Genomic DNA, 448,189 nt, shown 5'->3' with positions numbered 1-448,189 from the left:
TTGCCGCCAGGCGGCGTGCGAGCGACTTCACTGCTGGCTTACCAGCCGCTTGGGAACCGACAGCGTCAGTGCAGCACCCAGCACCAGGCACGCCGCCAGCAGGTACATGCCGGAATCGGTGCTGTGCGTGAGGTCCTTGAGCCAGCCCACTGCATACGGGCTGAGGAAGCCGGCGAGGTTGCCCAGCGAGTTGATCAGCGCGATGCCGGCAGCCGCGCCGGTGCCGGCCAGGAATGCGGTGGGCAGGCTCCAGAACAGCGGCAGCGTGGTCAGGATGCCGATGGTGGCCAGCGTCAGCGCCACCATTGCCAGCGTGGTGTCGTTGTGCCATTGCACCGACAGCAGCAGGCCGAGCGAGCCGGCCAGCGCCGGAATCGCGATATGCCAGCGGCGCTCGCCGGAGCGGTCGGCGCTGTAGGCCACCAGCACCATGCCGATCACCGCGCAGCCATAGGGGATGGCGGTCAGCAGGCCGATATCGAGCGCGCCCTTGACGCCGGTCTGCTTGATGATGGTCGGCAGCCAGAAGCTGACGCCGTACAGGCCCATGACAAAGCAAAAGTAGATCGCGCTCATCAGCCACACGCGCGGGCTGGACATCACGGTGCGGATCGGCGGGTCTTCCTTGTGCGCATCCTCGCTGGCGATATTGCGCTCGAGCAGCGCCTTCTCTTCCGCCGACAGCCATTTGGCGTGGGCAATGCGGTCATCCAGGTAGGCCAGCACCCACAGTCCCACCAGGATCGACGGAATGCCCTCCAGCAGGAACATCCACTGCCAGCCGGACCAGCCGTTGTGGCCGTCGAAGCCCTGCATCACCCAGCCGGACAGCGGCCCGCCGATCACGCCCGACAGCGCGATCGCGGTCATGAAGAAGGTGGTCGTGCGTCCGCGCCGGTTGGCCGGATACCAGTAGGTCAGGTACAGGATGATGCCGGGGAAGAAGCCCGCCTCGGCGATGCCCAGCAGGAAGCGCAGCACATAGAACATGGTCGGCGTGGTGACGAACATCATCGCCGCCGAGATCAGGCCCCAGGTGATCATGATGCGCGCGATCCAGATGCGCGCGCCGACCTTGTGCAGGATCACGTTGCTGGGCACTTCAAACAGGAAGTAGCCGATGAAGAAGATGCCCGCGCCCAGGCCGTAGATGGTTTCGCTGAACTTCAGGTCGTTGAGCATCTGCAGCTTGGCAAAGCCCACGTTGACGCGGTCCAGGTAGGCCACCACGTAGCACAGCAAGAGGAAGGGCACCAGGCGCCAGCTGACCTTGCGGTAGGTGGCGTCTTCAAAGGCGGCGCCGCTGACGCCGGGGTTCACTGCGGTCGTTGTCATGCTGTCTCCTGAGGAAATGGCGTTTCTGTGTGACGCGTTTTTACAGCTACCGTACGACTAGGAAGGAAAGCAGGCGGGCGGCGCAGGCTCAGACGCAGCGGCCGCCGTCCACTTCAATACACGTGCCGGTGATAAAGGCCGCTTCGTCCGAGGCCAGGTACAGGCAGGCGTTGGCCACGTCCTTCGGGGTCGACATGCGGCCCATCGGGATGGTGGCGAGGAACCTGGCGCGGTTCTCGGGCGTGTCGGGCATGCCCATGAACTCTTCCAGCAGGGCGGTCGCGCCGATCACCGGGTTGACGCAGTTGACGCGGATATTGTCCTTGCCAAGCTCCGCGGCCATGGCCTTGCTGGCGGTGATCACCGCGCCCTTGCTGCCGTTGTACCAGACCAGGCCCGGGCGCGGCCGGATGCCGGCGGTGGAGGCGATATTGACGAACACGCCGCCGCCGCGCTGGCGGAAGTGCGGGATAAAGGCGCGTGCCGACCAGTAGATGCTCTTGACGTTGACGGCGAAGACGCGGTCGAACTCTTCCTCGGTGACGTCGAGGATGGGCTTGTTGCGATGGGTGGTGCCGGCGTTGTTGACGACGATATGCACGTCGCCGAAGGTGGCCAGCGCGGCTTCGCGCATGGCCTCGGTGTCGGCTTCGCGCGAGACGTCGGCGCGCACCGCGCGCGCGCGGCCGCCGGCGTCGCGGATCGCGGCCGCGACGCGTTCGGCGGCCTCCTCGCGCAGGTCGGCCACCACCACGTTGGCGCCTTCGCGCGCAAAGGTGTGGGCAATGCCTTCCCCGAATCCGGAACCGCCGCCGGTGACGATCGCTACCTTGTCGGCCAGTCTCATCGCTTGTCTCCTGGTGTCGTGATTATGTTCTGTTGATCAGTGCTGCACGGGGGGCCTAATGCGAGAACGGCCCCCGTCCGCGCAGCGCGTTGGCGACCATCATCAGCGCCAGCAGGAAGGGCAGCGCCACATACAGGCACCAGTGCACGCGGTCGCCCACGACGTCGCCCCACTTGCGCTTGAAGACCTGCAGCCGCGGCATGCCGGACGGGTTGGTGGCGCGCTTGTTGCGGACATGCCAGGCCATCCAGAAAAAGAAGATGGCAAAGGCGACGGACAGAAAATTGATGTTACCCATGTCGAATGGCGATAGTTTTCAGTGTGGTGAATCCGTACAGGGCTTCGAAGCCCTTCTCGCGGCCATAGCCGGACTGGCCGGTGCCGCCGAATGGCAGCTCGACGCCGCCGCCGGCACCGTAGTTGTTGATAAAGACCTGGCCCGCGCGCAGCTTGTGCGCCAGGCGCAGCTGGCGCCCGCCGTCGCGGGTCCAGACCCCGGCGACCAGCCCGTAGGGCGTGCCGTTGGCCAGCGCGATGGCCTCGGCCTCGGTGTCGAAGGGCATGGCCGCCAGCAGCGGGCCGAACACTTCTTCCTGCGCCAGCCGGTGTGCCGGCGGTACGTCGCGGAACAGCATCGGCACCTGATAGTAGCCGGCCTCCGGCGCCTCGGCCACGATCTGGCCCTGCGCCATCACGGCCACGCCGGCATGCTGCGCGTCCGATACGAAGTCCCACACGCGCTGCTGCTGCTTGCGGCTGATCAGCGGGCCGCACTCCAGGTCCAGCTCGGACGGGCCCACGCGCAGCGACTCGAACACCGATGCCAGCCGGTCCAGCAGCATGTTGTAAACCGGGCGCTCCACCAGCAGGCGGCTGCCGGCCGAGCAGGTCTGGCCGGCATTCTGCACGATGCCGTTGACCACCACCGGCACCAGCGCATCCAGGTCGGCATCGGCAAAGACGACCTGCGGCGACTTGCCGCCCAGTTCCAGCGTGACCGGGACGTGGTTCTCGGCTGCCAGCTGGGCCACCAGCTTGCCGGTCTGGGGCGAGCCGGTGAACGAGATATGGTTGATGCCCGGGTGGCGCGCCAGCGCGGCGCCGGCTTCATGGCCGTAGCCGGTGATGATGTTGAGCGCACCTTCGGGCAGGCCGGCCTCGGCGGCGATCTCGGCCACGCGCAGCAGCGACAGGCAGGCGTCCTCGGCCGGCTTGACCACGCAGGCGTTGCCGGCGGCCAGCGCCGCGCCCACGCTGCGCCCGAAGATCTGCAGCGGGTAGTTCCACGGGATGATGTGGCCGGTCACCCCGTGCGGCTCGCGCACCGTCAGCACGGTGTAGGCGGGGTTGTAGGGAATGGTCTGGCCGTGCAGCTTGTCGACCGCGCCGGCGTAGAACTCGAAGTAGCGCGCCACCGCGCAGGCATCGGCGCGCGCCTGGCGCAGCGGCTTGCCGGTGTCGCGGGCCTCGAGCGCGGCCAGTTCGTCCTCGTGGCCGATCAGCGCCACGGCGACGCGGTTGAGCAGGCGCACCCGCTCGGCCGGGGCCATCTGGCCCCAGGCGCCTTCGGCGGCCTGGCGCGCCGCATGGACGGCGACATTGATATCGGTGGCGTTGCCGCGCGCGATCTCGGCGAACGGCTCGCCGTTGGAAGGATCGAACACCTTGATGCGCAGGCCGTTGTCGGGCGCGATCAGGCGGTTGGCGACGAAATGCTGGGCGTGCATGGGTGACTCCGGGGCAGCAGGGTGCATCAGCAGGGCAGCACGGCGGCTGCGCTATTCAGTGACGGCTGAAGAATGCGCCATTATCGCCGACGCCGGCCAGCGTGCAATGCGCCGTGCCTGGCCCGCCTGTCAGCGTGCGGTCAGGCATGAGCCGCTATAATGCCCGCCATCCAACAACACACCGCAGGCATCTGGAGAACCGCATGAGCTTCAATCTCGTGTCCCCGGGCAAGGACATCCCCAACGATTTCAACGTCATCATCGAGATCTCGGCCCAGAGCGATCCGGTGAAGTACGAGGCAGACAAGGAAACCGGCCTGCTGTTCGTCGACCGCTTTATCGGCACCGGCATGCGTTATCCGGCCAACTACGGCTATATCCCGCAGACGCTGTCGGGCGACGGCGACCCGGTGGACGTGCTGGTGCTGTCGCCGTTCCCGATCCTGGCCGGCGCCGTGGTGCGCTGCCGTGCACTCGGCATGCTGAAAATGACCGACGAGTCGGGCGTGGACGCCAAGCTGGTCGCCGTGCCGCTGGACAAGCTGTCGCCGGCCACCGCCTACATGAAGGGCCTGTCGGATGTGCCGCAGAACATGCTGGACCAGATCAAGCACTTCTTTGAGCACTACAAGGCACTGGAAGCCGGCAAGTGGGTCAAGGTCGAAGGCTGGGCCGGCATCGAGGAAGCCCACAAGGAAATCACCGACGGCGTGGCCAACTACAAGAAGTAAGCTGAACCGCCGCTGAAGAAGCCCCGCTCCGGCGGGGTTTTTTATTGGTGCGCGCTTGATATACGCCAGCACCCGGGCAGGTACCTTGCGTTACGCTATGCGGGTGCCGACAAGAGGAGTCCCCATGAACCCCATCACCGAGATCCGGGCCTTGCCGCAGGTCCTGTCGCCGTCGCGCCGCTATGACCGGCTGGCGGTGTGCCTGCACTGGACGGTGTTCCTGCTGGTGGCGCTGGCCTATGCCGCCATCGAACTGAAGGGCAGCTTCGCCAGGGGCACGCCGCCGCGCGCGCTGGCCATGACCGTGCATGAATGGGCGGGCGCGCTGGTGCTGGTGCTGGCGGTACCGCGCCTGCTGTGGCGCCTGGTGCGCGGGGCACCCGCGCCGGAGCCGGGTCCCCGCTGGATGCAGCGGGCCGGCGAGGCCATGCACTGGGTGCTGTACCTGTTCATCCTGGCCCAGCCGCTGCTGGGGCTGCTGGCGCTGAATGCCGACGGCCACCTGCTGGCGCTGCCGTCGCTGGGGATAGAAGTGCCCGCGCTGGTCGCGGCCGACCCGGCGCTGAAGGACACCGTCAAGGACATCCACGAGACCCTGGGCACCGCCTTCTACCTGGTGATCGGGCTGCACGCGATGGCGTCGCTGTTCCACCATTACATGCTGGGCGACAACACGCTGCGGCGGATGTGGCGCTGAGCGCCGCGCCGCGTCCTCAGGCGCGGGCGAACGGGTTGCGTTCGCCCAGTTCATCCAGGTAGGCGTCGATGCCCTCGCGCTCGCGCTCGAGGAAGCGCTCCACCGCATCGGCAAAGGCGGGATGCGCCAGCCAGTGGGCCGAGCGCGTGGCCACCGGCAGGAAGCCGCGCGCCATCTTGTGCTCGCCCTGGGCGCCGCCTTCGAAGGTGCGGATGCCTTGCTCGATGCAGAATTCCAGCGGCTGGTAGTACGCGGTCTCGAAGTGCAGGCAGGCGTGGTACTCCAGCGCGCCCCAGTAGCGTCCGTAGAGCGTGCTGACTTCGGGCGCGTCGTCATAGACCAGCAGTGAGCTGGCGATGGGCTGGCCGGCGCGCTCGGCGATCACCAGCAGCAGGTGCTGCGGCATCGCGGCGCCGATGCGCCGGAAGAAATCCAGGTTCAGGTAGGGCGTGGAATGGTGCTCGCGGTAGGTCTGGCGATAGCACCGGTTGAAGAACTTCCACGCGTCGTCGTCGATCTGCGTGCCGCGCAGCCGGCGGAAGGTAATGCCGGCCTGCGCGACCTGGCGGCGCTCGGCGCGGATGTTCTTGCGCTTTTTCTGCGACAGCGTGGCGAGGAAGTCGTCAAAGCTGCCGTAGCCGTCGTTGGTCCAGTGGAACTGCACGCCGTGCCGCATCAGCATGCCGGCCTGCTGCATCAGGGCCGCTTCCGCCTCATCGGGGAACAGGATGTGCAGCGACGACATCTGGCTTTCGGCGACCAGCGCCAGCGCCATCCGCAGCAGCAGGCGCCGCGCATCGGCGTCTTCGGCCAGCAGCCGCGCGCCGCGCACCGGCGTGAACGGAATCGCCGCCAGCCATTTGGGGTAGTACTCGAGCCCGTTGCGGGCATAGGCATCGGCCCAGGCCCAGTCGAACACGTACTCGCCATAGGAATGCGCCTTGGCGTAGAGCGGCATGGCCGCGGCCAGCCGCTCCGGGTGGCCGTCCGTGGCCGGCGCCCATAAGGTCAGGTAGCGCGGATTCCACCCGGTCTCGGCGCAGGCGCTGCCGCTGGCGTGCAGGGCGTGCAGGAAGGCATGCTTGAGGAAGGGCGTGGCGTCGGCGTGGCGCGCCACCAGCGCGTCCCAGGCGGCGGCATCGATCTCGCCCAGGTCGGAGACGATCCCGGTACGGTATTCCTGCGCAGGATTGCCCGCCGCCTTGCGCTTGTGCGGTGCCGGCCGGCGCGGGCCCTTGCCCTCGCCGGGTACGCATGATTCAGACTGCATTGCCCCAGTTCCGTCTAGTTCGCGTCGGTGGATCGAGCGAGTCTACCGGAAACGATGCGCCGTTGCTGCGCTGCGCGGCAGGGGCGGGGCGAGCGTCGTAAAATGGAGCATCCTCGTCAATAGTGCTGTTCCGGGCATCCACGGATGCCGGGGCGACCAGCTGGCTGCGGCATATCCGCATGGTCAGCGCATGGTCCCAACACCAAGGCCCGACATGAAGAACCTGTTTTTCAACCTGTATTCCCACGGCTTTGCGCGTGTCGCGGTGGGCGTGCCAGTCTGCCGGGTGGCGGACCCGGCCTTCAACGCCAGCCAGACCATTGACCTGGCGGCGCAGGCGGCCCAGAAGGGCGCCGTGCTGGTGGCGTTCCCGGAACTGGGGATCTCGGCCTATACCTGTGACGACCTGTTCCACCAGCGCGCGCTGCTGGACGCCTGCGAGGCGGCGCTGGCCACCATCGTCGAGGCCTCGCGCAAGCTGCCGGCGGCGCTGATCGTCGGCATGCCGCTGCGGGTCGGGCACCAGTTGTTCAACTGCGCCGTGGTGATGGCGCGCGGGCGCATCCAGGGCGTGGTGCCCAAGACCTACCTGCCGAACTACTCGGAGTTCTATGAGGCGCGCCAGTTCAGTGCCGCCGACAATGCCGCGGTCGACGCCATCGAGTTGCTGGGCCAGGACGTGCCGTTCGGCGCCGGGCTGCTGTTCGATATCGAAGACATCCCCGACTTCCGCTTCCACGCGGAAATCTGCGAAGACGTGTGGGTCCCGATCCCGCCGTCGTCGTTCGCGGCGCTGGCCGGGGCCACGGTGCTGGTCAACCTGTCGGCCTCGAATATCGTGGTCGGCAAGGCGGGCTACCGGCACCAGCTGGTTTCGCAGCAGTCGGCGCGATGCCTGGCGGCCTATCTGTACACCTCGGCCGGCAAGGGCGAGTCCTCCACCGACCTGGCCTGGGACGGCCAGGCGCTGATCTGCGAGAACGGCGAGCTGCTGGCGGAATCCGAGCGCTTTGCCGACACCTCGCACCTGCTCTGCGCCGATATCGACCTCGAGCGGCTGTCGCGCGAACGCATGCACCAGGTGACCTTCGGCCACTCCGTGCGGCGGCACAAGGAAGAAGTGGACAAGTTCCGCGTGGTGCGCTTCCCGCTCGACCTGACGCTGGAAAAGTCGCTGCCGCTGGCGCGCAAGGTGGCGCGCTTCCCGTACGTGCCGGCCGATCCGCGCCAGCGCGACGAACGCTGCATGGAGGTCTACAACATCCAGGTGCAGGCACTGGTGCAGCGCCTGTCGGCCAGCAAGATCAGCAAGGTGGTGATCGGCGTGTCGGGCGGGCTGGATTCGACCCATGCGCTGCTGGTCTGCGCCAAGGCGATGGACCGCCTGGGGCTGCCGCGCGCCAATATCCTCGCCTACACCATGCCGGGCTTTGCCACCAGCGACCGCACCCTGCTGCAGGCGCGCCAGCTGATGCAGGTGGTGGGCTGCACCGCGACCGAGATCGATATCCGCCCGTCGTGCCTGGCCATGCTCAAGGACCTGGGGCACCCGTACGCCGCGGGCGAGAAGGTCTATGACGTGACCTTCGAGAACGTGCAGGCGGGCGAGCGCACCAACCACCTGTTCCGGCTGGCCAACTTTCACCACGCCATCGTGATCGGCACCGGCGACCTGAGCGAACTGGCGCTGGGCTGGTGCACCTACGGCGTGGGCGACCACATGTCGCATTACAACGTCAACGCCAGCGTGCCCAAGACGCTGATCTCGCACCTGGTGCGCTGGGTCGCCGAGACCGGGCAGGTAGGCGCGGGCGGCTCGGACGTGCTGCTGGCCGTGCTCGATACCGACATCAGCCCCGAACTGGTCCCGGGCGACAGCAACCACGGCCCGGAGCAGAAGACCGAGAGCACCATCGGCCCGTACGAACTGCAGGACTTCAACCTTTACTACACGCTGCGCTTCGGCTTTGCGCCGTCCAAGATCGCCTTCCTGGCGCTGCATGCCTGGGGCGACCGCGAGCACGGCGCCTGGCCCAACGGCCCGCACGTGGCGCGCAACCAGTACGGCTTGCCGGAGATCAAGCGCAACCTGGCGATCTTCCTGGACCGCTTCTTCCGCACCAGCCAGTTCAAGCGCTCATGCATTCCCAACGCGCCCAAGGTGGGCTCGGGCGGGTCGCTGTCGCCGCGCGGCGACTGGCGGGCACCGAGCGATTCGGAGTCGGTGGTGTGGCTGGCGGACCTGGAAAAAGTGCCGGACTGAACCCAGGGCCGGCACCGCCCCGGCGCCTGGGGTGGCGGTTTGTGCACAGCTTTTCCATGGGCTGTCCACAGGTTTATCCACAGGGCCGGAGCCTCCCCGCATGCGCGCTATCCAGCGCAGCGGGCGCGCCGGCGGCGGGGCTCGGGGAAATGCAAGCGGCCAAGGGCTGTTAAAATGCCAGCCGGAGAGCGCCGCGTCCGCGGCGATGCGCCGCCAGGCGCGTGAACAAACGATAAACAGGGGCCAGTCATGAAGCAGATTACCGCCATCATCAAACCGTTCAAGCTCGACGAGGTGCGTGAAGCCCTGGCCGACGTCGGCGTGACCGGGCTGACGGTGACCGAGGTGAAGGGATTTGGCCGCCAGAAAGGGCATACCGAGCTCTACCGTGGCGCCGAGTACGTGGTCGACTTCCTGCCCAAGATCAAGATCGAAGTGGTGGTGGCCGAGAACCAGCTGGACACCGTGCTGGACGCCATCGTCAAGGCCGCCCACACCGGCAAGATCGGCGACGGCAAGATCTTCGTCACCGAAATCGAACGCGTGATCCGTATCCGCACCGGCGAGCAGGACGAAGCCGCGGTCTGAGCCACCGGCCAGGACAGAAAATCGCCGCCTTGCAGGGCGGCGTTTTCATTGGTGGGCGCGACTCAGCTGGGCAGCTTCCACTCGTAGCGCACCGACACCAGCCGCATGGCGATGATCGCCAGCGCCCCGGTCAGCAGCGCTGCTTCCTGCTGCACCGCCAGCCAGGTCATGCCGACATAGATCCAGCAGCCGATGAAGGAGCAGGTGGCGTAGGGCGAGCGGTCGCGCAGGATCATCGGCACCTCATTGCACAGCACGTCGCGCACCACGCCGCCGAACACCGCCGAGATAATGCCCATCATCACCGCCACGGTGGGCGTCATCTGCGCCACCAGCGCCAGCGAGGCGCCGGTCACCGAGAACAGCCCCAGCCCGATGGCATCGGCCACGATCATGGCCCGGTCCGAGGCCACGCGGCTGACCACCCGCAGCACGAACGACGCGCCGAACGACATCGCGAAGATCAGCAGCACATAGCCTTCGTGGTCGACCCAGTAGAACGGGCGCCGGTCCAGCAGCACGTCGCGCACGGTGCCGCCGCCAAAGGCGGTGGCAAAGGCCACCACGAAGGTGCCGACCACGTCCAGGCGCTGCTTGCGCGCGTCGACCACGCCCGAGACCGCGAAGGCGAGCACGCCGATCACCTCCATGATGTGGAGGATCAGGGGCAGCCGCCCCATCAGCAATTCAAGCGGGAGATGCATCCGGGCGCGTGCGTCAGGTGCGCGGCTGGCGCAGCAGCACCATCAGCGCGCCGGCGCCGCCTTCGGCCTCGCGCGCCTGCACGAAGGCAAGCACTTCTTCCTTCTGCACCAGCCAGCTGCGCACCTTGCCCTTGAGCACCGGCAGCTTGTCGGGCGAGCCCAGGCCCTTGCCGTGGATCACGCGCACGCAGCGCACGCCGTTGCGCACCGAGCGGCGCAGGAACTCGGCCAGCGCCTCGCGCGCCTCGTCGCTGCGCAGGCCGTGCAGGTCGACTTTGTCCTGCGGCACCCATTCGCCGCGGCGCAGCTTGCGGACCACGTCCATGCCGATGCCAGGCCGGCGGAACGACAGCGTCTCGTCGGTTTCCAGCAGGCTTTCCACGTCGAAATCATCGGACAGCGAAGCCGCCAGCACCGCTTCGTCGTTGCGGCGCGACTGCACCGGCACGGGGGCCGGCTTGCTGGCGGGCAGCGGGGCGCGGTTGCGGTCGCGCAGCTGGCTGACCTGGCCCACGCTGGCGCGGAACACGTCGGCTTCCTCGCGGGCGCGCTGGGCTGCCTGCTCGGCGGCCAGGCGCTCGGCCTCGCGGCGCTCGGTGTCGGCCTTGAGGTTGTCGCGCAGCCTGGCAAGGTCGTTCAGGCCGAAGCGTTGGGGCGGTCGGTCGGGTTTGCGGGCGCCGTGCGTCATTGAAAATCTCCGGGGGCTCGGCGCAGATTATATCGACTGGCGGGGCGGCAGGAGGGCGGCAGGTGGTGCCGCGGGAGGCGCGCCGGCGGGCCGTGGCGGCCCGGCCGGCGGAGGGAGCTTTGCTTACTTCAGGGCTTCGACAAAGCGCTGGGCGTCCAGCGCGGCCATGCAGCCGGTGCCGGCGCTGGTGATGGCCTGGCGGTAGACATGGTCCTGCACGTCGCCGGCGGCGAACACGCCCGGCACGCTGGTGGCGGTGGCATCGCCCTGCAGGCCGGACTTGGTCACCAGGTAGCCGTTCTCCATGGCCAGCTGGCCGGTGAACAGGTCGGTATTGGGCTTGTGGCCGATGGCGATGAACACGCCCGCCAGCTTCAGGTCTTCGGCCTGGCCGCTCTTGGCGCCGCGCACGCGGATGCCGGTCACGCCGGATTCATCGCCCAGCACTTCGTCCAGCACGCTGTCGTAGCGGATCACGACGCGGCCTTCCTTTTCGCGCTGCAGCAGGCGGTCGACCAGGATCGGCTCGGCGCGGAAGCTGTCGCGGCGGTGGATCACGGTGACCTTGCTGGCGATATGCGACAGGTACAGCGCCTCTTCCACGGCGGTGTTGCCGCCGCCGACCACGGCCACTTCCTGGTTCTTGTAGAAGAAGCCGTCGCAGGTGGCGCAGGCCGACACGCCGCGGCCCATGAAGGACTCCTCCGACGGCAGGCCCAGGTACTGCGCCGAGGCGCCGGTGGCGATGATCAGCGCATCGCAGGTGTATTCACCGGCGTCGCCGATCAGGCGGAAGGGGCGCGCTGGCTGACCATTTTCATCGACCAGTTTGGCGGTGTGGATGTGATCGAAGATGATTTCGGTCTTGAATTCCTCGGCGTGCTCCAGCAGGCGCTGCATCAGCTCGGGACCCTGGACGCCCTTGGCATCGCCCGGCCAGTTCTCGACGTCCGTGGTGGTCATCAGCTGGCCGCCCTGTGCCAGGCCGGTGATCAGCACCGGTTCCAGGTTGGCGCGGGCCGCGTAGACCGCGGCGGTATAGCCGGCGGGACCAGAACCGAGAATCAGCACTTTTGCGTGTTTTGCCATGATGCGTTCCTGTGGCCGGTGCGGCATGCTGCCCACCGGCATTGCTCGAAAGCGACATTATAAGAGGAGCTGCATTTGCTCACTGTTGCAAATTCCAATGGGTGCGATAGTCTCGGGCCACGTTAAAATGGCCGCCACGATGACCCTCAGTCACCCGGTGAGTGGCCAGTGACTGGGCGCGGCATCGGCCCGAAACGCATCCGGAATCACCCTAAACGCGAGTCTTAACCAGGCATGGCCCGAGCTACCACGACCACCCGCACCGACCCCTCAGCCTTGCCATCCCGCATCGGCAAACTGCTGGGCGAGGTCCGCTGGTTCCTGCTGCTGGCCGTCACGCTGGGCTTCCTGTGCGTGCTGGCCAGCTACAGCAAGGCCGATCCCGGCTGGTCGCATGCCAACCAGGTGGCCGACATCCACAACCTGGGCGGCCGCGTCGGCGCCTGGGTGGCCGATGTGCTGTTCTTTATCTTCGGCTTCTCCGCCTATTGGCTGGCGGTGCTGCTGGTGCGCCGCTGCTGGCGCGGCTGGCGCGCGCTGACCGCCGAGCTGCCCGAGCGCGCGGACCACAGCCTGCACCGGCAGGGCGTCACCGTCAGCTGGATCGGCTTCGGGCTGACCCTGTTCTCCAGCATGGGCCTGGAGGCGATCCGCATGTACCCGCTGCGCGCCGCGCTGCCGCGCGCGCCGGGCGGGGTACTGGGCGACCTGCTCGGCGGCTGGCTGCAGGTGGCGCTGGGCTTCACCGGCGCGACCCTGCTGCTGTTGCTGCTGCTGGCCATCGGCTTGTCGCTGTTCTTCCATTTCTCGTGGCTGACCGTGGCCGAGCAGATCGGCGGCTTTGTCGAGACCCTGTTCCTGGGCTTCAAGGCTCGCCGCGAAAGCAAGCAGGACCGCATCATCGGCGAGGCCGCCAAGGTCGAGCGCAAGGAAACCGTCGAGGTCCAGCGCGTGCGCATCGAAGAGGCGACGCCGGTGCAGATCGTGCGTCCGCAGGCGGTGCCCAAGCATGAGCGCGTCGAGCGCGAGAAGCAGCAGCCGCTGTTTGCCGACATCCAGGACTCGGACCTGCCGCCGCTGTCGCTGCTGGACCCGATCCCGGCGCACCAGGAAACCGTCAGCGCCGAGACCCTGGAGTTCACCTCGCGCCTGATCGAGAAGAAGCTCAAGGACTTCGGCGTCGAGGTCAAGGTGGTGGCGGCCTACCCGGGCCCGGTCATCACCCGGTATGAGATCGAGCCGGCCACGGGCGTCAAGGGCAGCCAGGTGGTGAACCTGGCGCGCGACCTGGCGCGTTCGCTGTCGCTGGTGTCGATCCGCGTGGTCGAGACCATCCCGGGCAAGAACTACATGGGGCTGGAGCTGCCCAACCCGAAGCGCCAGACCGTGCGCCTGTCTGAAATCCTCGGTTCGCAGGTCTACAACGAGAGCGCGTCCAGCCTGACCATGGCGCTGGGCAAGGACATCGCCGGCAAGCCAATGGTGGCCGACCTGGCCCGCATGCCGCACTGCATGGTGGCCGGCACCACCGGCTCGGGCAAGTCGGTGGGCATCAACGCGATGATCCTGTCGCTGCTGTACAAGGCCAAGGCCGAGAGCGTGCGCCTGATCCTGATCGACCCGAAGATGCTCGAAATGAGCGTGTATGAGGGCATCCCGCACCTGCTGTGCCCGGTGGTGACCGACATGCGCCAGGCCGGCAATGCGCTGAACTGGGCGGTCGGCGAGATGGAGCGCCGCTACAAGCTGATGAGCAAGCTGGGCGTGCGCAACCTGGCCGGCTACAACAAGAAGATCGACGAGGCCGCGGCCCGCGAAGAGAAGATTCCCAACCCGTTCAGCCTGACCCCGGACGCACCGGAGCCGCTGGACCGGCTGCCCACCATCGTCATCGTCATCGACGAACTGGCCGACCTGATGATGGTGGTCGGCAAGAAGGTGGAAGAACTGATCGCCCGCATCGCGCAGAAGGCGCGCGCGGCCGGCCTGCACCTGGTGCTGGCTACGCAGCGTCCGTCGGTGGACGTGATCACCGGCCTGATCAAGGCCAACGTGCCGACCCGGATCGCATTCCAGGTCAGCAGCAAGATCGACTCGCGCACCATCCTCGACCAGCAAGGCGCCGAAACGCTGCTGGGCATGGGCGACATGCTCTACCTGGCGCCGGGCACCGGCCTGCCGGTGCGCGTGCACGGCGCCTTTGTCTCGGACGAGGAAGTCCACCGCGTGGTGCAAAAACTCAAGGAGTCGGGCGAGGCCAACTACATCGAGGGCATCCTGGAAGGCGGCCTGACCGATGACGCTGGCGGCGACGGGTTTGGCGGCGGCGCGGGCATCGGCGGCGGTGGCGGCGAGGCCGATCCGCTGTACGACCAGGCGGTCGAGGTGGTGCTGAAGAACCGGCGCGCGTCGATCTCGCTGGTGCAGCGCCACCTGCGCATCGGCTACAACCGCGCCGCGCGGCTGCTCGAAGACATGGAGAAGGCCGGAATGGTCTCGGCCATGTCGGGCAACGGCAACCGCGACATCCTGGTGCAGGGTGGCGGTGCCGCGCGGGAAGATGACTGAGCGCCGCGCGCGGAAATCACCGTAATATCTGGTTACCCGACATCGCGCGGCAAACGGAATCCCCGGGCGGCCGCCGGCTCTAAAAGGACAGGTCGCCCGTATCGGCGCCGGCAAACTGCCTGGCGCGATACGGCGGCAGCACCTTACAACAACCAGGACCCGAACCATGCGAAACCGCATCCTTGTGTCGGCTTGCGCCGCGCTGGCGATGTTTGCCCTCCAGGCGCCGGCCCATGCCGCCGCCACCGACCAGTTGCAGAGCTTCGTCTCCGGCGTGAAGAGCGCACGTGGCGAATTCACGCAGCGCCAGGTCAAGGGCCAGGGCGCCGACCTCAAGGTGACCGGCACGTCCAGCGGCACCTTCGTGTTCTCGCGCCCGGGCAAGTTCACCTGGCGCTATACCAAGCCCTACGACCAGCTGCTGCAGGCCGACGGCCAGACCCTGTACATCTACGACAAGGACCTGAACCAGGTCACCGAGCGCAAGCTCGATGGCGCGCTCGGTTCCAGCCCGGCGGCGATCCTGTTCGGCAGCAATGACCTGGAAAAGAACTTCGTCGTGAAGAACGGGCCGACGCGCGACGGCGTGGAGTGGCTGGAGCTGACGCCCAAGGCCAAGGACACGCAGTTCGAACGCATCGGCATCGGCTTCAAGGCCGGCAACCTGGAAGCGATGGAGTTGCGCGACGCGTTTGGCAACACAACGCTGCTGACCTTCACGGGCATGCAGAAGAACCCGCCGCTGGCGGCCGATGCATTCCGGTTCACGGTGCCCAAGGGCGCCGATGTGATGAAGCAATGAGGCCCGCCATGAACGATCCGCACGCAGGTCCTGCAGTCATCCTCCGTTCGCGCCGCCGTCCGGGCGCGGTGCTGCTGGCCGGTGCCGGCGCGTTGCTGGTGGCGGCATGCGCCAGCGTTGGCGGCGGTGCCAGCAAGTTCGATGTTGATTCTTTCCTGCGCGCGTCGGACTCGGCGTTGCCCGAAGTCCTTGGCAACGTGGCCTTCCTCAAGGCCACGCGCCTGCCAGCCAACGATTGCGCGGTGATGCTGCAATCGGCCAGCACCGGCGTGCTGGAAGACCTGCCGCCGAGCAGCAGCGCGCGCGGCCCGGCCTGGCTGCTGCATCCGAAGGACCAGCCTGGCCAGGTGTGGCTGGTGGTCAGCGAGGCGGGCGGCGAACGCACCTGCCACGGGCCGTTGCCGGCCGATGCGATGAAGACACTGACCGACCGGGCCAAGAGCTGAGTAGAACCACATGACAACCCGCAGCGCCGCACGCTGGGCGTCAAGGGTGGCAAGGTGGTCTGGGTGCGCCGCGGCTGAGGTCTGCCACACGCGTAGCGGCCGTTCCGTCCTGGTGGGGACCGCAACGGCGATGCCTCCATCTCCCCTGCATTGATCTGTCAACGGCTGTCAATATGACGGAAATGTAATTTGACCGCCGGAACAAGAATCAATATTGTTTGCCGCTGACCGGAATCCAATCACCGGGCGGCTTCGGAGTCCCCGGTGGCTGCCCAAACCATGCTGGGGAGCCATCCGCGTGAAGACCACTATCCGAACCCTGCTGCCGCGCGCCGCGGCGCTGGCCTTGCTGACCTTGCCGCTGGCCGCCGCTGCGCAGGAGAAGGTGCTCAACCTCTACACCGCGCGGCATTACCAGACCGACAAGGCGCTGTACGCCAACTTCACCAAAGCCACCGGTATCAGGATCAACCGCATCGAAGGCCAGGAAGACCCGCTGCTGGAGCGCATCCGCAACGAAGGCGCCAACAGCCCGGCGGACGTGTTCATCACGGTGGATATCGGCCGCCTGTGGCGCGCCCAGCAGGCCGGCGTGTTCGCGCCGGTAAAGTCGAAGGTGCTGGAGTCGCGCATCCCGGCCAACTACCGCGATCCCGGTGGCGAATGGTTCGGCTTCTCGGCGCGCGGCCGCGTGATTGTCTACAACAAGACCGCGGTCAAGGCCGGCGATATCGCCAGCTATGAAGACCTGGCCGATCCCAAATGGAAGGGCAAGGTCTGCACGCGTTCCAGTGGCCACGTCTACAACCTGTCGCTGGTCTCCAGCCTGATCGCCCACGACGGCGAGGCGCGTGCCGAGCAATGGGCGCGCGGTGTGGCCGCCAACCTGGCGCGCGTGCCCAAGGGCGGCGACACCGACCAGCTCAAGGCGGTTGCCGCCGGCGAGTGCGACGTGGCCATCGCCAACACCTACTACATCGCGCGCGTGCTGAAGTCGACCAAGCCGGAAGACAAGGCCGTGGCCGACAAGCTGGGCGTGCTGTGGCCCAACCAGTCGAGCCAGGGCGTGCATATGAACGTCTCGGGCGGCGGCATGCTCAGGCACGCGCCCAACAAGGAAGCGGCGGTCAGGTTCCTGGAGTACCTGGCCAGCGACGAGGCGCAGCGTTACTTTGCCGACGGCAACAACGAGTGGCCGGTGGTGCAGGGCGTGAAGGTCAGCAACCCCGCGCTGGAAGCGCTGGGCACGTTCAAGTCCGACAGCATCAACGTTGCCGAACTGGGCAAGTACCAGCCGCAGGCACAGAAGCTGGTGGACCGCGCCGGCTTCAAGTAAGCCCCCGACTTTGCCGTAACGCGGTTCCTGCTACAGCAGGAACCGCTTGTTCCCCGTCACCTGGATCGGCTCGACCTTGCGGAACGTCAGCTTCACGCTGCTGTTGAGCCGACGCCCGGCCTGGCGCCGCACCAGCGCCCGGTGCAGCATGCCCTTGTGGCCGACCGTGCCTTCGGCATAGGGCTGGTCCGCGGTCCCGCCCAGCGCCATCGCGGCCAGCGCCTGGTTGCGCTGCGCCGCACTCTTTTCCAGCAGCTTGTCCAATGCCATGCGCGCGCGCACCTGCGCGGCGAGTGCGGTATCGCCGGGGTTGGCGCGGGCGCGCTCGGCGTCCCACGGCAGCCGCGCCTTGCCGGCCAGGCGGCGCAGCGCGGCGCGCAGTTCGGCGCCATCCATGCCGGTTTCCTGCACGATCCAGACCGCATCATGGCGTACCACCGCTTCGGCATCGGCCATGCGGCGCACCAGCGCCGGCTGCAGTTCGGGCGACGAGAACTGGCGCGCGCGGCGGATGGCATTGAGCGCGATGCGGCGTACCTGGGAATTGGCGTGATCGATCAGGTCGGCGATGACGCGTGCGGCGGTGTCGGCCGAATCGATCATCTCGGCGAACTGCCCGGCCAGCGAGACTTCTTCCACGCCGCTCAGCCTGTTGCGGCTCAGCCGGTTCAACTTGAACAGCAGGATGTGATATCGCAGCATAGGTTCTTGCGCGGCAGGCACGCCGCGGGTCGCTCCCGGGCGAACGCCGGGCCATGAGAGGCTATCGGCGCGGGGCGGCGCGACTTTAGAGCGAGAAGGCGGGCGGCTCAGCGCCGCGCTTCGCGCCGGATCGTGCGCGAGAGCACGATCACCGGCAGCAGGCCCACGGCCACGATCACCAGCGAGGCGGTGGCGGCCTCAGTCAGGCGCTCGTCGGCGGCGAGGTTGTAGGCCTGCACGGCGAGCGTGTCGAAGTTGAACGGGCGCATTACGAAGGTGGCCGGCAGTTCCTTCATCACGTCGACAAAGACGATCAGCGCCGCGGTCAGCAGGCTGCCGCGCAGCATCGGCAAATGCACGCGCCGCAGCGTGGCGCCGGGGCCGTGGCCCAGGCTGCGCGCGGCGGCGTCCATGCTGGGCGTGATCTTGCCCAGCCCGGCATTGACGGTCTGCAGCGCCACGCCCAGGAAGCGCACCAGCAGCGCATAGACCAGCGCGGCAATGCCGCCGGTCAGCAGCAGCCCCACCGGCAGCCCGAACTGCTGCAGCCAGGTCGACAGCGCGTTGTCCAGCCGTGCCACCGGCACCAGCACGCCCACGGCGATGACCGAGCCCGGCAGCGCATAGCCCATGCCGCACAGCCGCGTCAGGCCGCGCATCAGCCAGCTGCGCTTGCCGTTGACGGCGCGCGCGGCGTAGCCCACCACCAGCGCGACCGCCACCGCGGCCAGCGCAGTGGCGCTGGCCAGCAGGAAGCTGTTGCGCACCAGCCCGACAAAGCGCGGGCCGAACTGCGCGTCGCCATCGGTGAAGGCCATGCGGCACAGCATCAGCGCGGGAACCAGGAAGCCCAGCAGCACCGGTACCAGGCACACCGCCAGTGCCAGCCAGCCGCGCGCGCCGTCGAGCGCCCAGGCCACGGCGCGGCGCTGGTTGCCGTAGACCTGCGCGCGGCCGCGGCTGGCGCGCTCCATCAGCAGGATGGCGGCGACAAACAGCAGCATGCACGCAGACAGCTGTGCCGCGGCGTTCTTGTCGCCCAGCGAAAACCACGCGCGGTAGATGCCGGTGGAGAAGGTCGGGATGGCAAAGTAGGCCACGGTGCCGAAGTCGGCCAGCGTTTCCATCATCGCCAGCGCGGTGCCGGCGACGATGCCGGGGCGCGCCAGCGGCAGCACCACGCGCCGGAGCCGGCTCCAGGTGCCATGGCCGAGCAGGCGCGCGGCCTCCAGCGTGTTCTGGGTCTGCTGCAGGAAGGCGGCGCGCGCGGTCAGGTACACGTACGGGTACAGCACCAGCGAGAACAGCGCGATCGCGCCGCCGAGCGAGCGGATCTCGGGGAACCAGTATTCCCGCGCCTTCCAGCCGGTCAGCGCGCGCAGCCAGCCCTGCACCGGCCCGGCGAACTGCAGCGCGTCGGTGTAGGCGTAGGCAATCACGTAGGCGGGCATCGCCATCGGCAGCACCAGCGCCCATTCCATCACGGTATGGCCCGGGAAGCGGCAGGTCGATACCAGCCAGGCGGTGCTCACGCCCAGCAGCAGCACGCCCGCGGCAACACCGCACAGCAGCCAGACGGTATTGAGCACGTACTCCGCCAGCACCGTGTCGATCAGGTGGCGCCAGGTCTCGCCGGCCGGCAGCAGCACCGCCGAGGCGATCACCAGCACCGGCACGGCGATCAGCAGCGCCATCGCCAGGGTGGCCAGGGTCAGGGGATGGAAGCGGCGGCTGGACAGGAGCATGCGTCGGAGGGGGAAGTGCGGCGTGGGCGGAAATGCCGCGCGCAGCGTGCGGGCTGCCGCATTCTAGCAATGGCGGGCATGCGCGCAGCCTGAAAGGCAATCCTGCAGTGCGGTCGCGTCCTTATAATGCGCAAATGCGAACCGATTCCTATTCACGCTTGCCCGGGGCCCAGGCCCGCAGTCGGCCTGCGTCCCGCGCAGGCGCCGTCGACAGCCCTGGCGCCGCCGCCGTCATCGAGGTGGACCATATCCGCCACGCTTTCGGCCGCCATGCGGTGGTCAAGGGGCTGTCGTTCTCGGTGGCGCGCGGCAATATCGCCTGCCTGCTCGGCCCCAGCGGCTGCGGCAAGACCACGGTGCTGCGGGCCATTGCCGGCTTCGAGCCGCTGCAGGACGGCCGCATCGTGCTGGACGGGCAGACCGTGTCGTCGTCGGGCGCGCTGCTGGCGCCGGAGCGGCGCCGCATCGGCATGGTGTTCCAGGACTACGCGCTGTTCCCGCACCTCGATGTGGCGGCCAACGTGGGCTTTGGCCTGACGCGCGTCAGCCGGGCCGAGCGCGCGGCGCGCGTGGACGAGGTGCTGCAACTGGTGGGCCTGGACGGCGCGGGCGGCAAGTATCCGCATGAGCTGTCCGGCGGCCAGCAGCAGCGCGTGGCGCTGGCGCGTGCACTGGCACCGCGCCCGGAGCTGCTGCTGCTGGACGAGCCCTTCTCCAACCTCGACGTCGACCTGCGCGAACGCCTGAGCCTGGAGGTGCGCGCGATCCTGAAGGCGCAGGGCACCACCGCCATCCTGGTTACGCACGACCAGCACGAGGCCTTTGCCATGGCCGACGAGATCGGCGTGATGCACGACGGCGTGATCGAGCAGTGGGGCAGTGCGCACGACCTTTACCACCGGCCGGCATCGCGCTTTGTCGCGGGCTTTATCGGGCAGGGCGTGCTGATGGCGGGGCGGCTGCGCGGATCGGCGGAGATCGAGCTGGAACTGGGCCTGCTGCGCCCGGCAGTGCCGCTGGCTCTGCCGGCAGGGGCGGCCGTGGACGTGCTGGTGCGCCCCGACGACATCATCCACGACGATGCCAGCCCGATGCGCGCCGAGGTAGTCCACAAGGCCTTTCGCGGCGCCGAGATCCTGTACACGCTGCGCCTGGCCAGCGGCGGCCGCGTGCTGGCGCTGGTGCCGTCCCACCACAACCATGCCGTGGGCGAGCACATCGGCATCCGCGTCGGGATCGAGGACGTGGTGGCGTTTGCCGCCTAGCCGCCCGCAAGGGCAGGGCGCCGATGGTCTACACTGTGACGTTCTGCATTTTGCGCATTGACAGGGTTTGACTACCGTGGCGGACACGCTGTTTTCCGATACTCCAGACCGTTCCCGGCAACCGCTCGCCGAGCGCCTGCGCCCGCGCACCATCGACCAAGTGATCGGGCAGCAGCACCTGCTGGGCGCCGGCAAGCCGCTACGCGTGGCGTTCGAATCCGGCGAGCCGCATTCGATGATCCTGTGGGGGCCGCCGGGCGTAGGCAAGACGACGCTGGCGCGGCTGATGGCCAATGCCTTCGACGCTGAGTTCATCGCGCTGTCGGCGGTGCTGTCGGGCGTCAAGGACATTCGCGAGGCGGTCGAGCGCGCCGAGCAGTTCCGCGCCCATGGCCGGCGCACGCTGGTGTTCGTCGACGAGGTGCATCGCTTCAACAAGAGCCAGCAGGATGCCTTCCTGCCGCACGTGGAAAGCGGGCTCTTCACCTTTATCGGCGCCACCACCGAGAACCCGTCGTTCGAAGTCAACGGCGCCTTGCTGTCGCGCGCGGCGGTCTACGTGCTCAAGAGCCTGGACGATGCGGAGCTGACCCGGCTGGCGCTGCGCGCCAGCGAAGAACTGGGCGGGGTGACATGGCAGGACGAGGCACTGCAGCTGATCGTCGCCTCGGCCGATGGCGACGGGCGCAAGCTGCTGAACAATATCGAGATCGTGGCGCGCGCCGCGCGCACCGCCGGCGCCGCGCAGATCGATACCGCGCTGCTGGGCAGTGCGCTGTCGGAGAACCTGCGCCGCTTCGACAAGGGCGGCGACGCCTTCTACGACCAGATCAGCGCGCTGCACAAGTCCGTGCGCGGTTCGGACCCGGACGCGGCGCTGTACTGGTTCTGCCGCATGATCGACGGCGGCGCCGATCCGCGCTACCTGGCGCGGCGCATCGTGCGCATGGCGTGGGAGGATATCGGCCTGGCCGATCCGCGTGCCGCCCGCATCACGCTGGACGCGGCCGAGACTTATGAGCGCCTTGGCTCGCCCGAGGGCGAACTGGCGCTGGGCCAGGCGCTGGTCTACCTGGCCGTGGCGCCGAAGTCCAATGCCGGCTACAACGCCTACAACGCGGCGCGCGCCTTCGTCGCCAAGGACAAGTCGCGCGCGGTGCCGGTGCACCTGCGCAATGCGCCGACAAAGCTGATGAAGGAGCTTGGCTACGGCCACGCCTACCGCTACGCGCACGACGAACCGGAGGCTTATGCCGCCGGCGAGCACTACTTCCCGGACGACCTGAAGGCCCAAGGCTGGTACCAGCCGGTGCCGCGCGGGCTGGAGGGCAAGATTGCCGAAAAGCTGCGCCACCTGCGCGAGCTGGACGCCGCCTGGCACCGCGAGCAGCGCGTGCCCAGGGGCAAGGACGGCGGCAAGGGCGGGGAGTGACCCCGGGGGCGAGCCGGCATCGCCCTGTTCGCGCCGGACGGGGCCGGTGCAGTAAAATGGCGGGTCCGCCGGCATGTCGCTGGCCCTGCACTTCACCTTAGCAACATGCTCGACATCCAGCTGTTCCGCAAAGACATCGACGCCGTGGCGCAACGCCTTGCCACGCGCGGCTACCAACTTGACGTGGCGGCGTTCCAGGCACTTGAGGCCGAACGCAAGCAACTGCAGACCCAGACCGAGGAACTGCAGGCCCGCCGCAACAGCCTGTCCAAGCAGATCGGCATGCTCAAGGGCAAGGGCGAGGACGCCTCGGCCGTGATGGCCGAAGTGGGCGGCATCGGCGACACGCTCAAGGCCTCGGCCGCGCGCTTGGACGAGATCCAGGCGCACCTGTCGGAACTGATGCTGTCGATTCCCAACCTGCCGCATGAAAGCGTGCCGGTGGGCAACGACGAAACCCAGAACGTCGAGGTGCGCCGCGTGGGCACGCCGCGCCAGTTCGATTTCGCAGTGCGCGACCACGTCGACGTGGGCGAGAAGCTGGGCCTGGACTTCGACACCGCGGTCAAGGTGACCGGTTCGCGCTTCTCGATGCTGCGCGGCGGCATGGCGCGCATGAACCGCGCGCTGGTGCAGCTGATGCTCGACACCCATACGCAGGAACACGGCTACACCGAGATGTACGTGCCGTACATGGTCAACGCCGCCTCGATGCGCGGCACCGGCCAGCTGCCCAAGTTCGAGGAAGACCTGTTCAAGATCCCGCGCAAGGTGGGCAGCGAAGACGGCGAGCGCATCGAGAACTTCTACCTGATCCCCACCGCCGAGGTGCCGCTGACCAATATCGTGCGCGACGCCATCGTCGCGGGCGAGAAGCTGCCGCTGCGCTTTGTCGCGCATACGCCGTGCTTCCGCTCGGAAGCCGGCTCGTACGGCAAGGACACGCGCGGCATGATTCGCCAGCACCAGTTCGACAAGGTCGAGCTGGTGCACGTGGTGCCGGCCGGGCAATCGTTTGACGCGCTCGAGGAACTGACCGGCCATGCCGAGACGATCCTGAAGAAGCTGGAGCTGCCGTTCCGCACCATCGTGCTGTGCACCGGCGACATGGGCTTCGGCAGCACCAAGACTTACGACCTGGAAGTGTGGATCCCCGCGCAGAACACCTACCGCGAAATCAGCTCGTGCTCGAACATGGGCGACTTCCAGGCGCGCCGCATGCAGGCGCGCATGCGCACGGGGCAGGGCAAGCCGGAGCTGGTGCACACCCTCAACGGCTCCGGCCTGGCCGTGGGCCGCACGCTGGTGGCAATCCTTGAGAACTACCAGAACGCCGACGGCTCGGTCACGGTGCCGGCCGCGCTGCAGCCGTACATGGGCGGCATCACCCGCCTCGAGCCGGAGCTGTAAAAATCCGCTGCCAGCCTCTTGCATCGGCTGGCCGGGTATGGCTATAATCTTGGTTTCGCCACACGGCAACAAGTTACCGGAGAGGTGGCAGAGTGGTCGAATGTACCTGACTCGAAATCAGGCGTACCGGCGACGGTACCGTGGGTTCGAATCCCACCCTCTCCGCCATAACAAAAAGCTGTCGGAATCGACCACCGGCAGGCAACAACAGCGTAGTAAAACTCAGGCCGACGCCCACGAAAGTGCGCGTCGGTTTTGTTTTTCTAGAGTGCCCTCCCTCAGAGGGGTGGCCCAAGCTCTGGCCGACGCACGCGATAGACTCTTGCATACAACTACAAGAAATGCATTGGTCACATGTTAGTCGGATACGCAAGAGTAAGTACGCAAGAGCAAGAGTTCCACGCACAGACCGACGCATTGCGAACAGCAGGCGTCGGTTTTATTTTTGCCGAGAAGAAATCCGGCGCGACCACATCAAAGCGGCCAGAGCTTGAGAAGATGCTGTCACGCATTCGCCCAGGCGATACCGTCGTCGTGTACAAGCTAGACCGGATCGCACGATCCCTGAAAGACCTGCTCATCATCATTGAGCGAATAGAAGGCGCGGGGGCAGAATTCCGCAGCCTGACGGAACACCTAGATACCCGATCCCCGGCAGGGAAGATGATCTTCCAGATCATTGGAGCATTCGCAGAGTTTGAGCGAGAGCTGATCCGCGAACGAACACGGGCAGGCATGAAGGCAGCTGTAAGCCGTGGCGTCAAACTTGGCAGGCACCGTGCCATGACGCCGAAGCAAGAGCGAGAATGTATCGATTTCTGGCTAACTGGCAGCTACACCAAAACCGCGCTGGCGTACAGATACGGAACGCACATCAGCAGCATCAAGCGTGCCATCAAGCGCTACAACGAATCGATACAACCCGAGTTGCTAGCCGCAGCCTAGGTAAAATGCCGGAAAACAACAAAGGAGCACCGCATGAGACTACTTCTCGCGGTTATAGCGCTCGCCTGTTTCACCGGCAATACTTCAGCCCAACACAAGTGCACAACGGGAAAGAAAGTCCTATACACGGACACGCCTTGCCCAATTGGCTCACAGACCAGCAGCACAGCCGGCAACGTATCGACCATCGACACGAATACAAGGACCGAGGCGATCAATCGGGAATTTTTGCGACAACGCGCGGAAGAAGACCGGCAGTTCAAAGCCCAAATCTTCCAAGAACAAGCACAGCAGATAGCTCTCGACCGCTCACAGTGCAACGCGCTCACAGCACAAGCCAGGAGCATAGAAGCCGCGATGCGCCAGCCACTCGACTACAGCATGCAAGAACGATACCGCAAGGACCACAAAAGCATCAGAGACCAGCAGTACCGCCTCAAATGCTGAACAAGGAGCCGCCTAAGCCGTTGGAGAAGCCCCGACGAAGAAGTACCGCCCACCGTCCGAGACATACGCCTGTATGTCGTGTGCCGGGCATACTTCCATCGCCGCTTTCATCGCATCCACGATGACCGCATGCATGTCCTTCGTGTCATCAACGAAGTACGTTTCCGGCTCCGGGACCACGATCCCCTTAGAAGTCCAATAACGCTTTTTGTTGAGATCGTGGTTATCCACGTCTTTCGAAATGTACTTGGCAATGTAGGCCGCCAGTGCATGACGCTTCCACTTGCCACCGGTCTTCGGGTTGCGCACATCGACATTGCCATTCGGACGCCCAGCCTCATCACGACCGACAATGCGACGCCAGATGCCGCGCACGAGGTTGTAGACAAGACGGCCATGCACCGCCACGTGGATATGCCAAGCGCCCCGCGTTTGCGTCTCAGGCACCGCCACGTAGTGCCACTGCCCCGCCCCCTTCATCGCACGCCGGAAAGCGTCAAAATCGCGTTTAAGGCGTTCCACGTCTTGCATGTTCTCCCGATAAGTGAGGGTCAGCAGACGATCAGCTTGAATGGATTGGCAGCGTAGCCGCACGTTCTTGCGAGCCCGCTTCGATGAAGCATGCATGGACTGTTCCGAGTTCGTGGACTCGCCACGCTTTGCACGCGGCAACGCCCGAATCTCATCCATGCGCACACGAACAGCCAGGGGATAGCCGTAGAAGTTCACTGAGCCGTCACCCTCGAAATAGCGCATGCGCCCGACGATAGTGTCTTTCCATGGACCATCAACGAAGCCCCGGTCAATATCCGCCTGACGAGAGCGTTCCTGATACTCAAGTGCCCGAGCATCGGCCTCAGAGTAATGGCCTTTTACTTCGTGATAGTGCGGCTCTATAATGTTTTCACGCATGGCGAGTGTCCTTCAACGTGTCGCTATGTAGGCCCGGGGGTGTTGGTAGCACCTGCCGGGCTTTTTCTTTGCCTACCGGCTTGGAAGCCGCGCCAGTAGTACGTTTCCGTTAAGTGTTATTACTTCAAGTCTAGGGCTCGCTTCGCTCGCCCCGTCCGTCCTCGCTACGCTGCGGGCGAGGCGGGGCAAGCTCGCGACCGCCCGACACACCCATCATCACACTGAGCCGGGAACGCATCAGAACCGCTCAGGATCGATTTTCCGGCTGCGCCGATACCCAACCCCACGAAAAGGCAAAAAGATTGATCAGAGCGCTTCGCGCTAGGGGCGCTCGCCGCGCGGCGTCTCCGGTCGCCCTCCCGAGCGTCTCCAATCCGCTGAGCCCGTCGTCCCTTTCCCGACCATAGGTCACTCGCTTCGAACTTTCGCGGCATAAACGGGTGACCTCCCAATTGCGAAAAGGCCGCAATTGGGCCCCTCCCATTTATTCCACGTTTCGAAGCGAGCGCCCTCGCATGGTCGCGGGACGACGAACTCAGCGGACTGGAGCCGAAGCAGCTTCGGCAAGCCTCCCGGAGACCAAGACGCCGGGACTCAGAATCTAGCGGCCCGGTGCCTTTAAAGGAGAACACCATGAACCAACTGAACCTCTCGCTCATCGGTGGCATGTGCAACGCCCCGCTATGGTTCGCTCTCCCGCGCAAGCGCCGCACCGTCAAAGCCCGCTTCCCCTTCAACCCCTGGAAGCAACTCGCGCTCAAACTCCCGATCCGCAAACTCATTCGTAACGCCTCCCACTTCGTCTGGACCCGCCCCGATGGCAAGCAGTTTGTTTGCCGCACCATCCGCTCTCTTGTCGCCCGCGTCATGGACTATGACGGCGCGATGCTCCGATGCCTACTGCCTATCGCGGAGCGCCTCAAACACGCGAAACGCTAACTATCCGACCGCGAACGCTCGACGCCACCCGCCGCGGCAACACCCTTGTTTGTTTCTTCGCTGATCTTCCCGAACGGCTCGATAGGCCATTGCGTGACCGCGATATGCACGCCGGACTTGTGCAGCATCACATGCTCGCCGTAAGCCGAGCGCTGGACACCCCACCCCATTTCCTCAAGCTGCGCCGCCGACAAACGCTCCTTTAGCCGGAACGAATCGTCATACCACTCGACATACAGGCGCGAGCGCCTCACGTCGTACATCAACCCGGACAAACGCGGCCGCCACTTGTTCGAGATCGACGCCACATAGTCAGCAGCCATCGCATCTTGCGTTTGCGCCTGGCTAACCGGAGGACCAGACGGGGCAGACGGCTGGACCGCCGACACACCCGACGCAGGCGTCACAACCGTCGTCGTCATCACATGCGGCGCATCCTTCTTTTGCTCCTTAACCAAGCCCTTTTCGAAGCCCCCGCCCTTGAACATATGAAAGAGGTAGTAGCCCGACGCCACCACCGCCACGAACATCAAAGGCAACCACTTGCGGAACACCGGGTTATGCCAAATGTTCGTGCGATTGTCCTTGTACGTCTCCGCGTTCTCGGACCCCTCAACACGCGTGGCATACGTGCCGAAATACTTCGGATCGTATTTCTTGATCCCGGTATTCACCTTTTCGAACTGCACGCGGCCATTGATGATCCGACCCTTGTATGCAGTCCACCGATACTTGTCATCAGCACCGCGAGCGTTCTGTTTCTCGAAAACAATCTTCTGGTCGCAACGATTCACCCACACCGCGTGACAGCCACCCTTGCCCTTGAGCAACTGCCCCATGCCGACGATATCCCAGCCCTTATGACCATGCTCCGCGATTTGCTTAATGTCCTCACGCGAAACCGTGCGCACTTCATCCGGCCAGAAGTTCTGCAGCTCATCAATGATGATAAGCGCGTCCTTCTCCACGTACTTCCAGAACTCTTGCACCTGCTCCTCAGTCAGGTGATGCAACAACTCCCGAACGCGTTCCAGAGGCACACCAGAAGCCTCCGAAATCTTTTCATAGTTCATGCCATTGAGACGCGCCCACACCTTACGCCCCTTCAACAGCGCGGCAATGATCCGCTCGACCATTGCTTCATACGACTTGCCGGAACGGGGGAGACCTTCGTGAAAGATGAACATGGCGTCACCACTGGAAGAGAGTCACGACCTTGCGCAGCATGCGAAAGCCGAAGGCCGAGCCAAGCAGCGCAATGCCCGGACCGATGTTGAACACACCGAGGAAGAACAGCACGTCAGCACCAATCGATGCAAACGACGACTGCAGATTGACCGACTGCAGGAAGGAGGGCGCAGGAATCGCCGCAATCAACGCAGCGAACCCGGTCAGGAACAAATCCGCAAGGTTGATAAAGATGTCCGTCACCAAGTCCCACACGGCAGCGAACGCCTTGACGACGAGGGACAGCACCCACGCCGCGAAATCCGAGATGACTGAGCCGATCATAGGAATGCAATCCGAAACGCGGCCCACGCCGCCACGATCAACACAATGACGCCACCGGCACGGTAGAGATTCAACATCGTGTCACTGCACACGAACTGACCAGCATCCAGCGCAGGCATCCACTTGTTCGCCGCCATCGACCAGTGCGGACAAGAACCTCCAGAGATATTCACGCTGAAGAAGCCCGCAGACGCGGCATACCAAGGCGCAGCCCGCACCGAGTTCTCAAACTTGGTCAACACGTCAGAAGCGGTCTTAGTCTTAGCCGTGTACAGCGTGCCCGTAGCAGGCCCACTGAACGGCGTATTGGTGTCCTGAGTCGGCGCATTGTTCGGATTGGTAACGCCCGCACTCTGCCCGCTAGTCTTAGTCGTTGTCTGAGTCGTAGACGAACCATCCGGCTTAGTCACCTTATCTGACTGCGTGGTCGTCTGAGTGAGCTTCAACGGCTCCGCTTCCTTAGTCGTAGCATCAGGATTCGGATCGACATGGATAGCGTCAACGACATTCGTGTCGTAGCGATACCCCGTGACCGGATCAATGCTCGAACTCGTCTTAGGCGGCAGCGGGAAATCAAACGGCCCCGCAATGACATCACCGTTGTAGTCCGTGAAGGTGCCAAGGTCGATACCCTGGCTCCGCGCGTAGTCAGCAAGATTGTGCGCAACCGTCGCATTCATCCCAGACGGAGGCGAAATCTTGCTTTGCAGCGCCGCCAACGCATCCGCATCAGTCGGGCCAGTCACGGGCACAGGCGCAGGAGGCACAACCGGAAACGCACCAGCGACCTTCTGAACACCCACGTTCGCATATGGCGCCTGCGTCAAACTCGGATTCGCCTTGGCCGACAACGTCATCGTGCAACGATAAGACGCATCCACAGTAGCCGAGTATTGCCAATCCGCGTGATACGAAGGCGACCCCGCCCACCACTCAGCCGCTAACTCCTGACAAGCCGCCAAAGGAGTAGAACGCAACGTCGAAGAACCCCCGTTGTACTGGTAACCAGTACCAGCTGGATCCCCGGGAATCGCCCCAGTCGGAGGCACACCCGGCTTGTACAACTTGCCGTCGATATAGGTCAAACCAGCATCGATTAACACGCTAGCAACCACACCAACCACCGGCGAAGCGATAGCAGAAGTCAGAATGCCCCCCGCCAGCTTTGCCGCATTGATCGCACGCGTACGCCGATAGGCCGACTTCCCAACGTACACGCCATCAACGTTAATGGTGGCCTCAAAATCATTCGCATAGCCACCCGGATTGCCCCCGGCGGGATCAACCCAAGCCCAATTCGAACCCGCCTTCCCGCCATACCTAGCAGACGGAGCAGCATGAGCCAGCCCGAACATCACCAGCAGCATCAGCCCGAGAAACCAGCCGCGACCGCATACGCACAGAGACCGCCCAAGCCAGCGAAGAACAGTAGCCATAGCATCACCCCACCCCCGAAATGAAAAAGGCCCGCAGAGGGTATCTACGGGCCTGTACAGCATGACCGACGAATCAGCCGAAGAACGTGGCGGTCTTCTTGATCGCCCACTTCGCGAAACCCGGCAGAGCCATGATGGCGCCAGCGGCAACGATGGCCGTCACCACGGTGGACGAGTCCACACCGGAGAGGACGCCGGAGGCATCCAGACCGGTAGCCTGAGCAGCACCACCAGCAACCATGGCCGACAGAGCAGCCAGACGAACGAGCAGGTTCTTACGCATTTCACTTCTCCCAAACGAACACGGAGCGGACCATTCTTGCGACAACGAAGCACAAGACCGGAAGAGAGAACCCCAGCAGGTAGGCCGCCCCGATATCGGTCCCTGATGGGGGTTGTAAAGCTTGAGCGAGCGTGAGGGTAGAGGTGTACTCAGCGGCGGTCTGCAGGATGAAGCCCTGACACTGTTCCGGCGCATCAGCCGTAGCGATGAGACCGTTCGCACCCCACGTCACGCACTGAGCCATTGCAGTTACCTACCGTACCCACCGTCACCAAAAAAGGACGTCTCGCACGCCTTGCGGTACTCGCGAAAACGACGACCCACCGGCGCCGCGAACAGCCAGGACACCACCCGCACCAGCAGCGAATACACAAAGGCGCCAAACATGCCGGAGAAAAACGCCACGACCGCCAGCGACTCGACCAGCCCCTGAAGTGCGCGAACCTCATCCGGAGTCACGACGCCACCCCCAACTCCGACACAAGGGCATCGATGCAGACGTGCACCGCCTCGTCATCGACACTGATCCCGCTATCAGCCTTGATGACGGAAATCAGATGCTGAGAAGCCAGACACAGAGCCTCGCGGTAATCGCGAGTCAACTCGACGCAACGCAGGATCGAAAGCAGCGCGGCAATCTGAAGAGGCGACAGCGAAACCAACTGTTTGCGCTCTTGCTGATGCAAAAACTCGTTCGACACTTCCATCACCATTCCCCCATCAATCCGCCAAGATGAAACAGCGCAACCCTCGCATTCCAGGCGATCGATTGAGCCGCCCAATCACGCCCTTCAACCGCAGCGACGTCACGCGCCTTGAAGATCAGCACCAGCGACTTGCGCCAGCGCCGGACCCCTTGACGCTCAGCACTAAGCCGAGCCATCACCATTCCCCCATCAGCCCGCCAAGATGCACCAACGCGAACAACGCAAGATGCCCAACGTCATACACGTCAACACCACCGCTACGCGCCGCACGCTCCCGTGTATCCAAATTCGTGCTGAGCAGTCGCCGATACCACGCCGCGTCGTAAGACATGACTTACCCCAAGGCAGCTTCAAGTTCTTCAATCTCGGATTCGATGCACGCAACCCGATCCTCCCAGTCTTCGAGACCCATCGACACCACATCGTCGATGTCCATGCCTTCGAGTTCTTCCAACTCGCCGCGCAGGTCATCCAACTTCGACTCGATCTCAGCGCGCATCGCCTCCTCCCTTTGCCGCTCACGCAGCCTTCTGAACAGGTTGAGCGGCGGGACGACCGCTCAGCGGCTTGAGCCCCACCACTTCGAATTCAATCCGACCATCGCGAACACGCGGGCCGAACTCAGGCAGGTAGTCACCTTGCGGAGTGTCCTTCAACGCGTCCGCAACCATGACCGTGCCGACACTGATTTGCGGGTCTTGCCCCTCGCGCTGGGCAGTAATGACGCACTGCGCTTCGTGCATCGTGTAGTCACGACCGGTCTTGATCGAACGGCCCGAGCGGGTATTGATGGCGAGGACGGTGAGCTTGAAGTTCATGGCTTTGTAACCTTTGGTAAGAGGGTCGCCCGTGGCGCCCGAGGATCGGTTTACGCGGTGTTGTTAACCGCCTACACTTCGGACTGTCAGCACGATTGAACTAAGACCGAACGTGCTAACAGGGTGCATGTTAGTTCATTCGGTCTTAAATTTAGAAATAGGAGTTTCTGATGAGCTACCAAGAACTGATAGCCAAAGCCCTCAAGGGACGGAGCGTGAACCGGGCGGCGAAGGACTGGGGCATGCCGCAGAAGACCCTCGACCGCTATACCAAAGACCGCCTACCGGACTACCACACCGCTTGGGTCATTGCGCAAGAAGCGGGGGTAGAGCCAGCCGAAGTCTTTGAAACGCTGGTACAAGAAGAAGCGCGCCGGAAGGGGATCGAAATGGACCCTCTCCGCCATAACAAGAAGCTGCCCGGCTCGACCACCGGACAGGCAACAACAGTGTAGTAAAACTCAGGCCGACGCCCACGAAAGTGCGCGTCGGTTTTGTTTTTCTGGCGCGCCCTCCCTCCGAGTGGGCGCTGATGACGGGCCCCCCTCCTCCTGAAGCCTGCCAGCCTTCCTACTTCTGGCTGATGCCTCCCGCGGCAGAAGTGTCGCAAGATTTAGTGAAGCCTTACCCGGGGGGGAATCATGAGGCCTTCAAAAGTGGCGGTTCCAGCCACCACCTTGTTGCCGGGCGCGTGCGCCACGACGTTCTGTCAACGCAACGACTACGCCTCCGGGACGGCCATTCGGGCGCAAGCCTCCTACCAAAGTCAAAGTGTGAAAACTGACCTCGCACAGTCCAGGACCGTGCCGGTCCGGAATTTCACCCAGGACATCCTCGCCGCGGACACAAGCAGGGCAAGGACAAGGCCCTGCGCGAGCGCCATGGGGCAGGTGTGGGGTCACAACGACCGGATTGGAGCGGAGAAAGGGCAGGCAGGCGGGCTCGCCGAAGGTTGGCGAGCGGATGTGCCACGCCTCCCCAAGCATGGCTAGGTTTGCCGTCGTACGGTTCCGGGGGGAGCTGCAAAATGACAATCGATACTCGGGTGTTCACCCGCGGCGACGCTATCCGGTGGGCGATGGTGCTCGTGATCCTGGTGCCGGATTTCGTCTGGCTGATGGCCAGCGGGCGTGCGGTGACGCATGGCAGTCTGGTCTCGCATTGCCTGGCGGTGGCCACCCTGGCGGTCATCTCCCTGGTGCTGAGTTTGATTGCGGGCCTGCCACGGATCACGACGACATCGCGCGGATTGCACTACCGACGCCTGGCGTTGGTCGCGCAGTGTGGCGCGTTGTTGGTCGCCTTCACCAGTGTCACATGCGTCTTGTCCTACTTGTTCGTCACGCTGGCTCCGCCGTTGGTGGACGCCAGGCTGGCGGCATTGGATGCGATGCTGGGCTTTGATTGGCCGCGGGCCTATGTCTGGGTACGGGCGCACTCGACACTGCACCTGGTTTTGCTGCTGGCCTACTCCAGCGGTCTGCTGCAACTGGTGCTGCTGCCAATGCTGATCGGTTTGCTTGGGCGAGCTGCCTACTTGCGGGAGTTCCTTTCCAATCTGATGCTCTCATCCGTGCTGCTGCTGCTGATTGCGGCACCGTGGCCGGCCGCGGGGGCCTTCGTTTTCTTCGGCGTGGCGAGTCCGGCAGACATTGCCACCGTTTCACACTTCAGTGCGCTGCGTGAGGGATCGATGCGGGTGTTCGACCTCGCGCAAATGCAGGGCCTGGTATCGCTTCCCTCCTATCACACGGCCATGGCGCTGTTCTTTGTGCAGGCGATGCGCTGGACGCGGCCGGGTGTGGTGATCATCGGCCTGCTTAACCTGTTGATGATCGTGTCAACACCCACCGAGGGTGGCCACTATCTTGTCGATGTTGTGGCTGGCGTGGGATTGTGGGTGCTGACAGCAGGCGCGCTGCGCCTGCTTGCGGGCAGGGAGGCGCCGGCAAGGGCGGAACCAGCCGCGGCGCCTCAGCCGGTCTGAGCCGGCGCGCGCCGCATGCCATCTTGTGTTGGATGGCTTTGCGGCGGAGGAGGTGTGTCTCGGATGTGTTCGAACCACCAACGCATGACCGACAAGAATAATCGTCGGCTGGAGGGGGAAATCCATGAAATCGAGAAACTTGATTGCAACCGCATTGCCGGCGGCAACACGGGTTCAAGACGGCGTCAAAGCTCCGGCGGATGCCACTACGCTACGTTGGAAGCACACCCTGTGCATCTTGTTTTTCTTTTCCGGATTTCCGGCGCTTATTTACCAGCTGATATGGCAACGCGCTCTGTTCCGGATTCTTGGTGTCAATATCGAGTCGGTGACTATTGTCGTCACCGCCTTTATGCTGGGGCTTGGGCTCGGCAGTCTAGCCGGCGGGTTGCTGTCGAAACGACGCGGCCTTGCCCTGCTTCCGCTGCTGGCAGCCATCGAGCTTCTCACCGGAGCCTTCGGCCTCGTGTCGCTTGATGTTTTCGACCGGGTTGGCACCCTTGCGCTGGGCCTGCCGTTAAGCGCGACCGCGGCAGTGGCGTTGGCGCTGGTGCTGGCGCCGACGCTGCTCATGGGCGCCACGCTGCCGGTCCTGGTCGGTCATCTGGCGCGACGCTCTGGTAACGTGGGCAGCTCCGTTGGCTTGCTCTACTACGTCAATACCTTGGGGGCTGGCGTTGCTTGCCTGGTCTGTACGGTATTGCTGTTCCCGTTTCTCGGCATGCAGGCGGCAGTGTACGTGGCGGTTGCCATCAATGCAGCGGTGGCGGTCGGGGCGTTGGTCGCGCACTGGCGCGACAGTGGCGGGGGCGATACGGGCACGGCACAATCGCCGGTGTTACCGGCCGCTACGCCGGCCCTGCGCTTTGGCGCGGTGCTGGCCCTGGCTTGTGCTGGCGGGGCGATCTCGCTCTCATACGAGATCTTCTTCTTCCGCACGGTGTCTTATGCCTCCGGTAGCGGCGCCTCGGCTTTCGCCGCTACCCTGGGAGCATTCCTGATCGGCATCGCCTCGGGATCGCGGCAGGCGGGGGAGTGGTGCGGCGGGGCGCTCGAAGACGGCATGCGGCGGCTGGCGGGCTCGCTGTTCAAGGCCAATTTGGTGGGCTTGCTGTTTCTGCCGCTGCTGGCGCATTTCCCGGTACCCGGTGGCGCGCAGCTTGGCCTCTCGCTGCTGGTGGTGTTCGTGGTGGCCCGCAACTGGGGGGCGCTGCTACCTTGCCTGGCCCATTGGGGCGTGTCCCCCGACGGCCATGCCGGCATGCGCATTGCGCTGCTCTATCTCGCCAACATAGTCGGCTCTGTCACGGGCAGCATCCTTACAGGCTTTGTCCTGATGGAGCATCTCGGACTGGTCAGCATTTCCATGGTGCTGGTGGCGGCCGGTGTCGCATGCTCCTTGTTGCTGCACGCATGGCTGCCTCTGCCACCGGTGGTGAAGCGCTGGCACGTCGGCGCCGCCGCTATGGGCATGTTGACGGTAGCGGCACTGCCTGCGCTGAGTCACGGCGTACTGGAAACGCTGTTATGGAAAGGCTCACCCGACGCCAAGGGGCCCTTCGCCCACGTGATCGAAAACCGCAGCGGCATCATCACAGTTGACCGGGAGGGTGCTGTGTACGGCGGCGGTATGTATGACGGCCGTTTCAATATCGATCTGCGCCACGACACAAATGGCATCCTTCGTCCCTATGTGCTGAACCTGTTCCACCGTCACCCGCGCGATGTGCTGATGATCGGCCTTTCATCCGGTTCGTGGGCGCAGGTGATTGCCAACAATCCGGAAGTGCGATCGCTCACGATCGTGGAGATCAATCCCGGCTACGTTCAGTTGGTGGCGGGCTCGGCGAAAGTTGCGTCTGTACTGGGCAACCCCAAGGTGACTCTCGTGACTGACGACGGACGCCGCTGGTTGCGCATGAACCGCGAACGGCGCTTTGACGCGATCGTCTCTAATACGACCTGGCATTTCAGGGCCAATGCCACCAATCTGCTGTCCACCGAATTCCTTCAACTGGCCGATGCCCACCTGAAGCCAGGGGGAGTCCTTTACTACAACACCACCGATTCGGAGCGGGTTCAGCGCACCGCTTGCCTGGCATTCCCCTACGGGGCGCGTTTCAGCAATCATATGGTTGTGTCGCGTGCACCGCTGGCCTGGGACTTCGAACACCTCCGCCGCACTCTGGAAGCCTATCGCATCGATGGCCGGCCGGTCCTCGACGTGGGTCTCGGCCAAGACCGCAACGTCGCAAATGCCTTGATGACCGAGTGGGAATCCTCGCTGCACGGTGGCAGCTCTTATCGCGAGGATCTCATGGAAGCCTGTCCGCGCATCCTGGCCCGCACCGTTGGGCTGAGGCAGGTCACCGACGACAATATGGGTACCGAATGGCGTCACTTGATGCATCTCGAGTGACCGCTGATTTATCGGTTACGGTACGATCGGGCGATCCGAGGACGGCTGCGCCTGGCCGGCCCCGTCCTCCACGGGCGTGAGGCCATCCGCGAATCGACAGTGAGGGCATGCGCCGCAACGCCCACGCCGTTGCCGGCCGCACGGGCGGGTGCACTATCATGGCGATCCGCAACGCAGGATGCCGCACCATGACACAGCCACCCGCCAGCCAACCCGCCGAACCGGTCTTCCACGGCGATCCGGCCGAACTGCCGGCCGACCCCAACCTGATCGCCGGCATGCCGTACCGGCACTACAAGGGCGGCGCCTACACGGCAGTCGGAGTCGGTCGCTTCGAGGCCGATCTCTCGCCGGTGGTGGTCTATCGCGCGATGCGCAATCCCGCATTGCTGTGGGTGCGCCGCGCCGATGTGTTCAGCGAACCGGTGGCCACGCCGCAGGGCGAGGTGCCGCGCTTCGCGCCCGACTGGCCCGCCGCGCTGGCGTGCCTGGACTTCCTGCCGCGCCAGGCGGTGCTGGCGGTGCTGGCGCTGCACGACACGCCTTACCGGCACTACCATGACCGCCGCCATATCCTGGAGATGTTCGATGCCGCCCATGCGCGCGGCATTGCGCTGGACCGCGCGCAGGCGCTGGCGGTGCTGTGCCACGACGCGGTCTATGTGGCGGGATCCGAGCACAATGAAGCGGCATCGGCGGCACTGATCGAAACGGTGGCGCCCGCCGAGGAGCGCGCGGTGCTGGACCGTGCCGCGCGGATCGTGCTCGATACGCAAGGTCATAGACCCAGCATTGCCGGCGCGGAGACTGTGCTCGATCTCGACCTGCTGCGGCTGGCCGCGCCGCCGGACGTGTTCGATGCGCACAGCCTGGACGTGTTCGCCGAGAACCGCGCCGTGCTGGCCGCGCGCACGGGCTTGCAGGGGGAAGCGCTGCAAGCCGAATTCATGCGCCGCCGCGCGGCCTTCCTGCACAAGCTGGCGCAGCGCCCGCAACTTTTCCTGACCGGCGCCTTCGCCGACTGCGAGGCATCGGCCCGCGCCAATATCGCCCGCATCGCTGGCGCGGCGGGGATGGCCGGCGACTAACGTGCCGGCGCCGAAGGACTCGGTGGCGTCGCGCCTTCCGGTGCCTGCGGCAGGCGCGACACCAGCAGCTGGTCGATCTTGTGATGGTCGATGTCCAGCACTTCGAAGCGATAGCCCGCCACGGTGATCGACTCCGATTTCTTCGGGATGCGCTTGAGCGCGTAGATCACCAGCCCGGCGGCAGTGTCGACATAGTCCTCGCCTGGCAGGGTGTCGAGTTCCAGCGCCTTCTTCAGGTCCACCAGCGGCGTGAGGCCGTCGACCAGCCAGGAGCTGTCGTCACGCCGCACGATCTGCTCGTCCTCGCTGGAATACAGGATGTCGCCCATCAGCGCGCCGACGATATCGTCCAGCGTGACGATGCCCACCACCAGCCCGTACTCGTTCATTACCACGGCAAAGTTCTGGTGCATCTCGCGGAAGCGCGTGAGCGCCTCGGACAGGGTCAGCGTGTCCGGGATCACCAGCACGTTCTTGTCATGGTGGCGGCCGATATTGCCGATCGCGGCGGCACTTTCGTCGGCCAGCAGCAGTTGCAGGATGTCCTTGGAATCGATATAGCCCTGCACATCATCCAGGTCGTGACCGCACACCGGGTATTGCGCGTGCGGCTGGTTGACCAGCTTGCGGCGCACGCTGTCGGCGGGTTCGTCGAGACTCAGGTAGACCACGTCGTCGCGCGGCGTCATGATCGCGGTAATGCCTTTGAACTCGAGTTCGAACACATTTTCGATCAGGTGGATTTCGTGCTTGTGCAGCACGCCGGCCTCGGCGCCGGCATCGACCATCGCGGCGATGTCCTCGGTGGTGATCTGGTCGACCGGCTTGGTCGGCAGCCGCAGCAGCCGCAGCATGGCATCGGCGGCGGCGTTGAAGATCCACACCAGCGGCTTGAGCACGCGCAGCAGCGTCAGCATCGGGTCGATCACGGCCAGCGCGCATGGCTCAGGGAAGGTCATGGCGATGCGCTTGGGAATCAGGTCGGCAAACTGGATGAACAGCAGCGTCACGATCAGGAACGAGCCGATATTGGCGGCGCGCTGCGCATGGACCACCTGCATATAGGGCGACAGCGTCTCCAGCAGCAGGTCCGACACATGCTTCTCGCCCAGGATACCGGCCAGAATGGCCACGCTGTTGACCCCGATCTGCACGATGGTGAAGAAATTCCCGGGCTCTTCCTTGAGCCTGAGCACGCGCGTGGCGCGGCCGTCGCCGCGCTCAGACAGGACTTGCAGCTTGGTGCGGCGGGCAGCCGTCAGCGCGATCTCGGAGATCGAGAAAAAGGCACTGACGAGGACGAGGAGGAGCAGGGTCAGGACGAACATGGGCGGTTTTGCGCTGACGGGTTGTGCCCGCAGGCGGTCTGATGATGGTGCACGGCACTCGCGGCTGTCAATCTGTCACTCGCGGCTCCTGGCTGGCGCCGCGTCAAAGCTGATCGTCGGTGCTTCCAGCCGCTGCGGCAGCGTTGCCGCCAGCGCTTCGGCGGCCAGTGCAAACTGCGTGCGCAGGTCGTCGGCCAGGCTGGAGCCGGCACGGTGGCTGGCGCGCAGCATCTGGATCTCGAACGGCAGCGCCGGCGCCACGTCGTGCAGCGCGACGCGCTCGGCGCTGGCGCTGAGCGCGGTGTACTGGTCCAGCAGCGTCATGCCCAGCCCCGCGTCGACCAGCGCCAGCGCCAGCGAGTAGGTCTGCACCTCCAGCGTCGAGCGCGGCTCCAGCGCGTGCCGGGCCAGGGTCTGGCGCACCAGCAGGCCGAGCGAGCTGTTGTCGTCATAGCCGATGAACGGGCGCTCCATCAGCTTCTGCATCGGCACCGCGCGGCGCCGCGCCCCGGCAGGCAGCGGCTGGCCGCGCGGCACCGCCAGCAGCATGCGGCCGCTGGCCACCGGCTCGCTGGAGATGGCTTCGTGGCCGGGCGGCGCGAAGGCGAAGCCCAGGTCGATCTGGTTGGCCAGCAGCGCACCGACGATCTCGTCGGTATGGTGGGTCAGCACCTGCACCTGCGTGTCCGGGTGGCGCGCGCAGAAGCGCCGCACTGCCGGCACCAGCAGCGGATTGGCCAGGCTCGGGGTGGCGGCCACGCGCAGGCGGCCGGCGCCCTTGTGGCGCAGGCTTTCCGAGACCCGGCGCACGCGTTCGATCTCGCCATATAGCCTTTCGACATCGCCATACAGCGCATTGGCCTCGGGCGTGGCCTGCAGCCGGCCGCGCACCCGTTCGAACAGGCGGAAGCCGAGCGAGGCCTCGGCATGCTGCAGCACGCGCGTGACCACCGGCTGCGACACATGCAGCAGGCGCGCGGCCTCGCTGACGGTGCCGGTCAGCATCACGGCGCGGAAGACTTCGATCTGGCGCAAACGCATGGAATCTCGGGCAAGCGGGGAGGGCGGGGCAGGCATCCATAGCCTGATGACATATTCTGGCACGTATTCGCATTGGGCAAGCCGCCGCCGCTGCACTACTCTCTGCCAGGTCGATGGCAGCAGAGGAATGGCAATGCGGGTGGTAATCGTGGGCGCGGGCGTGGTGGGCATGGCGACGGCGTGGCGCCTGGCCGGGGACGGCCACCAGGTGACGGTGCTGGAGCGCCACCACGGCCCTGGCGAGGAGACCAGCTTCGCCAACGGTGGGCAGCTCAGCTACAGCTATGTGGCGCCGCTGGCGGGCCCGGGGGTGATGTCGAAGGTGCCAGGCTGGCTGCTGCGGCACGATTCGCCGATGCGCTTCCGCCCCGCGGCCGACCCGGCGCAGTGGCGCTGGCTGGCGGCCTTCGTGCGCGCCTGCAATGCCGCCACCAGCGAAGCCACCACGCGCAAGCTGCTGCGCCTGGGGTTCTACTCGCGCGACCTGATGCAGGGTTTTGTTGCGCAGCACCAGCATGACGACGGCGGCGCCGGTTTCAGTTTTGCGCGGCGCGGCAAGCTGGTGGTGCACCGCGATGCGGCGGCGTTCGACTCGGCTTGCCGGCTGCTGGACTACCAGGCCAGCCTGGGCTGCGAGCAGCAGGCGCTGGACCGCGACGCTTGCGTGGCACTGGAACCCGCGCTGGCCGGCATTCGCGACGAAGTTGCCGGCGCCATCCATACCCCTAGCGAGGAGGTGGGCGACTGCCACCGCTTCTGCGTATCGCTGGCACGGTTGCTGCAAGACGGGGCGCACGGCGGCGTGTCAATGCGCTTTGGCACTGTCGTGCAAGAACTGGTGCAGCAGGGCGGGCGCGTGACCGGCGTGCGCACGCCGGCTGAGGTCATCCCCGCCGACGTCGTGATCGTTGCCGGCGGCATCGGCAGCGTGCCGCTGCTGCGCCCGCTGGGCGTGCGGCCGATGCTGTGGCCGCTCAAGGGTTACAGCATCACGGTGCCGCTGGCCAGCGGCGCGCGTGCGCCGCATATCAGCGTGACCGATTTTGCCAACAAGATCGTCTATGCGCGCATCGGCAATACACTGCGGGTGGCGGGCATGGCCGACCTGGTGCGCGGCGGCACCCGCATCGATCCGGAGCGGGTCGGCACGCTGCTGGCGCAGACGCGCGCGCTGTTCGAGGGCATCGTGCCGGACCTGCCGCCGGCGCAGCTTCAGCCGTGGGCCGGCTTGCGCCCGGCCACGCCGGACGGCCTGCCGCTGGTAGGGCCGTCGCGGGTGTCGGGGCTATGGCTGAACCTGGGCCACGGCGCACTAGGCTTTACGCTGGCGATGGGCAGCGCTGGCCTGCTGGCCGACCGGCTGGCGGGGCGCCGTCCGGCCATCGACGCCGGGGATTTTGATGCCGCGCGCGCATAGCGCCGCAGGCAGGCATTGGTTCATGCAGTACCCGTGAGTCCGCAGTACATCAAGCCACAACGAAACATGCCTCAATGACCAAGCCCCACTACCAGGAGCGCCACTTGAAAACACTGCAACCCCACCGATCCGCCACCCGCCGCGCGCTTGCGGCTGCCACGCTGCTGCTGGCCGCAGGCGCCGCCCATGCCGCCGATGGCGACACGCTGAAGAAGATCAAGGACAGCGGCGTGATCTCGCTTGGCTATCGCGAATCGTCGATCCCGTTCTCGTACACCGACGGCAAGGAGGTCATGGGCTATTCGCATGAGATCCTGCTGCAGATCGTCGACAAGGTGAAGAGCGAGCTGAAGCTGCCCAACCTGCAGGTGCGCCTGACGCCGATCACCTCGCAGAACCGCATCCCGCTGGTGCAGAACGGCACCATCGACATCGAATGCGGCAGCACCACCAACAACCTGGAGCGCCAGAAGCAGGTGGCGTTTTCCAACAGCCTGTTTGTCTACGGCATCAAGATGCTGACCAAGAAGGATTCGGGCGTGAAGGAGTTCACCGACCTGAAGGACCGCAACGTGGTCACCACCGCCGGCACCACCGGCGAGCGCCTGCTGGTCAAGATGAACGGCGAGAAGGCCATGAACATGAACCTGATCAGCACCAAGGACCACGGCCAGTCCTTCCTGATCCTGGAAACCGGCCGCGCCGCGGCCTTCGTCATGGATGAGCCCCTGCTGTACGGCGAGCGCACCAAGGCCAAGAGCGCGGGTGACTGGGTGGTGGTCGGCGCGCCGCTGCAGACCGAGAACTACGCCTGCATGTTCCGCAAGGACGATCCCTCGTTCAAGAAGCTGGCCGACGGCGTGATTGCCGACCTGCAGACCAGCGGACGTGCCGAGAAGCTCTACAACAAATGGTTCATGTCGCCGATCCCGCCGCGCGGCATCAACATGAACTACCCGCTGTCGGCCGACATGAAGGCGCTGTTCGCGGCGCCCAACGACAAGGCCTACCAGTAAGCGGCGGCGCGATGCCGCCGGGCCTGGCACCAGTCCCGGCGGTTATTTAGCCATAATGAATCGATATTTAGCGTTCGATAGTGTTTGCGGTAGTGTGGAGCCCGATATAGGCTCATAGCAGCACAACGGCGCGGCGGCCCTTCACAAGAGGCCGCCCGGCGCAGTCTGCCCCGACACTGCCTATCCGCATCCACTGGAGAACATATGCGATCGATTCGTACTGGCTGGCTCAAATCCCTGCTGGCCGCTTCCCTGATGGCAGGCGCCGGCCTGGCGGCCAGCGCGGCCCACGCCGCCGACCTGCTCGACACCGTCAAGCAGGCCGGCGTGCTGAAGATCGGCCTGGAGGGGACGTATCCCCCGTTCGGCTTCCGCGGCGCGAAGAACGAGCTGGAAGGGTTTGACGTGGACGTGGCGCGCGCGGTGGCGGGCAAGCTGGGCGTCAAGCCGGAGTTCGTCACCACGGAATGGAGCGGCATCATCGCCGGCCTGCAGGCGGGCAAGTTCGACGTGATCGTCAACCAGGTCAACGTCACGCCTCAGCGCCAGCAAGTGCTGGACTTCTCCACGCCCTACGTCTACTCGGATGCGCAGCTGATCCAGCGCAAGGACGACAACCGCCAGTTCAAGTCGCTGGACGACCTGAAGGGCCACAAGCTCGGCGTCAGCCTGGGCAGCAATTTCAACGACCTGGCCAAGTCGGTGCCGGGCATCGACGTCAAGACCTATCCCGGCGCGCCCGAGTACCTGCGCGACCTGGCGGCGCAGCGCGTCGACGCCGCGCTGAACGACCGGCTGATGGTCGCCTACCTGGTCAAGACCGCCAACCTGCCGCTGCGGCAGGGCGCAATCGTGGCGGGTGCCACCACGCAGGTGGCCATCCCATTCCGCAAGGACAACCCCAAGTTCGCGCAGGCCATCAACCACGCGCTGGATGACCTGGGCAAGGACGGCACGCTTGGCAAGCTCTCGGTGAAGTGGTTCGGGGCCGACGTGACCAGGCCCGCCGGCAAGCCAATCAAGTAAGCCAATCAAGCAAGCCGGCCAGCAAGCCGGGCGGTATCATGTCGCGGCGCGGCGGCCTGCATGGCTGCCGCGCCGCTTCTTTATCCTTCTTCTGCCGCCGCCACGCCCATGTCCGCTCTCCAGCTTGTCACCGATTCCCTGCCAGTGCTGCTGCAGGGCACGCTGCTGACCATCAAGTTCGCGCTGTGGTCGATGTTGTTCGGTTTGATGCTGGGGACGGTGGTGGCGCTGATGGGCATCAGCCACAGCCGGCCGCTCAAGGCGGTGGCGCGCGCCTATGTCAGCATCATGCGCGGCACGCCGCTGCTGGTGCAGATCTTCGTGGTCTACTACGGGCTGCCGGGCGCCGGCATCGCGCTGGAACCCACGCCCGCCGGCGTGCTGACGCTGAGCCTGAACGTCGGCGCTTACCTGTCAGAGAGCATGCGCGGGGCGATTCAGGGCGTGTCGCGCGGGCAGTGGCTGGCGGCCTACAGCCTGGGCCTGACGCCGTTGCAGGCGCTGCGCTACGTGGTCGGCCCGCAGGCGCTGCGGCTGGCGGTGCCGAGCCTGTCCAACAGCCTGATCAGCCTGATCAAGGACACCTCGCTGGTGTCGGTCATCACCGTGACCGAGTTGCTGCGCACGGCGCAGGAGGTGATCGCGGCCACCTACCAGCCCTTGCCGCTATACCTGGCGGTGGCGGCGATCTACTGGGTGCTGAGCACGGGCTTGTCGGGTCTGCAGCATGTGCTGGAGCGCCGCTTGTCGCTGCCCGGGAGGCATTGAGCGCCGCGCCAGAGAAAAAGGCCAACTCCAGGGAGTTGGCCTTTTTTCATCGCCGGGCCGTTCAGCCCTGCGCGATGCGCCCGGCGATATGCCCCAGGGCCTCTTCCACCTGGTCCACCAGGATCAGGCACAGGTCACCCGGCTGCAGGTGCGACAGCGCGGTATCGATGGCGACGAACTCGCCACGGATCTCCTCGACCTGGTGCGCGCGTTGCGCGCCCTGCAGGCCTTCGCGCAGCAGCGCCAGCACCTCGCCGTCGGCGCGGCCACGCTGGCACTGGTCCTGGTACAGCACGACTTCATCGAACACGCCGCCCAGGATCTGGGTCTGGCGCCGGATGTCGTCGTCGCGGCGGTCGCCCGCGCCGCTGATCACCACCACGCGCCGCCTGGCCGGGATGGTTTCGACAGCGTTGCACAGCGCCAGGATCGCATCCGGGTTGTGGCCGTAGTCGGCGATCAGCGTGGCGCCGCGGTAGTCGAACACGTTGAAGCGTCCGGGCGCGGTCTGCGCGTCGTTGACGAAGGTGGCCAGGCCGCGGCGGATGGTCGGCCAGTCGATGCCCAGCGCCCACGCGGCGGCGATCGACGACATCGCGTTTTCCACCTGGAAGCCGATGGTGCCGTTGCGCGTCAGCGGGATCTCGGCCAGTGCGATGCGCACTTCGCGGATTTCGGTATCGCCTTCGGATACGACGATGTCGGCGCCGTCGACGAACACCACGCGCTTGCCCTGCGCGCGATGCGTGGCCATGGCCGGCTGGTTGGGGTCGTGCGCGAAGAAGGTGACGCTGCCGGGGCAGGCGTCGGCCATGCGCACCACCATCGGGTCGGCGGCATTGAGCACGGCCATGCCGTGCGGCGCGACGTTCTGCACGATCACGCTCTTGAGCACTGCCAGGTCTTCCACCGAGTTGATGAAGGACAGGCCCAGGTGGTCGCCTTCGCCCACGTTGGTCACCACCGCCACGTCGCAGCGGTCGAAGGCCAGGCCTTCGCGCAGCAGGCCGCCGCGCGCGGTTTCAAACACGGCGGCGTCCACGTCCGGGTGCAGCAGCACGTTGCGCGCGCTGCGCGGGCCGCTGCAGTCGCCGGTGTCGATGCGCTCGCCCTGGATATACACGCCGTCGGTGCCGGTCATGCCCATGCGCAGGCCACTGGTGGCCATGATGTGGGTGATCAGCCGGACCGTGGTGGTCTTGCCGTTGGTGCCGGACACGGCCACCAACGGGATGCGGCCATCGTCGCCATCGGAGAACATGGTCGAGACAATGGCCTCGCCGACCGCGCGGCCCTTGCCGTAGGACGGCTGCAGGTGCATGCGCAGGCCCGGCGCGGCGTTGACTTCGACGATGCCGCCGGCCTGTTCCTCGAACGGCTTGAGCATGGTCTCGCACACGGCGTCGACGCCGGCGATGTCCAGGCCCACCATCTGCGCTGCCGCCACCGCGCGCGCGGCGATGTCGGGATGGACGTCGTCGGTCACGTCGGTGGCGCTGCCGCCGGTCGACAGGTTGGCGTTGTTGCGCAACACCACGCGCGTGCCCTTGGCCGGCACGGAATCGGCGGTCAGGTGCTGCTTGGCCAGCGTGGCCAGCGCGATATCGTCAAAACGGATCTTGGTCAGCGAGGTCGCATGGCCTTCGCCGCGGCGCGGGTCGCGGTTCACTTCCTCGACCAGCTGGCGCACGGTATGCACGCCGTCGCCAATGACCTGCGGCGGATCGCGGCGCGCGGCTGCGACCAGCTGCTTGCCCACCACCAGCAGGCGGAAGTCATGGCCCGGGATATAGCGCTCGACGATCACGTCCGAGCTGATGTCCGACGCGACCTCATAGGCCGTCATGACTTCCTCGCGGGTGCGGATGCGCACCGCCACGCCCTTGCCCTGGTTGCCGTCGCGCGGCTTGACCACCACCGGCGCGTCGATTTCCTGCGCGGCGGCCCAGGCCTCTTCGGCGCTGCGCACCGAGCGGCCCAGTGGCACCGGCACGCCGGCGGCGTGCAGCAGGGTCTTGGTCAGGTCCTTGTCCTGCGCGATCGATTCGGCCACGGCGCTGGTGCGGTCGGTCTCGGCGGCCTGGATGCGGCGCTGCTTGCTGCCCCAGCCGAACTGCACCATCGAGCCCTGCGTCAGGCGCCGGTAGGGGATGCCGCGCGCCACGGCGGCGTAGACGATGGAGCCGGTGCTCGGCCCCAGGCGCACGTCCTCGTCCAGCTCGCGCAGGCGGTGCAGCGCGTCGGCGAGGTCGAACGCGGTGTCGTGGCGGGCGGCGCTGCACAGGGCCTCGGCCAGCTCGAACGCTAGCCGGCCGACTTCTTCCTCGCTGTATTGCACGATCACCTGGTAGGTGCCGGGCTCGACCGTCTGTGCGGTGCGGCTGAAGGTCACCGGGCAGCCGGCGGCGGCCTGCAGGCGCAGCGCCGTCACTTCCAGCACGTGAGCCAGCGACAGCTCGCCCGACTCCTCGTCCGGGCGCAGCGGCCCGATCTCGGGGAAGCGGGCGCGCAGGCGGTCTTCAAAGCCGGGCAGCGCCGACAGCATGTTGGTGGTGTCCTGGCAGGCCACGATCGCCTCGATGGCGGTGTGGCGGCACCACAGGTTCGGGCCCCGCAGGGCCCGGATACGGGAGACTTCCATAGAACGGTTTCCGTGTCTTCTATGCGCGGTTGAGCTTGGGGCCGCGTCAGGCGCGGCGCGCAGGCTGGCCCATCCAGTGGTGCACCAGGTCGACGGTGGCGCCGGTGGCGGCCTCGTCGCACTGCAGTACCAGCAGGTCGCCCGGCACCAGCTGGCTCAGGGCGGTTTCAATGGCGCTGGCACGCGTGCCTTCGTCGATGATCTTGGTCACGCGCCGGCCTTCGTACAGGCCCTGCTTGAGCAGCGCGCGCACCTCGGCATCGGGCAGGGCGCGCCTGACACTGCGGTCTTCGCACAGGAAAACGCGGTCGAAATGCTGGCCCAGCACCTTGCCCTGGCGCACCAGGTCTTCGTCGCGGCGCTGTACGCCGGCGCCGTAGACCACCATGCGGCGCTCGGACGGGAAGCGCTCCAGCGCGGCAGCCAGCGCTTCCAGCGCGGGGGCGTTGTGGGCGTCGTCGATCACCACGGTGGCGCCGTTGCGCTCGAACAGCGTGAAGCGGCCGGGCACATCGACCTGGCCGACATCGAAGGTCACCACGCCGGCGCGGATCAGGTCGTTGGAAATGCCCAGCGCCCAGCCCGCGGCCACGGCCGCCAGCACGTTCTCGACCTGGAACGCGACACGGCCGGCATAGGTCAGCGGCACCGCGGCCACGTCGACCAGTGCGGTCTCGCTGTTGGCGGTGGCCAGCACGATCTTGCCTTCGCGCACATACACCGCGCGCTTGCCGGCGGCGCGGTGCGACACGATCGCGGGCAGGTCCGGCGTCAGGCCGAAGAAGATCACGTCGCCGTCGCACAGCCCGGCCATCTCCACCAGGCGTTCGTCGCGCGCGTTGAGCACGGCCGCGCCGTTCTCAAGCACCACGTCGACCTGCGTGCGCAGCACGTTGTACATGCGGTCCTCATCCTCGACGTAGTAGTCGCCGAGGTGGTCGGGCTGGTCGAAATTGGTGACCACGCCGACCTGGCAGCGGTCATAGACCAGGCCTTCGGAGAGGATGCTGCCGCTGTCGTTTTCGAACACGGCGGCCTCGACCGCGCGGTTCATCAGGATGCGGTGGCCCGCTTCCCAGTTGGCGCGGTCGCCGCTTTCCACCTGGCGGCGGTCCAGGAACAGCCCGTCGCTGCAGGCCAGGCCGGTATGCTTGCCCGACAGCTGCAGCAGGCGCGCCACCAGGCGCGCCACCACGGTCTTGCCGTTGGTGCCGGTCACGCCCACCACCGGGATGCGGCCCTGGTCGTCCTCGGATTCGGGGAACAGGTGGTTGACGATGGCGCGGCCCACCGGGCGCGGCGTGCCCTCGGCCGGCTTGAGATGCATCAGCAGGCCGGGACCGGCATTGACTTCGACGATGGCGCCGCGCTGCTCGGCGAGCGGGCGCGAGATGTCTTCGGCGACCAGGTCCACGCCGGCGATATCCAGCCCGACCACGCGCGCGGCCAGCGCCGCATGCGCGGCGACGCTCGGGTGCACGCGGTCGGTGACGTCGAAGGCGACGTTGCCGTTGCGCTGGATCAGCACGGTGCGGCCTTCCGGCGGGACCGAGCTGCCGTCCATGCCCTGGCGCTTCAGTTCCAGCCGCGCGGCCGAATCCAGGCGCACGCAGTTCAGCGGGTGGTCCTCGGTGCTGCCGCGGCGCGGATCGGAATTGATCTGCAGCTCGATCAGCGCGTCGATGGTGGACTTGCCGTCGCCGACCACGCTGGCGGTCTCGCCCATGGCAGCGGCCACCAGGCGGCCGCCCACCACCAGCAGGCGGTGTTCGTTGCCGGGGATGAAGCGCTCGACGATGACGCCGTTGCCTTCATCGATGGCCACGCCGTAGGCGGTCTCGACTTCCTCGCGGGTCATCAGGTTGGTGAACACGCCGCGGCCATGGTTGCCGTCGTAGGGCTTGACCACCACCGGCACGCCGATGTCCTCGGCGGCGTCCCAGGCGTCCTCGGGCGACTCGACCATGCGGCCTTCCGGCACCGGCACGCCGCAGGACTCCAGCAGGCTCTTGGTCAGGTCCTTGTCGCGCGAGATGCTTTCGCCAATGGCGCTGGTACGGTCGGTCTCGGCAGTCCAGATGCGGCGCTGGCGCGCGCCGTAGCCCAGTTGCACCAGGTTGCCGTCCGACAGGCGGATGGCGGGGATGTTGCGGTCGTCCGCGGCATCGACGATGCAGGCGGTGCTGGGGCCCAGGCAATGCTCGTCGACCAGGCTGCGCAGGTGGTCCACGGTGGCGGGGACGTCGTAGGGACGGTCCTCGATCGCGGCCATGACCAGGTCGCGGGCGGCGAACAGGGCGGCGCGGGTGACTTGCTCGTGCCAGGCGCGCACGATCACCTTGTAGACGCCGCGCACCGGGGTCTCGCGCGCCTTGCCGAAGCCGCCGGGCATGCCGGCCAGGTTCTGCAGCTCAAGCGTCACGTGTTCCAGGATATGGCCCGGCCAGGTGCCTTCCTTCAGGCGCTGCAGGAAGCCGCCGCGCTCGCCGATGCTGCAGCGATGCTCGATCAGCGACGGCAGCCAGGCCGACAGGCGCTCGTAAAACCCCGGAATCGTGTTGGAGGGAAAGTCCTCCAGTTCCCCGATATCAACCCATGCCTCCAGGACGGGCCGATATGTCCACATATTCGGGCCGCGCAGCGACATGACATCGAAAATCTCAATGTCCTTCTTTTTCATTGATTTAGCTTGAGGCAGTGGGCGGAACCGCCCGAGAAATAGAAGCCTAACCTTTCAGTAACGTTACAGCACAGAGCGGGTTGACTTTCTTGGTGTAAAAGTGGTTGTGCAGTGCATCAGGAGTACCCGCGCGTTCGTCGTTATGTATACTGCGGGCGAATTCGCGGGCCGCCAGCGCGTGCCCGGCCTAAATTGTTTCAAGTTATGTCCGTACCCCCTGGACGCACGCCGCGCCATCCATGACCCAGTCCTCCCTGCCTGTCCCTACCGCCCCTGCTGCCGACGAACCCTGGCGGGCTGAATCCGGATCGTGGCTCCGACCCGGCGAGACCGTCCTGGCCGGACTGGCCCTGGACCTCGACGCGAAGCTGCATTTTACCCAAGGGTGGCTGGTTGTGACGGGCCAGCGCATCGTTGCCCGGGCTCCCGGTGAAAAAAGTGTGCGGGAATGGAACATCGGGGCCACGCTGCGCCTGTCGCATACCGACCACGCGGGGGTGGGCACGCTCGAACTGAGCGGTCCCGCGGGCCGGCTGGCCAGCTGGAGATACACGCTTGGTTACAATCCGGCCGCCTTGCGGCTGGCTGACCAGTTCGAAGCGCAGCGAGACGCGGCCGTTTCCCGCCCGACTGGCGAGGCCGGCGAGATCCTGTGCCCCACCTGCAAGGCGCCGCTGCCGCCGGACGAAGAGCAGTGCCCCCAATGCAGCCGCGAGCTGGAAACCCCGCCGTCGACCTGGGCGCTGCTGCGCCTGTGGCGCTTTGCCCGCCCATACCAGTGGCAGCTGCTGGCGGGCTTCGTGCTGACGCTGCTGTCGACCGCCGCCACGCTGGTGCCGCCGTACCTGACCATGCCGCTGATGGACAAGGTGCTGATCCCGTTCCAGAACGGCGTGCCGATCGACTACGGGCTGGTGCGCCAGTACCTGGCGGGATTGCTGGGCGCGGCACTGGTGGCGTGGTCCCTGGGGTGGGCGCGCACCTATCTGCTGGCACGGGTATCGGAGCGCATCGGCGCCGATTTGCGCATAACCACCTACGAACACCTGCTAAAGCTGTCGCTCGAGTATTTTGGTGGCAAGCGCACCGGCGACCTGATGGCGCGCATCGGCTCGGAAAGCGACCGCATCTGCGTCTTCCTGTCGCTGCACCTGCTGGACTTTGCCACCGACGTGCTGATGATCGTCATGACGGCGGTGATCCTGGTTTCGATCAACCCGTGGCTGGCGCTGGTGACGCTGGTGCCGCTGCCGTTCATCGCCTGGATGATCCACCTGGTGCGCGACCGGCTGCGCCACGGCTTCGAGAAGATCGACCGGATCTGGTCCGAGATCACCAACGTGCTGGCCGACACCATCCCCGGCGTCCGCGTGGTCAAGGCCTTTGCCCAGGAAAAGCGCGAAGTGTCGCGCTTCCGCGAGGCCAACAAGCACAACCTGGCGATCAACGACCGCGTCAACGCGGTGTGGTCGCTGTTCACGCCGACCGTGACGCTGCTGACCGAGATCGGCCTGCTGATCGTCTGGGTGTTCGGCATCTGGCAGGTCTCGCAGAGCGCCATCACGGTAGGTGTGCTGGTGGCGTTCCTGACCTATATCAGCCGTTTCTATACCCGGCTGGATTCGATGAGCCGGATTGTTTCGGTGACGCAGAAGGCCGCGGCCGGCGCCAAGCGCATCTTCGACATCCTCGACCATGTGTCGAGCGTGCCGGAGCCGGTGCGCCCGGCAAGGCTGGACAAGGTCGAGGGTGCCATCGACATGAGCGACCTCGGCTTCCGCTACGGCAACCGCGCGGTGATTCGCGGCCTGAACCTGTCGATCGAGCCGGGCGAGATGATCGGCCTGGTCGGGCACAGCGGCTCGGGCAAGAGCACGCTGGTCAACCTGATCTGCCGCTTCTACGATGTTTCCGAGGGCGCGATCCGCGTCGACGGCGTCGATATCCGCTCGCTGCCGGTGTCCGAGTACCGCCGCCATATCGGCCTGGTGCTGCAGGAGCCGTTCCTGTTCTTCGGCACAATCGCCGACAACATCGCCTACGGCAAGCCCGACGCCACGCGCGAAGAGATCATCGCCGCCGCGCGCGCCGCGCATGCGCACGAGTTCATCCTGCGGCTGCCGCACGGCTACGACTCGCTGGTCGGTGAGCGCGGCCAGGCGCTGTCGGGCGGCGAGCGCCAGCGCATCTCGATTGCGCGCGCGCTGCTGATCAACCCCCGCATCCTGATCATGGACGAGGCCACGTCGTCGGTCGATACGACCACCGAGAAGGAAATCCAGAAGGCGCTCGACAACCTGGTGCAGGGCCGCACCACCATTGCCATCGCGCACCGCCTGTCGACGCTGCGCAAGGCCGACCGGCTGGTGGTGATGGACCGCGGCCAGATCGTCGAAGTCGGCAGCCACGACGAACTGCTGCTGCGCGAAGGCGCGTACTACAAGCTGTACCAGGCGCAGGCGCGCAACGTCGATACCGAGGACGGCGACGACCAGGACGAAGCCATCGAAGCGCCGGAGGCCGCCAATGCCTAATGACCTTTCCGCCGCGACGCCGACACCCATGTTCACACTTGACCGCAACCCTTTCGGCCGCCTGGTCCTGATCGCCGAGGACGGCACCGTCCACGAAGGCGTGGTGCCGGTGCGTGCATTCCCGATCTCCGCGCCGCAGGGCGGCATCGGCCTGATGAGCACCGACGGGCATGAAGTGGTGTGGATTCCGCGGCTGGAGGATGTGCCGCCGGCCGAACGCAGCATGATCGAAGAAGAACTCGCCTCGCGCGAGTTCATGCCGGAGATCCAGCGTATCGTCAGCGTGTCGACGTATGCCACGCCCAGCGTGTGGACGGTGCAGACCGATCGTGGCCAGACCGAACTGGTGCTGCGCGGCGAAGAGGCGATCCGGCGCCTGGCCGGCAGCACGCTGCTGGTGTCGGACACGCACGGCATCCATTACCTGATCCGCGACCTGATGGCGCTGGACAAGCACAGCCGCAAGATCCTCGACCGCTTCCTCTGAGGCGTTGCTGGCGACGCTGAACCCGGGCCGGCGCACGGCCCGCGTTTTCTAGTGCAGCATTTCGGACGAGTCGTCCTCGTCGTCCCAGTCGTCATGCATGACCGGCACGTCAGGTGCCATGTCGAACACCATCGAGTGGTAGCGCACGCTGAACCACTCGCGGAACATCGGCAGCGACAGTTCCGCGGGCCAAGCCGAGTCGTCGAACCATTCCCCCAGCATGAATTCGAAGAATTCCTGCCAGCGCTTCTCGACCCAGCGCACGGCGTTGTCGTGCGTATCGGCCAGCTCTTCAGGCAGGAGGAACACGCTCTGGTCCTCGCGCACCTGCTCTAGCGTGAGTCCGGCCACCGGTTGGGGGTCGACTGCCTGGATCCAGTCCAGGAACGGCTGTTCCGGGACCAGGGCGACCATGGAACGGTTGATGGTGAAGCGGGGATGGTCAGACATGGCGAAAGCCTTCAAGGACTGCAGCCGGGTATTGTAGTCCTTCGCCGCGGCGCATCGCCGCTTTGTGCGCGCAAGGCCATGCCGATGCCCGAAAGATCACGCCGGCTTGCGCGTATTCAGGAAAACGACAAGCGCATTGTCGGCGGCCGATGGCTATAGTCTGCGACGGGAAGCACGCAACGTATGCCATCTGATGAAAAATCGGTATGAATCGATACCTGCGTGTCATGAATCGAGGTGGCCTGACCTGACCTGGCAGGGCAGGCGCCTTGCGAGGAGACGTCATGGATACGTATGTCGACCTGCAGCGGGCCATACTCAACAACATACCGGACCAGGCCTGGCTGAAGGACGCAAGCTCGCGCTACATCCTGGTCAACGATGCCTTCATGGCGGCATGCGGGCGCAGCGAGGCCGAGATCCTTGGCAGCACACCAGACAAGGTCTGGTCGGCGGAATGGGGGAAGGTCTACCTGGGCACCGACAGGGCCGTGGTGACCAGCGGCATCCGGCGCCGCTACGAAGAGTGCCGCCCCGGCAGGGATGGCAGCCTGCGCTGGTTCGATACCATCAAGATGCCGATTCGCGGGCAGGGCGGCGCGGTCGTCGGCACGGTCGGGATCTCGCGCGATATCACCGACCGCAAGCGCTCCGAGCAGGAGTTGCTGGAATCGCGCGCGCAGCTGCGCGAGCTGTCCGCCTACCTGCAGTCCGTGCGCGAGGCCGAGCGCACCCGGATCTCGCGCGAGCTGCACGATGAGCTGGGACAGTCCCTGACGGCATTGCGCCTCGGTCTCAATGTCATTGAAGCGCAGCAGGGCCCCGATGCCGGCGACGCCTGCCGCAAGCATCTGCAGAGGCTCAAGCAGATCGCGGATTCGACCGTGGACGCGGTGCAGCGCATCGCGGCGGACCTGCGCCCGCCGCTGCTGGACGAGCTGGGGCTGACCGCCGCGATCGAGTGGCTGGCCGAGTCCTTTTCGGAGCGCGGCGGCATCAATTGCGAGCTGGCGCTGCAGCCCGTCGGCGATATCGGCGCGGAGGTCAGCACCGCGGTCTTTCGCATCGCGCAGGAAGCGCTGACCAATGCCTGCCGCCATGGCCGCGCCGATCGCGTGCGGGTCGAGCTGAACGAGGCCGGCGGGACCTTGCGGCTGGTGGTGGCCGACAACGGCCGCGGCATCGATGCGTCCCGGACCGGGCATCGCCGCAGCCTGGGTTTGCTGGGCATGCGCGAGCGCGCGCTGATGCTGGGCGGCAAGCTGGCGGTAACCAGCGAGGCGGGCGGCGGTACGCGGGTCGAGGCGCAGATCCCCAATGCAGGTGCGGCCGGCGCTGCCGGCAAGGGAGGGGCAAGATGATCCGCCTGATGCTTGCCGACGACCACACCATCATCCGCGACGGTCTCAAGACGATCTTCTCCACCGTACCCGACATGCAGGTGGTGGCCGAAGCCGCCGATGGCTGCGAAGTGCTGGCGCTGCTGCGCACGCAGAGGCCGGACGTGCTGTTGCTGGATATGTCGATGCCGGGGCGCAGCGGCATCCTGCTGATCCAGCAGATCCGCGCCAGCCATCCGGCGCTGCCGATCCTGGTGCTGAGCATGTACCGCGAGTCGCAGTATGCGATGCAGGCCATCCGCGCGGGCGCGGCAGGCTACCTGACCAAGAATGTCGAGTCCGACCAGCTGCTCGGCGCCATCCGCAAGGTGGCGCGCGGCGGTACCGCGGTCTCGCCGGCAATTGCCGACAAGCTGGTCAGCCAGGCGCGGCAGCCGGATGCGATGTTGCCGCATGCCCGGCTGACCGCGCGCGAGCTGCAGGTGTTCCAGATGCTGGCCGAGGGGCTGGGCATCAACGAGATCGCCGCGGCGCTGTCGCTCAGCGCCAAGACGGTGAGCACCCACAAGGCCAATATCCTCGGCAAGATGGATATCGCCTCCACCGCCGGGCTGGTGCACTACGCCATCCGCCACGGGCTGCTCGCCGAAGCCGGGGACGCCGCCTAGTCTGCTGCGGTGCGTCTAGGAAAATCCTTAGGTCGAATTCAGCCGATCCTGATGCAGTGATGCCGCCCCGGCATCTACGCTTCAGACAGCGAAGCCCTGACTTCGCCTGATAACAAGACCTAGGAGACAAGCCATGCAGCTGGATCTGCTGGTCCGGGACGCCTGCGTTCGCGATGACGCGCCCCTGACCGACATCGCCATCCGCGACGGCCGCATCGTCGCGATGGAACCCGGCATCGACGTGCCGGCACATGAAGTGATCGAGGCCCGCGGCCGCGCGGTCATCCCGGGGCTGGTCGAAGCCCACCTGCACCTGGACAAGGCCCTGCTGCACCGCCGCCTGCCGGCGCGCTTCGGCACGCTGGACGAAGCCATCCGCGTCACCGGCATCCTGAAAAGCAAGCAGCAGCGCCAGGATGTGCTGGAGCGCTCGCGCCAGGTGCTGGACATGGCGGTCAGGAACGGCACCGTGGCGATCCGCGCGCATCCCGATGTCGACCTGATCCAGGGGCTGATCGGGGTGGAGACGCTGCTGGAGCTGAAGGCGGAGTACCAGGACCTGCTCGACCTTCAGATCGTGGCTTTTCCGCAAGAGGGCATCCTGAAGTCGCAGGGCACGCGCGAGCTGATGACAGCGGCCATGGACATGGGCGCCGACGTGGTCGGCGGCTGCCCGTACAACGAGCTGACCTGGGCCGACACCATGCGCCATATCGACATGGTGTTCGAGCTGGCGCAACGCTACGACGCACCGGTCGACATGCACGCCGACTTTGCCGACGATACCGGCGACCAGCGCTTTGCCGCGGTGTCGTACATCGCGCAGAAGACCATCGAGGCCGGCTACCAGGGGCGCGTGTCGCTGGGCCATGTCACCAGCCTGGGCGCGCTCGACGCGGCGCAGCTGCAGCCGCTGATCGAGCAGATCCGCGAGGCCGGCATCAGCATCGTCACGCTGCCCGCCACCGATCTCTACCTGGGCGGACGCAAGGACACCCAGAACCAGCGCCGCGGGCTGACACCGGTGAAGGCGCTGCACAGTGGCGGCGTCAACGTGGCGTACTCCTCCAACAACGTCCGCAACGCGTTCACGCCGTTCGGCAAGGCCGACATGCTGCAGATCGGCAACATGCTGGCGCACGTGGCCCAGTTCGGCGTGCCCGAGCACCAGCTTGCGGTGCTCGACATGGGCACGCACAACGCCGCGCGCGCGATCGGGCTGCACGACAGCTACGGCCTGAAAGTAGGGCGCCAGGCCGACCTGGTTGTCCTCGATACCTTCCAGGTGGCCGATGCGCTGATCGATATCCCGGCCCGGCTGTGGGTGGTCAAGCGCGGCAGGATCACCGTCGTCACGCAGCATCGCTGCGACATCCACCGCCACCAATGCTGCCCGCACTGAAGCAACCCCTGTCCCCGTCCATCAAGGAGTCGATCATGAGAAAGCTACCCGCCGAAGTCGTGGCCTCGCTGCTTGCCATTACCACCGTTCCCATCGCCGCGCATGCCTCGCACTTGCCGCCCTGGGCCATCTTCATCAGCTGGGCCGCAACCTTTGCCATGGGCGGACCCACGCCGGAGAACCTGAAAAAGATCTGGCCGACGCTGCCGGTGGGCTCGCTCTTCGCCTTTGTGATCGTGCTTTGCTTCCGGCAGGCGGCCGTGCAGTTCTCAGGACCTGCGCTGATCGCAGCGGAGATGGTGATCCTGTTCACGCTTAATGCCTCGATGATGTATCTCGCGCGCGTGTTCGTCACGCTGCGCTTCATCCCCGGCATGTTCTTCGGCTTTGCCTCGTACTTTGCCACGTTGTTCGGTGGCTTCGGCCCGGTGCCGGGCGATCCGGTTGCAGCCCTCGGCGCGGTAATCGCCATGAATGCGCTCGGACCGGCTTATGCCTGGATCAAGCATCACTACGCCGCGCCGGAATCCATTGCGGAGCGTCCGTGGCAGGGCTGGAAGAGCGAGGCCTGAGCCGGCGTGCCGCGCCGGGGTTGCGCGCAAAGCGCGGCATGCCCCGGCGCCATCATCGAATCGACACAGCGGTTGCCGGCGCGCAGTGCATCCCGGCGTCGGCAGCCAAGCATGCGGGAGAAGTGGGTATGGAATATCTGGGCGAGGCGGATCCTTGCGGTACCGGCACTGGCGTTGGTACGACACGTCGTGCCTTCCTGGCTGGCTCGGCCGCACTGGCGGGCAGCACGGTCTTGCCTGCCGTCGGGCAGGAACTGGCGCAGGAGCCGGCGCAATCCGGGCGCGCCGGGCTGGCGCATTCGTCCGCGGGCATGGTCACCAGCCCGCATGGGCTGGCCAGCCAGGCGGGGCTGGAGGTTCTGAAGGCCGGGGGCAACGCCATCGAAGCCGCGATTGCCATCGGCGCGGTGCTGAGCGTGACGTATCCCCACTTTACCGGGCTGGGGGGCGATGCCTTCCTGGTGGTCAGCGACCGCGACGGCAATGTGCGCACCTTCTCCGGCATCGGCCAGGCCGCGGCCGAGACCTCGGGCTACGCGGGCACCATTCCGCTGCGGGGGCCGGCAGCGGCGCTCACCGCGGCGGCCACGGTTGCGATCTGGGACCGCGCCTTTGCCTTCAGCCGCGACCAGTGGGGCGGCACGCAATCGTGGTCCGCGTTGCTGGCGCGGGCCACCGAGTATGCCGCCAACGGCTTCCCCGTCACGCCGTCGCAGTGCTTCTGGCAGGAGTTCCGCTCGGCGGACCTGCCAGGCTGGGATGGCTTCGGCCGGGTCTTCATGCCTGATGGCCGCATGCCCAGGCCCGGCGAAATGTTCCGGCAGCCCGAACTGGCCCGCACGCTGGACCGGGTGGCGACACAGGGCGGGCGCGAATTCTATGAGGGCGACCTGGCAGGGCGCCTCGCCGCGGGGCTGGCCAAGGCCGGCTCGCCATTACGCGGACGGGACCTGGCGCGTTGCCAGGCGCGCGAGGAAGTGCCGCTGCGCGTCGCTTACCGCGACGGCGAACTGCTCGGCCTGCGACCGCCGACACAGGGCGTGACCACGCTGGAAATCATGGGCATCCTCAATCGCTTCGACCTGTCGGGCATCCCCGAGGGCAGCGCGGACTACTACCACCTGCTGGTCGAGGCGGTGAAGCTGGCATTCCTGGACCGCAACCGCTACGTCGCCGACCCCGACTTTGTCGACGTGCCGGTGGACCGGCTGTTGTCGCAGTCCAATCTCGATGCCCACGCGCGCCGTATCCGCATGGACCGTGCCATGGCGTGGCCGCATGTGTTCAAGCCCGGCGACACGGTCTACATTGGCGCCGCCGACCGCGAGGGCCGCTGCGTGAGCATGCTGCAGACGGTCTATTTCGACTGGGGCAGCGGCCTGGTCGTTGGCGACACCGGCGTGCTCTGGCACAACCGCGGCGCATCGTTCAGCCTGGATCCCGAGAGCCCCAACGTGCTGCAGGGCGGCAAGCGGCCATTCCATACGCTCAACCCCGGCATCTACCTGAAGCAGGGCAGGCCGCACCTGCTATACGGCACGCAGGGCGCCGACGGCCAGCCGCAGACGCTGGCCGCGGTGCTGACGCGGATGATCGACTACGGCATGGATCCGCTGACGGCGCTGCGCCGGCCGCGCTTCCTGCTGGGCAAGACCTTCTCGGACAGCCGCGACAGCCTCAAGCTGGAGCAGGATGCCGGCCTGCCGGTGTTCAGCGAGCTTGCGGCGCGCGGCCATCAGTTAAGCCCGATCCCTGCGCAAAGCCAGTTGGCCGGCCATCCGGGTGCGATCCGGATCGATGCCGGCGGGCAGCTCACCGGTGCGCACGATCCGCGCAGCGATGGCAGGGCGCTGGGAGTCTAGGGTCCGTTCACAATTGTGAACAGGCCCTAGGTAGCGCGGCGGCGCACGGCGCGCGGCTTGCTTACCGGCGCCGTCAGCGCCGCGGTGCAGTAGTCGACCAGGTCGGCAACGGGTGGCTTGCCGCCCTGGTGCTGCGCTTGCTGGCACCACTGCGCGAGCGAATAGACCACGCTCTGGTGGAACCACAGCATGCGCTGGCCCAGGATCTTGCGTGGCAGTTCAGGCAGGGCTGCCGCAATCAGCCGCCTGACGCGCAGCACGCCGGTCTTGGCCTCGGGATCGATCAGCTCGGCATTGAGCAAACGCGGGCTGAAGGTGGCCTGGGCCAGCACCTGCACATAGCGCGCGCCCCACGGGGTGCTGGTGATGGTGTCGGCCAGCGCGCTCACCGATGCCTCAACCACGGCGCGCACGTCGGTGTCCTCACCGGCGGCCTGCAGTTCGTCCAGGTAGCGGTTGCGCAGCGTGTTGACGTAGGCCAGCCGGAAATTGAGCAGCTGGCTGACCAGGGCCTCGCGCGAGCCGAAATGGTAGTGCAGCGCCGAACGGTTGCGCTGACCCGATTCCACCACGATCTGGCGCAGTGGCACCAGCTCGACGCCGTTCTCCGCGAACAGGCGCTCGGCGATCTCCAGCAGGCGGCGCGCGGTCTCGTTTTCCAGCGGGCTCGGCGGTGCGTCTGCGTCGGCGGGCGGGGTTTCGTGGGAACGGTTGCGTACCCGGCTCATAGGCTGGCGCTCAAAGGGTTCAGGGGCGGCCATGGCGGCTGACAGTGCCGGCGATTATCCGCGCAAGGCCGGGCGGCGATCAAGCCGCTGCATCGGTGCCGCGCAGGCGCCGCAGCGAGCGCGCCGGATGCTGGCCCAGCAGCCCGACGACCGCGCCCACCAGCATCACGGCGCCACACACCGAGAAGCCCAGTTCAAAGCCATGCGCGCTGCCATGCGCCTGCACCTGTACCAGGCGTCCCATCACCACCGGGGCGATCGCGCCGGCGCTGGTCGCCACCGCCGTGCTCAATGCAATGACGGCGCTGCGCTGGCCGTCGGGAACAATCTCGGCAAGGATCGCCGGTCCCAGCGCAAACGCCACCGGCGGCAGCGTCGCCGCCAGCGCCAGCATCAGGACCTTGCCGCCCGGGGGCAGTTGCAGTAGCGGCAGGCACAGGAACAGCAGGCCGCCAAGCCCGATGCAGATGCAGCCGAACACCACGCGCGCCAGGCGCGAGGTGGCGCCCCGGCGCAGCATGCGCTGCGAGCACCAGCTGAGCCCCAGGCTGACCGGCACGCCGAACGCGACGACAAAGGCAAACATCCGCCCGGCCGACACGGGGTCATAGCCCAGCCCCTGTTCCAGGTAGGAGGGCAGCCAGGTCAACACCAGCGCCAGGCCCCAGTAGGCCGAAAAGCCGGCCAGGAACCCCGCCAGCACGGTGGCGTCGGTGAGCAGCCTGCGGTAGGGGATGTGCACCGGCGCCGCGTCGGCGGGCGCGACGTGGGTGCGCAGGTTGCCTTCGCGGCCAAAGCGCAGCCAGGCCAGCGCCCACAGCGCGGAGATTGCCGACAGCACGATGAAGTTCATGCGCCAGCCCCAGTGCTGCGTGATGAACGGCACGCCCAGCCCGGCCAGCAGCAAGCCGATCACCGCGCCCTGGTTGATCAGCGTCACCGGCAGGTTGCGCTTCTCGTGCGGGAACCACTTGTAGAGCGCGTGTACCGATACAGGGAAGGCCGGCCCCTCGCCCGCGCCCAGGATCACGCGCGACACCAGCAGCGCCGCCGCGGTGCCGGCCAGCGCGACCGGAAACTGCACCAGCGACCACAGCACCGCCATGGCAAGCAGCAGCCAGCGCGCCGGTACGCGATTGCCGGCGAAGCCGACCACGGCCGCCGACAGCGAAAACAGCCAGAAGAAGCTGCCGGCGATGAGTCCAAACTGCGTGGGGCTGAGCTGGAGCTCATGCATCAGTGGCACGGCGACCATGCCCAGCACCACCTTGTCGAGAAAGTTGATTGCCGAGAGCACGGTGAGCCAGCCCGCGATGCCCCAGGCCTGGCGGGGGCGGTACGCATGGGCATCGGCGTGGCTGCCATCGGCCTGCAGAGGCGAAGAGGTTGTCAGCATGCTTTCCATGTTCCGGTACCCGCACTCCAGCGGAGTTGACCTTTTTGCATCGGTTAATCACAAAGATTAATTCCGGCGAGGCATGAGCGCACACTAGGGTTTTCCCCGGCACTGGCCGCGAGGCCAGTGCAGTCGCCGGATTGCGCCCGATGCGCTGCCGCGAGACAAGATCCCGCCCTTGACATGACGCCATCACGGCGTAAATTGATCTTCCAGATTAATCCATCGTATTAAAAACAGGAGGGGCGCCATCATGACAGAAGACCTGATATCGAACTCGCAACTGGGCGCGCGCATCCGCGAGGCACTGGTCTACACCTTCCCCGTGCATGATGTCGCGCAGGCGCGCTGGCAGTTCACGCAGATGCGGACCGACAAGCATGGGGCGCCGCCCAATGCGCTGTTCCACTACCGCAAGCTGCTTGACCATCGCGCACGCGCGGTCACCACGCCCAACAACGACACGCTGTACAGCATCGCCTGGCTCGACCTGTCAGGCGGCCCGCTGCTGCTGTCGCTGCCCGATATGCGGGATCGCTACTACAGCTTTGCATTCCTCGATATCTTCACCAACAACGTGGCCTGCATCGGCCGGCGTACCACCGGCACCGCGGCGGCGAGCTTCCTGCTGGCCGGCCCGGGCTGGCAGGGCGAAGCGCCCGCCGGCGCGCACGTGCTGCGCCTGCCCTGCAACGACATCTGGGCACTGGGCCGCGTGCTGGTCGATGGCGAAGCCGACCTCGCCGCCGTCCACGCGTTGCAGGATGCGATGCGGCTGGAGCCGCTCGCTGGCGGCCAGGTGCAGCAGGCGCGCCTGCTGCACGCAGCGCCCGACGAGCGCGACCCCGAACGCTATCTCGACCTGGTGAATGAGGTACTGGGCCGCAACCCGATCCCCGCCAGCGAGCAGGCGCTGGTGCAAGGCATGGCCGACCTCGGCGTGCGTCCCGGCGCCGTTGGCGCCTGGCGCGAGCTGGACGACACCGTGCGCGCGGCTTGGGCCGGGGACCATGCCGCCAACCTGGCCGCGCTGGCCAGGACGCCCCCCGGCACGACGCTGCGCAACCGCGAGGGGGGGAGCTGGACTTCGGGCGCGGACCATCTTGGGAACTTCGGTGACGACTATGCCTATCGCGCCTTTGTGTCGCTGGTGGGCCTGGGCGCGCTGGAGCGCGAGGAGGCCATCTACGCCACCGCGATGATCGATGCCGACGGCGAGATGCTGGACGGACGCCACGGCTACCGCCTGCATATCCCGGCGGACCTGCCCATCGATGCGTTCTGGTCGCTCAGCATGTACGAGCTGGAGCCCGATGGCCGCCGCTTCTTCGTTGACAATCCGCTGCACCGCTACACCCTGGGCGACCGCACGCCCGGCATCGTGCGCGCGGCCGACGGCAGCATGGATATCTGGATCCGGCATGCGGCGCCGGCGCCGGCGTCGGACCGGCAAGCCAACTGGCTGCCGGCGCCCGCGGGCCGTTTCTCGCTGACGCTGCGCTTCTACCAGCCGCGGCGCGCGCTGCTGGAGCGCAGCTTCGTGATGCCGGACGTGGAGCGGCTGGACCCGCCCGCGTAAGGGGGGGCAGTCCAAGAAAAAGCCCTCGGCCAGGGCGGACGAGGGCCTGAAGTGGCAGCGGGCTGTCGCGGATAGCCCGCCCCCATGATGGTGCCGCCACGCGCCCCGGGCATCCCCAGTTCTGGGGATGTTGCTTGCCACGGAGCGCTGATAACGCCAGCCGTCAATGCAGCAAAGGGGTATGCACTTCCCTGAAATCGAACGCGTCCGCCTTGTCGTTGATGCCGTGGATCGTCAGCACGGCATCGTGCGTCATGGCCATCTGCAGGCCCGCTGCGATCGCCGCATCGCGCGAAGGGTAGACCGGCCCCGGGTTGTCCGGATCGAACGCCAGCGCCCACTGCGCGTCTCGCGTGAGGATGATCTCGATGGATTTGATTGGCATCGCCTGCCTCGACTTGTGAACGATGTGCGCACCGGCCGGAGAAAACGCCTGGCACCGAGGCGTCGATGCCAGGCCAGTCCCGTCCGCCACTGGAGCGCTGTGCCGCGGCTGCGGTGCGTCGCCGCAGCCTGCAGCGATTTCAGCGTAGGCGAGGCCAGCGGACATGACTGCAAACAACTGCAAACGCCGGGGCGCGCCGCGCAAAGAAAAAACCCGCGAAGCGTTTAGCTTTCGCGGGTTTCTTGCCCTGCTGGTACTGCATCGGACTGAATACTGGTGGAGCCGGCGGGAATCGAACCCGCGTCCGCAAGCCCTCCACAGAGAGTTCTACATACTTAGTTCTGTCATTTGATTTAACCGGCGCATCGCGGACGAACACGCTCTACGACGGCGAGTCACTAGGTTTTCGTCCCCGGCTTCGTGACCCTTCCGGAGCTTATCTGACGTAAATGACCTCGCTGGTTCTTGCGAACCCTAGCCCGTCAGCGAGCCAGTGCGAGGACGGCCGCAATTAAGCGGCCAGTGCGTAACGTTCGTCGTTAGCAGTTATTGCATTCCCATTGATTAACGAGGTGACGGGTCCTCGGTATGCCCTCCACTGCTTTGTAACCCACGTCGAAACCAGGTCGGCCCCAGTGAGGAAGCTGGATTGTACCCGGTTGGACGCACGCTGTCTCGGGGAGTTCCAGGCGGGGGGCGGGGTGCCGCCGGGCGGGACCTTCAGGCGACCGCGGCGGGTACCAGCAGCGGGATCAGCTCGGCCGGGTGGCGGATCAGGTGGTCGGCGCCCCAGGTCTCGGGCGGCTCGCCGTCGCCGCAATAGCCATAGGCGGCGGTGACGGTGATCATCCCGGCGGCCTTGCCGGCCTGGATGTCGCGCAGGTCGTCGCCGACGTAGACGCAGTGGCGCGGGTCGACACCGGCGCTGGCCGCCGCATGCAGCAGCGGGGCCGGGTGCGGCTTGGCGTGGGGCGTGGTGTCGCCGCTGACCACGGCGCTGGCGCGTGGTGCGAGGCCGATGGCGGCGACCAGCGGCACCGTGAAGCGGGCGATCTTGTTGGTGACGATGCCCCACGGGATGCCCGCCGCCTCGAGCGCGGCCAGCACCTGGGGCATGCCGTCGAACAGGCGCGTGTGGACCGCGATGTCGGCCTCGTAGTAGTCGAGGAAGACGTCGCGCAGGGCAGGGAATTCCGCATCGTCCGGGCGCAGGCCGAAGGCTGCACCCAGCAGTCCGCGTGCGCCGTGCGAGGCGACGGGCCGCAGCTTTTCATAGGCCACAGGCGGCTGGCCACGCTCGATGACCAGCCGGTTGGCGGCGGCGGCCAGGTCCGGGGCGGTGTCGGCGAGGGTGCCGTCCAGGTCGAAGAAGACGCCTGCGATACCCGCGCTCATGCTGCCACCCGGCGGAACGCCATCATGTAGTTCACGTCGGTGTCGCGGCCCAGCGCATACACCTGCGACAGCGGGTTGTAGGTCATGCCGCGTATTTCCACCAGGTCCAGGCCGGCCTGGCGGGCAAAGCGCGCCAGTTCGGACGGGGTGATGAACTTGTCGTAGTCGTGGGTGCCGCGCGGCAGCATGTTGAGCACGTACTCCGCCCCGACGATGGCCAGCAGGTAGGCCTTCAGGTTGCGGTTGATGGTCGAGAAGAACACATGGCCGCCCGGCTTGACCAGGGTGGCGCAGGCCCGCACGATCGAGGCCGGATCGGGCACGTGTTCAAGCATCTCCATGCAAGTCACGACATCCACGCTGGCCGGTTCGCGCGCGGCCAGGGCTTCTGCGGCGATCTCCTCGTAGGTCACGGCAACGCCGGACTCCAGGCTGTGCAGGTCCGCCACCTTGAGCGCCTTGGTCGAGAGATCGATACCGCGCACGGTGGCGCCCAGGCGCGCCATGCTTTCGGACAGGATGCCGCCGCCGCAACCCACGTCGACCACGCGCTTGCCGGCCAGGCCGGCAATGCCGTCGATCCAGCCCAGGCGTAGCGGATTCAGCTCATGCAGGGGCTTGAATTCGCTTTCGGGGTCCCACCAGCGGTGGGCCAGTTCGCTGAACTTGTCGATTTCCTTGGGGTCGGCGTTCCGGCGCGGCAGGTCCTGATTGGCGGCGTCGGCTGCGGAAAGGGTTTGCGATTGCAACGTCATCGTATGCGGAGCCGGCGGCGCATGCCGCGGCGGGGTGATGGGAAGGGGGGGCAGTCCGGGCAACTGTACCAAAAAAAAAGCCCAGCTTGCGCTGGGCTTTCTTCATCGGAAGGGATCCGATTAACGTGCGCTGCGGGTGCCGACCACTTCGACTTCCACGCGGCGGTTCGGCTGCTGGCAGGAGATCTGGGCCTTGCGGTTGCCCTTGCACGACTTCGGATCGACCTTCAGCTGGCGCTTGCCCTTGCCTTCGGTGTAGACACGGTTGGCTTCAACGCCCTTGCTCACCAGGTAAGCCTTGACCGATTCAGCACGACGGATCGACAGGCGATCGTTGTACTTGTCCGAACCGAACGAGTCGGTGTGGCCAACGGCGATGATGACTTCCAGGGTGATGCCTTGCAGCTTCGAGACCAGGTCGTCCAGCTTGGACTTGCCTTCCGGCTTCAGGACGGCCTTGTCGAAATCGAACAGGGTGTCAGCAGCGAAAGTGACCTTCTCGCTGGACACAACCGGCGGAGCCACCGGAGCCGGTGCCGGTGCTGCAGCGGCCGGGGCCAGGGCGCCGTCGCACAGCGCGTTCGCCGTGGCCGGGGTCCAGGAGCTGTCGCGCCAGCAGAGCTCGTTCGTGCCATTCTTCCACACGTACTCGCTCGTACCGTTGCCCCAGTTCTCGTTCACTGCCTTCTTTTCATAGGGGACGGACTGAGCTTGAGCGGATGCAGCCATTACTGCGGTAGCTGCAACGAGCGCGAGCTTGGCAAATTTTTTCATATTTCTCCTCTCAGGATGAGATCACCGCAGGGTTACTGCGAGCAAATGGACGAAAACAAGTCATACATTCTTCGGAGTATAACATTCTCGATGTGGTGGATGCTCCACTTCGAACAATGTCTGGCTCTTCGCTGGGGAATTGTGCCACAAGGGTCGTTTCCTAAGAAGTAAATATATTCGATTCGCCGCATGGGTTTTGGGCCTGTGGTGTTTGTGCAACATGGGTCTTGTGTCGCCCGCAAAGCCTTGTGGCATCAGGGATTCCGGGTTTCGCGAAGGGCCTCGCGAGGTGTCCGGGAGGGCCGTCCGGAGAGCGGAAGGCGGGGGGTGGCGGCATGTTAGAATGGCACGTTGCCCAGCCGTCAGGCGCCCACTGTGCCGCGCGCTAAAGGGCCTGTCATTCGCTTAAACCTGCCGCATAAACCACGCCGCAATGGATCCATTCGCAAAAGAAACCCTTCCGGTCTCCCTCGAAGAGGAAATGCGCCGCTCCTATCTCGATTACGCCATGAGCGTGATCGTGGGCCGGGCGCTTCCTGACGTCCGGGACGGCCTGAAACCGGTGCACCGGCGCGTGCTGTTTGCGATGCACGAGCTCAACAACGACTGGAACCGGGCCTATAAGAAGTCGGCCCGTATCGTCGGTGATGTGATCGGTAAGTATCACCCGCACGGCGATACCGCAGTCTACGACACCATCGTCCGCATGGCGCAGGATTTCTCGCTGCGCTACATGCTGGTCGACGGCCAGGGCAATTTCGGTTCGGTCGACGGCGATAACGCCGCGGCCATGCGTTATACCGAAATCCGCCTGGCGAAAATCGCCCATGAGATGCTGCACGACATCGACAAGGAAACCGTCGATTTCGACAGCAACTACGACGGCTCTGAAAAAGAGCCCTCGATTCTGCCGGCGCGTATTCCCAATCTGCTAATCAATGGTTCGTCGGGTATTGCGGTGGGTATGGCCACCAATATTCCCCCGCATAACCTGAATGAAATCGTCGATGGCTGCCTGCACCTGCTGCGCAATCCGCAGGCGACGGTGGATGAACTGATTGAATTGATTCCGGCCCCGGATTTTCCGACCGCCGGGATTATCTATGGCATCCAGGGCGTGCGCGAAGGCTATCGCACCGGCCGCGGCCGCGTGGTGATGCGCGCCAAGACGCACTTCGAGGACATCGACCGCGGCCAGCGCCAGGCGATCATCGTCGACGAGCTGCCCTACCAGGTCAACAAGCGCACCCTGCTCGAGCGCATCGCCGAGCTGGTCACCGAGAAGAAGATCGAGGGCATTTCGGACATCCGCGACGAGTCGGACAAGTCCGGCATGCGCGTGGTGATCGAGCTCAAGCGCAACGAGGTGCCGGAGGTCGTTCTCAACAACCTCTATAAGAACACCCAGCTGCAGGACACCTTCGGCATGAACATGGTGGCGCTGGTCGACCGCCAGCCGCGCCTGCTGAACCTGCGCCAGATGCTGGAGTACTTCCTGGCGCACCGCCGCGAAGTCGTCACACGCCGCACGGTGTTCGAACTGCGCAAGGCGCGCGAACGCGGCCATGTGCTGGAAGGCCTGGCCGTGGCGCTGGCCAATATTGACGAATTCATCGCCATCATCAAGGCTGCGCCGACCCCGCCGATCGCCAAGCAGGAACTGATGACCAAGGCGTGGGATTCCGCGCTGGTCCGTGACATGCTCGCACGCGCCGAAGGCGAAACGCCGGGCGGACGTGCCTCCTATCGTCCGGACGGCCTGCCGGCGGTGTTCGGGATGCAGGCAGACGGCCTGTACCGTCTGTCCGACGGCCAGGCGCAGGAAATCCTGCAAATGCGCCTGCAACGCCTCACTGGCCTCGAACAGGACAAGATCGTCCAGGAATATCGCGACATCATGGCGGAAATCGCCGACCTGCTGGATATCCTGGCACGGCCGGAGCGCATTACTACCATCATCGTCGACGAACTTACCGCGATCCGCGCTGAATTTGGCGACGAGCGCCGCTCGCAGATCGAACTGAACGCGACCGAGCTGGATACCGAAGACCTGATCACCCCGCAGGACATGGTGGTGACGCTGTCGCACAGCGGCTATATGAAGAGCCAGCCGATTTCCGAGTACCGCGCACAGAAGCGTGGCGGACGCGGCAAGCAGGCGGCGGCGACCAAGGAAGACGACTGGATCGACACCCTGTTCGTGGCCAATACCCACGACTACATCCTGTGCTTCTCCAACCGCGGCCGGCTGTACTGGCTGAAGGTGTACGAGGTGCCGCAGGGCTCGCGCAACTCGCGCGGGCGGCCGATCGTCAACATGTTCCCGCTGTCCGAAGGCGAGAAGATCAATGTGATCCTGCCGGTCAGGCAGTTTGACGCCGAGCACTTCATCTTCATGGCTACCGCCCGCGGCACGGTCAAGAAGACGGCGCTGACCGAGTTCTCCAACCCGCGCAAGGCCGGCATCATCGCGGTCGATCTCGATGAGGGCGACTACCTGATCGGCGCGGCGGTGACCGACGGCCAGCATGATGTGATGCTGTTCTCGGATGCCGGCAAGGCGGTGCGCTTCGATGAGAACGACGTGCGCCCGATGGGTCGCCAGGCGCGCGGGGTGCGCGGCATGAACCTCGAAGACGGCCAGGCCGTGATCGCCATGCTGGTGGCGCCCGCGGAGACCGCCGAAGAGGCTGCGGAAGCCGCCGTGCGCGGCAGCGTGCTGACCGCGACCGAGAATGGCTACGGCAAGCGTACCCCCATCGCCGAGTACACTCGACACGGCCGGGGCACCAAGGGCATGATTGCGATCCAGACGAGCGAGCGCAACGGCCGTGTGGTGGCTGCGGCACTGGTTTCGCCCGAGGACGAAATCATGCTGATCACCACCGGTGGCGTGCTGATCCGTACCCGCGTGGCCGAAATCCGCGAAATGGGCCGCGCCACGCAGGGTGTCACGCTGATCAATGTGGATGAAGGCACCAAGCTGTCCGGCCTGCAGCGCATCGTGGAAAGCGATGCCGACAACGGCGCCGGTGGCGAAGACGCCGAGGAAGGCGACGGCGCGGAAGGTGCCGAGGGTGCTGCCGGGGCTGACGCAGACGCCAATCCGCAAGACAAAACGTAAGTTGTTGCAACATTAGGACGCTAGCCGGAACTCGCCTCGCGGCTGTCCGGACTAAAACGGACGTATTTACCAGGGAGTCACAATGCTCAAAACCTATCGACGTATCGCTGTTCTGGCCGCTTTTGTTCCGACCTTCATGATGGCGCAGCATGCGCACGCGCAGGATGCGGACAAGACGGCTGCTATCAAGGAACTGCTTTCCGTCATGCAGGCAGACCAGGCCGTCAAGGGCCAGGCAGACAACTGGCAGCAGGGCGCCAAGCAGGAAGCGCCGCTGGTGCTGGAGCAGGTGCTGGTCGAAAACAAGACCCTGAACGACAAGCAGAAGCAGGCCACCGTCGAAAAGCTGAAGAAGAACGGCGCGGTGCAGCGCATGGTTGATGGCGCCGGCTCGGCGTTCAACACCGATGGCTTCCGCAAGGACGCGATCCAGGCGCACTACGATGCCTTCGGCAAGTACTACACGACGCAGGAACTGAAGGACCTGACCACCTTCCTGAAGTCGCCGACCGGCCAGAAGTTCATGGCCAACCAGGGCAAGGCGACCCAGGAGATCTGGGGTTCGATGATGCAGAAGTACGGTCCGCAGGTCGGCAAGTCGATGCGCGACGCCGCCGAGAAGGAAATCACCGCCGCTTCGAAGTGATGCTGGCGTGATCCGCGACTGAATCAGACCGCCGCCCGGGTGCAAGCCTGCAGGCCGGCGCGGCACCGGGGCCAGCCCCGGGTGCCCAACGGGGCGCGGGTTTGAGGGATAATGGCTGCTTGGGTAACTCCGGCAGCCATTTTTCCATTCCCCGTCTCATGAACGATCCCCAGAATCCCGCTCTTGCCGGCATGATGCAGCGTGCATTGGCCGAACGCGTCTACAACTTCTCGCCCGGCCCGGCAGCGCTGCCTGCCGAAGTGCTGCAACAGGCTGCCGAGGAGATGCTGTCCTGGCGCGGGACCGGGGTCTCGGTGATGGAAATGAGCCACCGCAGCCGCGAATTCGAAGGCATCCAGGCCGAAGCGATCGCGGACCTGCGCGAACTGCTGCATATCCCTTCCAATTTCCACGTGCTGTTCCTGCAGGGCGGCGCCATCGGCGAAAACGGCATCGTGCCGCTGAACCTGATGCGCCTGCGCAGCGCCGACGCGCCCAAGGCGGACTTCGTCGTCACGGGCACCTGGTCGGTCAAGACCGAGCAGGAAGCGCGCCGCTATGGCGCGGTCAATATCGCGGCAACCAGCGCGGCGCAAAAATTCCACCGTATCCCCGACGTTGCGGACTGGAAGCTGTCGGACGATGCCGGCTATGTGCACCTGTGCACCAACGAGACCATCGTCGGCGTCGAGTTCCAGGACATTCCCGATATCGGCCAGGTCAAGGGCGACCGCATCGTGGTGGCCGATGCTTCGAGCCATATCCTGTCGCGCCCGATCGACTGGTCGCGCGTGCAGGTGGTCTACGGCGGCGCGCAGAAGAATATCGGTCCAGCCGGCGTCACCATCGTGATCGTGCGCGACGACCTGATCGGCCACGCCCATCCGCTGTGCCCGTCGGCCTTCAACTGGCGCCTGGTGGCCGAGCACAACTCGATGTACAACACGCCGCCGACCTATGCGATCTATATCGCCGGCCTCGTCTTCAAATGGCTCAAGCGCCAGGGCGGCGTGCCCGCGATCGAGCAGCGCAATATCGCCAAGGCGTCGGCGCTGTACAACTACCTGGACCAGAGCGATTTCTATCGCAACGAGATCCATCCGAGCTGCCGCTCGCGCATGAATGTCCCGTTCTTCCTGGGCGACGAATCGCGCAATGAGGCGTTCCTGCAGCAGGCGCGGGCCAACGGCCTGGTGCAGCTCAAGGGCCACAAGACCGTGGGCGGCATGCGTGCCAGCATCTACAACGCCATGCCGCTCGAAGGCGTGGCGGCGCTGATCGATTTCATGCGCGAGTTCGAGCGTACCTCCGCCTGACGCGCATTCCCGCCGCCGGCCCGCGCCAGCCACGCACGGCGCGCCGGCCGGCGGCAGGCAGTTTTTCCCGGCCGCCGCGCCCGGCGGCCCACCGGATTCATACAAGATGACAAGCCAAGACCGCACCCCCGCGCGCGAGGAGACGCCGCCCAACGACAATCACCTGAGCGAAGCCGAGCGCAAGCTGTCGGTCGAGCTGGGCCCGCTGCGCGAGCAGATCGACACCGTCGACCGCGAGCTGCTGGCGATGCTGAACCACCGCGCGAAACTGGCGCTCGAGGTCGGTGAAGTCAAGAAGAAGTACGGCGCGCCGGTGTTCCGGCCGGAGCGCGAGCTGCAGGTCATTCGCAAGGTGCAGGGCGCCAACCCGGGCCCGCTGCTGGGCGAAAGCGTGGCGGCAATCTGGCGTGAGGTGATGTCGGCCTGCCGCGGTCTGGAGAAGCCGCTGGAAGTGGCCTTCCTGGGCCCGGCCGGCACGTTCTCCGAGCAGGCCTTGTACGCGCATTTCGGCCATGAGGTGTCGGGCGTGCCTTGCCCGAGCATCGACGAAGTGTTCCGCGCCGTCGAGGCGGGCACGGTCGAATACGGTGTGGTGCCGGTCGAGAATTCCACCGAGGGCGCGGTGTCGCGCACGCTCGACCTGTTCCTGCAGACCTCGCTGAAGATCAGCGGCGAGATCGCGCTGAAGGTCCATCACAACCTGATGGCCTCCACGCCCGACATGCAGGGCGTCACTGTGGTGCGCGCGCATGCGCAGGCGCTGGCACAGTGCCAGCACTGGCTGACCGCCAACTATCCGCACCTGGAGCGGCAGGCCGTGTCGAGCAATGCAGAAGCCGCGCGCATGGCCAGCGAAGACCCGACCGTGGCCGCGATTGCCGCCGAGTCCGCCGCCAACCGCTATCACCTGCATCTGGTGCGCACGCATATCCAGGACGATCCGCACAACCGCACGCGCTTTGCCGTGATCGGCCGCTATGAGACCGAGCCGTCGGGCAGCGACCAGACCTCGCTGATCCTGTCCGTCCCCAACAAGGCCGGCGCGGTGTACCAGCTGCTCGCGCCGCTGGCCGAGAACGGCGTGTCGATGTGCCGCTTCGAGTCGCGCCCGGCGCGCAGCGGCGCGTGGGAGTATTACTTCTACGTCGACGTCGAAGGGCACCAGCATGAGCCGGCGGTGGCGCGCGCGATTGAAGAACTGCGCCGCAATGCGGCCTACCTGAAGGTGCTGGGCTCGTATCCGTCGAGCAAGTAAGACCTTAGAGAAAGAACCAGGAGACGAGATGGCAGAGCAGGGTAAGCAAGGCGGCACGGTGTTCGGGCCCGACTATGTGCGGGCGATTTCACCGTACATCGCCGGCAAGCCGATTTCGGAAGTCGCGCGCGAGTTCGGCCTGGAAGAGGCCGCCATCGTCAAGCTCGCCTCCAACGAGAATCCGCTCGGCATGCCCGAGTCCGCCCGCCGTGCGGTCGCCGAAGCCGTGGCCGAGCTGGGCCGCTACCCGGATTCGAACGGCTTTGTGCTGAAGGGCGCGCTGTCGGCGCGCTTTGGCGTGCCCGCCGACTGGCTGACGCTGGGCAACGGCAGCAACGACATCCTGGAGCTGGCCGCGCATGCGCTGGTCGAGCCGGGCCAGTCGATCGTCTATGCCGAGTACGCGTTCGCGGTGTACGCGCTGGCCACGCAGGAGATCGGCGCGCGCGCCATCGAAGTGCCCGCGCGCGACTACGGCCATGACCTGGAGGCGATGGCCGCGGCGATCGCGCCGGATACGCGCCTGGTCTTTATCGCCAACCCGAACAACCCGACCGGGACCTTCCTGCCGGCCGCGCGGATCGAAGCATTCCTGCAGCGGGTGCCGGCCCATGTGGTGGTGGTGCTGGACGAGGCGTACAACGAATACCTCGATGACGACCAGCAATATGATTCGTTGGCCTGGGTGCGCCGCTACCCGAACCTGATGGTGTCGCGCACGTTCTCCAAGGCTTATGGCCTGGCGGGTTTGCGCATCGGCTACGCGGTGGCCCAACCGGAACTGACCGACCTGCTGAACCGTATCCGCCAGCCGTTCAACGTCAACAGCGTGGCGCAGGCTGCGGCCATCGCCGCGCTGGGCGATGCAGAGTTTCTGCGCCGCAGCGCGGAACTGAACCGCGACGGCAAGGCGCAACTGACCGGGGCCTTCGACCGACTCGGGCTTGAGTACGTGCCGACGTCGGGCAACTTCGTGCTGGTGCGCGTGGGAGATGACGACGGCGCCGGTGGCCGCGTGAACCTGGCGCTGCTGAAGCAGGGCGTGATCGTGCGGCCGGTGGGCAACTACAACCTGCCGCGCTGGCTGCGCGTGACCATCGGCCTGCCGGAAGAGAACGCGGCGTTCATCGCGGCGCTGGAGCGGGCGCTGGCGTAAGCGCAGCCGCAGCAACCGGTGTCCCCCGGGCGGGCGCTTTGCCCGCTGGAATGCCAGTCATTGAATTACCTCGGTCTGATCCGAGCCACTGCCGCTAGCGGCCTGAGATTGTGAGTGCATTGCATTTTTCCCGTGTTGTCATTGTCGGCGTCGGCCTGATCGGCGGCTCGCTCGCGCTGGCGCTCAAGCGCGCCGGCGTGGTGGGCACGGTGGTCGGGGTGGGGCGCTCGCCGGCGTCGCTGCAGAAGGCGCTGGACCTTGGCGTGATCGACGAGGCCGCGTCGCTGGCCGATGCCGCGCGCGGCGCCAGCGTGATCGTGCTGTGCGCGCCGGTGGCGCAGAACTTTGCGCTGCTGCATGCGCTGGAGCCGCACCTGGAGCCGGGCACCATCGTCACCGATGCCGGCAGCACCAAGTCCGACGTGATCATGGCGGCCAAGACGGCGCTGGGCGACAAGGTCGCGCAGTTCGTGCCGGCACACCCGATCGCGGGGCGCGAGCTTAACGGCGTCGAGGCGGCGCTGCCGGACCTGTACGTCGGCAAGAAGACCGTGCTGTGTCCGCTGCAGGAAAATTCGCGCGCGGATGTGGCCGCGGTGCGCGCCATGTGGGAAAGCGCCGGCGCACAATGCCACGTGATGTCGGCGGTGCAGCACGACGCGGTGTTCGCCGCGGTCAGCCACCTGCCGCATGTGCTGTCGTACGCGCTGGTGGCGCAGGTCGCCAATGCGGAAGACGCGGCGCTGAAGCTGGATTTCGCTGGTGGCGGCTTCCGTGATTTCACGCGCATCGCGGCGTCGTCGCCGGAGATGTGGCGCGACATCTGCGTGGCCAACCGCGACGCGCTGCTGCGCGAGCTGAATACCTATCAGTCGGTGCTGGCGCATCTGAAGACGCTGATCGAAAAGAGCGACGGCGACGCGCTCGAACGCATCTTCACGCGCGCCAGCAAGACCCGGCTGGCCTGGGGCACCGAGCGTGCCGCGGGCAACAATATCGAACCCTGATCCAATCGCCTGACCGCGGCGCCTCGCGCCCACGAGAAACCATGGAACACCTGACGCTAGGCCCACTGACCCGCGCCAACGGCACCGTCCGGCTGCCGGGCTCGAAGAGCATCTCCAACCGCGTGCTGCTGCTGGCCGCGCTGGCCAACGGCGAAACCCGCGTGCGCGACCTGCTCGATTCCGACGACACCCGCGTGATGCTGCAGGCGCTGCGCACGCTGGGCGTGGCCTGGCGCCAGGAAGGCGCCGACTACATTGTCACCGGCGCCGGCGGCAACTTCCCGAACAAGGCGGCGGAGCTCTTCATGGGCAACGCGGGCACCGCGATCCGCCCGCTCACCGCCGCGCTGGCGCTGCAGGGCGGCAGCTACAAGCTGTCGGGCGTGCCGCGCATGCATGAACGGCCGATCGGCGACCTGGTCGACGGCCTGCGCCAGGTCGGCGCGGTGATCGACTACCTCGGCAATGAGGGCTTCCCGCCGCTGCATATCCAGCCCGCCAGCATCCGCATCGATGCGCCGATCCGCGTGCGCGGCGACGTCTCCAGCCAGTTCCTGACGGCGCTGCTGATGAGCCTGCCGATGGCGCAGTCCGCCAGCGGCCGCATCGAGATCGAGGTGGTCGGCGAGCTGATCTCCAAGCCGTATATCGAGATCACGCTGAACCTGCTGGCACGCTTCGGCATCCAGGTGGAACGCCAGGGCTGGGAGCGCTTTGTGCTGCCGGCCGGCGCGGCCTACCGCTCGCCCGGCGAGATCTTTGTCGAGGGCGATGCGTCGTCCGCTTCGTACTTCCTGGCGGCCGGCGCGATCGGCGGCGGCCCGGTGCGGGTGGAAGGCGTGGGCATGGCCAGCATCCAGGGCGACGTGCGCTTTGCCGAGGCGCTCAACCGCATGGGCGCCAATGTGATGGCCGGCGACAACTGGATCGAAGTGCGCGGCACGGAACGCGACGACGGGCGCCTGCACGGCATCGAACTGGACTGCAACCATATTCCCGACGCGGCCATGACGCTGGCAGTGGCGGCGCTGTTTGCCGAGGGCACGACCACGCTGACCAATATCGCCAGCTGGCGCGTCAAGGAAACGGACCGCATCGCGGCCATGGCGACGGAACTGCGCAAGCTGGGCGCAGTCGTGGAAGAAGGGGCGGACTACCTGCGTGTGACGCCGCCGCAACCATGGCAGACCCCGGCCGATGGCATTGGCACCTATGATGACCATCGCATGGCGATGTGTTTTTCGCTGGCGGCGTTCGGGCCCTTGCCGGTACGGATCAATGATCCGGGCTGCGTGGCGAAGACGTTCCCGGATTACTTCAGCGTGTTTGCAGGCGTGACGAGTTAAGCGCTGGCCAGGTCGGGGTCGGGCGCCGCCGGAGCGTTGCCGCGGGCAGCGTCAGCCTGGCGGCGCTCGCGCTTTTCCCAGAAGCGGTCGAAGAAGTAGTGGGCCACGGTGTTTACGGCCGGTTCGATGAAGGTGATGGCGCCGCTGATGGCAAGGCTGCCGGTCAGCGCATACGTCACGCTGAACGCGATGCCAAGGTGCATGATGCCGAACGTCAGGGTTTTGGCCATGGTAGATTGCCTCGCGACTGAATGAGGGGCGCCGCGCCACAGTGGCGACGTGCCATGGATCAAATGATAATAATTCTCACTTGATTTAACAATCAATCGTTTCTCTTGGTTTTATAAAAAATGACTATCGTCAACGTCATCGCCATTGACGGGCCGACCGCTTCGGGCAAGGGCACTGTCGCGCACAAGGTCGCGGATGCCGTGGGCTTTCACCTGCTCGACAGTGGCGCCCTGTACCGGCTGGTGGCGCTGGCCAGCGACCGCGTCGCGGTCGACCTGGGCGATGTGGACGCCCTTGCAAGAATCGCTTCGCGCCTCGATGTGAAGTTCGGCCCGGACCGGGTCTGGCTGCAGGGCGAGGAGGTGAGCCTGGCGATCCGCGCCGAGGCGGTCGGCAACCGGGCCTCGGCCATTGCCGTGCACCAGCCGGTTCGCGACGCGCTGACCCAGCTGCAGCGCAGCTTCCGCAAGCTGCCGGGGCTGGTGGCCGACGGCCGCGACATGGGCACCGTGATCTTCCCGGATGCCCAGCTCAAGGTATTCCTGACCGCAAGTGTCGAAGCGCGTGCACGCAGGCGCTATAAACAATTGATTGATAAGGGAATTTCTGCTAATATTGAAGACCTTTTGCGTGACCTCGAGGCGCGCGACGCGCGGGATCGTACCCGTGCCGCCGCGCCGCTGCGTCCCGCCGAGGATGCAAAGCTGCTCGATACCTCCGACATGACGGTGGATCAGGCAGTGGCGCAGGTGCTGGAGTGGTTTGCCGCTGTGCGGCCCGGTGCATGAGATGCATGCGGGCGCATCCGTAGAAGTGGCGCACCCTGACGGCACCAGATGGCGTCAGCCCCGGGCAAGCCTGTGGCTGGCTTTTGTCAAACCTGACCCCGCTGCACTGGCAGACTGAGCGCGATAGTCGCGCCGGCCAGCGTACTGCGGATTTCACCTTACGTTTATGTCCGACCTGCAAACTAACGAATCCTTTGCCGCACTGTTCGAGGAATCGATCGCCCGCTCCAATATGAAGGCTGGCGAAGTGATCTCCGCTGAAGTCGTGCGCATCGACCACAACTTCGTGGTCGTCAATGCCGGCCTCAAGTCCGAGGCATTCGTGCCGGTGGAGGAGTTCCTGAACGACCAGGGCGAACTCGAAGTGCAGGCCGGCGACTACGTCTCCGTGGCCATCGATGCACTCGAGAACGGCTATGGCGACACTATCCTCTCGCGCGACAAGGCCAAGCGCCTGGCATCGTGGCTGAACCTCGAGAAGGCGCTGGAAGACGGAGAAATCATCTCGGGTACCGTGACCGGCAAGGTCAAGGGCGGCCTGACGGTGATGGTCAACGGCATCCGCGCGTTCCTGCCGGGCTCGCTGGTTGACGTGCGCCCGATCAAGGACACCACCCCGTACGAAGGCAAGACCCTGGAATTCAAGGTCATCAAGCTGGACCGCAAGCGCAACAACGTGGTGCTGTCGCGCCGCGCCGTGGTCGAAGCGACCCTGGGCGAAGAGCGCCAGAAGCTGATGGAAACCCTGAAGGAAGGCGCCATCGTCAACGGTATCGTCAAGAACATCACCGACTACGGTGCGTTCGTTGACCTGGGCGGTATCGACGGCCTGCTGCACATCACCGACCTGGCCTGGCGCCGTGTCCGCCACCCGAGCGAAGTGCTGTCGGTTGGCCAGGAAATCACTGCCAAGATCCTCAAGTTCGACCAGGAAAAGAACCGCGTCTCGCTGGGCGTGAAGCAGCTGGGCGAAGATCCGTGGGTCGGCATCTCGCGCCGCTACCCGCAAGGCACCCGCCTGTTCGGCAAGGTGACCAACCTGACCGACTACGGCGCGTTCGTCGAGATCGAAGCCGGCATCGAAGGCCTGGTGCACGTGTCGGAAATGGACTGGACCAACAAGAACGTTGCCCCGTCCAAGGTTGTCCAGCTGGGCGACGAAGTCGAAGTCATGGTGCTGGATATCGACGAAGACAAGCGTCGTATCAGCCTGGGCATGAAGCAGTGCAAGGCCAACCCGTGGGACGATTTCTCGCGTAACCACAAGAAGGGCGACAAGCTGGCCGGCCAGATCAAGTCGATCACCGACTTCGGCGTGTTCATCGGCCTGCCTGGCGGCATCGACGGCCTGGTGCACCTGTCCGACCTGTCGTGGCAGGAAACCGGCGAAGAAGCGGTGCGCAAGTACAAGAAGGGCGACGAAGTCGAAGCCGTGGTCCTGGGCATCGACGTCGACAAGGAACGCATCTCGCTGGGTATCAAGCAGCTGTCGGGCGATCCGTTCAACAACTTCATCTCGGCCAACGACAAGGGCTCGCTGGTGAACGGCACGATCAAGGCCGTTGACGCCAAGGGTGCCGTGGTCCAGCTGGCTGACGACGTGGAAGGCTACCTGCGCGCTTCGGAAATCTCCGCTGACCGCGTGGAAGACGCCCGCAACGTGCTGAAGGAAGGCGAGCAGATCACCGCCCTGGTGGTGAACGTCGACCGCAAGTCGCGCAATATCAACCTGTCGATCAAGGCCAAGGACAGCGCAGAGCAGCAAGAAGCGATGCAGAAGTTCCAGGCTGACACCGGCACGGCTGGCACGACCAACCTCGGCGCCCTGCTGAAGGCCAAGCTCGGCCAGGACAACCAGTAATCGCAGGCCCCCGCGCTTGCGCGTATGCCCATGACCAAGTCGGAGCTCGTCGAAAAACTGGCTGCCCGCTTCCCCCAGCTGCTGCTGCGGGATGCGGACATCTCGGTCAAAACGATACTCGACGCGATGTCCGAGGCGCTGGCCGATGGCCACCGCATCGAGATCCGCGGATTCGGCAGTTTTGGTCTGAACAAGCGTCCGCCTCGCGTGGGGCGCAATCCCAAGTCCGGCGAACGAGTGCTGGTACCCGAGAAGCGGGTGCCGCACTTCAAGGCGGGCAAGGAATTGCGCGAACGGGTTGACCGCAGCCAGCCGATGCCCTCGGGCATCAATGGCAACGGCCATTCCGGCGGCACGGCCCAGGCCGTGCCGGGCAAGCCAGGCCAGGGCGCGGCACCCGCCGCGCCGGCGGGTTTGCATGAGAGCGGACTGAACTTCGTCCGCTCCTGAGCGCCCGGGCTTTGCCTGCCGCTGTGTTGTTTGTAAGAAAGCGCCCCCCAAGGGGCGCTTTTTTTGTCTGGTGCCTGACGGCGTGACCCGTCTCAGGTGCCGCATCGTGCGCAGGAACGGGTCATCGCGATCCGTGCCGGAAGCGCGTCAGCACCCCGTTACCGCCACGTTACCGAATACGGGAAGTGATTCCGTTACAATGCCGGGGTCTTTGCCGGGCCTTGCACAGGGCGCGTTGTTTGTCGCTGCCGTCTGCCGCTGCCTTTGCGTTTGCCCCGTCCCAACGTCACGCTGCCTACCCGCATGAAACTGTTTGCCTGGATCGTCCGTATCGTCGTATTCGTGCTGCTGTTCGTGCTGGCGCTGCGCAATACCGCCGAAGTCTCGCTGCAGCTGTTCTTCGACGCCGTCTGGCATGCGCCGCTGATCCTGATCCTGTTTGCCGCCTTTGCGCTGGGCGCGGTGGCGGCGCTGGCATCGGTGGCCCCCGGGCTGATGCGCCAGCGCATGGAGCTGGCGAAGCTGCGCCGCGCGGTCGCGGACACACGGCCGGCGACGTCGGCGGCGGCGCCCGCGTCGGCCGCTGCCCCGGTGCAGCGCGACGGCAAGTCTCCCTATAACGTAGTCGGCCCGAAAGTCTGATCCATGATGTTTGAAACCTGGTGGCTGCTGGCGCTGCCACTTGTCTTTGGCCTTGGCTGGATGGCGGCGCGCTTCGACGTGCGCCAGCTGATCAGCGAGCAGGGCGCCTTGCCGCGCTCCTACTTCAAGGGCCTGAATTTCCTGCTCAACGAGCAGCCCGACCAGGCCATCGATGCCTTTGTCGAAGTGGCCCGGCTGGACCCGGAAACCACCGAGCTGCACTTTGCGCTGGGCGCGCTGTTCCGCCGCCGCGGCGAGACCGAGCGCGCCATCCGCGTGCACCAGAACCTGGCCACGCGTCCTGACCTGCCGGAGCCTGAGCGCGAGCACGCGCTGTTCGAGCTGGGCCAGGACTTCCTGCGCGCGGGCCTGCTGGACCGCGCCGAGGAATCGCTGCGCCGGCTGATGTCGGGCCCTTATGCGGCCTCGGCCAAGCGCGTGCTGCTCGAGCTCTATGAGGTGGAGAAGGAGTGGCAGAAGGCGATCGAAGCCGCGCGTGAGCTGCAGACGCTGGAGCAGAAGAACTACAGCCTGCAGATCGCCCAGTTCTGCTGCGAACTGGCGCAGGATGCGCTGCAGCGCAAACGCCCGGAAGATGCGGTGAAATGGCTGAACCAGGCCGTCGCCGAGAATCCCGCCAACGTGCGTGCCCCGATCCTGCTGGGCGACGTGGCCGCGGCGGCAGGCGACGCGCGCGCGGCGCTTGGCCATTGGCTGGGCATCGAGCGGCAGGACGCGTCCTTCCTGCCGCTGGTGGCCGACCGCGTGGTCAAGGCCTATGCCAGCCTGGACGAGCAAGGCGCGGCGCTGGAATGGCTGCGCGGCCTGCTCAAGGGCAAGCTGGCGCCTGAGGTGCTTGATACCGCCTACAGGGCCGAACTGGAAGTGAACGGCCCTGAAGCCGCGGCGCGCCTGATGCGCGAACAGCTGCGCCGCCAGCCGACGCTGCTGGCCCTGACCAGGTATTTCGAGGCGCAGGCGGCCGTGGCGGCGGCCACGCAGACCATCGGCGAGACCCCGGCGGGCCCGGCCGATGGTGCTGACGACGGCGCGGAGGACGGTGATGCGGCAGGCAAGGAAACCGCCGCCATCCGCGACCTGCTGCAGCTGCGCACCCGCAACCTGGCGCGCTACACCTGCCGCGATTGCGGCTTCCGTGCCCGGCTTTTCTATTGGCAATGCCCGGGCTGCAACCGCTGGGAAACCTATGCCCCGCGGCGTTCCGAGACCCTCGGCTGATCCCGGCGGCCGGTGCAACAGATCTTGAATTGAAGCTATGAAAGTCACCATTATTGGCAGCGGCTATGTCGGTCTCGTTACCGGCGCATGCCTGGCGGAGCAGGGCAACGATGTGTTCTGCCTGGACCTCGACGAACAGAAGATCGCGCTGCTCAACGCGGGCGGCGTGCCGATCTACGAGCCGGGCCTGCAGGAACTGATCCAGCGCAACCGTGCCGCGGGCCGCCTGACCTTTTCCACCGATGTGGCCGCCAGCGTCGAGCACGCCGACGTGCAGTTCATCGCCGTGGGCACGCCGCCGGACGAAGACGGCTCTGCCGACCTCAAGTACGTGCTGGCGGCGGCCCGCAATATCGGCCGCCACATGACCGGGTTCAAGGTGGTGGTCGACAAGTCGACCGTGCCGGTGGGCACCGGCGACCGGGTGACCGCCGTGATCCGCGAGGAACTGGCCGCGCGCGGGCTCGAAGACCTGCAGTTCTCGGTGGTGTCGAACCCCGAGTTCCTGAAGGAGGGCGCCGCGGTCGAGGACTTCATGCGCCCGGACCGCATCGTGCTGGGCTGCAATGCCGATGTTGCGGGCCGACACGCGCAGGCCACCATGCGCCAGCTGTATGCGCCGTTCAACCGCCACCATGAACGCACCTTCTACATGGACGTGCGCTCGGCGGAGTTCACCAAGTACGCGGCCAACTCGATGCTGGCCACGCGTATCTCGTTCATGAACGAGCTGGCCAACCTGGCCGATGAGGTGGGCGCCGATATCGAACTGGTGCGCATGGGCATCGGCTCGGACCCGCGCATCGGCTACAGTTTCCTGTATGCCGGCGCGGGCTATGGCGGCTCGTGCTTTCCCAAGGACGTGCAGGCGCTGATGCGCACCGCCGCCGACCACGGCAAGCCGATGCGCGTGCTGGAAGCGGTGGAGGCCGTCAACGACGCGCAGAAGCGCGTGCTGGGCGACAAGATCGTGCGCCGCTTCGGCGACGACCTGACCGGCCGCACCTTTGCGCTCTGGGGCCTGGCGTTCAAGCCCAATACCGACGATATGCGCGAGGCGCCGTCGCGGGTGCTGGCGCGCGAACTGGTGTCGCGCGGCGCGTCGCTGCGCGTGCACGACCCGGTATCGATGGCCGAGGCCCGGCGCGTGTTCGATGCCGACCTGGCCGACCTGCCTGGCGCCGCCGCGCGGGTAAGCTTCCACGAGCACCAGATGGATGCGCTCGATGGCGCCGACGCCCTGGCGATCGTGACCGAATGGAAGGTGTTCCGCAGCCCCGACTTCGGCCAGATCAAGCAGCGCCTGAAGACGCCGGTGATCTTCGACGGGCGCAATCTGTATGAGCCCGAGGCGATGGTCGAACAGGGCATCGAGTATCAGGCGATCGGCCGGGGCATGCCGGGGCAGTGAACCCGGCTCAATGATTATGCAATGCAACATGCCGGTGGGCATTGACCCGGATGTTGCCAAGGAAACTCCATGAGCAAGAACAGCGTTTCGCAGGAACAGATCAGCCAGTCCAGCATCCTCGTGGTGGGCGACATGATGCTCGACCGCTACTGGTTCGGCGATGTGGACCGGATCTCCCCGGAGGCACCGGTACCCGTGGTCCAGGTAAAGCGCAGCGACGAACGCCTTGGAGGCGCCGCCAACGTGGCCCGCAATGCGGCCGCCCTGGGTGCCCGTGTCGGCATGCTGGGCGTGGTCGGCGAGGACGAGCCGGGCCGCACGCTGGAGGCACTGCTCGCCGAGAGCCGTGTGCAGCCTTACCTGATGCGCGATCCGTCGCTGAGCACCACCATCAAGCTGCGCGTACTGGCGCACCAGCAGCAGCTGCTGCGGGTCGATTTCGAGAAAGCGCCCACGCATGAAGTGCTGTTGTCGGTGCTCGAGGGCTTCAACGAGCTGATCCGGCAATATGAGGTGCTGGTGCTGTCCGACTATGGCAAGGGTGGACTCACCCATGTCGGCCGGATGGTGGAGGCGGGCCGTGCCGCCGGGCGCAAGGTGCTGGTTGACCCCAAGGGGGATGATTATTCCAAGTACCGCGGCGCCACCCTGATCACGCCGAACCGTGCCGAGATGCGGCGTGTGGTCGGTGCCTGGAAGAGCGAGCACGACCTGACCGCGCGGGCGCAGAACCTGCGGCGCGAACTGCAGCTGGAAGCCCTGCTGCTGACGCGCTCGGAGGAAGGCATGACGCTGTACACCGAGGCCGAGGTCCTGCATGTTTCGGCCCAGGCGCGCGAAGTCTATGATGTATCGGGGGCGGGCGATACCGTGATTGCAACGCTGGCCACCATGATGGCGGCGGGTGCGCCGCTCAAGCAGGCAGTCCAGCTCGCCAACCGGGCCGGCGGCATCGTGGTCGGCAAGCTGGGTACCGCAGTGGTTAGCTATCCCGAACTGTTCGGGGCCGCCGGCTGAAGCGCCGCCAACTTACCGACGCGCGTCAGCCGGATCCTCAGCGCAGTGTCGAACTGATCGTTGAATCGAACATGGCCATCATCGTCACAGGGGCTGCCGGATTTGTCGGCAGCAACCTTATCAAGGGACTGAACGCGCATGGCGAGGACAATGTCCTTGCCGTCGACAACCTGGCGCGCTGCGAAAAATTCCGCAACCTGGTGGATTGCGATATCCGGGACTACATCGACAAGGACGATTTCCTGGCCCTCTTCACGCGCGGGGACTTCGGCAAGGTGAAGGCCGTCTTCCACCAGGGCGCGTGCACCGACACCGCGGAACAGGACGGCCGCTATGTGATGGCCAACAACTACCGCTACAGCCAGGCGCTGATGGAAGCGTGCCTGGCGCAGGGCGTGCAGTTCATCTACGCGTCGACCGCTGCCGTGTACGGGGCCGCGCCGGGGTTCCGCGAGGAGCGCGATTGCGAACATCCGCTCGCCATCTACGGCTATTCGAAATTCCTGTTCGACCAGGTGGCCAGGCGTGCCATGGCGGGCGCCTTGTCGCAGGTGGTTGGCCTGCGCTATTTCAGCGTCTATGGCCCCGGCGAAACCCACAAGGGCCGCATGGCATCGATGGTGCTGCAGGGCCTCGAGCAGTTCCGCGCCGAGGGCGCGATCAAGATTTTTGGCGAGTACGGAGGGTACGGCCCCGGCGCCCACAGCCATGATTTTGTGGCCGTGGAAGACGTGGTGAAGGTCAACCTCCACTTCCTGCAGCACCAGGGCAGGTCGGGGATCTTCAATGTCGGCACAGGGCGTGCCGAGACCTTCAACGATATCGCCCGCACCGTGGTCAATACGGTGAGGCTGTCTGAAGGCAAGACTGCCCTGACGCTGGACGAGATCGTGCAGGAAGGCCTCATCGAGTATTCCCGCTTTCCCGAAGCGCTGCGCGGCAGGTACCAGTGCTTTACCCAGTCCGATGTGAGCCGGCTGCGCAGCGCTGGCTATACCGCGCCCTTCGTTCTCGCGCAAGAGGGTGTTGCGCGCTATTGCGAGTGGCTGCTGGCACATGGTGCCTGAGCGCCGCGCCGCGATCCGCTCCGGACACGCTTCTGTGTAACCTTGTGAACGTGTGTTGCCGCGTGCGCCGGCGCATGCGGTGAGCCCTATCCTGTTCCTGCCCTTGCCAATCCCGGCGAGGCGCCCAACCGGAAGGAGCTTCACAAATGCTAAAGACGTGGTTCGGACAAGGCTGCCTGCTTGCGGCAGCCTGGATGTTCCTGGCGGGCGCTGCCTTTGCTGCAGTGGATGTCAACACGGCTGACGAGGCGGCGCTGACCTCGATCAAGGGCATTGGCCCTGCCACCGCCAAGCGTGTTGTCGATGAGCGCAACCAGCATGGCCCCTACAAGGATGCCGGAGACCTTGCCCAGCGGGTCAGCGGCGTGGGCCCGAAATCCGTCGCCCGGCTTCAGGAGGCCGGGCTGACGTTCGGGGCCAAGGCTGCCGCGCCCGCAACCAAGACCGCTGCGGCGCCGGCGGCAGCGGCGGCTCCGGCAGCAGCGCCGGGCAAGAAGCCGGCCGCGCGCTAGCGCCTGGCGGCATCGCGGCGATAGCCTGCCGTGCATGCCGCCATTCTGCCTGCTCACTTCTCCCTGATGTCCTCCGGCCGGCCGCGGCGGCGATGCCACAGCGCAAGGCGCAGGCCTTCGCGTGCTGCCGGGGCCGGAGTATCATGCGGACGCCGCGGCGGCCAAGCCGGCCGCCTGGCCAGACCGCCTGACCAAACCGCGGACCAAACAACAGGGAGAAAACAATGAACAATGGCGATGACGCCGGATTCCTGCCGCGATGGCGTCTCAAGACCGAGGGCGTGATCGGACCTGACGAGCGCTTGCCTGCCGGGCAGACCGTGCTCGCAGGGGTCCAGCATGTGGTGGCAATGTTCGGTTCGACGGCAATCGCGCCTATCCTGATGGGGTTCAACCCCAACATCGCCATCCTTTTCTCGGGCATCGGCACGCTCATCTTCTTTCTTTGCGTACGCGGGCGGGTGCCGAGCTATCTCGGCTCCAGCTTCGCCTTTATCGCCGTCGTCATTGCCGCAACCGGCTATGCCGGCAGCGGGCCCAATCCCAATATTCCCGTTGCGCTCGGCGGCATCATCGCCGCGGGGGTGCTGTACACGGTGATAGGCCTGGTGGTGCAGGCGGTCGGCTATGCGTGGGTCGAGCGGCTCATGCCGCCGGTCGTCACGGGTGCGATCGTGGCTGCCATCGGGCTGAACCTGGCCCCCGTGGCGGTGAAGGCAGTCAGCGGGTCGTCGTTCGATACCTGGGTCGGGCTGCTTGCCGTGCTGGCGGTCGGCCTGGTGGCGGTGCGTGCGCCGGGCATGCTCGGACGGCTGCCGGTGCTGATCGGCGGCCTGGCGGGCTACCTTGTCTACTATGTCGGCGCCAACCTGATGGGCCTGGGCAAGCCGATTGATTTTTCAGGCGTGGCGGCGGCCAGCTGGTTCGGGATGCCTGCCTTCACGGCGCCCGTCTTCAATGTCGGTGCCATGATGCTCGTGGCACCGGTGGCCATCGTGCTGGTGGCGGAGAACCTGGGCCACATCAAGGCAATTGGCGTGATGACCGGCCGCAATCTCGACCCGTATATCGGCCGGGCCTTCATCGGCGACGGTATCGCCACCATCCTCTCCGCCAGCGGCGGCGGCACCGGCGTAACGACTTATGCCGAGAACATGGGCGTGATGGCGGTCACCAAGATCTACTCCACGCTGATCTTTGTCGTGGCCGCGGCGGTTGCCATCCTGCTTGGCTTCTCGCCCAAGTTTGGTGCGCTGATCCTGACCATCCCCGGGCCGGTCATCGGCGGCCTCACGATCGTGGTCTTTGGCCTGATCGCGGCCACCGCCGGGCGCATCTGGGTGCAGAACCACGTGGACTTCTCCAGCTCGCGCAACCTGATCACCGTCGGCGCCACGCTGACCGTGGCGGCAGGCGATCTGACGCTCAAGCTTGGCGGCATGACGCTGGGCGGGATCGGTACCGCGACCTTTGGCTGCATGCTGCTCTATCACCTGCTCGGTGACGGCAACAAGGACGCGTAGCCACGGCCAGGCCATGGTGCGCCGGGGCCGGCGCGCAAAGCCCGGCCGCCGGCACGGGTAAGGGCGGTGGTTTACAATGCGCCAAAATACGACTCTCGCACCATGGCCTACAAGACAATAGAAGACACCATCGGCAACACGCCGCTGGTCCGGTTGCAGCGGATTCCGGGTGCCGCCAATGACGCACGTGGCAATGTGATCCTCGGCAAGCTGGAAGGCAACAATCCGGCAGGATCGGTCAAGGACCGCCCGGCGCTTTCCATGGTCGCCCGCGCAGAGGCCCGCGGCCGCATCAAGCCGGGCGATACCCTGATCGAGGCGACTTCTGGCAATACCGGCATTGCACTGGCCATGGCAGCCGCCATCCGCGGCTACAAGATGGTACTGATCATGCCGGAGGATCTCAGCCTGGAGCGCCGCCAGAGCATGGCCGCCTATGGCGCGGAGATCATCCTCACGCCGGTCAAGGGCGGCATGGAATACGCGCGAGACCTGGCTGATTCCATGGAGCGCGAGGGCAAGGGTGTGATCCTTGACCAGTTCGCCAACCCGGACAACCCGCTGGCCCACTATGAAACCACCGGGCCCGAGATCTGGCAGGAAACCCAGGGGCGTATTACCCACTTCGTGTCGGCAATGGGGACAACGGGCACCATTACCGGGGTGTCGCGCTACCTGAAGGAGCAGAACCCCGAGGTGCAGGTCATTGGCGCGCAGCCTGCGGAAGGTTCGCGTATTCCGGGTATCCGCAAGTGGCCGGAAGCCTATATGCCGAAGATCTACGACCCGAAGCTTATCGACCGCACGGAACCCGTCAGCCAGGCAGATGCCGAGCACATGGCCCGGCGGATGGCCGCCGAAGAGGGCATCTTCTGCGGGGTTTCCGCGGCGGGTGCGCTCTGCGTGGCCCTGCAGGTTGCGGAAACCGTCGAGAACGCCACGATCGTCTTTGTGGTTTGCGACCGGGGCGATCGCTATTTGTCCACGGGCGTCTTCCCGGCCTGAGCGGGCACGCGGCGACAGCTTGCCGCGTTCCTGGCCTTCATCATCAAGACCCGGCCAGGCGGCCCTCAGTTGGCCGCTTGCGCCCTGGTCCCCATCTGCCTCTTTTCCAGGATCCAGTCGTTGACGATGCCGTGCACCGCCTGCGGCGTGAGCTGCCGCATGCAGTCACAGGTATCGGCGACGATCTTCTCGCAGGCCGAGCAGCTCTTCTGCATGGACAGGTTCTGAGCGCGAAGCCCCAGCGCTGCCCAGCGCCCCGGGTGCATGGGGCGGGTCGGCGGAAACAGCCCCAGCGTACGCTGGCCAATGGCCGCGGAAAGGTGCAACGGTCCGGTGCCGCTGGCGATGAGCCCATCTGCCTGCCGGATCAGCTGGGTCAGCTGCCCCAGGGTCTGGGCGCCGCAGACGCTGGTCACGTTGGGTAGCTGCAGCAGCGCCTGCCCGTGCGTCTTCAGCCATTCCCCTTCTTTGGAGCTGCCGGTCAGCCACAGGTGCACATCCGGCTGTGACCGCAGCAATTGCGCGAGCGCGGTGTAATGTTCGATCGGCCACTCGCGGCCGTGTCCGTTCGATTTGGTATGCAATACCAGGTTGAAGCTGTAGGGCTGCAGCTGCCGGGCGATTTCGCTGTTGACCGGGATGTCGAAGTGATACATGCCCGGAATCTCTTCGCGTGTCGGGATCGATCTGGGGCCGAAGGCGCGCAGGAACTCAAAATTGATCTGGGCCTCGTGATCTTCGGAAATCCGCTTGCTGAAGCGCACCCGGCGGTTGCAGTAGAACAGCAGGTACAGCTTTTGCCGCGCATTGCCGATCCGGTGCCTGATGCCGGCGCGAAACGCTGCATATGCCAGGTCGCGGTCCGGTTGCGCCAGCAGCAGGGTGTCGATATCCGAATGCTTCAGGTATTCCGCCGGCGCATCGGCAATATCCTCCAGCTCGATGACCTGGTCGATATCCGTGCAAAAGCGCACCAGCGGCGCGGCATAGGCGCGGCACAGGAAACTGATCCTGGCGCCGGGATTCAGTTGCCGCAGGCGTGCCACCATGGGCAGCGTCAGGACGATGTCGCCGATATTGTCAGTACGGGAGACGAGGATATGCTTGCTTCGTATTGCCATGACTCTTGAAGATGACTCGGTAGTGCTGCGGGGCGCCGGACGAAGCCGTTATTTCAGGACCCGCTTGCGCAGATAGCGCAGATACCACTTCAGGCTTTCCGCGGGCCGCCCCTGGCGGTACATGAAGCGCGAATGCATGCGCATTTCCTTGGTATTGCGCGGCGCCGGATCGAGCGGCAGATCCTGCCACGGCGACAATGCCAGGTATTTGTGGAATAGCTTGCGCGCGTCATGGCCGCTCCAGTCCGCCCATGGTTTGACCGACCCGGCGAAATGGATGAACACGGCCTTGCCGACCGGGCGCATGGCGAACTTGTTCACGTTCAGGTCGTGAATCAGGTCATACAGGTAGTTCCAGCGCGGCGAGACATAGCGGGCGCGGCCGTTGAGCACGATATTCAGTGCGTCCTGGTCGTTGAAGCGCATGTCCGTCTTGCTTTCGAGCAGGGCCTTCATGGTCTGCCCGGTAATGTCCTCTTGCAGCCAGCGTTCGATATTGATGAACAGCACTCCGCCGTTGAAGTACTCGTTGTGCTTCAGGCCCAGGGCGGCCACGCGGCGCTGCAGGGTGACCGGCGCGTCCGGCACGACCACCGCGATGTCCTCGCTGATGTCCATGTCGACCAGTTCGTCCAGCCGGTTGACGCACAGGATGTCGGCGTCCAGGTACAGCACCCGATCCGTCTGGCCTTGCAGCACGCTGGGAATCACCAGCCGCGTGAAGATCGACAGCGAATAGTGCGAGTGGCCCAGGAAATGCGAAAACTGCTTGAACGAACCAAGGTCCAGCACATGCAGGCGCGTGCTGACGCCGGGGTACATCGATTCCAGGCGCGCCAGGCGGCGCTGGTTGTCCGCCGAGGCCGACAGCGTCAGCACGTGGAAGGTAAAGTGCTGACCCGGGTTGTTGTCGATGATCGAGCCTATGGTGCCGCCCATCGCCCGGAAATAGTTATCGTCAACGCAGAATGCGATGTGGAAAGACGGCTTGCCGTTCGGACCCGTCTCCGGGGTCGCGGTGAGCGCAGGGGCGGTCGCTTGGGGGTTCATTGGATGGTTCGGATGACCTGTTCAACGGAGATGGCCTTGACCCAGTCCCGTGCGTTGGGGGCAGTGATCACGGTGCTGTGGTTGCGATCGATGGGGGTCCACTCAGGGTTCTTCTGGCGCATCAGCGCGATCACCGGCACATGGACCGCATTGGCCAGGTGCATCACGGCGGTTTCCACCGAAATGATGAGGTCGCATTGCGCCAGCAGTGCCGGGAGCTGGAAGAAGTTGTCCTCGGCGCTGAACAGCTCGGTGCGCTGCAGGCGGAAACTGCCGATGACCTGGCGGGCATGCGCCAGCTCCTGCGGGACCGCATTGACCACGAAGCTGCTGTCGCGCCACGCGTCGAGCCGCTGCATGGCCTGGATCAGTTCCGCAACGTGCTCCAGCGGCCAGCAACGCTTTTTGGTCTTGGCATAGGGATTGATAAAGACCAGCTTGCCGGGACGTGGCCCAAACCCCCAGTCTGCCAGCTGCTTGTGCGCATGCTGGCGCCAGGCGTCGGGGATCTCCACGAACGGGAAGCGCCCGGCGACATCCACCTCCGGGCCGCCGATCTGCCGGAACCAGTGGGCGTAGACGTCACTGATATGCTGCGGATTGGCGCGGTCGACCCGATATGAGGGAATGGCGGCATCCAGCTTGCGGTAGGCCAGCCGATGGTGAGGCTGGAAAAACTTGACTGGTTTTGCCATGCCGACGATCCAGCCATCGGGACTGATTGCGCGCGCCAGCGTGGCGTACTGGTGTGGCCGCAGCGTGGCCAGCGAGACCACGATGGGGTAATGCTCCTGCCGGGCCTCGCGGATCGACGCCTCATACAGTTCAGGGCTGTAGGTCTGGGTATAGACCTTCTTGAAAAATCCGCACGCACCCACCCAGTCGTAAAGCGAGTACTTCTTCAGGTGCTCCCATTCCGCGGAATTGCTGGTGCGCCGCACTTCATCCACCCAGAGGTGGACGCTGAGGTGCGGGTAGGCCTCGGCGAAGGCCTTGAAGAAATTCTGCAGGTAAGTGAAGTCGCCCAGCGCCAGGTGGGCGATGAACAGGATCTTGTCCGACTTCTGAAGCAGTTCTGCTGGAATCAGGGTCTGGGTTTGGGTCACGGATTACTCATGTGGAAAGTCGCGTGGCAACGACCGGCCATTGTAAACGAACGCAGCCGGCCACCCTGCCTCCATTGAGGAGGACAAGGCACTTTCTCCAGCAGGAATCCGGGCCTTCGCGGCGGGTCTGGACGCCCCGGCGAAGGCGATTGTGCGTCAGCCCATCGCCGCCTTGACCGCCTCGCCCAGCTGGTACACCGCCAGCGCGTAGAAGAAGCTGCGGTTGTAGCGCGTCAGCACGTAGAAGTTGCGCAGGCCGAGCAGGTACTCGGTCGGCTGGTCGGGCGTGGGCAGGTCCACCACCAGCACGCCGGTCTCGCCTTCGCGCGCGAGGTTGATCGGCTCGTCCACGCGCAGGCCGGCACGGGTCAGCTGGTTGAGCGTGCGCGTCGGCCATGGCTCGCCGTCGGCCGCGGCGGCGGCTACCCCCAGGCTGCCGGGATCGCTGGCAATGCGCCACACCACCGGACGGCCCGCCTCCCAGCCGTGCAGCTGCAGGAAGCGCGCGACGCTGCCGATGGCGTCGGTGGGGCTGTTGCGCAGGTCGATGCGGCCATTGTTGTCGTAATCGATGGCGTATTCGCGCAGGCTGGTCGGCATGAACTGCGGGATGCCGATCGCGCCCGCGTAGGAGCCCAGCACCGAGTACACGTCGGTGTGGGTGTCGCGGCACCACAGCAGGTAGTCGGCGAGCTGGGCGCGGAACAGCGCGGTGCGGGCTTCGCGGTTGGGCGTATCCGGGTAGTCGAAAGCGAGCGTGGACAGCGAGTCGAGCACGCGGAAGGTGCCCATGTCGCGGCCGTAGATGGTTTCCACGCCGATGATGCCGACGATGACCGAGGCCGGCACGCCGAACTCGGCTTCGGCGCGGCGCAGCGTGTCGCGGTTGTCCTGCCAGAAGCGCACGCCCGCGTCGATGCGGATCGGCTCGATAAAGCGCGAGCGGTAGGCGCGCCAGCTCTTGCGGCCGGGCGTGGCGGGCGGCATGATCAGCCGCACCACGGTGGCCGAATAAACCGCCTGGCCGAACCATTCCTGCAGCGTGCCACGGTCAAAGCCGTGGCGGGCCACCATCTCGTCGATAAAGGCGCGCGCTTGCGGGTTGTCGCGGTAGCGGCCGGGTTCGATCTCTTCCTCGCGCACGCTGACGCGGCGCTTGCCGGCGGCGAGCAGGCTGGGGGAGAGGCCGCAGAGTCCGAGTGCGGCAGCGGAAAGCGCGGCGCCCAGCAGGGGGCGTCGCAGTGAGCGCTGGGGGTCGGTCATGGTGTCCTTTGCAAGTCGCACCGAGTATAGCGGATGCCACTGCGGCATTTGCAGCGTCGGCGCCCGCGACATGGCGCGCCGGCCCCGCTGGGTGGCATGGCCTTGCGTGTGCTAACGTAGCGATTGGAGACAACATTGCGACGATAAGAGATGCCGACAGGCTATTACACGCACCCCGAGTTCCAGCGGCATGAGATGGGGCATTTCCATCCGGAGTGCCCGGAGCGCCTGCAGGCGATCGAGGATCACCTGATTTCGCATGGCCTGGACGGGCTGCTGGAGCGCCGCGAGGCCGCGCCTGCCACGCGCGAGCAGCTGGAGCGCGTACACCGGCCCGATTACGTCGACTCGCTCGAAAGCGCCAGCCCGGCCAGCGGCTACCACGCGATCGATCCGGACACCTCGATGAATCCCCACACGCTCGCCGCCGCCACGCTGGCAGCGGGCGCGGCGGTGGCGGCCACCGACGCGGTGATCGCCGGCGAGTTCGAGAACGCCTTCTGCTGCGTGCGCCCGCCCGGCCACCACGCCGAGCCCGACCGCGCCATGGGCTTCTGCTTCTTCAACAACGTTGCGATTGCCGCGCGCCACGCGCTGCAGGCGCACGGGCTGGAGCGCGTGGCCATCATCGATTTCGATGTGCACCACGGCAATGGCACCGAAGCGGCCTTCCGCGGCGACGAGCACGTGATGATGTGCAGCTTCTTCCAGCACCCGTTCTATCCCTACAGCGGCACCGAGCATCTCGCGCCCAATATGGTCAATATCCCGCTGCCGGCCTATACCAATGGCATGGCGGTGCGCGAAGTGGTCGAGACCATCTGGCTGCCGCGGCTCAATGAATTCCGCCCGCAGATGCTGTTCATCTCCGCCGGCTTCGACGCCCACCGCGAGGACGACCTCGGCCAGATGGGCCTGGTGGAGTCGGATTACGCCTGGATCACCGGCCAGCTGATCGACGTCGCGCGCGCCCATGCGCAGGGCCGCATCGTCAGCTGCCTGGAAGGGGGCTACAACCTGAGCGCGCTGGGCCGCAGCGTGCTGGCGCACCTGAAGGTGCTGCTGGAGCGATAGGAGACCGTTGCCATGGCCGAGAACGATGCCCGCGTGGACGCACCGCTGCTGACCGAGTCGCGCGACGCCGCGGGCGTGGCGCGCCTGACCATGAACCGGCCGCAGGCGTTCAATGCGCTGTCCGAGGGCCTGCTCGACGCGCTGACCGACGCCCTGGCCCGGCTGGCATCGGACGACACCGTGCGCGTGGTGGTGCTGGCCGGCGCCGGCAAGGCCTTCTGCGCCGGGCACGACCTGCGCGAGATGCGGGCCTCGCCGTCGCATGACTATTACCGGCGCCTGTTCGACCGCTGCACGCGCATGATGATGGCGATCCAGAAGATGCCGCAGCCGGTGATTGCGCGCGTGCAGGGCATTGCCACGGCGGCGGGCTGCCAGCTGGTGGCGATGTGCGACCTGGCGGTGGCCGCCGGCGATGCGCGCTTTGCGGTGTCCGGCGTCAACCTGGGGCTGTTCTGTTCGACGCCCGGGGTGGCGTTGTCGCGCAACCTGCACCGCAAGCAGGCGCTGGAGATGCTGCTGACCGGCGACATGATCGACGCCGCCACCGCGCGCGAGCGCGGCCTGGTCAACCGGGTCGTGCCCGCCGAGCAGCTGGACGACGAGGTGGCGCGCCTGGCCGCCAGCATCTGCGCCAAGCCGGCCGCCGCGGTGGCTGCCGGCAAGGGCCTGTTCTACCGCCAGCTGGAGATGGGCATCGAGGCCGCCTACCAGCTTGCCGGCCAGACCATGGCCTGCAACATGATGGACGAGTCGGCGCTGGAGGGGGTGCAGGCCTTTATCGACAAGCGCGCGCCGGCATGGCGTGGCTCATGATCGACTTTTGCGGTACTTATATTCCGGAAACGCATAAAGACATCGGAAGAAAGTCGTTTAAGGTATGAAGCGAATCGCATAAAATACGCGCTTCAGAAAAATAACGAGCGGCAACAGCGCTGGAGATCCCTCGCCTGTTGCCGTTTTCTTTTGGTCACCTTTACATGATCGAACTGCAAGGACTGTCGCAGCGCTTCCCGGGCGCGTCTGGCGACGTGCATGCATTGCGGGACGTCAGCCTGTCGATCGCGGCGGGCGAAGTCTTCGGCATCATCGGCCGCAGCGGCGCCGGCAAAAGTACGCTGGTACGCGCCATCAACCTGCTGAACCGGCCCTCGAGCGGCCGCGTGGTCGTCGCCGGCCAGGACCTGACGGCGCTGGACAAGGGCGCGCTGCGCCTGGCCCGCCGCGACATCGGCATGATCTTCCAGCACTTCAACCTGCTGTCGTCGCGCACGGTATATGACAACGTGGCGCTGCCGCTGGAACTGGCCGGCAAGCCCCGCGCCGAGATCGCCGCGACGGTGCTGCCGCTGCTGGACCTGGTAGGCCTGTCGGCGCTGAAGGACCGCTATCCGGCGCAGATCAGCGGCGGGCAGAAGCAGCGCGTGGGCATTGCGCGCGCGCTCGCCAGCAAGCCCAAGGTGCTGCTCTCGGACGAGGCCACTTCCGCGCTGGACCCGGAAACCACCCGCTCCATCCTGGAGCTGCTCAAGCAGATCAACCGCGACCTGGGCCTGACCGTCGTGATGATCACGCACCAGATGGAAGTGATCAAGCAGGTCTGCGACCGCGTGGCCGTGCTCGAAGCCGGCCAGGTGGTCGAGACCGGGCGCGTGATCGACGTGTTCCTGCGCCCGCAGCATGAGGTCACCCGCGCCATGATCGGCGACGTCATCTCGCAGGAGCTGCCGGCGAGCGTGCTCAAGCGCGTGGAGAGCCGGCTGGGCAACGGGCGCGACCACGTCTACCGCCTCGCCTTCACCGGCGAGGGCGTCGACCAGCCGGTGCTGGCCCAGGCGATCCGCCGCTACGGGCTGGACTTCAATATCCTGCATGGCCATATCGACGAGATCCAGGGCCAGGCCTTCGGCTCGCTGGCGATCATGGCCACGGGCGAACTGGCCGACGTCAAGGCGGCGATGGAATACCTGCAGGCGCAAGGCGTCGTGGTGGAGGAGTTCGAGCATGTGGTCTGAAATGTCTGACCTGTTCCTGACCTCGTTCAACGAGACCCTGCTGATGGTGGCGATCTCGGGCGTGGTCGGCTCGCTGCTGGGAGTGCCGCTGGGCGTGCTGCTGCACCTGACCAACCGTGGCGGCGTGCTGTCGCATCCGCTGTTCAACCGCACCATCGGCGTGGTGGTCAACGCGGTGCGTTCGGTCCCGTTCATCATCCTGCTGGTGGTGGTGATCCCGTTCACCCGCTTTATCGTCGGCTCGTCGATCGGCACCACGGCGGCGATCGTGCCGCTGACCATCGCGGCGATCCCGTTTATCGCGCGCCTGGTGGAAAGCGCGCTGCGCGAGGTCGACAAGGGCCTGGTCGAGGCGGCCCAGTCGATGGGCGCCACCACCGGCCAGATCGTGTGGAAGGTGCTGCTGCCCGAGGCCATGCCCGGCATCGTCGCCGGCCTGACCATTACCTTCGTCAGCCTGGTCGGCTATTCGGCCATGGCCGGCGCGATCGGCGGCGGCGGCCTGGGCGACCTGGGCATCCGCTACGGCTACCAGCGCTACATCACCGAGGTGATGGTGGCGGTGGTGGTGATCCTGATCGTGTTCGTGCAGGCAGTACAAAGCTTTGGTGACTGGCTCGTCCGCCGCATCAGCCACCGCTAAGCCAATCATTCTCTGAATTAGGAACGCACATCATGCAACGTCGCAACCTGCTGCAATGGATTCTCGGCGCCGCGATCGGCGCAACCCTGGCGACGGGCGCCGCCGCCCAGGAAAAGCCGATCAGGATCGGCGTGACCGGCGGCCCGCACGCCCAGATCATGGAACAGGTGAAGAAGGTCGCGGCCAGGGACGGCCTGAACATCCAGGTGGTCGAGTTCAGCGACTACATCCAGCCCAACGCAGCGCTGGCCGCCGGCGACCTGGATGCCAACAGCTACCAGCACCTGCCGTACCTGGAAGCCCAGATCAAGGACCGCGGCTACAAATTCACCCATGTCGCCTACACGGTCACCTTCCCGATGGGCGTGTATTCGAAGAAGATCAAGTCGCTCGACCAGCTCAAGCCGGGCGCGCGCGTGGGCGTGCCCAACGATCCCACCAACGGCGGCCGCGGGCTGCTCCTGCTGCAGAGCAAGGGCGTGATCAAGCTCAAGCCCGACGCCGGCCTGAAGGCCACGCCGCTGGACATCGTCGAGAACCCGAAGAAGATCCGCATCGTCGAGCTGGACGCCGCGCAGCTGCCGCGCTCGCTGGACGACCTCGACGCCGCCGCCATCAACGGCAACTATGCGGAATCGGCCGGCCTGTCGTCGACCAGGGACGCCATCGCCATCGAAGGCCCGAAGGGCCCGTACGCCAACCTGATCGCGATCCGCGAGGCCGACAAGAACAAGCCGTGGGTGGCCAAGCTGGTGAAGGCCTACCACTCGCCCGAAATCAAGCAATACGTCACATCGACCTTCAAGGACTCGGTCATTACCGCCTGGTAAGCCGACGTCACTTTGAGGTTTTCATCCAATCAGACGATGCCCGCAAGCCCAGGTTTGCGGCACAATCGTCGGACGGCTGGGATCTGCCGGGCTATGCCCGGCATCATTTTGCCGATAAAATAGTACGATCGTTCGAAAAACAGGAGAGCCGCCAACCCGGTGGTTATAATGACGAGCGAACAAAATTTCTGACTATCAGCTATCAGTGGAGTGAGCGCATGAAAGTACTCGTCGCAGTCAAGCGGGTGGTGGATTACAACGTCAAGGTCCGCGTCAAGGCGGACGGCTCGGGCGTCGATCTGGCCAACGTGAAGATGAGCATGAACCCCTTCGACGAAATCGCCGTGGAAGAGGCCGTGCGCCTGAAGGAAGCCGGCGTTGCCACCGAAGTGATCGCCGTCTCGTGCGGTGTCACGCAGTGCCAGGAAACCCTGCGCACCGCGATGGCCATTGGTGCCGACCGCGGCATCCTGGTGGAATCGAACGAAGACCTGCAACCGCTGGCCGTGGCCAAGCTGCTGAAGGCGCTGATCGACAAGGAGCAGCCGCAACTGGTGATCCTGGGCAAGCAGGCCATCGACGACGACTCCAACCAGACCGGCCAGATGGTGGCCGCGCTGGCCGGCCTGCCGCAAGCGACCTTCGCTTCGAAGGTGGTGGTGGCGGATGGCAAGGCTTCGGTGACCCGCGAAGTCGACGGCGGCCTGGAAACGCTGTCGCTCAAGCTGCCGGCCGTGGTCACGACCGACCTGCGCCTGAACGAGCCGCGCTATGTCACGCTGCCGAACATCATGAAGGCCAAGAAGAAGCAGCTCGATATCGTCAAGCCTGAAGACCTCGGCGTTGACGTCAAGCCGCGCCTGTCGACCCTGAAGGTGGTCGAGCCTGCCAAGCGCAGCGCGGGTGTGATGGTGCCGGACGTCGCGACGCTGGTGCAGAAGCTGAAGAACGAAGCCAAAGTCATCTGAGCGCGGGGGAGAAATAACATGACTGCACTCGTCATTGCTGAACACGACAACCAATCCATCAAGGCCGCCACGCTGAACACCGTGACCGCCGCAGCCCAGTGCGGCGGCGACGTGCACGTGCTGGTGGCTGGCTCGAACGCCGCTGCCGCTGCGGCTGCCGCCGCGAAGATCGCCGGCGTGAGCAAGGTCCTGCTGGCCGACGCCGCCTACTTTGGCGACGGCCTGGCCGAGAACGTGGCCGAGCAGGCCCTGGCCATCGCCAACGACTACTCGCACATCCTGGCCCCGGCCACCCCGTACGGCAAGAACATCCTGCCGCGCGTGGCCGCCAAGCTGGACGTGGCCCAGATCTCGGAAATCTCCAAGGTCGACGCCCCGGACACCTTCGAGCGCCCGATCTACGCCGGCAACGCCATCGCCACGGTCAAGTCGGAAGACAAGATCAAGGTCATCACCGTGCGCGGCACGGCGTTTGACGCCGCCGCCGCCGAAGGCGGCTCGGCCGCCGTCGAGACCCTGCCGGCCGTGGCCGACGCAGGCGTGTCGCAGTTCGTTTCGCGCGAAGTGGCCAAGAGCGACCGTCCGGAACTGACCGCCGCCAAGATCATCGTCTCGGGTGGCCGTGGCGTGGGTTCGGGCGAGAACTACACCAAGGTGCTGACGCCGCTGGCCGACAAGCTGAACGCCGCCCTGGGCGCTTCGCGCGCCGCCGTGGACGCGGGCTTCGTGCCGAACGACTACCAGGTCGGCCAGACCGGCAAGATCGTCGCGCCGCAGCTGTACATCGCCGTCGGTATCTCGGGCGCGATCCAGCACCTGGCCGGCATGAAGGACTCCAAGGTGATCGTCGCGATCAACAAGGACGCCGAGGCCCCGATCTTCTCCGTGGCCGACTACGGCCTGGTGGGCGATCTGAACACCGTGGTGCCGGAGCTGGTGGCGGCACTGGGCTGATGCCTCGCCGGCCGCCCGGCGGCCGGCACGCGTAGCCGCAGCGAGCAAGTAACGAGCCGTTCCGGGGGTGACCCGCGAACGGCTTTTTCATACATGTTGGGAGACATCGATGACTTACCGTGCGCCGATCAAGGACATGCTGTTCGTCATGAACGAGCTGGCCGGGCTTGAGGCTGTCAGCAAGCTGCCGGGCTTCGAGGAAGCCACGCCGGAGACGGCCGAGGCCGTGCTGGACGAGGCCGCCAAATTCAACGAGCAGGTGGTGGCGCCGCTGAACCGTGCCGGCGACCTCGACCCGAGCAGCTGGAAGGACGGCGTGGTCACCACCACGGCTGGCTTCAAGGAAGCTTTCCGCCAGTTCGGCGACGGCGGCTGGCAGGGCGTGCTGCACCCGCAGGACTTTGGCGGCCAGGGCCTGCCCAAGCTGATCGCGACCGCCTGCAACGAGATGCTGAACAGCGCGAACCTGTCCTTCGCGCTGTGCCCGCTGCTGACCGACGGTGCCATCGAGGCACTGCTGACGGCCGGCACGGATGAGCAGAAGGCCACCTTCCTGCCCAAACTGATCTCGGGCGAGTGGACCGGCACCATGAACCTGACCGAGCCGCAGGCGGGCTCGGACCTGGCCGCGGTGCGCACCCGCGCCGAGCCGCAGGGCGACGGCACCTACAAGGTGTTCGGCACCAAGATCTTCATCACCTACGGCGAACACGACATGGCGAAGAACATCGTCCATCTCGTGCTGGCCCGCACGCCCAACGCACCCGAGGGCGTCAAGGGCATCTCGCTGTTCATCGTGCCGAAGTTCATGGTCAACGCCGACGGCAGCAACGGTGAGCGCAACGATGTGCACTGCGTGTCGATCGAGCACAAGTTGGGCATCAAGGCGAGCCCGACGGCGGTGCTGCAGTTCGGCGACCATGGCGGCGCCATCGGCACGCTGGTCGGCGAAGAGAACCGCGGCCTCGAGTACATGTTCATCATGATGAACTCGGCGCGTTTCTCCGTTGGCATGCAGGGCATCGCGGTGTCCGAACGCGCCTACCAGCAGGCGGTGGCCTATGCGCGCGAGCGCGTGCAGAGCCGTCCGGTCGATGGCTCGGCGCGCGAGGCCGTGACCATCATCCATCACCCCGACGTCAAGCGCATGCTGATGACGATGCGTGGGCTGACCGAGGGCGCGCGTGCCGTGGCCTACGTGGCCGCGGCCGCCAGCGACGCCGCGCACCAGCACCCGGACGAGGCCGTGCGCAAGCAGAACCAGGCCTTCTATGAGTTCCTGGTGCCGGTGGTGAAGGGCTGGAGCACCGAGCTGTCGATCGATGTCGCCAGCCTGGGCGTGCAGGTGCACGGCGGCATGGGCTTTATCGAGGAAACGGGCGCTGCGCAGCACTACCGCGACGCGCGCATCCTGCCGATCTACGAAGGCACCACCGCGATCCAGGCCAATGACCTGATCGGCCGCAAGACTGTGCGCGACGGCGGCGCCGTGGCACGCGCGATCTGCGCGCAGATCGCCGAGACCGAGGCTGCGCTGGGCAAGCACGGCGGTGCGGCGTTCACCGCGGTGCAGGCGCAGCTGGCCAAGGGCCGCGCCGCGCTGGAGGCCGTGGTGGCGTTCATGGTGGCCAATGCCAAGTCCGATCCGAACGCCGTCTTTGCCGGCAGCGTTCCCTATCTGAAGCTGTGCGGCATCGTGTTCTCGGGCTGGCAGCTGGGCCGGGCGATGCTGGCTGCCGACGCGAAGCGTGCCGAGGATCCCGCCTTCCACGACGCCAAGATCGCAACCGCGCATTTCTTTGCCGAGCATATCCTGTCGCAGGCATCGGGACTGCGCGATGCCGTCGTCAGCGGCGGGGCGCCGGTCAACGCGCTGAGCGCCGAGCAGTTCTGACCGGCACGCGCGGCGCGCGGACGTAGAAAGGGCGACCCCAATGGGGTCGCCCTTTTTGCTGGCGGAGTCTGTGCTGGCGTCAGGCGGCAGCCGGGCGCGGCGCCAGGTGCTGGCGCGCGGGCTTCAGGTAGCGGCCTACCGACAGGTCATCGGCGCGGATCGCGGGCGACTTGCCCGACACCAGGTCCGACAGCAGCTTGCCCGAGCCGCAGGCCATGGTCCAGCCGAGCGTGCCATGGCCGGTGTTCAGCCACAGGCCGCGCATCTGGGTCGGGCCGACGATGGGCGTGCCGTCCGGCGTCATCGGGCGCAGGCCGGTCCAGAAGGTGGCCTGGCTGACGTCGCCGGCGCCCGGGAACAGGTCGGTGACCACGTGTTCGAGCGTGCGGCGCTTGGCCGGATCGAGGCTGCGGTCATAGCCGACGATCTGTGCCATGCCGCCCACGCGGATGCGGTCCTCGAAGCGGGTGATGGCGACCTTGTAGGTCTCGTCCAGCACCGTCGACACCGGGCTGCGCGAGGCATCGGTCATCGGCACCGTGATCGAGAAGCCCTTGAGCGGGTAGACCGGCAGGTTGGACATGCCCGACAGGAAGGGCTTGACCAGCTGCGTCGACCAGCTGCCCAGCGCCACCACCACGAGGTCGGCCATCATCGGCTCACCGTTGACCATGGCGCCGGTGACGGCGTCGCCCTGGGTCACCAGGCTGTCGATCGAGCGGTTATAGAGGAACCTGACCCCCAGCGCTTCGGCCATGCCTGCCAGCTGTCGGGTAAACAGCTGGCAGTCACCGGTTTCATCGTTGGGGAGGCGCAGGCCGCCGGCCAGCTTGTGGCTGACGGCGGCCAGCGCCGGTTCGCTCGCGGCGAGTTCCTCGCGCGAAAGCAACTGGTAGGGCACCCCGGCTTCTTCCAGCACGGCGATGTCCTTGGCCGCGCCCTGCAGTTGCTCGTCGGTGCGGAACACCTGCAGCGTGCCTTGCTGGCGGCCTTCGTAGGCGATGCCGGTTTCCGCGCGCAGCGCGCGGATGCAGTCGCGGCTGTACTCGGCCAGCCGCACCATGCGCTCCTTGTTGACGGCGTAGCGGTCGGCGCTGCAGTTCAACAGCATCTGCCACATCCATTGCAGCTGGAACAGCGTGCCGTCCGGGCGGATGCTCAGCGGCGCGTGTTCCTGGAACATCCACTTGATCGCCTTGAGCGGCACGCCGGGCGCCGCCCACGGCGACGCATAGCCGGGCGAGATCTGGCCCGCGTTGGCAAAGCTGGTGCCGAGCGCGGGGCCGGCTTCACGGTCGACGACGGTCACTTCGTGACCGGCCCTGGCCAGATACCACGCACTGGTGACGCCAATAACGCCACTGCCAAGTACGAGAACGCGCATGATCGGGGGCTCCAACTGCGATGGTAAGTAGATGAAGGATTTGTCTCTATACTATTGAATACAAACCAGTCATAGTTACTGAATTTCTCACGAAAACAGGAAAAACTCATGAGAACGAGCCGCCAGCCCCAGCGTACCCTCGACCGGCTCGACCGCAAGATCCTGACCGCGTTGCAGAGCGACGGCAGGATGTCGATGAAGGACCTGGCCGAGGCGGTCGGGTTGACCATCACGCCCTGCATCGAGCGCGTCAAGCGCCTGGAGCGCGATGGTGTCATCATGGGCTACTACGCCCGGCTCAACCCGGCGCTGCTGGGCAGCGCGCTGCTGGTGTTCGTGGAGATCTCGCTGGGCAACAAGTCGGGCAATATGTTCGAGCAGTTCCGGCGCGAGGTGCTGCGCATCCCGGAAGTGCTGGAATGCCACCTGGTCTCCGGCGATTTCGACTACCTGATCAAGGCGCGCATCCGCGAGATCGGCGAATACCGCCGGCTGCTCGGCGATATCCTGCTGCAGCTGCCCGGCGCGGCGCAGTCGAAGAGCTATGTGGTGATGGAAGAGATCAAGGAGACACTGGCGATTTCCGTCGAGGAAAAGAGCCAGGCAGTGTGACCAAGGCCAGCATGGCGCGCCCCCCGCAGAAGCCCGATCCCGCCAGCAGCCGCTTGACGCGGCGCGATGCCGACCCGGACGCGCAAGCGCCGCAGGCAGGCCTGCGGCCGCCTGTGGCGCGCAAGGGCCGGGGCGCCGTCAGCAATATGCAGGGGCGGTTCGAGCGCGACCAGCGTGAAGTGTTCGACGATGGCTGGGGCGGTGCGCCGGAAGAGGCACCGCGTACCGCGGAGGCCGCACCGTCCGCGGAAGAAGCCCCGCTGCCGCCGCTGCGCACGGAAGTCCATATCGAGCGCGCCCGGTCGGTCCTGACGCGCAATGCGTCGCCGGATATCCCGTTCGATGTCTCGCTCAATCCCTATCGCGGCTGCGAGCACGGCTGCATCTACTGCTTCGCCCGGCCGACGCATGCCTACCTGGACCTGTCGCCGGGGCTGGACTTCGAAACGCAGCTGTATGCCAAGACCAACGCCGCCGAGCGGCTGCGCGAAGCGCTGGCACGGCCGTCGTACCGCTGCGAGACCATTGCGCTGGGCGTCAACACCGACGCCTACCAGCCGATCGAGCGCGAGCAGCGCATCACGCGCGGCCTGCTCGAGGTGCTGAAGGCGTGTGACCATCCGGTTGCGCTGATCACCAAGTCGTCACTGATCGAGCGCGATATCGACCTGCTTGCGCCGATGGCGGCGAAGCGGCTGGCGGTGGCGGCCGTCACCATCACCACGCTGGATGCCGGCATCGCGCGCACGCTGGAGCCGCGCGCGGCCACGCCGTCGCGCCGGCTGCGCACCATCCGCACGCTGACCGACGCGGGCATCCCGGTAGGTGTGAGCATCGCCCCGGTGATCCCGTTCATCACCGAGCCCGACCTGGAGCGTGTGCTGGAGGCGGCGCATGAGGCGGGCGCCGTCTATGCCAACTACATCGTGCTGCGGCTGCCGTGGGAAGTGCGGCCGCTGTTCGAGGAATGGCTGCTGGCGCATTTTCCCGACCGCGCGGAACGGGTCATGAACCGCGTGCGTGAAATGCGCGATGGCAAAGCCTACGATGCCAGCTTTGCCACGCGCATGCGCGGGACGGGTGTGTGGGCGGACTTGCTGCGCCAGCGTTTCTACAAGGCCGCCGAACGGCTCGGCTTCCGCTACAACCGGTTCGATCTGGATACGTCGCGTTTCCGCCCGCCCGCCAGGGGGCCCAGCGGCAAGGACGATTCGCAAGGTTCGCTTTTCTGAGTCTTCCTAGCGGCTTCAGTGGCCTGCTGGTCGCCGATCATGTTGCTGGCAAGTTCCAGCGCAGCCTTCGCGCTTGATGGCGGCAGTCCCGAGGACAGCGCCAGCCGGACGGCGATCGCCGCCAGGCGTCCTTCCTCATAGGTTGGCATGTCGATGCTTGCTCCTTTGCGCCGCCAGGGTATGGCCCCGCCGCGCGTATTGCCGCCGGGATCGGACGGCTCTACCAGTATGGGCGAATTGGCGGAAAGGGGAACTGCCGTTTTTTGGCTGGCTTGACGGTGCGCAAACGCACAGTGAGGTCCAAGTTCCTGGGCGGTCCCGGTAGGCGGGCTGCCGAAGCGCCTGACGAATAACTCCAAGAGGGCGCGTGTCCTCGCCGGCACCGGGTGCCGGCCGGGAAATGCTGCCCGGATCGCCTGCTTCGGCGCCGCGGCTACTGCGACAGCGCGCGCGCTGCCTCGACCTGCGATTCGAAGAAGGTCTGGAAGCTGATGGCCAGCCCGGCCATCAGCAGGCCGGTGCCGATCAGCAGCGACAGGATCACCAGGATCACCACCGGCCAGCCGGAGCGCGTGGGTTTGCCGTGCGGGTTGAAGCGCGCGTCCCATTTGTCGTCCGGGCGCAGTCCATAGACGATGGCCGCCAGGAAGGCGCTGATGACGGACGCGCCGCCGGCGACGGCGAAGGTCCAGTTCAGCGCCGGCGCGCCTGCGCCGGTCGCCATCGACGCCACGCCGATGGCGCCCGCCAGCAGTGCCAGCAGGTGTGTCCAGCCATACGGATCGCGCAGGCCACCGAGGTAGAAGCGGTGCGCGCCCAGGCTGCCGAACAGGAAGGCCAGCGCCACCGTCAGCAGCTTCGATTTGCCGCGGGCGGGCTGCGGGGCAAGCGTGGTGGCGTGACGGGCTGGCGTGGCTGCGGGCATGGTCTGGTATCAGGCAGTTGCGGGCCGGCAGTGCGCCGGCACAGGAGCGGCGGCACAGGGGTACCGACCGGCCCACATTGTACGCCGGCAGTCAGTGCAAGGAATGAATGTGCCTTAGAAGGCGTGCAGGGCGGCGCTAATGCCAGCCAGACAGCAGGCTCTGGACAAATGCCGCCGCTTGCTCGCTGATACGGGTCTCGCCGTAGAGCACCAGGGTCAGGATGCCCATGAACACGATGGACAGCGATAACTGGCCTGCGTGTTCGGCCAGGTCGCTCAGAAGGGGTGACATGACAAGCCTCACAGAATGATTGTTTTTCTGGAGGCTGCGCCCGGGCCGTCTGGATCGGGTCCGGCAGGAGGTGTCGGGCAGAGGCAGGTCAGTTCGATTGCCGTCTGCACTGGACGGCACGCTGTGAGCCCCGGGCAGCGCCAGGCGGCAGCCTGTGCGTGGCACCCGGAAACGGGGCACACACTTGAATAGAGACAGGCAGGGCCGGGGCGGAGTTCCGCAAGCCGGCAAGGCGTGCCCTGGCAAGCGCGCCGCAGGCGGGGGTCAGCTGCCGTCAGCGACCGTTGTCGCGGCCGCGCGCCTGCCAGCCGGGGCCAATCTGGCTAGGGCGGGACTCGTTGCGGGCTTCGTTGGCGTTGTCGCGTTCCTGGCCGCGGCCACGGCCGTCGTCACGGCCCCCGGGCAGCGCGGCGCGGCGGCCGCTGAGGCGGTCGTCGGCACGGGCACGAGCCTCCATGCGGTCGATCTGCGCCTGCACGTGTTCGCGGCTCTCGGCGCGCACGCTGGCCATCTGCCAGCCGTCGCGAGGCTGCATCCGCGCGGGCCGGCCGTCGGTCCGGACTTGTTGCCAGAACGCGACCTGGGCATGGCTGGCGGCGACCGCGCCGACCAGGCCCGAGGCCACCAGGATGCCAGCCACCAGGTCGCGCAGGAGAGAGCGGGTGAACATGCGGGTTCCCAGGGTCCTGTCGCGCTGTGTTGCTGTTGGAAGATGGGTTCATGGTACGCATGGGCTATCAGGGCGCCTATGCCAATCCCGTTACCGGTGTAACGGATTGTTTCGGTTGCACAAAGCCGCGCCAGGCGGGGCTTGCAGCGGGATTCAGGGTTGGTAGCGGATGCGGTAAACCGCCCCGGCCAGGTCGTCACTGACCAGCAGGGAACCGTCCGGCGCAACCTGGACATCGACCGGGCGCCCCCATGCCTTGCCGCCGCGCAGCCAGCCCTGTGCAAAGACCTCCTGGCGCACGGCCTTGCCGGCGTCGTCCAGTGTCACGCGGACCACGCGGTAGCCGGACGGCTCGCTGCGGTCCCAGCTGCCGTGCTCGGCAATGAAGATGTTGTTGCGATAGGCGGCCGGGAATTGCGTGCCGGTGTAAAAGCGCATGCCCAGGGCGGCCACGTGCGCGCCCAGGCCGGCCACCGGCGGCACGAACTCGGAACACGATCGCTTGCTGCCGTATTCGGGATCGGGCACGGTGCCGGCATGGCAATATGGGTAACCGAAATGCTGGCCGGGCGCGGTGACGCGGTTCAGTTCGTCGTCTGGCACGTCGTCGCCCATGCGGTCGCGGCCGTTGTCGGTGAACCACAGCTCGTGGGTGGCGGGGTGCCAGTCGAAGCCGACGGAATTGCGCACGCCGCGCGCCACCACCTGCAGGTCGCTGCCATCGGGTTTCATCTTCATGATGTTGGCGTAGCGGTTCTCGTCGGGCTCACAGATGTTGCACGGCGCGCCGACCGGCACGTAGAGATAGCCGTCGGGGCCGAAGGCGATGAACTTCCAGCCGTGGTGCGCGTCCGTCGGGAAGCGGTCGCTCACCACCGTGGGCGCGCGCGGCTTGTCGAGATTGGCCTCGACGTTGTCGAAACGCACGATCTTCGATACCGAGGACGCGTACAGGCTGCCATCGCGCCACGCCACGCCGACCGGCATGCGCAGCCCCGTGGCGACGGTATGCACGCGCGGCCGGGGGCCCAGCGCATCGCTTACCGCGTAGACCTTGCCTTCGCCGCGCGAACCGACGAAGAGCGTGCCGGACGGCGACATCGCCATGGCCCGCGCGCCGGGCACGTCCGCGGTCAGCACCTCGATGCGGAAACCGGGCGGCAGCCGGACCTGGTCCAGCGGCAGGGCGGCCAGCGCAGGGTGGGCGGCCGCCAGCAGTACCATGCCGAACAGCACCGTACGCCGTACGGTGCCGACCATGAAGTGCAGAGCCGGGCGCATGTCTGGCCTCCTGTCGCGGTTTTTGCCACGATGCCTGCGCCGCCCTCACGCGTCAATCACCTAAGTGTTTGTTTGGCCTCGGGAATTGGGCTATACTCTTGCGTTTCGTGTTCGAACGCCCTCGAACACCCCGTTTTCTGAGGAATCATTCCATGGTCGTTATCCGTCTGGCTCGCGGCGGCAGCAAGAAGCGCCCGTTCTTCAACATCGTCGCCACCGACTCGCGCAATCGTCGCGATGGTCGTTTCATTGAGCGCGTTGGTTTCTACAACCCGCTGGCTACCGAAGGTGAAGAAGGCCTGCGCCTGTCGCAAGACCGCCTGGCCTACTGGCAAGGTGTTGGCGCCCAGCTGTCGCCGACCGTTGCCCGCCTGGTCAAGCAAGGCGCCAAGGCTGCTGCCTGATTGTCGCCCGCAGCGCGCCCTGCCGTAACCGGTGGGGCGCGTTTGTATTGGTACACACGCACACGTGACTGATCGCAAGCAGGGCGCTGTCCGGCCACTGAACCGGCCGCTGGTTCCGCCCCAGGGCGAGCCGCAAAAGGCGCTCAAGCTGCCCGCGGCGCTCCTGTATGCCGATCCCCTGCCGGAAGACCTGGTGGAGGTCGGCTATGTCGGCGCTGCCTACGGCATCCGTGGCTGGATCAAGGTCCAGCCGCATGCCGACGATGCTTCGGCCCTGCTGCATGCCCGCCGCTGGTGGCTGCTGGCGCCGCCGCAGGCGGGGCTGGTGGTGGCCGACGCGTCGCGTGCCCAGCCCGTCTGCGTGAAGATCGCGCAGTCGCGCGAGCACAGCGGCACCGTCGTGGCGCAAGCCTCCGGGGTGGCCGACCGCAATCTTGCGGAAGCGCTCAGGGGCCGTCGCGTGTGGATCCGGCGTGCGGATTTTCCGGCGCCGGAAGCAGATGAGTTCTACTGGGTCGACCTGATCGGCTGCACCGTCAGCAACGAGCAAGGCGAGTTGCTGGGCGAGGTGTCCGGGCTGATCGACAACGGTGCCCACCAGATCCTGCAGGTTGCCTTCGCGCAGCCTGACGGCAAGGCCGGCGAACGGCTGATCCCGTTTGTCGATGCGTTCCTGCGCTCGGTGGATACCGAGGCCAGGCGCATCGTGGTGGACTGGGGGCTCGATTACTGAGCCTGTGCCCGCGCTTCTGCGGGCCTGGTGTGGCATTGGGATGGGAGAGAGCGGATGCAGTTCGATGTGATCACGCTGTTTCCCGAGATGTTTCGCGCGCTGACCGACTGGGGTATTACCAGCCGGGCGGCCAAGCAGCAGCGGTATGCGTTGCGCACCTGGAATCCGCGTGATTTCACGGTCGACAACTACCGCACCATCGATGATCGTCCCTATGGCGGTGGCCCTGGCATGGTGATGCTGGCCAAGCCGCTGGATGACGCGATCGATGCCGCGGCGGCGGCGCAGGCGCAAGCCGGCGTGCCAAAACCGCATGTGGTGCTGATGTCGCCGCAGGGCAAGACGCTGTCGCATGCCAGGGTCATGGAACTGGCCGAACGGCCGGGACTGGTGCTGCTGTGCGGCAGGTACGAGGCCATCGACCAGCGGCTGATCGACCGCCGCGTGGACGAGGAAATCAGCCTCGGCGACTTTGTGCTGTCAGGCGGCGAACTGCCGGCGATGGCGCTGATCGACGCCGTGGTGCGGCACTTGCCCGGCGTGCTGGGTGACGCGCAGTCGGCGGTGCAGGACAGCTTTGTCAACGGCCTGCTGGATTGCCCGCACTACACGCGGCCGGAAGAATATGAAGGCGTGCGGGTCCCCGACATCCTGCTCGGGGGCCATCACGCCGAGATCGAGAAATGGCGGCGCCAGCAGGCGCTGGCCAATACCGCGAGCAAGCGCCCCGACCTGATCGAGGCCGCCCGCGAACAAGGTTTGCTGACCCGTGCCGACGAGAAATTCCTGTCGGAACGGGCGGCGAAGGAAGGGCGGGGGGGAACTCCCGCCAGGTAAAACCCCATCCTCTGCCGGGGCCCAGGCTATGCCTGGGGCATACAACGCCGGCACGATGGTTACGGAGAAAACGATGAACATCATCGAGCAGATCGAGAAAGAAGAGATCGCGCGCCTGACCGCGAACAAGACCATCCCCGCATTCGCGCCTGGCGACACCGTGATCGTCAACGTGAACGTGGTTGAAGGTAACCGCAAGCGCGTGCAGGCCTACGAAGGCGTCGTGATTGCCAAGCGCAACCGCGGCCTGAACTCGTCTTTCATCGTGCGCAAGATTTCGTCGGGTGAAGGCGTGGAGCGTACGTTCCAGCTGTACTCGCCGCTGATCGCCGGCATCGAAGTGAAGCGCCGCGGCGACGTCCGTCGCGCGAAGCTGTACTACCTGCGCCAGCGTTCGGGCAAGTCCGCACGTATTAAGGAAAAGCTGGTGTCGAAGGCTGCTGTCGCCGCCAAGGCTGCACAGTAAGCTGGACATGCCGGCCGGGGCGACCCGGCCAGCGTTTCCTCAGGAAGGGCACCCCAGGGTGCCCTTTTTGCATGGCACGGTGGCAGGGCGGCGGATTTTGCTGCGGCGCCAGAACGCGCACTTCTGTCATACTTGCAACGTTATGCGTCCTGCTTTCGACCCCGAATCCCTTCCTGTCATCGACACCGACCTGCGCAATGGCGCGCTGAGCATGCCGCGCCTGCAGGTCGACTTTATCCGGCACCGCTTCGAGGCGCCGCCAGCCTGGGCGCCTGAGCTGACCGATGAATCGCGCGTCTACGACCGCAGCCGCGGGCTGCGCGATGCTGCCGTGCTGGTGCCGCTGGTGGAGCGGCGCGACGGCCTGACGGTGCTGCTGACGCAGCGCAATGCCAACCTGAGCGCGCATGCCGGGCAGATCAGTTTCCCGGGCGGGCGGCAGGAGTCCTGGGATGCCAACCGCATCGACACGGCGCTGCGCGAGACGGAAGAAGAGGTGGGGCTGGCGCGCGACTATGTCGAAGTGCTGGGGGCGCTGCCGGACTACATCACCGGCACCGGCTTCCATGTGAGCCCGGTGGTGGGGCTGGTGCGCGACGGCTTCACGCTGCGTCCGGATGCCTCGGAAGTTGCCGACGTCTTCGAAGTGCCGCTGGCCTTCCTGATGGACCCGTCCCACCATGAGCGGCGCCTGTTCCGCTGGGTCGACGGCGAACGGGTGTTCTACGCCATGCCGTATCCGCGCGAGAACGGCGGCCAGCGCTTTATCTGGGGCGCCACCGCGGGCATGCTGCGCAATCTCTACCACCTGCTGGCGGCCTGAGCCGCCGCCGTCATTCTCAGGCAGCCGCCTGGTCCTTGCCGCCGATGCAGTGGGGGCAGCTCGTGCCAACCACGTAGTGCGGGCTTTGCTGCTCTTCGGGCGTGACCACGGCGCGGCAGGCAAAGCACTGCCTGGGGCCGGCGGGCTCCAGGTTGGGATTCAGCGCGGTGCGGTAATCGAAGACAAAGCAGTCGCCGCGATAGTGGCTGCCGCCGACCTCTTCGAAATACTTCAGGATGCCGCCCTCGAGCTGGTACACACGCTCGATGCCGACTTCCTGCATATGGATCGCCGCCTTTTCGCAGCGGATCCCGCCGGTGCAGAACGACACCACGGTCTTGCCTGCCAGTTCCGCCTTGTGGGCCGCGACCGCATCGGGAAATTCGCTGAACTTGGCGATGTCGTACTCGACCGCGTCCTCGAACGTGCCGACCGCCACCTCGAAATCATTGCGCGTATCGAGCATCACCACCGGGCGGCCCTCGTCGTCGTGCCCCTGGTCCAGCCAGCGCTTCAGGTCGGCCGGCCGCACTGACGGCGCGCGGCCTTCCTCGGGGCGGATCAGCGGCATCTTCATGGTGATGATTTCCTTCTTGGCACGCACCAGCATGCGCTTGAAGGGCTGGTGCTCCGACAGGCTTTCCTTGGGCGCGATATCGGCAAAGCGCGCATCGGCATGCAGCCACGCCATGAAGCCGTCGATGGCCGCGCGCGGCCCGGCTAGGAACATGTTGATGCCTTCCGGCGCGAGCAGGATCGTGCCCTTCAGGCCGGCCGCTTCGCAGCGCTCGCGCATGGCCGGGCGCAGGGTCTCGATGTCGTCCAGCGAGACGAATTTGTAAGCGGAAATATTGACGATCTGCATGGGAGACTGCGCCTGCGCGGCCGCGTCCGGAAGGGCGCCGACGGCTTGCGATAACTGCCTGATTGGAAAGGCGAAATTATAGCGCGCGCGGACGGCTCCTGCGGCGCATTCCCAAGCACCCCGATCAGCCTTGCGCCGCGGCCTGCACGCAATATCGGGGGCATGCCCGCGGGCTGAGCCGGTACAATGTCGCCCATGTCCGCACCCCGCTTCGTACACCTCCGCCTGCATTCCGAATACTCCATCGTGGACGGCATCGTCCGCCTCGATGATGCCGTCAAGGCTGCCGCCGCCGATGGCATGGGCGCGCTCGCCCTGACGGACCTCGCCAACGCCTTCGGGCTGATCCGTTACTACAAGGAGGCGCGCGGCAAGGGCGTGAAGCCGGTGGTCGGTGCCGACATCTGGCTCACCAACGCCGAGGACCGTGACAAGCCCGCGCGCCTGCTCCTGCTGGTGCAGGACCGCCGCGGCTACCTGAACCTGTGCATGCTGCTGTCGCGCGCGTGGCTGGGCAACCAGCACCGCGGCCGCGCCGAGATCGATCCGGCCTGGTTCCTGGAGCCGGGCGAGGACGACCTGCCGCTGGCGACCGGCCTGATCGCGCTGTCGGGCGCGATGGGCGGCGAGATCGGCATGGCGCTGGCCAACGGCAACGCCGAAGGCGCGCGCCGCGCCGCGCAGCACTGGGCGGCGGTATTCCCGCAGCGCTTCTACATCGAACTGCAGCGCGCCGGCCTCGCCGGCACCGATGCCTACGTGCAGCAGGCCGTGCAGCTGGCGGCGGAACTGCAGCTGCCGGTGGTGGCCACGCACCCGGTGCAGTTCATGACGCCGGACGACTACACCGCGCACGAAGCCCGCGTGTGCATCGCCGAGGGCGAGCTGCTGGCCAATCCGCGCCGCACCCGGCGCTTTACCACCGACCAGTACTTCAAGACCCAGGACGAGATGTGCGCGCTGTTCGCGGACATCCCCTCGGCGCTGGAGAACGCGGTCGAGATCGCGCGCCGCTGCAACCTGACGCTGGAACTGGGCAAGCCGCGCCTGCCGCTGTTCCCGACCCCGGACGGCATGTCGCTGGACGACTACCTCGTCTACATGGCCAAGGACGGCCTGGAAAAGCGCATGGCGGTGCTGTTCCCCGACGAGGCGGTGCGCGAGGCCAAGCGCCCGGAATACTACGCACGGCTGGAGTTCGAGACCGGCACCATCATCAAGATGGGCTTCCCCGGCTACTTCCTGATCGTGGCGGACTTTATCAACTGGGCCAAGAACAACGGCGTGCCGGTGGGCCCGGGCCGGGGTTCGGGCGCCGGTTCGCTGGTGGCCTATGCGCTGGGCATTACCGACCTCGACCCGCTCAAGTATGCGCTGCTGTTCGAGCGTTTCCTGAACCCGGAACGGGTCTCGATGCCCGACTTCGATATCGACTTTTGCCAGCACGGGCGCGATCGCGTGATCACGTACGTGAAGGAGAAGTACGGCAAGGACGCGGTATCGCAGATCGCCACCTTCGGCACCATGGCGGCCAAGGCCGCGGTGCGCGACGTGGGCCGCGTGCTCGACCTGGGCTATGGCTTTGTCGACGGCATCGCCAAGCTGATCCCGTTCAAGCCGGGCAAGCTGGTCACCATCGAAGAGGCCAAGAAGGAAGAGCCGCTGCTGACCGAGCGCGAAAGCAACGAGGAAGAAGTGCGCCAGCTGCTGGAGCTGGCGCAGCGCGTGGAAGGCATGACGCGTAACGTCGGCATGCACGCCGGCGGCGTGCTGATCGCGCCCGGCAGGCTGACCGACTTCTGCCCGCTGTACACGCAGGGCGCGCAGAACGACGGCATGAGCGGCGTGGTCAGCCAGTACGACAAGGACGACGTCGAGGCCGCCGGCCTGGTTAAGTTCGACTTTCTGGGCCTGACCACGCTGACCATCCTGGACTGGGCCGAGCGCTATATCCGGCGCCTGGACCCGAGCAAGGCAGACTGGAACTGCAGCCATATCCCGCTTGACGACGGCCCCGCCTTCGACATCCTGAAGACGGCCAACACGGTCGCCGTGTTCCAGCTGGAAAGCCGCGGCATGCAGGGCATGCTCAAGGACGCCAAGCCTGACCGCTTCGAGGACATCATCGCGCTGGTGGCGCTGTACCGCCCGGGCCCGATGGACCTGATCCCCAGCTTCTGCGCGCGCAAGCACGGCCGCGAGAAGGTCGAGTACCCCGATCCGCGCGTCGAGCCTGTCCTGAAAGAGACCTACGGCATCATGGTCTACCAGGAGCAGGTGATGCAGATGGCGCAGATCATCGGCGGCTACTCGCTTGGCGGCGCCGACCTGCTGCGCCGCGCCATGGGCAAGAAGAAGCCCGAGGAAATGGCGCAGCACCGCGTCATGTTCCGCGAAGGCGCCGACAAGAACGGCCTTTCCGCGCAGCAGGCCGACGACATCTTCGACCTGATGGAGAAGTTCGCGGGCTACGGCTTCAACAAGTCGCACGCGGCCGCCTACGCGCTGCTGGCGTACTACACCGCCTGGCTCAAGGCCCATCACCCGGCCGAATTCATGGCAGCCAACATGTCGCTGGCCATGGACGACACCGACAAGGTCAAGATCCTCTACGAGGACTGCAAGCTCAACAAGATCGCGGTGCTGCCGCCGGATGTGAACGCCAGCGAATACCGCTTTGCGCCGACCGACCCCAAGACCATTCGCTATGGCCTGGGCGGCATCAAGGGCAGCGGCCAGGGCGCCATCGAAGACATCCTGCGCGCACGCGAGGAGCGCCCGTTCACCGACCTGTTCGATTTTTGCGAGCGCGTCGATCGCCGCCAGGTCAACCGCCGCACCATGGAGGCCCTGATCCGCGCCGGCGCCTTCGACAGCCTGAACGACAACCGCGCCCAACTGCTGGCATCGGTGCCGATCGCCATGGAGGCCGCCGAGCAGAAGGCCGAATCCGCCAACCAGGTGTCGCTGTTCGACCTGATGGGCGATGCCGGCGAAGCGCACCGTCCCGAGCTGCTCGACGAGCCGCGCTGGAGCCCCAAGCGCACGCTGCAGGAAGAGAAGCAGGCGCTTGGCTACTACTTCTCCGGCCACCTGTTCGACGCCTACCGCGACGAGGTCCGCCGCTTCAACAAGGGCACGCTGGCCGCGCTGGAAAAGGAAGTACAGGGCAACGGCGGCGGTTTCGGCCGCGACGTGCGCGGCAAGACCATCGCCGGTGTGATCAGCGGCATCCGCACGCAGATGACCCAGCGCGGCAAGATGCTGATCGTGACCCTGGACGACGGCACCGGGCTGGTCGAGATGACCGTGTTCAACGAGCTCTTCGACGCCAACCGGCAAATGTTCCGCGAGGACGAGCTGCTGATTGCCACGGGCAATGCGCGCCACGATACGTTCACGGGCGGGGTCAGGTTCACCGCCGAGTCGGTGATGGACCTGGTGGCCGCCCGGGTCAGGTTTGCCAGCGCGGTGCGGCTGTCGATGAATGGCAATTCGTCGACCGGGATGCTGCGCGAGTTGCTGATGCCGCACCTGGCCCGGGCCAGCGGTGTGCAAGGGCTGCCGGTGCGGATCCGCTACGAGGCCAGGGCGGCCTGCTGCGAGGCCATGCTGGGCCAGGACTGGCAGGTGGTGCCGTCGGACGAAGCGCTGACCGCGCTGCGGCAGGTGCTGTCGCCGGACAGCGTCAGTACGGTCTACGACTGAACCACGCCGGCGGTTGCTCCGGGCGGCGTTCGTGGCAGTCAGGCCCAATCCACTATAATCGCGTGTTCGCGCCAGGACACGCTTTCGAGGCATGGCCCGATATTGTGAACTTCTGGCAATGATGACGGCCGGGATGCTTGCAGGGCGCCCCGGGCACCGGGCCCGGTAACGTCATGCATGCCACCCTCCGGTTCCGGTCCTCGGACCTGTCCTCCAGGTAGCCTGGCAGATGCGGCCAGGCTAGCCCCGGGCCGGGAAGCCGCCCCCAGACATAAGACACTCAGTGACCACATCCAAACCGCCCATTTCGCCGGGTTCCGCCATACCGTCCAGCATGGCCAGCCGGCTCTGGTCTTACCTGCGCCCCGAACTGCGCATCTTCATCGGCGCGATCCTTGCCATGGCGGTCGTGGCGGCCAGCGAGGGGGTGATTCCCAAGGTCGTCAACGACATCCTCGACAAAGGGTTTGGCAGCAACTACGCCGGCACGCTGTGGCATGTTCCCGCCATCCTGACCGGCGTGGCGCTGATCCGTGGCGTGGCGCAGTTCGTTTCCGGGTACTTGCTGAACCTGATGTCGAACCGCGTGCTGCTGAAAATGCGGCTGCAGATGTTCGAGCGCCTGCTGCAGGCGCCGGCATCGTTCTACCACCGCAATACGGCGGCCTCGCTGATCAACGCGGTGATCTTCGAGGTCAACCAGGTGCTGCAGATCCTCACCAGCGTCTTTATCACGCTAGTGCGCGATTCGCTGACGGTGGTCGCGTTGCTGATCTACCTGTTCTATACGAACTGGCGCCTGACCCTGATCGTTGCGGTGATCCTGCCGGTGATCGGCTACCTGATGTCGAAGATCAACCGCCGGCTGCGCAAGCTCAACCGCGAGCACCAGACCTTTACCAACAACGCCGCCTATGTCGTGGAAGAGGCCGTGGGCGGCTACAAGGTGGTCAAGCTGCACGGCGGCGAGACCTATGAGCTGGGCCGCTTCCGCACCATGGCGGAACGGCTGAAGAGCTATTCGATGCGCATGGCGGTCGCCGGCGGGCTGAACCAGCCGGTCACGGCCTTCCTCGCCGCGCTGGCGCTGTCGGTGATCATCACCATCGCGATGGTGCAGGCGCAGGCCAACCAGACCACGGTGGGCGGGTTCACCGGCTTCGTCATGGCGATGCTGCTGCTGATCTCGCCGCTCAAGCACCTGACCGATATCAACCAGCCGCTCACGCGCGGGATCACCGCGGCCGAGATGATCTTCCGGCTGATCGACGAGCCGGTCGAGCCGCAGGGCGGCGGCAAGCCGCTGAGCCGCGCCCGCGGTGAACTGGCCTTCGAGCGTGTCGGCTTCCGCTATGGCGACACACCGCGCGCCGCGCTGGAGGGCATAGACCTGCGCGTCAGCCCGGGCGAGGTGGTAGCGCTGGTCGGCCCCTCGGGTAGCGGCAAGACCACCCTGGTCAACCTGGTGCCGCGCTTTTTCGACCCGACACACGGGCGTATCCTGCTCGACGGCACCTCGCTTGCCGACCTGTCGCTGAAGGACCTGCGCAACCAGATTGCCTTTGTCAGCCAGGATGTGGTGCTGTTCAACGACACCGTGGCGGCCAACGTGGCCTACGGGGCGCATTCCGAGCGTGAGATCGACATGGCCCGCGTCGAGCGTGCGCTGGCGGCGGCCTATCTGACGGAGACGGTGAAGGGCCTGCCCGAGGGCGTCCAGACCAATATCGGCGACAACGGCATGAAGCTGTCCGGCGGCCAGCGCCAGCGGCTGGCGATCGCCCGCGCGCTGTACAAGGACGCGCCGATCCTGATCCTGGACGAGGCGACTTCGGCACTGGACTCGGAATCGGAGCGCCAGGTGCAGGCGGCGCTGGAAGAGCTGATGAAGGGCAGGACCACGCTGGTGATCGCGCACCGTCTGTCGACGATCGAGAACGCCGACCGCATCGCCGTGCTGGATCACGGCCGCCTGGCCGAACTGGGCACGCATGCGGAACTGCTGGCCGCCAACGGCCTTTATGCGGGCCTGCACAGGATCCAGTTCGCCATCCACGAGTAAGACAACGCGGGGCAATGTTGCGGCGATGGGCCAGCGTGATACGCCGGCCCATTTTCGTTCCGGCCGGCGTGAACCGTGCCGCGGCGCATAGGTGGCATCGCACGGCTGGAACAAAAACCGGCCGGCGGCGATCCGGTAAGATCGGAACGGTCGGAACGATAAGAAGACCAGGGCCCGACCCGCAATCCAACCGGAGACCATCATGTCAGACACGGCATTCCCCATCAGCCGCTACCCCATCCCCGCGCTGGCCGACCTCCCCGACGATATCCGCGCGCGTATCCTGGAAGTCCAGGAAAAAGCCGGCTTCGTCCCCAACGTGTTCCTGGCGCTGGCGCACCGTCCCGATGAATTCCGCGCGTTCTTCGCCTATCACGATGCGCTGATGCTCAAGGACGGCGGCCTGACCAAGGGTGAGCGCGAAATGATCGTGGTGGCCACTTCCGGCTTCAACCAGTGCCTGTACTGCGTGGTGGCGCATGGGGCGATCCTGCGCATCTACGAGAAGAAGCCGCTGGTGGCGGACCAGGTCGCGGTGAACTACCTGAAGGCGGATATCCCGCCGCGCCAGCGCGCGATGCTCGACTTTGCGATGAAGGTCTGCAAGGCGTCGCATGAAGTGGGTGACGCCGACTTCGCTGCGCTGCGCGCGCACGGGTTCTCCGAGGAGGATGCCTGGGACATTGCCGCGATCACGGCGTTCTTCGGCCTGTCGAACCGGATGGCCAACACCATCAGCATGCGCCCGAACGACGAGTTCTACCTGATGGGCCGGGTGCCCAAGGCAAAGTAGCGGCAAAGCAGCGGCAAAGCAGCGCTGCAGGGGCTCAGCGCACCTCGGCGCAGGCTCCGCTCTTGGGATCGAACAGCACCGGCCACGCCTGCTCGTAGATGCCCGGCGTGCAGTGCTTCTCGCAGCGGGCATGGGCCAGCGTCACGCGGCGCGGGTCCTGCCACACCAGCAGCTTGCACTGGCTGCCGTCGATGGCCTGCAGTTCGATGTGCGGGGTCTCGCGGACCTGGCGGAACTCGGCCAGGTTGAATTCGCAACTGCCGCGCCGCGATACCCACAGCTTCCATTTCAGCGCGCGCACCTCGTTGGCCCTGACGTCCATCAGCGCGTCTTCGCGAAAGCCGTCTTCCTCGGTGCGCTTGCAGACGCCGGCAAGATTGATGGTCTTGGGCGCGATAGGCGTGGCGCGCTCCTTGGGCGCCTCGGGCGCTTCGCCTTTCGCCTGGGGTGGCGGTCCGGTGCGCCTGGCGATCGGCAATGGCGCGCACGCCACCGACAACAGCAGGGCCAGCAGACAGGCCCCTTGATTCGTGGCGTTCATGCCGGACTCCTCGCTTGCCGACCGGCCGCGCCGCACCTTGCACAGGGCAGGGGCGACAAGCCGGGCGCGGCATCCGGGCGGACGCCGCTGACTACATTGGCTTAGTTATAGCGGATCGCCACTGGAATAGGACTAGGGCCATCCCCGAGTCCATGGGGACGGCATGCAGGCGCCGTCAGGCGCTGACATCGCTCACATCAGGATGATGTCGTATTGCTCCTGGTGGAATGTCGATTCCACCTGCAGCGAAATCGGCTTGCCGATGAAGTCGCCAAGCATCGCCAGATGCTGGCTTTCTTCTTCCAGGAACAGGTCGATCACTTCCTGAGAGGCCAGGATGCGGAACTCGCGCGGATTGAACTGGCGCGATTCGCGCATGATCTCGCGCAGGATGTCGTAGCACACCGTGCGCGGCGTCTTGACCTGGCCCTTGCCCTGGCAGACCGGGCATTGTTCGCACAGCACGTGCGCCAGCGACTCGCGCGTGCGCTTGCGCGTCATCTCGACCAGGCCGAGCTGCGAGAAGCTGTTGACGGTGATGCGGGTGCGGTCGCGCGAGAGCGCGCGCTTCAGTTCGGACAGTACCGCGTCACGGTGCTCGGCGTTTTCCATATCGATGAAATCGATGATGATGATGCCGCCGAGGTTGCGCAGCCGCAGTTGCCGCGCGATGGTGTGCGCCGCCTCCAGGTTGGTCTTGAAGATGGTGTCGTCGAAGTTGCGCGCACCCACGTAGCCGCCGGTGTTGACGTCGATGGTCGTCATCGCCTCGGTCTGGTCGATCATCAGGTAGCCGCCGGACTTCAGGTCCACCCGGCGCGACAGCGCCTTCTCGATCTCGGCGTCGATATTGAACAGGTCGAAGATCGGGCGCTCGCCGGTGTAGTGCGACAGCCGCGGCAGCACCGCCGGGGTGTATTCCTTGGCGAACTCCAGCAGCATCTGGTAGTTCTCGCGCGAATCGATCTGGATTACGCCGGTGGCGTCATTGATGAAGTCGCGCAGCACGCGCTGGGCCAGGTTCAGGTCCTGGTAGAGCAGGTTGGGCGCGGGCAGGGTGGTGGCGTTCTGGCGGATCGTGCCCCAGATCTTGCGCAGGTAGGCAATGTCGTTGCCGAGTTCCTCGTCGGTCGCTTCCTCGGCGATGGTGCGCACGATAAAGCCGCCGCGCTCGTCGGCGGGCACCAGGCCCTGCACGCGGCTGCGCAGCGCCTCGCGGTCCACTTCGCCCTCGATGCGCTGCGAGATGCCGATATGCGGGTCCTGCGGCAGGTACACCAGGGTGCGCCCGGCGATGCTCACCTGCGTGGACAGCCGCGCGCCCTTGGTGCCAATCGGGTCCTTGATCACCTGCACCATCAGCGCCTGGCCTTCGAACAGGGTCTTCTCGATGGCCTGCTGCGGGGTGGAATTGTTGCGGTCGGCGTCGCGCGGATGCCAGATGTCGGCCACGTGCAGGAAGGCGGCGCGCTCCAGGCCGATGTCGATAAAGGCCGATTGCATGCCAGGCAGCACGCGTACCACCTTGCCCAGGTAGATATTGCCGACCAGCCCGCGCGTCAGCGTGCGTTCGACATGCAGTTCCTGGACGGCGGCCTGCTGCACGATGGCGACGCGGGTCTCTTGGGGCGTGATGTTGACGAGGATGTCTTCAGTCATAGCGGGTGAAACGCGTCACCGGTGGCCCGGCTGTATAGGGTGGCCCGGCGCGGGGGCCGGGTCTTGTCTGGGCACGGAAGGCGCGGCTCAGAACTGCAGATGGGCCTGCCGAAGTAACGCCGCCGTCTCAAACAAGGGCAAGCCCATGATACCTGAATAGCTGCCAGCGATCCGTTCCACGAACTCGGCCGCGCGGCCCTGGATGCCGTAGGCGCCGGCCTTGCCAAGCGGCTCGCCGCTGGCGACATAGCGCTCGATCTCGGCGGGCTGCATGGGGCGGAAGGTGACTTCGGAAATCGACAGCGCATGCCGCATGCCTGTGGTCGACACGATGGTCACGGCGGTCAGGACGCGGTGGGTGCTGCCCGAGAGCGCGCCCAGCATGGCCGCGGCATCGGCGCCGTCGGCGGGTTTGCCCAGGATGCGGCCACCGAGGCAGACCGTGGTGTCCGAGGTCAGCACCGGCGCATCGGGCAGCGCGCGGCGTTCGCGGCGGCGCAGCGCGGCTTCGGCCTTCAGTGCGCACACGCGCTGGACGTAGTCGTCGGGGGTTTCGCCGGGCTGGACCGCCTCGAGCGCTTCGGCATCCTCGTCGTCATCGGCCAGCAGCAGTTCGTAGCGCACGCCGAGCTGGGTCAGCAGCTCGCGGCGGCGCGGGCTCTGGGAGGCGAGGTAAAGATAGTCGTGCAGGGTGTCGGGCATCGCGGCGGAGGGGCCTTCCGGCGACAGCCGGGATCAGGCCCGATGATAGGGGTGGTTCTGCGTGACGGACCAGGCGCGGTACAGCTGCTCGGCCAGCAGCACGCGCACCATGCCGTGCGGCAGGGTCAGGCTGGACAGCCGGATCAGCGTGCTGGCGCGGGCTTTCAGGGCCGGTTCGAGCCCGTCGGCGCCGCCGATCAGGAAGGCCACGTCGCCGCCCTCGCGCTGCCAGTCGGTCAGCTGCGCGGCCAGTTGCACGGTGGTGAAGTCGCGGCCGCGCTCATCCAGCGCCACGATGCGGCACTGCTTCGACAGCGAGCCCAGCACCGCCTCGATGCGCGCGGCTTCACGCTGCATCACGGTGGCGGCGTTGTTGCTGGACGAGCGGGTTTCGGGCTTGACCTCGCGCAGTTCGATGCGCAGCTCGGGCGGCATGCGCTTGGCGTACTCGCTGAAGCCGGTTTCGATCCAGCCGGGCATCTTGTGGCCGACGGCCACGATCACCAGTTGCATTTGGGGCTGTCATGCTGCACGGCCGCCCGGGGCGGCCGCGCGCCGGGAATCAGGCCGAGCGCGTGGTGCGCTTGCTCGGCGCCTTCTTGGCTGCGGCGGTCTTGCTCGGCGCCTTCTTGGCCGCGGTCTTGGTTGCAGTCTTGGTCGCGGTCTTGCGCGCGGTGGTGCCGGCGGCGGTCTTGCGCGGCGCGGCGGCGCGGGTGCCGGCGGTCTTGGTGGCTGCCGTCTTGGTCGCGGCCTTGCGGGCCGGCTTGCGGATGGTGGCGATGGCGTCCGCGTCGGTGTCCTCATGGCCCATCGGCGGCGACGGCTCCTTCATGCCTTCGGGCAGGCGGGCCAGTGCGGGGCGCAGGTTGCTGGCGCGGCGCACGGTGCGCACCGGGGCTTCGTCTTCATCATCGTCCATCGGCTCGCTGGCCTTGGCCAGGCCGCGGGTGCCGGTGGCCAGCTTCATGCGCACCGGCTTGTCGCCCCAGATTTCTTCCAGGTTGTAGTACAGGCGCAACTGCGGCTGCAGGATGTGGACCACGGCATCGCCGCAATCGACCAGCACCCATTCGCCGGTTTCCAGGCCCTCGACCGCCACGATATGGCCGCCGGCCTCCTTCACCGTATCCCGCACCGACGCTGCCAGCGCCTTGGTCTGGCGGTTGGATGTCCCGCTGGCGATCACCACCCGGTCGAACAGCTCGGTCAGGTGGCTGGTGTCGTACACCTTGATGTCCTGCGCTTTGACATCCTCGAGGCCGTCGACGATGGCGCGTTGCAGTTTACGAATATCCATGGTGTCTTCTTGTTCAGCTGAGATCGGTTGGGGGTGGGCGCCGGGATGGGTCAGCCCCGGTCATGCCCTGGCCGGGGCGTTGCGGTACAGCCCGTGGCTGGCGATGTAGTGTGCCACGCCGGGCGGCAGTTGGTCATCTGCCGGCTGGCCGGCTGCCAGCCGCTGGCGCAGATGGGTGGAAGACAGGTCGACGGCGAGCGTCTGGTCGATCCACATCCGGCCGGAGGGCGTGCATTGTATCAGGTGCGTGTCGGCCTGGCGCTCGGCCAGTGCTGCCAGCACCGGACCCTCCAGCGTTGCCAGCGCAAAGCGCGGCCGTGTGGCAGTGCACAAGTGCACATGCTCGAACAGTTCCTGCCAGCCGTGCCAGGTGTGCAGGCGCAGCAGCTGGTCGGCCCCCATCAGCCAGCACAGCGAGGCCTCGGGGCCGTATTCGGCGCGCAGCTGGCGCACGGTGTCGATGGTGTAGCTGGGGCCGGCGCGGTCCACTTCCATGCGGCTCACGCGGACCCTGGCGCCGCTGTCGCCGAGCGCCGCGGCGGCCAGTTCGGTCATGGCCAGGCGGTCGAGGGCTGGCGTCACGTCGTCGCCTTTCTGCCACGACTGGCCGGTGGGGATCCACACCAGCTCGTCCAGCGCGAGGTGTTCGATGCATAGCCGCGCCAGCGCCAGGTGGCCGACATGGGGTGGATCAAAAGTGCCGCCGAGGATACCCAGGCGATAGGGGCGAACGGCTTGAGCCTGGGGCGGTTCGCCGCCGTTGGCAGCGGGCTTGCGGTGTTGCGCAGGATTGGCCATAGGTCAGCCGTCAGGCCCAGTCGCGCGCCGGCAGGAAATCGGAGTACAGCGCCGCTTCGGCGCTGCCCGCTTCCGGTTGCCAGTCATAGCGCCAGGTCACCTGCGGCGGCATCGACATCAGGATGGATTCGGCGCGTCCGCCCGACTGCAGGCCGAACAGCGTGCCGCGGTCGAACACGAGGTTGAACTCGACGTAGCGCCCGCGCCGGTAGGCCTGGAAGGCCCGCTCGCGTTCGCCGTAGGGGGTGTCCTTGCGCGCCTGCAGGATCGGCAGGTAGGCCTCCAGGAAGGCGTCGCCGACCGCTTGCATCATGGCAAAGCTGCGCTCGAAGCCCAGCGCCGAGAAATCGTCGAAGAAGATCCCGCCCACGCCGCGCGCTTCGTTGCGGTGGCGCAGGAAGAAATACTCGTCGCACCACTGCTTGAAGCGCGGGTACAGGTCGTCCCCGTAGGGCGCCAGCGCCTGCTTGCAGGTGCGGTGGAAGTGCGTGCAGTCGCCGGTGTCGCCGTAGTAAGGCGTCAGGTCCATGCCGCCGCCGAACCACCAGACCGGTTCCGCCCCCGGCTTGACCGCCAGGAAGCAGCGCACGTTCATGTGGACCGTGGGCACGTAGGGATTGCGCGGGTGGAACACCAGCGACACGCCCGTGGCCTCGAAGCTGCGCCCGGCCAGTTCCGGCCGGTTGGCCGTGGCCGACGGCGGCAGGGTGTCGCCGCTGACGTGCGAGAAGCCCACGCCGGCGCGCTCCATCACCGCGCCGCCTTCCAGGATGCGGGTGCGGCCGCTGCCGCGCAGGCGTTCGGCGGGCGGTTTTTCCCAGGCGTCGGTCAGGAACGGCTGGCCGTCGATGGCACCGATGGCATCGGTGATGCGGTCTTGCAGACCGAGCAGATAGGCACGGACTGCCTGGGAATCGATCATGGTTGGCGGAAAGCGGATGGACCGGGCTGGGGGCGGCCCGGCAACCTTGCCGGCTGCCGGGTGCGTCACAGCGTTGTCACGATTGTACCGGCTGGGGCCGCGGGCGGGTCGCGCAGGTCCAAAGCAGGCCGGCAAGGCGGGTTGGCCATGCCGGTCGGGAGGGGCATTTCCCGGACAGGATCAGCGCTTGATGGCGCGGTAGCCGATGTCGGTCCGGTACTGCATGCCGTCGAAACGGATCTGCTCGACCGCGGCATAGGCGGCGCGCTGCGCGGCCTTGACGGTGTCGGCCAGGCCGACCACGCACAGCACGCGCCCGCCCGAGGTCAGCAGGGTGCCGTCCTTGAGCGTGGTGCCGGCGTGGAAGGTCACGCTGTCGTCGGTCTCCGCCGGGATGCCGGTGATGGCATCGCCTTTGCGCGGGCTGTCGGGGTAGCCGTAGGCGGCCATCACCACGCCCAGCGCGGTGCGGCGGTCCCAGTCCAGCTCGATGCTGTCGAGCTTGCCGTTGACGGCATGCTCCATCACATCGACCAGGTCGGTCTTCAGGCGCGCCAGGATCGGCTGGGTTTCAGGGTCGCCCATGCGGCAGTTGAATTCCAGCGTCTTGGGGTTGCCGTCCTTGTCGATCATCAGGCCGGCATACAGGAAGCCGGTGTACGGGATGCCGTCCTTTTCCATGCCGCGCACGGTCGGCAGGATGATCTCGCGCAGCGCGCGCGCATGCAGCGCGGGCGTGACCACCGGTGCGGGCGAATACGCGCCCATGCCGCCGGTGTTGGGGCCGGCGTCGGCATCCAGCAGGCGCTTGTGGTCCTGGCTGGTGGCCAGCGCCAGCACGTTCTTGCCGTCGACCAGCACGATGAAGCTGGCTTCCTCGCCATCCAGGAACTCTTCGATCACCACGCGCGCGCCGGCGTCGCCCAGCTTGTTGTCGGCCAGCATCATGTCGACCGCCTGGTGCGCTTCTTCCAGCGACATCGCCACCACCACGCCCTTGCCCGCGGCCAGGCCGTCGGCCTTGATCACGATCGGCGCGCCCTGGGCATCGATATAGGCATGGGCCTGGGTGGCGTCGGAGAAGGTCTGGTAGGCGGCGGTCGGGATGCCGTGGCGCTGCATGAACGCCTTGGCGAAGTCCTTGGACGATTCCAGCTGCGCGGCGGCCTGGGTGGGCCCGAAGATGCGCAGGCCCTTGGCGCGGAAGATGTCGACGATGCCGGCGGCCAGCGGGGCCTCGGGGCCGACCACGGTGAAGGCCACGCCCTCGCGCTCGGCAAAGGCGGCGATGACCTCGGGGTCGGTCAGCGGAACATTCTGCAGGCGCTTGTCGAGCGCGGTCCCGCCGTTGCCCGGCGCGACATACACCACCTGCACCTTGGGGGACTGGGCCAATTTCCAGGCCAACGCGTGTTCACGTCCACCCGAGCCGACAACCAATACTTTCATGATCCACTGCCAGAAAAGAAACGCATGCAAAAAGCGGCAGCTTGGATCTGTGGAGCCGGGCTGCCGCCGAGGGGGCTTGTTACTCTGTTTTAGTCTTCGATCACTGCGTTGGTGAAGACTTCCTGCACGTCGTCCAGGTTTTCCAGGGCGTCGAGCAGTTTCTGCATCTTGACCGCGTCGTCGCCGCTGAAGCTGACTTCGTTCTGCGGTTTCATCACCACGTCGGCCACTTCCGCCTTGAAGCCGGCGGCTTCCAGCGCAGCCTTGACCGCCGGGAAATCGTTGGGCGGGCAGGTGACTTCGATCGAGCCGTCGTCGTTGGTGACGACATCGTCGGCGCCGGCTTCCAGCGCGGCTTCCATCAGCTTGTCTTCGGGCGTGCCGGGGGCAAACAGGAACTGGCCGCAGTGGGTGAACATGAACGCCACCGAACCCTCGTTGCCCATGTTGCCGCCGTGCTTGGAGAACGCATGGCGCACTTCGGCCACGGTGCGGGTGCGGTTGTCGGTCAGGCAGTCGACGATGATCGCCGCGCCGGCCAGGCCGTAGCCCTCGTAGCGGATTTCTTCGTAGTTGGCGCCTTCCATGCCGCCCACGCCGCGCTGGATCGCGCGCTGGATGTTGTCCTTGGGCATGTTGGCGTCCATGGCCTTGTCGATCGACAGGCGCAGGCGCGGGTTGGAGTCGACATCACCGCCGCCAAGCTTGGCGGCCACGGTGATTTCCTTGATCAGGCGGGTCCAGATCTTGCCGCGCTTGGCGTCAGCGGCGGCTTTCTTGTGTTTGATATTGGCCCATTTCGAGTGACCGGCCATGATTCTCTCCGAAGCGGAATGCGGTGATCTGCGGTGATGTTGTGCGGGGTCGCCATGCGCGCCGTGGCCGGGGCAGCAAAGCCCTCGGACAGCGCGCGCCAGGTGACGGATATGCCTGGCGGCTGGCTATAATCAGCCCAGGATTTTATCACGCGGGCCTGCCCGCGCCGCCCGGATCCGCCAGATCCCACCAGACGCATACGGAACCCACGAATATCATGGCCGACCCCATCCTCATCGCCAAGAACGCCGAACATGAACTGGTGCTGCTGCCGCAGATGGGCAACCGGCACGGGCTGATCACCGGCGCCACGGGTACCGGCAAGACCGTCACGCTGCAGACGCTGGCGCAGGGTTTCTCGCGCCTGGGGGTCCCGGTCTTCATGGCGGACGTCAAAGGTGACCTCACCGGCATTTCCCAGGCCGGCCAGCCGTCCGACAAGCTCAAGCAGCGCCTGGCCGAACTGAACCTGCCGGAGCCGGCATGGGGCGCGTGCCCGACCACGCTGTGGGACGTTTTCGGCGAAAAGGGCCACCCGGTGCGGGCCACGGTCTCGCACATGGGCCCGCTGCTGCTGTCGCGCATGCTGGAGCTGAACGACACCCAGCAGGGCGTGTTGAACCTGGTGTTCCGCATTGCCGACGCCAACGGCCTCTTGCTGCTCGATGCCAAGGACCTGCGCGCGATGCTGCAATACGTGGGGGACAACGCCGCGCAGTTCACCACCGAATACGGCAATATCTCGGCCGCCTCGATCGGCGCGATCCAGCGCGGGCTGATCGCCCTGGAATCGCAGGGCGCGGACGTGTTCTTCGGCGAGCCGATGCTGAACCTGGAAGACTTCATCCAGACCGAGCAGGGCCAGGGCGTGGTCAATATCCTGGCTGCCGACAAGCTGATGAACGCGCCACGGCTGTACGCCACCTTCCTGCTGTGGATGCTGTCCGAACTGTTCGAGAAGCTGCCCGAGGCCGGCGACCTGGACAAGCCCAAGCTAGTGTTCTTCTTCGACGAGGCCCACCTGCTCTTCAACGATGCGCCCAAGGCGCTGCTCGACAAGATCGAGCAGGTGGTGCGGCTGGTGCGCTCCAAGGGCGTGGGCGTGTACTTCGTCACGCAGAACCCAGTCGATATCCCCGACACCGTGCTGGGCCAGCTGGGCAACCGCGTGCAGCATGCGCTGCGCGCGTTTACCCCGCGCGACCAGAAGGCGGTCAAGGTGGCGGCCACCACCATGCGCGCCAACCCAAAGCTGGACCTGGAAACCGCCATCGGCGAACTGGGCGTGGGCGAGGCGCTGGTGTCGTGCCTCGACGCCAAGGGCACGCCCTGCGTGACCGAGCGCGCCTGGGTGCTGGCACCGGGCAGCCGCATCGGGCCGGCCACGGAAGACGAGCGCAAGCAGCTGATCGCCAACTCGCTGGTGGCGGGCACCTATGAGAAGACCATTGACCGCGAATCCGCCTATGAAAAGCTGCGCGGCAATGCGGCGGCGGGCGGCAATGGCAAGGGCGCTGGCAGCGCGCCGGCGGGGCAGCCCGCGGGTGAGCAGGGCAGCGGCTGGCTGGGAACGGCTGGCGAGATCCTCGGCACGCTGACCAAGGGCACCGGCAAGACCGGCCGCGGCGATTCGATCCTGGAATCGATGGCCAAGTCGGCCGCGCGCACGGTGGGCTCGCAGGTCGGCCGCGAGCTGATTCGCGGGGTGCTGGGGAGCCTGCTGGGCAAGAAGAAGTAAAAGACCCGGATTGACAGAAAGGGCCGCGCGATGCGGCTTTTTTTTTTAGCGGCGCTGCACCGGTTGCTGCGCCTTGGCGGCCGCCGCGTCCTCGCGCATCTTGCGCGCGAACAAGCGCGCGAAGAACCAGCCCATGCCGATGATGAAGACGATCACGCCCAGGCTCATCAGGCCGGTGCTGGTGCTGAACAGAATCTTGATGGCTTCCATGGTTGGCTCCCTGTGAGTTGACGGCATGTGCCGGCGGAGAACCGCCAGCGCCTGCCGTCAGTGTAGGGAGCCACGGCGCGCGGCCTATTGAGGCCGGTCAAGCCCGCGCAAGGCCCGGGACTCAGTTCTTGGTGCCGAACAGCCGGTCACCCGCATCGCCCAGGCCTGGCACGATATAGGCATCGCCGTCCAGGTGGCTGTCCAGCGAGGCGACAAACAGCTTCACGCCCGGATGCGCCTTCTGGAACACTTCCACGCCCTCCGGGGCCGCCACCAGCGCGACGAAGGTGATGGCCTCGTCCTTGACGCCACGGCGCTTGAGCACTTCCACCGCGTGCGCGGCGGAATAGCCCGTGGCCACCATCGGATCGCACAGGATGAAGCTGCGGTCTTCCAGCGCGGGCAGGCGCACCAGGTATTCCACCGGGCGGTGCTGCTCGTCGCGGTACACGCCGATATGGCCGATGCGCGCCGACGGGATCAGCTCGACCAGGCCGTCGCTCATGCCCACGCCCGCGCGCAGCACCGGCACGATGGTCAGCTTCTTGCCGGCGATCACCGGGGCGTCCAGCTCCACCAGCGGCGTTTCGATGCGGCGCGTGGTCAGGGGCAGGTTGCGGGTGATCTCGTAGCCCATCAGCAGCGTGATCTCGCGCAGCAGTTCGCGGAAGGTGCGCGTCGACGTTTCCTTGTCGCGCATGTGCGAAAGCTTGTGCTGGATCAGCGGGTGGTCGAGGATGAACAGGTTGGGAAAGCGCGGATCTTGTTTCATGGCTGGCGGCGAGAGCTCGGCGGGATAGGGACAAGCGGGTGAGGCGGGCGGCGAGGTCGGGTGGACCAGCGCGCCGCGCCGTTGCAGCCGGATTGTAATGGAAGCCGGCCGCCCTGCCTGTGGCCCTGCGAAACCCACCAGGCCAGCGCCATCGGCGGGCCCCCCGACTGCTGGGACCGCCGACGGACTCGATGGTGCTGTGCTCTAGTCCAGCGCGCGGTTCTTCGACTCGATATCCACCATGAAGATGGCGATCGCCGCCACGGCAAGAAATGACGAAAGCAGCGCCAGGGCCAGGGTGAACTGGCTGGCCATGATCGGTGCAATGATGGAAGGCGCGAAGAGGCCACCAAAGCGTGCCATCGCACCGGCAGTGCCCATCCCGCTGGCCCGCAGATCCGTCGGATACACCTCAGGCGTGAAGGCATAGAGAGCGCCCCAGGTACCGAGCAGCGAGAAGCTCATCAGCAGGGTCGAGCCGACCACCAGCGCAGTGGACTGGCCCAGGCTGTAGAGCATGCAGCCTGCCGCGCTAAGCAGCAGGAAGCCGATCAGGGTCGGCTTGCGGCCCCAGCGCTCGACGCCGTGCGCGGCCAGCGCGAACCCGGGCAGCTGGACCAGCGCGAGCAGGATCAGGAAGACCTGGCCACGCATGAAGCCAAAGCCCTGTCCAGCCAGCTTCACCGGCAGATAAACGAAGACGCCGTAGTAGGCGATCGAGATCAATGCCCAGGCGGCCAGCAGGCAGATGGTGCGGCGCCGGCATCCGGCCTCGAACAGCGCAAAGACCGACTTGCGCTCCATCTGCTGCGGCTCCAGGTGGCCAATTTCCACGGCAACGCGATTGGCGGTGGCGACACGCTGAAGCACCGCGCGCGCCTCGGCCGAGCGTCCCGATTTATTCAGGTAGAGCGGAGACTCGGGAACAAAGAACCGGAAGACCACGCCGACCAGGGCGGGGACGCCCGTGACGAGGAAGATCAGCCGCCAGGCACCATCGCCTCGCGACACGGCGATCAGCGCAAGAATGGCGAGCAGGATCGTGCCGACGGCCCAGAACGACTCCAGCAGGACCAGCCAGCGGCCGCGCCGGTCCGACGGCAGGAACTCGGCCATCATGGTGTAGTCGACCGGCAGGGTGCCGCCGACGCCGATGCCGGTCAGGAAGCGCAGCAACAGCAGCCACTGGAAGTCCGGTGCGAAAGCGGAAGCGACACCGCAGATGGCGTCGATGACCACCGCGATCATCAGCACCGGCCGGCGGCCGATCCGGTCTGCAAGCCGGCCGAACACGAACGCGCCGATCAGCATGCCGACAAAGAACATGGTCCCGGTCTGCAAGGCCGCCGGTACGGGAATGCCGAATGTCGCCGCGATCGACGGCGCGGTGAATCCGATCGACAGAACCTGCATCGCGTCAGCGAGCCAGACCAGGCCGAATATGACAAAGAGCCGATACTGGAAGCGGCCGACGCCGGCGGCGCGGATACCTTGCTCGATCGTGATGGTTTGCGACGACGCTGCCCGCGCGCTGGGCTGCGGGGCCGAGCCTAGCGTTGCTTCCGGGATTGTCGATGTTGCCATGGATGAAATTGATGACGACATGTTGTCTACCTGTCTTTATAGGCTGGTTCTTGAACTCGGGCGCACACGTTTATCGAAGCAGGGCCAGACGGTACTGACCGATGCGCGATGCCATCGCACCGCCTTGCAACGAAACGTGGTGACTACTCCAATCTGGCGAGACTAGAACTGACCCGGTAGCACGCTCGCAACACCTGCTTGGTACTGATACGACATAGTCACTCCTGGTTGTCTACCCTTGGTTGGTCCAGGCCCGGTCTCCCGGTCGGCGCTGCGGTGGACTATGCAAGCCCCGGGCCAGCGCTTCCGGTGATGTAAAGGGCCAATCTTCTGGTTTTGTTGTCTCGTCCGCCGTTTGCGGCGCGCCGTCCTTGTGCGGGGAGGCACCGCTGCGTGCCATGCGGCACTCATGTAGTGCGCACTACATGATCGTTCAGCGTAAGCTACATGAAACTGGCGGGCAAGGCCGAATTGCGTTTTCCCTCCTCGGGGTTTTCCCGCGCGTGGCGCGCCTGGCGCCGGCGTGGGGGTGCACGTCTCCCTGCCCGGTGGCGAAGCGCCTTGCCAGGCACGGCTTATGTGCGGTCAGCGTGGATCCGGAGGGCGCGGCGAGCCGGCCCCGCGGGTTTGCGTTAGTTCTGGTGGGCAGGCATCGCGCGCAAGCGTGCGACGGTGGTCTCCAGGTCCTGCCAGGCGGCTTTGTCGGGCGCAAAGCGCGCGCGCAGGTACTGCGCCAGCTGCGCGATCTGCTGGTCGTCGAGCGTGTCGGCATAGGCCGGCATGGCACCCAGTTCACTGTTGGGCGGCGCCGGCATGCCTTGCAGCAGCACCTGGATCACATTGTCCGGCAGCTTGCTGTGCAGGTTCGTATTGAGCGCGAGCGAAGGCTTGACGCCGAACTGGGCGATGCCCTGGTCCGCCTGGTGGCAGACCGCGCAGGCGCTCTGGTACAGGCGTTCGCCGGGGCCGCCCAGCGTGCGCGCGGCCTGCGCGCTGCGTTGCTCGATCTGCGCTGCCTGTGCGGCCAGGACTGTCGGCGCGGGCGGTGGCGTGCCGAACGAGGCCACGTAGTGCGCGATCGCGCGCACGTCGGCTTCAGGCAGTTGCGCCAGCTCTTCGACCACCGGTGCCATCGGCCCTGCCGCGGCGCCATGGTGCGGCGCGTAGCCGCCGCGCAGGTAGGTGAACAGCGCCGCTTCGGTCCAGGGCACCGGCGCATGCGACAGCGCGCTCAGCGCCGGCGCCTCCCAGCCTTCGGCGCTGCCGCCGCTCAGGTACTGGCGGCCGCCTTGCTCGCCACCGAGCGCGTTGCGCGGCGAATGGCAGGCGCTGCAGTGGCCCAGCCCTTCGGCCAGGTAGGCGCCGCGATTCCATTGCGCCGAGCGCGACGGGTCCGGCGTGAAGCGTTCATTGCGATGGAACAGCAGGTTCCAGCCGGCCAGCAGCGGGCGCATGTTGAAGGGGAACGCGAGCTGCGTCCGCGGCGCCTCGGATTTCACCGGCTCCGCCGACATCAGGTAGCCATACAGCGCCTGCATGTCGCCATCGCTGATCTTCGCGAATGCGGTGTACGGGAACGCGGGATACAAGCGCCGCCCGTCGCGGTGGATGCCCTCGCGCATGGCGCGGTCGAACGCGGCGAAGGACCAATTGCCGATGCCGGTCTGCGCATCGGGCGTGATGTTGGTGCTGTAGACCGTGCCGAAGGGCGTCTCCAGCGCCAGGCCGCCGGCGTTCTTCACGCCGCCCGGCGCGGTATGGCATACCGCACAGTCGCCCGCGGCGGCCACCAGCCGGCCGCGTTCGAGCGTGGCGGCGGAATAGAAGCCGGTCTCGGGCGGCGCCACCGGTGCGATCGGTGCGCGCCACGGCAGCAGCGTGGCGCACACGCCTGCCGCGGCAGCAGCGGCAGCGGCGATCCAGCCGCGCTTCTTGCGCTGGTTGCCGGGCTTCGACTCGTCCAGCGCCAGGCGGATGCGATCGGCGCTGAAGGGCGGGGTGCGCAGGCGCACGCCGGTGGCGTCGTAGATGGCATTGGCCACGGCCGCGGCGGCGGGCAGGGTGTCGGTCGGCCCCGCTGCCAGCGTGTCATGGGTGGCCAGCGCGCCGGCCAGGCGGATTTCCGGCAGCACGTTGCCTGGCACGGCTGGCAGCGTCTGGCTGGCAGGTTGTGCCTCGGACGGCCAGGTGTCGAAAATCGACGTGGCCGACGTCAGCTGCAGCGCGGCATCGGCCACGGCCTGCTCCAGCGAGCGCGTGGCTGGCGCGACTTGCGGACGAGGCAGCGATTCGCTGTCATGCCCCACGGTCACGCGTGTGACCGCCAGCTCGCCGGTGGTGCCGTCGACTTCGACCTCGGCCACCCATGCGGACCAGCTCTGGCCCGCGTCGTGGTCGATGGTATGGGCATAGGCAAAGCCCCGGCCGCGCTGCACATTGCCGGCACCTGTGTTGGCGCGCGGCGCAGCCGGCGTCCAGCCCGCGCGCTCGGCCACTTGCCGCACCAGTGCCGTGCCGCGCGCATCGTCGAGATGCGCCAGCCGCAGTGCGACCGGGTCGGTGCCGGAGGCGGCGGCAAGCTCGTCGAGATGGGATTCCCGCGCGAACACCTGTGCCCGGGCGGTCGGCAGCGGCGCGGCATCGAATGCGGCGGCGTTGCCTGCCGCAGCCAGTTCGACATGCGGGATGCGATACGGCGGCATGGCGGCATCGCTTGCGTGGCCGGCATCGATGCCGTCCGCCACCGGCGATGCCGTATGCGTGAGCCACAGCGCCAGCGGCACGGCCGGGGCAGCGGTGCCTGCCAGCGTTGCGGCGTAGGCGTCGATGGCGGCACCGGCCCGCGCGGTGTCGACGCCTACATCGAGCGCGGCATCGGCAAGGCCCACGTCGGCGGCACAGAGCCGGCGCATCACGGGCAGTCCGGTGGCATGGGCCATCAGCGCAGCGTCGGCGGCGGCGTGCGGCGCGAGCAGCGCGGGATCCGCGCTGTCGTCGGGTGCCTGCCAGCCGACCAGCGCCACCTGTTGCGGTGCAATGCCCAGCAGCGCGGCAAGCTCGGCGCGCAGCGCGCCGGGGCGTGTGCTCGGCAGCCACACGGTCAGCCTGCCGTCGCGCCAGTCGGCGACCGCAGTGCAATACACCGCGCTGCGGGTGCCGGCCAGTGGCCACTGGTAGTGCTGCGTCTGACGCGCATCGGCGCTGGCCAGCACGGCATTGGCGTTGCCGCGCCGAGCCAGTGCGCGGCGCGCTACCGGCGCGTCGTCCGCGCGGGGCGGGGCGGACCAGCGTACCTGCAGCACACGGCATGCGCTGGCAGCGTGTGCGGTCGAATCCGCCGCCACGCCGGCAAAGTTGTTGCGGATGACGACCGCGCGCACGCCCGGCAGCGCCAGCGCGGCTTCGCGGTCGGCGCCCAGCAGGCGCGCCGCCAGCGGCTTGCCATCGATCCAGCGCAGGCCGGGCGGTGTCTGCACCTGGGCCACCAGGCAGTCGGCGGCGGGCGGCGGCATGCTGCCCGCGATGGCGCCGGCGGGGACGGTCTGCGGGACGACGCCTTCCTTCACGATGCCGCTCCCTCGGCGGCCTGCCGTTGCAGTACCGCGGCGCGCTGCACCGCGCGCACGATTTCCACGTGGGTGCCACAGCGGCACAGGTTGAAGCGCAGCGCCTCGCGGATCTGGGCCTCGTCGGGATCGGGGTTCTGCGCGAGCAGCGCCTTGGTGGTCATGATCATGCCGTTCAGGCAATAGCCGCATTGCGCGGCCTGCTCGTCGATAAAGGCCTGCTGCACCGGGTCTGGCTGTGCGGCGGTGCCCAGTCCTTCCAGCGTGGTAACGGTGTGCCCCACCACAGCCCTGACCGGCAGCACGCACGCGCGCGCCGCCATGCCGTCCACCAGCACCGTGCAGGCGCCGCATTGCCCCAGGCCGCAGCCGTACTTGGGCCCGTTGCAGCACAGGTCGTTGCGCAGGATGTAGAGCAGCGGCGTGTCAGGGGCCACGCTCAGCGTGTGCTCGGCGCGGTTGACTTGCAGCTTCAGGGGGCGGGGCGTGTTCATCGGGGGCTGGGGGCGGGTTGAACATCACGCATCGCGGCGCCGCGCCCCTTCGGTGAGGGGCTGCGGCGGGCAGGGTCGGTCAGGCGATCAGGCCGCCGCGGACAGCGGCGTGCTCCCGGCCGACACCAGCGGCACGTTGAACACATCGTAGCCGAAACACCAGTCGGGGTTCTCGTTGCTGCGCAGCCAGGTGTTGTTGTGCGAGACCAGCTGGACCTTGCTGGCGCGCTCGTTGCGGTTCGCCTCATACAGCGCGAAGGCCGAGGCGAAGTCCTCCACGCCGGTTTCAGTGAAGCAGCGCGTGAGCATGGCGGCATCCTCGATCGCCATCGCGGCGCCCTGTGCCATATGCGGCTTCATCGGGTGGCAGGCGTCGCCGAGCAGCACCAGGCGGCCCCGGCTCCACAGCGGCAGCGGGTCGCGCTCGAGCAGCGGCCACTTGGTCACTTCGACGGTGCCTTCGATCAGCGACTGCACGCCCTCGTGCCAGCCGTCGAAGGCGGCGCGCATTTCCTCGATGCTGCTCGGCACCCAGCTCTTGCTCATGTCCCAGTCGGGCTCGGGCACGCCGGTGACGTAGTAGATCTCGTCAAGCTTGCTGGTATCGAAGTAGACCATCATGTGGCGGTCGTCGGTCCACCACTTGGTGCAGCGCTCATGCGTGAAGCCCTTGACGCGCGAGATGGGGAATACCGCGCGGTGCGCCACGTAGCCGGTGTACTTGGGCGGCTCGGCGCCCAGCAGGGTCTCGCGGATGCGCGAGTTGACGCCGTCCGCGCCGATCACGATATCGGCCTCGTCGACCGTGCCGTCGGTGAAGCGCAGTTGCACCACGTCGCCCTGGTCGGTGACGCTTTCCAGCTTCTTGTTGAAGAACAGCGTGCCGGGCGCCACGGCGTCGGTCAGCAGCTTGTGGAAGTCGCCGCGATGCACGGTCAGGTAGCTGGCGCCGTAGTGGCGCAGCGCGTAGTCGCCCAGCGGGATCTGCGCGATCACCTCGCCGGTCAGGCCGTCGCGGCTGTACCAGTAGTCGGGGTGGCAGCCCATGTCGTTGAGCGCGTCCTCGATGCCGATGCGCCGCATGATCTTCATCACGTTGGGGCCTACGTGGATACCCGCACCCAGGCGCGAGAACGCCGGTGCCTGCTCATACAGCCTGACTTGGAAGCCGGCACGCTGCAGCAGGGCGGCCGCGGCCGTCCCTCCGAGTCCGGCGCCGACAACTGCGATTCGCGGTTTGCCTTGCACGTTATTTCTCCTGGCAATGACACAAGGTCGATGGGGGCTGGGGCGGCCACTCGGCCGACCGTTGAAAACGAGTGTACACACTCAAAATGTCAAAGTAAAAGAAGAAAATGATGAACCTATGGAAAACCCTAGTGATCACGTGACGACGGTCACACATCGCGCTGTATCGGTGAAAATATGCGCAAAAACAGGGATTGGTTAATTAAGCATGCACTGAACCAGTGAGTCGCGCAGGCCGCAGATTCTGTTTGCCTAGATAAAGTGTGTACACTACAATCAATCGCAGCATGCAGGGCCGCCAGGCCGAGGCAGGCGGGTAGACAGACAAACAGATACGGAGTCGACAGTGCAGAAAGTTTTCCGAATCGGCCAGATCGTGCCGAGCTCCAACACCACCATGGAAACCGAGATCCCGGCGATGCTGGCCGCGCGCCAGCTGGTGCGCCCGGAACGCTTCACCTTCCACTCAAGCCGGATGCGGATGAAGAAGGTGGTCAAGGAAGAGCTGGCGGCCATGGACGCCGAATCCGACCGCTGCGCGGTGGAACTGAGCGACGCCCGCGTCGATGTGCTTGGCTACGCCTGCCTGGTGGCGATCATGGCCATGGGCCACGGCTACCACCGCGTGTCCGAGCAGCGCCTGCAGGCGCACACCGCCGAGAACGGCGGCGACGCGCCGGTGATCACCAGCGCCGGCGCGCTGGTCGATGCGCTCAAGGTGATGGGCGCGAAGCGCATTGCCGTGGTGGCACCCTATATGAAGCCGCTGACCGAACTGGTGGTCGACTACATCCGCAACGAAGGCTACGAGGTGGTCGACTACCGCGCGCTGGAGATCCCCGACAACCTCGAAGTCGGGCGCCATGACCCGGCGCGGCTGCCGGAGATCGTCGCGCAGATGAACACGGCCGACGCCGATGTCATCGTGCTGTCGGCATGCGTGCAGATGCCGTCGCTGCCGGCCGTGGCCAAGGTCGAGGCAATGACCGGCAAGCCCGTCGTCACCGCCGCCGTCGCCACCACCTACGCGCTGCTCAAGCGGCTCGGGCTGGAGCCGGTGGTGCCGGGCGCCGGCGCGCTGCTGTCGGGCGCGTACTGAAGGAGGCGGTCATGGCAGACAGCACCTTCCTCTACGGCGCCAACGTGCACGCCAACGGCATCCGCCAGCACTACCTGCGCTATGGCGGCCAGGGCGGCGCGCGTGCGCAGCGCGATGCCGTCATCATCGTGCCGGGCATCACCAGCCCGGCGGTGACCTGGGGCTTTGTCGGCGAGCAGTTCGGGCGGCAGTTCGATACCTATGTGCTCGACGTGCGCGGCCGCGGCCTGTCGCAGGCCGGCGCGGAGCTGGACTACAGCCTCGATGCGCAGGCTGCCGACGTGGTTGCGTTGGCACAGGCGCTCGGGCTGCAGCGCTACGCCATCGTCGGCCATTCGATGGGCGCGCGCATCGGCATCCGCGCCGCGCGCGGCAATCCGGCAGGCCTGACGCGCCTGGTGCTGGTCGATCCGCCGGTGTCGGGCCCCGGCCGCCGCCCGTATCCGTCGCAGCTGCCGTGGTACATCGATTCGATCCGGCTGGCGCAGCAGGGCATCGACGTGGAAGGCATGCGCCGCTTCTGCCCGACCTGGACCGAGGACCAGCTGCGCCTGCGCGCGCAATGGCTGCATACGTGCGACGAGCGCGCGATCCTGGCCAGCTTCAATGGCTTCCACGAGGACGACATCCACGCCGACCTGCCGCACGTCGCCGTGCCGGCCCTGCTGATGACCGCGGGCCGTGGCGACGTGATCCGGGACCACGACGTGCAGGAGATGCGCAAGCTGCTGCCCGCACTGCTGCCCGCACTGCTGGTTGCGCATGTCGCCAATGCCGGCCACATGATCCCGTGGGACGACGAGGCCGGCTTCTACCGCGCCTTTGGCGACTTCCTCGGTGCGGCGCTGAACTGATAATGGAGCGAACATGCCCGTAAGCGATTACGACCTGACCGCGGCGTGGAAGCAGGTGCTGACGCTGTCGAAGCTGGAGCCGGGACAGACCGTCACCGTGCTGACCGGCGCCGCCACGCATCCGCAGACGCTGCGCACCGCGATGGTGGCGGCGGCATCGATGGGGGCCATCGTCAACCGGCTCGACCTGCCGCCGGTCAATGGCGAGAAAGCGCTGAGCCGTGACGCGCTGGCCTATCTGGGCACCACGCCGCTGACCGGCAACCCGGCCGCCATTGCCGCGCTCAAGGCCAGCGACCTGGTGCTGGACCTGATGACGCTGCTGTTCTCGCCCGAGCAGCACGAGATCCTGGCGCAAGGCACGAAGATCCTGCTGGCGGTGGAGCCGCCCGAAGTGCTGGCGCGGCTGGTGCCGACCGAAGCCGACCGCGCCCGCGTCAAGGCCGCGACCGCGCGGCTGGGCAAGGCGCGCGAGATGCATATCGTGTCCGACGCCGGCATGGACCTGCGCTGCCGCCTGGGCGAGTTCCCCGCGATCAGCGAGTACGGCTTTGTCGACGAGCCCGGCCGCTGGGACCACTGGCCGAGCGGTTTCGTGCTGACCTGGCCGGACGAAGGCGGTACCAACGGCACCATCGTGCTAGATCGGGGCGATATCCTGCTGCCGATGAAGTCCTATATCCAGGCGCCGATCCGCATCACGGTCGAGGCTGGCTACGTGCGCCGCATCGAAGGCGGGCTCGATGCCGAGCTGCTGGCCGACTACATGGCGTCGTTCAACGACCCCGAGGCCTATGCCATGTCGCATATCGGCTGGGGCCTGCAGCCGCGCGCCAGCTGGTCGGCGCTGGCGATGTACGATCGCGAGGCCACCATCGGCATGGACGCGCGCGCCTACGAGGGCAACTTCCTGTGTTCGTTCGGCCCCAACAACGAAGCCGGCGGCAGCCGTACCACCGCCTGCCATATCGATATCCCGGTGCGCCACTGCACCGTCAGCCTGGATGGCGAGCCCGTGGTGGTGCGCGGCAAGGTGATGGACGGCCACCACGCGCCGGCCGCTTCTCTCTACAAGGACGCGCGCCATGGATGACGCCGTGCAGACTTACCAGCGCCAGGGCTTTGGCGCAGCCATGGAACTGCGAGCGCCGTACGGCCTGCTGATCATCGACTTCGTCAACGGCTTTGCCGATCCGGCGGTGTTCGGCGGCGGCAATATCCCCGAGGCGATCCGCACTACGCAGCCGCTGCTGCGCGCCGCGCGCGAGCACGGCTGGCCGGTGGCGCACAGCCGCATCGTGTTCGCCGACGACGACAGCGACCACAACATCTTCACGCTGAAGGTGCCGGGCATGCTCACGCTGAAGGAGGATGGCCACAACAGCCAGATCGTGCCGGAACTGGCGCCCGCACCGGGCGAACTGGTGGTGCGCAAGACGGTGCCGTCGGCGTTCTTCGGTACCTCGCTGGCGGCGTGGCTGACGCAGCGCGGCGTACAGACGCTGCTGGTGGCGGGTTGCGTCACCAGCGGCTGCGTGCGCGCCAGCGTGGTTGACGCGATGTCGCTGGGCTTTCGCCCGCTGGTGGTGTCGGATTGCGTGGGCGACCGTGCGCTGGGCCCGCACGACGCCAACCTGTTCGACATGGCGCAGAAGTACGCGACGGTGCTGACGCGCGACGAGGCGCTGGCGCAGGTTGCCGGCGTGCGCGCCGCGGCCTGAGGCCTGGCGATGCGGCCGGGCCTGGCGTCAGCCTGCCGCAGCGCGCCTGCCGCGTGCCGCCTTGCGCGGCGCGGCCGGCGGCGCCATGTCCGCATCCGGCACCGCGCCGGGCACGGCCACCGCGCGCAGCACCGTCTGCTGCATCACATCGCGCCAGTGCGCCACCGCGGGCGGGCTCATCATGGGTTCGCCCAGGAAGGCGCTGAGCGTATGATGGTTGGAGTTGTAGAAGTAGCCAAGCGAAGCGATCACCATATAGACGTCGCGCGCGCCCGCGTCCGGACGGAACAGCCCGGCGGCCTTGCCGCGCGCGAGGATGCCGTCGAGCACCGACAGCGCGTAGCTGGAGATCTCGCGCAGCCGCTCCGACTTTTTCGCGTGCTTGCCCTGGCTCATGTTCTCGCTGGTCAGGATGGCGACGAACTCCGGATGGTCCAGGTAGTACTGCCAGACGAAGTCGATCAGCTGCGACAGCGCACGCACGGGGTCGGCGGCGTCGAGGTCATGCTCCAGCTTCTGCTCGGCTTCATTGAGCTGCAGGTAGATGGTCTCGAGCACTTCGACAAACAGCTTTTCCTTGCTGCCGAAGTAGTAATAGATCATCCGGTCGTAGGTCTTGGCCAGCGACGAGATGCGCTCGACGCGGCCGCCGTCGTAGCCGCGCTGGGCGAAGACCTTGATGGCAGCCTTCAGGATGCGGTCGCGGCTGTCCTGCGCTTGCCTGGCCCGCGTGCCCGCTGGCGCCCGCTTCGCGGTTGGCTTCAGCGCAGGCTTGGGCACGGTCGTGATCGTCATGGTCGATGGTTGAACTGTTTCACTGTTGGCTTGCAGTATAGCGGCGCCCCGGGCCACAGCCGGTGAAGGAGATGGAAGAACGATGACGGCAACCAACCTGCAACCCGCGGCACAGGCCGACGCCGCCACGCCGCGCACGCTGCGGCTGGCGCTGCTGCAGGCGACCGGCGTGCTGCTGGTGACGCGCGCCCCGCAGGCGGCGGCGCGGCCGGCGCCCGGCCAGCCCGGCGCGGCGTCGGATTACGTGCCGGCGCTGCCGGACATCTTCGTCGCCGTGCGTGACAGCGGCGAGGTGCTGGCCTTCAACGGCCACGTCGACCTGGGCACCGGCATCCGCACGGCGCTGGCGCAGATCGTGGCCGAAGAACTCGATGTGCCGCTCGGGCACGTGCGCATGGTGCTGGGCCATACCGAAGCCACCCCGAACCAGGGCCCCACGATTGCCAGCGCATCGATCCAGATCTCGGCGCTGCCACTGCGCCGCGCCGCGGCCCAGGCGCGTGCGTGGCTGCAGGCGCGTGCCGCGCAGCAGCTGGGCGTCGAGGCCGGCGGGCTAGAGGCAGAGGACGGCGTCTTCCGCGTTCCCGGCACGCAGGCCAGCATCGGCTACGGCGCGCTGGTTGCCGGCGAGCACGTGGAGTTGCCGCTCGCAGACGACATCCCGACCAAGCCGGTCGAGTCCTACCGCATCGTCGGCCGCGCGGCCGGCCGCGTCGATATCCCCGACAAGGCGCGCGGCGCGCTGACCTTTGTCCACGACGTGCGCGTGGCCGGCATGCTGCACGGCCGCGTGGTGCGCCCGCCGTATGCGGGGCGCGACAGCGGCGGCTTTGTCGGCAACAGCCTGCTGGAAGTCGACCGCGACGCCGTGCGGGACGTGCCGGGACTGGTCGATGTGGTGGTGCAGGGCGACTTTGTCGGCGTGGTGGCCGAGCGCGAGGAGTACGCGGTGCTGGCCGCGCGCCGGCTGCGCGTGCGCTGGAAGCCGGTGCCGCCGCTGCCCGCGCTGGACGATCCCGAGCCCGCGCTGCGCGCCAACCCGGCCACGCGGCGCGAGCTGCTGTGCGAAGGCGGGCTGCCGGCAAGCGGCATCGGCACGGCCTTGCAGCGGCGCTACGTGTGGCCATACCAGATGCATGGCTCCATCGGCCCGTCATGCGCCGTGGCCGACTGGCATGACGATGGCCTGACGGTCTGGTCCGGCACGCAGAACCCGCATGTGCTGCGTATCGACCTGGCAAAGCTGTGCGGGCTGGGCGAGGACCGCATCGAGATCGTGCGCATGGAAGCCGCCGGCTGCTACGGGCGCAACTGCGCCGACGATGTGTGCGCCGATGCCGCGCTGTTGTCGCGTGCGGTCGGGCGCCCCGTGCGCGTGCAGCTGTCGCGCGAGCAGGAGCACCTGTGGGAGCCCAAGGGCGCGGCCCAGCTGATGGACGTCAGTGCGACGGTGGGGCCGGACGGCGCGCTGCTTGCCTATGACTTCACCAGCCGCTACCCGTCCAACGATGCGCCCACGCTGGCGCTGGTACTGACCGGTGCCGTGCCCAATGCGCCGCGCACGCTGGAGATGGGCGATCGCACCGCCGTGCCGCCGTATGCCTATGGCGCGCGCCGGATCGGCTGTGACGACACGCCCGCGATCGTGCGCGCTTCATGGCTGCGTGGCGTGTCGGCGCTGCCTAATACGTTTGCGCATGAGTGCGTGATCGACGAACTGGCGGCCGAGGCGGGTGTGGATCCCGTGGATTTCCGGCTGCGGCACTTGCCCGATGAACGGGCCGCGGCGCTGCTGCATGCCGTGGCCGAAGCGGCCGGCTGGCAGCGGGGCGCGGCCGGATCGCGCGGCGCGGCGGATGCCGATGGCCGGCTGCACGGCCGGGGCGTGGCCTACGCCCGCTATATCCACAGCCGTTTCCCGGGATTTGGCGCGGCCTGGGCCGCATGGGTGGTGGATCTGGCGGTAGACGCCGCCACCGGCCGCATCACCATCGAAAAAGTGGTGGTGGGGCAGGATACCGGCATGATGGTCAACCCCGACGGCGTGCGCCACCAGATCCACGGCAACGTGGTGCAGACGCTCAGCCGCGTGCTGAAGGAACAGGTGCGCTTCGATGCCGACGGTGTTGCCAGCCGCGAGTGGGGCAGCTATCCGCTGCTGACCTTCCCGGAAATCCCGCCGATAGACGTGGTGCTGATGCCGCGCCAGTCCGAGCCGCCGCTGGGCGCGGGCGAATCGGCCTCGCTGCCGGGCGCGCCGGCGATCGCCAATGCCTTGTTCGATGCGTTGGGGGTGCGGCTGAGGCGGCCGCCGTTCGTGCCTGAGACAGTGCTGGCGGCGCTGCAGGCTCGCTGAGGCGACCCCCGGCTTAAAGCGGCGCCGGCTCAGGCGCCGCCATTTCCCTCGTCGATCTCGCTCATCTTGCGCAGCAGGTAAGTCACTGCCACGCGCTCGGCCGGGTTCAGGCTGCCAAAGGTCTGCTCCGAGATATCCTTCGCGAACGGCACGGTCTCATCGATCAGTGCCAGCCCGTCGGGCGTGACCGTCACCACCACCTTGCGCCGGTCGTTGGGATCGTGCGACACCGCAATCAGCTTGCGCGACTTCAGGCGATCGATAATGCCCCGCACGGTGGCCTGGTCGATCGCGGTCGCCCGCACCACCTCGTTCATCGAGCACGGCTGGCGGTCCCTGACCGCGCACAGCACCACGAACTGCGCCGCGGTCAGCTGTGAATCCGGGATGGTCTGCTGGAAGATCGCCACATGGCGCTGGTAAGCGCGCCGCAGCAGGTGGCCCACCTGCTCGGTGAAGTCATAGTCGCTGGCGGTCTTGCCGGAAGGCGTGTCGGAGGGCTGGGGCACGAGCCTGGTGCAGTGGGTAAGGTGACGCAGAGTATACCGAGGAAGGTGGCGCGAAGGTGGCCGGAAGGTGCCCCTGGGCCGCCGGAGCGACGCCCGATGCCCTTGCGTCTTTTCGAATACAATCGTCGGGTCGTTTCGCGGGGCCGCCGTGCCGGTCCGCTTTCCCTCGTATTCCCCGTGCCCGCCTCCCAGAAGTCTCTCGCCGTACCTGCCGCGCTGCCGTCGCCGCAGCGCTCTGGGCTTGTCATCGCCGCCGTCGGCGCGGTGCTGTTTTCCGCCAAGGCGATTGTCGCCAAGCTGATGTACCGCTACCACGTCGATGCCGTGATGGTGATCACGCTGCGCATGCTGTTCGCGGTGCCGCTGTTCATGGCGATCGGCTGGTGGCAGTCGCGCCGGCTGGCGCCGCTGTCGTGGGCGGACCGGGGCCGCGTGGTGTTTCTCGGCTTTATCGGCTACTACCTGTCGAGCTTCCTCGATTTCATCGGCCTGCAATACATCACCGCCGGGCTGGAGCGGCTGATCCTGTTCCTGACGCCGTCGTTCGTGCTGCTGACCACGGCGCTGGTGTTCCGCCGGCCGATCGCCAAACGCCAATGGGTGTCGCTGCTGCTGGCCTATGCCGGCATCGTGCTGGTGTTCGCGCACGACCTCGATGTCAGCGGCGGCCAGGTGTGGCTGGGCGGGGCGCTGGTGCTGGCCAGTGCCATGACCTATGGTATCTACCTGATCCTGAGCGGCGAGCTGGTGCGGCGCATCGGCTCGCTGCGGCTGGTGGCGTATGCCATGTGCGTCTCGACCGCCTGCTGCGTGATCCAGTACCTGGCGCTGGGCCGGCCGGTGGCGGAACTGGCGCAGCCCGCGCCGGTGATGTGGCTGTCACTCATCAATGCGGTGTTCTGCACCGTGCTGCCGGTATCGCTGACCATGGTGGCGGTGTCGCGCATCGGCGCGCCGATGGCGTCGCAGGCCGGCATGGTCGGCCCGGTGTCGACGCTGTTGCTGGGCTTCTGGTTGCTGGGCGAGCCCATCAGCGGCGTGCAGCTGGCCGGCAGCGCGCTGGTGATGGGCGGCATGTATTTGCTGTCGGCAAAAAAATAGTGATTCGGGGCCGGCCCGCCAAAGACAACCGGCACGGCCCGCCAAAGACAACAGTCAAAGGAGAAAGACATGGATCTGGGACTGCGCGGCAAGCATGCGCTGGTATGCGGCGCCAGCAAGGGCCTGGGCTTTGCCTGCGCCGATGCGCTGGCGGCCGAGGGTGTTGACGTGGTGATCGTGGCGCGCGGCGCCGAGGCGCTGGAGAAGGCCGCCGCCGGCCTGCGCGCGCGCCATGGCCGCCGCGTGATCGCGGTGGCGACCGACATCACCACGCCGGACGGCCGCAAGGCGGCACTGGACGCGGTGGCCAAGCTGGGCGACCTCGACATCCTGGTGAACAATGCCGGCGGCCCGCCCCCGGGCAACTTCCGCGACTGGGAGCGCAGCGACTGGCTGGCCGCGCTCGACGCCAATATGCTGACCCCGATCGAGCTGATCAAGGCCACCGTCGACGGCATGATCGCACGCAAATGGGGCCGCATCATCAATATCACCAGTGGCGCGGTCAAGGCGCCGATCGACGTGCTGGGCCTGTCCAACGGCGCGCGCTCGGGCCTGACCGGCTTTGTCGCCGGCGTGGCGCGCGAAGTGGCGCAGCATGGCGTGACCATCAACAACCTGCTGCCGGGCCCGTTCAACACCGACCGCCTGCTCAAGACCATGGAAGGCGGCGCCAAGAAGGCCGGCCTGACCGTGGATGAGGTGGCGCAGCGCCGTGCCGCGGCGAACCCGTCGCGCCGCTTCGGCGAGCCGGCCGAGTTCGGTGCCACCTGCGCCTTCCTGTGCAGCCGCCATGCCGGCTACATCACCGGGCAGAATATCCTGCTCGATGGCGGCGCCTACCCGGGCACCTTCTGATCCCGCTGCCTGCTCTTGTTTCCTGACGTTCACCGACCCCGCAACAAGGAACCCCTGATGACTCGCCCCCGCATCGCGCTGATCGCCCATGACCACAAGAAGGACGATATCGTCGCCTTCGCCACGCGCCACCGCGCCTTCCTCTCGCAGTGCGAGCTGCTGGCCACCGGCACCACCGGCGGGCGCCTGATCGACGAGGTCGGGCTGGAGGTGACGCGGATGCTGTCCGGGCCGTGGGGCGGTGACCTGCAGATCGGCGCGCAACTCGCCGTAGGCGAGGTGCGCGCCGTGGTGTTCCTGCGCGACCCGATGACGCCGCAGCCGCACGAACCCGATATCAACGCGCTGGTGCGCGCCTGCGACGTGCACAACGTGCCATGCGCCACCAACGTGGCCTCCGCCGAGCTGATGATCGCCGGGCTGACGCGCGAGGCGGAAGCCGGCAACTGAGTTCCCATCGATGCAGCACCCTAACGAGGAGCGACACAAATGAGCAAAGCCATCCGGATCGAGCAGACTGGCGGTCCTGAAGTCATGCAGTGGGTCGATGTCGAAGTGGGCGATCCCGGCCCCGGCGAAGTGCGCGTGCGCCATGAGGCGGTGGGCCTGAACTACATCGATGTCTATTTCCGCACGGGGCTGTACAAGCAGCCGCTGCCGGGCGGGCTGGGCATGGAAGGCGCGGGCGTGGTCGAGGCGGTGGGCGAGGGCGTGCGCCACGTTGCCGTGGGCGACCGCGTGGCCTACGCCGGCCGCCCCAACGGCGCCTATGCGCAGGTGCGCGTGATGCCGGCCGACATCGTCGTGCGCCTGCCCGACGCGATCCCGTTCGACACCGCCGCGGCGATGATGCTGCAGGGCCTGACCGCGCAATACCTGATTCGCGACAGCTTCAAGGCGCAGCCGGGCGACACGGTGCTGCTGCATGCGGCAGCGGGCGGTGTCGGCCTGATTGCCAGCCAGTGGCTCAAGGCGCTGGGCGTGACCGTGATCGGCACCGTCGGCAGCGACGAGAAGGCCGAGCTGGCGCGCGCCAACGGCTGCGCCCACACCATCGTCTACACCCGTGAGTCGTTTGTGGACCGCGTCAAGGAGATCACCAACGGCAAGGGCGTGCAGGCGGTCTATGACTCGATCGGCAAGGACACATTCGAGGGCTCGCTCGACTGCCTGGCGCCGCGCGGGACCATGGTCAGCTTCGGCAACGCCTCGGGCCCGGTGCCGCCGTTCGATCTGTCGGTGCTGGGCGGCAAGGGTTCGCTGCGGCTGACGCGCCCCACGCTGATGACCTACGTGGTGCATCGCGAACTGCTGGAGCCGATGGTGGCCGACCTGTTCGACGCCGTGGCCACCGGCAAGGTGAAGATCGACATCCGCCAGCGCTACGCGCTGTCGGAGGTGGCGCAGGCGCACCGTGACCTGGAGTCGCGCAAGACCACCGGCTCGACCATCCTGCTGCCGAACTGACGCAGCGCTGCATTGCAAAGCCCCCGGCGCAGCCTGGCTGCCCCGGGGGCTTTGTGCTTTCAAACCGGCGGGATCAGTACGGCCTGGCCGTGGTGGCCGTGGCCCGCGCTTCGGCCTGGCGCAGGATATGCGGCGGCAGGCGCTTGAGGATCAGGTGCACGGCCAGTGGAATCAGGACCACGTCATCCACGAGGCCAAGGCCGGCGATAAAGTCGGGGATCAGGTCGATCGGCGAGATCGCGTAGAGCAACAGCCCGATGGCGGCGGGCTTGAGCCAGGCCGGCGCGTCCGGATGGCGCAGCGCATACCAGAACAGGCGGCCGTCACGGCGAACCAGCGTCAACAGGGCCGAAAATCGCTTCCACATGAGAGGCCTCCTTCACATTGCGGGCGCCGGTCACTGGCGCATGCACAGATAGCTTGGGCCGTTTGAGACGGCTTCAAGTTCCGGATGGGATCGGAGCGGCCGTAGCGGGCCGAGAAGTGGGGGAGTGAACGATACGCCCCCGCAGGCGTGCGGGGGCAAAGCCGCGCGCCAGGGTGGCACGCGGCGCAGCAAGCACCGGCGATCAGCCCGGAATCTTGCCTTCCACGCCTTCGACGTAGAACTTGATGCCGTGCAGGAAGCCATCGTCGGCAACTTGGTCCTTGGCGAGCTGTTCCTTGCCGGTGTTGTCCTTGATCGGACCCTTCCAGATCGGCGCGGTGCCGTCGATCACGCCTTTGCGGCGCTCTTCGACCAGCTTCTTCGCATCCTCAGACACGACGGGGTTGAAGTCCTTCAGGTCGATCATGCCTTCCTTCAGGCCCCACCACGTGGTGTTGTTCTTCCACTGCTTGTTGAGCACGTCTTCGACCACCTTGTTGTAGTAGACGCCCCAAGAGATTTCCGAGGCGGCCAGGTGGGCCTTCTCGCCGAACTTGCTCATGTTGCTGTCCCAGCCGAAGGCGTACACCCCCTTCTCCTGCGCGGTCTGCACCACGGCGGCGGAGTCGGTGTTCTGCATCAGCATGTCCACGCCCTGGCCGATCAGCGTGGTGGCGGCTTCGCGCTCCTTGCCCGGATCGAACCACTTGTTGACCCACACTACCTTGACCGTGGCCTTGGGGTTGACGCTGCGCGCGCCCAGCGTGAACGAGTCGATATTGCGGATCACCTCGGGAATGGGCACCGATGCCACCACGCCCATCTTGCCGGTCTTGCTCATCTTGCCGGCGACCACGCCGGCCAGGTAGGCGCCTTCATAGGTGCGCACGTCGTACTGGGCCAGGTTCTCGGCGGTCTTGAAGCCGGTGGCATGCTCGAACTTCACGTCCGGGAATTCCTTGGCGACCTTGAGCATCGACTCCATGTAGCCGAAGGTGGTGCCGAAGATCAGCTTGTTGCCCTGGCTGGCCAGGTCGCGGAATACACGCTCGGCGTCGGCGGCGGACTCGGGCACGTTCTCGACGAAGGTGGTCTTGACCTTGTCGCCGAACTTCGCTTCCACGGCCTTGCGGCCGGCGTCGTGCGCGTAGGTCCAGCCGGCATCGCCCACCGGCCCGATATAGACGAAGGCGACCTTGAGCGGTTCGGCCTTCTGCTCGGCAGCAGGTGCGGAAGCCGGGGCCGCAGTCTCGGCAGGCTTCTCGGCTTCCTTCTTGCCGCAGCCGGCCAGGGCCAGCAACGCGGTGGCGGCAAGTGCCGCCAGGGTCTTCCTGCGCGTGACGATCATGATTTCTCCTTGTGTGAATTGTTGGTAGCTCAGGGATTTCCGTCAGAAAAGCGATCAGGCATTGCCCGGGCGGAACGGCTTGCCCAGCGATGCCGGCATGTTCAGGCGAATCCAGGCCGGGTTGCGCGAGATCAGCGCCAGCACCACGATGGTGGCCGCGTACGGCAGCATCGACAGGAACTGCGACGGCACCGATACGCCAATGCCCTGCAGGTAGAACTGCAGGATGGTCACGCCGCCGAACAGCCACGCGCCCACCAGCACGCGGCCCGGGCGCCAGGTGGCGAAGGTGGTCAGCGCCAGCGCGATCCAGCCGCGTCCGGCGACCAGGTTCTCGACCCACATCGGCGTGTACACCAGCGACAGGTAGGCGCCGGCCAGCCCGCAGCAGGCGCCGCCGAACAGCAGCGCGGCAAAGCGAATGGTGCGCACCGGGTAGCCCAGCGCGTGCGCCGATTCCGGCGATTCGCCGATCGCGCGCAGTGTCAGCCCCGCGCGCGTGCGGAACAGGAACCACATGATGGCAAGGCACAGCAGCAGGCTGAAATACACCATCCAGTGATGCTGGAAGAAGGCCGGGCCGACGAAGGGCAGGTCGGCCAGGCCGGGCACGGCCTTGGCCTGCGCCGGCATGGCGAAGCCGACAAAGCGCTGGCCCATGAAGGCCGACAGGCCGGTGCCGAAGATCGACAGCGCCAGGCCGGTGGCGACCTGGTTGGTGGCCAGCACCAGCGCCAGCCACGAGAACAGCGTGGCCATCAGCATGCCGGCGAGCGCGCCGGCGGCAAAGCCGAGCAGCGGCGACTGGGTCTGGTAGCCGACCATGAAGCCGGCCACCGCGGCCACCAGCATCATGCCTTCGGCGCCCAGGTTGAGCACGCCCGAGCGTTCGTTGATCAGCAGGCCCAGCGCGGCCAGCAGTAGCGGCGTGCCGGCGTTGATGGCGGTGGCGATGAGTGGAGCGAGTTGTTCCATATTGTTCTGTTGCTCCGCTCAGGCCGTGGTGGCGCGCCAGCGCAGGCGGTTTTCGATCAGCGTGTCGCAGGCCAGCAGGAAGAACAGCAGCATGCCCTGGAACACCCAGCCAATGGCCGACGGCAGGCCCAGGCGCGATTGCGCCATCTCGCCGCCGATATAGAACAGCGACATCATGATGCCGCCGAAGACGGTGCCGAGCGGATGCAGCCGGCCGATAAAGGCGACGATGATGGCGGTGAAGCCATAGCCCGGCGAGATCGACGGCAGCAGCTGGCCGATTGGCCCGGTCACTTCGAACGCGCCGGCCAGGCCCGCGGTGGCGCCCGAGATCAGCAGCGCGCTCCACAGCGCGCTGCGCGCCGAGAAGCCGGCGTAGCGCGCCGCCGCCGGTGCGGTGCCGCCTACCTGCAGCCGATAGCCCGCGAAGCTGCGGAACACGAACACGGTCATCACAGCCACCAGCACCAGCATCACGACAAAGCCGGCATGCAGGCGCGAGCCCGACATCAGGTTGGGCAGCAGGTACTCGGACGAGAACACCTTCGATTGCGGGAAGTTCATGCCGTTGGGATCCTTCAGCGGCCCGTTGACCACCCACAGCAGCAACTGCTGCGCGATATAGGTGAGCATCAGCGAGACCAGGATCTCATTGGCGTTGAACCGGTCCTTGAGCACCGCCGCGAGCGAGGCCCACAGCATGCCGCCGACCATGCCGGCCAGCGAGGCCAGCACCAGCACCACGGTGCCGTTCACGGCCTGGCCCGGCACGTCGAAGTAAAGAACCGTGGCGCCCGCGCAGATGCCGCCGGCAATCAGCTGCCCGTCGGCGCCGATATTCCACACGTTGGCGCGATAGCACACCGACAGGCCGAGCGCGCACAGCACCAGCGGCACGGTCTTGAGCAGGACTTCGCCAATGGCGCGTTTGTCGCGCAGCGGATCGGCCAGGAAGACCTTGAGCGCGGCCACCGGGTCCTTGCCGAGCACCAGGAACAGCAACGCGCCGAACAACAGCGTCAGCGCCAGCGCGATCACCGGCGAGGCATAGGCCATGGCGCGCGAGGGCACGCCGCGCGGCGCCAGGGAGAGGGGGGAGCGGGGCAGCAGGTGTCGCACATCAGCCATGGCTTGCCACCTCCGCGCCGGCATGCGCCTGGGCGGGCCCGCCCTCCCACAGTCCGCTCATCCACATGCCGACCTGCTCGCGCGTGGCGGTTTCGGTCGGCACCGACGGCGACAGCCGGCCCTTGGCGATCACGTGCAGCCGGTCGCAGATCGCGAACAGCTCGTCGAGTTCTTCCGACACCACCAGGATGGCGCAGCCGGTGGCCTTCAGTGCCAGGATCTCGTTGTGGATCTGCGCCGCGGCGCCCACGTCCACGCCCCAGGTCGGTTGCGCCACGATCAGTACCTTCGGGCCGCTTTCGATCTCGCGGCCGACAATGAATTTCTGCAGGTTGCCGCCCGACAGGCTGCGCGCCAGCGCGTCCGGCCCGCTGGCCTTGACGCGGAAGCGGTTGATCACCGCCGTGGCCAGCCCGGTGGCGGCTTTGGGCGAGATCATGCCTTGCCGCACATAGGGCGGCGTCTGGTGCGACAACAGGATATTGGTGGCCAGACTCATGCCCGGCACCGCGCCGCGGCCCAGGCGCTCTTCCGGCACGAAGGCCAGACCCGCGCGGCGGCGCTGGCGCGCATCGAGCCGGCCGACCGCTTTGCCGCCAAGCTGTACGGACATATGGTCCGCGCGCGTGTCCTCGCCCGACAGCGCGGCCAGCAGTTCCTGCTGCCCGTTGCCCGACACGCCGGCGATGCCGACGATCTCGCCAGCGTGGACATCGAGCGCGATCCGGCTCAGCTCGGTGGCGAACGCATGCGCGCGCGGCAGCGACAGGTCCTGCACGCTGAGCCGCACCGGCCCGCGTTCCGCGGCCACACGCGCTTCGCGCGGCGGCTCGCCGCCGATCATCAGGCGCGACAGCGACGCCGCGGTTTCCTGGCGCGGATCGCAGACGCCGGTGACCTTGCCCATGCGCATCACGGTCGCGTGATGGCACAGCGCGCGGATCTCGTCGAGCTTGTGGCTGATGTAGAGGATGCTGGTGCCTTCGGCCGCGAGCTGGCGCAGCGTGACGAAGAGCGTTTCCACCGCTTGCGGCGTCAGCACCGAGGTGGGTTCGTCCAGGATCAGCAGCTGCGGATCGGCCAGCAGCGCGCGCACGATCTCCACGCGCTGGCGCTCGCCGACCGACAGCGTATGCACATGGCGGTTCGGCTCCAGCGGCAGGCCGTAGCGCTCGGCGGTGGCGCGGATGCGCTCGGCCAGCTGCTTCATGTTGCCTTGCTGTCCGGCGGGAAGGCCGAGTGCGATGTTCTCGGTCACGGTCAGCGTGTCGAACAGCGAGAAATGCTGGAACACCATGGCGATGCCCAGGTTGCGGGCATCGTGCGGGCTGTTGATGGTGACTGGCGCCCCGTTGAAGTGCATCTCGCCGGCGTCGGGACGGACCGCGCCAAAGATGATCTTCATCAGGGTGGACTTGCCTGCGCCGTTTTCGCCCAGCACGGCATGGATCTCGCCGGGCGCGACGCTGAGGCTGACGTCGTCATTGGCGACGACGCCCGGGTAGCGCTTGCTGATATGGGCCAGCGCCAGCCTGGGAGGGAGTTGTGATGTCACTGAGGCGGCTCGGGTTGTTGTAGTGGCAGCAACGTGGGATACATCAAAAGCGCGGCAGTGCGTGGCGCAGCATCGCCGCGACGCATTGCAGCATTCATCATGATCTGGTGATGCCCGATATTTGTGGAGAATTATATAAGTGGCAGGGGGCCGGACGGGCCGAATCCGGCGACTTTCCAGTCCCTGCAACGGTTTATGGGAGGTTGCAAGTCGCGTGCCGGCCACAGCACGAAAAAAAGCCGCCGGCTCCTTGCGGAGCCAGCGGCTGGCACTGGAACGGCGGCAGGGGTCAGGCGCCGGTCGCGGCGGCAATGGTGGCGAAGCGCCCGTCGCGGAAATCCGCCAGCGTCTGGTAGATCTGCTCCTGCGTGTTCATCACGAACGGCCCGTACTGCGCGATCGGCTCGTTCAGCGGCTGGCCCGCGATCAGCAGGAAGCGCGCGTCGGCCTCGGCCTTGACGATGACGCCGTCAGACTGGCCGGCGTTGTCCAGCACGCCCATGCGCTGGGCCTCGAGCACGGCGCGGTCGTCGCCGCTGCCGACCGAGACCTCGCCCCGGTACACATAGAGGAACGAGTTGTGCCCGGCCGGCAGCGCCTGCGCAAAGGTCTGGCCGGCCGGCAGGTGCACATCCAGGTAGACCGGCTCGGTCACCGGGCGCGTGATCGCACCGGCCACGCCGTGGGTGGCGCCGGCCAGCACGCGCACCGTGCCGCCATGGTCCAGCGCCACCGTCGGGATCTCTGCGGCAGGCAGATCGCGGTACCACGGCGCGGTCATCTTGTCCGCGGCCGGCAGGTTCAGCCACAGCTGGAAGCCCTCCATGCGACCGTCTTCCTGCTCGGGCATTTCCGAGTGGATCACGCCGGCGCCCGCCACCATCCACTGCGCGCCGCCGTTCTGCAGCAGGCCCTCGTTGCCGGCGCTGTCGCGATGGCGCATGCGCCCGGCCAGCATGTAGGTGATGGTCTCGAAGCCGCGGTGCGGGTGATCGGGGAAGCCGCCGATATAGTCGTCCTTGCTGTCGGTGCCGAAGGCATCGAGCATCAGGAACGGGTCCAGCCGGCGCTGCAGGTTCTGCGTCAGCACGCGGGTCAGCTTGACGCCGGCGCCGTCCGAGGTGGCGATGCCCCGCACAACGCGGTCCACGGTGCGCGACCGTTGCACGGTCTCCGTGGCGGCGGCGGGAACGGTGGCGAGGGTGGTACGGGTGTCCATGTCTTTCTCCTGTGAGGCGGGTCCGGCGCGGCGATGGCCGGGCGGTTCCCGTCGTTTCAGCTACCTCGTCAATTTAGTGGTTTGGCGCGGAAAGAGTAGAGGGTCCCAAGGCAACAGATTGTTCCGCGGGCGTACCAAGTCGCTGGTATGTGATGGTGATTTCGGAACGATCACGGCTGGCTTCGGATGGCGATTCGTGCCCGCCGAACATGCCGCGAGATGTCCCCGAATTCGCCCAGGATCGGCGCCGGAAACGGCGAAGATGACAAGATCGATGAAGATCGCTATAATAACGCTCTCTTTGTCATCCGTTGATGCGAGATGTGGCGTGGGAAAAACCTCGCCAGCCCTTGCCAGTCAACGGCCGATGGACCGGCGGCGCGTCGGAAAATTTCAATACTTGCGCTGCCACTGGCCAACCGATCGCAACGATGCTTGCGCCGCCGGTTGCGCCGCTTCAGGGACTGCCGTTCAACCCGGCTTCCCGTCAATCGGACTCCCCGCCCACGGCGGAGGAATCCACAGACCGTCCGCCGGCAATCGTGCCGGTCATGGCGGCAATGCAATCTGAACCGGGCCTGGTGGCGCCCCATCTCCGCACGCACCAGCCCATATTGTTTTCCATCGTCGAAAAGTGGCGTGTTGCGCGCTTTTCGGATTGGGAAAAGGGGAGACTATGTCAAAGCAACCGGCACGGGCCTGCGCCTGGGCAGGACTGACGCTTGCCGCGCTGGCTGCCCTGGTGGCGTGGATCGGCGTCGATGTGATCCGCCAGTACCAGGAGCGCCTGCTCTACGACGTGGCCGACCACCTGCGCCTGGTGGTGCTGTCGATGGCGCTGGCGCTGGCCACCGGCATTCCCGCCGGCATCGCCCTGAGCCGCCCGTGCATGCGCCGCTGGGCCGACCGGCTGATGCAGGTCTTCAACGTGGGCAATACCGTGCCGTCGCTGGCGGTGCTGGCGCTGGCCCTGGCCGTGCTCGGCATCGGCGAGCGGCCCGCCATTCTGGCGCTGTGGCTGGCCTCGCTGCTGCCGATCGTGCGCAACACCTATGAGGGCCTGCGCAATGTCTCGCCCACGCTGCTGGAAGCGGCGCGCGGCATCGGCATGACGCCGGTGCAGCGCTTGGTGCGCGTGGAACTGCCCAACGCGCTGCCGGTGATGCTGGCCGGCATCCGCATCGCGCTGGTCATCAATGTGGGCACGGTGCCGCTGTCGTTCCTGATCGGCGCCAACAGCCTGGGCGAGCTGATCTTCCCGGGCATCTACCTGAACAACCAGCCGCTGCTGCTGCTGGGCGCTGCCGCGACGGCGCTGCTGGCGCTGGCACTGGACGCGCTCTTTGCCGCGGCCGGCCAGCTGTACCTGCGCCGCCGCGGCCTGGCGCGCTGACCCTGGGGGCCAATATGAAAGACCCAATGCAATTTATCCGCCGCCGTGCCCGGCGCGTCGCCATCGTCGTGGCGGCGGTCACCGCCTTTGCGGCGGGCCTGGCGCTGGCCACTGCGCCTGACGCGCATGCAGAAGACGCGCCGATCCGCGTGGGCGGCAAGAATTTCACCGAGCAGTTGCTGCTGTCGTCGATGACTTCGAAGTACCTGCGCGCCAAGGGCTTCACCACCGAGCTTACCGCCGGCCTGGGCAGCACGCTGATGCGCCAGGCGATGGAGAGCAACCAGCTCGACGTGGTGTGGGACTACACCGGCACCGCGCTGATCGTGTTCAACAAGGTCGAAGAGAAACTCGACGCCAAAGAGAGCTACGAGCGCGTCAGGCGGATGGATGGCGCGCGCGGGCTGGTATGGCTGGACGCCTCGGGCATCAACAACACCTACGCGCTGGCCATGCCCAGGGAGCGCGCGGCGGCCAGTGGCGCGACCACACTGTCGGCCTTTGCCGCGCAGATGCGCCGCGCCGGCCCCGAGGTCGGCCATCCGTTCGCCGTCGACATGGAGTTCGCGGCGCGCCCGGATGGCCTGGAGCCGCTCAAGGCGCTGTACAAGCTGCCGTTCGCGCGCCGCGACGTGATCCAGCTCGACCCGGGCCTGGTCTACACGGCGCTGAAGAACAACCAGGTGGAACTGGGCCTGGTCTATGCGACCGACGGCCGCGTCAAGGGCTTCGACCTGGTGCTGCTGGAAGACGACCTGCACTTCTTCCCGGCGTACAACGCGGTGCCGGTGGTGCGCAAGGCGGTGCTGGACCGGCATCCGCCACTCGCGCCGCTGCTCAACGCGCTCGCGGCCACGCTCGACAACGAGAGCATGACCGAGATGAACTACAAGGTGGACATCGGCCAGCAGCCGGTGGACAAGGTGGCGGAGGATTTCCTGCGCGGCCACGGACTGATCTGAGGAGGGCGGCATGGACCTGTTCGCTTACCTGCAACACAGCTGGCCCACGCTGCTGAAGATGACCGGCGAGCACCTGGCGCTGGTGGGCTCGGCGGTGGGACTGGCGATCCTGATCGGGGTGCCGCTGGGCATCGTGATCACGCGCTTCCGGGCGCTGGCCACGCCGCTGCTGGCGCTGGCGACGATCGTGCTGACGCTGCCGTCGATCGCGCTGTTCGGGCTGATGATCCCGGTCTTCGCGCGCTTCGGCCATGCGCTGGGCTACGTGCCCGCGGTGACGGCGGTGTTCCTGTACTCGCTGCTGCCGATCATGCGCAACACCTACACCGCGCTGGCCAATGTCGACCCCGGCATCCAGGAAGCGGGCCGCGGCATCGGCATGACCACCTGGCAACGCATGCGGCTGGTGGACCTGCCGCTGGCGGTGCCGGTGATCCTCGGCGGGGTGCGTACCGCCGTGGTGATGAATATCGGGGTTGCCACCATTGCCGCCATCATCGGCGCGGGTGGCCTTGGGGTGCTGATCCTGCAGGCGATCAGCCAGAGCAACATGAGCAAGCTGGCCGTGGGCGCGGTCCTGGTCAGCCTGCTTGCCATCGTGGCGGACGCCCTCCTGCAGTGGCTGCAGCGGGCGCTGACGCCGAAAGGAATCCGGCTTTGATCGAACTCGACCAACTCACCAAGTCCTTCCCGCAGAAAGACGGCACGGAAACGCGCGCGGTCGATGCCGTGTCGCTGACGGTGCCGCGCGGCGAGATCTGCGTCTTCCTCGGGCCCTCGGGCTGCGGCAAGACCACCACGCTGAAGATGATCAACCGGCTGATCGAGCCGACCTCGGGCACGGTGCGCATCGAGGGCGAGGACACGCGCGGCCTTGACGGCGTGGCCCTGCGCCGCAAGATCGGCTACGTGATCCAGCAGATCGGCCTGTTCCCCAACATGACCATCGAAGAAAACATCATGGTGGTGCCGCGCCTGCTCGGCTGGGACAAGCAGCAATGTCGCGAGCGCGCGCGCGAACTGATGGCGATGGTGCAGCTAGACCCCAACCGGCTGCTGACGCGCTATCCGCGCGAGCTGTCCGGCGGCCAGCAGCAGCGCATCGGCGTGATCCGCGCGCTGGCGGCCGACGCGCCGCTGCTGCTGATGGACGAACCGTTCGGCGCGGTCGACCCGATCAACCGCGAGAGCATCCAGAACGAATTCCTGCAGATGCAGCGCCAGCTCGGCAAGACCGTGATCATGGTCTCGCACGATATCGACGAGGCCATCAAGCTGGCCGACAAGGTGGCGGTGTTCCGCCGCGGCAAGCTGGTGCAGTTCGACCACCCCGACGCGCTGCTGGCGCATCCCGCCGATGAATTCGTGCAGGCCTTCGTCGGCCACGACAACACGCTCAAGCGCCTGCTGCTGGTGCGCGCCGGCGACGCCGCCACCATGCCGCCGAGCTGCCGCCCCGGCATGCCACTGGCCGAGGCACTGGCGGTGATGGACGATGCCGACGTGCGCCACCTGCCGGTGGTGGACGACGCGCAGGTCGCGCTGGGCTACGTCACGCGCCGTGATGCGCGTTCGGGCCAGGGCCAGTGCAGCGACGTGATGCGCCCGTTCGCCGTCACCGCGGCCTTCGACGAGCACCTGCGCATCGTGCTGTCGCGCATGTACCAGCACAACACCAGCTGGCTGCCGGTGATGGGCGCGGACGGCGCCTACCTGGGCGAAGTGACCCAGGAATCGATCGCGGGGTACCTGAGCTCCGGCCGTTCACGCGGGCAGGCCGGGGTGCCGGCCGCCTCCGCTTCCGCGCCGCTCCAAGCGGCGGCCTGAGCCAGCGGCAGGGCATCGGCTTCCGCGCTATGCTAGGTGCATGCTCCGCTATTGCTGGTCCCCCCTGTGCCTGGTCGTCGAAACCCGCTGGTTCATCCCGCGCGGGTTTGACGGCTTCACGCCCGGCCCGCTGATCCTGCTGCGGCCCGGCGCCAGCGATGCGCTGATCGAGCATGAGAAAGTGCATGTGCGCCAGTTCTGGCGCAGCTGGGGGCTGATGGGCGTGCTCTACCTGGCGAGCCGGCGCTGGCGCCTGCGCTATGAGGTGGAGGCTTACCGCGTGCAGCTGCGGCACAGCCCGCCGGAGGCGGCACATGGCCTGGCGCGCGTGCTGGCGTGTCAGTATCGGCTCAAGATTTCGGAAGCCGAGGCCTACCGTCTGCTGACGCAAGACCTGGACGAACCAGGCAAATGAAAAAGGCCCGCACCAGTCACTGGTGCGGGCCTTTTTCCTTGTCTGGCGGAAGCGGTGAGATTCGAACTCACGGATGGGTCACCCCATCGGCAGTTTTCAAGACTGCTGCCTTAAACCACTCGGCCACGCTTCCTGGAGAATGCGCATTGTAGCGCGGATTATTGCACACGCTCTACGTAGCGAAGCGCGACATTATACAGGGACGCGACCGGGGTTTGCATGACGCCTGCTGCGCGTTGGCCTGTCGGCGTTTATCCGACACAATGGAACCTTGTGCACGGTGGCGGGCTCTTAGGGTTGTGCCGGGGCGCAGCGCAGAATGCGTTGCCTGGTATTCGACAAGCAACAGAGGAGAATTTGATGCAAGAAAATCGCAAACGCTGGCTCGGTGTCGTTGCCGTGGCAACGGCCACGGCCGCTGTCCTGGCGGGTTGTGCGGCACCCGGCGGCTACAACAACGGCTACGGTGGCTACGGTGCCCCGCCGCCCAACGCCGGCTATCAGAATCCGAACGTCTCGCAGGCGCCACAGGGCGCGGTCTACTTTGGCCGCGTGGAATCGATTGAGCCGCTGTCGCAGCAGCAGAGCAGCAACGGGCTGGTGGGTACGCTGATCGGCGGTGCCGCCGGCGGCCTGCTCGGCCATCAGGTCGGTGGCGGCCGCGGCAATACCGTAGCGACCATCGGCGGCGCGGTGTTGGGTGCCGTGGCAGGTAATCAGATCGACAAGCGTGCCACCACGAGTTCGCAGACTACCTACCGCGTCAATGTCCGGCTGGACGACGGGCGCATGGCCACCGTTCAGCAGGCCAACCTCAACGGGCTGCAGGTGGGGGCCCGGGCGCGCGTTGCCAACGATATGGCGGTGCCGTACTGATGTACTGACCGCAGTCACCCGGGACGGCCATGCCAGTGCATGGCCGTTTTATTTTGGGCCGCAGGGCTGGCCATGACGGCCGGCCATCGCATCCTCAGTCCTTCAGGAACATTTCCTGCAGGTCGTTGAGAAAGCGCCGGCCCAGCTCGGTCGGGCGGATGGTAGTCAGGTCCGCTTCCAGCAGCCCCTTTTTTTCCGCCTCGGCCAGCTGCTTGCTGATGGTATGCAGCGGCAGCCCGGTGTAGTCGTGGAAGCTCGATGCCGGTACGCCGTCGGTCAGGCGCAGCGCATTGAGCATGAACTCGAACGGCAGTTCGTCGGCGCCGACATCGCGCGCTTCCTGCACGGCATTGCCGGCCAGTGCCTGCTCCATGTAGGTGGCCGGATGCTTGTGCCGCATCTGGCGCAGGATCCGATGCGGGAACGACAGCTTGCCGTGCGCGCCGGCGCCGATGCCGAGGTAGTCGCCGAAGCGCCAGTAGTTCAGGTTATGGCGCGCCTCGCGATGCGGCCTGGCATAGGCCGAGGTCTCGTAATGCCGGTAGCCCGCCTCGGCGGTGCGCGCTTCGATCCAGTCCTGCATTTCGTACGCGCTGTCGTCGTCCGGCAGCGCCGGCGGGAATTTCGCGAACAGCGTGTTTGGCTCCAGCGTCAGGTGGTACAGCGACAGGTGCGCGGTGCCGTACGACAGCGCGGTTTCCACATCCTGCCGGCATTCGTCCAGCGTCTGGCCGGGCAGGGCGTACATCAGGTCCAGGTTGATGTTGTCGAAGCTGGCCTGGGCGATGTCGATGGCCTTGCGGGCTTCGGCGCCGCCGTGGATGCGCCCCAGCGCCTGCAGGTGGCGGTCGTTGAAGCTCTGGATGCCAATCGACAGCCGGTTGATGCCGCTGGCGCGGTAGCTGGCGAACTTGTCGGCCTCGAAGGTGCCGGGGTTGGCCTCCATCGTGATCTCGGCATCGGCATCCAGCGGCAGCAGCGCGCGGATATCCGACAGCAGCCGGTCCATGCCTGCCGCCGACAGCAGGCTGGGCGTGCCGCCGCCGATAAATACCGTGTGCACGGGCCGGCCCCAAACCAGCGGCAACGACTGCTCCAGGTCCGCGCGCAGCGCGTCCAGGTAGATGTCTTCCGGGATCTCGTGGTTGTCGGCGCCGGGTGCGGCGTGCGAGTTGAAATCGCAATACGGGCACTTGCGCACGCACCACGGGATATGCACGTACAGCGACAGCGGCGGCGAGCCGGGCAGGCTGATCTGCCCGGGCTTGAGCCAGAGCTGCTTGCTGTCCACGGGCACGGACGCGGAAACCGGTACGATCGGGATCATCGGGTGGCGGATTCCGCGGCGTCGGCCTGCAGCCGTGCCACCAGCGCGCGCAGCGCATGGGCGCGGTGGCTGACCGTGTTCTTCTCGTCGGGCGACAGCTCGGCGGCAGTCCTGCCCAGCCGCGGCAGCAGGAAGTGCGGGTCGTAGCCAAAGCCGCCCGCGCCGCGCGGCGCGTCGACGACCTCGCCGTGCCAGAGGCCTTCGGCAATGATCGGGCAGGGGTCCTCGGCATGGCGCACGAACACCAGCACGCAGTAGTAGTGCGCGTGGCGGTTCAGCTTGCCGGCCAGTTGCGAGACCAGGTGCGCATTGTTGGCGGCATCCGACTTGGCCTGGCCCGCCATCTGCGCATAGCGCGCCGAATAGACGCCGGGCGCGCCGCCCAGCGCCTGCACGCAGATGCCGGAGTCGTCCGCCAGCGCGGGCAGCCCGGCCAGCCGGCTGGCCTGGCGGGCCTTGGCCAGCGCATTTTCGACAAAGGTGGCAAAGGGCTCTTCGGCCTCGGGGATGCCCAGTTCGCCCTGGGTCACCACGTCAAAGCCGAGCGGTGACAGCAGTGCGCCGAACTCGCGCAGCTTGCCGGGGTTGTTGGAGGCCAGTACCAGGCGTTGCATCGTGCTTCCCGTTCCTCAGGCCAGGCCGAGCGCTTCGCGCTGGTGCCGCACCAGGCGGGCGATCCCGGCTTCGGCCAGGCGCGTCATGGCGTCCAGGTCGGCGCGGCTGAAGGGGGCGCCTTCGGCGGTGCCCTGGACTTCGACAAAGCCGCCGCTGCCGGTCATGACCACGTTCATGTCGGTGTCGCAGTTGCTGTCCTCGGCGTAGTCCAGGTCCAGCACCGGCACGCCGTCGACCATGCCGACCGAGACCGCGGCAACGTGGTCGCGGATCGGGCTGGCGGCGATCAGGCCGTCGCGCAGCATGGTCGAGACCGCGTCATGGGCGGCGACAAAGGCGCCGGTGATGGCCGCGGTGCGGGTCCCGCCGTCGGCCTGCAGCACGTCGCAGTCCAGGTGGATGGTGTATTCGCCCAGCGCCGCCAGGTCGAACACCGAGCGCATGGCGCGGCCGATCAGGCGCTGGATTTCCTGGGTGCGGCCGGTCTGCTTGCCGCGCGCGGCCTCGCGGTCCGAGCGGGTGTGCGTGGCGCGCGGCAGCATGCCGTATTCGGCCGTGACCCAGCCCTCGCCGCTGCCCTTCTTGTGCGGCGGCACCTTGGCCAGCACGCTGGCGGTGCAGAGCACCTTGGTATCGCCAAAGGCACACAGGACGGAGCCTTCGGCGTGACGGGTGTAGTGGCGGGTAAGGCTGATGGAACGCAGCGCATCGGCTGCGCGGCCGCTGGGTCGCATGGGATGGTTTGTCCGGATTGGGGGGAGACCGCGATTCTACCGCTGCCAGCCCATGCGCGCTGTATTGCCGCCCCGGCGGGTGCCGGGGGCGGCGCATTACCGCATCAGGTTGCTGGTCTTGTCGATGGCGGCGCGGATCTCGGCGATCGAGCGCTCGATCTCCTCTTCGGACAGCAGGTCGTTTTCCGAGCCGGTGCGCTCCAGGATCGAGGTGGTGAAGGCGTTCAGCGGCAGGGTGTCGGTCAGCACCGCATCCTGTCCCGCGGCGTTGTTGTCCAGCTCCCACATCATGGCAATGCCGGTGGTGTTGTCGGCACCTTCGCCGGCGCTCTGCAGCGCCAGGTCGATCAGCGCCGGCACTGCCTGCACCACCGACAGGCGCGACAGCTTGTCGACCAGCACCGGCTCTTCCAGCACGCCCCACAGGCCGTCGGAGCAGAGCAGGACCACGTCGCCCGGCTCCAGCGGCACCGGCCCGCCCAGGTCGATCAGCGGCAGGTTGGGCGAGCCCAGGCAGTTGTAGAGCTTGTTGCGTTCGGGGTGGTTGGCCACGTGCATCGGCAGCACGCGCTCCTGCTGCAGCAGGTTCTCGATTTTGGAGTGGTCGCGCGTGCGCGTCAGCAGCCGACCCTTGCGCAGCAGGTAGTAGCGCGAATCGCCGGCGTGGGCCCAGTAGATCTGGCCGTGCTGCACCAGGCAGCAGACCACCGTGGTGCGCGGTACGTCGGCCATCTGGTTGGCTTCGGCATAGCGGTGGATCTCGCGGTGCGCCAGCATGATGGTGTCCTGCAGGAACTCGGCCGGGTTGCGCACCGTGGGCCGCGCCTGCACCTGGAACTGGCGCGCCAGCGTCTGCAGTGCCTGCTGCGCGGCGACTTCGCCGTGGGCGTGGCCGCCGAGGCCGTCGGCCAGCACCATCAGCAGTGCGTCGCGCGTGAAGCAATAGCCCATGCGGTCCTGGTTGACGCGGCGGCCGCCTTTCCTGCTTTCCTGGTAGACGGAGAATCGCATGTTGGCTTTGGCTTTCAGGTAATTCAGTGGGCTGGCCGCAACAGGGTGGCCAGATTTGTGATTCAGTCGGCGCTTGCGCCGGGGGTGGCATCGTCACGCCGGCGCAGCAGCGTCAGGAAGCGCGATGTTATCGCGGACTTTTCCGCCGGGGCCGGGGCCGGAGCCGGGGCTTGCGTCTGCGGCGCCAGCGCCTGTTCGCCCAGGGCGTTGGTCTGCTCGCGCAGCTCTTTCTGCAGCCGGAAGACGCTTTGCGGCCGTCCGGACGGCGCCAGCCGCAGGCACCATTCAACCAGGTCCACGAGGCCGTTGGTATAGCTGCTGCGCAGCCGCACCACCGCTTCGCCCATGCGGTCGTCTTTTTCGCGCTGGTTGGCCTCCTGCGGCGGCATGCCGGCCATGCAGGCATAGAGCGTCGCGCCCAGGCTGTAGATGTCGGTCCACGGGCCCAGGTCGGAATGCTTGCCGTAGAGCTCGGGCGCGGCAAAGCCGGGTGTGTACATCGGCTGGAAGCGCGCCGCTTCCATGGTCAGGGTCTGCCGCGCAGCGCCGAAATCGAGCAGGATCGGGGACTCGTCCTCGCGCAGGTAGATGTTGCCGGGCTTGATGTCCAGGTGCAGCAGCTTGTGGATATGCACTTCGCGCAGCCCGCTCATCAGGTCGTGGAAGACCTTGCGGATGAAATGCTCGCGCAGCACCTTGGCACGGCCCTGCTGCCGGGCCGCCAGCACGTGCTCCTGCAGCGTCTTGCCCAGCTCGTAGTTCATCACCATGTAGACGGTGGAATTCTCGCGGAAGAAGTTCACCACGCGCACTACGCTGGGATGGGAGATGCGGGCCAGCGAGCGGCCCTCTTCGAAGAAGTATTTCAGGCCCAGCCGGAACGCGGCGGCGTTTTCCTCGGGCACCACGGGGATCAGTTCGCCCGGGTTGCGCCGCGCCAGCGACGACGGCAGGTATTCCTTGATGGCAACCGGCGCGCCGGTTTCGTCGGTGGCCAGGTAGACGAAACTGAACCCCCCGCTGGCCAACTTCTTTACAATACGATAGTTGGACAACAGCGTGCCGACGGGCAGCGGTGCACTCTTCGGTTGTGTCGTGCCCTTTGGCTCTGTCATGGGAATAGGGACCGGATTTGCCTCCGGATTGTCCGGGCTAATCGGTCACTTGTAAAGAACACAAATACGGGCATTGTTGCCCGCCTTTCAACGTTTTGAGGGCGCCCCCGGGATCCCGCTGCGGGGCGCTCGAGGCGGGCGTCCCCCGGGTAGCCAGCGGCCTGCTTCAGGGACCCCGGCGCCATTCACGAGAATATTCAATGATCCACAGCATGACGGGCTATGGCCTGGCGACGCGCCAGGCGCCATTGACCAACGCGCAGGGCGAGCCCAGCGGGCGCACCGCGTCCGTTTCGGTGGAGTTCCGCACTGTCAATTCGCGTTTCCTCGACCTGTTGTTCCGGGCCCCGGAAGAGTGCCGCGCCTTCGAGCCGGCCCTGCGCGAGATGCTGATGGCCGAGCTGTCGCGCGGCAAGCTGGAATGCCGCATCAACCTGCAGCGCACCGACGCCGGCGGCGCCACCCTGGCGCTGAACGACGGCCTGCTGGCCCAGATCCGCGCGCTGGAAACCACCGTTGCCGGCACCTTTCCCAGTGCCGGCACCCTGCGCATGGGCGAGATCCTGCGCTGGCCGGGCGTGCTGGTCGAGCCGGAACTGTCGCAGGAGGCCCTGCGCGAAGCCGTGCTGGGCGCCGCCCGCGAGGCGCTTGACCAGCTGCTGGAAGCGCGCCGCCGCGAAGGCGATGCGCTCAAGGCCACGCTGGTGGAGCGCATCGACGCCATGCTGGCCATCGTCGAGCGCCTGACCCCGACCATTCCGCAGCTGATCGCGCATCACCAGGAAAAGCTGACCGAGCGCCTGCAGGAGGCCTTCAACCTGGCCGCGCCCAGCGGCATGCCGTCGATGAGCCGCGACGAGATCGCCGAGCGCATCCGCCAGGAAGCCACCGTCTACGGCATCCGCATCGACATCGCGGAAGAACTGTCGCGGCTGCAGGCACACCTGAACGAAACGCGCCATATCCTGAAGAAGGGCGGCCAGGTCGGCAAGCGCCTGGACTTCATGATGCAGGAGCTCAACCGCGAGGCCAACACGCTGGGCTCCAAGGCCGCCGCCAAGGAACTGGCCGATGCCTCGATGGAGCTCAAGCTGCTGATCGAGCAGATGCGCGAGCAGGTCCAGAATCTAGAGTAAGACTGTTACAAGAATCATCATGAGCCAAACGTCTCAAGCCGTTCCCCGTACGGCCATCGATACCGTCTATCCCGGCAACCTCTTCATGGTGGTGGCACCATCGGGAGCCGGCAAGTCGACGCTGGTCAACGCGCTGCTGGCGCAGGACCAGGCCATCCGCCTGTCGATCTCGCACACCACGCGCGCGCCGCGTCCGGGCGAGCAGGACGGGCGCGAATACCACTTCGTCACGGTCGATGCATTCCGCGCCGCGCGTGACCGCGGCGACTTCCTGGAATGGGCCGAGGTCCACGGCAACTACTACGCGACCTCGCGCGTGTGGATCGAGCAGCAGATGGCGCAGGGCAACGACGTGCTGCTGGAGATCGACTGGCAGGGCGCGCAGCAGGTGCACCAGCGCTTTTCCAACGCGGTGGAGATCTTCATCCTGCCGCCGTCGCTGACCGCGCTGGAAGAGCGCCTGAAAAAGCGCGGCCAGGACGAGCCCAACGTGATCGTGCGCCGGCTGCTGGCCGCGGGCAGTGAAATGGCCCACGCCTCGGAGTCGGATTACGTCATCATCAACGAGGTCTTCAACGATGCGCTGGAACAGCTGCGCAACGTGATCAGCGCCACGCGGCTGCGGTTTTCCTCGCAGAAGGCGCGGCATACGGAGCTGTTTATCGAGCTGGGCATCCACTGAGCGGATGCCATGCGGATGACAGCCGCGGGGGGCGCCGCCAGCGTTTCCCGCCGCGTGCTGTAAAATAGCAAACCAATGTAAGGTTTTGTCCCAAGGTGGATTTGATATGGCGCGTATTACCGTCGAAGATTGTCTGAAACACATTCCGAATCGTTTCGAGCTCGCGCTGGCGGCCACGTACCGTGCGCGCCAGCTGGTGCAGGGCCACACGCCCAAGGTCGAAGCGAAGGACAAGCCGACCGTGGTGGCACTGCGCGAGATCGCGTCGGGCCAGGTCGGCATCGAGATGCTGAAAAAGGTCCCGACCTGATTGACCAGGCGGCCCATGGCTCATCCTTGCATCGTGCCAGCACATTTCCAGGCTCCCCAGCCGGATCCCACGGGCCGCCGCCATGCCTTCGCCGTATTCGCCCTCCAAGCCTCCCTCCCAGCCGTCGCCGACTGCCGTGGCGCCGGTGCCTGGCGATGCGGCTCCGCCCACGGCGCGTAAGCGCACCATTCCGGGCCAGTCTTCCGTGAACGCGCGCACCGGCGCTCCCAATCTTCCCGATCCGCTCGGCGACGATGTCGTCGGCGAGCGCGCCGTCGCGCCCGCGCTGGCGCCGGGCAAGGCCAGGGGCACGGCCGCGCACGATGAACTGAGTGCGGTGCAGGAAGTGGCGCCGCCGACAGCTGACAGCCTGTTTATCGATGCTGTGCTGGCGCAGTCATACCGGCACTTCTTCGGCCCGACCTCGCAGCCGGCGGTGCCGCCGCGCCAGCAGGTCATCTCCATCACCCGGCTGATGGAGAAACTCGCGTACCTGAAGGCGCCCGACCTGGCGCGCGTGCGCGAGGCCTTCCAGTTCTCGGACGAGGCCCACCTGGGCCAGTACCGCCAGAGCGGCGAGCCCTACATTACCCATCCGGTGGCGGTGGCCGAGCTGTGCGCGGACTGGAAGCTGGATGTGCAGTCCATCATGGCGGCGCTGCTGCATGACGTGATGGAAGACCAGGGCATCACCAAGAGCGAGCTGGCCGAGAAATTCGGCCCCAAGGTCTCCGAACTGGTCGATGGCCTCACCAAGCTGGACAAGCTCGAATTCCAGAGCCGCGAGCAGGCGCAGGCTGAGAGCTTCCGCAAGATGCTGCTGGCGATGGCGCGCGACGTGCGCGTGATCCTGGTGAAGCTGGCCGACCGTACGCACAACATGCGCACGCTCGACTTCGTGCCCCCGGAGAAACGCCGCCGCATCGCACTGGAGACCATGGAGATCTATGCGCCGATCGCGCACCGTCTCGGTCTCAACACGATCTACCGCGAACTGCAGGAGCTGTCCTTCAAGGTCGGCTCGCCGTTCCGTTACGCGACGCTGGAGAAAGCTGTCAAGGCCGCGCGCGGCAACCGCCGCGAGGTGGTCAAGCGCATCCTGGAGGCCGCGCAGACGGCGCTGGCCGACGCCGGCATCGTGGCCGAGCTGTCCGGGCGCGAGAAAACGCTCTACAGCATCTACCGCAAGATGCACGACAAGCAGCTGTCGTTCTCGCAGGTGCTGGACGTGTACGGTTTCCGCGTGGTGGTGGAAACGCAGATGCACTGCTATATGGCGATGGGCGCGCTGCATGGCCTGTACAAGCCCATGCCGGGCAAGTTCAAGGACTACATCGCGATTCCCAAGATCAACGGCTACCAGTCGCTGCATACCACGCTGGTGGGCCCGTTCGGCACGCCGGTGGAGTTCCAGATCCGCACGCGCGGCATGCACCAGATCGCCGAGGCGGGGGTGGCCGCGCACTGGATGTACAAGCACCAGGCCGACCACGCCAACGATATCCAGCAGCAGGCGCACCAGTGGCTGCAGTCGCTGCTCGATATCCAGAGCCAGACCGGCGATTCGCAGGAGTTCCTGGAGCACGTCAAGATCGACCTGTTCCCGGATGCGGTCTACGTGTTCACGCCCAAGGGCCATATCCGCGCGCTGCCGCGCGGCGCCACCGCGCTGGACTTTGCCTACGCCGTACACAGCGACCTGGGCAACCAGTGCGTGGCGGTCAAGATCAACAACGAGCTCCTGCCGCTGCGCACCGAGCTCAAGAGCGGCGATATCGTCGAGGTGGTGACGGCGCCGTACTCCAAGCCCAACCCGGCATGGCTGTCGTTCGTGCGCACCGGCAAGGCGCGCGCGGCGATCCGCCACTACCTGAAGACCACCAAGCTCGACGAGGCCATCCAGCTTGGCGAGCGCCTGCTGGAGCAGTCGGCGCGCCAGCTCGGCATCGAGCTCAAGGCCGTGCCGCAGTCTGTCTGGGACCGCATGATCCAGTGGACCGGCAACAAGCATCGCGAAGACATCTTCGCCGACCTGGCGCTGGGCCGGCGCGTGCCGGCGGTGGTGGCCAAGCGCATGGAGATCCTGCTGCAGGAGCTGTCGGGCGATGTCGACAGCGCGCTGCTGGCGGCGGTGCAGACCTTTGCCGGCGAAGAAGCCCCGGCGGTGCCGATCACCGGCGACGAAGGCATGTCGATGATCTTCTCGGCATGCTGCCGCCCGATCCCGGGCGATTCGATCGTCGGCTACCTGGGCAAGGGCGAAGGGCTGCAGATCCACGTGCAGGACTGCAAGGTGGCCAAGCGCCTGCACAGCAAGGATCCGGAGCACTGGATCGACGTGATGTGGGCCAAGAAGATCACGCGCGCCTTCGATGTGTCGATCAAGGTGATGGTGCGCAACGTCAAGGGCATCGTCGCGCGCGTGGCCGCAGACCTGACCGCGGCCGACGCCAACGTGGCGCACGTGGCCATGGAGCAGCAGGACGCCGGCCACCAGGAAGCGACCTATATGCAGTTCATCATCCAGGTGCAGAACCGCCTGCATCTGGCCAACGTGATGCGCGGGCTGCGCCGCAACCCCGACGTCATCCGCATCTTCCGCGACCGCAACGACACCTAGGAGGCCGTTTCAGGACGGCCCTGGCGTCGTTGTGCGGACTTGCCGTACTACCTGTACTGTCTGCGGCCGCACGCCTGGCCAGGCCCGCCCTAAAACGGCCTCCAGGCTATTAGCGGCCCCCAGGCTATTGTTTTCGGGGTGGGTAGCGGACTTCCAGGATATCGATCTGCTCGACCCCGGCCGGCGTGCGCAGCGCGACGGTATCGCCTTCGCGCGCCTTGATCAGTGCCTTGGCGATCGGCGAGATCCAGCTGACGTGGTTCTGGTCCAGGTCGACCTCATCCATGCCGACGATGGTGATGGTGGTCTCCTCGCCGGACGTGTGGGCGTAGGTGACGGTGGCGCCGAAGAAGATCTGGTCGTTGTCGCCCTGCAGGGACGGGTCGACCACTTCGGCCTTGTCCAGGCGCCGCGTCAGGAAGCGGATGCGGCGGTCGATCTCGCGCAGGCGCTTCTTGCCATAGAGATAGTCACCATTCTCCGAGCGGTCGCCGTTGGACGCCGCCCACGAGACGATCTGCACCACGTCGGGCCGGTCGACATCGATCAGCTGCATCAGCTCAGTGCGCAGGCGCTCGTAGCCTTCAGCGGTGATGTAGTTCTTGGTGCCGGGAGGCAGCGGGGCTGCGCCTTCAGGGAGATCGTCGTCCTCGTCGCCAGAGGGCTCTTTGACAAATGCCTTGTTCATGGTCCGAATCACTTCTTCAGTCTGCCATTATAGGAAAACACCACAGGCAGGCTGCGCCGGCGGACGTCCGCTTCGACCCTTCCCAGAGAAAGATCACAAAAAAGTTGAGAGGGGGCTTCACAAAAACAAAAACTCGGTTATAATCTTTTTCTCGAGTGCGGCTGTAGCTCAGTTGGATAGAGTACTTGGCTACGAACCAAGGGGTCGTGGGTTCGAATCCTGCCAGCCGCGCCACCTATGCAGAAAGAAAAAGGGCTTCCGGAAACGGAAGCCCTTTTTCGTTTCCGTCCACGCTTTACGCTTGCTCTTGCCGGCCGTCGGTCCGCGCGCCGCGGATGCATTCCAGCCTCGCTTTCCTTCCTTGCCCTCCTGTTTCGCTTGCGCCATGCCCGCGATTGCTGCGTCACGGCTTGCGGTCGCGCGTGCGGCCTCCTAGGCTCGATTCAGGCACAACACCAACCCGGGGAGCTGAGCGCATGGAAAACGAATGGCGCGTCGAGGAGTATCGCGGCATGGATGTCTATGTCCTGGTGTCGCCGCAAGGGCAGAGCAGCATCGGCCGTTGGGGCTACGAAGTGCGCGTGTCGCAGGAAGGCGCGGACCCTGCGGACGCAGGCGACACCGAATTGCTCGCCAGCGGCCCCCAGCAGTTTGCCACGCGCCATGCGGCGGAGGTAGCCGCATTCGGTGCCGGCTATGCCTTGGTCGATCGCCTGCTCGGGCCAGTGGAATAGCGCGCTGCGGGCTACTGCGATTGGCGCAACGCTTTATATCATGCCGTGATCTATCGTTACGCCAAGACCGTGCTGGCAGCGTACGAACCTGACGGCAAGCCGAAGCGCAGCGCATGGCAGCGGCGTTCGGAAACGAATAATTTCATGCGCAGGCAAAATAGTGCTTGCCATGAGCCCATGTATCACCCATAATCCGTTTCCTTCAGACGCGGGGTGGAGCAGTTGGCAGCTCGTCGGGCTCATAACCCGAAGGTCGCAGGTTCAAGTCCTGCCCCCGCAACCAACGCCTGACATCTGTCATCCGCGGCATTCGCCGCAGTCCTTCACGGCGTTGTTCTCAAGGCCATCCGGCCTGACTTTCTCTGTGCTCCGATATGAACCGCGACGTGTCAAGGCGTGGTATTGCAGCGCTCGTGCGCCTGGTCGTTACGCCGGCACAAGGTTCGCCGCACGCCTGAATGTATCGCGCACCAAAGGCTGGTCTTCACGCTCGGCAGCTTCGGCACGGTCGCGCAGCCGCGCGGCCAGCACGGTCAGTGTGCCTTGTGCCTGCGGCCCGCCGGCAGCCTGGCACCTGGTCACGGCTTCGCGCATCATCGCATCGAGCTCGCCGCTGACGTCGGCACCATCGAAGGCGCTGACCGAGAGGGCCGAGATGCGTTCCAGGTAGAGATTGACCAGCGCTTCGTCGTGTAGCGGTTCGGACATGTCTTCTCCTTGTCGATGACGGGAATGCTCAAACCATTGTAGTGAAGGCGCCGTCTGCCCGGGATCAAACAGTAATGATTCTTGTTATTGTTTGTGCCGGGATTCCCATACAATGAGCGCCTGCCCGACTTATCCCGATACGGTTGCCATCATGATGCTGCAGATTCCCGACGTACTGTCCAAGGCGCAGGTGGCGCATATCCGGGAAGTCATCGATGCGGCGCCATGGGCCGACGGCAACGAGACCTCGGGCTACCAGTCGGCGCTGGCCAAGCGCAACCTGCAGTTGCCCGAGGGTTCGCCCGCGGCACGCCAGGTAGGCGACCTGATCCAGGACGCGCTTGGCAACCATGCGCTGTTTTTCTCCGCGGCGCTGCCGCTGAAGGTCTATCCGCCGTTGTTCAACCGCTACGAGGGCGGCCATACCTTTGCCAACCATGTCGACAACGCGATCCGCTACCTGCGCGGCAGCAGCTTCCGCCTGCGCAGTGACCTGTCGGCGACGCTGTTCCTGACCGAACCGGAGGAATACGACGGCGGCGAACTGGTGATCGAGGACACCTATGGCCAGCAGCGCGTGAAGCTGCCGGCCGGGCAGATGGTGCTGTACCCGGCCACCAGCATCCACCACGTAACCCCGGTCACGCGCGGCGCGCGGGTGTCATCGTTCTTCTGGATCCAGAGCATGGTGCGCGACGACGGCCAGCGCGCGATGCTGTTCGAGCTGGACGGGCACATCCGCCAGGTGGCGCAGGAACTCGGGCAGGTGCACGAATCGGTGATCGGCCTGACCGGGGTCTATCACAACCTGCTGCGCTGCTGGGCGGACGCCTGAGCGCCAGCGGCGCCCTCGCCGGGGCGCTGCTGGACGTCTTTCAGCATCCGGCGCGGCTATTCGTCGCGCCGTCGCTGCATCTGCAACAGTTCGATGGGAGAGGGCTGGATGCGCCTGCGCGCCGGACGCAGCGCGCGCTTGGGCCACAGCACATAGTTGGTGTGCGGATCCAGCGGCTTGCCGAAATACGAGACCCAGACCTGCACGCCCTGCTCGGTTTCGGCAATGATGGCCGCGACGGCGCGCGCCGCGGCGGAAGGGGACTTGAGCAGTTCCGAGAGGGCTTCGACGCCCTGCACGACATGGTGCTTCACCCCTGCAAACCATGCGTACTGACGCATGGCGGACAACAAACGCTTGGTCATGAACGCGACTCTGGTTGTGTGGAAGTCCGAGTGAGACTTTCGTCCTTCCATTTTGTTCACGGCGAATTGCGATAGCCGGTATGACTGAGGCGCCATGCCGCAGGGCTGTCACCTGCGTGGCCTGCGTCACCTGGCATCGCTCCGGTGCCGGCTGCATCACGCAGGGCGCGGCGGCTCGGGTGCCAGTGCAGAGAGTACCATCGCCAGCCGATCGAGGGCAGGGTCGATATCCAGCAGGTCGATGGCGCCGAAGCCCAGCAGCAGCCCGGCACAGGTGGCGGGCGGCCTGGCATAGCAGGGATCGAGCGTGGCGAGTTCCAGGTCGGCCAGCCGCGCCATCGAGACCAGCGCCTCGGTCGCCACCGGCACGCGCAGCCGCGCCGCCAGGTGGAAGCCCGCGACCGCCGGCAGCGGCTCCAGCCACGGCGACAGGTCGCCCTGCAGCCGCGCCAGCAGCCGGCCACGGCGCTGGGCGTGGCGCGCATGCGAGCGCCGGATATGGCGCAGCAGGTGCCCTTCGGACAGGAAGCGCGCCAGTGCCTGCTGGAGCAGTGTCGGCGTGTGCCAGTCCATCAGGTGCTTGACCTTGCGCGCGGCCGGCATCAGCCAGGGCGGCACCACCACGTAGCCGCCGCGCAGGTTTGCCGCCAGCGTCTTCGAGAACGTGCCGAGGTAGGCCACGCGGCCATGCCGGTCCAGCGTCTGCAGTGCGTCCAGCGCCTGGCCGCCGTAGCGGAATTCACTGTCGTAGTCGTCTTCCAGGATCACCGCATGGCGGCGCGCCGCCCAGTCGAGCAAGGCCTGGCGGCGCGCCAGGCTCATCGGCACGCCCAGTGGCGACTGGTGCGAGGGCGTGACGTAGACCAGCGTGGCCTCGTTGGGCAGGGACGCCACCACCAGTCCTTCGCTGTCGACCGGCACCGGCACCACCCGTGCGCCCAGGCCCAGGAACAACGCGCGCGCCATCGGGTAGCCGGGATCCTCCATCGCCACCACCGCGCCCGGCCCGAGCATCAGCCGCGCCAGCAGGTCGATGCCCTGCTGCGCGCCGCTGGTGACCAGGATGTCGGTCGGCGCGCTCTGCACGCCACGCGTGAAGGCGATATGGCGCGCAATGGCCTGCCGCAGCGCCATCTCGCCGGCCGGATCGGCCGGACCGGGCGGGCGCACGCGCTCGGCGGCCAGCGCGGCGCGCACGCAGCGCGACCAGGCTTCGTGCGGAAAGCGCGTGGTATCGGCCTGGCCCGGCTGGAAGGCATAGCGCGCGCCGCCCGCGGGACCCAGGAACGGCGTGGGCACGGCCATCCAGCGCTGCACCGCGGGCGGCAGCACCGGCGCCGCCGTCGAGCGCAGCACCGGGCGTGCCAGCCCTTCGGCCACATAGGTGCCGTCACCCACGCGTGCGTGCAGCCAGCCTTCGGCCACCAGCCGTTCATAGGCCGTGGTCACGGTCTTGCGCGCCACGCCCAGCTGCGTGCCGAGCAGGCGCGAGGGCGGCATGCGCTCACCGGCTTCCAGGCGGCCGCCCTGGATGGCATCGCGGATCTGGTGGACGATCTGCGCGGTCAGGTCGCTGCCGTGGTCCAGGGAGAGGTGCAGTTCCATGAGGACAGGTCGCTACCGGAAATTGGTCTACCAATTCTGCCGGAAATTGGCGGTGTACGGAGCCAATCCATGCGTCTATCTTTCATCCCGACGGGCGCGACACCAATGCCCGCCAAATCCAACCTGTCAAATCGGAGACCGATCATGGAAGAACGCATGAACTGGCAAGACGTGGCCCCTGATGCCTACAAGGCAATGGTCGGCGTCGAGATCTACCTGGCGCGCTGCTCGCTGGAGACCACGCTGAAGGAACTGGTGAAGATCCGCGCCTCGCAGATCAACAGCTGCGCGTTCTGCCTGGACATGCACCTGACCGATGCGCGCAAGCACGGCGAAAGCGAGCGCCGCCTGAACCTGCTGCCGGCCTGGCGTGAAGTGAGCTGGTTCACCCCGCGCGAGCGCGCCGCGCTGGCCTGGACCGAGGCGCTGACGCTGCTGCCGCAAAGCCAGGCGCCGGATGCGGACTACCAGGCCTTGCGCGAGCAGTTCTCGGAAAAGGAAATGGCCGACCTGACCCTGCTGATCTCGGCCATCAATGCCTGGAACCGCTTCGGCGTCGGCTTCCGCCGCCAGCCGCCGGCGCTCTGAGCGCCTTGCCCTCCCGCCTGCCGCAGCGGCCGGTCGATTGACAAGCCGCTGTGCGCTGCATTAGCTTCTGTTGCAGATAGTTTGCCGGGCCTTGCCAGGAGTCAGCCCCATGACTGAAGACACCCTGCTGCAACTGATGACGGAAGTCGAGAAGGAAGATCCGATCGACTACGCCGACCTGCCCTTCGATGACGCCGCGCTGCGCCGGCTGGCGTGCCGGCTGATCGCCGAGCGTTCCAGCGAGATGGAGGCGTCGGGCTTGCCGGTCGAGGCACTGTTGGCCACGATGTGGGCCTCGACCGCCAAGCTGGTGCTGGAAAACCTGGTGCTCAACGCGCGCCTGCTGACGCTGCAGGGCATGCCCGAAGACGCCCAGGCGCTGATCGACCGCATCGCGCGCCAGTCACGCGGCGACGCCTGAACGCTCCCCGCCCGGCGCCTGCCCCGGCGGCGGGCCATGTGCTGCAGCAGGCTCAAGCTGCGGTGCCACCGCCGTTTCGCTAAAATACTGGTTTTCACCCAGCCGGTCCGCGGCACGACCCGCGGCGGAGGCGGCTGACCAGGAGGATTTCGGTGATCAAGTGGATAATCGTCGCGGGCTACCTCGGTGCCATCCTGTATGTGCACTTCCGCGGCAAGGTGCGCCTGCGCATCTGGCGCCAGCTGCTGGACCATTCGGCCCTGGTGGCGCCGATCAACTGCTTCATGTACGCGTTCTCGGGCGTGCCCCGCACGCCGTATATTCCGGTCAATAACTTCCCTGATCTGGAAAAGCTGCGCGCCGCCTGGCCCGAGATCCGCGACGAAGGCCTGGCGCTGGCCGCGATGCGCAAGATCAAGGCCGCGGACAAGAACGACGACGCCGGCTTCAACTCCTTCTTCAAGTATGGCTGGAAGCGTTTCTACCTGAAGTGGTATGAGGCCCAGCATCCGTCGGCCGAGCAGTTCTGCCCCAAGACCGTGGCGCTGCTGCGCGAGCTGCCCACGGTCAAGGCGGCAATGTTTGCCGAGCTGCCGCCGGGCGGCAAGCTCAATCCGCACCGTGACCCGTTTGCCGGCTCGCTGCGCTATCACCTGGGCCTGGCCACGCCGAACGACGACCGTTGCTTTATCGAAGTGGACGGCGAGCGCCACAGCTGGCGCGACGGCGAGGGCGTGGTCTTCGATGAAACCTACCTGCACTGGGCCGAGAACCGCAGCGACGCCAACCGCCTGATCCTGTTCTGCGATATCGAGCGTCCGATGCGCTACGGCTGGGCGATGAAGTTCAACCACTGGATGGGCCGCAAGGTCATGACCGCGGCCAGCTCGCCCAATGACGAGCATGACCAGACCGGCATGATCAACCGGCTGTTCCGCTTTGTCTGGCTGGGCGGCCAGTACCGCCGCCGTTTCAAGGCCTGGAACCGCCAGCTCTACTACGTCACCAAGTTCGGGCTGATCGTGCTGGGTGTGGGGCTGATCGTTTATCTGTAAAGAGCAAGAGAGCCGGCGCAAGCCGGCTCTTTGCCTTGGGCGCCCGGCTAAGCCCCTGAGCGTCAGTCGCGGCGGCGTTCGTTGCTGAGCGCGGTGTAGTAGTCGCGCTTGGCCTGGTACATGCGGCTATCGGCCAGCTTGACGATGTCGCTGAGCCGGTCGCCTTGCAGGCAGGTGGCGTGGCCGATGGAGAAGCTCAGTCGCGTGCCCGGGTAGAACTGGTTGTTCAGTTCGACCACCTTGCCGATCTGCTCGACCACGGTGGCGGCGCCGCGCTCGTCGCGGCCGGGCAGCAGGACCATGAACTCGTCGCCGCCGGTGCGCGCCACGCAGGCCTGCTCGCCCACGGCCTTCTTCAGGACCTCGCCGGTGCGGCGCAGCAGCCCGTCGCCGTCGGCGTGGCCGAACTGGTCGTTGACCGCCTTGAGGCCGTTCAGGTCCACCGCCACCACGCTGACCGGCCACGGGCCCTTGCGGCCCAGCCGTGCCATCTCGTCTTCATAGTAGGCACGGTTGTAGAGCTTGGTCAGCACGTCGTGCTTGCCGAGGAACTCGACATAGGCCTCGGCCTTCTTGCGCGCGGTGATATCGGTCAGCGACACCAGCACCTGGTCCCAGTCGGCTTCCCGTCCGGGGAACACCGACCACTGCATGAACACGTCCACGGCACGGCCATCGAGCGCGTAGTTGATGACCTCGCGCTGCTGCCACAGCTTTTCATGCCAGAGATCGATCAGCTGCTCGGCAAAGTGGATGCGCATGTCGTCGCGGAACACGTCGCCGAGGCGCGACAGCAGGATCTCCTTGCTGTCCGCGCCGAACATCAGCAGCGTCTGCTGGTTGACGTCGAGCACGCGGATCTCCTGCATGCAGCGCGAGACAAAGTCCGGATGCACGTTGAGGAAGGTGCGGAAGTCGATGATGCCGGCGGCGCGCACTTCATCGAGCAGCATCTTGATCGCGCTGAAGTCCTCGACCCACAGCGACACCGGCGAATGCTCGAACAGTCCCAGCGCATACTGCTCGCTGCGGCGCAACTCTCGCTCGGTGCGCATGCGCGGGGTGATGTCCTTGATCGACAGCAGCACGCGCTCCCAGGTCTGTTCGTGGCCCGGCATTACCGTGGCCTCGAGCTGGATGTCGAGCCGTTCGCCGTCGAGCGTGTAGTTGACGGTCTGGCTGGAGAAGCAATTGCCGCCGTCCCACAGCTGGCCGAGTTCCTCCACATGCTGGTCGAACATGTCGTCGCGGAAGACTGTGTCGAGGTTGTTCACCAGGTCGTCGAGGTCGGCCGCGCGGTACAGCTCGAGCGTGCGCCGGTTGACCGCGATCACGCGGATCAGTGCGGAGCACCGCGCCACCTGCTGCGGGTCGGCGCGCAGATGGGCGCGCAGGTCGGTGACACCATCCTTGCGCAGCTGCGCAAAATGCTCGCGCACGGCGCTGAAGTCTTCCAGCCACAGTGAGACTGGTGCCAGTTGAAACAGGGTCTGATATTCGTCCGGGTTGTTGCCGGCAGGATTGCCGGCACCCTTGCCGACGGACGGCGCCGTGGATGCACTGCTCAAGGCTTTTCTCCTTATTCTTTTTCCCGAGGTGCGCGGCGCCCGTGGTCAGTCTTCGCCCCCGCAGACCAGCCGGCCCGCCCCCTGCGCACCAGCGCACTAGGATAGGCGAGCCGGCGGCAAAAGGGGAGGGGTGTTGCAAACAGGCGCCAGGCCTAGACCGCCAGCCGCTGCACGATGGCGGCCAGCGTGGCCAGCGCCCGCTCGATCTGCGCCGAGCGCGGCGTGCCGCAGTTGATGCGCAGGCAGTGGTCGAAGCGCCCGGCGTTGGAGAACATCACGCCGGGCATCACGCGGATGCCGGCCTGCAGCGCCTGGTCGAACACCGCCTCGGACGAGACCTGCGCTGGCAGCTCCACCCACAGGTGCATGCCGCCGCGCGGCGCGCCCAGCCGCGTGCCGGCGGGAAAGCTGGCGGCGATGGCCTGCGCGAACCATTCGCGCTGCGCGCGCAGCCGGGTGCGCAGCCGGCGCAGGTGGCGGTCATGCGCGCCCGACGCGAGAAAGTCGGCGGCGGCCATCTGCGACAGCATCTCGTTGGGCCGCGACAGGCCGAACTTGAGCATCTCCACCCGCGCCTGCCATTTGCCGGCGGCGATCCAGCCCAGGCGCATGCCGGGCGCCAGCACCTTGTGCAGCGAGGCGCAGTGGATCACGTTGCCGCTGCCGTCCCAGGCCTTGGCCGCGGCCGGCGGCGCATCGCTGTCGGCGGTGGCCGAGAAGCAGTCGTCCTCGATCAGCGCGATGCCGCGCGCCTCGCACCACTGCACCAGCCGCGCCTTGTGCGCATCCGGCATGATGCAGCCGAGCGGGTTCTGCAGGTTGGGCACCACCGCGACCGCGCGGATGTTGTCGTAGTGCTGGGCGGCCAGCTCCAGGGCTTCCAGCGAGATCCCGGTCTGGGGACTGCACGGGATTTCCAGCGCGCGCATGCCCAGGCTTTCCAGGATCTGCAGCAGGCCGTAATAGGTCGGGGATTCCACCGCGATCACGTCGCCGGGGCCGGCCACCGCGCGCAGGGCGAGATTGAGCGCCTCGGTGCAGCCGTGCGTGATGACGATCTCTTCCGGTGCCAGCTGCACGCGGTTGCGCAGCGCCTGCCGCGCGATCGCCGCGCGCAGCGGCTGGTAGCCATCGGGTTCGACCGCCTCGCCGAACAGGTCCGGGTGCCGGCGCAGCGCGCGCGCCGCGGCACTGCGCAGCGCCTCGGTCGGGTAGAGCGACGGCGCGCAATAGGCGCCGCCCAGGTTGGTATGCACTTGTTCATGCTGGCTGCGCGCCAGCAGGCCTGAAATGCGCTGGTGGATGCCGACATACTGGGCCGGGTCGGGCAGCGCGGCGGTGGGCTCCGACAATCCGGCCAGCGGCGCACGCAGCGGCGCGGCAACAAAGTAGCCCGAGCGCGGGCGCGCTTCCAGCAGGCCGTCGCTCTCCAGTTGCCGGCATGCCTGCAGCGCGGTGGACAGGCTCACGCTGTGCAGCGCCATCAGCGCGCGCACCGAGGGCATGCGGTCGCCGGCGGCGAGCGTGCCGGATTCAATGGCGCGGCGGTAGTGGCCGGCAACCTGGCGGTAGAGCGGGGTGGGGTCCATGGCGGCATCGTGGCGGGGTTGGCCGCATCGGTACAGATACAGAGGCGGGGCCCCTGCATCGTAACAGCCGGAAATCCTGGTTGCTGTTCCGGTCCAGGCGGTACGGCGGTGTGCCTGCCGCACGCGGTGGCCGGTCGATAGGCTGGAGTCCTGTGCCTGCTACCGGAGTCCTGTCATGCAAAGAGATCTCAACAACACATCAACCGTGATGCCACTGGCGGCCGGGCAGTGCTTGCGCCTGCGCGTGGCGGCGGGTACCGTGCTGCATGCCGGCGCGGGCGAGCTGGAGGTGGCCGGGCCACCGCAGTGGCTCGCAGACAGGTGCCATGTCCCGCAACGGCGCCTGCGCGCGGGCGACACGTGGATCGTGCCCGCGCGCGGCTGGCTGGCGGTGTCGGCAAGCCGCGCCGGCGCGTTCTCGGTCACGGTCCCGCCGGGCTGGCTGCCCCGGCTGAAAGCCTGGCTGGCGTCGTCATGGCGCCGCACCGGCCCGGCCCGCCAGCCCGTATCCCGCCAGATTCCCGACCCCGCGCCCAAAAGACTATAAAATTGCGCTCCGGCCGGCCTGGCACATTGGTGTGCCCAACCCCCCCGGCCGCAGTTCTCGGGTTCCCCATGCTACGTCTAAGTGAAGTCAAACTCCCGCTCGACCATACCGAAAGCGACCTGGACGCCGCCGTGCGCGCCGGCGCCGCGCAGATCGGCGTCAAGGGAGACGGCCTGATCGGCTATACCGTGTTCCGCCGTGCCCACGATGCGCGCAAGCGCTCGGATATCAAGCTGACCTACATCATCGATATCGAGGTGCAGGACGAGGCCGCGGCCATCCGGCGCATGGCCGGCAAGCCGCACTGGAGCGTGACGCCCGACATGGAATACCACTTCGTCGCGCGCGCGCAGGCCGGTGGCGCGCATCCGCGCCCGGTGGTGATCGGCATGGGCCCGTGCGGCCTGCTGGCCGGGCTGATCCTGGCGCAGTCGGGCTTCCGCCCCATCATCCTGGAGCGCGGCAAGGCAGTGCGCGAGCGCACCAGGGACACCTTCGGCCTGTGGCGCAAGAGCGTGCTCAATCCGGAGTCGAACGTGCAGTTCGGCGAAGGCGGCGCGGGCACGTTCTCGGACGGCAAGCTGTACAGCCAGATCAAGGACCCGAAGCACTATGGCCGCAAGGTGCTCAACGAGTTCGTGCGTGCCGGTGCGCCGGAAGACATCCTGTACAAGGCACGCCCGCATATCGGCACCTTCCGGCTGGTGAGCATGGTCGAGAAGATGCGCGCGGAGATCACCGAGCTGGGCGGCGAGATCCGCTTCGAGACGCGCGTGGACGATATCGACATCGACGGCGGCCAGGTGCGCGGCCTGAAGCTGTCCAACGGCGAATACCTGGAGGCCGACCACGTCATCATGGCAGTGGGCCACAGCGCGCGCGACACCTTCCAGATGCTGCATGACCGCGGCGTGTTCATGGAGGCCAAGCCGTTCTCGCTGGGCTTCCGCATCGAGCATCCGCAGGGGCTGATCAACCGCAGCCGCTTCGGCAAGTTCGCCGGCAACAAGCTGCTGGGCGCGGCCGACTACAAGGTCGTGCATCACTGCAGCAATGGCCGTTCGGTGTACAGCTTCTGCATGTGCCCGGGCGGCACGGTGGTGGCGGCGGCGTCCGAGCCGGGCCGCGTGGTGACCAATGGCATGAGCCAGTACAAGCGCGCCGAGCGCAACGCCAATGCCGGCATCGTGGTCGGCATCACGCCGGAGGACTACCCCGGCGGCCCGCTCGCCGGCATCGAATTCCAGCGCAAGTGGGAAGAGCGCGCGTTCGAGCTGGGCGGCAGCAACTACTGCGCGCCGGGCCAGCTGGTGGGCGACTTCATCGCGGGCCGGCCGTCGACCGCGCTGGGCTCGGTCGAGCCCTCGTACAAGCCGGGCGTGACGCCGACCGACCTGAGCACGTCGCTGCCCGATTACGTGATCGAGGCGATCCGCGAGGGCATTCCCGAGATCGACAGGAAGCTGCCCGGCTTTGCGCTGCATGATGCCGTGCTGACCGGGGTGGAAACGCGCACCTCGTCGCCGCTGCGCATCCGCCGCAACAACGATGACTACCAGAGCATCAATGTGAAGGGCCTGTACCCGGCGGGCGAGGGCGCGGGCTATGCCGGCGGCATCTACTCCGCGGCCATCGACGGCATCGAAGTGGCCGAGGCCGTGGCGCTCAGCATCGTCGGCGGCAAGACGGCTTAAGCCTGCCCGAGGTAAGCCGCGGCCCCCAGCGCCGCGGTGCGCCCGCTGGCAAGGCACGCCGTCAGCAGGTAGCCGCCGGTGGGCGCTTCCCAGTCCAGCATCTCGCCCGCGCAGAACACGCCGGGCAGCGCGCGCAGCATCAACCCTTCATCCATCGCTTCGAAGCACACGCCGCCGGCGCTGCTGATCACTTCGTCGATGGGCCGCGGGCGCAGCAGCCGCAGCGGCAGCGCCTTGATCGATGCGGCCAGCGTGTCGGCATCGTGCATCGCTTCCTTCGACAGGCATTCACGCAGCAGGCCGGCCTTGACGCCGCTGAGGCCGAGCCGGCTTTGCAGATGGCTCGACAGCGAACGCGCACCGCGCGGATGCTTCACCTGCGTGCTGACATGTTCCGCGCTGTGCGCGGGCAGCAGGTCGAGGTGGATGGTGGCGTCCCCATCGGCTTCGATGCGGTCGCGGATCGGCGCGGACAGCGCATAGACCAGGCTGCCTTCGATGCCGGTCGCGCTGATGACGAACTCGCCCTGGCGGTAGTGCGCTTGTCCATCGCGGTCAGCCAGGGCGATGGCCACCGGCTTGACCGGCTCGCCGGCAAAGCGCCCGGCAAACGCTTCGCTCCACGCCACGTCGAAACCGCAGTTGGCGGGCCGCAGTGGCGCAATGTCGACGCCGCGCTCGGCCAGCCGCGGCACCCACGCGCCATCCGATCCCAGCCTAGCCCAACTGGCGCCGCCGAGCGCCAGCACCACGGCACGCGCCTGCACAACGGTTTCGCCTTGCGGCGTGGCAAAGCGCAGCGCGTGCGGCGCGCCTTCGTCCCAGCCCAGCCAGCGGTGGCGCATATGAAACTGCACGCCAGACTCGCGCAGGCGGTGCAGCCAGGCGCGCAGCATCGGCGCGGCCTTCATGTCGGTCGGGAAGACGCGGCCGGAACTGCCGACAAAGGTCTCGATGCCAAGCCCGTGCACCCAGTCGCGCAGGGCCTGCGGGCCGAAGCCCGCCAGCATCGGCGCGATCTGCGCGGTGCGGGCGCCATAGCGGCCCAGGAAGGCCGGCTCCGGCTCCGCATGGGTCAGGTTCATGCCGCCCTTGCCGGCCATTAGGAACTTGCGCCCGACCGACGGCATGGCGTCGTAGACGGCCACGCTGGCACCGTTGGCCGCCAGCACTTCGGCCGCCATCAGCCCGGCCGGGCCGCCGCCGATGACGGCAACGTCGAGGCTGGCTTGGGAAGGGACGGAAGTGGCGGAAGAGGGCATCAGGGGGCTCGGCAGGGGTGGGGGTGTTTCCGCCGCGGATTATAGAGCCTGCACCAGCGCTAGAATGAAGGTTTGCCGCGCATCGCCATCATGTCCTCCCCCACTCACTCCGCAGACACCGTCATCGCCGCCACCCGCCACTGGCTGGAGCGCGCCGTGATCGGGCTCAACCTGTGCCCGTTCGCCAAGAGCGTGTATGTGAAGGAGCAGGTGCGCTACGTGGTCAGCACCGTCACCGAGGCGCCGGACGTGATGGACGAACTGGAGCGCGAACTGCGCCTGCTGGCCGATGCCGACCCCGACCGGATCGACACCACGCTGCTCATCCTGCCGGATGCAGTGGCGGACTTCCTCGACTTCAACGACCTGCTGTATTTTGCCGAGCGCCTGCTCGGCAGCCTCGGGCTGGAAGGCACGCTGCAGATCGCCAGCTTCCATCCGCAGTACCAGTTTGCCGGGACCGAGCCGGACGATATCGAGAACTACACCAACCGCGCGCCGTATCCGATCCTGCACCTGCTGCGCGAGGACTCCATCGCCCGCGCGGCGGCGGCGTTCCCGGATGCGGCCGATATCTATGAGCGCAACCAGGCCACCATGCGCCGCCTGGGCCACGACGGCTGGCAGCGCTGGATGGCGGGCGAGGCCGAGCCCGAAAAAGGCTGATTATGCCGCAGGCACCGGCGCGGTGAAGAAGCGCTCGCGCATTTCTTCCAGCCCCAGCCTTTCCAGCACTTCTTCCAGCCGCTCGGCCGGACGGCGGCGCGGCAGGTCCTTGTACTGCGCGATGATCAGCTCGTTCTTCATCGAGTGTTCCCAGCCCACCAGCTCGGTCACGCTGACCTGGTAGCCGTGCGCCTCCAGTTGCAGGCAGCGCAGCACGTTGGTCACCTGGCTGCCGAACTCGCGCGTATGCAGCGGGTGGCGCCAGATCTCCGTCAGCGGATTGCCCGCCAGCAGCTTGCCCTTGTGCTTGCGCAGCACGCTGGCCACCTCGGCCTGGCAGCACGGCACCAGCACGATATGGCGCGCTTCCTTGGCCAGCGCAAAGCGGATCGCATCGTCGGTCGCGGTATTGCACGCGTGCAGCGCGGTGACGACGTCGACCGTGGGCGGCAACTGCGGCGACGTGATGGAATCCGCCACCGACAGGTTCAGGAACGACATCCCCGGAAAACCCAGCCGCGCGGCCAGCGCCTGCGAGGTCTTCACCAGTTCTTCGCGGGTTTCGATGCCGTAGATGTGCGAGTCGTCCTGCAGCGTCTTGAAGAACAGGTCATACAGGATGAAGCCCAGGTACGACTTGCCGGCGCCGTGGTCCACCAGCGTGACGCGGCCGCGCTCGGCCTTGACCTCCTGCAGCAGCGGTTCGATGAACTGGAACAGGTGATAGACCTGCTTGAGCTTGCGCCGGCTGTCCTGGTTCATCTTGCCGTCGCGCGTCAGGATATGGAGTTCCTTGAGCAGTTCGATGGACTGGCCGGGGCGAATTTCGTGGGTATTTGACATGAGGGGGACTGCACAGGCTGCGGGACGCGGCGCGTCCCGGAATGCCAGTAGTTTACCGAAAAGTCCCGGCCGGTCCCCGAGTGACGCGGGCTTCACCGGCTCGGGGCATGACGCGCCTGGCACTTCAGCGTCGCGGGCTTGCGTGAGATGGCAAGCCGACACCGTATAAATGATAAAAATGATAAAAATGCTGTCGTGCTAACCATGCAGGAATGATTGAGTTTTACCAGGTCCCTGCTGGTCCGCTACAGCAAAAAGGTGGCAAAACGCAGGAACCAATTGCATTTCCCCGTCAGCGGCCAGGTGTTGCCCCTGGGCCAGGGCTGAATTCTGAAATCCGCAATGATCTTGAAACAACATAAGTAACACTATTTGAATATTTGATTCTTAATCCGCAATTTTGGCAGATAGGCGTGGAGGCAACGCGCCGGCTCCGGGCGCGATGACGCCTGCAGCGGTACGCCTGGCGGCGCGGCGCGCCGTCAGGACAGCGCCCCTAGTGTCCTGAATCGCAAGTTCGTTGCATAAGTCTGCCGATAAGCCGCACGATCCGTCGTCGCGAATGCTCGCAAGGCTCCAGCCTTGCAGCGCTTCGATCCTAGGCTCGCGCACCTTCTCGACAGACTGATTTCTGCAACGAACTTCCGACTCAGGACACTAGCGCAAGGAAGCGCATTTCCCGCCGAGCAACGCGAGTACCGGCGAAATACCTTCGGTGGTGGCGGAATAAATCATGAATCTCCCTTGTTGCCGGCTTTTAACCAATCCCGTCCTGACGAGTTGCTTCAAATGAAATGTCACGGAAGAAGGGGGTAAATTGGAGGACGCGGAGATAATACCAGCCGGTATTCCTTCCGGTCCCGAATCGGCGAGCAGCAAAAATATCCTGAGCCGATGTTCCTGCGCTAACGCCCCGAGTATTTCAACTGCGTTCTTTATATCCAGTTCTGCCATTTATTTGCTTCTTTATTTTATGCCACGGGCAGCTGGCAGGGGCGGTATGACTGCCCCGGTCCGCCTTGAAGTCAAGCAGGCAGGCGGCACCTGGCCTGCCGCCCCTGGGCGCGGCTTGTCATCCGTAAATCAACACTCAATAGCATCCCATTGCTGGCAACGGGCCGGTTCCGAGAATAGTTCCGATAACCTCCGCGCATTGTGGATGCTTACTTTTTGTTACATTCGGCGGCATTGGCAGGGTTATTTCAATGCTATTAAAAATGTTGAAATTATTCTTCTTTGGCCTTAAGGAACCTTTTGATAGCATCCACGCCGCTGGTGCCGGATAACCGTTCGCATCAGTGTTTTCTTTGCATATGGCTTCCATATGCGGCGCCTTTCTTATGGCGCAACCGTTTCTGTGCATTCCCATGGAAGGAGTCGTTATGACATTCGCAAGCCTGCGCCGCAAAGCGCGCCAGCAAGGTCAGGGCATGACCGAATACATCATCATCGTGGCACTCATCGCCGTGTCCGCGATCGGCGTCTATGCCATGTTCGGCCAGACCATCCGCAACCAGACCGCCGGCCTCGCCCAGGAAATGGCTGGCAAGAACTCGGCGTCCAAGCAGGCCATCAAGCAAGCCGGCAGCGCCGCGGACGATGCCAGTTCCAAGGCCAACCAGGGCAAGGGGCTGAACAACTACAACGTCGGCAACGACACGGGCAAGAACAACTAAGCGGCACCGCCGCCAGTTGATTGCTGTCTCCAGCACTCGCGATCCCGGAACATGGGCAAAACAGGTCTTGCGCATCGACGCAGCCGCCCCGGCCAGCGCGGTCAGGCACTCGCCTTCGCGCTGGTGTTCCTCGCCATTGGCGGGCTGGCCCTGTATCTCGCCTTCAATGCGAGCCAGCTGACGAGTGCCAAGACCAAGCTGCAGAACACGGCAGACGCCGCTGCTTATAGCGCCGCGGTGCTGCAGGCGCGCGACTACAATTTTGCCGCCTACGCGAACCGCGCGATGGTGGCCAACCAGGTGGCCGTGGCGCAGGCCGTGAGCCTCAAGTCGTGGATCGACGAGCTGAAGGGCACCTACACGGACAACACCTGGATCGACACGCTGGTCAAGATTTTTTCCGACGGGCAGTTGCTGTGGACCACCCCCAAGCAACTGGGTAAGGCCGCGATCACGCCGGTGCGCTCCGCCCTGAACACGCTGCTGCCGCCGCTGGTGGCCGGGCTCGATGACATCATTGCCGCGCTCAGCATGGCGCAGCGCGCCTACCATGCCGGCACCATCGCCGCGGTGCCGCTGGTGACCGACGAAGTCGCCAAGCGCAACCAGCCGGATTCGGCGGTCAGTTCCGGCTACTTCCTTGGCGCGCGCTACGGCGTCCAGCTGGCCCGGTGGACCAGGTTCACGACCGTGACCGATCCGCAGAACCCCACGCAGGGTTCGGCCACCGGCAATGACCGCTTTGCCGACGTCGCCACCGACGGCGCCACGCTCGACGGCTTCCTGAAGGACCGCGGCTCGCCGCGCTCGCCGACGGCGGTCCCGACCGCCTACAAGGGTTGCAAGGGCGCGGTGGTGGCCATCATGGTGACCGTCGTCACGCATGACGGCGGCACGCAATTGCGCCGCGACAAAAAGGGCTGGGAAGCACTCGATGCCTCGCAGGCCAACGGCACGCTTGCCTGTGTCTGGGCCACGCCGGCCGGCCCGGTCGGCTTTGCGATCCCCACCGTGTCCAGTGTCGGCCGCGGCGGCGCGGCCAATGGGCCGGGCGGACGCTATTCCGGCCGCTCCGGCTACGGCGGCTACAGCAACTTCGGCGGTTCGCTGCTGAACCCGCTGACGCTGATCGCAGCGCAGATGCAGTACTCGTCGGGTCCGGGCAAGACCCTGCACAACAAGCCCGCGGGCTTGCAGGAGTACGCCGACCTGAGCAACCAGCCCAAGCCTGGCACCGGTCCGGCGGACGATTTCAACCGCGCGCCCTCGATCACGATCGAAGCGCAGCGCCAGGACACTTCAGTGGTTACCAGCTCGCGCGTGCTGCCGGGCGGCGACCGCCTGACGCTGGACGAGCGCATGGCCGGCGGCGTGATGCGCGCGCTTGCCAGCGGCAGCGCCTACTTTATCCGGCCGACCGACAGCGGGGGCGTGGCGGGCGCCCTGCGCGGCGCGGCGGGGTGGCGGCGCGCCGATGCGCGCGTCGAATACCCGAGCCTCTTCAATCCGTACTGGCAGGCATCGCTGACGCAGACCAGCGATCTCGAACGCGTTGCCGCGATCGCGGCACAGGGCAACTGAGGGAGCGGACATGCGGATGCGCAGGCCAGCCAGGCCGAACCCGGCCGCCGGACAGGCAATGATCGAATTCGTGATTGCCGCGATGACGGTGCTCGGCGTGCTGTTTCTCGGCATGGCGATGCTGGGCAAGTTCAGCGACGTGCGCAACAAGGCGCTGATGGCCTCGCGCTATGCCGGCTGGGAGCGCACGGTCTGGACCGTCGACCCGGGCTGGCGGGCGTCCCACGGCAGTTTTGCCAGCAAGGGCGACGAAGAAATCCGCAGCGAGTTCGTGCAGCGCGTACTGGGGCACGACCAGACCGCGCTGGCGTCGGACGACCGCTCGGCGCGCCGGCTGCCCGCGGGCATGGCACCGATGTGGAAGGACCATGCCGGCGTCGACATGCTGCGCAACTATGCTGACGTGACCCTGGGCAGCGGTGTGGACGAGACGCCGGCCGCGACACTCAAGCCGATCACGGCCGCCATGGGTGCGGCCAACGCGGTGAGCGCGGGCTTTGACCTGGCCACGCGCAACCTCTACCGGGCCGAGGTGGGGTTGTCCGTCGCCGGCGACAACGCGGCCCTGCGCGCGCTGTGGCCGGGCTGGACCGGCTTCGCGATCCAGGACCACACCGTGCTGCTGACCAACGCCTGGACGCCTGAGGGGCGCAACGGCACGCTCGCCGTGGTGAAGGAAGCCGTGCCCACCAGCAAGGGCGGCGTGATCGACACCGCGCTGACGGTCGGGCTGGCCGCCTTCGGGCCCGACATCCTGCAGTTGGACCTGGGCCGCATCCAGCCCGACGTGGTTCCCGCCGACCGCCTTGGGGGCCTTTGAGATGCGAGGCTGCATACGTGACTTCCCGATGCGCTGGCTGGCTGCACTGCTGCCGGCCGTGCTCGCCTGGTCCGCCGCGGCAGCCACCGCGACGGACTGCACCCGGCAGCCGGTTGCGCCTGCCAGGGCGCACGCAGTCGGCACCGACATGGTGGTCAACGGCCTGCCCACGCGGGTGTTGACGATGGAGTTTCCCGGCAGTGCCGAAGCGGTCTCGCAGGCGTGGCGGCAGTACTGGACGCGTGAAGGCGTGCCGGCGCGCGGGCAGCGTGCCGGCGGCCAGTACGTGCTGAGCGCGATCGACGGGCTTTGCCACTACGTGCTGTCGCTGGAGCCCAGGCCGTTGCCCGGCGGGCATGTGGCGGGCATTTTCTCCGTCAGCAAGCTGGCGCCGGTGGCGTCCGGCACCGGATTGGGCGAACTGGGCCTGCCGCCCGGCGCCAGGGTCATGTCGGATGTCCAGAGCACGGACCGCGGCCTGCGCGGGCGCACGCTGGTGGTCCGGCTGCCCGGCGACGCGCAGTCGGCGCGCCAGCGCGCGGCTCACCGGCTGGCGGCACAAGGCTGGGCCTCGGTGGCGCAGATGCCCGCGCCCGTGGCCGATGGTTCCGGCCGCATCGAGGGCCTGACGCTGGCCATGCAGCGGCAACAGGAACGCATGGATGCCACCTTTGTCGACCGCGCCGGACAGACCGACGCGGTGATCACCGTGGCGCGGCCGGAGTAGGGCGATGGCAATCCGCAGAAGACGCCAGCGCGGGCAGGCCGCGTTCGAATACATCGTGATCACGCTGCTGGTCGTTGCCGTGCTGGTCGCCGGCGGCGACAACTCGGTCATCAGCATGCTGGCCGCGGCGTTCAGGTCTTTCTTTCAGGCGTACAGCTTTTCCCTGTCACTTCCCTGACGCACCGCCACCGGGCGGCGTCTGGCCACTGCAAGCACATCATGCTGAAGAAAATCAAGATTCATTCCATCATCGGGAATCCCTGGGTCGTTCTTGTCATCGCCGTGCTGGTCGCCGGCGTGCTGACGCTATGGATCTACCGCTTCCTGAGCGGGCGCGAAGCGGCGCTGAAAGAGCAGCTGGCCGCCCAGCTGAACGAAGGCCGCCGCGTCGCCGTCATGGTGCCGGTGCGCAATGCCGCGCCGGGCACGGTGATCGACGGGAATGGTTTCGCGGCCCGGGAGATTCCGGCTGATCTGGTCTACGAAGACATGATCCTGGCGAGCAGCTTCGACAAGGTGGCGAACCTGCGGCTGGTGCGCCAGGTGCGGCAGGGCCAGCCGGTGCGGCGCGCGGACGTGGAAGCGCTGCAGTCGCGCGATTTCTCCGACCTGCTCAAGCCCGGCAAGCGCGCCTTCACGATTGAGGTCGACATGGTCAACTCGACGGCCAAGATGCTCAAGCCGGGCAACCACGTCGACCTGTTCCTGATCAGCGCCTCCTCGCCCACCGCGGCCGGCACCGACAAGCAGACCGCGCGGCTGCTGATGTCGGACATGCTGGTGCTCGCCACCGGCCAGGACGTGCGCCCGCGCGACTATGGCGAAGCCATGCAGGCCCAGGCCGCTGAAGGCGCGGAGGGCACGGAGACGAACCCGGACTACGACAGCCTCACGCTGATGGTGTCGCCCGAACAGGCGGCGCGGCTGGCGCTGGCGCAGAAGGTCGGCAGCCTGCGCGCCGTGCTGCGCAATGCGGCCGACAAGACCGCGACCCCGCAGATTGCCGTCAGCGAGCACGCGCTCTTTGCCGGTGGCGACGAAGCGGCCATCGAATACATCGTCGGCGGCCGTTCCGCGGGTGCCAACATGATCTCCAAGCTGCCTACCGCGCAGGACATCGGCAACGCCATTTCTTCGGCGCTGGCCAATGGGGGTTCCATGGGCGGTTCCGCGGGCGGCATCGCCCAGGCCCAGCAGGGCGCGGTTGCCAACGCCGCCAACGCCATGGCGGGGCGGCCGGCCTCGCGTTGAGCGCGGCCGCCGCACGACATCAGATTATCCAGAACACCAACTGACGGAACACGCAATGGATGGGTCTTTCGCGCAGCCCGGCGGCAACGCCGGGCGCCTGCAGGCGGTCACGGTACACAGAGCACCGGACGGGAAAACGGGTAAGGGGGCGCGCCACGCGGCGCGCGGGGGAATGACAGCACTGGCGGCAGCCGCGCTGGCCTCGGGGGCCTGGGCCGCCGAGCCCGTGACCACCGCGGCCAGCACAGGCGCGCAGCCGCCGTCGTACGAGTTGCCGGCGCGCTTTGGCGCGATCGAGCTGTTCAAGGGCGAGGTGCGCGCGCTCGAGGTGCCGGGCACCATCAAGCGCGTGGCCATCGGCAACGGCGCGCTGGTCAGCAGCACCGTGGTCGACGGCCGCCTGCTGCTGCTGGCCGAGGAAGTCGGCACCACCAGCCTGATCGTCTGGAACGAACGCGGCGTGGCGCTGCAGGGCAAGCTGCGCGTGGCACCGGCCGATACGGCCGACGTGGCCCAGCGCCTGCGGGCGTCGCTGGGCAGCGTGCGCGGCCTGAAGATCGAAGTGGTGGGCCCCAGCGTGGTGCTGTCGGGTATCGTCGATCCGCAGATGGCGCCGCTGATCAGGACCGCCACCTCGGGCCTGGACAGCGTGGTCAACCTGGTGCGCGCCGATGAAGGCGATGCCCTGAAGAAGACCGTGCACTTCAAGGTGCACATCATGGAGATCACCCGGCGTGGCATGGAGAAGCTGGGTATCGCCTGGCAGCAGAGCTTCAACGGCCCGCAGATCGCGTTCGCGGGCAATCCGGTGCATACCGGGCGCTATCGCACCCTGCCGTCCACCGACGCGGCCACCTTCACCGATACCCCGAGCCAGGTGGCCGGCGCCGCCAGCGGCTTCTATCTGGGCATTGCCACGACCATCTTCTCGCGCATCAACCTGGCCATTTCCGATGGCGATGCCTACGTGCTTGCCGCGCCGGAGCTCAACAGCAAGAGCGGCGGGCTGGCCACCTTCCTGGCCGGCGGCGAAGTGCCGATTCCCAAGGCAGGCGCGTTCGGCACCACCGATGTGGACTACAAGCCGTACGGCATCAAGCTCAACATCCGCCCGGCGGTGAACGTCGACAACGTCATTTCCACCACGCTGGAGACCGAGATCAGCCAGATCGATCCGTCGATATCGTTCGGCGGCTTCCCGGCATTCCTGACGCGCCGCACCACCTCCGAGACCTCGATCCGCGCGGGCGAAACGCTGGCGATCTCGGGGCTGGTCAATGCCGACGCATCCAAGGCGGTCGACAAGGTGCCGCTGCTGGGCAGCATTCCCATCCTCGGGCGATTGTTCCGTTCCGACGAATTCCGCAACAACAAGAGTGATCTGGTGATCTTTGTCACCCCCGTCGTCTATGACCCGGCCAGCCCGGAAAACGCCGCGCTGCTGCAGCGTGGCGCGGATGTCGATGCCAACTACCGCCACCGCTTTGGCGAACCCAGCCCGCTGCCGGCCGCGAACGCCGTGCGCGAGCAGGAAGTGATGGAGCAGAAGCGCCCGCCGATGCCGCCGCCCGCCGTCGACCCGATGAAGGGGGGCTGATCCGGCCATGCTCAATATCCGCCTGCAGCAGCGTAATGGCAGCGCCGAGGTGATCCATGTCAAGGGGCCGGGCTGCACCATCGGCAAGGATCCCGGCTGCGACATCGTGCTCAAGGGCCTGCTGATCGGCAAGGTCCATGCCCGCATCGAAGGGCACAACGGCGGCTGGTATATCGAGGATCAGGGCGGGATCGCTTCGACGCTGATCAACGGCGACCCGATCACGCGCTACGGTCCGCTGGCGGCGGCCGATCAGATCGAGATCGGCGGGTTCGTGCTGTCGGTCGTATCCGAGCCCGGGCGAGCGGGCACGGGCGTGGCGGCGCAGCCCTCGCCGCCGCAGCAGGACCACGCCCAACCACCGCAGGGCGGCGCTCCCGCGCCTTACCGGCCGGCAGCGGCGCCGCTGCCGCCGCCAGCCGAGACGGCGACCGTACCGCCATTGCGGCCGCAAAGCGCGCCGGTGCCGCGCGCAGCCGTGCCCGCTCCCAGGCCGCCAGTGCCAGCGCCAGCGCCGCTACCGGTCCCGGTGGCCGCCAAAGCTGCGCCTGTCCGTGCGGTGCCGGCACCGCCGGCAGACGAGGCACTGCGCGCGCCCATCAACTCGCTGCGCGGCGTGGAACTGCGCAAGCAGGCGCACCAGCGCCTGATCGCGGCGCTCGACCTGCGCCGCGTCAATGTCGCGCGCATGGACGAGGGCGAATTGCGCGAACTGGTGGGCTCGCTGCTGGACGACATCCTGACGGAGAGTGTGTTCCGCAACCAGGAGATCCCGCTGGACGCGCTCAAGCAGAGCGTCTTCGACGAGGTGATCGGGCTGGGCCCGCTGGAAGAGCTGCTCGACGATGACGCGGTCTCGGAAATCATGGTCAACTGCCATGACGAGATCTTCGTCGAGCGCGCCGGCAGGCTGACGCGGTCGCCGGTGATCTTTACCGACGACCGCGCCGTGCTGGGCGCCATCGAGCGCATCGTGGCGCCGCTGGGACGGCGCATCGATGAGAGCTCGCCGATGGTCGATGCGCGCCTGCCGGATGGCTCGCGCGTGAATGCGGTGATCCCGCCGCTCGCCCTCAAGGGGCCGAACATCACCATCCGCAAGTTCTCGCGCAAGAAGCTCAGGGGCGAAGACCTGGTCGGCTTCGGCTCGCTGTCGCCCGAAATGTTGGAGTTCCTGCGCACCGCCGTGGAGCGACGCGCCAATATCGTGATTTCCGGCGGCACGGGCTCGGGCAAGACTACGCTGCTGAACGTGCTGTCGAGCTTTATTCCGGACGATGAACGCATCGTGACGGTCGAGGATGCGGCCGAGCTGCAGCTGTCGCAGCCCAACCTGGTGTCGCTGGAGGCGCGGCCGCCCAATATGGAAGGCAAGGGTGCGGTAACGATCCGCGACCTGGTCAAGAACTGCCTGCGCATGCGTCCGGACCGCATTGTCGTTGGCGAGTGCCGGGGCGGGGAAGCGCTGGACATGCTGCAGGCCATGAACACCGGCCATGACGGCTCGCTGACGACGGCCCACGCCAACTCGCCGCGGGACTGCCTGTCGCGTCTTGAGGTGATGACGCTGATGGCGGGTCTGGACCTGCCGGTGCAGGCCATTCGCGAGCAGGTCTGCTCGGCGGTCGACGTGATCGTGCAGCAGACCCGCTTTTCCTGTGGCTCGCGGCGCGTGACGCATATCACCGAGGTCAGCGGCATGGAAACGGGCGTGGTGCAGTTGCAGGACGTCTTCATGTTCCGCGAGGAGGGCTACGGTGCCGACGGGAAGGTCAAGGGGCGCTATGTCGCCACCTCGTATATCCCGGACTTCTACCAGGACCTGATCCGGCGCGGCATCCAGGTCAATACGGGCATCTTCACCGCCCGCGACGAGTAAGGAGGCCATATGAACCTTGCCCTGGTGCTGTGCGGCGCCTTCCTGATGACCGTACTGATCGCGTGGGCGGTGCTGTCGCAGGGCAAGCGCTGGTTCGTGCGGCACACGCGGACGCTGGCCACCGAGGTCGAAGCCTCGCTGGCCGATCTTTTCATCTTCATCAACATGCGGCAGGTGGCTGGCATCTCGGTGGTGGCGGTATTCGCGCTGCCGCTGCTGACCTACCTGGTATCGCAGAACGTGTTCTTCGCGGTGCTCAGCATTCCGGTGAGCCTGCTGCTGCCGCGCGCGCTGGTGAAGAAGATGCAGCGCAAGCGCCTGATGGCCATCGAAGACCAGATGCCGGATGCGCTGCTGATGATGTCAAGCGCGCTGCGCGCCGGCGCCAGCTTCCCGATGGCGCTGGAAAGCGTGGTGGCCGAGTCGCGCCCGCCGATCTCGCAGGAGTTTGACCTGCTGATGCGCGAAGTCCGGCTTGGCGTGGACCTGATGGACGCGCTGCGCAACATGGAAAAGCGCATCCCGGTGCCGGACTTCCTGATGGTGACCGCGGCCATCACGATCTCGCGCGAAGTCGGCGGCAACCTGGCCGAGACGCTGGAGTCGGTGGCGCGCACGCTGCGCGAGAAGCACCAGATGGAAGGCAAGATCCGCGCCCTGACCGCGCAGGGCAAGATGCAGGGCCTGGTGATGACGGGATTGCCGCTATTCCTGATCGTGGTGCTGAATCACATGGAGCCGGTGGCGATGGCGCCGCTGTTCAATTCGCCGATCGGCTGGGGCACGCTGGCCGTGATCGCGGTGATGGAGCTGCTTGGCTACAAGGCGATCAGCAAGATCACCCATATCGATGTCTGACCGGGGCCGACCATGATGCTCGTTGTTGCCTTCGCCCTCGCCGCCGGCCTGATCGGCGTGCTCGCCGCCACCACCATGGCATTGCGCCGCCTCACCGTGGCCGTGCCCGACGAGGCGCGCGACTACCTCGATCCGCTGCCGCCGTCGCTGCGCGCGGTCTGGCCTGCGGTGCGCTTCTTCGACCACCATTTCATCTGGGTCACGCCGAAGTCGCTGCGCGCCGCGGTGGATGAGCAGCTGCGCCTGACGGGCATGTCGTTCCTGATGACGGCACGGCAGTTCCTGTCACTGTCGATGGTCTCGGCGCTGACGTTCTGCTTGCTGGCGGGCATTGCCATGTTGGGGCTGGGCGCGTTCTCGCCGCTGCTGATGATTGCCGCCGGCGCGCTGGGCTTCTTCTATCCGCGCATCTGGCTGCGCGACGTGCGCAAGCGCAACCTGCTGCAGATCACGCGCCATCTGCCGGTGTTTCTGGATTTCCTGACGCTGAGCGTGGAGGCTGGCCTGAACATCAACGGCGCCTTGCTGCAGGCGGTGGAGAAGGGGCCGGAGGGCCCGTTGCGGCGCGAGTTCGAGCACGTGCTGCGTGACCTGAAGTCCGGCCTGAGCCGCGCCGATGCGCTGCGCCGCATGGATGACCGCCTGCGCGTGAAAGAAGTCACCAATTTCGTTGGCGCCGTGATCCAGGCGGAGCGCATGGGCTCGGGGCTCGCCGCCACGCTGCGATTCCAGTCGGAGCAGCGGCGCACCGAGCGCTTCCAGCGCGCCGAAAAGCAGGCCATGGAAGCGCCGGTCAAGCTGATCTTTCCGCTGGTGGTCTTTATCTTCCCGGTTACCTTCATCGTGCTCGGCTTCCCGATCGTGATGAAGTTCATGCAGGAAGGGCTGCTGTGAGGCAGGCGCGTCTCTACCTGCGGGCCAGCCATGGAACGCTCGACACCGGGGTGCGCGTGTCGGTGGCAGCCACCGCGCGCGAGCGCATGGCAGGGCTGCTCAGCCGCGAATCGATGGCGCCAGACGAGGCCCTGCTGTTGTCCCCTTGTCGCGCGGTACACACCTTTGGCATGCGCATGGCGATCGACGTGGTGTTTCTCGACAAGCGGCAGCGCGTGCTGGCAGTGCACCCGTGCGTGGGGCGCCAGCGCGTGCGCGCCCACTGGCGCGCGCGCCAGACGCTCGAGCTTGGCGCGGGGCGCGCGGCGGCGCTGGGGATTGCGCCGGGCCAGACCCTGGAGATGCGGGAGGCGGGGTGATGACGCACCAGCAAAAGCACCGGGCGCGGCGCGGGGCCCTGGGGCAGTCCGCGGTGGAGTTCCTGATCATCGCGCCGGCGCTGCTGCTGCTGTGCCTGGGCGTGATCCAGTTCGGGCTGCTGTACCAGGCCAAGGCCACGCTCGACCACGCCGCCTTGCAGGCCGCGCGAGAAGGCGCTGTCGACCACGGCCGGCTGGCCAGCATGCGCAAGGGGCTGGCGCTGGGGCTGACGCCACTGTTCGTGCGCTCTGCCGACCGCACCGCGCATGCCATTGGTTATGCCAAGGCGCAGTTCGAAGCCAGCACCCAGGCGAAGATCGACGTGCTGAACCCGACGCCGGCGGCGATGCGGGATTTCGGGCGAACCGACTACTACGCCGGCAAGACCACGCGGGAAATCCCCAATGACAGCCTGATGTACCGCGCCACCGGCGCCGGGCCGTCTTCGGGCGTCAATATCCAGGACGCCAACCTGCTGAAGATCCGGGTGACCTACTGCTACGAAATGTTCGTGCCATTTGCCGACCGCACCATCTACTCGCTGGTCAACGGCATTCGGAACTTCGTTGCGACCGGTTCGTACGGCGGCATGGAGGCCCCGACCACGCCCAATTTTTGTACCGGACGGGCCACGCTGACGTCGGCATGGCGCATCCCGCTCGAATCCGAGGCGATCGTGCGGATGCAATCGCCGTATCGCGGCAACTGATTGACCCTCAGTGGCTGCTTTTTGTAAGTATTTGTGAAAATTTGCCGGGATAAGGCCGAAGACACCGATGCCAGAATCGACAAGCTCGACAAATTTGCCGAAACGGGGTTGTTTGGCGTTACTGTTGTTGTGTAACCTCGGGTTCGTGCCGCAACCGGCGCGGGCGGCGATGGAGGTTTCTCGCGTCGAAGGCGTGCAGATCATTACCACGCGACGTGCGTCGCCAGCCGCAAGCGGCGCCGTGCCGGCGTCCGCGGCGCGGGCCCCGGCGGCTTCCGTGCCGCAGGCAGCGGCGCCATCCGGACGCGGCAACGCGCCCGACCTGGCGCAGGCCGCGGTCGCGGGCGCCACGCAGGCGGCGATTCCGAGCGTGGCGGCCAGCGACGAGCGCGAGCTGGTCAAGCGGGCGCTGGCCGAAGAGCAGCGCGGCATGAATGAGGCGATCGCTGACTATGCGCGCGCCAGCAAGGCCGGCGCCAGCCCGGAAGCGCTGGCGCCGCTGGAACGCGAAGTCCGCGCGCGGCTGCAGAAGATCGACATGCTGATGCGCACCCCGCATTGAGGCGCGCGGCGGACAGGCCGGCATCACAAAAAGAAGAAGGGGAAGTACCTTGAAGGGAATGACGTTTGGACTGACGACCCGCAAGGCCGCTATCGGCCTGGGCGTCGTGGCCCTGCTGGCCATGACGGGCTGCAAGAAGAAGCCCGTGGACAGCGCTGCCGCGCAGGGTGGCGCCCAGTCCGCGGCGCAGTCGGCGCCGGCGCAGCCTGCGGCATCGGCGCAGGACACACCCGCGGAAACCAATGTGGCCGGCCTGTGGGCCGGCGCTTTCGTGGTCAATCGCGACAAGGAAGACCGCTCGTGGTATCCGCTGCTCAATGAGATTCCGGATCATGCCGGCTTTATGCGCAACGGCAGCCGGCAGGAGCTGGTGATTGCGCTGGCGCAGGCCGCTTCCGTCGATGTGCTGCGCTTCCGCGGCCTGTCCGATGCCGGGGCGCGCAGCAATGCGCGCCATGCCCGGGTGGAAGCCTCGGCTGGCGGCACGCAGGGCCCCTGGACCGTGATCTACGATGCCGACCTGCCGGGGCAGGACGGCTACGATACCCGCGTGCCGCTGGCGCAGCCGGTGAAGGCCGGGGCCTTGCGACTGACGCTTACGGGCAACCGCTGGTCGGGTGACCAGGACGAGGGCCAGATCGGCCTGCAGCAGTTCATGGCCTACGGCAAGCCCGAGGCCGGGGCCGGCAAGGCGCGCCAGGTTGGCGGCATCTACCAGTTCCCGGTGGAGTTCGGTTCGTCCGGCTATGTGCTGCTCCACCAGGACGGCGCGGCGGTGGAAGGCTGTTATGTGGAAGGCGACTACAGCAACAAGCAGATGAAGATCGCGCAGGTGCTCGGCACGATATCCGGCGGACTGGAGAACGGCGCCCTGCTGGCCTTCCGGCGCACCACCGAGGGCGCGCAGGAGAAGGGCGCCATGGCATTCAGCCCGGACGGCAGCCATGTCTATGCCGCGCTGGTGAAGGGCGACGCCCGCACCTTCGACAGTGTGCGCGAAGCCGGCGGCTGGCGCCTGGCGGACAAGGCGCCGCCGTGCTTCCCGCAGGCCGAGGCCGCCCCCGATCCCATCGGCCAGGCGCTTGAAGGCGCAGGCCGCGTGCAGCTCTACGGCGTCAACTTCGAAACCGATTCCGACGTGCTGAGCGCGGCGGCCCGGCCGGTGCTGGACCGTGCGGCCAGGGCGGTGCTGGCGCATCCGGACTGGCGCCTGCGCGTGGAGGGGCATACCGACAGCACTGGCGGCGAGGCGCGCAACCAGCCGTTGTCGGATCGCCGTGCCGCCGCCGTCAGGCGCTACCTGGAAGCCGCTGGCGTGCCCGCCTACCGGCTCGATGCCAGGGGTTATGGCGCCACCCATCCGCTGATGCCCAACGACACGCCGTTCGGCCGCGCGCAGAACCGCCGCGTGGAGCTGGCAAAACAGTGATGCCTGGGCTTGCGGCCGCGCCGGCGCGCGGTGTCGTGGCGGCAATGCTGCTGGCGGGCACCGTTCCGGCCGGCGCCGAGATCGTCACGCATGCCGAGCGCGGCAGCGGCGTGATCTTCCTCACGTCACGCAACGCCGGGCCGGCACCACCGGAGCTTGCTGTGGCACCCGCTGCGGCGCAAGCACGGGCGTCGCACGCGTTTATCGGGTTGCCAGGGCAAGCCCTGACGCAGGCCGTCCCCGCCTCCGCCAAATCCCCGCCCTCTGACCTGGTTGCGCTGGCGCATCGCGCGGCGCGCGCCGCGGCAGTGGATCCGCATCTGCTGATGGCCATGGTGGAGGTGGAGTCCGGCTGGAACCCGCAAGCCACCTCCGTCAAGGGCGCCATCGGCCTGACCCAGCTGATGCCGGCCACGGCACGGATGCTGGGCGTGACCGATGCCTATGATCCGGCCCAGAACCTGCAGGCCGGTGCGTCCTACCTGGGCGGCCTGCTGTCGCGCTTCAACGGCGACACGAGCCTGGCCCTGGCCGCCTATAACGCGGGCGAAGGCGCGGTGCTGCGGCACGGTTCGCGCATTCCGCCATTCGCCGAGACCCAGGCCTACGTGCCGCAAGTGCTGGGCCGCTATGCGCGCTTGCGCGGCGGCCTGGGCGACAGCGCCGCGGCGCCCTTGCGCCAGCCGGCGTCACCGGCGCAGCGAAGCGGCCTGGTCATTGTCTCGTTCCGGAATCCCCCCGCCTCAGCGGCGAAGAAAAAGGAGAAGTCATGAAGTTGTACTGGATCCCGCGTGCCTGCCTGCCGGTCATGCTGGCGCTGGCGGTTGCCAGCTGCGGCAAGGAAGAGGCGCGTTCCGCCGGCGCCGGCGATGCCTTGCCGAAAGCCTGCCAGGAAGCCGAGGCCGCGCAGCGCGCCTGCACCGAGAACATGGCGGCCAGGCTCGAGAAGTCGGGGCAGGCCGCGGCCGCCCAGACCCTGCGCGACGGGCTGCCCGGCGAGCTGGCATCCATCCGCACGCGGTGGGCCGGCGTCTCCGACAAGGATGGCCTGGCGCACTCCTGTGCAACGGTGCGCGACAGCTTCCGCGACATGCCGCAGTGCAAGGACTGACCTCGGAACGCCTGCTTGCCGGTGTTTTGTTGAACTGACCAATCGAGAGACGAAAGATGCCGAAGAATTCCGCCCGCGCCACCGCGCGCCAATCCCTGAACCGCCGTGCGGCGCTTGGCGCAAGCATGGCCCTGGCTGCCCTGCTGTTGCCGGCGGCGGCTTCGGCCGGCGTCTGCGATGCGCCATGGATGCATGAGGGCGGCGAGATCCGCATGACCATGCAGGGCGGTGCGCCGGGCTCGGCTACCATGTCCGTGTCGGGCGTGCGCAAGTCGGGCAAGGGCCAGTGCAATGCCAATATCAGCGTCGTGTCGAACGTGGCCGCGGCCGGATCGGCCAACGAGACGCGGCTGGACTACACCATGGCGGTGATCGAAGACCGCCTGACCATCTCGCGCGGCGGCGCGCCGGGCAAGGTCGAGGGCAAGAGCGCCGCCGGCACGGCCTCGGGCATGCTCGACAGCAGCGCGGTCGGCACCCTTGCCTACGGCGGCGTCGTGGAAGCGGAAGGGCAACGGCTGCCGGGCGAGTCGCAGACGGTGCGCATGGACCTGCAGATGACCGCGGCCGGCCAGAGCGCCGGCCAGGCCAAAATCCCGTCCGCCAAGGTCACCATCGGCGGCAAGGTCGTGGGCAAGCGCGCGACCATCCCGACCCGCCTCGGCCAGAAATCCTGCTGGCCGGTCCGCTACGAGCGCAGCACCACCATGGCGCCGGTCACGGTGGCGGGCCACACCGTGTCGGTGCCGCCGGCGACCGCCAGCGTCACGGACTGGTACTGCCCCGACATGGGCCTGGTCATGAAGCAGGAGGTGGTGCAGAACGGCCAGGCCGGCACTATCGAGGTGGTCTCGGTCAAGTAGCCCGGTCATCGGGATCGTCCCCGGGGCTGGTCCGCGAAGGCGACGGCAGCCCCGCCGGCGCGAGGTGCTGTGCGCTAAAGTTCTCAGCACTCCTGCCGTTGGTAATGGATCGATAACAAGCGGAGCGCCGGCACCGGCCGTGCCGCCGCAAGACGATTCAGGGGACGCATGACGCAGGAATCCGGGTTGCGCCTGGAACTGGCCGAGCCAGGCGAGCAGGTGCATGCGCGCTACACGCCGCAGCCAGGCAGGCTGCCGCCGGACCAGGCCAGCCTGCGGCAATACCTGGACCGCCTGGGCTGGACCGGTGCCCGGCTCGATGCGCGTGCCGTGGCGCAGTTCCTGGCGCAATGCCAGCGCGCCGAGCATGAGATCGATGCCACGATCGGCACGCTCATCGACGGCGCCTTCGAACTCGACATTACCGGCGATGGCCTGGCGGTGCGGCTGACGCTGATGCCTGCCGAAGGCGGCCGCCCGGTCTGCGCTGAGGATATCCGCCGCGCCGTGGCGGAGCGCGGCGTGGTGGCACCGGTCCAGGCCCTGGCACTCGATGCCGCGCTGGCGGATGGCAGCTGCGAACTGCGCACGATTGCCGCCGGCGTCGCGCCGCGACAGGGGAAGCCGGCGCGCTTCATCAGCCTGCTGGAGGCACGCAAGCCGGCGCAGGCCGAAGACGAGGCCGGCAAGGTCGACCTGCGCGACCTGGGCAACTTGTTGCTGGTCAGCCCCGGCACGCCGCTGATGCGCCGCGTCCCGGCCGTGCATGGCAATGACGGCGTGGACGTGTTCGGCAAGCCCGTCGCCGCCGACCCGGTCGAAGACCCGCCTTTCGCCGAGGGCCTGACCGGCGCTGCCGCCGATGCCGACGATCCCAACCTGTTGCTCGCGGTGATCGCGGGATCGCCGGTGGCGGGCGTGTACGGCATTTCGGTCAGCCCGGTGGTGCAGGTGGAATCGGTCGACCTGCACTCGGGCAACGTGGCGTTCGACGGCACGCTGCGCGTCTCGGGCGACATCCGCACCGGCATGTCGGTCAACGTCACCGGCGACGTGGTGGTCGAGGGCACCATCGAAGCCGCCAGCGTCGAGGCCGGCGGCGATGTCATCGTCAAGGGCGGCATCATCGGCAAGGCCGAGACCGGCCGCGCCGAAGGCGGCATCAGCCGCGCCAGCGTGCGCTGCAAGGGCGCGGTGAAGGCGCGCTTTATCGAGAATGCGGTGGTCGAAGCCGGCACCGGAGTCAATGTCGAGAGCGGCATCCGGCAGAGCGACGTCGCTGCCGGCGAACACATCGTGGTGGGCGGCAAGGGCGTGCAGGGCAGCATCAGCGGCGGCCGCAGCCGCGCCACGCTGGCCGTGCGTGCCGCGGTGCTGGGCGCCCCCGCGGGTACCGCCACCATCATCCAGGTCGGCCTGAATCCCTACGCCGACGCGCAGCGCGCCGCGCTGGAAGCCGAGCGCCGCCGCATCCTGGAAGAGCAGAACAAGGTCAGGCAGCTGGTGGACTTCTTTGCCAGGCATCCCGAGCGGGCCGTGGGCGACCTGCGCGAAAAGGCGCGCGCGACCCTGTTCAAGCTGTCGCGGGACCTGTTCGAACTGGAGGCGCGTCTGACCGAACTGGGGCAGCAGATGCAGCCGGCCGCCGATGCGGTCATCGACGCCGCGCGCCGCATCCATGGCGGGGTCACGCTGCAGGTGGGCAGCCGCGTGCTCAAAGTGATGGAAGACAAGCCTGGCGGCCTGATCCGGCTGGTCGACGACCGCATTGCCGTTAGCTGAACCGCGCTGGTATCCGCTGCGTTTTGTACTATGCTGCAGCTATGTCCTGGGGTGCCGCAGGATGGGCGAGAGAGCTAGCGTCGGGCAATGAATGCAGAAGCGGATCAGCACTCTGTGGAAGCGTTACACCGAACCGACACACGTGGCACTTGAATCACCGGAAAGGCCAGCCATCGAGGCTGGCCTTTCTGCATTCTGCGCTGGCTGCCGGGCGAACTACACTGTAGGTGCAACCACTACCCAACGGAGGTTGCTATGGCTGCTACCTTGATCACCGCGCTGGTCCTGATCGCCCTGGTCGCGTGCGCCGCATTTGTCATCTGGATGCTGCGTGAGAAAGACCCGACGCTGCTGCAGCAGCAGGAGCAGTCGGTGCGGACCTGGTTTGATCACATGATTCATCGTCACTGACGTCTGGCGACTCACACTCGGACAGCCCGCCACCAAGGCGGGCTTTTTCGTGGCGGCGCCCCAGAGCCGCCTTCAGGCCGCCCACAGGCGCAACTCATGCAGCCCGCTGCGTTCCACGCGCGTGCCAAGTGCGCGTCCCTCGTCTTCGAACATGGCCTGCAGCCATGCCACATCCACTTCGCGCGCATGCGCGAGCCGGAAGTGGCTGCGCCGCAATGGCACCAGCCGCAGGTCGGCGCGGCCACCGGCATCGAAGCTGACGAAGGCCATCAGCGCCAGGTCTGGCCGGTAAGTGTCGTAGCCACCGATACCTTCGTAGTCGTTGATGAAATCGCCGCAGCCGTACAGGATCGGCTTGCCGGCATGCAGCTCGATGCCCAGCGGATGATGCGACGAATGCCCGTGCACGACGTCTACGTCGCCGCCTGCCACCAGCCCGCGGGCAAAGGCGCGTTGCGCCGGGTCGATGCGATAGCCCCAGTTCGGACCCCAGTGGATCGATACCACCACCACGTCGCCGGCACGCCTGAGCTTGCGCGCTTGCGCGGCAATGCGCTCGCGCGCTGCCTCGGACCAGTCGTCCAGCAGGTTCACGCCGGAATGCCCGGCGCTGGCGCGCCAGGCCGCGGGTGTGCCGGCGTTTTCCATGGCGAAGGCCAGCACCAGCACGCGGCCGCCGCCGGGGCGCGGCAGCGTGGCCGCATGCGCCGCGCTGGCCTCGTCGGGGCCGGCACCGGCATGCGCGATATGCGCCCCGTCAAGCGCTGCCAGCGTCTCCGCCAGGCCCGCGCGGCCCCAGTCCAGCACATGGTTGTTGGCCAGCACCGCGCAGCCGATGCCAGCGGCCTGCAGGCAGGCGACATTGCCCGGATGCATGCGATAGTGCACCGCCTTGCCGGGCCAGGCATCGTCGCTGGTGGTGATGGCGGTTTCGAGGTTGACGATGCGCGGCTGCGCGGCGCGGCTTTCCATTTCCGCCAGCGCATCGCCCCAGGGATATGCCGGCGCGGCGGGGCGCGCGATCGGACCGGCCTTGCGCTCGGCCAGGCGCACGTAGTCAAGCGCGGAATGCACATACGATTCATGCAGCAGCGGCTGGCTGGGGTGCGCCAGGATCTGGTCGATGCCGCGTCCGGTCATCACGTCGCCGCACAGGAACAGGGGAGGGTGGCTGGCTGTGTTCATGGCCTGGCCGGACGGCAGAAGCACCGTGCCGGCGGTTCCTCAATGATAGGACGGTCCACCGGCATGATCGCGCCGCGGCACTTGGCGGGGTACCCGCTCGCGTAACGTGGGCGTGGGGCCGAAGCCCCATTTACATTCATCCGGTGCCTGCCTTAAATGATGGAGTCATCGGTCCTCGTGGCCATTTCCCCGTACCCGGACGCCGCGCCCTCCGATGTTTCCAACCAGAATCGGGAGGCGCATCATGGCCCAGCCATCGCAGGAACACATCGAGTCACTCAGGGCGCAACTGCGCGGGCGCCTGCTGCAACCACAGGATAGCGGCTACGACGAGGCCCGCCGCATCTGGAACGCGATGATCGACCGCCGCCCGCCACTGATCGTGCAGGCCGCGGGGACTGCCGACGTGATCGCCGCGGTCAACTTCGCGCGCGACCACGGCGTGCTGCTGTCGATACGCGGTGGCGGCCACAATATCGGCGGGCTGGCGATCTGCGAGGACGGCATGGTGCTCGACCTGTCGCAGATGAAGTCCGTGCGCATCGATCCCCGTGCGCAACGCGGCTATGTGGAGCCGGGCGCGACACTGCGCGATTTCGACCATGAGGCGCAGGCCTTTGGCCTCGCCACGCCGCTGGGCATCAATTCCACCACCGGCGTGGCCGGGCTGACGCTGGGCGGCGGCTTCGGCTGGCTCAGCCGCAAGTTCGGCACCACCGTCGACAACCTGGTGTCGGCGCAGGTCGTGACCGCCGACGGCAAGCTGGTGCGCGCCAGCGCCGACGAAAATGCCGACCTGTTCTGGGCGCTGCGCGGCGGCGGCGGCAACTTCGGCGTGGTGACGATGTTCGAGTTCCGGCTGCACCCGGTCGGCCCCGAGGTCTACGGCGGCCTGATCGTCTATCCGCTGGAACAGGCCGCCGCGGTGTTGCCGGCCTACCGCGAACTGTTCAAGTCGATGCCGGACGAGCTGACCGTCTGGGTCGTGCTGCGCCAGGCGCCGCCGCTGCCGTTCCTGCCGCCCGAGGCGCACGGCAAGCCGATCGCGGCACTGGCGATCTGCTATATCGGCCCTCCGGACAAAGGCCCGCAACTGGTCGAGCCACTGCGCAAGCTGGGCACACCCTATGGCGAGCATGTTGGTCCCATGCCGCTCGCGGCATGGCAGCAGGCCTTCGATCCGTTGCTCACGCCGGGCGCGCGCAACTACTGGAAATCGCACAACTTTGCCGGACTGGACGATGGACTGATCACGATGCTGGTCGAGCAGATCGGCAAGCTGCCCTCGCCGCAATGCGAGATCTTCATCGGCGCCATGGGCGGGCAGACCAACCGTGTCGCGCCTGACGCCACCGCCTACTGCAGCCGCGACGCCAACTTCATCATGAACCTGCACGGACGCTGGGATGCGCCCGCGGACGATGACAAGTGCATCAGCTGGGCGCGTGAAGTCTTCCGCGCGGCGTCGCCATACGCGCTGGGCAGCGTCTATGTGAACTTCCTGACGCAGGAAGAGAGCGACCGCGTCGGCGCGGCCTACGGGCCCAACTACGCCCGGCTGGTCGAGGTGAAGCGGCGCTACGACCCGGGCAACCTGTTCCGCCATAACCACAACATCAATCCCGCGGCGTAACTGGCGCAATCTGCAGGATCAGGCGGGAAGGCGGGGCAGGGCAGGTGGCCTGCCCCCGCTTTCACGCGGCTGCCATACTGGCATGGGAGTATCGCCGCGACCGCGTTGTATCCACAGGGAGAGCAGATCAGATGAGACCGGGCGAGGCGGAACTGGTGCGGCGCATCCACAACGAGGTGGCCGACTACTACGACGAAGAGATCGAACTGGAACTGGACGACCGCGAGACCAGCGAGGCCTTCGGCGACCCGGTACAACTGGACGACCCGGCCGCGCAGGACAGCCGCCGGCACTATTTCCGCGAGCTGTTCCGCCTGCAGGGCGAACTGGTGCGGCTGCAAAGCTGGGTCGCTGCCACCGGGCACAAGATCGTCATCATCTTCGAGGGGCGCGACGCTGCCGGCAAGGGCGGCGTGATCAAGCGCATCACCCAGCGCCTGAACCCGCGCGTGTGCCGCGTGGCGGCGCTGCCCGCGCCCAACGACCGCGAGCGCACCCAGTGGTACTTCCAGCGCTACGTGGCGCAACTGCCCGCCGCCGGCGAGATCGTGCTGTTCGACCGCAGCTGGTACAACCGCGCCGGCGTCGAGCGCGTGATGGGCTTCTGCTCCGACGAGCAGTACGAAGAGTTCTTCCGCTCCGTGCCCGAGTTCGAAAAGATGCTGGTGCGCTCCGGCATCCAGGTCATCAAGTACTGGTTCTCGATCACGCATGACGAGCAGCGCCTGCGTTTTCTCAGCCGCATCCACGATCCGCTCAAGCAGTGGAAGCTCAGCCCGATGGACCTGGAATCGCAGCGCCGCTGGGAGGACTACACCAAGGCCAAGGAAACCATGCTCGAGCGCACCCACATTGCCGAGGCGCCGTGGTGGGTGGTGCAGGCCGACGACAAGAAGCGCGCGCGGCTGAACTGCATCCACCACCTGCTCACCCAGGTGCCCTATGCGGAAGTGGAAGCGCCCACGGTGGTGCTGCCCGGCCGCGAGCGGCATGAGGACTACGTGCGGCAGCCGGTGCCGAAGGAGATGATCGTGCCGGAGGTGTACTGAGAAGCCAGGGCAGCCCTAGGGTATCCACGGGGTGCGCCATCGGCCCCCTGGGGCAGACGGCTACCTATAATGAAAACGGCCACCTGGAAATACAAGAGTGGTCGTTATCGTGGAACTGCTAGTTTTCTGGGCGGCCATGCTTGCCGCCTATCTCCTGATGAAGCGTGCCGGCTGCTTCAGCCAACCGGTGCTTTATCCCGACCTCGACCATCCCTTCCGCTACTGGTGGGCGCAACGGCTGGGGAGCCCGCCGCTACCGCCGAATGCGCCGGATCTCGGGCCACAAAAAGCCCGGAGAGCGTGACGCTGCCCCTGATCATGTGATGCTTTTTCCACGCTTGCCAAGCGTAAGCAAGGCGCGCCCAAGTCCGGAATGGAGTGCAGTCGACGACATATCCGCGTGCCGGACGGCGCAAACAGCCCTGGGGCTGCCCGGCTTGTGGTTACCCTGACCTGGCGGTGACAACCTAAAATACAGACCGGATCGTCATTCTGTCAGGAGGTCAACATGCTCGCAGGAATCATCTTGGCGGCCGCGATTATTGCTCTGTATATTTTCGCCGTCAGGGCAGAGTTTTTTCACAAGTCGCCGCTTTACCCTGAACATGCGCATCCGCTTCACTACTGGTGGGACCGCCTGGCCCACCATAAGAAGTAGGCAGCCAGCCCGCCACCCGGCGGGCTTTTTGTTGCCCTCGCTTCCTGAGCGACGCCATGGCCCGCTCGTTTCCTGAAGGAGGTCTGTATGCCGAAGATCCGCGAATCCTTGATCCATGAACTCCACCCGACCCAGCTCACGGTGGGCATGATCGAGGTGAATGACAAGAGGCAGCATCTGGCCTCGCTGAAGCCCGGGGAGCAACAAGCGTTCATGCAAGCCCATCCCATCCCGGCGGTAGACGGGCCAGGCGGCAAGCTGTACATCACCGATCACCACCATCTGGGGCGGGCCGCACTCGAGGCCGGCGTCAAAACCGGCTATTTCACGGTGGAGTCGGACTTGTCAGCCTGCGGACCTGATGAATTCTGGGAAGAGATGGACAAGAACCTGTGGGTTCATCCCCTGGACGAGAACGGCATGCGGCACTATTACTCGACCATTCCGCATCACCTGGAAAAGCTGGTCGATGATCCCTACCGGTCCCTGGCCGGATATGTGCGCGATGCCGGCGGCTATGAGAAGACCCCTACGGCTTTTGCCGAGTTCGTCTGGGCCGATTTCTTCCGTCGCTCGATTGCTGTCGAGGACTTGAAGGCTGACTTCCACGCGGCGGTGCAGCGCGCCGTGACGCTGGCAAGGGGCAAGCTGGCCGTTGGTCTGCCCGGCTACAAGGCGAAGTAGGCGGCGGCTACGTCAAAGACAAGCGAGGGAGCGGATGTCTGAAGAGTTCGAGGTGCGTGGCGCCCATGATGACGCGCTTGACCATGCTGCCGAGTCCGGGTCCTCCGACCAGCTCGCCGGCAGGATCGCGGTCATGACAGCAATCTTGTCGACTCTTGGCGCGGTGTTCGGGTACGAGGGCGGAGCGACCCAGAATGAGGCGCTGCTATTGAAGAACGAAGCCGCCATCCACAAGACCGAAGCGGCCAATCAATGGGCGTACTACCAGGCGAAGGGGCAGAAGGAAGCGATCGCCGGACTGGCCGCGCAGTTGCCCGGTGTCGATCGCGACCGGGCCATGCAGGAAGCGCGGCGTTATGCAGTGGAAAAGGAGCAGAGCCGCCTGAAGGCGGAGACACAAGAGAAGGCCGCGAAGGAAGCGGATGAAGCCAGCGAGAGGACAGTGCACCGCCATCACCGGTGGGCGCAGGCATTGGTGGCCATGCAGATGGCAATTGCGATGGCGGCCATCACGATTCTCACCCGGCGCAGGTGGGTGCAAATGCTGTCGTATGGCGTCAGCGTGGTGGGTCTGGTGCTTGGCCTGCTTGCCGTGCTTCGTGTATAGCTGCGATGCGCCTTTGCACGGGATCAGCGCACAGGCGGTGCCCATCATCCGAACAGGTACGGCAGGCTAGGTGCCTTCGCAGACGATCGCCGTCAGGAACGGTGCCGCGCGCTCGACGCTGGCCTTGCTGCCGGCGGCCTTGAGCGATTTCTTGACCGAATCCATGCCTGCCACCACCACCACGCCGTAGAGTGGCTTGTCCGCGGGGGAACCGTCACCTGGCTTGAACAGCGGCTCACCGCGCTGGTAGCCGAAGACGGCAAACACATGGTGATTGAACGCGGTCAGGCTGACATCGTGCGCTGGCCAGAAGGCATTGACCGAGTTGGGTTCGACATGCATCGGACTCGCTTCGATCAGGTGTTGCGCGCGCAACATCGAGAAAAACTGGCTGGGGGATTCGCCGCACGAGAGCGCCGCGTCGAGTGGCGCAGCGTGGGTCAGCGCCGGAATTGCCGCCAGCAAGATGGCCAGGACAGAATTTTTCATGGCGGCACTTTACCCGACTTGGCGCGGCGGCGGCGGCCGTGGGTGTCGTCCGCACAAGGTTACAGGCTGACGCGCTGTAACTCCCCTGACCACCAGTGTGGTGGCCCGCGCACAATCTTTTAAAAAAAATGCCAAAGGGTGCTCGATTTTCATTCATCTGAATGATGCCCGGCTGCCTGGGCTTCGGCAGAATCCGCCCGATGCAACGCCACTACAGAACGGGTCCGAAAGGGGGGAAATCATGAAGCTCACACCAATCGCAATCGGCGCTACCGCGCTCGCCTTGTCCGCATGCGGTGGCGGCGGCGATTCCGGTCAGCCGGCCGCGCAGACGCCGCAGGCGCAGACAATCAGCGGCGTGGTCGCCACCGGCGCAGCGTTGTCCGGCGCATCGGTCAACGTCACCTGCGCGTCCGGTTCGGGCGCCGCAACCACGGCCACCGACGGCAGCTATTCGGTGCCGATCAACGGCGCCAGTCTGCCTTGCGTGCTGACTGCCACCAGCAGCGACAGCAAGACGGTGCTGCACTCCATGGTGCCCGGCGCGGGTTCGATGAGCAGCGGCGCCAAGGCCAGCGTTACGCCGCTCACCGAGTTGCTGCTTGCCCAGTTGGCCGGGCAGGATCCGGCGCAGTATGTCGCAGCGTTCGGTCCGACCACGGCCTTGAGCGCCACCGACGTCAGCACCGCGCAATCCGCTCTGATCAAGGTGCTGCAGGGCGCTGGTTTTGATGCTTCGAGCGTTGGCGATTTCATCGGCGGCGCGATCAGCGCCGGCAGCGGCCAGGGCTATGACGGCGTGCTGGACAAGCTGCAAGCGATGCTGACCAGCGCTGGCGCCACCCTCGCCGACCTGAGAACGGCGGTCGCCAGCACTGCCGGCAGTTCCAATGCGTCGGCGGGCTCGGCCCTCGGCACCGTCCTGGCTGCGGCCAATTCGGCTTGTCCGGCGCTCAAGAGCGGCGATCACCGGCTGATCAAATTCTCTGACGGGTCTGCACAAGTGGTGACCGTGGATGCGCTGAAGCTGACGGTCGCCAAGGGTGGCGCGAACTATCAGCTCACCCAGGGCGCGACGAACTGCGATTTCACGCTGAACGATACGGGTTCGACGCGCGTGCTCGTGGCCAAGTCGGGGATGGCGGTGTGGACCAACGGCAGCGGCAGCACCGGCACGCTCTCGATTTCGATGCCCAAGCAGACCATGGACCCGAGCGCCATCAACGGGGGCTACAACTATGTGGCCCTGAGCGGGTCGGCCCAGGGCAGCTACGGCACCCACAACTATTCGAAGGGCGTCACCACGGCGGCCACCAACTGCTCAGTCGGCTCCCCTTGCGCGGTGGATACCAAAACGCCCTATGGGCACCTGGTCGCCACGTCGGACGGCGGCGCCGACTGGGTCGACGATGGCGCCTCGGCTGGCACCGTCGACTTCCATGCCTATGGATTCCAGAACGCGCAAGGGAACACGGTCTGGATCGCCACGATGGTCGGGGGCGTGGGCGTGTTTGCTCCGCAGACGGCGCTGTCCGTACCCGCGGTCGGCACCGCCAGCGCATTCTGGCAAAGCACGGTGACCAGTTCGGGCCTGAGCGTCGTCACGGACGACAGCAATACCATCACGGCCGTGAACGGCACGACTGTCACCCGCACCTTTGCGGATAACCATACAGACCAGGTGAGCTACAACAATCCGTTCAACGGCTTGCGTCACCGCGCCGCCAATGCCTGCGCGACTTCGGCCGGCGCGGCAACCACCTGCCGTGAAGTCTGGCAACTGCCCTTGGGCGGGCTGACGCTGGCATGGTATGGATCCCCGTTTGTCACGCCCAGCACGTATCAGGTGAATTTCTCGGTGGGCAAGCCCAGCGGCAGCTAAGTTTCGGGTCGGTCCCGCGACTAGCCCACCACTGTTTCAGCCCTCGCCAACCCTGGCCGAGGGCTGTTTTTTTGTCAGTCGGCACGCGGCCGCACTAGATGCGCGCGCTACCCATTCACCGTTGAAACACACTTCTTGAGGCGCCGATTTAGGCACTAAGGCCGATGCCGATCCAATGACAAGCGCCCAACATTGAATAAGCGGGGCTGGTGGCCTCGCCTTTACGGGCCCTGGGGACCGCCCCCAGGCCTCAGGGGCCCTTTTTTCCGTCATTAGATGGGCATAGCCCTCGACTACCTTGGTCGAGGGTTTTTCTTTTCTGCGCATGTCACAGATCGAGGGCCTGCCCTGCAACCCCGGGCTTCAATCAGGCATTGCCTGTTCGGCTTTCCCGCTCTTCAAGCTGGATTCCGGAGCACGTCGACAGGGCTGGCTACACGCCGGAGAATGCTTGGGACGAGTTCGCGTGAAAGCGATGGGGGAGGGGCAATGGATCGCGCAGGAGCACTGTGTCGCGCGAGCGAAAACCCCTGCATCATGGCTGCATGGTGGTTACATGACGCCCAGAAACAACAAAGCCCAACCGAGATGGCTGGGCTAAGTGCTTGATTCTATTGGTGCCGAAGAGAGGAATCGAACCCCCGACCTTCTCATTACGAATGAGCTGCTCTACCGACTGAGCTACTTCGGCAACACGTTCCGGTGAACTGGAACAGCCCGCAATAATAGCAGCGTTTTTTTGCCTTGTGAAGCCTCTTAGTGCCGCCCATGCCATCCGGCTGGGCTCCAAAGAAAACGGGGCGCCACCTGGGCGCCCCGTTTCATTGCCGCGTGGCCGGACTCAGGCCTTGCCTTCGGCTTCCAGGTGGTAGCGCGTGACGCGCTCCACTTCGTTCTTCGAGCCCAGGATCACGGAGACGCGCTGGTGCAGCTTTTCGGGCTGCACGTCCATGATGCGCTGGTGGCCGTTGGTGGCGGCGCCGCCGGCCTGTTCGACCAGCATGGCCATCGGGTTGGCTTCGTACATCAGGCGCAGCTTGCCGGGTTTTTCCGGCTCGCGCTTGTCCCACGGGTACATGAAGACGCCGCCGCGGGTCAGGATGCGGTGCACGTCGGCGACCATCGAGGCGACCCAGCGCATATTGAAGTTCTTGCCGCGCGGGCCTTCTTCGCCGGCCAGGCATTCGTCGATGTAGCGGCGCACGGGCGGGGCCCAGTGACGCATGTTCGACATGTTGATGGCAAATTCCTTGGTGTCTTCCGGGATCGTCACGTTGGGCTGGGTCAGCACGAAGCTGCCGGCCTCGCGGTCCAGCGTGAACATTTGCACGCCGTTGCCGACGGTCAGCACCAGGGTGGTCTGCGGGCCGTAGACGGCGTAGCCGGCGGCGACCTGGTGGGTGCCCGGCTGCATGAAGTCGGCCTCGGTCACGGTCTGGCCCGGCTTGGGCATGTGCAGCACCGAGAAGATGGTGCCGATCGAGACGTTGACGTCGATATTGGACGAGCCGTCCAGCGGGTCGAACATCAGCAGGTATTCGCCCTTCGGGTAGCGGTTGGGAATCTCGTAGAACGATTCCATTTCTTCCGACGCCATGGCGGCGAGGTGGCCGCCCCATTCGTTGGCGTCGAGCAGCACTTCATTGGCGATCACGTCCAGCTTCTGCTGGGTTTCGCCCTGCACGTTGCCGGTGCCGGCCGAGCCCAGCACGCCGGCCAGGGCGCCCTTGCTGACGGCGTTGGAAATGGCCTTGCAGGCGCGCGCGACCACTTCGATCAGCAGCCGCAGTTCGGGCTGGATCGTGTTGTGCTTGCGCTGCTCCTCGACCAGGTAGCGGGTGAGGCTGATGCGAGTCATGGTTGGTTCTCCTTGGATGGCCGCAATTCTACATGCCCGGCCACGCGGGGCCGGGCAAAGGGGGCATTGGCGGGCCTCCTTGTGTCATGGGCGCCGCTCAGGCGGCCAGCGCCTTGCCGACGATCTCGCGCACGTCGCGCGACAGCGTGCTGCTGGCGGCCACGCGCTCCAGTTCGGCGCGCATGCGGTCGCGCAGCGCCAGTTCGTATTTCTGCCAGCGGTCCATCACGCGCGCCAGGCGCGCGGCCACCTGCGGGTTGATGGCGTCGAGCGCCAGCACCTGGTCGGCCCAGAAGCGGTAGCCCGAGCCGTCTTCGGCGTGGAACTGCGCCGGGTTGCCGGAGCAGAAGCTGAAGATCAGCGAGCGTGCGCGGTTGGGGTTGCGCAGGTTGAAGGCGGGGTGCTCCATCAGCGCGCGCACGGTGTCGATGGTGCGCTTGCCTGCGTGCGGGCCCACCTCGCCGCGCTGCATGCCCTGCAGCGAGAACCACTTGTCGATCACCAAGGGGTCGTCCTCGAAGCGCGCGTAGAAGTCCGCCAGCGCATGCTCGCGGCCGGGGGCGAAGCTGTTGACCAGCGCCGACAGCGCGGCGAAGCGGTCGGTCATGTTGTCGGCGGCCTGGTACTGCTGATCGGCCAGCGCGTGCATCGCGGCGTCGCCGCTGTCGGCCAGGTAGCCGAGCGCGAGGTTGCGCAGCGCGCGTTTGGCGGCCGAGGTGGCGTCGGGCGAGTACGGGCCCGGCGTGGCGTTGGCCTCGTAGGCGGCGAGCCAGTCGGCCTGCAGCGCGCGGGCCAGGCCTTCGCGCATGAACTGGCGCGCGCGATGGATGGCGGCGGGATCGGCCACGCCCATGCGCTCGGCCAGGTAGGCCTCGGCGGGCAGCACCAGTGCCTGTTCGCGGAAGGCGGGGTTGAGCGTGTCGTCGGTCAGCACCGCGCGCATGGCCTGCGCCAGCGCGGGCTCGAGCCTGAGCTCGCGCCCGGCCTGCACGTCGGCCACCAGTTGCAGCAGCGCGCGCGTGGCCAGGCGCTGGCCGGCTTCCCAGCGGTTGAAGGCGTCGCTGTCGTGCGACAGCTGGAAGGTCAGCTGCGCGTCGGTGTATTCGGCATCGACGATCACCGGCGCGGAGAAGTTGCGCAGCAGCGAGGGCAGCGGCGCACTGGCGCCGCGCGGCAGGTTGATGAAGCGGAAGTGCTGCTCGGCCTGCGTGAAGTCGAGTACGCGCGTAGTCGCGCCGGCCGCGCTTTCGCCTTCCAGCTGCAGCGGCAGGTCCTTGCCGTCCGCGCCAAGCAGGCCCACCGCGAACGGGATATGGAAGGGCTGCTTGTCGGGTGTGCCGGCGCGGGTCTCGATGCCGACCTTGGGGCAGCGCTGCGACAGGGTCAGGGTCAGGCTGCCGTCGTCGCCGTTCCAGTCCGTGCGCGCGGTCACCACCGGCGTGCCGGCCTGGCTGTACCAGAGCCCGAACTGGCTCAGGTCGCGGCCGTTGGCATCGGCCATGGCCGCGCGGAAGTCGTCGCAGGCAACCGCCTGGCCGTCATGGCGCTGGAAGTACAGGTCCATGCCCTTGCGGAAGCCGTCGCGGCCGAGCAGGGTCTGGTACATGCGCACGACCTCGGCGCCTTTCTCGTACACGGTGACCGTGTAGAAGTTGTTGATCTCTTCGTAGCTGTCGGGGCGCACCGGGTGCGCCATCGGGCCGGCGTCCTCGGGGAACTGCACCTGGCGCAGCACGCGCACATCCTCGATGCGCTTGACCGCGCGGCCGGATTCCGAGCCCATCATGTCGGCCGAGAACTCCTGGTCGCGGAACACCGTCAGGCCTTCCTTGAGCGAGAGCTGGAACCAGTCGCGGCAGGTGACGCGGTTGCCGGTCCAGTTGTGGAAGTACTCATGGCCGACCACCGCCTCGATATTGGCGAAGTCGGTGTCGGTGGCGGTCTGCGCATTGGCCAGCACGTACTTCGTATTGAAGATGTTCAGGCCCTTGTTCTCCATCGCGCCCATGTTGAAGTCGCCCACGGCGACGATCATGAAGCGGTCCAGGTCCAGCTCCAGGCCGAAGCGGCGCTCGTCCCAGCGGATCGAATGGATCAGCGAATCCATGGCATGGCGGGTCTTGTCGAGGTCGCGCTGCTCGACCCAGACCTGCAGCAGCTTGTCCTTGCCGGAAGCGGACTGGATCCGTTCCTCGATGCATTCCAGCTTGCCCGCCACCAGCGCGAACAGGTAGGACGGCTTGCGGAACGGGTCTTCCCACACGGCCTCGTGGCGGCCGCCGGGCAGTTCGCGCTGGCTCACCAGGTTGCCGTTGGACAGCAGCACCGGATACGCGGCGCGGTCGGCGCGCAGCGTGACGCGGTAGGTGGCCATCACGTCGGGCCGGTCCAGGAAATAGGTGATGCGGCGGAAGCCCTCGGCCTCGCACTGGGTGAAAAAGTTGCCGTTGGACACGTACAGTCCCGACAGCGTGGTGTTGGCCGCGGGCTGGCACGCGGTGGTGATCTCCAGCGTGCCCTGCGCCGGCAGGCCGGGAATGGTCAGCGTGCCGCCGTCCTGGGTGGCGTTGGCGACCGGTTTGCCGTCCACGCTGACGCCGATCAGTTCGAGTTCTTCGCCGGCCAGCACCAGCGGTGCGTCGGGCGCGCCGGCCTGGCGCGCGAAGCGCAGCGTGCTGGTGACCACGGTGCGCTGGGGATCGAGTTCCAGCACCAGCTCGGCATGGTCGATGGCAAACGGCGGCGGGGTATAGTCCTTGCGATAGACGGTAACGGGCGTGTCGGTGCGCAGCATGGAAGGATCCTGTCTTCGGAAGACCGTTAGGAAAGAGGGGGGCGGCCAGGTGCGTGCAAGCAAAGCATGGCGCCGAAGTCCTCATTGTAGCCAAGGGGTCGAGGCACGGTCTGGCGGGGAGCGCACCAACCCGGCCCGGGGAATTCCGCGCCATCGGCGTGGTCTCAGAGACACGCAGGATTTCAATGGACAGAGGAAAGCGAGGTAGCGCTATGTGGCAGCGCGCAGGCGGTGTCGGTAAGGCAGGGGCGGCAGGCATCAGGCCGGGGCCGCACGGGTGGTGGGGGGCGATGGCGCTGCTGGCGGCGCTGCTGCTGTCAGGATGCGCCAGCACCGTGACGACCGATGTCACGGCGTTCCGCCAGGCGGGCTGGCAGAACGATGCGCCGCGCACGTACAGCTTCGAGCGCAGCGCCGAGCAGGCCGCGCAACTGGACCGGCAGACTTATGAGCAGTGGCTGGCCACGGCGCTGACGGGGCTCGGCTTCGAGCAGGTGCCGGCCAGGCAGGCGCGCTATCGCGTCAGCATGGACTATGACAGCGCGCCAGGCCTCGTGCGCGTGGCCGAGACGGTCTACCCGGACTACGGCCCATGGGGCCCATATTGGGGGCCCGGCTACTACCGCCCGTGGGGGCCCTGGGGTCCGTGGGGCCCGTGGGGGCCGGGCTACTGGCCGCCGCAGACGGTGGTGCGCGACGTGCCGGTGACGTTCTCCAGCCTGCGGGTGTATTTCAAGGATGCGGCCAGCGGCAAGCGGGTCTACCAGGTCACCGCGCAGAACCAGGCCGAGAACGGCAGCCTGCCGGCGGTGATGCCCTACCTGATCCGCAGTGCCTTTACCGACTTTCCGTCCGAGAGCGGCCGTCCGCGCCGGGTGACGCTGGAGGTCGAGAAGAACGCCAGGTAGGGCGGCCTGGCCGGCCCGAGATGGTCCGGCCAGGCAATGCGTGCGGATGCATGCAAAGGCATGCTTCTGCACCGGCATTGCATACGCAATGGTAAAAGCTGTTTAACTTGACCATTCCGTCTAAAAAAGCGGCCTGCAGGGGGCGCCGGTGCTACTTTGCGCGGGCGTGTGGGCTAGAATAACTGCTCGATTTTTCCGGCCTGTCTGCCGGAATCGTCAGTTTCGCTGCCAGATGTTGTCCTTCGCTGCCGGCGCTTGTTGATCAGGCCGAGCCGAACCATGGCGGGAGAGGGGCGCTTCCGGTCCGGGCCATTTTCCGGACGAGCCAATGAGCAGCAAGACCAGCGGTGATGCACCGCAACATGCCCCGAACAGTCCTGAAGCGCAACTGCGCCTCGCTGCGCTGGAATACCACCGCAGCCCGACCAAGGGAAAGATCCAGGTAACCGCGACCAAGGCGCTGTCCAACCAGCGCGACCTGTCGCTGGCCTACTCGCCGGGCGTGGCCTATGCCTGCGAGGAAATCGCCAAGGACCCCTCCACCGCTGCCGAGTACACCTCGCGTGCCAACCTGGTCGCCGTGGTCACCAATGGCACCGCCGTGCTGGGCCTGGGCGATATCGGCCCGCTGGCCGGCAAGCCGGTGATGGAGGGCAAGGGCTGCCTGTTCAAGAAGTTCGCCGGCATCGACGTGTTCGACATCGAACTCGACGCGCGCGACCCGGACAAGATCGTCGAGATCGTTGCCGCGCTGGAGCCTACGCTCGGCGGCGTGAACCTCGAGGACATCAAGGCGCCGGAGTGCTTCTACATCGAGCAGAAGCTGCGCGAGCGCATGAACATCCCCGTCTTCCACGATGACCAGCACGGCACGGCCATCATTTCGGGCGCGGCGCTGCTCAATGGGCTGAAGGTGGTCGGCAAGGATATCGGCAAGGTGAAACTGGCCGTGTCCGGCGCCGGCGCGGCGGCCATTGCCTGCCTGGACACCATGGTCAGCCTCGGCGTGAAGCGCGAGAACATCTCGGTGGTCGATTCCAAGGGCGTGATCTACGTTGGCCGCGACGCCAACATGGAAGCCAACAAGGCGCGTTACGCGCAGGACACCTCGGCGCGCACGCTGGCTGACATCGTCAATGGCGCCGACGTCTTCCTGGGCTGCTCGACCGCCGGCGTGCTGACCGCCGAGATGGTCAAGACCATGGCCGACCAGCCCATCATCCTGGCGCTGGCCAACCCCGAGCCTGAAATCCGCCCGGAAGTGGCCAAGGCCGCCCGCCCGGACTGCATCATCGCCACCGGCCGTTCGGACTATCCGAACCAGGTCAACAACGTGCTGTGCTTCCCGTATATCTTCCGCGGCGCGCTGGATTGCGGCGCGACCAAGATCACGGAAGCGATGAAGCTGGCCTGCGTGAAGGCCATTGCCGACCTGGCGGAAGCCGAGCTGAACGACGCCGTTGCCGCCGCCTACGGTGGCCGCGAGCTGAAGTTCGGCCCGGACTACATCATCCCGACGCCGTTCGACCAGCGCCTGATCGAGAAGATCGCGCCGGCGGTGGCCAAGGCCGCCGAAGAGTCCGGCGTGGCCACGCGCCCGATCCAGGACCTGGAAGCCTACCGCCAGCAACTGACCCAGTACGTCTACCACACCGGCATGATCATGAAGCCGGTGTTCTCGGCCGCCAAGGCCGCGCCCAAACGCGTGGCCTATGCCGAGGGCGAGGAAGAGCGCGTGCTGCGCGCGGTGCAGACCGTGGTCGACGAAGGCCTGGCCCGTCCGATCCTGATCGGCCGTCCGCACGTGATCCAGATGCGCATCGAGAAGGCCGGCCTGCGCCTGAAGCCGGGCGTGGATTTCGAGCTGATCAACCCCGAGGACGATCCGCGCTACCGCGCCTACCACGAGGCCTACCACGCGCTGCGCGGCCGCGACGGCGTGACGCCTGACATGGCCAAGGTGGCGCTGCGTCGCTCGAACACCCTGATCGGCACGATGCTGATGCACATGGGCGATGCCGACGCGCTGCTGTGCGGCACGGTGGGCCGCTTCGAGGCGCACCTGGAACATGTACGCGACGTGATCGGCCTGGCGCCGGGCGCGCATGTGTTTGCCGCAATGAACGCGCTGATGCTGGAAAAGCATACGCTGTTCATCACCGACACCTTCGTCAACGACGACCCGAGCGCGGAACAGCTGGCGGCCATTACCCAACTGGCAGCCGAGGAAATCGCGCGCTTCGGCCTGCACCCGAAGGTGGCGCTGATGTCGCACTCGATGTTCGGTTCCTCCACCCGGCCGTCGGCGCGCAAGATGCGCGAGGCTGCGGGGATCCTGGCCAAGGTGGCACCGCACCTGGAAGTGGAAGGCGAGATGCAGGGCGACGCAGCCCTGGACGAAGACGTGCGCCGCCACTTCCTGCCGTCGACCAAGCTCGCCGGCAGCGCCAACCTGCTGGTGATGCCGACGCTGGACGCCGCCAACATTGCCTTCAACCTGCTCAAGATCACGGGCGGGCAGGGCGTGACGGTGGGCCCGATCCTGCTGGGCGCGGCCAAGCCGGTGCACATCCTGAACCCGCAAGCCACCACGCGACGTATCGTCAACATGACGGCCGTCGCGGTGGCCGAGAGCAACGCGCTGCGTTGATGCTGTGACAGGTGCGCCGTCAGGCGCGCGCCATGTAAAAAGCCGGGTCGATGACCCGGCTTTTTGTTGCTTGCTGCCCCGCCGCATTCGCGCGGCAGGGGCGGCTGGCATGGTGGCTATTGCAGCACGTTGTATTGCTCGCGCATGACCACGATGATCGATTTGGCTGCCGCCAGGTGGTGGCCCAGATTGTCGACAGACTCCTGCGGGAAATCGACCTCGGCGCTCCAGTTGCATCCGGTATGGTCAGGCTGGTGCATTCGCACCGCGTGCAACTCGCATTCGCCGCACTCGGGGTTGTTATCGAGGCACTGGTTCAGGATGGCCATCAGTTCGGACCGGGTCTTCGCATATCGCCGCATGAGTCACCTCGCTCGCTATGGTTTTTCAGGCCTGGAACACCAATCTAGGAAGCGTATTGAGGCCATTCCAATTGAATCCGCCTATGAAGCGTCGATTTTCGATCTGCCCTGCGCCTTGGCAGGGGATGGCGCGGTGCAGCATCGCGGCGGCGGATTCTTGCGGGGAGTGATGCGTAGGCGGCAATGAAAAAGCCCGCCGGGAAGGCGGGCTTCAGGACTGCCGGTGAGGCGCTTACGTCATCAGAACTTGTGACGCACGCCCACGCCGAAGGTATCGCCGTGCTCGCTGCCGGTGATCTTGTCGTAGTAATACGCGGCGTACACGTCGGTGCGCTTGGACAGGTTGTAGTCGTAGGCGACGGCAAACGTGTTGCGCTTGAAGTCAGCGGTCGAGTTCTGGGTCTTGTCGTAGGCGTAGGACGCCAGCACGTTGCCGGCACCGATCGGCACCGAGGCGCCGACCTGGCCATTGGTGTGCTTGATGTCGCCGCTGGCGGCCGTGGTGGCCTTGGTCTTGATGTACTGGCCCTGGGCGAACAGCTTGACCACCTTGAAGTCGTACGTGACGCCGGCCTGGACGGCATCCTGGCGGCTGAAGCCCGCTGCCGACAGGTCGCTGGCCACCACGTCGAAGCGGACCTGCTGGTACGCGACGGTCGCGGCGAGCGGCCCGTTGAAGTACATCAGGTTGCCGCCCCACTTGTTCTGGCCGGCAGCACCTGCCTTCTCGCCCGCGGAATACATCAGGTTCGCGGTGAGGCCGCCGAAGCTCGGCGTGGAGTACAGCACCGAGTTGTTCCAGCCCGAGTCGCCGATGATGCCCGGATCGGTCACGCCATTGCTCTTGGCGCCGAAGTAGGTGTGGAAGATGGTCGGCGAGAATACGTACGAGTCGATCAGCGGGTTGAACAGGATGGTCGAGATGAAGTACGGGGTCGTGTTGCGGCCCAGCTTCAGCGTACCCAGCTTGTCATTCTGCAGGCCGACGTAGGCGTTGCGGCTGAACATCGAGTCGCCGTTGAAGCGGCCCATCGAGCCGCTGTCCGTGCGGAAGAAACCGTTCAGGTCGAAGATGGCCTTGGTGCCGCCGCCCAGGTCTTCGGTGCCCTTGATACCCCAGTAAGACGTCTGCATGCCGCCCGAATTGGCTACCCATGCGCGATCGCCCGAACCCGGGGCCTTGACGCCGCCGACGAACATGTCAGCCTGGCCGTACAGCGTGACGCTGGACTGGGCCATGGCCGCGCCGGAAAAAAGGGTAGCCGCTACTGCCGCCAGCTTCAGGGCCGGCTTGTACTGCTTCTGCATTGTTAGACCTCCGTGGTTTGATCCTGCTTGGAACGTTGTGTACTGGGTCCCTGTCGGGTTCTTTTAATGTCTTGGTGCTTTTGTTCGTGCCGCCTGGCCGGGCTCGGTGTGGTGGTGCATTGGGGTGCCGGCGGCATCGGGTACAGCGTTTTTTGTTATACAGGTGACGCCTTTTTTGCTCAGGCGGATACTAAGTCGTCAAGGCGGAACTGCGCAATGCGATGGATCTGGTTGATGCAAGTTTGCAACTCTTGCTGCGGCGTGTTTTCAAGGCGGCGCGCAAACTCCGCGATGATCCCGTGGCGGTCGTAGCCGCGCACGGCCAGGATGAACGGGAAGCCGAACTTGTGGTTGTAGGCCGCGTTGAGCGATTGCAGTCGGTCGAATTCCTCGGGCGTGCACAGGTTCAGGCCGGCGCCGCTTTGTTCGCGCGTGGACTCGGCGGTCAGCTCGCCGCGCACGGCAGCCTTGCCGGCCAGCTCCGGGTGGGCGCGCACCAGCTTGAGCTGGGCCGCCTCGCCGGCTTCATCGACCGCCTTGCGCAGGGCCAGCGTCAGTGCTGCGGCGTCGGCGAAGGGCCGTTGCGCGGCAGCGGTCTCGGCAAACCACGGCGAGTGTTCGTAGATGCCGCCCAGCACCTGCACGAATTCCGCGACCGGCATGGTGTTGAGTTGGGCGATGGTGTAGGTCTGGCTCATGCTTGTTTCCGGGGAGTGTAGGGGTGGGTTTCGGCCCAGTGGCGGGCGATGTCGACACGGCGGCAGATCCACACCTTGTCATGACCCTGCACATAGTCGAGGAAGCGCTGCAGCGCGCGGAAGCGGCCCGGGCGGCCGAGCAGGCGGCAGTGCATGCCGATCGACAGCATCTTGGGGCTGTCCTGGCCGCTCGGGTCGCCTTCGTCGTACAGCACGTCGAACGCGTCCTTCAGGTACTGGAAGAATTGCTCGCCGGTGTTGAAGCCCTGCGGCGTGGCAAAGCGCATGTCGTTGGAGTCGAGCGTGTACGGCACCACCAGGTGCGGCTTCTTCTCGCCGCCGGTGACTTCGACTTCGGTCCAGAAGGGCAGGTCGTCGCCGTAGTAATCGGAGTCGTACAGGACGCCGCCGTGCTCCACCACCAGGCGGCGCGTGTTAGGGCTGTCGCGGCCGGTGTACCAGCCCAGCGGCAGTTCGCCGGTCAGGTCCTTGATGATCTGCATGCCGATGCGCATGTGCTCGCGCTCGGTGGCTTCGTCGATGTTCTGGTAGTGGATCCAGCGCCAGCCGTGGCAGGCGATTTCGTGGCCCAGCTCGACAAAGGCGCGGGTCAGTTCCGGATGGCGCTGCAGCGCCATCGATACGCCGAAGATGGTCAGCGGCAGGCCGCGCTTCTCGAACTCGCGCAGCAGGCGCCAGACCCCGGCGCGCGAGCCGTATTCGTAGATGCCCTCCATGCTCATGTGGCGGTCGGGGTAGGCCGCGGCGCCGACGATCTCGGAGAGGAACTGCTCGGAGGCGGCGTCGCCGTGCAGCACGCAGTTTTCACCGCCCTCTTCGTAGTTGAGGACGAACTGCAGCGCAACGCGCGCGCCGCCCGGCCAGCGGGCGTGCGGCGGCTGGGCACCGTAACCGACGAGATCGCGTGGATAGTTATCTTTTGTCATGTGTCTTTGCTTGCTTCAGGAAAACTTCCGGCACCGCCGCGCTGCCCGCAAGCGGCGACCGTCACGCAACGAACGTGCCAGTCGCATCGTGGCGATGGTGCCGGATACTTCGATACCGTTGCCTCGCTTACTCGGTGCCGTGCGAGTTGGCGGCGGCGTTGCGCATGGCCTCTTCGCGCGACTGGATGCCGTTGTAGAAGAGGTTCAGCGCCACGGCCACGATCGTGCCCAGCACGATGCCGCTGTGGGTGAACGGCACGGTCCACTTCGGCAGGTACTGGAAGAAGGTCGGCGCCAGCGTCGGGATCATGCCGAAGCCGATCGAGATGGCGACGATGAACAGGTTGTGGCGGTTGCGGTTGAAATCGCACGAACCCAGGATGCGGATGCCGGTGGCCGCGACCATGCCGAACATCACGATGCCGGCGCCGCCCAGCACGAACTGCGGCACCGAGGCCACCACGTGGGCCATCTTGGGGAACAGGCCGAAGGCGATCAGGATGATGCCGCCGGCGGCCGCCACGTAGCGCGAGCGCACGCCGGTCACCGTCACCAGGCCCACGTTCTGCGAGAACGAGGTGTACGGGAAGGTGTTGAAGACACCGCCGATCACCGTGCCCAGGCCGTCGGCGCGCAGGCCGCGGGTCAGGTCCTCGTTGCTCAGCTTCTTGCCGGTGATGTCCGACAGCGCCAGGAACATGCCGGTCGATTCCACCAGCGTGATCAGCATGACGATGCACATCGACAGGATCGCGCTCACTTCGAAGGTCGGGATGCCGAAGTGCAGCGGCGTGATGACGGCGACGAAGCTGGCTTCATTCAGGCCTTCGAACGACACCTTGCCCATGGCCATCGCCACCAGCGTGCCGGCGATGATGCCCAGCAGCACCGCGCAGTTGGCCACCAGGCCGCGGCCGTACTTGGTCAGCACCAGGATGACCAGCAGCGTCAGGCCGGCAATGCCCAGGTTGGTCAGGTCGCCATAGGCGAGGTTGGGCACCTCCTTGACCACGCCATCGATCACGGCGCGGGTGGTGGGCTGACCGCCGGCCGCCCAGTTGATGCCCACGCGCATCAGCGACACGCCGATCAGCGTGATCACCGTGCCGGTCACCACCGGCGGGAACAGTCCCAGCATGCGTCCCATCATCGGCGCAATCAGGATGCCGAAGATCCCCGAGGCGATCACCGCGCCATAGATGCCGAGCAGGCCGACATTGGGATCGGTGCCGATGGCGATCATCGGCGCCACCGAGGCGAAGGTCACGCCCATCATCACCGGCAGGCGGATGCCGAACTTCCAGAAACCAAAGGCCTGGATCAGCGTGGCCAGGCCGGCTGCGAACAGGTCGGCGTTGATCAGGAACGCCAGCTGGTCCTTGGGCAGCTTGAGCGCGCCACCGACGATCAGGGGCACGGCAACCGTGCCGGCGTACATCACCAGAACGTGCTGCAACCCGAGCGCGAGCAGGCGCCCGGAAGGCAAACGCTCGTTGGTGAGGTCCGTGGGGACCGTGGTGCTTGCGGAATTCATTGGTGCGTCTCCTCTCCTTTGGTTTGATGGGAACGCCACTGTCCTGGCCTCGGTCCTGGATCCCGGTGGGGCTCCGGACCGTTATCTGCCTGTCGTCTCAGCACTCTCGTTTCTCTGCCGGGTGCTGTTTGCCGCCAGGTCTGGCCTTGTATGCGGGGCAGGGCGGGAACACCGTGCTAGGTGGAGCGGCCTAGCACGCTGCGAAGATCGAAATTGCCCGGCTCGTCCGGCTGCACGCGGTCGGCGCAGGCGCCAAGGTGGTGCGCCATGCGCGACTGGGCGAGCGCGGCATTGCCCTGTTCAAGTGCGTCGAGGATCTCTTCGTGTTCATCGAACGAGCACGCGTTGTTGCCCGGGGCTTCCACGCTGGCGATCATCAGCGTGGTGCGCGACACCAGCCGGCGCATCATGTTGACCAGCAGCGCGTTGCCCGACAGTTCTGCCAGCGCCGTGTGGAACTCGGCGGACAGGCGGATCCATTTGGGGCGGTCATGCGTCAGGAAGGCCTGGCGCTCGCTGGCCACCATCTGGCGCAGCGGCGCGATCACAGTCTTGACGTCGCGCATGGCGGCGAGCTTTTCCAGCACCGCGCGTTCCATCATCTGGCGCAGTTCGAACATGTCGTGCGCCTCGTCGGTGGACGGGCTGGCGATAAAGGCGCCGCGGTTGGGTTCCAGGTCGACCATGCCGTCGGCCGACAGGTGCGACAGCACCTTGCGCACCGTGTGCCGCGCGGTGGCATAGATCTCGCACAGGGAATGCTCGGTCAGCTTGGTGCGCGGCGGCAGCCGGTGCTCCATGATCGCGTCGTAGATCTCGTGATACATGCGCTCTTCGACCGAGCCCTTGCGTGCGGGCTTGGCGGGCTTGCCCGCCTGGATCTCGGTCAGTTCGGCGTCGGCCTTGGTCTCGGCGTTGGCGGCAATCAGCTTCAGGCTCTTGGACATCGTGGCACCGGCAGTCAGGCGGAGCACCGCAAATCCTGGACATCAGGCAGCGGTGATCCAAAAATTGTTGACAATTATTTGGTTACTGCTTCAATATTGTCAACAAAACCGACTCAGGTTTTCGACAACTCAGGGAAATCCCTGAATTGCCAACCGGGTGGGTGCAGGCGCATTGTCGCCACGCACCAACCCAGCGCCGGGATGCGTTACCAGACGTACCGAGCGGGCACCGTTCCCACAAACGGTGCTAGTGAAGGCAGCGGCGCCCCTCACAACCCAATCGCCTAAGGAAAAACACGATGGGACGCTTGACCACCCACGTACTCGACACCGCTGCCGGTACGCCCGGCCAGGGCATGTCGATTACTCTTCATAAAATTGTCGACAATCGACGCGAAACCCTGAAAACCGTGGTCACCAACCACGATGGCCGCTGCGACCAGCCGCTGCTGGAAGGCGCCGACCTTGCCGCTGGCGTGTATGAGCTGGAATTCGCCGCCGGCGACTACTTCCGTGCGCAAGGCACGAAGCTGCCTGAGCCGGCTTTCCTGGACGTGGTGCCCCTGCGCTTCGGTATTGCCGATGTCAACGCGCACTATCACGTGCCCCTCCTGGTTTCGCCCTGGTCGTACTCGACCTACCGTGGCAGCTGAAGCGGTGGCATAGGGAAACAGGAGACAAGACATGGAAGGCTATATCCTCGACTGGGCCAATATGCTGCTGCGGTGGGTGCACGTCATCACCGCCATCGCATGGATCGGCTCTTCGTTCTATTTCGTGTGGCTGGACAACAGCCTGATGAAGCCCACGGCGCCTGACCTGAAGGAAAAGGGCGTCGACGGCGAACTGTGGGCCGTGCACGGCGGCGGCTTCTACAACCCGCAAAAGTACCTGACCGCACCCAAGGCGCTGCCGGAACACCTGCACTGGTTCTACTGGGAGTCGTATTCCACCTGGATGAGCGGCTTCGCGCTGCTGGTGGTGCTGTACCTGTTCAATGCCAGCACGTTCCTGATCGACAAGAACGTGTTCGACATGTCGCCCGGCGCGGCGGTCGGCTTTGCGGTGTCGTACCTGCTGATCGGCTGGATCGTCTATGACGGCATCTGCCGGCTGTTTGGCAAGAGCGACCGCACCGTCGGCATCCTGGTGGCGCTCTACATTGCTGCTGCGGCATTCGTGGCCTGCCACATCTTCTCGGGCCGTGCGGCGTTCCTGCTGACCGGCGCGATGGTCGCGACGATCATGAGCGCCAACGTGCTGGTGTGGATCATCCCGGGCCAGCGCAAGGTGGTGGCGGCACTGAAGGCCGGCCAGCCGGTGGACCCGATCCACGGCAAGCGCGGCAAGCAACGCAGCGTGCACAACACCTACTTCACGCTGCCGGTGCTGTTCGCGATGCTGTCGAACCACTACAGCATGACCTACAGCTACAAGTACAACTGGGCCGTGCTGATCCTGATCATGCTGGCCGGTGTGCTGATCCGCCAGTTCTTCATCCTGAAGCACAAGGGCAAGATCAACGTCCTGTGGCCTGCCGCCGGCGTTGCCGCGCTGGCCGTGGTGGCCGTGCTGATTGCGCCGCAACCGCGCCCGACCGTGGCCAAGGCCGAAGGCGGTGACGCCGCTGCCGCCGCCACTGCCGTCAGCTTTGCCAAGGTGCAGGAAGTCGTGAACGCCCGCTGCGTGCAATGCCACGCCGAGCAGCCGAAGATGATGCCGACCGCGGCCAAGGGCATCAAGCTCGATACCGCGGAAGACATCAAGGCCCACGCCCAGATGATCTACCAGCAGGCCGTGCAGCAGAAAGCCATGCCGCTGGGCAACGTGACGCAGATCACCGACGACGAACGCGCCCTGCTGGGCCAGTGGTTCGAAGGCGGTGCCAAGACCACCAACTAAGGGTGGCTTGACCTGAACAGCATCAGGGCCGGCGCGTGCCGCCGGCCCGCGAAATCCGAGCATCGGTGATCGACGGTCCGGAGGGTTGTGCAGTTGGCAACCATCAGTACCGGACCGGCGAGGGTTTGAACGGGGCCTTGTGCCCCGTTTTTTTTTGCTTCTTCGCGGCCTGTGCGGCAACTGCCCGCGTTCAGTGCCAGGCGCCCCTTACCCACATCCAGCCGCCGCCGGCGTCATAGCGCCACACCCAGTGACCGGGTACCCAGTAGGCATGCGGGGCAGGTGCCACGGTGATCTGCTCGACGATGACGGCGGGCATGGGCGGCACCGGCTGCTGCAGCCATTTGCCGTGCACCCAGAGCCAGTCATTGCCGGCCCAGCGCCAGTGGCCGGGCACCCAGTTCCAGCCGTAGCCCGGCGCGGCGCCGCGGTCTTCGTGCACCGGCGCCGGCATGGCGCGCACCACCTGGTGCTGCGGCGCGGGTTCGCGCACGACCACGCGTTCCGTCACGCAGCCGGTCAGCGAGCAGGCGGTCACCAGCGCCACCAGCGCGGGCTTCCAGAGTTGCGGCAGGGACCGCTGTATGGGGCGGGTTGTGCTTGGCATTGCAGTTTCTCCTCGTTATGGAATACAGGGCGTCCGTCGATGCGGATGGCTTCCATAACGGGCGAGTGCATGCCTGGCGGGACAGGGTGTTGTAAGGGCGTGTTACACCATCCCGCCGGTCAGCTTTCAGTTGTCTTTCATTTGCCGAAGTTAAGCAGCGCCAGCACGCCAAGCACCAGGAAGATTGCCGCGGCAATCTTGTGCACCAGCCCGATCGGCATCTTGTTGGCAAACTTGTCGCCAAGCAGAACCGCCGGCGCATTGGCAACCATCATGCCGAAGGTGGTGCCGGCCACCACGGCGATCACCGCATCGCTGAAACGCGCAGCCAGCGCCACCGTGGCGATCTGGGTCTTGTCCCCCATCTCGGCAAAGAAGAAGGCGACGATGGTGGTGCCGAGGATGCCGAGCGCGCCCTTGACCGGCTTGGCCTGCTCGTCGTCGTCGAACTTGTCGGGGATCAGCATCCAGCCAGCCATGGCGATAAAGCCCAGGCCCAGGATCCAGCGCAGCAGGCTTTCGCCCAGCACGTGCGTGATCCAGCCGCCGAGCGCGCCGGCAAAGCCGTGGTTGAACAGGGTGGCGATCAGGATGCCGAGGATGATGGGTACGGGCTTGCGGTAGCGCGCGGCCAGCACCAGCGACAGCAATTGCGTCTTGTCGCCCATTTCAGCGAGGGCGACGATACCTGTGGAGACGAGGAAGGCTTCCATGTTTGTCTTGTGGGGTAACCGGGCCGCAATGCATCGCGAGATGCCAATGACGCACACCTTTCCCGGCCCGGCCAGAAAGGTATGGTCATCGGTCTCGCCAGGCTGGACGCTGCCGGGTCCGTATCAGAACGGCCCAGGCGGGTCCGGAGCTGCGCACGCCATAACCGCAAGCGGTCAAGTCTGTTGACGTACGCCCCTGTCCCCCGTTGTCCGCATTGCGCGGCGCGGTGGGAGCAGGGCGGCTACTCCCCAATGGAAGCGGCAATTATAACGGCGGCGGCGGCGGGCGTCCACCCACCGCCGCCGCCGCCGGGCAGGCAGCCCTCAGGCCGGTACCGGCGCGTTGTCGCTGGTCTGGCGGCCGCGGAAATCGGTCCAGCACAGCGCCTTGAAGTCATAGAGCTTGCAGCGGCGCGCGGTGTCGAAGTACCAGCGCCAGGAGAAGCTCTCGATGATGATGCGGCCCGGCAGCGCGTGTTCCAGCAGCGCCTGGGCGCGCTTGAGGCGGTACAGCGGCACGCTCATGTCGACGTGGTGCGCGGTGTGTTCCATGATGTGGTGCAGCGCCGCGCCGATGCCGTGGCGGAAGCGCAGGTGCACGGTGGTCGAGACAAAGGGCTGCGCCTTGGCCCACATCGCCTTGGTGTCATACCAGGCGACGCTGGTGTGGGTGTGGTGCACATACAGCACGAAGCCCACGGTGATATTCCACACCAGGAATGGCAGCACAAAGCCCGTGCCGATCAGCATCCAGACCGACTGCTCCGTGGCCAGCGCCAGGCCCGCCAGCGCGCCGATCCAGGCCAGCCCGAAGGCTGCTACCAGCAGGCAGTCGCCGGTGAAGATCGTGCGGCGCGTGGCCATCTGGCGCTTGCTGGGGAAGAACAGCTTGCACCACCAGATCTCGACCAGGTAGTACAGACCCGGGCCGAAGCCGGTGCGGTAGATGCGCTCCATCACGCGGCGCCAGCGCGGGAGCGCGTTGAATTCTTCCAGCGAGTAGGGCGCCCAGACAAAGTCGAAGCCCTTCAGGTTGGTGTAGCCGTGGTGCACCACGTTGTGGCCGACTTCCCACAGGCTGTACGGCGTCAGCGACGGCAGGAAGGTCAGCCGGCCCAGCCACTTGTTCAGGCCGCGGCGCGGCGTCAGGCTCTGGTGGCAGGCGTCGTGGCCAATGATAAACAGGCGCGCGATGATCAACCCGGTCAGCACGCCCAGTGCCAGCTTGGCGGCCCAGTGCGGCGCCAGCACCACGCCGGCCAGCACGGCGCCGAACACCAGGTAATCGAAAGCGAACAGCATCAGCGCGCGCGGCGTGCTGCGCTGGCCCAGCGGGATCAGCCAGCTGCGGATGATCTTGCGCGATGGCATTGGCGCGTCCGGCGCGATCGGTTCCGGAAGGGGCGCCTCATGCGGGGCCTGGGCGCGCGCCTGCGCGTGCCCGGGGACATGCGTGTGGGCGTGCCCGGGGGCGGGATCAGCGGATTGATAAGCGGTCATGCAGAACCTTCTGATTGCGGTCGATGGGTATCGGTGCGCGGCAAGACAGAATGGCCGCGGCGGAACCGCAAGGTTAGAAGGCTTTGCCGGAGACAGTCTTGACGGTCGTCAAGCCGGAGGGATGGGGGTAGCGGTAAAAGCACGCCCGCCGCGGGGCGGCGGGCGGCTGCAGGCGCGGTGTGACGAATCAGGCGGTCGGCACGTGGGCAGCCTTGCCCATCACATAGACGCTGTCGATCACGCGGTCGTCGCCCAGCATGGCAAAGGCGAACAGTTCTTCTTCCAGCGTTTCCGAGCGGTTGCTGCGGCGGGCGATCAGCGGCGTGGCCTGGGGGTCCAGCACGATGAAGTCGGCCTCGCAGCCAACGCCAAAGCTGCCGATGCGTTCGGTCCAGCCCAGCGCCTCGGCCGCGGCGCGAGTGGCCAGGTAGAACATGCGCAGCGCGGTCAGGTAGTAGCCGCCCATGCGCGCCACCTTGTGCGCGGCGTTCATGGTGCGGAACATCGAGAACGAGGTGCCGCCGCCGACATCGGTGGCCAGCGTCACGTTCAGGCGGTTGGCGTCGGACTGGTGGAAGTCATAGAAGCCGCTGCCCAGGAACAGGTTGGAGGTGGGGCAATGCGCCACCGCCGCGCCGCTGTCGGCCAGGCGCCGGCGGTCGTCCTGGTCCAGGTAGATGGCGTGGCCGTACATCGCGCCCGGGCGCAGCAGGCCGTAGCGGTCGTACACGTCCAGGTAGCTGCGCGTGTCCGGGAACAGCTCGGCCACCCACTTGACCTCGTCGCGGTTCTCGGCCACGTGGGTCTGGATGAAGGCGTCCGGGTAGGCGCGCGCCAGCTCGCCGCAGGCGGCCAGCTGCGCCTCGGTCGAGGTCGGTGCGAAGCGCGGCGTGATCGCGTAGGCCAGGCGCCCCTTGTTATGCCAGCGCGACAGCAGGTCGGCGGAGTCCTGGGCACCGCTCTCGGCCGTATCGCGCAGGAACTCGGGGCAGTTGCGGTCCATCATCACCTTGCCGGTGATCATGCGCAGGTTGCGCGCCTCGCTCTCGGCGAAGAGGGCTTCGGCCGAGGCCTTGTGCACCGTGCTCCAGACCACCGCGCTGGTGGTGCCGTTGCGCAGCAGTTCCTCGGTGAAGAAGCCGGCCACGCCGCGCGCGTAGTCGGGGTCGGCAAAGCGGCGTTCTTCGGGGAAGGTGTAGGTGTCGAGCCAGTGCAGCAGGCCCGGCGACGGCGACGCGATCATGTCGGTCTGCGGGTAGTGCACGTGGGTGTCGATAAAGCCGGGCACGATCAGCTTGCCGCGGTGGTCGACGATTTCGGCGTCGGCCGGGATGCGCGCGGCCAGCTCCGTGTAGTCGCCGGCCGCGGCGATGCGCCCGTTGGTGACGATCAGCACCCCGTCGTCCCAATACTGATACGCGTCCTCATGGAATTGCGGATCGCGCAGGAAATGCAGCACGCGGCCGCGAATGGCACGGGTGAGGGAATCAGTCTTGGGGTTGGTCGTCATGGTTTGTCTCTTGTGGCCGGCCCGCGCGGAACCGAAGGGTTCAGGCAACGGGCCGGGTTATTGGCGTGCGCCGTGCTCAGGCCGCGGGGGCCGTTGCGGGCGGGGACTTGGGCGGGGCCGACCAGAAGTGGTCGACTTCCGCCAGGAATTCGGCCTTCTGCACGGGGGGCAGGAAGGCCGCTTCAAAGCTGTTGCGGGCAAGCTTGCGGGCGTCGGCCGCGTCCAGCGGCAACGCGTCAAAGGTGGCTTCCCAGTTGGCGTTCATATAGCCGCCGAAATAGGCCGGGTCGTCCGAATGCAGCGTGATCATCACGCCGGCATCGAGCATGCGCTTGAGCGGGTGGTCGCGCAGGTCGGGGTAGACCTTGAGCTTGACGTTGGACAGCGGGCACACGGTCAGCGCCACGCGCTCGCGCGCCAGGCGTTCCACCAGTGCCGGATCGTCGATGGCGCGCACGCCGTGGTCGATGCGCTGCGCCTTGAGGATGTCGAGCGCATCGGTGACGTATTGCGCCGGGCCTTCCTCGCCCGCATGCGCCACCAGGTTCAGGCCCAGCTCGCGTGCCTTGGCGAACACGCGCGCGAATTTCTCCGGCGGATTGCCTTGCTCCGACGAATCCAGCCCGACGCCGACAAAGCGGTCGCGGTAGGGCAGCGCCGCTTCCAGCGTGGCGAAGGCGTCTGCCTCCGACAGATGGCGCAGGAAGCACAGGATCAGGCTGCTGGAAAAGTCATATTCGGTGCGCGCCTGGGCCAGGGCGTCGGCGATGCCGTCGATTACAACGCCGATGGGCACGCCACGCGCGGTGTGGGTCTGCGGATCGAAGAAGATCTCGGCGTGGCGGACGTTGTCGGCGACGGCGCGCTTGACGTAGTCCATGGTCATGTCGAAGAAATCTTCCTCGGTCAGCAGCACGCTGGCGCCGGCGTAGTAGATGTCCAGGAACGACTGCAGGTCGGTGAAGGCGTAGGCGGCGCGCAGCGCCTCGACGCTCGGGTAGGGCAGCGCCACCTGGTTGCGCTGCGCCAGCCGGAAGATCAGTTCCGGCTCAAGCGTGCCTTCGATATGCACATGCAGTTCGGCCTTGGGGGTGCGGCGGATCTGTTCCGCGAGCGCGGCATCGATGGTCATGGGGGGCCTCGTTTCTGGGCATTTCTGTGCCTGCCGGCGGGGCCGGCGGCACGGGTTCAGGGATGCACCGCCTCCAGGCGGCCCGCACGCAGCGCGGCAAGGCGCTGTTCGCGGACCTGGAGCAGCTGGGCGACGATGGCTACCGCAATCATAGCCGGAGCCTTGTCGGTGATCCCTGGAACCCCCATGGGGCATGTCATTTCCGCAAACCGGGCCGGGTCGATGCCGTGCTCGGCCATGCGGTGTTCAAAGCGCGCGCGCTTGGTCTTGGAACCGATCAGCCCGAAGTAGGCGAAATCGGTGCGCTTGAGGATTTCCTCGCACAGGGTCTGGTCCAGCGCATGGCTGTGCGTCATGACCAGGAAGTAGCTGCCCGCGGGCGCCTGCGCCACCACGGCCTCGGGCGTGTCGCTGGCCTCGGCCTCGACGTTGTCGGGCAGCCCGCCCGGGAACAGCGTGTCGCGTTCGTCGACCCAGTGCACGCGGCACGGCAGCGTGGCCAGCACCTTGACCAGCGCATGGCCGACATGGCCCGCGCCGAACAGCACCACGTGCATGGTGTCGGGCACCAGCGTATCGGTCCAGCTGCCGTCGGCGCGCAGCGTCACGCCGGGGATGACGGCGTGGCTGTCGCCAAACGTGACCGCACCGCTGGCCGGGACCTGCCGCTGCAGCGAGCAGTGGGCCGCGAACTTCCGTGCCACGGCATCAAGCCACGCCAGGTCGGCCTCGCCCAGTACCTCGAACGCCAGCTGTACCACGCCGCCGCAGCACTGGCCCAGCGCGGGACCCAGCGGGATGCGCTCGATCCGGCGGGTTTCATTGCGCGCCAGCATTTCGCGCGCGATATCCATGCCGCGCCACTCCAGGTGGCCGCCGCCGATGGTGCCGACCAGGTCGTCGGCGCTGACCAGCATGCGGATGCCGGCTTCGCGCGGGGCCGAGCCCTTGACCTCGACAATGGTGACCATCGCCACCGGCACGCCGGCGCGCACCATGCGGGCGGCGTCGGCGAAGCGGAAGGGTTTGAGCGGTGCGTCCTGCATGTCGGGGGCCTTGTCGGTGTTGCCTGGTTACTGCTTGTTGCTGCTTGATGCTGTCCTGCTGCCTGCGCGGCCTCATCGCAAGGGGGGCGCGCACCTGCTTCTTCCTCCGGCCCCATGCCCGTCAACGCGGCCAAGGGGGGAAAGTCCGGGGGCGCCCGCAGGCGCGCGCTTCCTGCGATCGTTCAGCCAGCTCAGGCTGGCTGTGCCACGGCTGCGCGCACGGCGTCGACGGCGTCCAGGATCGCCTCGCTGGTGGCCGGGGCCTTCAGCGGCGGGTTGATGCGGTAGTCGCCGACGGCGGCCACGGCATCGCGGATCGCGAAGAACACCGAGAACGGCAGCAGCAGCGGCGGCTCGCCCACGGCCTTGGAACGGTGGATGCTGTCCTCGACGTTGCGGTTCTGGAACAGGCGCACGTTGAATTCCTCGGGGCAGTCGTTGACCGTCGGGATCTTGTACGTGGACGGGGCGTGCGTCATCAGCTTGCCGTCCTTGTTCCACCACAGTTCCTCGGTGGTGAGCCAGCCCATGCCCTGGATGAAGGCGCCCTCGACCTGGCCGATATCCAGCGCCGGGTTCAGCGAGCGGCCGCAGTCGTGCAGCGCGTCGGCGCGCAGCAGCTTCCATTCGCCGGTGAGCGTGTCGACCAGCACCTCGGAGCACGCGGCACCGTAGGCGAAGTAGTAGAACGGGCGGCCCTGCAGCTTGCTCTGGTCCCAGTACAGCTTGGGCGTGGTGTAGAAGCCGTCGGACCACAGCTGCACGCGCGCCACGTAGGCTTCGCGCGCCAGGTCGCTGAACGACATCCGCAATTCGCCGGCGCTGACCAGGTCATCGTTGAAGCGCACCTCGGACGGCTCCACGCCGCCCTTGCGCGCGGCAAACACGGCCAGGCGCTCGCGGATCTGGCGGGCGGCGTCCTGCGCGGCCTTGCCGTTCAGGTCGGCACCGGTCGACGCGGCGGTGGCCGAGGTATTGGCCACCTTGCTGGTATCGGTCGCGGTCGCGCGCACGCGTTCCATGCGGATGCCCAGCTCGTGCGCCACCACCATCGCCACCTTGGTGTTCAGGCCCTGGCCCATCTCGGTGCCGCCATGGTTCACCAGTACCGAGCCGTCGTTGTAGACGTGCACCAGCGCGCCGGCCTGGTTGAAGTGGGCCACGTTGAACGAGATGCCGAACTTCACCGGGGTGATGGCGATTCCCTTCTTCAGGACCGGGCTGGTGGCGTTGAACGCGCGCGTGGCCTCGCGGCGGGCGCGGTATTCGCTGCTGGCGACCAGTTCGTCGATCAGTTCGTGGATGACGTTGTCTTCCACGGTCTGGCCATAAGGCGTGACGTTGTTCTCGGTCTTGCCGTAGAAGTTGGCGCGGCGCACGTCCAGCGAATCCTTGCCGACCGCGCGGGCGACGTTGTCCAGGATGTACTCGACCGCGAACGCGCCTTGCGGGCCGCCGAAGCCGCGGAAGGCGGTGTTGCTCTGCGTGTTGGTCTTGCCGCAGTAGCCGTCGATCTGCACGTTCGGCAGCCAGTAGGCGTTGTCGAAGTGGCAGATGGCACGGGTCATCACCGGGCCCGACAGGTCGGCCGAGAAGCCGGCGCGCGACACCATCTCGACCTTGACGCCCTCGATGCGGCCTTCGTCGTCATGGCCCACGGTGTAGTCGAACACGAAGTCATGGCGCTTGCCGGTGATCATCATGTCGTCGTCGCGGTCCGGGCGCAGCTTGACCGGGCACATCAGCTTCCAGGCGGCCAGCGCGGCGCAGCAGGCAAACATCGCCGACTGCGATTCCTTGCCGCCGAAGCCGCCGCCCATGCGGCGGCACTCGACCAGCACCTGGTGCGCATGCCAGCCCAGCATATGGCACACCGCGTGCTGCATTTCGGTCGGGTGCTGGGTCGAGCACCACACATGCATGCCGTCGTTCTCGCGCGGGGCGGCGTAAGAGATCTGGCCTTCCAGGTAGAACTGCTCCTGGCCACCCAGGTGGATCCTGCCGCTGTCCTGGTGGCTCGCGCCGGCGATGCGCGCGGCGGGCTCGCCGCGCGTCAGGTGCATGGGCGGGAGCACATAGCTGCCGGCTTCGTGCGCGGCCAGCGGCGACAGCACCGGGGGCAGGTCTTCGTAGTCGATCGCGCCCAGGCGCGCGGCGCGGCGTGCCGCGTCATGCGAGGTCGCCACCACGATAAAGATCGGCTGGCCGATGAACTGGACCACGTCGCGCGCCAGGATCGGGTCGTCGTGGATGATCGGGCCGCATTCGTTGGTGCCGGGGATGTCGTCCACCGTCAGCACGTCGACCACGCCGGGCGCGGCACGCACCTTGTCGAGCGAGATCGACTTGATGCGGGCGTGCGCGCGGGTGCTCATGCCGAGCGCGGCGTGCAGCGTGCCGGCCAGCTCGGGGATGTCATCCGTGTAGGTGGCGGTGCCGGCCACGTGCAGGTGGGCGGATTCGTGCGGACGCGAGACGCCGACCTGGGGAACCTGCTCGGCGGTGGCGTCGAGCAGGAAGGGTTCGGTTTGCTTGTTCATGCCGATGCTTTCCTTTTTCTCTGGCTCAGGCCGTGGCGGTTTCAGTGGCGCCGGCGCCGATGGCGCGGACGTTGACGGCTGCCGCGGGCAGCGCTTCGGCGTTGGTTTCCAGCCAGAAGCGGTACAGCAGGTTGGCGGCGCCGCGGCTGCGGTAGGACGCGGTCGAACGCATGTCGGACAGCGGCGTGTAGTCCTGCGCCAGCGCGGCCATGCCGGCGCGGGCAGTGGCTTCGTTCCACGGCTGGCCGGTCAGGGCGGCTTCGGTGGCGGCGCCGCGCTTGGGCGTGGCGGCCATGCCGCCGAAGGCGATGCGGGCCTGCGTGACGATACCGTCCTGCACGGTGATGCCGAATGCGGCGCACACGGCGGAAATATCCTCGTCAAAACGTTTGGACAGCTTGTAGGTGCGGAAGTGCTGCGGGCCGGCCACCGGCACGCGCAGCGCGGCGACGAATTCGCCCGGCTGCATCGCGGTCTTCTGGTAGGCCAGGTACAGGTCTTCCAGCGGCAGCGTGCGGCGCGTCTCGCCATGCTGCAGCACCACCTCCGTGCCCAGCGCGATCAGGGCCGGCATCGAGTCGCCGATCGGCGAGCCGTTGGCGACATTGCCGCCCAGCGTGCCGGCATTGCGGATCGGCAGCGAGGCAAAGCGCTTCCACAGTTCTTCCAGCTCGGGGTGCGCGGCGTTGAGCGCGGCGTAGGCCTTTTCCAGCGTCACGGCGGCGCCGATCTCGATCATGCCGTCGCGCTGCTCGATCTGGTTCAGGTCTTCCACCTGGCCCACGTAGAGCAGGTTGCCCAGTTCGCGGAATTGCTTGGTCACCCACAGGCCCACGTCGGTGCTGCCGGCCAGGATGCGGATATCGGGCTGCGCCGCCTTGATCGCGCCGAACTCGGCCGCGGTGCGCGGGGCAAAGAACTCCTGGCCCTGGGCGCGGTAGCGGAAGGTCTCGCCGCGCTTGAGGTTGCGCAGGGTGTCGGCGATCTGCTTCGGGTTGAGCCTGTCCGCGGTCGGGGCGGGCAGGGCCATCATGCGCTCGCCGGCGTCGATGATCGGGCGGTAGCCGGTGCAGCGGCACAGGTTGCCGGTCAGCGCGTCGCAGATGGTCTGGCGCGGGGGGGCTTCGCCACCCGGGGTGTGCTGCTGGTACAGCGCCCACAGCGACATCACGAAGCCGGGGGTGCAGAAGCCGCACTGCGAGCCGTGGCATTCGACCAGGGCTTCCTGCACCGGGTGCAGGTTGCCGTCGGCCTGGCGCAGGTCCTCGACCGTGATCAGGGCCTTGCCGTCGAGCGTGGGCAGGAACTGGATGCAGGCGTTGACCGCCTTGAATTCGACATCGCCGCCGTCCTGCAGCTCGCCGATCACGACGGTGCAGGCGCCGCAGTCGCCTTCGGCGCAGCCTTCCTTGGTGCCGGTGCAGCGCGCGTCTTCACGCAGGTACTGCAGCACGGTGCGGGTAATGGGGGCGTCGGATACTTCCTTGACCTGGCCGCGGTGGAAAAAGCGGATGGTTTGCGTCTCCATGGTCTTCTCTCTCTTGGTGATGGCGGAAACATAGCACCCTGGCCTTTCCAGCAATATTCGGCCCAGGTGATATGCCCCATCAGCGGGCGCGACGGTCGGTGCGCCGCCGCACCGGGCGGCGCCCCCCCGGAGGGGGTGATTTGACCGTAAGTGGGGTGCCTGTCATACACTATGCGCCGTTCCTATCCCCCACGCCACCCATCTGGCCCCCGCCGGAGGGCCGCCATCGCCATGCACGGACGCGACCATCTCGATACTTATTTGCTGCGGGTGCTTCACACCCTGCTGACCGAGCAGAGCGTGACCCGCACGGCCGTGCGCCTGGGCCAGTCCCAGCCTGCCATCAGCAATACCCTGAAGCGCCTGCGCGAGATCACCGGCGATGCCATTTTGGTGCGGGGCAAAAACGGCATGGTGCCGACCGAGCGCGGCCGCGAACTGCTGGCGCTGGCCGAGCAGAGCCTGGCCGCGATGGACCGCATCGCGCGCCCGCCGCAGCAGTTCGACCCGGCCACCACCACGCGCACCTTCCACCTGGGCGCGCCCGACTACCTGGACGCCTTCTTCCTGCCCAATATTGTCGAGCGCGTGCGCCGGCTGGCGCCGGGCGCCAAGCTGTTCGTGCATCCGATGACGTCGTCGTCGGACTTCCTGGAGGACCTGGAACAGGGGCAGCTGGATCTCGTGGTCGGCAACTGGCTGTCGCCGCCGGAGCACCTGCATATCTCGCCGCTGTTCGACGACGAGGTGGTGTGCATGCTGGGCGCGCAGCATCCGCTGGCGCGCAAGGGCCTGACGCTCAAGCATTACCTGGAGATGCCGCACCTGGCGCCCGCGCCGTATGCTTCGATGCAGCGCAGCATGATCGACCAGGCGCTCGCCGAGCAGGGTTACAAACGCAATATCCAGGTCACGCTGCCGTACTTCGGCCTGGTGCCGTATGTGCTGATGAAGACGGATATGGTCTTTACCACCGGCCGGCAGTTCGCCGCGCACTATGCGCAGTACCTGCCGATCCGCATGGTGCCGTCGCCGGTGTCCTTCCCGCGCATGCGCTTCTACCAGTTGTGGCACGAGCGCTGCCACGCGGCGCCGGATGTGATGTGGATCCGGCGGATGATTGCCGAAGTGGCGGCGGATCTGCCGCAACTGCCGCGGCTGGAGGCGGAGGCGGGCTGAGCGGGCCGGGGTGGCAGGCGAGGGGGCTTACCTTGCCTTGTAGCTTGGGAAGAACAGCTGCTCGCCTTCCACCTTGTACCCGCCAATCGCGTCCTGCCCTTCCCTGGACGTGATCCAATCCACCAGCTTCATCGCATCCGCATAGTTGGTTCCCGGATGCCTGGCCGGGTTGACCGCGATAATCCCGTAAGGGTTGAACATCTTCGGATCGCCTTCGATAGCAATTGCCAGGCCGGTCTTGGCCCGATAGGCGCCATAGGTGGCCCGGTCCGACAGCGTATAAGCCGGCATCTGCGCCGCCATGGTCAGCACCTCGCCCATGCCCAGGCCCGCGTTGACGTACCAGGGCTGGCCCTTGGGCTCGATGCCGAGCTGTTTCCAGTATTCCTTCTCCATCACGTCGGTGCCGGAGTTGTCGCCGCGCGAGATGAACTTGCTGCCGCTGCCGGCGAGCTTGCGGAACCCGGTCAGCACGTCCTTGCCGCCTTTGACGCCTGCCGGGTCGCTGGCCGGCCCGACCACGATGAAATCGTTGTACATCACGTCGCGCCGGTTCACGCCGTAGCCAGCCGCAACGAACGCGTCTTCCATCTTGCGGGCGTGCACCAGCAGCACGTCGACATCGCCCATTTCGCCCATCTTTATGGCCTTGCCCGAGCCCACGGCGATCACCTTCACGGTGACGCCCGATTTCTGCTCGAAGCGCGGCAGCAGGTACTTCAGCAGGCCGGAGTTCTCGGTGCTGGTGGTGGTGGCCAGCTTCAGTTCCCCGGCATGGGCCGCCGACAGCAGTCCTGCGCAGGCAATCGCAAAGAGATGGCGCACAGGGCGGCGCAGGCGTTGGGCAAGGCGAGGCGGCATGCGGTGGGTTCCTTTGTATTATGTTCCAGCAAACATAATTGCTTTTGCCTTTGGATCTCATGGAGAATGCGGCAAAAGAACATAAGAATGAGGTATTCATTGTGGTGCAGCCAGGACCGACTCGTAAATATGTAGCGGAGAACATATGACCTTCCGCTTTGACCTGTTTCCGGTGATCGCGGCCGACGACAATCCGCGCGCCAACAGCAAGGTGTTCCAGCTGCTCAAGGCCGTGCGCGAGACCGGGTCGCTGCACCGTGCCGCGCGCGAGATCGGGCTGTCGTACCGTCATGCCTGGGGCGTGATGCGGACCTGGGAGGAGATGCTCGGGCGCAGCATGCTGGACATGGAGCGCGGGCGCGGCGCATCGCTGACGCGCTTCGGCGAACGCTTGCTTCGCGCCGAACTGCGCCTGCGCGAATCGGTCGACCCGGTGGTGCAGAAGGCCATGGCGGACTTCATTGCCGAACTGGACGATGCCCAGCAGCCCCAGTCGCAGGTGCACTTCACCGGCAGCCATGACCCCGCGGTGGAGGTGCTGGCCGCCGCGCTGGGCCAGGCCAGGGCCCCGCTGCAGCTCGACACGGTCTTCTGCGGCAGCGTGGAAGGGCTGATCTGCCTGCAGGAGCGGCAGTCGGAGCTGGCCGGGTTCTATGTCTCGCCGGTGCAGACCGCGGGCTCGGTCGCGCACGTGACGCTGCGCAAGTGGCTGCGGCCGGGCTCGGTGCGGCTGCTGCGGCTGGCCTGGCGCGAGCAGGGCCTGATCCTGGCGCCGGAGGCGGCGCGCGAGGTGCATGACCTGCGCAGCCTGGCGCGCACCCAGGCGCGCTTCGTCAACCGGCAGCGCAGTTCGGGCACGCGCATGCTGTTCGACCAGCTGCTGGCCGCGCAGGGCCTGTATCCGGACCAGATCGCCGGCTACGACGAGACCGAGTTCAGCAATGAGAAAGTGGCCGAAGCCGTGCACGGCGGCCGCGCCCAGGCTGGCTTCGGGCTGCGCATGAATGCCGAGGCCCTCGGGCTGACCTTCTTGCCGCTGACGCGCGAGGCCTACTACCTGGCGCTGCGCAAGAACGACCAGACCGCCGGCTGGATGGCCGCGCTGCTGGCCTTGCTGGCGGATCCGGCCTTTGCCCGGCGCATCGAGGCGCTGCCCGGCTACACCATGGCGGAGCCGGCTGGCATCCTGACCCCGCAAGAGGCGTTGCCGTGGTTCGGCCCGGACGGCAAGGAAGAAGGCTGAGGGGCATTCGGGTGGCGTGAAGGCCGCGTGAAGGCGGCGGGCGCCGCGCCGCCCGGTCCGTATTACACTCCCTGCCAGGGCGCGCCATTGTCTGCACTGGCCCGCGCCGCACCCTTGCAAGGAGCGCCATGCTGGAAACCGCCGCGCTGGCCGCGGGCATGTCCTGGGCCAGCGGATTTCGCCTCTACCTTGCCGTGCTGGCCGCCGGCGTGCTGGCGCGCCTGGGCTGGCTGGAGCTGCCGCCCGGGCTGCAGCCGCTGGAATCCTGGTGGGTGATCGGCGTGGCCGCGGCGCTGGCCGTGGCGGAATTCGTTGCCGACAAGGTGCCGGCGTTCGATACCGTCTGGGACGGCATCCATACCTTCATCCGCATCCCCGCCGGCGCGATCCTGGCCGCCGCCGCGTTCGGCCAGCTCGACCCGCAGTGGATGGTCGCGGCCGGGCTGATCGGCGGCACGCTGGCCGGCACCGCGCATGCGGTCAAGGCCGGCACGCGCGCGCTGATCAACGTGTCGCCGGAACCGTTTTCCAACTGGACGGCCTCATTCACTGAAGACCTGACCGCGACCGGCAGCCTGCTGCTGGCGTTTTTCCTGCCGGTGGTGTTCCTGGTGGTGCTGGTGCTCTTCCTGCTGGTGTCGGCGTGGCTGCTGCCGAAATTGTGGCGTGGCGTGCGCCGGCTGCATGCGAGCCTGCGCGGCAGGACACAGCGGCCGGACACACCGCACTAGCGGTGCGCCCTTTCTTCATTGTTCGATTGACCCGAAGCGCACTGGCGCCGGGAACCAAGAACCACCAACCGATGCCCTCCGAGTCCGCCATCGACATCCCGACCACTGCCGCCAATCCTGCAAGCGCGCGCCCTGCGCATGGCGGCAGTTTCTCCGCCTGGCGCCAGGCGCTGCGCATGGCCCGGCGCGACTGGCTCGCGGGCGAGCTCTATCTGCTGCTGTTCGCACTGGTGCTGGCCGTGGCCGCGCTGACCAGCGTGGGCTTCCTGGCCGACCGCATGCGGCTGGGCCTGGAGCGCGACGCGCGCCAGATGATCGGGTCCGACGTGCTGCTGGTGGCCGACCAGCCCTTCGATGCCGCCTTCGCGCAGCGGGCCCGGGCGGCGGGGCTGGCCGTGGCGCAGACCGTCACCTTCCCGAGCATGGCCACCGCCAGCGGCAAGGCGCGGGATGGCGCCGAGGCCCCCAGCCAGCTGGCCGCGCTCAAGGCGGTGACCGGCGGCTATCCGCTGCGCGGCAAGCTCAGGGTGGCCGGCGCGCCGGGCGCGCCCGATGCGCCCGCAGACGGTATTCCCGCGCCGGGCACGGTATGGGTCGACGAGGCGCTGCTGGGCGCGCTGGGCGTTGCCGTGGGCGACACCCTGCGGCTGGGCAGCCGCGGCTTCCGCATCGACCGCATCATCACGCAGGAGCTCGATCGCGGCACCGGCTTCATGAACTTCGCGCCGCGCGTGCTGATGCCGCTGTCGGACCTGGACAGCACCGGGCTGATCGGCTGGGGCAGCCGCGTGACCTACCGGCTGCTGGTGGCCGGCCCCGACGCGGCCGGCGCCGCCTTCCAGAAATGGGCGCAGGACGAGATCGAACGCCGCAAGCTGCGCAATACCCGGATCGAGTCGCTGGAGTCGGGCCAGCCCCAGATGCGCGCCACGCTGGACCGCGCCGAGCGCTTCCTGTCGCTGGTGGCGGTGCTGTCGTCGATGATCGCGGCGGTGGCCATCGCCATGTCGGCGCGCCGCTATATGCAGCGCCACACCGATGCCTGCGCGGTCTACAAGTGCCTGGGCCTGTCGCGCGGGCAGATCCTGCGCGCCTTCGGGCTGGAGTTCCTGCTGGTGGGCGCGGCCGGCGCGCTGGCCGGGGTGCTGCTCGGCTACCTCGCGCACTATGGGCTGCTGCTGTCGCTGGGCGGGCTGCTCAAGGTGTCGTTGCCGCAGCCGTCGCTGCTGCCGGCGCTGGTAGGGGTGCTGGCCGGGCTGGTGCTGCTGGCCGGGTTTGCGCTGCCGCCGCTGCTGGCGCTGACCCGGGTGGCGCCGCTGCGGGTCCTGCGGCGCGATATCGGGCTGCCGCCGGTGTCGGCCTGGGTGGCCTATGCGCTGGGCCTGGGCGCCTTTGTCGCGCTGCTGCTGGTGGCGGCGCGCGACCTGAAGCTCGGGCTGACCACGGCGGGCGGCTTTGTTGCCGCGGGCGTGGTCTTCGCCGTGCTGGCGCTGGGGCTGCTGACGCTGCTGTCGCGCCTGCTGCGGGGGCGCCTGCGCGGGCGCGCGGCGATGGGCTGGCGCTTTGCGCTGGCGGTGCTGGAGCGCCGCCGCGCGGTCACGGTGCTGCAGACCGTGGCGCTGGCGGTGGGGCTGATGGCGCTGCTGCTGCTCGGCATGACCCGCAACGACCTGGTCGATTCCTGGCGCAACGCCACGCCGGCCGATGCGCCCAACCGCTTCATCATCAACATCCAGCCGGACCAGCGCGAGCCGCTGCGCCAGATGCTGGCGGGCGCCGGCATCAAGGACCTGCTCTACCCGATGGTGCGCGGGCGCCTGACCCATATCGGCGCGCGCGCCATCCGCGGCGACAGCTTCGCCGACGGGCGCGCACGCAACCTGGTCGAGCGCGAATTCAACCTGTCCTATACCGATGCGCTGCCCGAGGGCAACCGCGTGATCGCCGGCAACTGGTCGAACGGGACCAACGGTGCCGAGACGGGCGCATCGGTGGAAGAGGGTATCGCCAGGACGCTGGGCATCCGCCTGGGCGACATGCTGCGCTTCGACGTGGCCGGCCAGGCCGTGCAGGCCCGCGTGACCTCGCTGCGCAAGCTCGACTGGGGCTCGATGCGCGTCAATTTCTTCGTGATCCTGCCGCCGCAGGCGATGCAGGGGCTGCCCGAGACCTACATCACGTCGTTCCACCTGCCGCCCGCCAGCGCGGCGCTGGGCAACCGGCTGATCGCGGCCTTCCCCAACATCACCGTGGTCAATACCGACCTGATCCTGCGCCAGATCCAGGACATCCTGGACCAGGTGATCGCGGCGGTGGAGTTCCTCTTTGTGTTCACGCTGGCCGCCGGCGTGACGGTGCTGTACGCCGCGCTGTCGGGCGCGCGCGACGAGCGCATGCGCGACGCCGGCCTGCTCAAGGCGCTGGGCGCCTCGGCCGCCCTGGTGCGCCAGACCCAGTACGCCGAATTCCTGGTGGTGGGCGGCCTGGCCGGGTTCCTGGCCAGCCTCGGCGCGATCGCGGTGGGCTGGGGCCTGTCGCAGTTCGTCTTCGATTTCCCGTACCGCTTCAATGCCTGGATCGTGCCGGTGGGCGTGGTTTCTGGCATGCTGTGCGCTTTTGCCGGCGGCTGGCTGGGCCTGCGCGAAGTGCTGCGCCAGCCGGCGCTGGCGACCTTGCGTGATGCCTGAGGCAGCTTGCTTCAGCAGCGCGGACCGAGTGTGTGATGAGTACTGAATCCAACGACAAGCCCGGCACGGCCGAGGTGACCGCATTTGAACTGGTGGGCGGCGAGGCGCGCGTGCGCGAACTGGTCGACCGCTTCTACGACCTGATGGACCTGGAGACCCAGTTCGCCGGGCTGCGCGCGCTCCATCCGCCTTCGCTCGACGGATCGCGCGACAAGCTGTTCTGGTTCCTGTGCGGCTGGCTGGGCGGCCCCAACCACTTTATCGATCGCTTTGGCCATCCGCGCCTGCGCGCGCGCCATATGCCGTTCGAGATCGGCGTGAGCGAGCGCGACCAGTGGATGCGCTGCATGGCGCTGGCGATGCAGGATGTCGGCCTGTCCGAAGACCTGCAGCTGCGCCTGATGCAGGCCTTCTTCCAGACCGCGGACTGGATGCGCAACGTGGCGCGCTGAGGCGCAGCCGCTCCTTTTTCACACCGAAAGGTTTCCGAGAACATGGCCGACCAACTGCCTGAAGACGCCGTGCGCGTGCTCGATTTCTGGTTCGACCGGCCCGGTTCGGCCGCCTGGAATACCGAGCGCCGGCAATGGTTCACCAAGTCGGATGCCTTTGATGCGCAGGTCCGCGCGAACTTCCTGTCCGACTGGCAGGTCGCCTGCGACGGGGCGCCGGACGACTGGTCGGTCACGCCCGAGGGCGCCTGCGCGCGCGTGGTGCTGCTGGACCAGTTCCCGCGCAACATGTTCCGCAACGATCCGCGCAGCTTTGGCAGCGATGCGCTGGCGCTGGCGCTGGCCAGGCGCATCGTCGCCACCGGCATGGACCGCGCGCTGCCCACGGACTACCACCGCATGTTCTGCCACATGCCTTTCGAGCATTCCGAGGCGCTGGCGGACCAGGACGAGTCAGTGCGCCTGGCGACGCAGCTGCGCGAGGCCAGCGGCGGGGTGGTCGATGTGGTGGACTGGGCCGAGAAGCACCGCGCGATCATCGCGCGCTTTGGCCGCTTTCCGCACCGCAATGCGGTGCTGGGCCGGCAGAGCACGGCCGAGGAACTGGCGTTCCTGCAGCAGCCGGGCTCATCGTTCTAGGCCGGGCCTGCCAGGCCCGGCGAGGGGCGTGCGCTCAGGTCTTGTCGCGCGCTTTCTGCCATTTGTCGACGCGCACGCGCGGCGCGGCGGCCAACTGCGCCAGCAGGCCGGCGGGCGTGTCGGCCACATGCAGCAGGTCGGCATGCACCTGCTTCAGGAAGCCTTCCTGCACGGCATGCGACAGGAACCCCAGCATGCCGTCGTAGAACCCGGAAAGATTCAGCAGGCCCACCGGCTTGTCGTGGTAGCCCAGCTGCAGCCAGGTGAAGGTCTCGAACAGTTCCTCGAAGGTGCCCACGCCGCCGGGCATGGCGATAAAGGCGTCGGCGCGGTCGGCCATCATCTGCTTGCGCTCGTGCATGTTGCGCACCACGTGCAGCTCGGTCAGGCCGCGGTGGCCCACCTCCTTCTGCATCAGCGCTTCCGGAATGATGCCGATGGCGCTGCCGCCATGCTCCAGCACGGCGTCGGCGACGATGCCCATCAGGCCCACCTTGCCGCCGCCGTACACCAGCGCCAGCCCGCTTGCGGCCAGGGTGCGGCCGAGCAGGCGCGCGCCTTCGGCGTATTCGGGACGGTTGCCGGGGCTGGACCCGCAATATACGCAGACGGATTTCACTTCGCTTCCTTTGCCGCGTCGGCGGCCGCCCTGGCTGCGGCGTAGTCGCGCGCCAGCTGGTCGAACGCATCCCGCGCCCGGCCGCGCAGGTAGGGGGCCAGGATCGAGAAGATGTGGTAGCTCGATCCGTGCAGGTAGCCGCGGATCTGCTCGGGGTCGTTGTACTGGCGCGGATGCTGCACGAACTGGAACGACAGCCAGTAGGTGGCGATCACCACCATGTTGGTGCAGATGGCCTCGACCTGCTCGGGCGTGGCTTCCATCTCGCCGTCTTCGATGAACTGGCGGCAGATCTCGTGCGCAAAGCGCTGCTTCTGCTCGACGATGCGCTTGAAGTTGGTCTCCAGCATCCGGTTGCGCGCCAGCAGGTCGTTGATGTCGCGGTACAGGAAGCGGTAGTTCCACAGGAACTCGGACATGTACTGCAGGTAGCCCCAGCTCTCGTCCAGGGTGGCCTTGTGGTCGTCCGGCATCTTCAGGCGGCGCTCCATCTCCTGCTCGAAGCGCACGAAGATCGAGTTGATGATGTCGTCCTTGTTGCGGAAGTGGTAGTAGAGATTGCCGGGGCTGATCTCCATCGCTTCCGCGATCGTGGTGGTGGTGACGTTGGGCTCGCCGACTTCGTTGAACAGGCGCAGCGAGACGTCGAGGATGCGGTCCCTGGTGCGGCGGGGGCCGGTTTGCGGTTTCGGTTCCATGGGCGTCCAGGCGATCGGTGCGGTCAGTGAGTCGGGGGCAGGGTAGCGATTATAAGCAATCGGCCTGCCTTGCCCCATTCTCTGCCGTCCGTGCCGGATCAGCCCGCCAGCGCCCGCACCCAGCGCACCACGTGCGGCCCGGCAATGGCGACCCAGGTGCCGCCGCACAGCACCAGCGCCAGCATCACCGCGGCGCTGCCGAAATCCTTGGCGCGCTTGGACAGGCTGTGCCGCTCCAGCGAGATGCGGTCGATCGCGGCCTCGACGCTGGAGTTGAGCAGCTCAACGATCAGCACCACCAGCAGCGTGCCCAGCAGCAGGATGCGCTCGACCGCGCCCACCGGCAGCAGGAAGGCGCACGGCGTCAGGATCACCACCAGCGTCAGCTCCTGGCGGAAGGCGCTTTCCTCGAGCACCGCATAGCGCAGCCCGGACAGCGAATTGATGGCCGCGTGCCAGGCGCGCGCCAGGCCGCGATTGCCCTTGTGGGGATTCTGCTCGATGGAGTAGTCAGCGTTCTGCATTGCCTGCGGCGGCTTCTGCATTGGCGGGTCGGACGGCAGTTCCGGACGCGGTTTGGACATGGGGTTGCTGGGCGGGTTGGGCCGCTGCGCTGTCACGGCCGGGATTGCCGGCAGGGAACGGCCGCAGATGGGCCAGGAACTGCTCGGACGCGGCGCGCCAGGAGAACCGCTCGGCATGGGCACGGGCCGTGGCGCGGTCGATGCGCAGCGCTTCCAGGCAGGCTTCGCGCAGGTCTTCGTGCATCACGCCGGCGGGGCTGTCGGCCAGCACATCGATCGGGCCGGTGACCGGATAGGCGGCCACGGGCAGCCCGCTGGCCAGCGCCTCCAGCAGCACCAGCCCGAAGGTGTCGGTGCGGCTCGGGAACACGAACACATCAGCCGAAGCATACACCCGGGCCAGCTCGGGCTGGCCCAGCACGCCGAGGTAGTTGGCGCCGGGATAGCGCGCGCGCAGCGCCGGCAGGGCCGGGCCGTCGCCGACCACCCATTTGGAGCCGGGCAGGTCCAGCGCCAGGAAGGCCTCGACATTCTTTTCCACCGCCACGCGGCCGACGTACAGGAAGATCGGGTGGGCGGTGTTGAGCACATTGGGGCGCTGCAGCGTGAACACGTCCAGGTCAACGCCGCGCGTCCACAGCACGGCGTTGGTGATGCCATAGTGCCGCAGGTCGTCGAGCACCACCGGGGTGGGTGCCATCACGGACTGGGCCGGGCCGTGGAACCAGCGCAGGAAGCGGTAGGTCCACGCCAGCGGAATGCCGAAGCGTGCCTGCACGTATTCCGGAAAGCGCGTGTGGTAGGCCGTGGTGAACGGCAGCCGGCGGCGGATCGCATGGCGCCGCGCGGCCAGTCCCAGCGGCCCTTCAGTGGCGATATGCAGGGCATCGGGGGCGAAGGCCTCGATGCGGCGCTGCACGCGCGCCGCCGGGAACAGCGACAGGCGGATCTCGGGGTAGGTCGGGCACGGCACGGTGCGGAATTCCAGCGGCGTGATCATGTCGACCGTGTGGCCCATCGCCTCCAGTTCGCGGCGCGTGGACTTGAGCGTGCGCACCACGCCATTGACCTGCGGTTCCCAGGCATCGGTGACGATCAGGATCTTCATGCAGCCTCCTCGGGCGCGTTGGAAGGGCAGAGCGGATGTGGCAACGGGGGGCGGTCCGGGCTCAGCCAGCCACGGCGGCGCGGCGACGGCGGCGCGTGGCCGGGACCGGCGCGTCCAGCAGCGTGGTCCAGTAGACGATCTTCAGCTCGCCTTCGATGGTCTCGACCAGCGCCGACAGGCTTTCGACCCAGTCGCCGTCGTTGCAGTAGAGCTGGCCGTTGACCTCGCGGATCTCGGCCTTGTGGATATGGCCGCAGACCACGCCATCGCAGCCGCGGCGGCGCGCCTCATCGACCATCGCGCTCTCGAACGCGCCGATGTAGTTGACCGCGTTCTTGACCTGGTGCTTCAGGAACTGCGACAGCGACCAGTACGGGAAGCCCAGGCGCGCGCGCAGCCGGTTGAAGTGGCGGTTCAGCGCGAGGATCACCGTGTACAGCGAATCGCCCAGGTAGGCCAGCCAGCGCGCGTGCTGCACCACCCCGTCGAACAGGTCGCCGTGCACCACCCACAGCCGGCGCCCGGTGGCGGTGGTGTGCACCGCCTCTTCGCGCACGGTGATGTCGCCGAAGGCCATGCCGTCGAACTGGCGCGCGGCCTCGTCGTGGTTGCCGGGCACGTAGATCACTTCGGTGCCCTTGCGCGCCTTGCGCAGCAGCTTCTGCACCACGTCGTTGTGGCTCTGCGGCCAGTACCAGCCGCGGCGCAGCTGCCAGCCGTCGATGATGTCGCCGACCAGGTAGAGCTGCTCGGATTCGTTGTGCTTGAGGAAGTCCAGCAGGTAGTCGGCCTGGCAGCCGGGCGTGCCCAGGTGGATGTCCGACAGCCAGATGGCGCGGTAGCGCTGGATCGGGTGCGGCTCGGGCGGATAGGTCTCCCGCTGTTCGCGCTGGGGGGCCAGCGCGGCGGCATCCAGGGCCGGTGCCATGAAGGCGGTCAGCGGCGCGGCGCTGTCGGGGCCGTTGGCCCAGTTGCTCTCAGGGCTGCGGCGCAGCCATTGCGTCAGTTGCGCGGCTTTCAACAGATACCCGCGGGCAGATCGGATTGCTTGCACCATGGCAGTCCCGGTTGCGGCGATGGCTGCATTCAGCCAGCCCGCGATGACGGTGCCGTGACAGAAACATGACTGACATTTGAATCGTGGCGGCAGTGGAACAGCCAGTGACGGCGCAGGCGTCAGCGGCCGCGCGCGGACAGTTCGGCCAGTGCGTCGAGCACTGCACGCACGGCGGCGGGATGGCGCAGCAGCGACACGTGGCCGATGCCGGACAGCGGGATATGCCCGGCGCCGTCAAGCCAGCCGGTGCCGGGCGGCCCGGCGATCGAATCATGCCAGCTGAAGACCGAGATCATGCGCGCCCGCGAGCGCGGCGTTTCCGCCGCGGCAAGCGCGCGCAGCCAGGGGCTGCCGCAACGCATCTGGCGCGCATTGTGGCCGCCGCCAAAGCGCGCCAGCGCGCTGCCGTGGTGTGGGCTGCCCAGCGTCACCACGCCGGCGCAGGCGTCGTCGTCGCCGGCCAGTTGCAGCGCGGCGCGCGCGGCCAGGCCGCCCATGCTGTGGCAGACCAGCAGCGGTGCGCGCCCGGTCTCGGCGCTGATGCGCCGCATGGCGGCCAGCAGCGCGTGCGCGTAGTCGTCGATATCGCCGAATACTGGTTCGAGGTCGATGCCTTTGCAGCGATAGCCGGCGGCGGCCAGTGCCGGCTGCATGTCGAGCCAGATCGCCCGTCCGCAGGCGTAGCCGTGCACCAACAGCACCGGCGGGGCGTCGCGGCCGGGCCGGGCATCGGCTGTCGGGGCGAAGCGCGCGCGCGCCCGGAACGGTTGCAGCCAGTCGAACATGCGCAGCACCGCCAGGCATTCGGTGGCATAGCAGCGCAGTGCGTCGGGCAGGCGCAGCGGCCGCCGCGTGGCGGCGAGTTCAACAGGGGGTGCGGGCGGGTGATCGCCATGCCCGACCCACAGGCCGCGCCCGCTCAGGGCGAAGGCGAGGGCAATGCCGCCGGCGAAGCTGCCGAGGATCACCGCCACGCCGGTGGCGATTGCGCCGGGCCATGGCCAGCCGGCTGTGTGCGCCAGCCCGGCGGCAATGCCAAGCGCTGCGGCCGCCTGCAAGGCCACCGCAATGCGGCGGATGCCGGCGGCGCCCAGGCTCATGGCTTGGCGCGCAGGTCCGTGAGCCGCGTGCCGGCCAGGCGGTCGTGCAGGAACTGGCGGCGCGGATCCAGCCGCGCCAGCAGGATCCAGATCAGCAGTCCGGCGCACAGCACGCCCACGAATGGTCCCTTGACCAGCCCCAGCAGGTGGCCGACCGCCGCCGACGGCGGCAGCCACAGCCACGCCAGCACGTAGCGCAGCGCCGCTTGCGGCCAGCGCGGCGGCACGCCCGCGGCGTTCTCGACGCGCATGCGCCAGGTCTGCATTGCCAGGGTCTGGCCGTTGCGTTGCCAGAACCAGGTGAAATACAGCCCCATCACCAGGAAGCTCCACAACTGGATCACCAGCGGCCCGTCCAGGCCGAGCTTCTGCAGCAGCGGCCGCGCCAGCAGATAGGCGGCGGTCGATGCGCTCAGCACGCCGAACAGCAGCACGCCTTCATAGAGCATGCAGGCGATGCGGCGGCGCAGGGGCGGGGCGGCGGGCAGGGCGGCTGCGGCGGGCTTGGGATCGAGGGTGGCAGCGGGCATGGAGGGCGAAGAAGGCTGGGCAGGCGCGGGTCAGGCGGGGCCGGCTCTTGCAACGCTGGCCGGCGTGAAACGGCCATTATGCCAAATGGCTTGCGGATTACTGGCGCGTGGTCGCGTCCGAGGCCGCGGGCGTGGCGGCTTCCGTGGTGGGTTCGGCAGCGGTGGTGGCAGGTGCAGCGGGCGCAGGCGTGGCCGGTGCGGCCGCCGGCGCAGGCAACGGCGCCGACGCCGCGGCTGCCGTGGTGGCAGGCTGCGCCCGGGCTTCGCTGGCCGGCTTGCCGGCGCGGGCCGCCGAGGTGCCGGCAGCCTTCGGTTCGCGGCGCAGCTGGCGGCTGGTGTCGCTGGGCAGGCGCTTGCCGCTGGGCAGCGCGCTGACGGCGCCGGGGCGGCGCGGGACGCGGTCGGCGGCGGCGAGCTTCTTCTTCTGCTCTTCAGGCAGCTGCTGGTACTTGTCCCAGGCCTCGGCCTTTTTCTCGGCCGGCAGCGAGCGCGTGATCTGGTAGTTCTCGCGCGCCAGCCGGCGTTGCTGCGGCGTCATCTTGACCCATTCCGCCATCCGCGCCTGCAGCCGGGCCTGCTCGGCCGGGGAGAACTTCGGATAGCGCTCGGCGATGCGCAGCCACTTGTGGCGGTTCAGTTCGGGCAGGTTGTCCCACAGCGGCTGCAACGGTGCCAGGATGCGCTGGTTGACCGGGCTCAGGTCAGCCCAGGCCGGCCGGGCATTGGCAGCCTGCGTGGCAGAGGGGGAGGTGACCGCTGAGGCGCCCTGTGCATGCGCCGCGGGCGGCAGCAGGCCCCAGCAGGCGGCAGCGCCGGCGCCGGCGAGCAGCGCGGCCAGCCGGCGGCGCAGGGCGCCGGGGCGGAACGTTGCGCGCGCCATGCTATTGCCCGCGCTTCAGGAAGACGTGGAAGCCCTCGTCGGCGTAGGCCGTGGGCGGCAGGTCGTCGAGCAGCATGGCGGCGTCGATATCGGCCAGTTCCTCGATGCGTTTCTGTTCCTGCCAGCGATAGATGCCAACCAGGCCGGCGGCCAGCGCCACCAGCGTCCAGACCAGGCCAAGGCGGCGCAGCCAGGCGCCGGCGCGGTACAGCGGCGAGCCGTCGTCGTCAAACAGGGAAACGTGCGCACCCGGCATGGCCAGTTGCGGCACCAGCACGCGCGCTTCGGCCTTCTTGCGGGCGACCGCGATCCGGCGCGCCGCGGCGAGCCGTTCGGAGATGTCGGCCGGCAGGGCCTCGGTGCCGGCATCAAGTGCCGCCCGAACCTCATGGGCAAACCGGCGTTCGCTGATTTCTTTGTCGTTTCTGCTCATAGTCGGACCCCCCGTGCACGCAGTGCCTGCGCAAGGGTGTGCGTGGCACGGGAACAGTGCGTCTTGACGCTGCCTTCGGAACAGCCCATTACCGCGGCAGTTTCGGCAACGTCCATGTCCTCCCAGTAACGCATCAGGAATGCCTGGCGTTGACGCGCCGGCAGACGCTGGATTTCCTGCTCGATGATGTGCATGACCTGGGCGCGCTCGACCTTGTCGGCGCTGCTTTCGGCCGATTCCGATCCCGCCTGTGCCTCAAGCGTCTCCAGCAGGTCGTTGTCGTCGCCGCCGTCGCGGTCGTCGCGCAGGCTGGAAAACAGCGAGACCCAGGTGTTGCGCACCTTCTGGCGGCGGAAATGGTCGTGGATGGTGTTCTGCAGGATGCGCTGGAACAGCGGCGCCAGCTCGGCGGCGCCCTTGTCGCCATATTTTTCGGCCAGCTTGATCATCGCGTCCTGGACAATATCCAGCGCGGCCTCGTCGTCGCGGACCGAGAACACGGCCTGCTTGAAGGCGCGGCGCTCGACGCTGGCAAGAAAATCGGACAGTTCCTGGTCGGTGGCCATTCAGGCGGTTGCGGCTTGTTGCTGCGGGGCAAAATGCCCGGCTTTGGTGAATGTGCTGCGTACGGCCCGTGGCACATCCGGGGTGGTGCGATGCTAGCAAAAAAACACCGCTCTGTACCACCTTGTATGCCGAGAAATACAATGCAGTGCGGAAAATTCATGCCTGTTGTCCGGGAACTCCCCGATGCGCAGGGCATAAAACAACCGTAGACCGCGCTGGTGCATTGCAGTATCATCATCGGTTCACACGACATCAGTGGTTGTCTCATCCGGCCGCTTATGAGGCGGTCTTCCATGCAGACGCGCACCGCTTGAACCCGAGCCACAAGCCCGGCAGAGAGCATCCAAACAATTTTTTGCCGAAAATTGCAAAGGACTGAAATGAACATGCCCAGCGCGGAATTCTCCCACGCAGACAGCAATTCATCTGCCGCACCCGAAATGATCGGGGCGGAAATTCTCGTTCACGCACTTGCCGAAGAAGGCGTCGAGTACGTCTGGGGCTACCCCGGCGGCGCAGTGCTGTATATCTACGACGAGCTCCACAAGCAAACCAAGTTCGAGCACATCCTGGTGCGCCACGAGCAGGCCGCGGTCCATGCCGCAGACGGCTATGCACGGGCAACCGGCAAGGTGGGCGTAGCGCTGGTGACCTCCGGTCCCGGTGTGACCAATGCCGTCACCGGCATTGCCACCGCCTACCTCGACTCGATCCCGATGGTGGTGATCACCGGCAACGTGCCGACCCACGCCATTGGCCAGGACGCCTTCCAGGAGTGCGACACCGTCGGCATCACCCGCCCGATCGTCAAGCACAACTTCCTGGTGAAGGACGTGCGCGACCTTGCCGCGACCATCAAGAAGGCGTTCTTCATTGCCTCGACCGGCCGTCCGGGTCCGGTGGTGGTGGACATCCCCAAGGATGTCTCGCGCAATGCCTGCAAGTACGAGTACCCCAAGTCGATCGACATGCGCTCGTACAACCCGGTGAACAAGGGCCATTCGGGCCAGATCCGCAAGGCCGTGGCGCTGCTGCAGGCCGCCGAGCGTCCGTACATCTACAGCGGTGGCGGCGTGGTGCTGGCCAATGCCAGCGACGAGCTGCGCCAGCTCGCGGCGCTGACCGGCCACCCGGTGACCAACACGCTGATGGGCCTGGGCGCGTTCCCCGGCACCAGCAAGCAGTTCGTCGGCATGCTCGGCATGCACGGCACGTATGAAGCCAATATGGCCATGCAGAACTGCGACGTGCTGATCGCCATCGGTGCCCGCTTTGACGACCGCGTGATCGGCAACCCGTCGCACTTCACCTCGCAGGCGCGCAAGATCATCCATATCGACATCGATCCGTCGTCGATTTCCAAGCGCGTCAAGGTCGACATCCCCATCGTCGGCAACGTCAAGGACGTGCTGCAGGAACTGATCGCGCAGATCAAGGCCAGCGACATCAAGCCCAAGCGCGAGTCGCTCGCCCGTTGGTGGGAGCAGATCGAGCAATGGCGCTCGGTGGACTGCCTGAAGTACGACCGCAGCTCCGAGATCATCAAGCCGCAGTACGTGGTGGAAAAGATCTGGGAACTGACCCACGGCGATGCCTTCATCTGCTCCGATGTCGGCCAGCACCAGATGTGGGCCGCGCAGTTCTACAAGTTCGACGAGCCGCGCCGCTGGATCAACTCCGGCGGCCTGGGCACGATGGGCGTGGGCCTGCCGTACGCCATGGGCATCAAGAAGGCGTTCCCGGAAAAGGAAGTCGTCACCATCACCGGTGAAGGCTCGATCCAGATGTGCATCCAGGAACTGTCGACCTGCCTGCAGTACGACACCCCGGTGAAGATCTGCTCGCTGAACAATGGCTACCTGGGCATGGTGCGCCAGTGGCAGGAGATCGAGTACGACAACCGCTACTCGCACTCCTACATGGACGCGCTGCCCGATTTCGTCAAGCTGGCCGAGGCCTACGGGCACGTCGGCATGCGCGTCGAGAAGACCGCTGACGTCGAGCCGGCGCTGCGCGAGGCGTTCCGCCTGAAGGACCGTACCGTGTTCCTGGACTTCCAGACTGATCCCACCGAAAACGTCTGGCCGATGGTCCAGGCGGGCAAGGGCATTTCCGAAATGCTGCTCGGCGCGGAGGACCTGTAATGCGACACATCATTTCGGTCCTGCTGGAAAACGAACCGGGCGCGCTGTCGCGTGTGGTGGGCCTGTTCTCGGCCCGCGGCTACAACATCGAGACGCTGACCGTGGCACCCACCGAGGATGCCTCGCTGTCGCGCATGACCATCGTCACCTCCGGCTCGGATGACGTGATCGAACAGATCACCAAGCACCTGAACCGCCTGGTGGAAGTGGTCAAGGTGGTCGACCTGACCGAAGGCGCGCACATCGAACGCGAGCTGATGCTCGTCAAGGTGCGCGCGGTGGGCAAGGAGCGCGAGGAAATGAAGCGCACCGCCGACATCTTCCGCGGCCGCATCATCGATGTCACCGAGAAGACCTACACCATCGAGCTGACCGGCAACGGCGTCAAGCTCGATGCGTTCCTGGACGCGATCGACCGCACCGCCATCCTGGAGACCGTCCGTACCGGCGGCTCGGGCATCGGCCGCGGCGAGCGCATCCTGAAGGTCTGACCGGGCCCCGGCTCACCCAAACGGCTTCACGCAGTATCCCCGGGGCGGCGCGATCCGGGCGCACACGATGCGCCCGAGGATGCCGCCCCCCTCATACAAAAGACAGAGATTGAAGGAATCATCATGAAAGTGTTTTACGACAAGGACGCCGACCTCTCCCTGATCAAGGGCAAGAACGTCACCATCATCGGCTATGGCTCGCAGGGCCATGCCCACGCGCTGAACCTGAAGGATTCGGGCGTCAATGTGACGGTCGGCCTGCGCAAGAGTGGCGCGTCGTGGAACAAGGCCGCCAACGCCGGCCTGCAAGTCAAGGAAGTGGCCGAGGCCGTCAAGGGTGCCGACGTGGTCATGATCCTGCTGCCGGACGAGCAGATCGCCGACGTGTACAAGAACGAAGTGCACGACAACATCAAGGAGGGCGCTGCGCTGGCCTTCGCCCACGGCTTCAACGTGCACTACGGTGCCGTGATCCCGCGCGCCGACCTGGACGTGATCATGATCGCGCCCAAGGCCCCGGGCCACACCGTGCGCGCCACGTACACCCAGGGTGGCGGCGTGCCGCACCTGATCGCCGTGCACCAGAACAAGTCCGGCGCCGCCCGTGACATCGCGCTGTCGTACGCCACCGCCAACGGCGGCGGCCGTGCCGGCATCATCGAGACCAACTTCCGCGAAGAAACCGAAACCGACCTGTTCGGCGAGCAGGCCGTGCTGTGCGGCGGTACCGTCGAGCTGATCAAGGCTGGCTTCGAAACCCTGGTGGAAGCTGGCTACGCGCCGGAAATGGCCTACTTCGAGTGCCTGCACGAACTGAAGCTGATCGTCGACCTGATCTACGAAGGCGGCATCGCCAACATGAACTACTCGATCTCCAACAACGCGGAATATGGTGAGTACGTCACCGGCCCGCGCGTGGTGACCGAAGAGACCAAGAAGGCGATGAAGCAGTGCCTGACCGACATCCAGACCGGCGAGTACGCCAAGAGCTTCCTGCTGGAGAACAAGGCCGGCGCCCCGACCCTGATCTCGCGCCGCCGCCTGAACGCAGAGCACCAGATCGAGGTGGTTGGCGAGAAGCTGCGCGCGATGATGCCGTGGATCGCCAAGAACAAGATGGTCGACCAGTCGAAGAACTAAGCTGCATCGCTGTCTGATGGCCCGCGCCGCACGGCGGCGGGCCGAGGCCGTTCAGCGTCCCGTGCCACACCCTTCTATCATCAGGAGGGAGTCGCGGGGCCTGAACGGCTTTTTGTTATGCTTGTCAGACTTTGGGTAAGGCGTGCATTATCCTGCTCCGCGACCATGGAGCGCTGGCGATGGCCGCTGCCGTCGCCATTGCCGCGTTCCGTCCCGCCTTGCCATGGTCTTGTATCCACCGACACCTGTACTGCATGAACTATCCTCATCCGCTGATCGCCCGTGAAGGCTGGCCGTTCCTGGCCGGCGCCTTTGTCATCTCGCTGCTGGTGCATGCCAGCGCGGGCTTCTGGTGGGCGTTGCCGCTGTGGATCATCACGGTATTCGTGCTGCAGTTCTTCCGCGATCCGCCGCGCCCGATCCCGTCGCAGCCCAACGCCGTGCTGGCCCCGGCCGACGGCCGTATCGTCGTGGTCGAAAAGGCGCAGGATCCGTACGCCGGCCGCGAGGCGCTGAAGATCAGCGTCTTCATGAACGTCTTCAACGTGCACTCGAACCGCGTCTCGGTCGACGGCGCGGTCGAGAAGGTCGAATACTTCGCCGGCAAGTTCGTCAACGCCGACCTGGACAAGGCATCGGTCGAGAACGAGCGCAACGCCGTGCTGATCCGGCGCGCCTCCGACGGCCAGCTGGTGACGCTGGTGCAGGTGGCCGGCCTCGTGGCCCGCCGCATCCTGTGCTACACCAAGGTGGGCGACAACCTGTCGCGCGGCCAGCGCTATGGCTTTATCCGCTTCGGCTCGCGCGTGGACGTCTACCTGCCGCTCGATGCGCGCCCGCGCGTGACCATCGGCGAGAAGGTATCGGCCTCGTCGACCATCCTCGCCGAACTCGACGTGAAGTGAGCGGCGGCCTGACCGGAGGACTGTGATGGTTGCCTTCCATCGACGTAACAAGCGCAGCAGCAACGGCAACGTGACCCACCTGCGGCCGTTCCGCCATAACCAGCTGCGCGGCGCCGACGACGACTTCGACGACGATGCCGGCGACGACCACGATGTGGTCTACCAGCGTCCGCGCCGGCGCGGCATCTACCTGCTGCCCAACGCGTTCACCACCGCGGCGCTGTTCGCGGGCTTCTTCGCCATCGTCCAGGCCATGAACATGCGCTTCGACGCCGCGGCCATCGCCATCTTCGCGGCGATGGTGCTGGATGGCATGGACGGGCGCGTGGCGCGCATCACCAATACGCAGAGTGCGTTTGGCGAGCAGTATGACTCGCTGTCGGACATGACCTCGTTCGGGGTTGCGCCGGCGCTGGTGATGTATGAATGGATCCTGCATGACCTGGGCAAGTGGGGCTGGATCGCAGCCTTCGTCTACTGCACCTGCGCGGCGCTGCGCCTGGCGCGCTTCAACGCCAACATCGGCATCGTCGACAAACGCTTCTTCCAGGGGCTGCCCAGCCCCGCGGCCGCCGCGCTGGTGGCTGGCTTTGTCTGGCTGGTGATCGACAACAAGCTGCCGGTCAAGGAGCTGTGGATGCCGTGGGTGGCCTTCGGCATTACGCTGTACGCCGGGCTGTCGATGGTGTCCAACGCGCCGTTCTACAGCGGCAAGGCGCTTGACGTGCGCTACCGCGTGCCGTTCGGCATGATGGTGCTGGTCCTGGTGCTGTTCGTGGTGGTCTCCACCGACCCGCCGGTGGCGCTGTTCGGCCTGTTCGTGGTCTATGCAATCTCGGGCTATGTGCTGTGGGCCTGGCGGTCCATGCACGGCAAGCCGGGCATCGAGAAGAAGCCACGCGAAAACGGCGGCAAGGCCTAAGTGTTGTAAGCAGAAGGGCGCTCAGGCGCCCTTCTTGCTTTGCAGGATTCACAATTGTTTTCATGCCACGGCCATCAGGGCGTGGCACTCTGCAGTGTTTTCCACTCACCGTCAGGAGGATGTCATGGGCATGTTCGACTTCATCAAGGAAGCGGGAGAAAAGCTGTTCGGCACCGGCGAGGCCAAGGCCGCGCAGGAGGCCGCCGCGGCGGATGCGTCGGCGGAGAATGTCGATGCCGCCAATCGCGCCGCGGGCGATGCGATCGAGAGCTACATCAACAAGATGGGGCTGGACGCCACCGGGCTGATGGTGCAGGTCGACGGCTCGCAGGGGCTGGTTACCGTGTTCGGCGTCGCGCCCGACCAGGCCACGCGCGAGAAGATCATCCTGTGCGCCGGCAATGTCGAGGGCGTGGACAAGGTCGAGGACAAGATGTCGGTCAATGTCGAGTCCGAGGAGTCGACGTGGCATACCGTGGTCAAGGGCGACACGCTGTGGGCGATCTCCCAGGCCGCCTATGGCAACGGCGCCGAGTACAACAAGATCTTCGAGGCCAACACGCCGATGCTGAGCAACCCGGACAAGATCTACCCGGGCCAGAAGCTGCGCATTCCGCCCAAGGGCTGATCCGTGCCGCTGGCGCATCCGGGCAAAATGGGCTAAACCCTGTATTGCACGGGCGCGCCAACTCGGATATAGTCGCTGACATGATTTCGCGCCAAGTCCTAATCGCCCGCACCACCCTAGGTGGCCTACTAGGCCATCAGGTCGGGACGCGCGCGCGCTAAGGACGGACTCACTCCCTTAGCGCGAAATCCGCAAGGAATTTTCTAACGCCCCGGCCTGCTTCATGCACGCCGGGGCGTTTTGCATTCCACAGCCGTGGAGCGCGGAACAGGCGGTAAAGCCCCGGACGCAGCATGCCGGGGACAGCACACGATAAGCAATCAGGAGCTCCACAAAATGTCTGACAAACTCATCATTTTCGACACCACCTTGCGTGACGGCGAGCAGTCGCCCGGCGCCTCGATGACCCGCGAGGAAAAGGTCCGCATCGCACGCCAGCTGGAACGCCTGAAGGTCGACGTGATCGAGGCCGGTTTCGCGGCGAGCTCCAACGGCGACTTCGAGGCAATCCGCTCGATCGCGCAGGTGGTCAAGGACTCGACCATCTGCTCGCTGGCCCGTGCCAACGACAAGGACATCGCCCGCGCCGCCGAGGCGCTCAAGCCGGCCAACTCGTTCCGCATCCACACCTTCATTGCCACGTCCGCGCTGCACATGGAGAAGAAGCTGCGCATGACGCCGGACGAGGTGTATAACCAGGCCCGCCTGGCGGTGCGCTTTGCGCGCCAGTTCACCGATGACATCGAGTTCTCGCCGGAAGACGGCAGCCGCTCGGACATGGACTTCCTGTGCCGCGTGCTGGAAGGCGTGATCGCGGAAGGCGCGACCACCATCAACCTGCCGGATACCGTGGGCTATGCCGTGCCCGAGGGCTACGCCGACCTGATCCGTTCGGTGCGCGAGCGCATCCCCAACTCGGACAAGGCGATCTGGTCGGTGCACTGCCATAACGACCTGGGCATGGCCGTGGCGAACTCGCTGGCCGCCGTCAAGATGGCCGGCGCGCGCCAGATCGAATGCACCATCAACGGCCTCGGCGAGCGTGCCGGCAACACCAGCCTGGAAGAAGTGGTGATGGCGGTGAAGACGCGCCGCGACTATTTCGACCTGGACCTCGGCATCGACACCACGCAGATCGTGCCGGCCTCCAAGCTGGTGTCGCAGATCACCGGTTTCGCGGTGCAGCCGAACAAGGCCGTGGTGGGTGCCAATGCCTTCGCGCATGCTTCGGGGATCCACCAGGATGGCGTGCTCAAGGCGCGCGACACCTACGAGATCATGCGCGCGGAAGATGTGGGCTGGACCGCGAACAAGATCGTGCTGGGCAAGCTGTCGGGCCGCAATGCCTTCAAGCAGCGCCTGCAGGAACTGGGCATCGAGCTCGAGAGCGAGACCGAAGTCAACGCCGCCTTCACCCGCTTCAAGGAACTGGCCGACCAGAAGGCCGAGATCTTCGACGAGGATATCGTCGCCATCGTCTCGAACGAGGCCCAGCACGACGCCAACGAGCACTTCCGCTTCATCTCGCTGTCGCAGCGTTCCGAGACCGGTGAGCGCCCGCACGCACGCGTGGTGTTCAGCATGGACGGCCAGGAGGAGAGCGGCGAGGGCGAGGGCAACGGCCCGGTCGACGCCACCCTGCATGCAATCGAGTCGCGCGTGGGCAGCGGCGCCGAGATGGTGCTTTACTCGGTGAACGCCATCACCGGCGGTACCGAGGCCCAGGGCGAAGTGACCGTGCGCCTGTCCAAGGCCGGGCGCATCGTCAACGGCGTGGGCACCGACCCGGATATCGTCGCCGCCTCGGCCAAGGCCTACCTGGCCGCGCTGAACAAGCTGCACGACAAGGCTGTGCAGAAGATCAATCCGCAGATCTGATCAAGGCGTCTGCTTCAGACGGCGGAAGGCCTACCCGGCCTGAGCGTACGGACCAAGCCCGCCATTCCCGACCCGGGGATGGCGGGCTTTTTCATACTCGTGCCCGGCCACGTCCCGCCTGGTCCAGGTATTGACCTGCGCCTTGTAGAGTTCGGGCGTCGACAGCATGTCGCGGCAGGCGGTCGGGTCCTCGCCGCTTGTGCGCTGGGCGCTGCTTTTTGGGGGATATTCCTGCAACATGGCCGTTTCCCCGGGGAACGCCATGTCGCTGGCTGCGCGCCATGGCAATTGCCGCCGGGCTGGGGCTGCCGTACCATCCAGCGCTTTCCGGGAGAGATGAATGAAGGTTGCGGCACGGTGGCGTGGATGGCTGGGCGGATTGTTGCTGGTGGCTGCGGCGGGCGCGTCGGCCCAGGAGCCGATCCGGCTGGGCATGATCGACGGCTTGTCCGGCCCGTTCGCCAACGCCGGCGAGGCGGTGGTGCGCAACCTGCGCCTGGCGATCGACCGCGTCAATGCGCGCGGCGGGGTGAAGACCGCCGAGGGCACGCGGCCGCTGGAGCTGGTCACCTTCGACAGCAAGGGCAATGTCGATGAAAGCCTGATCCAGCTGCGCGCGCTGACCGACAAGCGCATCCCCTTTGTCCTGCAGGGCAACAGTTCGGCCGTGGCCAGCGCGCTGGTGTCGGGCATCAACCGCCACAATGCGCGCCAGCCCGACGCGCGCGTGCTGTTCCTGAACTACTCGGCGGTCGATCCCAGCCTGACCAACGAGAACTGCAGCTTCTGGCACTTCCGTTTCGACGCCAGCGCCGACATGCGCATGCAGGCGCTGACCGAGGTGATCCGCCAGGACCAGGCCGTGCGCCGCGTCTACCTGATCGACCAGGACTACAGCTTCGGCCACCAGGTATCGCGCTCGGCGCGCGAGATGCTGGCGGCACGCCGCCCGGATATCCAGATCGTGGGCGACGAGTTCCACCCGATCGGCAAGATCAAGGACTTCGCGCCCTATATCGCCAAGATCAGGGCGAGCGGGGCGGACGCGGTCATCACCGGCAACTGGGGCAACGACCTGACGCTGATGGTCAAGGCCGCGCGCGAAGGCGGCCTGCAGGCCCGGTTCTATACCTTCTACGGCAACGGCCTGGGCGCGCCCGCGGCGATGGGCGATGCCGGCGTGGGCCGCGTGCTCGCGGTGGCGGAATGGCACCCCAACGTGGGCGGCGCGGCGTCGGACGCCTTCTACCGGCAGTTCCGCGCGCGCTATCCGGACCCGAAGGACGATTACGTGCACCTGCGCATGCAGATGATGGTGGAGATGCTGGCGCGCGCGATCGAGCAGGCCGGCTCCACCGATGCGGTCAAGGTGGCGCGCGCGCTGGAGAACATGCGCTACGTCAATGACTTCCACGAGGCCACCGTGCGCGCCGACGACCACCAGGTGCTGCAGCCGCTGTACGTGTCGGTGATGGAGCGCCAGGGCGGGGCGGTGCGCTTCGACAACGAGGGCTCGGGCTATGGCTTCCGTACCGTGCGCAAGCTCAAGGCCGCGCAGACCACGCTGCCGACCACGTGCCGGATGGAGCGCCCCTGAGCGTTGGGGCATACGGCCAGGCTGCCGGGTACTCCTGCCGCGGCTTTTCGGCTATAATCCGCGGCTGTCGTGATCGGGCCATCGGCCTGATGGCGGCAGTAGCCAGTCAATACATGGCACGACGCATGCGGCGCATCCCGCGCTGTAGCGTTCGCAAGTGAAAGGAAATCATCATGGCAGTCGCCGATATCAACAAGTCCGAAGTCATCAAGCAGTTCGCACGTGGCGCCAACGACACTGGCAGCCCCGAAGTGCAAGTGGCCCTGCTGACCACCCGCATCAACGAACTGACCCCGCACTTCAAGGCCAACATGAAGGATCACCACAGCCGCCGCGGTCTGCTGCGCATGGTGAGCCGCCGTCGCCGCCTGCTGGACTACCTCAAGTCCAACGATGCCGACCGTTACCGCGCCCTGATCGAAAAGCTGGGCCTGCGCAAGTAAGGTTGCGTCGGAGGTTGCGTCAGATGGCAGCGCGATTCCAGGGTTTGCACGGTTTCGCGTGAGGCCTCGATGCCTGCTTCAGCATTGCTGGGGCAGGCATTTTGCATTTCTGGCGGGGTGAATCCGCCTTGCCGAGGGATGCAAGGCAGTTGATGAAGTGATTTTTGCTTCACGCCGCCCGGCGAGCATTCTGATTCCCCGGGCGCCCGTTGCAGCAAGCTGCGCAACGGAGTAAGTTGTTCTTTTTTGTTTTGAATACCCGGATCGGGCAAGGAACCAGGGCTTTGTGTCATTCCAGCGCGGCATCGGCATGCCAGTGCCGCGCTGGAATGGCATAGCACTTCCCTGCGACTGCGACCGGCAACCCGGCAGTTTGCCTGCGGCTGAGAACGCAGGCGTCGCAGGCCGCGCGCGAGTGATTGCGTGATTGCGCGGCATGCACGCAAGTCAAGGAATGCAAATGTCCATGTTCAACAAGGTCGTCAAGGAATTCCAGTGGGGCCAGCACACGGTCCGCATGGAAACCGGCGAAATCGCCCGCCAGGCCGGCGGTGCGGTGCTGGTCGATGTGGAAGACACCGTGGTGCTCGCGACCGTGGTCGCCGCCAAGAGCCCGAAGCCGGGCCAGGACTTCTTCCCGCTGACCGTCGACTACATCGAGAAGACCTACGCAGCCGGCAAGATCCCCGGCGGCTTCTTCAAGCGTGAAGGCCGTCCGTCGGAAAACGAGACGCTGACCTCGCGCCTGATCGACCGTCCGCTGCGTCCGCTGTTCCCGGAAGGCTTCTACAACGACGTCCAGGTGGTGATCCACGTGGTGTCGCTGAACCCGGAAGTGCCCGCCGACATCCCCGCGCTGATTGGCGCGTCGGCCGCGCTGGCCGTGTCGGGCATCCCGTTCAACGGCCCGGTGGGCGCCGCGCGCGTGGGCTACAAGGACGGCCAGTACCTGCTGAACCCGACCCGCTCGCAGATCGCTACCTCGGACCTGGACCTGGTGGTCGCCGGCACCGAGCGCGCCGTGCTGATGGTGGAATCGGAAGCCAACCAGCTGTCCGAGGACGTCATGCTGGGCGCCGTGGTCTATGGCCACGAGCAGATGCAGATCGCGATCAACGCCATCCATGAGCTGGTGCGCGAAGGTGGCAAGCCTGAGTGGGACTGGACCCCGGCCGCCAAGAACGAGCCGCTGATCGCCAAGGTCACCGAAGTGGCACTGCCGCTGCTGCAGGAAGCCTACCAGCTGCGCCAGAAGTCGGCCCGCAGCCAGAAGCTGAAGGAAGTGTCGGCCAACGTGGCCGCCGCGCTGGAAGCCGCCGGCGTGCAAGCCGACAAGGTGGAAGTCGGCAACATCATGTTCGATCTGGAAGCCAAGATCGTCCGCGGCCAGATCCTGGGCGGCGAGCCGCGCATCGACGGCCGCGACACCCGCACCGTGCGCCCGATCGAGATCCGTTCGTCGGTGCTGCCGCGCGCGCACGGCTCGGCGCTGTTCACCCGTGGTGAAACCCAGGCGCTGGTGGTGGCCACGCTGGGCACCAAGAGCGACGAGCAGATCATCGACGCGCTCGCAGGCGAATACCGCGACCGCTTCATGCTCCACTACAACATGCCTCCGTTCGCCACCGGCGAAACCGGTCGCGTGGGCAGCCCGAAGCGCCGCGAAATCGGCCACGGCCGCCTGGCCAAGCGCGCACTGATCCCGGTGCTGCCGAAGGACGATGAATTCGCCTACACCATCCGCCTGGTTTCGGAAATCACCGAGTCCAACGGCTCGTCGTCGATGGCTTCGGTCTGCGGCGGCTGCCTGGCGCTGATGGACGCCGGCGTTCCGGTCAAGGCGCACGTGGCCGGCGTGGCCATGGGCCTGATCCTGGAAGGCAACAAGTTCGCCGTGCTGACCGACATCCTGGGCGACGAAGACCACCTGGGCGACATGGACTTCAAGGTGGCGGGTACCGACAACGGCATCACTGCGCTGCAGATGGACATCAAGGTCCAGGGCATCACCAAGGAGATCATGCAGGTTGCGCTGGCGCAGGCCAGGGAAGGCCGCCTGCACATCCTGCACAAGATGCAGGATGCGATGGGCCACGCCCGCACCGAGCTGTCGGCGCACGCGCCGCGCATGATCACCATGAAGATCCATCCGGACAAGATCCGCGAAGTGATCGGCAAGGGCGGTTCGACCATCCAGGCGCTGACCAAGGAAACCGGCACCACCATCGACATCCAGGAAGACGGCACGATCACGATCGCGTCGACCTCGACCGACGGCATGGCCGAAGCCAAGCGCCGCATCGAGGGCATCACCGCGGAAGCCGAAGTGGGCAAGATCTACGCCGGTACCGTGCTGAAGCTGCTGGACTTCGGCGCCATCGTCAACATCCTGCCGGGCAAGGATGGCCTGCTGCACATCTCGGAAATCGTCAACGAGCGTGTGAAGGACATCAAGGACTGGCTGAAGGAAGGCCAGCATGTCCGCGTCAAGCTGATCCAGGCTGACGAGAAGGGCCGCCTGCGCCTGTCGCTGAAGGCCGCGCTGGCCGAAGAGGGCGGCAGCATCAGCCCGATCAACGCCGGCGAAGCCGCTGCCCCGGCAGCCCCGGCCGAGGGCTCGGAACAGCAGTAAAGTCAGCGGGGCAGGATTGCCCGCGGGCGCCGCCGCAAGGTGGCGCCGCCGGAAAAACGGCTGGACGATGTCCAGCCGTTTTTTTGTTTACACTGCCGGCAACCCTATCGAGCCAAGGCTCACACCGACCCTGGCGCGACCCGTCGTCGAGCCGCGCCAAGACAAGTACAAGGAGCAGAGCAGCATGCAAGCCATCGAGATCCGCGAATACGGTGCCCCCGAAGTCCTCCAGCTGGCCGAGCGTCCCGACCCGGTGCCGGGTGCGGGCGAGGTCCTGATCCGCGTGGCTGCCGCCGGCGTCAACCGTCCCGACGTATTCCAGCGTACCGGCAACTACCCGGTGCCGCCGGGCGCTTCGGACCTGCCCGGCCTGGAAGTGGCGGGCGTGGTGGTGGGCGGCGACCTGTCGCATGCCGACAACCGCTTCGGCCTGAAGGTGGGCGACCGCGTCTGCGCGCTGGTGCAGGGCGGCGGCTACGCGCAGCTGTGCACGGCGCCGCTGGCGCAGGTCCTGCCCGCGCCGCGAGGCCTGAGCGATATCGAGGCCGCGGCGCTGCCGGAGACTTTCTTCACGGTCTGGAGCAATGTATTCGACCGCGGCTACCTGGGCCAGGGCCCGCGCGGCAAGGATGAAACCCTGCTGATCCAGGGCGGCTCCAGCGGCATCGGCACGACCGCGATCCAGATTGCCAAGGCGCTGGGCTACAAGGTCTTTGTCACCGCCGGCACCGATGAGAAGTGCAAGGCCTGCGAAGACCTGGGCGCAGATCGGGCGATCAACTACAAGACCCAGGACTTCGTTGCCGAGGTGGCCGCGCTGACCGGCGGCAAGGGTGTCGACGTGATTCTCGACATGGTTGCCGGCCCGTACCTGGCGCGCGAGCTGAAGTGCATCGCCGACGATGGCCGCATCGTCATCATCGCGCTGCTGGGCGGTGCCAAGGCCGAGATCCCGCTGGGCGATATCCTGCGCCGGCGCATCACCGTGACCGGTTCCACGCTGCGTCCGCGCCCGGCATCGTTCAAGGGCGAGATCGCCGCGGCGCTGCATGAGCAGGTGTGGCCGCTGCTGGCCGCCGGCAAGATCAAGCCGGTGATCCACCAGGTGTTCCCGGCTGCGCAGGCAGCCGACGCGCATCGCCTGATGGAGTCGAGCGAGCATATCGGCAAGATCGTGCTGACCTGGTAAAGCGCAGCGCCCGTTGCATGTGGCCAATGCCGCCGCCCCCCGGCATCGGGCGGCGGTAGCGCCGTGCCCCTGCCACACGCTACAATACCGGGTTTGATTTGGGAGGGGCACTTCGTGAGACAAAAGCTCGTCATCGGCAATTGGAAGATGCATGGCAGCCTGGCTGCGAACGCGGCGCTGCTGGAGGGAATCAAGGCTGGCGTGGCACCGGCGACGCTGGCGGTCTGCGCGCCGTTCCCCTATCTTGCACAATGCCAGGCGTTGCTGGATGGCTCGAAGGTGGCCTGGGGCGCACAGGATGTGTCGGCCGAGGCGCGCGGCGCCTTTACCGGCGAAGTGGCGGCATCGATGCTGGGTGAGTTTGGCTGCACTTATGTGCTGGTCGGTCACTCGGAGCGCCGCACTTACCACGGCGAAACCGACCAGGCCGTCGCGGCCAAGGCGCTGCGCGCGCTGGAATTCGGCATCGTCCCGGTGGTCTGCGTGGGCGAAACGCTGGCCCAGCGCGAGGCGGGCGAGACCGAGGCCGTGGTCGGCAGGCAGCTGCAGGCCGTGCTGGAGGCGCTGAGTGTTGAGCAGCTGAGCCGCGTGGTGCTGGCCTATGAGCCGGTGTGGGCGATCGGCACCGGCAAGACCGCCACCAGCGAGCAGGCGCAGGCGGTGCACGCTTTTCTGCGCGGCCAGGTTGCCGCGCGCGACGCGGGCGTGGCCGGGCGCATGGCCATCCTGTACGGTGGCAGCGTCAAGCCGGACAATGCGGCCGAACTGTTTTCCATGACCGATATCGACGGGGGCCTGATTGGCGGCGCCTCGCTGAAGTCGGAAGATTTTCTCGCGATCGGCAACGCCTGAATGCCGGCCGTTCCGATCGACCGATCAGGCAAGTAACCAGCCAGTAAGGCTTATTTAAATCAAATGGCAATCTTCAAGACATTGTTGGTGGTGCTGCAGGTGTTGTCGGCGCTGGGCGTGATTGGCCTGGTGCTGATCCAGCATGGCAAGGGCGCCGATGTGGGCGCGGCATTCGGTTCGGGCGCCTCGGGCAGCCTGTTCGGTGCCACCGGCTCGGCAAACTTCCTGTCGCGCACCACCGCCGTGCTGGCCACGCTGTTCTTCGTCTGCACGCTGGCGCTGACGCTGCTGGGCAATTACAAGCCCGCTGCGTCGCTGGGCGTGATGGGCGCGGCGCCGGCATCCGTGCCCGCCGTGGCAGGTGCGTCGGCTCCGGCCGCAGCGCCGGCTGCCGCTGCTGCCGCTTCGGCGCCGGCAGCCCCCGCTGTACCGAAATAATCCGATTGCCTTGCGGCGGATTCCTGAGTTTTTTTGCAGTTGTGCGTTGAACAAAGCAAGAAATCTGGGTTAGAATGCAAGGCTTGAAACGATTCCCCAGCGATGGGTTCCGAGCAAAGACGAAAGCCTCTGCAAAGGACCTGAAGGGCCTGAAAACCCGGCGCCAGGCAATATTGTTTCTCCCCCAGCCGACGTGGTGAAATTGGTAGACACGCTATCTTGAGGGGGTAGTGGCGAAAGCTGTGCGAGTTCGAGTCTCGCCGTCGGCACCAAACAACTTGATCGGAGTCCCTGGCCGGGCAATGCACCCGAGCGTGGGACTCCGGCAGTCCGCAAGGCGGCGCGCCATGAGGTCTATGGCTTAGCGCCTGGGGTGGGCAACAGGACGCCGCTTCAGCTGGTGCTGTTGACAACATTCCAGATAAGGCTGGCCGTACCTTGAATCTCGAAGCCTACTTCCCCGTTCTCATCTTCATCATCTTCGGTGTCGTGCTTGGCGTGGCACTGATGTCGATCGGTCGGATCCTCGGTCCGAACAAGCCCGATCCCGCGAAGCTGTCGCCGTACGAGTGCGGCTTCGAAGCGTTCGAGGACGCGCGCATGAAGTTCGATGTGCGCTACTACCTCATCGCCATCCTGTTTATCCTGTTCGATCTCGAAACCGCCTTCCTGTTTCCGTGGGGTGTCGCCCTGCGGGAAATCGGCTGGCCGGGTTTCATCGCCATGGGCGTGTTTCTGCTGGAATTCATCGTGGGCTTCGTCTACATCTGGAAAAAGGGCGCGCTCGATTGGGAGTGATGTGAAATGGCAATCGAAGGCGTTCTCAATGAAGGCTTCGTCACGACTACCGCTGACAAGCTGATCAACTGGACCCGCACCGGGTCGCTGTGGCCGATGACCTTCGGCCTGGCCTGCTGTGCTGTGGAAATGATGCATGCCGGCGCCGCGCGCTATGACCTGGACCGCTTCGGCGTGGTGTTTCGCCCGTCGCCGCGCCAGTCGGACGTGATGATCGTGGCCGGCACGCTGTGCAACAAGATGGCCCCCGCGCTGCGCAAGGTCTACGACCAGATGGCGGAACCGCGCTGGGTGATCTCGATGGGCTCGTGCGCCAACGGCGGCGGCTACTACCACTATTCGTACTCGGTGGTGCGTGGCTGCGACCGTATCGTGCCGGTGGATATCTACGTGCCGGGCTGCCCGCCGACGGCCGAGGCGCTGATCTACGGCGTGATCCAGCTGCAGAACAAGATCAAGCGTACCAACACCATCGCGCGCAAGGGCTGAAATGGCGAAGCTTGACATCCTGAAGGCCGCGCTCGAGAAAGCTCTCGGCAAGCGCGTGCAGAAACTGATCGAGGCGACCGGCGAACTGACGCTGATCGTCAAGGCCGACGACTACCTGGAAGCTGCCCGCACCCTGCGCGACGATCCCTCGCTGCGCTTCGAGCAGCTGATCGACCTGTGCGGCGTGGACTATTCCGAATACGGCGACGGCAGCTGGGACGGCCCGCGCTTCGCCGCGGTCTCGCAGCTGCTGTCGATCACCCACAACTGGCGCCTGCGCGTGCGCGTGTTCGCCCCGGACGATGATTTCCCGGTGCTGCCGTCGGTGATCGACGTGTGGAACGGCGTCAACTGGTTCGAGCGCGAAGCCTTCGATTTCTACGGCATCGTGTTCGACGGCCATCCGGACCTGCGCCGCATCCTGACCGACTACGGTTTCGTCGGCCATCCGTTCCGCAAGGACTTCCCGGTTTCCGGCTTTGTCGAGATGCGCTACGACCCGGAACAGAAGCGGGTCATCTACCAGCCGGTGACGATCGATCCGCGCGAAATCACGCCACGCGTGATCCGCGAGGAAAACTACGGCGGCTTGCAGCACGGATAACGCGCCATGGCAGACATCAAGAATTACACCCTGAACTTCGGCCCGCAGCACCCGGCCGCGCACGGCGTGCTGCGCCTGGTGCTGGAACTGGACGGCGAAGTCATCCAGCGCGCCGACCCGCATATCGGCCTGCTGCACCGTGCCACCGAAAAGCTGGCCGAGCAGAAGACCTGGATCCAGAGCGTGCCGTACATGGACCGCCTCGACTATGTGTCGATGATGGTCAACGAGCACGCCTACGTGATGGCGATCGAGCGCCTGCTGGGCCTCGAGGTGCCGGTGCGCGCGCAGTACATCCGCGTGATGTTCGACGAGATCACCCGCCTGCTGAACCACCTGATGTGGATCGGCGCGCACGCGCTGGACGTGGGCGCCATGGCGGTGTTCCTGTACGCCTTCCGCGAGCGCGAGGACATGTTCGACATGTATGAGGCGGTGTCGGGCGCGCGCATGCACGCGGCCTACTACCGTCCGGGCGGCGTGTATCGCGACCTGCCTGACACGATGCCGCAATATCGTGCGTCCAAGGTACACAACGAGCGCGCCATCAAGGTCATGAACGAGGCGCGTTCGGGCTCGCTGCTGGACTTCATCGAGGACTTCACCAGCCGGTTCCCGAAGTACGTCGACGAGTACGAGACGCTGCTGACCGACAACCGGATCTGGAAGCAGCGCCTGGTGGACATCGGCGTGGTAAGCCCGGAACGCGCGCTGCAGATGGGCTTTACCGGCCCGATGCTGCGCGGCTCGGGCATCGAGTGGGACCTGCGCAAGAAGCAGCCGTACGAGGTGTACGACAAGCTGGACTTCGACGTGCCGGTGGGCGTGGGCGGCGACTGCTACGCGCGTTACCTGGTGCGCGTGGAAGAGATGCGCCAGTCCAACCGCATCATCAGGCAGTGCGTGGAATGGCTGCGCCGCAACCCGGGCCCGGTGATCACCGATAACCACAAGGTGGCGCCGCCCTCGCGCGTGGACATGAAGTCCAACATGGAAGAACTGATCCACCACTTCAAGCTCTTCACCGAAGGCATCCATGTGCCCGAAGGCGAAGCGTACGCAGCGGTGGAACACCCGAAGGGCGAGTTCGGTATCTACGCGATCTCGGACGGCGCGAACAAGCCGTACCGCCTGAAGATCCGTGCGCCTGGCTTCCCGCACCTGGCCGCGCTCGATGAAATGGCCAAGGGACACATGATTGCTGACGCGGTAACGATCATCGGCACGCAAGACATCGTCTTCGGCGAGATCGACCGCTAATCACGGACCGCCGGCCCGGACGACGATCCGGGCGCTTTCCGCGGCGCTCCCCAGGGGGCGGGCGGAAGACCCGCGGCGGACCGGTAGGGCCTCAGGCCTGCCGGCGGAACGGGCAGCGACGGCTGCAAACCTGCGGAAGGGATCGCCCGGTGGCGCTGCCTTTCGCCGTTTTACTGCAATGACCATGCTATCAGCAGAAGCTCTCAAGGAAATCGATCGCGCGATCGCGAAGTATCCGGCCGACCAGAAGCAGTCGGCCGTGATGGCGGCGCTTGCCGTGGCGCAGGGCGAGGTGGGCTGGGTTTCCCCCGAAGTCATGCAGTTCGTCGCCAGCTATCTCGAGATGCCGCCCGTGTGGGTGGAAGAGGTGGCGACCTTCTACAACATGTATGACACCAAGCCGGTGGGCAAGTACAAGCTCACCGTCTGCACCAACCTGCCGTGCGCCCTGTCGGGCGGCGAGCGGGCTGGCGACTACCTGAAGCGCAAGCTCGGGATCGACTACAACGAAACCACCGCGGATGGCTGCTTCACGCTGAAGGAAGGCGAGTGCATGGGCGCTTGCGGCGATGCGCCGGTGATGATCGTCAACAACACCCGCATGTGCAGCTGGATGAGCGACGACAAGCTCGACGCCCTGGTCGACGAGCTCAAGGCCGAGGCTGCCAAGGGGGGCAAGTAACATGACCTGTCTGCACGACCGCCATATCCAGCCGCTGATCCTGGCCGGCCTGGACGGCAAGAACTGGCACCTGGAAGACTACGTCAAGCGTGGCGGCTACCAGCAACTCAAGCGCATCCTGACCGGGAAGATCCCGCCCGAGCAGGTGATCGCCGACGTCAAGGCCTCGGGCCTGCGCGGCCGGGGCGGTGCGGGCTTCCCGACCGGCCTGAAGTGGAGCTTCATGCCGCGTACGTTCCCGGGTCAGAAATACCTGGTCTGCAACACCGATGAAGGCGAGCCTGGCACGTTCAAGGACCGCGACATCATCCGCTACAACCCGCATGCGCTGATCGAGGGCATGGCCATCGGCGCGTACGCGATGGGCATCACCGTGGGCTACAACTATATCCACGGCGAGATCTGGAACGAATACAAGATCTTCGAGGAAGCCCTCGAAGAGGCGCGCGCCGCCGGCTTCCTGGGCGACAACATCCTGGGTTCGGGCTTCAGCTTCCAGCTGCACGCCCACCACGGCTACGGCGCCTACATCTGCGGCGAGGAAACCGCGCTGCTCGAATCGCTGGAAGGCAAGAAGGGCCAGCCGCGCTTCAAGCCGCCGTTCCCGGCCAGCTTCGGCCTGTATGGCAAGCCGACCACCATCAACAACACCGAGACCTTCGCCGCGGTGCCGTTCCTGCTGGCCGTCGGCCCCGAGAACTACCTGAAGATGGGCAAGCCGAACAACGGCGGCACCAAGATCTTCTCGATCTCGGGCGACGTCGAGCGTCCCGGCAACTACGAGATCCCGCTGGGCACGCCGTTCGCCAAGCTGCTGGAGCTCGCCGGCGGCATGCGCGGCGGCAAGCGCATCAAGGCGGTGATCCCGGGCGGCTCGTCCGCGCCGGTGGTGCCGGGCGACCTGATGATGGCGTCCGACATGGACTACGACTCGATCGCCAAGGCCGGCTCGATGCTGGGCTCGGGCGCGGTGATCGTGATGGACGAGACGCGCTGCATGGTCCGCTCGCTGCTGCGCCTGTCGTACTTCTATTTTGAGGAATCGTGCGGCCAGTGCACACCGTGCCGCGAAGGCACCGGCTGGCTCTACCGCATGGTCAATCGCATCGAACACGGAGAGGGGCGCCAGGAAGACCTGGACCTGCTCAACAACGTCGCGGAAAACATCATGGGCCGCACCATCTGCGCGCTCGGCGATGCCGCGGCGATGCCGGTCCGCGGCATGCTCAAGCACTACTGGAAAGAGTTCGAATATCACGTCGAACACAAGCAGTGCATGGTTCCGGCCTACATCTAAGCGTGGCAGAACATGGTTGAACTAGAGATCGACGGCAAGAAGGTTGAGGTTGCTGAAGGCAGCCTGGTGATGGAAGCGGCCCGCAAGCTGGGCACCTACATCCCGCACTTCTGCTACCACCGTAAACTGTCCATTGCGGCCAACTGCCGCATGTGCCTGGTCGAGGTCGAGAAGGCGCCCAAGGCGCTGCCCGCCTGCGCCACGCCGGTGACCCCCGGCATGAAGGTCTTCACCAATTCGGAGAAGGCGGTCAAGGCACAGAAGTCCGTGATGGAATTCCTGCTGATCAACCACCCGCTCGACTGCCCGATCTGCGATCAGGGCGGCGAATGCCAGCTGCAGGACCTGGCCGTGGGCTATGGTGCTTCGGAGTCGCGCTACAAGGAAGAAAAGCGCGTGGTGTTCCACAAGAACGTGGGCCCGCTGATCTCCATGGAGGAGATGACCCGCTGCATCCACTGCACCCGCTGCGTGCGCTTCGGCCAGGAAGTGGCCGGCGTGATGGAGTTGGGCATGCTCAACCGCGGCGAGCACTCCGAGATCACCACCTTCGTCGGCAAGACCGTCGATTCGGAACTGTCGGGCAACATGATCGACCTGTGCCCGGTCGGCGCGCTGACCAGCAAGCCGTTCCGCTACTCGGCCCGCACCTGGGAACTGGCCCGCCGCAAGTCGGTGTCGCCGCATGACGGCCTGGGCGCGAACCTGGTGGTGCAGACCAAGAACCAGCGCGTGATGCGCGTGCTGCCGCTGGAAAACGAAGACATCAACGAGTGCTGGATCTCCGACAAGGACCGCTTCTCGTATGAAGGCCTGAACAGCGCCGACCGCCTGACCCGCCCGCTGCTGAAGCAGGGCGGCGAATGGATGGAAACCGACTGGCAGACCGCGCTGGAATACGTGGCCAACGGCCTCGCCAGCATCAAGCGCGATCACGGCGCCGACCAGATCGCCGCGCTGGCCAGCCCGCACAGCACGCTGGAAGAACTGTTCCTGCTGGGCAAGCTGATGCGCGGCCTGGGCAGCGACAACGTCGACTTCCGCCTGCGCCAGACCGATTTCTCGGCCGCACTGAAGGGCACGCCCTGGCTGGGCATGCCGGTGGCCGACGTGACCACCCTGCAACGCGTGCTGGTGATCGGCTCGTCGCTGCGCAAGGATCATCCGCTGCTGGCCTCGCGCCTGCGCCAGGCAACCAAGAAGGGTGCCCGCGTGGCCGTGCTCGGCGCCGGCGGTGAAGACCTGCTGATGCCGGCGACCCGCATCGACGTGGCACCGTCAGGCTGGACCGCCGCCCTGGCGGGCGTGGCCCGCGCCGTGGCTGCGGCCAAGGGCGTCGCCGCCCCGGCCGGCACCGAAGGTTTCGACGGTGCCGACAGCGCCGCCAAGGTGGCCGAAGCGCTGCTTTCGGGCGAGCGCCGCGCGGTGTTCCTCGGCAACGAGGCCGTGCGCCACCCGCAATTCTCGGCGCTGCACGCGCTGGCACAGTGGATCGCCACGGAAACGGGCGCCACGCTGGGCTTCCTGACCGAAGCCGCCAACACCGTCGGCGGCCATGTCGCCGGCGCGCTGCCCAGGCAGGGCGGCGCCAATGCGCAGGCCATGCTGGACACGCCGCGCAAGGCCTACATCCTGCTGAACACCGAACCCGAGTTCGACGCCGCCGACCCGAGCAAGGCGCTCGCTGCGCTGGCCCAGGCCGGCACGGTGGTGGTGCTGTCGCCGTTCCGTTCGGAAGCGGCCATGCAGTACGCCGACGTGATCCTGCCGGTGACGCCGTTCACGGAAACCGCCGGCACCTTCGTCAACTGCGAAGGCAAGCCGCAGAGCTTCAACGGCGTGGTGCGCGCGCTGGGCGAATCGCGTCCGGGCTGGAAGGTGCTGCGCGTGCTGGGCAACCTGCTGGACGTGGCCGGTTTCGACTACGAGACCGCCGAGTCGGTGCGTGCCGAAGTGCTGTCGGCCCCGGTCGACGCACTGCTGGACAACGGCACCGATGCGCCGATCCGCGTCAGCGCAGCGGCTGCCAACGGCATCGAGCGTATCGCCGATGTGCCGATCTACCACGCCGACCCGATCGTGCGCCGCGCCGAGTCGCTGCAGCTGACCGCTGCCGCGCGCCGCGCCATGCAGATCGCACTGCCGGCCGACCTGTTCGCCAGCCTTGGCATCCAGTCCGGCGATCCGGTGCGGGTCACGCAAGGGCAGGGCAGCGTGGTGCTGCCGGCCGTGCTCGAAGCCACGCTGCCGGCCAATACCGTGCGCGTGCCGGCTGCGACGCCGGCGGCCACGAGCCTGGGCGCGATGTTCGGTGCGGTCACCGTAGAGAAGGCCATTGACCTGGCGCCGGCCACCGGCACCGTGGCCACGGCGTAAGAACAAGAGCGAGAAGAAGACATGATTGACTGGATTACCTCGCAAGGGCAGGGCGCGCTGGGCGTGTACTGGACGCCGCTGTGGATCCTGATCCGCGCCGTGCTCATCGTGGTGCCGCTGCTGCTGTGCGTGGCCTACCTGATCCTGTGGGAGCGCAAGCTGATCGGCTGGATGCACGTCCGTCTCGGCCCGAACCGCGTGGGCCCGCTCGGCCTGCTGCAGCCGATTGCCGACGTGCTCAAGCTGCTGCTCAAAGAAGTGATGATGCCCACGCAGGTCAGCCGCGGCATGTACCTGGTCGCGCCGCTGATGGTGCTGATGCCTGCCGTTGCGGTCTGGGCCGTGATTCCGTTCCAGGCCGATGTGGTGATGGCGAACGTCAACGCCGGCCTGCTGTACGTGATGGCGATCAGCTCGGTTGGCGTCTACGGCGTGATCCTGGCCGGCTGGGCCTCGAACTCCAAGTACGCCTTCATCGGCGCCATGCGTGCCGCGGGGCAGATGGTGTCGTATGAAATCGCCATGGGCTTCGCGCTGGTGACGGTGCTGATGGTTGCCGGCAGCCTGAACCTGTCGGCCATCGTCAACGGCCAGAACACCGGCTACTTCGCCGACATGGGGATCAACATCCTGTCGTGGAACTGGCTGCCGCTGCTGCCGATGTTCGTTGTCTACTTTGTCTCGGGCGTGGCCGAAACCAACCGCCACCCGTTCGACGTGGTGGAAGGCGAATCGGAAATCGTGGCCGGCCACATGATCGAATACTCGGGCATGGCCTTCGCGCTGTTCTTCCTGGCCGAGTACATCAACATGATCATCATCTCGACGATGGCCGCGTTGATGTTCCTGGGCGGCTGGGCGCCTCCGTTCTCGAGCCTGGTCACCAATGCGATCCCCGGTTTCTTCTGGCTGCTGATCAAGGTATTCCTGCTGCTGTCGGTCTTTATCTGGCTCCGCGCCACGTTCCCGCGCTACCGCTATGACCAGATCATGCGCCTGGGCTGGAAGGTGTTCATTCCCCTGACCGTTGCGTGGCTGATCATCGTGGCGATCTGGATCAAGTCGCCGTGGAACATCTGGCACTGAACGGCCAAACGACGGTGCGCGCCGCTGCGCGCGCCGCTGGAAATACTAGGAAGCAATCGTCATGCTGCTCGCCATCAAGGACTTCTTCAACAGCCTGCTCCTGAAGGAACTCTTCAAGGGCATGGCCGTGACCGGCCGCTATCTCTTCGCGCGCAAGATCACCGTCCAGTTTCCGGAAGAGAAAACGCCGATCTCGCCGCGTTTCCGCGGCCTGCACGCGCTGCGCCGCTACCCCAACGGGGAAGAGCGCTGCATCGCCTGCAAGCTGTGCGAGGCGGTGTGCCCGGCGCTGGCCATCACGATCGAGTCGGACGTGCGCAACGATGGAACGCGCCGTACCACCCGTTATGACATCGACCTGACCAAGTGCATCTTCTGCGGTTTCTGCGAAGAGGCCTGCCCGGTCGATGCCATCGTGGAAACGCAGATCCTGGAGTACCACGGCGAGAAGCGCGGCGACCTGTACTTCACCAAGGACATGCTGCTGGCGGTGGGCGACCGCTACGAGCCGCAGATTGCGGCGGCCAAGGCTGCCGACGCCAAGTATCGCTGACCGGTTTGTGGCTGCCGAAGCTGGCAGCCGCTGCCACCGAATTTGAATGCGGCCCTCCTGAAGAGGGCCACTGCAAGGATGCCGCAGGAGCGGGCCACCCGAAGGGGATGGCTTGTGCCGAACGGCCCTGAGAGGATCCGATAGGAACCATGGAACTCACGACCACCATCTTCTACGTCTTTGCGCTGGTGCTGGTGCTCTCCGCACTGAAAGTCATCACTGCGAAGAACCCGGTGCATTCCGCACTGTTCCTCGTGCTGTCGTTCTTCACGGCCGCGGCGATCTGGATGCTGCTCAAGGCGGAATTCCTCGCCATCCTGCTGGTGCTGGTCTATGTCGGCGCGGTGATGGTGCTGTTCCTGTTCGTGGTGATGATGATCGATATCGACATCGAGCACCTGCGTCGCGACTTCTGGACCTACGTGCCGATGGCGTCGATCGTCGGCGCGCTGATCATCGCCGAGATGGCGATCGTGCTGGTGCGCAACTTCATCGGCACCACCACGCCGGTGGCGGCCGCCGGTTCGCAGGACCCGGGCTACTCGAACAGCGCCGCGCTCGGCAAGCTGATCTACACCGACTACATCTACGCGTTCGAAGTGGCCGGCATCATCCTGCTGGTGGCGATCATCGCCGCCGTGGCGCTGACCCTGCGCCGCCGCAAGGACGTCAAGGCCCAGGACGTGTCGGCGCAGCTGCGCACCCGCCGCGACGACCGCGTGCGCCTGGTGTCGATGCAGTCCGAAGGCCAGACCCAGCAGACGGAAGCCGCGGCTGCCGCCAATAAGAACTAAAGCCCGGAGAAATCGCTGTGCTCTCTCTCGCTCATTTCCTCGTGCTCGGTGCGATCCTGTTTGCGATCAGCATCGTCGGCATCTTCCTGAACCGCAAGAACGTGATCGTGCTGCTGATGGCGCTCGAACTGATGCTGCTTGCGGTGAACATCAACTTCGTCGCCTTCTCGCACTACCTGGGCGACCTGGCTGGTCAGGTTTTCGTTTTCTTCATCCTCACGGTGGCCGCCGCCGAGTCGGCAATCGGTCTCGCCATCCTGGTTGTGCTGTTCCGCAACCTGGATACGATCAACGTGGACGACCTGGATACCCTCAAGGGCTGATCCGTGGCGCACTACGCAGATACCCAAGACTCACCGACCGCACACCACTAAGCGTCCTATGGCAACCACGCTCAACCCCAACCTGCTGCTTGCGATTGCGCTGGCGCCGCTAGTCGGCTCCGCGATCGCCGGCCTGTTCGGTACCAAGTTCTTCGACCTGTTTTCCTCGGAGTCGCGCGGCGGCCGGATCGTGGCGCATACCGCCACGATCCTGGGCGTTGCCATTTCCTTCGTGCTGTCGGTGATGGTGCTGCTCGACGTGATGAACGGCGCCGGCTACAACGGCACCGTCTATGAGTGGATGGCCATCGGCAGCCTGAAGATGGAGGTCGGCTTCCTGGTCGACTCGCTGACCGCGATGATGATGGTCGTGGTGACCTTCGTCTCGCTGATGGTGCACATCTACACCGTCGGCTACATGGACGGGGACCCTGGCTACAACCGCTTCTTCGCCTACATCTCGCTGTTCACCTTCTCGATGCTGATGCTGGTGATGAGCAACAACTTCCTGCAGCTGTTCTTCGGCTGGGAAGCGGTGGGCCTGGTGTCGTACCTGCTGATCGGCTTCTGGTACACCCGCCCGACGGCCATCTTCGCCAACCTGAAGGCCTTCCTGGTCAACCGCGTCGGCGACTTCGGCTTCATTCTGGGCATCGGCCTGCTGCTGGCCTACGCCGGCAGCATGAACTACACCGAAGTGTTCGCCGCGCGCGAGCAGCTGGCAACCGTGATCTTCCCGGGCACCGACTGGCTGATGATCACCGTGGCCTGCATCTGCCTGTTCATCGGCGCGATGGGCAAGTCAGCGCAGTTCCCGCTGCACGTCTGGCTGCCTGACTCGATGGAAGGCCCGACCCCGATCTCCGCACTGATCCACGCGGCCACCATGGTGACCGCCGGCATCTTCATGGTCGCGCGCATGTCGCCGCTGTTCGAGCTGTCGGATACGGCGCTGTCCTTCGTGCTGGTGATCGGTGCCATCACGGCGCTGTTCATGGGCTTCCTGGGCATCATCCAGAACGACATCAAGCGCGTGGTCGCTTACTCGACCCTGTCGCAGCTGGGCTACATGACCGTGGCGCTGGGCGCTTCGGCCTACTCGGTGGCCGTGTTCCACCTGATGACGCACGCATTCTTCAAGGCGTTGCTGTTCCTGGGCGCGGGCTCGGTCATCATCGGCATGCACCACGACCAGGACATCCGCAACATGGGCGGCCTGCGCAAGTACATGCCGATCACCTGGATCACCTCGCTGGTGGGTTCGCTGGCGCTGATCGGCACGCCGTTCTTCGCCGGCTTCTACTCCAAGGACTCGATCATCGAGGCGGTGGCCGAGTCGCATATCGCCGGTTCGGGCTTTGCCTACTTCGCCGTGCTGGCCGGCGTGTTCGTCACTGCGTTCTACTCGTTCCGCATGTACTTCCTGGTCTTCCACGGCAAGGAGCGCTGGGGCCAGAACCATGACGGCCATGGCCATGAGGGCAACCACGAGGACGAGGAAGTCTCGCACGACCACCACCATGGCCTGGCTGCCGGCGAGACGCCGCACGAGTCGCCGTGGGTGGTGACGCTGCCGCTGGTGCTGCTGGCGATCCCGTCGGTGATCGTTGGCGCGATCGCGATCGAGCCGATGCTGTTCGGTGACTTCTTCAAGCATGGCATTGCCTTCAAGGACGTGATCTTCGTCGGCGAGAACCACCACGCCATGGAAGAGCTGAAGGAAGCGTTCCACGGCTGGGTGCCGATGGCGCTGCACTCGCTGACCACCCCCGTGCTGTGGCTGGCCATTGCCGGTGTGGTGCTGTCGTGGTTCTTCTACATGAAGCGCCCGGACATCCCCGAAGCCATCAAGAACCGCTTCTCGGGCCTGTACAAGCTGCTCGACAACAAGTACTACATGGACGCCATCAACCAGGCCGTGTTCGCCCGCGGCGCACGCCTGCTCGGTACCGGCCTGTGGAAGGGCGGCGACCAGAGCCTGATCGACGGCCTGTTCGTCAACGGCGCTGCGCGCGTGGTGGCATCGTTTGCTTCGGCCAGCCGCTACCTGCAGTCGGGCTATATCTACCACTACGCGTTCGCGATGATCGTCGGCATGCTGGTGCTGCTGACGCTGACGGTCACGGGCGTGATCGGCACCAAGTGATAGGCACCAAGTAAGGAAAACAAGGAAATGGTTCTGTCTTTCTCAATCTGGCTGCCTGTCTTTTTCGGCCTGCTGATCCTGGCCTTCGGCTCGGACCGCAGCCCGGGCTTTGTGCGGTGGATGTCGCTGTTCGGCTCTATCGTCAGCTTTGTCGTCACGCTGCCGCTGGTATTCCACTTCGACAGCGCCACCGCGGCCATGCAGTTCGTCGAAAAGGCGAACTGGATCGAGCGCTTCAACATCCACTACCTGCTGGGCGTTGACGGCCTGTCGATGTGGTTCGTGGTGCTGACCGCGTTCATCACGGTGATCGTGGTGATCTCGGCCTGGGAAGTGATCACCGAGCGCGTGGCCGAGTACATGGCGTCGTTCCTGATCCTCTCGGGCCTGATGATCGGCGTGTTCTGCGCGCTCGACGGCATGCTGTTCTACGTGTTCTTCGAAGCCACCCTGATCCCGATGTACATCATCATCGGCGTGTGGGGCGGCCCGAACCGCGTGTACGCGGCTTTCAAGTTCTTCCTGTACACGCTGCTGGGCTCGCTGCTGACCCTGGTCGCATTGCTGTACCTGTACAACAAGACCGGCACGTTCGACATCCTGCAATGGCACCAGGCCAAGCTGTCGATGAACGAGCAGATCGCATTGTTCATTGCCTTCTTCGTCGCCTTCGCGGTGAAGGTGCCGATGTGGCCGGTCCACACCTGGCTGCCCGACGCCCACGTGGAAGCGCCGACCGGCGGTTCGGTGGTGCTGGCCGCCATCATGCTGAAGCTGGGCGCCTACGGCTTCCTGCGGTTCTCGCTGCCGATCGCGCCTGACGCCAGCCACTACCTGGCCCCGTTCATCATCACCATCTCGCTGATCGCGGTGATCTACATCGGCCTGGTGGCCATGGTGCAGGCCGACATGAAGAAGCTGGTGGCGTATTCGTCGATCGCCCACATGGGCTTCGTCACGCTGGGCTTCTTCATCTTCAGCGACATCGGCGTGGAAGGCGGCATCGTGCAGATGATCTCGCACGGCTTTATCTCCGGCGCGATGTTCCTGTGCATCGGCGTGCTGTATGACCGCGTGCACTCGCGCCAGATCGCCGACTACGGCGGTGTGGTGAACACCATGCCGAAGTTTGCCGCGCTGTCGGTGTTCTTCGCGATGGCCAACTGCGGCCTGCCGGCCACCTCGGGTTTCGTCGGCGAGTTCATGGTGATCCTGGGCGCGGTCAAGTTCAACTTCTGGATCGGCCTGCTGGCCGCCACCGCGCTGATCCTGGGCGCCGCCTACTCGCTGTGGATGGTCAAGCGCGTGATCTTCGGCGACGTCGTCCACCAGCACGTGCGCGAGCTGGCCGACCTGAACAAGCGTGAGTTCGTCATGCTCGGCCTGCTGGCCATCATGACGCTGTACATGGGCCTGCACCCGAAGCCCTTTACCGACGTGATGCACGCGTCCGTGGTGAACCTGCTGTCCCACGCGGCACAGTCCAAGCTGTAATCGGGGAGAGAAATCAACATGCAACCGTCCTCGACACTCGGCCCCGTGGCGCCGATTATTTTCCTGGCGATCGCCATCGGCGCGGTCAACTGGATCGACCTTGCGCGCGGCAAGGGCAAGCAAAGCGTGGCCTATCCGCTGTCGCTGCTGGCCACGCTGGTGCTGACCGTCTGGTTCGGCCTGAATGCCGCCGCCGGCGAGACGCACTACGCGTTCGCCAACCTGGTCGTGATCGACCCGATGGCCAACGTGCTGTCCGCGTTCTGCTCTGCCGGCCTGTTCGTGACGCTGGTCTACACGCGCCGCTATCTGGCGGATCGCGACATGTTTGCCGGCGAGTTCTACCAGCTCGCGCTGTTCACGCTGGGCGGCCAGATCGTGATGATCACCGGCAACAACTTCCTGACCCTGTACCTGGGCCTGGAACTGCTGTCGCTGTCGTCGTACGCCCTGGTGGCACTGCGCCGCGAATCGCGCGTGACCTCGGAATCGGCGATGAAGTACTTCGTGCTCGGCGCGCTGGCTTCGGGCTTCCTGCTGTACGGCATCTCGATGATGTATGGCGCCACCGGTTCGCTGAACCTGGGCCAGGTGTTCCGCGTGGTCGAGTCGGGCCGCGTCAACACCACCATGCTGGCCTTCGGCGTGGTCTTCATCGTCGCCGGCCTGTCGTTCAAGCTGGGTGCCGCGCCGTTCCACATGTGGATTCCGGACATCTACCAGGGTTCGCCGACCGCGGTGACGCTGCTGATCGCCGGCGGCCCCAAGGTTGCTGCCTTCGCGTTGTTCATCCGCGTGCTGGTGGAAGGCCTGCTGCCGCTGGCCAGCGACTGGCAGATGATGCTGGTGGTGCTGTCGATCGTCTCGCTGGCGATCGGCAACCTGACCGCCATCGTGCAGACCAACCTGAAGCGGATGCTGGCGTACTCGACCATCTCGCACATGGGCTTCGTGCTGCTGGGCCTGCTCTCGGGCGTGGTGGCCAACAAGGCTGACGGGGCCGCCGATGCGTACAGCTCGGCGATGTTCTACTCGGTGACCTACCTGCTGACCACGCTGGGCACCTTCGGCATCATCCTGCTGCGCACCAGCAAGGGCTTCGAAGCCGAGACGCTGGAAGACCTGAAGGGCATGTCGCGCCGCAACCCGTGGTTTGCCTTCCTGATGCTGGTGATGATGTTCTCGCTGGCCGGCATTCCGCCGACCGTGGGCTTCTACGCCAAGCTGGCGGTGCTGGACGCAGTGATCAAGGCCGGCATGACCTGGCTGGCCGTGGTGGCGGTGATGTTCTCGCTGATCGGCGCGTTCTATTACCTGCGCATCGTCAAGCTGATGTACTTCGATGCACCCGCCGGCGAAGAAGAGCTGGAAGCCTCCTTCGGCCTGCGCTCGATGCTGAGCGTGAACGGCGCCGCGGTGATCCTGCTGGGCCTGTTCCCGGCCGCGCTGATGAACCTGTGCTACCAGGCCATTCGCGCGACCCTGAGTTCCTGATCCGCCACGTACCATGAGCGCATCCGCAAGCGGCTGGTTTGTCATCCTGCTGGCACTGATCAGTGCGAACCTGCCGTTTGTGAACCAGCGCCTGTTCGTGGTGATCCCGCTGCGGCAGGCGCGCAAGCCGCTGTGGCTGCGGCTGCTGGAACTGATCACATGGTTCGCGGTGGCGGGTGCCACCGGCTTTGCGGTGGAGGCCAGCCTTGGCGGCGCCTTCCCGCAGGGCTGGCAGTTCTACGCCATCACCGCCTGCATGATGCTGGTGTTTGCCTTCCCTGGCTTCACCTGGCAATACCTCGTCAAACACCGCACGGCCTGAAGCCGGTCTTGTCGGCGCCGGGCCCTGCCTGATCCGGAGCGTCCATGACCGACAAGATCCACCGCGGTACCCTGTCTCCCGCAGAACTGACCGAGAACGACGACGGACTGAAGGAAGTCTGTGTCGCCTCGGCCACGGTCCACCGCGGCAAGTTCCTCACCCTCAAGCAAGACATCGTCAGGCTGCCGGACGGCAAGCAGACCGGGCGCGAGTACGTGGTCCATCCGGGCGCGGTGATGATGATCCCGCTGTTCAACGACGGCACCGTGCTGATGGAGCGCCAGTTCCGCTATCCGATCGGCGAAGTGATGCTGGAATTCCCCGCCGGCAAGCTCGATCCGGAAGAAGGCGCGCAGCGCTGCGGCGAACGCGAGCTGCTGGAGGAAACCGGCTACCGCGCGGCGCGCTGGGACTACCTGACGCGCATCCACCCGGTCATCTCCTATTCCACCGAGTTCATCGACGTCTTCCTCGCGCGCGACCTGACGCACGGCGAGGCGCAGCTCGACGACGGCGAATTCCTGGAAACCTTCATCACGCCGGTGGGGCAGGTGATCGACTGGGTCCGCAGCGGCCGCATCACCGACGTGAAGACCATCATCGGCGCCTTCTGGCTGGAAAAAGTGATCTCGGGTGCCTGGCAGCCGGGCGAACAGCCGCTGCCGCGTTAAAAGGCCCCAGGCCGTATAGTGAGTGGTGAGCCGCACGGATTCTGCGCCATGCGGCTGGTACGAACGGTCGTTCTAAAAAATTTAGCACGACCGTTCACAAAATTTCGATTCGCGGATAATATAGCTTTTGACGGGCTGGAAAGATCATGAAGGTGCTCGACCTGCGCTGCGCGCATGACCATCGTTTCGAGGGCTGGTTTGCCTCGGAGGAAGAGGCGCAGTCGCAAATCTCGCGCGACCTCGTCCAATGCCCGGTCTGTGGCGACCACGCCGTTGCGCGGCTGCCGAGCGCGCCGCGCCTGAACCTGTCGGGCGCGACCGCGCGCGAAGGCAGCGCCAGGCCGGCGCAGCCGGCTGCCGCACCGGTGACACTGCAAGCGCTCTACATGAAGGCGGTGAAGCAGGTGCTGGCACAGACCGAGGATGTTGGCGACCGCTTTGCCGAAGAGGCAAGGCGCATGCACTATGACGAGGCGCCGGAGCGCGGCATTCGCGGTTCGGCCTCGGCGGAGGAAGTGCAGGCGCTGGCCGATGAGGGCATCGAGACTTTCCCGCTCGTGGTGCCGGATGCGCTGAAGCAGACGGCTCACTGAATTGCGTCTTGTGCCCGTTGCTGTCGGCGCATGACGCGCAGGCAGAACAAACCGCCGGCGGCCCCACGCCATGCCGGCACCACAGGAGACGGGCATGGATCTCAACTACTCGGCGTCCGACAACGCCTTCCGCGAGGAAGTGCGTAGCTGGCTCGAAGCCAACTTGCCGGCGGACATCCGCAGCAAGATTCTCAACCACCGCCGTCCGAACCGCGACGACCTGGTGCGCTGGCACAAGACCCTGGCCGGCAAGGGCTGGTCGGCACCGCACTGGCCCGTCCAGTACGGCGGCACCGGCTGGAACGCCACCCAGCGCCATATCTGGGACGAAGAGAATGCCCGCGTCGGCGCGCCCGGTGTGCTGCCGTTCGGCGTGGCGATGGTCGCGCCTGTGATCATGAAGTACGGCAACGAGCAGCAGAAGTCCTACTACCTGCCGCGTATCCTGGACTGCACCGACTGGTGGTGCCAGGGCTATTCGGAGCCGGGCTCGGGTTCGGACCTGGCCTCGCTGAAGACCCGCGCCGAGCTGACCCCGGACGGCAAGCACTACATCGTCAACGGCCAGAAGACCTGGACCACGCTCGGCCAGCACGCCGACATGATCTTCTGCCTGGTGCGCACCGATCCCGAAGCCAAGAAGCAGGAAGGCATCTCGTTCCTGCTGATCGACATGAAGACCCCAGGCATCACCGTGCGTCCGATCATCATGCTCGACGAAGAGCATGAAGTGAACGAGGTCTTCTTCGACAACGTCGAGGTGCCGGTCGAGAACCGCGTCGGCGATGAGAACAAGGGCTGGACCTACGCCAAGTACCTGCTCGGCCACGAGCGCACCGGCATTGCCCGCGTGGGCAATTCCAAGCGCGAGCTGGGCTTCCTCAAGCGCGTGGCGCGCCAGCAGCAGAAGAACGGCAAGCCGCTGCTGGAAGATCCGGTGTTCGGCGCCAAGGTGGCCGCGCTGGAGATCGAACTGATGGCGCTGGAGATCACCGTGCTGCGCGTGGTGTCGAGCGAAGCCGCCGGCAAGGGCCCCGGCCCGGAAGCGTCGATGCTCAAGATCAAGGGCACCGAGATCCAGCAGCTGCTGACCGAGCTGATGGTGGAAGCCGTCGGCCCGTACGCCCAGCCGTTCGATACCGCCTACCTGGAGTGCGAGACCGAGCACGCCGTGACCGGCTACGACGACGCCGCGCCGCTGGCCGCGTACTACTTCAACTATCGCAAGACCTCCATCTACGGCGGGTCCAACGAAATTCAGAAGAACATCATCAGCCAGATGATTCTGGGGCTGTGAGGAGACACGCAACATGAACTTCAATCTCAGCGACGAACAGAAGCAGCTGGCCGACGCCGTCCGCCGTTTCATCGACAAGGACTACGGCTTTGAGTCCCGCAAGCAGAACTACGAAAGCGCCGCCGGCTATGGCGACGCCGCCTGGGGCTCGCTGGCCGAGCTCGGCCTGACCGCGCTGCCGGTGCCGGAAGCGCAGGGTGGTTTCGCGGGCAAGGCCCTGGACATGATGGTGGTGCAGCAGGAGCTGGGCCGCGGCCTGGTGGTGGAGCCGTACCTGGCGACCGTGGCCGGCGCCTACGCCCTGGGCCTGGCCGGTGGCCAGGACGCGCTGCTGGAACAGGTTGCCGGCGGCGAGCTGAAGCTGGCCGTGGCCTTCAACGAGCCGCAGGCGCGCTATGAACTGAACAACGTGCGCGTCACCGCCCGCGACGGCAAGCTCAACGGCCGCAAGGTCGTGGTGGTGCATGGCGGCCAGGCCGACAAGCTGATCGTGTCGGCCCGCAGCAGCGGTGCCGAGGCCGACCAGGACGGCCTCTCGCTGTTCCTGGTCGATGCGAAAGGTGCCGGCGTCAGCATCAAGGACTACCGCACCATCGACAACCTGCGCGCGGCCGACATCACCTTCCAGGACGCGCCGGCGCAACTGCTGGGCGAAGCCGGCAAGGCCTTCCCGCTGATCGAGCAGGTGGCCGACTATGCCGCCGTGCTGCTGTGCGCCGAGGCCGTGGGCGTGATGGATACGCTCAATGCCGCCACGCTGGAATACGCCAAGACGCGCCAGCAGTTCGGCGTGCCGATCGCACGCTTCCAGGCGCTGCAGCACCGCATGGTGGAGATGTTCATCCACGCCGAGCAGTCGCGTTCGATCACGCTGCTGGCCGCGGCCCGCTTCGAGGAAGTGACGCCGGAAGAGCGCCGCCGCTATGTCTCCGCCGCCAAGGCGCGCGTGGGGCAGGCAGCGCGCACGGTGGGCCAGGAGGCAGTGCAGATCCACGGCGGCATGGGCGTGACCAATGAACTGCCGGCCGCGCACATGTTCAAGCGGCTGACGCTGATCAACACCACCTTCGGCGACGTCGATCACCACCTGGGCAGGTTTGCTGCCCAGCCGGGGTTCCAGGAAGCTGCCTGATCCTGCTAGTCCAGTCAAAACCGCGCTGTAGTCCAGGCGCGGTTTTTTTCTTTGGGGACCGTTAGGGGCGGGTTCGGCAAATACGGACGCCAGCTCCAGACGGCCATGCGATCATTGCGCAGTCGAGTCAAGCGCCAATCACTACAGAGAGACAACCGATGCTGTATTTCGAGGACTTTGCAGTCGGCAGCCGCCGTGAACTCGGTTCCTACCTCGTCACCGAGGAAGAGATCCTGGCCTTCGCCCGCCAGTACGATCCGCAGCCGTTCCACGTCGACCAGGAGGCCGCTGCCAAAAGCATCTATGGCGGCCTGATCTCCAGCGGCTGGATGACGTGCTCGATCATGATGCGCCTGCTGGTGCTGAGCAACACCGGCAAGTCCGCCAGCATGGGCTCGCCCGGCGTGGACGAGATCCGCTGGCTCAAGCCGGTCCATGCCGGCGACACGCTCACTGTCGTGCTGAAGGTGCTGGATACCCGCCCGTCTCAGTCCAAGCCGGACCGCGGCGTGGTGCATACCCAGTGGGAGGCCACCAACCAGCGCGGCGAACTGGTCTGCACCGTCAAGGGCATGGGCATGTACGGCCGCCGGCCTGCGTAAGAACACTTAACCGTCACGAGGAGACTATCGACATGCGTACTATCGCAACGCTGGAAGAACTGGAAGGCCTGCAGGGCCAGGAAGTCGCGGTCAGCGACTGGATCGAAGTGACCCAGCAGCAGGTCAACCAGTTTGCCGACGCCACCGGCGACCACCAGTGGATCCACATCGACGTGGAGCGCGCGAAGAAGGAGTCGCCCTATGGCGGCCCCATCGCCCACGGCTTCCTGACGTTGTCGCTGCTGCCCAAGTTCATGCACAACGCGCTGAGCATGCCGTCCAGGATCGGCGTCAACTACGGGCTGAATCGTGTGCGCTTCACGGCACCGGTACCCGTGGGCAGCAAGCTGCGCGCGCGCATCAAATTGCTGAAGGTCGAGCGCCTCGATCCGCTGCCGAACTCGCCCGAGCTGGTGGGCGCGCAGTCCACCTGGGAAGTGACGGTGGAGCGGGAGGGCAGCGAGCGTCCGGTGTGCATCGCGGAGTCGATTACCCGCCGCTACGGGTGACCTGCGACGCAGTTTGACGCGGTGCGACAATATGCCACACAGCCATGTCGCACCCCTGGAAGGCCGCGCAAAGCGCGGCTTTCCGCATATTTGTAGCTGAATTTGTGATGTTGACGTGGATCAAGGGCAATTGGATGCCCCAGTCCATCGATTGTCCGGTTAACTGAACAGTGTGTTCTGTGGCGTTGGGTTTACCCCTAATGTTGCGTTGCGGTACAGTCGCGCCCACGATGTTTTACGTGTTGCGCTCCCCGGCCGAAAACCGCGCCTGCCATGAAGGCAGGTCTGTCGGGAAGTGCAAAAACCTCGTATTCCAACGCTACCCGGCCGCTGTACTGAGCCGGGACCGTTCGCGGTTTCGGCCAGGTGCCGCAGCGCCGGCAAGGTCCCACAGGGCCAGCAGCGCGCGCAGTCAGTTGTCCTTCCGTGTTCATGGCGTTGCAAGGCCGCATGGTCCCCCGGCGCTCGATTCGCCGCCAGACCGCAACGCCAGCTAAGGACACGTCCTTCCGGTTTTCCCTCAGCCCCACGCCTCTTGCGCGAGCATCAGGCGGTTTAGCCACGCTTTTGCCCGAAGCGCGGTGTAACCAAACCAGTCGTGACATGAAGAAACCCATACTGCCGCGGTGGACGCGGTTCCTGCCTTGCCTTGGCCTGCTCCTGCTCGCCGGCTGCAACCTGACGCTGCTCGACCCGAAAGGGCAGGTCGGCGTCGACATCAAAGGCATCATCCTGATTGCCACCTGGCTGATGCTGCTGGTGGTGGTGCCGGTGATCGTCCTGACGCTGGTGTTTGCCTGGAAGTACCGCGCCGGCAATACCTCGGCACGCTATGAACCCGACTGGTCGCACTCCACCGCGATCGAAGTGGTGGTGTGGCTGATCCCCTGCCTGATCATCGTCGCGCTGGGCATCATCACCTGGAAGTCCTCGCACGACCTGGACCCGTACAAGCCGCTCGAATCCAGCAAGAAGCCGGTCACCGTCGAGGTGGTGGCGCTGAACTGGAAGTGGCTGTTCATCTATCCGGAACTGAAGATTGCCACGGTCAACCAGATCGCTTTCCCGGTCGACACCCCGGTGAACTTCAAGATCACCTCGGATGCGATCATGAATTCGTTCTTCATCCCGCAACTGGGCAGCCAGGTGTACGCCATGGCAGGGATGGAGACCAAGCTGCACCTGATCGCCAACCATGCCGGCACCTATGACGGCGTGTCCGCCAACTACAGCGGCGGCGGCTTCTCGGGCATGAAGTTCAAGGCGATGGCCATGTCGAACTACGAGTTCGACCAGTGGGTCGCCAAGGTTCGCGCCTCGTCCACCGAACTTGGCGTTGACGGCTACAAGACGCTGGCACAACCCAGCGAGCAGGAGCCGGTCACGTACTACGGCAAGGTGGAAGACCAGCTGTTCCACAACGTCCTGCACAAGTACATGGGCCACAGCGGCGCCGCACTGGCCGCTGACGGGTTCAAGGGCGGCCCGATCTGCACGTCGCGCAACACCGTCGGTGAAGAGCAGCTGTCGATGACCACGCCGGCCAAGCCGGCGGGCGCGTAATCCTGGGAGCAATGATGTTTGGCAAGTTGAGTTTGTCGGCGATTCCGTTTCATGAGCCGATCATCATGGTCGTTCTGGCCGGCGTCGCCCTGGGCGGCGCCGCGCTGCTGGGCGCGATCACGTATTTCAAGAAGTGGGGCTACCTCTGGAGCGAGTGGATCACCTCGGTCGACCACAAGAAGATCGGCGTGATGTACTGCCTGGTCGCCCTGGTCATGCTGCTGCGCGGCTTTTCCGACGCGGTCATGATGCGCGCCCAGCTGGCGCTCGCCACCAATGGCGCGACCGGCGTGCTGCCGCCCGAGCACTACGACCAGATCTTCACCGCCCACGGCGTGATCATGATCTTCTTCGTGGCCATGCCGCTGATGACCGGCCTGATGAACCTGGTCGTGCCGCTGCAGATCGGCGCGCGCGACGTGGCCTTCCCGTTCCTCAACACGCTGTCGTTCTGGCTGTTCGTGTCGGGCGCCATGCTGGTCAACGTCTCGCTGGGCGTCGGCGAGTTCGCCAGGACCGGCTGGCTGGCCTACCCGCCGCTGTCGGGGCTGGACTACAGCCCGGGGGTAGGGGTGGACTACTACCTCTGGAGCTTGCAGATCTCAGGCCTGGGCACCTTGCTGACCGGCGTGAACTTCCTGGTGACGATCCTGCGCATGCGCGCGCCTGGCATGACGCTGATGCGCATGCCGGTGTTCACCTGGACCGCCCTGTGCACCAACGTGCTGATCGTGGCTGCCTTCCCGGTGCTGACCGTGACCCTGGCGCTGCTGAGCCTGGACCGCTACCTCGGCATGCACTTCTTCACGAACGACGGTGGCGGCAACGCCATGATGTACGTGAACCTGATCTGGATCTGGGGCCACCCTGAGGTGTACATCCTGATCCTGCCGGCGTTCGGCATCTTCTCGGAAATCATCTCGACCTTCTCGGGCAAGAAGCTGTTCGGCTACAAGGGCATGGTGTACGCGACCGCCGCCATCATGGTGCTGTCGTTCGTCGTGTGGCTGCACCACTTCTTCACGATGGGTTCGGGCGCCAACGTCAACGCGTTCTTCGGCATCACCACCATGATCATCTCCATCCCGACCGGGGTGAAGATCTTCAACTGGCTGTTCACCATGTACCGCGGCCGCGTGCAGCTGACCTCGCCGGTGCTGTGGACCCTGGGCTTCATGGTCACCTTCGTGATCGGCGGCATGACCGGCGTGCTGATGGCCGTGCCGGCGGCTGACTTCGTGCTGCACAACAGCCTGTTCCTGATCGCCCACTTCCACAACGTGATCATCGGCGGCGTGCTGTTCGGCTACCTGGCCGGCATCACCTACTGGTGGCCGAAGGCGTTCGGCTTCACGCTGAACGAGCGCCTGGGCAAGTGCGCCTTCTGGTGCTGGCTGGTCGGCTTCTACTTCGCCTTCATGCCGCTGTACGTGCTGGGCCTGATGGGCATGACCCGCCGCCTGAACCACACCGACAACCCGGCCTGGACGCCGTGGCTGTACCTGGCCGTGGTCGGCGTGGTGTTCGTGGCGCTGGGCATCTTCTTCCAGGTGCTGCAGATCGTCGTGTCGATCCGCGACCGCAAGAAGCTGGCCGACGTGACCGGCGACCCGTGGGGCGGCCGTACCCTGGAGTGGGCCACCTCGTCGCCGCCGCCGTTCTACAACTTCGCGCACACCCCGGTGGTGCGTGACCTGGACGCGTTCGCCGACATGAAGGCCCGTGGCGAGACCGTGCCGACCGAAGGCTACGAGAAGATCCACATGCCCAGGAACACGGGCGCGGGCTTCATCATCGGCGCGTTCAGCCTGGTGTTCGGCTTTGCCCTGACCTGGCATATCTGGTGGCTGGTCGTGGTTGGCCTGGTGGGCATGATCTGGGCGTTCATCCACCGCAGCAACGACGACCATATCGACTATTACGTGCCGGCCACCGAGGTCGAGCAGATCGAAACGCGCCATCTGCAGCGCATTGCTTCGCAAGCCTGAGAACCATGTCGACTCAAGTCCTAGACCGCATCCCCGCGCAGGCCGGCGCGCCGGCCCACGCCGACGCCCATGGCCATGACCATGCGCACCACGATACCAGTGCCAATACGGTGTATGGCTTCTGGATCTACCTGATGAGCGACTGCATCATCTTCGCCGGACTGTTCGCGGCCTTTGCCGTGCTGCGCGGCGAACTGGCAGGCGGCCCGTCGGCGAAGGAGCTGTTCGAGCTCAACTACGTGCTGGTGGAGACCTTCATCCTGCTGTTCTCCTCGATCACGTACGGCATGGCGATGATCTCGCTGCAGAACCGCAGCCTGAGCCGCGTGATGGTGTGGCTTGGCATCACGTTCCTGCTGGGCGCGGGTTTCATGGCGATGGAAATCAACGAGTTCCATCACCTGATCGCCGAAGGCGCCGGCCCGGGCCGCAGCGCGTTCCTGTCGTCGTTCTTCACCCTGGTCGGCACCCACGGCCTGCACGTTGCCAGCGGCATGCTGTGGATGATCGTGCTGATGTGGCAACTGTCGAAGAAGGGCATCACCCCGACCCTGACCAAGCGCCTGACCTGCCTGTCGCTGTTCTGGCACTTCCTGGACGTGGTCTGGATCGGCGTGTTTACCGTGGTCTACCTGATGGGACATCTGTGATGGCACAACACAACGCTCCGGCGGCGCACGGCGCCCACGACTCGCACGCGCATGACGCGCACGACAGCCACGCCGGCGGCCACGCCAGCTTCAAGTCGTACGCGATCGGCTTCATCCTGGCCGTGATCCTGACGGTGATCCCGTTCAAGATCGTGATGGACGGCACCATGGACAAGGGCACCATGCTCTGGATCATCCTCGGCATGGCCGTGGCCCAGATGCTGGTCCACCTGAAGTACTTCCTGCACCTGGACTCGTCGTCCGGGCAGCGCAGCAACGTGATCGCGCTGCTGTTCACGGCACTGATCCTGGTGATCGTGGTGGCGGGTTCGCTGTGGATCATGCACAACCTGAACGCCAACATGATGGTGATGTAAGGACCCGGCGTCCTGGCATCAAAAAAGGGGCCCCGCGCGGGGCCCCTTTTTCATTAGTGCGCCAACTGGCCGGTTCACGGCTTGAACGTATCCCCCAGCACCACGCCTTCGCGGCGCGGATCGGCGCCGCCGACCAGCGTGGTCGAGCTGCCGACGGTGGTGCGGATGATCGCGCTCAGGCCGCTGGACTGTGCCGCGATGTTCACGGTGTGCCCCAGGTTGCGCAGGCCCTTGACCAGCGGGTCGTTGTCGCCCGGCTGGCCGCCGGCCGGCGTGCTGGTATCGACATTGGGATGTTCGCCGCCGACGATCATGGCTGAGCCGGCGCCGTTGGAGCCGCCGAAGTCGATCATCGACACCGCCTGCTGTGCGTCCATGCCCCAGTCCAGCGATGCCACCAGGGTCTTGGCCACGTACTGGATGATGGTGGCGCCGCCCGGCGAACCGGTGGTCATGTAGAAGTCCCCGCGCGAGCCGTCGGCATTGCGCTTGAACACCAGCGTCGGCGCCATCGAGCTGCGCGGGCGCTTGCCCGGCTGCAGGCGGTTGGCCACCAGCACGCCGCCGGGGGCGGGATCGGCATTGAAGTCGGTCAGCTGGTTGTTGAGCAGGAAGCCGTTGGTCATGTGGTACGAGCCCAGGCCCGACTCGACGGTGGTGGTCATCGACACCACGTTGCCGTACTTGTCATGCAGCGACAGGTGGGTGGTGCCGTGCTCGTCCACCGAGGAAGGTGCCAGCGGCACGCTGCCCAGGTTGCCCGCCGCCACCGGCGTGGTCATCACGCCGACCGTGCTGATCAGGTCGGCGCGCTGGCGCAGGTAGGGCTTGTTCACCATGCTTTCCCAGCTTCCGCCCGGCAGGCCGATGAAGTCGGTGTCGGCCACGTACTTGTTGCGGTCGGCATAGGCCAGGTGGCCAGCTTCGCCAAGCAGGTGCGCGCCCAGCACGCTGGGGCGGCCGCCGTTCTTGTCCACCAGCGTGGGCGCATAGCGCGACATCTCGTAGTTCTCGACGATGCCCAGGATCTGCGCCACCGCGATGCCGCCCGACGACGGCGGCGGCATGCCGCACACCTCGTACTGGCGATAGGTGGTGCAGACCGGCTTGCGCGACTTGGCCTGGTAGTTGGCCAGGTCGCTCAGCGTGGTCACGCCGGGCGTGGTGTTGCCGTCGTAGGTGGTCTGGATCTTGTCGACGATGGCCTGCGCGATCGGGCCGTTCTTGTAGAACGCATCCGCGCCGCCGGCGGCAACGGCGGTGAACACACTGGCCAGCGCGGGATTCTTGATGATGGTGTTGACCGCGCGCGGCGTGCCGTCGGCATTCAGGAAGTAGGCGGCCATCTCGGGGTCGCGCTTGATGTTGGCAACGGTCGCGGCACCGGTGATCGCGGCGGCCATGCGCGGCGGAATCGCGAAGCCGTCGGTGGCCAGCTTGATTGCGGGCGTGAACAGGTCCTTCCACGCGGTCTTGCCGTGCTCGCCGTGGGCCAGCTCCAGCACCCGCAGCGTGCCGGGCGTGCCGATGGAGCGGCCGCTGCGTATGGCGGTGGGGGCGGGCGTGGTCTGGTCGGTCGCGGACTTCCAGCGCAGGTAGTTCTCGTCGGCGCCTGCAGGGGCCATCTCGCGCCCGTCATAGGCCGTGACCTGCTTGGTCGCGGCGTCGTAGTACATGATGAAGGTGCCGCCGCCAATGCCGGACGATTGCGGTTCCACCAGGTTCAGCACCATCTGCGCGGCCACCGCGGCATCCACCGCGGTGCCGCCGGCCTTCAGCACATCGCAGGCTGCCTTGGTGGATACCGGGTTGTTGGTCACCGCCATATAGGTCTTGCTGTAGACGGTGGACTTGGGCGCATAGCCGGTGGCCTGCTCCGGCGCGTTGGGATCGCCCGGCAGCACCACGGCTTCGCCGCCGGTGGTGCCGTCCAGTTCGCAGCCAGCGGCGGTCGTGGCCAGCGGCTGGACCGGCGGATCGTCGCCGCCGCCGCAGGCGCCCAGCGTCAGGGTGAGCACTGCCAGCGCCAGCTTGGCCAGGTGATGTGTCGAATGCGGCAGGGGCTGGCGTGGCGGTTGCGAGTCAGCGCGTGAAGCGTTGGGGTCGGCAGTGTACGGCATGGTTTCCTTTTTATTGTGGGCCCGGGAAATGCACGGCCGCGTCGCGCAGGAATGGACGCCGGCCAATGTGCACCGTAATCCTCTGGAGCAGTAACCTTAATCGCTGAATGTACTGATTTACATGCATTCGAACCCTGGGTTAAGCAGCTACTTAATCTCCTGAGGCGACCGCCGTCTCCGCGGGGGCGGGGGCGCCACGATGGAGCAGACAGCACCCCGTTCCCGGGCGCGATGCACCGCGATCGCCCCAATTCCCCCGTGCGCACAGTTGCAGTGCGAATCCTTCGTGCACGGCCCTGGTGCGCGCACGGTCCGCGGGCCGGGTTTGCCCAGCCATGCTGCCTGTGGCCTTGCGCGGGCCGGCGACACGCCATGGCACGCTAGTTGCAGAAGCATCCTCCGGGGAGCGTAGTCCCTGACCAACACGACAAACGGGAGCTGCAAAATGCAACGACGTGACATGCTGAAGCTGTCGGCGATAGCCGCCGCGGCGATGATCGGTACCAGCCCGCTGGCGCTGGCGCAGTCCAAGGAGCCGATCAAGGTCGGCATCCTGCATTCGCTGTCGGGCACCATGGCCATTTCGGAGACGTCGCTGAAAGACGTGGCCCTGATGACCATCGACGAGATCAACAAGAGCGGCGGCGTGCTGGGGCGCAAGCTGGAGCCGGTGGTGGTGGACCCGGCATCGAACTGGCCGCTGTTTGCCGAGAAGGCGCGCCAGCTGGTCAGCAAGGACAAGGTCGCGGTGACCTTCGGCTGCTGGACTTCGGTGTCGCGCAAGTCGGTGCTGCCGGTCTATGAGGAACTGAACTCGCTGCTGTTCTATCCGGTGCAGTACGAAGGCGAGGAGATGTCGAAGAACGTCTTCTACACCGGTGCGGCACCCAACCAGCAGGCAATCCCGGCGGTGGAATACCTGATGAGCAAGGAAGGCGGCGGCGCCAAGCGCTTCTTCCTGCTGGGCACGGACTATGTCTACCCGCGCACCACCAACAAGATCCTGCGCGCTTTCCTGAAGAGCAAGGGCGTCGCCGACAAGGACATCGAAGAGGTCTACACCCCGTTTGGCCACAGCGACTACCAGACCATCGTCGCCAATATCAAGAAGTTCTCGCAGGGCGGCAAGACCGCGGTGATCTCCACCATCAACGGCGACTCCAACGTGCCGTTCTACAAGGAACTGGGCAATGCCGGGCTGAAGGCCAAGGATGTGCCGGTGGTGGCGTTCTCGGTGGGTGAGGAGGAGCTGCGCGGCATCGACACCAAGCCGCTGGTGGGCCACCTGGCTGCCTGGAACTACTTCATGTCGGTCAAGAACCCCGAGAACGAAGCCTTCAAGAAGCAGTGGGCGGCCTGGGTCAAGGCCAACAACCTGCCCGGCGGCGACAAGCGCGTGACCAACGACCCGATGGAAGCCACCTACGTGGGCATCCATATGTGGGCGCAGGCCGTGAAGAAGGCGGGCACGACGGACACCGACAAGGTGCGCGCCGCCATGTACGGGCAGACCTTCAAGGCACCGGATGGCTTCACGCTGACCATGGGCGAGAACCACCACCTGTACAAGCCGGTGATGATCGGCGAAGTGAAGGGCGACGGCCAGTTCACGGTGGTCTGGAAGACACCGAAGGCCGTGCGCGCGCAACCGTGGAGCCCGTACATCGCGGGCAACGAGGGCAAGCCGGACAAGGTGATGTAAGCCCGGCCACGTTCTTCCGGTTTGGCTCCCCTCTCTCGCTTGCGGGAGAGGGGAGCCAACACCCGGCCCGCCATCATCCGCCACTCGCCAGCCCCTATGCGCTACCCCTTATCCCTTACCGCCATGCCCTGGCTGCGCGGCCTTCTGGCAGCGCTTCTGCTGGCCGCGGCGCCGTGGGCCACGGCGCTGACGCAGGCCGACCTGAAGCCGCTGGCCGAAGACGATTTCGATGCCAAGACCGCGGCCCTGAGCGCGCTGGCCAAGGCCCCGCCCGAGCAGGCCGGCCCGATCCTGAAGGCCCTGCAGGACGATGCGCTGCAATACGCGCCGTCGGTCGGCATGGTGCGCCAGGAGGGCGACAAGACGGTCGATGCCGTCACCGGCAAGCCCGTTGCGGTGAAGGCCGACGAGCTCGCATCCCTGACCCTGAACAACAGCCTGCGCGCGCTGGTCGACAGTGCCGCCAGCAGCCTGCTGCTGCAGTCGCCCGATATTGCGGTGCGCGCGCAGGCGATCGCCACGCTGCGCGACCAGCCCGAGAGCGCCTCGCGCGCGGCGGTCGAAGGTGCCCGCAAGAACGAGGCCGATGCCGGCCTGCGCACCAGCCTGAACGTGATCTGGGCCAACCTGGTGCTGGCCGAGCCGGCCGCCGCCGGCGACCGTGCCGCGCATGATGCCCGTCTTGAAGCGATCCGCATCCTCGGCAGCGACAGCAACCCGCAGAGCCGCCAGAAGCTGGCGCCGCTGATGGAGCGCGACAGCGCCGGCCACTACCGCGAGCCCGACGCCGACGTGCGCCTGGCCGCGCAGCAGGCGCTGGATACGCTGCGCGGCGACCAGCGCCGCGCCGAGCTGGTCGGCAACCTGTTCGCCGGCCTGAGCCTGGGCAGCGTGCTGCTGCTGGCCGCGCTCGGGCTGGCCATCACCTATGGCCTGATCGGCGTCATCAACATGGCGCACGGTGAATTCCTGATGATCGGCGCCTATGCCACCTATGTGGTGCAGTCGCTGTTCCGCGCCTATGCACCGGGTGCGTTCGACTGGTACCTGCCGGCGGCGCTGCCGGCGTCGTTCCTGGCGGCCGCGGTGGTCGGCTTCGTGCTGGAGCGGCTGGTGCTGCGCCACCTGTATGGCCGTCCGCTGGAAACGCTGCTGGCGACCTTCGGCGTGAGCCTGTTGCTGATGCAGGCGGTGCGCACGCTGTTCGGCGCGCAGAACGTCGAAGTGGCCAACCCGGCGTGGATGAGCGGCGGCATCGAATGGATGCCGGGCCTGGTGATCCCGTACAACCGCATCGTCATCATCCTGTTCGCGCTGGCGGTGGTGGCGGTGGCGTGGGCGGTACTGAACCGCACCCGGCTGGGGCTGTTCGTGCGCGCCACCACGCAGAACCGCACCATGGCGGCCTGCGTCGGCGTGCGCACCTGGAAGGTCGACAGCTACGCCTTTGCCTTTGGCGCCGGCATTGCCGGGCTGGGCGGCTGCGCGCTGTCGCAGATCGGCAATGTCGGCCCGGACCTGGGCCAGGCCTACATCATCGATTCCTTCATGGTGGTGGTGCTGGGCGGTGTCGGGCAGCTGGCGGGCACCATCGTCGGCGCCTTCGGGCTGGGCATCATCAATAAGTTCATCGAGCCGTTCTATGGCGCGGTGCTGGCCAAGATCTTCGTCCTGGTGCTGATCGTGCTGTTTATCCAGAAGCGGCCGCAGGGACTGTTCGCGCTCAAGGGGCGCAGCGCGGAGGCATGATGCAGCAATTTCAATCGAATTCTCCGGGAACGCCGTTCCGGCTTGCGGTGCCGGAACGCCAGGCGCTGTTTTCGCGGCGCGGCTGGCTGGCGCTGGTGGCGCTGGCGGTGATCGTCGCCATCGGCGTGCCGGTGTGCGCGCTGGTGCTGCCCGAGGGCCATCCGCTGCACCTGTCGGCCTATGCGCTGACGCTGGTCGGCAAGATCATGTGCTTTGCGCTGGCGGCGATCGCGCTGGACCTGGTGTGGGGCTACTGCGGCATCCTGAGCCTGGGCCACGGGCTGTTCTTCGCGCTGGGCGGCTATGCCATGGGCATGTACCTGATGCGGGCGATCGGACGCGAAGGCGTCTACAAGAGCGACCTGCCGGACTTCATGGTGTTCCTGGACTGGAAGGAGCTGCCGTGGTTCTGGCATGGCACCGAGCACCTCGGCTATGCGCTGCTGCTGGTGGTGCTGGTGCCGGGCGTGCTGGCGTGGCTGTTCGGCTTCTTTGCCTTCCGCTCGCGCATCAAGGGCGTGTACCTGTCGATCATCACGCAGGCGATGACGTATGCGGCGATGCTGCTGTTCTTCCGCAACGAGACCGGCTTCGGCGGCAACAACGGCTTCACCGATTTCAAGCGCATCGCGGGCTTTGCCATCGCCGCGCCGCAGACGCGCGCGGCGCTGTTCGTGCTGACCTTCCTGGCGCTGCTGGCGGGCTTCATCGCCTGCCGCTACATCGTGACCTCCAAGCTCGGCCGGGTGGTTACCGCGGTGCGCGATGCCGAGATGCGCGTGATGTTCTCCGGCTACAACCCGCTGGGCTACAAGCTGTTCGTGTGGACCTTCTCGGCGGTGCTGTGCGGGATTGCGGGAGCGCTGTACGTGCCGCAGGTGGGCATTATCAACCCCGGAGAGATGTCGCCCGGCAACTCGATCGAGATGGCGGTGTGGGTTGCGGTGGGTGGGCGCGGCACGCTGATCGGGCCGGTCATTGGCGCGTTCCTGGTCAATGGCGCCAAGACTCTGTTCACTGCGCATTTCGCCGAGTACTGGCTGTTCCTGCTGGGCGCGATGTTCGTGCTGGTGACGCTCTACCTGCCCGATGGCGTCACCGGCCTCTGGCAGCGTCTGCGTGAACGGCGCGCACCCGCCGCGCCGCAACCAGCAGAGCCCGTTTCCGCGCCTGCCGTGGCGGGCCGCACCGGAGGCAAAGCATGAATGCCGCACTCCAGCACGGCCAGGCCGAAAGCGGTGACGCCACCGGTCTGGGCCGCATCGTCGAGCCCGGCACCATCGATGTCTCGCACGGGCCGATCCTGTACCTGGAAGACCTGACCGTGCAGTTCGACGGCTTCCGCGCGCTCAACAAGCTGACCTTGTCGATCGACCATGGCGAGCTGCGCTGCGTGATCGGCCCCAACGGCGCCGGCAAGACCACCATGATGGATGTCATCACCGGCAAGACCGGGCCGCGCAACGCCAATGTCAGCGGGCGCGTGTTCCTGGGCCAGACCATCGACCTGATGCGGATGACCGAGCCGCGCATCGCGCAGGTGGGCATCGGCCGCAAGTTCCAGAAGCCGACCGTGTTCGAGCAGCACGCGGTGTGGGAGAACCTGGAGCTGGCGATGAAGGCCGACAAGCGCTGGTGGTCGTCGCTGCGTGCGCGGCTGACCGGCGATGGCCATCGCCGCATCGAGGAAACGCTGGCGCTGACCGGGCTGGAGGCCGAGGCCTACCGGCCCGCCGGGCTGCTGTCGCACGGGCAGAAGCAGCGGCTGGAGATCGGCATGCTGCTGATGCAGCAGCCGCAGCTGCTGTTGCTGGACGAGCCGGTCGCCGGCATGACCGACGAAGAGACCATGCAGCTGGCGGCGCTGCTCAACGGCCTGCGCGGGAGCTGCTCGATGATGGTGGTCGAGCACGACATGGAGTTCGTCGCCGCCCTAGCCGGAGACGCCGGCCAGGTCACGGTGCTGGCGGAGGGCAGCGTGCTGGCCGAAGGCACGCTCGACAGCGTCAAGCGCGACGAGCGCGTGATCGAATCCTACCTGGGAAGATAAGCATGCTGCAGGTCAATGCACTGAACCAGTTCTACGGCGGCAGCCATATCCTGCGCGATGTCAGCTTCGAGGTGCCCGCCGGCAAGCTGACCACGCTGCTGGGCCGCAACGGCGTGGGCAAGAGCACGCTGCTCAAGTGCCTGATGGGCGTGGTGCCCACGCGCAGCGGCAGCATCCAGTGGGCCGGGCAGGCGCTGGAGAAGAAGGCGCCGTATGAGCGCGTGTCCGCCGGCCTGGCCTATGTGCCGCAGGGCCGGGAGATCTTCCCGCGCCTGACGGTCGAAGAAAACCTGCTGATCGGCGCGGCCAGCCGGGCGCGGCCGTCCGGCGTGCCGGACCGGATCTACCAGCTGTTCCCGGTGCTGCGCACCATGCGCCTGCGCCGCGGCGGCGACCTGTCCGGCGGCCAGCAGCAGCAACTGGCGATCGGCCGTGCGCTGATGAGCGAACCGGGCCTGCTGATCCTGGACGAGCCCACCGAGGGCATCCAGCCTTCCATCATCCAGGACATCGGCCGGGCGCTGCGGCTGCTGGTCGACGAGTTTGGCATGACGGTGCTGCTGGTCGAGCAGTACTACGAGTTCGCGCGGCATATTGCCGACCACTACGTGGTGATGAGCCGCGGCGAAGTGGTGGCACGGGGTGCCGGCGCCAGCATGGAGCAGGACGGCGTGCGGGAGCTGATCGCCGTGTAAGGCAGGCCAGCCGCGAGGCCGGAACTTGTCGGTAACACGCTGCTTCCGCCCAGGCGGGCGGCGCGCTATGATTGCCTGCAACGACCGCCATCGCGCGCCCCCCTCCGCCGGCTTTCCCTGCCATGCGCCATCCCGATTTCCCTTCTGCCCTTGCCGTGCCCGCCGCATGGCAGGCCACCCTGCGGCTGCGCTTTGCGCAGCGCGGCGAACGCACCGCGCTGACCGAGCGGCGCCACCAGGGGCCGTTGCTGGTGCAGAAGCCGCTGTATCCGGAAGGCGGCATCTGCCACGCGGTGATCCTGCATCCACCGGCTGGCGTGGCGGGCGGCGACAGCCTGGACATCGACGTGACCGTGGAGGCTGGCGCGCACGCCGTGCTGGCCACGCCGGGCGCCACCAAGTGGTACAAGTCGCTCGGCCGCGAGGCAGCCCAGCACGTGCGCCTGACGGTCGGCGCGGGCGCGCGGCTGGACTGGCTGCCGCAGGAGAACATCGTCTTCGACGATGCGCGCGCCCGCATCTCGACGGTGCTCGACGTGGCGCCGGGTGGCAGCGCGATCGGCTGGGATGCCGTGGTGCTGGGGCGCCAGGCGTCCGGAGAGCAGTGGGCCAGCGGTGCGCTGTGGCTGGATACGCGCATCGGCGCCAGCGAGCGCGCGCTGTGGATCGAGCAATCGCATCTTGAGGCGACGTCGCCGCTGCGCACCGCGGTGGGCGGGCTCGATGGGCTCAACGTGCACGGCACGCTGTGGGCAGTGGGCGAGGGCGCCACGCAGGAGCTGGCCGAATCGCTCGCCGAACGGCTGCCCTATACGCCCGAGCTGCGCGCCGGCGTGACCTGCCTGGCCGCCAACGGCCAGTCGATGCTGCTGCTGCGCGTGCTGGGCCGGCAGATGGAAGCCGTGCGCCACGTCATGGTCGACAGCTGGCAGGCGCTGCGCATGCCGGTGCACGGTGTCGCGGCGCGTCCGCTGCGCTTGTGGGCTACGTAGGTTGCGAACAGACAACGAATACAAGAACCAGGAACAGAACATGGAACTGACGCCGCGAGAGAAAGACAAGCTGCTGATCTTCACCGCCGCGCTGCTGGCCGAACGGCGCAAGGCACGCGGGCTCAAGCTCAATTACCCGGAAGCGGTGGCGCTGATCACCGCCGCCATCATGGAGGGCGCGCGCGACGGCCGCACCGTGGCCGAACTGATGCACGAAGGCACCACCGTGCTGGGCCGAGAGGACGTGATGGACGGCGTGGCCGAGATGATCCCCGAGATCCAGGTCGAGGCCACGTTCCCTGACGGTACCAAGCTGGTGACTGTCCACCATCCCATTGTCTGAACACGATCGATCCCGATTCTGCACCGATAACAAGATCAACCCGAGAGCCGACATGAACCGTACCGCTTGCCTGCGCCTTGCCCTGGGCACTTCCCTGACCGTTGCCGCCGGCGCGGCCTTGGCCCATCCCGGCCACGATGCCGCCACCGTCAGTGCCAGCCTGTGGGCCGGCCTGGCGCACCCGTTCACCGGCGCCGACCACTTGCTGGCGATGGCGGCGGTGGGCGTGTGGAGCGCGCTGATTGCCCGCTCGGCCGCCGATACGATGCGCCTGCCGCTGGCCTTCGTGGCGCTGATGCTGGTGGGCGCGGCGCTGGGGCTGTCCGGGGTGGCGCTGCCTGCGGTCGAGCCGATGATCGCCGCTTCCTTGCTGGTGATCGGACTGCTGCTGGCGCTGCGCGCGAAGCTGCCGGCGTGGGCCGGCACCCTGCTGGTCGGCGGCTTTGCCGTCTTCCACGGTTATGCCCACGGTGCGGAACTGCCCGCCACCGCGGGTGCGCTGCCGGCGGTGCTGGCCTATGTGGGCGGGTTTGCCGCCGCCACCATGGCGCTGCACCTGCTGGGCATCGGCGCCGGCACGCTGCTGCGCCGCCACGCCGGCTGGCTGGCACGCGTGGCGGGTGCGGGCGTGGCGCTGTATGGCGCCGGACTGCTGGTAGCCTGAGGAGGACCGCCATGATCCCCGGGGAACTGATGCCCGCCGATGGCGAGATCGAACTGAATGCCGGCCGCGCCACGGTCAGCGTGACGGTGGCCAATACCGGCGACCGGCCGATCCAGGTCGGCTCGCACTTCCATTTCTACGAGACCAATACCGCGCTTGCCTTCGACCGCGAGGCCGCGCGCGGCTTCCGGCTCAACATTGCCGCCGGCACCGCGGTGCGCTTCGAGCCAGGCCAGACGCGCACGGTGGAACTGGTGGCGCTGGACGGGGACCGCATCGTCTACGGCTTCAACGGCAAGATCATGGGAGCGCTGTGATGGCAAAGATCTCCAGGCAGGCTTATGCCGAGATGTTCGGCCCGACCACCGGCGACCGCCTGCGGCTGGCCGATACCGGGCTCATCATCGAAGTCGAGAAGGACTTCACCATCTATGGCGAGGAAGTGAAGTTCGGCGGCGGCAAGGTGATCCGCGACGGCATGGGGCAGAGCCAGCGCATGGCGAAGGACTGCGTCGACACCGTCATCACCAATGCGCTGATCGTTGATCACTGGGGCATCGTCAAGGCCGATATCGGCCTGAAAGGCGGGCGCATCGCGGCGATCGGCAAGGCCGGCAACCCGGATATCCAGCCGGGCGTGACCATCGTGGTCGGGCCGGGCACCGAGGTGATCGCGGGCGAGGGCATGATCGTCACCGCCGGCGGCATCGACAGCCATATCCACTTTATCTGCCCGCAGCAGATCGAAGAAGCGCTGATGAGCGGCGTCACCACCATGATCGGCGGCGGCACCGGGCCGGCCACCGGCACCTTTGCCACCACCGTGACGCCGGGCCCGTGGTACATGGAGCGCATGCTGCAGGCGGCCGATGCCTACCCGATGAATATCGGCCTGCTGGGCAAGGGCAACGCCAGCCGGCAGGGGCCGATCCTCGAGCAGGTGGAAGCCGGCGCCATCGGCCTGAAGCTGCACGAGGACTGGGGCACGACGCCGGCGGCGATCGATACCTGCCTGTCGGTGGCGGACGCGACCGACACCCAGGTGGCGATCCACACCGACACGCTCAACGAGGCCGGCTTTGTCGAGGCGACCATCGCCGCCTTCAAGGGCCGCACCATCCATACCTATCACACCGAAGGCGCGGGCGGCGGCCATGCGCCCGACATCATCAAGGTGTGCGGCGAGGCCAACGTGCTGCCGTCGTCGACCAACCCGACGCGCCCGTACACGGTCAACACGCTGGACGAGCACCTCGACATGCTGATGGTGTGCCACCACCTCGACCCGTCGATCGCCGAGGACATCGCCTTCGCCGAAAGCCGCATCCGCCGCGAGACCATCGCCGCCGAGGACATCCTGCACGACCTGGGCGCGTTCTCGATGATCTCCAGCGACTCGCAGGCGATGGGGCGCGTGGGCGAGGTCATCATCCGCACCTGGCAGACCGCGCACAAGATGGCGGCGCAGCGCGGCAAGCTGCCGGGCGATCCCAATGATGCGCGCGGCGGACATGACAATTTCCGCGTCAAGCGCTATGTCGCCAAGTACACCATCAACCCGGCGCTGACGCACGGCATCGCCCATGAAGTGGGCTCGGTCGAAGTGGGCAAGTGGGCCGACCTGGTGCTGTGGCGCCCGGCGTTCTTCGGCGTCAAGCCCAGCCTGATCCTGAAGGGCGGGATGATCGCCGCGGCGGCGATGGGCGACCCCAATGCGTCGATCCCGACACCGCAGCCGGTGCACTACCGGCCGATGTTCGCGTCCGCCGGCGGAGCGCTGCACCGCTCGTCGCTGACCTTTGTGTCGCAGGCAGCGCTGGCCGCAGGCATTGGCGAGCGCTACGGGCTGGCCAAGACGCTGTCGGCGGTGCGCGGCACGCGCACGGTGAGCAAGCGCGACATGGTGCACAATGACTGGCAACCGCATGTCACGGTCGACCCGGAGACCTACCAGGTCGTTGCCGACGGCCAGTTGCTGACCTGCGAGCCCGCCACCGAGCTGCCCATGGCGCAGCGCTATTTCCTGTTCTGACTGGCCGGGGCCAGCGCCCCGGATCGCCCATGCTGAAGATCGACAAACTCCTGAGCGCCCCGCACGGCATCGCACCCGTGCTGGTGCTCCGCGCGCCCAAGCTGGTCCTGCCCTTCGCCGAGCGCAGCAAGAGCCGCCTGCGCGCGGTGCTCGACAACGGCGACGAGGCCGCGCTGTTCCTGCCGCGCGGCACCGTGCTGCGCGGCGGCGACCTGCTGGTGGCCGAAGACGGCAGCTTCGTGGAGGTCCAGGCTGCCGCTGAAGCGGTGCTGGAAGTGCGCGCGCAAGATCCGCATGCGCTGATGCGCGCGGCGTATCACCTCGGCAACCGCCATACGCCGGTGGAGATCGGACGCGACTACCTGCGGCTGGAATACGACGCGGTGCTGGCCGACATGCTGCAACGGCTGGGCGTGCGCGCCGAGCGGGCCGAGCTGCCGTTCGAACCGGAGGCGGGGGCCTATGGGGGCGGGCACAAGCATGGGCACGATGCGACGTTTGCGGAGGACTATGCGGCGGCGCAGGCGGTGTTTCATGAGCATCATGGACACGACCACGGGCATTCGCATGACCATGCCCACGATCACGGCCACGCGCATGCGCACCCCCACGATCACGGTGATCCGCAACATGTCCACGACGAGCACTGTGGGCACAAGCATTGATGGCGTGGCATGACCGGTCTTGCCCAACTTGTCTCGCTGCTGCACCTTGCATCGCCATCCCTGCCGATTGGCGGCTTCAGCTATTCGCAAGGCCTTGAGGCTGCAATCGAATGCGGCAGCGTGCACGATGCCCTGACCGCCGAGCGCTGGATCCGCGACAACCTGCTGCAGGTGCAGGCGCAATGCGAGGCGCCACTGTGGCTGCTGCTGCATCGCTGCTGGCAAACCGGCGACGCCGCGCAGGTGCGGGCATGGAACGACTGGTTCCACGCCACGCGCGAGACTTCCGAGTTGCGGCTGGAGACCGGGCAGATGGGCTGGTCGCTGGCGAAGCTGATTGCGCAGATGGAGTGGGGCACTCCGGCGCTGCGCGATACGCTGGCGATGCTGTCGCCAGTATGTCTGCCGACGGCCTTCACTGCTGCCTGCGTCGCGCTGGATGTCGAAGCGCGCGACGGCCTCGCCGCCTACTGTTTCAACTGGGCCGAGAACCAGGTCGCCGCCGCGATCAAGGCGGTGCCCCTGGGCCAGGTGGCGGGGCAGCACATGCTGCGGCGCCTGCATGGCGCGGTGCTCGACGCGGTCGGCGAAGCCACGCGCCGCGCCGACGCCACGCCGCCGCAACTCTCGACCTTTTCCCCGATGCTGGGCCTGCTTTGCGCGCGCCACGAAACGCAGTATTCCCGGCTGTTCCGATCCTGAACCGACTCCGCACCATGACCCAGGCCCGTACCAAGAAGAACCCTCCGCTGCGCGTCGGCGTCGGCGGCCCGGTTGGCTCCGGCAAGACCACGCTGCTGGAAATGCTGTGCAAGGCGATGCGCGACCGCTATGACCTGGTCGCCATCACCAACGACATCTACACCAAGGAAGACCAGCGCCTGCTGACGATCTCCGGCGCGCTGCCGGCGGAGCGCATCATGGGTGTGGAAACCGGCGGCTGTCCGCACACCGCGATCCGCGAGGATGCCTCGATCAACCTGGAAGCCGTCGACCGCATGCTGGCGCGCTTTCCGGATGCCGATGTGGTCTTCATCGAGTCCGGCGGCGACAACCTCGCGGCGACCTTCAGCCCAGAACTTTCTGATTTGACGATCTACGTCATCGACGTGGCCGGCGGTGAGAAGATTCCGAGAAAGGGCGGGCCGGGCATCACCAAGTCCGACTTGCTGGTGATCAACAAGACGGACCTGGCGCCCTATGTCGGCGCATCGCTGGAGGTGATGGAAAGCGATGCGCGCAAGATGCGCGGCGCCCGGCCGTTCGTGATGGGCAGCGTCAAATCCGGGCAGGGCCTGGACGAGGTGATCCGCTTTATCGAACAGCAGGGCATGCTGGGGGTCTAGCGTCCTAGCCTTCGTTGCCCGCATCCGCATCGGACGCGGCTTTGGCGCCGGAGCTGGCGTGGGTCAGCGCAGGGCGGAAGCTGCCTTTGCCCGCCAGCGCCCGTGCCACCGCGGCCACCAGGTTCAGCTCGGGCTCGGTCAGCTCCGCCATATGGTGCACGGTGGCCTCGATGGCGGCCCGTTGGCGGTTGCCGAAGGGCGCGCGGGACTGTTCCACCTGCAGCTGGCTGGCATCGTGGCGGCTGAAGTCGAGCATCTCCGAGGTCGGCACGGCGAGCGTCTCGGCGAGCCTGCAGATGTTGGCCAGCGCAAGGTTGCGCTTGCCGCTTTCGATGCCGCTCAGGTATGAGCGCGACAGTCCGCTTTCGAGTGAAAGGGTCTCCTGGGACCAGCCTCGTTGCTTGCGTAGCCAGGCAAGATGCAATCCGAATAGTCTGAGATTTCGAGTAGTCATGAGGTCGTGAATGGATCGGAGTGGTCTGAGGCTAAGGGTTTGACCTTGAGGCCACGACAACTTATCCTCTTCCTCACTATCGGTGTCCGATCCGCAAACTAAGGGGTGCGCCAGACAATATGGCGCGGCACGATGGCATCAACCGGACGGCCTGCATGGCCGTGCCAAACGGGCTATTGCGCAATGCTGTGCGTCACGCTGCCAGGCGTGCGCGGTGCTGCGCGGACACGCGCCTGGCGCGCTGTCGCCCTGCTGGGGGATTGCCATGCAGATCTTCACGCTGTTCGAGGCGCGGATGCGCGCCCTCCATGCCGACCGCCACGCGCCGTCGGACTTCATTCCCGGATTCCACACCCGCGTGCTTGCCGCCGCTGCCGGCCTCGGCAGTACCTGCGACTACGTCTTTCTCTGCGCCGGCGAAATCCAGCCCGAGTTTTCAGCGAATTGCCATGAGTGGTGGGGCTGCCTGCGCGGCGGCCTGCGGCTGTCGTCGCCCGGGCGCGGCTGCCTGCTGCTGGGCGGGGGCGAGCTGTTCGCGCCCGCCCCCGGCGTGCCGATGCAGGTGCAGGCGACGGTCGACACCATCCTGGTACGCGCGGTGCCGCAAGGCCTGGCCGAAGCGTCGCGGCCGGTGACGCTGCCCGCGGGTGGCTGGCATTGCGCGCTGGGCGGCATTGCCGCGATCGGCGCCGATGGCCCCGAGGGCATGGAGGGCCTGCATGTGTTGCCGGCCGAAGTGTTGCAGGCGGAGGGCGGGCAAGCGCAGCAGGGGATGCGTCCAGAATTCATCGGGCTCGACCCGTCGGACGATGACTGGGCGCAGCGGCTGCAGGCGCGCGGGCTGCGCTGGGCGTTGTGCTACCGCGGTGCCATCGGCCTGCACTGGCATGGCCCGCTGGCGCGGGCCGGGGGCGACATGGCCTTCCTGCAGCCCGGCACGCTCTTCGCGCCGGAGCGGCATGAGTCCTGCCGGCTCGACGTGCTGCTGCCGGGCACCGGCCTGCTGTGCTGCTTCGGGCCGGGCGATGAGCCGGACCAGGGGGTTGCCGCGCGCGGCGGCCGGCGCGCGGACGGGCATGCCGTCGCGCGCCATGCGCTGGCGCTGGCCTGAGGGCCGGCGCATCAGTGTCGCGTTGGCGCGTAAGCAGATAGCCGGGGCCAGCGCCCCGGTGGCTGCCGTGCGGCGTTCAGTGCCGCTTGTACTGGGTGGCGCCGAACAGCACCTCGCGTGCCTTGTCGTCCTGCAGCGCCTTGCGCACGCTGGCCAGCACTTCCACGCCGCGCTTGACCGCGGGGCGCTCGGCGATCTCGTTGAACCAGCGCTTCAGGTACGGGTAGTCGTCCAGCTCCACGCCCTGGTTCTGCCAGCTGCGCAGCCACGGGAAGGTGGCGATGTCGGCGATGGTGTATTGCTCGCCGGCCAGGTAGGCGTGCTTCGACAGCTGCGTGTCGATCACGCCGTACAGGCGCCTGGCTTCATTGGTGTAGCGGTTGATCGCGTACTCGATCTTCTCGGGCGCGTAGATGCGGAAGTGGTGCGCCTGGCCCAGCATCGGGCCAACGCCGCCCATCTGGAACATCAGCCATTGCAGGGCTTCGTACTTGCCGCGCACGTCCTCGGGCAGGAACTTGCCGGTCTTGCCCGCCAGGTACAGCAGGATGGCGCCCGATTCGAACAGCGAGATCGGCTTGCCGTCCGGTCCGTCGGGGTCGACGATGGCGGGGATCTTGTTGTTGGGGCTGATCTTCAGGAAATCCTCGCCGAACTGGTCGCCGGCGCCGATGTTGATCGGGTGGACCTTGTACTCCAGTCCGCACTCTTCCAGCATGATGTGGACTTTGTGGCCATTGGGCGTGGCCCAGGTGTAGGCGTCGATCATCGCAAAGGATCTCCTGGCTGCGATCATGGTGGTGGCTACGTCAGTCACTGACGTGGCGAACCGGGCGATTTAAGCACAGAAGAAAAAAACGCGCAGACAGGCTGCGCGTTCTCCATGCTGCCGTCAGGGACGAAGCCCCGGCGGCATTGCCAGGCGGTCAGAAACCGCGCGCCACCGGCATCCTGATGTCGTCCGGATGGATATTCATGTGCTTGGCCAGCTCCAGCTTGGCGATGGCGTTGCGGTGCACTTCGTCCGGGCCGTCGGCCAGGCGCAGCGTGCGCTGGTGCGCCCACCAGTTGGCCAGCGGGAAGTCGCTGGAAACGCCGGCCGCGCCGTGGACCTGGATGGCCCAGTCGATCACCTTCAGCGCCACGTTCGGGGCGATCACCTTGATCATGGCGATCTCGGCCTTGGCCACCTTGTTGCCAACGGTGTCCATCATGTACGCGGCCTTGAGCGTCAGCAGGCGCGCCATCTCGATCTCGCAGCGGGCCTCGGCGATGCGCTCCTGCGTCACGCCCTGGCTGGACACCGGCTTGCCGAAGGCCACGCGCGACAGCGCGCGCTTGCACATCAGTTCCAGCGCGCGCTCGGCCACGCCGATGCTGCGCATGCAGTGGTGGATGCGGCCCGGGCCGAGGCGGCCCTGCGCGATCTCGAAGCCGCGGCCTTCGCCCAGCAGGATGTTCGCGGCCGGCACGCGCACGTTCTTCAGCTCGATCTCCATGTGGCCGTGCGGCGCGTCGTCGTAGCCGAATACCGGCAGGAAGCGTTTGATGGTGATGCCCGGGGTATCGGCCGGCACCACGATCATCGACTGCTGCTCATGGCGGCCGGCATCGGGATTGGTCTTGCCCATCACGATGTAGACCTTGCAGCGCGGATCGCCGGCGCCCGACGACCACCACTTGGTGCCGTTGATCACGTAATGGTCGCCGTCGCGCTCGATGCGGCATTCGATGTTGGTCGCATCCGACGAGGCCACGGCCGGCTCGGTCATCAGGAAGGCCGAGCGGATCTCGCCGGCCAGCAGCGGCTCGAGCCACTTGTCCTTCAGTTCCTCGGAGGCGTAGCGCTCCAGCGTCTCCATGTTGCCGGTGTCGGGGGCCGCGCAGTTGAAGACCTCGGCCGACCAGGGCACCCGGCCCATGATCTCGCACAGCGTGGCGTATTCCAGGTTCGACAGGCCCTGCGGGGCGCGCGGCGAGCGCGGCAGGAACAGGTTCCACAGGCCGGCCGCGCGTGCCAGGGGCTTGAGTTCCTCGATCACCTTGGTCGGCACCCAGGCGTTGCCGGCGCGGCGGTTGGCGTCGATCTCTTCGGCGAAGCGCTTTTCGTTCGGATAGATATGCTGGTCGAAGAAGGCCAGCAGCTTGGCCTGCATTTCCTTGACCTTCGGGCTGTACTCGAAATCCATGTGGTCTCCTCGCTACGGAATCAGTGGACGCCAGGTGGGCGGCGGCGCCTCGTTGGCCGGGGCAGGCCTCGGCATCAGTGCGGCATGGGCCGATGGAATGCACTCTATCTGAAAGCTGGTAATTATAAAAATGAATTTTCTGGATTTGCCAGTATCAATTTGCTGCATTCCGTGCCAGAATCACCAGCATGCAGCTCGCCCGCATCGACCTCAATCTCTTCGTGGTGTTCGACGCCATCTACAGTGAAGGCAGCATCACCGCAGCCGCGCGTCAGCTCAACCTGACGCAGCCCGCGGTCAGCCATGCGCTGGGCCGGCTGCGCACGCTGTTCGACGATCCGCTGTTCGAGCGGCGCGGGCAGGGCATGGCGCCCACGCCGCTGGCGCGTTCGCTGGCTGCCGAGGTGCGCGGTGCGCTGCAGTCGTTCGCGCGCACGCTGCAGGATACGCCGCACTTCGATCCCACCAACACCGTGCGCCGCTTCACCATCGGCATGCGCGACGCGCTGGAATCCACGCTGCTGCCGCCGCTGATGAGCCGCGTCACGGCGATGGCGCCGCACGTGGAGATCGCCGCGATCCGCTTCGACCGGCGCGAGATGGAATCCGAACTGCTGGCCGGGACCCTGGACGCCGCGCTCGACATCCTGCTGCCGGTCTCGCCGGCGATCCACCATGCGCCGTTCATGGCCGATCCGATGGTGGTGCTGGCGCGGCGCGACCATCCGCTGGTGAAAAAAGAGCTGACGCTGGAGCGCTACCTCGCGGCAGAACATGTGCACGTGTCGTCGCGCCGGCGCGGGGCCGGACTGGAAGACCAGGCCCTGCACCGCATGGGCCTGACGCGGCGCGTGCGGCTGCGCTGCCAGCATTACGCCGCCGCATGCCGCGTGGTCAGCTGCACCGACCTGCTCGCGACGCTGCCGCTGCGCTACGCGCGCATCGCCAATGAGTCGTATGCCAACCGCGTGCTGTCGCTGCCGTTCAAGGTGCCGTCGCTGGAACTGCACCTGTACTGGCACGCCGGCGGCGAGAACGACGGCGCCAACCGCTGGCTGCGCGAGCAGCTGATGGCGGTGATGGCCTCGCTCGGCACCGGCATGCCGGACGTGGCCACGGCCAGCTAGTGTGCGGCGCGCGCGGATCACACGTAAGCAATTGTTCGCGGGCTAGACCCCCGGGGGTCGGCGCCCATACCATCGTCCGGTTATTCTGCCCCCGGCGCCCCCGCCGCGAGCCCGTCCTGCACGGCGCACGCGCGGGCTGTCGCGCCGGTTGTCCGCCACGGTGGATCCTTCGGGCAGCTGCCTCTCGCCGAACGCCACCACGACGACTCAGACCGATGCCCGGGAAACGCTTGCCTGCCGATTGCCAACCGAAGCTGCCGCGCCGCGCGCAGCGCACCACGCTTGCCCTGACCACGCTCTGTACTGCCGCCGTGCTGGCACTTGCCGCCTGTGGCGGTGGCGGCGACAGTACTTCCGCCAGCGCCGCGCCGAGCGGCTCCGGGCAGACCGGCTCGACGTCCCAGACATCCACCGCGGGCTCCACGACCACCACCACGGCCGGCGCCTGCTATACCGTCAGCGGTCCGGCGCCCGCGGCTGCGGCGGGCAGCGGCATCTCGCTGCTGCCGGCGCGCGGTAGCGCCGTCAGCAACTACCGGGTGCTGGGTGAGCCGCGTACCGCGGGCCTGTGCTACGCCAACTATCGCCGCGAGCAGGTGGGCCTGCCGCCGCTGGTATCGCGCGACCCGCTCAATACCACCGCGCAGAGTCACACGAGCTATATGCTGGCCAATGCCACGCTGACCCACGACGAAATCAGCGGCAATCCGGGTTTCACCGGCGCCACCGCCAATGGCCGCGTCCAGGCCGTCTATCCGACCGATGCCACCGCGGAAGTCGTGGCGGGCGCCAACCGCTGGACCTCGGTCGCCAATGCGCAGCTGTCGATGCAGCCCAAGGACGCGCTGGTGTCGAACCTGATCGATGCGCCGTTCCACCGCGCCGCGCTGCTGGGCAGCTACGGCTCGGCCGGCAGCGGCTATGCCGAATGGGTGGGTGCCAACGGCAGCGGCACCTCGGCCAACTACTACCAGACCATCGACCTGGCCGACCGGTCCAAGCCCGGCAGCGATAACCAGATGGTGGCCTATCCGTTCGACGGCCAGAGCGATGTGCCGGTCAGCTGGGTCAATACGGAAAGCCCCAACCCGGCACCGGGCTACCAGAACAGCACCATGGGCTACCCGGTTCTGCTGCAGGCGATCAATACCTCGCTGCAGTTCGACGCCGACAACTTTGTCATCACCGATGCGCAAGGCAACAACGTCAACTGCATCAAGGTCGACAGCCGTTCGTCGGGCCTGAGCAGCGACGCGAGCGGCCTGGCCATCTGCACGCCGGTGGCGCCGTTGGCCAGCCAGCAGCGCTATTCCGTGCGGGTCACCGGCCGACTTGGGTCGCAGCCGGTGGACCTTAGTTGGTCCTTCACCACGCGCTGACCATCCCCATCTGACTTCAGCATTTCCCGGATGCCCGGATCGCCACTACAATCGTGCGATCCTTCCCCCAGGAGATATCGGATGGCTCACCCTGACCTCACTTCGATGGCTTGGCGCGGCGCGCTGGCCCTTGCCCTGACAGCGCTGCTAGGTGCCTGTGGTACCCAGGGCGGCGGGACTGCCGCGCCGTCGGCCGCAACACCGCCCGGCGCGATGCCGTCGGCCCCGGAAGTGGCTTCCGGCTATCGCCCGGGCATGTCCACGGTCTATGCGCAGCGCCACATGGCTGCCGCGGCCAACCCGCTGGCCACCGAGGCCGGGCGCACCATCCTGCGCCAGGGCGGCTCGGCCATCGATGCCGCCATCGCCATGCAGGCCGTGCTGACGCTGGTCGAGCCGCAGGCCAGCGGCATTGGGGGTGGCGCCTTCATCATGTACTGGGACGGCAAGCGTGTGCATGCCATTGACGGCCGCGAGACGGCTCCGGCCGGCGCTACCGAGAACCTGTTCCTGCGCGCCGACGGCAAGCCGATGGAATTCAGTGAGGCGCAGATCGGCGGGCGTTCGGTCGGCGCGCCGGGCGTCATGCGCGCGCTTGAACTGGCGCATCGGCAACATGGCCGCCTGCCGTGGGCCAGACTGTTCCAGCCGGCCATCGACCTGGCGCAGAAGGGCTTCCCGATTTCGCCGCGCCTGTACACGCAGGTGGCGGCGGACAAGTTCCTGGCCAACTCGCCGGAGATGGCCGCCTATTTCCTGGACGCACAGGGCAAGCCCAAGCCCGTCGGCACGGTACTCAAGAATCCGAAGTTCGCGCAGACGCTGCGCGATATCGCCCGCCGCGGCGCAGGCGTGCTGTATAGCGGACCCATTGCGCAGGATATCGTCGCCAAGGTGAACGGCAGTGCCAATGCCGGCACGCTGTCGCTGGCGGACCTGCGCAACTACAAGGCCAAGGAGCGCGAGCCGGTCTGCACTGACTACAAGCGCTGGAAGGTCTGCGGCATGCCGCCGCCGTCGTCGGGCGGCATCGCCATCGCACAGATCCTCGGCGCGCTGCAGGCGCTCGAAACGAAGAATCCGAGGTACGCACTGGCAGCGCTCAAGCCACGAGGTGGGAACGCGCCCGCGGCCATGGAAGCAAATCCTGACGCGGTGCACGCGATCGCCGAAGCCGACCGGCTTGCCTTTGCCGATCGCGGCTTGTACGTGGCCGATACGGATTTCGTGCCGGTCAACGTGGCTGGCCTGCTAGATCCGGACTACCTGGCTTCGCGCGCAGCGCTGATCGCTGACAACAGCATGGTCAAGGCCCAACCGGGCATCCCGCCGGGTCCCACGGTGGCGTTTGCGCCCGACCGGTCGCCGCCGCGCATTTCCACGTCGCAAATTGTTGCGGTGGATGACCGCGGCGGCGCGGTCTCGATGACGACATCCGTGGAATCCTATTTTGGCTCCCACCTGATGGTGCGCGGCTTCATGCTGAACAACCAGCTGACCGACTTCTCCTTCGTGCCAAGCGAGAACGGCAAGCCGGTGGCCAACCGCGTAGAGCCGGGCAAGCGCCCGCGTTCGTCGATGGCGCCGACGCTGGTGTTCGACCGCGAGACCGGCCAGCTGGTCGCCACGGTCGGCTCACCCGGCGGCTCGCAGATCATCGAGTACGTGTCCAAGGCGCTGGTCGGCATGCTGGACTGGAACATGGACGTGCAGGCCGCCATCGGCATGGGCAACTTCGGCAGCCGCAACGGCCCGACCGAAGTGGAGAAGGGTGTGGTGTCGCCGGCCCTGGTGCAGGCGCTGCGGCAGCGCGGCCACCAGGTGGCGGAGATCGAGATGACCAGCGGCACGCAGGCCATCATGCGCAAGCAGGGGCCTGACGGCAAGGTGATGTGGGCCGGCGGTGCGGATCCGCGGCGTGAAGGTGTGGCGCTGGGGGATTGAGCACCGCGCGACGCAGATGAAAAACGGGCGCCGTGGCGCCCGTTTTCTTTTGCTGCGGCAGTCGGTGCGTCAGCCCTTCGCCTTCTGCGCGTACTGCCACCCCATCTCCGCCATCGGCCGCGCGCGCTTGCCCGCGTCCAGCGCCTGCGCCGACGAAGCGGTGCCATCCACCACGCGCTTCATGATCCCCTGCAGGATGCCGGCGATGCGGAACATGCTGAAGGCCAGGTAGAAGTTCCAGTCGCCGGTGATCGGGCGGCCGGTGCGCTGCTCGTACTGGCGGCAGTAGCTGGCTTCGTCGGGGATGCCCAGCGCGGCGAAGTCCAGGCCGGCGATGCCGCGGAACTGGCCCGGGGCGATATGCCAGCTCATGCAGTGGTAGCTGAAGTCGGCCATCGGGTGGCCCAGCGTGGACAGTTCCCAGTCCAGCACCGCCAGCACGCGCGGCTCGGTCGGGTGGAACATGAGGTTGTCGAGCCGGTAGTCGCCATGCACGATCGAGGTCAGGTCGGCGTCTTCCTGCGGAATATGCTGCGGCAGCCAGTCCATCAGCGCGTCCATCGACGGGATCGACTCGGTCTCGGACAGCTTGTACTGCTTGGTCCAGCGCTCGATCTGGCGCTGGAAGTAGTTGCCGGGCTTGCCGTAGTCGCCCAGGCCGATGGCGTTGTAGTCGACCGTGTGCAGCGCGGCGATGACGCGGTTCATCTCGTCATAGATGGCGCTGCGCTCGGCCGTGCTCATGCCGGGCAGCGACTGGTCCCACAGCACGCGGCCGGCAACGAATTCCATGATGTAGAAGGCGCGGCCGATCACGGACTCGTCCTCGCACAGCGCGTACATGCGTGCCACCGGCACATCGCTGCCGGCCAGCGCCGCCATCACGCGGTACTCGCGCTCGATTGCGTGCGCCGAAGGCAGCAGCTTGCTCTTGGGGCCGGGCTTGGCGCGCATCACATAGGTCTGGCCCGGCGTGACCAGCTTGAAGGTCGGGTTGGACTGGCCGCCCTTGAACTGCTCCACGGTCAGCGGGCCGGCGAAGCCGTCCACGTGCTGGCGCATCCAGGCTTCCAGCGCGGCGGTGTCGAAGCGCTGCTGGTCGGCCACCGGGCGCGTGCCCTCGAAGTGCGATACGTTGCTGGTCATGCTGTCTCCGTTGGTTCTCTGTTCGGGTTCGATCGATGGGAAGGGGGCCGGCGCGCTCAGCCGGCCGGCTGGCGTCCGCGCAAATACTGGTGCAGCAGCACTTCCATGGTGGTATGGCGCGTGCCGCTGTGCACGGGCGTGGGCGGCGAGTAGTTGGTCATGCGCACCACCCAGTCGAGCGGGTCGTCGCCCATGTCGAGCACATTGATGCAGCCCGCGGTCTGCAGCAGCGAGCCAAAGAACGCGCGCCGCCCGCAGGTGATGGCCTGCGACAGGATGGCGCGGTTGGTGCCGCCATGCAGCACCATCAGCACGGTATCCCAGCCCGGGTCGGCGCGCAGGCGCGCCAGCGCCGGCAGCACGCGGTCCAGGAACGCGCCGATGGTTTCGCCGTTGAGAAAGCGCTTGTCTTCGGGGACTTCGCCTTCAAAGGCGCCGACAAAGGCGTCGCGCAGGTCCTGGTCGGCAATCGCGGACAGGTCGCCGCCGCGGATCTCCTGCAGCTCGGGCCAGACTTCGGGGACGATGCCTTCCATCTCCGGCAGCTCGGCCAGCACGCGTTCGGCGGTCTCCACCGTGCGCGGCAGGCCGCTGACGACGACGCGGTCGAAGCGGATCTGCTCGGCGGCAAAGGCGCGGCCGGCGGCGGTGGCCTGCATGCGGCCGGTCTCGTTCAGGGGCACCATCTCGGGCAGGGTGGTGCGCTGCCCGGTCTCATCGAAATAAGACACGGCACCATGGCGCATCAGGTAGATGCGGCGACGCGAGGACGGCGGCAATTCCATGCGTTGTCTCCTTGCATTGTGTCGGCATGCCCGTCTGCCGCGGGCTGGCCGTCTGGGTAAAGCCGGGTGCCAGACGCCGGGCGCCAGGCTCCGGCTTCAGCGGTACTGCGGCTTGCGCTTTTCCAGGAAGGCGCCGATGCCTTCCCCGCCGTCCGGGTGATGCAGCGCGGCCACAAAGCTGTCGCGCTCGGCCAGCAGGTGCTCGGCCAGCGAGGCCGTGCCCGCATGGTTGATCAGGCCTTTGATGCGGCCCACCGCATGTGGCGATTGCTTCGCGATGCCCTGCGCCAGGCGCAATGCCTCGGCCAGCGCCTCGCCCGGCGGCGTGACGCGGTTGACCAGGCCGAACTGCGCCAGCCGCTCGGCGTTGACCGGCTTGCCTTCCATCATCAGTTCACTCGCAAGCTGGCGCGGCAGTGCGCGCGCCAGCTCGTACGAGCCGCCGCCATCCGGCGTGAGCCCGACCGAGACGTAGGCCATCACGAACTTGGCGTCGCTGGCGGCAACCACGAAATCGCACGCCAGCACCACCGAAAAGCCCGCGCCCGCGGCCGCGCCTTCCACTGCCGCGATGATCGGCTTGGGAAAGGCGTGCAGCGACTCGATCCATCGGTTCAGCACCTCGATACTGGCGGCCTGCACCTCGGGCGGCTGGCTGCGGTTGCCCAGCAGCCGGTTCAGGTTGCCGCCCGCGCAGAACATGCCGTCGGCGCCGGTAAATATCACCGCGCGCACCGAGTCATCGGCCGCGGCCTGCTCCAGCGCCTGCTGCGAGGCCGCGTAGATGTCCGGGTGCAGCGCATTGCGTGCCTCGGGGTTCGAGATGGTCAGCACCAGGGTCGAATCGACGCGGTGGGAAAGCAACTGTGCAGGCATGGGCGCGGCTTGGTCGGTGGGGCGGTGGCGGGCTTACTGCTCTTCGGCCAGCAGCGACAGGCCCAGGCCGGCACGGCGCCACAGCCACGGGCTCGGGCGGTAGCGCATGTCGCCGGTCAGGGCTTCCATGTTGCGCAGCACTTCCAGAACCATTTGCGGGCCGACGGCGTCGCCCAGTGCCAGCGGGCCCTTCGGGTAGCCGAGGCCGAGGTTCACGGCCAGGTCGATGTCAGTCGGCGTGGCGATGCGCTGCTGGGCGATATCGCTCGCGATGTTGATGATGCAGCAGAGAATTCGCTGCGCAACGAAGCCCGCCGAGTCGCGGATCACCGTGACCGGCACGCCGTCGCTGGCAAAGAGGCCGTGCGCGGCATCGCGCGCGGCGGCGCTGGTGGCCGGCGTGGTCATCAGCGTGCGGCGCTTGGTGGCCTCGAACGGCAGCAGCGTGTCGATGGCGACGGCGCGGGCCGGGTCCAGTCCCTGTTGCAGCGCGCTGGTGGTGGCGTCCAGGCCCAGCGGCGTGACGATGATCAGCGCATCGGCCGACGGCTTGTTGCCGCCTTCCGGCGTCACCCCCAGCGCGCCCAGCAGCTTGGTCACCATGGCGTGGCCGCGCTCGCTTGCGTGGCTCACCCAAACGCTCGGCGGGCGCGCGCCCGGCACCGCGGCAGCGGCCGGTACTTGCTTCTGGCCATCGGCGTAGGCATAGAAACCGGCGCCGGCCTTGCGGCCGATCAGCCCGCCGACCGCACGGATCGCCGTGATCGGCGAGGGGCGGTAGCGCGGTTCCTGGTAGAACTGGTTGTAGATCGATTCCATCACCGGATGCGACACGTCCAGCCCGGTCAGGTCCATCAGCTCGAACGGGCCCATGCGGAAGCCGGCCTGCTCGCGCATGATGTTGTCGATGTCGGCAAACGCGGCCACGCCTTCCTGCGCGACCTTCAGGCCTTCGATGTTCATGCCGCGGCCGGCATGGTTGACGATAAAGCCCGGCATGTCCTTGCAGCGCACCGGCGTATGGCCCATGCGGCGCGACAGCGCCATCAGCGCGTCGCCCACCGCGGGGTTGCCCGACAGGCCGTCGATGACCTCGACCACCTTCATCAGCGGCACCGGGTTGAAGAAGTGGTAGCCGGCGATGCGGCCCGGGTGCCTGGCACCGACGGCGATCGCGGTGATCGACAGCGACGACGTATTCGAGGCGATGATGGCGTCCTCACGCAGCACGGCTTCCAGTTTGGCGATCAGGTCGCGCTTGACCTCCAGCTTCTCGACGATGGCTTCCAGCACCATGTCGCAGCCGGCCAGGTCTTCCAGCGCGCCGCAGGGCTTGACGCGGGCCAGCGTGGCCTCGGCATCGGCGGCGCTGATCTTGCCCTTGTCGGCCAGCCTGGCCAGGGTTTCCTGCAGGTACTGGCGCGCGGCGGCGACCGCTTGCGGGTTGGCGTCGTACAGGTTGACGGTCAGGCCAGCCTGCGCGGCGATCTGCGCGATACCCCGGCCCATGGCGCCGGTGCCGACGATACCCAGCGTATCGATGGTGAAAGTGCTCATCATTTGTCCCAAAAGTTGTGGTTAAATTAGCACGATCGTACGTTTTTTGCACCTTCCGCGACAGACGGGCAGGGCAGGCGGCGTGCGCTGATCGGCCAGCCGGTACACTGCAGACCCCGGATGGTCCACAATCACCCGCTGCGACCCATCCACGCCGTGCGATGCGGGGATCATTCCAACAACAGAGAGAGACGACATGCTGAAGCTCTGCGGTTTTGCCGCCAGCAACTATTACAACAAAGTGAAGCTGGCGCTGCTGGAAAAGAACGTGCCGTTCGAAGAGGTGCTGGCCTGGATCGGCCAGACCGACCCGGCGGCCACGCCCGCGGGCAAGGTGCCCTACATCATCACCGAATCCGGCCCGCTGTGCGAGTCCGAAGCGATCGTCGACTATGTGGAGGCGGCTTATCCGCAGACGCCGCTGCTGCCGCGCGACCCGTTCCAGGCCGCCAAGGTGCGCGAGATCACGGTCTTCATGGAGCTGTACCTGGAGCTGACCGCGCGCGAGCTGTACCCGGAGGCCTTCTTCGGCGGCAAGGTAAGCGACGGCGTCAAGGAGCGCCAGCACAAGCTGCTCACGCGCTATGTCCCGGCCTTCGCCAAGCTGGCAAAGTTCTCGCCGTATATCGCCGGGGACACCTTTACGCTGGCCGACTGCGCCGCCGCGGTGCACCTGCCGCTGGTGTCGTCGTGCACCAAGATCATCTACGGCACCGACCTGCTGGCCGAACTGCCGGTCAAGGACTACCTGAAGACGCTGTCGGCGCGCGAATCGGTGCAGAAGGTCAATGCCGACCGCAAGGCCAATCTCGAGCTGATGATGAGCAAGAACAAGTAAGGCACGGCAGCCGCCAATGCAAAACGCCCGCGATGGCCTCGCGGGCGTTCTTGTTTTTGTCCGGGGCGCCCGCGCCGGGCTCAGAGCTTGCCCAGCCGCTCCAGCGCCAGTGCCAGCGTCTCTTCCTTCTTGGCAAAGCAGAAGCGCACCACGCCCGATTCACGCGGCTGCGTGTAGAAGGCCGAGACCGGGATCGCGGCCACGCCGATCTCGCGCGTCAGCCACATGGCGAAGTCGGCCTCGCTCAGGTCGGAAATGGCGGAGTAGTCGACGCACTGGAAGTAGGTGCCGTCCGACGGCAGCAGCTTGAAGCGGCTGCCGGCCAGCCCGGCGCGGAAGAAGTCGCGCTTGGCCTGGTAGAACGCCGACAGCTGCAGGTAGGGCGCGGGGTCGGCCATGTAGTCCGCCAGGCCATGCTGCACCGGCGTATTCACCGTGAACACATTGAACTGATGCACCTTGCGGAATTCGGCCATCAAGGCGGCCGGCGCGGCCACGTAGCCGACCTTCCAGCCGGTCACGTGATAGGTCTTGCCGAAGCTGGAGATCACGAAGCTGCGGCGCGCCAGTTCCGGGTGGCGCGACACCGAGGCGTGCGGCTGGCCGTCGTAGACCATGTGCTCGTAGACCTCGTCGGACAGCAGCAGGATGTCGGTGCCCGCCAGGATCTGCGCCACCTGGTCCATGTCGGCCGCGCGCCAGATCGTGCCGGTGGGGTTGTGCGGCGTGTTGATCAGGATCATGCGCGTGCGCGGCGTGATCGCGGCGGCGAGCTTGTCGAAGGGCACGCGGAACGCGGGTGCCTCCAGCGTGACCGGCACGGCCGTGGCGCCGGCCAGTTCGATCGCGGGCAGGTAGCTGTCGTAGCACGGCTCCAGCACGATCACCTCGTCGCCCGGATGCACTGCGCACAGGATCGCGGTCAGGATGCCCTGGGTGGCGCCGGCCGTGACGGTGATCTCGGTGTCCCAGCTGTACTGATGCCCGTAGAGGCTGGCGATCTTGCCGGCGATGGCCTGGCGCAGGCGCGGCACGCCTGCCATCGGCGGGTACTGGTTGTGGCCGGCGCGCATGGCACCGGCCACGGCATCGATGATCTTCGGGTCGCAGTCGAAGTCCGGGAAGCCCTGGCCCAGGTTGACCGCGTTCTTCTCGGCGGCCAGCGCGGACATCACGGTAAAGATGGTGGTGCCGACGCCGGGCAGGCGCGAGGGAGGCGGGGTCAGCGGCGTCAGCTGGGCGTGGGTGGTGTCTGCGGACATGGTGCGAACGTGTCGATGCGGTGGGGACGGGATGCAGTCAGGCGTGCGGCACCACCGCGGAGGCGGCGCCGGGAGCCGCCATTCTAAAGCGGATCGGCGGCGGTGGCGGTGCCAAGCGCGGCCAGCCAGGCGCCAAACGCCGGCGGCGTCATCACCTCGACGCCGCTGCTGCGGCGCAGGCGGGTGCGCAGCTTGAGCACGGCCTTGTCCTTCGACACCAGGCACGCGGCGCCGGCAAAGTGGGCCAGTTCCACGAACTTCTGGTCGTCGGTGTCCTTGCAGCGCGGCAGGCGGATGGCGTCGTAGTCGGCCTGCGGCGGCGCGGCCTCGAGGCTGGCGAGGCGGTCGACCGTGGCCAGCGCGGCATCGATATCGACGTCAAAGCGGGCAAATTGCGGATAGGCCAGCACCCGGCGCAGTTCCTCGCGGCAGTCGGCGCGGATCACCGGGGCGATGGTGCCGGCTTCCAGCGCCGCGCGGATCGGCTCGACGTGCGGGTCGCGGAAGACCAGCAGGTCTACCCAGATATTGGAGTCCAGCACCACGCGCGGCGCAGATGTGATGCCGGCGGGGCTGGCGGCCGGGCTTGCCGACGAGGTGGTTCCGGTGGTGTCGAGGCGCATTCGCTACAATCTTGGCTTGTTTGTCCTTGGCTACTGCCGCGATTTTGCCATGCTCATCGTTTTGTCTCCCGCCAAGTCGCTGGACTACGAGACTCCCCCGCGCATCAAGACCCATACGCTGCCGCGCTTTATCGACCGTTCCGCCACGCTGATCGAGCGCCTGCGCAAGCTCGCGCCGCAGGATGTGGGCGCGCTGATGGACATCTCCGACAAGCTCGCGGTGCTCAACGTGACGCGCTACGCCGACTGGTCGCCAGCGTTCACCGCGGCCAACAGCAAGCAGGCGGTGCTGGCCTTCAATGGCGACGTCTACGACGGCCTGGATGCGAAGGCGCTGTCGGCCGACGACCTTGGTTTTGCGCAGAAACACATCCGCATCCTGTCCGGCCTGTATGGGGTGCTGCGCCCGCTGGACTGGATGCAGCCCTACCGGCTGGAGATGGGCACGCGCCTCGACAACGTCGCGGGCAAGGACCTGTACGCGTTCTGGGGCGACGATGTCACGCAGATGATCAACGCCGACATGGCCGCGCTCAAGCAGGAAGGCGCGCCGGTGCTGGTCAACCTGGCCTCGGAGGAGTATTTCAAGGTGGTGCGGCCCAAGGTGCTGGCGGCGCGCATCGTCACGCCGGTGTTCGAGGACTGGAAGGGCGGGCGCTACAAGATCATTTCGTTCCATGCCAAGCGCGCGCGCGGCACCATGGCGCGCTACGCGGTGACGCATCGCGTGACCGAGCCGGAAAAGCTCAAGCGCTTTGCCGAGGACGGCTACGCCTTCGACAAGGCGGCCTCGGATGCCACCCGCTGGGTGTTCCGCCGCCGCCTGGAAGACTGAAACCCATCGCCACGAGACAGCCTGCCATGCCTTCCGCCTTGCATATCTCTTCGCAATTCGACTCCGGCGCCATCGAGGTCGAGGCACTCGACCGCGCCGACGATATCCGCCTGCGCATCCGCGCCGATTCAAACGCCGACTTCCGCCAGTGGTTCCACTTCCGCCTGCAGGGCGCGGCGGGGCAGGCGTGCCGGATGCACTTCCTGAACGCGGGCGACTGCACCTATCCCGATGGCTGGCGCGACTACCGCGCGGTGGCCTCGTACGACCGCGCCAACTGGTTCCGCGTGCCGACGCGCTTTGACGGCCACGTGATGACGGTGGAATGCACGCCCGGGCACGACAGCATCTGGTTCGCGTATTTCGAGCCGTATCCGGACGAGCGCCACCTGTCGCTGCTGGCGACCTGCCAGCGCTCGCCGCTGGCGCGGCTGTCGCACCTGGGCAGCACCGTCGACGGGCGCGACATGACCCGCGTCACGCTGGGCCGGCCCGGCCCCGGCAAGAAGACCATCTGGATGATCGCGCGCCAGCACCCGGGCGAGAGCATGGCCGAATGGTTTGTCGAGGGCGTGCTGCAGCGCCTGACCGGCACCGGCATGTGGGCGGGCGACCCGGTCGCGCGCAAGCTGCTGGAGCGCGCGGTCTTCCATATCGTGCCGAACATGAACCCGGACGGCTCGGCGCGCGGCAACCTGCGCACCAACGCCGCCGGCGCCAACCTGAACCGCGAGTGGATGACGCCGAGCGCGGATACCAGCCCCGAGGTCTACCACGTGCGCCGCGCCATCGAGGCCAGCGGCTGCGACATGTTTTTCGATATCCATGGCGACGAGGGCCTGCCATATAACTTCGTCGCCGGCAGCGAGATGCTGCCGGGCTTTACCGAAGCGCGCCGGCGTGAGCAGCTACGCTTTATCGAAGCCTTCAAGCGGGCCTCGCCGGACTTCCAGGACGTGCACGGCTACGCGGCCAGCAAGTACAACGCCGACGCGCTCAAGCTGGCGTCCAAGTACATCGGCCATACCTTCGGCTGCCTGGCACTGACGCTGGAGATGCCGTTCAAGGACAATGCCGATCTGCCCGATCCGGAGGTCGGCTGGAACGGCGCGCGCAGCGCGCTGCTGGGGACGGCGATGCTGCAGGCGATCCTGGACTATCTGGGCTGAGCCAGCGCATGCGCAAACGGCCCGCCCGGATGCAACCGGGTGGGCCTGAACGGCGCGATTGCCGTGCGCCTATTGCTTCTTCTTGGTCTTGCCGGACGTCTTGGCGGCGCCGGACGTTGACTTGGCGGCCGTTGACTTCGACGACTTGGACGCCGACGCCTTGCCCGACTTCGAAGCCGTGCTCTTCCCCTTGGCCCCCTTGCGGCTCTTGCCTGCCGAAGTGTGCGTGGCGGTGTGCACGGCCGGTGCGGCGGCCGGTTCGCTGATGGTGGCGCCGCTGCTGTCCTGCAATTCATACGCCAGCATCATGCCGTCGTCATAACCGCAGCGCACCTTCACCGGCTGCCAGTCATCATCACCGCGGCGCTTGTGCGCGGTAGCGCCGAACGTGACCACCGAACTGACCGGCACGGCCTGCTTGCCGGGCGAGAAGCGCCCGCTCCAGGTTTCGGTCGTGGCTTGTCCCGCGGCGAGGGCGCCGGTGGGGATCTTCAGGGCATCGTAGGTGGCCGAACGCGGCACCACCCAGCTGGCGTGGGCCGCGCAGTCCGCCACGTCGCTGGTGGCGTTCTCGGTCTTCATCAGCTGTTCGCGCATGCGCGCGCGGTACTCGGACAGGCTGACGCGGCCACGGTCGGGCAGGGTGATGGTCTTGGTGGGGGGCTGGGTGGAAGCAGCCGGTGCGGGGGCGGGCGCTGCGGCGGGTGCCGGGGCCGGGCTGGCGGCGGCGCCGGCCTCGTCGGCCGGCAGGTTGGCGCAGCCTGCCAGCGCGATCGCACCGGCTACCGCGGCAGCCACCATGCGGAGCCGGCTGCCGAGCAGTTCGGAGATTCGTCGGATCACGGTGTGAGCGGTGTGTGCGTGCTTGGAGTTGCCTGCCGGCCCAAGGGACCCCGTTGGGTTCCATGATGCCGCCAGGCAGGATGGGTTCGCAAAGGAATGCCATGATAGAGGAAACCTATCTGACAAAGTTCCTAAATCTTGTTACCCATTCTTCCAACGCATGGCTACGCGCAGGAAGTGATCCTTGCGCTGACACGAACCGTCCGAGCCGCGCCACTGCGGTGAACCCGCAAGCGAGCGTGGCCCGCCTCAAGCCACGCGCGACGGCATCGCGCGGGTAAAGCGCAGCAGCTCGTCGAGCAGCGTGTTCAGGTCATGCCGCAGCCTGGCGAAGCCCGCGGTATGCGTGAGGCCCGCTTCGTCCATGTAGAGCTTGCGGTTGACCTCCAATTGCAGGCTGTGGCGGCCGGCCTGGGGCTGGCCCACCACGCGCACGATCTCCACGCCCTTGTACGGGTGGTTGCGCCAGACGTCGTAGCCCAGGTCCTTGAGCACGCCCTGGACCCGGTCGGTGAAGCGCTTGTCGCAGGTGGTGCCGTCCCGGTCGCCCACCACGAAGTCCGGATGCTCCAGGCCCGGGAACTCGGTGGCGAACGGCGCGGCGTGGCTCGGCATCGAATGGCAGTTGATATGCCAGGCGCTGCCGTGGCTGGAGACGGCGCGGTCGGCCAGCTTCTGCAGTTGCGCGTAGTAGGGCAGGTAGCAGCGGTTGATGCGCGCCTGCACTTCTTCCACGCTCAGCTTGCGGTCGTAGATGGCCTCGCCGGTGTCCAGCACGCGCCAGACCAGGCCCTTGCCCAGCCGGGTCTTGGAGGTTTCCTGCTTTGCGCCGGGCCAGGGCGCGTCGAGCAGGGTTTCGTCGATTTCCTCCAGCGCGCGGTTGGCGTCCAGGTAGCTGCGCGGAAAGCCCGCGCACAGCAGCGGGATGCCGCGCGCCGGGGCGCCGGCGTAGAGCTCGTCGACAAAGGTGTCTTCGGCCTGGCGCAGCAGCGGCAGCGGCAGCGCGGGGTCGGGGCGGAAGTCCGTCGGGTAGATCGTCGCGCTGTGCGGCGAGTCCAGGAACAGCGCCGCGGGCTCGCCCTCGGGCTGGTACAGGTAGAACGGACTGTCCGCGGTGGTTCGGTCGGTGTCGGTCATGGTGTGGCTGTGGAATCAGTCGAGCGAGATCCTGGCGGCGGCGGCCACGCGCTTGTTCTTGGCCACTTCGCTCTTGATCTGGGCGGCAAAGTGCGCCGGGGTATCGCCCACCGGGGTGGCACCCAGCTTGTCCAGCTTCGCCTTCACTTCCGGCAGCGCCAGCACCTTCAGCGCGGCGGCATTGAGCTTGGCCTGGATATCCGCGGGCAGGTTGGCCGGCGCGATCAGGCCGAACCAGGCGGCGTCGTTGACTTCGCCCAGGCCCAGTTCGGCGAAGGTCGGCACGTTGGGCAGCGCGGCTACGCGCCTGGGCGCCGCCACGGCGAGCGCACGCAGCTTGCCGCTCTCGATGAACGGCAGCGACGACGGCAGGTTGTCGAACAGCACCTGCACCTGGCCTGCTAGCGCGTCGTTCAGCGCCGGGCCCACGCCCTTGTACGGCACGTGCAGCAGTTCGGTCTTGCTGCTCATCTTGAACAGTTCCCCCATCATGTGCGAGACGCTGCCGTTACCCGCCGAGCCATAGGCCAGCTTGTTGGGCTGCGCGTGCGCCAGCGCGATGAAGGACTTCATGTCGGTGGCCTTGACCGCCGGGTTGATGCTCATCACGTTGGGCACCGAGGCCAGGTTGGTGATGGTGGTGAAGTCCTTGGTTGCATCGTAGGACAGGTGCGGGTAGACCGCCGGATTGATGCCATGGGTCGAGGCCGTGGCAATGCCCAGCGTGTAGCCGTCCGGCGCGGCCTTGGACAGGAAAGCGGTGCCGATGCTGCCGCCGGCGCCGCCGCGGTTGTCCACCACCACGGCCTGGCCCAATTGCTGGCCGAGCTTGTCGGCAACGATGCGCGCGACGATGTCGGTGGTGCCGCCGGCGGGGAAGGGCACGACCAGCGTGATCGGCTTGGTCGGATAGCCGGTCTGGGCGGCGGCGCTGAAGGCAATGCCTGCGGCGACGGCGGCCGAAGCGGCGGCCAGGACTTGGAGAAGATGGCGACGTTGCATGAAGGGATCCAGGGCGAGGAGAGGAATAAAGTGGATTTCACGATTCTGCGCGTCCGAGCGAGCGCGCCGCAAACGAAATAAAATCCTTGGCTCATTCCATTTGGTCGTGAAGTAGAGGTGATTTATGCGACGCCTATGTCCGTCGCTGACTGAGTTGCAGGCCTTCGAGGCGGCAGCGCGTCATAGCAGTTTCACCGTAGCCGCCCGTGAGCTGCATGTCACGCAAGGCGCAGTCAGCAAGCAGGTGCGCAGCCTGGAGGCCTATCTCGGCGTGGAACTGTTCCAGCGCGTGCGCCAGCGCCTGGTGCTTACCACGGCCGGTGAGCGCTACCTGGAGCGCATCGGCCCCAGCCTGAACGAACTCGAGGCCGCCACCCTGGAACTGATGGCGCGCCAGGGGCGGGGCGGCGTGCTGCATATCGCCAGCATGCCGACCCTGGGTGCCAAGTGGCTGATCCCGCGCTTGCCGCAGTTCTTCGCCCGCCACCCGGAGGTCATGCTGGAATTCGTGCCGCATGCGCAGGGTTACGATTTTTCCGAGCCGGACCTGGACGCCGCCATCCGCTTCGGCGACGGCGTCTGGCCCGGCAGCCTGGCCGACTACATGACCGGGCGCGAGGTCTTGCCGGTCTGCCGCCCGGGCCTGCTGGCCTCCGAGCCCGGCGGCGTGGCCCTCACCCCGGCCGCGTTGCTGCGCTATCCGCTGCTGCACCACACCACCGTGCCTGAAGCCTGGCCCGACTGGTTCGCCACGCTGGGCGTGCCCACGCGCGAGGCCTGGAGCGGCGCGCGCTTCGACCAGTTTTCGCTGCTCACGCAAGCGGCGCTGTCGGGGCTGGGCATCGCGCTGATCCCGCGCTGCCTGATCGAGGAAGAACTGGCCACGGGCGCGCTGGTGGTGGCGCACCCGGCCCAGGTGCTGGCCAGGAAGGGCTATTACCTGTGCTACCCCGAACAGAAGCAGCACCTGCCGGCGCTGCGCACGTTCCGCGCGTGGATGATGGAGGGGGCCGACCTGGCGCGGCCGGGCTGAGGCGCGGGCCGCGGTTCAGCCATTGCCCGAAGTCAGCTGCCGCAATTGTTCCAGCAGCTTCGCGGCCGGCGCCGGCAGGATGCCTTGCCGGCGCCGGTAGACCGCCAGCCGGCGCGGCGCCTGCGCGCCTTCGATGGGCAGCGGCAGGATCATGCCGGCCTTCTGCTCGGCCTCGTACATCGGCGCGGCCATCCAGCTGAGGAAGCCCGCACGTGCCACCAACGCCTTGAGCGCAATGATCGAGCGGGTTTCGGCGACGATCTCCGGCGGCGGCAGCCCGGCCCGCGCAAACAGCCGCTGCAGTTCGTCGAATGGCGCCGTGCCGCGCGGCGGCATGACCCAGCGGCAGCCAGCCGTATCCGCCAGCCGCAGCGCCGGCCGGACCATCAGCGGATGCCCGGCCGCGGCGACCACGAAGCTGCTGTCGCTCCAGCCCACATCCGCCACGGCGCAGATTTCCTCGTTCTCGGGCAAGGCGATGCCGATGGCCAGGTCGATCTCGCGCCGCAACAGCGCATCGGCCAGGAAGTCTCCCACCCCCTCGACAATGCGCACGCGCAATCCGGGCCAGCGCGCCAGCACCGCCTCGATCGCCTCCGGCAGCACCACGCTGGCCACGCTGGCAACAGCGCCCACGCGGATGGTGCCGGCCGCCAGCCCGCGCAGCGCGCGCACGGCCTCGGTGGCGTGCTCGGCTTCGTGGCGCAAGAGGTTGGCGTGCGGCAGCAGGGCCTCGCCATAGGCGGTCAGTACCATGCCGGTGGCATAGCGTTCGAACAGCGGCGCATCCAGTTGCGCTTCCAGCCGCTGGATGGTGCGGCTCAGCGCTGGCTGGGTCACGTTCAGCTGTGCGGCGGCGCGGCCCAGGCTGCCGTGTTCGCACACCGCAAGGAAGGCCAGAAGCTGGCGCAGGTCGAGGGTCATGCCGAATGGTAATGAGTTTGCCCGAAAACGGCAATTTCGGGGCAAGGCCGTCTTGACCATACTGGTCGGCAAGCCCTGCCTCTTATTCCGCACTGGAGCCTCCACGACCATGGCCAGTCCCGCCTCGCCTGCCGCTTCCGCCCATCCAACCAATGTGCGCACCGCCGTGCTGGACCTGCTGCGCGCGTTCGGCATGACCACCATCTTCGGCAATCCCGGCTCCACCGAGCTGCCGCTGTTCCTCGATTTCCCTGCCGACTTCCGCTACATCCTCGGCCTGCAGGAGTCCGTGGTGGTGGGCATGGCCGACGGCTATGCCCAGGCCACTCGCAATGCGGCTTTCGTCAACCTGCATTCGGCGGCCGGCGTCGGCCACGCCATGGGCAGCATCTTCACGGCCCACAAGAACCGCACGCCGATGGTGATCACGGCCGGGCAGCAGGCGCGCTCGATCCTGCCGTTCGAGCCCTTCCTGTTTTCAGCCCAGGCCACCGAACTGCCCAAGCCCTACGTCAAATGGAGTTGCGAGCCGGCTCGGGCCGAAGACGTGCCGCTGGCGATTGCCCGCGGCTACTACATCGCCATGCAGCCGCCGCGCGGGCCGGTGCTGATCTCGGTGCCCGCCGATGACTGGGCCCGGCGGTGCGAGCCGGTGCAGCCGCGCACGGTCAGCACCGAGAGCCGCGTGCAGCCGGCACTGCTGGCGCAGATCGGCGATGCTCTCGATGCCAGCCGCCACCCGGCATTCGTGGTCGGCGCGGCCGTGGACCGCGATGGCGCCTGGGACGATGTGGTGCGCCTGGCGGAACGGCACCAGGCCGCAGTGTGGGTGGCGCCGATGTCGGGGCGCTGCGGCTTTCCGGAAGACCATCCGCTGTTTGCCGGCTTCCTGCCGGCGATGCGCGAGAAAATCGTCGGGCTGCTGGCGGGCCACGACCTTGTGTTCGCCCTGGGCGCAGCAGCCTTCACCTATCACGTCGAGGGGTTTGGTCCCCATGCGCCGCCCGGGGCGCAGGTGGTGCAACTGATCGACGATCCGAATATCGCCGCATGGGCGCCGGTGGGCACTGCCGCGGTCGGCAGCATCCGCCAGGGCGTGGCCGACCTGCTGGCGCGCCCGGCGCCGCCGCGGCGCGAAGCCCCGCACCCGCGCGTGCCGGCGCCGCGCGCCGAGCCCGGCGCGCCGATGAGCGTCGCCTATGTCCTGCAGACCCTGGCTGAGCTGCGCGACCCCGATTCCATTGTGGTCGAGGAAGCGCCCAGCGCGCGCCCGGTGATGCATCGCTACCTGCCCATCCTGCGCAGCGAGACCTTCTATACGATGTGCAGCGGCGGGCTTGGCTACGGCCTGCCCGCGGCAGTGGGCGTCGCGCTGGGCCAGCCGGCGCGCAAGGTGATCGGCCTGGTCGGCGACGGTTCCAGCATGTATTCGATCCAGGCGCTGTGGAGCGCCGCGCAACTGGGCCTGCCGATCACGTTCATCGTGCTCAACAACCGGCGCTACGCCGCCCTGCAGGAGTTTGCGCCGACCTTCGGCTTTGGCAGCGGCGATCCACTGGTCGGCACGGCCTTGCCCGACCTGGATTTCGTGTCGATCGCGCGCGGGCACGGTTGCGAGGCGGTGCGGGTGACCGACGCAGGCGCATTGCGCGATACGCTGGCAACGGCCCTGCGCACGCGCGTGCCGACCGTGGTGGAGGTTGCCGTGGCCTGAGCCGCCGCGGCAGACGACAGACGAGACGAGAGACTTTCCAGGAGACCCTACGATGCAAAGCATTGCGATGCTGATCAACGGCGAGCGCACGCAGGCTGCCGATGGCGCCACCTTCGAGCGCCGCAACCCGCTCGACCACAGCGTGGCCACGCGGGCACCGGCTGCCACGGCCGCCGATGCGCTGGCCGCGGCCGACGCTGCCGCGCGCGCCTTTCCCGCCTGGCGCGACACCGGTCCGGGCGAACGGCGCGCATTGCTGATGCGCGCCGCGCAGGCACTCGAGGGCAAGGCCGAGGCGATCACCGCCGCGATGGCGGCGGAGACCGGTGCGTCGGCGATGTGGGCCGGCTTCAATGTGCATCTTGCGGTCGGCATGCTGCAGGAGGCGGCCGCGCTGACCACGCAGATCAACGGCGAGGTGATCCCCTCCGACGTGCCCGGCAGCCTGGCCATGGCGGTGCGGCAGGGCGCGGGCGTGGTGCTGGGCATCGCACCGTGGAATGCGCCGGTGATCCTGGGCGTGCGCGCCGTGGCCACGGCGCTGGCATGCGGCAACACGGTCATCCTGAAGGGTTCTGAGATCTGCCCGGCCACGCATGGCCTGATCGTCGATGCACTGGCGCAAGCGGGCTTTCCGGCGGGCGTGGTCAACTTCGTCACCAATGCCCCGGCCGATGCCGCCGCGGTGGTCGAGGCCATCATCGCCCACCCGGCCGTGCGCCGCGTCAACTTCACCGGCTCAACGCGCGTGGGCCGGCTGATCGCGCAGACCTGCGCGCGCTACCTGAAGCCCGTGGTGCTGGAGCTGGGCGGCAAGGCGCCGCTGGTGGTACTCGACGATGCAGACCTGGACGCCGCGGTGGATGGCGCCATCTTCGGCGCCTTCGCCAACTCGGGCCAGATCTGCATGTCCACCGAGCGTATCGTGGTGGACGGCAGCATCGCCGATGCCTTCGTGGCACGCTTTGCCGCGCGTGCAGCGGCCTTGCCGCTGGCGGATCCGCGCACCGGTCCGGCGGTGCTGGGCTCGGTGGTCGACATGAGCACGGTCGAACGCTGCAACGCGATGATCGACGATGCGCTGCGCAAGGGCGCGCGGCTGGTCTGCGGCGGCAAGGCCACGGACACGCTGATGCGGGCCACGGTGCTGGATCACGTGACGCCGGACATGGAGATCTATCGCGAGGAATCGTTCGGGCCGGTCAAGGCCGTGGTGCGCGTGCAGGGCGTGGAAGCGGCCATCGCCTGCGCCAACGATTCGGCCTACGGTCTGTCGGCTGCGGTGTTCGGCGGCGACGTCGCGCGCGCGATGCGGGTGGCGAGCCGCATCGATTCCGGCATCTGCCACGTCAACGGCCCGACCGTGCACGACGAGGCGCAGATGCCGTTCGGCGGCGTCAAGGCGAGCGGCTATGGCCGCTTCGGCGGCAAGGCCGGCATCGATGCCTTCACCGAACTGCGCTGGATCACGGTGCAGACCACGCCGCGGCAATATCCGTTCTGAGCGGCGCCGCAGAGCGCCCCGGCAGGCAGTACCAAAACACAAGACAGGAGACAACCATCATGCGATTCCCTCACCGTATCGCGCGCCCCGTTTGCGCGGCACTGTGCGCGCTGGGCCTGCTGGCCGCAGTGAGCGCACCCGCCGCCGCGCAGGCATGGCCGGACAAGCCGATCCGCCTGGTCGTCAACTTCCCGGCCGGCGGCGCCGCGGATACCCTGGCGCGCGGCATTTCGCCCGGGCTGTCAGAGGCGCTGAAGCGTCCGGTGGTGGTCGACAACCGCCCCGGCGCCAACGGCATCGTCGGCGGCGACGTCGTGGCCAAGGCGCCGGCCGATGGCTATACCTTCCTGCTGACCTCGGGCGGCGCGGTGGCTATCGATCCCTTTCTCTACAAGAAGATGCCGTACGACCCGCTCAAGGACCTGACTCCGGTCGCGTCGGTGGCGCTGGTGCGGGTCTACCTGCTGGTGCATCCGTCGGTGCCGGCGAAGACGCTGGACGAGTTCATCGCCTATGTGCGCGAGCATCCGGGCAAGCTCAGCTACGGCTCGGCCGGCAACGGCAGCACGCCGCATATCGCTGCCGAGATGTTCAAGCGCGCCGGCAAGCTTGACGCCGTGCACGTGCCTTACAAGGGTGCCGCGCCGGCATTGAGCGACCTGCTGGCAGGGCAGGTGCAGTTCATGTTCGATCCCGGCCCCGGCCTGCAGCACGTGGCCAGCGGCAAGCTCAGGCTGCTGGCCGTGGCCAGCACGAAGCGCGCGGCGCAATACCCCGACGCGCCGACGCTGGCTGAAGCCGGTCTGCAGGGTGTGGACGGCGACTCGACCTTCGGCGTCTATGCGCCCGCGGGCACGCCGCCGGCCATTGTCGAGCGCATGAACCGCGAGATCAACCGCACGCTGGCTGGTGCGCAGTTGCTGGAGAACGTCAACAAGCTGGGCGGTGCGGTGGCGCCGCTGAGCATCCAGGCGTTTGCCGAGCGGCAGAACGCGGATCGTGCGCGCTACGGGAAGTTCATCCGGCAGGCGGGGATCACGGTGGACTGAGGCGAGGAGATGGCACGCGCCACCGGACTCGAATGATCACTTGGCGCCGGTCTCTCCCGCATGCGGGAGAGACCGGCGTGCGCTCGTCACGCCGGCTGGCTTTCAGCTACCAGCATGTCGTGCCCGCCTTCTCGGGGACGACGTTCTCCGGCCGGGGCATCGCCCCCGTTTGCGGTGGAATCGACAGCTGCGCATCTCGCGCGGCAATCGCCGCGTCATCAGAGTCGCGCATTTCTGCCGCGGTCGAACGATTCAGGCTCGAGTTCCGTGGGTGTACCTATCTCTCTTGGTAATGTTTTGATTTTGGTCAAAAAATAGAAACCATTATTTTGAAGTAAATCAGAAATACATGGAATTAGATAAATGAAAATGGGAATATTCCGATAGATTTCCTTATCTCCATCGGGCATTATTTTCATTGATTCCATTCGCGCTTGGAACCGTGTTTGGAATTCGTTGTGTACTGGTGCCGGCAGTCCGCTCCTCCGTGGTGCTGCCGGCTTTTTTTGGGGCGGCCCCATACGGTGGGAAACAGCCGACCAGTGCAAACGGCGAGGGCAGTGGATGAGGCGCGACTGCGTGTCGGCACTGCAATGCAAGACGGCAATGGTCCCGGTATCGTGGCGGCCGGTGCCAGCCTCGCCTCGCAGGCTCCTGGGATGTAGTCGCAGGCGTTGCTCGATGCTTGCGTGATGCGGTTCGTCAGCAAATGGAACAAACGAAGAGGCAATGCAGCATGTTGAATGGTTCGCCAATAATGCATACCTGCCGGCGCTTGTTCAATGCCGTATTGCTTGTCGTCTCCAGCCTGGGTGCCGCCGCCTTTGCCCTCTGGGTATATGCCCAAGAGCGCCACGACCTGCCACCGTTCGATCACGAGAAGGCCAAGCGGCTATCGCCAGCAAAGCGAGCGGAATATGAGCGGAGTCTGTTCAACGAGTTGCGTGACTGGAACACCGGCACGCCGAAGTACATGGGCAGGGATGGAACGAATCGTCGTGAGGCGGACTGGATGACCATGGCCCAGGATGGTTATGAACTGGCGTATATCACGTTGCAGGTTCTTCAGCCGTCCACCGGCATTCGCTACTCTGTGAAGAAGCCCCTAGCGCGGCTTTCCGAATTGGCCGATGGCGCAGATGCGGGCGCCATGTGCTTATACCCACTTCTCAGCAACATGGGGTCGGAGCGAGAACGAGCCAAGTACAGGGAACAAGCCCGTGCAAATTGGCGGCGTGGAGCGGAATTCGGGCATCCGGCGTGCCTGAGTCGCGTCGGATTCTTCCTCATGACTGGCATCCAGGGATTCCCCAAGGACGTGCGGGCAGGATTCGATGCTTCCGTCAAGGCGGAACGGGCGGGATATGACGGAGCCGGCTCAGTAGCGGCATACATCGCCCGGCAGGAGATGACAAGCGCCGTGGAGTGGACGAGGTACTACTGCTGGCAGATGCAAGCCAGCCAGTACAGCTCCTATGCCAATCCTGAAAGCGTCTTGCGTGAACTGAGGAACCAAACGGAAATGTCCGATAGCCGGATTGTCGCCGACAGGCTTGAAGCCTGGCATCCGACACTGGATGAATGCATTGCGCTTAAGCCTGGAGATAACTGATGGCTGAACCGGTTGCCCAGTGGCAAAGTGAGAAGGCACGGCTGGATGCTCAGCTTGCGGCATGGGAGAGGAAAGTCGCAGACCTGGCACAAGCCAATGCAGCGCCAGAGCATATCGCTCAAGCTCGCCTTAGCGAGCTGGCAGCTGTTAAACAGTACAACGACTTTGTTGACACCGCGAAGCAGGACTATGCGAAAGCGATGCAATACGAAGCGCGGCTTCGGAATGATCCGAACTTGTCGCCGCTACAGCGGCAGCAGTTGGAGGTCACACGTGACGCACTGAACGCCCGGGCCGGTGAGTTCCAGCAGTTCGCCAGCAATAACAAGCTCTATCCACAGTCCGCCAATCCGGTGAAATTGGATGGCAAGATCTACTACGACGACGGTTATATCGAGTGGGACACCACCACCCCGCGTGGCATTCTCGGTACGGCCATCGACGGAGGCAAAGCGGCATTTTCGGCTGGTCTCGAATGGATTACCCCAAGCAACGCCACGAATCAGCTCGCTTGCGCGGAGGGCTTCAATAGCCTGGTGGGGGTCGTGACCGGCAAAGTGCTGTCCAATCCGGGCAGCGCCGTGAATCCTGCCGCAGAGAAGATGCTGGAAGAAGTCTGGGGGCAAGGCAAGAGCAGCGTCATGAAGCCGGGCGAAGGCGTTTGCAAGATGCTGTACCCCAGGGACGACCCACAGATACGGGAGATGCGAGACGCCGGGCTGATCAGTGAGCTGGAATTGCCCGGCGAGTTTGGCGACCAGTATGTGGTACTCGACATCCCTGCCGAATTAGTTGCCTATGGGGTAATGGGCGCCGAGGCAGAGAATCGGGTGCGCAACGGCGAGATGACTGCGGAAGAAGCGTACGCAATACTTGGACCGCAACGAGACGCCGTGCCGGAACATGCTCTTGGCCTGCTTCCAGGGGAGGGGGCCACCGAGTTCGAATTCATTGCAGACACAGAGGCAGTCTCGTTGCCCGATCCTGATATCGCTCCGGCAGCCGACGATATCAGTTCCAATCCTGATCCCTCGGGTTCGTCTCCGGCGCAATTGCAGGACGTTCTGGGCAGCATGCAGAGCATGCTGTCACTGATCCAGGCGATTGAGTCAGGCGACACAAAGGCGATCATCGCTGCAAGTGCCGCCATGATGGCCAACCTGGACCGCCTGGACGGAGGCCAGCTCTTATCGGACGGCACCCATGCTGGTCTGAATGCCATCGCGGCGGGTATCAACCTGCTTAATGCTGTTCAGGACGGCAACGGTCTCGGTATTGCGGCGGCGGGTGCCAACCTCGCCTCGCAGGCTGCCGGCATGTATTCGCAGATGCTGCTCGACGATTGCATGATGCGGTCGTCAGCAAATATGGCGGGCGCGGCTAGCGGATTTGCAGTAATTGGCTCCATTGCGACGCTGGCCATGGCGATTGAAAGTGGCAACGGCTACTCGATCGCCAGTTCGACGCTCGCAACAACGACCGCCGCGATGAGCGCTGCCGGTGAATCCGGGCTGATCACGGCATCTGAAACGCTTGCCTGTATCCCATACCTGCAGGTGGCAGCCATCACCATTGCCTTTCTCGGCATGGTGCTCTCCGACAAGAACATTCCTACGCGAGAGGGGGAAGCCTCAGCGGTATGGAATCCGGACGGCAGCATCCAGGTGCTGACCACGGTGAACAACGAGGATGGCGGCGGCACGCCGACCAGCCTGCTGGAAGATCTGGTCAATAGCCTGCAGCAGGCCCTGGCCAGCCAGGTCGATGCTGCCGGGAAGCCCCTCTATGCGCTGGTTCCGCAGCGGCTGCCGACCATCGGCTATTCATATGATCCCGACGGCTTCAACCCCTATGAGACCCCCGGAAACCTTTACCTCAAGTGGATCGACGAGAACGGGCAGGAGCAAACGCGGTACTTTGATGGTGCCGGCAACCGCGGCCAGGCGGGGGGGCCATCGCTTACGCAGGAGTTCTTGCTCCGAGCGATAGGAGCGGTCGTTCCGGCCTGGGAAGCCGAAACAGTACTCGGGCATATGCGCGATGCTGCCGCATTGACAGCCCCGATTACCGGCTCCACCGAGGAAAATCGCGAGCGCGTCGCACAGCAACTTCACAACGGCGCCTGGCAACATCCGGACGCAAATGCCGGCCTGCCCAGGGAAGACGCCAGCGGTATCAGCCAGCACTTCACCGCGCTTACGGTGGATCTCAAGCCAGAGCCCCCGCCGGGTGCCGACACCGGGCGGATCGTCCGCAATGTCGATCTCGACAGCTATCTTGAGCAAACCGACTGGGTCAAGGCTAATCAGGGAATTCTTGCTATCGATCTGGATGGCGATGGCCGCATTTTCCAGAACGAGATCCTGACCAACGATTCGGACGCTGCAGCCGCGCACGCACGCAACAGCCTGCAATGGCTCGATGTGAACCATGACGGGAAGCTGGACGCATCGGACCCCGCGTTTGCGGCGCTCGGCATCTGGCTGGACGTGAACCGCGATGGCCAGGCCGATCAAGGCGAGTTTGCCTCCTTTCTCGACAAGGGCATCGCCTGCCTCGATTTCAACGCTTCGCCGCCTGTCCTGCTGGCGGCAGATGGAACCGTTCTCCAGATTACCGAGCAACACCTGACGGCGGATGTCCGGGGCGACTACTATGAGGCAGTCTTTGCCGATACCGACGGGGACGGCGAGGTGGATGCCTTCGCTGGCGCTCTGCACGCCCAGGAGGGCGGCGAAACGGTTCTGAATGCGGTGGTGACCCACGACTATACGGGCGAGGCTGGTCATATCCATGGTGGGCTCGCTTCCGATTCGGCAGAAGGAGAGACACGCCTGGATGAGGGCGATACGCGAGTCCATACCGCCAGCGACAGGCACCATGAGCAATCCCTTGCCGAGGATGTCATCCTCGCCGGCGATATTCGCGTGGGCGATGGCGCGGGAACCGCGCCAGGCGGAATAACGACATCGACCACGGTCGAAGCCCGCGACAATCGCCTTACCTCCACAAACGAATCAAACGGTGGCAGGCCGGCGCAGCGGACCGATACCGTTCGCGCGAAGGATGGGAAGGTAACCAGCGCCGCGCCCGCAAGCGCGAGCGACACCTATGCGGCAATCCGTGACCAGTGGATCAAGAGCAGCGACAGCCTGTTCGGTGGAACGGGAGCGCTCATGGGGGTGGCCATTGGCGCGGTGGCCGGAGCATCCGAAGCGCAGCCAGCGGGTGGGCCGGGAATCGACACGGCAGGAATCATCGACACCGCAGGCAACAGCACTGTCAGCCGCGCACCGGTAACACTCGACAGGGCAACCGAACCGCATGGCGAAAGCGCCGCCCCGCTGTTCGTGCTGACCACAGTGGATTCGTTTGCATCCGAAAACCGGCAGCACAGCACCGACCGAGCCGAGGTCCTGACCGTCGAGGTTGATCCCAGCCAGATCAGGTCAGTGTCCGAAGCGAATTCCACGAACGGCGCTGGCGCGACGGTCTTGTCGCCATTGCAGGACCTGCCGCGTATAGCATCGAACGCCGAGGATGTCCGTCTGGCCGCGCCCGACGTGGTGAGCGAACAGGTCGACGGCGTGGAAGATGCGCGCTATGCCTTCGATGCGGCCGTATTGCTCGCCAACGACACGACGAAGAATGCAATAACACAGCCGCTGCGGCTGACCGAGGTGTTCGGCGCAGAGCATGGCACTGTCACCATGGTCCTGCAGCTCGATGGCAGCCAACGCATTGCTTTCACGCCCGATGAGGACTATTGGGGGCCGGCGCACTTCCGCTATACCGTGACGGACCAATATGGGCTGCAATCGACGGGCACCGTCTCCCTGGACATTGCACCGGTCAACGATGCACCGGTGGCCGCAGGCGAGTCGGCACCACTGGACGAGGACACGGGCGTCCTGTTCACGTCAGCGCAATTGCTCGCCAATGACTTCGACGTGGACACCCCCACGATGGGCGACGTGCTAAGCATCCTGCGCGTGTCTGATGCGCAGCACGGGCTGGTAGCGCTCGACGCCTACGGCAAGGTCCGCTTCCTGCCCGATCACGATTACTTCGGCCCGGCCAGCTTTACCTACTGGGTGTCGGACGGCAATGGTGGCCTCTCGCCTGCCACCGTCCATCTGGATATTCGGCCCGTCAATGACGTGCCCGTCGTAACTGGCGAAACCGTCGCTACGGATGAGGACACAATCCTGCTGATCGAGCAGGCGACGCTGCTGGCAAACGATACGGACGTGGACAACCCCCACTCCGATCTGACGATATTCTCGGTACGCAACAGCCAGCATGGCGCGGTAGAACTGACGGCGGACGGGTTGATCCGCTTTGTGCCCGAGCAAGACTTCCATGGCACGGCGACCTTCCTCTACACCGTAACGGATGGCTCTGGCGGCTACACCGAGGCCATGGCGACCGTTGACCTGGCGCCTGTCAACGACGTGCCAATCGTCACGGGCGAGCACTTCGCGGGCAATGAGGACGAGGCAATCAAGGTCGCCGGAAGTGCGTTGCTTGCGAACGATCGCGACGTCGACGACCCGCAAGCATCGCTCACGCTGGTGGCGGTGGGCAATGCGCTGCATGGCGAGGTGCACCTGAATCCGGATGGATCGGTCAGCTTCATCCCGGACGCCGACTACTTCGGTGCGGCCAGCTTTGAGTACACGGTGTCGGACCCGCACGGTGCCACCACGACTGGTCGGGTAGATATCGGCCTTGCACCGGTCAATGACGCGCCGCAACTGCGGGATGATGTCATTGAGGGAACCGAGGACACAGCTCTGACGATCGATGCCGCGACGCTGCTTGCCAATGACACGGACGTAGACAATGACCACCGCGACCTGACGGTCACTGGCGTCAGTGGCTCCACTCACGGCGCTGTGTCGCTGAATCCGGATGGATCGATCCGCTTCGTGCCTGACCAGGACTTCTTTGGCGATGCGACCTTCAAGTATGAAGTGAGCGACGGCGTGGGCGGTGTATCCACTGCTACGGCTACCATCCACGTCGCGGCGGTCAACGACGCGCCTATTGCCAACGACAATCTCGTGGCTGGTCGTAAGGGCGTAGCCATCACCATGACGGCGGCAGCGCTGCTCGCCGACGACTTCGACATCGACAACCCACACAGCGACCTGCGCATCGTCGGCGTCGCCGATGCCGAGCACGGTGCGGTTCGCCTGAACGCCGACGGCTCGGTGACCTTCCTGCCCGACGCAGGCTACGGCGGCTATCCGGGTGCCCAAGGACACTTCACCTACACCATCTCCGACGGCGAGGGCGGCTTCGCCACCGCGACTACGACAGTCAACCTGGAGAAGATCAACACCACGCCAGTGGCGGTGGATGACGGCTTCTCGGGCTACGAGGACACGCCGTTCATCATCAACACCGCGCAGTTCCTGGCGAACGACAGCGATGCGGATGGCGATCCGATCTCGATTATCCAGGTTGCCAATGCCCAGCACGGCGCGGTGGAAATCCAGGCTGATGGCCAGATCCGCTTCACGCCGGATCATGGCTTTTACGGGCAGGCCACGTTCCAATACCTGGTGGCCGATCCATACGGCGGCCAGACCTGGGCGACAGCCTTCCTGAACGTTGCGCATGTCAACGCCGCTCCCATCATCGAGGCTATCGAGTACGGCCGGCCGATCTTCGGCTATACGCGCGAGGGCCTCACGCCGCCGGGGCCGCAGGATTTCATTGATTTGGATACGTGGAAGCCGCGGCCGATCACGGACGAAGCGCAGGCGCTCGCGCTGCAGGGCCAGCTCTTCGATATCAACGGCAATCCGGTCACCACTTCCTACTATGAGCATTCGGGCCATCTGAAGCCAATCGGCTTCGACATGATGGATGGCATCCGGTTGTACACACCAACGCTTGGCGGACCGAATCAGTTCGAATGGGTGGATAGCCCCGTGCGCATGAGCGGGCGAATCATTGCATACGATCCCGATGGCGCACAGGTTTCCGTTGCGATTGTGTCGGGGCCACAGCATGGGCATGCCTATGCCGGCGAGTATGCGCTGATTGACCGCTATCTGGCATATTCGCCGCTCATCCCATACGATCAAATGCGGCATGTCACGGACCCGAGTTCGTGGCAGTACACCTCGCATCTTGGCGATCCCTACAACGGCCAGGACAGCTTCACGATTCGCATTACCGATAGTCAGGGTGCATTTACCGACGTGGTAGTGAGTGCTACGCACAAGGGCACCAATTCCCAAGGTGGCTTTACGCCGATTGTGCTCGACCTGAACGGCAATGGCACCGAGTTGCTGGCGGCTGACAATTCGCAGGTCAGGGCCGACGTGAATCACGACGGCCAGACCGAGCAGATCGGCTGGGCTGCCAACAGCGATGGCGTCCTGGGCTTCGACGCCGACGGGGACGGCAAGATTTCAGTCGAGGAAACCCGCCTGACCAATTTCGTGCCAGGTGCCAGAACCGATCTTGACGCACTGACCGCCTTCGACAGCAAGCAAGACGGCAAGATCACCAGGGACGATGCCGCCTGGAGCCAGTTCAAGCTGGTGCAGGACGCGAACGGTGATGGCAATTTCACCGCCGCCGAGCACAAGACGCTGGATGAGGCGGGCATCGCGTCCATTGGTCTGAAACGCCAGGGCGAGGCGCACCTCGAGCACGGCAATATGGTGTTCGGCACCATTGAGATCACGCACGCCGACGGCAGCAAGAGCGAGGCTGCCAATGTGATGTTCGCCGGCAAGGACATACCGATGCCGAACGCCGTCTATGCCGGGGAAGTGGACCTTCCCCACGTCGCACCGACGCTCGAATCGCATGACGCGGCGATGGCGCATACCAGCGCCCAGCTGGCCATGGCGGAGACGTCCAGTCCTCACGATGCGCCATCCTCGGCTGCGGAGCCGCCCGCCGGCTGGGCCAGCCAGGATGAGCTGAATCGTGCCGTGTTGCTGTTCGTACAGTACGCCAATACGGCGTCGCCGGTCGAGCAGAACTTCGGCTTTGTGCCGCCGCACGAGCCGACCGCGGCGGAGATCATTGCCAGCGCGACGCATGCGAGCCTGGCCGACCTCGCTATGGGGGCCCGTTACAACAGCTAGTTCCCCACTCGGAAAGCACCTTATCGATTGAAATAACCGGCACGGGCGCTCGGTGTCCATGCCGCAGGGAGCGCTCTTATGTCTACAAGCGTAGCTCAACCACCGGCGGCGAGGGATGCCGCACATTCCGGGCCGATACGCAACGTACAGGCCGTCACCTTCTTTGCCCAACTGCAAGGTGTGGCAGCCGGTCCCGCCGTGGCGCGCGACTGGTGCGACTACGGCGAAGGCGTCGGGCCGGCCGCGCAGGCGATCGAGCAGGCGTTGTCGGGGCTCGGATTCGAGGCGCGAGCCCATCGCGGCACAGTCCGGCAACTGGCGAAAGCGGCGCTGCCGCTGATTGCGCTGGATGCTGCTGGCAATGCCGTGATCGTTGGCCGCGTGGACGGTAGCCGCCTGATGATCCAGCGCGCTGGCGCGGCACAGGCTGCGTCCGTGGAGGTGACGGACTTCGCCCGCGAGTTCTCGGGCACGTGGATCAGCGCTTCACTCAGTACCGCGGCAGCCGCCGCTGCGGTCGATCCCGGCACTCGCAAGTTCGGGCTTGGCTGGTTCTGGAATGCCCTGTCCAAGTACAAGGCAGAAATGGCGCAGGTGCTACTGGCGACATTCTTCGTGCAGATCCTTGCGCTGGTCACGCCGCTGGCGTTCCAGGTCGTGATTGACAAGGTGCTCACGCATCGCAGCCAATCCACGCTGGTGGTGATGTTGATCGCACTGGCCGGGGTCGCGCTCTTCGAGATGGTGCTGTCTGGCATGCGGCACTACTTGTTTTCGCACACCACCAACCGCGTAGACGTCGAACTGGGCGCGCGACTCTTCTCGCACCTGATGCGCCTGCCGATGTCGTACTTCAACAGCCGCAATTCGGGCGACATCATCGCCCGCATGCGCGAGCTGGAGTCCGCGCGCAACTTCATGACGGGGCAGGCGCTCACTGCCTGGCTCGACGTGCTGTTCGCCGTGGTGTACCTGGCGGTGATGTTCTACTACAGTCCGCTGCTGACCATTATCGTGATCTGCTTCCTGCCGATCTTCTTTTGTGCCTCGTATGTGGTCAGCCCGATCCTGCGCAAGAAGCTCGAAGACAAGTTCGCGCTCGGCGCCGAGAACCAGTCCTTCCTGGTCGAGACCGTCGGCGCCATGGAAACCCTCAAGGGCCAGGCGATCGAACAGAGCTGGCAGCGGAACTGGGAGAAGCGGCTGGCGCGCTACGTCACCTCGGCGTTCGAATCCGGGCATACCGCCAACTGGACCAACCAGGTGATCCAGGCCGCCAGCAAGCTTCTGACCGTTGTCCTGCTGGGGGTCGGCGCCATGCAGGTGATCGACGGCAACCTGACTGTGGGCGGCCTGATCGCCTTCAACATGCTGTCTGGCCGCGTCAACGCACCCATCCTCAAGCTGTCGTCGCTATGGCAGGAATTCACGCAGATGCGCGTGTCGGTCAAGCGCCTTGCGGACATCATGGACGCGCAGCCCGAGGCATCGGCGCCGGGCGCCACCGAGCGCCCGCCCATCGTCGGAGCGGTGACGTTTGACAATGTCAATTTCCAGTACCACCAGAATGGGCCAACCGTGCTGTCGGACCTTAGCTTTACTGTGCAGCCGGGCGAAATCATTGGTGTTGTCGGGGTCTCGGGTGCGGGCAAGACCACCCTCATGCGCCTGATCCAGCGGCTCTATACGCCCGAGCGCGGGCGCGTGCTGGTGGACGGCGTCGACCTGTCTTCGGCCGATCCATACTGGCTGCGCACGCAGGTTGGAGTTGTGGCACAGGATGCCGCGCTTTTCAACCTGACCGTGCGTGAGAACATTGCGCTGGGCAACCCCGGCCTTTCGCTCGAAGATGTGATGGCGGCCGCTGAACTGGCGGGGGCGCACAATTTCATCAACGTGCTGCCACAGGGCTATGGCACGGCGATCGGGGAGCGCGGCTGCCTGCTGTCGGGCGGCCAACGCGCCCGCATTGCGATTGCCCGCGCACTGGCGACCAACCCGCGCATCCTGCTGCTCGATGAAGCCACCGCCAGCCTCGACTATGAATCCGAGCAGGTCATCCACAACAACCTGCGCAAGATCTGTGCGGGCCGCACCGTCTTCATCGTGGCCCACCGCCTTACCACGCTGCGCATGGCCGACCGCATCCTGGTGCTCGAAGGCGGCAAGCTGGCCGAAGCCGGCCACCACACAGAACTGATCACAAGAGACGGGCGCTACCGGTCGCTATTCGAAGCGTCGCGTGCCTTGGAGCACCTGACCGCCAGTTCCCACAGTTCCGTGCAGGCGTCCCCCAAGGCCGGAGCGTTTCATGTCTGACGCCAAGCTCAGTCCGCACCCGGAGCTGGACGATTTTGCGAGCGCGGCTGGTGGCGTACGCAGCCGCCGTCCGACCCGCACGGCCAGCATGATCACCCTGGCCATCTGCGGCATGGCCGCCATAGCGCTGATCTATGCTTCGTTGGCGAAGATGGACGTGGTGGTGTCCGCCCAAGGCAAGATTATCCCCACCGGCAAGTCCAAGGTCGTGCAGCCACTGGAAGCCGGTATCGTGCGCCAGATCTATGTGCGCGACGGCCAGAAGGTCAAGGCGGGCGATGTCCTGATCGAACTGGACCCGACCACTACCGCGGCCGACCGCGACCGCCTGCAACGCGACCACTGGGAGGCCAGGGCCGAGGTGCAACGCCTGACGGCACTGCTGAACGGCAAGGTCACCTTGCCAGGGATCGAGGGGCTGCCGGAAGACATCGCCAGGACGCAGCAGGTGCTGCTTGCTAGCGCGCTGGCCGAGCAGCGCGCCAAGGTGGCAGCGCTCGATGCAGAAATCGCCCGCAAGCGCGCCGACCGGGAGGGCGCCGCCGCCAGCCTGGAACAGATCCGCGCCAGCCTGCCGCTCGTCACCAGGAAGAACGATATGCGGGAGGAGTTGGTCAAGACCGGACATATTGCCGAGACCGGCCTGATCGAGACGCGGTTGGAGCTGATCAGCCTCAAGAAGGAACTGGCGCTGCAGACCAACCGGCTGGCCGAGGCCAGCGCGGGCCTGAACGCTGCGCAGCAGCAACGCGCGCAGGCGGTGGCGGAGTTCAGCGCACGGCACTCGGCGGAACTGGCCGAGGAAAGCCGCAAGGCCGCTACAGCAGAGCTGGAACTGGTCAAGGCCACGCAGCGGCGCGACCTGCAGATATTGCGCGCACCGATCGATGGCATCGTGCAGCAACTGGCGGTGACCACCGTCGGCGGCGTCGTGACCCAGGCCCAGCCGGTGGCAACGGTGGTGCCGGGAAACACCGCGCTGGAAGTGGATGCCCAGGTGCAGAACAAGGATATCGGCTACGTGAAGCCCGGTCAGCGCGTGATCACCAAGGTGGAGACCTTCGACTTCACCCGCTTCGGCTACATCGAGGGCGAGGTTCAGTGGGTGGGGACTGATGCCATCAACGACCAGAAGCTGGGTCCCATCTATCCCGTGCGCATCAAGCTCGATACGACCGCTACGCCGAATTCCGTCAACGGGCGCAAGGGAGCGCTCACGCCGGGCATGACCGTGACTGCCGATATTCGCGTGGACGAGCGCCGCATGATCTCCTACTTCCTGTCGCCGCTGCTGCGCTACAAGGATGAAGCCTTGCGGGAGCGATGATGGCAAGCATGCATGCCCTCACCAGCGCCGCCCTGGCTGCGCTGGGCGCCCTTGCCGCCATCGATGCCAGCGCCATCGACCTGCTGTCGGTCTACCGGCTTGCCCAAGGCGGCGACCCGACCTTCGAGGCGTCCCGCTATGCACTGGAAGCCGGCCGGGAGAAACTGCCGCAAGCGCGCGCGGGCGTCCTGCCTGCTATCAACCTGAACGGCAACGGCAATCGCCAGAACGGCCAAGCGAACTTTGCCGGCGGGCCATACCAGGACCGCAACGTCAATAGCTGGGCGTGGAACCTGCAATTGTCGCAGCCGGTGGTGCGCATCGCCAACTGGATCGGTGTGGCGCAGGCTGGCGCGCAGGTCGAGCAGGCCGAGGCGCAGTTCGCCCAGGCCGAGAGCGACCTGATCCTGCGCACGTCGCAGGCCTACTTCGACCTGCTGACGGCGCGCGACAGCGTGACGGTCGCCAAGGCGCAACTGAAGGCGGTGGAGCAGCAGCGCGTGCTGGCCAAGCGCCGCTACGATGTGGGCGAAGCTACCATCACCGATGTGTACGAGGCGCAGTCCCGCCATGACCTGGGCCGCTCGCAACTCGTGCAGTCGCTCAATGACCAGGCGGCCAGGCAGGCCGAACTGGAACGCCTGGTCGGGCCCGTGCACGAGCCGCTGGCGGGACTGAAGGCCGATGTGAGCCTGCCGAGCCCCGCGCCGATGGATATCAATGCCTGGATGGGCAACGCGCGGGAGAACAACCCCGCAGTGCGGATGCAACTGGCAGCGGCCGAGGTCGCCGAGAAGGAGGTGTCAAGGAACCGCGCGGCGCATCTGCCGACACTCGACTTGACTGCTGGCTATGGCAACAACTACACATCGGGCTCCATGACCTCGCCAGCGGACATCGAGAACCGGGTCAAATCCGGCACCATTGGCCTGCAGTTGACGATCCCGATCTACCAGGGTGGCGCCGTCAACTCGCGCGTGACCGAAGCGATCGCCAACCGGCACAAGTCACGCGCGGAGCTGGAAGCGGCGCGGCGCCAGGCGGCGACCCAGGCACGGCAAGCCCACGGCGGTGTGACCAGCGGACTGTCGCAGGTGGAAGCACTGACCTCTGCCGTCACGTCGAGCCTGGATTCGGTCAACGCCAACAAGATTGGCTATCGAATCGGAACGCGCGTCAACATCGACGTGCTCAATGCCGAACAACAGCTTTATGCGGCGCAGCGCGACCTGGCCAAGGCGCGCTACGACACCATCCTGCAAGGCCTGCGGCTAAAGGCGGCGGCGGGCACGCTGACGGAGAGCGACGTGCTAGCGGTTAACGCCCTGCTGGCCGAACACAGCCAGCCGGAAATTCCGGCAGTACCTGCACTGCCGGCCGCTTCTAACCAGAACCCAATCAGGACGAAGCTCCAATGAGCATCCCGACCGAAAACGAACAGTTGATGAAGTTCGCCGCCGAGCAGGCGCAACGCGTGATCAAGAAGATCCCTTTGCTGGGACCCGTGGCCTGGCTGATGATGAACAACCCGACCACGCGCCACAGCTTCCTGGCCGACCTTGAGTGGCGGGTGATGCCGCCGCTGATCCTGGAGCAGGCCAAGCTGTACATGCGCGGTGAGATGCCGACGGCCTTCGCGACCTGGGCCTGCCTGTCCGACCCCGTGGCCGAGCGCTTTGCCAAGCCGCCATGCCAGCTCGCGCCGGGCGACTGGAAATCGGGCAACAAGGTGTTCCTCGTCGACCTCTTTGCACCCTATGGCAGCGCCAAGGATGTGCTGGAAGATCTGAAGAAGACGGCGCTGGCCGGGAAGGCCATTCATCAACTGGTGCCGGACGGTGAAGGTGCGACGCGCCTCATCCAACTCTAGTTGCATGAAAAAGGGCAGCACATCAAGTGCCGCCCTTGTTTCGCCCCTCAGGCAGTCAGTCGGCCTTACTTCGACAACACCTTCATCGCCTGTTCCAGCCCAGCCAGCGTCACTGGATACATCCGGCCCTTCATCAGCTGGTTGATGACCGTGATCGACTGCCGGTACTGCCACAGCCCTTCGGGCTCCGGATTGAGCCAGACGAAGTGCGGGAACTGCTCGGTCATCCGGTTCAGCCACACCGCGCCGGCCTCGGTGTTGTTGTACTCGACCGAGCCGCCCGGCTGCAGGATCTCGTACGGGCTCATGGTGGCGTCGCCGACGAAGATGATCTTGTAGTCGGGCGTGTACTTGTGCAGCAGGTCCCACGTGGCCAGCTTCTCGGCGTGGCGGCGGCGGTTGTTCTTCCACACATAGTCATACAGGCAGTTGTGGAAGTAGTAGTACTCCAGGTGCTTGAACTCGGTCTTGGTGGCCGAGAACAGTTCTTCCACGCGCTTGATGTGGTCGTCCATCGAGCCGCCCACATCCATCAGCATCAGCACCTTGACCTTGTTGTGGCGCTCGGGGCGCAGCTTGATGTCGAGCAGGCCGGCGTTGGCCGCCGTGGAGTGGATGGTGTCGTCCAGGTCCAGCTCGGTGTCGGCGCCTTCGCGCGCGAAGCGGCGCAGCCGGCGCAGCGCCACCTTGATGTTGCGCGTGCCCAGTTCGACCTGGTCGTCATAGTCCTTGTAGGCGCGCGCTTCCCACACCTTGATCGCGGTGCGGTTGCCCTTGGACGGGCCGCCGATGCGGATGCCTTCGGGGTTATAGCCGCCGTGGCCGAAGGGCGAGGTGCCGCCCGTGCCGATCCACTTGTTGCCGCCTTCGTGCTTTTCCTTCTGCTCCTCGAGCAGCTGCTTGAGGCGCTCCATCAGCTTGTCGAGCCCGCCCATGGCCTCGATCTTGGCCTTCTCCTCGGGCGAGAGTTCGCGCTCCAGCGTCTTCTGCAGCCAGTCAAGCGGGATGTCGGACTTCCAGTCGACCAGGCTCTCGACCCCCTTGAAGTAGGCGGCGAAGGTCTGGTCGAACTTGTCGAAGTGCTTCTCGTCCTTGACCAGTGTCATCCGCGACAGGTAGTAGAACTCGTCGATCGACGGCGAGATGACCTGCGCCTTGAGCGCTTCCAGCATGGTCAGGTATTCCTTGACCGAGACCGGCAGCTTGGCGTGGCGCAGCGAGAAGAAGAAATCGATCAGCATGATGCCTCGCTTTCAGTCGGCGGCCGCGTCAGCGCGGACGGTCGAGCTGGAATTGCAGGTGTTGCCGCACCGCCGGCCATTCGCTGGCGATGATCGAGAACACCACGGTGTCGCGCAGCGAGCCGTCCGGCATGCGCTGGTGGTTGCGCAGCACGCCGTCCTGCTTGGCGCCCAGGCGCGCGATGGCGGCGCGGCTCTGCTGGTTCATCCAGTGCGTGCGGAATTCCACGGCAATGCAGTCGAGCTGGTCGAAGGCATGCGCCAGCAGCATCAGCTTGCATTCCGTGTTCAGTGGCGTGCGCTGGACGCGGCCTGCATACCAGGTCGAGCCGATCTCCACGCGCCGGTTGGCCGCGTCGATGTTCATGTAGGTGGTCATGCCCGCCAGCTCGCCGGCGGCGTCGCGTACCGCGAACGGCAGCATCGAGCCCTGTTGCTGCAGGCCCAGGCGCCGCGCGATCTCGGCTTCCATGCGCTCGGGCGCGGGCACGCTGGTGTACCACAGCTTGTACAGCTCGCCGTCGGCACAGGCGGCGCGCAGGCCGTCGGCGTGCTCGGCGCGCAGCGGCTCCAGCGTGGCGTGTTTGCCGACCAGGATTACGGGTTTGGCAAGAGCGGTCATGGCCGGCGCGCTCAGCGGTTGGCGCGGTTCATGAACACCAGGCGTTCGAACAGGTGCACGTCCTGTTCGTTCTTCAGCAGCGCGCCGTGCAGCGGCGGGATCGCGGCCTTCTTGTCCGGGCTCTTGAGCGCCTCGGGCGGGATGTCTTCGGCCATCAGCAGCTTGAGCCAGTCGATCAGCTCCGACGTGGACGGCTTCTTCTTCAGGCCCGGCAGGTTGCGCATCTCGTAGAACGATTCCAGCGCGGCCGCCACCAGCTCGCGCTTGATGCCGGGGTAGTGCACGTCAACGATCTGCTGCATCGTCTCGGCATCGGGGAACTTGATGTAGTGGAAGAAGCAGCGGCGCAGGAAGGCGTCGGGCAGCTCCTTCTCGTTGTTCGAGGTGATGATCACCAGCGGCCGGTGCCTGGCCTTGACCAGCTCGCGCGTCTCGTAGACATAGAACTCCATGCGGTCGAGTTCGCGCAGCAGGTCGTTGGGGAATTCGATGTCGGCCTTGTCGATCTCGTCGATCAGCAGCACCACCTGCTCGTCGGCTTCAAAGGCCTGCCACAGCACGCCCTTGACGATGTAGTTGCGGATGTCGTGGACGCGGTCGTCGCCCAGTTGCGAGTCGCGCAGGCGCGACACGGCATCGTATTCATACAGGCCCTGCTGCGCCTTGGTGGTCGACTTGATATGCCACTGCAGCAGCGGCATGCCCAGCGCGGCGGCGACTTCCTCGGCCAGCATGGTCTTGCCGGTGCCGGGCTCGCCCTTGATCAGCAGCGGGCGCTGCAGCGTGCGCGCGGCATTGACGGCCAGCTTGAGGTCGTCGGTGGCAACGTACTGGTCGCTGCCCTCGAAGCGGGCCTGCTGGGCGGTGGAAGCTTGGGCGGAAGCGTTGGCGGTGTTTGACATGAGGCAACCTGAGGTGACGGCCTCGGATCGAGGGCCGGGTTGGCGTGCTTGGCGCGGTCTCTTCGCGCTGTCATGCGCGCTTTCGTTATCGAAACAGGGTCCGGTGCAGGGCGCCCGCGCGCTGCTGGCGGCAGCATTCGCGAACGGTCGTGCGGATTCCCGGGATCAGCCAGTATAAAAGACCTTTGCGGTTCGTGTTGGGGCGCGCTGACAGGCCGCCGGCGGCCGGGCCCGGTAGCTGGACTGGCAGGTGCCGGCTGCGGTACAATGCGGCGGTTTGACGCGCCCCCACGTCCAGTTCTCCAGTATCCGGCAGTCCGCGTTCAGAAGTCCCAGCGGCCCTTCCGGGTCGCGGCGATGCGAGAGGTGGTTCCAGAATGGTGTTCCACATCACGGCAACAGACCGGATGCGACATGTCTGGCGGGTTGCACCTCGGCAATCCGGCTGGCTGCCCTGGTTTTCCCCGCAGAAGCATTCTGAAACCGTCTCCGCCCGGCAGGGCAGGTCACACGGTTTAACTTCCAATCCGCAAAGACAATGAAAAAGCTCCTCACGATGGTGGTGCTGGGCGCGGCTGCAACGGCCGCGCAGGCACAGGAAGTCAAGGGCAATGGAGACGCTGCCAGGGACAAGGTTGCAATGTGCATCGGATGCCACGGCATTCCGGGCTACCGTGCGTCATTCCCCGAAGTCTATGAAGTGCCAATGCTGGGCGGCCAGAGCGCCAAGTACATCGAGAACGCGCTCAAGTCCTACCAGAAGGGCGAGCGCAAGCACCCGACCATGCGCAGCATCGCCGCGACGCTGACCGAGCAGGACATCGCCAACGTGGCAGCCTACTACTCGCAGCAGAAGGCCGGCACGCAGAACAATTCCCTCAAGTAAGAGACCCCACATGAAGACGCTCAAGACGCTTTCGTTCGCGCTCGGCGCACTCGTGCTGGGTGCAGCCGCCATGCCGGCCTCGGCCGCCGACCTTGCCAACGGCAAGGCGCTGGTGGAAAAGGGCAACTGCGTGGCATGCCACGGCGCGGGCCTGAACGCACCGATCTCGCCGGATTATCCCAAGCTGGCCGGCCAGCATGCCGACTACCTGTACCACGCGCTGGCCTCGTACCAGGTGTCGGGCAACGCCCTGGTGGGCCGGTCCAACGCCATCATGGCCGGCCAGGTCAACGCCAACCCGGCCGTGACCGACAAGGACGGCAAGCCGCGTCCCTTCACCCGCAAGGAGCTGAAGGACATCGCTGCCTATATCGAATCGCTGCCGGGCGACCTGATCCTGAAGAAGTAAAGGCGTTCGCGCCAACAAGGGAAAGCCGCTTCCGGGAAGCGGCTTTTTTGTCGTCTCGCGGCAGCGGGGCCGGGGCCCCGCGCCGGCATCAGTTGCCGCTGCCCGACACCAGCCGGCGCTGGCGCACCGATTCGGCCAGGCCCTCGAGCACGCTGACCGAGTCGTCCCAGCCGATGCAGGCATCGGTCACGGACTGGCCATAGGTCAGTTCCTCGACCGGCTGGCCCTGCACGTGGTCCTGGCGGCCCGCCACCAGGTGCGATTCGACCATCACGCCGATGATGCGCTGGTCGCCGCCGGCGATCTGGCGGCCGATGTCCTCGCACACCGGGATCTGGTTCTCATGCTTCTTGCTGCTGTTGGCGTGCGAGGCATCGATCATCAGGCGCGAGGCCAGGCCGGCCTTGGAGATGGCGTCGCACGCTTCCTGCACGCTGGCCGCATCGTAGTTGGGCGCCTTGCCGCCGCGCAGGATCACGTGGCAGTCCTCGTTGCCCGAGGTCGACACGATCGCCGAGTGGCCGCCCTTGGTCACCGACAGGAAATGGTGCGGCTGCGACGCGGCCTTGATCGCGTCGACCGCGATCTTGACGTTGCCGTCGGTGCCGTTCTTGAAGCCCACCGGGCACGACAGTCCCGAGGCCAGCTCGCGGTGCACCTGCGACTCGGTGGTGCGGGCGCCGATCGCGCCCCAGCTGACCAGGTCGGCGATGTATTGCGGGCTGATCATGTCGAGGTACTCGGTGCCGGTGGGCACGCCCATCTCGCTGATGTTCAGCAGCAGCTCGCGCGCGGTGCGCAGGCCGTCGTTGATCTTGAAGCTGCCGTCCATGTGCGGATCGTTGATCAGCCCTTTCCAGCCCACCGTGGTGCGCGGCTTTTCGAAGTACACGCGCATCACCACTTCCAGTTCGCCGGCGAAACGCTCGCGCTGCACCTTGAGCAGCTTGGCGTATTCCAGCGCGGCGCGGGTATCGTGGATCGAGCACGGGCCGATGATGACGATCAGGCGGTCATCCATGCCGTGCAGGATGCGGTGCATGGCCTGGCGCGCGCCGTAGATCACGTCCGAAGCCTGTTCGGAGCAGCCGAACTCGCGGATCAGGTGCGCGGGCGGCAGCAGTTCCTTGAGTTCGCGGATGCGCAGGTCGTCGGTGTTCTTCAGCATGATGGCTCCAGGATTCTTGTGAGGTCGTGAGTCTGTGGGGAAAACAATCAGGTATAAAAAAACCGCCAGGGTTGCTGGCGGTTTCTTTTGTATTCGGGGGCTGCTTACAGCCGTCCCTCCCTATCCGCCAGCGGTGTGAGATCGCTAAAAAAGTAAAAGTAAAACTTAGCGGACATGGCGGAAAAAGGCGTTGGCTTGGGTCAGCTTGAATCGATTTTCTTCGTGGGCGCTGAATTTATGCTGCACTGCGTGGCAGAAAGGCAGGAAATTGCGCGCCGGTCGGTCAATTTTTACCGTGCATCGGTTGCTTGTCGCACGACGAAGCATCTTTATAGCGCCTTTTGCCGGGGTTGGCAAGTGTCGATGAGGCCATGCGGTGCGCTGGCGCACCGATCACCGGCGGCTTGCGGCGATACCGCGCAAGCCTTGTGCCGCCGCTGCTTTTCGGCTTTCTCGGCGATTGCCGGGGGCTATATTGAAACCGGGGAGCAGTGCGCACGGGGAGGTGCATCATGAGCGTCGATGAAGCGAGGCTGAATGCCTTCATGGAAAAATTCGTCAACGATATCGGCGCGGTGATGCATGCCGCGACCGTGGTCGTCGGCGATGAACTCGGCCTGTACAAGGCCCTGGCGGAAAAGGCAATGACCGCTGAAGTGCTGGCGGCAAAGACCCATACCGACGAACGCTACCTGCGCGAATGGCTGTCGGCCCAGGCGGCCAGCGGCTACGTCGACTATGACCCGGCATCCGGCCAGTTCAGCCTGAACGAGGAGCAGGCCTATGCGCTGGCGCAGGAGGGCAGCCTGGCATTCATCCCCGGCGCGTTCCAGATCGCGGTGGCGCAGTTCCGCGCCATCCCGAAGATGATCGATATCTTTCGCAACGGCCGCGGGCTGGGCTGGCACGAGCATGATCCCGCGCTGTTCCACGGCACCGAGCGCTTCTTCCGGCCCGGCTACTCGGCGCACCTCGTTTCCGAATGGATTCCCGCGCTGGACGGCATGGAGGCGCGGCTCAGGGCCGGCGCGACGGTGGCGGACGTGGGCTGCGGCCATGGGGCCTCGACCATCATCATGGCGCAGGCGTTTCCGGCATCGCGCTTTATCGGCTTTGACTACCACGAGCCTTCGGTGCGCCATGCCACTGAAGCCGCGCGTCGCGCCGGCGTGGCCGAGCGCGTGCGCTTCGAAGTGGCCAGCGCCAAGGACTATGGCGGCAAGGACTATGACCTGGTAGCGGTGTTCGACTGCCTGCACGACATGGGCGACCCGGTCGGCGCTGCGCGCCACGTGCGTGAGACCCTGCGCGCCGATGGCGCGTGGATGATCGTGGAGCCGTTCGCCAACGACACGCTGGAGCAGAACCTGACTCCGGTGGGCCGGGTGTTCTACTCCGCGTCCACCTTCATCTGCACGCCGGCGTCGCGCTCGCAGGAAGTCGGCTTGTGCCTGGGCGCGCAGGCGGGCGAGGCGCGCATGCGCGGGGTGGCGGAGCGGGCCGGCTTCCGCAGCTTCCGCCGCGCGGCGCAGACGCCGTTCAACCTGGTGTACGAGGTGCGGCCGTAACAGCCGGCCGGTCCAAAGAAAACGGGACCCCGCGGGGTCCCGTCTGCGTCCGTCTGCGTTAGCGCCGGACCGCTCAGGCAGTGCCGCCCACCGTCATATTCTCGATGCGCAGCGTCGGCTGGCCCACGCCCACCGGCACACTCTGGCCTTCCTTGCCGCACACGCCCACGCCCGAGTCGAGGCGCATGTCGTTGCCGATCATGGTCACGTCCTTGAGCGATTCCGGGCCGTTGCCCACCAGCGTCGCGCCCTTGACCGGGTAGGTGATCTTGCCGTCCTCGATCATGTAGGCTTCGCTGGCCGAGAACACGAACTTGCCGTTGGTGATGTCCACCTGGCCGCCGCCGAAGTTGACCGCATACAGGCCGCGCTTGACGCTGGCGAGGATCTCCTGCGGGTCCTTGTCGCCATTGAGCATGTAGGTGTTGGTCATGCGCGGCATCGGCAGCGCGGCATAGCTTTCGCGGCGGGCGTTGCCGGTGACCGGCATCTTCATCAGGCGCGCGTTCAGCGTGTCCTGGATATAGCCGCGCAGGATGCCGTCCTCGATCAGCGTGGTGCACTGGGTCGGGTTGCCTTCGTCGTCCAGGTTGAGCGAGCCGCGGCGGTTGGCCAGCGTGCCGTCGTCGACCACGGTCACGCCCCTGGCCGCGACGCGTTCGCCCATGCGGCCGGCAAAGGCCGACGAGCCCTTGCGGTTGAAGTCGCCCTCCAGGCCGTGGCCGACGGCCTCGTGCAGCAGCACGCCGGGCCAGCCCGGGCCCAGTACCACGGTCATCGCGCCGGCCGGCGCCGGGCGCGCGTCCAGGTTGACCAGCGCCGACGAGACGGCTTCATCCACATACTTCTGCAGCAGCTCGTCGGTGAAGTAGCCGTAGGCATAGCGGCCGCCGCCGCCAGACGAGCCGATCTCGCGGCGCCCGCCCTGTTCGGCGATCACCGTGACCGAGACCCGCACCAGCGGACGCACGTCGGCGGCGATCACGCCGTCGCTGCGCGCGACCAGCACCACATCGTACTCGCCGGCCAGGCCTGCCATCACCTGCACCACGCGCGGATCCTTGGCGCGTGCCATGCGCTCGACGCGCTCCAGCAGCGCGACCTTCTCGGCCGCGCTCATGGAATCGAGCGGGTCGTTGGGCGTGTACAGGTTGCGTCCGGCATGCGTGGCCAGCTCGCCGGCCACCTTGACGCGGCCGCTGCCGGCACGGCCGATGGTGCGCGTGGCCGCCGCGGCCTGTGACAGTGCCGCCAGGCTGATGTCGTCCGAATAGGCGAAGGCGGTGCGGTCGCCCGAGACGGCGCGCACGCCCACGCCCTGGTCGATGCTGAAGCTGCCCGACTTGACGATGCCTTCTTCCAGGCTCCACGCCTCGTTGCGGGTGTACTGGAAGTACAGGTCGGCGTAGTCGACCTTGTGCGTGAAGATATCGGCCAGCACGCGCTGGAGCTTGGCCTCGTCCAGGCCGTACGGTGCCAGCAGCAGTTGCTGCGCGGTGGCCAGGTTGCGGATTCCGAGATCGCCGGCGTTCATGAGATGTCCTTTCTTGCTGGGGGCGCGCCGGCTTGCGGCCGGCGCGGCAATCAATTCTCTGGGCGGGCGCCGGTAGCGGCCCCCGCGTTTGCGTACATGCTACAGCACCCGGTGCCGCAATGCCGGCAGGTTCTGCCGGACTTCGTCCAGGCGGGCAGGGTCGATGACGCCACCGACCACGCCTTCGCCTTCAGGCAGCATCGCCAGCACTTCGCCCCACGGGTCGACCAGCATCGAATGGCCCCAGGTGCGCCGGCCATTCTCGTGCTTGCCGCCCTGTGCCGCCGCCAGCACATAGCATTGATTCTCGATGGCGCGGGCGCGCAGCAGGATCTCCCAGTGCGCCTGCCCCGTGGTGTAAGTGAAGGCGGCCGGCATCAGAATCAAGCTGGTGCCGCCGTCCGCGGCCAGGCCCCGGTACAGCTCCGGAAAGCGCAGGTCGTAGCACACCGACATCGCCACGCGGCCGCACGGCGCATCGAAGCTCACGGGCGTGCGGCCGGCCAGGATAGTGCGCGACTCGTCGTAGCTTTCGGAGCCGCGGGTGAAGCCGAACAGGTGGATCTTGTCGTAGCGCGCCACGCGCTCGCCGCGCGGGTCGAAGGCGAGCGAGGTGTTGTACACCCGCGCCGGGTCGTCGCACCACATTGGCAGCGTGCCGCCGACCAGCCAGATGCCGTGGCGGCGCGCCGCATCGGCCAGGAACTGCTGCACCGGACCGTCGCCGTCGTGTTCGCGCACGGCCACCTTGTCCGATTCGGAGCGGCCCATCATGCAGAAGTATTCGGGCAGCAGCACCAGCTGCGCGCCGCCGGCGGCGGCCTCGGCGATCAGCGCATCGGCGCGCGCGAGATTGGCGTCGAGCGAGGTGCCGGTCACGGTCTGGACGGCGGCAACGCGGAACGGGGCGGGGGCGGTCATGGGCGTTGTTTTCCTCAGCGCGGGAAGGCGGGATCCGCACGGTTCTGGAGGGTCGGGGCTGGCGCCTTATTGTCCTCCAGTTTGCCGACCTGCGGGTTGGCCCAGGTGCCGGCGATGCGGTAGCGCTGGGTGAACATCTTGGAGAACTCGTCGGCGAACAGCAGCTGGGCGGCGAGCGTGCCGATGCCCAGTGCCGGGTTGATAAAGGCCGCGGCGATCGAGGTGGAAGTGGCATTGATGCGCGGCACCACCTCCACGCGCAGGTCCTGCGTCTCGCGCAGCAGGTTGGCGGTGCCGCTCATGCTGGCGGTGATCTGCGGGCTCTTGAGATTGAAATCCTGGATCGTGCCCACGCCATTCTCGATGGTGCCGGTGCCGGTAATGCGGTCGAACAGCAGCCCGCGGCCCGACAGGGTGCGGAAGTCCAGCGTGGCAAAGCGCAGCAGGCCCTGCAGGCTGAGCACGCCCAGCAGGCGCGCGGCGCCGGGATCCACGCTCAGGATCTGTCCGTTCTCCAGGTCCAGCGACAGCTTGCCCGACAGGGTCGGGTAGTCGATCGACACCGGCGAGCCACGCCACGCCACGCGGCCTTCCAGCTTGCCCTTGCCGTCGCTCAGCGTATGCGCCAGCCCGAGCCGGTCGAGCGTGGCGCCGGCGTCGCGTACGTCGATGGCGAACGACAGCATGGTGCGGCGCTCGGCATTGCCGTCGGCGCGCAGGCGGCGCGGCACGCGCCAGCTGCCGCTGCCGGTCAGGGTGGCGCCGGGCTGCTCGATCTGCAGCTTGTCCAGCGTCCAGACCGGGTCGGCGCCGCTGGTACCGGTATGTGCCTTGACCTCCAGCTTGCCGAAGTCGTGCCCGCGCAGCATGAACTGGTCGGCCACCAGGTCGATCGCGGGCAGCTCGTCGATGCCGCCGGCGAGCGCATCGACCACGTTGTGCTCGTCGTTGGCATCGGGCACATTCAGGCGCGCCAGCCGCAGCCGCAGCGAACCGGTGGCCGACGGCCCGGCCGGGCGCCATTGCATCGCGCCGGCCACCTGGCGCGAGTCGACCTTCGCGCTCCAGCCGTCGGCTTCGCGGCTGGCGTCCAGGGTGACCTCGTCCAGCGTGCGGCCCATGCCGTGCAGCGTGCGCGCGCGCAGCGCGATGCGGCTGGGCATGAACGGGGAGGGCGCATCGCCGGCGCTGGTGCCGGCGGCGGCACTGTCGGCAGCACTGCTGGAGAAAGCCGCGCGCCAGGCATCGACATCGAGCTCGTCGAAGGTGGCCGCGGCGCTGACGCCGGCTGCCGGCAGCGGTGCCGCCTGTTGCACGCCAATGCCGCCGGCAAGCACCTCGATGCCATTGCCGCCGCCGTCCCGGCGCAGCAGGTAGCGCGCGTTCAGCGCATTGCCCAGCTGCACAACCAGTTCGTTGGTGCCGGTGCGGGCCGGGTTGCCGGCGGGGCGCAGGTCCACGCGCAACGGCAGTTCGTGTGCCGCGGCCTTGGCCAGCGGCGCGGGCAGGTTGATGGCCATGCCGCTGAGTTCGGAGCTGACCTGCACCTGCAGCTGGTGCTCGCGTGTGGCGATCACCGCGTTGTAGCCGGTGCTGCCTTCGAGCCGCGCGGCCAGCTGCGCCAGCGCCGGGTTTGCGGCGGCCTCGCGCAGCCCGGCGGCCGAGGCCTGGCCGCTGGCGGTCACGCGCGTGGCGCCGTCCGGCTGGGTGCCGCCGCCCAGCCGCGCTTCGCCGCCGAGCAAGCGGGCACGCATGTTGTCCAGCCCGAAGCCGCGCTCGTTGAAGGTGATGGCGCCGCTGGCGTTGCCCAGCTGCGGCAGCTGCGGGCTGAGCACGACATCGTTGCCGGGAAAGCGGAAGCGGCCATCGACCTTGGCCGCGTTGGCGTGCTCCAGCGGCATGTCGAGCTTGAGCTTGAGTTCGCCGTTGCCGCGTGCCTGGGCCGCGTCGGCCACGTGCGCGGTCCATTCGCGCACCGGCGAGGCGCCGATATAGCGCAGGAAGCCCTGCACCGGCCCGCTGGCGCTGCCGTCGATCACCAGCTTGCCGCGCGGGCTGAGGTCGTCGATGCGGCCGCTGACATCCTGCAGCGTGACGCCGGCGATGTCCTGGACCGTGGCCCGGCGCGCCAGGAAGGTCATGCCGCCGCGGTCGAACACCACGCGTCCGGCGATATCGGTAAATACCGGCCAGAGCGGCGCGCCGCCCGTGGCGCCGGCCGCGGTCTCATGCGGGGCGATCTGGTAGCTGACGTGTTCGATCGGCACCTCGACCCGGAACTCGCCCGCCTTTTCATGCGGCGCGTGGAAGGGGAAGTGCGCCAGGTCGCCGCGCAGCACGAAGCTGACACCGGCCGCCTCGCCGCCCGCGAGCGCGCCGTCCAGGTAATGCCGGGTGCCGGCCGGGATGCTCAGCGGCAGGTAGCGCGGCACGCGCGCCACCCTGGCGCGCGTCATGTCGCCGGCCAGGTCGGCGATGCCGGAGGTGCCGTCGCCGCCTTCGCGCCAGGTGCCGCGCACCGAACCGGCGGCGTCGGCGTTGGCAAAGCGGATGCCATCCAGGGTGACCACGAGCTTGCCGCCGCTGTGCTGCCAGCGCACATCGCCGCCGATCTGGTCGAACGGCAGGCGCGGGTCCTCGAACAGCCCCGGCAGCACCAGCGCCGCGTCATTGCCCTCGAAGCGCGCATTGCCTTGCTGGTCGTCGAAGGCGAAGGTGCCCGACAGGTGCGAGAAGCCGGGCGTGCCTGGCTGCGGGTGGCCGGCGGCATCCTGCGCCGGCACCGCGGGCTGGCCGTTGACGGAGACATTGCGCATCGTGCCCTGGATGCTGTAGTGCGGCTTGCCGCCGCCGCGCTCGAGCATGCCGGCGCGCTCGCGGCTCCAGGTGACGTTGAGGTTGTCGAGGTGGCCGGCCGGCTGCAGCGCGCGCAGGCGGCGCAGCACGGCGGTGTCCAGCGGCATCGAGCTGGCCAGCGCGCGCACCGTGTTCAGGTCCAGCGACGGGGCCTTCAGCGTGAACTTGCGCAGGCTGCCATCCCTGGCGTTGGCCCAGCCGATGGCGACCTTGCGCATGCCTTCGCGCCAGGTGCTGTCGGCGGCGGGCACTTCGCTGTCGGCTGGCTGGGCGGGCTGCTGGGGTTGCAGGGGTTGCCAGAGCAGCGTGTCGACGGTCAGCAGGTTGCTGCCGTCGCGCTCGGTCCGGTGCAGCAGGAAGGCCTGCGCATTGGCCAGCCGCAGCGGCGCGGCGGCACCGGCCAGCAACAGGTCGACGCCGCTGGCGCGCAGCCGCGTCTGGCTGCGCACGATGCGCCCCTGGCGGAACTCGATGCTGCCGTCGGTGCTGAAGGTGCCGCTGGCGACGCGCTCGAACATCACCAGGTAGCGCTGCAACACAGGCAGCTGCAGCTGGCTGAGGTCCCAGCTGGCCTGGCCGGTCCAGTAGCGCCAGTTGCCGGCGCTGTGCAGGTAGTCATTGCGGAATTCGGACTGCACCACCAGCGGGCGCGGCCCCAGTGCCGGCGAGCTCGCTTCCAGCTTGAGCGTGTGGCGTGCGCCCGCGCGGCGGGTGTCGAGGCGGATCTCGCCGATGTCGAGCTGGGGCAGGCGCGCCTTCTCGTCCAGCCAGCGCAGCTTGCCGTCCGCCAGCGCCACGCGTCCCTGCGACATCAGCCAGCCCAGGAAACGGTCGTCATCCTGCTGGCCGCCGGTCGAATCGACCACCATGCCGCCGACCAGCAACTGGCCTTCGGGCGTGCGGCGCACCAGGATGTCGGTGCCGGTCGCGCTCAGGCTGACAAACTGCAGGTCCATGCTGAACAGCGAGCGCCACGCCAGCTTGCCGTCGAGCGTGGCGGCCGAAACCAGCGTGCGCTGCCGTGCATCCACGGCGCGCAGGCCGCGGGCGCGGAAGGCGGGGTGCCAGCCGTCCCAGTAGGTATCGAGCGAGCCAATGCTGACCTTGGCCGACAGCGCCACCGAGCCGCGCTGTTCCAGCCACTGGCGCGCGGTGGAAGCCTGCGGCCACAGCACAAAGCGGATCAGCAGGCCCGCCACCAGTGCCAGCGCGGCGAGCACCAGCGCCAGGCGCACCAGCGCGCGCCCAAGGCCGCGCCAGAAGGGGTGGCGCACGGCCGCTACCACGGCGCGGGCGCAGGCCCGCGCGAACGCACCCGCGCGCGCGGCGGCGGAAGGCTTGCGCGGGGCGCCGGTGGCGTCGATTCCCTGGGAGCTCATGGGGGGCGGGGCAGGCAGCGTGGAGGCGGCCTCGTGCCCACCCGCGCCGCCATGGGGGGGAGAACCGTCAGCGGGTTGTGGGGCGCGGCTGGACATGCGCAGATTATCCGACAATACTAGCCGCTCTCCAATCTGGTGCCCGGCCGGCTGAAACAAGAACGCGCAAGCTGCGCGCACCGCAGGTGACGATGGCGCGCCCGCTGCGCGTGCAGCGGGGCGCTGGCATCGGGCGAACCTCTGGCCGCACCTTTTCTCGCATTTCAAATACTGGAATGACTGCCTCTGATCCGACGAGTTCCGCCGCTGGCGACGCTGCTGAACAACACGGCGCGCGCGCCACCCCCGATCCGGCCAACCGGCCGGATCCGGCGACTGCGCAGGGCCCTGGCGGCATGGCCGCCGGTGCCTTTGCCATCACTGCGGCGCAGGGTCTGCGGCCGGATGACGAGGGTGCCCAGGCAGGCGGCCACGTATTGTACTCGGCTGCGTACTCGCACTACGCGCGCCGCGTGCTGCAGGCCCGGCCCGACCTGCCCGTCATCCTCGCCGCCGCGGTGGCGCAGCCGCTCACGCGCGACTGGATGCAGGCCCGGCTGCAGGCGCTGCACGAGCCTTCGGCCGATGCCGAGGAAGCCGCCAAGCGCACCCTGCGCCGGCTGCGCGCCGAGGTCATGTGCGCGGTGATCGAGCGCGACCTGCGCGGCCTGGCGACCCTGGGCGAGGTCACCGGCGCCATGACCGACCTGGCCGAGCTGGCGATCCAGCATGGCCTGGCGATGCTGGGCGACGACCTGGCCGCCACCTTCGGCCGCCCGGTCGGTGCCCAGAGCGGCGAGGTGCAGGAACTGGTGGTGGTGGGCATGGGCAAGCTGGGCGGACGCGAGCTCAATGTCTCGTCCGATATCGACCTGATCTTCCTCTACGACGAGGACGGCGAGACCCAGGGCGGTTCGCGCAGCCTGTCCAACCACGAGTACTTCATCCGCCTCGGCCGCCGGCTGATCAACCTGCTGGCCGAGGTGACCGCCGACGGCTACGTGTTCCGCGTCGACATGCGGCTGCGCCCCAACGGCGACGCCGGCCCGCTGGCGTGCAGCCTGGGCATGCTGGAGGAATACCTGGTGGTGCAGGGCCGGGAGTGGGAGCGCTATGCCTGGATCAAGGGCCGCGTGGTGTCGGCGCTTGGCACGCCGCATGCGCAGCGCACCGCCAGCCTGCTGGCGCGGCTGACCACGCCGTTCGTGTTCCGGCGCTACCTGGACTACGGCGTGATCGCCGCGATCCGCTCGCTGCACGCGCAGATCCGCAGCGAGGCCGCCAAGCGCAGCGGCGGGCTGGCTGGGCACGGTGTCAACCAGCGCTCGTTCAATATCAAGCTGGGGCGCGGCGGCATCCGCGAGATCGAATTCATGGCGCAGGTGTTCCAGCTGATCCGTGGCGGCCAGGATCCGGCGCTGCGGATACGGCCAACGCTGGAAGTACTGGCGGTGGCGGTCGAGCGCGGCCTGCTGCCCGCCGGCCAGGCCGAACAGCTGGGCGATGCCTACCGCTTCCTGCGCCAGCTCGAACACCGGCTGCAATACCGCGACGATGCCCAGACCCACCACCTGCCGACCTCGCCCGACGAGCAGCTGGCAGTGGCCCGGATGATGGGCTGCGACGACTGGCCCGCGCTGCTGGCACGGCTGGCGGCGCTGCAGGACCCGGTCGCGCAGCAGTTCGAAGCCACCTTCTCCAGTCCGGATGCCGGGCCGTGCGAGGCCTTGTGGCCGGACATCGTCATGGACGACAACGCCGCGCGCGCGCAGGACAACCCGCTGGAGGACGAGGCCGACAGAGAAGGCGAGTGCGCCGCGCCGTGCGACCGGCTGCAGGCCGCCGGCTTCACCGACTGCACCGGGCTGCTGGACCGGCTGCGCGCGATCGCCTCGTCGCTGCGCTATCGCGCGCTGTCCGAATCCAGCCGCGCGCGCTTCGACCAGCTGGTGAACCGCGCGCTGGACCTGGCCGCGCGCCAGGAAGATGCCGACAGCACCATCGCGCGCTTTATCGATTTCCTGGAGGCGATCAGCCGCCGCGCGTCCTATCTGTCGCTGTTGTCCGAATACCCGCAGGCGATGGACCGCGTCGCGCAGACGCTGCATGCCTCGCGCTGGGCCGCGGCCTACCTGACGCGCCATCCGCAGCTGCTGGATGAACTGCTCGACAGCGACGCGCTCGCCGGCGCGCCGGACTGGGCCGCGTTCCGCAAGCGGCTGCATGAGCGGCTGCTGGCCGCCGAAGGCCAGATCGAACAGCAGATGGACATCCTGCGGCGCGAGCACCATGTCGAGACCTTCCGCGTGCTGCTGCAGGACCTGCAGGGCATGCTGACGGTGGAGCAGGTGGCCGACCGCCTGTCGGACCTGGCCGATGCCATGCTCGAGGCCACCCTGGAGACGGTCTGGCGCCAGCTGGCCACGCGCCACCTCGAGACCCCGCGCTTCGCGGTGATCGCCTACGGCCGGCTCGGCGGCAAGGAGCTGGGCTATGCCTCGGACCTGGACATCATCTTCCTGTACGAAGATGGCCACGAGCGCGCGCCCGATGTCTACGCCGCCTATGCGCGCCGCCTGATCACCTGGCTCACCAGCCATACCGCGGCCGGCGCGCTGTTCGACGTCGACACGCGGCTGCGTCCCAATGGCGCGGCCGGCCTGCTGGTGACCAGCTTCGATGCGTTCCGCCGCTACCAGCTGCGCGAAGGCGACAACACCGCGTGGGTGTGGGAACACCAGGCGCTGACGCGCGCGCGCTTCTGCGCGGGCGACGCCGCCATCGGCGACCGCTTCGAGGCGCTGCGCGACGAGGTGCTGTGCCAGGAGCGCGACGCCGCCGTGCTGCGCGGCGAGATCGTGCAGATGCGCCACAAGGTCGCCGAAGGCCATCCCAATCCGACTGACCAGTTCGACCTGAAGCACGATCGCGGCGGCATGGTCGATATCGAATTCACGGTGCAGTACCTGGTGCTCCTGCACAGCCGCGCGCATCCGCAGCTGACGCGCAACGCCGGCAATATCGCGCTGCTGCGCGAAGCCGGCGAGCTGGGCCTGATCGATGCCGCGCTGGCGCTTGGGGTGGGCGATGCCTACCGCTTGTTCCGCGCGCGCCAGCACCAGCTGCGCCTCGACGGCCAGGCCCACGCGCGCGTGGCGCCGGCGTCGGTGGCCGCGCAGACCGCGCAGGTACGCGCGCTGTGGCAGGCCGTGTTCGGTGAGGACTGACGCCGCGGCAGGCCCGTCGGCACCCGCCGGGGCATCGTGGCCGGGGCTGCTGGCGGCGATCGCGCTGGTGTGGGCGCTGTCGGCCTGCTTCACCTTCATGCCGTGGTGGCACGCGCACGGCCTGTACCTGCGCGATGCGGTGCGGGTGGACGGGCAGTGGTGGCGCCTGGCCACGGCCATGTGGGTGCACCTGGACGCGCATCACTGGCTGGCCGATGTGCTGGCCGCGACCGGCGTGCTGGCCATCTCCGCGCGCGCGGCGCGCGCGCGCAGCCTGTTGCTGGTGCTGGTCGCATGCGGCATCGCGGTGCAGGTGGTGCTGCTGCGCGTGCCGGCGATCGCCTGGTATGGCGGGCTCTCGGGCGCCTTGCACGGGCTGGCGCTGTGGGGTGCGCTCGGGCTGTTGCGGGCACCGGGCCTGGCGCGCGCCACTGGCGTGCTGCTGTGTCTGGGCGTGCTGGCCAAGGTCTGGGTGGAACAGTCGTGGCTGGCGCCGGTGGTGTTCAGTCCGGCCTGGGGCTTCGGCGTGGTGCGCGCCGCGCACGCGGCCGGCGCGGTGGCCGGCCTGCTGTGCTGGGTGTTGCAGGAGTGGTGGCTGGCGCGGCGGCCGGCGCGCAGCAACGGCGCTGCCGCCTGAGCCGCCCCGGCTTGCCGCTACGCGCGGCGCCGCAGCGCGAAGGTGAGCAGGCCGGCCAGCGCCAGCAGCAGCGCGGTCCAGGGTGCCACCGTGCCGCCGCCACCGCCGCCGCCTCCGCTGGTCGAGGCCGGTGCAGGCGCGGCCGGCGTGGCCGCTGCTGCGACCAATGCGCCGTCGGCGTCGAGCAGCCCGGCGCCGCACACGCCCGGATTGGTGGTGCAATAGGTGCCTGCAGGATGCGGGCGCGCCGAAGCCTTCAGCGCTGCCGTGACCTGGGCCGGCGTCAGCGCACCGTTGACCGCGAACATCATCGACACCACGCCCGAGACCATCGGTGCGGCGAAGCTGGTGCCCGCGGACGACGATACCCAGTAGTTGCCAAGGGAAGTCTTGCCATCGTTGCTCAGGGTGCGAATGACCGAGGGCGTAACTGTGCACTGGTCATTGACAAACCGCGAGCTACCACACCCTCCGCCCGGCGCGCTGAGCGTGACCTGCGGGCCAACATCGGCATAGTTGGCATTCTCGCCGTCATTGGCATGCGCGGTGACCGCGATCACGCCGGCGCAATCGGCCGGCGCCTCCACCGGCTGGTGGTTGTTGGTGTTGTTGTTGCCCGCCGCGGCCACCACCACCACGCCGCGCGCATTCAGGTCGTTGACGGCCTGCTGTTCGATGCTGCTGCAGGTGCCCCCGCCCAGGCTGATATTGACCACGCGCGCCGGCGTCGGGTTGTCCGGCACGCCTGGCACCGACAGGCCGCCGGCCCAGCGCATGCCCTCGACGGTATCGGAGAGCAGCGCGCCGCAGCGCCCCGAGACGCGCACCGGCAGGATGCGCGCGTTCCAGTCGACGCCGGCGATGTCCTGCCCGTTATTGGTCAGCGCGCCCAGCACGCCCGCCACGCGCGTGCCATGCCAGCTGTTGTAGGTGGCCGTCTTTGTGGGCGTGGAACTGCCGGGACAGGTGAAGCCGGCCGGGACGTTGTCGCCGGCGTCGGTCGGGTCGCTGTCTCGCCCGTCGCCGTCATTGGAGATGGTAGGGTCGCTGATGAAGTCGTAGCCCGGCAGCAGCCGTGCCGCCAGGTCGGGGTGGGGCAGGTAGCCGGTGTCCACGACCGCGATCACCACGCCGCTGCTGCCTCGGCTGCGGTCCCACGCGTGCGGCAGGTTGACGCCGCCCACCGCGGTGCCCGTGCCCATCAGGTAGGGTTGGTTGACCTGGAACTCGGGATCGTTGGGCAGGGTGTCGTGCAGCTTCAGCCAGCGGTCGGGCACGGCATCGGCGATGTGCGGGTCCTGGCGCAGCCGGGCCGCGGCCGCTTCCGGGTCGGCCGCCACATCGTCGGGCACCTGCACCAGCTGCAGGTTGCCGCCCATGGCCCGGCGCGCCGTGACGGCGATGCCGGTGCGGTCGCTCAGTTGCTTGAGCGCATCGGCGGCAGCGGGGGTCTTGCTGGTCCCGTTGCCATCGGCTGCGGCCGTGGTGTCGTCGCGCCAGCGCACGATGATATGGCCGGTATAGGCCGGTGCGGCATGCGCACCGGCAGCGAGTGCCGCGCTGGTCGGTGCCAGGCCGCACACAGCGGCCGCGGCCAGGACGACTGCCCGCCAGCGGCGAGCCACGAAGCTGCGACAGAAGACAGACTGCGCGAATTGCGGCATGTACTCCTCCCTGGGGCGTGGCGCGCCCTGGCTCGGGCGGCGCGGGACATCTTATGTAGCGAATACGATCCAGCCGGGTTGCGCAAGGGTGACCGAAGGTCCCCGTCCTTGATGCAGGGCTTGCTTACTGGTGCAACCCTGGCCTCAGCTCTGCGGCATGTCGCGGCTGGTAGGGATATTGCGGCTGGGCTTGATCAGCCGGTCCGGTTCGGCGGTCTCGATGCGCGGCGTGGCGCGCAGGGTCTCGACCGCCTGCTGCATGGTGGCGTCCGCCGACGCCGAGATCGCGGTGACCAGCCACACGCCGCCGGACATCGGCCGCTTGACCACATAGCGGATCGGGCCCTTGATCTCGGCCAGCAGCTTGCCGGCGTCTTCGGACAGGTTCACCGCGGGCGGCTTGAAGCGGACCATGATGTCGCCGATGGCCCGGTCATCGCTGATGCTGCCCGGCGGCGGGGCCGAGGCCCTGGGCTGGGCCTGGCAGGCGGACAGCGCCAGCAGTGCGGCCGATGCGGCGGTGGCGATGGCCAGCACGGCGCGCAGCGAGGCGCGCGGGCGGGACCGGAAGCCGGCAGGCGGCGCTTGGCGGGTCATGGTTAGGCTCCTGTCAGTGTATAGGTGGGCGAGCGGTGCGACGGACCCGTCAGCCGGCGGCGGCGCGGCGGCTGCGCCTGGCGTCCTTGCCAGCGCGCGCGGGCTGGCTGCCCGGGTTGTCGGCCATGCCCTGCGAGAGCATCTCTTGCGCATGTTGCAGCGTCGTGGCCGTGACGGTGGCGCCGCCCAGCATGCGCGCGGTCTCGACCACGCGGCCGGCGGGGTCCAGCACCCGGATGCGCGAGCGCGTCACCGAGCCGTCGCCCTCGGCGGTGGTCTCCTTGCTGACCAGCAGGTGCGTGCCCGCTTGTGCCGCCACTTGCGGCAGGTGGGTCACGCACAGCACCTGGCGCGCGCGGCCCAGTTCCTGCAGGCGCCGGCCGACCACCTCGGCCACCGCGCCGCCAATGCCGGTATCGACCTCGTCGAAGATCAGTGTGGGCGTGGGCGAGGCTTCGCTGGTGATCACCGAGATCGCCAGGCTGATGCGCGCCAGTTCGCCGCCGGAGGCCACCCGGGCCAGCGGCCGCGCGCTCACGCCGGCGTGGCCGGCCACCAGGAACTCGACCTGCTCGAGCCCGTAGCTCTGGCCTTCGTCGAGCGGGTTGAGCGCGGCGACAAAGCTGCCGCCGGCCATCGACAAGCCCTGCATGGCGTCGGTGACCGCGGCGGACAGCGCCTGCGCGGCGGTATTGCGGGCGTGGCTGAGATGCTGCGCCAGCGTCAGGTAGGCGGCCTTGGCCGCGGCCTCGCGCGCCATCACCTTGTTCAGGTCCTGCGCGGCCTGCAGGTCGTCGAGCTGCTGGCGGCGCGCGAGCAGCTCGTCGGGCAGATGCTCGGGCGGCAGGCGGTACTTGCGCGCGGTGGCGTGCAGCGCCTGCATGCGTTCTTCCACGGCTTGCAGCCGCTCGGGGTCGAGTTCGAGCCGGTCGACATAGCGCGTGAGCGAGTGCGCGGCTTCCTCGGCCTGCACTTGGGCGGGCTCGAGCGCGGCCAGCACGTCGCGCAGGGCGGGATCGACATCGGCCAGTTGCTGCAGCTTGTGGACGATGGTATTCAGCGCCGACAGCACCGAGCCGTCGGCCTCGGACAGCGCCTCGAGCGCGGCACGGCTGCCGTCGATCAGGCCGGCGGCGTGCGACAGCCGGTTGTACTCGGACTGGATCTCTTCCCACTCGCCCGGCTGCGGGTTGAGCTTGTCCAGTTCGCCGACCTGCCATTCGAGACGCTCGCGCTCGAGCTGCATTTCGCGCGACTGGTGTTCCACCGCCTCGCGCTGGCGCACGCAGGCGCGCCACGCGCGCCAGGCCTCGGCCACGGCGCCGGCCTGTTGCGTCAGGCCGGCGTGGGCGTCGAACAAGAGCCGCTGCGCATCGGGGCGCAGCAGCAGCTGGTGCGCGTGCTGGCCGTGGATGTCAACCAGCTGGTCGCCGACTTCGCGCAGCTGTGCCAGGGTCGCGGCGGCGCCGTTGATAAAGGCCTTGCTGCGGCCGCCGGCATCGACCGTCCGGCGCAGCAGCACGGTCGGCACGCCGCCGTCTTCTTCGCTGTTGAGCTCGCGCTCGGCCAGCCAGGCGTCCAGCGCGGGGTGGGTCGAGAAGGTGGCGCTGACACTGGCGCGCGGCGCGCCTTCGCGCACCACGCCGGCGTCGGCGCGCTCGCCCAGCACCAGTGCCAGGGCATCGATCAGGATCGACTTGCCGGCGCCGGTCTCGCCGGTGAAGACGGTAAAGCCGGAGGCGAAGTCCAGGTCGAGCGTATCGACGATGACGAAATCACGGATGGACAGGCTGCGCAGCATCGTGGCGTGGAAGGTAGTCGGTCCGATGGGTTCGGGCTGAGGCTTGAGGGGCGGCTCAGAGGCGGTTGTCTTCGGACGGAAACTCGTGCCAGTGCAACTTCTTGCGCAGCGTGGCGTAGTAGTTGTAGCCGACCGGGTGCAGCAGGTTGATGGTCTTGTCCGAGCGCCGCACCACAATGCGGTCGCCCGGCAGCAGCGAGGTCAGCGACTGCATGTCGAAGTTGACGCTGGCATCGCGCGCGCTGGCCACTTCGATGGTGACCTCGGCATCGTGCGGCAGCACGATCGGCCGGTTCGACAGCGCGTGCGGGGCGATCGGCACCAGCACCACGCCCGACAGCGTCGGATGCAGGATCGGGCCGCCGGCGGACAGGGCATAGGCGGTCGAGCCGGTGGCGGTCGACACGATCAGGCCGTCGGACCTCTGGTTGTACATGAAGTTGCCGTCCACCGACACCGCGAGTTCGACCATGCCGGAGATGCCAGAGCGGTTCACCACCACGTCGTTCAGCGCCAGCGCTGAAAAAATGTCCATGTCGTCGCGTACCACGCGCGATTCCAGCAGCAGGCGGGTCTCGGCCTCGTAGCGGCCGTCGAGCATGTCGGGCAGCACCGTATGCGCGTCGTCGAGGGCAATATCGGTCATGAAGCCCAGCCGCCCGTGGTTGACGCCGATCAACGGCACGTTGTGGCCGGCGAGCTGGCGGGCGATGCCCAGCAGCGTGCCATCGCCGCCCAGCACCACGGCCACGTCGGCCTGCCGGCCGATCTCCTCGGCTGACAGGGCAGGGTAGCCGGTCAGCCCGGTGGCCAGCGCGGTCTCGCGCTCGAACACGACATCCTGGCCGTTGCGCAGGATATAGGAGGCGATCTCCTCCAGCGGCCCTTCGATGCCGGCGGTGGAGTACCGGCCCACCAGGGCGACGGTCTTGAACGGAGTGCGCACGGCGCTGGCTTTGGGGGGGGCGGACATGCCGGGATTAGACCATACCGCCGTGACGGTTGTCAGCAGGCGCCGGCAGGCCACCCGGGCCGGGCGCCAGAAGGTCCAAAACTTGCGTAAAATCGGGGCATCATGGATGAACGTTCCAAAACCCTGCTCAAGACCCTGATCGAGCGCTACATCGCCGAAGGCCAGCCGGTCGGTTCCCGCACCCTGTCGAAGTACTCGGGGCTGGACCTGTCGCCGGCGACGATCCGCAATGTGATGTCCGATCTGGAGGAAATGGGTTTCATTTCCAGTCCGCACACCTCCGCCGGCCGGATTCCGACGCCGCGCGGCTACCGCCTGTTCGTCGATTCGATGCTGACGGCCAAGCCGCTCGAGCGCAACGCCGACCTGGCCGAGCTGACCGGCCAGATCCAGGACCAGCTTGGCGGCCAGCAACTGGGGCCGCAGCGCATGATCACGGCGGCCGCGCGCACGCTGTCCAACCTGTCGCACTTTGCCGGGGTGGTGATGACGCCGCGCCGAGCGCAGGCGTTCCGGCAGATCGAATTCATGCGGCTGTCGGACAAGCGCATCCTGCTGATCATCGTCAGCCCCGAGGGCGACGTGCAGAACCGCATCATCCAGACCGAACTGCCGTACACGCCGGCCCAGCTGATCGAGGCGGCCAATTTCTTCAACTCGCACTATGCCGGCATGAGCTTCGACACGGTGCGCGGCCACCTGCGGGTCGAGCTGCAGGACCTGCGCCGCGACATGTCGCAGCTGATGCAGGCCGCGGTCGAGGCCGGCAGCACCGTCGCGGACGAGGACGACGACCACGTCTATATCAGCGGCGAGCGCAAGCTGCTGGAAGTTGACGACCTGGCCTCCAGCATGGACAAGCTGCGGCGCCTCTTCGACGTGTTCGAGCACAAGACCAGCCTGCTGCAGCTGCTGGACGTGTCCAGCCATGCGCAGGGCGTGCAGATCTTTATCGGCGGCGAGAGCCGGCTGGTACCGATCGAAGACATGGCGGTCATCACCGCCCCGTACGAGGTCGACGGGCAGATCGTCGGCACGCTTGGCGTGATCGGCCCCACGCGCATGGCCTATGAGCGCGTGATTCCTATCGTCGACATCACCGCGCGGCTGCTGTCCAGCGCCCTGAGCCAGAACTAGTGGTCGGGCGATCCGGTCTGACCTGCGGCTCCATTCCTACCGAGCGCGGCAATCGCCGGTGCGCCGCACCGGCGCCACTCCGGCACCGTGCCAACCCGGAAGCGATATGACGTTTTCTCCCGAACCGGCCTACCAGCACGGCCAGGCGCCGCGCACGGCGATCCTGCTGGTCAACCTGGGCACCCCGGATGCCCCCACGCCCAAGGCGGTGGGGCGCTACCTGAAGGAATTCCTGTCGGACCCGCGCGTGGTCGAGATCCCGCGCGCGGCCTGGCTGCCGCTGCTGCACGGGGTGATCCTGCCGCTGCGCTCGCGCGCCTCGGCGCTGAAATACGAATCGATCTGGCTGCGCGAGGCCCATATGACGGGCTCGCCGCTGCTGGTCTACAGCGAACGGCAGGCGCATGCGCTGCAGCGGCTGATGCACCAGCACGGCCACGAAGTGACGGTTGCGTGCGCGATGCGCTACGGCAACCCGTCGATCGCCTCGGTGCTGGAGGCGCTGCGCCGCCAGGGCTGCGAGCAGTTGCTGGTGCTGCCGATGTATCCGCAGTACTCGGGCACCACCACGGCCACGGCCTTCGACGAGGTGTTCCGCGTGCTGGGCCAGTGGCGCAACCAGCCCGAACTGCGGCTGGTCAAGCATTTCCATGACCACCCGGCCTATATCTCGGCGCTGCACCAGCAGGTCGGCGCCTACTGGAGGCAGCACGGCATGCCGGACTTTGCCCACGGCGACAAGCTGATCCTGTCGTTCCACGGCGTGCCGCGGCGCACGCTGGAGCTGGGCGACCCCTACCACTGCGAGTGCCTGAAGACCGGCCGCCTGCTGGGCGAGGCGCTGGGCCTGCAGCCTGGGCAGTATCAAGTGACGTTTCAGTCTCGTTTTGGCAAAGCGGAATGGCTGCAGCCCTATACCGCGCCAACGCTGGCTGAGTTGGGCAAGGTCGGCGCGGGGCGGGTGGATGTGTTCTGCCCGGGCTTCCCGGCAGATTGCATCGAGACCCTGGAAGAGATCGCCATGGAAGGGCAGACTGAATTCAAGGTCGCGGGCGGCAAGGACTTCCACTTCATTCCGTGCATGAACGATGCCGCGCCGTGGGTCGCGGCGATGGCGGAGATCGCGCTGCAGCACCTGCAGGGCTGGCCGCTGGCCACGCCGCATCCGCATGAACTGGAAGCGCGGCGCACACGCGCGCAGACTCGGGGGGCGGCGGCATGAACGTGGATTTCGATCCGGGTGCGCGCCAGCGCATCGACAAATGGCTGTGGTGCGCGCGCTTCTTCAAGACGCGCTCGCTGGCCGCCGAAGCGGTGGAGCGCAGCAAGGTGACTGTCAACGGCCAGCCTTGCAAGAACTCGCGCGAGGTGAAGCCCGGCGACAAGGTCGAGCTGGAAGCGCACCAGCAGCGCTGGGAACTGCTAGTGAAAGGCATTGCCCCGGCGCGCGGCCCGGCGCCGGTGGCGCAGACGCTGTATGAGGAAAGTGCCGAAAGCCAGTCCCGCCGGCTGGCCGATGCCGAGCGCCGGCGCCTGGAGCCCGAGCCGTCGGCACAGATCCAGGGGCGCCCGACCAAGCGCGACCGGCGCCGCATCGATCACCTCAAGGGCTGAAACGACAGCGCGGCGGCCCGGATGACTCCGGCGCCGCCGCGCAGCGGTATTGGATGCCAGGGGGCCTATTCCTGGTTGAATTGCTGGCTGACGATGGGGACGATGTAGTGCTTGAACACCGCCTTGCCGCTGCCATACTCCGTATCGCGCGGGGTGAATGCGCCGGAAAGGCAGATAAAGACGGTCATGACCGCCAATGCGGCCACGAGGCAGAGCGTCACGACTGGCAGCTTATGCATGGCCAACCTTTCGGAAGAGGCACAAAAATGAACCATCTCCAAGGCTCCCGGTATTTTTGTCATTTTTCTTACTAAGAATCTTAGTGAGTGCGTTGCGCCAAAGCAATAAGGCCTCGATTGCATATGGCTGCGCTTTGTAACGGTGTATTTCCGCGTCGCGCCGGCGCCACTCTTGAAAACCGGCGCCGTGCCACCACCTGAACCGGACACACGCCGATTTACCACCCGCGGCCGCGCCCTCGGCGGGCCGCGACAATGTATCGATACGGATCGACATGGAAGAACAGAAGCAGACGCCATCCACCCAGACGCCGTCGCCCGCGGGCGACGAGGCGGCCACCGCCGCCAACGCCAGCCAGGAGGCCGGCGCGCCGGAAGCCGCTGTCGTGGACGATGCGGCGGCCCAGCTGGCCGCCCTGGAAGCCAAGGCGCGCGAGCACTACGACCTGTACATGCGCGCGGTTGCCGAAGGCGAGAATATCCGCCGCCGGGCGCAGGAAGATGTCGCCAAGGCGCACAAGTTCGCCATCGAGAACTTTGCCGACAACCTGCTGCCGGTGATGGACAGCCTGCAGGCTGCGCTGGCCGACGGCTCGGGCGATATTGCCAAGCTGCGCGAAGGCGTGGAACTGACCGCGCGCCAGCTGGCCACGGCCTTCGAGCGCGGCAAGATCGTTGAACTGAACCCGGTGGGCGAGAAATTCGACCCGCACCGCCACCAGGCCATCTCGATGGTGCCCGCGGAACAGGAGGCCAACACCGTGGTGTCCGTGCTCCAGCGCGGCTACACCATTGCCGAACGCGTACTGCGGCCGGCACTGGTGACGGTGGCGGCACCGAAGTAAATCGGTACCAGGGCAAGCGGCCGGGACGCGGCGGCGTGCCGCCCCGGCTTCTGACCTGACGCCCGGTGCCTCTGGCCCGGGCGTTCGTCTTTCTGGAGCGAACCATGAGCACCGAACCGCCGGCCGGCGTAACCGAGCCGTCCCGGGACGCCCATCCCGACCACCGCGCCTTCGGCGCGTTCGCCATGCGCGAGGTCGATGACACCACCATCGACGCCGCCATCGCCGAGGCCGGAGATGCGCTGGTGTGCGTGTTCTTCTGGGGCGTGGACTGCTTCAACTGCGAGATGGCCAAGCAGGCCATGCTGGCCAGTCCCGGACCGATCCGGGCGCTGGAACTGCACTGGCTGCACGCCAACGTCTATGCGCACCCCGAACTCGGGCGGCGCTTCGGCCTGCACGGCATTCCCGTGTTCATGTTCTTCCGGAACGGCAAGAGGCTGGGCCGCGCCACCGGCTGGCATGGCCACGGCCAGTTTGCCGCGGCGGTGGCCAATGCGCGGCTCAAAGCCAGCGGCAAGCCGCTGGCGGGCTAGGTCGCCGGCGGGTTCAACGCGACAGCGCGTAGCCGATGCGGAACTGCCAGGGCAGCTTGCGGTTGTAGTCCAGCAGGCTCTCGCCATAGCCGACGAAATAGCCCGCCATCAGGTAGCCGGCGGTGCCCGGGATCAGCCGCGCCATCGGGTAGGTCAGCTGCGCGTCGACGCTGCCGTACCACTTGCGCGTGCCCTTGCGCAGCGTGGCCGAGAACTCCCATGAGTCCGGGCGCCCGTAGGCAATGCCGAGGTCCATGAAGCCCCGATAGTGGGCGATGTCAGGGTTTTCGCCCTTTTCCACATAGGCGTAGAGCTTGGGCGCAACACGCCAGTGCCAGTCGTTCTGGTCGCCGAAATAGAAGGTCGGCTTGACGAAGACCGTATTGATGCTGCGCGAATCGTCGCCGGCGCGGCCATTGGATTCATGCTCCAGGCCGGTCGCCAGCGACAGCCGGCTGATGGCCTTGTTCTTCACCCCGGTATCCGACAGGTAATAGAACAGGCTGGGCCGGTAGTTGGTGTCGCGGAATGGCTTGGACTGCTCGGACAGGTCCCAGAGCGAGAACTGGGTATAGCCCACGTACAGGTTGTCGAGCAGGCTTTTCGACGCCGGATCCTCGCCTTCGAACAGGCGGTACTTGAAGCTCAGCTGGAACTTGGCGTTGGCGCCGTCATGCGCGCCGACCATGAAGTACATCGGGTCGTGGAACGAGAGCCGGGCGCTGTCGCGCAGGTCGGCCGGCGCGGGCGCCGTGGCGCCTGCGGTGGTGACGGGGCTTACCGGCACGGTGGCGGCAGTCGCAGTGCCGGTAGCGTCGGCGGCCGGCGCCTTGCTGGCGACCGGCGCCGCCGAGGTGGCGGATTCTCCCGGCTGCGGCAGTCGGTTCAGCGTTACCAGGACCGGCGCGGCGTCGATGCCGGTGGCATCCAGCCGCACCTGGCCGCGCAGGGCCGGCGGCAGCGCCGCCGTGTAGCGGATGGCGCGGTGCTCGCCGCGGCGCAGGTTGACCACGGCCGGGCCCGAGACCTCGCGCCACAGCACCAGCCGCACGGGCGCCTGCAGGTCGCCCGAGGCGGTCACTTCGAGTGTGTCGGGGATGCGGTAGCGGCGCGTGGCGTCGTCGGCCGAGACCACCAGGGTCAGCGTCAGCGGCTGGTTGCCGTCGATCACGCGCGGCGGCTGCAGCAGCGCCACGCCGGCATGGCCTGCCAGGGGCCAGGCCAGCATCAGCGACAGGCACAGCGGAGCAATGGCACGGCCGGCGGGAGCCAGGCGGCGCCGGCGGGGAAGGGCAGTACGGGACATGGCTGGCGGGCACCGCGCCGCCATGTGACGGCAACGCAGCTAGGGATAATACGGACCCGCAAAGCCTACCACGCACCCGCCGGACGGTTGTGACGAATTGTACGCGTCGCCTGACGCGAACCGGACTCAGCGGCTGGCGCGGCGCCTGACGCAGTCGACGTAGTGGTCGCCGTCGGGCGGCTGGCCGGTGCGCTGTGCCTGCCACAGCATTTCACCGAGGCATTCCATCACCTGGTGCTGTGCTTCGTGCGGCGAGTCCAGCCGGCGCGCCAGTGCCTCATAGGCCTGGCGGATGCCGCGCGGCTGGTCGACCGAGACCTGCTCGGAAATCGACAGGTGCATCGACAGGTGCAGGAAGGGGTTGGTCTGGCCTTGCTCGGGGGTGTAGTCCTGCGCCAGCGCGCCTTCGGCGTCGCGCAGCAGGTCGTGGTACTCGGGGTGCTCGCCGATCCAGTCGACGGCGATGGCTTCCAGCGGGGTCAGTACGCCGCCTGTGATCTGCTTCTGCCAGGCATCGCAGAAGAACCGGCGGACTTCTTCTCGTGAGGGATTGAACATGGTGGCGACATTGTAAACGAGGCCCGCGCCCCACGCTGGCCGCGCCTGCCCGCCAAGTAGAATGCGGGATCGCCGACTTCCCGCCCGCCCGATGACCGCTTCCCCCTCCACCGCCACGGCCCATGCCCGCGACAAGCTGGCCGGCGTGCTGCTGATCGCGCTCTCGGCCAGCGCCTTCGGCGCCATGGCGATCTTCGCGCGCCTTGCCTACGCGGCCGGCGCGGATGTGTACGGGATGCTGCTGGTGCGCTTCGCGCTGGCTGCCGTGGCGCTGGCGTGGGTGATGCGCACGCGCGGCATCGCCCTGCCACCGTGGCGCCGCGTGCTGGCGCTGGCGGCGATGGGGGGCATCGGCTATGTCGGCCAGTCGTTCTGCTTCTTCAGCGCGCTCAACCATGCGCAGGCCAGCCTGGTGGCGCTGCTGCTGTACCTCTATCCGCTGTTCGTGACGATCCTGGCGGCGGTCTTCCTCAAGGAGCGGCTGACCACCGCCGCGGTGGTCGCGCTGGTGCTGTGCTCGGCGGGCGCCGGGCTGACCGTCGGCGGCGGCGAGGGCTCGCCGCTGGGGATCGCGCTGGGGCTGGCGGCGGCGGTGATCTATTCGGTCTACATCATCATCGGTGCGCGCGTGACCGCCGGCGTCAACCCGATCGCCACCACCACGGTGATCTGCACCGCGGCGGCGCTGGTCTACGGCGCCGCCGGCCTGCTGCGGACGGGCGCGGGCATGCCGCCGCAGTTCCCGGCCACTGCCGGCGGCTGGCTGGCGCTGGCGGGCATCGCGCTGCTGTCGACGGTGCTGGCGATCCTGACCTTCTTCGCGGGCCTGCAGCGGCTGGGCGCGGCGCAGGCCTCGATGCTGTCGACGCTGGAACCGGTGGTCACCGTGCTGCTGGCCGCGCTGCTGCTGGGCGAGCATGTCGGCGCGGCGCAGGCCGTCGGCGGCGGGCTGATCCTGGCCGGCGTGCTGTGGCTGACCCGCCGTGGCAGCGCGCCGGCGCCGGCGCGCGCCGATGTGCAACGGAATTGAACAGCTTGCTCAAAGGCACTGTCGCGGGCCGCGCAAGCCGTTGGGTACAATCGCGGCTTCTCTCAAATCTCGTACAGGAAAGAAGCGCATGTCCCAGATCGACAACGCCGCACTGGCGCAGCTGTTCTCCGAAGCCCGCACGCACAACGTGTGGCAGGACCGCCATGTGGACGACGCCGTGCTGCACCAGATCTATGAAGCGATGAAGTTCGGCCCGACCGCCGCCAACAGCAGCCCGGCGCGCATCGTGTTCGTCAAGAGCGCCGCCGAAAAGGCGCGCCTGGTGGACTGCGTGTCGGCCGGCAACGTCGACAAGACCCGCTCGGCGCCGGTGACTGCCATCATCGCCTTCGACACCGCCTTCCACGACCAGCTGCCCAAGCTGTTCCCGCACGCCGACGCCCGCTCCTGGTACGCCGGCAACGATGAGAAGATCGCCCGTGACGCGCTCATGAACAGCTCGCTGCAAGGCGGCTACTTCATCCTGGCGGCACGCGCGCTGGGCCTGGACTGCGGCCCAATGGGCGGCTTCGACGCCGACAAGGTCAACGCGGCCTTCTTCCCGGACGGCAAGTGGAAGGTCAACTTCCTGTGCAACCTGGGCTATGGCGTGGCCGACAAGCTGTTCCCGCGCGGCCCGCGCCTGTCGTTCGACGAAGCCTGCCGCATCGTCTGAGCCCGCTGCGCATCAAGCAAAAAAGCGACCCCCGGGGGTCGCTTTTTTGTTGGCAGGCGGTGGTGTCAGGCGGTCCATTCCTGCATCGGATTGCAGGCCAGGTAGCGGCGCGGCTCGGCAATGCCAAGCCGCGCGCGGGCCGCGTCGATCGGTTCGTGCAGCAGCTTCTCGTAATCCTCGCCCAACAGCCACTGCGCACGGCGGCCCAGCCGATAGCCTTCCAGCACGGCCCGCGCAAAGGCCAGGCTGCCGCTCACGCGCAGGCTCTTCAGCGACGCCGCGATGGCGATGAAGGCCCAGCCCTTGCCGCCGGTCTGCGCATAGCTGAACGCCACCAGCGCGGCCTCGCCAAGGCTTTCGTCGGCCCGGTAGCCGGTGAGCACATGCCAGATGTCGTGGATGTCGCGCGTACGCCGGCCGAACCACATGTAGGCGTCCTCGACCACCGGTTCCTGGTCCAGGTTCGAGACCTTGGCCAGTCCGTCGGCGCTGTAGCCGGTCTGTTCCAGGAACGCGCGATAGGCCGCGCCAACGGTGCCCGGAGCGAACCTGGCGACGTAGGCCGGATCGGACAGGCGCTCGGCCAGTTCGATGCGCTGGTAGACCATGCGCCGCCCGTCGGTCGTGCTCAGCAGGCGGCTGAAGTTGCGGGGCATGGACGGCCCGTTGAGCGCGCGCATGATGCGGAACACCTGCTCCGTGTCATTGCCATTGGCCATCAGCTTGCGAACGGCCTTGAGCGCGGTGAAGACATCCTGCTTGTAGGGGTTGGAGGCGGTCGAGGCGGCCATGGTCGGAGGCTCCTTGGGTCAAGCGAACTGCGCCTGCGCGGGCGCGGACATTTGCTGCTGCGCGGCGGCCTTGCGCACGAATTCGACGCTGGTATCGATGGCGGTCACCGGCAGCATATGCCCGCCGCTGACCAATGTCAGCGTGGCCCCCGGCACCTTGGCGACGAGCGCTTCGCCATGCTCGGCAAAGTCCAGGAGGCGGTCTTCCCGGCCGTAGAGCACGCTGACGGGCACGCGCAGCGTGCCGTAGTGGCCCAGCATTGCCGGCAGGCTTTGCGCGGCGCCGAGCAGGTCTTCGGACGCGGCCAGGAAGTGGCGCGGCCGCAGTGCCAGCAGGCCGCCGCCGCGCGTCGGGAAGTCGTCCGGCACCGGATCCGGGCCGAACACGATATCCATGACTTCCGCGCGGTGCCGGATCGACATCGGCACCATCAATGTCCATGCCATCAGCCGGCGCTGCCACGCGCTCGGCACGGTCATGGCCTTGAACACCGGCGAGATCGCCTTGGGCGGGTGCGTGAGCGGGGCGATCAGTGCCAGCCCGCCCACGCGCCCGGGATGGCGGATGGCCAGCGCCAGCGCAATCGCGCCACCGAGCGAATGGCCCACCACCAGCGGCCGCTCCAGGCCAAGCTTGTCGCACAGCGCGGCAAGGGCATCGGCCTGCGCCGGCAGGTCGGCGGCGCTGCCGGGCGTGCGCGTCGAGTAGCCCGCGCCGGGGCGGTCGACGGCGATCACGCGGAAGTTCTCGGCCAGCGGCCCGATCATGCCGTAGCCAAAATTCTCGAGCTGGCCTGACAGGCCGTGCACCAGCAGTACCGCCGGGCCCTGGCCGCGCTCCACCACGTGCAGGCGCGCGCCGGGTACCTCGACAAAGTGGCCGGGCGGTGGCATGGCCGCTTCGATGCGCCGGGCAGTACGCCACGTGAACAGGTACAGCAACGCGCCCAGCAGCAGGCACAGCCCGATCAGTACGGCAAGGATGGTCAGTACGATGTTCATGATTGCGCCTCGCCGGCGGCAACGGCCGGCACCGCGTTGTTGGTCGTGTCATTGGCCATGGTGTCCTGGCTGTCCCGCTGCGCATGGGGAGCGGGCAGCGGGGCATCGAAGCGCAGCACGCCGTCCGCGATGCGCCCGTGCCGGATCGTCAGCAGGTCTTTCAGGTAGTTCTGATGCACGCGCCATGGCTTGCGGTCGCCTTGCCGCGGCAGCACGCCGGCGGCACGCTTCACGTAGCCGGAGGTGAAATCCAGGAACGGCGTCGGCTGCACGCCAGCGGGTGCGTGCGGCGCGGCCATGCGGTGCCCATGGCGGTCCATATATCGTAGCAGCCGGCAGACGTACTCGGCGGTGAGGTCGGCCTTGAGTGTCCATGAGGCATTGGTGTAGCCGAAGGCCAGCACCAGGTTGGGCACGTCGCTCAGCATCATTCCCTTGTAAGCCAGGCATTCGGCGGGGCGGCGCGGGTGGCCGTCCACTGTCACCGCGATGTCGCCCAGCATGTTCAGCTTCAGGCCGGTGGCCACCACCACGACATCCGCGGCCAGGGTCTTGCCGCTGGCCAGCACGATGCCGTCTTCAGTGAAGCGTTCGATGGTATCGGTCACCACTTCAGCGCGCCGGTCGCGGATCGCGCCGAACAGGTCGCCGTCGGGCACCAGGCACAGGCGCTGGTCCCACGGCTTGTAGCGGGGCGTGAAGTGGGTGCCGACGTCAAAGTCCGGCGCCAGTTGCGCTGCCGCCATGCCGATCAGGCGCTGTTTGACGCGATCCGGCCGGCGCCGTGCGAGCTGGAAGAACATCATGCCCAGCAGCACGTTTTTCCAGCGCGTGGCGGCGTAGGCCAGCCGCTCGGGCAGCACGCGGCGCAGCTTGTGGGCGATGGGGTCTTCGCCGGGGCGCGTCACGATATAGGTGGGCGAGCGCTGCAGCATCGTCACATGCGCCGCGCTTTTCGCCATGGCCGGCACCAGCGTGACCGCCGTGGCGCCGCTGCCGATCACCACCACGCGCTTGCCGGCGTAGTCGAGCGATTCGTCCCAGAACTGCGGGTGCACCATGCGGCCGCGGAACTGTTCCTCGCCTGCAAAGCTGGGCCGGTGGCCCTCGGCATAGCTGTAGTAGCCCGCGCATACATAGAGAAAGCGCGAGCGCAGGCGCAGCCGGCTGTGGTCCGCGGCGCGCTCGGCTTCGACCGTCCAGCAGGCTTGCGCGCTGTCCCATGCCGCGCTGACGACCCGATGCCCAAAGCGGATATGTGACGTAATGCCGGCTTCCTTGGCCGTCTCGTGGATATAGGCACGAATCGACGGCCCGTCGGCGATGGCCTTGGCGCCGCGCCAGGGCTTGAAGCGGTAGCCCAGCGTGTACATGTCCGAATCCGAGCGGATGCCCGGGTAGCGGAACAGGTCCCAGGTGCCGCCCATGGCCTCGCGGGCCTCCAGGATGGCGTAGCGCTTGCCCGGGCAGCGCGTCTGCAGCTGGCGCGCGGCGCCGATGCCGGACAGGCCGGCGCCTACGATCAGGACATCAAGGACTGCGTCATCGGCACTGGGGGCGGTCATGGCAGGGGCATCCGGACGGGTGGCACTTCTGACAACATAGATTGTCAGAAGCGATTCGGCAAGTCATCTGACAATAGGGAATGTCATAATGGCGCCCATGACGACCGAGCTCACCCCTGCGCGCCGATACCGTGGCGCCGAAGCCGAGGAGCGGCGTGCCCAGCGCCGTGCGCAACTCATTGCCGCGGCTGTGCAGGTCTACGGCGAGCGCGGCTACCAGAACGCCACCGTCAAGGCCGTGTGCGAAGCCGCGGGCCTGACCGAGCGCTATTTCTATGAGTCGTTCGCCAACAGCGAGGCCTTGCTGCTGGCTTCGTTTCAAACGGTGACCCACCGGCTGCTGCACACGCTCGCGCTGGCGGGCGAGGGCGCCGGCGGCGACGGCCAGCAGCGGGCGCTGGCCATGCTGCGTGCCTATTTCGGGGCGCTGCAGCGCGAGCCGCGTTCGGCGCGGGTGTTCCTGGTGGAAATTCGCGGCGTCAGCAAGCACGTCGACGGGGCGCTGGCGGATTCGCTGGATGAATTCGGCGGGCTGCTGGCGCAAGCCCTGCTGCCTTCGGCGCGCCAGCTCGATCCGCTGCTGGCGGCGGGCGTGGCGGGCGGGGTGGTCCATATCGCCGTGCGCTGGATCCGCCACGGCTACACCCCCGATGTCGAGGTGGTCGCGCGCACCGCGCTGCAGCTGGCGCTGGTGCTGGCGCGCGAGCCGGAATAAGGCTGCTGGCTGCGGCGCCCCGGCTACAGCTGCGGCGCCGGCGTTTTTTCCCTGAACTCGCACAGCGGCTCGATCGCGCAATGCCAGCATTCCGGCTTGCGCGCCTTGCACACGTAGCGGCCGTGCAGGATCAGCCAGTGGTGGGCATCGTGCAGGAATTCGTGCGGCACGCACTTGAGCAGCTTCTGCTCGACGATCTGCACGGTCTTGCCCGGCGCCAGCCCGGTGCGGTTCGACACCCGGAAGATATGCGTGTCGACCGCGATGGTGGGCTCGCCGAACGCCGTGTTGAGCACCACGTTGGCGGTCTTGCGGCCCACACCCGGCAGCGCTTCCAGCGCTTCGCGGTCAGGCGGCACCTTGCCGCCGTGGCGCTCGACCAGGATGCGGCAGGTCTCCATCACATGCCTGGCCTTGGTTTTGTACAGGCCGATGGTCTTGATGTAATCGCTCAGGCCGGCTTCGCCCAGGTCCAGCATCTGCTGCGGGGTATGCGCCACCGGGAACAGCCGGCGCGTGGCCTTGTTCACGCCCACGTCGGTGGCCTGCGCCGACAGCAGCACGGCGATCAGCAGTTCGAACGGCGAGCTGTATTCCAGTTCGGTGGCCGGGGCCGGATTGACTTCGCGCAGCGTTTCGAAGATGGCACGGCACTTGGCGGCGTTCATGGTTTCCCTGCTGGGTCGGTATCGGGATTCTGGCCGGCCTTCCGGTCGGGTTCCGGCGCAGTCAGGCCTGCACGCGCGCGCCGCGCTTCGGCGGCGTCGATCTGGGCCTGCACCGCGGCCGACACGTTTTCTGTATTGCGCGGCTGCGCGGCCTGCTGCTTCTGCCGGGCGCGTTCGATCGCCGCCTGGATGATGGCGCGCTTGCGTTCCTGCGCGGCGCGCTCGGCGTCGTTCTCCGGCGTTTCGGCCTGCACCGCGGCCAGCTTGGCGGCGGCCTTGGCGGCCAGGCGCGCGTCGTTTTCCTCGCGCTCGCGCACCAGCCGCGCATTGCGCGCGAGGTAGCGCGCGTGTGCGGCATCGGCCTGCGCCTGCGACCACGCGGCCCAGCCGGTGTGCGCGCCGGTGACCGGCACCATGTCGATGCAGTCGACCGGGCAGGGCGCCACGCACAGGTCGCAGCCGGTGCACAGCGCCGGGATCACGGTATGCATCTGCTTGGCGGCGCCGGCGATGGCGTCGACCGGGCAGGCCTGGATGCAGAGCGTGCAGCCGATGCACAGGCTCTCGTCGATGCGGGCCACCGCGCGCGGCTGCTCGGTGCCGCGTTCCGGATCGAGCGGCAGCGGTTCGGTGCCCAGCACCGCGGCCAGGCGCGCGATCCCTTCCACGCCGCCGGGCGGGCAGCGGTTGCAGGCGGCTTCGCCGCTGGCCATGGCTTCGGCGTAGGGGCGGCAGCCGTTGAAACCGCATTTGGTGCACTGGGTCTGCGGCAGCAGTGCCTCGATGCGGTCGGCTAGGGACTTGACGGCGGGATTCACGACAACGGACAGAAAATCAGGGAACAAAACCGGGGCCAGAGCCGGACCGGGAACGGGCAAAACATGATATTTGCGGGGTGCTGTGAGGGGTTGGCGACATAACAGCCACGCCCTGCGGCGGACAATATGCCAGGGCCCACTGCGGCACCGGGGCCTGCGCGGACCTCTGCGAGCCTTCGCGCCGCAAGGATTATCCCCGATTTCGCCGGCGGACAGAAACGGCGATGATGCGCGTCGCACGGCAGGATTGCCGCATTCCGGCCTGTGCCATAATCCGCGCAACGATCGACCACACCCCATGTCAACTGAGCCCAAGACCAAACGCGACCCGGAAGGGACGCGCCGACGCATCCTCGCTGCGGCCACCGAGGAATTCGCCAAGGGGGGGCTGGCCGGCGCCCGCGTCGACCAGATTGCCCGGCGCGCGGAAACCAATGAACGCATGCTGTATTACTACTACGGCAGCAAGGAAGGCCTCTTCCTGGCGGTACTTGAAAAGCAATACGCGACTTTCCGCGCCGACGAGGAGCAGTTGCACCTGGTCGATGAAGACCCGGTCGAGGGCGTGCGCGCGCTGGCCCGCTTTGTCTGGGACTGGTACTACGAGCACCCCGAGTTCATCCGCCTGGTCAACAGTGAGAACCTGCACGAGGCCCGGCACCTGAAGAAGTCCGCCCATCTGCAGCAACTGATCAATCCGGTGGTCGACGTGCTCGCCGATGTGATCCGGCGCGGCCAGCAGCAGGGCGTGTTCCGCGACAATATCGACGTGCCGCAGTTCTACCTGACGATCTCGGCGCTGGGCTACTACGTGCTGTCCAACCGCTACACCATCAGTGCCGTGATCGGGCGCGACGTGGCTTCGCAGCAGGAGCACGAGCGCTTTGCCGAACTGCACACGGAAATGCTGCTGAGCTACCTGAAGAAGCCCTGAACTCCCGGCAGGAGCCCGCAAGAAAAATCGCCCGCGGTTGCGGGCGATTTTTTTACTTGGTGGCCGAGGCCGGGTGGTACTTGCGGATGAAGTCGCGCAGCTGCGGGTAGATGTCGTCGCGCCAGCGCCGGCCCGAGAAGATCCCGTAGTGGCCGCAACGCTCCGCGTTCAGGTGCTGCTTGCGGGTTTTCGGGATGCCGGCGCACAGGTCGTGTGCCGCGGCGGTCTGGCCCGCGCCGGAGATATCGTCCAGCTCGCCCTCGATGGTCATCAGCGCGGTGGTCTTGATGTCCTGCGGACGCACCGGCTTGCCGTCGATGGCCCAGGTGCCGTTGGCCAGGCGGAACTCCTGGAACACCTCGCGGATGGTGTCGAGGTAGTACTCGGCCGCCATGTCCAGCACCGCGTTGTACTCGTCGTAGAAGCGCACGTGGGCCTCGGCGTCGTCGGCATCGCCTTCGACCAGGCTCAGGTAGTAGTCATAGTGCGAGGAAAGGTGCCGGTCCGGGTTCATCGCCACGAAACCGGCATGCTGCAAAAAGCCCGGGTAGACGCGGCGGCCGTGGCCGGGGTAGTTGGCCGGCACGGTGTAGATGACGTTGTTCTCGAACCACTCGTAGGACTTGTTGATCGCCAGCGAGTTGACCGCGGTCGGGCTTTTGCGCGCGTCGATCGGGCCGCCCATCATGGTCATGGTGCGCGGGGTCTGCTCGCCGGCCGAGGCCATCAGCGAGATCGCGGCGAGCACCGGTACCGTGGGCTGGCACACCGAGATCACATGCAGGTTCTCGGCGCCGATATGGCGGATGAATTCCTGGATGTAGTAGATGTAGTCGGACAGGTGGAACGCGCCTTCCTCGATCGGCACCATGCGTGCGTCGAGCCAGTCGGTCACGTAGACCTTGTGGTCCTGCAGCAGCGTGCGCACCGTGTCGCGCAGCAGCGTGGCATGGTGGCCCGACAGCGGCGCGGCGACCAGCACCACAGGCTCATCCTTGAGCAGCTTGATGGTTTCCGGGTCGTCGGCATAGCGCTTGAAGCGCACCAGCTTGCAGAAGGGCTTTTCCAGCACGGTCTGCTCGACGATGGGGATGTCGCGCCCGTTGGAGCGCACCGACCTGATGTCGAACGCCGGTTTCTCGTACTCCTTGCCGAGCCGGTACAGCAGCTCATAGCCGGCAGCCAGGCGGGGAGCGCCGGGAACCAGCGAGAGCGGGCTGAGGGGGTTGGTGAAGGTCTTCGCGGTTGCCTGGGCCCACGCGGTCAGCGGGTGCAGGATCGAGCGCTGGAACTCGTGCAATTGGTAGAGCATGCCGTTTTCTGCCTGGGTCTTGCTTAGAAATACGTACCACCAAGTACTAATGTACTGACAATACACCTTGGATCGTGCCGACGATTATGCCCTAATCGAACGACCGTGCTAACGATCTTGCTCTGCAGCATATACCGTAAAGTACTTCTTTAGCTGCGGAAAACAATAAGGTAAATAGCTGATTTCTTGATGACATCGGCTCATCAATCGTAAACAAATGAAAAAAGCGGCCGAGGCCGCTTTTTTTGCATTGCTTTGTGACGCTTGCGCCGCCATCACCCGTGACGGGATGGTCAGGTGAAAGGTCTTTTACATCACAGCAGCAATAGCATCGACCACAGCGTCGATATTGCGGCTATTCAGCGCGGCCACGCAGATGCGGCCGGTGCCGACGGCGTAGATGCCGTGCTCGTTGCGCAGGCGGTCCACCTGGGCCGAGGTCAGGCCCGAGTACGAGAACATGCCGCGCTGGGCCTTGACGAAGGAGAAGTCGCCCGGCACGCCCTTGGCGGCGAGCTTGTCCACCAGCGCGTGGCGCATCAGCTTGATACGGTCGCGCATTTCGGCCAGCTCTTCTTCCCACATGGCGCGCAGTTCCGGGCTGTTCAGCACGGTGGCGACCACGGTGCCGCCGTGCGTCGGCGGGTTGGAGTAGTTGGTGCGGATCACGCGCTTGACCTGCGACATCACGCGCTGCGCTTCTTCCTTGCCGGTGGTGACGATCGACAGCGCGCCCACGCGCTCGCCGTACAGCGAGAAGCTCTTCGAGAATGAGCTCGACACGAAGAAGGGCAGGCCCGAATCGGCGAACAGGCGCACCGCGGCGCCGTCAGCGTCGATGCCGTCGGCAAAGCCCTGGTAGGCCATGTCCAGGAACGGGATCAGGTTGCGTTCCTTGACCAGTTCCACCACTTGCTTCCACTGCTCGGGCGACAGGTCGACGCCGGTCGGGTTGTGGCAGCACGCGTGCAGCACGACGATGGTGTTGGCCGCGAACGACTTCAGCGATTCCACCATGCCGGCAAAGTTCAGGCCGTGGCTGGGGGCGTCGTAGTAGGCATAGTTGACCACCGGGAAGCCGGCGGATTCGAACAGGGCGCGGTGGTTTTCCCAGCTCGGGTCGCTGATGGCGACCTTGGCGTCCGGGTACAGGCGCTTCAGGAAGTCGGCGCCGATCTTCAGCGCGCCGGTGCCGCCAAGTGCCTGGGCCGTCACCACACGGCCTTCCGTGATCAGCGGCGATTCCTTGCCGAACAGCAGCGTCTGCACGGCCTGGTCATAGGCGGCGATGCCCTCGATCGGCAGGTAGCCACGCGGGGTGGCCGTGGTCAGACGGGCCTTTTCTGCCTCCTGGACGGCGCGCAGCAGGGGGATTTTCCCTTCGTCGGTGAAGTACACGCCAACGCCCAGGTTGACCTTGGTCGGGCGGGTGTCGGCATTGAAGGCTTCGTTGAGGCCCAGAATCGGGTCGCGCGGGGCCATCTCGACGGCAGAAAACAAACTCATTTGGAATCTCGTGGTCGGCTATGTAGAAAAACGGAAGGCGTAGAATGCTCCGTACTGCGCTGGGGGCTGGCAGGCCGTTCGCTTCTCGGCTTGAAGCGGGGGGCTGACAACCCCAAGATTCTAGCGTATCCGTCCGTTTTCCTGAGGTATTTCCCTGATCCCGCCCCTATGACGAACCTTGCCGAAGCCGCGCCGGCCCTGGACGAAGACAAATTCGTCACATTTACCGGCTCCCCGTTCCAGCTGTACCAGCCGTTCCCGCCCGCCGGCGACCAGCCCGAGGCGATCCGGCAGCTGGTGGAGGGCGTGGAAGACGGCCTGTCGTTCCAGACGCTGCTGGGCGTCACGGGCTCGGGCAAGACCTTCACCATGGCCAACGTGATCGCCCGGATGGGGCGGCCGGCCATCGTGTTTGCCCCGAACAAGACGCTGGCGGCGCAGCTCTATGCGGAATTCCGTGAATTCTTCCCGCGCAACGCCGTCGAGTACTTCGTCAGTTACTACGACTACTACCAGCCCGAGGCCTACGTTCCGCAGCGCGACCTGTTTATCGAGAAGGACTCGTCGATCAACGAGCATATCGAGCAGATGCGGCTGTCGGCGACCAAGAGCCTGCTGGAGCGCCGCGACACCATCATCGTGGCAACCGTCTCGGCGATCTACGGTATCGGCAACCCGACCGAATACCACCAGATGATTCTCACCTTGCGCGCCGGCGACAAGATCAGCCAGCGCGATGTGATCGCGCGCCTGATCGCGATGCAGTACACGCGCAACGAGACCGACTTCCAGCGCGGCACCTTCCGCGTGCGCGGCGACACCATCGACATCTTCCCGGCCGAACACGCCGAGATGGCGGTGCGACTGGAGATGTTCGACGACGAAGTCGAATCGCTGCAATTCTTCGACCCGCTGACGGGCCGCGTGCGCCAGAAGATCCCGCGCTTCACGGTCTACCCGTCGAGCCACTACGTGACCCCGCGCGAGACCGTGCTGCGCGCGATCGAGGCGATCAAGTCGGAACTGCGCGAGCGGCTGGAGTTCTTCCACAAGGAAAACCGCCTGGTCGAGGCGCAGCGGCTGGAGCAGCGCACCCGCTTCGACCTGGAGATGCTGTCCGAGCTGGGCTTCTGCAAAGGCATCGAGAACTACTCGCGGCACCTGTCCGGTGCACGCCCCGGCGATCCGCCGCCGACGCTGGTCGACTACCTGCCGCCAGACGCGCTGATGTTCCTGGACGAGTCGCACGTGCTGATCGGCCAGCTCAACGGCATGTACAACGGCGACCGCGCACGCAAGACCACGCTGGTGGATTACGGCTTCCGGCTGCCGTCGGCGCTGGACAACCGGCCGCTCAAGTTCGACGAGTTCGAGCGCAAGATGCGCCAGGTGATGTTTGTCTCGGCCACGCCCGCGCAGTTCGAACAGGAGAATGCCGGGCAGGTGGTGGAGCAGGTGGTGCGTCCGACCGGGCTGGTCGATCCCATCATCGTGGTGCGCCCGGCGACCACGCAGGTGGACGACCTGCTGTCCGAGATCCACACCCGTGTCGAGGCCGGCGAGCGCGTGCTGGTGACCACGCTGACCAAGCGCATGGCCGAGCAGCTCACCGAGTTCCTGTCCGAGAACGGCGTCAAGGTGCGCTACCTGCACTCGGATATCGACACCGTGGAACGCGTGGAAATCATCCGCGACCTGCGCCTGGGCACCTTTGACGTGCTGGTTGGCATCAACCTGCTGCGCGAGGGCCTGGATATTCCCGAGGTGTCGCTGGTGGCGATCCTGGATGCGGACAAGGAAGGCTTCCTGCGCGCCGAGCGCTCGCTGATCCAGACCATCGGGCGTGCCGCGCGCAACGTCAACGGCACCGCCATCCTGTACGCGGACCGCATGACGGATTCGATGAAGAAGGCCATCGGCGAGACCGAGCGCCGCCGCGCCAAGCAGATCGCGTTCAACGAGGCCAACGGCATCACGCCGCGCGGCGTGGTCAAGCGCATCAAGGACATCATCGACGGCGTCTACAACGTCAGCGATGCCAGGGCCGAGTTGCAGGCCGCGCAGGAGCAGGCCCGCTACGAGGATATGAGCGAGAAGCAGGTCTCCAAGGAGATCAAGCGGCTGGAGAAGCTCATGCTCGACCATGCCCGCAACCTCGAGTTCGAGCAGGCGGCGCAGGTGCGCGACCAGCTGGCCAAGCTCAAGGCGCAGGTATTCGGCGCCAGCGGCGATGGTGCCTTGCCGCCCGCCTGATCCGCACGATGCCGGCCCGGGCTGGCCTATAGTGAAATGCATCATGGAGGGAGCGGCGGCCAGGCTGCCGTGAGCGCCGAGGAGGAGTTGCGATGGAACGCCAGTTTGAATACGGCGGCTACGCGATCGTGGTCAGCGCGATCCCGAATGCCGCCGGCGGGTTTGCGGCGCGGATGCGCATCGCCGATGCCTTCGGCGAGCCTTCCGGCCCCAGTTTCGAAGCGATCGCGGGCGACGCGCCCACGCAGGAAGCGGCCATTGCCCTGGCGGAGGCCGGCGCCATGCGCGCGATCGACGCGGGCGAGGTCAACTAGCCGGCTGGCCGGGCATTCCCCATTTTCCGTGGAGAACCACAATGACCGAAATCGGTGAATGGAAGAAGAAGGTTTATGAAACCCACGAAGTGCAGGTCCAGGTCAGGCAGCGCTCGCAGAGCGAATGGTCCTACACCGTGCGCGTCTGCCGCCCCCGCACCAATATCCGGGCCGCGGGCACGCTGACCGAGACCTCGCTCATCACCGACCACTACAAATCGGCCGAGGCCGCGGAAGTGGCCGGGTTTGCGCATGGCGAGCGGCTGGCCAGGCAGCTGGCCTAGCCGGCCACTGGTCTGGTCTGTCACTGGCGCCGCAGGGGCAGCGGGTAGAATTGCGCCTGCCATGCCGCGCGCGCCAAGCCTTGATCCGATGAAGAAATACGCCATCCTGATGTGTTGCATGGGGAACATCTGCCGTTCCCCGACGGCGGAGGGCGTGCTGCGCGCCAAGCTGGCGGCGGCCGGGCTGGCGCCGCTGGTGGAGCTCGATTCGGCGGGCACGCATGAATACCACCTCGGCCGCGCGCCCGATCCCCGCACCCAGCGCCACGCGCTGCGGCGCGGCTACGACCTGTCGGCGCTGCGTGCGCGCAAGGTCGGCGTGCCCGACTTCGACCGCTTCGACCTGATCCTGGCGATGGACCGCGAGAACCTGGCCGGCCTGATGCGGTTGTGTCCCGATGCCGGCGACAAGGTGGGCCTGCTGATGCGCTTCGCCACCCGCCATGACGCCGACGAGGTCCCGGACCCGTACTACGGCGAGGGCGATGGCTTCGAGCGCGTGCTCGACTATATCGAGGATGCCTGCGACGGCCTGGTGGCCGAACTGCGCCGGCGCCTGCAGGGCAACGCCGGCTGACGCCGGCACCATCCGCCGTCTTTCCGCTGTTTGCGCCGCGCCGTCACGAATGCCGCGGCCGATGGCCCGATCCCACGAGAATCCATGCTTCGCAACCTGTTCCGCAAATGGCGCGAGTCGCGCAACGCCAGCCTGCAGCTCGACGCCATCCTGGCCGCGGCCGACCCGGACGCCCCGCTGGCCGAGCGCAACGGCTGGCTGATCGAACTGGGCTTCTGGATCCGCCGCGACGGCGGGCTCGGCGCCGATGCCGACAGCCAGGAAGCCGGCGCGCAGCGCCGCCATCCGGAACATGTGCGCCTGCGCTACCTGCTGCAGGTGCTGGAGCGGCATCCCGACTGGGCCGGGCGCTTCGCGCTGACGGTGCGCAGCCTGGTCCGCGAAAACGATCCCACGGGCCTGTTCTGCGATACCGGCGTGGCGCTGCACCCGGGCTTCGTGAGCGAGATGATGAGCCGGCTGCAGAACCGCTTCCTGCCGCCGCCGCCCAACCGCTGCGACATGGCCGGGCTGTTCGCGCTGCTGTTCGTCGGCGACGAGGATGCCGGTTGGGTCGAGGCCATCGACGATGACCTGATGGCGCGGCTGACACGCGTGCTGCAGGCCGGCAACGCCGAGGGCGAGGCGGCGGGCGTGGCGCAGTATCGCGACGCGCTGGGCCAGACCCTGGCCACCAGCATCGCGGTGCTGGTCAGCCAGGTGCGCGCCACCGGCCTGAGCCAGGCGATCCGGTCGCGCCTGGCCGGGCGTGTCGAGGACACGCCGTTCTTCCGCCTGGACGAGGCCATCCAGGCCTTGCGCGAAGACGGCCTGCGCCATGACGACAGCAGCTTCGGCCACCGCCTGAACTATTTCCGCGCGCTGCTCGACGGCTGCCATGGCGCGGCCCGCCATGTGTATGAGGACCTGGAAGAAAACGGCGTGTCGGTCGAGGTGGTGTTCCAGATCGAGCGCATGAAGGTGCAGCTCAGCCGCATCGAGCTGCTGCTGGCGGCCTGGGTCGAGCCCGGCCGCGCCGGCATGCAGGCGCACCTGGTGGCGGAGCTGATCCGCTCGACCCAGGCCCGGCGCAGCATCTCGCACCTGGCCGGCACCTCGTTCGCGCAGCTGGCGCGCAAGGTGGTGGAGCGCTCGGCCGAGACCGGCGAGCACTACATCACGCGCGACCGCAAGGAATACGCCGAGCTGGTGCGCGCCGCGGCCGGCGGCGGGCTGGTCTCGGTCGCCACGGTGTACCTGAAATTCCTGATCTACGGCCTGCACCTGGACAAGTTCACCGAAGGGCTGCTGGCTTCGCTCAACTACGCCGGCAGCTTCCTGGCCATCCATTTCGCGCATTTCACGCTGGCGACCAAGCAGCCGGCCATGACCGGGCCCGCGCTGGCGCACCGGCTGGACTCGGCGGGGCGGCCGGAAGGGCGCGAGGCCTTCGTCGACGACACCATCGCCATGATCCGCTCCAACGCGGCGGCCATTGTCGGCAACCTGGCGGTGGTGTTCCCGGTGGCGCTCGGCATCCAGTGGCTGGCGTACAAGCTGCTGGGTGCCAACCTGATCACGCCGGCCAAGGCGATTGCCACCATCGAGTCGTTCTCGATCCTGGGCCCCACGCCGCTCTATGCGGCCTTCACCGGCGTGCTGCTGTGGCTGTCCAGCCTGATCGCCGGCTGGGCCGACAACTGGTTCGCGCTGCATCGCGTGCATGACGTGATGGCTTACAACCGCCGCCTGCAGTACGTGCTGGGTGCGCGCGGCGCCACCCGGCTGGCGGATTTCTGGAAACGCAACCTGTCGGGCATTGTCGCCAACGTGTCGCTGGGCCTGCTGCTGGGGCTGGGGCCGGAAATCCTGAGCTTCTTCGGGCCGCATATGGAGGTGCGCCATGTGACGCTGTCGACCGGCTCGGTCGGCGCGGCGATCGGCGTGCTGGGGCTGGATGCGCTGCGCATGCCGGCGCTGTGGCTGGCGGCGGCGGGCATTGCGCTGATGGGGATGCTGAATGTCGCCGTGAGCTTTGCGCTGGCGTTCAATATGGCGTTGCGGTCACGCAGCCTGCGGCGCGTAGACCGGGCCGAGCTGAGTGCGGCCGTGCGGCGGCGCATCCTGAAATACCCGTTGTCGCTGGTGGTGCCGCCCCCCGTGGCAGGCCCGGAAACGGCCGCGGGCGGGCGCGAGGCCTGATGGCCGGTGGTGCGCTGCGGCAGGGGTAGTTGACTGAATTAGTCGGGTACCTTTATACTTGACGGAAACGATCAAGTATTCGCTTCATCCCCAGAGCCCTGCACCATGAGACTGACCACCAAAGGCCGCTTCGCGGTCACTGCGATGATCGACCTGGCCATGCGCCAGGACCAGGGGCCGGTCACGCTCGCCGGCATCAGCCAGCGGCAGAAGATCTCGCTGTCCTACCTGGAACAGTTGTTCGGCAAGCTGCGCCGGCATGAGATCGTCGAAAGCGTGCGCGGCCCGGGCGGCGGCTACAGTCTGGCGCGCAAGGCCGAAGACGTCACCGTGGCGGACATCATCATCGCGGTGGACGAGCCCCTGGATGCCACCCAGTGCGGCGGCAAGGGCAATTGTAACGGAGATGACGGCTCGGGGCGCTGCATGACCCATGAACTGTGGGCCACGCTGAACCAGAAGATGGTCGAGTACCTCGACTCCGTTTCCCTCAAGAACCTGGTGGACCAGCAGCGCGAGCGCCAGCCCGCGACGGTGCTGCACGACATGCGCGAAGACGCCGCGCAGCCGGTGGCGGCCGCGGCGCGCGGCAAGGCCGACAAGCAGGAAAAGCCGGTCCGGGCCAGAATGGTGAATTCAGTTTTCAGCCTGGCGCAGTCCTGAGCGCGCCCGGGCAACGACAGCAAAACAGCGATCAGCGGTCCCTTACAAGGTAGTCATAACGATGAGCACCCCACATTTCCCCATCTACATGGATTACTCGGCCACCACGCCGGTGGACCCGCGCGTGGCGGACAAGATGATTCCGTACCTGCGCGAGCAGTTCGGCAACCCCGCCTCGCGCAGCCATGCGTACGGCTGGGAAGCGGAGCGCGCGGTGGAAGAAGCGCGTGAGCAGGTCGCCGCACTGGTTGGCGCCGACCCGCGCGAGATCGTGTGGACCTCGGGGGCGACCGAATCGGACAACCTGGCGATCAAGGGTGCCGCGAACTTCTATTCGGGCAAGGGCAAGCACATCATCACCCTGAAGACCGAGCACAAGGCCGTGCTGGACACCACGCGCGAGCTGGAACGCCAGGGCTTTGAAGTGACCTACCTGGACGTGAAGGAAGACGGCCTGCTCGACATGGACGTGTTCAGGCAGGCGCTGCGCCCGGACACCATCCTGGTCTCGGTGATGCTGGTCAACAACGAGATCGGCGTGATCCAGGACGTCGAGCAGATCGGCGAGATCTGCCGCGAGAAGGGCATCATCTTCCACTGCGACGCCGCGCAGGCGACCGGCAAGGTGGCGATCGACCTGGGCAAGCTCAAGTGCGACCTGATGTCGTTCTCGGCCCACAAGACCTACGGCCCCAAGGGCATCGGCGCGCTGTACGTGCGCCGCAAGCCGCGCGTGCGCATCGAGGCGCAGATGCACGGCGGCGGCCATGAGCGCGGCATGCGCTCGGGCACGCTGGCCACGCACCAGATCGTCGGCATGGGCGAAGCCTTCCGCATCGCCCGCGAAGAGATGGCGACTGAAAACGAACGCATCCGCATGCTGCGCGACCGCCTGTGGAACGGCCTGTCGGACATGGAAGAGGTCTACCTGAACGGCGACCTGGAACACCGCGTGCCGCACAACCTGAACGTCAGCTTCAACTTTGTCGAAGGCGAGTCGCTGATCATGGCGATCAAGGACGTGGCGGTGTCGTCGGGCTCGGCCTGCACCTCGGCCTCGCTGGAGCCGTCGTATGTGCTGCGCGCCCTGGGCCGCAACGACGAACTGGCCCACAGCTCGATCCGCTTCACGGTGGGCCGCTTTACCACCGAACAGGAAATCGACTACACCATCGAGCTGCTCAAGAGCAAGATCGGCAAGCTGCGCGACCTGTCGCCGCTGTGGGAGATGTTCAAGGACGGCGTCGACCTGAATTCGATCCAGTGGGCCGCACACTGACCGCCCGCCGGAAATCACCAGAACAGAAAGCAATACCCCCGCAAAGATACGCAAGAGGTAAGCAAAATGTCATACAGCACCAAGGTTCTCGACCACTATGAAAACCCCCGCAACGTCGGTTCGTTCGACAAGAACGACGACGCGGTCGGCACCGGCATGGTCGGCGCGCCGGCCTGCGGCGACGTGATGAAGCTGCAGATCAAGGTCAACGAGGCCGGCGTGATCGAAGACGCCAAGTTCAAGACCTACGGCTGCGGCTCGGCGATCGCTTCGTCCTCGCTCGTGACCGAGTGGGTCAAGGGCAAGACCGTGGACCAGGCGCTGGAGATCAAGAACACCCAGATCGCCGAAGAACTGGCGCTGCCGCCGGTGAAGATCCACTGCTCGATCCTGGCCGAAGACGCGATCAAGGCCGCCGTCGAAGACTACAAGAAGAAGCACGGCGCCGAGCAGAAGGCTGCCTGATTCTGTCGCACTGACCACGGCATCGACGAAGGAAGACGCAACGATGATCACCATGACCGAGAAGGCGGCCAAGCATGTGGCCCGCTACCTGGAACGCCGTGGCAAGGGCGTGGGCCTGCGCCTGGGCGTGAAGACCACCGGCTGCTCGGGCCTGGCCTACAAGCTGGAGTACGTGGACGAACTGCTGCCGGAAGACGCGGTGTTCGAGTCGCACGGCATCAAGGTCATCGTCGACGCCAAGAGCCTGCCGTATATCGACGGCACCGAACTCGACTACGCGCGTGAAGGGTTGAACGAAGGGTTCCGCTTCAACAATCCCAACGTCAAGGACGAGTGCGGCTGCGGCGAGTCCTTCACGGTCTGAGCCAGGCCACGCGCCAGCACGGTGGAGCGCAGCATCACGGGGTTCCATCGTGACGAGGAAGGCCATTGGGTGGCCGAACTCGAGTGCGGCCACGGCCAGCATGTCAGGCACGATCCGCCGTGGCAGTCGCGGCCGTGGACGCAGAGCGAGCAGGGCCGCGCCGGCATGATCGGCGCGCGGGTGAACTGCCTGAAGTGCGACCGCAACGAGCCGCCGGCCGAGTGGGCACGGCAGCGCGCCTGACCGGCCAGCGTCAGCGGTGATGGACTAAGGGGCGGCGCGGCCGCTCCTTTTTCTTGGGGAAGCAGTTGAAAGACGATTTTTTTGCACTGTTCGGTCTGCCGGCGCAGTACGGCGTGGACGAGGCCGCCCTCGATGCGGCGTACCTGACGGTGCAGTCGCAGGCGCATCCGGACCGCTTCGCCAAGGCGGGCGATGCCGAACGCCGCGTGGCGATGCAATGGGCCGCGCACGCGAATGAAGCCTATCGCACGCTGCGCCAGCCGCTGCGACGCGCCATCTACCTGCTGGGGCTGCGCGGCGTCGATGTGCAGGCCGAGAACAACACCGCGATGGCGCCGGCCTTCCTGATGCAGCAGATGGAATGGCGCGAGGCGCTGCAGGAGGCGGTGGAAGAACGCGCGGTGGACCGGCTCGATGCGCTGCTGTGCAGCCTGCGCCAGGAAAAGCGCGAGCGCCACGATGCGCTCGGCGCATTGCTGGATGCCGGCGACAACGAGGCGGCCGGCAGCGCGGTGCGTCAACTGATGTTTATCGAGAAGATCGAGCACGATACCAGCGAGGCCATCGACCGGCTGGAAGACTGACCGGCAAGTTTGCCGGGGCCGTGACACAATGGCGCCCGGCGCGAAAACGGCCCCCATGCGGCCCGCATGGCGGTTTCCCTGCCGTACAAGACAGCGAAGAATTACCATGGCACTGCTCCAGATTTCCGAACCCGGCATGTCGCCGGCGCCCCACCAACGCCGCCTGGCCGTCGGCATCGACCTCGGCACCACCAATTCGCTGGTGGCCGCGGTGCGCAGCAGCATCCCCGAGGTGCTGGGCGACGAGCGCGGCCGCGCGCTGCTGCCCTCGGTCGTGCGCTACCTGCCGGACCGTACCGCCCATATCGGCTACCGGGCCCAGGAAGAAGCGGTGCGCGACCCCAAGAACACCATCGTCTCGGTCAAGCGCTTCATGGGCCGCGGCCTGCGCGACGTGGCCAATATCGAGCACAGCCCGTACGACTTCGTCGATGCGCCGGGCATGCTGCAGATCAAGACCGCCGCCGGCGTGAAAAGCCCGGTGGAGATCTCGGCCGAGATCCTGGCCACGCTGCGCCAGCGCGCCGAAGACAGCCTTGGCGACGACCTGGTCGGCGCGGTCATCACCGTGCCGGCCTACTTCGACGAGGCCCAGCGCCAGGCGACCAAGGACGCCGCGCGCCTGGCCGGCCTGGAAGTGCTGCGCCTGCTCAACGAGCCTACCGCCGCGGCCATCGCCTACGGCCTGGACAACGCCTCGGAAGGCATCTACGCGGTCTATGACCTGGGCGGCGGCACCTTCGACATCTCGGTGCTCAAGCTCACGCAGGGCGTGTTCGAGGTGCTCGCCACCGGCGGCGACTCGGCCCTGGGCGGCGATGACTTCGACCAGCGCCTGCTGTGCTGGATCGTCGAGCGGGCCGGCCTGCAGCCGCTGTCGGCGCAGGACATGCGCCTGCTGATGGTGCGTGCGCGCGCGGCCAAGGAAGCGCTGTCGGAAAGCGACAGCACCGTGATCGACGCCGTGCTGGATTCCGGCGAGATCGTCCATCTGACGCTGACTGTCGAGATCTTCGACCAGATCACCGCGCACCTGGTGCAGAAGACCCTGGCGCCGGTGCGCAAGGCGCTGCGCGACGCGGGCGTCGGGCCCGACGAGGTCAAGGGTGTGGTCCTGGTGGGCGGCGCCACGCGCATGCCGTCGATCCGCAAGGCGGTGGGCGATTATTTCGACCAGACCCCGCTGACCAACCTGGACCCGGACCGCGTGGTGGCGCTGGGCGCCGCGATGCAGGCCAACCTGCTCGCCGGCAACCATGCCCCGGGCGAAGACTGGCTGCTGCTCGACGTGATCCCGCTGTCGCTGGGCGTGGAGACCATGGGCGGCCTGGTCGAGAAGATCATCCCGCGCAACAGCACCATTCCGGTGGCGCGCGCGCAGGAATTCACCACCTTCAAGGACGGCCAGACTGCGATGGCGATCCACGTGCTGCAGGGCGAGCGCGAGCTGGCCAGCGACTGCCGCTCGCTGGCGCGCTTCGAGCTGCGCGGCATCCCGCCGATGGTGGCCGGCGCGGCGCGCATCCGCGTGACCTACCAGGTCGACGCCGACGGGCTGCTGTCGGTGACCGCGCGCGAGACCCATTCGGGCGTGGAGGCTTCGGTCACGGTCAAGCCGTCGTATGGCCTGGCCGACGACGATATCGCCCGCATGCTGCAGGACAGCTTCCGCGAAGCCGAGCACGACATGAAGAGCCGCGCGCTGGCCGAAGAGCGTGTGGAAGCCGACCGCCTGGTCGAGGCCACGCAGCGCGCGCTGGAAACCGATGGCGACCTGCTGTCGGCCGAAGAGCGCACCGCGGTGGAAGCATTGATGGCCACGGTGCGCGAGATCGCCGCCGGCGAGGACCATCACGCCATCCACGCGGCAGTGGAAAAGCTGTCGCACGGTACCGACGAATTTGCAGCCCGCCGCATGGACCGTTCGATCAAGAGCGCGCTGGCCGGGCGCAAGGTGCAGGAGCTGGGCTGATCACCGGGCCCGCACCGTTATACAGATATCAGGACACCACATGCCCCAGATCATTATTTTGCCTCACGTCGAATACTGCCCCGAAGGGACGGTGATCGAAGCCGAGAAGGGCGTCAGCGTCTGCGACGCGCTGCTCTCCCACGGCATCGAGATCGAACATGCGTGCGAGAAGTCGTGCGCCTGCACCACCTGCCACGTGATCGTGCGCGAGGGCTTCAACTCGCTCAACGAGGCGGAAGAGAAGGAAGAGGACCTGCTCGACAAGGCCTGGGGGCTGGAGCCGAACTCGCGCCTGTCGTGCCAGGCCATCGTCGACGAGGAAGACCTGACCATCGAGATCCCGAAGTACACCATCAACCACGCCAAGGAAGGCCACTGAGCGGCCCGGCACTGACCTCAGCGGAGAAACACCTCATGAAGTGGACCGATACCTACGCCATCGCGGCTGCCCTGTACGACAAGTACCCGGACGTCGATCCGGGTGGCGTGCGTTTTACCGACCTGCGCCGCTGGGTGCTGGAGCTCGAGGGCTTTGCCGACGTGCCCGAGCGTTCGGGCGAGAAGATCCTGGAGGCGATCCAGCAGGCCTGGATCCAGGAAGCGGAGTAACGCCCGTCGTATCAGGTTGAAGCAAGAGGCCGGCGAGATGCCGGCCTCTTGCTTTTGTGCCGCGGGACAGAGCCGGGTCAGCCACGCACCAGCGCGCCGTTCTCCAGGTGTACGCGCTCGCCCACCTGTACGGCGGGGTCCTTCTCGTAGGTAAAGCTGCGGTGGCTGCCGTCGTCCATGCGCACGCGCACTTCGTAGTGCGTGTCCTTGCTGACGGCCTTCTCGATCTGGTTGCCGGCCACGCCGCCGCCCACGGCACCGACCACGGTGCCGAGGATGCGGCCGTTGCCCCTGCCGACCTGGTTGCCCAGCAGGCCGCCAACCACGGCGCCACCGAGCGCGCCCAGGCCGCTGGTGTTGGGCTTCTGGGTCTGGACCGGCGTCACGGCGACAATGCGGCCGGCATAGGGGCTGCCCTTGGGGAGCTGGCGTTCGGCATCGGCGCCCTGGCTGCTGCCGGCTTCGCTGTCGCGCGGCGCGGCCTGCTGGCGTGCCGGGGCGGCGCGCGGTGCGGCTTGCGGCGAACGGGCGGCGTCCTGGCTGGCCAGGCGCGGCTGGCCGTCGTCGTAGACCGGCGGCCGGGTGGTGCTGCCCGGGGCAGGAGCCGCCGTGACCGGCAGCGGTCCTTGCGGGTCTGCCTGCGCACCGGCCTGCGCCTGCAGGTCAGGGCTGGCCTTGCCGATCGGCAGCACGCCGGTCACGGCGGCGACTGCGGTCAGGCTGGCGATCACCACGGCGACGGCTGCCGCACCGACAAGCGGATGCAGCCGGCGTTGCGTCGGCAGCGGGGCAGGGGTGTTGTCGTTCGAGGTGGCTTGGCTTTGCATTGTTATGGCTCCGGTGCGGCGAAGGCCGCGTGGGGATGGAATCAGTGTGGCCGAAGCGGGGGACGATTTCCGTTTGATTTTGTAAATATATGTAGGCGGAAAATGTCTTTTGGATCAATGAGTTATGGTTGATTGTGGCGCGTAATCCGGGGCCGGACTGTAACATTCGGCGGCCTGGCATGACTTTGGCGTTGCCCAAAGTAAAAACCCCACCGGATCGGTGGGGTTGTTTCACTGCCGAAGTGCCTGCTCAGTCTTCCCGGCGCAGGTGCGGGAACAGAATCACGTCGCGGATATTCGGGCTGTCCGTCAGCAGCATCACCAGGCGGTCGATGCCGATGCCGCAGCCGCCCGTCGGGGGCATGCCGTATTCCAGCGCGCGGATGTAGTCGGCGTCGAAGTACATGGCTTCTTCATCGCCGGCGTCCTTCTGCTCGACCTGCTTGCGGAAGCGGTCGGCCTGGTCCTCGGCATCGTTCAGCTCCGAGAAGCCGTTGGCGATCTCGCGGCCGGTGATGAACAGCTCGAAACGCTCGGTAATGCCCGGCACCGTGTCCGAGGCGCGCGCCAGCGGCGAGACCTCGACCGGGTAGTCGACGATGAAAGTCGGCTCCCACAGCTGGCTTTCGGCGGTTTCCTCGAACAGCACCAGCTGCAGCGTGCCCAGGCCGGCGTTGAGGAACTGCGGCGCGTTGGTGTTGACGCCGAACTTCTTCAGCTCGGTGCGCAGGAACCCGGCATCGGCCAGTTGCGCGTCGGTGTACTGCGGCGCGAATTTCTGGATCGCCTGGCAGATGGTCAGGCGATGGAACGGCCTGGACAAGTCGAGTTCGCGGTCCTGGTAGGTCAGCACGGCGCTGCCGCGGGCATCGATGGCGGCCTTGCGGATCAGGTCCTCGGTGAAGTCCATCAGCCAGCGGTAGTCCGTGTAGGCCGCGTAGAACTCCATCATGGTGAACTCGGGGTTGTGGCGCGGGCTCACCCCTTCGTTGCGGAAGTTGCGGTTGATCTCGAACACGCGCTCGAAACCGCCCACGACCAGGCGCTTCAGGTACAGCTCAGGCGCGATGCGCAGGAACATCTGCATGTCCAGCGCATTGTGGTGCGTGATGAAGGGCTTGGCCGCGGCGCCGCCCGGGATCGGGTGCAGCATCGGCGTTTCCACTTCCATGAAGCCGGCATCGGCCATATGGCGGCGCAGCGACGAGATCGCGTTGGTGCGGGCGCGGAAGGTGTTGCGCGTCTCCGGCGACACGATCAGGTCGACATAGCGCTGGCGGTACTTCATTTCCTGGTCGGCCAGGCCGTGGAACTTGTCCGGCAGCGGGCGCAGCGACTTGGACAGCAGGCGCAGCTCGCGCACCTGCACCGACAGCTCGCCCTTGTTGGTGCGGAACAGCTCGCCGCGGGCGCTGATGATGTCGCCCAGGTCCCAGTGCTTGAAGGCGGCGTAGACCTCTTCGCCGACCTTGTCGCGGGTGATGTAGAACTGGATCTGGCCGCTGCCGTCCTGCACCGTGGCAAAGCTGGCCTTGCCCATCACGCGCTTGAGCATCATGCGCCCGGCGATGGCGACCTCGACCGGCGCGGCCTCGAGCGTGGCCTGCTCGGTCTCGGCGTACTGCGCCTGCAGCGCGGCGGCCTGGTGGGTGGGGCGGAAATCGTTGGGGAAGGCCACGCCTTGCTGGCGCAGCGCGGCCAGCTTCTCGCGCCGCTCCGCGATGATCTTGTTCTCGTCGACGGCGGGGGTGTCTGCGGCGGCTGGCTTGGCCTGGGCGCGGTTCGGTTCAGTCATGATGTCTTGTCGGATCGCACGCGGCGTGCCGCGCGCGGATTCAGATGGCTTGATGGGTGCGGCTTAGTGGTTGCGGAGATCGTCCAGCTCGGTGCTGCCGAAATCCGGGCGGTGCAGGTAGGCGACGATGCGGCCGGCGGTTTCCTCGGCCGATGCCAGCTGTTCATTGGCTTTGAGCTCGCGGAAGCGCTGCACCTGGGCGAAGTCGGCATTGCGGATGGTGGCCTGCATGCCGGTGTCGATCACGCCCGGGGCCAGCGCCACCGCGCGCACGGTGCCCGGCGCCTCGGCCTGGGCGTACTCGGCGTTGACCGAGCGCATGAACATGTCGAGCCCGGCCTTGCCGGCGCAATAGGCGCTCCAGCCTTCGACCGGGCGGCGCGCCGCGCCGGAGGAGATGGCCAGCACCTTGCGCGGGCAGCCGAACTTCTCGGTGCGCTCCAGGAAGGCCGCGGTCATCGTCATCGGCGCCGCCAGGTTGGTCAGCAGGTGCGGCACCAGGGTCTTTTCCTGCAGATTCGCGACCGGGCCGATCGGCTCGACCACGCCCGCGTTCAGGATCAGCGTGGCGCTGGTCGGCGGGAGGTCGAGCGTGTCGAGCACGCTGGCGAGCCAGGATGCCGCCGGGCCGGCCTGCGACAGATCCTGCAGGTGCCAGGCCACCGGCACGCCGCTCATGGTGGCGATGCGCTCGAGCTCGTTGTTGCGGCTGCGCGCCACGCAGATCAGGCGATTGCCCGGCACGAGCAGGGCATTGGTCAGTGCCGCGCCCAGCCCGCGCGAGGCGCCGGTGATGATGTAGAGGTGATTGGCTTCGCTCATGGTGCCCCGGTCGAGGTGTCGCTCTGCCGCCGTGCCGGTGTGGCGCGGGCGGCGGTACAGCGGTGGATGGGTTGCTGTGCCGCCGCCGGCCGCGCCGGCAGGGCGGACGGCGGGTACTGCTTACAGTCCCTGCTTGAGGCTGGCCTCGATGAACGGATCCAGGTCGCCGTCCAGCACCTTCTGGGTGTTGGACATTTCCACGTTGGTGCGCAGATCCTTGATGCGGCTCTGGTCCAGCACGTAGGAGCGGATCTGGTGGCCCCAGCCCACGTCGGTCTTGCCGGCTTCGAGCTTGTCGGCCTCGGCCTGGCGCTTGCGCATCTCGTGCTCGTACAGGCGCGATTTCAGCATCGACATGGCTTCGGCGCGGTTGCGGTGCTGCGAGCGGTCGTTCTGGCACTGCACCACGATCCCGGTCGGGATGTGCGTGATCCGCACGGCCGAATCGGTCTTGTTGATGTGCTGGCCGCCCGCGCCCGAAGCGCGGTAGGTATCCACGCGCAGGTCCGCCGGGTTGACCTCGACCTCGAACGAATCGTCGACCTCGGGGTAGACGAACACCGACGAGAACGACGTGTGGCGCCCGCCCGACGAATCGAACGGCGACTTGCGCACCAGGCGGTGCACGCCTGTTTCCGTACGCAGGTAGCCAAAGGCGTATTCGCCCTCGATCTTGATGGTCGCGCTCTTGATGCCGGCCACGTCGCCCTCGGACTCTTCCAGCACCTCGGCCTTGAAGCCCTTGCGCTCGCAGTACTTCAGGTACTGGCGCAGCAGCATCGAGGCCCAGTCGCACGCTTCGGTGCCGCCGGCGCCGGCCTGGATGTCGATAAAGGCGTTGGCCTGGTCCATCTCGCCGGCGAACATGCGGCGGAATTCCATGTCCGCCACGATGGCCTCGAAGCCCTTGACGTCGGTCTCGATCGCTTCGAGCGTGTCGTCGTCGCCTTCTTCCCTGGCGAGTTCAAACAGCTCTTCGGCGCCGCTGAGGTCGTCGGTGAGCTTGCCGAGGACGCCAACCACGCCCTCCAGCATCTTCTTTTCCTTGCCGAGGTCCTGGGCCCGCTTGGGGTTGTTCCAGACGTCGGGGTCTTCCAGCAAGCCGTTGACTTCGTCCAGCCTTCCTACTTTGACATCGTAGTCAAAGATACCCCCGTAGATCTTCCGTCCGGGAACGGAGATCGGAGATGGCACCGGAGATGGCGTTGAGGCGTTCTGCTTCCATGATGTTCCTGCGCTTCGAAAACCTTGAATTATAGCGGATCGGCGCGGCGGATCGGGGCTTCCGGGCCGCTCCGGGCGCGCCGCAAACCGAACGGAACGGCCCCCGCGCGGTCTATCCGGCGGGCCGCCCCGTGCCGGGCGGCGATAATACCGGTCGTAAGCCGCCCCCCGGCACGACAAAGAACAGGGACGAATGACGCAAACCAGACATGACATCGAACCAGGCCGGCGCCGCGCGCTGGGCCTGCTGCTGGCCGCCGCGGCCGCGGTTGCGGCCGGCTGCGGCACCACCGGCGGCCCGGTGCCGGACGGCTACTACCGCGTGGAACGCGGCGACACGCTGTATTCGATCGCCCGCAAGCATCGCCGCAGCGTGCGCGACCTGACCCGCTGGAACAGCGACATCACCAGCCCCGGCCAGATCGAGGTGGGCCAGCTGATCCGCGTGCGGCCGCCGGGTGGTGCGTCAGGCAGCGCCCCGGCCTCTACCGGCACCGGCCAGACCGTGACCGATACCCCGCGCGTCGACAGCGGCTCGTCCAGGCCGCCCGCCAGCGGCATCCGCCTCCAGTGGCCGGCCGATGGCCGGGTTACCGGGGGCTACGCGCCGCCGGCCAGCAAGGGCCTGCGCATTGCCGTGCCGGCCAATGGCACGGTGCGCGCCGCCGCCGCGGGGCGCGCCATCCACGTGGGCAACCTGCGTGGCTACGGCATGCTGGTGATCGTCAAGCACAACGACGACTGGCTGACCGTCTACGGCAACCTGGACCAGCCGCTGGTCACGGAAGGGGCCCAGGTGTCGGCGGGCCAGGAGGTGGGCCGCATGGGCGCCAGCGAGAGCGAGCTGCATTTCGAGGTGCGCGGCAACGGCAAGCCGGTCGACCCGATGGCCTACCTGCCGTCGCGCGGCTGAACGCGCGTATCGCCCCCGGGGAGCACGCTACTGCGCGTGCTCGATCACCAGCTGCACGCGGGTGACGCCATTGAAGGTGTTGTTGTCGAGCCGGTAGGCCACCTGCGCGCTGGCGCCGAGCGAGTCGGCGTGGTTGAACCAGATCGCGTCGAAGCGCTGGCTGCCGCGCCCGAGCTGCAGCTTCAGGTGCTTGCCCTTGAGCACGCTCTGGCGCAGCACGTCGAACTCGCCGCAGAAGGTCGGCGCCGGGAAGCCCTGGCCCCACACCTGCTGCTCCAGCAGGGTGACGAATTCGGGGCTGAAGCACTGGTCCTCGATGTCGCCGTCGGTCTCGATCACGCGCGCCAGCTGGTCGTCGGTCAGCCATTCGCGGCCGACCGCCTCGAAGGCTTCCTGGAATTCGGCAAAGCGCTCGGCGCGCACGGTCAGCCCGGCCGCCATGGCATGGCCGCCGAACTTGAGCAGCATGCCCGGATGGCGCTTGGACACCAGGTCCAGCGCATCGCGCAGGTGGAAGCCGGGGATCGAACGGCCCGAGCCCTTGACGGTGGCCTCGTCGCCGGGAGCGAAAGTGATCGTGGGGCGGTGGAACTTGTCCTTCAGCCGCGACGCCACGATGCCGATCACGCCCTGGTGCCAGGTGTCGTTGAACACGCTGACAGTAAAGCGCGCCGACGGGTCCGGGCCAGCCAGCGGCTGCTCCAGGATCTGCAGCGCCTCCTGCTGCATGCCGGCCTCGATATCGCGCCGCTCGCGGTTCATGCTGTCCAGCTCCTGCGCGATCTCCCAGGCGCGGTTGGCATCGTCGGTCAGCAGGCATTCAATGCCCAGCGACATGTCCGCCAGCCGCCCGGCCGCGTTCAGGCGCGGACCCAGCCCGAAGCCCAGGTCGAAGGTATTGGCGCGCGACGCCTCGCGCCCGGCGGCACGGAACAGCGCCGCCACGCCCGGCTGCATCCGTGCGGCGCGCATGCGGCGCAGGCCCTGCGCCACCAGGATGCGGTTGTTGGAGTCCAGCCTGACCACGTCGGCCACCGTGCCCAGCGCCACCAGGTCCAGCAGCGTCTGCAGCGGCGGCTGGGTCGCCTGCGTGTAGACCCCGCGCTGGCGCAGCTCGGCGCGCAGCGCCAGCAGCACGTAGAACATCACGCCCACGCCCGCCAGGTTCTTGCTGGGGAATTCGCAGCCCGGCTGGTTCGGGTTGACGATCACCGCGGCCTGCGGCAGTTCCGAGCCGGGCAGGTGGTGGTCGGTCACCACCACGTCGATGCCCAGCGCATTGGCCGCGGCCACGCCGTCGACGCTGGCGATGCCGTTGTCGACCGTGACGATCACGTCCGGCTGCTGCCTTGCCGCCAGCGCCACGATTTCCGGAGTCAGGCCGTAGCCGTACTCGAAGCGGTTCGGCACGATGTACTCGACCCGCGCGCCCAGCATGCGCAATCCGCGCACGCCCACCGCGCAGGCGGTGGCGCCGTCGCAGTCATAGTCGGCCACGATCAGCAGGCGCTTGCCGGCGGCGATGGCGTCGGCCAGGTAGGCCGCGGCGTGGCCGATGCCCTTCATCGCCGCGGGCGGCACCAGTTCGGGCAGGTCGGTCGCCAGCTCGGCGGCGCGGGCGACGCCGCGCGCGGCCAGGATGCGGGCCAGCGTGGGATGCAGGCCGGAGGCGGCCAGCGAGCTGGCGTGTTCGGGGGAATACTGGCGGATGGCGATCCGGGTCATGGGCGGGGCGGCAGGTGATGGTTCGGGTGGGGGCGGGGCGTTGTGTCAGGCGGCTTCAGGCTGCGTAGGCGAGGTCGGACAGCAGCGCGCGCCAGTCGCCGCGCTGGCCCATGCCGCGCCAGAACTTGCGCAGGTCGGCGCGCCGCACGGTGAACTCGGCAAAGTGGTTCTCGCCGCCCAGCACCAGCGTGATCGCGCCGACCTGGCCGGCCGCCAGGGCTTCCAGCGCCGGTCCGAACCAGTCGGCATCCAGCGCATGCATGCGGTCCAGCCACAGGCCCCAGTCTTCGGCGATATGCGCTTCGGTGGCGCCGTCGAGCATGGCCAGCACCGTGCCTTCCGTCCCGGCGCTGCCGGCCAGGCCGGCGGGCACCGGCAGCACGCGGCTGCCGGCGGCCAGGGCCAGGCCGCTCAGGAAGGGATCGTTGCTCAGCACCGTGTCGGCCAGCCGCGGCACCGGCTGCTGCGTGCCGCCTCCATACAGCCAGACCGAGTTGACCGGCGCCTCGCCGGCGGCCTCGCGGGCCTGGTTGACGCGGTGGTCGTGCCAGGTCATCTGGATCTCGTTCTGCAGGCGGCGCCAGTCGCGGGCGCGCTCGCCGGCCTGCATCCAGATATCGATATTGCGGCCCGCCGCGCGCAGCGGCGTGGTGGCCTCCAGCGGGCCGAACACGGCCTCGGGCAGGTACCAGCGCTGCGGGCAGGGCGTCTCCAGCGCAATGCCGGATTCCTGCAGCAGTTCGTCGACGGCGGCGCGCAGCGCCGTGGCTTCCTGCTGCCGGATGCCCAGCTGGCTGGGCGGCATCAGCACCAGGTGATCGCGCGCGGCGTGGATGTGCACCGGCTGCAGGCAGGTCCAGGACTGTCCGTCGGGGGCGGCCGGGACGGCGCCGCCACTGTCGGCCAGCCGCATATAGGGCGCCAGAGGCACCCGGGCCGTGTCCAGCCCCGCCTTGCCGGCGAGCCAGCGCTCCTGCGGCAGGCTGCGCAGGAAGGGGTCGTCGTGCCGCTCGCGCGGGCCGGGCGCGGCCCGGGTCAGCAACTTTCCGAGCGCTGGCAGCTCCAATTGCCGCAGCAGGGCGCCGGGAACGACATCGTCCCGGCCGTCATCGCCGGCGCCCGGCGGGACGGAAAAGGGCACAATCAGGGTCAGGTGCGTCATCATGGTGGCGAGATTGTAAACTCCCGGCTGGCCGGCGCCAGTCTTGCCCGGTCCGTCAACAGGCGGGCGGCGCACCTGACCGCCAGCAAGCGTGCCGCCGGCGCCCCTCCACCGGGCACCGGCGCTATCCCGAAACAACAGGAATCCTCTTGAACTTTCCTTACGAATGGCAGATCGGCTGGCGATATACCCGCGCCAGCAAGCGCGCCAGCCGCAACACCTTCATTTCCTTCATCTCGATGATCTCGATGCTGGGGATCGCCCTCGGCGTGGCCGCGCTGATCGTGGTGCTGTCGGTGATGAACGGATTCCAGAAGGAGGTGCGCGACCGCATGCTGTCGGTGCTGTCGCATATCGAGGTGATCGGGCCGTCGGCGCTGCCCGACTGGCAGAAGACCGCGGGCGAGGCCTTGCAGAACAAGGAAGTGGTCGGTGCCGCGCCCTATGTGGCGGCCCAGGCCATGCTGACCCGCGAGGATGCCGTGCGCGGCGTGCTGCTGCGCGGCGTGGAGCCGTCGCAGGAGCCCAAGGTCTCCGACATCGGCAGCCAGTTCCGGTCCGGCAGCATGACCGCGCTGGAGCCGGGCGGCTTCGGCATCGCGCTGGGCAACGAGCTGGCCAACGCCATGGGCGTGCAGGTCGGCGACAAGGTCACGCTGGTCGCGCCGCAGGGCACCATCACGCCGGCGGGCGTGCTGCCGCGGCTCAAGCAGTTCACCGTGGTGGGCGTGTTCTCGTCCGGGCATTTCGAGTTCGACAGCGCGCTGGCGCTGATCAACATGCATGACGCCGAGACCCTGTTCCGCCTGAGCGGCCCCACCGGCGTGCGCCTGAAGCTGCAGGACATGCAGCGCGCGCCGCAGGTGGCGCAGGAGCTGGCCGGCACCCTCTCGGGCGAGCTCTACCTGCGCGACTGGTCCAAGCAGAACCGCAACTGGTTTGCCGCGGTGCAGACCGAGAAGCGCATGATGTTCATCATCCTGACGCTGATCATCGCGGTGGCCGCGTTCAACCTGGTGTCCACGCTGGTGATGACCGTCACCGACAAGCAGGCCGATATCGCCATCCTGCGCACCATGGGCGCGCAGCCGGGCTCGATCATGAAGATCTTTATCGTGCAGGGCGTGGCCATCGGCTTTATCGGCACGGTGCTGGGCGTGGCCGGCGGCACGCTGATCGCCACCAACATCGACGTGATCGTGCCATTCATCGAGCGGGTGCTGCACGTGCAGTTCCTGCCGCGCGACATCTATTTCATCAGCGAACTGCCTTCGGATCCCCGTGTGAACGACATCGCCACCATCGGCATCATCTCTTTCGTGCTGGCCACGCTGGCCACGCTCTATCCCAGCTGGCGTGCCGCCCGCGTCAACCCGGCGGAGGCGCTGCGCTATGAGTGAAGCCGTGCTGCAAGCCGATACTTCCACGCCTGCGTCGGGCCAGCCGCGCACCGGCTCGCCGGTGCTGGTGGCCGAAGGACTCACCAAGCGCTTCCGCCAGGGCGAACTCGACGTGGACGTGCTGCGCGGCGTCGACGTGCGCGTCGATGCGGGCGAGAAGGTTGCCATCGTCGGCGCCTCGGGCTCGGGCAAGAGCACGCTGCTGCATGTGCTGGGCGGGCTCGACGAGCCCGACTCGGGCCGGGTCGCGCTGCTCGGCAAGCCTTTCACCGCGCTGCGCGAACGCGAGCGCAACGTGGTGCGCAACCGCTCGCTGGGCTTTGTCTACCAGTTCCACCACCTGCTGCCGGAATTCACCGCGCTGGACAACGTGGCGATGCCGATGCGCATCCGCGGCCTGACCCAGCATGACGCGCGCGGCGCGGCGCAAGCCGTGCTGGATCGCGTGGGCCTGGGCGGGCGCGCCAAGCACCGTCCGGGCGAACTGTCGGGCGGCGAGCGCCAGCGCGTGGCCATCGCCCGTGCACTGGTGGGCCAGCCCGCCTGCGTGCTGGCCGATGAACCCACCGGCAACCTCGACGACCACACCGCCGGCGGCGTCTACGACCTGATGCTGGAACTGTCGCGCACGCTTGGCACCAGCTTTGTCATCGTCACCCACGACCTGGACCTCGCCGGCCGCTGCGACCGCGTGCTGCGGCTGCGCGACGGGCACCTGCACCAGGAACGCTGAGCCGGCCGCGCCCATGTGGATCGACACCCATTGCCACCTCGACGCCAGCGAGTTCGACGCTGACCGCCAGCAGGTCGCCGATGCGGCCGAGGCTGCCGGCGTGCGTGGCATCGTGATGCCGGCGGTGGCGGTGTGGAATTTCGAGGCGGTGCGCGCGCTGGCGCGGCATGACGCGCGCTGCGTCTACGCGCTGGGCATCCATCCGCTGTGTTCGCCCGGCGCCGGCCAGGCCGACCTCGACACGCTGCGGCGCGAGGTGGCGGCCAGCATGGGCGATCCACGCCTTGTCGGCATCGGCGAGATCGGGCTCGATTTCTTCGTCGCGGGGCTGGACGCGGAGCACCAGACCTGGCTCTACGTCGAGCAGCTGAAGATCGCGCGCGAGTTCGACCTGCCGGTGCTGCTGCACGTGCGCAAGTCGCAGGACCAGGTCGGCGCGCAACTGCGCAAGCTGGGCGTGAAGCGCGGCATTGCCCATGCCTTCAACGGCAGCGACGAGCAGGCGCGGCGCTTTGTCGAGCAGGGCCTGAAGCTGGGCTTCGGCGGCAACGTCACCTTCAGCCGCGCGCGCCAGATCCGCCGGCTGGCGACGGAACTGCCGCTGGAAGCGCTGGTGCTGGAAACCGATGCGCCGGATATTGCGCCGGCGTGGCTGTCGGACGACCAGTTCGGCGAACAGCACAAGGCGCGCAACACGCCGGCGGAGGTGGCGGGCGTGGCGCGTGTGATGAGCGAATTGCGCGGCATCGATGCGATGACGCTGGCGCAGGCGACCTGGCGCAATGCCGTGGAGGCGATGCCGCGGCTGGCAGCGTTTGCGGACACCATGGCGCCGCGGATTCCCGCCGGACACACAACTTCCAATCCTTCTTGACAGGCTGACAAGCTTGCCGCGCGCTGGCGCGGGTACAACTCCGGCTATGCGCGTTTGGTCGGGGAGGTACCTTGCGTCGGTTTGTGTTGGCGTTCGTGGCGGGGAGCTGGACGCTGCAGCAGCAGTCAACGCTGCCGCCGCAGGTTGGCCTGCACCTGAGCGCTGTGGTGCTGGCGCTGGTCGCGCTCGGCGTGGCCCTGTGGGGCAGGCGCCCGCACGTCGTGCCGCATGGCGTGGCGCTTGCCGTTCTGGCATTCGGCGCCGCCTTCTGCTGGGCGGCCTGGCGGGCCGAACTGCGCCTGCGCGACTGGCTGCCGACGACGCTGGAAGCGCGCGATCTCGACGTGCGCGGCGTGGTGTCGGGCCTGCCGGCCGATGCCGCCGCCGGGACGCGTTTTGCCTTTACCGTGGAGCAGGGCGAAACGGGCCAGCATCTGCCGCGCCGCGTGATCCTCAACTGGCGTGGTGCGCCGCCCGACCTGCGTCCCGGGCAGCGTCTCACGCTGACGGTCCGCCTGCGGCGGCCGCGCGGGCTCGCCAATCCTTTCGGTTTCGACTACGCCTACTGGCTGCTGGCGCAAGGCTATGGCGCCACCGGTTATGTGCGCCGTGCACTGGCCCCCCCGCAGGATGCGTCGGGAGAGCGGCTGGCGTGGCGCATCGAAGCCCGGCGCGCCGCGGTGCGCGATCACCTGCGCGCGGCACTGCCGGCCGATGCGCGCTTTGGCGCCGTGCTGATCGCCCTGGTCATTGGCGACCAGCGCGGCATCGAGGCGGACGACTGGAAGCTGTTCCGGCGCACCGGCGTCAGTCACCTGGTGGCCATTTCGGGCCTCCATATCACCATGATCGCCGGCATGGCGGCGTCGCTTGCCGGGCTGCTGTGGCGGCAGTCGTTCGGACTCGGCCGCTGGCTGCGCCGGCCGTTGCCGCTGTGGCTGCCGGCCCGGCAGGCCGCGCTGGTGGCGGCCGTGGCCAGCGCGCTCGGGTACGGCTTGCTGGCCGGCATGCAGATCCCGGCGCTGCGCACCGTGGCCATGCTCTGCGTGGCCGCCATTGCGGTGTGGGGCGCGCGCGCGCCGCCCGCTTCGGTGGTGCTGGCGTGGGCGGCGCTGGTGGCATTGCTGCTGGATCCATGGGCGGTGATGCTGCCCGGCTTCTGGCTGTCGTTCGGCGCGGTGGCGGTGATCTTCTTTGCCGCCCGGCCGGGCCGGGATGCCGTGGCGGCGGGGCGTTGGCAACGCCTGCGCGCCACGCTCGCCACCGGGGCGCGTACGCAGTGGGCGGTGACCATCGGGCTGGTGCCGCTGACGTTGCTGCTGTTCGGGCAGGTATCGGTGGTGTCGCCGCTTGCGAATGCGGTGGCGATTCCGGTGGTCAGCCTGCTGGTGACGCCGCTGGCCCTGCTCGGCGCGGCCTTGCCGATGATGCTTGCCGTGCCGGTACTGGCCGTGGCGCACTTGGCGATGGTGGTGCTGGCCGCCGTGCTGGACTGGCTATCCGTGCTGCCGTGGGCGATGTGGGAAGCGGCCGGCGCGGGGCCGTTGGCCCTGGCGCTGGCCGCGCTTGGGGTCGGGCTGCTGGTCGCGCCGGTCGCCACGGCGCGCGTGCGCCTGCGTGGCGGGCTGCTGATGTTGCCGATGCTGCTGGCGCGCGGGCCGCCGGTGGCGCATGGCCAGTTCCGCGCGGTGATGTTCGACGTGGGGCAAGGCACGGCGGTGCTGGTGCGCACGCGTTCGCATGCGTTGCTGTATGACGCCGGGCCAGCCTATGGATCGGGGTCCAGCGCCGGTGCGCAGGTGGTGGTGCCGTGGCTGCGTGGCGAGGGGATCGGCCGGCTCGATCACCTGATGGTCAGCCATGAAGACACCGACCATGCCGGCGGCGTGGCAGACGTCGAGGCGGCGGTGGCCGTGGTGGCGCGCAGCACGGGTGCGCCGGTCGTTCACGCCCTGCTCGGGGCGCAGGCAGGTCAATGGCCGCCGTGCGCGGCGGGGCAGCAATGGGAGTGGGACGGCGTGCGCTTTACCGTCCTGCATCCGCTGGCCGGGGACGCGCAGCAGTCCGCCGTGGCCAGCAATGCGCGCAGCTGCGTGCTGCGCGTGGACGCGGCGGCGCACAGCCTGCTGCTGACCGGCGATATCGGCCTGGCCCAGGAGCGCGCATTGATCGACCGGCTGCCAGTCGGGGCACTGCGTGCCGACGTGCTGGTGGTGGCTCACCATGGCAGCGGCACCTCGTCGGGCGAGGCCTGGGTGGAGGCGGTGGGTCCGTCGGCAGCGGTGTTCCAGCTGGGCCATGCCAACCGCTATCGGCATCCGGGCGCCGAAGTGTGGGAGCGTTACGGTAGCGCAGGCGTTCTGCGCTACCGGACTGATGAAACCGGAGCGGTGACCATGACGACCACGCCTGCGGGGTACGCGCTGTCGATGTTCAGGCAGGCGCAGCCGCGCTACTGGCGGGCGCGGCCGGCGGCGCCGCGCTAGGCCGCCCGGGGGTCAGCTGCCCTTGCGGCGGCGCGTGCGCGTGGCTGCCGGCGCGGGGTTGGCCGGCTCCGGTGCTGCCTTGGTCGTGGTGCGGCTTCTTGCCGGCGCCGGCTCCGCCCCGGCGATGCGCCGTTCGCGCAGATGCGCCTTGGCGCGCTGCAGGCGGGGCGCGACGGTGTCCGCGCGCGCCAGTGCCACGCCGGCAGCCAGCACGTCGCCCAGCACGAGATGGCTGATGCGCGAGGTCATCGGCGTGTAGACCTCACTGTCTTCCTCGACGTCGGAGAACACGCAGACGTCGGCCAGCCGCGCCAGCGGCGAGCCGCTGTGCGTGATCGCCAGCACGCTGGCGCCGCTGCTGCGCGCCAGCGTGGCGGCGGTCAGCATGTCCCAGGTGCGGCCGCTGTTGGAGACCAGCACGGCCACGTCGCCTCGGGCCAGCAGCGCGGCGGACATGCTGAACACGTGCGGATCGGAGTACGCGACCGTCGGCATGCCCAGGCGGAAGAACTTGTGCTGGATATCCAGCGCGACGATGCCCGAGTTGCCGCAGCCGTAGAACTCGATGCGCCGGGCGCCGGCGAGCAGCTGGATGCCATGCTCGATCTGGTCGGCCGACAGGGCATTGCGCACGCTCATCAGCGTGGCAATGGTGCGGTCGAAGACCTTGCCGGCGATGTCCGCGGGGCGGTCGTCGGCCGCGACGTCCTGGTGCACGAAGGGTGTGCCGCCGCCGACGTTCTGCGCAAACTGCAGCTTGAATTCGCGGAAGCCGTCGTAGCCCAGCGCCGCGCAGAAGCGCGCGATGGTGGGCTGCGACACGCCCGCGCGCTCGGCCAGCTCGGGCATCGACAGCCGGATCACGGCGGCGCCGTGCCGGGCGACATAGTCGGCCAGGCGGCGTTCAGAGGGGCGGAGCGTGTCGTAGACGGCAAGGATTCGGTCGCGCATGGCGGCGGGGGCTGTGGGGTCTGGGTTTGTGGCTATGTAGAGATTCTACATCGGATGGCGTCGCATCTTGCCCGAATTGGTGCGTGACCCGCCCTCGGGGTTTGCCCTGATTTCCGGAATTTCTGCGAGATTGTGATGCATGAGCGGGTCGACGGCGCGTCCGCGCTCGGTATAATGGCGTCGATCTGTAGAAAATCTACATGCGATGGCGCGGCTTATCGCGTCGCCACCCAGCCCACAAGGAACGTCTGAGCCATGCCTTCCGCTGTCCATGCCGAGCTTCTGGCCGTAACCGACCGCATCGTTGCGCGCAGCCGCGCCAGCCGTGCCGCCTACCTTGCCCGCTGCGAGCGCGCGCAGGCTGAACTGGGGCCGCTGCGCGGCATGTCCTGCGCCAACCTGGCGCACGGCTTTGCCGCACTGCCCGCCAACGACAAGCTGAAGCTGCGCGTCGACCATGCCCCCAATCTCGGCATCGTCACCGCGTACAACGACATGCTGTCGGCGCACCAGCCATACGAGCGCTACCCCGCCGTGATCCGCGAGGCCGCGCGCGCGGTGGGCGCGGTGGCGCAGGTGGCGGGCGGCGTGCCAGCGATGTGCGACGGCATCACGCAGGGCAACCCGGGCATGGAGCTGTCGCTGTTCTCGCGCGACGCGATTGCCATGGGCACCGCGGTGGCGCTGTCGCACAACACCTTCGATGCGGCGCTGATGCTGGGCGTGTGCGACAAGATCGTGCCCGGGCTGCTGATGGGTGCGCTGCAGTTCGGCCACCTGCCGATGGTGTTCGTGCCGGCGGGCCCGATGGCCAGCGGCCTGCCCAACAAGGAGAAGGCGCGTGTGCGCCAGCTCTACGCCACCGGCCAGGTCGGGCGCGAGGCGCTGCTCGAGGCCGAATGCCAGGCCTACCACGGCGCCGGCACCTGCACCTTCTACGGTACCGCCAACAGCAACCAGTTCCTGATGGAAATCATGGGCCTGCACCTGCCGGGCGCGGCCTTCGTGCACCCGGACAGCGGCCTGCGCGACGCGCTCACGGCGGCGGCGGCACAGCGCGCGATCGCCCTGCGCGCGCGCGGCGACGAATACCTGCCGCTGGCGCGCATCGTCGACGAACGCGCCATCGCCAATGCCATGGTCGGCCTGCTGGCCACCGGCGGCTCCACCAACCACACCATCCACCTGGTGGCGATGGCGCGCGCCGCGGGCATCGTCATCGACTGGAACGATTTCGACCTGCTGTCGCGCATCACGCCGCTGCTGGCGCGCGTCTACCCGAACGGCTCGGCCGATGTGAACCACTTCCATGCCGCGGGCGGCGCCGGTTTCGTCATCCGCGAGCTGCTGCAGGCGGGGCTGCTGCACGAGGACGTGCAGACCGTGGCCGGCCCCGGGTTGGCCCGCTATGCACAGGAGCCGGTGATGACCGACGGTGTGCTGCGCTGGCGCGACGGCGCGGCGCAGAGCGGCGACGCGCAGGTGCTGGCCACGGCCGCGGCGCCTTTCTCCGCCGAAGGCGGGCTGCGGCTGATGCAGGGCAACCTGGGCCGCGGCGTGATCAAGGTCTCGGCGGTGGCGCCGGAGCACCGCGTGGTGGAGGCGCCGGTGCGGGTGTTCGATGCGCAGGAGGCGCTGCAGGCCGCCTTCGATGCGGGCGAGCTGACCGGCGACCTGATCGCGGTGGTGCGTTTCCAGGGGCCGAACGCCAACGGCATGCCCGAACTGCACCGCCTGACCCCGGTGCTGGGCGCGCTGCAGGACGCCGGCCACAAGGTGGCGCTGGTGACCGACGGGCGCATGTCGGGCGCGTCGGGCAAGGTGCCGGCGGTGATCCACGTCGGCCCCGAGGCGCTGGCCGGCGGCGCGCTGGCGCGCGTGCGCGACGGCGACCGCATCCGCGTCGATGCCGTCGCCGGCACGCTGCAATGGCTGGGCGACGAAGCCGAATTCGCGGCACGCGATCTGGCGCCGGCGCCGGCCGACGATTTCGCGCGGTTCAGCCTGGGGCGCGGCCTGTTCGGCCTGTTCCGGCGCCATGCGCGCATCGCGGAAGAGGGCGGCAGCGCACTCGACCTGTCCGAGGCGGATGCCGAAGCCGGCGCAGGCGGTCGCGAACGTACCGCGGCGGCGCAAACCGTCGCACAATAGCCAGGCCAGAGGCCGATTTTTCCCCTGAAGTTCCCCGCGGGGCGGCAGCGCCCCGGGACGCCTTTGCGCCGCCGCAAGGACGTCCGGCTGGACCGACAAGGACTGACAAGGATGGCGACACCATCCGATACCAAGACCGACGGAGCAGACATGATCTATATCCTGATGGGCGTTTCCGGCAGCGGCAAGACCACGGTCGGCCAGTTGCTGGCGCAGCGCCTGGGCTGCGGCTTCCATGACGCCGATGCCTTCCACAGCGACGCCAACAAGGCCAAGATGCACGCGGGCATCCCGCTGACCGACGACGACCGCTGGCCGTGGCTGGCCGCCATGCGCGCCGCCATCGACGCGGCCCGCGCCGAAGGCCGCACCCATGTGTTCACCTGCTCGGCGCTGCGCCAGGCCTACCGCGACCGGCTGACCCCGCCCGACGGCGGCGTGACCTTCGTCTTCATGAAGGGCGATGCCTCGCTGATCGGCCAGCGCCTGTCCACGCGCACCGACCACTTCTTCAACCCCGACCTGCTGCAGAGCCAGTTCAATACCCTGGAAGAACCCAGCGACGCCCTGGTGCTCGATATCCGCCAGTCCCCGGAGGCGCTGGTCGCCACCATCCTGCAGGCCACGGTGCCGCAAGGCGTCGGCGCGGCGCGCTGATCCGGCCGACTGCCACCCGGCTGGCGCCGCCGGCCGCTCCGGGCGGCGCGTTCCCACGTGACTCGCAAGAAAACGGCCGCCAGCCTCGCTGGCGGCCGTTTTTGCGTGCGCTGGCAGGCATCTTGCTAGTTCATTTTTCATACCGGTGCGGGTTAGTCACCTTGCGGCTTTCGCCGGCACGGGTATGCTGAAAGGGCCAGTGACTCGACGGCATCACCGCGGCACTCGCAGGACCGGGGGGGCGCGGCGGGCCAGGGCAGGACAGCCAGGGCAAAACCAGGGCAGCCGGCAGCGGCCGCGAAGTCGCGGCGAAGCGGTAGCGCCGGAAGCCCGCGACATGGAGGAACGGCCATCATGGCGGGGCGGTATTTCGACGAGATGCTGGACTGGCGCACGGACGGGGCGCCGATGGTTATCCAGGCGGGACAGGCATTGCCTGAAGGGGCGGTACGCCCGCATTACCGGCATTTCGCAGACTGGCTGGCACGGCAGTCCGAAAGCACGATGGGCAACAAGCGCGCCGAGGCCGACCTGATCTTCCGGCGCGTGGGCATTACCTTTGCCGTCTACGGCGACAAGGATGAAGCCAACAGCGGCACCGAGCGCACCATTCCGTTCGACGTGATCCCGCGCATCTTCCCGGCCAGCGAATGGGCGCTGCTGGAAAAAGGCCTGCGCCAGCGCGTGGCCGCGCTGAACCGCTTTATCCACGATATCTACCACGGCCAGGACATCATCCGCGCGGGCGTGATCCCGCCCGACCAGATCTACAACAATGCCCAGTACCGGCCCGAGATGCTCGGCGTCAGCGTGCCGCACGATATTTATGCGCACGTGGCCGGCATCGACGTGGTGCGCGCCGGCGAGGGCGAGTTCTACGTGCTGGAAGACAACCTGCGCGTGCCCTCGGGGGTGTCGTACATGCTGGAGAACCGCAAGATGATGATGCGGTTGTTCCCCGACCTGTTCGCGCGCAACCGCGTGGCGCCGGTGGCCCACTATCCTGACCTGTTGCTCGACATGCTGCGCGGCGTATCACCGCAGGCGATCGCCGATCCCACGGTGGTGGTGCTGACGCCGGGCATGTACAACTCGGCGTACTTCGAGCATGCGTTCCTGGCGCAGCAGATGGGGGTGGAGCTGGTGGAGGGCAGCGACCTCTTCGTCGAGGACGACCACCTGTTCATGCGCACCACGCAGGGCCCGCAGCGCATCGACGTGATCTACCGCCGCGTCGACGACGACTTCCTCGACCCGCTGGTGTTCCGCCACGATTCGTCGCTGGGCGCGGCGGGGCTGCTGTCGGTCTACCGTGCCGGCAACGTGACCATCTGCAATGCGATCGGCACCGGCGTGGCCGACGACAAGTCGATCTATCCGTATGTGCCGGACATGATCCGCTTCTACCTGGGCGAGGAGGCCATCCTCAGCAACGTGCCGACGTATATGTGCCGGCGCCCGGACGACCTGCATTACGTGCTGGACCATATGGACGAGCTGGTGGTCAAGGAAACCCACGGCGCCGGCGGCTACGGCATGCTGGTCGGGCCGGCCGCGACCCGGGCCGAGATCGATGCCTTTCGCGAGGTGGTCAGGTCCAGGCCGGAGCAGTACATCGCGCAGCCCACGCTGGCGCTGTCGACCTGCCCGACCTATGTGGAAGCGGGCATCGCCCCGCGCCATATCGACCTGCGTCCGTTCGTGCTGTCGGGCAAGGAGGTGCGCATGGTGCCCGGCGGCCTGACCCGCGTGGCGCTGCGTGAAGGTTCGCTAGTGGTGAACTCCTCGCAAGGGGGCGGCACCAAGGACACCTGGGTGCTGGAACGATGAACGCGATCCAGGCCATGACGACCGCCGCCACCGACCTCACTGCCACCACGCCAGGAGAGCCCACATGCTGAGCCGCACCGCCGACCATCTGTTCTGGATGGCCCGCTACACCGAGCGCGCGGAGAACACCGCGCGCATGCTCGACGTCAACTACCAGACCTCGCTCTTGCCGCAATCGGCCGAAGTGGCCGAGCAGGGCTGGTGGGCCATGCTCGATATCTCCGAGCTCACCGATGTCTTCGACCACAAGTACGGCCTGCTGTCGCGCGACGATGTGATCGACTTCATGGTGCGCGACATGACCAATGCCTCGTCCATCATGAGCTGCCTGCGCGCGGCGCGCGAGAACGCGCGCGCGGTGCGGGGCTCGCTGACCACCGAGGTCTGGGAGACCGTCAACACCACCTGGCTTGAGGTGCAGCGCCTGATCGCCGACGGCGTGCTGAAGGAAGACCCGGCGCGCTTCTTTGAATGGGTCAAGTTCCGTTCGCACCTGGCCCGCGGCGTGCAGTTCGGCACCATGCTCAAGGACGATGCCTTCCACTTCATGCGGCTGGGCACCTTCCTGGAGCGCGCCGACAATACCGCGCGGATCCTGGACGTCAAGTTCCAGGCGTCGGGCAGCGACGAGAGCGATGCCAACCGCGACCAGAACGACTTCTACCACTGGGCCGCAGTGTTGCGCTCGGTCTCGGGTTTCGAGGTCTACCGCAAGGTCTATCGCGCGGTCATCACGCCGCAGCGCGTGGCCGAGCTGCTGGTCCTGCGTCCGGACATGCCGCGCTCGCTGGTGTCGAGCATGGACGAAGTGGTTGCCATCCTGCACACGGTACGCAACCAGCAATCGGCGGAAACCGAGCGGCAGGCTGGTAAACTCCACGCCGACCTGAAGTACGCGCGGATCGACGATATTTTCGCCGTCGGCCTGCATGCGTACCTGACCAGCTTCCTGGAGCGCATCGGCGACCTCGGCAATGGCATCAGCCGGGACTTCCTCGTGCCGCTGCTGGCTGCCTGAGATGGGCCGCCGGCAGCCTCCATGTGCCGCCGCCGCGCCCTGATACCGTGAAATACAAGATCCATCACCATACTGTCTACCGCTACGCCGAACCGGTGCGGCGCAGCGTGCACGAAGTGCGGCTCGAGCCGCGCTCGGGCCCGCTGCAGTCCGTGCACAGCTGGCAACTGGTGACGCCCGGCAGCCCGTCGGCCGGGCGCGATGGCTTCGGCAATATCGTGCACAACTTCACCGTGACCGGGCCGACCAGCACCCTCTCCATCGAAGCCACTGGCGAGGTGGAAGTGCTGCCGCCGCATGGCGACCTCGACCGCGACGGCCACCATGCGTTCTGCGATGCGCCGCCGCCCGGTGAGTCACGGGTGTCGCCGCTGTACTTCCTTGGCAGCACGCCACTGACCACGGCACCGCCCGCGATGCAGGCGTTTGCCGCGCCGTTCCTGGCCGCCGGGCATGACATTCCCGCGCTGCTGGCACTGGCGCAAGGGATTGCCGAGCGGGTGCGCTACAAGCCCAATACGACGGATGTCGGCACCTCGGCCGCCGATGCCTTCGCGCTGGGAAGCGGCGTGTGCCAGGACCAGGCGCAGGTGATGGTGGCGGCGTGCCGGGCGCTGGGCATCCCGGCACGCTATGTGAGCGGGTACTTCTACGACCCGGCAGCCAGCGAAATGGCCAGCCATGCCTGGGCCGACGTCTGCCTGGACCCGGCGCGCGAGATCTGGTGCAGCGTCGACATCACGCACGGCTGCCTGACCGACGAGCGCCATATACGGCTGGCGGTAGGGCGCGATTACGCTTCGGCGGCACCAGTCCGGGGCATCCTGGAAGGAGGCTCCGGCGAAACGCTGGAAGTCAATGTAGCTATCACGCCACTTTATACCTGATTAGGTGCCTGATTCCAGACAAGGCGCGGTGCCGGTGCACCGGCGCTAGAATCCGGGGTGATGCAGGCCCACGGCTGGCCACTTCCGGCTGCCCCTGAGAACACCAAGACAAATCATGACGTACTGTGTAGCCATGCGGCTGGATGCCGGCCTGGTATTCCTGTCCGATTCCCGCACCAATGCCGGGGTGGACGCCATCTCGACCGCGCGCAAGATGACGGTGTTCGAGGAACCCGGCGACCGGGTGATGGTGCTGATGACCGCCGGCAACCTGGCCATCAGCCAGTCGGTGCGCCAGATCCTGGCCGAGAACCATGACGAGAAGCGCTCGCTGTGGACCGCGCGCGACATGTTCGAAGCCGCCTCTATCGTTGGCGAAGCGGTGCGCCAGGTGCACAAGCGCGACGCGCATGCGCTGCGCGATGCCGGCATCGAGTTCAATGTCAGCCTGATCTTCGGCGGCCAGGTGCGCGGCGAACGCGTGCGGCTGTTCAATATCTACGCGGCGGGCAATTTCGTCGAGGCCACGCCCGAGAACTGCTACTTCCAGATCGGCGAGGCCAAGTATGGCAAGCCCATCATCGATCGCGTAGTGCACCCGTCGCTGCCGCTGGCGGAGGGCGCCAAGTGCGCGCTGATCTCGATGGATTCGACGCTCAAGTCGAATATCTCGGTCGGCCTGCCGCTGGACCTGCTGGTCTATGAGGCCGATTCGCTGCGCGTGACCCGCTTTGTCAGTATCGACGAGCGCAATGCCTACTTCCGCATGATCCGCGATACCTGGGGGCAGCGCCTGCGCCAGGTCTTCGGCGAGATTCATAACCCGGAATGGGATGCCGCTACCGCCGCGGAATTCCCGCTGGCGCGCACCGGCGAGGCCGACCGCTGGGGGCAGCCGGTGCGCGCCAGGCGCAATCCGGCCCGCACCCAGGACTGAGGGCGGCCACACACGATGCGCGAGATCATTCATTTTTCCCATGCCAACGGCTTTCCGGTGACGACCTACCGCAAGCTGTTCGGCGAACTGGACGGCGACTTCGAATTCCGCGCGGTCGACCGCTACGGGCACAAGCCCGAATTCCCGGTGACGCGCGGCTGGCCGCACCTGGTGGAAGAGCTGCTGGGCGAGATCGACCGCCAGTACCGCGAGCCGGTGTGGCTGGTGGGCCATTCGCTGGGCGGCTTCCTGTCGCTGATGGCGGCGCTGCGCTGCCCGGAGCGGGTGCGCGGCGTGGTCATGCTGGATTCGCCGATCATTGCCGGCTGGCGCGCGTCGCTGCTGAAGACCGCCCAGATGCTGGGCATGGATGAAAAGCCCGGCCCGGCGGCGGTGACCAGAAACCGGCGCACCCACTGGCCGGATGCCGAGGCGGTGTGGGAACACTTCCGCTCCAAGCCCAACTTTGCCGTGTGGGACCAGGAGGTGCTGCGCGACTACGCCATCCACGGCACCGAGCCGACCGGCAAGGACGGCGAGCGCCGGCTGCGCTTTGACCGCGAGGTCGAATACTGGATCTACCGCACGCTGCCGACCAGCCTCGGGCGCAAGGTGGCGCGCGGCGCCCCGGTGCCGGTCGGCTTTGTCGCCGGCACGCGCTCGCGCGAGGTGCGGCAGTGCGGCCTGGGTGCAACCCGCAAGCTGGTGGGGCCGAACTTGCGCTTTATCGAAGGCGGCCATCTGTACCCGATGGAACGGCCGCAGGAGACGGCGCAACTGGTGCGCGACCTGATCGGCGCGATGCGTCGCGAGGGGCGCTGAGGCTGGTGTGCCGCGGGCGTGCGGCGCATGCGCCGCAGCGCCCCGGGAAAGCCAGTTGCTGCCCCGCTGCGGAGGGGGGCTGTCACAATTTCCGGGTCGGCGGGAAACGGGCTCTCATGTATAATCCCGATTTCCCCGGCAAGCTCGGTTTATGACCAAATTCGTCTTCGTCACCGGTGGCGTCGTCTCTTCTCTCGGCAAGGGCATCGCTGCTGCCTCGCTCGCGGCCATTCTTGAGTCGCGCGGCCTCAAAGTCACCCTCCTCAAGCTCGATCCCTACATCAACGTCGATCCCGGCACGATGAGCCCTTTCCAGCATGGCGAGGTGTTTGTCACGGAGGACGGTGCGGAAACCGACCTGGATCTCGGCCACTACGAGCGTTTCGTCTCGGCCAAGATGCGCAAGTCGAACAACTTCACCACCGGCCAGATCTACGAATCGGTGATCCGCAAGGAGCGCCGCGGCGAATACCTGGGCAAGACCGTGCAGGTGATCCCGCATATCACCAACGAGATCCAGGCGTTTGTCGAAAAGGGCGCCGCGGCCTCGCACGACGGCAAGGCCGACGTGGCGCTGGTGGAAATCGGCGGCACCGTGGGTGACATCGAATCGCTGCCGTTCCTGGAAGCCGCGCGCCAGATGAGCCTGCGCATGGGCCGCAACCACTGCGCCTTCGTGCACCTGACCCTGGTGCCGTTCATTGCCAGCGCCGGCGAGCTCAAGACCAAGCCGACCCAGCACTCGGTGCAGAAGCTGCGTGAAATCGGCATCTCGCCGACCGCGCTGCTGTGCCGCGCCGACCGCCCGATCCCGGACGACGAGCGCGCCAAGATTTCGCTGTTCGCCAATATCCCGCAGGACGCCGTGATTTCGGTGTGGGATGCTGACAGCATCTACAAGATCCCGCAGATGCTCAACGAGCAGGGCCTGGACCGCCTGATCTGCGAAGAGCTGCGCCTGGATCCCAAGCCGGCCGACCTGTCGATGTGGCAGAAGTTGGTCAACGCGCAGGAAAACCCCGAGCACGAGATCACCATCGGCATGGTCGGCAAGTATGTCGACCTGACCGAGTCGTACAAGTCGCTGATCGAGGCGCTGCGCCACGCAGGCATGCACACCGCCACGCGCGTCAACATCGAGTACATCGATTCCGAGGAACTGGAATCGGGCCACCTCGAGGTGCTGGCCCCGCTGGACGCCATCCTGGTGCCGGGCGGCTTCGGCAAGCGCGGCACGGAAGGCAAGATCCGCGCGATCCAGTACGCCCGCGAGAACAAGATCCCCTACCTGGGCATCTGCCTGGGCATGCAGCTGGCCGTGATCGAGTTTGCCCGCCACCTGGCCGGCATGACCGATGCCAACTCGACCGAATTCAACCTGGAAACCGAACACCCGGTGGTCGCGCTGATCACCGAGTGGATGGACCGCGAAGGCAAGGTCGAGCAGCGCTCGGCCGATTCCGACCTGGGCGGCACCATGCGCCTGGGCGCCCAGCGCGTGCCGGTCAGGGAAGGCACCAAGGCCGCCGCGATCTACGGCGCCGAGGTCAACGAACGCCACCGTCACCGCTACGAGGTCAACAACCACTACGTGCCGACCCTGGAAAAGGCCGGCATGGTGATCTCGGCGCGCACCCCGACGGAAAACCTGCCGGAAATGATGGAGCTGCCGGAGTCGATGCACCCCTGGTTCGTCGGCGTGCAGTTCCACCCGGAATTCACCTCGACGCCGCGCGACGGCCATCCGCTGTTCAAGGCCTACGTCGAAGCCGCGCTGGCCAGCCAGCAGCGCAAGGGCGCCTGAGCCCCGGGCGGCACGAGAGGAGATTGTCATGAAACTCTGTGGATTCGAGGCCGGCCTCGACAAGCCGTTCTTCCTGATCGCGGGTCCGTGCGTGATCGAGTCCGAGCAGATGGCGCTGGATACCGCCGGCGAGCTCAAGGCGATCACCACGGCACTGGGCATCCCGTTCATCTACAAGTCGTCGTTCGACAAGGCCAACCGTTCTTCGGGCAAGTCGTTCCGCGGGCTGGGGATGGAAAAGGGCCTCGAGATCCTGGCGACGGTCAAGCGCGAGATCGGCGTGCCGGTGCTGACCGACATCCACGAGATCGACGAGATCAAGCCCGTCGCCGCCGTGGTGGACGTGCTGCAGACGCCGGCCTTCCTGTGCCGCCAGACGGATTTCATCCGTGCCTGCGCCCAGAGCGGCAAGCCGGTGAACATCAAGAAGGGCCAGTTCCTGGCGCCGCACGACATGAAGAACGTGATCGACAAGGCGCGCGATGCCGCGCGCGAAGCCGGTCTGCCCGACGATGTCTTCATGGCCTGCGAGCGCGGTGTCTCGTTCGGCTACAACAACCTGGTGTCCGACATGCGCTCGCTGGCGATCATGCGCGAGACCGGTGCCCCGGTGGTGTTCGACGCCACCCACTCGGTGCAGCTGCCGGGCGGCCAGGGAACCAGTTCGGGCGGCCAGCGCGAGTTCGTGCCGGTGCTGTCGCGCGCCGCTGTCGCCACCGGCGTGGCGGGCCTGTTCATGGAAACGCACCCGGACCCGAGCAAGGCCCTGTCCGATGGCCCCAACGCGGTGCCGCTGTCGCGCATGAAGGAACTGCTGGCCGTGCTCAAGGACCTGGACACGCTGGTCAAGCGCGCCGGGTTCCTGGAAGACAACTTCGGCTGGCCGGCCTGCGCCTGAGCGGGCCGGGTTTGCCGCCGCCGTGCCGTTACCCGGCGCCGGCGGTGACAAACCATATCGAAAGACCATACAAAAAATCGGGAGATACTCCATGGCCGCGGGCTTTATCATCGCCTACGTCGACGTGACCGACCCCCAGCAGTACGAGGAATACAAGGTGCTTTCGAGCAAGGCCATGCAGATCCATGGCGCCGAAGTGCTCGTGCGTGGCGGCAAGACCGAGCCGCTGGAGGGGGAGTGGGCGCCGACGCGCGTCGTGGTGCTGAAATTCTCCAGCTATGAAGCCGCCAAGGCCTTCCACGACGGCGAGGCCTACCGCGCCGCGCGCAAGGCGCGCGAGCATGCGGCGAAGATGAACATGATCGTGGTCGAGGGCGCCGCCTGACCGGCTGGTGCCTGGCGGCAGCCATGCGCGCACGGGCTGCGCACATGACATGCGCCTGACACGCGCACAGGTTGAAGTAATCAGCAGCAGCAAGAATCAACAGTCAGAGAGGAATTCATGAGTGCAATCGTAGATATCATCGGTCGCGAGGTTCTCGACTCGCGCGGCAATCCCACCGTCGAATGCGACGTGCTGCTGGAATCCGGCGTGATGGGCCGTGCGGCCGTGCCGTCGGGCGCCTCCACCGGTTCGCGTGAAGCCATCGAACTGCGCGACGGCGACAAGAGCCGCTACCTGGGCAAGGGCGTGCTGAAGGCCGTCGAGCACATCAACACCGAAATCTCCGAAGCCATCATGGGCCTGGACGCCTCCGAGCAGGCCTTCCTGGACCGCACCCTGATCGACCTCGACGGCACCGAGAACAAGGGCCGCCTGGGCGCCAACGCCATGCTGGCGGTGTCGATGGCCGTCGCCAAGGCCGCCGCTGAAGAAGCCGGCCTGCCCCTGTACCGCTACTTCGGCGGTTCGGGCGCGATGCAACTGCCGGTGCCGATGATGAACATCGTCAACGGCGGCGCGCACGCCAACAACAGCCTGGACATCCAGGAATTCATGATCATGCCGGTGTCGCAGACCAGCTTCCGCGAAGCCCTGCGCTGCGGCGCCGAGATCTTCCACGCGCTGAAGAAGATCCTGGCCGACAAGGGCATGTCCACCGCGGTGGGCGACGAAGGCGGCTTCGCCCCGAACTTCTCGTCCAACGAGGAATGCCTGAACACCGTGGTGCAGGCCATCGAGAAGGCTGGCTACCGCGCCGGTGAAGACGTGCTGCTGGCGCTGGACTGCGCCGCCAGCGAGTTCTACCACGAGGGTGAAGGCGTGTACCAGCTGGAAGGCGAGGGCCTGAAGCTGACCTCGACGCAGTTCGCCGACTACCTGGCCAACCTGTGCGACAAGTTCCCGATCGTGTCGATCGAGGACGGCATGGCCGAAGGCGACTGGGACGGCTGGAAGACGCTGACCGATAAGCTGGGCAGCCGCGTGCAGCTGGTGGGCGACGACCTGTTCGTCACCAACACCAAGATCCTGAAGGAAGGCATCGAGAAGGGCATCGGCAACTCGATCCTGATCAAGATCAACCAGATCGGCACCCTGACCGAAACGTTTGCCGCCATCGAAATGGCCAAGCGCGCCGGCTACACCGCCGTGATCTCGCACCGCTCGGGCGAGACCGAAGACAGCACCATCGCCGACATCGCGGTGGGCACCAACGCCGGCCAGATCAAGACCGGCTCGCTGTCGCGCTCGGACCGCATGGCCAAGTACAACCAGCTGCTGCGCATCGAGGAAGACCTGGGCGATATCGCCAGCTACCCGGGCAAGGGCGCGTTCTACAACCTGCGCTGACACCTTGCCCGGCTGTTCCCGCGGGCGCGGGAACGGCGGCAAGTTGATGGAATGGCGGCGGCCGGCATTGTCCGGCCGCCGCCGTTTTTGTATCGAAATCTGCCTGGCAATTGCCTTCCAGGCCGAGTTCGCAGATCATTGTGCGGAAATTCCTGTCCGCAACTTTTTCATGCGCCTGATCTCGCTGCTGTTGTTCGTGCTGCTGCTTGCCATCCAGTATCCGCTCTGGCTGGGCAAGGGCGGGTGGCTGCGCGTGTGGGACCTGAACCGGCAACTGACCGAGCAGGGCACCCGCACCCAGACGCTCAAGCTGCGCAACGCCAAGCTGGAAGGGGAAGTCGCCGACTTGCAGGACGGCACCGGCGCGATCGAGGAACGTGCCCGCTATGAGCTGGGCATGGTGCGGGAAGGCGAGGTTTTCGTGCAGTTTGTCGCGCCGGCGCCCAAGGTCAGCGCCACGCCGCCGTTGCCGCCGCCGCCGAATTCGGTGGCCGGCAAAGGCGGCCACTAAGAGGCGTCTTGTCTCTCACTGTCGGTGGGCTTGGATCCAGCCCGCCGGCTGCCCGTCACCACCAGCCGTACGGATAGCCGCCCCAGCCCCAGCCGGGCATGCCGACGCCGACGCCGCCACCCCAGTGGCCGCCACCCCATCCCCCGTAATACAGGTTCCAGCTGGTGTTCGGATAGCCATAGGCCGCGCGCGCGGCCGCTGCCTGCTGGTCGAACGCGATGGCGGCCGCCTGGTCGCGCAGGACTTGCTGGTTCAGCGCGCTCAGCTTCTGCTTGTCCTCCGCCGTCAGCGGTGCCGGCGGGATGGCGTTGGGCGCCAGCCGCGCGGTGGGCGGCGAGCCGTTGGCGTCGCGCGGGATTTCCGCGCAGCCGGCGGCCAGCAGCAGCGCGCCGAGCGCAGCGCCGGCAGCAACGCCGCGCAGCACGCGCGGTGTCGTGGCAGGGGATTCAGGCAGGGGAGAGGTGGCTCGGGCGGACATGGTTGTTCTCAGGCTCGCTGGTCGGCAACTGGATGCTGCCATCGTACAGCCGTTGGACCGGACGGCAAGGCGGATGTTTCCGCCGTGCCGCCCCGAGCCTGCCCGGGCCGTGCCGCCGTGGCGGCTCAGTGGTGCTGCTGCGCGCCGGCACCGGCGCCGGTGGCGATATGGGTCGCGGAGAACAGCTGGGCGCAGTCGACCGGGTCGAACTCATAGCGCTGGCCGCAGAAGTCGCAGTGGATCTCGACATGGCCGCGCTCGGCGATGATGCCTTCGATCTCGTCCTGGCCCAGCGACTGCAGCATGCCCGCCACCTTGGGGCGCGAGCACGAGCAGTGGAAATGCGGTGTCAGCGGCTCAAACACGCGCAGGCCGGCGTCCTGCAGGTCTTCCCAGAACAGGCGGCGCAGCAGGGTGTCGGGCGTTTCGGCCAGCAGTTCGTCGGCCTTGAGCGTGGTGCCCAGCTGCACGGCGCGGTCCCAGGTGTCCAGGTCCTGCGCCCTGGCATGGCTGGCCAGCGGCGCGCCGGTCTCGCCGACTTCCGCGGTGCCGCCGTAGGCCGGCAGCTTCTGCAGCAGCATGCCGGCGGCGACGTGGTCGTCCGCGGCCAGCCACAGGCGCGTGTCGAGCTGCTCGGACGCCTGCATGTAGTGCTCCAGCACCGCGCTGATCGAGGCCAGCGGGCCGTGCGCATCGGACAGCGGCACGATGCCCTGGTATGGCTGCTGGCCCGGCAGCTTGTCCTTGGGATCCAGCGTGATGGCAAAGCGGCCATGGCCGTGGGCGTTGACCATCTGCGCCAGCGTGGCGTCGTCGGCGATCTGCGCGCCCTCGGCCAGCTTGGCGGTGGCGCGCATCGACAGGTCGGACAGGCATTCCACCACCAGCATGCGCACCGGGCCGTCGCCGTGCAGCTGCATCACCAGCGCCCCGTTGAACTTCAGGTTGGCCGACAGCAGCGCCGCGGCGGCCATCATCTCGCCCAGCAGCCGGCGCACCGGTGCGGGGTAGCTGTGGCGGCCCAGCACTTCTTGCCAGGTGGCTTCCATGCGCACCAGCTCGCCGCGCACGGGGGCCGCGTCGAACAGGAATTTCTGCAGGGTGTCGGGGGTGGTGGTATCGGTCACAATAATCTGTCGATGATTCGGTAAGTTGCCGCCGCGGTCGTCAGCCGATCCGCTTGAGCTGTTGTTTGTACAGGGCCTGGCGCGTGGCGTAGGTCTCGGCGTTGCGGTACAGGTTGGCGACGTCGGCATCGGTGAGCTCGCGCACCACCTTGGCCGGCGCGCCCAGGATCAGCGAGCGGTCCGGGAAGACCTTGCCCTCGGTTACCACGGCACCGGCGCCGACCAGGCATTCCTTGCCGATCACGGCGCGGTTCAGCACCACGGCCTGGATGCCGATCAGCGAGCCTTCGCCAATCGTGCAGCCATGCAGCATGGCCTGGTGGCCGATCGAGACCTTGTCGCCCAGGGTCAGCGGGCAGCCCGGGTCGGTATGCAGCACCGAGCCCTCCTGGATATTGGTGTCCTCGCCCACCACGATCGGCTCGTTGTCGCCCCGGATCACGACACCGGGCCAGGCGCTGGCGCGGGACTTGAGGGTCACGTTGCCGATGATGGTGGCTTCGGGGGCCACGTAGGCGTCGCTGTCGATATTGGGCTTGACGTCGCCGAGCTGGTAAAGCGCCATGAGGTCTCCTGCACGAAAGTCTTTTGTTGAAGTGGGGGTTGCCGCCGGACTTTAAAGGGCCGGGGTGGAGCGTGGGCGCGCGGCGCCCATGGGCTGCGTGGCTTGCACGGCAGTCGGGCAGCGGCGAGGCCCTACAATGGCGGCAGTCCCGGATTTTACGCCCATGCCAGAAAAAACACCCGCCGCCGCTTCGCCTGATCCGTCACTTTCGCCGCGCCATCATGCGCTGACGGTGCTGTGCATGACGGATCCGCGCCAGAAGTCCGTGGCGGCGCGGGCACTTTTCCGCCATGCGATGACGTTGCCGGACGAAGCGCTCGCCGCCGGCGAGGTGATCCAGGCCGATGCCGTCCATGCCATCCCGGGCCGCCCCGAGCGGCCGCCGCTGGTAGCGCCGCAGGGCGTCGAGCGGCGCCGCTCGCTGCATACACCGGCCGGGCGCGCGGCGATGATCCATGCGCTGTGCCATATCGAGTTCAACGCCATCAACCTCGCGCTGGACGCGGCCTGGCGCTTCCCCGGCATGCCGCCCGGCTACTACCGCGACTGGCTGCGCGTGGCCGATGAAGAGGCCTACCACTTCACGCTGCTGGCCGACCACCTCGGCACGCTCGGTGCGGCTTATGGCGACTTCCCTGCGCACAACAGCCTGTGGGAGATGACCGACAAGACCGCCGGCGACGTGCTGGCGCGCATGGCGCTGGTGCCGCGCACGCTGGAGGCACGCGGGCTCGACGCCTCGCCGCCGGTGCGCGCCAGGCTGGCCGGCGCCGGCGACCATGCCGCCGCGGCCATCATCGACATCATCCTGCGCGACGAGGTCGGCCACGTCGCCATTGGCAACCACTGGTACCGCTGGCTGTGCGCGCAGCGCGGCCTCGATCCCGTTGCCACCTATGCGCAGCTGGCTGAACAATACCGCGCGCCAAAGCTGCGCGGGCCGTTCAACCTGGATGCGCGGCGCGCCGCCGGCTTCGATGAGGATGAACTGGCATGGCTGGAGGCATCGGCGGGTTAGGCCGACTGGCGGCCTTCCCTTGCGCGTTCCTCCTCGAGCAGCCGCAACACCCGCCGCTGGATCTTGCCGGTCGTCGTCATCGGCAGCTGGTCGATAAACTCGATCGCCTTCGGGTACTCGTACGGCGCCAGCTGCCCACGCACATGGGCCTGCAATTCCGCCACCAGCGCCGCGTCGCCGTCGAACGAGCGCGCCACCGACGGCGTCAGCACGACGAAGGCCTTGACCACGGCGCCGCGCTCGGGATCGGGCGAGGGCACCACAGCGCAGTTGGACACCGCCGGATGCTTGAGCAGGCAGTTCTCGATCTCGCTGGGCCCGATGCGATAGCCCGATGACTTGAAGACGTCGTCGGCACGCCCCTGGTACCACAGGTAGCCGTCGGCATCGACGCGCGCCAGGTCGCCGGTGCGGCACCAGCGCAGGCCGTCGCGCTCGGTGTACTTGCCCGCGGTGGCGGCGTCGTTCTTCCAGTAGCCGAGGAAGAACACCGGGTCCGGATGCCCGGCACTGTCGGTCGCGCACACCGCGACCTCGCCGTCCTCGCCGGGCGGGCAGGGGCGGCCTTCATCGTCGATCACCTGCACGCGGTGGCCGGGGTAGGGGCGTCCCATCGAACCCGGCCGCGCCGGCCAGCCCAGGCGCTCGTCGTCGTTCTGCGCGGTGCAGTTGCCGACGATGTAGTTGATCTCGGTCTGGCCGAACATCTCGTTGACGATCACTCCAAGCGCATCGCGGCACCAGCCGAACACGGTCTCGCCCACGGCCTCGCCGGCGCTCATCAGCGCACGCAGCCTGATGTCGTAGCGCTGCCGCGGCTCCGGGCAGGCCTTCATCATCTGCTTGAGCGCGGTCGGGAACAGGAAGGTGTTGGTGACGGCGTAGCGCTCCAGCAATTCGAAGGCGCGCTCGGCGGAGAAACGTCCCTGGTAGCCGACGATGGGCTTACCGAAATACAGTGCCGGCATCAGCGCGTCCCACAGGCCGCCGGTCCAGGCCCAGTCGGCCGGGCTCCAGAACACGTCGTCGTCCTGCGGATACCAGTTCTGCGAGCAGACAAAGCCGGTCAGGTTGCCGATCAGCGCGCGGTGCGGGATCAGCGCGCCCTTGGGCGGGCCGGTGGTGCCGCTGGTGTAGATCAGCACCGCGGCCTCGTCGGCCTTGGTCTGCTCGGCGACGAAGGCCGGCAGCTGCGCCGCCAGCAGCACGTCCCAGTCGTGGTCGCCGCGGCTGTGCGCGCGGCTATTCGCGTCTCCGGCGGCGATCACCGTCGCCAGCGTCGGGCATTCCGGGCGCGCGGCCAGCACGTTGTCGATCGAGGTCTCGTCGGCGATCGCCACGCTGGCTTCGCTGTGCGCAATGCGGTAGGCCAGCGCCTCGGGGCCGAACAGCATCGACAGCGGCATGGCGATGGCGCCGAGCTGGTAGATTGCCATATGCGCGATCACGGTCTCGATCCGCTGCGGCATCACGATCGCGACGCGGTCGCCGCGCGCCACGCCCAGTGCGCGCAGCGCCGCCGACAGGCGGTTGGCCTCGGCCTGGATATGGGCAAAGGTGTGCGCGTTGCGGCGGCCGTCCTCGTGCTCGGTATAGACCGCGATGCGGTCCATCGTGGCCGGGTCGCGGGCCCAGCGTCCGCAGCAGGCTTCGGCGATATTGAAATGCGGCGGGATTTCCCAGCGGAAGGATTCGTACAGGGCGCGGTAGTCGTCGCGCCGGCTTGCCGGCAAGGCAGCTGCGGCCATCCAAGGTCTCCTGTGGGTCCGCCTGGCGCGGCAAGCTGCCAGCGGCGCCGGCCGCTATAATGCCCGCAAGCGAACGATCGTTCTATTTTGTCGTGGCTTCCCTCGCCAGCCCCCGCGGCGGGAAGATCCCGACGCAAGGGTGGAGACAATGGCAATCAAGGAAACCTCGCGGTCTGAATTTATCACGTTGCGCGGGCTGCGCTACCACGTGCGCCACTGGGGCACGCCCGGCGCGCGCAAGCTGTTCATGCTGCACGGCTGGATGGACGTGGCCGCTTCGTTCCAGTTCCTGGTCGACCACCTGCGCGGCGACTGGCACGTGATCGCGCCGGACTGGCGCGGCTTTGGCGAGACCGACTGGCCCACGCGCTACCCGGGCACGCAGTCCTACTGGTTTGGCGACTACATTGCCGACCTGGAGGCCTTGCTCGACCACTACGCGCCGGACGGCCAGGTTGACCTGGTCGGCCACAGCATGGGCGCCAACGTGATCTGCCTGTACGCTGGCATCCGCCCGCAGCGGGTGCGCCGCGTGGTGGACCTGGAGGGCTTCGGCATGACGGCGACGCGCCCGGTGCACGCGCCGAAGCGCTATGCGCGCTGGCTCGACGAATTGCGCGCCGGCGCGGAACTGAGGACCTATGACAGCGTGGGCGGCGTCGCCGCCCGGCTGCAGAAGACCAACCCGCGCCTGCCCGACGACCGTGCCGCCTTCCTGGCCGCGCACTGGTCGCGCCGCAACGCGGACGGCCGCTGGGAAATCCTGGGCGACCCTGCGCACAAGCTGGTCAACCCGATGCTGTACCGGGTCGATGAAGTGATGGCGATCTGGGAGCAGGTCAGCGCGCCGGTACTGCATGTGGAAGCGCGCGATTCGGACACGCTGCGCCGTATCGCCCACAAGCAGACCATCGACGAATTCAAGGAGCGCTTCCGTGCCTTCCCGGACTTCCGCGAGGCGGTGGTGGAAGATGCCGGCCACATGCTGCATCACGACCAGCCCGCCGCGGTGGCGGCCCTGGTGGAGTCGTTCTGCGGACCGCTGTAAGCGTGGCGCGCCGCGGCTCAGGCGTGCGTGAGCTTTTGCTTGAGCGCGGCGTTGTTGCTGGTGTGCACGTGCACCAGCGCCTTTTCCGGGAAGGCATAGTGATAGGCGCGGCGCAATGCCAGCGCGGCCTCGTGGAAGCCCGACAGGATCAGCTTCTGCTTGTTGGTGTAGTAGGCGATATCGCCCGCGGCAAAGATGCCGCGGCGCGAGCTTTCGTAGGTGGTGGTGTCGACCAGGATGCGGCCGGCGCGCATGTCCATGTCCCAGTGCGCGATCGGGCCCGGCTCGGACACCAGTCCATACAGCGCCACCAGTTCATCGGCGGGCAGCACCGTGCTGCCGTCGCGGGTGCGCACCTCGACCTCGGCCAGCGCCTGGCCTTCGGTGCGCAGGGCGCCCAGCATGCCGACCACGAAATCCATCTCTCCGGCGGCCACGGCTTCGCGCATCTCGGCCACGGTGCCGTCGGCCGCGCGGAAGCCCTCGCGCCGGTGCAGCAGCGTGACGCGCGCGGCCACCTTGCGCAGCGCCAGCGCCCAGTCCAGCGCCGAGTCGCCGCCGCCGGCCACCACCACGCGCTTGCCGGCAAAACGCGATACGTCGCGCACCGCGTAGTGCACATGGCGGCCTTCCAGCGCCGGCGCCTCGGGCAGCGACACGCGCTGCGGCGCGAAGGCGCCCGCGCCGGCGCAGACCAGCACCGCGGCAACATCGAAGCGCTTGCCGCCGTCGGTGGTCACCAGCAGGCGCTCATGGGCGGCATGGCCGTCCGTTGCCGGCGGTGCCGGGGTTTCGGACACGCTTTCCGCGCGCTGGCCGAAGTGCATCGGGAAGGCGAACGGCGCGCATTGCTCCATCAGCCGGTCGACCAGGTCCTGCGCCAGGCAGCCCGGCACGGCCGGGATGTCGTAGATTGGTTTCTCGGGATACAGCTCGGTGCACTGGCCGCCGGCGCGGTCGAGCACATCGATCAGTTCACATTTGAGGCCAAGCACGCCGGCCTGGAACGCGGCGAACAGGCCGACCGGGCCGGCGCCCACGATCAGGACATCGGTGGTGGTGACGGGTGCGGCGGCTGCAGGGGTAGCGGTGGGCATTGGGCAGGGCGGGCACGCCAGGTGCCCGCAAATAAACGGTGCAAAGCCCGACTATACCCCGCGCCACCCCGGTTTCCGCCGACGCCAGCGTTGCCGGCATGGCTTTGGCGCGGCCCGCCAGGGTGCGCCGGCGTCACGCATGCAGGGGCGACGGGAGTAGAATGACACCATGCAAAACGCCCACGCCATCAATGCTGACCTGCATTGCCATTCCACCGTTTCCGACGGCACGCTCGCGCCGCGCGCCGTGGCGGCAATCGCCCGCGACGCGGGGGTCGCGTACTGGGCGCTGACCGACCACGACGAGCTGGGCGGGCAGGCCGAGGCACGCGCCGCGGCCGAGGAATTCGGCATGCGCTACGTGCCGGGCGTGGAAATCTCGGTGACCTGGGCCGGGCAGACCGTGCATATCGTCGGCCTGCAGATCGACCCGCACTGCCCGGAACTGATCGATGGCCTGACCGATACCCGCTCGGGCCGCGCACGCCGCGCGCGCGATATCGCCGACGCGCTGGCCAGGGTCGGCATCACCGGCGCCTATGAAGGGGCGCTGCGCTACGTGGGCAATCCAGACCTGATCTCGCGCACGCACTTTGCGCGCTGGCTGGTCGACCAGGGGCGCTGCGCCACCATTGGCGACGTCTTCAGCGAGTACCTGTCGGAAGGCCGTCCTGGCTACGTCGGCCACCGCTGGGCCAGCCTGGCCGAAGCGGTCAGCTGGATCCGCGCGGCCGGCGGCATCGCCGTGATCGCGCACCCGGGCCGATACCACTACACCGATACCCAGCACGACGCGCTGTTCGATGAATTCACGTCGCTGGGCGGCGGCGCCGTGGAGGTGGTGACCGGCAGCCATACGCCCGACCAGTACCGCCGCTACGCCGAGGTGGCCCGCCATTACGGGCTGCTGGCCTCCCGCGGCTCGGACTTCCACGGCCCCGGCGAAGGGCGCGTGGGGCTGGGTACGCTGCCGCCGCTGCCGGCCTCCGTCACCCCCGTCTGGCACGACTGGTAGGCGGCAGGCGCCTGCCCGGCCTGGGGTCCCCCCAGATTCCGCTCCGTTCCGTCCGAATCCGTCCCCCTGGCCCATGTCACAGTACTTCGAGATCCATCCGCTCAACCCGCAGTCGCGCCTGATCAAGCAGGCCTCCCAGATCCTGCAGAAGGGCGGGCTGATCGCACTGCCGACCGACTCCAGCTATGCGCTGGCCTGCCGGCTCGACGACAAGGCCGCGGTCGAGCGCCTGCGCCGGCTGCGCGGTATCGACGATCGCCACCACCTGACGCTGATGTGCAGCGACCTGTCCGAGCTGGGCAACTTTGCCCGCGTCGACAACCGGCAATACCGCTGGCTCAAGGGTGCCACGCCGGGCCCGTACGTATTCATCCTGGAAGCGACCAAGGAAGTGCCGCGGCGGCTGTCGCACCCGGCGCGCAAGACCATCGGCGTGCGCGTGCCTGAACATGCGATCCCGCTGGCGCTGCTGGGCGAGACCGGGGAGCCGCTGATCTCGGCCACGCTGCAGATGCCGGGCGACGAGCAGCCGCTCAACGACCCGGCGGAAATCCGCGCGCGGCTGGAAAAGCAGCTCGACCTGGTGGTGTGCGGCGGCCCGGCGCCGGCGCAGCCGACCACGGTGATCGACCTGACCAGCGGCGAACCCGAGCTGATCCGCGCGGGCCGCGGCGACGTCGAGCGCTTCGGGCTCTGAATTCCTCCGGCACCGCCACCCTCCCGGAGGGGTGCGCCAGCGTGCGCCCGGGCGCCGCCGGGCCGTTACAATAAGGACCATGGATTCCTCCCTTATCCAGACCTTCGCGGTCTATGCCCTGCCGGTGCTGTTTGCCATCACGCTGCACGAAGCCGCGCACGGCTACGTGGCCAAGGTGTTCGGCGACAACACGGCCTATGCGCTCGGGCGCGTCAGCCTGAACCCGATCCGCCATATCGACCCGATCGGCACCATCGCGGTGCCGCTGCTGCTCTACATCATGACCAGCGGCCAGTTCGTGTTCGGCTATGCCAAGCCGGTGCCGGTGGTGTTCGAGCGCCTGCGCAACCCGCGCTGGCACGGCATGTGGGTGGCACTGGCCGGCCCGGCCAGCAACGTGGTGCAGGCCTTCGTCTGGGTGCTGCTGGCCATCGGCCTGACCTGGGGCGGCGTGCGCGAGCCGTTTTTCGGCGAAATGGCGCTGGCGGGCGTGCGCGTCAACCTGGTGGTGGCCGCCTTCAACCTGTTCCCGGTACCGCCGCTGGACGGCGGCCGCGTGCTGACCGCGCTGCTGCCGCAGGGCATTGCCCGCGCGGTGTCGCGCATCGAGCCGTACGGCATCTTCGTGGTGCTGGCGCTGGTGGCCGCGGGCGTGATCACGACGATCTGGATGACGCCGGTGGTCAATGTGCTGATGGCGCTGATCGAGCTGCTGCTGCGCCCGATCGTGATCCTGCTGCATTGAGGGGCCGGGGAACGCCATGATGCATGCCGGAATTTCAGCCCCGTCCGCCTGGGTCACCCGCTGGGCCCGCCTGCTGCGCCCCGGCGCGCGGGTGCTGGATCTGGCCTGCGGCGGCGGCCGCCACGCCGCCTGGCTGGCCGCGCGCGGCCACACGGTGCTGGCGGTCGACCGCGATGCCGACGCCATCGCCGGCCTGCCGGCCGGCGTGGCCGGGCGGGTGGCCGACCTGGAGCAGGGCGCCTGGCCGCTGGCCGGCGAGGCGCCGTTCGACGCCATCGTCGTCACCAATTACCTGCACCGGCCGCTATGGCCGCACCTGGCGGCGGCGCTGGCGCCAGGCGGATTCTGGATTTATGAGACCTTCGCGGCCGGCAATGAGACCGTGGGCAAGCCATCGCGCCCGGATTTCCTGCTGCGCCCGGGCGAGTTGCTCGAGGTGGCACGCGAGTTTGGCCTGCGTGTGGTCGCGTATGAGGATGGCCTGGCAGAAGTGCCGAAAACAGCCTTCGTGCAGCGCATTTGTGCGGTACGCGAGGTGGCCGCCGCCGCCGATGCGCCCGCGCCGCCACGCTACCGGCTCGATCCCTGAGCGGGGCGCCGCGCTGTCGGCGGGAATCGCGCCGCACGCGTTGAAACAGTTGGTATCAACCCCTGTCCGGGTAGCGGTCGAAGCGGCCCGCGGTTCCGGTACAATCCCGTTATTCGCATCCCGAATTCCTTAACGTTATGACACAGATTACCGGCAGCATCGTCGCCATCGTCACCCCGATGCATGAGGACGGCAGCCTGGACTTCCCGGCCCTGCGCGCACTGGTCGACTGGCACGTGGCCGAGGGCACCGACGCCATCGTGATCGTGGGCACCACCGGCGAGTCCCCGACGGTTACCGTCGAGGAGCACTGCGAACTGGTCCGCGTTGCCGTGGAACAGGCCGGCAAGCGCATCCCGATCATCGCCGGCACCGGCGGCAATTCCACCAAGGAAGCCATCGAGCTGACCGCCTTCGCCAAGAAGGTGGGTGCCGATGCCTCGCTGCAGGTCGTGCCGTACTACAACAAGCCGACCCAGGAAGGCATGTACCGGCATTTCCGCACCATCGCCGAGGCGGTGGACCTGCCGGTGCTGCTGTACAACGTGCCGGGCCGCACGGTCGCGGACATGAACAACGAGACCATCCTGCGCCTGGCGCAGGTGCCGGGCATCGTCGGTGTCAAGGAAGCCACCGGCAATATCGACCGTGCCGCGCAGCTGATCAAGGGCGCGCCGGAAGGCTTTGCCATCTACAGCGGCGATGACCCCACCGCCGTTGCGCTGATCCTGCTGGGCGGCCACGGTAATATCTCGGTCACCGCGAACGTGGCGCCGCGCAAGATGCATGAAATGTGCGCCGCGGCACTGAAGGGCGACGTCGTTACGGCGCGCCGCCTGCACATGGAGCTGATCGGGCTGAACCAGGCCATGTTCATCGAAGCCAATCCGATCCCGGTCAAGTGGGCGCTCCAGCAGATGGGCAGGATGGAAGGCGGTATCCGCCTGCCGTTGACCCCGCTGTCCGAGGGCAACCACGACTATGTCCGCAAGGCACTGGCCGCCGCCGGCCTGCTGGCCTGATTTTCCACGGCGCCCTGCTGTCCGCCCCATCTACTAGGATTGCGTGTCAATGAAACTGAAGCTTAACCGCCGCGGCGCGACGCAAGTCCGCCGCGCCGCCCTGGTTGTGCCCGTGCTTGCCGTCGGTGTGATCACCGGCTGCAGCAGCATCAACGAGGCGATGCAGCCTGACAAGATCGACTACAAGTCGTCGGCCTCGAAACGCACGCCCACGCTGGACGTGCCGCCCGACCTGACCAAGCTGGAAGGCGACCGCCGCTATTCGGTACCCGATGTGAACGGCACCTCGACACTGTCGACCTACAGCCAGGCCACCAAGGTACGCGAGCAATCCCCGAGTGAGAACGTGTTGCCCTCGGCGCAGGGCATCCGCATGGAGCGCGACGGCAACCAGCGCTGGCTGGTGATCAGCAACGGCATGCGCGGCGACCAGCTGTGGCAGCAGTTGCGCGGCTTCTGGCAGGAAAGCGGTTTCCTGCTGGTGCAGGACTCGCCCGAGACCGGCATCATGGAAACCGACTGGGCCGAGAACCGCGCCAAGATCCCGCAGGACTTCATCCGCAATACCATCGGCAAGGTGTTCGACGGCCTGTACTCGACCTCCGAGCGCGACAAGTTCCGCACCCGCGTCGAGCGCTCGCAGAACGGCACGCTCGAGGTCTTCATCAGCCACCGCGGCGTGCAGGAGCAGCTGGCCGGCGTCGACAAGTCGAGCACGGTCTGGACCGTGCGTCCGGCGGATCCCGAGCTGGAAGCCGAATTCCTGTCGCGCCTGGCCCAGCGCCTGGGCGTGCAGAAGGAGCAGGCCGACCGCATGGCCAAGAACCCGGAGGCGGCTGGCAACACGGCCGCCACGGCTGCTGGTGCGGCCGCCGGTGCGACCACTGCTGCCGGCACTGCCGCGGCAGCCGACGGCGCCGCGCCGAACAAGTCGTACCTGTCCCAGGTCAACGGTGCTCCGGCGCTGCAGTTGCCCGAGCCGTTCGACCGCGCCTGGCGCTCGGTCGGCCTGTCGCTCGATCGCGTGAACTTCACCGTCGAAGACCGCGACCGCGCCCAGGGCCTGTACTACGTGCGCTATGTCGACCCGCGTACCAACGCCGACAGCCGCGGCTTTTTCTCCAAGCTGTTCACCAAGCCGGACGATCCCAAGACCGCCAAGAAGTATCGCGTGGCGCTCAAGGGCACCGGCAGCGGCACGCTGGTGACGGTGCTCAACGAAGCCGGCCAGCCGGAGAAGGGCGAAATCGGCAAGCGGATCCTGTCGCTGCTCGACGAGCAACTGCACTGAGCCGGCGCATGACTGCTGGCTTGCCAGCCGGCCGTCCTGGCCGGTGCCTGGCGGGGAGGGCGCGGCCATGATGCGCTTCGCCTTCCTCGGCAGCGGCAGCGAGGGCAACTCGCTGCTGATCGAATCCCGTGAAGACACCACCACCACGCGCGTGCTGCTGGACTGCGGCTTCGGCATCCGCGAGACTGCCCGGCGCCTCGAGCGCCTGGGTGTCACGCCGGACCAGCTTGACGCCGTGCTGGTCACGCACGAGCACGGCGACCATGTCGGCTCGGCCTATGCCTTTGCCGCGCGCCATCGCCTGACGGTCTACACCAGCCACGGCACGTGGCTGGCGACCTCGCACCTGCGCGGCGCCGACGCCTCCGACGTGCGGGTCTGCTGCGCCGACCATGCCTTCGCCATCGGCGACCTGCAGGTGCTGCCCTACACCGTGCCGCACGACGCGCGCGAGCCGGTGCAGTTCGTGCTGTCGGACGGGCAGGCGCGGCTGGGCGTGCTGACCGACGCGGGTATGGAAACGCCTTATGTGACGGCGCGCCTGTCAGGCGTGGATGCGCTGGTGCTGGAATGCAACCATGACCGCGAAATGCTGCGCAACTCGGTCTATCCGGCCTCGCTGAAGCGGCGCATCGGCGGCGACTTCGGCCACCTGGCCAACGAGGTCGCGGCCAGCATCCTGGCGCAGGTTGCCCATGCCGGCCTGAACCGCGTGGTCGCGGCCCATCTCAGCAAGCAGAACAACACGCGGGAACTGGCCACCGGGGCGCTGGCTGCGGCATTGGGTGCGCTGCCTTCCGAGGTGCTGGTGGCGGACCAGGACGAGGGCCTGGACTGGCAGGCGGTGCGCGCCTGAGGGCTGGCGTGCGCGAAGGACGCAACGGGGGCGCAACGCGGTAGCGGCGCCCCAAATAAAAAAACCGGCCCGAAGGCCGGTTTTTTTATCGGTATGGAACCGATTACTGCTTGGCAGCCGGAGCCGAAGCGTCAGCAGCCGGAGCCGAGGCTTCAGCAGCCGGGGCCGAGGCTTCAGCAGCGGCAGCAGCCGGGGCTTCAGCAGCGGGAGCCGAAGCTTCAGCGGCGGGAGCAGCAGCAGCCGGAGCAGCCGTTTCAGCGGCCGGAGCGGCAGCTTCTTCCTTCTTGCCGCAAGCGGCGAGAGCAACAGCGGCCAGCAGCGATGCGATCAGGAGAGACTTCTTCATTGTTCGTCCTTTAACTTGTAATAACGAAAAACAGGCGATGAATAATTACCGGTAATTATCGCTCTTGAACTGCAAAATAGAGGCCCTCCCGGGTGCCGACATATGCAGTGGTCCGCAGTACTAGCCAGCCGACGATTATATCCGCGTTTTCCCGGCTTGTGTAGCGCCGAAATTTGCTGATTCGCAATGTTACGCATTATTACAGCGGCGGGCGCAACTGCAACCATCCTTCCAGCGTCCAGTGATGGAATGTTTCCATCAGATCGGGCAGATCCGCGCAATCAGCAACATCTTCGCCACTAAGTTGCCGATAATCGGCCAATTTCTTCAACCACGGCATCAGTTCGGCCGGCGGTTCGTAGGCTTCTCCATTCAGGAAGAAATTGGCGCGGTCGTAAAGCGCGATCGATGCCGGCGCAAGGACGACGCCATGGCGGGCCGCCAGTGTCGCATAGCGGCGCAACGGGATGTCGGCTATCTCCGCGAATTCAACGCCGGGTTTGGGTTCGGACAGATGGCTGCCGAGGAATTCCGACACCATCTGGCTGTTCCATTGCAGTGCCTTGAGCCGTTCGGCAACCGCCTTGGCCATGCCGGCGGGCAATTGCGCGGGGCGCGTGGCGGCGCGCTCGCCGGGGTCGGCATAACGGCCGCCGAGATCATCATTGTCCTCGACTGTTTCCGACAACCAGGCCAGGAAGTGCCCGGCCAGTTCGCGATAAGCCGGCGCGCGGAAGCCGATCGAGCAGGTCATGCATTCGCCCTCGGCGATCCCATCGTGCGCATATTGCGGCGGCAGGTACAACATGTCGCCGGGTTCCAGCACCCATTCCTGTTCGGCGCTGAAGTCGGCAAGGATCTTCAGCGGCATGTCGGGAATCAGGTCCAGGCTGGTCTGCGACGAGATGCGCCAGCGGCGCCGGCCCGAGACTTGCAGCAGGAACACGTCGTAGGAATCGAAGTGCGGACCTACGCCGCCGCCGTCGGAGGCGTAGCTGATCATCAGGTCATCGAGGCGCGCATCGGGCACGAAGCGGAAGCGGCCCATCAGCTCCGCCGCGGCGGCGTCGTGCAGATTGACGCCCTGCACCAGCAAAGTCCACTGGCGGGTCTTGACGGCGGGCAGGTTTTCGCGCGCAAATGGGCCATGCGCGAGCTTCCAGCGGTTGCGGAAGTGCGTCACCAGGCGCGATTCGACGTCGTCGCGATCGGCAAGGTCGAAAAGCGCATCGCGCGACACAGGCGGCACGATTCCCGGCACCGCCTGTCGAATGAGCAGGGGCTTGCGCTGCCAGACATCCCGCATGAATGCAGCAGGCGTCATGCCACCAAGCAGGTCGAGCGGAGTGTCTGGATCGACGGGGCCAGGGGGCAGGGCCTGCGCGTATAATGCGGAATCGTTCATGGAGTCAAGAATTGAAAATCGCTAAGAACACGGTAGTGTCCGTGATGTACAAGCTATCGGACGCGCAAGGCAATCTGATCGAGGAGTCAGATGAAGCCATGGTCTATTTGCACGGCGGGTATGATGGCACGTTCCCCAAGATCGAGGAAGCGCTCGACGGCCATGACACGGGCTTTGAGACCCAGCTGCAGCTTGAGCCGGAAGACGCGTTCGGCGATTACGACGCCGATATGGTGAAGGTCGAGCCGCGCAACCGCTTCCCCGAGCCGCTGGAAGTCGGCATGCAGTTCGAAGGCATGCCCGAGGACGGCGACGAAGAAGACTCCGTCATCTACACCGTGACCGACGTGGCCGAGGACAAGGTCGTGCTGGACGGCAACCATCCGCTGGCCGGCATGGCGCTGCGCTTCTGGCTGAAGGTTTCCGAAGTGCGCGAAGCTACCGCCGAGGAAATCGAGCACGGCCACGCCCACGGCGCCTCGGGCGTTGAAGTGGTGGATGAGGACGAGGACGACGATACGCCGCGCACGCTGCACTGAGCGCGCGCAACCAGCGCATCCAGAAGCCGGCAGTTGCCGGCTTCTTTGCTTTCAGCCGCCGGTCAGTGCGGCGCCGGCCCGTCCTTGAGCACGACCGCGAACGGTGACGCCGCGGCGGGCGTGATCACCAGCTCGGCCCATTGCGAGACCGTGCCGGCCGGCAGCGAGACGCGCGTGAAGTTCTGCAGGACCTTGCCGGCGGCATCGCGCAGCGGCTTGTCGATGCCGAAGCCGCTTTCGGTCCCGCTCCCGCTTGCATGCACCAGCAGCACCTGGCCGCTGAAACGCGCGCTCAGCTCGCGCAGCTGGCGCTTGAACTCCAGGTAGCCATCGCGGGTGCGGTGGCGCAGGAAGCCATCCAGCAGCGTCGGGCGGCCCTTCTTCTCCCAGCCGTTGCCAAAATGCGGGTCGCCGTGGACCACCACCACGATGCCGTTCAGTTCCCGCTGCCGGGCCACCGAGAACGCGCGCGCCAGCCACTGCCGGTTGGCCTCGCGCCGGTCCTCGAATTCGCCGTTGCGGCCGCCTTCATTGCGGTAGTGGTTGTTATCGCCCGGCACGTTCAGGCCGACGATCAGCACGTCGCTCACGCTCATGCGCATGTTCTCGCGGAAGCTGCGGAACAGTGCCTGGTCCGACTGCCGCAGCACCGGCCGCGGATGCTGTCCCAGGGTGGCATCCTCGGGGAAGAACAGCTCGCGCAGCCGGTTCAGCCGCTCGACCGAGTCAAAGCCGCCGTTGACCGGCAGCCGGCACTCGGACCAGTCGGTTTCACCCGGCACGTAGACCAGCGGCAGCGGCGACTGGTCCAGCAGCTGCTGGCGGCTGCTCAGCACCGTATCGCTGCACGATTCCGTATCGCCCTTGATGCCGCCGGCATGGATCACCAGGTCCAGCCTGCGCTCGGCAAAGTAGTCGAGCAGCGCCGCCGCATTGGCCTCCGCCGCCGGCCATTGCGGCAGGTCGGCGATCAGCGCGACGCGCGTGACCTGCGGCCTGGCTGGTGTCTTGCCCGCGCGGCCCGCGGGCGCGGCCGCTGCCGTGCCGGCTATGCACAGCAGCGGCAGCAGCAGGGTGAACAGGGCCCGGCGCGGGGCGTTCATGCCGTATCGACCGCCTCGCCTGCCAGCGACTTGAGCCGGTACAGCGCCTCCAGCGCGGCGCGCGGCGTCAGGGTGTCGGGATCCAGGTCGGCCAGCGCCTCGAGCAGCGCGGCCTGCTCGGGTGCCAGCGCGGCGGACACCACCGCCGGCGCACCGCCGAAATCGTCATCGTCGTCTTCCGGCGCCGGCGGTGCCGCGAACAGGTCCAGCTGCGGCGTGGGCGTGGCTTCGGTGGACTGCTGTTCCAGCCAGGCCAGGTGCTTGCGCGCGGCGCGGATCACCGGCTGCGGCACGCCGGCCAGTTGCGCCACCTGCAGGCCATAGCTCTGGCTGGCGGGGCCGTCCTGCACCGCATGCAGGAAGACGATGCCGTCGCCATGCTCCACCGCCGACAGGTGCACATTGGCCGCCTGCGGGAATTCCTGCGGCAGCTGCGTCAGCTCGAAATAATGCGTGGCAAACAGCGTATGGCTGCGGTTGTGCGACAGCAGGTGGCGCGCGATCGCCCACGCCAGCGCCAGCCCGTCGAAGGTCGAGGTGCCGCGCCCGATCTCGTCCATCAGCACCAGCGAAGCCGGGGTGGCGTGGTGCAGGATGCCGGCGGCCTCGGTCATCTCCACCATGAAGGTGGAGCGCCCGCCGGCCAGGTCGTCGGCGGCGCCGATGCGGGTGAAGATGCGGTCGATCGGCCCGATCACCGCGCGCCGCGCCGGCACATAGGCGCCCACGCAGGCCAGCAGCACGATCAGCGCGGTCTGGCGCATGAAGGTCGATTTGCCGCCCATGTTCGGGCCGGTGATCAGCAAGAGCTTGCGCGCTTCATTGAGCTGGCAGTCGTTGGCAATGAACGCCACCGACTCCGCCGCGAGCTGGCCCTCGACCACCGGATGGCGGCCCTGCACGATGTCGACCACGTTCTCGGCCACGCGCTCCGGCGCTGACCAGTCCAGCGTCTGCGCGCGCTCGGCCAGCGCCGTCAGCACGTCCAGGCGCGCGAGCGCGCCCGCGACCCGCTGCAGTTCGCCGATATGTGGCAGCAGCGCCTGCAGCAGGCCGTCGTAGAGCTGCTTCTCGCGTGCCAGCGCGCGGTCCTGCGCCGACAGCGCCTTGTCCTCGAAGGCTTTCAGCTCGGGCGTGATGTAGCGCTCGGCGTTCTTCAGGGTCTGGCGGCGGCGGTAGTCGTCGGGCACCTTGTCGGCCTGGCCGTTGGTGACCTCGATATAGAAGCCGTGCACGCGGTTGAACTCGACGCGCAGGTTGGCAATGCCGGTGCGGGCGCGTTCGCGCGCTTCCAGGTCGATCAGGAACTGGCCGCAGTTCTCGGAGATGTCGCGCAGCTCATCGAGGTCGGCATCGTAGCCGCGCGCGATCACGCCGCCGTCGCGCACCACGGTGGCCGGCTCTTCGGCCACGGCGCGCACCAGCAGGTCAAGGCAGTCCTGCGGCACGGCCAGGTCGTCGAGCGTCTGCGCCAGCAGGATGCTGTCCTGGTCGGCCAGGATGCAGGCCCGCACGTCCGGCAGCGCGCGCAGCGTGTCGCGCAGCGAGGACAGGTCGCGCGGGCGGGCATTGAGCAGCGCCAGCCGCGAGGTGATGCGCTCGACATCGGCCAGCCGGCGCAGCGCTCCGCGCAGGGCATCCGTGCCCTGGTCGATCAGCACGCCAATGGCCTGCTGGCGCGCCTGCGGCACGGCCGGGTCGCGCAGCGGGTGGTGCAGCCAGTGGCGCAGCGCACGGCTGCCCATGGCCGTGCAGCAGGTGTCCAGCAGCGAGAACAGCGTCGGCGACTCGCCGCCGCGCAGGGTCTCGGTCAGCTCCAGGTTGCGCCGCGTGGCGGAATCCAGGCCCACGTATTCCGATTCACGCTCGACCTTCACGCCCTGCACATGGCGCAGCGACTGGCCCTGCGTGGTGGCGGCGTAGTTCAGCAGCGCGCCGGCCGCGCCCAGCGCGGCACCCAGCCCGGCGCAGCCGAACGGGTCCAGGCTGGCCACGCCAAGCTGCTCGCGCAGCCGGCGCGTGCCGGCGTCCTGGTCGAAATGCCATTCGGGCAGGCGGGTGCGGGCGCAGGCGAGCGCGGGCAACTCGATGCCGTCCGCATACAGCAGTTCGGCCGGCCGGATGCGCTCCAGCTCGCGGCCCAGCTGGGCCGCTTCGCATTCCATCAGGCGCAACTCGCCGCTGGCCAGGTTCAGCCACGCCAGCCCGGTCTTGCTGACGCCGCGGCGCGTGGTCTGCTGGTGCACCGCCATCAGGAAGGTGTCGGCCTTGTCCGGCAGCAGCGCGGCATCGGTCAGCGTGCCCGGGGTGACGATGCGCACCACCTTGCGCTCCACCGGCCCCTTGCTGGTGGCGGGGTCGCCAATCTGCTCGCAGATCGCCACCGACTCGCCCAGCTTCACCAGGCGCGCCAGGTACTGGTCCGCCGAATGGAAGGGAATGCCGGCCATGCGGATCGGCACCCCGTTGGAGGCGCCGCGCGCGGTCAGCGTGATGTCGAGCAGGCGGGCGGCCTTCTCGGCGTCGTCGTGGAAGAGTTCGTAGAAGTCACCCATGCGGTAGAACAGCAGGGTGTCGGGGTGGTCTGCCTTGATGCGGAGATACTGCTGCATCATTGGCGTGTGACGCTCTGCAGTCGATCCCGCAACAGCCTGATCTGCCGTGCCTTTTCCGGGCAATCTCTTTGCTGGCATGGCCTCCATGCCAATCGGGGGACTTTCGTTCATCTCGTCAACACTCATCGTCACTCGCCTACACTCCTGTCTTTAGCGTAGGTTTCTAGCGCATCATCCCGAAAAAACCACGCTGGGATGCTCACATGCCGTTCCGGCAAAACCTACGCTGCTGAAATCCTACGCTATGCAATTCGACGCGCGAGCCGCCAAGCTGCTCAAACCGGGCGAGCACATGACGATCGCAGACCATCCGGGCCTGCGCCTCGAATGCACCTCCAGCCGGCGCGCGTGGATCTACCGCTACAAGTCGCCGGTCGACGGCCGCATGAAGCAGACGAAGATCGGGGCCTGGCCGGCGATGTTGCCGGCGGCTGCCATTGTCGAATGGGAAAAGCTCAGGGCTGCCCGGGACAGTGGGCGCGACGTGGCCGCAGAGAAACGCACAGCACGCACCAACGCGCGCGGTCGAAAACGGGAGTTTACCGCACGCCGGTCCGTACACGGTGCGACGGCTGTGCGCGGACTACCTGGCGGGGCACGTGGAGCGCAATCGCGCGCTGAAGGGGGCAAAAGAGATCCGCCGGATGTTTGACACGATGCTCGGGCCGATTGCCGGCATGCTCCCGGAGGACGTCACTCATGCGGTTGCATTCGACCTGCTCAATTCGTTTGCGCACATTCCAGTTCAGGCTGGCAAGCTGCGTTCCGAGCTTGGGGCCGCCTGGGACTATCGCCTTGACGCCGGACGACTCAGCGAGGATGTGCCGAACTGGTGGCGCCAGATCATGCGTGGGCGGCTACGAAGCAATGGGGAAAAAATTCAGGGAAATGGTTGAGAAGGCTGTCGGACAAGCTTGAGAGCCTCGCGGCCCTCCCGTAGTGTCCAATACCGGCCGAGTTTATTGGGACTCCTCCGATTCTTGGTTCACCAACGATTTCCGAGGGAGAACGCCATCAGGCTGAATTCGGCCATCTTCGGCTATCCAGCAAATCGAAAAATTCCGCGCCAGAACGACAGGTAACTAGTTGGGAACCGGCCACTCGACGAGTAAGTCGTCAGCACCCATTCAGCGTCAAGGGAAGCGGCCATTGTAGAACGACCGCGTCCGGATGCGGATGGGCGGTAAGGTCGCTATGCGACCCATGCATTCCGTGGTCATGCAGTATTGTTGCCGTATAAGGGCATGTTCGAATCTAGTGTTTGTGGTGGTGGGGGAGGGTCGCTGTGCTTGAAGAGCCCCACAAAGGCGAACCACCCGCCGCGCACCTCTGCCATGGTGCTGCCATCCAATTCTTCAACACAGGACAGATCCTTGATTACGAGAGCAGTCATTGCGGTTCTCCTTGAGGGTGGCTGTGAGCATTGACGGGCTCACTAGAGAGCCGCCGCATATCGTGTGCCAGCAGGGCTCAAACGACCTGACTCGGTACCTAACTCGCGGAACAATAAGAGCATTGTCGAAATTCTACCCGCCATTTAGTGTCCGGACGCGGCCAACCTGTCTGCTGTGGGCCAACAGGTTGGAGGCGGGCTGTTCACAGGGGCACAACATTCGCCAGGCGTGTCTCCCCATACATCAAATGTGCGAGCCGACACCCTGATTAGCGGACGGGATGCTAAGTATCAGGCGCCAGCCGAAGCTTGCTGGAAGCGTCTTCCTAGCTCTTTAACCGCTTTCAGGAGACGGTTGTGCCCACCGTGGTCCCGGCGGTCCAGATCCACACCTTACTTCGAACAGATTGGCACACGCGAGATCATCCGCGTTCTTGCTGAACGTGGTCCCCAAGCGGCACGCACTGTCGCTGCCGTGGTCGCCGACAGAGCAGCTATGCCAATGGATCATGTCTCTGAGGCTGCTCTAGCAAACCAAAAGCAAGAACGACGGCCAGTTAGCTCCAGCGCTATAAACGTAAGCAAAGGGGCGGATCCGGCCATCGCCACCGTTGGGTCGGATGGCGCTTTCGCGGCTGACTCGGCCCTTCGGCGTTGCGCGGTCGAATGGCTAAAGGGTCGGTCAGAGACGGTCGTGGTTTCGCGGTGGCTATCGGACCGAGATCGGCCATGACGCGTCGTTCGGCTGCATCGTCATTCGGAAATTTTGGCGTCTGCTCCGCCAGTAAGCGGCCGTAGGATTGGCGGCGATGCAAGTTGCACCTTCTCGTTGGCGATCAGTTTATGTCCGCTTTGAATAAAAGCGGGCCATACCATCCGTATGGCACTTGCTTTCTGAAGCATCGTGATTATGCTTTTTCTTGTGCTGTCAGAAACGGGCGCATTGTAGGGTGATGGGTTCATGTCCGTCCGCAGCCGTTCGATTTATTGGAGGAGAAGTTCCATGAGGGCATTTGTTGCCGCGATGGTGTCGCTTGCTGTGCTGGCCCTTGCAACTCCGAATATTTCGTGTGCGCAACAGGTACTGAAGGCCGGCAGCACTACTGCCGGGCAGCCTACATCTGGTCTGAATCCAAAAACGGGGCAGCTAGAGGGTATTTCGGTGGAACTGCTTAGTGCGATTGCGAAGGACGCAGGCTTAGAGATTGAATATCAGCCGATGACTTTCGCGGAGCTTCAACCCGCGCTGCTCGACAAGAAGATTGACATCATTGCGGCGTCCTATGGTGTGACTCCCGCGCGACAGAAGCTCGTGGATTTCACTGACGTGTATGGTTCATACAGGGACATGCTGATTGTGCGAGCTGATGATATGAAGGTGTATCGTTCGGTAGCCGACTTCAAAGGTATGTCGATCGCAATACCAAAAGGGAGCGCATACGTGAATGCGTTGCAAGAGGCTGGAGCAAACCTAACTTTTGTCAGCACGCCGCCGGAAGCGATCAGCGAGCTAGAAGCCCACCACGTGGCAGGCGTTGTC

The 448,189-nt window shown here is 66.8% G+C and carries 419 protein-coding genes, 6 tRNA genes, 1 other RNA gene and 1 riboswitch (1 of these 427 cut by a window edge); of the genes, 261 read left to right on the top strand and 165 right to left on the bottom strand.

All coding sequences use genetic code 11. From position 1 onward, the window contains the following. Positions 1–27: 27 nt before the first annotated feature. From ACZ5MJ_RS14495 to ACZ5MJ_RS14480, 4 genes are all read right to left on the bottom strand, one after another. Positions 28–1,335, bottom strand: a complete 1,308-nt coding sequence (locus tag ACZ5MJ_RS14495) for an MFS transporter (RefSeq protein WP_464220204.1) — start codon at positions 1,333–1,335, stop codon at positions 28–30. 88 nt (positions 1,336–1,423) lie between these two features. Next, positions 1,424–2,182, bottom strand: a complete 759-nt coding sequence (locus ACZ5MJ_RS14490) for an SDR family oxidoreductase (protein ID WP_464220203.1) — start codon at positions 2,180–2,182, stop codon at positions 1,424–1,426. 55 nt (positions 2,183–2,237) lie between these two features. Next, a complete protein-coding gene (locus ACZ5MJ_RS14485) occupies positions 2,238–2,480 on the bottom strand; it encodes a hypothetical protein (RefSeq protein WP_010813008.1) in 243 nt (80 codons plus the stop codon). Next, positions 2,473–3,909, bottom strand: a complete 1,437-nt coding sequence (locus ACZ5MJ_RS14480) for an aldehyde dehydrogenase family protein (RefSeq protein WP_432259441.1) — start codon at positions 3,907–3,909, stop codon at positions 2,473–2,475. Before ACZ5MJ_RS14480 ends, ACZ5MJ_RS14485 begins: the two co-directional genes overlap by 8 nt. 203 nt (positions 3,910–4,112) lie before the next feature. Here ACZ5MJ_RS14480 and ppa point away from each other — a divergent pair, with 203 nt between their 5' ends. Both ppa and ACZ5MJ_RS14470 read left to right on the top strand, forming a co-directional pair. Next, a complete protein-coding gene (ppa, locus tag ACZ5MJ_RS14475) occupies positions 4,113–4,640 on the top strand; it encodes an inorganic diphosphatase (protein ID WP_115214961.1) in 528 nt (175 codons plus the stop codon). 124 nt (positions 4,641–4,764) lie between these two features. Then, positions 4,765–5,337, top strand: a complete 573-nt coding sequence (locus ACZ5MJ_RS14470) for a cytochrome b (RefSeq protein ID WP_464220201.1) — start codon at positions 4,765–4,767, stop codon at positions 5,335–5,337. Between the two features lie 16 nt (positions 5,338–5,353). Here ACZ5MJ_RS14470 and ACZ5MJ_RS14465 read toward each other — a convergent pair whose 3' ends face one another. After that, positions 5,354–6,607: a GNAT family N-acetyltransferase gene (locus tag ACZ5MJ_RS14465; RefSeq protein WP_464220199.1), complete on the bottom strand. Its 1,254-nt coding sequence runs from the start codon at positions 6,605–6,607 to the stop codon at positions 5,354–5,356. 214 nt (positions 6,608–6,821) lie between these two features. On the opposite strand from ACZ5MJ_RS14465, the gene ACZ5MJ_RS14460 reads away from it, so the two are divergent. After that, a complete protein-coding gene (locus ACZ5MJ_RS14460) occupies positions 6,822–8,870 on the top strand; it encodes an NAD(+) synthase (protein WP_464220198.1) in 2,049 nt (682 codons plus the stop codon). 249 nt (positions 8,871–9,119) lie between these two features. After that, the gene (gene glnK / locus ACZ5MJ_RS14455) at positions 9,120–9,458 is read left to right on the top strand and encodes a P-II family nitrogen regulator (RefSeq protein WP_006162803.1); all 339 of its coding nucleotides are present in this window, start codon (positions 9,120–9,122) and stop codon (positions 9,456–9,458) included. A 62-nt stretch (positions 9,459–9,520) separates the two neighbouring features. Here the strand turns inward: glnK and ACZ5MJ_RS14450 are convergent, their stop codons facing one another. The 3 genes from ACZ5MJ_RS14450 to trxB all read right to left on the bottom strand — a co-directional run bounded on the left by ACZ5MJ_RS14450 (position 9,521) and on the right by trxB (position 11,939). Continuing rightward, the gene (locus tag ACZ5MJ_RS14450) at positions 9,521–10,162 is read right to left on the bottom strand and encodes a trimeric intracellular cation channel family protein (protein ID WP_464220196.1); all 642 of its coding nucleotides are present in this window, start codon (positions 10,160–10,162) and stop codon (positions 9,521–9,523) included. A 13-nt stretch (positions 10,163–10,175) separates the two neighbouring features. Beyond that, positions 10,176–10,850, bottom strand: coding sequence for a Smr/MutS family protein (locus tag ACZ5MJ_RS14445; protein WP_464220194.1), 675 nt, complete (start codon positions 10,848–10,850; stop codon positions 10,176–10,178). Positions 10,851–10,973: 123 nt separating this feature from the next. Next, positions 10,974–11,939 carry a thioredoxin-disulfide reductase gene (trxB, locus tag ACZ5MJ_RS14440; protein ID WP_464220192.1) on the bottom strand — a complete coding sequence of 322 codons (966 nt, stop codon included), beginning with the start codon at positions 11,937–11,939 and terminating at the stop codon, positions 10,974–10,976. Positions 11,940–12,173: 234 nt separating this feature from the next. Between trxB and ACZ5MJ_RS14435 the strand changes: the two genes are divergently transcribed. From ACZ5MJ_RS14435 to ACZ5MJ_RS14420, 4 genes are all read left to right on the top strand, one after another. Then, the gene (locus ACZ5MJ_RS14435) at positions 12,174–14,507 is read left to right on the top strand and encodes a DNA translocase FtsK (RefSeq protein WP_464220190.1); all 2,334 of its coding nucleotides are present in this window, start codon (positions 12,174–12,176) and stop codon (positions 14,505–14,507) included. A 166-nt stretch (positions 14,508–14,673) separates the two neighbouring features. Next, positions 14,674–15,309, top strand: coding sequence for an outer membrane lipoprotein chaperone LolA (gene lolA, locus ACZ5MJ_RS14430; protein ID WP_464220189.1), 636 nt, complete (start codon positions 14,674–14,676; stop codon positions 15,307–15,309). A gap of 8 nt (positions 15,310–15,317) precedes the next feature. After that, positions 15,318–15,755, top strand: a complete 438-nt coding sequence (locus tag ACZ5MJ_RS14425; protein WP_464220188.1) for a hypothetical protein — start codon at positions 15,318–15,320, stop codon at positions 15,753–15,755. Between the two features lie 298 nt (positions 15,756–16,053). Next, positions 16,054–17,091 carry a Fe(3+) ABC transporter substrate-binding protein gene (locus ACZ5MJ_RS14420; RefSeq protein ID WP_464220187.1) on the top strand — a complete coding sequence of 346 codons (1,038 nt, stop codon included), beginning with the start codon at positions 16,054–16,056 and terminating at the stop codon, positions 17,089–17,091. Positions 17,092–17,121: 30 nt separating this feature from the next. Here the strand turns inward: ACZ5MJ_RS14420 and ACZ5MJ_RS14415 are convergent, their stop codons facing one another. After that, positions 17,122–17,793: a hypothetical protein gene (locus tag ACZ5MJ_RS14415; protein ID WP_464220185.1), complete on the bottom strand. Its 672-nt coding sequence runs from the start codon at positions 17,791–17,793 to the stop codon at positions 17,122–17,124. A 107-nt stretch (positions 17,794–17,900) separates the two neighbouring features. Next, positions 17,901–19,538 (bottom strand): ABC transporter permease, encoded by a 1,638-nt coding sequence (locus ACZ5MJ_RS14410; RefSeq protein WP_464220184.1) that lies wholly within the window; start codon positions 19,536–19,538, stop codon positions 17,901–17,903. Positions 19,539–19,672: 134 nt separating this feature from the next. Between ACZ5MJ_RS14410 and ACZ5MJ_RS14405 the strand changes: the two genes are divergently transcribed. From ACZ5MJ_RS14405 to ACZ5MJ_RS14380, 6 genes are all read left to right on the top strand, one after another. Further along, a complete protein-coding gene (locus ACZ5MJ_RS14405) occupies positions 19,673–20,803 on the top strand; it encodes an ABC transporter ATP-binding protein (protein WP_464220183.1) in 1,131 nt (376 codons plus the stop codon). Positions 20,804–20,879: 76 nt separating this feature from the next. Further along, a complete protein-coding gene (locus tag ACZ5MJ_RS14400) occupies positions 20,880–22,235 on the top strand; it encodes a replication-associated recombination protein A (protein WP_464223727.1) in 1,356 nt (451 codons plus the stop codon). A gap of 105 nt (positions 22,236–22,340) precedes the next feature. Beyond that, positions 22,341–23,645, top strand: coding sequence for a serine--tRNA ligase (serS, locus tag ACZ5MJ_RS14395; RefSeq protein ID WP_464220182.1), 1,305 nt, complete (start codon positions 22,341–22,343; stop codon positions 23,643–23,645). A gap of 78 nt (positions 23,646–23,723) precedes the next feature. Then, positions 23,724–23,813 (top strand) — tRNA-Ser (locus tag ACZ5MJ_RS14390). 186 nt (positions 23,814–23,999) lie between these two features. Next, positions 24,000–24,590, top strand: coding sequence for a recombinase family protein (locus tag ACZ5MJ_RS14385; RefSeq protein ID WP_464220180.1), 591 nt, complete (start codon positions 24,000–24,002; stop codon positions 24,588–24,590). Between the two features lie 33 nt (positions 24,591–24,623). Continuing rightward, the gene (locus tag ACZ5MJ_RS14380; RefSeq protein ID WP_464220178.1) at positions 24,624–25,037 is read left to right on the top strand and encodes a hypothetical protein; all 414 of its coding nucleotides are present in this window, start codon (positions 24,624–24,626) and stop codon (positions 25,035–25,037) included. Between the two features lie 12 nt (positions 25,038–25,049). On the opposite strand, the gene ACZ5MJ_RS14375 is transcribed toward ACZ5MJ_RS14380, so the two are convergent. After that, positions 25,050–25,949, bottom strand: coding sequence for a rolling circle replication-associated protein (locus ACZ5MJ_RS14375; RefSeq protein ID WP_464220177.1), 900 nt, complete (start codon positions 25,947–25,949; stop codon positions 25,050–25,052). A gap of 633 nt (positions 25,950–26,582) precedes the next feature. Here ACZ5MJ_RS14375 and ACZ5MJ_RS14370 point away from each other — a divergent pair. Then, a complete protein-coding gene (locus ACZ5MJ_RS14370; RefSeq protein ID WP_464220176.1) occupies positions 26,583–26,888 on the top strand; it encodes a hypothetical protein in 306 nt (101 codons plus the stop codon). Here the strand turns inward: ACZ5MJ_RS14370 and ACZ5MJ_RS14365 are convergent. From ACZ5MJ_RS14365 to ACZ5MJ_RS14325, 9 genes are all read right to left on the bottom strand, one after another. Next, positions 26,885–28,075, bottom strand: a complete 1,191-nt coding sequence (locus tag ACZ5MJ_RS14365; RefSeq protein ID WP_464220175.1) for a zonular occludens toxin domain-containing protein — start codon at positions 28,073–28,075, stop codon at positions 26,885–26,887. The genes ACZ5MJ_RS14370 and ACZ5MJ_RS14365 overlap by 4 nt on opposite strands. Before the next feature lie 4 nt (positions 28,076–28,079). After that, on the bottom strand, positions 28,080–28,400 hold the full coding sequence (locus tag ACZ5MJ_RS14360) for a DUF2523 domain-containing protein (protein WP_464220173.1): 321 nt from the start codon (positions 28,398–28,400) through the stop codon (positions 28,080–28,082). Then, positions 28,397–29,767, bottom strand: coding sequence for a hypothetical protein (locus ACZ5MJ_RS14355; RefSeq protein WP_464220171.1), 1,371 nt, complete (start codon positions 29,765–29,767; stop codon positions 28,397–28,399). The genes ACZ5MJ_RS14360 and ACZ5MJ_RS14355 overlap by 4 nt, the downstream gene beginning before the upstream one ends. 142 nt (positions 29,768–29,909) lie before the next feature. Beyond that, positions 29,910–30,119, bottom strand: a complete 210-nt coding sequence (locus ACZ5MJ_RS14350; RefSeq protein ID WP_464220170.1) for a hypothetical protein — start codon at positions 30,117–30,119, stop codon at positions 29,910–29,912. Positions 30,120–30,368: 249 nt separating this feature from the next. Beyond that, entirely contained in the window at positions 30,369–30,578 is a 210-nt protein-coding gene (locus ACZ5MJ_RS14345; protein ID WP_464220168.1) for a hypothetical protein, read from the bottom strand. After that, the gene (locus ACZ5MJ_RS14340) at positions 30,575–30,826 is read right to left on the bottom strand and encodes a hypothetical protein (RefSeq protein WP_464220166.1); all 252 of its coding nucleotides are present in this window, start codon (positions 30,824–30,826) and stop codon (positions 30,575–30,577) included. Before ACZ5MJ_RS14340 ends, ACZ5MJ_RS14345 begins: the two co-directional genes overlap by 4 nt. Further along, positions 30,826–30,948, bottom strand: coding sequence for a hypothetical protein (locus ACZ5MJ_RS14335; protein ID WP_464220164.1), 123 nt, complete (start codon positions 30,946–30,948; stop codon positions 30,826–30,828). Before ACZ5MJ_RS14335 ends, ACZ5MJ_RS14340 begins: the two co-directional genes overlap by 1 nt. Positions 30,949–31,160: 212 nt before the next feature. Next, positions 31,161–31,325: a hypothetical protein gene (locus ACZ5MJ_RS14330; RefSeq protein ID WP_464220163.1), complete on the bottom strand. Its 165-nt coding sequence runs from the start codon at positions 31,323–31,325 to the stop codon at positions 31,161–31,163. 19 nt (positions 31,326–31,344) lie between these two features. Beyond that, complete coding sequence (locus ACZ5MJ_RS14325) at positions 31,345–31,644, bottom strand: hypothetical protein (protein ID WP_464220161.1); 300 nt, start codon at positions 31,642–31,644, stop codon at positions 31,345–31,347. 170 nt (positions 31,645–31,814) lie between these two features. Between ACZ5MJ_RS14325 and ACZ5MJ_RS14320 the strand changes: the two genes are divergently transcribed. From ACZ5MJ_RS14320 to ACZ5MJ_RS14305, 4 genes are all read left to right on the top strand, one after another. Continuing rightward, on the top strand, positions 31,815–32,099 hold the full coding sequence (locus ACZ5MJ_RS14320) for a hypothetical protein (RefSeq protein WP_464220159.1): 285 nt from the start codon (positions 31,815–31,817) through the stop codon (positions 32,097–32,099). A gap of 572 nt (positions 32,100–32,671) precedes the next feature. Beyond that, complete coding sequence (locus ACZ5MJ_RS14315; protein WP_464220158.1) at positions 32,672–33,631, top strand: phosphatase PAP2 family protein; 960 nt, start codon at positions 32,672–32,674, stop codon at positions 33,629–33,631. 124 nt (positions 33,632–33,755) lie between these two features. Continuing rightward, entirely contained in the window at positions 33,756–36,050 is a 2,295-nt protein-coding gene (locus tag ACZ5MJ_RS14310; protein ID WP_464220156.1) for a spermine/spermidine synthase domain-containing protein, read from the top strand. A gap of 158 nt (positions 36,051–36,208) precedes the next feature. Then, positions 36,209–37,138: a DUF1653 domain-containing protein gene (locus tag ACZ5MJ_RS14305; RefSeq protein ID WP_464220155.1), complete on the top strand. Its 930-nt coding sequence runs from the start codon at positions 36,209–36,211 to the stop codon at positions 37,136–37,138. On the opposite strand, the gene paeA is transcribed toward ACZ5MJ_RS14305, so the two are convergent. Together paeA and ACZ5MJ_RS14295 are read right to left on the bottom strand one after the other, a co-directional pair. Further along, positions 37,135–38,466 carry a polyamine export protein PaeA gene (gene paeA, locus ACZ5MJ_RS14300; RefSeq protein WP_464220154.1) on the bottom strand — a complete coding sequence of 444 codons (1,332 nt, stop codon included), beginning with the start codon at positions 38,464–38,466 and terminating at the stop codon, positions 37,135–37,137. The two genes, ACZ5MJ_RS14305 and paeA, sit on opposite strands and share 4 nt — an antisense overlap. 75 nt (positions 38,467–38,541) lie before the next feature. Next, complete coding sequence (locus ACZ5MJ_RS14295; protein ID WP_464220152.1) at positions 38,542–39,507, bottom strand: LysR family transcriptional regulator; 966 nt, start codon at positions 39,505–39,507, stop codon at positions 38,542–38,544. Between the two features lie 133 nt (positions 39,508–39,640). Between ACZ5MJ_RS14295 and ACZ5MJ_RS14290 the strand changes: the two genes are divergently transcribed. The 4 genes from ACZ5MJ_RS14290 (at position 39,641) to ACZ5MJ_RS14275 (ending at position 43,734) form a co-directional block, all read left to right on the top strand. After that, positions 39,641–40,924, top strand: coding sequence for a D-amino acid dehydrogenase (locus ACZ5MJ_RS14290; protein WP_464220150.1), 1,284 nt, complete (start codon positions 39,641–39,643; stop codon positions 40,922–40,924). Between the two features lie 104 nt (positions 40,925–41,028). Continuing rightward, positions 41,029–41,940: a glutamate/aspartate ABC transporter substrate-binding protein gene (locus ACZ5MJ_RS14285; RefSeq protein ID WP_432259459.1), complete on the top strand. Its 912-nt coding sequence runs from the start codon at positions 41,029–41,031 to the stop codon at positions 41,938–41,940. Between the two features lie 204 nt (positions 41,941–42,144). Then, the gene (locus tag ACZ5MJ_RS14280; RefSeq protein ID WP_464220148.1) at positions 42,145–42,966 is read left to right on the top strand and encodes a transporter substrate-binding domain-containing protein; all 822 of its coding nucleotides are present in this window, start codon (positions 42,145–42,147) and stop codon (positions 42,964–42,966) included. 108 nt (positions 42,967–43,074) lie between these two features. Next, positions 43,075–43,734, top strand: coding sequence for an amino acid ABC transporter permease (locus ACZ5MJ_RS14275; RefSeq protein WP_464220146.1), 660 nt, complete (start codon positions 43,075–43,077; stop codon positions 43,732–43,734). 61 nt (positions 43,735–43,795) lie between these two features. Here the strand turns inward: ACZ5MJ_RS14275 and cphA (ACZ5MJ_RS14270) are convergent, their stop codons facing one another. Next, positions 43,796–46,375, bottom strand: coding sequence for a cyanophycin synthetase (gene cphA / locus ACZ5MJ_RS14270; protein ID WP_464220145.1), 2,580 nt, complete (start codon positions 46,373–46,375; stop codon positions 43,796–43,798). A 46-nt stretch (positions 46,376–46,421) separates the two neighbouring features. Further along, a complete protein-coding gene (cphA, locus tag ACZ5MJ_RS14265) occupies positions 46,422–49,055 on the bottom strand; it encodes a cyanophycin synthetase (protein WP_464220144.1) in 2,634 nt (877 codons plus the stop codon). Positions 49,056–49,294: 239 nt separating this feature from the next. Here cphA (ACZ5MJ_RS14265) and ACZ5MJ_RS14260 point away from each other — a divergent pair, with 239 nt between their 5' ends. Both ACZ5MJ_RS14260 and ACZ5MJ_RS14255 read left to right on the top strand, forming a co-directional pair. Further along, positions 49,295–51,589 (top strand): cyanophycin metabolism-associated ABC transporter, encoded by a 2,295-nt coding sequence (locus ACZ5MJ_RS14260; protein WP_464220142.1) that lies wholly within the window; start codon positions 49,295–49,297, stop codon positions 51,587–51,589. Beyond that, the gene (locus ACZ5MJ_RS14255; protein ID WP_464220141.1) at positions 51,582–52,076 is read left to right on the top strand and encodes a cyanophycin metabolism-associated DUF1854 family protein; all 495 of its coding nucleotides are present in this window, start codon (positions 51,582–51,584) and stop codon (positions 52,074–52,076) included. The genes ACZ5MJ_RS14260 and ACZ5MJ_RS14255 overlap by 8 nt, the downstream gene beginning before the upstream one ends. A gap of 48 nt (positions 52,077–52,124) precedes the next feature. Here ACZ5MJ_RS14255 and ACZ5MJ_RS14250 read toward each other — a convergent pair whose 3' ends face one another. Next, positions 52,125–52,526: a hypothetical protein gene (locus tag ACZ5MJ_RS14250; protein ID WP_464220140.1), complete on the bottom strand. Its 402-nt coding sequence runs from the start codon at positions 52,524–52,526 to the stop codon at positions 52,125–52,127. 284 nt (positions 52,527–52,810) lie between these two features. On the opposite strand from ACZ5MJ_RS14250, the gene ACZ5MJ_RS14245 reads away from it, so the two are divergent. The 5 genes from ACZ5MJ_RS14245 to ACZ5MJ_RS14225 all read left to right on the top strand — a co-directional run bounded on the left by ACZ5MJ_RS14245 (position 52,811) and on the right by ACZ5MJ_RS14225 (position 58,370). Beyond that, complete coding sequence (locus ACZ5MJ_RS14245; RefSeq protein ID WP_464220139.1) at positions 52,811–53,887, top strand: sensor histidine kinase; 1,077 nt, start codon at positions 52,811–52,813, stop codon at positions 53,885–53,887. Further along, positions 53,884–54,534, top strand: coding sequence for a response regulator (locus ACZ5MJ_RS14240; RefSeq protein WP_464220138.1), 651 nt, complete (start codon positions 53,884–53,886; stop codon positions 54,532–54,534). The genes ACZ5MJ_RS14245 and ACZ5MJ_RS14240 overlap by 4 nt, the downstream gene beginning before the upstream one ends. Before the next feature lie 133 nt (positions 54,535–54,667). After that, entirely contained in the window at positions 54,668–55,936 is a 1,269-nt protein-coding gene (locus ACZ5MJ_RS14235; RefSeq protein ID WP_464220136.1) for an amidohydrolase family protein, read from the top strand. A 35-nt stretch (positions 55,937–55,971) separates the two neighbouring features. Beyond that, entirely contained in the window at positions 55,972–56,508 is a 537-nt protein-coding gene (locus tag ACZ5MJ_RS14230; RefSeq protein ID WP_464220135.1) for a DUF1097 domain-containing protein, read from the top strand. 128 nt (positions 56,509–56,636) lie between these two features. Beyond that, positions 56,637–58,370, top strand: coding sequence for a gamma-glutamyltransferase family protein (locus ACZ5MJ_RS14225; RefSeq protein WP_464220134.1), 1,734 nt, complete (start codon positions 56,637–56,639; stop codon positions 58,368–58,370). 26 nt (positions 58,371–58,396) lie between these two features. On the opposite strand, the gene ACZ5MJ_RS14220 is transcribed toward ACZ5MJ_RS14225, so the two are convergent. Continuing rightward, positions 58,397–59,098 (bottom strand): TetR/AcrR family transcriptional regulator, encoded by a 702-nt coding sequence (locus ACZ5MJ_RS14220; RefSeq protein ID WP_464220132.1) that lies wholly within the window; start codon positions 59,096–59,098, stop codon positions 58,397–58,399. A gap of 79 nt (positions 59,099–59,177) precedes the next feature. After that, positions 59,178–60,503, bottom strand: a complete 1,326-nt coding sequence (locus ACZ5MJ_RS14215) for an MFS transporter (protein WP_464220131.1) — start codon at positions 60,501–60,503, stop codon at positions 59,178–59,180. 244 nt (positions 60,504–60,747) lie between these two features. Between ACZ5MJ_RS14215 and ACZ5MJ_RS14210 the strand changes: the two genes are divergently transcribed. Beyond that, positions 60,748–62,073, top strand: coding sequence for a DUF1254 domain-containing protein (locus ACZ5MJ_RS14210; RefSeq protein WP_464220130.1), 1,326 nt, complete (start codon positions 60,748–60,750; stop codon positions 62,071–62,073). Positions 62,074–62,236: 163 nt separating this feature from the next. Here the strand turns inward: ACZ5MJ_RS14210 and ACZ5MJ_RS14205 are convergent, their stop codons facing one another. The 5 genes from ACZ5MJ_RS14205 to ompA all read right to left on the bottom strand — a co-directional run bounded on the left by ACZ5MJ_RS14205 (position 62,237) and on the right by ompA (position 65,382). After that, the gene (locus tag ACZ5MJ_RS14205) at positions 62,237–62,458 is read right to left on the bottom strand and encodes a DUF2188 domain-containing protein (protein ID WP_464220129.1); all 222 of its coding nucleotides are present in this window, start codon (positions 62,456–62,458) and stop codon (positions 62,237–62,239) included. 274 nt (positions 62,459–62,732) lie between these two features. Continuing rightward, positions 62,733–63,092: a transfer-messenger RNA gene (ssrA, locus tag ACZ5MJ_RS14200) on the bottom strand. Positions 63,093–63,178: 86 nt separating this feature from the next. Further along, a complete protein-coding gene (gene gph / locus ACZ5MJ_RS14195; RefSeq protein WP_464220128.1) occupies positions 63,179–63,853 on the bottom strand; it encodes a phosphoglycolate phosphatase in 675 nt (224 codons plus the stop codon). After that, positions 63,850–64,608 (bottom strand): bifunctional 2-polyprenyl-6-hydroxyphenol methylase/3-demethylubiquinol 3-O-methyltransferase UbiG, encoded by a 759-nt coding sequence (ubiG, locus tag ACZ5MJ_RS14190; protein ID WP_464220126.1) that lies wholly within the window; start codon positions 64,606–64,608, stop codon positions 63,850–63,852. Before ubiG ends, gph begins: the two co-directional genes overlap by 4 nt. A gap of 120 nt (positions 64,609–64,728) precedes the next feature. Then, positions 64,729–65,382 (bottom strand): outer membrane protein OmpA, encoded by a 654-nt coding sequence (ompA, locus tag ACZ5MJ_RS14185; RefSeq protein WP_464220124.1) that lies wholly within the window; start codon positions 65,380–65,382, stop codon positions 64,729–64,731. A 433-nt stretch (positions 65,383–65,815) separates the two neighbouring features. Here ompA and gyrA point away from each other — a divergent pair, with 433 nt between their 5' ends. The 7 genes from gyrA to aroA all read left to right on the top strand — a co-directional run bounded on the left by gyrA (position 65,816) and on the right by aroA (position 75,232). Beyond that, positions 65,816–68,506, top strand: a complete 2,691-nt coding sequence (gyrA, locus tag ACZ5MJ_RS14180; protein WP_464220123.1) for a DNA gyrase subunit A — start codon at positions 65,816–65,818, stop codon at positions 68,504–68,506. A gap of 82 nt (positions 68,507–68,588) precedes the next feature. After that, positions 68,589–69,152: a DUF2059 domain-containing protein gene (locus tag ACZ5MJ_RS14175; protein ID WP_464220121.1), complete on the top strand. Its 564-nt coding sequence runs from the start codon at positions 68,589–68,591 to the stop codon at positions 69,150–69,152. Positions 69,153–69,310: 158 nt separating this feature from the next. Continuing rightward, positions 69,311–70,468 carry a 3-phosphoserine/phosphohydroxythreonine transaminase gene (gene serC, locus ACZ5MJ_RS14170; protein WP_464220120.1) on the top strand — a complete coding sequence of 386 codons (1,158 nt, stop codon included), beginning with the start codon at positions 69,311–69,313 and terminating at the stop codon, positions 70,466–70,468. Positions 70,469–70,574: 106 nt separating this feature from the next. Beyond that, positions 70,575–71,723, top strand: coding sequence for a prephenate dehydratase (pheA, locus tag ACZ5MJ_RS14165; protein ID WP_432259481.1), 1,149 nt, complete (start codon positions 70,575–70,577; stop codon positions 71,721–71,723). Between the two features lie 28 nt (positions 71,724–71,751). After that, complete coding sequence (hisC, locus tag ACZ5MJ_RS14160; protein ID WP_464220119.1) at positions 71,752–72,879, top strand: histidinol-phosphate transaminase; 1,128 nt, start codon at positions 71,752–71,754, stop codon at positions 72,877–72,879. A 110-nt stretch (positions 72,880–72,989) separates the two neighbouring features. Next, positions 72,990–73,886 (top strand): prephenate dehydrogenase, encoded by an 897-nt coding sequence (locus ACZ5MJ_RS14155; protein WP_464220118.1) that lies wholly within the window; start codon positions 72,990–72,992, stop codon positions 73,884–73,886. A gap of 41 nt (positions 73,887–73,927) precedes the next feature. Further along, the gene (gene aroA / locus ACZ5MJ_RS14150; protein ID WP_464220117.1) at positions 73,928–75,232 is read left to right on the top strand and encodes a 3-phosphoshikimate 1-carboxyvinyltransferase; all 1,305 of its coding nucleotides are present in this window, start codon (positions 73,928–73,930) and stop codon (positions 75,230–75,232) included. On the opposite strand, the gene ACZ5MJ_RS14145 is transcribed toward aroA, so the two are convergent. Further along, complete coding sequence (locus ACZ5MJ_RS14145) at positions 75,229–75,462, bottom strand: DUF2061 domain-containing protein (protein WP_464220116.1); 234 nt, start codon at positions 75,460–75,462, stop codon at positions 75,229–75,231. The two genes, aroA and ACZ5MJ_RS14145, sit on opposite strands and share 4 nt — an antisense overlap. 120 nt (positions 75,463–75,582) lie before the next feature. On the opposite strand from ACZ5MJ_RS14145, the gene cmk reads away from it, so the two are divergent. From cmk to cysM, 11 genes are all read left to right on the top strand, one after another. Next, positions 75,583–76,251: a (d)CMP kinase gene (cmk, locus tag ACZ5MJ_RS14140; protein WP_464220115.1), complete on the top strand. Its 669-nt coding sequence runs from the start codon at positions 75,583–75,585 to the stop codon at positions 76,249–76,251. A gap of 166 nt (positions 76,252–76,417) precedes the next feature. Then, positions 76,418–78,112, top strand: coding sequence for a 30S ribosomal protein S1 (gene rpsA, locus ACZ5MJ_RS14135; RefSeq protein WP_432259487.1), 1,695 nt, complete (start codon positions 76,418–76,420; stop codon positions 78,110–78,112). Positions 78,113–78,142: 30 nt separating this feature from the next. Further along, positions 78,143–78,562 carry an integration host factor subunit beta gene (locus tag ACZ5MJ_RS14130; protein ID WP_464220114.1) on the top strand — a complete coding sequence of 140 codons (420 nt, stop codon included), beginning with the start codon at positions 78,143–78,145 and terminating at the stop codon, positions 78,560–78,562. Between the two features lie 303 nt (positions 78,563–78,865). After that, the gene (locus ACZ5MJ_RS14125; protein WP_464220112.1) at positions 78,866–79,204 is read left to right on the top strand and encodes a LapA family protein; all 339 of its coding nucleotides are present in this window, start codon (positions 78,866–78,868) and stop codon (positions 79,202–79,204) included. A 3-nt stretch (positions 79,205–79,207) separates the two neighbouring features. Beyond that, complete coding sequence (gene lapB / locus ACZ5MJ_RS14120; RefSeq protein WP_464220111.1) at positions 79,208–80,443, top strand: lipopolysaccharide assembly protein LapB; 1,236 nt, start codon at positions 79,208–79,210, stop codon at positions 80,441–80,443. 37 nt (positions 80,444–80,480) lie between these two features. Next, a complete protein-coding gene (locus ACZ5MJ_RS14115) occupies positions 80,481–81,854 on the top strand; it encodes a UDP-glucose dehydrogenase family protein (RefSeq protein WP_464220109.1) in 1,374 nt (457 codons plus the stop codon). A 69-nt stretch (positions 81,855–81,923) separates the two neighbouring features. Then, complete coding sequence (rfaE1, locus tag ACZ5MJ_RS14110; protein ID WP_464220108.1) at positions 81,924–82,871, top strand: D-glycero-beta-D-manno-heptose-7-phosphate kinase; 948 nt, start codon at positions 81,924–81,926, stop codon at positions 82,869–82,871. Between the two features lie 71 nt (positions 82,872–82,942). After that, entirely contained in the window at positions 82,943–83,938 is a 996-nt protein-coding gene (gene rfaD / locus ACZ5MJ_RS14105) for an ADP-glyceromanno-heptose 6-epimerase (protein ID WP_464220106.1), read from the top strand. Positions 83,939–84,084: 146 nt separating this feature from the next. Further along, entirely contained in the window at positions 84,085–84,450 is a 366-nt protein-coding gene (locus ACZ5MJ_RS14100) for a ComEA family DNA-binding protein (RefSeq protein ID WP_464220104.1), read from the top strand. A gap of 224 nt (positions 84,451–84,674) precedes the next feature. Further along, a complete protein-coding gene (locus tag ACZ5MJ_RS14095) occupies positions 84,675–85,973 on the top strand; it encodes a solute carrier family 23 protein (RefSeq protein WP_464220103.1) in 1,299 nt (432 codons plus the stop codon). 102 nt (positions 85,974–86,075) lie between these two features. Continuing rightward, positions 86,076–86,978 (top strand): cysteine synthase CysM, encoded by a 903-nt coding sequence (gene cysM / locus ACZ5MJ_RS14090; protein ID WP_464220101.1) that lies wholly within the window; start codon positions 86,076–86,078, stop codon positions 86,976–86,978. A 65-nt stretch (positions 86,979–87,043) separates the two neighbouring features. Here the strand turns inward: cysM and ACZ5MJ_RS14085 are convergent, their stop codons facing one another. The 4 genes from ACZ5MJ_RS14085 to mltB all read right to left on the bottom strand — a co-directional run bounded on the left by ACZ5MJ_RS14085 (position 87,044) and on the right by mltB (position 91,518). Then, positions 87,044–88,099 carry a glycosyltransferase family 9 protein gene (locus tag ACZ5MJ_RS14085; protein WP_464220100.1) on the bottom strand — a complete coding sequence of 352 codons (1,056 nt, stop codon included), beginning with the start codon at positions 88,097–88,099 and terminating at the stop codon, positions 87,044–87,046. Between the two features lie 48 nt (positions 88,100–88,147). After that, positions 88,148–89,149: a glycosyltransferase family 8 protein gene (locus ACZ5MJ_RS14080; protein ID WP_464220098.1), complete on the bottom strand. Its 1,002-nt coding sequence runs from the start codon at positions 89,147–89,149 to the stop codon at positions 88,148–88,150. After that, positions 89,146–90,255 carry a glycosyltransferase family 9 protein gene (locus ACZ5MJ_RS14075; RefSeq protein WP_464220095.1) on the bottom strand — a complete coding sequence of 370 codons (1,110 nt, stop codon included), beginning with the start codon at positions 90,253–90,255 and terminating at the stop codon, positions 89,146–89,148. Before ACZ5MJ_RS14075 ends, ACZ5MJ_RS14080 begins: the two co-directional genes overlap by 4 nt. A 156-nt stretch (positions 90,256–90,411) precedes the next feature. Further along, positions 90,412–91,518 (bottom strand): lytic murein transglycosylase B, encoded by a 1,107-nt coding sequence (gene mltB, locus ACZ5MJ_RS14070; protein ID WP_464220093.1) that lies wholly within the window; start codon positions 91,516–91,518, stop codon positions 90,412–90,414. Between the two features lie 150 nt (positions 91,519–91,668). Here mltB and ACZ5MJ_RS14065 point away from each other — a divergent pair, with 150 nt between their 5' ends. The 8 genes from ACZ5MJ_RS14065 to ACZ5MJ_RS14030 all read left to right on the top strand — a co-directional run bounded on the left by ACZ5MJ_RS14065 (position 91,669) and on the right by ACZ5MJ_RS14030 (position 99,896). Then, a complete protein-coding gene (locus ACZ5MJ_RS14065) occupies positions 91,669–92,592 on the top strand; it encodes a histone deacetylase family protein (protein WP_464220091.1) in 924 nt (307 codons plus the stop codon). Positions 92,593–92,604: 12 nt separating this feature from the next. After that, positions 92,605–93,408, top strand: a complete 804-nt coding sequence (locus tag ACZ5MJ_RS14060; RefSeq protein WP_464220089.1) for an enoyl-CoA hydratase — start codon at positions 92,605–92,607, stop codon at positions 93,406–93,408. Between the two features lie 164 nt (positions 93,409–93,572). Beyond that, on the top strand, positions 93,573–94,607 hold the full coding sequence (locus ACZ5MJ_RS14055) for a methionine ABC transporter ATP-binding protein (RefSeq protein ID WP_464220087.1): 1,035 nt from the start codon (positions 93,573–93,575) through the stop codon (positions 94,605–94,607). Beyond that, on the top strand, positions 94,597–95,250 hold the full coding sequence (locus ACZ5MJ_RS14050) for a methionine ABC transporter permease (RefSeq protein WP_464220085.1): 654 nt from the start codon (positions 94,597–94,599) through the stop codon (positions 95,248–95,250). The genes ACZ5MJ_RS14055 and ACZ5MJ_RS14050 overlap by 11 nt, the downstream gene beginning before the upstream one ends. Before the next feature lie 32 nt (positions 95,251–95,282). Beyond that, positions 95,283–96,080 carry a MetQ/NlpA family ABC transporter substrate-binding protein gene (locus tag ACZ5MJ_RS14045; RefSeq protein WP_464220083.1) on the top strand — a complete coding sequence of 266 codons (798 nt, stop codon included), beginning with the start codon at positions 95,283–95,285 and terminating at the stop codon, positions 96,078–96,080. A gap of 218 nt (positions 96,081–96,298) precedes the next feature. Next, complete coding sequence (locus ACZ5MJ_RS14040) at positions 96,299–97,048, top strand: electron transfer flavoprotein subunit beta/FixA family protein (protein ID WP_013955865.1); 750 nt, start codon at positions 96,299–96,301, stop codon at positions 97,046–97,048. A gap of 18 nt (positions 97,049–97,066) precedes the next feature. After that, positions 97,067–98,002 (top strand): electron transfer flavoprotein subunit alpha/FixB family protein, encoded by a 936-nt coding sequence (locus ACZ5MJ_RS14035; protein ID WP_464220080.1) that lies wholly within the window; start codon positions 97,067–97,069, stop codon positions 98,000–98,002. A 109-nt stretch (positions 98,003–98,111) separates the two neighbouring features. Continuing rightward, the gene (locus ACZ5MJ_RS14030; RefSeq protein WP_464220078.1) at positions 98,112–99,896 is read left to right on the top strand and encodes an acyl-CoA dehydrogenase; all 1,785 of its coding nucleotides are present in this window, start codon (positions 98,112–98,114) and stop codon (positions 99,894–99,896) included. A 79-nt stretch (positions 99,897–99,975) separates the two neighbouring features. On the opposite strand, the gene ACZ5MJ_RS14025 is transcribed toward ACZ5MJ_RS14030, so the two are convergent. Continuing rightward, complete coding sequence (locus ACZ5MJ_RS14025) at positions 99,976–101,280, bottom strand: D-amino acid dehydrogenase (RefSeq protein WP_464220076.1); 1,305 nt, start codon at positions 101,278–101,280, stop codon at positions 99,976–99,978. A gap of 108 nt (positions 101,281–101,388) precedes the next feature. On the opposite strand from ACZ5MJ_RS14025, the gene ACZ5MJ_RS14020 reads away from it, so the two are divergent. Together ACZ5MJ_RS14020 and ACZ5MJ_RS14015 are read left to right on the top strand one after the other, a co-directional pair. Next, a complete protein-coding gene (locus ACZ5MJ_RS14020; protein WP_078195573.1) occupies positions 101,389–101,892 on the top strand; it encodes an Lrp/AsnC ligand binding domain-containing protein in 504 nt (167 codons plus the stop codon). 11 nt (positions 101,893–101,903) lie between these two features. Then, the gene (locus tag ACZ5MJ_RS14015; protein ID WP_464223726.1) at positions 101,904–103,124 is read left to right on the top strand and encodes a PA0069 family radical SAM protein; all 1,221 of its coding nucleotides are present in this window, start codon (positions 101,904–101,906) and stop codon (positions 103,122–103,124) included. Positions 103,125–103,557: 433 nt separating this feature from the next. Here ACZ5MJ_RS14015 and ACZ5MJ_RS14010 read toward each other — a convergent pair whose 3' ends face one another. From ACZ5MJ_RS14010 to ACZ5MJ_RS13995, 4 genes are all read right to left on the bottom strand, one after another. Continuing rightward, entirely contained in the window at positions 103,558–104,049 is a 492-nt protein-coding gene (locus tag ACZ5MJ_RS14010) for an NINE protein (protein ID WP_464220074.1), read from the bottom strand. A gap of 136 nt (positions 104,050–104,185) precedes the next feature. Then, positions 104,186–104,341 carry a hypothetical protein gene (locus ACZ5MJ_RS14005; protein ID WP_464220072.1) on the bottom strand — a complete coding sequence of 52 codons (156 nt, stop codon included), beginning with the start codon at positions 104,339–104,341 and terminating at the stop codon, positions 104,186–104,188. A 274-nt stretch (positions 104,342–104,615) separates the two neighbouring features. After that, entirely contained in the window at positions 104,616–105,011 is a 396-nt protein-coding gene (locus ACZ5MJ_RS14000; RefSeq protein ID WP_464220070.1) for a hypothetical protein, read from the bottom strand. Positions 105,012–105,164: 153 nt separating this feature from the next. Continuing rightward, on the bottom strand, positions 105,165–106,292 hold the full coding sequence (locus ACZ5MJ_RS13995) for a PQQ-dependent sugar dehydrogenase (protein WP_464220068.1): 1,128 nt from the start codon (positions 106,290–106,292) through the stop codon (positions 105,165–105,167). Between the two features lie 152 nt (positions 106,293–106,444). Here ACZ5MJ_RS13995 and rpsP point away from each other — a divergent pair, with 152 nt between their 5' ends. The 5 genes from rpsP to ACZ5MJ_RS13970 all read left to right on the top strand — a co-directional run bounded on the left by rpsP (position 106,445) and on the right by ACZ5MJ_RS13970 (position 109,555). Further along, on the top strand, positions 106,445–106,696 hold the full coding sequence (gene rpsP, locus ACZ5MJ_RS13990) for a 30S ribosomal protein S16 (RefSeq protein ID WP_373379541.1): 252 nt from the start codon (positions 106,445–106,447) through the stop codon (positions 106,694–106,696). Between the two features lie 64 nt (positions 106,697–106,760). After that, complete coding sequence (gene rimM, locus ACZ5MJ_RS13985) at positions 106,761–107,429, top strand: ribosome maturation factor RimM (RefSeq protein WP_464220067.1); 669 nt, start codon at positions 106,761–106,763, stop codon at positions 107,427–107,429. A 54-nt stretch (positions 107,430–107,483) separates the two neighbouring features. Continuing rightward, positions 107,484–108,266, top strand: a complete 783-nt coding sequence (gene trmD / locus ACZ5MJ_RS13980; protein WP_464220065.1) for a tRNA (guanosine(37)-N1)-methyltransferase TrmD — start codon at positions 107,484–107,486, stop codon at positions 108,264–108,266. A gap of 73 nt (positions 108,267–108,339) precedes the next feature. After that, positions 108,340–108,732 (top strand): 50S ribosomal protein L19, encoded by a 393-nt coding sequence (gene rplS / locus ACZ5MJ_RS13975; protein WP_464220063.1) that lies wholly within the window; start codon positions 108,340–108,342, stop codon positions 108,730–108,732. Between the two features lie 142 nt (positions 108,733–108,874). Continuing rightward, positions 108,875–109,555 (top strand): CoA pyrophosphatase, encoded by a 681-nt coding sequence (locus ACZ5MJ_RS13970; RefSeq protein WP_464220062.1) that lies wholly within the window; start codon positions 108,875–108,877, stop codon positions 109,553–109,555. Positions 109,556–109,571: 16 nt separating this feature from the next. On the opposite strand, the gene ACZ5MJ_RS13965 is transcribed toward ACZ5MJ_RS13970, so the two are convergent. Then, the gene (locus ACZ5MJ_RS13965; protein ID WP_464220061.1) at positions 109,572–110,420 is read right to left on the bottom strand and encodes a sulfurtransferase; all 849 of its coding nucleotides are present in this window, start codon (positions 110,418–110,420) and stop codon (positions 109,572–109,574) included. Between the two features lie 195 nt (positions 110,421–110,615). Here ACZ5MJ_RS13965 and dnaE point away from each other — a divergent pair, with 195 nt between their 5' ends. The 3 genes from dnaE to ACZ5MJ_RS13950 all read left to right on the top strand — a co-directional run bounded on the left by dnaE (position 110,616) and on the right by ACZ5MJ_RS13950 (position 116,983). Beyond that, positions 110,616–114,128 (top strand): DNA polymerase III subunit alpha, encoded by a 3,513-nt coding sequence (dnaE, locus tag ACZ5MJ_RS13960; protein WP_464220059.1) that lies wholly within the window; start codon positions 110,616–110,618, stop codon positions 114,126–114,128. A 334-nt stretch (positions 114,129–114,462) separates the two neighbouring features. After that, complete coding sequence (msbA, locus tag ACZ5MJ_RS13955) at positions 114,463–116,190, top strand: lipid A export permease/ATP-binding protein MsbA (protein ID WP_464223725.1); 1,728 nt, start codon at positions 114,463–114,465, stop codon at positions 116,188–116,190. Positions 116,191–116,392: 202 nt separating this feature from the next. Further along, positions 116,393–116,983 carry a peroxidase-related enzyme gene (locus tag ACZ5MJ_RS13950; protein ID WP_464220058.1) on the top strand — a complete coding sequence of 197 codons (591 nt, stop codon included), beginning with the start codon at positions 116,393–116,395 and terminating at the stop codon, positions 116,981–116,983. A gap of 34 nt (positions 116,984–117,017) precedes the next feature. Here ACZ5MJ_RS13950 and ACZ5MJ_RS13945 read toward each other — a convergent pair whose 3' ends face one another. From ACZ5MJ_RS13945 to ACZ5MJ_RS13905, 9 genes are all read right to left on the bottom strand, one after another. Then, positions 117,018–117,524, bottom strand: coding sequence for a hypothetical protein (locus ACZ5MJ_RS13945; RefSeq protein ID WP_464220057.1), 507 nt, complete (start codon positions 117,522–117,524; stop codon positions 117,018–117,020). A 192-nt stretch (positions 117,525–117,716) separates the two neighbouring features. Beyond that, on the bottom strand, positions 117,717–119,183 hold the full coding sequence (rng, locus tag ACZ5MJ_RS13940) for a ribonuclease G (RefSeq protein ID WP_464220055.1): 1,467 nt from the start codon (positions 119,181–119,183) through the stop codon (positions 117,717–117,719). A gap of 87 nt (positions 119,184–119,270) precedes the next feature. Then, the gene (locus ACZ5MJ_RS13935; RefSeq protein WP_035822261.1) at positions 119,271–119,885 is read right to left on the bottom strand and encodes a Maf family protein; all 615 of its coding nucleotides are present in this window, start codon (positions 119,883–119,885) and stop codon (positions 119,271–119,273) included. Positions 119,886–119,918: 33 nt separating this feature from the next. Then, complete coding sequence (rlmH, locus tag ACZ5MJ_RS13930; RefSeq protein WP_432259522.1) at positions 119,919–120,398, bottom strand: 23S rRNA (pseudouridine(1915)-N(3))-methyltransferase RlmH; 480 nt, start codon at positions 120,396–120,398, stop codon at positions 119,919–119,921. 49 nt (positions 120,399–120,447) lie between these two features. Continuing rightward, complete coding sequence (gene rsfS / locus ACZ5MJ_RS13925) at positions 120,448–121,182, bottom strand: ribosome silencing factor (protein ID WP_464220052.1); 735 nt, start codon at positions 121,180–121,182, stop codon at positions 120,448–120,450. A 60-nt stretch (positions 121,183–121,242) separates the two neighbouring features. Beyond that, complete coding sequence (locus ACZ5MJ_RS13920; RefSeq protein ID WP_464220050.1) at positions 121,243–121,980, bottom strand: nicotinate-nucleotide adenylyltransferase; 738 nt, start codon at positions 121,978–121,980, stop codon at positions 121,243–121,245. A 10-nt stretch (positions 121,981–121,990) separates the two neighbouring features. Further along, positions 121,991–122,902, bottom strand: a complete 912-nt coding sequence (hemF, locus tag ACZ5MJ_RS13915) for an oxygen-dependent coproporphyrinogen oxidase (protein WP_464220048.1) — start codon at positions 122,900–122,902, stop codon at positions 121,991–121,993. A 180-nt stretch (positions 122,903–123,082) separates the two neighbouring features. After that, positions 123,083–124,351, bottom strand: coding sequence for a phosphoribosylamine--glycine ligase (purD, locus tag ACZ5MJ_RS13910; RefSeq protein WP_432259526.1), 1,269 nt, complete (start codon positions 124,349–124,351; stop codon positions 123,083–123,085). Positions 124,352–124,440: 89 nt separating this feature from the next. After that, positions 124,441–125,166: a YebC/PmpR family DNA-binding transcriptional regulator gene (locus ACZ5MJ_RS13905; RefSeq protein WP_464220046.1), complete on the bottom strand. Its 726-nt coding sequence runs from the start codon at positions 125,164–125,166 to the stop codon at positions 124,441–124,443. Positions 125,167–125,384: 218 nt separating this feature from the next. Here ACZ5MJ_RS13905 and ACZ5MJ_RS13900 point away from each other — a divergent pair, with 218 nt between their 5' ends. Then, positions 125,385–126,905: a helicase HerA-like C-terminal domain-containing protein gene (locus ACZ5MJ_RS13900; RefSeq protein WP_464220044.1), complete on the top strand. Its 1,521-nt coding sequence runs from the start codon at positions 125,385–125,387 to the stop codon at positions 126,903–126,905. A 45-nt stretch (positions 126,906–126,950) separates the two neighbouring features. Here ACZ5MJ_RS13900 and ACZ5MJ_RS13895 read toward each other — a convergent pair whose 3' ends face one another. From ACZ5MJ_RS13895 to ACZ5MJ_RS13870, 6 genes are all read right to left on the bottom strand, one after another. After that, a complete protein-coding gene (locus ACZ5MJ_RS13895) occupies positions 126,951–127,115 on the bottom strand; it encodes a DUF3149 domain-containing protein (RefSeq protein ID WP_464220043.1) in 165 nt (54 codons plus the stop codon). 121 nt (positions 127,116–127,236) lie between these two features. Then, positions 127,237–127,887 carry a uracil phosphoribosyltransferase gene (gene upp, locus ACZ5MJ_RS13890; RefSeq protein ID WP_464220042.1) on the bottom strand — a complete coding sequence of 217 codons (651 nt, stop codon included), beginning with the start codon at positions 127,885–127,887 and terminating at the stop codon, positions 127,237–127,239. A gap of 204 nt (positions 127,888–128,091) precedes the next feature. Next, entirely contained in the window at positions 128,092–129,492 is a 1,401-nt protein-coding gene (locus ACZ5MJ_RS13885; protein ID WP_464220040.1) for an MFS transporter, read from the bottom strand. Between the two features lie 611 nt (positions 129,493–130,103). Further along, the gene (locus tag ACZ5MJ_RS13880; RefSeq protein WP_464223724.1) at positions 130,104–132,983 is read right to left on the bottom strand and encodes a c-type cytochrome; all 2,880 of its coding nucleotides are present in this window, start codon (positions 132,981–132,983) and stop codon (positions 130,104–130,106) included. A 50-nt stretch (positions 132,984–133,033) separates the two neighbouring features. Continuing rightward, complete coding sequence (locus ACZ5MJ_RS13875) at positions 133,034–133,531, bottom strand: (2Fe-2S)-binding protein (RefSeq protein ID WP_432259531.1); 498 nt, start codon at positions 133,529–133,531, stop codon at positions 133,034–133,036. Positions 133,532–133,618: 87 nt separating this feature from the next. Further along, positions 133,619–134,779 (bottom strand): FAD-dependent monooxygenase, encoded by a 1,161-nt coding sequence (locus tag ACZ5MJ_RS13870; protein WP_432259532.1) that lies wholly within the window; start codon positions 134,777–134,779, stop codon positions 133,619–133,621. Between the two features lie 346 nt (positions 134,780–135,125). Between ACZ5MJ_RS13870 and ACZ5MJ_RS13865 the strand changes: the two genes are divergently transcribed. Genes ACZ5MJ_RS13865 through ACZ5MJ_RS13850 form a run of 4 tightly spaced genes read left to right on the top strand, consistent with a single transcriptional unit; the run spans position 135,126 to position 138,453 of the window. Then, complete coding sequence (locus ACZ5MJ_RS13865; RefSeq protein ID WP_010812897.1) at positions 135,126–135,878, top strand: maleate cis-trans isomerase family protein; 753 nt, start codon at positions 135,126–135,128, stop codon at positions 135,876–135,878. 11 nt (positions 135,879–135,889) lie between these two features. Next, the gene (locus ACZ5MJ_RS13860) at positions 135,890–136,732 is read left to right on the top strand and encodes an alpha/beta fold hydrolase (protein WP_464220037.1); all 843 of its coding nucleotides are present in this window, start codon (positions 135,890–135,892) and stop codon (positions 136,730–136,732) included. 13 nt (positions 136,733–136,745) lie between these two features. Further along, positions 136,746–137,825, top strand: a complete 1,080-nt coding sequence (locus ACZ5MJ_RS13855) for a M29 family metallopeptidase (protein WP_464220036.1) — start codon at positions 136,746–136,748, stop codon at positions 137,823–137,825. Beyond that, on the top strand, positions 137,818–138,453 hold the full coding sequence (locus tag ACZ5MJ_RS13850; protein WP_464220035.1) for an N-carbamoylsarcosine amidohydrolase: 636 nt from the start codon (positions 137,818–137,820) through the stop codon (positions 138,451–138,453). Before ACZ5MJ_RS13855 ends, ACZ5MJ_RS13850 begins: the two co-directional genes overlap by 8 nt. A 27-nt stretch (positions 138,454–138,480) precedes the next feature. Here ACZ5MJ_RS13850 and ACZ5MJ_RS13845 read toward each other — a convergent pair whose 3' ends face one another. Continuing rightward, positions 138,481–139,248: a TetR/AcrR family transcriptional regulator gene (locus ACZ5MJ_RS13845; protein WP_464220034.1), complete on the bottom strand. Its 768-nt coding sequence runs from the start codon at positions 139,246–139,248 to the stop codon at positions 138,481–138,483. Positions 139,249–139,330: 82 nt separating this feature from the next. Here ACZ5MJ_RS13845 and ACZ5MJ_RS13840 point away from each other — a divergent pair, with 82 nt between their 5' ends. Beyond that, positions 139,331–141,604: a xanthine dehydrogenase family protein molybdopterin-binding subunit gene (locus tag ACZ5MJ_RS13840; RefSeq protein WP_464220033.1), complete on the top strand. Its 2,274-nt coding sequence runs from the start codon at positions 139,331–139,333 to the stop codon at positions 141,602–141,604. 29 nt (positions 141,605–141,633) lie between these two features. Here the strand turns inward: ACZ5MJ_RS13840 and ACZ5MJ_RS13835 are convergent, their stop codons facing one another. Next, the gene (locus ACZ5MJ_RS13835) at positions 141,634–142,113 is read right to left on the bottom strand and encodes a MarR family winged helix-turn-helix transcriptional regulator (protein ID WP_464220032.1); all 480 of its coding nucleotides are present in this window, start codon (positions 142,111–142,113) and stop codon (positions 141,634–141,636) included. Positions 142,114–142,329: 216 nt separating this feature from the next. On the opposite strand from ACZ5MJ_RS13835, the gene ACZ5MJ_RS13830 reads away from it, so the two are divergent. The 4 genes from ACZ5MJ_RS13830 to ACZ5MJ_RS13815 all read left to right on the top strand — a co-directional run bounded on the left by ACZ5MJ_RS13830 (position 142,330) and on the right by ACZ5MJ_RS13815 (position 145,539). After that, positions 142,330–143,214 carry a DMT family transporter gene (locus tag ACZ5MJ_RS13830; RefSeq protein ID WP_464223723.1) on the top strand — a complete coding sequence of 295 codons (885 nt, stop codon included), beginning with the start codon at positions 142,330–142,332 and terminating at the stop codon, positions 143,212–143,214. Between the two features lie 69 nt (positions 143,215–143,283). Then, positions 143,284–144,072 carry an SDR family oxidoreductase gene (locus tag ACZ5MJ_RS13825; RefSeq protein WP_464220030.1) on the top strand — a complete coding sequence of 263 codons (789 nt, stop codon included), beginning with the start codon at positions 143,284–143,286 and terminating at the stop codon, positions 144,070–144,072. Between the two features lie 57 nt (positions 144,073–144,129). Beyond that, positions 144,130–144,522: a methylglyoxal synthase gene (locus ACZ5MJ_RS13820; protein WP_464220029.1), complete on the top strand. Its 393-nt coding sequence runs from the start codon at positions 144,130–144,132 to the stop codon at positions 144,520–144,522. A 39-nt stretch (positions 144,523–144,561) separates the two neighbouring features. Beyond that, positions 144,562–145,539: a quinone oxidoreductase family protein gene (locus ACZ5MJ_RS13815; protein WP_464220027.1), complete on the top strand. Its 978-nt coding sequence runs from the start codon at positions 144,562–144,564 to the stop codon at positions 145,537–145,539. Positions 145,540–145,612: 73 nt separating this feature from the next. On the opposite strand, the gene ACZ5MJ_RS13810 is transcribed toward ACZ5MJ_RS13815, so the two are convergent. From ACZ5MJ_RS13810 to ACZ5MJ_RS13785, 6 genes are all read right to left on the bottom strand, one after another. Continuing rightward, on the bottom strand, positions 145,613–145,906 hold the full coding sequence (locus tag ACZ5MJ_RS13810; protein ID WP_464220025.1) for a YkvA family protein: 294 nt from the start codon (positions 145,904–145,906) through the stop codon (positions 145,613–145,615). Between the two features lie 202 nt (positions 145,907–146,108). Continuing rightward, positions 146,109–147,254, bottom strand: a complete 1,146-nt coding sequence (locus tag ACZ5MJ_RS13805; RefSeq protein WP_432259546.1) for a BMP family ABC transporter substrate-binding protein — start codon at positions 147,252–147,254, stop codon at positions 146,109–146,111. Between the two features lie 54 nt (positions 147,255–147,308). Beyond that, positions 147,309–148,229: an ABC transporter permease gene (locus tag ACZ5MJ_RS13800; RefSeq protein ID WP_432259547.1), complete on the bottom strand. Its 921-nt coding sequence runs from the start codon at positions 148,227–148,229 to the stop codon at positions 147,309–147,311. Between the two features lie 18 nt (positions 148,230–148,247). Further along, positions 148,248–149,357: an ABC transporter permease gene (locus ACZ5MJ_RS13795; protein WP_464220023.1), complete on the bottom strand. Its 1,110-nt coding sequence runs from the start codon at positions 149,355–149,357 to the stop codon at positions 148,248–148,250. After that, positions 149,350–150,912, bottom strand: coding sequence for an ABC transporter ATP-binding protein (locus tag ACZ5MJ_RS13790; RefSeq protein WP_464220022.1), 1,563 nt, complete (start codon positions 150,910–150,912; stop codon positions 149,350–149,352). The genes ACZ5MJ_RS13795 and ACZ5MJ_RS13790 overlap by 8 nt, the downstream gene beginning before the upstream one ends. 289 nt (positions 150,913–151,201) lie before the next feature. Then, positions 151,202–152,131: a pirin family protein gene (locus ACZ5MJ_RS13785; RefSeq protein WP_464220020.1), complete on the bottom strand. Its 930-nt coding sequence runs from the start codon at positions 152,129–152,131 to the stop codon at positions 151,202–151,204. Positions 152,132–152,807: 676 nt separating this feature from the next. On the opposite strand from ACZ5MJ_RS13785, the gene ACZ5MJ_RS13780 reads away from it, so the two are divergent. From ACZ5MJ_RS13780 to ACZ5MJ_RS13760, 5 genes are read left to right on the top strand one after another with little or no spacing between them, the layout of a single operon-like run. Beyond that, positions 152,808–153,524: an ABC transporter permease gene (locus tag ACZ5MJ_RS13780; RefSeq protein ID WP_464220019.1), complete on the top strand. Its 717-nt coding sequence runs from the start codon at positions 152,808–152,810 to the stop codon at positions 153,522–153,524. A 26-nt stretch (positions 153,525–153,550) separates the two neighbouring features. Continuing rightward, entirely contained in the window at positions 153,551–154,486 is a 936-nt protein-coding gene (locus ACZ5MJ_RS13775) for a glycine betaine ABC transporter substrate-binding protein (RefSeq protein WP_464220017.1), read from the top strand. A 10-nt stretch (positions 154,487–154,496) separates the two neighbouring features. Continuing rightward, complete coding sequence (locus ACZ5MJ_RS13770) at positions 154,497–155,147, top strand: ABC transporter permease (protein ID WP_464220015.1); 651 nt, start codon at positions 154,497–154,499, stop codon at positions 155,145–155,147. Further along, the gene (locus ACZ5MJ_RS13765) at positions 155,144–156,313 is read left to right on the top strand and encodes an osmoprotectant ABC transporter ATP-binding protein OsmV (RefSeq protein WP_464220014.1); all 1,170 of its coding nucleotides are present in this window, start codon (positions 155,144–155,146) and stop codon (positions 156,311–156,313) included. Before ACZ5MJ_RS13770 ends, ACZ5MJ_RS13765 begins: the two co-directional genes overlap by 4 nt. 40 nt (positions 156,314–156,353) lie before the next feature. Then, a complete protein-coding gene (locus ACZ5MJ_RS13760; RefSeq protein ID WP_464220013.1) occupies positions 156,354–156,728 on the top strand; it encodes a hypothetical protein in 375 nt (124 codons plus the stop codon). Positions 156,729–156,771: 43 nt separating this feature from the next. Here the strand turns inward: ACZ5MJ_RS13760 and ACZ5MJ_RS13755 are convergent. After that, positions 156,772–156,861, bottom strand: a tRNA-Ser gene (locus tag ACZ5MJ_RS13755). Positions 156,862–157,088: 227 nt separating this feature from the next. On the opposite strand from ACZ5MJ_RS13755, the gene ACZ5MJ_RS13750 reads away from it, so the two are divergent. Further along, the gene (locus ACZ5MJ_RS13750) at positions 157,089–157,604 is read left to right on the top strand and encodes an outer membrane lipoprotein (protein ID WP_464220011.1); all 516 of its coding nucleotides are present in this window, start codon (positions 157,089–157,091) and stop codon (positions 157,602–157,604) included. Positions 157,605–157,698: 94 nt separating this feature from the next. Here the strand turns inward: ACZ5MJ_RS13750 and hemW are convergent, their stop codons facing one another. The 5 genes from hemW to ACZ5MJ_RS13725 all read right to left on the bottom strand — a co-directional run bounded on the left by hemW (position 157,699) and on the right by ACZ5MJ_RS13725 (position 162,406). Continuing rightward, on the bottom strand, positions 157,699–158,931 hold the full coding sequence (gene hemW / locus ACZ5MJ_RS13745; RefSeq protein ID WP_464220009.1) for a radical SAM family heme chaperone HemW: 1,233 nt from the start codon (positions 158,929–158,931) through the stop codon (positions 157,699–157,701). Further along, entirely contained in the window at positions 158,928–159,545 is a 618-nt protein-coding gene (rdgB, locus tag ACZ5MJ_RS13740; RefSeq protein WP_464220007.1) for an RdgB/HAM1 family non-canonical purine NTP pyrophosphatase, read from the bottom strand. Before rdgB ends, hemW begins: the two co-directional genes overlap by 4 nt. A 15-nt stretch (positions 159,546–159,560) precedes the next feature. Beyond that, entirely contained in the window at positions 159,561–160,280 is a 720-nt protein-coding gene (rph, locus tag ACZ5MJ_RS13735) for a ribonuclease PH (protein ID WP_432259558.1), read from the bottom strand. A 96-nt stretch (positions 160,281–160,376) separates the two neighbouring features. Beyond that, on the bottom strand, positions 160,377–161,291 hold the full coding sequence (locus tag ACZ5MJ_RS13730; RefSeq protein WP_464220006.1) for a PP2C family protein-serine/threonine phosphatase: 915 nt from the start codon (positions 161,289–161,291) through the stop codon (positions 160,377–160,379). Between the two features lie 62 nt (positions 161,292–161,353). Then, positions 161,354–162,406, bottom strand: a complete 1,053-nt coding sequence (locus ACZ5MJ_RS13725) for a serine/threonine protein kinase (RefSeq protein WP_464220005.1) — start codon at positions 162,404–162,406, stop codon at positions 161,354–161,356. Between the two features lie 200 nt (positions 162,407–162,606). Between ACZ5MJ_RS13725 and ACZ5MJ_RS13720 the strand changes: the two genes are divergently transcribed. The 4 genes from ACZ5MJ_RS13720 to ACZ5MJ_RS13705 all read left to right on the top strand — a co-directional run bounded on the left by ACZ5MJ_RS13720 (position 162,607) and on the right by ACZ5MJ_RS13705 (position 167,154). Next, a complete protein-coding gene (locus ACZ5MJ_RS13720) occupies positions 162,607–163,542 on the top strand; it encodes a YicC/YloC family endoribonuclease (RefSeq protein ID WP_464220004.1) in 936 nt (311 codons plus the stop codon). Between the two features lie 19 nt (positions 163,543–163,561). Further along, on the top strand, positions 163,562–164,224 hold the full coding sequence (gmk, locus tag ACZ5MJ_RS13715; RefSeq protein WP_464220003.1) for a guanylate kinase: 663 nt from the start codon (positions 163,562–163,564) through the stop codon (positions 164,222–164,224). 106 nt (positions 164,225–164,330) lie between these two features. Next, positions 164,331–164,534, top strand: a complete 204-nt coding sequence (gene rpoZ, locus ACZ5MJ_RS13710) for a DNA-directed RNA polymerase subunit omega (protein WP_006578656.1) — start codon at positions 164,331–164,333, stop codon at positions 164,532–164,534. Between the two features lie 205 nt (positions 164,535–164,739). After that, positions 164,740–167,154 carry a RelA/SpoT family protein gene (locus ACZ5MJ_RS13705; RefSeq protein WP_464219989.1) on the top strand — a complete coding sequence of 805 codons (2,415 nt, stop codon included), beginning with the start codon at positions 164,740–164,742 and terminating at the stop codon, positions 167,152–167,154. 124 nt (positions 167,155–167,278) lie between these two features. Here ACZ5MJ_RS13705 and greB read toward each other — a convergent pair whose 3' ends face one another. Next, a complete protein-coding gene (gene greB / locus ACZ5MJ_RS13700; RefSeq protein ID WP_464219987.1) occupies positions 167,279–167,842 on the bottom strand; it encodes a transcription elongation factor GreB in 564 nt (187 codons plus the stop codon). A gap of 157 nt (positions 167,843–167,999) precedes the next feature. Here greB and ACZ5MJ_RS13695 point away from each other — a divergent pair. The 3 genes from ACZ5MJ_RS13695 (at position 168,000) to ACZ5MJ_RS13685 (ending at position 168,859) form a co-directional block, all read left to right on the top strand. Further along, a tRNA-Arg gene (locus tag ACZ5MJ_RS13695) sits at positions 168,000–168,076 on the top strand. A gap of 242 nt (positions 168,077–168,318) precedes the next feature. After that, the gene (locus ACZ5MJ_RS13690; RefSeq protein ID WP_464219986.1) at positions 168,319–168,576 is read left to right on the top strand and encodes a hypothetical protein; all 258 of its coding nucleotides are present in this window, start codon (positions 168,319–168,321) and stop codon (positions 168,574–168,576) included. Positions 168,577–168,783: 207 nt separating this feature from the next. Further along, positions 168,784–168,859 (top strand) — tRNA-Met (locus tag ACZ5MJ_RS13685). Positions 168,860–169,002: 143 nt separating this feature from the next. On the opposite strand, the gene ACZ5MJ_RS13680 is transcribed toward ACZ5MJ_RS13685, so the two are convergent. After that, positions 169,003–169,284 (bottom strand): hypothetical protein, encoded by a 282-nt coding sequence (locus tag ACZ5MJ_RS13680; protein WP_464219985.1) that lies wholly within the window; start codon positions 169,282–169,284, stop codon positions 169,003–169,005. 151 nt (positions 169,285–169,435) lie between these two features. Here ACZ5MJ_RS13680 and ACZ5MJ_RS13675 point away from each other — a divergent pair, with 151 nt between their 5' ends. Further along, positions 169,436–170,119, top strand: a complete 684-nt coding sequence (locus ACZ5MJ_RS13675; protein ID WP_464223721.1) for a Fe2+-dependent dioxygenase — start codon at positions 169,436–169,438, stop codon at positions 170,117–170,119. A gap of 56 nt (positions 170,120–170,175) precedes the next feature. Here the strand turns inward: ACZ5MJ_RS13675 and ACZ5MJ_RS13670 are convergent, their stop codons facing one another. Together ACZ5MJ_RS13670 and pdxR are read right to left on the bottom strand one after the other, a co-directional pair. Further along, complete coding sequence (locus ACZ5MJ_RS13670; RefSeq protein WP_464219983.1) at positions 170,176–170,484, bottom strand: hypothetical protein; 309 nt, start codon at positions 170,482–170,484, stop codon at positions 170,176–170,178. A gap of 156 nt (positions 170,485–170,640) precedes the next feature. Then, positions 170,641–172,089, bottom strand: a complete 1,449-nt coding sequence (pdxR, locus tag ACZ5MJ_RS13665) for a MocR-like pyridoxine biosynthesis transcription factor PdxR (RefSeq protein WP_464219982.1) — start codon at positions 172,087–172,089, stop codon at positions 170,641–170,643. A gap of 144 nt (positions 172,090–172,233) precedes the next feature. On the opposite strand from pdxR, the gene ACZ5MJ_RS13660 reads away from it, so the two are divergent. From ACZ5MJ_RS13660 to lpxO, 3 genes are all read left to right on the top strand, one after another. Beyond that, positions 172,234–172,677 (top strand): carboxymuconolactone decarboxylase family protein, encoded by a 444-nt coding sequence (locus ACZ5MJ_RS13660; protein WP_464219981.1) that lies wholly within the window; start codon positions 172,234–172,236, stop codon positions 172,675–172,677. A 109-nt stretch (positions 172,678–172,786) separates the two neighbouring features. After that, positions 172,787–173,098: a hypothetical protein gene (locus tag ACZ5MJ_RS13655; RefSeq protein ID WP_464219979.1), complete on the top strand. Its 312-nt coding sequence runs from the start codon at positions 172,787–172,789 to the stop codon at positions 173,096–173,098. A gap of 152 nt (positions 173,099–173,250) precedes the next feature. Then, entirely contained in the window at positions 173,251–174,153 is a 903-nt protein-coding gene (gene lpxO, locus ACZ5MJ_RS13650; protein ID WP_464219978.1) for a lipid A hydroxylase LpxO, read from the top strand. A 62-nt stretch (positions 174,154–174,215) separates the two neighbouring features. Here lpxO and ACZ5MJ_RS13645 read toward each other — a convergent pair whose 3' ends face one another. Both ACZ5MJ_RS13645 and ACZ5MJ_RS13640 read right to left on the bottom strand, forming a co-directional pair. Further along, a complete protein-coding gene (locus ACZ5MJ_RS13645; protein ID WP_464219977.1) occupies positions 174,216–175,721 on the bottom strand; it encodes a sensor domain-containing diguanylate cyclase in 1,506 nt (501 codons plus the stop codon). A 152-nt stretch (positions 175,722–175,873) separates the two neighbouring features. Next, positions 175,874–177,310, bottom strand: coding sequence for an aminotransferase-like domain-containing protein (locus ACZ5MJ_RS13640; protein ID WP_464219975.1), 1,437 nt, complete (start codon positions 177,308–177,310; stop codon positions 175,874–175,876). 175 nt (positions 177,311–177,485) lie between these two features. Here ACZ5MJ_RS13640 and ACZ5MJ_RS13635 point away from each other — a divergent pair, with 175 nt between their 5' ends. After that, complete coding sequence (locus tag ACZ5MJ_RS13635) at positions 177,486–177,857, top strand: hypothetical protein (protein WP_464219974.1); 372 nt, start codon at positions 177,486–177,488, stop codon at positions 177,855–177,857. A gap of 68 nt (positions 177,858–177,925) precedes the next feature. Further along, positions 177,926–179,551: an NAD(P)/FAD-dependent oxidoreductase gene (locus tag ACZ5MJ_RS13630; protein ID WP_464219972.1), complete on the top strand. Its 1,626-nt coding sequence runs from the start codon at positions 177,926–177,928 to the stop codon at positions 179,549–179,551. On the opposite strand, the gene ACZ5MJ_RS13625 is transcribed toward ACZ5MJ_RS13630, so the two are convergent. After that, positions 179,548–180,813, bottom strand: coding sequence for a TIGR03862 family flavoprotein (locus ACZ5MJ_RS13625; protein ID WP_464219971.1), 1,266 nt, complete (start codon positions 180,811–180,813; stop codon positions 179,548–179,550). The genes ACZ5MJ_RS13630 and ACZ5MJ_RS13625 overlap by 4 nt on opposite strands. A gap of 90 nt (positions 180,814–180,903) precedes the next feature. Here ACZ5MJ_RS13625 and ACZ5MJ_RS13620 point away from each other — a divergent pair, with 90 nt between their 5' ends. Next, entirely contained in the window at positions 180,904–181,479 is a 576-nt protein-coding gene (locus ACZ5MJ_RS13620; RefSeq protein WP_464219969.1) for a DUF1415 domain-containing protein, read from the top strand. Here ACZ5MJ_RS13620 and ACZ5MJ_RS13615 read toward each other — a convergent pair whose 3' ends face one another. The 3 genes from ACZ5MJ_RS13615 to ACZ5MJ_RS13605 all read right to left on the bottom strand — a co-directional run bounded on the left by ACZ5MJ_RS13615 (position 181,480) and on the right by ACZ5MJ_RS13605 (position 183,646). Further along, complete coding sequence (locus ACZ5MJ_RS13615; RefSeq protein ID WP_464219967.1) at positions 181,480–182,322, bottom strand: class I SAM-dependent methyltransferase; 843 nt, start codon at positions 182,320–182,322, stop codon at positions 181,480–181,482. It lies immediately after the preceding gene. Positions 182,323–182,979: 657 nt separating this feature from the next. Then, a complete protein-coding gene (locus tag ACZ5MJ_RS13610; protein WP_464219965.1) occupies positions 182,980–183,276 on the bottom strand; it encodes an ArsR/SmtB family transcription factor in 297 nt (98 codons plus the stop codon). Positions 183,277–183,412: 136 nt separating this feature from the next. Further along, on the bottom strand, positions 183,413–183,646 hold the full coding sequence (locus ACZ5MJ_RS13605; protein WP_464219964.1) for a hypothetical protein: 234 nt from the start codon (positions 183,644–183,646) through the stop codon (positions 183,413–183,415). A 58-nt stretch (positions 183,647–183,704) separates the two neighbouring features. On the opposite strand from ACZ5MJ_RS13605, the gene ACZ5MJ_RS13600 reads away from it, so the two are divergent. The 19 genes from ACZ5MJ_RS13600 to ACZ5MJ_RS13510 all read left to right on the top strand — a co-directional run bounded on the left by ACZ5MJ_RS13600 (position 183,705) and on the right by ACZ5MJ_RS13510 (position 200,832). Next, positions 183,705–183,998 carry a Flp family type IVb pilin gene (locus tag ACZ5MJ_RS13600; RefSeq protein WP_464219963.1) on the top strand — a complete coding sequence of 98 codons (294 nt, stop codon included), beginning with the start codon at positions 183,705–183,707 and terminating at the stop codon, positions 183,996–183,998. Between the two features lie 51 nt (positions 183,999–184,049). Continuing rightward, positions 184,050–185,579: a pilus assembly protein TadG-related protein gene (locus ACZ5MJ_RS13595; RefSeq protein WP_464219962.1), complete on the top strand. Its 1,530-nt coding sequence runs from the start codon at positions 184,050–184,052 to the stop codon at positions 185,577–185,579. Between the two features lie 58 nt (positions 185,580–185,637). Beyond that, positions 185,638–186,399 carry a hypothetical protein gene (locus tag ACZ5MJ_RS13590; RefSeq protein ID WP_464219960.1) on the top strand — a complete coding sequence of 254 codons (762 nt, stop codon included), beginning with the start codon at positions 185,638–185,640 and terminating at the stop codon, positions 186,397–186,399. Positions 186,400–186,427: 28 nt separating this feature from the next. Then, entirely contained in the window at positions 186,428–187,126 is a 699-nt protein-coding gene (locus tag ACZ5MJ_RS13585) for a hypothetical protein (RefSeq protein WP_464219958.1), read from the top strand. Between the two features lie 4 nt (positions 187,127–187,130). Beyond that, a complete protein-coding gene (locus tag ACZ5MJ_RS13580; RefSeq protein ID WP_464219956.1) occupies positions 187,131–187,304 on the top strand; it encodes a hypothetical protein in 174 nt (57 codons plus the stop codon). Positions 187,305–187,345: 41 nt separating this feature from the next. Next, positions 187,346–188,377: a Flp pilus assembly protein CpaB gene (gene cpaB / locus ACZ5MJ_RS13575; RefSeq protein ID WP_464219955.1), complete on the top strand. Its 1,032-nt coding sequence runs from the start codon at positions 187,346–187,348 to the stop codon at positions 188,375–188,377. Positions 188,378–188,432: 55 nt separating this feature from the next. Beyond that, entirely contained in the window at positions 188,433–189,974 is a 1,542-nt protein-coding gene (locus ACZ5MJ_RS13570; protein WP_464219953.1) for a type II and III secretion system protein family protein, read from the top strand. Between the two features lie 7 nt (positions 189,975–189,981). Then, positions 189,982–191,853: an ATPase, T2SS/T4P/T4SS family gene (locus ACZ5MJ_RS13565; protein ID WP_464219951.1), complete on the top strand. Its 1,872-nt coding sequence runs from the start codon at positions 189,982–189,984 to the stop codon at positions 191,851–191,853. 9 nt (positions 191,854–191,862) lie between these two features. Continuing rightward, the gene (locus tag ACZ5MJ_RS13560; RefSeq protein ID WP_464219949.1) at positions 191,863–192,711 is read left to right on the top strand and encodes a type II secretion system F family protein; all 849 of its coding nucleotides are present in this window, start codon (positions 191,863–191,865) and stop codon (positions 192,709–192,711) included. A gap of 12 nt (positions 192,712–192,723) precedes the next feature. Then, positions 192,724–193,605 carry a type II secretion system F family protein gene (locus ACZ5MJ_RS13555; protein WP_464219947.1) on the top strand — a complete coding sequence of 294 codons (882 nt, stop codon included), beginning with the start codon at positions 192,724–192,726 and terminating at the stop codon, positions 193,603–193,605. Further along, a complete protein-coding gene (locus tag ACZ5MJ_RS13550; RefSeq protein WP_464219946.1) occupies positions 193,602–193,964 on the top strand; it encodes a DUF192 domain-containing protein in 363 nt (120 codons plus the stop codon). Before ACZ5MJ_RS13555 ends, ACZ5MJ_RS13550 begins: the two co-directional genes overlap by 4 nt. Beyond that, a complete protein-coding gene (locus tag ACZ5MJ_RS13545; protein ID WP_464219945.1) occupies positions 193,964–194,674 on the top strand; it encodes a TadE family protein in 711 nt (236 codons plus the stop codon). The genes ACZ5MJ_RS13550 and ACZ5MJ_RS13545 overlap by 1 nt, the downstream gene beginning before the upstream one ends. 169 nt (positions 194,675–194,843) lie before the next feature. Next, on the top strand, positions 194,844–195,236 hold the full coding sequence (locus ACZ5MJ_RS13540; protein ID WP_464219944.1) for a hypothetical protein: 393 nt from the start codon (positions 194,844–194,846) through the stop codon (positions 195,234–195,236). 58 nt (positions 195,237–195,294) lie between these two features. Beyond that, positions 195,295–196,665, top strand: a complete 1,371-nt coding sequence (locus ACZ5MJ_RS13535; RefSeq protein ID WP_464223720.1) for an OmpA family protein — start codon at positions 195,295–195,297, stop codon at positions 196,663–196,665. Continuing rightward, a complete protein-coding gene (locus ACZ5MJ_RS13530; protein WP_464219943.1) occupies positions 196,665–197,438 on the top strand; it encodes a lytic transglycosylase domain-containing protein in 774 nt (257 codons plus the stop codon). Before ACZ5MJ_RS13535 ends, ACZ5MJ_RS13530 begins: the two co-directional genes overlap by 1 nt. Further along, positions 197,435–197,776 carry a hypothetical protein gene (locus ACZ5MJ_RS13525; protein ID WP_464219941.1) on the top strand — a complete coding sequence of 114 codons (342 nt, stop codon included), beginning with the start codon at positions 197,435–197,437 and terminating at the stop codon, positions 197,774–197,776. Before ACZ5MJ_RS13530 ends, ACZ5MJ_RS13525 begins: the two co-directional genes overlap by 4 nt. A gap of 56 nt (positions 197,777–197,832) precedes the next feature. Then, entirely contained in the window at positions 197,833–198,639 is an 807-nt protein-coding gene (locus ACZ5MJ_RS13520) for a hypothetical protein (protein ID WP_464219939.1), read from the top strand. A gap of 168 nt (positions 198,640–198,807) precedes the next feature. Beyond that, a complete protein-coding gene (locus ACZ5MJ_RS13515; RefSeq protein ID WP_464219938.1) occupies positions 198,808–200,421 on the top strand; it encodes a DUF342 domain-containing protein in 1,614 nt (537 codons plus the stop codon). Between the two features lie 255 nt (positions 200,422–200,676). Then, positions 200,677–200,832 (top strand): hypothetical protein, encoded by a 156-nt coding sequence (locus tag ACZ5MJ_RS13510; protein WP_464219937.1) that lies wholly within the window; start codon positions 200,677–200,679, stop codon positions 200,830–200,832. Positions 200,833–200,904: 72 nt separating this feature from the next. Here ACZ5MJ_RS13510 and ACZ5MJ_RS13505 read toward each other — a convergent pair whose 3' ends face one another. Next, positions 200,905–202,017 carry a CapA family protein gene (locus ACZ5MJ_RS13505; RefSeq protein WP_464219936.1) on the bottom strand — a complete coding sequence of 371 codons (1,113 nt, stop codon included), beginning with the start codon at positions 202,015–202,017 and terminating at the stop codon, positions 200,905–200,907. Positions 202,018–202,261: 244 nt separating this feature from the next. Between ACZ5MJ_RS13505 and ACZ5MJ_RS13500 the strand changes: the two genes are divergently transcribed. From ACZ5MJ_RS13500 to ACZ5MJ_RS13475, 6 genes are all read left to right on the top strand, one after another. Beyond that, the gene (locus ACZ5MJ_RS13500) at positions 202,262–203,650 is read left to right on the top strand and encodes an FAD-binding oxidoreductase (RefSeq protein WP_464219934.1); all 1,389 of its coding nucleotides are present in this window, start codon (positions 202,262–202,264) and stop codon (positions 203,648–203,650) included. Between the two features lie 131 nt (positions 203,651–203,781). After that, a complete protein-coding gene (ppk2, locus tag ACZ5MJ_RS13495; protein WP_464219933.1) occupies positions 203,782–204,699 on the top strand; it encodes a polyphosphate kinase 2 in 918 nt (305 codons plus the stop codon). A gap of 109 nt (positions 204,700–204,808) precedes the next feature. Further along, the gene (locus ACZ5MJ_RS13490; RefSeq protein ID WP_464219931.1) at positions 204,809–205,003 is read left to right on the top strand and encodes a hypothetical protein; all 195 of its coding nucleotides are present in this window, start codon (positions 204,809–204,811) and stop codon (positions 205,001–205,003) included. Between the two features lie 204 nt (positions 205,004–205,207). Continuing rightward, the gene (locus ACZ5MJ_RS13485) at positions 205,208–205,357 is read left to right on the top strand and encodes a hypothetical protein (RefSeq protein ID WP_464219929.1); all 150 of its coding nucleotides are present in this window, start codon (positions 205,208–205,210) and stop codon (positions 205,355–205,357) included. 87 nt (positions 205,358–205,444) lie between these two features. Continuing rightward, a complete protein-coding gene (locus ACZ5MJ_RS13480) occupies positions 205,445–206,041 on the top strand; it encodes a ParB-like protein (protein ID WP_464219928.1) in 597 nt (198 codons plus the stop codon). Between the two features lie 34 nt (positions 206,042–206,075). Then, a complete protein-coding gene (locus ACZ5MJ_RS13475) occupies positions 206,076–206,648 on the top strand; it encodes a DUF4337 family protein (protein ID WP_464219927.1) in 573 nt (190 codons plus the stop codon). Between the two features lie 66 nt (positions 206,649–206,714). On the opposite strand, the gene ACZ5MJ_RS13470 is transcribed toward ACZ5MJ_RS13475, so the two are convergent. Next, the gene (locus tag ACZ5MJ_RS13470; protein ID WP_464219925.1) at positions 206,715–207,137 is read right to left on the bottom strand and encodes a hypothetical protein; all 423 of its coding nucleotides are present in this window, start codon (positions 207,135–207,137) and stop codon (positions 206,715–206,717) included. Between the two features lie 100 nt (positions 207,138–207,237). Between ACZ5MJ_RS13470 and ACZ5MJ_RS13465 the strand changes: the two genes are divergently transcribed. After that, positions 207,238–209,019: a hypothetical protein gene (locus tag ACZ5MJ_RS13465; protein ID WP_464219923.1), complete on the top strand. Its 1,782-nt coding sequence runs from the start codon at positions 207,238–207,240 to the stop codon at positions 209,017–209,019. Between the two features lie 615 nt (positions 209,020–209,634). Here the strand turns inward: ACZ5MJ_RS13465 and ACZ5MJ_RS13460 are convergent. The 3 genes from ACZ5MJ_RS13460 to pepN all read right to left on the bottom strand — a co-directional run bounded on the left by ACZ5MJ_RS13460 (position 209,635) and on the right by pepN (position 213,671). After that, a tRNA-Thr gene (locus tag ACZ5MJ_RS13460) sits at positions 209,635–209,710 on the bottom strand. A gap of 150 nt (positions 209,711–209,860) precedes the next feature. Beyond that, positions 209,861–210,877 (bottom strand): class 1 fructose-bisphosphatase, encoded by a 1,017-nt coding sequence (locus ACZ5MJ_RS13455; RefSeq protein ID WP_464219922.1) that lies wholly within the window; start codon positions 210,875–210,877, stop codon positions 209,861–209,863. Between the two features lie 97 nt (positions 210,878–210,974). Continuing rightward, positions 210,975–213,671, bottom strand: coding sequence for an aminopeptidase N (pepN, locus tag ACZ5MJ_RS13450; RefSeq protein WP_464219921.1), 2,697 nt, complete (start codon positions 213,669–213,671; stop codon positions 210,975–210,977). 290 nt (positions 213,672–213,961) lie between these two features. Between pepN and ACZ5MJ_RS13445 the strand changes: the two genes are divergently transcribed. After that, entirely contained in the window at positions 213,962–214,579 is a 618-nt protein-coding gene (locus tag ACZ5MJ_RS13445) for a DUF4136 domain-containing protein (protein ID WP_464223719.1), read from the top strand. 328 nt (positions 214,580–214,907) lie between these two features. Then, positions 214,908–217,229 carry an NADP-dependent malic enzyme gene (locus ACZ5MJ_RS13440; RefSeq protein ID WP_464219920.1) on the top strand — a complete coding sequence of 774 codons (2,322 nt, stop codon included), beginning with the start codon at positions 214,908–214,910 and terminating at the stop codon, positions 217,227–217,229. 116 nt (positions 217,230–217,345) lie between these two features. Here ACZ5MJ_RS13440 and ACZ5MJ_RS13435 read toward each other — a convergent pair whose 3' ends face one another. Continuing rightward, entirely contained in the window at positions 217,346–217,591 is a 246-nt protein-coding gene (locus ACZ5MJ_RS13435) for a hypothetical protein (RefSeq protein WP_078195677.1), read from the bottom strand. On the opposite strand from ACZ5MJ_RS13435, the gene ACZ5MJ_RS13430 reads away from it, so the two are divergent. Then, positions 217,590–217,778, top strand: a complete 189-nt coding sequence (locus ACZ5MJ_RS13430) for a hypothetical protein (RefSeq protein ID WP_464219918.1) — start codon at positions 217,590–217,592, stop codon at positions 217,776–217,778. The two genes, ACZ5MJ_RS13435 and ACZ5MJ_RS13430, sit on opposite strands and share 2 nt — an antisense overlap. A gap of 53 nt (positions 217,779–217,831) precedes the next feature. Here ACZ5MJ_RS13430 and ACZ5MJ_RS13425 read toward each other — a convergent pair whose 3' ends face one another. The 5 genes from ACZ5MJ_RS13425 to ACZ5MJ_RS13405 all read right to left on the bottom strand — a co-directional run bounded on the left by ACZ5MJ_RS13425 (position 217,832) and on the right by ACZ5MJ_RS13405 (position 223,025). Next, a complete protein-coding gene (locus ACZ5MJ_RS13425) occupies positions 217,832–218,899 on the bottom strand; it encodes a porin (RefSeq protein WP_464219917.1) in 1,068 nt (355 codons plus the stop codon). Between the two features lie 179 nt (positions 218,900–219,078). Continuing rightward, positions 219,079–219,597: a 2-oxo-4-hydroxy-4-carboxy-5-ureidoimidazoline decarboxylase gene (gene uraD / locus ACZ5MJ_RS13420; protein ID WP_464219916.1), complete on the bottom strand. Its 519-nt coding sequence runs from the start codon at positions 219,595–219,597 to the stop codon at positions 219,079–219,081. Beyond that, positions 219,594–220,544, bottom strand: coding sequence for an allantoinase PuuE (gene puuE, locus ACZ5MJ_RS13415; RefSeq protein ID WP_464219915.1), 951 nt, complete (start codon positions 220,542–220,544; stop codon positions 219,594–219,596). The genes uraD and puuE overlap by 4 nt, the downstream gene beginning before the upstream one ends. A gap of 127 nt (positions 220,545–220,671) precedes the next feature. Beyond that, complete coding sequence (locus ACZ5MJ_RS13410; protein WP_464219913.1) at positions 220,672–222,078, bottom strand: nucleobase:cation symporter-2 family protein; 1,407 nt, start codon at positions 222,076–222,078, stop codon at positions 220,672–220,674. A gap of 176 nt (positions 222,079–222,254) precedes the next feature. Beyond that, positions 222,255–223,025 (bottom strand): GntR family transcriptional regulator, encoded by a 771-nt coding sequence (locus ACZ5MJ_RS13405; RefSeq protein ID WP_464223718.1) that lies wholly within the window; start codon positions 223,023–223,025, stop codon positions 222,255–222,257. A 299-nt stretch (positions 223,026–223,324) separates the two neighbouring features. On the opposite strand from ACZ5MJ_RS13405, the gene uraH reads away from it, so the two are divergent. Together uraH and ACZ5MJ_RS13395 are read left to right on the top strand one after the other, a co-directional pair. Continuing rightward, positions 223,325–223,678, top strand: a complete 354-nt coding sequence (uraH, locus tag ACZ5MJ_RS13400) for a hydroxyisourate hydrolase (protein ID WP_029044808.1) — start codon at positions 223,325–223,327, stop codon at positions 223,676–223,678. Between the two features lie 31 nt (positions 223,679–223,709). Further along, positions 223,710–224,927, top strand: coding sequence for a urate hydroxylase PuuD (locus tag ACZ5MJ_RS13395; RefSeq protein ID WP_464219912.1), 1,218 nt, complete (start codon positions 223,710–223,712; stop codon positions 224,925–224,927). Between the two features lie 190 nt (positions 224,928–225,117). Here the strand turns inward: ACZ5MJ_RS13395 and ACZ5MJ_RS13390 are convergent, their stop codons facing one another. The 8 genes from ACZ5MJ_RS13390 to xdhA all read right to left on the bottom strand — a co-directional run bounded on the left by ACZ5MJ_RS13390 (position 225,118) and on the right by xdhA (position 235,503). Continuing rightward, on the bottom strand, positions 225,118–225,534 hold the full coding sequence (locus ACZ5MJ_RS13390) for a hypothetical protein (RefSeq protein WP_464219911.1): 417 nt from the start codon (positions 225,532–225,534) through the stop codon (positions 225,118–225,120). A 137-nt stretch (positions 225,535–225,671) separates the two neighbouring features. Then, positions 225,672–226,247: a TMEM165/GDT1 family protein gene (locus ACZ5MJ_RS13385; protein WP_464219910.1), complete on the bottom strand. Its 576-nt coding sequence runs from the start codon at positions 226,245–226,247 to the stop codon at positions 225,672–225,674. Positions 226,248–226,311: 64 nt separating this feature from the next. Further along, positions 226,312–226,521, bottom strand: a riboswitch (yybP-ykoY riboswitch). A 50-nt stretch (positions 226,522–226,571) separates the two neighbouring features. After that, a complete protein-coding gene (locus tag ACZ5MJ_RS13380) occupies positions 226,572–227,747 on the bottom strand; it encodes a fatty acid desaturase (RefSeq protein WP_464219908.1) in 1,176 nt (391 codons plus the stop codon). 187 nt (positions 227,748–227,934) lie between these two features. Then, a complete protein-coding gene (guaD, locus tag ACZ5MJ_RS13375) occupies positions 227,935–229,257 on the bottom strand; it encodes a guanine deaminase (protein WP_464219906.1) in 1,323 nt (440 codons plus the stop codon). 76 nt (positions 229,258–229,333) lie between these two features. After that, positions 229,334–230,389, bottom strand: a complete 1,056-nt coding sequence (locus ACZ5MJ_RS13370) for an adenosine deaminase (RefSeq protein ID WP_464219904.1) — start codon at positions 230,387–230,389, stop codon at positions 229,334–229,336. 56 nt (positions 230,390–230,445) lie between these two features. Further along, complete coding sequence (gene xdhC / locus ACZ5MJ_RS13365) at positions 230,446–231,435, bottom strand: xanthine dehydrogenase accessory protein XdhC (RefSeq protein ID WP_464219903.1); 990 nt, start codon at positions 231,433–231,435, stop codon at positions 230,446–230,448. A gap of 191 nt (positions 231,436–231,626) precedes the next feature. Beyond that, positions 231,627–233,975 carry a xanthine dehydrogenase molybdopterin binding subunit gene (xdhB, locus tag ACZ5MJ_RS13360; protein WP_464219902.1) on the bottom strand — a complete coding sequence of 783 codons (2,349 nt, stop codon included), beginning with the start codon at positions 233,973–233,975 and terminating at the stop codon, positions 231,627–231,629. A 25-nt stretch (positions 233,976–234,000) separates the two neighbouring features. Next, positions 234,001–235,503: a xanthine dehydrogenase small subunit gene (xdhA, locus tag ACZ5MJ_RS13355; RefSeq protein ID WP_464219900.1), complete on the bottom strand. Its 1,503-nt coding sequence runs from the start codon at positions 235,501–235,503 to the stop codon at positions 234,001–234,003. A gap of 231 nt (positions 235,504–235,734) precedes the next feature. On the opposite strand from xdhA, the gene ACZ5MJ_RS13350 reads away from it, so the two are divergent. Then, positions 235,735–236,682 (top strand): LysR substrate-binding domain-containing protein, encoded by a 948-nt coding sequence (locus ACZ5MJ_RS13350; RefSeq protein ID WP_464219898.1) that lies wholly within the window; start codon positions 235,735–235,737, stop codon positions 236,680–236,682. A 27-nt stretch (positions 236,683–236,709) separates the two neighbouring features. Here the strand turns inward: ACZ5MJ_RS13350 and ACZ5MJ_RS13345 are convergent, their stop codons facing one another. Further along, positions 236,710–237,543, bottom strand: coding sequence for an ABC transporter substrate-binding protein (locus tag ACZ5MJ_RS13345; RefSeq protein ID WP_464219897.1), 834 nt, complete (start codon positions 237,541–237,543; stop codon positions 236,710–236,712). Between the two features lie 145 nt (positions 237,544–237,688). Between ACZ5MJ_RS13345 and ACZ5MJ_RS13340 the strand changes: the two genes are divergently transcribed. The 5 genes from ACZ5MJ_RS13340 (at position 237,689) to ACZ5MJ_RS13320 (ending at position 243,295) form a co-directional block, all read left to right on the top strand. After that, positions 237,689–238,786, top strand: coding sequence for a substrate-binding domain-containing protein (locus ACZ5MJ_RS13340; protein WP_464219895.1), 1,098 nt, complete (start codon positions 237,689–237,691; stop codon positions 238,784–238,786). Between the two features lie 128 nt (positions 238,787–238,914). Continuing rightward, entirely contained in the window at positions 238,915–239,517 is a 603-nt protein-coding gene (locus ACZ5MJ_RS13335) for a DUF4126 domain-containing protein (protein WP_432259613.1), read from the top strand. Positions 239,518–239,588: 71 nt separating this feature from the next. Further along, positions 239,589–242,204 (top strand): ABC transporter permease, encoded by a 2,616-nt coding sequence (locus ACZ5MJ_RS13330; RefSeq protein WP_464219894.1) that lies wholly within the window; start codon positions 239,589–239,591, stop codon positions 242,202–242,204. A 35-nt stretch (positions 242,205–242,239) separates the two neighbouring features. Next, entirely contained in the window at positions 242,240–242,656 is a 417-nt protein-coding gene (locus tag ACZ5MJ_RS13325; protein ID WP_464219893.1) for a group II truncated hemoglobin, read from the top strand. 42 nt (positions 242,657–242,698) lie between these two features. Further along, positions 242,699–243,295, top strand: coding sequence for a DUF924 family protein (locus ACZ5MJ_RS13320; protein ID WP_464219891.1), 597 nt, complete (start codon positions 242,699–242,701; stop codon positions 243,293–243,295). Between the two features lie 34 nt (positions 243,296–243,329). On the opposite strand, the gene ACZ5MJ_RS13315 is transcribed toward ACZ5MJ_RS13320, so the two are convergent. From ACZ5MJ_RS13315 to ACZ5MJ_RS13270, 10 genes are all read right to left on the bottom strand, one after another. Further along, entirely contained in the window at positions 243,330–243,914 is a 585-nt protein-coding gene (locus tag ACZ5MJ_RS13315; RefSeq protein ID WP_464219890.1) for an LOG family protein, read from the bottom strand. Next, positions 243,911–244,612, bottom strand: coding sequence for a TetR/AcrR family transcriptional regulator (locus tag ACZ5MJ_RS13310; RefSeq protein WP_464219889.1), 702 nt, complete (start codon positions 244,610–244,612; stop codon positions 243,911–243,913). The genes ACZ5MJ_RS13315 and ACZ5MJ_RS13310 overlap by 4 nt, the downstream gene beginning before the upstream one ends. Positions 244,613–244,710: 98 nt before the next feature. Continuing rightward, a complete protein-coding gene (locus tag ACZ5MJ_RS13305; RefSeq protein WP_464219888.1) occupies positions 244,711–245,196 on the bottom strand; it encodes a diacylglycerol kinase in 486 nt (161 codons plus the stop codon). Further along, on the bottom strand, positions 245,123–246,244 hold the full coding sequence (locus tag ACZ5MJ_RS13300) for a glycosyltransferase family 4 protein (RefSeq protein WP_464219887.1): 1,122 nt from the start codon (positions 246,242–246,244) through the stop codon (positions 245,123–245,125). The genes ACZ5MJ_RS13305 and ACZ5MJ_RS13300 overlap by 74 nt, the downstream gene beginning before the upstream one ends. 61 nt (positions 246,245–246,305) lie before the next feature. After that, the gene (locus ACZ5MJ_RS13295) at positions 246,306–247,301 is read right to left on the bottom strand and encodes a UDP-2,3-diacylglucosamine diphosphatase (protein ID WP_464219885.1); all 996 of its coding nucleotides are present in this window, start codon (positions 247,299–247,301) and stop codon (positions 246,306–246,308) included. A gap of 119 nt (positions 247,302–247,420) precedes the next feature. Further along, the gene (locus ACZ5MJ_RS13290; RefSeq protein WP_464219883.1) at positions 247,421–248,401 is read right to left on the bottom strand and encodes an esterase/lipase family protein; all 981 of its coding nucleotides are present in this window, start codon (positions 248,399–248,401) and stop codon (positions 247,421–247,423) included. After that, the gene (locus tag ACZ5MJ_RS13285; RefSeq protein ID WP_464219881.1) at positions 248,398–248,931 is read right to left on the bottom strand and encodes an RDD family protein; all 534 of its coding nucleotides are present in this window, start codon (positions 248,929–248,931) and stop codon (positions 248,398–248,400) included. The genes ACZ5MJ_RS13290 and ACZ5MJ_RS13285 overlap by 4 nt, the downstream gene beginning before the upstream one ends. A 97-nt stretch (positions 248,932–249,028) precedes the next feature. Beyond that, entirely contained in the window at positions 249,029–249,811 is a 783-nt protein-coding gene (locus tag ACZ5MJ_RS13280) for a DUF3106 domain-containing protein (protein WP_464219880.1), read from the bottom strand. 1 nt (position 249,812) lies between these two features. Next, positions 249,813–250,244 (bottom strand): DUF3619 family protein, encoded by a 432-nt coding sequence (locus ACZ5MJ_RS13275; RefSeq protein ID WP_464219879.1) that lies wholly within the window; start codon positions 250,242–250,244, stop codon positions 249,813–249,815. After that, the gene (locus tag ACZ5MJ_RS13270) at positions 250,241–250,810 is read right to left on the bottom strand and encodes an RNA polymerase sigma factor (protein ID WP_464219878.1); all 570 of its coding nucleotides are present in this window, start codon (positions 250,808–250,810) and stop codon (positions 250,241–250,243) included. The genes ACZ5MJ_RS13275 and ACZ5MJ_RS13270 overlap by 4 nt, the downstream gene beginning before the upstream one ends. Positions 250,811–251,191: 381 nt before the next feature. Between ACZ5MJ_RS13270 and ACZ5MJ_RS13265 the strand changes: the two genes are divergently transcribed. The 7 genes from ACZ5MJ_RS13265 (at position 251,192) to ACZ5MJ_RS13235 (ending at position 258,919) form a co-directional block, all read left to right on the top strand. Beyond that, a complete protein-coding gene (locus ACZ5MJ_RS13265; protein WP_464219877.1) occupies positions 251,192–252,955 on the top strand; it encodes an acetolactate synthase 3 catalytic subunit in 1,764 nt (587 codons plus the stop codon). Beyond that, positions 252,955–253,446, top strand: a complete 492-nt coding sequence (ilvN, locus tag ACZ5MJ_RS13260; protein WP_010809144.1) for an acetolactate synthase small subunit — start codon at positions 252,955–252,957, stop codon at positions 253,444–253,446. Before ACZ5MJ_RS13265 ends, ilvN begins: the two co-directional genes overlap by 1 nt. 123 nt (positions 253,447–253,569) lie before the next feature. After that, on the top strand, positions 253,570–254,586 hold the full coding sequence (gene ilvC / locus ACZ5MJ_RS13255; protein ID WP_432259626.1) for a ketol-acid reductoisomerase: 1,017 nt from the start codon (positions 253,570–253,572) through the stop codon (positions 254,584–254,586). A gap of 254 nt (positions 254,587–254,840) precedes the next feature. Then, positions 254,841–255,491: a phosphatidylserine decarboxylase gene (locus ACZ5MJ_RS13250; protein WP_432259627.1), complete on the top strand. Its 651-nt coding sequence runs from the start codon at positions 254,841–254,843 to the stop codon at positions 255,489–255,491. Between the two features lie 25 nt (positions 255,492–255,516). Further along, a complete protein-coding gene (pssA, locus tag ACZ5MJ_RS13245) occupies positions 255,517–256,413 on the top strand; it encodes a CDP-diacylglycerol--serine O-phosphatidyltransferase (protein ID WP_464219875.1) in 897 nt (298 codons plus the stop codon). A gap of 124 nt (positions 256,414–256,537) precedes the next feature. Beyond that, a complete protein-coding gene (gene lysM, locus ACZ5MJ_RS13240; protein WP_464219874.1) occupies positions 256,538–257,041 on the top strand; it encodes a peptidoglycan-binding protein LysM in 504 nt (167 codons plus the stop codon). A gap of 336 nt (positions 257,042–257,377) precedes the next feature. Continuing rightward, on the top strand, positions 257,378–258,919 hold the full coding sequence (locus ACZ5MJ_RS13235) for a 2-isopropylmalate synthase (RefSeq protein ID WP_464219873.1): 1,542 nt from the start codon (positions 257,378–257,380) through the stop codon (positions 258,917–258,919). Between the two features lie 30 nt (positions 258,920–258,949). On the opposite strand, the gene ACZ5MJ_RS13230 is transcribed toward ACZ5MJ_RS13235, so the two are convergent. Then, positions 258,950–259,159, bottom strand: a complete 210-nt coding sequence (locus ACZ5MJ_RS13230) for a hypothetical protein (RefSeq protein ID WP_464219872.1) — start codon at positions 259,157–259,159, stop codon at positions 258,950–258,952. Between the two features lie 100 nt (positions 259,160–259,259). On the opposite strand from ACZ5MJ_RS13230, the gene ACZ5MJ_RS13225 reads away from it, so the two are divergent. The 32 genes from ACZ5MJ_RS13225 to cyoD all read left to right on the top strand — a co-directional run bounded on the left by ACZ5MJ_RS13225 (position 259,260) and on the right by cyoD (position 291,170). Continuing rightward, complete coding sequence (locus ACZ5MJ_RS13225) at positions 259,260–260,516, top strand: branched-chain amino acid ABC transporter substrate-binding protein (protein WP_464219871.1); 1,257 nt, start codon at positions 259,260–259,262, stop codon at positions 260,514–260,516. Between the two features lie 173 nt (positions 260,517–260,689). Next, positions 260,690–260,959 (top strand): 30S ribosomal protein S15, encoded by a 270-nt coding sequence (rpsO, locus tag ACZ5MJ_RS13220; protein ID WP_010809136.1) that lies wholly within the window; start codon positions 260,690–260,692, stop codon positions 260,957–260,959. Positions 260,960–261,419: 460 nt separating this feature from the next. Then, entirely contained in the window at positions 261,420–263,591 is a 2,172-nt protein-coding gene (gene pnp / locus ACZ5MJ_RS13215; RefSeq protein ID WP_464219866.1) for a polyribonucleotide nucleotidyltransferase, read from the top strand. A 184-nt stretch (positions 263,592–263,775) separates the two neighbouring features. Next, positions 263,776–264,780 (top strand): NAD(P)H-quinone oxidoreductase, encoded by a 1,005-nt coding sequence (locus ACZ5MJ_RS13210; protein WP_464219865.1) that lies wholly within the window; start codon positions 263,776–263,778, stop codon positions 264,778–264,780. 114 nt (positions 264,781–264,894) lie between these two features. Next, complete coding sequence (gene tpiA, locus ACZ5MJ_RS13205; RefSeq protein ID WP_464219863.1) at positions 264,895–265,632, top strand: triose-phosphate isomerase; 738 nt, start codon at positions 264,895–264,897, stop codon at positions 265,630–265,632. A gap of 63 nt (positions 265,633–265,695) precedes the next feature. Then, positions 265,696–266,070, top strand: a complete 375-nt coding sequence (gene secG / locus ACZ5MJ_RS13200) for a preprotein translocase subunit SecG (RefSeq protein WP_464219862.1) — start codon at positions 265,696–265,698, stop codon at positions 266,068–266,070. A 187-nt stretch (positions 266,071–266,257) separates the two neighbouring features. Continuing rightward, positions 266,258–266,342, top strand: a tRNA-Leu gene (locus tag ACZ5MJ_RS13195). Positions 266,343–266,508: 166 nt separating this feature from the next. Then, on the top strand, positions 266,509–266,868 hold the full coding sequence (locus ACZ5MJ_RS13190) for an NADH-quinone oxidoreductase subunit A (RefSeq protein ID WP_078195723.1): 360 nt from the start codon (positions 266,509–266,511) through the stop codon (positions 266,866–266,868). 6 nt (positions 266,869–266,874) lie between these two features. After that, the gene (locus ACZ5MJ_RS13185) at positions 266,875–267,357 is read left to right on the top strand and encodes a NuoB/complex I 20 kDa subunit family protein (RefSeq protein ID WP_011297145.1); all 483 of its coding nucleotides are present in this window, start codon (positions 266,875–266,877) and stop codon (positions 267,355–267,357) included. Position 267,358: 1 nt separating this feature from the next. After that, positions 267,359–267,961 carry an NADH-quinone oxidoreductase subunit C gene (locus tag ACZ5MJ_RS13180; RefSeq protein WP_464219854.1) on the top strand — a complete coding sequence of 201 codons (603 nt, stop codon included), beginning with the start codon at positions 267,359–267,361 and terminating at the stop codon, positions 267,959–267,961. Positions 267,962–267,967: 6 nt separating this feature from the next. Next, positions 267,968–269,221, top strand: coding sequence for an NADH-quinone oxidoreductase subunit D (locus ACZ5MJ_RS13175; RefSeq protein ID WP_464219853.1), 1,254 nt, complete (start codon positions 267,968–267,970; stop codon positions 269,219–269,221). Between the two features lie 184 nt (positions 269,222–269,405). Next, positions 269,406–269,903 carry an NADH-quinone oxidoreductase subunit NuoE gene (gene nuoE, locus ACZ5MJ_RS13170; RefSeq protein ID WP_078198488.1) on the top strand — a complete coding sequence of 166 codons (498 nt, stop codon included), beginning with the start codon at positions 269,406–269,408 and terminating at the stop codon, positions 269,901–269,903. 1 nt (position 269,904) lies between these two features. Beyond that, complete coding sequence (nuoF, locus tag ACZ5MJ_RS13165; RefSeq protein WP_432259640.1) at positions 269,905–271,200, top strand: NADH-quinone oxidoreductase subunit NuoF; 1,296 nt, start codon at positions 269,905–269,907, stop codon at positions 271,198–271,200. Positions 271,201–271,212: 12 nt separating this feature from the next. Next, positions 271,213–273,576 (top strand): NADH-quinone oxidoreductase subunit NuoG, encoded by a 2,364-nt coding sequence (nuoG, locus tag ACZ5MJ_RS13160; protein ID WP_464219849.1) that lies wholly within the window; start codon positions 271,213–271,215, stop codon positions 273,574–273,576. Between the two features lie 21 nt (positions 273,577–273,597). Continuing rightward, positions 273,598–274,662, top strand: a complete 1,065-nt coding sequence (gene nuoH / locus ACZ5MJ_RS13155) for an NADH-quinone oxidoreductase subunit NuoH (RefSeq protein WP_464219847.1) — start codon at positions 273,598–273,600, stop codon at positions 274,660–274,662. Positions 274,663–274,723: 61 nt separating this feature from the next. Beyond that, on the top strand, positions 274,724–275,215 hold the full coding sequence (nuoI, locus tag ACZ5MJ_RS13150; protein WP_042884667.1) for an NADH-quinone oxidoreductase subunit NuoI: 492 nt from the start codon (positions 274,724–274,726) through the stop codon (positions 275,213–275,215). Positions 275,216–275,364: 149 nt separating this feature from the next. After that, positions 275,365–276,009, top strand: coding sequence for an NADH-quinone oxidoreductase subunit J (locus ACZ5MJ_RS13145; RefSeq protein ID WP_464219844.1), 645 nt, complete (start codon positions 275,365–275,367; stop codon positions 276,007–276,009). Between the two features lie 17 nt (positions 276,010–276,026). Continuing rightward, entirely contained in the window at positions 276,027–276,332 is a 306-nt protein-coding gene (nuoK, locus tag ACZ5MJ_RS13140) for an NADH-quinone oxidoreductase subunit NuoK (RefSeq protein WP_018005450.1), read from the top strand. Positions 276,333–276,390: 58 nt separating this feature from the next. Next, positions 276,391–278,478, top strand: coding sequence for an NADH-quinone oxidoreductase subunit L (nuoL, locus tag ACZ5MJ_RS13135; RefSeq protein ID WP_464219841.1), 2,088 nt, complete (start codon positions 276,391–276,393; stop codon positions 278,476–278,478). 27 nt (positions 278,479–278,505) lie between these two features. Further along, on the top strand, positions 278,506–279,972 hold the full coding sequence (locus tag ACZ5MJ_RS13130) for an NADH-quinone oxidoreductase subunit M (RefSeq protein WP_464219839.1): 1,467 nt from the start codon (positions 278,506–278,508) through the stop codon (positions 279,970–279,972). Between the two features lie 18 nt (positions 279,973–279,990). Next, entirely contained in the window at positions 279,991–281,466 is a 1,476-nt protein-coding gene (nuoN, locus tag ACZ5MJ_RS13125) for an NADH-quinone oxidoreductase subunit NuoN (RefSeq protein ID WP_464219837.1), read from the top strand. A 13-nt stretch (positions 281,467–281,479) separates the two neighbouring features. Next, positions 281,480–281,788 (top strand): DUF2818 family protein, encoded by a 309-nt coding sequence (locus ACZ5MJ_RS13120; RefSeq protein ID WP_464219836.1) that lies wholly within the window; start codon positions 281,480–281,482, stop codon positions 281,786–281,788. 44 nt (positions 281,789–281,832) lie between these two features. Then, positions 281,833–282,459 carry an NUDIX domain-containing protein gene (locus ACZ5MJ_RS13115; protein WP_464219835.1) on the top strand — a complete coding sequence of 209 codons (627 nt, stop codon included), beginning with the start codon at positions 281,833–281,835 and terminating at the stop codon, positions 282,457–282,459. A 146-nt stretch (positions 282,460–282,605) separates the two neighbouring features. Beyond that, positions 282,606–283,052 carry a DUF1178 family protein gene (locus tag ACZ5MJ_RS13110; protein ID WP_464219833.1) on the top strand — a complete coding sequence of 149 codons (447 nt, stop codon included), beginning with the start codon at positions 282,606–282,608 and terminating at the stop codon, positions 283,050–283,052. A 94-nt stretch (positions 283,053–283,146) separates the two neighbouring features. After that, on the top strand, positions 283,147–284,349 hold the full coding sequence (locus ACZ5MJ_RS13105) for an acyl-CoA dehydrogenase family protein (RefSeq protein WP_464219832.1): 1,203 nt from the start codon (positions 283,147–283,149) through the stop codon (positions 284,347–284,349). Between the two features lie 13 nt (positions 284,350–284,362). Continuing rightward, positions 284,363–285,481, top strand: a complete 1,119-nt coding sequence (locus ACZ5MJ_RS13100) for an acyl-CoA dehydrogenase family protein (RefSeq protein ID WP_464219830.1) — start codon at positions 284,363–284,365, stop codon at positions 285,479–285,481. 158 nt (positions 285,482–285,639) lie between these two features. Further along, positions 285,640–286,083 (top strand): MaoC family dehydratase, encoded by a 444-nt coding sequence (locus ACZ5MJ_RS13095; RefSeq protein WP_464219829.1) that lies wholly within the window; start codon positions 285,640–285,642, stop codon positions 286,081–286,083. A 32-nt stretch (positions 286,084–286,115) separates the two neighbouring features. Next, positions 286,116–286,592 (top strand): MaoC family dehydratase, encoded by a 477-nt coding sequence (locus ACZ5MJ_RS13090; protein WP_464219827.1) that lies wholly within the window; start codon positions 286,116–286,118, stop codon positions 286,590–286,592. Between the two features lie 603 nt (positions 286,593–287,195). Further along, positions 287,196–288,155, top strand: a complete 960-nt coding sequence (cyoA, locus tag ACZ5MJ_RS13085; protein WP_464219826.1) for a ubiquinol oxidase subunit II — start codon at positions 287,196–287,198, stop codon at positions 288,153–288,155. A gap of 14 nt (positions 288,156–288,169) precedes the next feature. Further along, on the top strand, positions 288,170–290,143 hold the full coding sequence (gene cyoB, locus ACZ5MJ_RS13080) for a cytochrome o ubiquinol oxidase subunit I (RefSeq protein ID WP_464223717.1): 1,974 nt from the start codon (positions 288,170–288,172) through the stop codon (positions 290,141–290,143). 5 nt (positions 290,144–290,148) lie between these two features. Next, complete coding sequence (gene cyoC, locus ACZ5MJ_RS13075) at positions 290,149–290,793, top strand: cytochrome o ubiquinol oxidase subunit III (protein ID WP_432259654.1); 645 nt, start codon at positions 290,149–290,151, stop codon at positions 290,791–290,793. Then, a complete protein-coding gene (cyoD, locus tag ACZ5MJ_RS13070; protein ID WP_464219824.1) occupies positions 290,793–291,170 on the top strand; it encodes a cytochrome o ubiquinol oxidase subunit IV in 378 nt (125 codons plus the stop codon). The genes cyoC and cyoD overlap by 1 nt, the downstream gene beginning before the upstream one ends. Positions 291,171–291,244: 74 nt before the next feature. Here the strand turns inward: cyoD and ACZ5MJ_RS13065 are convergent, their stop codons facing one another. Beyond that, a complete protein-coding gene (locus ACZ5MJ_RS13065; protein WP_464219823.1) occupies positions 291,245–293,290 on the bottom strand; it encodes a gamma-glutamyltransferase family protein in 2,046 nt (681 codons plus the stop codon). Between the two features lie 445 nt (positions 293,291–293,735). On the opposite strand from ACZ5MJ_RS13065, the gene urtA reads away from it, so the two are divergent. The 13 genes from urtA (at position 293,736) to ureG (ending at position 305,528) form a co-directional block, all read left to right on the top strand. Continuing rightward, positions 293,736–294,992: an urea ABC transporter substrate-binding protein gene (gene urtA / locus ACZ5MJ_RS13060; RefSeq protein ID WP_432259655.1), complete on the top strand. Its 1,257-nt coding sequence runs from the start codon at positions 293,736–293,738 to the stop codon at positions 294,990–294,992. A gap of 96 nt (positions 294,993–295,088) precedes the next feature. Next, positions 295,089–296,741 carry an urea ABC transporter permease subunit UrtB gene (gene urtB, locus ACZ5MJ_RS13055; RefSeq protein WP_464219820.1) on the top strand — a complete coding sequence of 551 codons (1,653 nt, stop codon included), beginning with the start codon at positions 295,089–295,091 and terminating at the stop codon, positions 296,739–296,741. Continuing rightward, complete coding sequence (gene urtC / locus ACZ5MJ_RS13050; RefSeq protein ID WP_464223716.1) at positions 296,741–297,946, top strand: urea ABC transporter permease subunit UrtC; 1,206 nt, start codon at positions 296,741–296,743, stop codon at positions 297,944–297,946. Before urtB ends, urtC begins: the two co-directional genes overlap by 1 nt. Then, the gene (gene urtD, locus ACZ5MJ_RS13045) at positions 297,943–298,791 is read left to right on the top strand and encodes an urea ABC transporter ATP-binding protein UrtD (RefSeq protein WP_464219818.1); all 849 of its coding nucleotides are present in this window, start codon (positions 297,943–297,945) and stop codon (positions 298,789–298,791) included. Before urtC ends, urtD begins: the two co-directional genes overlap by 4 nt. A 2-nt stretch (positions 298,792–298,793) precedes the next feature. Further along, positions 298,794–299,486, top strand: coding sequence for an urea ABC transporter ATP-binding subunit UrtE (gene urtE, locus ACZ5MJ_RS13040; protein ID WP_432259658.1), 693 nt, complete (start codon positions 298,794–298,796; stop codon positions 299,484–299,486). 122 nt (positions 299,487–299,608) lie between these two features. After that, on the top strand, positions 299,609–300,478 hold the full coding sequence (locus ACZ5MJ_RS13035; RefSeq protein WP_464219817.1) for an urease accessory protein UreD: 870 nt from the start codon (positions 299,609–299,611) through the stop codon (positions 300,476–300,478). Between the two features lie 40 nt (positions 300,479–300,518). Then, positions 300,519–300,821 carry an urease subunit gamma gene (locus ACZ5MJ_RS13030; protein ID WP_010809101.1) on the top strand — a complete coding sequence of 101 codons (303 nt, stop codon included), beginning with the start codon at positions 300,519–300,521 and terminating at the stop codon, positions 300,819–300,821. A 52-nt stretch (positions 300,822–300,873) separates the two neighbouring features. Further along, complete coding sequence (locus tag ACZ5MJ_RS13025) at positions 300,874–301,485, top strand: HupE/UreJ family protein (protein ID WP_432259659.1); 612 nt, start codon at positions 300,874–300,876, stop codon at positions 301,483–301,485. An 11-nt stretch (positions 301,486–301,496) separates the two neighbouring features. Next, positions 301,497–301,802, top strand: coding sequence for an urease subunit beta (locus ACZ5MJ_RS13020; protein WP_018313224.1), 306 nt, complete (start codon positions 301,497–301,499; stop codon positions 301,800–301,802). Then, complete coding sequence (gene ureC, locus ACZ5MJ_RS13015; protein WP_464219813.1) at positions 301,799–303,517, top strand: urease subunit alpha; 1,719 nt, start codon at positions 301,799–301,801, stop codon at positions 303,515–303,517. Before ACZ5MJ_RS13020 ends, ureC begins: the two co-directional genes overlap by 4 nt. 29 nt (positions 303,518–303,546) lie before the next feature. After that, positions 303,547–304,182: an urease accessory protein UreE gene (ureE, locus tag ACZ5MJ_RS13010; protein ID WP_464219812.1), complete on the top strand. Its 636-nt coding sequence runs from the start codon at positions 303,547–303,549 to the stop codon at positions 304,180–304,182. 9 nt (positions 304,183–304,191) lie between these two features. Beyond that, positions 304,192–304,884 carry an urease accessory protein UreF gene (locus ACZ5MJ_RS13005; protein ID WP_464219810.1) on the top strand — a complete coding sequence of 231 codons (693 nt, stop codon included), beginning with the start codon at positions 304,192–304,194 and terminating at the stop codon, positions 304,882–304,884. A 14-nt stretch (positions 304,885–304,898) separates the two neighbouring features. Next, positions 304,899–305,528 (top strand): urease accessory protein UreG, encoded by a 630-nt coding sequence (ureG, locus tag ACZ5MJ_RS13000; protein ID WP_464219809.1) that lies wholly within the window; start codon positions 304,899–304,901, stop codon positions 305,526–305,528. A gap of 4 nt (positions 305,529–305,532) precedes the next feature. On the opposite strand, the gene ACZ5MJ_RS12995 is transcribed toward ureG, so the two are convergent. Further along, on the bottom strand, positions 305,533–305,982 hold the full coding sequence (locus tag ACZ5MJ_RS12995) for a helix-turn-helix domain-containing protein (protein ID WP_464219807.1): 450 nt from the start codon (positions 305,980–305,982) through the stop codon (positions 305,533–305,535). Between the two features lie 214 nt (positions 305,983–306,196). Here ACZ5MJ_RS12995 and ACZ5MJ_RS12990 point away from each other — a divergent pair, with 214 nt between their 5' ends. Next, entirely contained in the window at positions 306,197–307,093 is an 897-nt protein-coding gene (locus tag ACZ5MJ_RS12990; protein ID WP_464219806.1) for a hypothetical protein, read from the top strand. A gap of 76 nt (positions 307,094–307,169) precedes the next feature. On the opposite strand, the gene ACZ5MJ_RS12985 is transcribed toward ACZ5MJ_RS12990, so the two are convergent. Then, on the bottom strand, positions 307,170–307,862 hold the full coding sequence (locus ACZ5MJ_RS12985; RefSeq protein ID WP_464219805.1) for a glutathione binding-like protein: 693 nt from the start codon (positions 307,860–307,862) through the stop codon (positions 307,170–307,172). Positions 307,863–308,019: 157 nt separating this feature from the next. Then, complete coding sequence (locus ACZ5MJ_RS12980; protein WP_464219803.1) at positions 308,020–309,282, bottom strand: acyl-CoA dehydrogenase family protein; 1,263 nt, start codon at positions 309,280–309,282, stop codon at positions 308,020–308,022. Between the two features lie 188 nt (positions 309,283–309,470). On the opposite strand from ACZ5MJ_RS12980, the gene ACZ5MJ_RS12975 reads away from it, so the two are divergent. From ACZ5MJ_RS12975 to ggt, 3 genes are all read left to right on the top strand, one after another. Then, positions 309,471–310,409 carry a LysR family transcriptional regulator gene (locus ACZ5MJ_RS12975; RefSeq protein WP_464219802.1) on the top strand — a complete coding sequence of 313 codons (939 nt, stop codon included), beginning with the start codon at positions 309,471–309,473 and terminating at the stop codon, positions 310,407–310,409. Positions 310,410–310,624: 215 nt separating this feature from the next. Next, positions 310,625–311,788 carry a CAP domain-containing protein gene (locus ACZ5MJ_RS12970; RefSeq protein ID WP_464219801.1) on the top strand — a complete coding sequence of 388 codons (1,164 nt, stop codon included), beginning with the start codon at positions 310,625–310,627 and terminating at the stop codon, positions 311,786–311,788. An 81-nt stretch (positions 311,789–311,869) separates the two neighbouring features. Then, positions 311,870–313,732, top strand: a complete 1,863-nt coding sequence (ggt, locus tag ACZ5MJ_RS12965) for a gamma-glutamyltransferase (protein WP_464219800.1) — start codon at positions 311,870–311,872, stop codon at positions 313,730–313,732. Between the two features lie 69 nt (positions 313,733–313,801). Here the strand turns inward: ggt and ACZ5MJ_RS12960 are convergent, their stop codons facing one another. The 4 genes from ACZ5MJ_RS12960 to ACZ5MJ_RS12945 all read right to left on the bottom strand — a co-directional run bounded on the left by ACZ5MJ_RS12960 (position 313,802) and on the right by ACZ5MJ_RS12945 (position 318,096). Further along, positions 313,802–314,878, bottom strand: coding sequence for a phosphotransferase (locus ACZ5MJ_RS12960; RefSeq protein WP_464219799.1), 1,077 nt, complete (start codon positions 314,876–314,878; stop codon positions 313,802–313,804). A gap of 56 nt (positions 314,879–314,934) precedes the next feature. Beyond that, positions 314,935–315,663: a histidine phosphatase family protein gene (locus ACZ5MJ_RS12955; protein WP_464219797.1), complete on the bottom strand. Its 729-nt coding sequence runs from the start codon at positions 315,661–315,663 to the stop codon at positions 314,935–314,937. 96 nt (positions 315,664–315,759) lie between these two features. Further along, positions 315,760–316,539 carry an oxepin-CoA hydrolase, alternative type gene (locus ACZ5MJ_RS12950; protein ID WP_464219796.1) on the bottom strand — a complete coding sequence of 260 codons (780 nt, stop codon included), beginning with the start codon at positions 316,537–316,539 and terminating at the stop codon, positions 315,760–315,762. Between the two features lie 33 nt (positions 316,540–316,572). Further along, positions 316,573–318,096: a 3-hydroxyacyl-CoA dehydrogenase gene (locus ACZ5MJ_RS12945; RefSeq protein ID WP_464223715.1), complete on the bottom strand. Its 1,524-nt coding sequence runs from the start codon at positions 318,094–318,096 to the stop codon at positions 316,573–316,575. 196 nt (positions 318,097–318,292) lie between these two features. Between ACZ5MJ_RS12945 and ACZ5MJ_RS12940 the strand changes: the two genes are divergently transcribed. Next, positions 318,293–318,934: a glutathione S-transferase gene (locus ACZ5MJ_RS12940; RefSeq protein ID WP_464219795.1), complete on the top strand. Its 642-nt coding sequence runs from the start codon at positions 318,293–318,295 to the stop codon at positions 318,932–318,934. Positions 318,935–319,014: 80 nt separating this feature from the next. Here the strand turns inward: ACZ5MJ_RS12940 and ACZ5MJ_RS12935 are convergent, their stop codons facing one another. Together ACZ5MJ_RS12935 and ACZ5MJ_RS12930 are read right to left on the bottom strand one after the other, a co-directional pair. Then, positions 319,015–320,196: a pyridoxal phosphate-dependent aminotransferase gene (locus ACZ5MJ_RS12935; RefSeq protein ID WP_464219794.1), complete on the bottom strand. Its 1,182-nt coding sequence runs from the start codon at positions 320,194–320,196 to the stop codon at positions 319,015–319,017. Positions 320,197–320,279: 83 nt separating this feature from the next. After that, positions 320,280–320,819, bottom strand: a complete 540-nt coding sequence (locus tag ACZ5MJ_RS12930) for a PIN domain-containing protein (protein WP_464219793.1) — start codon at positions 320,817–320,819, stop codon at positions 320,280–320,282. A gap of 49 nt (positions 320,820–320,868) precedes the next feature. On the opposite strand from ACZ5MJ_RS12930, the gene yaaA reads away from it, so the two are divergent. Together yaaA and ACZ5MJ_RS12920 are read left to right on the top strand one after the other, a co-directional pair. After that, positions 320,869–321,654 carry a peroxide stress protein YaaA gene (gene yaaA, locus ACZ5MJ_RS12925; protein WP_464219791.1) on the top strand — a complete coding sequence of 262 codons (786 nt, stop codon included), beginning with the start codon at positions 320,869–320,871 and terminating at the stop codon, positions 321,652–321,654. A 26-nt stretch (positions 321,655–321,680) separates the two neighbouring features. Continuing rightward, a complete protein-coding gene (locus tag ACZ5MJ_RS12920) occupies positions 321,681–322,823 on the top strand; it encodes a M14 family metallopeptidase (RefSeq protein WP_464219790.1) in 1,143 nt (380 codons plus the stop codon). 69 nt (positions 322,824–322,892) lie between these two features. Here ACZ5MJ_RS12920 and ACZ5MJ_RS12915 read toward each other — a convergent pair whose 3' ends face one another. The 3 genes from ACZ5MJ_RS12915 to ACZ5MJ_RS12905 form a co-directional block, all read right to left on the bottom strand. Next, the gene (locus ACZ5MJ_RS12915) at positions 322,893–323,666 is read right to left on the bottom strand and encodes a BspC domain-containing protein (protein ID WP_464219789.1); all 774 of its coding nucleotides are present in this window, start codon (positions 323,664–323,666) and stop codon (positions 322,893–322,895) included. A 249-nt stretch (positions 323,667–323,915) separates the two neighbouring features. Next, the gene (locus ACZ5MJ_RS12910; RefSeq protein ID WP_464219787.1) at positions 323,916–324,803 is read right to left on the bottom strand and encodes an N-formylglutamate amidohydrolase; all 888 of its coding nucleotides are present in this window, start codon (positions 324,801–324,803) and stop codon (positions 323,916–323,918) included. Positions 324,804–324,818: 15 nt separating this feature from the next. Further along, complete coding sequence (locus ACZ5MJ_RS12905) at positions 324,819–325,805, bottom strand: tripartite tricarboxylate transporter substrate binding protein BugE (RefSeq protein WP_464219785.1); 987 nt, start codon at positions 325,803–325,805, stop codon at positions 324,819–324,821. A gap of 124 nt (positions 325,806–325,929) precedes the next feature. On the opposite strand from ACZ5MJ_RS12905, the gene ACZ5MJ_RS12900 reads away from it, so the two are divergent. Further along, entirely contained in the window at positions 325,930–326,838 is a 909-nt protein-coding gene (locus tag ACZ5MJ_RS12900) for a LysR substrate-binding domain-containing protein (RefSeq protein WP_464219784.1), read from the top strand. A gap of 15 nt (positions 326,839–326,853) precedes the next feature. On the opposite strand, the gene ACZ5MJ_RS12895 is transcribed toward ACZ5MJ_RS12900, so the two are convergent. Beyond that, positions 326,854–327,762: a LysR family transcriptional regulator gene (locus ACZ5MJ_RS12895; RefSeq protein WP_464219782.1), complete on the bottom strand. Its 909-nt coding sequence runs from the start codon at positions 327,760–327,762 to the stop codon at positions 326,854–326,856. Between the two features lie 109 nt (positions 327,763–327,871). Between ACZ5MJ_RS12895 and mdlC the strand changes: the two genes are divergently transcribed. The 9 genes from mdlC (at position 327,872) to ACZ5MJ_RS12850 (ending at position 346,272) form a co-directional block, all read left to right on the top strand. Beyond that, the gene (gene mdlC, locus ACZ5MJ_RS12890; RefSeq protein ID WP_464219781.1) at positions 327,872–329,476 is read left to right on the top strand and encodes a benzoylformate decarboxylase; all 1,605 of its coding nucleotides are present in this window, start codon (positions 327,872–327,874) and stop codon (positions 329,474–329,476) included. Between the two features lie 52 nt (positions 329,477–329,528). Continuing rightward, a complete protein-coding gene (locus ACZ5MJ_RS12885) occupies positions 329,529–330,980 on the top strand; it encodes an aldehyde dehydrogenase family protein (RefSeq protein ID WP_464219779.1) in 1,452 nt (483 codons plus the stop codon). A gap of 59 nt (positions 330,981–331,039) precedes the next feature. Further along, the gene (locus ACZ5MJ_RS12880; protein ID WP_464219778.1) at positions 331,040–332,029 is read left to right on the top strand and encodes a Bug family tripartite tricarboxylate transporter substrate binding protein; all 990 of its coding nucleotides are present in this window, start codon (positions 331,040–331,042) and stop codon (positions 332,027–332,029) included. Positions 332,030–332,765: 736 nt separating this feature from the next. Further along, positions 332,766–333,641, top strand: coding sequence for a hypothetical protein (locus ACZ5MJ_RS12875; RefSeq protein ID WP_464219777.1), 876 nt, complete (start codon positions 332,766–332,768; stop codon positions 333,639–333,641). Beyond that, positions 333,641–340,756, top strand: a complete 7,116-nt coding sequence (locus tag ACZ5MJ_RS12870; protein WP_464219776.1) for a cadherin-like domain-containing protein — start codon at positions 333,641–333,643, stop codon at positions 340,754–340,756. Before ACZ5MJ_RS12875 ends, ACZ5MJ_RS12870 begins: the two co-directional genes overlap by 1 nt. Positions 340,757–340,834: 78 nt before the next feature. Next, positions 340,835–343,075, top strand: a complete 2,241-nt coding sequence (locus ACZ5MJ_RS12865) for a peptidase domain-containing ABC transporter (RefSeq protein WP_464219775.1) — start codon at positions 340,835–340,837, stop codon at positions 343,073–343,075. After that, entirely contained in the window at positions 343,068–344,402 is a 1,335-nt protein-coding gene (locus ACZ5MJ_RS12860; RefSeq protein ID WP_464219773.1) for an HlyD family type I secretion periplasmic adaptor subunit, read from the top strand. Before ACZ5MJ_RS12865 ends, ACZ5MJ_RS12860 begins: the two co-directional genes overlap by 8 nt. Before the next feature lie 8 nt (positions 344,403–344,410). After that, complete coding sequence (locus tag ACZ5MJ_RS12855; protein ID WP_464219771.1) at positions 344,411–345,820, top strand: TolC family outer membrane protein; 1,410 nt, start codon at positions 344,411–344,413, stop codon at positions 345,818–345,820. 26 nt (positions 345,821–345,846) lie between these two features. Then, on the top strand, positions 345,847–346,272 hold the full coding sequence (locus ACZ5MJ_RS12850; RefSeq protein WP_464219770.1) for a toxin-activating lysine-acyltransferase: 426 nt from the start codon (positions 345,847–345,849) through the stop codon (positions 346,270–346,272). A gap of 65 nt (positions 346,273–346,337) precedes the next feature. Here ACZ5MJ_RS12850 and ACZ5MJ_RS12845 read toward each other — a convergent pair whose 3' ends face one another. The 3 genes from ACZ5MJ_RS12845 to ACZ5MJ_RS12835 are packed head-to-tail and all read right to left on the bottom strand — an operon-like array spanning position 346,338 to position 349,037. Further along, entirely contained in the window at positions 346,338–347,513 is a 1,176-nt protein-coding gene (locus tag ACZ5MJ_RS12845) for a vWA domain-containing protein (protein WP_013956076.1), read from the bottom strand. Positions 347,514–347,541: 28 nt separating this feature from the next. Further along, positions 347,542–348,135 (bottom strand): GNAT family N-acetyltransferase, encoded by a 594-nt coding sequence (locus ACZ5MJ_RS12840; RefSeq protein WP_464219767.1) that lies wholly within the window; start codon positions 348,133–348,135, stop codon positions 347,542–347,544. Positions 348,136–348,146: 11 nt separating this feature from the next. Beyond that, complete coding sequence (locus tag ACZ5MJ_RS12835) at positions 348,147–349,037, bottom strand: AAA family ATPase (RefSeq protein ID WP_464219765.1); 891 nt, start codon at positions 349,035–349,037, stop codon at positions 348,147–348,149. Positions 349,038–349,575: 538 nt separating this feature from the next. Between ACZ5MJ_RS12835 and ACZ5MJ_RS12830 the strand changes: the two genes are divergently transcribed. Together ACZ5MJ_RS12830 and ACZ5MJ_RS12825 are read left to right on the top strand one after the other, a co-directional pair. Next, on the top strand, positions 349,576–349,923 hold the full coding sequence (locus ACZ5MJ_RS12830; protein ID WP_464219763.1) for a c-type cytochrome: 348 nt from the start codon (positions 349,576–349,578) through the stop codon (positions 349,921–349,923). Positions 349,924–349,933: 10 nt separating this feature from the next. Then, positions 349,934–350,332: a c-type cytochrome gene (locus ACZ5MJ_RS12825; RefSeq protein WP_464219762.1), complete on the top strand. Its 399-nt coding sequence runs from the start codon at positions 349,934–349,936 to the stop codon at positions 350,330–350,332. Positions 350,333–350,420: 88 nt separating this feature from the next. Here the strand turns inward: ACZ5MJ_RS12825 and aroG are convergent, their stop codons facing one another. Beyond that, entirely contained in the window at positions 350,421–351,500 is a 1,080-nt protein-coding gene (gene aroG / locus ACZ5MJ_RS12820) for a 3-deoxy-7-phosphoheptulonate synthase AroG (protein WP_464219761.1), read from the bottom strand. A 512-nt stretch (positions 351,501–352,012) separates the two neighbouring features. Between aroG and ACZ5MJ_RS12815 the strand changes: the two genes are divergently transcribed. Then, on the top strand, positions 352,013–353,068 hold the full coding sequence (locus ACZ5MJ_RS12815) for a class I SAM-dependent methyltransferase (protein WP_464219760.1): 1,056 nt from the start codon (positions 352,013–352,015) through the stop codon (positions 353,066–353,068). 73 nt (positions 353,069–353,141) lie between these two features. On the opposite strand, the gene tldD is transcribed toward ACZ5MJ_RS12815, so the two are convergent. From tldD to ACZ5MJ_RS12800, 3 genes are all read right to left on the bottom strand, one after another. After that, positions 353,142–354,602: a metalloprotease TldD gene (gene tldD, locus ACZ5MJ_RS12810; RefSeq protein WP_464219759.1), complete on the bottom strand. Its 1,461-nt coding sequence runs from the start codon at positions 354,600–354,602 to the stop codon at positions 353,142–353,144. 99 nt (positions 354,603–354,701) lie between these two features. After that, positions 354,702–355,523, bottom strand: coding sequence for a carbon-nitrogen hydrolase family protein (locus ACZ5MJ_RS12805; protein ID WP_464219758.1), 822 nt, complete (start codon positions 355,521–355,523; stop codon positions 354,702–354,704). 14 nt (positions 355,524–355,537) lie between these two features. Next, a complete protein-coding gene (locus ACZ5MJ_RS12800) occupies positions 355,538–359,758 on the bottom strand; it encodes a YhdP family protein (RefSeq protein ID WP_464219757.1) in 4,221 nt (1,406 codons plus the stop codon). Between the two features lie 392 nt (positions 359,759–360,150). On the opposite strand from ACZ5MJ_RS12800, the gene glnE reads away from it, so the two are divergent. Next, a complete protein-coding gene (glnE, locus tag ACZ5MJ_RS12795) occupies positions 360,151–363,021 on the top strand; it encodes a bifunctional [glutamate--ammonia ligase]-adenylyl-L-tyrosine phosphorylase/[glutamate--ammonia-ligase] adenylyltransferase (protein WP_464223714.1) in 2,871 nt (956 codons plus the stop codon). Further along, entirely contained in the window at positions 363,011–363,658 is a 648-nt protein-coding gene (rrtA, locus tag ACZ5MJ_RS12790) for a rhombosortase (RefSeq protein WP_464219755.1), read from the top strand. Before glnE ends, rrtA begins: the two co-directional genes overlap by 11 nt. A 17-nt stretch (positions 363,659–363,675) precedes the next feature. On the opposite strand, the gene mprA is transcribed toward rrtA, so the two are convergent. The 4 genes from mprA to ACZ5MJ_RS12770 form a co-directional block, all read right to left on the bottom strand. Then, complete coding sequence (gene mprA, locus ACZ5MJ_RS12785; protein ID WP_464219753.1) at positions 363,676–365,322, bottom strand: MprA protease, GlyGly-CTERM protein-sorting domain-containing form; 1,647 nt, start codon at positions 365,320–365,322, stop codon at positions 363,676–363,678. Between the two features lie 144 nt (positions 365,323–365,466). Further along, positions 365,467–365,919 carry a hypothetical protein gene (locus ACZ5MJ_RS12780; RefSeq protein ID WP_464219751.1) on the bottom strand — a complete coding sequence of 151 codons (453 nt, stop codon included), beginning with the start codon at positions 365,917–365,919 and terminating at the stop codon, positions 365,467–365,469. A 49-nt stretch (positions 365,920–365,968) separates the two neighbouring features. Continuing rightward, on the bottom strand, positions 365,969–367,720 hold the full coding sequence (gene recN, locus ACZ5MJ_RS12775; RefSeq protein ID WP_464219750.1) for a DNA repair protein RecN: 1,752 nt from the start codon (positions 367,718–367,720) through the stop codon (positions 365,969–365,971). A gap of 55 nt (positions 367,721–367,775) precedes the next feature. Continuing rightward, a complete protein-coding gene (locus tag ACZ5MJ_RS12770) occupies positions 367,776–368,693 on the bottom strand; it encodes an NAD kinase (protein WP_464219749.1) in 918 nt (305 codons plus the stop codon). Between the two features lie 102 nt (positions 368,694–368,795). On the opposite strand from ACZ5MJ_RS12770, the gene hrcA reads away from it, so the two are divergent. From hrcA to ACZ5MJ_RS12755, 3 genes are all read left to right on the top strand, one after another. After that, positions 368,796–369,830 carry a heat-inducible transcriptional repressor HrcA gene (hrcA, locus tag ACZ5MJ_RS12765; protein ID WP_432259704.1) on the top strand — a complete coding sequence of 345 codons (1,035 nt, stop codon included), beginning with the start codon at positions 368,796–368,798 and terminating at the stop codon, positions 369,828–369,830. A 106-nt stretch (positions 369,831–369,936) separates the two neighbouring features. Beyond that, on the top strand, positions 369,937–371,052 hold the full coding sequence (gene hemH / locus ACZ5MJ_RS12760) for a ferrochelatase (protein WP_464219748.1): 1,116 nt from the start codon (positions 369,937–369,939) through the stop codon (positions 371,050–371,052). Next, positions 371,049–371,444, top strand: a complete 396-nt coding sequence (locus tag ACZ5MJ_RS12755) for an RNA-binding S4 domain-containing protein (protein WP_464219746.1) — start codon at positions 371,049–371,051, stop codon at positions 371,442–371,444. The genes hemH and ACZ5MJ_RS12755 overlap by 4 nt, the downstream gene beginning before the upstream one ends. A gap of 65 nt (positions 371,445–371,509) precedes the next feature. On the opposite strand, the gene ACZ5MJ_RS12750 is transcribed toward ACZ5MJ_RS12755, so the two are convergent. Continuing rightward, the gene (locus ACZ5MJ_RS12750; RefSeq protein WP_464219745.1) at positions 371,510–371,683 is read right to left on the bottom strand and encodes a hypothetical protein; all 174 of its coding nucleotides are present in this window, start codon (positions 371,681–371,683) and stop codon (positions 371,510–371,512) included. Positions 371,684–371,958: 275 nt separating this feature from the next. Here ACZ5MJ_RS12750 and grpE point away from each other — a divergent pair, with 275 nt between their 5' ends. Beyond that, entirely contained in the window at positions 371,959–372,528 is a 570-nt protein-coding gene (gene grpE / locus ACZ5MJ_RS12745) for a nucleotide exchange factor GrpE (RefSeq protein ID WP_464219744.1), read from the top strand. Between the two features lie 104 nt (positions 372,529–372,632). Next, the gene (locus ACZ5MJ_RS12740; protein WP_464219743.1) at positions 372,633–373,064 is read left to right on the top strand and encodes a thioredoxin family protein; all 432 of its coding nucleotides are present in this window, start codon (positions 372,633–372,635) and stop codon (positions 373,062–373,064) included. 13 nt (positions 373,065–373,077) lie between these two features. Here the strand turns inward: ACZ5MJ_RS12740 and ACZ5MJ_RS12735 are convergent, their stop codons facing one another. Both ACZ5MJ_RS12735 and ACZ5MJ_RS12730 read right to left on the bottom strand, forming a co-directional pair. Next, a complete protein-coding gene (locus tag ACZ5MJ_RS12735; protein WP_464219741.1) occupies positions 373,078–374,370 on the bottom strand; it encodes a phospholipase A in 1,293 nt (430 codons plus the stop codon). A gap of 126 nt (positions 374,371–374,496) precedes the next feature. After that, positions 374,497–374,928, bottom strand: coding sequence for a DUF1841 family protein (locus tag ACZ5MJ_RS12730; RefSeq protein WP_464219739.1), 432 nt, complete (start codon positions 374,926–374,928; stop codon positions 374,497–374,499). 91 nt (positions 374,929–375,019) lie between these two features. Here ACZ5MJ_RS12730 and ACZ5MJ_RS12725 point away from each other — a divergent pair, with 91 nt between their 5' ends. Both ACZ5MJ_RS12725 and ACZ5MJ_RS12720 read left to right on the top strand, forming a co-directional pair. Beyond that, the gene (locus ACZ5MJ_RS12725; protein WP_464219738.1) at positions 375,020–375,958 is read left to right on the top strand and encodes a DMT family transporter; all 939 of its coding nucleotides are present in this window, start codon (positions 375,020–375,022) and stop codon (positions 375,956–375,958) included. Between the two features lie 88 nt (positions 375,959–376,046). Beyond that, complete coding sequence (locus ACZ5MJ_RS12720) at positions 376,047–376,634, top strand: malonic semialdehyde reductase (protein ID WP_432259713.1); 588 nt, start codon at positions 376,047–376,049, stop codon at positions 376,632–376,634. A 65-nt stretch (positions 376,635–376,699) separates the two neighbouring features. Here the strand turns inward: ACZ5MJ_RS12720 and ACZ5MJ_RS12715 are convergent, their stop codons facing one another. From ACZ5MJ_RS12715 to ACZ5MJ_RS12705, 3 genes are read right to left on the bottom strand one after another with little or no spacing between them, the layout of a single operon-like run. Next, positions 376,700–377,425: a Coq4 family protein gene (locus tag ACZ5MJ_RS12715; protein ID WP_464219737.1), complete on the bottom strand. Its 726-nt coding sequence runs from the start codon at positions 377,423–377,425 to the stop codon at positions 376,700–376,702. An 18-nt stretch (positions 377,426–377,443) separates the two neighbouring features. Then, a complete protein-coding gene (locus ACZ5MJ_RS12710) occupies positions 377,444–378,427 on the bottom strand; it encodes an alpha/beta fold hydrolase (protein ID WP_464219735.1) in 984 nt (327 codons plus the stop codon). Continuing rightward, on the bottom strand, positions 378,424–379,992 hold the full coding sequence (locus tag ACZ5MJ_RS12705; RefSeq protein ID WP_464219733.1) for a flavin-containing monooxygenase: 1,569 nt from the start codon (positions 379,990–379,992) through the stop codon (positions 378,424–378,426). The genes ACZ5MJ_RS12710 and ACZ5MJ_RS12705 overlap by 4 nt, the downstream gene beginning before the upstream one ends. A gap of 88 nt (positions 379,993–380,080) precedes the next feature. On the opposite strand from ACZ5MJ_RS12705, the gene ACZ5MJ_RS12700 reads away from it, so the two are divergent. Further along, entirely contained in the window at positions 380,081–380,707 is a 627-nt protein-coding gene (locus ACZ5MJ_RS12700; RefSeq protein WP_464219732.1) for a TetR/AcrR family transcriptional regulator, read from the top strand. A 23-nt stretch (positions 380,708–380,730) separates the two neighbouring features. On the opposite strand, the gene nth is transcribed toward ACZ5MJ_RS12700, so the two are convergent. Continuing rightward, positions 380,731–381,375 carry an endonuclease III gene (nth, locus tag ACZ5MJ_RS12695; protein ID WP_432259718.1) on the bottom strand — a complete coding sequence of 215 codons (645 nt, stop codon included), beginning with the start codon at positions 381,373–381,375 and terminating at the stop codon, positions 380,731–380,733. Next, positions 381,372–382,193: an electron transport complex subunit RsxB gene (gene rsxB, locus ACZ5MJ_RS12690; protein WP_464219729.1), complete on the bottom strand. Its 822-nt coding sequence runs from the start codon at positions 382,191–382,193 to the stop codon at positions 381,372–381,374. The genes nth and rsxB overlap by 4 nt, the downstream gene beginning before the upstream one ends. A 298-nt stretch (positions 382,194–382,491) precedes the next feature. On the opposite strand from rsxB, the gene ACZ5MJ_RS12685 reads away from it, so the two are divergent. Then, on the top strand, positions 382,492–383,127 hold the full coding sequence (locus ACZ5MJ_RS12685; protein WP_464219727.1) for a TetR/AcrR family transcriptional regulator: 636 nt from the start codon (positions 382,492–382,494) through the stop codon (positions 383,125–383,127). A gap of 52 nt (positions 383,128–383,179) precedes the next feature. On the opposite strand, the gene ACZ5MJ_RS12680 is transcribed toward ACZ5MJ_RS12685, so the two are convergent. Beyond that, complete coding sequence (locus ACZ5MJ_RS12680; RefSeq protein ID WP_464219726.1) at positions 383,180–384,439, bottom strand: polyhydroxyalkanoate depolymerase; 1,260 nt, start codon at positions 384,437–384,439, stop codon at positions 383,180–383,182. Positions 384,440–384,748: 309 nt separating this feature from the next. Further along, positions 384,749–385,945 carry an amino acid aminotransferase gene (locus ACZ5MJ_RS12675; protein WP_432259722.1) on the bottom strand — a complete coding sequence of 399 codons (1,197 nt, stop codon included), beginning with the start codon at positions 385,943–385,945 and terminating at the stop codon, positions 384,749–384,751. A gap of 168 nt (positions 385,946–386,113) precedes the next feature. Between ACZ5MJ_RS12675 and uvrB the strand changes: the two genes are divergently transcribed. From uvrB to iscX, 14 genes are all read left to right on the top strand, one after another. Then, complete coding sequence (uvrB, locus tag ACZ5MJ_RS12670; RefSeq protein WP_464219724.1) at positions 386,114–388,198, top strand: excinuclease ABC subunit UvrB; 2,085 nt, start codon at positions 386,114–386,116, stop codon at positions 388,196–388,198. A 92-nt stretch (positions 388,199–388,290) separates the two neighbouring features. Next, positions 388,291–388,512, top strand: a complete 222-nt coding sequence (locus tag ACZ5MJ_RS12665; protein WP_078195811.1) for a hypothetical protein — start codon at positions 388,291–388,293, stop codon at positions 388,510–388,512. Between the two features lie 41 nt (positions 388,513–388,553). Beyond that, positions 388,554–388,796: a hypothetical protein gene (locus ACZ5MJ_RS12660; protein WP_432259724.1), complete on the top strand. Its 243-nt coding sequence runs from the start codon at positions 388,554–388,556 to the stop codon at positions 388,794–388,796. Between the two features lie 88 nt (positions 388,797–388,884). Further along, positions 388,885–389,373: a low molecular weight protein-tyrosine-phosphatase gene (locus tag ACZ5MJ_RS12655; RefSeq protein WP_464219721.1), complete on the top strand. Its 489-nt coding sequence runs from the start codon at positions 388,885–388,887 to the stop codon at positions 389,371–389,373. Between the two features lie 84 nt (positions 389,374–389,457). Then, a complete protein-coding gene (locus ACZ5MJ_RS12650; protein WP_464219720.1) occupies positions 389,458–391,554 on the top strand; it encodes a site-specific recombinase in 2,097 nt (698 codons plus the stop codon). Between the two features lie 105 nt (positions 391,555–391,659). Then, the gene (gene iscR, locus ACZ5MJ_RS12645) at positions 391,660–392,217 is read left to right on the top strand and encodes a Fe-S cluster assembly transcriptional regulator IscR (protein ID WP_115015122.1); all 558 of its coding nucleotides are present in this window, start codon (positions 391,660–391,662) and stop codon (positions 392,215–392,217) included. A gap of 55 nt (positions 392,218–392,272) precedes the next feature. Further along, complete coding sequence (locus ACZ5MJ_RS12640) at positions 392,273–393,496, top strand: IscS subfamily cysteine desulfurase (protein ID WP_464223713.1); 1,224 nt, start codon at positions 392,273–392,275, stop codon at positions 393,494–393,496. Positions 393,497–393,562: 66 nt separating this feature from the next. Then, positions 393,563–393,961, top strand: coding sequence for a Fe-S cluster assembly scaffold IscU (gene iscU / locus ACZ5MJ_RS12635; RefSeq protein ID WP_010809025.1), 399 nt, complete (start codon positions 393,563–393,565; stop codon positions 393,959–393,961). A 43-nt stretch (positions 393,962–394,004) separates the two neighbouring features. Then, positions 394,005–394,325, top strand: a complete 321-nt coding sequence (gene iscA / locus ACZ5MJ_RS12630) for an iron-sulfur cluster assembly protein IscA (protein WP_010809024.1) — start codon at positions 394,005–394,007, stop codon at positions 394,323–394,325. Between the two features lie 21 nt (positions 394,326–394,346). Next, a complete protein-coding gene (locus ACZ5MJ_RS12625; protein WP_464219706.1) occupies positions 394,347–394,568 on the top strand; it encodes a DUF3565 domain-containing protein in 222 nt (73 codons plus the stop codon). Between the two features lie 65 nt (positions 394,569–394,633). Then, positions 394,634–395,152 carry a Fe-S protein assembly co-chaperone HscB gene (hscB, locus tag ACZ5MJ_RS12620; protein ID WP_464219704.1) on the top strand — a complete coding sequence of 173 codons (519 nt, stop codon included), beginning with the start codon at positions 394,634–394,636 and terminating at the stop codon, positions 395,150–395,152. A 106-nt stretch (positions 395,153–395,258) separates the two neighbouring features. Next, positions 395,259–397,124, top strand: a complete 1,866-nt coding sequence (gene hscA / locus ACZ5MJ_RS12615; RefSeq protein WP_464219702.1) for a Fe-S protein assembly chaperone HscA — start codon at positions 395,259–395,261, stop codon at positions 397,122–397,124. Positions 397,125–397,164: 40 nt separating this feature from the next. Next, the gene (gene fdx / locus ACZ5MJ_RS12610) at positions 397,165–397,503 is read left to right on the top strand and encodes an ISC system 2Fe-2S type ferredoxin (RefSeq protein ID WP_464219700.1); all 339 of its coding nucleotides are present in this window, start codon (positions 397,165–397,167) and stop codon (positions 397,501–397,503) included. A gap of 35 nt (positions 397,504–397,538) precedes the next feature. Next, entirely contained in the window at positions 397,539–397,733 is a 195-nt protein-coding gene (gene iscX, locus ACZ5MJ_RS12605) for a Fe-S cluster assembly protein IscX (protein ID WP_432259728.1), read from the top strand. A gap of 77 nt (positions 397,734–397,810) precedes the next feature. On the opposite strand, the gene ACZ5MJ_RS12600 is transcribed toward iscX, so the two are convergent. The 4 genes from ACZ5MJ_RS12600 to prfB all read right to left on the bottom strand — a co-directional run bounded on the left by ACZ5MJ_RS12600 (position 397,811) and on the right by prfB (position 402,402). Further along, positions 397,811–398,560, bottom strand: a complete 750-nt coding sequence (locus ACZ5MJ_RS12600) for a glycine zipper 2TM domain-containing protein (protein ID WP_464219699.1) — start codon at positions 398,558–398,560, stop codon at positions 397,811–397,813. A 250-nt stretch (positions 398,561–398,810) separates the two neighbouring features. Beyond that, on the bottom strand, positions 398,811–400,355 hold the full coding sequence (gene lysS, locus ACZ5MJ_RS12595; RefSeq protein ID WP_464219698.1) for a lysine--tRNA ligase: 1,545 nt from the start codon (positions 400,353–400,355) through the stop codon (positions 398,811–398,813). A gap of 63 nt (positions 400,356–400,418) precedes the next feature. After that, the gene (locus tag ACZ5MJ_RS12590; protein ID WP_464219697.1) at positions 400,419–401,177 is read right to left on the bottom strand and encodes an SDR family oxidoreductase; all 759 of its coding nucleotides are present in this window, start codon (positions 401,175–401,177) and stop codon (positions 400,419–400,421) included. A 120-nt stretch (positions 401,178–401,297) separates the two neighbouring features. Next, positions 401,298–402,402 (bottom strand): peptide chain release factor 2 gene (gene prfB, locus ACZ5MJ_RS12585; RefSeq protein WP_432259732.1). Its coding sequence is split into 2 segments (ribosomal slippage): positions 401,298–402,320 and positions 402,322–402,402, totalling 1,104 coding nucleotides; the frame shifts between segments, so codons are not numbered across the junction. Positions 402,403–402,594: 192 nt separating this feature from the next. Here prfB and ACZ5MJ_RS12580 point away from each other — a divergent pair. Continuing rightward, positions 402,595–403,314 carry a peptidoglycan DD-metalloendopeptidase family protein gene (locus ACZ5MJ_RS12580; RefSeq protein ID WP_432259733.1) on the top strand — a complete coding sequence of 240 codons (720 nt, stop codon included), beginning with the start codon at positions 402,595–402,597 and terminating at the stop codon, positions 403,312–403,314. Between the two features lie 27 nt (positions 403,315–403,341). Here ACZ5MJ_RS12580 and recJ read toward each other — a convergent pair whose 3' ends face one another. Continuing rightward, positions 403,342–405,039, bottom strand: coding sequence for a single-stranded-DNA-specific exonuclease RecJ (gene recJ, locus ACZ5MJ_RS12575; RefSeq protein WP_464219696.1), 1,698 nt, complete (start codon positions 405,037–405,039; stop codon positions 403,342–403,344). Positions 405,040–405,094: 55 nt separating this feature from the next. Next, positions 405,095–406,204 (bottom strand): hypothetical protein, encoded by a 1,110-nt coding sequence (locus ACZ5MJ_RS12570; protein ID WP_464219695.1) that lies wholly within the window; start codon positions 406,202–406,204, stop codon positions 405,095–405,097. 146 nt (positions 406,205–406,350) lie between these two features. Here ACZ5MJ_RS12570 and ACZ5MJ_RS12565 point away from each other — a divergent pair, with 146 nt between their 5' ends. The 4 genes from ACZ5MJ_RS12565 (at position 406,351) to ACZ5MJ_RS12550 (ending at position 411,694) form a co-directional block, all read left to right on the top strand. After that, positions 406,351–407,601, top strand: a complete 1,251-nt coding sequence (locus tag ACZ5MJ_RS12565; protein ID WP_464219694.1) for a lipoprotein-releasing ABC transporter permease subunit — start codon at positions 406,351–406,353, stop codon at positions 407,599–407,601. Then, complete coding sequence (gene lolD / locus ACZ5MJ_RS12560; protein ID WP_464219693.1) at positions 407,594–408,334, top strand: lipoprotein-releasing ABC transporter ATP-binding protein LolD; 741 nt, start codon at positions 407,594–407,596, stop codon at positions 408,332–408,334. The genes ACZ5MJ_RS12565 and lolD overlap by 8 nt, the downstream gene beginning before the upstream one ends. Before the next feature lie 13 nt (positions 408,335–408,347). Continuing rightward, positions 408,348–409,208 (top strand): TatD family hydrolase, encoded by an 861-nt coding sequence (locus tag ACZ5MJ_RS12555; RefSeq protein ID WP_464219692.1) that lies wholly within the window; start codon positions 408,348–408,350, stop codon positions 409,206–409,208. A gap of 71 nt (positions 409,209–409,279) precedes the next feature. Further along, positions 409,280–411,694, top strand: a complete 2,415-nt coding sequence (locus ACZ5MJ_RS12550; RefSeq protein ID WP_464219691.1) for a DNA internalization-related competence protein ComEC/Rec2 — start codon at positions 409,280–409,282, stop codon at positions 411,692–411,694. A gap of 12 nt (positions 411,695–411,706) precedes the next feature. Here the strand turns inward: ACZ5MJ_RS12550 and ACZ5MJ_RS12545 are convergent, their stop codons facing one another. Further along, entirely contained in the window at positions 411,707–412,645 is a 939-nt protein-coding gene (locus ACZ5MJ_RS12545) for a MurR/RpiR family transcriptional regulator (protein WP_464219690.1), read from the bottom strand. Positions 412,646–412,900: 255 nt separating this feature from the next. Here ACZ5MJ_RS12545 and edd point away from each other — a divergent pair, with 255 nt between their 5' ends. The 12 genes from edd (at position 412,901) to ftsB (ending at position 425,952) form a co-directional block, all read left to right on the top strand. Beyond that, the gene (edd, locus tag ACZ5MJ_RS12540; protein ID WP_464219689.1) at positions 412,901–414,796 is read left to right on the top strand and encodes a phosphogluconate dehydratase; all 1,896 of its coding nucleotides are present in this window, start codon (positions 412,901–412,903) and stop codon (positions 414,794–414,796) included. A 150-nt stretch (positions 414,797–414,946) separates the two neighbouring features. After that, positions 414,947–415,453 (top strand): gluconokinase, encoded by a 507-nt coding sequence (locus ACZ5MJ_RS12535; RefSeq protein WP_464223711.1) that lies wholly within the window; start codon positions 414,947–414,949, stop codon positions 415,451–415,453. A gap of 354 nt (positions 415,454–415,807) precedes the next feature. Next, on the top strand, positions 415,808–417,283 hold the full coding sequence (locus ACZ5MJ_RS12530; protein ID WP_464219687.1) for a circularly permuted type 2 ATP-grasp protein: 1,476 nt from the start codon (positions 415,808–415,810) through the stop codon (positions 417,281–417,283). A 64-nt stretch (positions 417,284–417,347) separates the two neighbouring features. After that, complete coding sequence (locus tag ACZ5MJ_RS12525) at positions 417,348–418,301, top strand: alpha-E domain-containing protein (protein ID WP_464219686.1); 954 nt, start codon at positions 417,348–417,350, stop codon at positions 418,299–418,301. Between the two features lie 47 nt (positions 418,302–418,348). After that, complete coding sequence (locus ACZ5MJ_RS12520) at positions 418,349–419,188, top strand: transglutaminase family protein (protein ID WP_464219685.1); 840 nt, start codon at positions 418,349–418,351, stop codon at positions 419,186–419,188. A 115-nt stretch (positions 419,189–419,303) separates the two neighbouring features. Beyond that, positions 419,304–420,125: a proteasome-type protease gene (locus ACZ5MJ_RS12515; RefSeq protein ID WP_464219683.1), complete on the top strand. Its 822-nt coding sequence runs from the start codon at positions 419,304–419,306 to the stop codon at positions 420,123–420,125. A gap of 15 nt (positions 420,126–420,140) precedes the next feature. After that, complete coding sequence (locus tag ACZ5MJ_RS12510) at positions 420,141–420,947, top strand: alpha/beta fold hydrolase (protein WP_464219682.1); 807 nt, start codon at positions 420,141–420,143, stop codon at positions 420,945–420,947. 151 nt (positions 420,948–421,098) lie between these two features. Continuing rightward, positions 421,099–422,751 (top strand): CTP synthase, encoded by a 1,653-nt coding sequence (locus tag ACZ5MJ_RS12505; protein ID WP_464219680.1) that lies wholly within the window; start codon positions 421,099–421,101, stop codon positions 422,749–422,751. A 28-nt stretch (positions 422,752–422,779) separates the two neighbouring features. Next, entirely contained in the window at positions 422,780–423,649 is an 870-nt protein-coding gene (kdsA, locus tag ACZ5MJ_RS12500) for a 3-deoxy-8-phosphooctulonate synthase (RefSeq protein WP_432259749.1), read from the top strand. A 91-nt stretch (positions 423,650–423,740) separates the two neighbouring features. Further along, positions 423,741–424,034, top strand: coding sequence for a DUF1330 domain-containing protein (locus tag ACZ5MJ_RS12495; RefSeq protein WP_464219678.1), 294 nt, complete (start codon positions 423,741–423,743; stop codon positions 424,032–424,034). A gap of 117 nt (positions 424,035–424,151) precedes the next feature. Next, positions 424,152–425,441, top strand: coding sequence for a phosphopyruvate hydratase (eno, locus tag ACZ5MJ_RS12490; protein WP_464219676.1), 1,290 nt, complete (start codon positions 424,152–424,154; stop codon positions 425,439–425,441). Positions 425,442–425,610: 169 nt separating this feature from the next. Further along, complete coding sequence (ftsB, locus tag ACZ5MJ_RS12485; protein ID WP_464219675.1) at positions 425,611–425,952, top strand: cell division protein FtsB; 342 nt, start codon at positions 425,611–425,613, stop codon at positions 425,950–425,952. A 55-nt stretch (positions 425,953–426,007) separates the two neighbouring features. Here ftsB and ACZ5MJ_RS12480 read toward each other — a convergent pair whose 3' ends face one another. The 3 genes from ACZ5MJ_RS12480 to ACZ5MJ_RS12470 all read right to left on the bottom strand — a co-directional run bounded on the left by ACZ5MJ_RS12480 (position 426,008) and on the right by ACZ5MJ_RS12470 (position 428,122). After that, positions 426,008–426,430 carry a hypothetical protein gene (locus ACZ5MJ_RS12480; RefSeq protein ID WP_464219674.1) on the bottom strand — a complete coding sequence of 141 codons (423 nt, stop codon included), beginning with the start codon at positions 426,428–426,430 and terminating at the stop codon, positions 426,008–426,010. A gap of 125 nt (positions 426,431–426,555) precedes the next feature. After that, on the bottom strand, positions 426,556–427,557 hold the full coding sequence (gene hslO, locus ACZ5MJ_RS12475; RefSeq protein ID WP_464219673.1) for an Hsp33 family molecular chaperone HslO: 1,002 nt from the start codon (positions 427,555–427,557) through the stop codon (positions 426,556–426,558). Positions 427,558–427,597: 40 nt separating this feature from the next. Next, entirely contained in the window at positions 427,598–428,122 is a 525-nt protein-coding gene (locus ACZ5MJ_RS12470) for a gamma carbonic anhydrase family protein (RefSeq protein WP_464219671.1), read from the bottom strand. A gap of 136 nt (positions 428,123–428,258) precedes the next feature. Between ACZ5MJ_RS12470 and ACZ5MJ_RS12465 the strand changes: the two genes are divergently transcribed. After that, a complete protein-coding gene (locus tag ACZ5MJ_RS12465) occupies positions 428,259–429,140 on the top strand; it encodes a ferritin-like domain-containing protein (RefSeq protein WP_464219670.1) in 882 nt (293 codons plus the stop codon). Here ACZ5MJ_RS12465 and ACZ5MJ_RS12460 read toward each other — a convergent pair. Continuing rightward, positions 429,137–430,888 (bottom strand): acyl-CoA synthetase, encoded by a 1,752-nt coding sequence (locus ACZ5MJ_RS12460; RefSeq protein WP_464219669.1) that lies wholly within the window; start codon positions 430,886–430,888, stop codon positions 429,137–429,139. The two genes, ACZ5MJ_RS12465 and ACZ5MJ_RS12460, sit on opposite strands and share 4 nt — an antisense overlap. A 148-nt stretch (positions 430,889–431,036) precedes the next feature. On the opposite strand from ACZ5MJ_RS12460, the gene ACZ5MJ_RS12455 reads away from it, so the two are divergent. Continuing rightward, a complete protein-coding gene (locus ACZ5MJ_RS12455) occupies positions 431,037–431,936 on the top strand; it encodes an alpha/beta fold hydrolase (RefSeq protein WP_464219668.1) in 900 nt (299 codons plus the stop codon). Between the two features lie 17 nt (positions 431,937–431,953). On the opposite strand, the gene ACZ5MJ_RS12450 is transcribed toward ACZ5MJ_RS12455, so the two are convergent. Next, on the bottom strand, positions 431,954–433,033 hold the full coding sequence (locus ACZ5MJ_RS12450) for an NAD(P)/FAD-dependent oxidoreductase (protein ID WP_464219667.1): 1,080 nt from the start codon (positions 433,031–433,033) through the stop codon (positions 431,954–431,956). A gap of 169 nt (positions 433,034–433,202) precedes the next feature. Between ACZ5MJ_RS12450 and ACZ5MJ_RS12445 the strand changes: the two genes are divergently transcribed. The 7 genes from ACZ5MJ_RS12445 (at position 433,203) to ACZ5MJ_RS12415 (ending at position 439,248) form a co-directional block, all read left to right on the top strand. Further along, on the top strand, positions 433,203–434,048 hold the full coding sequence (locus ACZ5MJ_RS12445) for a 3',5'-nucleoside bisphosphate phosphatase (RefSeq protein ID WP_464219665.1): 846 nt from the start codon (positions 433,203–433,205) through the stop codon (positions 434,046–434,048). Positions 434,049–434,121: 73 nt separating this feature from the next. After that, positions 434,122–434,745: an L-threonylcarbamoyladenylate synthase gene (locus ACZ5MJ_RS12440; RefSeq protein WP_464219663.1), complete on the top strand. Its 624-nt coding sequence runs from the start codon at positions 434,122–434,124 to the stop codon at positions 434,743–434,745. A gap of 79 nt (positions 434,746–434,824) precedes the next feature. Then, on the top strand, positions 434,825–435,490 hold the full coding sequence (locus ACZ5MJ_RS12435; protein ID WP_464219662.1) for a site-2 protease family protein: 666 nt from the start codon (positions 434,825–434,827) through the stop codon (positions 435,488–435,490). A gap of 16 nt (positions 435,491–435,506) precedes the next feature. Further along, on the top strand, positions 435,507–436,079 hold the full coding sequence (locus ACZ5MJ_RS12430; protein ID WP_464219660.1) for a class I SAM-dependent methyltransferase: 573 nt from the start codon (positions 435,507–435,509) through the stop codon (positions 436,077–436,079). Positions 436,080–436,216: 137 nt separating this feature from the next. Then, a complete protein-coding gene (gene dapA / locus ACZ5MJ_RS12425) occupies positions 436,217–437,101 on the top strand; it encodes a 4-hydroxy-tetrahydrodipicolinate synthase (RefSeq protein WP_464219659.1) in 885 nt (294 codons plus the stop codon). Between the two features lie 49 nt (positions 437,102–437,150). Then, on the top strand, positions 437,151–438,392 hold the full coding sequence (bamC, locus tag ACZ5MJ_RS12420) for an outer membrane protein assembly factor BamC (RefSeq protein ID WP_464219658.1): 1,242 nt from the start codon (positions 437,151–437,153) through the stop codon (positions 438,390–438,392). Between the two features lie 67 nt (positions 438,393–438,459). After that, positions 438,460–439,248 (top strand): MBL fold metallo-hydrolase, encoded by a 789-nt coding sequence (locus ACZ5MJ_RS12415; RefSeq protein WP_464219657.1) that lies wholly within the window; start codon positions 438,460–438,462, stop codon positions 439,246–439,248. Between the two features lie 103 nt (positions 439,249–439,351). Here the strand turns inward: ACZ5MJ_RS12415 and ACZ5MJ_RS12410 are convergent, their stop codons facing one another. Together ACZ5MJ_RS12410 and ACZ5MJ_RS12405 are read right to left on the bottom strand one after the other, a co-directional pair. After that, entirely contained in the window at positions 439,352–439,594 is a 243-nt protein-coding gene (locus ACZ5MJ_RS12410; RefSeq protein WP_464219655.1) for a hypothetical protein, read from the bottom strand. A 199-nt stretch (positions 439,595–439,793) separates the two neighbouring features. Beyond that, positions 439,794–440,999 (bottom strand): JmjC domain-containing protein, encoded by a 1,206-nt coding sequence (locus ACZ5MJ_RS12405; protein ID WP_464219654.1) that lies wholly within the window; start codon positions 440,997–440,999, stop codon positions 439,794–439,796. 11 nt (positions 441,000–441,010) lie between these two features. Between ACZ5MJ_RS12405 and ACZ5MJ_RS12400 the strand changes: the two genes are divergently transcribed. Next, the gene (locus ACZ5MJ_RS12400; RefSeq protein WP_115014968.1) at positions 441,011–441,538 is read left to right on the top strand and encodes an FKBP-type peptidyl-prolyl cis-trans isomerase; all 528 of its coding nucleotides are present in this window, start codon (positions 441,011–441,013) and stop codon (positions 441,536–441,538) included. A 62-nt stretch (positions 441,539–441,600) separates the two neighbouring features. Here the strand turns inward: ACZ5MJ_RS12400 and ACZ5MJ_RS12395 are convergent, their stop codons facing one another. Both ACZ5MJ_RS12395 and mutS read right to left on the bottom strand, forming a co-directional pair. Continuing rightward, on the bottom strand, positions 441,601–442,641 hold the full coding sequence (locus tag ACZ5MJ_RS12395; RefSeq protein WP_464219653.1) for a hypothetical protein: 1,041 nt from the start codon (positions 442,639–442,641) through the stop codon (positions 441,601–441,603). Then, the gene (gene mutS / locus ACZ5MJ_RS12390) at positions 442,638–445,256 is read right to left on the bottom strand and encodes a DNA mismatch repair protein MutS (protein ID WP_464219652.1); all 2,619 of its coding nucleotides are present in this window, start codon (positions 445,254–445,256) and stop codon (positions 442,638–442,640) included. Before mutS ends, ACZ5MJ_RS12395 begins: the two co-directional genes overlap by 4 nt. 244 nt (positions 445,257–445,500) lie before the next feature. Between mutS and ACZ5MJ_RS12385 the strand changes: the two genes are divergently transcribed. Beyond that, positions 445,501–445,908: an Arm DNA-binding domain-containing protein gene (locus ACZ5MJ_RS12385; RefSeq protein WP_464219651.1), complete on the top strand. Its 408-nt coding sequence runs from the start codon at positions 445,501–445,503 to the stop codon at positions 445,906–445,908. After that, positions 445,901–446,152, top strand: a complete 252-nt coding sequence (locus ACZ5MJ_RS12380; protein ID WP_464219650.1) for a hypothetical protein — start codon at positions 445,901–445,903, stop codon at positions 446,150–446,152. Before ACZ5MJ_RS12385 ends, ACZ5MJ_RS12380 begins: the two co-directional genes overlap by 8 nt. 320 nt (positions 446,153–446,472) lie before the next feature. Here ACZ5MJ_RS12380 and ACZ5MJ_RS12375 read toward each other — a convergent pair whose 3' ends face one another. Continuing rightward, on the bottom strand, positions 446,473–446,649 hold the full coding sequence (locus ACZ5MJ_RS12375; protein ID WP_464219649.1) for a hypothetical protein: 177 nt from the start codon (positions 446,647–446,649) through the stop codon (positions 446,473–446,475). 1,003 nt (positions 446,650–447,652) lie between these two features. On the opposite strand from ACZ5MJ_RS12375, the gene ACZ5MJ_RS12370 reads away from it, so the two are divergent. Beyond that, positions 447,653–448,189, top strand: partial view of a substrate-binding periplasmic protein gene (locus tag ACZ5MJ_RS12370; RefSeq protein ID WP_464219648.1) — the 5' portion only. 213 nt of this gene lie beyond the right edge of the window; 537 of the gene's 750 nt are visible here — the first part of the coding sequence; the start codon lies at positions 447,653–447,655; its stop codon lies beyond the right edge, outside the window.

The sequence above is a fragment of the Cupriavidus sp. LA-1 genome (genome assembly GCF_055385985.1).
The sequence above is the reverse complement of the archived record's forward strand: the minus strand, read 5'-3'. Positions and strand labels throughout refer to the sequence as shown.

What these genes read in the sequence shown, in the direction of transcription:
- ACZ5MJ_RS12450 (WP_464219667.1), bottom strand. Translation starts at nt 433,033, where the DNA reads ATGCCCACCGCTACCCCTGCAGCCGCCGCACCCGTCACCACCACCGAT.
- urtC (WP_464223716.1), top strand. Translation starts at nt 296,741, where the DNA reads ATGCAGCAATTTCAATCGAATTCTCCGGGAACGCCGTTCCGGCTTGCG.
- purD (WP_432259526.1), bottom strand. Translation starts at nt 124,351, where the DNA reads ATGAAAGTATTGGTTGTCGGCTCGGGTGGACGTGAACACGCGTTGGCC.
- ACZ5MJ_RS13725 (WP_464220005.1), bottom strand. Translation starts at nt 162,406, where the DNA reads ATGACAGAGCCAAAGGGCACGACACAACCGAAGAGTGCACCGCTGCCC.
- ACZ5MJ_RS12410 (WP_464219655.1), bottom strand. Translation starts at nt 439,594, where the DNA reads ATGAAGAAGTCTCTCCTGATCGCATCGCTGCTGGCCGCTGTTGCTCTC.
- ACZ5MJ_RS13515 (WP_464219938.1), top strand. Translation starts at nt 198,808, where the DNA reads ATGACGCAGGAATCCGGGTTGCGCCTGGAACTGGCCGAGCCAGGCGAG.
- ACZ5MJ_RS13225 (WP_464219871.1), top strand. Translation starts at nt 259,260, where the DNA reads ATGAAGGTTGCGGCACGGTGGCGTGGATGGCTGGGCGGATTGTTGCTG.
- ACZ5MJ_RS12875 (WP_464219777.1), top strand. Translation starts at nt 332,766, where the DNA reads ATGTTGAATGGTTCGCCAATAATGCATACCTGCCGGCGCTTGTTCAAT.
- ACZ5MJ_RS14495 (WP_464220204.1), bottom strand. Translation starts at nt 1,335, where the DNA reads ATGACAACGACCGCAGTGAACCCCGGCGTCAGCGGCGCCGCCTTTGAA.
- ACZ5MJ_RS12665 (WP_078195811.1), top strand. Translation starts at nt 388,291, where the DNA reads ATGGAACGCCAGTTTGAATACGGCGGCTACGCGATCGTGGTCAGCGCG.
- ACZ5MJ_RS13030 (WP_010809101.1), top strand. Translation starts at nt 300,519, where the DNA reads ATGGAACTGACGCCGCGAGAGAAAGACAAGCTGCTGATCTTCACCGCC.
- ACZ5MJ_RS14005 (WP_464220072.1), bottom strand. Translation starts at nt 104,341, where the DNA reads ATGTCACCCCTTCTGAGCGACCTGGCCGAACACGCAGGCCAGTTATCG.
- ACZ5MJ_RS12855 (WP_464219771.1), top strand. Translation starts at nt 344,411, where the DNA reads ATGCATGCCCTCACCAGCGCCGCCCTGGCTGCGCTGGGCGCCCTTGCC.
- ACZ5MJ_RS13570 (WP_464219953.1), top strand. Translation starts at nt 188,433, where the DNA reads ATGGATGGGTCTTTCGCGCAGCCCGGCGGCAACGCCGGGCGCCTGCAG.
- ACZ5MJ_RS12600 (WP_464219699.1), bottom strand. Translation starts at nt 398,560, where the DNA reads ATGCAAAGCCAAGCCACCTCGAACGACAACACCCCTGCCCCGCTGCCG.
- ACZ5MJ_RS12825 (WP_464219762.1), top strand. Translation starts at nt 349,934, where the DNA reads ATGAAGACGCTCAAGACGCTTTCGTTCGCGCTCGGCGCACTCGTGCTG.
- ACZ5MJ_RS14125 (WP_464220112.1), top strand. Translation starts at nt 78,866, where the DNA reads ATGAAACTGTTTGCCTGGATCGTCCGTATCGTCGTATTCGTGCTGCTG.
- uvrB (WP_464219724.1), top strand. Translation starts at nt 386,114, where the DNA reads ATGACGAACCTTGCCGAAGCCGCGCCGGCCCTGGACGAAGACAAATTC.
- ACZ5MJ_RS14310 (WP_464220156.1), top strand. Translation starts at nt 33,756, where the DNA reads ATGAAATCGAGAAACTTGATTGCAACCGCATTGCCGGCGGCAACACGG.
- lysM (WP_464219874.1), top strand. Translation starts at nt 256,538, where the DNA reads ATGGGCATGTTCGACTTCATCAAGGAAGCGGGAGAAAAGCTGTTCGGC.
- ACZ5MJ_RS14060 (WP_464220089.1), top strand. Translation starts at nt 92,605, where the DNA reads ATGGCCGAGAACGATGCCCGCGTGGACGCACCGCTGCTGACCGAGTCG.
- ppk2 (WP_464219933.1), top strand. Translation starts at nt 203,782, where the DNA reads ATGAGACCGGGCGAGGCGGAACTGGTGCGGCGCATCCACAACGAGGTG.
- ACZ5MJ_RS12800 (WP_464219757.1), bottom strand. Translation starts at nt 359,758, where the DNA reads ATGAGCTCCCAGGGAATCGACGCCACCGGCGCCCCGCGCAAGCCTTCC.
- ACZ5MJ_RS14000 (WP_464220070.1), bottom strand. Translation starts at nt 105,011, where the DNA reads ATGTTCACCCGCTCTCTCCTGCGCGACCTGGTGGCTGGCATCCTGGTG.
- iscX (WP_432259728.1), top strand. Translation starts at nt 397,539, where the DNA reads ATGAAGTGGACCGATACCTACGCCATCGCGGCTGCCCTGTACGACAAG.
- hemW (WP_464220009.1), bottom strand. Translation starts at nt 158,931, where the DNA reads ATGATCCCGATCGTACCGGTTTCCGCGTCCGTGCCCGTGGACAGCAAG.
- ACZ5MJ_RS12905 (WP_464219785.1), bottom strand. Translation starts at nt 325,805, where the DNA reads ATGCAACGTCGCCATCTTCTCCAAGTCCTGGCCGCCGCTTCGGCCGCC.
- ACZ5MJ_RS12375 (WP_464219649.1), bottom strand. Translation starts at nt 446,649, where the DNA reads ATGACTGCTCTCGTAATCAAGGATCTGTCCTGTGTTGAAGAATTGGAT.
- ACZ5MJ_RS12455 (WP_464219668.1), top strand. Translation starts at nt 431,037, where the DNA reads ATGGCAATCAAGGAAACCTCGCGGTCTGAATTTATCACGTTGCGCGGG.
- hrcA (WP_432259704.1), top strand. Translation starts at nt 368,796, where the DNA reads ATGGATGAACGTTCCAAAACCCTGCTCAAGACCCTGATCGAGCGCTAC.
- bamC (WP_464219658.1), top strand. Translation starts at nt 437,151, where the DNA reads ATGAAACTGAAGCTTAACCGCCGCGGCGCGACGCAAGTCCGCCGCGCC.
- ACZ5MJ_RS14290 (WP_464220150.1), top strand. Translation starts at nt 39,641, where the DNA reads ATGCGGGTGGTAATCGTGGGCGCGGGCGTGGTGGGCATGGCGACGGCG.
- nuoF (WP_432259640.1), top strand. Translation starts at nt 269,905, where the DNA reads ATGACCTGTCTGCACGACCGCCATATCCAGCCGCTGATCCTGGCCGGC.
- ACZ5MJ_RS13065 (WP_464219823.1), bottom strand. Translation starts at nt 293,290, where the DNA reads ATGCCGTACACTGCCGACCCCAACGCTTCACGCGCTGACTCGCAACCG.
- ACZ5MJ_RS14305 (WP_464220155.1), top strand. Translation starts at nt 36,209, where the DNA reads ATGGCGATCCGCAACGCAGGATGCCGCACCATGACACAGCCACCCGCC.
- ACZ5MJ_RS12840 (WP_464219767.1), bottom strand. Translation starts at nt 348,135, where the DNA reads ATGACCGCTCTTGCCAAACCCGTAATCCTGGTCGGCAAACACGCCACG.
- rlmH (WP_432259522.1), bottom strand. Translation starts at nt 120,398, where the DNA reads ATGCAACTGGTGATCGTGGCCGTCGGCCACAAGATGCCCGGCTGGATC.
- ACZ5MJ_RS14485 (WP_010813008.1), bottom strand. Translation starts at nt 2,480, where the DNA reads ATGGGTAACATCAATTTTCTGTCCGTCGCCTTTGCCATCTTCTTTTTC.
- ACZ5MJ_RS14315 (WP_464220158.1), top strand. Translation starts at nt 32,672, where the DNA reads ATGACAATCGATACTCGGGTGTTCACCCGCGGCGACGCTATCCGGTGG.
- hemF (WP_464220048.1), bottom strand. Translation starts at nt 122,902, where the DNA reads ATGATCGATTCCCAGGCAGTCCGTGCCTATCTGCTCGGTCTGCAAGAC.
- ACZ5MJ_RS13390 (WP_464219911.1), bottom strand. Translation starts at nt 225,534, where the DNA reads ATGCCAAGCACAACCCGCCCCATACAGCGGTCCCTGCCGCAACTCTGG.
- ACZ5MJ_RS14280 (WP_464220148.1), top strand. Translation starts at nt 42,145, where the DNA reads ATGCGATCGATTCGTACTGGCTGGCTCAAATCCCTGCTGGCCGCTTCC.
- ACZ5MJ_RS13270 (WP_464219878.1), bottom strand. Translation starts at nt 250,810, where the DNA reads ATGGCCACCGACCAGGAACTGTCCGATTTTCTTGCCAGCGTCGAGCGC.
- ACZ5MJ_RS13895 (WP_464220043.1), bottom strand. Translation starts at nt 127,115, where the DNA reads ATGGAAGCCATCAAGATTCTGTTCAGCACCAGCACCGGCCTGATGAGC.
- ACZ5MJ_RS13950 (WP_464220058.1), top strand. Translation starts at nt 116,393, where the DNA reads ATGTCAGACACGGCATTCCCCATCAGCCGCTACCCCATCCCCGCGCTG.
- ACZ5MJ_RS13855 (WP_464220036.1), top strand. Translation starts at nt 136,746, where the DNA reads ATGCCCGTAAGCGATTACGACCTGACCGCGGCGTGGAAGCAGGTGCTG.
- ACZ5MJ_RS13510 (WP_464219937.1), top strand. Translation starts at nt 200,677, where the DNA reads ATGGCTGCTACCTTGATCACCGCGCTGGTCCTGATCGCCCTGGTCGCG.
- ACZ5MJ_RS13675 (WP_464223721.1), top strand. Translation starts at nt 169,436, where the DNA reads ATGATGCTGCAGATTCCCGACGTACTGTCCAAGGCGCAGGTGGCGCAT.
- ACZ5MJ_RS13560 (WP_464219949.1), top strand. Translation starts at nt 191,863, where the DNA reads ATGAACCTTGCCCTGGTGCTGTGCGGCGCCTTCCTGATGACCGTACTG.
- kdsA (WP_432259749.1), top strand. Translation starts at nt 422,780, where the DNA reads ATGAAACTCTGTGGATTCGAGGCCGGCCTCGACAAGCCGTTCTTCCTG.
- ACZ5MJ_RS13580 (WP_464219956.1), top strand. Translation starts at nt 187,131, where the DNA reads ATGGCAATCCGCAGAAGACGCCAGCGCGGGCAGGCCGCGTTCGAATAC.
- ACZ5MJ_RS13655 (WP_464219979.1), top strand. Translation starts at nt 172,787, where the DNA reads ATGACTGAAGACACCCTGCTGCAACTGATGACGGAAGTCGAGAAGGAA.
- cphA (WP_464220144.1), bottom strand. Translation starts at nt 49,055, where the DNA reads ATGAAAAAGAAGGACATTGAGATTTTCGATGTCATGTCGCTGCGCGGC.
- ACZ5MJ_RS12995 (WP_464219807.1), bottom strand. Translation starts at nt 305,982, where the DNA reads ATGACTACTCGAAATCTCAGACTATTCGGATTGCATCTTGCCTGGCTA.
- ACZ5MJ_RS12740 (WP_464219743.1), top strand. Translation starts at nt 372,633, where the DNA reads ATGAGCACCGAACCGCCGGCCGGCGTAACCGAGCCGTCCCGGGACGCC.
- ACZ5MJ_RS13185 (WP_011297145.1), top strand. Translation starts at nt 266,875, where the DNA reads ATGGCAATCGAAGGCGTTCTCAATGAAGGCTTCGTCACGACTACCGCT.
- ACZ5MJ_RS12945 (WP_464223715.1), bottom strand. Translation starts at nt 318,096, where the DNA reads ATGAGCACTTTCACCATCGATACGCTGGGTATCGTCGGCACCGGCGCC.
- glnE (WP_464223714.1), top strand. Translation starts at nt 360,151, where the DNA reads ATGGCCGCCGGTGCCTTTGCCATCACTGCGGCGCAGGGTCTGCGGCCG.
- ACZ5MJ_RS13350 (WP_464219898.1), top strand. Translation starts at nt 235,735, where the DNA reads ATGCACGGACGCGACCATCTCGATACTTATTTGCTGCGGGTGCTTCAC.
- dapA (WP_464219659.1), top strand. Translation starts at nt 436,217, where the DNA reads ATGACACAGATTACCGGCAGCATCGTCGCCATCGTCACCCCGATGCAT.
- ACZ5MJ_RS12435 (WP_464219662.1), top strand. Translation starts at nt 434,825, where the DNA reads ATGGATTCCTCCCTTATCCAGACCTTCGCGGTCTATGCCCTGCCGGTG.
- hscA (WP_464219702.1), top strand. Translation starts at nt 395,259, where the DNA reads ATGGCACTGCTCCAGATTTCCGAACCCGGCATGTCGCCGGCGCCCCAC.
- ACZ5MJ_RS12395 (WP_464219653.1), bottom strand. Translation starts at nt 442,641, where the DNA reads ATGAACGCCCCGCGCCGGGCCCTGTTCACCCTGCTGCTGCCGCTGCTG.
- ACZ5MJ_RS12660 (WP_432259724.1), top strand. Translation starts at nt 388,554, where the DNA reads ATGACCGAAATCGGTGAATGGAAGAAGAAGGTTTATGAAACCCACGAA.
- ACZ5MJ_RS13385 (WP_464219910.1), bottom strand. Translation starts at nt 226,247, where the DNA reads ATGGAAGCCTTCCTCGTCTCCACAGGTATCGTCGCCCTCGCTGAAATG.
- nuoG (WP_464219849.1), top strand. Translation starts at nt 271,213, where the DNA reads ATGGTTGAACTAGAGATCGACGGCAAGAAGGTTGAGGTTGCTGAAGGC.
- ACZ5MJ_RS13145 (WP_464219844.1), top strand. Translation starts at nt 275,365, where the DNA reads ATGGAACTCACGACCACCATCTTCTACGTCTTTGCGCTGGTGCTGGTG.
- pheA (WP_432259481.1), top strand. Translation starts at nt 70,575, where the DNA reads ATGACAAGCCAAGACCGCACCCCCGCGCGCGAGGAGACGCCGCCCAAC.
- ACZ5MJ_RS13325 (WP_464219893.1), top strand. Translation starts at nt 242,240, where the DNA reads ATGAGTACTGAATCCAACGACAAGCCCGGCACGGCCGAGGTGACCGCA.
- ACZ5MJ_RS13775 (WP_464220017.1), top strand. Translation starts at nt 153,551, where the DNA reads ATGCAATTTATCCGCCGCCGTGCCCGGCGCGTCGCCATCGTCGTGGCG.
- ACZ5MJ_RS13020 (WP_018313224.1), top strand. Translation starts at nt 301,497, where the DNA reads ATGATCCCCGGGGAACTGATGCCCGCCGATGGCGAGATCGAACTGAAT.
- ACZ5MJ_RS14035 (WP_464220080.1), top strand. Translation starts at nt 97,067, where the DNA reads ATGACTGCACTCGTCATTGCTGAACACGACAACCAATCCATCAAGGCC.
- ACZ5MJ_RS12870 (WP_464219776.1), top strand. Translation starts at nt 333,641, where the DNA reads ATGGCTGAACCGGTTGCCCAGTGGCAAAGTGAGAAGGCACGGCTGGAT.
- ACZ5MJ_RS13565 (WP_464219951.1), top strand. Translation starts at nt 189,982, where the DNA reads ATGCTCAATATCCGCCTGCAGCAGCGTAATGGCAGCGCCGAGGTGATC.
- ACZ5MJ_RS12460 (WP_464219669.1), bottom strand. Translation starts at nt 430,888, where the DNA reads ATGGCCGCAGCTGCCTTGCCGGCAAGCCGGCGCGACGACTACCGCGCC.
- ureE (WP_464219812.1), top strand. Translation starts at nt 303,547, where the DNA reads ATGCTGAAGATCGACAAACTCCTGAGCGCCCCGCACGGCATCGCACCC.
- ACZ5MJ_RS14365 (WP_464220175.1), bottom strand. Translation starts at nt 28,075, where the DNA reads ATGTTCATCTTTCACGAAGGTCTCCCCCGTTCCGGCAAGTCGTATGAA.
- ACZ5MJ_RS12405 (WP_464219654.1), bottom strand. Translation starts at nt 440,999, where the DNA reads ATGAACGATTCCGCATTATACGCGCAGGCCCTGCCCCCTGGCCCCGTC.
- ACZ5MJ_RS13965 (WP_464220061.1), bottom strand. Translation starts at nt 110,420, where the DNA reads ATGCAGATCGTCAATATTTCCGCTTACAAATTCGTCTCGCTGGACGAC.
- lolA (WP_464220189.1), top strand. Translation starts at nt 14,674, where the DNA reads ATGCGAAACCGCATCCTTGTGTCGGCTTGCGCCGCGCTGGCGATGTTT.
- ACZ5MJ_RS14240 (WP_464220138.1), top strand. Translation starts at nt 53,884, where the DNA reads ATGATCCGCCTGATGCTTGCCGACGACCACACCATCATCCGCGACGGT.
- ompA (WP_464220124.1), bottom strand. Translation starts at nt 65,382, where the DNA reads ATGAAAAAATTTGCCAAGCTCGCGCTCGTTGCAGCTACCGCAGTAATG.
- ACZ5MJ_RS12680 (WP_464219726.1), bottom strand. Translation starts at nt 384,439, where the DNA reads ATGCTCTACCAATTGCACGAGTTCCAGCGCTCGATCCTGCACCCGCTG.
- ACZ5MJ_RS13810 (WP_464220025.1), bottom strand. Translation starts at nt 145,906, where the DNA reads ATGTGGAAGCGATTTTCGGCCCTGTTGACGCTGGTTCGCCGTGACGGC.
- ACZ5MJ_RS12440 (WP_464219663.1), top strand. Translation starts at nt 434,122, where the DNA reads ATGTCACAGTACTTCGAGATCCATCCGCTCAACCCGCAGTCGCGCCTG.
- puuE (WP_464219915.1), bottom strand. Translation starts at nt 220,544, where the DNA reads ATGACAAAAGATAACTATCCACGCGATCTCGTCGGTTACGGTGCCCAG.
- ACZ5MJ_RS13630 (WP_464219972.1), top strand. Translation starts at nt 177,926, where the DNA reads ATGCTACGTCTAAGTGAAGTCAAACTCCCGCTCGACCATACCGAAAGC.
- ACZ5MJ_RS13480 (WP_464219928.1), top strand. Translation starts at nt 205,445, where the DNA reads ATGCCGAAGATCCGCGAATCCTTGATCCATGAACTCCACCCGACCCAG.
- ACZ5MJ_RS12380 (WP_464219650.1), top strand. Translation starts at nt 445,901, where the DNA reads ATGTTTGACACGATGCTCGGGCCGATTGCCGGCATGCTCCCGGAGGAC.
- pepN (WP_464219921.1), bottom strand. Translation starts at nt 213,671, where the DNA reads ATGCTGCGCACCGACACGCCCGTTACCGTCTATCGCAAGGACTATACC.
- ACZ5MJ_RS14115 (WP_464220109.1), top strand. Translation starts at nt 80,481, where the DNA reads ATGAAAGTCACCATTATTGGCAGCGGCTATGTCGGTCTCGTTACCGGC.
- ACZ5MJ_RS12515 (WP_464219683.1), top strand. Translation starts at nt 419,304, where the DNA reads ATGACGTACTGTGTAGCCATGCGGCTGGATGCCGGCCTGGTATTCCTG.
- ACZ5MJ_RS13530 (WP_464219943.1), top strand. Translation starts at nt 196,665, where the DNA reads ATGCCTGGGCTTGCGGCCGCGCCGGCGCGCGGTGTCGTGGCGGCAATG.
- ACZ5MJ_RS12880 (WP_464219778.1), top strand. Translation starts at nt 331,040, where the DNA reads ATGCGATTCCCTCACCGTATCGCGCGCCCCGTTTGCGCGGCACTGTGC.
- tldD (WP_464219759.1), bottom strand. Translation starts at nt 354,602, where the DNA reads ATGAACGCCGGCGATCTCGGAATCCGCAACCTGGCCACCGCGCAGCAA.
- urtE (WP_432259658.1), top strand. Translation starts at nt 298,794, where the DNA reads ATGCTGCAGGTCAATGCACTGAACCAGTTCTACGGCGGCAGCCATATC.
- ACZ5MJ_RS14040 (WP_013955865.1), top strand. Translation starts at nt 96,299, where the DNA reads ATGAAAGTACTCGTCGCAGTCAAGCGGGTGGTGGATTACAACGTCAAG.
- iscR (WP_115015122.1), top strand. Translation starts at nt 391,660, where the DNA reads ATGAGACTGACCACCAAAGGCCGCTTCGCGGTCACTGCGATGATCGAC.
- ACZ5MJ_RS13370 (WP_464219904.1), bottom strand. Translation starts at nt 230,389, where the DNA reads ATGACCATCGATGCCGCGCTCGCGGAACAGATCCGCCGCACCCCCAAG.
- ACZ5MJ_RS13555 (WP_464219947.1), top strand. Translation starts at nt 192,724, where the DNA reads ATGATGCTCGTTGTTGCCTTCGCCCTCGCCGCCGGCCTGATCGGCGTG.
- ACZ5MJ_RS13595 (WP_464219962.1), top strand. Translation starts at nt 184,050, where the DNA reads ATGGGCAAAACAGGTCTTGCGCATCGACGCAGCCGCCCCGGCCAGCGC.
- ACZ5MJ_RS13995 (WP_464220068.1), bottom strand. Translation starts at nt 106,292, where the DNA reads ATGCGCCCGGCTCTGCACTTCATGGTCGGCACCGTACGGCGTACGGTG.
- ACZ5MJ_RS13130 (WP_464219839.1), top strand. Translation starts at nt 278,506, where the DNA reads ATGGTTCTGTCTTTCTCAATCTGGCTGCCTGTCTTTTTCGGCCTGCTG.
- ACZ5MJ_RS13820 (WP_464220029.1), top strand. Translation starts at nt 144,130, where the DNA reads ATGACTCGCCCCCGCATCGCGCTGATCGCCCATGACCACAAGAAGGAC.
- gyrA (WP_464220123.1), top strand. Translation starts at nt 65,816, where the DNA reads ATGGATCCATTCGCAAAAGAAACCCTTCCGGTCTCCCTCGAAGAGGAA.
- ACZ5MJ_RS13395 (WP_464219912.1), top strand. Translation starts at nt 223,710, where the DNA reads ATGGAAGGCTATATCCTCGACTGGGCCAATATGCTGCTGCGGTGGGTG.
- ACZ5MJ_RS14045 (WP_464220083.1), top strand. Translation starts at nt 95,283, where the DNA reads ATGCAACGTCGCAACCTGCTGCAATGGATTCTCGGCGCCGCGATCGGC.
- trmD (WP_464220065.1), top strand. Translation starts at nt 107,484, where the DNA reads ATGCAGTTCGATGTGATCACGCTGTTTCCCGAGATGTTTCGCGCGCTG.
- mprA (WP_464219753.1), bottom strand. Translation starts at nt 365,322, where the DNA reads ATGCCGCAATTCGCGCAGTCTGTCTTCTGTCGCAGCTTCGTGGCTCGC.
- cyoC (WP_432259654.1), top strand. Translation starts at nt 290,149, where the DNA reads ATGTCGACTCAAGTCCTAGACCGCATCCCCGCGCAGGCCGGCGCGCCG.
- iscA (WP_010809024.1), top strand. Translation starts at nt 394,005, where the DNA reads ATGATCACCATGACCGAGAAGGCGGCCAAGCATGTGGCCCGCTACCTG.
- ACZ5MJ_RS13920 (WP_464220050.1), bottom strand. Translation starts at nt 121,980, where the DNA reads ATGGCCAATCCTGCGCAACACCGCAAGCCCGCTGCCAACGGCGGCGAA.
- ACZ5MJ_RS14410 (WP_464220184.1), bottom strand. Translation starts at nt 19,538, where the DNA reads ATGCTCCTGTCCAGCCGCCGCTTCCATCCCCTGACCCTGGCCACCCTG.
- ACZ5MJ_RS13425 (WP_464219917.1), bottom strand. Translation starts at nt 218,899, where the DNA reads ATGCAGAAGCAGTACAAGCCGGCCCTGAAGCTGGCGGCAGTAGCGGCT.
- ACZ5MJ_RS13500 (WP_464219934.1), top strand. Translation starts at nt 202,262, where the DNA reads ATGGCCCAGCCATCGCAGGAACACATCGAGTCACTCAGGGCGCAACTG.
- ACZ5MJ_RS12445 (WP_464219665.1), top strand. Translation starts at nt 433,203, where the DNA reads ATGCAAAACGCCCACGCCATCAATGCTGACCTGCATTGCCATTCCACC.
- ACZ5MJ_RS13470 (WP_464219925.1), bottom strand. Translation starts at nt 207,137, where the DNA reads ATGAAAAATTCTGTCCTGGCCATCTTGCTGGCGGCAATTCCGGCGCTG.
- aroG (WP_464219761.1), bottom strand. Translation starts at nt 351,500, where the DNA reads ATGCTGAAGAACACCGACGACCTGCGCATCCGCGAACTCAAGGAACTG.
- recN (WP_464219750.1), bottom strand. Translation starts at nt 367,720, where the DNA reads ATGCTGCGCAGCCTGTCCATCCGTGATTTCGTCATCGTCGATACGCTC.
- ACZ5MJ_RS12725 (WP_464219738.1), top strand. Translation starts at nt 375,020, where the DNA reads ATGACCGCTTCCCCCTCCACCGCCACGGCCCATGCCCGCGACAAGCTG.
- ACZ5MJ_RS13520 (WP_464219939.1), top strand. Translation starts at nt 197,833, where the DNA reads ATGCCGAAGAATTCCGCCCGCGCCACCGCGCGCCAATCCCTGAACCGC.
- ACZ5MJ_RS14250 (WP_464220140.1), bottom strand. Translation starts at nt 52,526, where the DNA reads ATGTCTGACCATCCCCGCTTCACCATCAACCGTTCCATGGTCGCCCTG.
- ACZ5MJ_RS12555 (WP_464219692.1), top strand. Translation starts at nt 408,348, where the DNA reads ATGTGGATCGACACCCATTGCCACCTCGACGCCAGCGAGTTCGACGCT.
- ACZ5MJ_RS14425 (WP_464220188.1), top strand. Translation starts at nt 15,318, where the DNA reads ATGAACGATCCGCACGCAGGTCCTGCAGTCATCCTCCGTTCGCGCCGC.
- urtB (WP_464219820.1), top strand. Translation starts at nt 295,089, where the DNA reads ATGCGCTACCCCTTATCCCTTACCGCCATGCCCTGGCTGCGCGGCCTT.
- ACZ5MJ_RS14445 (WP_464220194.1), bottom strand. Translation starts at nt 10,850, where the DNA reads ATGACGCACGGCGCCCGCAAACCCGACCGACCGCCCCAACGCTTCGGC.
- nuoE (WP_078198488.1), top strand. Translation starts at nt 269,406, where the DNA reads ATGCTATCAGCAGAAGCTCTCAAGGAAATCGATCGCGCGATCGCGAAG.
- ACZ5MJ_RS13640 (WP_464219975.1), bottom strand. Translation starts at nt 177,310, where the DNA reads ATGGACCCCACCCCGCTCTACCGCCAGGTTGCCGGCCACTACCGCCGC.
- ACZ5MJ_RS12815 (WP_464219760.1), top strand. Translation starts at nt 352,013, where the DNA reads ATGAGCGTCGATGAAGCGAGGCTGAATGCCTTCATGGAAAAATTCGTC.
- ACZ5MJ_RS13525 (WP_464219941.1), top strand. Translation starts at nt 197,435, where the DNA reads ATGAAGTTGTACTGGATCCCGCGTGCCTGCCTGCCGGTCATGCTGGCG.
- ubiG (WP_464220126.1), bottom strand. Translation starts at nt 64,608, where the DNA reads ATGACGTTGCAATCGCAAACCCTTTCCGCAGCCGACGCCGCCAATCAG.
- ilvC (WP_432259626.1), top strand. Translation starts at nt 253,570, where the DNA reads ATGAAAGTGTTTTACGACAAGGACGCCGACCTCTCCCTGATCAAGGGC.
- ACZ5MJ_RS13235 (WP_464219873.1), top strand. Translation starts at nt 257,378, where the DNA reads ATGTCTGACAAACTCATCATTTTCGACACCACCTTGCGTGACGGCGAG.
- ACZ5MJ_RS13280 (WP_464219880.1), bottom strand. Translation starts at nt 249,811, where the DNA reads ATGGCGCGCGCAACGTTCCGCCCCGGCGCCCTGCGCCGCCGGCTGGCC.
- ACZ5MJ_RS12415 (WP_464219657.1), top strand. Translation starts at nt 438,460, where the DNA reads ATGATGCGCTTCGCCTTCCTCGGCAGCGGCAGCGAGGGCAACTCGCTG.
- ACZ5MJ_RS14225 (WP_464220134.1), top strand. Translation starts at nt 56,637, where the DNA reads ATGGAATATCTGGGCGAGGCGGATCCTTGCGGTACCGGCACTGGCGTT.
- nuoN (WP_464219837.1), top strand. Translation starts at nt 279,991, where the DNA reads ATGCAACCGTCCTCGACACTCGGCCCCGTGGCGCCGATTATTTTCCTG.
- ACZ5MJ_RS12590 (WP_464219697.1), bottom strand. Translation starts at nt 401,177, where the DNA reads ATGAGCGAAGCCAATCACCTCTACATCATCACCGGCGCCTCGCGCGGG.
- ppa (WP_115214961.1), top strand. Translation starts at nt 4,113, where the DNA reads ATGAGCTTCAATCTCGTGTCCCCGGGCAAGGACATCCCCAACGATTTC.
- ACZ5MJ_RS13250 (WP_432259627.1), top strand. Translation starts at nt 254,841, where the DNA reads ATGAACTATCCTCATCCGCTGATCGCCCGTGAAGGCTGGCCGTTCCTG.
- ACZ5MJ_RS12910 (WP_464219787.1), bottom strand. Translation starts at nt 324,803, where the DNA reads ATGACCGACACCGACCGAACCACCGCGGACAGTCCGTTCTACCTGTAC.
- ACZ5MJ_RS13340 (WP_464219895.1), top strand. Translation starts at nt 237,689, where the DNA reads ATGACCTTCCGCTTTGACCTGTTTCCGGTGATCGCGGCCGACGACAAT.
- ACZ5MJ_RS14470 (WP_464220201.1), top strand. Translation starts at nt 4,765, where the DNA reads ATGAACCCCATCACCGAGATCCGGGCCTTGCCGCAGGTCCTGTCGCCG.
- rph (WP_432259558.1), bottom strand. Translation starts at nt 160,280, where the DNA reads ATGCGACCCAGCGGCCGCGCAGCCGATGCGCTGCGTTCCATCAGCCTT.
- ACZ5MJ_RS13115 (WP_464219835.1), top strand. Translation starts at nt 281,833, where the DNA reads ATGACCGACAAGATCCACCGCGGTACCCTGTCTCCCGCAGAACTGACC.
- ACZ5MJ_RS12920 (WP_464219790.1), top strand. Translation starts at nt 321,681, where the DNA reads ATGCCTTCCGCCTTGCATATCTCTTCGCAATTCGACTCCGGCGCCATC.
- ACZ5MJ_RS12985 (WP_464219805.1), bottom strand. Translation starts at nt 307,862, where the DNA reads ATGATCGACGCCTACACCTGGGCCACGCCCAATGGCCACAAAGTCCAC.
- grpE (WP_464219744.1), top strand. Translation starts at nt 371,959, where the DNA reads ATGGAAGAACAGAAGCAGACGCCATCCACCCAGACGCCGTCGCCCGCG.
- ACZ5MJ_RS14255 (WP_464220141.1), top strand. Translation starts at nt 51,582, where the DNA reads ATGCCTAATGACCTTTCCGCCGCGACGCCGACACCCATGTTCACACTT.
- ACZ5MJ_RS12885 (WP_464219779.1), top strand. Translation starts at nt 329,529, where the DNA reads ATGCAAAGCATTGCGATGCTGATCAACGGCGAGCGCACGCAGGCTGCC.
- ACZ5MJ_RS13265 (WP_464219877.1), top strand. Translation starts at nt 251,192, where the DNA reads ATGAACATGCCCAGCGCGGAATTCTCCCACGCAGACAGCAATTCATCT.
- ACZ5MJ_RS13090 (WP_464219827.1), top strand. Translation starts at nt 286,116, where the DNA reads ATGCGTACTATCGCAACGCTGGAAGAACTGGAAGGCCTGCAGGGCCAG.
- ACZ5MJ_RS12770 (WP_464219749.1), bottom strand. Translation starts at nt 368,693, where the DNA reads ATGTCCGCCCCCCCCAAAGCCAGCGCCGTGCGCACTCCGTTCAAGACC.
- ACZ5MJ_RS13800 (WP_432259547.1), bottom strand. Translation starts at nt 148,229, where the DNA reads ATGGAACAACTCGCTCCACTCATCGCCACCGCCATCAACGCCGGCACG.
- ACZ5MJ_RS13535 (WP_464223720.1), top strand. Translation starts at nt 195,295, where the DNA reads ATGACGTTTGGACTGACGACCCGCAAGGCCGCTATCGGCCTGGGCGTC.
- nuoH (WP_464219847.1), top strand. Translation starts at nt 273,598, where the DNA reads ATGATTGACTGGATTACCTCGCAAGGGCAGGGCGCGCTGGGCGTGTAC.
- xdhB (WP_464219902.1), bottom strand. Translation starts at nt 233,975, where the DNA reads ATGAACAAGCAAACCGAACCCTTCCTGCTCGACGCCACCGCCGAGCAG.
- ACZ5MJ_RS13635 (WP_464219974.1), top strand. Translation starts at nt 177,486, where the DNA reads ATGCAAAGAGATCTCAACAACACATCAACCGTGATGCCACTGGCGGCC.
- rpoZ (WP_006578656.1), top strand. Translation starts at nt 164,331, where the DNA reads ATGGCGCGTATTACCGTCGAAGATTGTCTGAAACACATTCCGAATCGT.
- ACZ5MJ_RS13285 (WP_464219881.1), bottom strand. Translation starts at nt 248,931, where the DNA reads ATGCCCGCTGCCACCCTCGATCCCAAGCCCGCCGCAGCCGCCCTGCCC.
- ACZ5MJ_RS13750 (WP_464220011.1), top strand. Translation starts at nt 157,089, where the DNA reads ATGCAAGAAAATCGCAAACGCTGGCTCGGTGTCGTTGCCGTGGCAACG.
- ilvN (WP_010809144.1), top strand. Translation starts at nt 252,955, where the DNA reads ATGCGACACATCATTTCGGTCCTGCTGGAAAACGAACCGGGCGCGCTG.
- cyoD (WP_464219824.1), top strand. Translation starts at nt 290,793, where the DNA reads ATGGCACAACACAACGCTCCGGCGGCGCACGGCGCCCACGACTCGCAC.
- lapB (WP_464220111.1), top strand. Translation starts at nt 79,208, where the DNA reads ATGATGTTTGAAACCTGGTGGCTGCTGGCGCTGCCACTTGTCTTTGGC.
- ACZ5MJ_RS14130 (WP_464220114.1), top strand. Translation starts at nt 78,143, where the DNA reads ATGACCAAGTCGGAGCTCGTCGAAAAACTGGCTGCCCGCTTCCCCCAG.
- ACZ5MJ_RS12895 (WP_464219782.1), bottom strand. Translation starts at nt 327,762, where the DNA reads ATGACCCTCGACCTGCGCCAGCTTCTGGCCTTCCTTGCGGTGTGCGAA.
- ACZ5MJ_RS12755 (WP_464219746.1), top strand. Translation starts at nt 371,049, where the DNA reads ATGAACGTGGATTTCGATCCGGGTGCGCGCCAGCGCATCGACAAATGG.
- ACZ5MJ_RS13300 (WP_464219887.1), bottom strand. Translation starts at nt 246,244, where the DNA reads ATGAAGATCCTGATCGTCACCGATGCCTGGGAACCGCAGGTCAATGGC.
- ACZ5MJ_RS12715 (WP_464219737.1), bottom strand. Translation starts at nt 377,425, where the DNA reads ATGGCCGCCTCGACCGCCTCCAACCCCTACAAGCAGGATGTCTTCACC.
- ACZ5MJ_RS13475 (WP_464219927.1), top strand. Translation starts at nt 206,076, where the DNA reads ATGTCTGAAGAGTTCGAGGTGCGTGGCGCCCATGATGACGCGCTTGAC.
- ACZ5MJ_RS14435 (WP_464220190.1), top strand. Translation starts at nt 12,174, where the DNA reads ATGGCCCGAGCTACCACGACCACCCGCACCGACCCCTCAGCCTTGCCA.
- ACZ5MJ_RS14245 (WP_464220139.1), top strand. Translation starts at nt 52,811, where the DNA reads ATGGATACGTATGTCGACCTGCAGCGGGCCATACTCAACAACATACCG.
- ACZ5MJ_RS14085 (WP_464220100.1), bottom strand. Translation starts at nt 88,099, where the DNA reads ATGGCAATACGAAGCAAGCATATCCTCGTCTCCCGTACTGACAATATC.
- ACZ5MJ_RS12465 (WP_464219670.1), top strand. Translation starts at nt 428,259, where the DNA reads ATGGCGGCAGTCCCGGATTTTACGCCCATGCCAGAAAAAACACCCGCC.
- ACZ5MJ_RS13330 (WP_464219894.1), top strand. Translation starts at nt 239,589, where the DNA reads ATGCCCTCCGAGTCCGCCATCGACATCCCGACCACTGCCGCCAATCCT.
- ACZ5MJ_RS14490 (WP_464220203.1), bottom strand. Translation starts at nt 2,182, where the DNA reads ATGAGACTGGCCGACAAGGTAGCGATCGTCACCGGCGGCGGTTCCGGA.
- ACZ5MJ_RS13805 (WP_432259546.1), bottom strand. Translation starts at nt 147,254, where the DNA reads ATGATCGTCACGCGCAGGAAGACCCTGGCGGCACTTGCCGCCACCGCG.
- aroA (WP_464220117.1), top strand. Translation starts at nt 73,928, where the DNA reads ATGGAACACCTGACGCTAGGCCCACTGACCCGCGCCAACGGCACCGTC.
- cyoB (WP_464223717.1), top strand. Translation starts at nt 288,170, where the DNA reads ATGTTTGGCAAGTTGAGTTTGTCGGCGATTCCGTTTCATGAGCCGATC.
- rdgB (WP_464220007.1), bottom strand. Translation starts at nt 159,545, where the DNA reads ATGCAACGCCTGGTACTGGCCTCCAACAACCCCGGCAAGCTGCGCGAG.
- ACZ5MJ_RS13945 (WP_464220057.1), bottom strand. Translation starts at nt 117,524, where the DNA reads ATGAACGCCACGAATCAAGGGGCCTGTCTGCTGGCCCTGCTGTTGTCG.
- ACZ5MJ_RS12495 (WP_464219678.1), top strand. Translation starts at nt 423,741, where the DNA reads ATGGCCGCGGGCTTTATCATCGCCTACGTCGACGTGACCGACCCCCAG.
- ACZ5MJ_RS14145 (WP_464220116.1), bottom strand. Translation starts at nt 75,462, where the DNA reads ATGGCCAAAACCCTGACGTTCGGCATCATGCACCTTGGCATCGCGTTC.
- ACZ5MJ_RS12830 (WP_464219763.1), top strand. Translation starts at nt 349,576, where the DNA reads ATGAAAAAGCTCCTCACGATGGTGGTGCTGGGCGCGGCTGCAACGGCC.
- ACZ5MJ_RS13680 (WP_464219985.1), bottom strand. Translation starts at nt 169,284, where the DNA reads ATGTCCGAACCGCTACACGACGAAGCGCTGGTCAATCTCTACCTGGAA.
- ACZ5MJ_RS13825 (WP_464220030.1), top strand. Translation starts at nt 143,284, where the DNA reads ATGGATCTGGGACTGCGCGGCAAGCATGCGCTGGTATGCGGCGCCAGC.
- lysS (WP_464219698.1), bottom strand. Translation starts at nt 400,355, where the DNA reads ATGACTGAACCGAACCGCGCCCAGGCCAAGCCAGCCGCCGCAGACACC.
- hisC (WP_464220119.1), top strand. Translation starts at nt 71,752, where the DNA reads ATGGCAGAGCAGGGTAAGCAAGGCGGCACGGTGTTCGGGCCCGACTAT.
- ACZ5MJ_RS14025 (WP_464220076.1), bottom strand. Translation starts at nt 101,280, where the DNA reads ATGCGCGTTCTCGTACTTGGCAGTGGCGTTATTGGCGTCACCAGTGCG.
- ACZ5MJ_RS14330 (WP_464220163.1), bottom strand. Translation starts at nt 31,325, where the DNA reads ATGCGCGCTGAGATCGAGTCGAAGTTGGATGACCTGCGCGGCGAGTTG.
- rplS (WP_464220063.1), top strand. Translation starts at nt 108,340, where the DNA reads ATGAACATCATCGAGCAGATCGAGAAAGAAGAGATCGCGCGCCTGACC.
- uraH (WP_029044808.1), top strand. Translation starts at nt 223,325, where the DNA reads ATGGGACGCTTGACCACCCACGTACTCGACACCGCTGCCGGTACGCCC.
- ACZ5MJ_RS13845 (WP_464220034.1), bottom strand. Translation starts at nt 139,248, where the DNA reads ATGACGATCACGACCGTGCCCAAGCCTGCGCTGAAGCCAACCGCGAAG.
- ACZ5MJ_RS13320 (WP_464219891.1), top strand. Translation starts at nt 242,699, where the DNA reads ATGGCCGACCAACTGCCTGAAGACGCCGTGCGCGTGCTCGATTTCTGG.
- ACZ5MJ_RS13305 (WP_464219888.1), bottom strand. Translation starts at nt 245,196, where the DNA reads ATGTCCAAACCGCGTCCGGAACTGCCGTCCGACCCGCCAATGCAGAAG.
- nuoL (WP_464219841.1), top strand. Translation starts at nt 276,391, where the DNA reads ATGGCAACCACGCTCAACCCCAACCTGCTGCTTGCGATTGCGCTGGCG.
- ACZ5MJ_RS14320 (WP_464220159.1), top strand. Translation starts at nt 31,815, where the DNA reads ATGAGCTACCAAGAACTGATAGCCAAAGCCCTCAAGGGACGGAGCGTG.
- ACZ5MJ_RS12865 (WP_464219775.1), top strand. Translation starts at nt 340,835, where the DNA reads ATGTCTACAAGCGTAGCTCAACCACCGGCGGCGAGGGATGCCGCACAT.
- urtD (WP_464219818.1), top strand. Translation starts at nt 297,943, where the DNA reads ATGAATGCCGCACTCCAGCACGGCCAGGCCGAAAGCGGTGACGCCACC.
- xdhA (WP_464219900.1), bottom strand. Translation starts at nt 235,503, where the DNA reads ATGGAGACGCAAACCATCCGCTTTTTCCACCGCGGCCAGGTCAAGGAA.
- ACZ5MJ_RS13230 (WP_464219872.1), bottom strand. Translation starts at nt 259,159, where the DNA reads ATGTTGCAGGAATATCCCCCAAAAAGCAGCGCCCAGCGCACAAGCGGC.
- ACZ5MJ_RS14360 (WP_464220173.1), bottom strand. Translation starts at nt 28,400, where the DNA reads ATGATCGGCTCAGTCATCTCGGATTTCGCGGCGTGGGTGCTGTCCCTC.
- ACZ5MJ_RS14380 (WP_464220178.1), top strand. Translation starts at nt 24,624, where the DNA reads ATGAGACTACTTCTCGCGGTTATAGCGCTCGCCTGTTTCACCGGCAAT.
- ACZ5MJ_RS13730 (WP_464220006.1), bottom strand. Translation starts at nt 161,291, where the DNA reads ATGCGATTCTCCGTCTACCAGGAAAGCAGGAAAGGCGGCCGCCGCGTC.
- glnK (WP_006162803.1), top strand. Translation starts at nt 9,120, where the DNA reads ATGAAGCAGATTACCGCCATCATCAAACCGTTCAAGCTCGACGAGGTG.
- ACZ5MJ_RS12930 (WP_464219793.1), bottom strand. Translation starts at nt 320,819, where the DNA reads ATGCGCCTCGACACCACCGGAACCACCTCGTCGGCAAGCCCGGCCGCC.
- ACZ5MJ_RS12935 (WP_464219794.1), bottom strand. Translation starts at nt 320,196, where the DNA reads ATGTCCGCAGACACCACCCACGCCCAGCTGACGCCGCTGACCCCGCCT.
- ACZ5MJ_RS12705 (WP_464219733.1), bottom strand. Translation starts at nt 379,992, where the DNA reads ATGACCGCCCCCAGTGCCGATGACGCAGTCCTTGATGTCCTGATCGTA.
- ACZ5MJ_RS12970 (WP_464219801.1), top strand. Translation starts at nt 310,625, where the DNA reads ATGCCCGGGAAACGCTTGCCTGCCGATTGCCAACCGAAGCTGCCGCGC.
- ACZ5MJ_RS12900 (WP_464219784.1), top strand. Translation starts at nt 325,930, where the DNA reads ATGCGACGCCTATGTCCGTCGCTGACTGAGTTGCAGGCCTTCGAGGCG.
- ACZ5MJ_RS12730 (WP_464219739.1), bottom strand. Translation starts at nt 374,928, where the DNA reads ATGTTCAATCCCTCACGAGAAGAAGTCCGCCGGTTCTTCTGCGATGCC.
- ACZ5MJ_RS14370 (WP_464220176.1), top strand. Translation starts at nt 26,583, where the DNA reads ATGAACCAACTGAACCTCTCGCTCATCGGTGGCATGTGCAACGCCCCG.
- mltB (WP_464220093.1), bottom strand. Translation starts at nt 91,518, where the DNA reads ATGACCGACCCCCAGCGCTCACTGCGACGCCCCCTGCTGGGCGCCGCG.
- dnaE (WP_464220059.1), top strand. Translation starts at nt 110,616, where the DNA reads ATGTCCGCACCCCGCTTCGTACACCTCCGCCTGCATTCCGAATACTCC.
- ACZ5MJ_RS12780 (WP_464219751.1), bottom strand. Translation starts at nt 365,919, where the DNA reads ATGACCCGCCAAGCGCCGCCTGCCGGCTTCCGGTCCCGCCCGCGCGCC.
- ACZ5MJ_RS13850 (WP_464220035.1), top strand. Translation starts at nt 137,818, where the DNA reads ATGGATGACGCCGTGCAGACTTACCAGCGCCAGGGCTTTGGCGCAGCC.
- ACZ5MJ_RS13025 (WP_432259659.1), top strand. Translation starts at nt 300,874, where the DNA reads ATGAACCGTACCGCTTGCCTGCGCCTTGCCCTGGGCACTTCCCTGACC.
- ACZ5MJ_RS13970 (WP_464220062.1), top strand. Translation starts at nt 108,875, where the DNA reads ATGCGTCCTGCTTTCGACCCCGAATCCCTTCCTGTCATCGACACCGAC.
- ACZ5MJ_RS13815 (WP_464220027.1), top strand. Translation starts at nt 144,562, where the DNA reads ATGAGCAAAGCCATCCGGATCGAGCAGACTGGCGGTCCTGAAGTCATG.
- pssA (WP_464219875.1), top strand. Translation starts at nt 255,517, where the DNA reads ATGGTTGCCTTCCATCGACGTAACAAGCGCAGCAGCAACGGCAACGTG.
- rsfS (WP_464220052.1), bottom strand. Translation starts at nt 121,182, where the DNA reads ATGGATATTCGTAAACTGCAACGCGCCATCGTCGACGGCCTCGAGGAT.
- ACZ5MJ_RS13690 (WP_464219986.1), top strand. Translation starts at nt 168,319, where the DNA reads ATGGAAAACGAATGGCGCGTCGAGGAGTATCGCGGCATGGATGTCTAT.
- rfaD (WP_464220106.1), top strand. Translation starts at nt 82,943, where the DNA reads ATGGCCATCATCGTCACAGGGGCTGCCGGATTTGTCGGCAGCAACCTT.
- ACZ5MJ_RS12980 (WP_464219803.1), bottom strand. Translation starts at nt 309,282, where the DNA reads ATGGATTTCGAGTACAGCCCGAAGGTCAAGGAAATGCAGGCCAAGCTG.
- ACZ5MJ_RS12510 (WP_464219682.1), top strand. Translation starts at nt 420,141, where the DNA reads ATGCGCGAGATCATTCATTTTTCCCATGCCAACGGCTTTCCGGTGACG.
- ACZ5MJ_RS14275 (WP_464220146.1), top strand. Translation starts at nt 43,075, where the DNA reads ATGTCCGCTCTCCAGCTTGTCACCGATTCCCTGCCAGTGCTGCTGCAG.
- ACZ5MJ_RS13335 (WP_432259613.1), top strand. Translation starts at nt 238,915, where the DNA reads ATGCTGGAAACCGCCGCGCTGGCCGCGGGCATGTCCTGGGCCAGCGGA.
- ACZ5MJ_RS12570 (WP_464219695.1), bottom strand. Translation starts at nt 406,204, where the DNA reads ATGATGACGCACCTGACCCTGATTGTGCCCTTTTCCGTCCCGCCGGGC.
- ACZ5MJ_RS13505 (WP_464219936.1), bottom strand. Translation starts at nt 202,017, where the DNA reads ATGAACACAGCCAGCCACCCTCCCCTGTTCCTGTGCGGCGACGTGATG.
- ACZ5MJ_RS13760 (WP_464220013.1), top strand. Translation starts at nt 156,354, where the DNA reads ATGCTCCGCTATTGCTGGTCCCCCCTGTGCCTGGTCGTCGAAACCCGC.
- ACZ5MJ_RS14415 (WP_464220185.1), bottom strand. Translation starts at nt 17,793, where the DNA reads ATGCTGCGATATCACATCCTGCTGTTCAAGTTGAACCGGCTGAGCCGC.
- ACZ5MJ_RS13120 (WP_464219836.1), top strand. Translation starts at nt 281,480, where the DNA reads ATGAGCGCATCCGCAAGCGGCTGGTTTGTCATCCTGCTGGCACTGATC.
- fdx (WP_464219700.1), top strand. Translation starts at nt 397,165, where the DNA reads ATGCCCCAGATCATTATTTTGCCTCACGTCGAATACTGCCCCGAAGGG.
- ACZ5MJ_RS14030 (WP_464220078.1), top strand. Translation starts at nt 98,112, where the DNA reads ATGACTTACCGTGCGCCGATCAAGGACATGCTGTTCGTCATGAACGAG.
- ACZ5MJ_RS13625 (WP_464219971.1), bottom strand. Translation starts at nt 180,813, where the DNA reads ATGCCCTCTTCCGCCACTTCCGTCCCTTCCCAAGCCAGCCTCGACGTT.
- ACZ5MJ_RS13720 (WP_464220004.1), top strand. Translation starts at nt 162,607, where the DNA reads ATGATCCACAGCATGACGGGCTATGGCCTGGCGACGCGCCAGGCGCCA.
- paeA (WP_464220154.1), bottom strand. Translation starts at nt 38,466, where the DNA reads ATGTTCGTCCTGACCCTGCTCCTCCTCGTCCTCGTCAGTGCCTTTTTC.
- yaaA (WP_464219791.1), top strand. Translation starts at nt 320,869, where the DNA reads ATGCTCATCGTTTTGTCTCCCGCCAAGTCGCTGGACTACGAGACTCCC.
- ACZ5MJ_RS13435 (WP_078195677.1), bottom strand. Translation starts at nt 217,591, where the DNA reads ATGCGGCGATATGCGAAGACCCGGTCCGAACTGATGGCCATCCTGAAC.
- ACZ5MJ_RS14065 (WP_464220091.1), top strand. Translation starts at nt 91,669, where the DNA reads ATGCCGACAGGCTATTACACGCACCCCGAGTTCCAGCGGCATGAGATG.
- ACZ5MJ_RS13545 (WP_464219945.1), top strand. Translation starts at nt 193,964, where the DNA reads ATGACGCACCAGCAAAAGCACCGGGCGCGGCGCGGGGCCCTGGGGCAG.
- ACZ5MJ_RS14015 (WP_464223726.1), top strand. Translation starts at nt 101,904, where the DNA reads ATGGCGCGCCCCCCGCAGAAGCCCGATCCCGCCAGCAGCCGCTTGACG.
- ACZ5MJ_RS12940 (WP_464219795.1), top strand. Translation starts at nt 318,293, where the DNA reads ATGCTGAAGCTCTGCGGTTTTGCCGCCAGCAACTATTACAACAAAGTG.
- ACZ5MJ_RS14215 (WP_464220131.1), bottom strand. Translation starts at nt 60,503, where the DNA reads ATGGAAAGCATGCTGACAACCTCTTCGCCTCTGCAGGCCGATGGCAGC.
- ACZ5MJ_RS13660 (WP_464219981.1), top strand. Translation starts at nt 172,234, where the DNA reads ATGGAAGAACGCATGAACTGGCAAGACGTGGCCCCTGATGCCTACAAG.
- ACZ5MJ_RS14055 (WP_464220087.1), top strand. Translation starts at nt 93,573, where the DNA reads ATGATCGAACTGCAAGGACTGTCGCAGCGCTTCCCGGGCGCGTCTGGC.
- gmk (WP_464220003.1), top strand. Translation starts at nt 163,562, where the DNA reads ATGAGCCAAACGTCTCAAGCCGTTCCCCGTACGGCCATCGATACCGTC.
- ACZ5MJ_RS13935 (WP_035822261.1), bottom strand. Translation starts at nt 119,885, where the DNA reads ATGCCCGACACCCTGCACGACTATCTTTACCTCGCCTCCCAGAGCCCG.
- ACZ5MJ_RS13290 (WP_464219883.1), bottom strand. Translation starts at nt 248,401, where the DNA reads ATGAGCCTGGGCGCCGCCGGCATCCGCCGCATTGCGGTGGCCTTGCAG.
- ACZ5MJ_RS13860 (WP_464220037.1), top strand. Translation starts at nt 135,890, where the DNA reads ATGGCAGACAGCACCTTCCTCTACGGCGCCAACGTGCACGCCAACGGC.
- ACZ5MJ_RS13380 (WP_464219908.1), bottom strand. Translation starts at nt 227,747, where the DNA reads ATGACCGCTTATCAATCCGCTGATCCCGCCCCCGGGCACGCCCACACG.
- ACZ5MJ_RS14020 (WP_078195573.1), top strand. Translation starts at nt 101,389, where the DNA reads ATGAGAACGAGCCGCCAGCCCCAGCGTACCCTCGACCGGCTCGACCGC.
- ACZ5MJ_RS13770 (WP_464220015.1), top strand. Translation starts at nt 154,497, where the DNA reads ATGGACCTGTTCGCTTACCTGCAACACAGCTGGCCCACGCTGCTGAAG.
- ACZ5MJ_RS14480 (WP_432259441.1), bottom strand. Translation starts at nt 3,909, where the DNA reads ATGCACGCCCAGCATTTCGTCGCCAACCGCCTGATCGCGCCCGACAAC.
- ACZ5MJ_RS14385 (WP_464220180.1), top strand. Translation starts at nt 24,000, where the DNA reads ATGTTAGTCGGATACGCAAGAGTAAGTACGCAAGAGCAAGAGTTCCAC.
- ACZ5MJ_RS14355 (WP_464220171.1), bottom strand. Translation starts at nt 29,767, where the DNA reads ATGCTGCTGGTGATGTTCGGGCTGGCTCATGCTGCTCCGTCTGCTAGG.
- eno (WP_464219676.1), top strand. Translation starts at nt 424,152, where the DNA reads ATGAGTGCAATCGTAGATATCATCGGTCGCGAGGTTCTCGACTCGCGC.
- ACZ5MJ_RS12430 (WP_464219660.1), top strand. Translation starts at nt 435,507, where the DNA reads ATGATGCATGCCGGAATTTCAGCCCCGTCCGCCTGGGTCACCCGCTGG.
- ACZ5MJ_RS14460 (WP_464220198.1), top strand. Translation starts at nt 6,822, where the DNA reads ATGAAGAACCTGTTTTTCAACCTGTATTCCCACGGCTTTGCGCGTGTC.
- ACZ5MJ_RS13880 (WP_464223724.1), bottom strand. Translation starts at nt 132,983, where the DNA reads ATGCCGCCGCCCGCCGCCGACTGCCTGGTGGCCCAGGTGCAGACACCG.
- ACZ5MJ_RS12700 (WP_464219732.1), top strand. Translation starts at nt 380,081, where the DNA reads ATGGCGCCCATGACGACCGAGCTCACCCCTGCGCGCCGATACCGTGGC.
- ACZ5MJ_RS12580 (WP_432259733.1), top strand. Translation starts at nt 402,595, where the DNA reads ATGACGCAAACCAGACATGACATCGAACCAGGCCGGCGCCGCGCGCTG.
- ACZ5MJ_RS14450 (WP_464220196.1), bottom strand. Translation starts at nt 10,162, where the DNA reads ATGCATCTCCCGCTTGAATTGCTGATGGGGCGGCTGCCCCTGATCCTC.
- ACZ5MJ_RS13615 (WP_464219967.1), bottom strand. Translation starts at nt 182,322, where the DNA reads ATGTCAAATACCCACGAAATTCGCCCCGGCCAGTCCATCGAACTGCTC.
- ACZ5MJ_RS13095 (WP_464219829.1), top strand. Translation starts at nt 285,640, where the DNA reads ATGCTGTATTTCGAGGACTTTGCAGTCGGCAGCCGCCGTGAACTCGGT.
- ACZ5MJ_RS14260 (WP_464220142.1), top strand. Translation starts at nt 49,295, where the DNA reads ATGACCCAGTCCTCCCTGCCTGTCCCTACCGCCCCTGCTGCCGACGAA.
- nth (WP_432259718.1), bottom strand. Translation starts at nt 381,375, where the DNA reads ATGAACGCCGCCAAGTGCCGTGCCATCTTCGAAACGCTGCGCGAAGTC.
- ACZ5MJ_RS13445 (WP_464223719.1), top strand. Translation starts at nt 213,962, where the DNA reads ATGGCGCTGCTGGCGGCGCTGCTGCTGTCAGGATGCGCCAGCACCGTG.
- ACZ5MJ_RS13540 (WP_464219944.1), top strand. Translation starts at nt 194,844, where the DNA reads ATGGAGGTTTCTCGCGTCGAAGGCGTGCAGATCATTACCACGCGACGT.
- mdlC (WP_464219781.1), top strand. Translation starts at nt 327,872, where the DNA reads ATGGCCAGTCCCGCCTCGCCTGCCGCTTCCGCCCATCCAACCAATGTG.
- ACZ5MJ_RS12835 (WP_464219765.1), bottom strand. Translation starts at nt 349,037, where the DNA reads ATGTCAAACACCGCCAACGCTTCCGCCCAAGCTTCCACCGCCCAGCAG.
- ACZ5MJ_RS13110 (WP_464219833.1), top strand. Translation starts at nt 282,606, where the DNA reads ATGAAGGTGCTCGACCTGCGCTGCGCGCATGACCATCGTTTCGAGGGC.
- serS (WP_464220182.1), top strand. Translation starts at nt 22,341, where the DNA reads ATGCTCGACATCCAGCTGTTCCGCAAAGACATCGACGCCGTGGCGCAA.
- lolD (WP_464219693.1), top strand. Translation starts at nt 407,594, where the DNA reads ATGAGTGAAGCCGTGCTGCAAGCCGATACTTCCACGCCTGCGTCGGGC.
- cmk (WP_464220115.1), top strand. Translation starts at nt 75,583, where the DNA reads ATGACTATCGTCAACGTCATCGCCATTGACGGGCCGACCGCTTCGGGC.
- ACZ5MJ_RS13900 (WP_464220044.1), top strand. Translation starts at nt 125,385, where the DNA reads ATGGCCGACCCCATCCTCATCGCCAAGAACGCCGAACATGAACTGGTG.
- ACZ5MJ_RS13795 (WP_464220023.1), bottom strand. Translation starts at nt 149,357, where the DNA reads ATGGCTGATGTGCGACACCTGCTGCCCCGCTCCCCCCTCTCCCTGGCG.
- ACZ5MJ_RS12675 (WP_432259722.1), bottom strand. Translation starts at nt 385,945, where the DNA reads ATGAGTTTGTTTTCTGCCGTCGAGATGGCCCCGCGCGACCCGATTCTG.
- ACZ5MJ_RS12955 (WP_464219797.1), bottom strand. Translation starts at nt 315,663, where the DNA reads ATGGAATTGCCGCCGTCCTCGCGTCGCCGCATCTACCTGATGCGCCAT.
- upp (WP_464220042.1), bottom strand. Translation starts at nt 127,887, where the DNA reads ATGAAACAAGATCCGCGCTTTCCCAACCTGTTCATCCTCGACCACCCG.
- ACZ5MJ_RS14080 (WP_464220098.1), bottom strand. Translation starts at nt 89,149, where the DNA reads ATGAACCCCCAAGCGACCGCCCCTGCGCTCACCGCGACCCCGGAGACG.
- ACZ5MJ_RS12655 (WP_464219721.1), top strand. Translation starts at nt 388,885, where the DNA reads ATGAAGAAATACGCCATCCTGATGTGTTGCATGGGGAACATCTGCCGT.
- ACZ5MJ_RS13175 (WP_464219853.1), top strand. Translation starts at nt 267,968, where the DNA reads ATGGCAGACATCAAGAATTACACCCTGAACTTCGGCCCGCAGCACCCG.
- ACZ5MJ_RS12385 (WP_464219651.1), top strand. Translation starts at nt 445,501, where the DNA reads ATGCAATTCGACGCGCGAGCCGCCAAGCTGCTCAAACCGGGCGAGCAC.
- ACZ5MJ_RS12850 (WP_464219770.1), top strand. Translation starts at nt 345,847, where the DNA reads ATGAAGTTCGCCGCCGAGCAGGCGCAACGCGTGATCAAGAAGATCCCT.
- ACZ5MJ_RS13485 (WP_464219929.1), top strand. Translation starts at nt 205,208, where the DNA reads ATGCTCGCAGGAATCATCTTGGCGGCCGCGATTATTGCTCTGTATATT.
- greB (WP_464219987.1), bottom strand. Translation starts at nt 167,842, where the DNA reads ATGAACAAGGCATTTGTCAAAGAGCCCTCTGGCGACGAGGACGACGAT.
- gph (WP_464220128.1), bottom strand. Translation starts at nt 63,853, where the DNA reads ATGAGCGCGGGTATCGCAGGCGTCTTCTTCGACCTGGACGGCACCCTC.
- ACZ5MJ_RS14325 (WP_464220161.1), bottom strand. Translation starts at nt 31,644, where the DNA reads ATGAACTTCAAGCTCACCGTCCTCGCCATCAATACCCGCTCGGGCCGT.
- ACZ5MJ_RS13100 (WP_464219830.1), top strand. Translation starts at nt 284,363, where the DNA reads ATGAACTTCAATCTCAGCGACGAACAGAAGCAGCTGGCCGACGCCGTC.
- ACZ5MJ_RS12805 (WP_464219758.1), bottom strand. Translation starts at nt 355,523, where the DNA reads ATGACCGCCCCCGCCCCGTTCCGCGTTGCCGCCGTCCAGACCGTGACC.
- ACZ5MJ_RS13455 (WP_464219922.1), bottom strand. Translation starts at nt 210,877, where the DNA reads ATGACTCGCATCAGCCTCACCCGCTACCTGGTCGAGGAGCAGCGCAAG.
- ureG (WP_464219809.1), top strand. Translation starts at nt 304,899, where the DNA reads ATGACCCAGGCCCGTACCAAGAAGAACCCTCCGCTGCGCGTCGGCGTC.
- ACZ5MJ_RS12975 (WP_464219802.1), top strand. Translation starts at nt 309,471, where the DNA reads ATGCAGCTCGCCCGCATCGACCTCAATCTCTTCGTGGTGTTCGACGCC.
- cyoA (WP_464219826.1), top strand. Translation starts at nt 287,196, where the DNA reads ATGAAGAAACCCATACTGCCGCGGTGGACGCGGTTCCTGCCTTGCCTT.
- ACZ5MJ_RS14375 (WP_464220177.1), bottom strand. Translation starts at nt 25,949, where the DNA reads ATGCGTGAAAACATTATAGAGCCGCACTATCACGAAGTAAAAGGCCAT.
- ACZ5MJ_RS12480 (WP_464219674.1), bottom strand. Translation starts at nt 426,430, where the DNA reads ATGTCCGCCCGAGCCACCTCTCCCCTGCCTGAATCCCCTGCCACGACA.
- ACZ5MJ_RS13410 (WP_464219913.1), bottom strand. Translation starts at nt 222,078, where the DNA reads ATGAATTCCGCAAGCACCACGGTCCCCACGGACCTCACCAACGAGCGT.
- ACZ5MJ_RS14095 (WP_464220103.1), top strand. Translation starts at nt 84,675, where the DNA reads ATGAACAATGGCGATGACGCCGGATTCCTGCCGCGATGGCGTCTCAAG.
- ACZ5MJ_RS14210 (WP_464220130.1), top strand. Translation starts at nt 60,748, where the DNA reads ATGACAGAAGACCTGATATCGAACTCGCAACTGGGCGCGCGCATCCGC.
- ACZ5MJ_RS13780 (WP_464220019.1), top strand. Translation starts at nt 152,808, where the DNA reads ATGTCAAAGCAACCGGCACGGGCCTGCGCCTGGGCAGGACTGACGCTT.
- ACZ5MJ_RS14050 (WP_464220085.1), top strand. Translation starts at nt 94,597, where the DNA reads ATGTGGTCTGAAATGTCTGACCTGTTCCTGACCTCGTTCAACGAGACC.
- ACZ5MJ_RS12720 (WP_432259713.1), top strand. Translation starts at nt 376,047, where the DNA reads ATGTCCCAGATCGACAACGCCGCACTGGCGCAGCTGTTCTCCGAAGCC.
- msbA (WP_464223725.1), top strand. Translation starts at nt 114,463, where the DNA reads ATGGCCAGCCGGCTCTGGTCTTACCTGCGCCCCGAACTGCGCATCTTC.
- ACZ5MJ_RS13670 (WP_464219983.1), bottom strand. Translation starts at nt 170,484, where the DNA reads ATGACCAAGCGTTTGTTGTCCGCCATGCGTCAGTACGCATGGTTTGCA.
- ACZ5MJ_RS13590 (WP_464219960.1), top strand. Translation starts at nt 185,638, where the DNA reads ATGATCGAATTCGTGATTGCCGCGATGACGGTGCTCGGCGTGCTGTTT.
- ACZ5MJ_RS14295 (WP_464220152.1), bottom strand. Translation starts at nt 39,507, where the DNA reads ATGCGTTTGCGCCAGATCGAAGTCTTCCGCGCCGTGATGCTGACCGGC.
- ACZ5MJ_RS12535 (WP_464223711.1), top strand. Translation starts at nt 414,947, where the DNA reads ATGATCTATATCCTGATGGGCGTTTCCGGCAGCGGCAAGACCACGGTC.
- ACZ5MJ_RS12505 (WP_464219680.1), top strand. Translation starts at nt 421,099, where the DNA reads ATGACCAAATTCGTCTTCGTCACCGGTGGCGTCGTCTCTTCTCTCGGC.
- ggt (WP_464219800.1), top strand. Translation starts at nt 311,870, where the DNA reads ATGGCTCACCCTGACCTCACTTCGATGGCTTGGCGCGGCGCGCTGGCC.
- ACZ5MJ_RS14220 (WP_464220132.1), bottom strand. Translation starts at nt 59,098, where the DNA reads ATGAGCCGGGTACGCAACCGTTCCCACGAAACCCCGCCCGCCGACGCA.
- ACZ5MJ_RS13785 (WP_464220020.1), bottom strand. Translation starts at nt 152,131, where the DNA reads ATGGACACCCGTACCACCCTCGCCACCGTTCCCGCCGCCGCCACGGAG.
- pdxR (WP_464219982.1), bottom strand. Translation starts at nt 172,089, where the DNA reads ATGGAACTGCACCTCTCCCTGGACCACGGCAGCGACCTGACCGCGCAG.
- ACZ5MJ_RS12685 (WP_464219727.1), top strand. Translation starts at nt 382,492, where the DNA reads ATGTCAACTGAGCCCAAGACCAAACGCGACCCGGAAGGGACGCGCCGA.
- ACZ5MJ_RS13345 (WP_464219897.1), bottom strand. Translation starts at nt 237,543, where the DNA reads ATGCCGCCTCGCCTTGCCCAACGCCTGCGCCGCCCTGTGCGCCATCTC.
- ftsB (WP_464219675.1), top strand. Translation starts at nt 425,611, where the DNA reads ATGCGCCTGATCTCGCTGCTGTTGTTCGTGCTGCTGCTTGCCATCCAG.
- ACZ5MJ_RS12530 (WP_464219687.1), top strand. Translation starts at nt 415,808, where the DNA reads ATGGCGGGGCGGTATTTCGACGAGATGCTGGACTGGCGCACGGACGGG.
- rpsO (WP_010809136.1), top strand. Translation starts at nt 260,690, where the DNA reads ATGGCAGTCGCCGATATCAACAAGTCCGAAGTCATCAAGCAGTTCGCA.
- ACZ5MJ_RS12735 (WP_464219741.1), bottom strand. Translation starts at nt 374,370, where the DNA reads ATGTCCCGTACTGCCCTTCCCCGCCGGCGCCGCCTGGCTCCCGCCGGC.
- urtA (WP_432259655.1), top strand. Translation starts at nt 293,736, where the DNA reads ATGCAACGACGTGACATGCTGAAGCTGTCGGCGATAGCCGCCGCGGCG.
- ACZ5MJ_RS13430 (WP_464219918.1), top strand. Translation starts at nt 217,590, where the DNA reads ATGAGTCACCTCGCTCGCTATGGTTTTTCAGGCCTGGAACACCAATCT.
- rpsP (WP_373379541.1), top strand. Translation starts at nt 106,445, where the DNA reads ATGGTCGTTATCCGTCTGGCTCGCGGCGGCAGCAAGAAGCGCCCGTTC.
- ACZ5MJ_RS12710 (WP_464219735.1), bottom strand. Translation starts at nt 378,427, where the DNA reads ATGAACATCGTACTGACCATCCTTGCCGTACTGATCGGGCTGTGCCTG.
- ACZ5MJ_RS13885 (WP_464220040.1), bottom strand. Translation starts at nt 129,492, where the DNA reads ATGTCGTCATCAATTTCATCCATGGCAACATCGACAATCCCGGAAGCA.
- ACZ5MJ_RS13585 (WP_464219958.1), top strand. Translation starts at nt 186,428, where the DNA reads ATGCGCTGGCTGGCTGCACTGCTGCCGGCCGTGCTCGCCTGGTCCGCC.
- ACZ5MJ_RS13875 (WP_432259531.1), bottom strand. Translation starts at nt 133,531, where the DNA reads ATGAACACGCCCCGCCCCCTGAAGCTGCAAGTCAACCGCGCCGAGCAC.
- ACZ5MJ_RS13180 (WP_464219854.1), top strand. Translation starts at nt 267,359, where the DNA reads ATGGCGAAGCTTGACATCCTGAAGGCCGCGCTCGAGAAAGCTCTCGGC.
- rfaE1 (WP_464220108.1), top strand. Translation starts at nt 81,924, where the DNA reads ATGAGCAAGAACAGCGTTTCGCAGGAACAGATCAGCCAGTCCAGCATC.
- ACZ5MJ_RS12470 (WP_464219671.1), bottom strand. Translation starts at nt 428,122, where the DNA reads ATGGCGCTTTACCAGCTCGGCGACGTCAAGCCCAATATCGACAGCGAC.
- ACZ5MJ_RS12750 (WP_464219745.1), bottom strand. Translation starts at nt 371,683, where the DNA reads ATGCATAAGCTGCCAGTCGTGACGCTCTGCCTCGTGGCCGCATTGGCG.
- nuoI (WP_042884667.1), top strand. Translation starts at nt 274,724, where the DNA reads ATGCTGCTCGCCATCAAGGACTTCTTCAACAGCCTGCTCCTGAAGGAA.
- rpsA (WP_432259487.1), top strand. Translation starts at nt 76,418, where the DNA reads ATGTCCGACCTGCAAACTAACGAATCCTTTGCCGCACTGTTCGAGGAA.
- ACZ5MJ_RS13005 (WP_464219810.1), top strand. Translation starts at nt 304,192, where the DNA reads ATGACCGGTCTTGCCCAACTTGTCTCGCTGCTGCACCTTGCATCGCCA.
- ACZ5MJ_RS13600 (WP_464219963.1), top strand. Translation starts at nt 183,705, where the DNA reads ATGACATTCGCAAGCCTGCGCCGCAAAGCGCGCCAGCAAGGTCAGGGC.
- ACZ5MJ_RS12950 (WP_464219796.1), bottom strand. Translation starts at nt 316,539, where the DNA reads ATGCCTGCACAGTTGCTTTCCCACCGCGTCGATTCGACCCTGGTGCTG.
- ACZ5MJ_RS13905 (WP_464220046.1), bottom strand. Translation starts at nt 125,166, where the DNA reads ATGGCCGGTCACTCGAAATGGGCCAATATCAAACACAAGAAAGCCGCC.
- ACZ5MJ_RS14465 (WP_464220199.1), bottom strand. Translation starts at nt 6,607, where the DNA reads ATGCAGTCTGAATCATGCGTACCCGGCGAGGGCAAGGGCCCGCGCCGG.
- ACZ5MJ_RS13295 (WP_464219885.1), bottom strand. Translation starts at nt 247,301, where the DNA reads ATGGTGCAAGCAATCCGATCTGCCCGCGGGTATCTGTTGAAAGCCGCG.
- cphA (WP_464220145.1), bottom strand. Translation starts at nt 46,375, where the DNA reads ATGGAAGTCTCCCGTATCCGGGCCCTGCGGGGCCCGAACCTGTGGTGC.
- ACZ5MJ_RS12860 (WP_464219773.1), top strand. Translation starts at nt 343,068, where the DNA reads ATGTCTGACGCCAAGCTCAGTCCGCACCCGGAGCTGGACGATTTTGCG.
- ACZ5MJ_RS14230 (WP_464220135.1), top strand. Translation starts at nt 55,972, where the DNA reads ATGAGAAAGCTACCCGCCGAAGTCGTGGCCTCGCTGCTTGCCATTACC.
- uraD (WP_464219916.1), bottom strand. Translation starts at nt 219,597, where the DNA reads ATGAGCCAGACCTACACCATCGCCCAACTCAACACCATGCCGGTCGCG.
- hemH (WP_464219748.1), top strand. Translation starts at nt 369,937, where the DNA reads ATGACGTTTTCTCCCGAACCGGCCTACCAGCACGGCCAGGCGCCGCGC.
- ACZ5MJ_RS13035 (WP_464219817.1), top strand. Translation starts at nt 299,609, where the DNA reads ATGCGCCATCCCGATTTCCCTTCTGCCCTTGCCGTGCCCGCCGCATGG.
- ACZ5MJ_RS13210 (WP_464219865.1), top strand. Translation starts at nt 263,776, where the DNA reads ATGCAAGCCATCGAGATCCGCGAATACGGTGCCCCCGAAGTCCTCCAG.
- pnp (WP_464219866.1), top strand. Translation starts at nt 261,420, where the DNA reads ATGTCCATGTTCAACAAGGTCGTCAAGGAATTCCAGTGGGGCCAGCAC.
- cpaB (WP_464219955.1), top strand. Translation starts at nt 187,346, where the DNA reads ATGCTGAAGAAAATCAAGATTCATTCCATCATCGGGAATCCCTGGGTC.
- cysM (WP_464220101.1), top strand. Translation starts at nt 86,076, where the DNA reads ATGGCCTACAAGACAATAGAAGACACCATCGGCAACACGCCGCTGGTC.
- ACZ5MJ_RS12845 (WP_013956076.1), bottom strand. Translation starts at nt 347,513, where the DNA reads ATGCTGATCGATTTCTTCTTCTCGCTGCGCCACGCCAAGCTGCCGGTC.
- ACZ5MJ_RS13440 (WP_464219920.1), top strand. Translation starts at nt 214,908, where the DNA reads ATGAGCAGCAAGACCAGCGGTGATGCACCGCAACATGCCCCGAACAGT.
- ACZ5MJ_RS13105 (WP_464219832.1), top strand. Translation starts at nt 283,147, where the DNA reads ATGGATCTCAACTACTCGGCGTCCGACAACGCCTTCCGCGAGGAAGTG.
- ACZ5MJ_RS13620 (WP_464219969.1), top strand. Translation starts at nt 180,904, where the DNA reads ATGTCCTCCCCCACTCACTCCGCAGACACCGTCATCGCCGCCACCCGC.
- ACZ5MJ_RS13605 (WP_464219964.1), bottom strand. Translation starts at nt 183,646, where the DNA reads ATGGAAGCCATATGCAAAGAAAACACTGATGCGAACGGTTATCCGGCA.
- ACZ5MJ_RS14340 (WP_464220166.1), bottom strand. Translation starts at nt 30,826, where the DNA reads ATGGAAGTGTCGAACGAGTTTTTGCATCAGCAAGAGCGCAAACAGTTG.
- xdhC (WP_464219903.1), bottom strand. Translation starts at nt 231,435, where the DNA reads ATGCAGGACGCACCGCTCAAACCCTTCCGCTTCGCCGACGCCGCCCGC.
- serC (WP_464220120.1), top strand. Translation starts at nt 69,311, where the DNA reads ATGAACGATCCCCAGAATCCCGCTCTTGCCGGCATGATGCAGCGTGCA.
- ACZ5MJ_RS13275 (WP_464219879.1), bottom strand. Translation starts at nt 250,244, where the DNA reads ATGAGCAGAAACGACAAAGAAATCAGCGAACGCCGGTTTGCCCATGAG.
- ACZ5MJ_RS12650 (WP_464219720.1), top strand. Translation starts at nt 389,458, where the DNA reads ATGCTTCGCAACCTGTTCCGCAAATGGCGCGAGTCGCGCAACGCCAGC.
- ACZ5MJ_RS13405 (WP_464223718.1), bottom strand. Translation starts at nt 223,025, where the DNA reads ATGTCCAAGAGCCTGAAGCTGATTGCCGCCAACGCCGAGACCAAGGCC.
- ACZ5MJ_RS13310 (WP_464219889.1), bottom strand. Translation starts at nt 244,612, where the DNA reads ATGGAACCGAAACCGCAAACCGGCCCCCGCCGCACCAGGGACCGCATC.
- rng (WP_464220055.1), bottom strand. Translation starts at nt 119,183, where the DNA reads ATGACTGAAGACATCCTCGTCAACATCACGCCCCAAGAGACCCGCGTC.
- secG (WP_464219862.1), top strand. Translation starts at nt 265,696, where the DNA reads ATGGCAATCTTCAAGACATTGTTGGTGGTGCTGCAGGTGTTGTCGGCG.
- ACZ5MJ_RS12525 (WP_464219686.1), top strand. Translation starts at nt 417,348, where the DNA reads ATGCTGAGCCGCACCGCCGACCATCTGTTCTGGATGGCCCGCTACACC.
- mutS (WP_464219652.1), bottom strand. Translation starts at nt 445,256, where the DNA reads ATGATGCAGCAGTATCTCCGCATCAAGGCAGACCACCCCGACACCCTG.
- iscU (WP_010809025.1), top strand. Translation starts at nt 393,563, where the DNA reads ATGTCATACAGCACCAAGGTTCTCGACCACTATGAAAACCCCCGCAAC.
- ACZ5MJ_RS14205 (WP_464220129.1), bottom strand. Translation starts at nt 62,458, where the DNA reads ATGCCAATCAAATCCATCGAGATCATCCTCACGCGAGACGCGCAGTGG.
- ACZ5MJ_RS12960 (WP_464219799.1), bottom strand. Translation starts at nt 314,878, where the DNA reads ATGACCAGCAACGTATCGCACTTCGAGGGCACGCGCCCGGTGGCCGAC.
- recJ (WP_464219696.1), bottom strand. Translation starts at nt 405,039, where the DNA reads ATGACCCGGATCGCCATCCGCCAGTATTCCCCCGAACACGCCAGCTCG.
- ACZ5MJ_RS13840 (WP_464220033.1), top strand. Translation starts at nt 139,331, where the DNA reads ATGACGGCAACCAACCTGCAACCCGCGGCACAGGCCGACGCCGCCACG.
- ACZ5MJ_RS14010 (WP_464220074.1), bottom strand. Translation starts at nt 104,049, where the DNA reads ATGCCCGCAGCCACGCCAGCCCGTCACGCCACCACGCTTGCCCCGCAG.
- ACZ5MJ_RS14100 (WP_464220104.1), top strand. Translation starts at nt 84,085, where the DNA reads ATGCTAAAGACGTGGTTCGGACAAGGCTGCCTGCTTGCGGCAGCCTGG.
- edd (WP_464219689.1), top strand. Translation starts at nt 412,901, where the DNA reads ATGCCTTCCGCTGTCCATGCCGAGCTTCTGGCCGTAACCGACCGCATC.
- ACZ5MJ_RS13610 (WP_464219965.1), bottom strand. Translation starts at nt 183,276, where the DNA reads ATGGCAGAACTGGATATAAAGAACGCAGTTGAAATACTCGGGGCGTTA.
- guaD (WP_464219906.1), bottom strand. Translation starts at nt 229,257, where the DNA reads ATGACGACCAACCCCAAGACTGATTCCCTCACCCGTGCCATTCGCGGC.
- ACZ5MJ_RS14405 (WP_464220183.1), top strand. Translation starts at nt 19,673, where the DNA reads ATGCGAACCGATTCCTATTCACGCTTGCCCGGGGCCCAGGCCCGCAGT.
- ACZ5MJ_RS14350 (WP_464220170.1), bottom strand. Translation starts at nt 30,119, where the DNA reads ATGCGTAAGAACCTGCTCGTTCGTCTGGCTGCTCTGTCGGCCATGGTT.
- ACZ5MJ_RS12545 (WP_464219690.1), bottom strand. Translation starts at nt 412,645, where the DNA reads ATGCGCGACCGAATCCTTGCCGTCTACGACACGCTCCGCCCCTCTGAA.
- ACZ5MJ_RS14235 (WP_464220136.1), top strand. Translation starts at nt 54,668, where the DNA reads ATGCAGCTGGATCTGCTGGTCCGGGACGCCTGCGTTCGCGATGACGCG.
- ACZ5MJ_RS14175 (WP_464220121.1), top strand. Translation starts at nt 68,589, where the DNA reads ATGCTCAAAACCTATCGACGTATCGCTGTTCTGGCCGCTTTTGTTCCG.
- trxB (WP_464220192.1), bottom strand. Translation starts at nt 11,939, where the DNA reads ATGGCAAAACACGCAAAAGTGCTGATTCTCGGTTCTGGTCCCGCCGGC.